Here is a 461373-nt window from a genome sequence, read left to right as displayed (position 1 = left end):
ATCGCCACGGTCTTGCCCGCCGGTACCTCGAAGCTGATCCCCTTGAGGATCGGACGGTTGGCATCATAAGCGAAATGCACATCCTCGAAGCGGATCGCACCCTTGTCGACCTTCAGTGCATGAGCGCCTGGCTTGTCGCTTACTTCCTGCTTCACATCCAGAAGGTCGAACATCTGTTCGATATCGGTCAGCCCCTGCCGGATTTCGCGATAGATGAAGCCGATGAAGTTGAGCGGGATCGAAAGCTGCATCAGCATGGCGTTGATGAAGACGAAATCACCGATGGACTGCGTGCCGGCCTGCACTTCCAGTGCTGACATGACCATGACGATTGCCATGCCGACACCGAAAATCACGGCCTGACCGAAGTTCAGCCAGCCAAGCGAGGTCCAGGTTTGTGTCGCAGCCTTCTCATAGCGAGCCATGGAAGCATCGAAGCGCTTCGCCTCCATCGCCTCATTGCCGAAATATTTGACCGTCTCAAAATTCAGAAGCGAGTCGATAGCCTTGGTATTGGCGTCGGTATCGGAATCGTTCATCTCGCGGCGAATGCTGATGCGCCAGTCGCTCGCCTTGATCGTGAACCACGTGTAGAGCCACACCGTCGCGGCGACCACCGCCAAATAAGAAAATCCGTAGGCGACAGCAAAGATCACCGCAGTCAGCGCGAATTCCAGGATCGTCGGCAGCGTGTTCAGGATCGTGAAACGAACGATCGTTTCGATGCCTTTGGTGCCGCGTTCGATGACGCGGGAAAGCCCGCCCGTGCGCCGTTCCAGATGAAAGCGCAGCGAAAGCTGATGCATATGGACGAAAGTCCGATAAGCAAGCTGACGAACCGCATATTGGCCGACGCTGGCAAAAAGTGCATCGCGAAGCTGATTGAGACCGGCCTGCACGATCTTGGCAGCGTTATAGGCCAGCACCAGCATGACCGCGCCGACCAGAAAGAGCGGAATATAGTCCGGTGCCTTAAGTTGCCCGTTGAGTGCGTTCGTCACCCATTTGAAGAAATAGGGGACAAGGATGAGTACGATCTTGGAAATCACCAGATAGAACGTGGCCCAGACCACACGCATTCGCAGGTCTGGCCGATCGGACGGCCACATATAGGGCCAGAGATTTCGCAGTGTCTTGAACGTCTCGCCGGAATCGGCGGAAACCGTTTTGGGGGAACTCATGGTGCGTTCTTTCAGGTCGGTGGGCTCAAGCGATTTCGTACGAGTTAAACTCAGTCACCGCTTTGTATGTTCTATTCATGCGCATCTTTTCCGAAGCTTGCCGGATGCGCCCCAGCATTTGTTTCATCGCGCCACCCTGCGCAAAACCGCTCCGCTCTTTTGCCGGAAATGTTCCAGAATCGAAATCTAGCCGCAGCATCCGCCCTGGAAGGAAGCAAAATGCGTGCGGACAGCGTTCAGTTGCTGCCAGTTGACGCTGTAACGCGACGATTGGCGCTCAGGCTGATAATCGATAAGACCGGCCTGCACGAGAACCTTCAGATGTTGTGAGACCGTCGATTGAGCAAGGTCGAGCTTGCCGACAATATCCTTGCAGCAGCAGGCATCCTCCATCATCAACTGCCGGATAATGCGGATACGGACAGGATGGCCCAGCGCAGCGCAAAGGCGCGCTGCCGCTTCATCGTCAATCCCGAGTTGCCCGAGATCAGGAACAGCTTCAGGTGAGTTTTTGTCCAGAATCATATTCATCGTATATCGACGATATACGATTATGCTCCGGAGTTCAAGTTTTCGAGACGTTCTTTCTCCAAAAGCATGGCAACATGGAAACACACTATCGTGAGTGTCGCTCGCCGAAAATGCTCGTCAGTTGGCGTGATCTTCCAACTGGCGCTTCACCTCGTCGTCGCCCAAAGGCTCCTTCGGCATATTGAACACCTGACCGGGCCAGATCAGGTCCGGATTGCGGATCTGATCGCGATTGGCGAGATAGATGGTCGTATAGCGCGTCCCTTTGCCATAGGTGCGCTTGGATATCGTCCAGAGATTGTCCCCCCGCCGGATGATGACGGAGCCTTCCACTTTCTGCAGCGGAGCCGCACCTTCACCATGCACTTCCGAAGGCGCAGCCGTCTGACCTTCCGTATCGGAAGCAACTGCGGAGATATTCTCCCCAGCTTCGCGGCGGAACGGAACACGTGCCGTCGCCAGAACGCGGTTGGCGTTATCGAGCAAATCGGCGCGAATGATATAGTCCCCGACGCCGAGCGGCTGTTTGCTCTGTACGAGGAAACGGCCATCGGGCGAAATGAGGCTTGCGCCAAGCAAAGTATCGTTGGCATGGACGATAACGCGGTTGCCGCCATCGGCTTTACCTGCCACGAAAACCGACTGACCTTCGATTTCCACCGCCTCGATTGCAATCGGCAGAGCCTGCGCGGGCTTGGCTGCCGGCTTGTCGGTCTTGGCGGCAGCTTCGGGTGCGGCTTCCGTATTGTCCTGCGGCTTCGGCGTAGTTTCCGGCTTCGTAATCAGGCGGCTCGCCTGCCCCGGCTCCTCAACCAGCGCCAGCACTTGGCCCGACCTGGTTTCGGGCACAGAGACAATGGCGGTCTGCGTGGAGGTGGCGACATTGTTGTCTGCGCCGGTCGAACGCAGGACGAGTTGATGATCTCCCGCCTTCAGAGGCTCATCCAGAACAATGGCGAAATCGCCGCTGGCTCCTACCTTGGCTTTGCCCACAACAGTAGCGCCTGCCACGACCTCGACATCGGCATTGGGCAGCGCCTTGCCTGCGATCACGACCGAACCGTCAGGCTCGACACGAAGGAGATCGAAAACCGGCGTCTTGTTCTGCTGTTCTGCAGGAGCGGCATTTGCCTGCACGGCAGGCTCTTCGGTTGGCGCAGCCTGAGGCTTGGTATCGCTTGTCGCAACGTCGCCTGCTGGCTTCGCCGCCGCGGATGTCTGTTCCTCTGGTGCTTTCGTCTCGGATGGTGCTGCTTGTGGTTCGGCTGGCGCATTGCTCGACGCTGGCGCGGCGACATCGGATTGCGGTGTCTCAACGCGGGATCGTGTCGCATTCCAATAAAGGCCAAGCCCGACGACAATCGCGACGAAGCCGGTACCGAGCAATCCTAAACTGTTCTTTTGCATTTCGTTTCGAAACCCACGCCAGAGACTATAATGACGGGTTTATAGCTTTTGGCTTCCCCCCACAAGAAATCTGCACCGAAACAGCAAAAGGTACGAGGCTTTTTATTAGCAGGGTTATTGTTCTACACAGTTTGTCGGCTTCGACTGGTCCGGATCGTCCATAAGGTTATAAAGATCGGCCGTTTCGCCCTTGGTCCACCAGATATAGACGCCGCCGGCATATTTCGCTCCAGAGCCGGAGATAACGTTGGAGGCGACGATGGTTTCGTCTTCCAGCTCCAGTTCGGCAAGCGAAATATCACCGGCATTGTAGTAGGTTACCGAGACATTTTTCTCGCCACATTTGTAAAGAACGGAGTTGGTCGTCACTTCAGTGTCGTCCGGCAGTTTGATATTGATCTCGCCAGCCGATGCGGATGATGCGGCAAAGGTGAGCCCGAGAAACACAACCCAGTTCTTCATATCCAATCCACTTCTCAATCCAGAGTACATACCGATTGAGATATAACAATCGCCGCAAATGTCCAACAGTGACCTGGCTCACTGTCAGCAATCTTCTCCGCAAAATGAAATCGCAGGCGCTTGACGCTGAAAGGTCAAAAGCGCACAAGAAATCATGTCTGAGATTCGATCCATCTGTGTTTATTGCGGCTCATCTACGGGCCTGAATCCCATCTATCGCGAAGCGGGCGTTACGCTTGGCCGATCCATTGCCGAACACGGCCTGCGCCTTGTTTATGGCGGTGGCACGCGCGGCATCATGGGCGCGGTTGCTCAAGGCGTCATGGAAGCTGGCGGCGAGGTTACCGGCATCATCCCGACCTTCCTGCTCGACAAGGAAGCAAGCCTCGAAAAGGCCGAACAGCTGACCGAACTCATCGTCGTCGGCGACATGCATGAGCGCAAGCACCTCATGTTCCAGAAGTCCGATGCTTTCGTGACGCTTCCCGGCGGCATCGGCACGGTTGAGGAAATCGTGGAAATGATGACCTGGGCGCAGCTCGGCAAGCATCGCAAGCCGATGGTGTTCGCAAACATCAACAATTTCTGGCAGCCTATGCTCTCGCTTCTCGAGCATATGACGGCGGAAGGCTTCCTGCACACCGCGCATCAGGTGAAGCCCTTGGTCATAGACAAGGCGAAAGACATCGTTCCCGCCATCATCGCCGCCAATGGCAAGGCATCTGAAGGCGACCAGAAGATCATCGAAAAGATGTGAGTTTAGGGCAGTAGGGCAGTAGAAAGTTACAGCCGTCGCGGCCATCTACAACCTAAACATACTGCCTTATTCCCTTACTGCCCTACTGCCTTACCTCTTCACCAGCGTCGCCACGGCTTCGACATGTGGCGACCAGAGGAACTGGTCAATCGGTGTGACACGCATGACGCGATAGCCGCCCTTCACCAGAATCGCGAGGTCACGGGCGAGCGTCACCGGATTGCACGAAACCGCGACCACCTTCTCCACCTTGGATTTTGCCAGCTCAAGCGCCTGTTCTTCCGCACCTGCACGCGGTGGATCGAAAACCACAGCGTTATAGGGCAGCAGTTCCTTCGGCATCAAAGGACGGCGGAACAAGTCGCGGCGTTCGACCGAGACGGGCTTCAAGCCCTGCACGTGGCGGATACCGCGATCGAGAGCCGCAAGTGCCAGCGCGTCGTTTTCTACGGCATGAACTGCGCTCTTTTCAGCAATCCTCAGTGCAAATGTGCCGACACCGCAAAACAGGTCCGCGACGCGCTTGGCCTTGCCGACATGATCCAGCACGAGCTGCACCATCGCCTCTTCGGCATCCTCTGTTGCCTGCAAAAAGCAGCCGGGCGGCACCGGAACCGGCACCTTGCCGAAATGGATGAGCGGCTTTTTCGGTTCGACGATGATTTCACCTTCATGCGAAAGGCGCGCAAAGCCCTTTTTCATGACAAGCGCGGTCAGCGCGCGCCGTTGATCGTCGCTCAGTTTGCCGCAGCCGCTCGCCGCGAGATCAAGGCCGGATGCTGTCAGCGTTACCGCCAGCTTGAACGGCTTGGAACCGGGTGCAATCAAGGCACCGACCTCACGCAGATCATCAAGCCGTGCAATGATTTCCGGGACCGTTACCGCACATTCGACGATGTCGATAATTTCGTGACTCAAGTGACGGTTGAAGCCGAGCAGCACGCCCTTCTCCGTCTTGCGCGCCGCAAAAACAGCGCGACGACGTGTGCGCGGCTGGCAAGCCACCAGAGGCGCAACCTCCGTGTCGATCCCTCGGCCCTTCAGCGCGGAGACAACCAGTTCGCGCTTCCAGAGGCGATAGGGTTCTGCCTGCCAATGCTGCAACGCACAGCCGCCGCAATCCTCGAAATGCTGGCAGGCCGGCTCCTGTCGCTCCGGCGATGTTTCGAGAAGCGCCATAACCGTCGCGCGGTTTTTGTCGCGCGCGACGTTAGCCACTTCGCCCGGCAGCGTGAAAGGCACATAAATCTGGCCATCAGGAACATTGGCAACGCCATCGCCGCCCGCGCCAATCGAGCGGATAGTAATTTGCCCCGTGTTTGGCGTCGTCATTGGTCTTTCTTTCCTGCCAGGAGATATTCACGATTGCCATCGCCGCCCTCAATGGGTGACGGGCAAAGGCCGAGCGCGCGCCACCCGGCTTGCGTCTCCAGCCATAATCTCAGTTCTTCTGCTATGCGTTCGCCTTCTTTCGGGTCACGCAGAATGCCGCCCTTGCCGATAGCCTCGCGGCCCGCTTCAAATTGCGGCTTTACGAGAAGCGCGCAGATAGCATCTTTCTGTGCAAAGGCCAATGCCGCAGGCAAGGCGAGTTTCAGCGAGATGAAGCTCACATCCGAGACCACGCAATCGATTTCGCGTCCGTCCAGATGGGAAAATTCCAGCGCACGGGCGTTGATCCCCTCCTTGTTGGTAACGCGAGGGTCGGCACGCAATATCTCATGCAACTGGTCATGGCCAACATCGATGGCGACGACGTGGTTCGCTCCGCGCTCCAGTAGGACCTGCGTGAAGCCGCCTGTCGAGGCACCAATGTCAAGCGCAGTTCGCCCTGCCATATCAAGATCGAAATGATCGAGTGCGGCGATCAGCTTCAGGGCAGCACGGGAAACATAGGCGCTCGCCGGATCATCAACGGCGATATTTGCCGTGCGCAAAACCGTCTGTCCCGGCTTGGTGGCGGGCTTGCCGTCCACCTTGACCGTGCCGCGCTGGATCGCATCACGCGCCCGCGAACGTGTTGCAAAAAGCCCCAGCTCCACCAGCAGCTGGTCGAGCCGCAGGTTCTTGTCGCACGCCTCTCCGCTCATCGGTCAGGCGCGAAATGGCGCTGCGATAGCCTCGCGGCCAAGGGCAGCAAACACCGCCTGCACGATGCCTGCACGGTCAAGACCGGCCTCGGCATACATGGCATCCGGCTTGCCGTGATCCTGGTAGGTGTCCGGCAAGGTCAGGGCACGCACCTTGAGGCCACGATCCAGAAGTCCGTCCGCGGCGAGGAATTGCAGCACATGGGAAGCAAAACCGCCGACAGCCCCCTCTTCCACCATCACCAGCACTTCATGCTCGCGTGCCAGACGACGGATCAGATCATGATCGAGCGGCTTGGCAAAGCGCGCATCGGCCACCGTCGTGGAAAGACCGGCAGCGCCTAGTTCATCGGCGGCGGCAAGGCATTCCTGCAAGCGTGTTCCGAAAGACAGCAGCGCCACCTTCGTACCTTCACGCACGATGCGTCCCTTGCCAATTTCAAGCACCGAACCACGCTCCGGCAGGTCGACGCCGACGCCATCGCCACGCGGATAGCGGAAGGAAATCGGGCCTTCGTCATATTCGGCAGCGGTCCGCACCATATGGCGCAGTTCGGCCTCGTCGGAAGCGGCCATCACCACGAAACCGGGAAGAGCTGCGAGAAAGCCCGTATCGAAAGAACCCGCATGGGTGGGGCCGTCGGCACCGACCAGCCCCGCGCGGTCGATGGGAAAGCGCACCGGCAGATTCTGGATCGACACATCATGCACGACCTGATCGTAGCCACGCTGCAAAAAGGTCGAATAGATGGCGCAGAATGGTTTGAAACCTTCGCTGGCAAGTCCGGCAGCGAAAGTCACCGCATGCTGTTCAGCGATGCCGACATCAAACGTGCGCTGCGGGAACACTTCGCCGAAAAGATCAAGCCCGGTGCCGGACGGCATGGCAGCAGTGATCGCCACAATCTTGTCGTCGTGACGGGCTTCCTCAATCAAGCTCGTGCCGAAAATCTTGGTATAGCTCGGCGCATTTGCAGGCGGCTTCGACTGCTTGCCTGTAATGACGTCGAACTTGTTGACGCCGTGGTATTTGTCGGCGGCAGCTTCCGCCGGCGCATAGCCCTTGCCCTTCTGCGTCACCACATGGATCAGCACAGGCCCTTCCGGCGTGTCGCGTACGTTTTTCAGGATCGGCAGCAGATGGTCGAGATTATGGCCATCGATAGGGCCGACATAATAGAAGCCCAGTTCCTCGAAAAGCGTGCCGCCGGTAAAGAAGGCGCGCGCATATTCTTCCGACTTGCGGGCCTTATCCTGCAAAAATTTCGGCAGTTTCCTGGCAACCTGCTTCGCTGCCTCGCGCACGCTGCGGTAGGTTTTGCCCGAAACGAGGCGCGCCAGATAAGCGCTCATCGCGCCGGTTGGCGGCGCAATCGACATATCGTTGTCATTCAAAATGACAATGAGACGCGCATCAAGCGCACCGGCATTGTTCATCGCCTCATAGGCCATGCCCGCCGACATGGAGCCATCGCCGATAACCGCGATAACATTGCGCTTTTCGCCGGAAAGTTCCGACGCTACAGCCATGCCCAAACCAGCCGAAATCGAGGTCGAGGAATGGGCGGCGCCGAACGGATCATATTCGCTTTCGGCGCGCTTGGTGAAACCGGAAAGCCCGCCTTCCTGACGAAGCGTGCGGATGCGGTCGCGACGCCCGGTCAGTATCTTGTGCGGATAGGCCTGATGTCCCACATCCCAGATGATGCGATCGTGCGGCGTGTCGAAGACATGGTGCAGTGCTACCGTAAGCTCCACCACGCCCAGCCCCGCGCCGAGATGCCCGCCCGTGGTGGACACGGCGTCGATCAGCTCTTCGCGCAATTCCTGCGCGAGCTGCGGCAGATCGGATTCCGGCAATGCGCGCAGGGCTTCCGGGGTCGGCGCCTTGTCAAGCAATGGGGTCAGGGGTCGGGACATTAAAACAACCTGTTTCTGGTTCGGTTTTGTTGTCGGTATAGCAGCTACGCGACGGGATCAAGCAGGGAGACATCGTGTCCCAAAACCCAACTCAATTCACGTCATTCGGGCAAAGGTATGAAATCCTGCTCATCACCGGGTACAATATCGAAACGCCCGCTGCGCCATTCTTCCTTGGCCTGCTCTATCCTCTCCCGGGAAGAAGATACGAAGTTCCACCATACATAGCGCTTGGAACCGAGCGTTGCACCGCCAAAAAGCATGATATGCGCGCCTTCCGGCCCGGCCTGCACGACAATATCGTCGCCGGGGCGAAATGCCAGCAAGCGATCCGGCGGAAAAACTTCGCCGCCAATACCGACATTGCCCTGCAACGTATAAATCGCGCGCTCTTCGGCGACGGGCGGGATCGGGAAACGCCCATTCGGCTCTATCCGAATATCCGCATAGAGCGTATCGGCGTGCTGGATTACCGGTGACTTCAAGCCAAGCATGGACCCCATGATCAGCCGCCCGGAGAAATCTTTGTCCTCCATCACCGGCAGCTCGGGTGCATTGGTGTGAAAAAACTCCGGGCTTATTTCTTCCAGTGCGTCGGGCAGAGCGAGCCAAGTTTGAATACCAGAGATGGATAACGGTCCATTGCGTTCTTCTTCGGGCGAACGTTCCGAGTGCACAATGCCCCGGCCCGCGGTCATCAGGTTCACATCGCCGGGACGGATGACCATTTCGGTACCAAGACTGTCCCTGTGCCGAATATGCCCGTCGAACAGGTAGGTCACCGTAGAAAGGCCTATATGTGGATGCGGACGCACGTCCAGCGCATCGCCATCACGCAGAACAGCCGGTCCCATGCGATCAAAGAAAATGAAGGGTCCCACCAGACGGCGACGCACTGTCGGCAAGGCCCGTCGCACTTCCAGTCCACCAATGTCACTTGTACGCGGAATGACCAGCGTTTCGATGCTGTCTACCGAAGTCTTGTCGCCAAGGACCGGATCAGGACACGGGAAGAAACTCATGAAACGCTACTCCGGATGTTTGTCTTGACGCGCATCTTACCTGATCGAAGCAGGATCAGAATCAGTCCAGTGATTGATTTCCCTGCATCGGTCGTTCCCGCTTTTCGGGATGCGCTTTTATATAGGCGCCGTTCTTATTTATCGCATGGGCCTTCAAAACAAAACCGCACCGCCAAGCGGTGCGGTTCGATCACGATTTATACCAAAGCGCAGAGACGCTAACGTGCCACGCCTTAGTAATCAGCGGCCCTGTAACAGTTTTGAAAGCGAGCTGGCGTCCGGAACCTGTCCGTTTGTCGTCAGCTTGTCGACAAGGCCGGGCAGAACCTGCGAAAGCTGGTTCAGAAGCTCTTGCTGGTCGATCCCGGCATGCTCCGCGATTTCGCTCAACGTTTTCTGACCGATTGCGTCGCCGAGCTGCCCCGGCTCGATTGGATGGTTGGAACCCTGACCGACCCAGGAATCCACCTTGTCGCCAAGGCCCGCCTGTTTCAGTTGATCCAGGAGACCGCCAAGCCCGCCGCCGAGGGGTCCCGGAGCCGAGGGAGCCGCAGAAGCATTTCCGGCAGCCGCACCGCCGAGCAGACCACCAAGCCCGCCAAGGATACCGCCCAGCAAGCCACCGCCTGCCTGCGATTGATCCGGCACGGGCACGGGCTGGGCTGGAGCGTCCGCCGTATCGTCGCTATGGCCCTTCAGCATCTTGCCGATCAGCAGGGCGCCGAGCGCAATCAGAACCGGCTTCGCCAGGCTTCCGCCGGGGATAGGCGAATTGCCCGAGTTGTCGTCATAACTTCCCATCACACGATACTCCCTGTTATCCGATGCCAATTGTGCATTCGGTAAGATAAAGGTAAATGGGTTTCCCATTTTGACAAGCATTATACCTTGCAAATTTTGTAGCAGTGTGAAAATTTCCCAAGTGTGCGATACAAAAGTGTATTTGCGCATCGGGAGATATTAGATGTCTGTTATAAGCTGGATAATACTAGGCTTGATTGCCGGCTTCATCGGCAGCAAGATCGTCAATAAAAGTGGCCAGGGCCTTTTCCTGGATATTGCTCTCGGCATTGTCGGCGCCATCATCGGCGGCGTCATCTTCACTTTCTTCGGCGCACAGGGCGTCACCGGCCTCAACATATATAGCCTGATCGTTTCCATCATCGGCGCCATCGTGGTGTTGTGGGTCTACCACGCCATCTCGGGAAAGCGCTCCATCGGCTGATATCATATCATGCAATTCAGGCTCCGGCTCGTCCGGAGCCTTTTTAGTTTCGCTTGCCGAAAGTGCTTCCAATCAATGAGCTTTCTGGAACCCTATATTACCGCCTATGGAGCGTTTGCGCTTTTCGTGATCGTATATTTTGAATCTTTCGGCGCCCCTATGCCCGGTGAGAGCGCGCTCATAGCAAGCTCGCTGCTCGCCCTGCATGGAACGCTGAACATCGAGACCGTGCTTCTCGCAGTATTCACAGGCGCGGTGCTTGGTGATTGTACGGGCTACCTGATTGGGCGCTTTGGCGGCCGCCAGCTAATTCTGAGATACGGACACCTTGTAAAGCTCACGCCGGAACGGTTGGAGCAGTTCGAGAAACTTTTCGAAAGCAAGGGAATTTATGTGGTGGCGACCGCCCGCTTCGTCGTGCTTCTGCGACAGTTGAACGGCATCGTCGCAGGTTCGATGAAAATGGACCCGCTACATTTTCTGGCAGCGAACATTGTCGGCGCGGTAGCATGGACGCTCGCCTGGGGACTTGGCCCCTATCTGCTGAGCGGCGTTCTGGCGCCTTATGTCGCCCAGCTCAAAACGCTATTCTGACCGGATTGACCCGGTCAGTTTAATTCAAGTTAATTCAAGTCGATTTATTCGGGGTCGAGAGGCTCGGTGCCCACCGGCTGCCCATCGCGGCCAATGCGGATTTTCTCCACTTTGTCCTCGGCAGATTTCAGAAGCGTGTCGCAATGCTTCTTCAGGGCTTCGCCGCGTTCGTAGATGCGGATGGACTCTTCCAGCGGCACGTCGCCCCGCTCCAGATCGTCGACGATCTTCTCAAGCTGCTTCAGCGCATCCTCGAAGCTCATTACCGCAATGTCGGCGTTGGACGGTTCGGTTACCATGATTCATCCTTTCAACAGCCGCGTAATATGCGCAGACGCGGACTGCGACAAGCCCTCTAGATCATATCCACCCTCAAGCACACTCACTAGCCGGTGATCGCAGAACCTTTCTGCCCGCTCCATGAGTTTGCCTGTCGCCCAATCGAAATCCGCTTCGTCGAGGTTGAGCTCGGCCAGCGGATCACGAAAATGGGCATCGAAGCCCGCCGAAATAAGGATCAAATCTGGCCGGAAATTGTCCAAGGCAGGCAATACACGACTATTAAATGCCTCGCGGAATTCACGGCTTCCTGTATCGGGAGACAGTGGCGCGTTGAAGATATTGCCGACGCCGGTTTCATCCTTTGCCCCCGTGCCGGGATATAGCGGAAACTGATGCGTCGAACAGAACAGGACGCTCGGATCGTCCTTGAAAATATCCTGTGTCCCGTTGCCGTGGTGGACATCCCAATCGACGATGGCGACGCGCTCGGCCCCGTGCCGGCGCTGCGCATGACGGGCGGCAATCGCAATATTGTTGAAAAGGCAAAAGCCCATCGCGGTGGAACGTTCGGCATGATGTCCGGGCGGGCGGGCTGCGACGAACACATTATTCGCTGCGCCGGAAAATACATCATCGACCGCAGCCGTCGCTGCGCCGATGGCAGTCAGCGCTGCATCAAGACTTTTGGGACTGACATAGGTGTCGCCATCGAGCCTCACCACGGGCGCAGGTGCTTCCTCGTCCGAAGCCGGCTCCGGTATTCCGGCGCGAATGGCTTCCAAATGCTCTTCCGGATGCGCAAGCAGCACTGCCGCCTCATCGCCGCGCGGTGCCTCCACGCGGTCGAGCCGGTAGAAATCCGGTCCTTCCAGCTCACTCATCAGTGCCCGGATACGATCCGGGCGCTCGGGATGGCCGGGCGGGGTCAGGTGGTCGAGATAGATCGGATGCCAGTAAAGCCGTGTCGTCATAGTTTCACTATAGCATCTCACAGGCACATGACCATGACGGCCATGCGCCTGATCTGTCTGAGAGGTCAGATGATTTCGGTTCGCGCGATGTGGATGCCGAAACCTTCAAGGCCGACATAATGACGCTCACGCGACGCCAGAAGCACAATCGACGTGATGCCGAGATCCTTCAATATCTGCGCACCAAGGCCGATCTGACGCCACTCTTCCTCGCGGGCAACCGCTTCGGCATGGCTTTCATGGTCATTCGGAATCGCATCGCGGGCGCGGGTATCGTGGTGATCGGAACGCACGCCGACAGAACCTTCGCGCAGATATACCAGTACGCCGCGGCCTTCCTTGCCCATCTTTTCCATGATGGCATCGAGATTGCTGCCACCCTTCCCGAACACATCGTTCAGCACATCTTCGCGGTGCAGGCGGACCGGCACTTCCTCGCCGTCACGAATATCGCCAAACACGACAGCCACATGCTGCATGGGTTCCCATGGCAGTTCATAGGTATAAGCATGAGCTGCACCTGCGCAGGTCTTGACCGGTGCATCGCCAACGCGTTTGACCAGTGTTTCCTTACGCTGGCGATAGGCTATGAGGTCGGCAACGGTGACCCGGTGCAGCGCGTGTTTTTCGGCGAAAGCCTTTACGTCAGGGCCGCGCATGACGGAACCGTCATCATTGACCAGTTCGCAGATCACGCCGATGGGCGGGAGATTTGCAAGCTTGCAGAGGTCGACGGCGGCTTCCGTATGGCCGGACCGCATGAGGACACCGCCTTCGCGGGCAACCAGCGGGAAAATATGGCCGGGACGCACAAAATCCGAAGCGCCAGCGTTCGGGTTTGCCAGATTGCGAACAGTCAGCGTGCGATCTTCCGCGGAAATACCGGTCGTCGTGCCATGGCGGTAATCGACGGTCACGGTGAAGGCAGTGGTGTGGGCCGATTCGTTTTCGGCAACCATTGGCGCAAGATTGAGGCGCTTGGCTTCCTCGCGGGTCATCGGCGTGCAGACGATGCCGGATGTATGGCGGACGATGAAAGCCATTTTCTCGGGCGTACAATGCACGGCGGCGACAATCAGGTCGCCTTCGTTTTCGCGCCCGTCATCATCCATGACCACAACGATTTCGCCACGTTCAAAAGCACGAAGCGCATCGACGACTTGTTTCTGATTATAGCTCATTTCGACCTCTATATGTCAGACAACCGACGGGCCCAATCGTCGGCCAGATATGGCCAGTCTGGCCAAAATTGTTCAGACGCGGCCAGTCTGGCCCCAAGTTGTTTAGACGCGGCCAGTCTGGCCGCGGTGACGCAGATAATGATCGGCAATGGCGCAAGCCACCATCGCCTCGCCGATCGGCACGGCGCGAATGCCCACGCACGGATCGTGACGGCCCTTTGTCATCACATCCACTTCCTTGCCATCCTTGTCGACAGAGCGGCGCGGGGTCAGGATCGATGAGGTGGGCTTGACCGCGAAACGCGCCACAACCGGCGCGCCGGTCGCGATACCGCCCAGAATGCCGCCTGCATGATTGGACAGGAACAGCGGCTTGCCGTCATTGCCCATGCGCATTTCGTCTGCATTTTCTTCGCCGGTAAGACGGGCGGCCTCGAATCCGTTGCCAATTTCCACACCCTTCACGGCGTTGATGGACATCAGCAGGCTGGCGATATCCTGATCGAGCTTGCCGTAGATCGGCGCTCCGATGCCAGCAGGCACGCCTTCAGCAACAATCTCGATCACCGCGCCGACCGACGATCCGCTCTTGCGAATGCCATCGAGATAATCCGCAAACAATTCGACGGAACCGGCATCCGGAGAGAAGAAAGGATTATTATCCACTTCCGCCCAGTTCCAGCGGCGGTGGTCGATGCCGTGCACGCCCATGGCGACCAGTGCGCCCTTGACTTCGAGCCCCGGCACAATCTTGCGGGCGATGGCGCCCGCCGCCACACGCGCTGCCGTTTCGCGCGCCGATGAACGTCCGCCGCCACGGTAGTCACGAATGCCGTATTTGACGTCATAGGTGTAATCGGCATGCCCCGGACGGTACTGGCGGGCGATCTCGCCATAATCCTTCGAGCGCTGATCGGTGTTCTCGATCATCATTGAAATCGGTGTGCCGGTCGTCGTCATCGTCACGCCGTCGTCGCCCAGAAGAACACCGGAAAGCACCCGCACCTGGTCAGGTTCGCGGCGCTGCGTCGTATATTTGGACTGGCCGGGTTTGCGCTTGTCGAGATAGGCCTGAATTTCAGCTTCCGTGAAAGTGATACCGGGCGGACAGCCGTCAACAACGCAACCGAGCGCCAGACCGTGGCTTTCGCCCCAGGTGGTTACGCGGAACAGATGGCCGAAACTATTGTGAGACATGCGCGACGCCTGAATAAATTGTCCTTGTCCGGAGCAGGCCAAGGAGAGAGCAGCTACTTTACGCGCCGGTTTTATTGAGCTTTTTGACGCCGGTCAAATCAAGCTCCCCAGCGACGCAAAATTTCCTTCTGGAGATCGATATCCGGCATTTTTTTTGACACATTCCACACGCTACATTGTGGGATCGACGGCGCGGGGCGCCAAAACACCAAATAGCGACAATCGTGTCGAATCGGTCAGGCGACAACCCAATCCGAGGCACAACCAAAGGAACGGACGTCATGCATTATCTGGTCGGATTAATCCTCATCGTTGCTTCGCTTTTCTCCACGGTAGCGATGGCGGACGATGCCGAAGGCAAGATCACCGGTATCAACAAGGACAGCGAAACCATAACGCTGGATGACGGCGAGACATACAAGCTGCCTGGCGAGTTCGACTACAGCGCGATCAACAAGGGCATGAAGGTACTCATCATTTATGATGTGGTCGACAGCACGCGCTTCATCACCGATATTCAGGAAGCGCCGTAAACGGCAGTGATCTCTTGCACGAAAATCGCGCACGCCGAATGATCGATTAAAGAGTTACCTGTCCATCCACACAGGTAACGACATTCCCACCGATCCATATCCCATCGGCCTCGCGCCGAACGTGAATGCGCCCTGCTCGCCCAAGAGCAGTGCCCTGGCTGGCAACATAAGATGCTCGCGCTATTCCACTGCCAATCAACCATTGGGCTATGCCCGCGTTTAGACTTCCCGTAACCGGGTCCTCAAAGCCAGCGGCGGTAAAAGCCCGGACTTCAAAATCGGCAGCGTCGCCGTCGTCGGCTTGGTTCCAAGGCGCGACGACGCCAACCCGGAGGCCAGAGATCGCAGCGAAATCTGGACGAAGGGCCAGAACATCCTCCCTTTTTTGTAAAAGGACAGCCAGCCAGCCTGGACCATTGTCGACCCAGCGTGCATCAACAATAGTGTCCATGCTGATATGCAAGGCTCCTGCGATGCGTTGCAGCAATTGCGGTTCAAGGGTCTCACTTCTGATCAGCTCGGGTGCAGCAAAGGAAAGCATGTCGCCGTCCCTGCGTATGCGGATCAAACCAGCCTCGCATTCCTGCACGACTTCCCCGCCATTGGTTCTCCCATTCGAGGCGAGCCAGACATGACAGCTGCCCAAAGTCGGGTGTCCCGCAAAAGGTAATTCACGCGACGGGGTAAAAATCCGGACGCGATAGTCTGCCCCGATTTTTGTCGGCTTTAGCAGAAAAGTGGTCTCGCTAAGATTCGTCCAATTCGCAAACGCAGCCATTCTGGCGTCGTCCAAGCTATCTGCATCGACAACAACTGCCAGCGGATTACCGCCCAACGGCCGGGAAGCGAAGACATCGACCTGCTGAAATTTGAACGTAAAGCCTTTAGAATCCAGCATCATCCCCCCGAAATGCGGCTTTCAATATTTGATCGCTTCAGTCTTCGACCGCCCTCGTCTCAAACCCACTCGAGCTTGCCGTTTTCGAACTTCAGAATCTTGTCCTGCGGTATGGAGAGATTTGCGGCGGCGTGACCGTCCATGTCGCCGTAAAGGTAAAACAGCGTGCGAATGCAGCCGCCATGCGTGACGCAGACGGTCGGCCATTCCACGGCCTCCACCCAGCGCCCGATACGGCGCGACAGGCCCATATAGCTTTCAGCGGTCGCGCCCGGCGGCACAAAATTCCACTTGTCGCGGGCGCGCGCTTCCAGAAGGTCCTCGCGTTCCTTGGCAATGTCTTCCATCATGAAGCCCTGCCAATCACCGAAATTGACTTCCATCAGTTGCGGATCGGTGCGGTAATCATAAGGGTCGAGCCCCATGCGCAGGCGGATGCGCTCCATCGTTTCGCGGGTGCGGCGCAGAGGGCTTGCCACGAAATCGAAGCCCGCGCCGTCGCCGATCAGCGATTTCAGCATGTCTCCATTGCGGTCGGCCTGGCTGCGCCCATTATCGTTGATGTCGATATCAAGCTGTCCCTGAATGCGCTGCGAAACATTCCAGTCCGTCTCGCCGTGACGTGAAAAGTAGATGATTTCCCGAGCCACAGCTCCACCCCAATATGCCGTCAGTCAATGTCTGGATAGCTTTCCCGCACCGGGAAAGAAAAAGAAAAATCCCGAGAAGCGGTCACCTTTTCGGGATTTCGTATTCGCTGCTTCAGTCTTTCACGACCGAAATATCCGGCGCGTCTACCGCTTTCATGCCGATGACATGATAGCCGCTATCCGCGTGATGGACTTCACCCGTCACCGAACGGGACAGGTCAGAAAGGAAATAGAGGCCCACATCGCCCACTTCCTCAATGGTGACAGTACGGCGCAGCGGCGCGTTATATTCATTCCACTTGAGGATATAGCGGAAGTCACCGATGCCCGAAGCGGCGAGCGTCTTGATCGGGCCGGCAGAAATCGCATTGACGCGAATGTTCTGCGGACCGAGATCGACGGCCAGATATTTCACGCTTGCTTCAAGAGCAGCCTTGGCGACGCCCATGACGTTGTAGTTCGGCATGACCTTTTCGGCACCGTAATAGGTCAGCGTCAGGATCGAGCCGCCGTCACTCATCAGCTTTTCCGCCCGGCGGGAAATCGCCGTCAGCGAATAGACCGAGATCAGCATCGTGTTGGTGAAATTGGCTTCCGACGTATCGACATAACGGCCCGTCAGCTCATCCTTGTCGGAAAAGCCGATGGCGTGCACGACGAAGTCGAGCTTGCCCCACTTCTTTTCAAGCTTCTCGAAAACGGCATCGATGCTGGCAGCATCCGCCACATCGCAATGTCCGGCAATGAATGCGCCAAGCTCTTCAGCCAGAGGCTCGACACGCTTCTTCAATGCATCGCCCTGATAGGTGAATGCGAGCTCTGCGCCTGCATCACGAGCGGCCTTCGCAATACCCCATGCGATGGAGCGGTTGTTGGCGACGCCCAGAATCAATCCACGCTTGCCCTGCAACAAACCTGACTGTGCGGTCATTAGGGGTCCTCATTGAAAACAATTAACTTGTTGCCCTATCGCACAGCCTCGGCTCTCCTTCAAGCAATTGCAGTGAAAAAGCCGGGCATTGTCACTTTACTGCCGCAAAGAGACAACACCCGGCTTTAAACGATTGAAGACGTGCTCAGGCTTGTTTGCGTTTTTGCAGGAATTCTTCCAGCTCCCTGTCGCCACCTTCCGGCAGCATGATCCGCACATGTACGTAAAGATCGCCCCGTCCGGCAGCTTTGAGCGGAAGGCCCTTTTCTTTCAGGCGCAGCACACGATCAGAGCTCGACCATGCCGGTATTTTCACGGCAATCCGCCCGTCCAGCGTTTCGACCTCCTGCTTGCCGCCGAGAACGGCGTCGGCAAGTTCGACCGGCAGGTCCACATGGACGTCGCGGCCTTCCAGGCGAAACCGCGGATGCGCCTTGAAGTGGATCGTGACCAGCGCATCGCCGGCCGTTCCGCCCATCAAGGTCTCGCCCTGCCCTTTCAGGCGAATGGTCTGACCGTCTTCGACATATTTGGGCAGCTTGATCTTGAGATGCTTGCCGTTCGGGAAGATCGCTTCAACCTTTTCAGCGCCGGCAGCCTGTTCCAGCGTGATATCGATAGATGCGGAAAGATCGGCTCCCTTCGCCGGGCCGCGCTGACGCGTTCCGCCCGCGCGGGCACCGCCACCGAAAGCGCCGCCAAAAAGATCGTTCAGAATGTCTTCCGCGCCACCGAAGCCGCCGCCCTGCTGAAAGCCGCCGGGACCGGAACGAAATTCAAAGTGGCTGTTGCCACCCCCGCCCTGCCGGAAACCGGCGAACGGGTCGCCATGGGGGCCGCCGAAACCCTGTCCGCCTGTGAAGCCCTGGAAAGCGGGCTTGCCCTCGGCATCGATCTCGCCACGGTCGAATTGCCCGCGCTTGTCCTTGTCGCCCAGAATTTCGTAAGCCTGGTTCAGTTCTGCAAAGCGCTCCTGCGCCTTCGGATCATCCTTGTTCTGATCAGGATGGTGCTTTTTGGCCAGTTTGCGGAAAGCCGATTTTATTTCTTCGGGCTTCGCCGTTTTGGCGACGCCCAGCACGCTATAGGGATCGCGCATATAGTTCCTCTTTCAGGAAATACTGTGAGATAAACAAGATTCGTTGCCCACAATATGCGCATCTGACCGGCAAAGTTCCAGTCAGGTCAGGCTTTTCTTTTCAGATCGGCGCGAAAGAAGTCACCGTCCATTGACCGCCGCGCTCCATGCAGGTTTCGCCACGGTAGATGGAAACACCGTCAAAAGCTTCGCGCGAGGTTTCGAACTGGCGGCAAAGCTGATTGTTCCTGTTGTTCTCGGCAATCGTCGTGATGGTGCCCTGGCTGCCCGTATCGGGATTGGCCCACGGAACGGGCTTCTTACCCCATTGGGTGAAGTTGAGCGCGGAAACGACGTTCTTTATGGCAGACTGATCGGAAAGCCTGCCAGTATCGGTCTCGACCGGCTGCGGCTGCTTCACGGAGCCGGTAATCGTGGAAGAATCAGGCACAGCCTTTTCAATGCTCACGCCACCCATCGCGCAACCGGCAAGCGAGAAGAGGCATATGCCAATCGCAGCCTTGCGCAGCACATTTGCGCCCCGGCACAGGCTCCAGAGATTGGTTTCGTGGCGAAGCGTCTCGACGGACAACGCTATTCCCTTATTCTACACGCTAAAGATGCAGGGATTATGGGTGAGCTTGGGTTAACAAGCGGTGTGCCGGAAAGGTAAACAAATCGGAATCGGAGCACAACGCCCAACTCGATACTTTGTTCAGCCGTCAAAGGATGTTCCCCACTATCCTGTCGGCCAGAGGCCGCCTCACTCCCCAACCCGCCTTATTTCAGCGAAAGAAGCGTGTCGGATGTTTACTTTAGCCGCGCTGGTTGCATAACCGTTCCGGCCTGCCTGTTTCACTTTATAAAGTGCCAGATCTGCCCGCGCAAAGACGTCGAGGTCATCCGTTTCCTTGCCGCGCTCCTCGCTGGCAATGCCGATGCTGACCGTCATGGCGAGCTTCTGTCCACGAAAAACAAGCGGTGCACCGTTGATCGCGTCGACGATTTCGCGCGCGATTTCCATTGCTTCCCCTTCATGCATCTTGGGGAGCAGAATTGAGAATTCGTCGCCACCCAGCCGCGCCAGCACACCACGCCGATCAAGGATGTCGACCCCAACATCGGCAAAATGTACAAGCGCCTGATCGCCCAGCGCATGGCCGTATGTGTCGTTCCATTGCTTGAAATTGTCGATATCGATCAGCAGGACGCTATAAGCCACACCGTCTTCGCTGAATGCGAGCTCCGCCCTCGTCAGCCTTTTCATGAAATGGCGGCGGTTCGGGAGCCCGGTCAGTTCGTCTGTCTCAGCGACCCTGGCCATATCGCCGTGCAGGCGATTCATCGCCATCACGATGAAGCCGAAATTCCAGATCACACCGCTATATATCACGCAGACCAGCGCATAGCTTTCGATGGAAAAATAGAGCGACTGGTCGAATTCTCCCGCCCATGCGGCGATATTGAGCGACGTCTCGATGGCATGTCCAATGATGCCGAGCAAAAAGGCCGTGATCGCGATCTGGCCGCCAAGACCGAGGTTCTTTTGCCGCACCAGATAGAAAACTGTCATCGCCATCGGCACCGACTGGCCCACCGCATAGGCGATATTCCGCCCCTGCCAGCTCGCATGAAACGCGGCCATGACGACAAAACTTGCGAGCGATATTCCCGCCGCGATCCGCCAGCCGCCTTTCTGGCCGTAGAAATATCGTGCACCGACAAAGGCAAGGCAGAAGCCATAGATGATGATGGTGTTGCCGATGACAGCAGGCCAGAACGCGCCGTCATTGCCCTGCAACGAAAGAACGAAGCCTCCAACCAGCAGGAGCGTCGTCGAAAGCAGCCAGATCCTGGCTGGCTTGAATTTGCGATAAGAGAAGGCGATAGCGGACCAGATGATGCAGACCGTCAGCGAATTTAAGAAAATTACGATATAAAGCGTCAGGAAATCGAGTTTTGGCATAGCCCCTACCTTGAACGGGCGGCCCTACTAGAAGTTGCCCGCCAAGTAAAGTGAAGTCGGTACCTGCGACGACACATCCGGGCAAGGCCATGGACAAAATGACGGTTATCGAAGAAGCTCCCTCCCGACCCGCACCATTGGGTGTCTCTGGCGGGGATTCCCTTGCAGGATGATCCGCGAATTTCCGACAGGCTGTTGAAAATCCAAAATGACAAACGCAAGTGACGACTTCACCGAATCCTCCCAGCCGTTCAAGCTCTTTGCCGACTGGCTGACCGATGCCAAAGCGAGCGAACCGAACGATCCCAATGCGGTGGCGCTGGCGACGGTTGACCCGGATGGCCTGCCCAATGTGCGCATGGTGCTGCTGAAGGATTTTGACGAACAGGGTTTCGTCTTCTACACCAATTATGAAAGCACCAAGGGCAAAGAGATCCTGTCAGCCGAAAAAGCCGCCATGTGCTTCCATTGGAAGACGCTGCGCCGTCAGGTGCGCGTGCGTGGCGCGGTAGAGAAAGTCAGCGACGCCGAAGCCGATGCCTATTACGCTTCGCGTCCGCGCGGCAGCCGCATCGGTGCATGGGCATCCAAGCAGTCACGCCCGCTCGAAAGCCGTTTCGCATTGGAAAAGGCGGTTGCGGAATATACGGCGAAATATGCCATCGGCGATATTCCGCGCCCGCCCTACTGGTCGGGCTTCCGTATCCGCCCGGTCTCGATCGAGTTCTGGCATGACCGGCCCTTCCGCCTGCATGACCGCGTTCTGTTTACGCGCCCGACAGCGGAGGGCGACTGGAACAAGGACAGGCTTTATCCGTAACCTGATAACAAGAAGGCCACCGGAAACGGTGGCCTTCTTGTTTATACCAGTGGCTTGACCGCCACCCAGAGGCTTCCGAGAACAAGCCCGAGGAAAATCAGCCAGCCGACAATATTGTTCGACTTGAACAGTTTCAGACACTGGTCCGGGTTGTCGATATCGAGCACGATGATCTGGCGATAGAGATGCACGCCTGCTGCAAGCAATCCGGCCAGTGCTGGCATCGGCACTTGCGCCACGGCGAAAGCCGCCGCGAAGAAGCCGATCGCACCACCATAAAGCACCATCAGCGCCGTCTTGGTATGCTTGCCGAACAGACGCGCCGTGGAACGCACGCCCACCAGCGCATCATCTTCCTTGTCCTGATGCGCGTAGATCGTGTCATAACCGATCGTCCACAGGATCGCGCCGATATAGAGAAGCACCGGTGCAAGGCTCAGCGAGCCTTCGACCGCAGCCCAGCCCATGAGTGCGCCCCATGAGAAGGCAAGGCCAAGCACGAATTGCGGCCAGTCGGTAATGCGCTTCATGAAAGGATAAGCGGCAACGATCAGCAGCGAGAAAATGCCAAGACCGATGGAAAACCAGTTGAACTGCAGAACGACTACGAGGCCGACCAGTGCCTGCAAAACCAGAAACAGTTTGGCCTGCCCGCGTGTTACCTGCCCGGATGGCAGTGGGCGCGAGCGCGTGCGATCCACCTTGTCGTCAATGTCCTGATCGACAAGATCGTTATAAGTGCAGCCGGAACCGCGCATGGCGATGGCGCCGACCAGAAACAGAAACAGATGCCAGAAAGACGGCATTACGGCCCAGGCACCGTCGCCGGGCTTGGCGCCCGCGCCCGCCACGAGCGCTGCCGACCACCAGCATGGCCAGAGCAGGAGCTGCCACCCGATGGGACGATCCCAGCGGGCAAGCTGCGCATAGGGCCACAGCCAATGCGGCAGGACACGATAAACCCAATGGCCGGAAGGAGCGTCCTTCACCCGCCCGCGCGCATCGCGGGACTGGATGCCAGAATTGACCTGTGGGTTGGTTTGCGGATGCTGCATGGTCGTCTGCTTTCTCGAAACTGAACGACTCTACCCGCTTTTTCTGGAAAAATCGCGAGCCTGCCCTTGCCCGCGTGTGCGATGGGCAATAGAGAGCCGGGTTAGTTAAGTGTTTACTTACCTCAAGCGCAGGGAGCAAGGCATGAAAGTTCTGTTGATCGGTTCCGGTGGTCGCGAGCACGCCTTGGCATGGAAACTTGCCGCCTCTCCTTTGCTCGAAAAGCTCTATTGCGCGCCCGGCAATCCTGGCATTGCGACAGTCGCGGAGCTGGTCGACATCAGCGCCGATGACCACAAGGCGCTGATTGCCTTTGCCAAGGACAAGCAGATCGATCTCGTGGTGGTCGGGCCGGAAGCGCCGCTTGTGGCGGGCCTTTCCGACGAAATGCGCGCCGAGGGTATCCGTGTGTTCGGCCCCTCCAAGGCTGCGGCACAGCTTGAAGGCTCGAAGGGCTTCACCAAGGATCTCTGCGCGCGCTTCGACATTCCGACGGGCGCTTACGGTCGCTTCAACAATGCGCCCAAGGCCAAGGCCTATATCCGCCTAAAGGGTGCGCCCATCGTCGTGAAGGCCGACGGGCTTGCCGCAGGCAAGGGCGTGGTTGTAGCAATGACACTCGATGAAGCGCTTGACGCGGTGGACGCCTGCTTCGAGGGCGCATTCGGCTCCGCCGGTGCCGAGGTGGTGGTCGAGGAATTTCTGGACGGCGAAGAAGCAAGCTTCTTCTGCATCTGCGACGGCAAGACGGCATTGCCGCTTGGCTCGGCGCAGGATCACAAGCGCGTCGGCGACGGCGACACCGGCCCGAACACAGGCGGCATGGGTGCCTATGCCCCTGCCCCGGTCATGACCCCGGAAATCGTTGAACGCACGATGCGTGAACTGATCGAACCGACCATGCGCGGCATGGCGGAAATCGGCGCGCGGTTCTCCGGCATCCTGTTCCTCGGCCTGATGATCGGCAAGGACGGCCCGAAGCTGATCGAGTACAACACCCGTTTCGGTGATCCGGAATGCCAGGTGCTGATGATGCGCCTCAACAGCGACCTTCTCGCGCTCATCAATGCTGCCGTGGACGGCAAGCTGGATGAAGTTTCACTCGACTGGAAGGATCAGCCAGCGCTGACGGTGGTGATGGCTGCGGAAGGCTATCCGTCCAATGTGAAGAAGGGCAGCGTCATCCGCGATCTCGGCAAGCTCGAAGGTATCGATGGCGTCAAGGTCTTCCACGCCGGAACGGCAGAGAAGGATGGCAACATCGTTGCCAATGGCGGGCGCGTGCTCAATGTCACCGCCATTGCCGATACGGTCGCAGAAGCGCAAGCCAAGGCCTATGAAGCGGTGAAGCGCATCGACTGGCCGGAAGGTTTCTACCGCTCCGATATCGGCTGGCGTGCGGTGGAGCGCGAGAAGCAGTCCTGACGTCACCGACGGGACTGCTTACGGCACAATAATTCTTCCCTTTCTACGCGCTTTTGTCCTCGCGACGATGGACCGTCGCGTGTGGATGGCCGTCCGCCATTCCATCACGATGACGTGTATCGAAAACATTGACGTTTACGTAATAAGCCGATAGCTCTTATGTCGGATAGCCGTTTGGCGCCTGCCGGAATGCGAACAGCGCCGATGCAGGAGGCTTCTGAGGAGAGGCCGACAAACTATATTGGAGGAAAGATGTATCGCGCGCCGGTTTCTGAAATTTCCCATACGCTGATGAAAGTCGCAGGGCTGGAGAAAGCTCTTGGCGACAACCGCTTCCCTGATTTTTCCGCTGATCTTGCCGCCGCCATTCTGGAAGAAGCGGGCAAGTTTGCCTCTGAGCGCGTCGAGCCTCTGCGCATAACCGGCGACAAGCATGGCGCGACCGTCAAGGACGGCGTCGTCACGACTGCGCCGGGCTGGAAGGAGCTTTACCGCAACTGGATCGAAGGCGGCTGGAACTCGCTTACCGGCACACCGGAATATGGCGGTCAGGGCCTGCCGACCTTGATGTCGGTGGCTGTCAGCGAAATGTGGAATTCCGGCACGCTGGCATTCGCCATCGCCCCGACACTGACCATGGGCGCGGTCGAGGCGCTTGAAAAGCACGCCTCGAAAGAGTTGAAGGACGTCTATCTCGAAAAGCTCATCAGCGGCGAGTGGATGGGCACGATGAACCTCACCGAACCGCAGGCAGGCTCCGATCTCGGCGCGCTCCGCACCCGTGCGGAACGTGGCGACGATGGCACCTACCGCATTTTCGGCCAGAAGATTTTCATCACCTATGGCGAGCATGACCTGACCGACAATATCGTGCATCTGGTGTTGGCGCGCCTGCCCGATGCCCCTCCCGGCACCAAGGGCATTTCGCTTTTCCTCGTGCCGAAATTCCTCGTCAACGAAGACGGTTCGCTCGGACGCCGCAACGATCTGTTCTGTTCCGGTCTTGAGCACAAGATGGGCATTCACGCCTCGCCAACCTGCACCATGATTTATGGGGACGGCTTTGTTAAGGGCGAGGAACAGGGTGCGGTCGGCTATCTGATCGGCGAGGAAAACCGTGGTCTGGCCTGCATGTTCACCATGATGAACAATGCCCGCCTTCTGGTCGGCATTCAGGGTGTTGGCGTGGCGGAAGCGGCCTATCAGCAGGCGCTCAGCTATGCCAAGGAGCGCAAGCAGGGCCGCGCCATCGGTGCCGACCCGAAAGACGGCATGAGCCCGATCATTGAGCATCCCGATGTTCAGCGCATGTTGCTGACCATGAAGGCGCTGACCCAGATTGCCCGTTCGATCACTTATTCCTGCGCCCATGCCATCGACATGAGCCATGTGAGCGAAGGTGCGGACAGGGAGTTCTGGTCGGATCGCGCCGGTTTGCTGACGCCGCTCGCCAAGAGCTTTGCGACCGATGCGGGCGTGGATGTCGCTTCGCTGGGCGTCCAGATTCACGGCGGCATGGGTTTCATCGAAGAAACCGGTGCTGCACAATTGCTGCGCGATGCCCGCATCACCCCGATTTATGAAGGCACCAACGGCATTCAGGCCATTGATCTCGTGGCGCGCAAGCTGCCTCTCGGCAACGGCGAGCACGTCAAGGGCTTCCTTGCCGAATTGCAGGCAGATGCGGATAAGGCCAGTGCATCCAATCGTCCGGAACTGGGCGAGACCGGTGCGCGGCTTTCCGCGGCCATCGCACAAGCCCGCGAGGCCACCGAATGGCTGCAAAAGGCAGTTGCGGAAGGACAGCTTGAGGCGGCCCTTGCCGGGGCCACGCCCTACCAGCGGCTTTTGTCGCTCGTTGCAGGCGGTGCCTATCTCGCGCGCGCTGCACTTGCCGGTGACGATAATGGGCGCGCCGTGCTGAGCCGCTTCTTCGCGGAAAACATGCTTGCCGAAGTATTGTCCCTGAAGGACACAGTCATCACCGGCGCTGCCAGCCTTGCCGCCGCCAAATCTGCGCTGGAGGCATAAGCATGAGCGAACATATCCTGATCGAGCGCAAAGGCGCGATCCAGATCATCCGCCTCAACCGAGCCGACAAGAAGAACGCCATCACCCGGGCCATGTATGCCTCCATGACGAAGGCGCTCAAGGATGGCGATGCCGACGACGCGGTGCGCGTGCACGTATTCCTTGGAGTCCCGGGGGCATTTTCATCGGGCAACGACATGCAGGATTTCATGGTCGCGGCTTCCGGCGGCGGTCTCGGCAACGAGGTTCTGGATTTTCTGGGCGCTCTTTCCAGTGCCCGGAAACCCATCGTTTCGGGCATCGACGGGCTTGCCATCGGCATCGGCACAACCATCCACCTGCATTGCGACCTGACATTTGCTACGTCGCGCGCCTTGTTCCGCACGCCATTTGTCGATCTCGGCCTTGTGCCCGAAGCCGCTTCCAGCCTGCTGGCGCCATCGCTGATGGGGCATCAAAAGGCATTTGCGCTCCTGGCGCTTGGCCACGGATTTACAGCGGAAGCCGCACAGGAAGCCGGTATCGTTTACCAGATCGTTGCCGACGATGCGCTGGAAATGGAAATGATGAAGGCGGCGGAAGAAATCGCCGCCAAGCCGCCGCAGGCCATGCAGATTGCCCGTGCGCTGATGCGCATGCCTGCTGAAACGGTTTCCGAGCGCATTGCGCGCGAGGCCAAACATTTTTCCGAACGGCTTACGTCGGATGAGGCCCGTGAAGCGGTGATGGCATTCCTCAGCCGCAAAAAATAAACCCGAACGCTGTGAACGTTCGGGGGGCTTTTTGGGAGGTCAGCCAAAGTTATTAGCTTGCCGCATTATCCTACGCAAAACCGCTTCGCACTTTTGCTGGAAATGCTCTATTTCAGTTCCGGGCAATGATTTCCTTGCCGGAGATCACGAGACGGACGCCAAGCGTGCCGGTCTTGCGGCGGGCGAGAAAACGTGGACGGCGGCGGCGCGGCTCCTGTCCCTGACGGCGAGCCTGCGGCTGGCTGGTGCGCATAGCGCCGGTGCTTTCGTAAAGCGGGCGGGCAACGCCATCTTCCTCAACCAGCATCATCGGCAGATTGAAGCTAGCAGCCCATGCGCGCCAGTCGGCTGCAACGTCGGTCAGATCATGTGCGACGAGCAGGGGAACGGAAAGCTGCGGATCTTCATGCATCAACTCCAGCGTCACTGTGATTTCGCCGAACTCATCCTCCACCGCACGGGCTGCAACACCCAAAAATGCATTGGCCGGAAGAGCGATGGACATAGGCAGACCGCTTGAAGGCAGAACCTGCCGGATCACTGCGCCACGCTCGTTGATGGTGAAGGTGACATCGGTGCTTCCGTCGCGGGTCGCATAGCTCACCACCTGCGGAAAGTGAAACGGATCGAGCCGCAATTCCCGGCCTGCCCAATCGGGCTTCAGTCCCTTGCTCATCATATTCAACGCCTCTGTCTCTCTGTCTCTTTTGTCTCAGGAGCCGGTTATCCCGACTTCCCTCGTTGAGCTTTTGCTCTTTGTTGAGATGGAGAATAGGCGCTGATCCTTACCGGCGAGCTTAATGAGTTGGGTTAACTTTTTCCTGCCTTTTCCTTTGGTTAGCAGAATGCAACCAGGTGTAAGAATTCGGAAATTCTTCTGAAGAAGCGTTTACCAAAATTCGCCCCTCCTCATTGCCGCCAATTCCCTCCAGCAATTGACGAAACGCCCATCTCGGACTACTCCGTATTACAAACAAAGGGAAAAACTATGAAAAATCAATCTCTGTCTGATCCGATCACTATGCGCATTCCGCGCGATGTATTGGCGGAGATCGAAGAAATCGCGAGCATCTCGGAGCGAAGCAGAAGCTGGGTGATCGTCCGGGCAATGAAAGCCTATCTCGCATCGGAAGGCAAAGAGATCAGGGATATCACCAAGGCCCGCCGCGCCATCGAAAATGGCCAAGGCTCTGATCTTGATGCCGTCATTGAGGAAGTTGATACAATCATCAAGGGCGCGGTTGCGTGAAGGTTATCGTTTCTCCAGCTGCGCGAGACTATATCAAATCTGAAATCACCTGTCTGAAGCTGCGCAGCCCACGCGCGGCCCCTGCAATTGCGCGAAGATTTGAAACGGCTGACACGCGATCTTGGCCACTTTTCGCAGATGGGACATTTTACCGAAGAACTGCCCATTCCCGGCGTCCGCCGACCTTGCCGCTGGATGACGATTTCGATTTCGAACGGTCATAAAGAAAAGCCCTTCCAGCAGGAAGGGCTTTTTCCTTACAGGACCTTGCCGGGGTTCATGATGCCCGCCGGATCGAAGGCCGACTTGATGCGGCGCATCAGGTCGAGCGCAACGTCCTGTTTGAAGAAGGCGAGTTCCTCGCGCTTGAGCTGACCAATGCCGTGTTCAGCCGAGATCGAACCCGTATAGCTCGCAACAATCGTGTGGATGCGGTGGTTCAATTCGTGCCAGCGCGCAAGGAAAGCTTCCTTGTCGGCGCCGACAGGCTGCGAAACATTATAATGCAGGTTGCCGTCGCCGATATGGCCGAAGCAGACGATGCGTGCGCCGGGGATCATTTCCAGCGTGGCGGCATTGGCTTCGTGGATGAAAGCGGGGATGGAAGCGACCGGCACGGAAACATCGTGCTTGATCGAGCCGCCCTCCGGCTTCTGCGCCCAGGACATTTCCTCGCGCATCTTCCAGAAGGACTGCGCCTGCGCCACGCTTTCGGCAATGGCAGCATCCTGAATGATGTCGTTCTCAAAAGCTTCGGTGAGGATCGTTTCCAGCGTCGTGCGCGCATCCTCTTCCGAGCGGGACGAGGAGATATCGATCAGCACATACCAGTCATGCGGGCTTTCCAGCGGGTCGCGTACGCCGTCGACATGACGCACGGTAAACTCCACGCCAACGCGCGGCATCAGTTCGAAACCGGTCAGCGATGGGCCAGCATGTTCGGTCGCAAGCTGGAACAGGCGCAGAACGTCTTCCGGGCTGCGCAAGCCCGCATAGGCCACGCCCTTCCCCTTCGGCTGCGGGAAGATTTTCAGAACCGCCGCCGTAATGACGCCGAGCGTGCCTTCCGAGCCGACGAAGAGGTCTTTCAGGTCGTAGCCGGTATTGTCCTTCTTCACGTAGCGAAGATCGTTCAGAATCTCGCCGGTTGGCAGCACGACTTCGAGACCGAGGCAAAGCTCGCGCATATTGCCATAGGCGAGCACTGCCGTGCCGCCCGCATTGGAGCCAAGATTGCCGCCAATCTGGCAAGAGCCTTCGGCACCCAGCGACAGCGGAAACAGGCGTCCGGCTTTTTCAACGGCGTCCTGAAGGTTCTTCAGGATCACGCCCGCTTCGAGCGTTATCAGATTGCCGACCGTATCGAGATTGCGGATGCGGTTCATCCGGCCCAGCGACAAAATGATGGCCGTGCCGCTTTCGTCCGGCTGCTGTCCGCCGACGAGGCCGGTATTGCCGCCCTGCGGCACCACCGGCGTTTTCGTTTCGCTGGCAAGCTTCATGATGGCCGCGACTTCTTCCGTCGAACCGGGGCGAAGTACCAGCGGCGTGCGCCCGTGATACAGATCGCGCTGCTCGACGAGATAAGCGGCGAGGTCTTCCGGCGCGGTCAGCGCGTTCTTTTCACCCACGATGGCGGAGAAGCGTTCGATCAGAGCGGTGTCCAGCATAGTCTGTCTCTTGAATTCAAAGGGAGGATTGGCGCGGGGCCGCCGCGCGTTTCAAACGGTCGTTGATGGCCTCGCCGAGACCGTCAAAAGGGATGGGTTCGACGGCGATGGTAGCGGCACCCGTTGCATCGAGCCTGCGCATGAAATCGAACAGATTGGCTGCTGCTTCACGCAAATTGCCATCGGCGCTCAGGTTCATGATCGTTGCCGCGCCTTCTGCACCGGTGACGCGGCGGGGGCCAAAGGCAAGCAGCGCCTCACCCGGTTGCACCGAGCCGACATTGAGCCGCATCCTCGCATCAGGCGCATAATGCGAAGCCATCATGCCCGGCGCTTGAATTGCGGAAGTGTGGTCGGCGCGCACCAGCTTTTCGCCAATGACGGCCTCGATTTCTTCCGCAGCCAGCCCGCCGGGGCGCAGAAGATGCACTCTATCGCCGTCAACCTTGACGATGGTGGATTCGACGCCGACGCCGCACGGACCGGCATCGAGGATCAGGTCAAGCTTCTCGCCGAGATCACCCGCAACGGCAGAAGCACTCGTCGGGCTGATGCGCCCGGACGTGTTAGCGCTTGGCGCCGCCACCGGGCTATCGAGCCTTTTGATGATTTCCTGCACGCGGCCAAGCGGCATGCGGATGGCAAGCGTTTGCAGCCCTGCGGTCACGAGAGGATGGATGGGACGATCGGTATCCTGCTTGTCCTTCAACGGCAGAACGATGGTCAGCGGGCCGGGCCAGAATGTTTCCGCGAGCCTGCGCGACAGGGCGTCAAAAGTGGCATAACGCTCGGCCATGGCGATGCCGCTTACATGGGCAATCAGCGGATTGAATTGCGGACGTCCCTTGGCCGCGAAGATGCCCGCCACGCCTTCACCGTTGGAAGCGTCGGCAGCAAGGCCATAGACGGTTTCGGTCGGAATGGCGACAAGGCCGCCGCGCCGCAGCACTTCCACTGCGCGCAGGACCGCCTCATCATCGAATTTGACTATATCGGACACTGGTTTTCCGCCTCGCGGGCGTCCCAAGTTAAGCCCGTTCTGCCTACACAAGCTCCGGCCCCTGTGCAAGCAAGCTCGGCTTCTATCCGCCCACAATCGCGGCGAAACGATCATGATTGCGCGTGAAAAATTGCGTTTTGTTAGGTTTTTCAGGTCATGGTGATTTTAATCATGCGTGAGGTGAATAATGTTATCGCGATTTATCGCTATTTCGCTGACGGCCATCGGACTGCCCGCCATTGCTTTCGCAAGCGGAAGTGAAGCCGCGCCATCAACCTATCAGGTCGGCTCCATCGATTATATCGGCTATGACAAGATCGGCGCCAACGGCCTGCCGGTCTGCGGCCCTTGCGCGGAGAAGCAGGCCGCGGAACTCGACGCACAAAAGGCAATCGAAGCCCGCCGCAAGCGCGCCCGGGCCTATATGGCGCGCATGCAGGGCCAGCCCGTCCCTGACGACCTGCTTGAACCCGCCGTCACGCCAGCGAAGGATTTCGATCCCGCCAAGCCAGTGCGGGTGGTTGGCGATACCTGGGCGGTGGCATCCGGCGAAACCGACCTCGGTTCCCTCGAACTCAGGCCCAGCTTGAAATAAACAAAAATGGCGCCAACCGCTTACCCCTCATCCTGAGGAGGCCCGCAGGGCCGTCTCGAAGGATTGAGAAGCCAAAATAGAAAGGCGCGAAAAGCGCTGTGCGTTTTCCCTCAGCCCTTCGAGACGCCTCCCCTCGACAAGCTCGGGGAGGCTCCTGAGGATGAGGGAAAACGAAGCCCCGCGTGGCTGATTATCAGCCTGCGATTTTCGAGAAATCCGCCACCTTGCCGGTGGCCGTGCGGATCAGGTCGAGCAATGCCAAGCGATTGGCGCGGACATTCTCGTCCTCGTCATTGACCAGCACCTTTTCAAAGAACGTATCGACAGGGCCGCGCAGCTTGGCAAGCGCCAGCATCGCGCCGTTGAAATCCTCGCGGGCGATGGCAGCTTCTGCCTCGGTTGACGCCAGAGTAACAGCTTCAAACAATGCCTTTTCTTCCGCCTCGCGAAGAAGGGAAGCATCGACCTTATCGGCGACCTTCGTGCCCTTCTTTTCCTCGGCGGCGAGAATGTTGGCGGCGCGCTTGGTGCCTGCCAGCAGGTTCTTGCCGTCTTCCTCGTTGATGAAGACGATCAGCGCTTCCAGACGGCGGGCGACCAGCAGAAGATTGTCGGCTTCCGGCGTCAGCACGGCATCGATGGCGTCGTAACGTGCGCCCTCTTCCTTCAGATGCACCTTGAAACGGTCATGGAGGAAGGACAAAAGATCGGCCAGCACCGGCTCCGCACTGCGGTCGGCTTCGGCACGAACTTCAGTCTCGTAGTTGCGCAGCGCGTTGTCGATATCCTGCTCGCCATCGACATCACCGGAATTTTCCGCAGCAAGTTTGGCTTCGAACTCCCGCAGCTTGCGCTGGACCTGACCTTCTTTCAGCGCGGCAAAGGCCGAACGGAAGAGCGGCAGCAGCGCGAACTTCCATTCCTGCGACAGCAGGAGACGGATCACGCCGAGCGCGGCACGACGCAGCGCGTAAGGGTCCTTCGAGCCGGTCGGCTTTTCGTCGATCGCCCAGAAGCCGACCAGCGTGTCGAGCTTGTCGGCGAGCGCGACGGCAACCGAAACCGGGTTCTTCGGCACCACATCGGACGGGCCTTGCGGCTTGTAATGTTCTTCCAGAGCTGCGGCGACGGCCTCGTCTTCGCCCTGAAGCAACGCATATTTGCGGCCCATCGCACCCTGAAGTTCAGGGAACTCGCCGACAACTTCTGTCTGGAGATCAGCCTTCGCGAGCACGGCTGCACGGGTGGCAAGCTTCGGATCGGCACCGACCAGCGGCGCAATCTGCGCAGCCAGTTCGCGAATGCGTTCAACGCGCTGCCCCTGCGTGCCGAGTTTGGCGTGGAAGGTGACATTGAGCGCGTCCAGACGCGCCATGCGCTGATCAAGCGGCTTCTTCAGGTCGAGACCGAATTTTGCCGCCGATGCCGCCAGCTTATCGAGATCAGGCAGATCATGCTGGTCGGTGTGCCAGAAATAGAGCGCATCCGACAGGCGTGCGCGCACCACCTTGCCATTGCCATAGGCGATTTCCGCGCCGCCATCGCGGGCAGCGATATTCGACACCAGAATGAACTTGTTGGAAAGTGCTTCCGTTTCGCCCTGCTTGCGGGTGACAAAACACTTCTGGTTGGCGCGGATGGTGAGGCGGATGACTTCCGGCGGAATGGCCAGGAATTCTTCCTCAAACTCACCCATCAGCACGACCGGCCATTCGACCAGGCCGGAGACTTCTTCCAGAAGCCCCTCGTCCTCAACCAGCTCAAGACCGGACACGAAGGCAAGATTGTGCGCGTCCTGGGAAATGATTTCCTTGCGGCGCTCTGCGTCGAGCACCACGAAAGCCTTTTCGAGCTTTTCGACATAATCGTCGAAACGGCGCACCTTGATTGCCTGACCGTTGCTCAGGAAACGGTGGCCATAGGTGACATTGCCGGACTTGATGCCGTCTACGTCGAAATCGATAACCACGGTTTCCTCGGTTTCAGGACCGAAGGTGCAGAGGATCGACTGCAACGGACGCACCCACCGAAGCGAACCGGGCTTTGCCGAAGCAGCGCCCCAGCGCATGGATTTCGGCCATGGGAAATTGCGGATTGTCTGCGGTACCAGTTCAGCGATGATTTCTTCCGCGGCGCGGCCCGGCTTCGTCAGATGGGCGACGTAGAAATCACCCTTCTTCGGATCGGAATGCACATGCGCCTGCGATACATCCGTCAGCCCCGCCTTGCGCAGAAAGCCCTGAATTGCCTGTTCCGGTGCTGTAACCGAAGGGCCCTTGACGTCCTCATGCACGTCCTTGGAACGCACCGTAAGCCCGCGAATGTCGAGCGCCAGACGGCGCGGGGTCCAATAGGCGGTCGCGGCTTCATAAGTAAGACCGGCCTCGACCAGACCATCGGTGATCATCTTTTTCAGATCGCCGGCAGCCTTGCGCTGCATGCGGGCGGGAATCTCTTCCGAAAAAAGCTCAAGAAGTAGGTCAGGCATTACTCGCCCTCACGCTTGAAATTGAAACCACCGGCATCCGTCAGAAGGAATGCCTCGCCGCACTGACGCGCAAGATTGCGCACGCGCAGAATATAGCTCTGGCGCTCGGTGACCGAGATCACGCCGCGCGCATCCATCAGATTGAAGACGTGGGATGCCTTGATGCACTGGTCATAGGCCGGGAAAACGCTCTTATGCATTTTATGATTGGCGTCAGGAGCAGGTGCACCAGCTTTCAGAATGGCCTCGCATTCGCGCTCGGCATCAATGAAATGCTGATGCAAAGCTTCGGTATTGGCCATTTCAAAGTTGTAGCGGGAATATTCCTGCTCGGCTTGCAGGAACACCTCGCCATAGGTGACCTTCTCGTCGCCTTCGAGGCCGTTGAAGTTGAGGTCGTAGACATTGTCCACGCCCTGCACATACATGGCGAGGCGTTCGAGACCGTAGGTGAGTTCACCAGAAACCGGCGAGCATTCAATGCCGCAGACCTGCTGGAAATAGGTAAACTGCGATACTTCCATGCCGTCGCACCAGCATTCCCAACCGAGGCCCCATGCCCCGAGCGTCGGGCTTTCCCAGTCATCTTCCACGAAGCGCACGTCGTGCAGCGTCGGATCGAGACCGATGGCGCGCAGCGAACCGAGATAGAGATCCTGAAGGTTCGGCGGCGATGGCTTGATGATGACCTGATACTGATAATAGTGCTGGAGACGGTTCGGGTTTTCGCCATAGCGGCCATCCTTGGGACGGCGCGACGGCTGCACATAGGCAGCTTTCCACGGCTTCGGCCCGAGCGAACGCAGCGTCGTTGCCGGGTGGAACGTACCTGCACCAACTTCCATGTCGTAGGGTTGCAGGATGGCGCAACCGTGCTCCGCCCAATAGTTATGGAGCGTCAGGATCAAACCCTGAAAGGAACGGGTGGGATGCATATGTGCTGGCAACGTACTGGACACGGGGTCGGGCCTCGTAATTGAAATGATGGCCCGGTCTAATTTGTCAGCACGGCAGGGTCAAGCACAGGCTGCCGGTTTCGGTGTCACACCACCCTGAAACCGGCAGCCTGAAACCATCAGTCCGTTGTCGGCTTTTCAGGAGCCGTGTCGGAAGGTGCAGCAGGCGCATTCGATGGCGCGGGGGCTTCCGGCTTCTGCTCAGCAGGCTTGTTCTCAGCAGGCTTTACCGCATTGGCGGAAGACTGTCCCGGAATATCCGGGAGCCCTTTCTTCAGCTTTTCCTCGATCTTGGCCAGATCTTCCGGCTCGGGCTTGCCGGCAATGGCATGGTTCCACTGGAACGTTGCTTCCAGAAGGCGCCCGACGCGCCAATAGGCATCGCCCATATGATCGTTGATCGTCGGATCTTCCGGACGAAGCTTCACCGCCTTTTCCAGCTCGACCACCGCTTCCGGATAGCGGCCCAGCATGTAATAGGCCCAGCCAAGCGAGTCGACGATATAACCGTCCTGCGGGCGCAGCTCGACCGCCTTCTTGATCATGCCCAGCGCTTCATCGAGATTCTCGCCGCGGTCGACCCAGGAATAACCAAGATAGTTCAGCACCTGCGGCTGGTCGGGATAAAGCTCCAGCGCCTTGCGGAAATTGGGTTCCGCCTTGTCCCATTCCTTCAGGCGCTCATAGGCAATGCCGCGCTGATAAAAGACCGGCCAGTCCTTGCGCTCCGGCGTCTTTATCTGTTCGACGGCAGCATCATAAATCGTCGCCGCATCGGCGAAATTCTTGTCCTGCGCATAGACGCCACCGAGCGCCAGATAGGTGCGCATATCGGCCTTGTCGCGATCCAGCAGGATTTTGAGCTGCTTGATGGCTTCCGCCGACTGGTCGTTTTCCGCCAGATTGAGCGCGCGCTGCATTTCGGCATCACGGCGATAGGGCGACTTCTCCGGCACGCGACCATAATATTCGATGGCCTTTTCCGGCTGGCGCAATTTCGCGGAAATATCACCGAGCTGATAAAGCGTCGCGTCATTGTCCGGGCGCAGTGGCAGCGACATCTGCAGATAAAGCTTTGCAAAGGCTTCCGCGCCGCTGCGGTTGATCGCGGTTCCAAGCGTATAGAGCGCCTCGGCGGCACCTTCCTGCGCGGTCTTGATCAGGCGACCGTATTTCTCGCCCGCCTCAATCTTTTCGCGCATTTCGGTGATCGTCATGCGGCCGTTGAGAAGCTCCTCGGCATCTTTCAAAATCTTGATCGCGCCTTCCTTGTCGCCCTGGCGAAGCTTGAAGGAGGCATAGGCCATCACAATGCGCTCATACGTATCGGGCGCGGCACTTCCGCCCGGCCGGTCATCGAGGGCCTGCTGATAGAAATCACGCGCCTCCTGCTTCTGGCCGGCAAGATCGGCTATCAGTGCGGAATTATAGGTGCGGAACAAGCCGTACCATTCCGGGCCCTGCATCTTTTGGATGTCGGCGAGCGCCTGTTTCGGGTTGCCCTGCCCGACCTTGACCCAAGCGCTCATGAAGCCTGTCGCAAGGCGATCCATATCGGATTGCAGCGACAGCATCAGAAGCGGGCCGACCTTGCGATATTGCTTGCGGTTGATGGCATCGATGGCCAGCGCCACGCGGGAAAAACGCTCGATGTCCGGTATATTCTTCAGTTCTTCCGCCAGAGGCAGCGCGTCATTGAAACGGCCCTCGGTCAGCAGAACCAGCAGCAGGTCCTGCTTGATCTGCGCGTTGCCCGGATCGAAGGCCATGGCCTGACGGTAGAAATCCACGGCAGCGGCGAGATTGTTGTCGGATTCGGCTGTGCGCGCCGCCAGATATGCCCCGGCGAATGAGCCTGCCCGGACAGGAGGCGATACAGGATCGGTAGTCGCCTTGGCCAAAGCACCGCTTGCCGGAATCGCTATTCCCGCCAGAAGCGAGAGCAGCAAACCGTAAAGCGGGCGGTATTTCGATCCTTGCCGCATAAAGCCCTATCCTCTTCTCAAATCCCTGTGACAGATACCGGAAAGCAAACCACAAGAGCTCCGAAGTGCCGGGCACGCTGTCTCTTTACCGGAAAAGGCACCCCAAGCATGGCCTTTTTGGGATGGCGGGGCAAGAAAAGCATCCGTGATAAGGTGCTTTTCCCGAGTATTCCTGGCCCCCAAAAAGCGCTGGCCGGAGTTTTACAGCTGCTGCCGGTCAGTTCACGCGGCTGATGCAAAAATCGATGACTTCGATCAGCGCGTCCTTTTGCGGCGTGGCTTTCAAAGGCGCCAGAGCATCGCGGGCAATTTCGCCGAAATGCCGCGCGCGCTGCACCGTGTCGGAAATCGCGCCGTGCTTCGTCATCAGGCCGATGGCCTTTTGCAGCGAAGCATCGTCGCTGGCGCCTTCTTCGATCGCGTGCTTCCAGAAAGCACGCTCATCGTCGGAGCCCCGGCGATAGCTCAGAATCACCGGAAGGGTGATCTTGCCTTCGCGGAAATCGTCGCCGGTATTCTTGCCGAGATCGACTGCCGAGCCGCCATAATCGAGCGCGTCATCAACAAGCTGGAAGGCAAGGCCGAGATTGAGGCCGTAGTCGCGCAGGGCTGCGCGATCCGCCGGCCGCGCACCCGCGATGATCGGGCCGACTTCGCCGGCAGCCGAGAACAGCGCCGCGGTCTTGGCCTTGATGACCGCCAGATATTCGTCTTCGGTGGTTTCCATATTCTTGGCAGCGGCAAGCTGCATCACTTCGCCTTCCGCGATCACCGAAGCGGAGGTGGCCAGGACGTCCAGCGCATCGAGCGAACCGACATCGACCATCATCTTGAAGGCCTGCCCAAGAAGGAAATCGCCGACGAGGACGCTCGCCTGATTGCCCCAGATCATGCGCGCTGTGCTTTTGCCGCGGCGCAGATCGCTTTCATCGACCACGTCATCATGCAGAAGCGTCGCGGTGTGCATGAATTCCACCGCGGTCGCGAGGCGCACATGGCCGTCGCCCTCGTAGCCGAACATGCGAGCGGCTGCGAGCGTCATCATGGGACGCAGGCGCTTGCCGCCGGAGGAAATCAGATGATTGGCAACTTCCGGTATCATTTCGACATCGGACCCGGCCCGGGAAAGGATCATCTCGTTCACCCGCGCCATATCGGCTTTTGTCAGATCGACAAGCGGCTGAACCGATCCTTCCTGTTTCTTTTTACCGTCCAGATTCAGAACCAAACCCAATGCCATTTCTCCTAGCTGCCCGGCCACATTATTGAAACGGACCGGATTGCTCAAGTCGCAACTGCCTCCAAAGCGCCTCCAAAGCACCGTCTATGCGCTCCCGGGCGTTACTTTTCCGACGCCTGTTCACCATTGAAGGAAGCTGTTGTCAATGCGGTGCATTCGCTACAAAGTGTTCACATGATCGAACTTATCCGCACGAATGATTCCGTTCTGCTGTCCTTTGCCGAAGCCTTGATGAAAGAGGCCGGGATCGCTTATTTCATTGCCGACACGAATATGAGCATCATCGAAGGGTCTCTTGGCGTCTTGCCGCGCCGCCTGCTCGTCAGCGAAGACCAGCTTGAAGAAGCGCGGCAAATCCTGATCGATGCCAAGATTGAACACGAACTGCGCGATCAATGAATCTGGAAAACGAAAATGAGGCCGGAGAAACCCTCGATGTGTTCCATCGTGGGGCATTTCACCTCGTTCAGCCCGCATTGAAAGGTCATCGCTCGGGTGTGGATGCGATGATTCTGGCAAGTGCCGTTCCGAACGGATTTGCCGGGCGCGTTGCCGATCTCGGCAGCGGTGCCGGTGCCGCAGGACTTGCCGTCGCCTCCCGTTGCGCTGACGCCACCGTCACTCTTGTCGAACGTTCGGCCTTCATGGCCGGGTTTGCCCGCAAGAGCGTCGCGCATCCGCTGAATGCCGGTCTGGCGGACCGCATCAGCGTGATCGAAGCCGACGTGTCCCTCAAAGGCAAGGCGCGCATCGCCGCCGGACTTGCCGACAACAGCTTCGATTTCGCCATCATGAACCCGCCCTTCAACGAAGCGCGGGATCGCAGCACGCCCGATCCCTTGAAAGCGGAAGCGCATGTCATGCCGGAAGGCATGTTCGAACAATGGGTGCGCACTGCGGCAGCAATTGTGAAGCCCGGCGGCGGCGTTGCCATCATCGCCCGGCCCGGCTCCATTTCTGCCATTCTCGAAGCACTTTCAGGACGGTTCGGCGGGCTGAAGATCGTTCCCATCCAACCTCGCCCGGATGCGGCAGCGATCCGCATCGTCGTGACAGGAATACGCGGAAGCCGCGCCGGTCTCTGGCTGATGCCCGCGCTTGTTCTCCATGGCAGCGAGGGACATGGTTTCACGCCGCGCGCCGACGGCATCAATAACGGGCTCGACGCCCTCTTTTAGAATCTAGCTTCGCGGCTGTGCCAGCACGACCAGATTGCGGTCCGGGTCGCGCAATCTCAGAATCATCATATAGTCGGCGGTCTCGATATTGCCGGGGCGAATCCCGTCGAATGAAAGACGCGCGTGTTCGGCCCGCACATCACGGACGATGAGCGTCAGCGTGCCGTGCCCGGCGTCAGCCGGATTCTGGTAAAGCTGAAAGCCTGCGGAGGGGCCGTGATGCCATTCAGCCAGCCCCTGCATTGGCCGCGCATCCGGATTGCGGTCGAAGATCGTGGCAAACCAGTCCGTACTGCGTTCGAGTTCGGAACAACTAAGTTGGGCGACAATAGTTGTGAGCACCATCGTGGTCTCCTCCCGGACCGGATAACACGGCAGCATTTCATAAGTTCCAACGACCCAGAACTTGCCTATTTCAATCCAGGCAGGTGATTTTGATTGAAACCCTATATTCGAGCCAATATTCCTAAACCGCAATTTTCGTTCTGCGGCTCCCCGCCGCCCTTTTCCGAAAAAGCGCAAACAACAAAACGACAAGAACAGGCAACGGGAACCAATGAACCATAGCCCAAACAAAAGCCGTCCCGTATCGATCATGCGGCGTTTCCTGGATAGCGAATCCGCTGGCGGCATAAGTCTCATGGCGGCGGCAGCGCTCGCGCTGATCGTGGCGAACTCTCCGTTTTCGCACGCCTATTTCGAGGCGCTGCATCTCTATGTCGGGCCGCTCAGCCTTTCTCACTGGATCAATGACGCCTTGATGGCAGTGTTTTTCCTGCTCGTGGGACTGGAAATCAAACGCGAATTTCTCGACGGACAACTGGCCAGCTGGCCAAACCGCATGTTGCCCGGCATTGCCGCGGCTGGCGGCGTCATCCTGCCCGCCATCATCTTCACCGCGTTCAATTGGCACGATCCCGCCAAGGTGCGCGGCTGGGCTGTGCCATCCGCAACAGACATTGCCTTTGCGCTCGGCGTGCTGTCGCTGCTGGGGTCGCGGGTTCCCTCGAGCCTCAAGGTGTTTCTGGCGACACTTGCAATTCTTGACGATCTCGCGGCCGTCGTGATCATCGCCATTTTCTACACCGCCGAAATCTCCATGCCCTATCTCGGCGGCGCTTTCGCCGCCGCTATCGTACTGCTCATCATGAACCGGATGGGCGTGATGAAGCTCCTGCCCTACCTGATCGGCGGCGCAGTGCTCTGGTTCTTCGTGCTCAATTCCGGCGTTCATGCAACCGTTGCCGGCGTCGTGACTGCGCTGATGATTCCGCTAAAGCCCGCGCCCGGCAGGCCTGACGACATGACCTCCCCGCTGCATGTGCTCGAACATGCGCTGGCCAGGCCCGTCGCTTTCATCATCGTGCCGATTTTCGGTTTCGCCAATGCGGGCATATCATTTGCCGGTCTCGACGCCTCGGTGATGCGGGACACCCTCACGCTTGGCATCATGCTCGGCCTCTTCGTGGGCAAGCAGCTCGGCGTTTTCGGCGCGGCCTGGCTCGCCATCAAGACGGGCCTTGCGCAGAAGCCGCTCGGCGCCACATGGATACAGCTTTACGGCGTGGCGGTCCTCTGCGGCATCGGATTTACGATGAGCATCTTCATCGGCCTCCTTTCCTTCCCGTCCGAACTCATGCAGGCGGAAACCAAGATCGGCGTGCTGGCCGGTTCGGGCCTGTCGGCGATTTGCGGCTATATCCTGCTGCGGCTGGTCACAAAGCCGAAAAACGCCTGACGAACAAATACCGCCGCCCGGAAACAAATTTCCGGGCGGTTTTCTTTGTGTTTCCGATATTTCTTCCTACATTTGCCGCTGAGAGTTTTTCGTAGGAGTTTACCTTGCCCGGTTTATTGACGCGCCTTGTTCCGCGCCGCTTCCGTCCGGTTTCCATCGAGATACCAGTCGTGCGACTGCATGGCGCCATCATGTCTGGAGGATCTGCCTTTCGTCCGATGCTTTCATTGGCTTCGACGGCAGCGGTTCTTGAAAAGGCGTTCGCCGACAAGGAAGCGCCCGCCGTCGCAATTTCGCTCAATTCCCCCGGCGGCTCGCCGGTGCAATCCCGCCTGATCTACCGGCGTATCCGTGATCTCGCGGCAGAACACCAGAAAAAGGTTTTCATCTTCGTCGAGGATGTCGCCGCCTCGGGCGGCTATATGATCGCGCTGGCCGGCGATGAGATCATCGCCGATCCGTCATCAATCGTCGGCTCTATCGGCGTCGTATCGGCCTCATTCGGTTTCCCTGAACTTTTGAAGAAGATCGGCGTGGAGCGCCGCGTCTATACGGCAGGCTCCAACAAGGTGACGCTCGATCCCTTCCAGCCGGAGAAGAAAGCCGATATCGAACGGCTGAAATCCTTGCAGCTCGAAATCCACGAAACCTTCATCGACATGGTCAAGGAGCGTCGCGGCGCCAAGCTTGCGGAGGACGACGACCTGTTCACGGGGCTGTTCTGGACCGGCATCCGGGCTCACCAGCTTGGCCTGATTGACGGGCTCGGCGATATGCGCAGCTTCCTGCGCAAGACCTATGGCGACAAGGTCAAGCTCAAGCTGGTTGAACAGAAGCGCAGCCTTCTGGGGCGCAAGATGCCCGGCGTTGACATGGCCCTTAACGGGGTGTTGGGAAATCTTGAACCGGCTGCCGTTGCCGCCCATCTCGGCGACGGCCTGCTTTCGGTCGCAGAGGAAAAGGCGCTTTGGGCGCGTTATGGCCTTTGAAAAATAACGCGAAAAATAAAGCGCGGGCGAAAAACACCGCCGATTTTCCAACCAATGCTTTGAATTCCTTCGTTTCACCATGATATGGTGTCAGAAAGCGGGGCGGGCCGGTTCCCGCCCTTCCATGAATATCCGGGAACATCCGGCGTTTCGGCCTTCGCGATCCGGCGATCCGATGCGCAACCCTAAGGACTTGAGGCCATGCCCCAGCTCATCTTTCTGCTGCTGATCATCGCCGCCGCCTGGTACGGCTACCGCTCGTTCAAGCGCGAGGCCTCGCGCGTGTCCCAGCGTGTGCGTCAGGCGGAAAAGGAAACGCAGAACCGGGCTCACGGCACGTTGGTGCAGGATCCTAAAACCGGCGAATATTACGTCAAGAAGGATTGACCTTCCTTCACGAGCAACCGCCGATGAAGCGGCGTGATCGCCATGTTTTCCCATGTCCCGGTCCGTAATCAGAAATGACTGTTTCCCTGAAAGCCAAAACGCCTGTGAATGCCGGGGCTGCGCGTGCGGTTACGCGTCTGGCTCCCGCCAAGATCAATCTCGCGCTGCATGTGACGGGGCGTCGCGACGATGGCTATCATCTGCTCGACATGCTGGTGGTCTTTGCGCGCTATGGCGACATCATCCGTATCGAACCTGCCGAAGTGGACAGCTTTACGGTTGGCGGCCCCTTCGCAACCGGCATCCCGCTCGACGGCGGCAATCTGGTTCTCAAGGCGCGCGAAGCGCTGCGCGAGGAAACGCAGCGGTCTTTGCCGCCTGTCGCAATTCATCTGGAAAAGAACCTTCCGATTGCTTCCGGCATAGGCGGCGGATCGAGCGATGCCGCTGCAACCTTGCTCGCGCTTGATGCGTTGTGGGGGCTCGACCTGGGTTTCGAGCGGCTCGCCGCGATTGGCCTCGGTCTTGGCGCCGATCTGCCCATGTGCCTCCATGGCGCAGCGAAGGGCACCCCGCTTGCCGCACGCGGAATAGGTGAAGAGCTGACGCCGGTCAGCGGATTGCCCGCCTTGCCGATGCTGCTCGTCAATGATGGAACCGCTGTGGCAACGCCCGATGTCTTTCGCGCACTTGAAAAGCGCGACCATCCGGCACTGCAACTTGCGTCCCATGCAGATATCGCCTCTCTTTGCGCCTATCTGCGGACAACCCGCAACGACCTCCTGCCCCCGGCGCTGAAACTTGCACCACGGATCGGCGACAAGCTCGGCCTGCTTCGCGCAAGCGGATCGCTCTACGCACAGATGTCCGGTTCCGGCGCGACGTGCTATGCGATCTACGAAGATATGGCGGCCACCGAACGGGCAGCGACACGCTTCTCAGCCGAAAGACCTGATTGGTTCGTAATCGCGACCCAAAGTGTCCCTTCCTGAAAATAATTTCTGAACGGCTTCCCCACCGAAACTCCGCAAAACCGCGCTATTGTTCACTCTCATTGGACAATATATTGGGACAGACTGTTCGCGCTTTTTGAACAAAAACCCTTCTACAACAGTTTTGTGAAGACTGAGATACAGTTCAACACACTGAATTTATTATATTATTCTAAAATTATTATTTACGTCTTGTAAAATTGGCTGCACGAATGTGTGATCAAGAAAACATTTTCGTGACTGGAACTTTTGCTCACTGTCACCCATTTCAGGTGCATCGGAACGACGAACAAAACGCCGCTCCAGTTTCCAAGGAGATAGGAAAATGAAAAAGATTGTTCTTGCTGCCGCTGCCCTCGCTCTTAGCGCCGGAGCTGCCTTTGCTGAAAACCCGCGCGTTGGCGAACCTGCCGATCTTTACGCAAACGACCGCACCCCGGTCGCTTCCCAGAAGGTCGACTACACCGCTCCCGCCTCGATCGGCCAGTCCTCTTTCCAGGACGGTTCGGCTCATCGCTTCGGTGACGCATCGCCTTCGAGCTACCAGAACTAAGTCTTTTCCGAAGACTTGACGCAGGGCGTCGTCAGTGGCCTCCCAGCCGATGACGCCCGGTGAATTCCGGAGCTGGAAATTCCTCCCAATCATCCAGCTTCGCCCAGTTATCTCCCCGATGGATGGCATGGTTGCCACCCGGGAGCCCCGGAAAGGCTTCTATGCCATCCGAAGGGGCGGTTTGTTTCACTGCATTTGTGCGAAGCCGAATGTGTCCATTTGACCGCAAAATGCTCGATAAGGATTATGAAAATGAAGAAGTTTGCTCTTGCCGCCGTTGCCGTTGCCCTTAGCGCCGGTGCTGCTTTCGCTGAAAACCCGCATGTCGGCGAACCTGCCGATCTCTATGCAAATGACCGCACGCCCGTTGCAACGCAGAGCCAGAAGCTCGACTACACGGCTCCTGCCTCGATCAACAAGGCTCCGGTCTATCAGAACGGTTCGGCTCATCGCTTCGGCGACGCTTCGCCGTCCAGCTACGAGAACTAATCCAGACAGCATGTCTGTTGAAAAAAGGCGAAGCTTCGGCTTCGCCTTTTTGTTTGTTCAGCCTTCGGCGGGCGGCAGGATGGCGTGCTTGAGCCGGACAGGCTTCAAACGCTGCGGAAGCTCATCGAACGACACGCCGTCGAGCAGCAGCGGCTTCACCACATCGAGCTGAACCAGAAGCCCGGCATCAAGCGTCGCCTTGTGACCGAAGAGGTTGCGGACTGCTCCGAGCCCGCTATCTTCGGGCAATGAAAAGCGCGCGGTAGCGCCGCCATGTTCCATGTGTCGGCGCAGAGCTTCCTCCCAACCCTCTTGCGGGATAGCGCCCGGTCTCAACAGCAGCACCCACGGCGTGCGGATTTCATCGAGCGCTGTCTTGATATCCTTTTCGGCATGGAACGCGCAGCCCGCACCCAACGTCACCAGAGCGGTCTCATCCGACGAGCCCCTGTCGATGACCGACACGCGTCGCAGCAAACCCTCCACCACCGCTGGCACCAAAGCCGAAAGCGTGTGGGCCAGCGCTTTTTCTGAATTCAGGGTTTCGAGCACGACGGACAACATGGGCGCTTCATATATCAATAACACGTGAGCGGAAAGCCGGCGCGGATATGTTCTTGATTTGTTCTATAACTTGCGATAGGAATAGATTCATCAGAACAGAGTCGCATGGCAGCACGGCACGCGCCACAGAACAGTTCCCGCTTTTGAAAGGCACTGTTCCCCGGTCAGGTTTCGCCGTGGCTGTGAGTGGCCAGATGTTTCCATGCAGGGAGACGACGATGGAAGTGATCCACCAGGCAGACATCATCAAGCAGGCCGACAGGGCTGCCTTCGGTAGCGGGCGGGCGGATCACGCCAATGCGGTGATTGGCGAGGCCGGATTGCGCATCGATCACGCCCGGCGGCGTGGACGCGGAGCGGGTATCAATCCGACCGGGCGCTTCGAGCCGACGACGCGCCAGGATTTCGACGATGGCTGGACCACGCTGGAAGAACTGCCGCCGTTCAAGACCGATGTGCAGATCGAGAAGCCGCGGACGATCATCACCCGCAATGATTCCCCCGACATCAGCTTCGACCGTTCGATCAATCCCTATCGCGGTTGCGAGCATGGCTGCATCTATTGCTTTGCCCGGCCCACGCATAGCTACATGGGGCTCTCTGCCGGTCTCGATTTCGAATCCCGGCTCTTTGCCAAGCCGGATGCCCCGCGCCTTCTGGAACGTGAGCTGGCCAAGCCCAGCTATCAGCCGAAGACCATCGCCATCGGCACCAATACCGATCCCTATCAGCCGGTCGAAAAGAAGTGGCGCATCATGCGCGAAATTCTTGAAGTGCTGGAAGCGGCCAATCATCCGGTCGGCATCGTGACGAAATCGGCTTTGGTCGTGCGTGACATCGATATTTTGAGCCGCATGGCCGAGAAGGGGCTGGCCAAGGTCGCCCTGTCGGTCACGACGCTCGATGCCCATCTGTCCCGCACGATGGAACCGCGCGCCTCCACGCCGACGCTGCGGCTGCAGGCCATCCGCAAACTGGCCGATGCGGGCATTCCCGCCTCGGTCATGATGGGGCCGGTCATCCCCGGCATCAACGATCATGAGATCGAACGCATTCTGGATGCCGCCTATGCGCAAGGCGCGCGCGAGGCGGGTTATGTCCTGCTGCGCCTGCCGCTGGAAGTCGCGCCCTTGTTCAAGGACTGGCTGCTGCGCAATTATCCGGATCGCTATCGGCATGTCATGTCGCTGGTGCGTTCCATGCGCGACGGGAAGGATTATGACGCCGAATGGGGCAAGCGCATGCGTGGCACCGGCCCCTATGCATGGCAGATCGGCCGCCGTTTTGAAATCACCGCGCGCAAGCTCGGCTTCAATGCACGCCGTCTTCAGTTGCGCACCGATCTGTTCGAACCGGTCGAAAAGGGAGGCAAGCAGCTTTCGTTGTTCTAGAGAGGACCAAGGTGAAGCTTACCTTTGGCCCGCGCCGCTTTTCAAACTGCATGACCTGTCAGTTGTCTGTTCAATTTCCGTCTGATTGTCCTACAGACGGAGGGGCTGCCTGCTTTCACGCCACCATCCTCGAGCAGGGCCCTTGCGGAGAATCGGAAGCAATGCGAGCATTGCCGCCAAATGAAACGCTCGGCTTCTGATTCTCCGCTCCTTTTCGAGATCCCGCTCGCGCCTGATTTCTCTCAGGAGAAAAGGCTGCTTTCGCGTGGATTGAAGCATATCGTCGGCATAGACGAGGCGGGACGCGGGCCATTGGCCGGTCCGGTGGTTGCCGCCGCCGTCGTTCTGGATGCCGACAATCTCCCGGACGGGCTCGACGATTCCAAACGCCTCACGGCTGCGAAACGCGAGGTGCTCTACGAGATCATTCTCGCAAAAGCCATCACCGTTTCGGTTGCAAGCCTCAGCGCCCGCAGCATCGACGGAAGCGATATCAGGAAGGCGGCGCTTGAAGCCATGCGGCGCGCATCCATCGGGCTGACCCTGCGTCCATGTCACGCGCTGATCGATGGCCGCGATGTTCCGCCGGGGTTGCTTTGCCCGGGTTCAGCTCTGGTCAAAGGGGATCAGCGCTCCATTTCGATCGCTGCGGCTTCCATCGTCGCCAAGGTGACGCGAGACCGCATGATGATCCGGGCCGGTGCGGCGCATCCACCCTACGGGTTGGAAATTCATGCGGGCTATGCGACGGAAAGGCACCGCGCTGCCATAGAGACGGCGGGGCCCGTGCCCGGCATCCACCGCTACACCTTCGCCCCCATCAAAGATCGCTTCGGCGTTTAAACCGTCGCCAGCTTGGCAGCAAAGCCGAACAGCAGCGCTGCAAAACCCCAGCGCTGGACGGACTGTATGGCCGGATAACGCTTGAACAGGGTTCCGAGCGACGAGCCTGTAAAGGCATAGAGCGTATCGAACAACAAGCCGACCGTCGTCAGGATGCCGCCCAGAACCGCGAATTGCAGCGCGATGCTGCCATTTCCGGGATGGACGAATTGCGGCAGCAGGACGGAGCAGAAAAGCAGCGCTTTCGGGTTGAGCAGATTGGTGAGGAGACCCTTGCGGGCCGAAGCCAGATAGGATCGCCGTTCACGCACGCCGCCAACTGCATCGACTGTCGGCAAAGGGTGGCGCAGGATCCCAATCGCAAGCCAGACCAGATAACCGGCGCTTACGATCCGCACGCAATGAAACGCGACAGGAAAGGCATGCAGAAGCGCTGCCAGACCAATTGCGGCGAGAGCCACATGGCACGTGCGCGCGATGGCGAGGCCAGCGGCAGCGGCCAGCGCGTGCGCCCTGCCCTGCGCGGCGCCGGTCTGCAGCAGCAGAAGCATGTCCGGCCCCGGAATAAGAAATGCTGCGGCCAGTGCGCCCGCGTATAACCACATCTCGCTCATCGCTATCGCCCGTAAAATTCTTGCCAAGCTGACCGCGGCGCGAACATTCCTCAAAACGGTGCCGGTCGCGAAGCAGTTACAGGTCCAAGATTATCCGGTGACGACGGCGCATGTCCTTGCGATTTGTGGCGCGTGGCCCTGCATTTGTGATATAATCGGCCAATAATTTCACTTAGATTATCAGATCATGCCAAAACTTAAGTTAGACGCTATCGACCGCAGAATCCTGTCGGCACTTCAGGAAGACGCCCGGCTTTCCAATGTCCAGCTGGCGGAGAAGATCGGCCTTTCGCCCTCTCCCTGCCTGCGGCGCGTCAAGATGCTCGAAAAGGCGGGGGTCATTCAAGGCTATCACGCGGCCCTGGATCGCAATGCGGTCGGGCTGGGGCTGACCGTCTTCGTCGGCATAAGGGTGGAGCGCCATCACGAGGAAACGGCAACCGCGTTCCGCACTTCCGTGCAAAATCTGCCGGAGGTGTTTTCCTGTCACCTCGTATCCGGGGAATCCGATTTTCTGCTGCAGGTCGTAGTGGCCGACCTTGCCGCCTATGAACGGTTCTTATCCGGCACGCTGCTGCGCCTTCCCGGTGTGATCGACATTCGCAGCAACTTCGCTATCCAGACAGTCAAATCGCAAGGGGAACTGCCGCTTGCGCATCTGACCGAAAGCGAAAACTGACTGCACTTCAAACCATCGGAGCCCGTCATGCCAGACATCGTCAATGCGGTTCTCCTCGGCTCTCAGGGTATTCTTCTGGGCCGCCGCAGCCCGGATCGTCGGGCCTATCCGAACCGGTGGAGTTTTCCGGGCGGGCATGTCGAGGCAGGCGAGAGCTTTGAAAGCGCGCTCCAGCGAGAAATCCGGGAGGAACTTGGGCTGACGCTTCGCTCGTTTTCGTTCCTCGCCAGCATAGAGGTGGAAAATCCCGCAGCGTCATTTCATCTCTATACCGTCACCGCATGGGACGGACAGCCTGCCATCCGCGACCGGGAACACACGGAACTGCGATGGTTCACGCTACAGCAAGCCCATGCTTTGGATGATCTTGCCTTGGAGGCATATCGGCCACTGTTGCGAGCGCTGGCAGAATAGAAACCAGCTTCCACGCAGCGCGGCACTGAAATCAGTTGCTATGAAGCCAAAAACAAAAACGCCGCCCATTCGAGGCGGCGTTTTTTGAAAACTTTGTTTTTGCAGCATTTCCGAACGCAAAACCGTTTCACACTTTTGCTGGAAATGCTCCAGGATCAGTTCAGGTTCGTCTTGACCTGAGACAGGGCATCCTTGAACAGATTGCCTGCCACCTTCGCATCGACCTTTTCGGCAACGACCTTGCCGGCTGCGGCGACTGCGAGGTCGACTGCCGAAGCGCGAACCGCGTTGATGGCATCGACTTCAGCCGTTGCGATCTTCTGCTCGGCAAGCTTGTTGCGGCGTACAACATACTCTTCCGTCGCGCGCTTGGCATCTTCGAGAAGCGCCTTGGCTTCACGCTCGGCGGAAGCAACGATGTCGCTTGCTTCCTTTTCGGCTTCCTTGCGCTTGCGATGATATTCGGCCAGCAGCTGCTGAGCTTCTTCGCGAAGCGTGCGGGCTTCTTCCAGCTCGTTCTTGATACGATCAGCGCGCTCGTCGAGCGAACGACCGACCATGCCCGGAACCTTCAGGTAAGCCAGGATTGCCAAGAAGATAATGAGGCCAACCAGTGCCCAGAATGTAGCGTCCATTGTCCTCTCCTCAGGCGTTCGAAGCCTTGACGGCTGCTGTTACCGAAGCCTTGTCGGCCTTGGTGCCCAGAAGCTGTTCGACGATCTCTGCCGTGGTTTCCTCGGCAATGTTGCCGACGTCGCTCATGGCCTTGGCCTTGATCGCGGCGATACGTTCTTCGGCTTCCTTGAGCTTGCCTTCAAGCGCTGCTTCAGCGGAAGCGCGCTCTGCGTCGGCTTCGCCCTTGCCCTTTTCGCGGGCGGCTTCTGCAATCGAAGCAGCCTTGGTGCGGGCCTGGGCCAGTTCCTGCTCATAGGCAGCAATAGCGTTGTCGGCATCCTGCTTGAGGCGGGCGGCCTGCTCGAGATCCTGAGCGATGCGGTCGCGACGGGTTTCGATCACGCCGCCGATGCGCGGCAGAACCACGCGCGACATGAACAGATAGAAAAGCCCGAAGGTGATCGCCAGCCACAGGAGCTGCGAAGCGTAATGGGTGGAATCAAACGGCGGGAATACGCCGCTGCCGTGTCCGGCATCGTGAGCGACCCCGGTTTCGGTGTGCACAGCATCGGCTGCGCCGTGCTCGCCAGCAGCAGGTGCCGGTTGCGATTCGGTGGCGGTTTGGGCAAACGCCGTGGACACGAACATCCAGATTTCCCCTTTAATCCAGCACGATCCGTTCCCGATGGAGAGAGACCATGCCTTACTCAGACGACATATGCAAAGGCCAGCCGCGTCTGCATCTTCCGACGGAACACGGCCTTAAAGGCCATGTTCCAAAAGCTGCTTCGCGGCCAGCCCGTTTCTTGCGACCGTTGATTAGACGGCGAAGAGGAGCAGAAGCGCGATGAGCAGCGAGAAGATGCCCAGAGCTTCCGTAACGGCGAAACCGAACACCAGACGGCCGAACTGGCTGTCAGCAGCGGACGGGTTGCGCAGAGCGCCGGAGAGGTAGTTGCCGAAGATATTGCCGAGGCCGAGAGCCGTACCGGCCATACCGAAACAGGCGAGACCGGCGCCGATGTACTTTGCTGCTTCCGCTTCCATGTTAAGCTCCTTCTGGATTGAATATAAGCGCGGATTTCAGTTCTGGCGGTCGCCCGCCGGCTTGAACTCAGTGTCCCGGATGTACAGCGTCGTTGATGTACATGCAGGTGAGAACGGTAAACACGTAGGCCTGCAAGAAGGCTACGAGGAATTCGAGTGCGGTGATCGCGACCGTCATGATCAGTGGCAGGACAGCGCCGCCGATGCCGATCGGGCCGAGGGCTGCCAGCGAGACGACGAAGCCCGCAAAAACCTTGAGCGTGATGTGACCGGCAAGCATGTTCGCAAAGAGACGAACCGAGAGGCTGATCGGACGCGACAGGAACGAAATGATTTCAATGGCGACAACCAGCGGCACGATGATGCCGGGAACGCCGCTCGGCACGAACAGCTTGAGGAAGCCGAAACCGTGCTTGAAGAAACCGTAGATGATGACCGTGCCGATAACCAGAACGGCAAGCGCGAAGGTCACGATGATCTGGCTCGTAACCGTATAGAAATACGGGAAGAGGCCAAGGAAATTTGCGACCAAAACGAACATGAACAGCGAGAAAACGAAGGGGAAGAACTTCATGCCCTTCGACCCTGCCGAATCCCGCAGGCTGGTGGCCACGAATTCGTAGGCCATTTCCGACACCGACTGAAGACGGGTCGGGATCAGGCCGCGACCCGAGGACGTCAGATAAAGGAAGCCCGAAGCGACCACGACGGTTGCGACCATGAAGGCCGAAACATTCGTGAACGAAAGGTCCACACCGCCTACGTCGATGGGAATCCACCGGGAAACCTGGAACTGATGGATCGGATCGTTCGCCACCTTAACCTCGTCTGTCTTCCCTGCCCGAAGGCAATTTGGCCTGCCCTAAGACAAGTTTGCTTGCCCAAGGCGTTTCAGTCTCGGGCACAAGGCCCACTTGTTCACTTACACTTGAACGAACTTTACCGTGAAGCCCGCCAAGCCCTATTTCTTGTCGTTCTTTTCCGCGCTAGACTTGATGCCGCCCTGTTCGGCAACATATCCAGCGGAACGAAGCACGTTGAGGACGCCCGCACCGAAGCCCAGAAGGAGAAATACGATCAATCCCCAGGGCGACGTACCGGCGGCGCGATCGATGAACCAGCCAATCAGCGCACCGACCACAACCCCTGCGATGAACTCGCTGGAAATCTTCATGGCCTGCGCGACCGAGCTTGCCGTCGCCGATCGCTCCTCCTCGGAAGCCGGTTGCTTGAACATACCCTTTTTGGCCAGCTCGGCCTCCAGGCGGTTCAAGCGCTGATCCAGCTCCCCGGAACCGGGTTCATTCTTCGCATTCTTGATCGCACCGGATGGCTTTCCGGGTTCAGTCCCGCGCGCCATTGGCAGCTCCCTTTTTCAAGAAATACGAGGATTTCAATCCCATTTCCAAGTTGCGCGCAACATATTGACACGCCGCTCGCTAGTCAAGGCGCTGCAGGCATTGCTCCAAAAGGTTTTTTATCGAGCAATTTCAAATTGTTAGCCGCTGGTGCGACTCATTTTCCGACCAAAGGACCAGATTGGCCACATTATTGGCTAAAAAAACGGAATCGATTTTAGACAGCCGCGCCGTATTCGGTGCAGGACGAAGGCCGGTCTTATGCGCCTGTTCGACCCTTTAGTCCGCTAACAAAAACGTGACTTGAAACGCGTCGATCCGTCCGTGGCGCGGAGAGGATGCTCAACTCCATCCGCCGCCATAGGTCCGGTAGAAGACATGGAGACCGATCTTGGTGACCTTCTTCATGGTCGGCGCCCAGAACGGGCGGACATAGGTCGCGTGGTAATGGGTGGCGGAACCGACTTCCGGCAGCCATATCTGACCGGCGGAGACCGTCTTTGCCACCTGCTGCGCCATGCGCCATTGCGGCATTTCGGTCACGCGGTGCTTCTGGCCGTCGCAGGCAAAGGAAAACTGGCAGGCATTGAGCCAGTCGCGGTTCTGGTAGACCACGCCGCAGATCGTTCCCGGATAGGCGGGATTGCGCACGCGGTTGAGGACGACCTGGGCGACGGCGACCTGCCCCTTTACCGTTTCGCCGCGCGCTTCATAATAGACAGCTTCGGCGAGGCACTTCTGTTCGCTCTTGCTGAATGCGGCGGGCGGCAGCGGCGTTGCGGCCCATTCGTGATCCTGCTCGCTGATCGGCGGCACGAAGCGGCCTTCATCCGGCTGCGGCTTCAAGATGCTTTCGAAAGGCGATGTCTTGCCATAGTCCGGCGACGCAGGCGCATAACCAAGGGCCAACACATCCGGCTGGTCATTGGTAATGAGCTTGGCAAGCTGGGTTGGCATCTCGGCGCGCGGCTTCGGCGGCTGGACCGCGTGGAACGCCATGGTGATGGCGACTTCCTTGCCCTCCAGCTTGCTGGAGAAGGCCATTTTCGCGTCCGTCTTTTCCGGCGGACGCGTGATCATGCTGATCTTTTCAAACATGCTGCCGGCGGTGAAGGCCTTGGCTGGCGCCTTCGGCTTCACCGAAACAAGACGGCCCGTCTTGTCGGCGCGGTGGATGCGGTTTTCGTCCGGGTTGGGATCGTCCGGGCCGAGCTTTGCCGTCTTGCGTCCACCGGAGAGCGCAACGCGGCCTATCCCCGGCACTTCGATGCCGTTGGTGGCGATGCTGCCGGTCACGGTCGTTGCATCGACGAACGGCATTTCGGCCTGATGGACGGAGCCGACCGGCGCCTTGGCGACAAAGGCTGTCCAGCGATGCGTTCCCATGTCTGCCGACGGCACGAGGCTCGCCATGTCCTGTAAGGCAATCGCATTGGAATTGAAGAGATAGGTTATGGCCGCAAGAACCAGCGGCACCACACGGTGCGGCTTATGAACTGTCTGGCGGGGCTTTGCACGGACGGCGTAATAGCGCCCCTCCTCCGGGCAATAGCCCGTGACAGGGTAATGCCACACCGGCTCGGCAACGGCCTTCCTTCGACCAAACAGCGCTCGTAAAGATACAAGACGCACCGCACACTCCACTCACACTGACTAAACTGATGCGGTGATAACGGAGTATTAACCTTGTCCGATGGGTTGAGGACACGCTTGCAGCTCTGGCTAATACAGTCATTATCAGCAGCGCGTTAACCATGAACGAATATGGTTAATGCGGGGTTTAAGCAGTTTCAGCTTTGCGAAAACCGGATTGCTGTGGTGAGGAGGTGCATCATGGATAAGGTCACGGGCGGCTGCCTGTGCGGCAATGTACGCTTTGAAGCGGCGGGACGACCATACCGGGTCGGCATCTGCCATTGCCTCGACTGTCGCAAGCACCATGGCGCGCTGTTTCACGCGTCCGCGATATTTCCCGAAGCAGCGGTTACGGTCGAAGGAGAAACCCGCGACTATGCGGGACGCCATTTTTGTCCGCGTTGCGGATCGCCGGTTTTCGGGCGCAGCGGCGATGAAATCGAAGTCAATCTCGGTTCCCTCGATGCACCGGATCAGTTCAGGCCGACCTATGAGCTCTGGACCATCCGCCGCGAAACCTGGCTGCCGCCTTTCCGGGACATACGCGGCTATGAACGCGACCGCGACGGATCGAGCCGCTTTGAAGATTAGGCCCCCTCTTTTCTTTAATGACAGCCGTTCTATTTGCGATAATGATATTGTTCTTCAAAACTTCGGGAGGGATTTTATGCGGGGGTTGAAGGTCGGAATTATCGGCTTGGTTTTCGGTTCTCTTGGGGTCATTTCCACGGCGCAGGCCGATGACTGCCAGAACGCCAGCTCGCAGGCCGCGCTCAATGAATGTTATGGTAAAGCCTACAAGAAATCGGATGCCGAGCTGAACAAGATCTTCAAGACCCTCCAGCGCCGTGCCGACGATGCGGACTTGAAGAAAAAGCTGGTCCAGTCGCAACGGACATGGATCGCCTTTCGCGATGCCGAATGCGGCATGCAGACATATGGCGGCGGCAGCATTTCCGGCATGGCCTATTCGATCTGCCTGTCCGACCTGACGACGGAACGTGTCAACGATCTGAAGAAGTACCTCAAATGCGAGGAAGGCGACAGCAACTGCCCCTTCCCCGCCGCCAGCGACTAATCCGCTCTAATCAGTTCCGTCCTTCATAAGCGGAATCGAAGAACGCATTTTCCAGCTCGACCGCCCGCCGGAAGAACTGTCGGCAGTGTTCTGCCGCCAAGGGTCCGACCCGGTCGAGCTCCGAACGCAGGAAGCCCACGAACTCCACGAAGTATGGATTGTCGTGCAGCACGATCCATTCAGAAAAAATGAAATCGTCGGGCAGAGGCTTTGGCGCTTTTTCAGCCCAGTCGAGATAAAGCCATTCAGCCACCGTCAAGACCGACAGACACGCCGCATAGGAACCGGATCGCGCAGCCTCCAGCATCAGTTGCTTGAATGCGGCGGTAGGAGACGCATCGGGTGTGTCAAAACGCTCGGCGTCAGTGACTTCGAGTTTTGCGAAAGCCCGTTCGAAATAGGAATTCTCGTCGCTGCTGATCATGCCGACGAAACGGCCCAATGTCAGCTTGGCTTCCATCCTGTCGCAATTGACGAGCGTGCCGCCCAGAAGCGACAGAAAACTGTCGATAAAGCGATGGTCCTGCACCAGATAGCGCGTCATGACCTCGGTTGCGACTGTGCCTGCATAGATTTCGCCAACAAGGCGATGGCCTACGGCCTGCGACCAGAATGGTTCGGTGCTTTGCCGCAGGCGTTCAGAGAAGGCTTCGACGCTGTTGTCTGACATGATGATCTCCAGTTCTTTGAACGGAAACCTACTCAGGCAATGCTTACAATTCTACTGACCAGCGTTCGATATCCGCGCTCTGGCCGATCAATGCGAGGCCGTTGGCGATGGAATCGAACTGGTTGGAGCTCGTCACCACGGCATCGGGGAAGCGGCTTTCAAACACGGTGCGGATGACCGGCACGAAAGACGTGCCGCCGGTCAGGAAAACGCGGTCGATGGACGACGTTTCCAGTTCCGCTTTCTCCACGGCCTGCTGCACCGATTGCTCAATCTGTCGCACATCGTCGGCGATCCAGTTTTCAAAATCGTTGCGCGTGATGTCGGAGCGGATTTCAAAATCGTCGGCCTTGAAGTGCAGTTCCGACATGCGCTGCGAGGAAAGGCGCACCTTGAGGTCCGAAACGGCGCGATAGATTTCATAGCCGTAATCGTTCTCGATCAGGTTGATGAAATGTTCGAGCGGCTTCGGGTCGACCGCTTGCCGCGCCAGTTCATCCAGATCGCGGATAGTCGCCGGAGAGTTCATCAGGAACAGCGTGTTCCAGCGCGCAAAGTTCGCATAATAATGGTTCGGCACAGTCAGCCTTTTGCCGAAGGACTGATATTCAGTACCCTTGCCCAAAAGCGGCGACACGGCATTGTCGATGATGCGATAATCGAACGTATCGCCTGCAATGCCGACACCTGTCTGGCTGAGCGGCGTGAAGCTCAGGCCCTGCTTGCCCACTTCAAACCGCACGATGGAAAAGTCGCTCGTACCGCCGCCGAAATCGGCCACCAGAACGGTGGATGCGGCTTTCAGTTCCTGCGCATAAAAGTAAGCTGCGGCTACAGGCTCGTAGACATAATGAATGTCGGTGAAGCCGAACGCCCGGAACGCCTTTTCATAGCGCTGCATGGCCAGCGCCTCGTCCGGCGAGGCGCCCGCAAAGATCACAGGCCTGCCGATGACCACACGGTTGCCCTTTGGCGGCAGACGGTCGCCCAGCCTTGCTGCGACCGTTTCGAGAAAAGTCGTCAGAATGTCCTCGAACTTGAAGCGCTTGCCGAAAACCGGCGTGTCGGTGAAGGATTTCGATGCCGCGAATGTCTTGAAGGATTGCAGCATGCGCGTGGAGTGCGGCGCGTTGACGAAAACATCCATCGCCCATGGCCCGCTTTCAACCGTGCGCTCGCCCGTTTCGCGATCCTGCCAGAAACACAGAACCGAACGGTAACCGGTAATGTCGATCCCATCCTTTGGTACGCTCAGAACCGCCGTCGTACCATCCTGTGCGGCAACGGAAAGAACCGTGTTGGTCGTGCCAAAATCGATGCCCAACGTCACGCCGTCGAAACGGCTCTCATCAGCCTTCGTCATCACTGCACCTTTTTTGGAGGAAACGGAGAGCGGGCGAATAGCAGCCGCGGAAGCCAAGCTCAACCCGAAAGTGCCATTTTAAACATTTGCTGCGATCACGATCTCGATTGTCCTGTCCAGATGAGAAGAATTTCCGGTCGCGCAAATGTTAATGCGTGTTTTTAAAGTTTACATGACCTCTTTCTTCTGCCTGTTAGGTTTCTGCGCCGCAACTGGAGTAGTTCGTCTTTCATTCACATCCCCTGAACTGCTCCGCTTATTTGTTTTCACTGCCTTCACGTAACGCCAGATATTTTCCATCTGGCTTCGCTATGCTCAAGGTTATCCAACAAATGAAAGCGATACTCATGGCGTTTCTCTCACGTACGGTTCTTGCCACAGTTCTCTTGTCGGCCGGTGCGCTTCCCCACGTCGCAAATGCTCAGGATACGGCCAGTCAGCCCTTAGCAACCGGCTACCACAGCAGCGGTCAGGCCACCGCGGAAGTGAGTGGTGTCGTGGCAGATGGCGACAAGCTGACCGTCAAGGTCCGCTTCATCAATGCCAAGGAAGGCGGAAGCGTTTCGACGCCGCTTTACCTCTCTCTGTCGGACGAGGACTACGAGAATGATTATTATCTTCTCGCAGGCGACAAGAAATATCTTCTGCTGAAAGACTCCGAAGGCAAGCCGCTTGCTCCGGCGTCTGTTTCCCTGTTCGGCACGGGTCATGTCGTCGGTATCTGGCACGGCGTCTTTCCTGCTCCACCGAAGGGCCAGAAGGTGACGCTCTATATCAAGGGGGTCGAGCCGCTCGGACCGTTCGCAGTTCCCGCCGAATAGGGGCTGGCCATGACCAATCAGATCAAAGGCTGCATTGCTTTAGGGCTTGCCGTGCTCTACCTGCCGTCCATTGCGGCAGCGCAGACTGCAAGCACCGACAACAGCGCTTATATTCGCGACCTCGTGCCCGAAATCCGTGATCTGGTTTCGGCATCGGGCAGCACCGATGGCAAGGCGCGTGGCCTGTCCGGTGCGGCACAGGAGATTATCGAGAAGAGCGGCAGTATAACCATGCACGAAACCGATGACAGCATCGTCCTTTCCGTGACGAGCGATATTCTGTTCGATTTCGATAGCGTCAAACTGACTGGCAAAGCCAAGGCAACGCTGACCGATATTGCCAGAATATTGGAAAGCATGCCGGATTCCGCCGTTCGTGTTGTGGGTCATACGGATTCCAAGGGGTCCGACAGCTACAACGACAAACTGTCGAAAAACCGCGCCGATGCGGTTATCAAATTTCTCGCCGGCAATGGCGTCCCATCTGCGCGGATGAAGCCGGAAGGACGTGGCGAAAGCGAACCTGTCGCGCCCAACGAGATCAAGGGCAAGGACAATCCCGATGGTCGGGCGCAAAACCGGCGTGTTGAATTTGTGCTGCCGAAGGCGTGATGCCGTCTCATCCCTTCAAAAAAAGCCCGGAGCGATCCGGGCTTTTTCTCTCTATGGCGTTTATTTCTTTTTCTTCGCGCGGCCTGCGAACGGATTGTCCGAGGTGCGCAACGAAAGCCGGATCGGCACGCCCGGCATGTCGAAGGTTTCGCGCAGGCCGTTGATGAGGTAGCGCACATAGGATTGCGGCATCGCATCGGGGCGCGAGCAGGAAACGACGAAGCCCGGCGGGCGGGTCTTTACCTGCGTCATATATTTGACCTTGAGGCGGCGTCCCGAAACTGCCGGCGGCGGCTGATGCGCAATGACGCCCGCCAGCCAGCGGTTGAGACGACCGGTCGAAACCCGGCGGTTCCAGATTTCGTGGGTCTTGACGACATTCTCCATGAGCTTGTCGATGCCCTGCCCGCGCTCGCCTGAAATCGGCACGGCGCGAAGCCCGCGCACCTGCGGCAGCAGACGGGCCGTCTTTTCGTAAAGATCGGCCAGGACCATCTGGCGGTCCTCGATCAGATCCCATTTGTTGAATGCGATGATCGGTGCCCGGCCTTCGCGGATGATGAGATCGGCGATTTGCAGGTCCTGCTTTTCAAACGGGATCGTCGCATCGAGGACGATGATGACGACTTCCGCGAAACGGATGGCGCGCAGGCCGTCGGCAACCGACAGCTTTTCGAGCTTTTCCTGCACACGCGACTTGCGGCGCAGGCCAGCCGTATCGAACAGCTTGATCTTGCGGCCGCGCCATTCCCAATCCACCGAGATCGAGTCGCGCGTGATGCCTGCTTCCGGCCCGGTCAGCAGGCGATCTTCACCGAGCATCGTATTGATCAGCGTGGACTTGCCCGCATTGGGCCGTCCGACGATGGCGATGCGCATCGGCTTGGTCGCATCATAGGCCGGGATTTCTTCTTCATCCGGGTCCTCGATGTCGTCGCCGATCAGTTCGCCGACAGCCTTCGGCGTGAAAACCTCGTCCGCGGCTTCCTCTTCCTTCTCGTCGGCAAAGACGCGTTCTTCGCCCAGGAGCTCGACAATCGCATCGCGCAGGTCGGGCATGCCCTGGCCGTGTTCGGCAGAGATCGGGCACGGTTCGCCAAGGCCAAGCTGGAAGGCGTCGTACATGCCGGATTGCGCGCCGCGCGCTTCCGCCTTGTTGGCAACAAGCACGACCGGCTTGCCCGAGCGCCGCACGACTTCGGCAAAGGTGCTGTCGGTCGGCGTGATCCCGGCCTTGGCGTCGATGACGAACAGGATAACGTCGGCTTCTTGAATAGCGGCCTCGGTCTGGGCGCGCATGCGCGCTTCCAGGCTGTCATTGGCAGCCTCTTCGAGACCGGCCGTATCGATCACCTGAAACTTCAGATCGTAGAGCTTGGCATCGTGGATGCGCCGGTCGCGCGTAACGCCCGGCAGGTCATCGACCAGCGCCAGCTTGCGGCCGACGAGGCGATTGAACAGCGTGGACTTGCCGACATTGGGACGCCCGACGATGGCGACTGTGAAACCCATGGGAGAAGATGACTCCAGAAACCAGAGCGGTTCCGATTTCTATCGAAACGTGGAACCGCCATATTCATTTATCTTGACGCGCATCTTATCCGAAAAACGCTTCGCACTTTTCGGGATGCGCTCGTTCTATTATGTGCTTTGCGCGTCAGGCACCTTGACGCCTGCGCTGCGCATCAGATCGAGCATCGTATTGGAACGCTGGCGGATATTGGCCGGGGCCAGACTGTCATTGGCAATCTGCTGGAACAGCTTGACCGCATCATCGAAACGTTCACCCTTCCATGCAGCCAGACCCAGGGCTTCCCGCGCGCTGGAGCGCATCGGATTGCCGTCTGCGGAAAGCGTTTCAACGCGCTTTGCCACATCGTCATAGGAACCGCTGTCGACCAGCAGATAACCGGCGCGCAGGCGTGCGACATCGCGCAGCGGCGCGGGCACGGCGTTATCGGCAGCGATATCATCGAAAGCCTTGACGGCACCGGCGGCGTCGCCCTTGTCCGCGATGACCGATGCAGCGCGAAGACGCGCCAGCACCGGATAGGAGCCGTAGCCGGTCTTTTCCAGATCGTCGAGCGCGGCGAGCGCTTCGTCGTTCTTGCCTTCCGAGGCGAGATCCAGTGCGGCAAGGAACTTGTCACCGGAAGCGGAAGCCTTGCTGTCGGTCCAGTGCTGATAGCCGACCCAGCCAGCCGTTCCCAGAACGATGGCCACGGCGGCACCGATCACCAGCGGGCCGAAATTCCGCCAGACCTGCTTTGCCCGTTCCGAACGGATTTCCTCGTTTACCTCGCGAATGAAACTGTCGTCTGCCATGGACCTGCCACTAAAGCCAAATTGATGTTCGTATTTGTACGTTCTGGCGCTTTTAGTCGGAATTCGCGCCATATGTAAGACCCGTCTGCGAAATAAGCGGAAACAAGTGTCACAAAGCGCATTTCGGTCCGAGAATAGCCTTATTCAAGAACTAGCCACGAAATCTCTGGAACTGTTCCTCCCCCGCTTCGTTTCGTGATTCATGCGCTTTCTGTCCCCCCGCCCTGTTCTTCTGTCCGCTTTGGCTCTCTCCACCTGCACCGCGCAGGCAGAACCGGTGTCCGCAAAGCCGCAATATGTGCTGATTTCCTTCGATGGCGCGCATGACAATGCGCTGTGGACCCGCTCGCGCGAACTGGCGAAGAAGAACAACGCCCATTTCACCTATTTCCTTTCCTGCGTCTTCCTGATGACCAGGCAGGACCGGCGCGATTACCAGCCGCCCCGCAAGCGGGCCGGTTCGTCCAATGTCGGCTTTGCATTGAGCCGCGACGAGGTGGTCGCCCGCCTCGGCAATGTCTGGCAGGCGCATCTGGAAGGAAACGAAATTGCCAGCCATGGCTGCGGCCATTTTGATGGCACCGACTGGTCGACCGCCGACTGGGACAAGGAGATCAAGGAATTTCGCCGCATTACCGCCGACGCCTACCGGAATAACGGCATCGATGGAGAGCCGGAAGGCTGGCGCGATCTTGCAATGACGGGCATAAGCGGGTTCCGCGCGCCCTATCTCGCCGCATCAAAGCCGGTACAGGATGCACTCAGGGCGAACGGCTTTCGCTATCAGGCATCCTCCGTCACGCGCGGTCCGGAAGAGCCGATCCTTGCCGGTCAATTCGCTTCATTCGGATTGCCGCTTGTACCGGAAGGCCCGTCGCAGCGCCCCATCGTGGCGATGGACTATAATCTCTATGTCCGCCACTCGAAGGGCAAGGAAGCGCCCCAGCAATCGGCGGCTTTCGAGGAGCGGGCCTACAAGGCTTTCCGGGCGGCGTTCGACAAGCAATATGCGGGCGAACGCATTCCGCTACAGCTTGGCTTCCATTTCGTACTGATGAATGACGGCGCCTATTGGCGCGCCATGGAACGGCTGGTGACGGAAGTCTGCACCAAGCCGGACGTCAAATGCACAACCTACAGCGATTATCTGGATAGTCTCGACAAGGACGCTATCCATGCCGGTGAGAACAGGTCCTGACTTCCCCTATGCCGACGGCGCCGTTTCCAGATTTTCGCGATCCAGCGAAGGCAGCGGCTCGTCGCGGATAGTCGCCTCGAAAGCTCTCAGACGCTTGTAGATCGACAGCAGTTCGATGATCGTCGTCCATGAGTTGACGAGATACTGGAACGATCCCTGCACCTGCGAGAAGACATTTGTGATCTGGCTCATCAGGCCGAGCGTCAGCTTGCCCGCCACGATGGACGGTATGAGGATCACGGTCGGGAAAACATTGTCCGCCTGCAGATATATAATTCGGGCGACGTTGAAATAGACATAGTGGAAATAGAGCCGGAAATAATTGCGCCGAACGTTGCCGAACAATTCAGTCATTGTGACCGGCCCGGCGCGATCTTCATGGTCCTCGCCATAGACGAGTTCCTTGCGGTAAGCCGCTTCCACCCGCTGATTGTTGAACTCCAGCCCCGGCAGCTTGATGCCGACCAGCGCCAGCAAACCGGTGCCGAAAGCGGCCCAGAAAAGAGCCGCCCACACAAGCGCATGCGGGATTACGCCGATAATCGGCAACTCATTGATTTTCTCGGAAAAGCTGAACAGGACCGGCAGAAAGGCGATCAGCGTCATGACAGCTTTCACCAGATTGACGCCCAGCTGCTCCAGCGTGGTGGAAAAGCGCATCGTGTCTTCCTGCACACGCTGGGCCGCTCCTTCGATATGACGCAGTTGCGGCCAATATGCCATGTAATAGTCGTTCATCGCCGTGCGCCAGCGGAAGATATAGTGGCTGACGAAGAAAAGGCTCAGAACACTGACCGTGACTGCGACGAAGGCGATACCCAGAAAATCGACCGTGCCCCAATAGAAATCACTGGCCGTTACAGCGCCGGGCGTCGAAAGCGCCTTCTGTATCATGTCGTAGAACGGCCCATACCAGGCATTGACCGCCACACTGGCCTGCACACCGAAATAGGTGGTGAACAGGATCAGGGCCGATCCGAGTATCGACCAGCGCTGCCACGGGTGCGGAGAGAACCACGCCCAGAACAGATAGAATGCGATCACCGCCACCGCGAAATAGATGTAGAACCAGAGAAACGGCGCCGACCAGAAGATGCTTGCACCGATGATCGGCGCGGCATCGTGCGCCAGCGGCGGCAGGCCGAATGTCGCGCCCAGCCTTTCCCCTCCCTCATACCAGCCGATTATCGCCAGCAGGCTCCAGACCAGGGCGGACCAGAAGAACAGTTTCGGGCGGGGAAAGAACGACACAAACACCGAATGACATCCAACTCGTGAGGAACTGTCCTCATAAGAAGCCGGTCCTTGCGTCTTTTCCAGTTAAATTCCTGTAAGGTTTTCAGCCCGTTGCTCTGGCAGCGCGTCCCGCCATGATGCCGAGCACCGCAACGACCACCAGCGAGAGCGCTGCGGCGAGGCTTGCCGCAGTGAACGAACCGGAACGCTGCGCCATGAAGCCTGCCACCAGCGGGCCGACGATCTGGCCGATGCTGAAGCAGACGGTCATCCGCGCCAGAGCGCGTTTCGGTGAAGACGGTGCGAGCGTGCGGGCAATCTGCAATCCAAACGCCGTCAATGCCATGAAGGTCATGCCCAGAAGCGCACCGCCCACAAGAGGCCCAAGCGGCGGCGCCAGAACAACGCTTGCGGCAACGCCGACCGCTTCGAGAACAGCCGTCAGGGCAAAAGCGTTGAAGAGGCCGAACTTTCTGGCAGCCGGCGCCCACAGCCAGATCGACGGGGCGGCCGCCAGACCGGCCACCACCCACACCGCCGCTTCCATCAGCGGGCCGCCATCGGTCGCGCGCACGATCGCAATCAGGAATGTTGCGGTGATCACATAGCCGAAGCCGAAAATGCCATAGGCCAGCGCCAGCGCGTTGAAGGCAAAGCCTTTCGGGAGCGGCGGCTCGCGCGTGCCGCTGTTTCCGCCGACCGGCCCTTCCCTGACGAATGCGGCAACCAGAACAGCCATCACGATAGTCAGGACGGCAGCGCCGATCCAGTCGGCCCGCCAGTCGAGCCCGGCAAAGCGGATCAGCGCCACCAGAACGGCAGAAAGCGCAATGCCGCTGCCGACACCGCCGAAATGCAGAGCTCCAAGCCCCGCCCTTTCCGCCGCCGTGACATGGCTGAGCACGATTGCCGTGCACAGGATCATCGTCACCGCACTGATGAAACCTGCCGCAAAGCGGATGGCGGAAAACACCCATACACCATCGACGAGCGCCATGGCGGCGCAGAGCAATCCGCTGATTATCAGGCCCGCAATCACGCTGGCGCGTTCGATGCCCGCAGACCAGCCGTAACCGGCAACGACTGCCCCCAGCAGATAGCCGATATAGTTTGCCGACGCGATGAAGCCGGCATCGGCGGCAGTGAAGCCGATATCGGCCATCATTCCCGGCAGGATCGGCGTATAGATGAAACGCCCGATGCCCATGGCGGCAGCCATGGCAAGGAAACCGCCGAAAGCATAGCGAACGGCAGTGCGATGTTGCGAGGACAGGGGATTGGTCATTTGCAGGGAGGTCTCGGTCATTGGCGGGAAAATAAACCTCAATCGCACGACGACAATTGAATTTTTCTGATCGGATCGATCACCCGGATTGAGGTGAAACCGTTCCCGATCTTCTAACCATAACAACAGAGTTGGATTTGAAGTCCGCCGAAGCAGACCTACAATAGAGTTACTACACTTTCTTGATGGAGGATCAGGATGAAGGGGCGCAAACTATCCGCATGTCTGCTGGCCGCCGTGACGATCGCGACCGCCGGGGCAGTCAACGCGCAGGAACTCAAAACGATGGACGACGTCGGCAGCGCGTTGAACGCCTGCTGGTCCGCGCCTGCGGGCAGCAAGAATTCAGCCGTCACGCTGAGCTTCAGCTTCAAACGCGACGGAAGCCTTATGGGGCCGCCCCGGGCCAGCGCGATCAACGTTCAGGGCGATGATGAGGCCCGAAAGGCCTTTGTGAATGCCGCAATAGCGGCGGTGGAAAAATGCACGCCGCTGAAGCTCGGTCCCTCACTGGCAAAGGGTATAGGCGGAAAGGTCTTCACCATGCAGTTTCATTCGCCGGATTGACAATGCTGGAAGAGAAACCGATGCCTGATAAACAGGCTCTAAGACGCCTGCTGGAAGATCACATCGCATCCTACCAGGACCCCGTCGCCTTTACACAAGGGCAGGCTCTATCCTTGACCGGGAAAGCTGAAATCTGGGATGGCTACCGGTGGCTATGGGCCGTCGGTCCGGATGGTCGCGCAGGATGGATTCCTGATGACAGTGTGATCGTCAGGGATGGCGGGGTTATCGCCCTTCGCGACTATTCGGCGATGGAACTGACCTGCGATAAGGGTGCCATCCTCCTCGTCATCGAAGAAACGCATGGGTGGGCCTGGTGCAGCGCGCCGGATGGGCTTGCGGGCTGGGTGCCAGCGAACAAGCTCGGCTGACACGCATTGTCCTCGATATCTGCATAACTTTCTCTTGCGAATCGCATAAGTGCGTGCTTATGTGTCCGCATGAACGAGAATGAAACATTCAACGATATATTCCGGGCGCTTGCCGACCCGACCCGCCGCACGATTTTCGAGAAGCTGGCATCGGGCAGCCTGAATGCCAGTGCGTTGCGCGAGGGCATGGAGATCAGCCAGCCCGCCATGTCGCAGCATCTGGCGGTGTTGCGCGGCGCGGGACTGGTGCGCGAGGAACGTGAGGGGCGCTTCGTCAATTATGAAGTCGATCCGAACGGGCTGACACTCATTGCCAACTGGCTTGCCAAATACCGCGCTTACTGGCCGGAACGTATCGATGCTCTCAAAACCTTGCTGAAGGATATGGACCAATGACCGACCGGCAGGAAGAACACCGCGAAGAAGCAATAGAGCTGGAATATGAGCTGGATGCCGCACCCCAGAAGGTCTGGCGCGCGATCAGCATTCCGGAGTTTCGCGAAAACTGGCTTCCGTCCGAGGCATTGGCCGATCCGGAACCCGCTTCCTGCAAGCCCGGCGAGGAGATCAGCTACCGGATGCGGGAAAGCGAACCGCCCTTTCTGGAAAGCATGGTGACGTTCCGCATCGTGCCAGGCATTTCCGGCGGCACCAGCCTGCGCGTCATCCACAAGCTGAACGACACGCGCCTGAAGCGCGTTGCAGCGGCTGCCGCCAACAGCAACCGGGCGCCGGTGATGCGCGCCGCCTAAAACACTCACATCCTGATTTTGGAAGAGAGGAGTTCGCCGATGCGCGAAACGATGCAACTCGTCCCTATGGTTGTCGAACAGTCGAGCCGTGGCGAAAGGTCGTTCGATATCTATTCGCGGCTGCTGCGCGAGCGGATCATCTTTCTCAATGGCGAAGTGAACGACACCGTATCCGCGCTGATCTGCGCGCAACTGCTGTTTCTGGAAGCGGAAAATTCCAAACAGCCGATCAATCTCTATATCAACTCGCCGGGCGGCGTCGTGACCAGCGGCCTCGCGATCTATGACACGATGCGCTATGTCCGCGCGCCGGTGCACACGCTTTGCATGGGCACGGCCCGCTCGATGGGTTCCTTCCTGCTGATGGCGGGCGAGCCCGGCCATCGCGCCGCCCTTCCCAATGCGAACCTGCTTGTGCACCAGCCCTCCGGCGGCTTTCAGGGGCAGGCATCGGACATTTTCATCCATGCCGAGGAAGCGCAGCGAACCAAGCGGCTGATGACGCGGCTTTATGCCGAACATTGCGGCCGCACCTATGAAGAGGTGGAACGCGCGCTTGACCGCGACAACTTCATGACCGCCGAACAGGGGCTCGAATGGGGATTGATCGACCGCATTCTTGAGCACCGATCTGAGTGAATCGGATCGGTGCTCAAGTTATTATCTTAAAGCGCATCTTGTCCGAAAACCGCTTTGCACTTTTCGGGATGCGCCTTGGAACGGCAAGAAGTTGCTGCTGCCTGAAAAAGCGACGGCCTTCTGTCGTCGGCTGCCGTTGTATATGTCCGCCGGGGTCAGTATCAACGAACGATGGACAGAAAACATGCAGCAATTCCCGAAGAAGCGGCAAAGGCCCTGATCGTCCTGCAGGAATGTCTGGGACCTTCCTTGCAGGCCGTGTATCTGCATGGCTCCGCCGTGAAAGGCGGCCTTCGCCCCAACAGCGATGTCGATCTCCTGGCAGTCAGCGATCAGCCACTGACGCCTGAAACCGGCGCGGGTCCCGTTGATCGGCTGCTACAGATATCGGGTCGGTATCCGGTCAAGCCCGGAACACCCCGGTGTCTGGAAGTGATGATCTTTTTGCGGCAGGACCTCGCCGCCCTCCACTATCCCGCGCGTTGCGCCTTCATCTATGGGGAATGGCTGCGCGACGAATTCGAGGCGGGAACCGTGCCGCAGCCGCATGCCGATCCCGAATATACATTGGTGCTCGCGCAAGCCGCTCAGGAAGCCATAAGCCTCGTCGGTCCGATGCGCGAGCATCTTCTGCCAACCGTGCCGAATGAAGACGTGCGGCGGGCAATTGCCGATGCGCTGCCCGCATTGCTCGGCAACCTTGCAGGCGACGAGCGCAATGTCCTGCTGACGCTTGCGCGCATGTGGTACACGCTCGAAACCGGAAAATTCGCGCCGAAGGACGCCGCCGCCGAATGGGCGCTGCCGCTTGTCTCACCCGAGACCGCCGCAGTCCTTAAGCTCGCGCAGTCGGCCTATCGCGGCGCGGCTGTTGACGACTGGCAAAGCCATCCCCTGCTCGCAGGGCAGGCGGCGGACGAACTGGCGCATCATGTGCGGGCGCTTCTCTGAAGCTCTTCAGGCCGCGGCTTCATCCTGCTTTTGCCGCTGTGTTGGTACGGGAACGCTGTCGGGAATATCCGAATGCAGGAAGTGCAGAAGCGTGTCCTGGACCGACGACAGCCGGTGCGCGCAATCGCGCCAGCCGAACGGAATATCCTTCGGCATGGACGGAATCCGGCGTGGCTCCTGCCCTTCCTCCAGCTCGCAATTGGCGACAACCACCTGCAATGCTTCCATCAGCCACGGCGGCGGCGGCGCTTCCTTCTTGCGCAGCGCATTGCCCAGCGCTTCCCCGAACAATAGCGCCGATGCATAAAGACGGATGCCGCGCCGATCATAGCGCCCGGCCATTTCCGTAACCTCGCGCGCCACCAGCCGTCCGCGCAGCGACCAGCGCGCATTGCTGCGGGCCAGTGCGATGCCGTCGCCCAATGCGATCACCGCCCGGTGCGCCGACGTGAACTGGTTGATCGCGCTTTGCGCCCGCACCGGGTCCTGCTTTTCCAGCGCCACGGCCGATTGTTTCAGGCCCTTTGCCAGCCGGTCGAGCAGGCCGCGCGCGGCCTTGTCGATCAGAAGCAGCGGGCTCGGCGTCATCAATATCTGGCTGAACAGCAGGCCCACGCCCGCGCCGACCAGCACATCCACCAGCCGCGTCACGCCCGCAACCTGCGGCCCCATGGCGAGAACCAGAATCGCCGAAACGCCCGACTGGATGGCGATTGCCGGCGCCATGCCGAACGAGGTCGCCAGCACCATGGCAATGAAAGTCACGATGCTCGTGTGGAAGACCGGAACGGTTTCCGGCAAGAGCAGCGAAAGTTCCCCGACCAGCACGCCGGTGGTGACGCCCACCATCACGCCGATTGCCTGCTTGCCATGGTTGGGAAGGTTCGGCGCCAGGCAGATCACAGCCGTGACCATGGCGAAAACGGGTTTCGGCTGGTTCAGAAGCAACTGGCAGATCAGCCAGGCGACCCCGCCCGCGAAGGACGCGATCAGGGAATCGCGCCAGCTCGCGGACCATTGCTGGACAACCTTGTTCGCGCGCTGCCGCATCGATCTCTCCATCCAGCACATCCCGAAAAGTGTGAAGCCGTTTTCGGGATGTGCTTAAAAACAAATAATAGAGCACCGGACTGTTTCAATCGGATCGAAACGTGCTCTGTTACCGGCAGCTATCTATAGCAGCGTTTTCCCGCCTCAAGGCTTGAAGAAGTTTTCGTACTGGTCCGGCTTGAAACCCACCGTCAGCTTTCCGTCTTGATCGAGAACCGGACGCTTGACCATGGATGGCTGTGCCAGCATCAGCGCCCGCGCCCTGGCGGCATCGACGTTCTGGCGTTCTTCGTCCGGCAGTTTGCGAAACGTCGTTCCGGCCCGGTTGAGCAGCTGCTCCCACGGAATATCCTTCAGGAAACGGTCGAGCGTTTCGCCGTCCAGCCCTTCCTTCTTGTAATCATGAAACGCGTAGTCGATGCCATGGTCTTCAAGCCAGGTGCGCGCCTTCTTCATGGTGTCGCAGTTCTTGATACCGTAGATGGTCACGCTCATATCCGACTCCTTCGATCATTTTGTTGCGATCAAAGGCCATCGAAACCCCGGTTTCAACCTCTATCTGGAATCGTGAAAGATTATGCCCAGCGTATGCCGCTGGCCGGACCGGATGCGGCTGACGCCGTGCCGCATCCTGACGCGATAATCGCCGCGCGTTCCTAGCATCGGACGGTCATTGACCGCGAAAACCACACCATCGCCCTGCCGGAGCGGTACAACTTCCGCCCTGCTCTGCATCCGCGGACGCTGTTCGGTCAGGACAAACTCCCCACCCGTAAAATCCCGCTCCGGCTCGGACAGCAGAATCGCCACCTGCAACGGAAAGGCGATATCGCCGTAAATATCTTGATGCAGGCAATTATAGTCGCCCTCGACATATTGCAGGATGAGCGGCGTCGGACGCGTCTGCCCCGCCGCGTGGCAGCGTTCCAGAAAGGCGTCATGGGTCGGCGGAAAACGGATGTCCGATCCCAGCCGTTCACTCCACCGATTGGCGATGGGAGCAAGCTTCGGATAGAGCTTCTGGCGCAGATTCCAAATTAAGGCAGGAATGGGATTTGCGTAATATTTGTATTCTCCGCGTCCAAAACCGTGTTTTCGCATCGAAATCACCGTCCGAAATGCGGCGAAATTGTAATAACCTGCGGCAAGCTCGCGGCAAACCTGTGGCGAAATTATGTTCTTGAGGATTGCGGCACCGAACTCGTCCAGTTCGGCACCGATTTTTTGCCAGTCATAGGTGGGGATATTTTCCGCCTGCAAGGGTTCGTTTCTGTTCATGCCTGGCTCTCCCGCTTCAGGAGATCGCGCTTGCGCTCCACGCCCCAGCGATAGCCGGAGAGACCGCCATCGTTGCGCACGACCCGATGGCACGGGACCGCGACCGCGATCTTGTTGGCCGCGCAGGCCTGCGCCACCGCGCGCACCGATTTCGGCGCGCCTATGCGCTCGGCAATCTCGGTGTAACTTACTGTTTTACCGACGGGAATTTCCCGCAAGGCCTGCCAGACGCGCTGCTGGAAGGCAGTTCCCTGCAGGTCGAGCGGCAGGTCGAGCCCGATGCGCGGCGCTTCGACGAAACCAACCACCTCGGCGACCATATCCTCGAAATCACGGTCTGCGCCGATGAGATTTGCCTGCGGAAAACGCTTTTCGAGATCGCGGATCAGTTCTTCCGGGTCGTCGCCCATCAAAATGGCGCAGACGCCCTTTTCGCTTGCCGCGACCAGCACGGCGCCCAGCGTCGACTGGCCGATGGCGAAACGGATATCCGCATTCTTGCCGCCCTGCCTGTAAGCCTTTGGAGTCATTCCCAAAATCCCGTCCGAAGCCTCATAGAAGCGGCTGCTGGAATTGTAACCGGCATCATAGATGGCGTCGGTTACGCGGATCTCCGGCGCATCGAGCGCTGCCCGCATCTTTTTCGCGCGATGCGCATCGGCGTAGGCTTTTGGGGTCAGCCCCGTGAACTCCTTGAATATGCGGTGAAAATGCGCAGGGCTTGCCTTCACGGAAGCTGCTATTTCTTCGAGCGAAGGCACTTCTTCCGCCGTTTCGATGAAGCGGCAGGCGCTCGCCACCATCTCGGCATAGCGGGTGCTGTTCTGTGTCGCCAGCGTTTCGGAAAGATGCGGCTTGCAGCGCATGCAGGGCCGGAAGCTGGCGCGTTCGGCATCCTCGCAATGGTCGAAAAACTGCACATTTTCGCGCTTTCCGCGCCGCGACGGGCATGACGGGCGGCAATAGACGCCGGTGGTGCGGACAGCATAGACAAAAGCCCCGTCCGACGCCTTGTCGCGGTCGAGCACCTTCTGCCAGCGATTTTCATCGGGATCGTGGGTCTTCATGGTCATAAGGTTCATGTCCGTAATCCTTCAATATGAGCATGAAGGAAGGCTAATGCCACCGCGTCGAGGCTACACTCCGCTGCTTGCTTTCAAATTCGAGACAGCGCCGTTGCACAGTCTGTTCACAAATAAGGAACATGCAAGTTTCCAGCTTTTATACCATGATATGAAAGGCAAACAGGGAGAAGATCATGACGACAATCGGCTTCATCATCGACGGCAAGGAAGCGGTATCCGCGTCCGGCAAGACATTCGACCGCAAGGACCCGGTCACCGGAAAAGTCGCCACCACAGCGCCTGCGGCCGGCCTTGCCGATGTCGATGCGGTTGCAAAATCTGCCGCGAAAGCCTTTGAAAGCTGGTCGGAAACCGGGCCGAACGAGCGTCGTTCGCTTCTGAACAAGGCCGCCGACCTCATGGAAAGCCGCGCCGATGAATTCACCCGCCTGATGCTGGAGGAGACCGGCGCGACCGCCCCATGGTCGGGCTTCAATGTGCATCTTGGGGCCGGTGTGCTGCGCGAGGCCGCAGCGCTCACCACCCAGATCACCGGCGAGATCATCCCGTCCGACAAGCCCGGCATCGTTTCCATGGCCGTGCGCCAGCCGGTCGGCGTGGTGCTTGGCATGGCGCCGTGGAATGCGCCCATCATTCTGGGCGTGCGCGCTATTGCAGCCGCGCTTGCCTGCGGCAACACGGTTATCCTGCGTTCGTCCGAATCCTGTCCGGGCGTTCACCACCTGATCGTCAAGACGCTCAACGATGCGGGCTTCCCGGCAGGCGTGGTCAATGTCATTTCCAATGCTCCGGAAGACGCGCCGGAAATCGTCGCGGCCCTTGTCGCCCATCCGTCCATCCGCCGCATCAATTTCACCGGCTCCACCCATGTCGGCAAGATCATCGCGAAACAGGCCGCGGAACATCTGAAGCCGGTGCTGCTGGAACTCGGCGGCAAGGCACCGTTCATCGTGCTGGAGGATGCCGATCTCGATCAAGCTGTCGATGCCGCTGCCTTTGGCGCGTTCATGAATCAGGGCCAGATCTGCATGTCCACGGAACGCTTCATCGTGCATGAGAAGGTGGCGGATGCCTTTGCGGAAAAGCTTGCCGCCAAGGCAAGATCCCTGCCCGCCGGCGACCCGCGCGGCAATGTCGTGCTCGGTTCACTGGTCGACCTCAAATCCGCCGAGCGCATGGACGCTCTTATCAAGGATGCCGTGTCGAAAGGCGGCAAGGTTCTGGCAGGCGGCAAGCGCAATGGTTCCATCGTCGAGGCGACGATCATCGATCACGTGACGCCGGATATGAACATCTATGCGCAGGAATCCTTCGGGCCGGTAAAACCCATCATCCGCGTCAAGGATGCCGACGAGGCGATCCGCGTGGCAAACGACACCGAATATGGTCTCTCATCGGCGATCTTCAGCCAGGATGTGAAACGCGCCCTGGCGCTTTCGAAAAAGCTTGAAACCGGCATCTGCCATATCAATGGCCCGACGGTGGCGGACGAAGCGCAAATGCCATTCGGGGGCGTGAAGTCTTCCGGTTATGGCCGCTTCGGTGGAAAGGCCGTCATCAATGAGTTCACCGACCTGCGCTGGATCACCATCGAAGGCCCGCAGTATTATCCGTTTTGAATCAGAAAGGGCGGAGCTTTCAACTCCGCCCTTTTATCATCGGTATCTGTTCAAGACTTCCGCGCTTCCTTGATCGCCTCGATCAGCTCCGGCTCCTTCATGACACCGCCGTAAAGCTTGGTGCCGATGACGAAGGAAGGCGTGCCGCCGAAATTGAAGGCTTCACCCTGATCCATATTGCGCTCAAGAATGGCATTGATGCGCTTGGAATCGGCCTTATAGGCCGCATCGAGCTTTGCCGGATCGAGGCCGCCCTTTTTCAATGCCGCATCCACCTGTTCCGGTGTGAGGCGACCGGGCGTCGCCATCAGCGCTTCCATTGCCTTCACATAGTTGCCGGATTTTTCCGCCGCCAGAACGAGGCGTGCGGCATAGGCTGACGTGTCGCCGAAGATGATCCAGTCCTTCATGACGAGGCGGACATTGCCGTCATTCTTGACCACGCGCATCAACTCGCCATGCCCCTTCTTGCAGTAGGGGCATTGATAGTCGAAATATTCCACGATGGTCACATTGCCGTTCGGGTTGCCCAGAACCGGAATTTCCTTGTCGTAAAGGACTTCCGCAACCGTCGGCACGCGTTGCGCAAGGCTCTCGCCGCCCGAAATGGCAATCGTTGCGGCGCCTGCCGCCGTTGCGGCCAGTATCTGACGGCGGTTCATCATGAGCTTGCTCCTTTGCCCGATTGGGATTTATCCAACACGACGACACGCGCACCGGAATTGGCGCGCTTGTAGAGATCAAGGATGTCCTGATTATAGAGGCGGATGCAGCCGGACGACGCCGCCTTGCCGACAGACCATGGCTCGTTGGTCCCATGGATGCGGTAGAGCGTATCCTTGCCATCGCGATAGAGATAGAGCGCACGGGCACCGAGCGGATTGCGGATGCCGCCTTCCAGGCCGTTTGCGTATTTTGCGTAGTGCTCGGGATTGCGCTTGATCATGTTGGCGGTCGGCGTCCAGCGCGGCCATTGCGACTTGTAGGCAACCTTCGCATCGCCCGAGAAGGTGAGACCGGCGCGACCGACGCCTACCGAATAGCGGATCGCCTTGCCGCCCGGCTGCACGAGATAGAGATAGCGCGCATAGGGATCGACCACGATGGTGCCAACCGGCTCGTTCGTGGCATAGTCGACTTCGCGGCGCAGATTGCGCTCCGCGATCTTGTTGACATCAAGTGCGGGAATGAGATTGCCGCGGTCGTTCACCGCGCCATACATGGTCTCATATTCGCTTCTGGCCGTTTGCACTTCCGGCGCTGGCTGGCTCACCGGCTCTGCTGCAACAGGTTCGGGCGTGAAGGCCACCGGCTGCGGCATGGTGACGGCAATCGGCCGGTCCGCGGACGCGGTCGTGCAGGCTGCAGCAACAAAAGGCAGACATGCAATCGCGGCCACCCGGAACAGCGACTTCCATGTGTCCGGCTTCTCATTCAATATAGTCAATTTCTTTGCCCCCGGGCCAATTTCAATACATTTGCTCATTGTTTCCGGCCCGCACTCACAAGGCTGACCGAACGTTCGATAGAGGCGGCTGTGACATCGCCCACCAATCTGGTCCCCTCCGCTTCCTTGCTGATGCGATTGAAGAAGATCATCGTCGGCGGACCGGCCACACCAAGCTTTGCCATAAGATCGGCGTTCCCTGCTGTAAGCTCGGAAATATCCGCCTTGACAAGCTGATAGCCTTCCAGCGCCTTCTTCACGCCAGCATCGGGCAAAACCCGGCGCTCCACGGTGGAGCAGCTTACGCACCAGTCCGCCGTGAAATAGACAAGCGTCGGCTTGTCGCCGCGCGCCCTGCCAAGTTTCTCCTGAAGGGAAGAAACCGTCTCGACCGGCGCAAATTGCAGCGCGGCCAGATTCTGGTTGCCGCCACGGTTACCGAATGCGGCCAGCGGTTGCAACGGGTCTTTTCCGCCCGAAGCCACGCCGAGCATCAAAATGACGCCGTAAACGAAAGCCGCCGTGCCGATGGTGCGGGCGACAACGCTGCGCCCCGGAATTTTGAGGAATGCAAAACTTGCAGCCCCGAAAAGCAGGAGCGCCCACGCCACCATGTCGACGCCGGGAGGCAGGAGGGGAGCCGCCATGAAAATTGCGGTCGCCAGAAAACCGAAGCCGAAAACCTGCTTCACTGTTTCCATCCATGCGCCTGCGCGTGGAAGCGTGCCTGCGCCAAGCGTGGCGAAAGCAACGAGCGGCAATCCCTTGCCGATGCCGAGCGCAAAGAGCGCGGAAGCGCCGAGCGCGACATTGGCCGTTTGCGCGATATAGAGCAGCGCGCCTGCAAGCGGCGCCGTCACGCAGGGGCCGACGATCAGCACGGATGAGAAACCGAGAATGGCGGCAGAACGTTTGGAACCTGTGCGCTGACCGGTCCGCGAAGAAATAGCGCTGACCCATGAATTTGGCAGCTGGATCTGGAACAGGCCGAACATGGAGAGCGCCAGAAGTGTGAATATTCCGGCGAGCGCAAGCGCTGTCCATTTCGATTGCAGCACCATTTGCAGGTTCTGGCCCGACCAGCCTGCTATCGCGCCCACCACTGCGAAGCCGAGCGCCAGGCTGACAACATAGACAGACGAAAGCACGAAGCCGCGCTTTGCCGTCAACTTCTCCCCTTCCCGCGCCAGCGTTCCGGCAAGGATAGGGTAGATGGGAAAGACGCAAGGCGTGAAGGCAAGCAACACGCCGAAAGCCAGAAATGCCGCGATCACCAGCCCGGTGCCGCCCTGATCGAGCAACCCCTCGACCATGCCCTTTTCAGGCGCGAGGGCAAATGCCGCACCTTGCGGAGCGGCTGGCACCGCAGCCGGTGCGAATGCCGATGCCCGCGTCAGCAGCTTGGCTTTCTGGCCCTTCTCGCTCGATATGGCGAGCGTGACCGGATCGACCGTCCTGGTTTCCGGACGATAGCAGATGCCGTCTTCCTGACAGCCCTGATAGGTGAGTTCAAGCGGCTCTGTACCCGCTCTCACGCTTGCGGTGGCATGGGTGTAATAAACTTCAAGCCGCCCGAAATTCGGATCGTCCTTTGGCTGGCCGGGCTGCGTATCGACGGCAAGCGCGTTTCCCTGCCCGTCCTTCGCCTCGATATGGTCGCGATAAAGATAGTAACCGTCGGCGATCTGCCAGTTGAGCACCAGCCGGCCATCCGTATCCTTCAAAACGCTCAGGCGGAAAGCCTGATCGACCGGCAGCGGGCTGGAGGCCGCAGCGGGACCGGCCGCCAGAAGCAGGGCGAGGAGGAGGATTGTAAGGCTCGCAAAAAGACGTGTCACGGTTTTCCGCATAAATTCGATTCGGATAAATTGGATCATGTTGCAAAAAGCGAATGTGCCCGCCACCTTAAGGCAGCCTTAAGCTGGCGCGGTGAAAAAGCCAGGCGGGCTTAAACATCAATCAAGGCAGAAACAGGAATTCATGCGCATACTCGTGGTGGAAGACGACACGATCCTTCTCGACGGACTGACCGTAGGGCTTGGGCTTGCCGGTTTCACCGTGGACGCCGTTTCGAGTTGCGGCGATGCGGAAGCCGCCCTTGCGGCGCAGAATTACAACGCGGTCGTGCTCGACCTGATGCTGCCCGATGGCTCGGGCCTCGACATTCTGAAAACCATGCGGCGCGGCCGCGACGAGACACCGGTTCTTCTGCTGACTGCGCGCGATCAGGTGCCCGAGCGCATCGCGGGCCTTGATGCAGGCGCAGACGATTATGTCGGCAAACCCTTCGATCTGCACGAGCTTGCGGCCCGCGTGCGCGCCATCGCCCGCCGGGGTGCCGGACGCGCCAATGCGCTGCTTGAATGGCGCGGCGTGGAACTCGATCCGGCGGAGATGTCGGTGCGGTTTCATGGCGAGCCCGTCCGCCTGACGCGGCGGGAATTCTCCATTCTGCGCGCCTTGATGGAGCGTCCGACCGCCACCTTCTCCAAATCCTCGCTGGAGGAAGCGCTTTATGGGTGGCAGGAGGAAGTGGAAAGCAACGCGGTGGAAGTGCATATCCACCATCTGCGGGCGAAGCTCGGTTCGGATTATATCGAAACAGTGCGCGGGGTTGGCTATCGGCTGGCGGGAGCAAAGGCATGAATTCCATTCGCAGCCGCCTCACCGGCATCCTCATCGGCGTTACCTGCCTTGTCTGGCTGTTCGCCGTGGTGTGGATTCACATCAGCACCCAGTCGCAGCTTGAAAAGGTGCTGGATGCGCGCCTGATGGAAGCCGCGCGCATGGTCAATTCGCTTCTGACCGAGCATCGCGTCGAGGTGGGGCCGGACGGCGATGGCGGGCAGCTTTCCCTGAAACCGCTTCCCGATTTTCCGATCTACGACCGGCAGCTTTTCTGCCAGATATGGGCGCTCGACGGCAAGCTTGTGGGCCGGTCGGAAAGCGCGCCCGGCGTGCGGCTGACCACGGTTGCCAACGGCTTTTCCGATACGGAGGTGGCGGGCGACCGCTGGCGCGTCTTCGCGGTGGAAAATACGCAGCTCGGCCTGCGCGTCATGGTGGGCGACAGCTTGAGCGTGCGCGACAGGCTGGTGCAGAATGTCGTGACCGGACTTGTGCTGCCGGCCTTGCTGATGCTGCCGGTCCTGGCGCTGATGATCTGGCTGTGCGTGCGGCGCGGCCTCGATCCGCTGAGCCGCCTTGCGTCGGTGCTTTCCAAGCGGCGGGCGGAAGATTTGCACCCGCTGCCTGAACAGAATTTGCCAAGCGAAATTGCGCCTGCCGTCACCGCGCTGAACGGGCTTTTCCACCGTGTCGAGGAAGCCCGCGAGCGTGAACGCAATTTCGCGATCTTTGCCGCGCATGAGCTGAAGACGCCGCTGGCGGGGCTGAAAACGCAGGCGCAGATTGCCGAAAGCGCAAAGGACGAAAACATGCGCGCCAATGCGGTGCGCCAGATCGCGGCGGGCGTCGACCGCACCAGCCGCCTTACCAACCAGCTTCTCGATCTCGCCGCACTCGAAACCAGCGACGAAATGACGACGCCTGCCTGCGAACCGGCGTGCCAGCTTCTGGTGGCTGTTTCCACCGACATGCGGATGCTTGCGGCACAGCGCGGCGTTTCCATCGAACTGCCGGGCAACATGCCGTTGGTGCAAATGCCCTCCCCGCATCTCTTCACGCTTGCCGCACGCAATCTGATCGAAAACGCCGTCAACCACTCCCCGAAAGGCGGAACCGTGCGCTGCCGCCTCGAAGCCGCAGCGGACCAGCTCAAGCTGATCGTCGAAGATGACGGCCCCGGCATTCCCGAAAGCGAAATGCCGCACGTGACCGAACGTTTCTTCCGCGGCACCCACCGCAACGAAACCGGCAGCGGCCTTGGGCTTGCCATCGTGAAAATGGCAGTGGAGCGGATGGACGGCGAATTGCAGCTGCAAAACCGCCCGCAAGGAGGCTTGACCGCATCGATCATCGTGCCCGGCACCATCATCGGATGATATAACACCGGTCTCCTGTCATTTCCGTTGACGAACCGGATTTCAGCTATATTATGCAATTGCAAATCATTTGCAATTATGGGAACGGATTGCTTTTCCCGGCGATCCGGCGGGTTTGCATTTTCGGATCTTCGCCGCGAAAGGCACTTCGTCCGCTTAAAAGTACGGCGGCTTTCGCTGCCTCCAGCACATTTTCATTCCGCCAGACAGATCATTGAGGCTAGACATGCTGTTCAAACCGCAACCCGCACGAAACGGCAGAGGCTCCCGGAAGCAACTTGCCTCTAAGGTCAGATCAATCCTCAAGCGGGCTGGCCTTCGCCCCACGCGCCAGCGCATGGCGCTTGGTCAATTGCTGTTTCTGGACAAACATCGGCATGTCACGCCGGACGTGCTTTATGAAGAGGCACGGCTGGCGGGAGAAATGCTTTCGGTGGCAACTGTCTACAACACGCTGAACCAGTTTGCTGAAGCGGGCCTGATCCGCAAGATATCCTTCAATGGCGAACGGACCTATTTCGACACCGATACGGGCGACCACACGCATTTCTATATCGCAGCCGAAGATCGCATCATCGATATCCCGTCGGAATCGATAAGCGTCGGCCCGCTTCCCGCCCCGCCTGCCGGACACACGATCAGGAAGGTCGATATCATGATCCAGCTGGAACCGCTTCACGACGAAACCTGATCAGGCTTTCTCCCCTGTCTTTCCGGGGCTTCAGCAATGTCTTTGATTTAGATCAATGACACCCGGACGCCGAGCGCAGATAGCGAACTTATCGCTATTGCTGTCTCACCCGAGACGGCTCTTGTCATGCGCTGCGAGGGGATTTCATGAACTACGCCGCTGGAACAGTCCTTTCCGGTCTGGGGGCACTTTTTGCTGTGCTTCTGGCCGGATTTTCCCATGATGAGCTGTTCAGAACCCACATGTGGATTCTGTTCGCTACACTGGCCATCTTCACCATTCTTCTGATGCGGAACGCCGATTACGGCCTGACGCCGAAAAAGGTCGACCAGTCCACCTATATGGACGGCCCGATCCGTTACGGTGTCATCGCGACGGTTTTATGGGGCGTGGCCGGATTTCTGGTCGGCGTCATCATCGCCGCGCAGCTTGCCTTTCCCGATCTCAATCTGGAACCCTATCTGAACTTCGGCCGCCTGCGCCCGCTGCATACCTCGGCGGTGATTTTCGCATTCGGCGGCAATGCGCTGATCTGCTCGTCCTTCTATGTCGTGCAGCGCACCTGCCGCGCCCGCCTCATCGGCGGCGACCTCGCATGGTTCGTGTTCTGGGGCTACCAGCTCTTCATCGTGATGGCCGCGACCGGCTATCTGCTCGGCATCACCCAGAGCCGTGAATATGCGGAACCGGAATGGTATGTAGACATCTGGCTCACCATCGTCTGGGTCGCCTATCTGGTCGTCTTCCTCGGCACGATCCTGAAGCGCAAGGAGCCGCACATCTATGTGGCGAACTGGTTCTACCTGTCCTTCATCATCACCATCGCCATGCTGCATATCGTCAACAACCTGGCGATCCCTGTCTCGTTCCTCGGCGTGAAGAGCTATTCCGCCTTCGCGGGCGTGCAGGATGCGGTGACGCAATGGTGGTATGGCCACAACGCCGTCGCCTTCTTCCTGACCGTGCCGTTTCTGGCCATGATGTATTATTTCGTGCCAAAGCAGGCAGAGCGTCCGATCTATTCCTACCGCCTGTCGATCGTGCACTTCTGGTCGATCATCTTTCTCTATATCTGGGCCGGTCCGCACCATCTGCACTACACCGCCGTTCCCGACTGGGCGCAGACGCTCGGCATGGTCTTCTCCATCATGCTGTGGATGCCGTCCTGGGGCGGCATGATCAACGGCCTGATGACGCTTTCGGGCGCATGGGACAAGGTCCGCACCGATCCGATCATCCGCCTGATGGTTGCCGCCATCGCCTTCTACGGCATGGCGACCTTTGAAGGCCCGATGCTGTCGATCAAGGCCGTCAATTCGCTGTCGCACTATACGGACTGGACCATTGGTCACGTTCATGCGGGCGCGCTCGGCTGGAACGGCATGATCTCGTTTGCCGCCGTCTATTATCTCGCGCCGAAGCTGTGGAACCGCCAGCGGCTCTATTCGATCCGCATGGTCAACTGGCACTTCTGGCTGGCGACGCTCGGCATCGTTCTCTATGCGGCTGCCATGTGGGTCGCCGGCATCCAGCAGGGCCTGATGTGGCGCGAATACGACGATCAGGGCTTCCTCGTCTATTCGTTCGCGGAAACCGTGCTCGCCATGTTCCCCTACTACGTCATCCGTACGCTTGGCGGCGTGCTCTACCTCGCCGGTGGCTTCGTGATGGCCTGGAACGTCTATCAGACCATTCGCGGCAATCTGCGCAACGAAGCCCCGATGGGCGGTGCGCAGCCTGCAACCGGCGCCACCATGCAGCCTGCCGAATAAGGAGCGTGTGATTTATGTCGATACTAAAGAACCACTCCAAGCTGGAGAAAAATGCAACGCTGCTGCTGATCGCATCGCTCGCCGTGGTCACGGTCGGCGGCATCGTTGAAATCGCACCGCTCTTCTATCTCGAAAACACCATCGAGAAGGTGGAAGGCATGCGCCCCTATTCGCCGCTGGAGCTCGCGGGCCGCGACGTCTATGTGCGTGAGGGCTGCTATCTCTGCCACAGCCAGATGATCCGCCCGTTCCGCGACGAGGTGGAGCGCTACGGCCATTACAGCCTCGCCGCGGAATCCATGTACGACCATTCGTTCCAGTGGGGATCGAAGCGCACGGGGCCTGACCTCGCGCGCGTCGGTGGCCGCTATTCCAACGAATGGCACGTGCAGCACCTGATCCGTCCGCGTGACGTGGTGCCGGAATCGGTCATGCCAAGCTATGCCTTCCTGAAGGACCGTCCGCTGGAGGCTTCCAACATTGCGGCCAATCTGAAGGCCAACGTGGCGGTTGGCGTGCCCTACAGCCAGGAAATGATCGACAACGCGCTTGACGATCTGAAGGCACAGGCCACGCCGGATGCCGACACGACCGGCGTCGAGGCACGCTATCCCAAGGCCAAGGTCGGCGATTTCGACGGCAACCCGCAGATGATCTCGGAGATGGATGCACTCATCGCCTATCTCCAGATGCTCGGCACGCTGGTCGATTTCTCGACCTACGACCAGTCCCCCAAAGCGAGATAAAGCGGAGATTCAGCGATGGATTACAACACCATGCGCACTTTCGCCGATAGCTGGGGTCTGCTCGGCATGGCGCTCTTTTTTCTCTTCGTCGTCTTCTACGCCTTCCGGCCAGGCAGCAAGCAGATAGCCGACCACGCGAAGGACATTCCTTTCAAGGATGACGCAAATGACTGACAAGCAAATCGACGAAGTAACCGGCGTAGCGACCACCGGCCACGAATGGGACGGCATCAAGGAACTCGACAATCCAATGCCCCGCTGGTGGCTGTGGACATTCTACGCAACGATCTTCTGGGCGCTCGCCTATGTGATCGCCTATCCGGCCTGGCCGCTGATTTCCAGTTCCACCGGCGGCATGCTCGGCTGGTCGAGCCGCGGCGCATTCTGGGAAGAAACCGCACGCATCGACAGCGAGCGGCAGGGCATCATCGACCAGATCAAGGCCAAGGACGTGCACGAGATTCTGGCGGATGAAAACCTGCGCCAGTATGCGATTGCCGGTGGCGCCGCTGCCTTCCGCGTCAATTGCGTGCAGTGCCACGGCTCTGGCGCGCAAGGTGCGCCCGGCTATCCGAACCTCAACGACGATGACTGGCTGTGGGGCGGTTCGATCGACGACATCCTGACGACCATCCGTCATGGCGTGCGCTCAAAGGACGATGCCGACACCCGCATTTCCGAAATGCCTGCCTTTGTCGACGTGCTGGAACCGCAGCAGATCCGCGATGTCGCCGCCTATGTGGTGAGCCTCTCCGGCACACCGCACAACCCCGCCATGGTGCCGGAAGGACAGAAGGTTTTCGCCGAGAACTGCGCCGTCTGCCATGGCGCGGATGCCAAGGGCCTGCGCGAGTTCGGTGCACCGGACCTGACAGACGCCATCTGGTTTTACGGTTCCGGCGAAGACGCCATCGTGCGCCAGGTCTCGCATCCCAAGCACGGCGTCATGCCCGCATGGGAGACGCGCCTTGGCGATGCCACCGTCAAGCAGCTTGCCATCTTCGTCCATTCGTTGGGCGGCGGCGAGTAGTCAGGCCGCGCGGCCTGACTACAGGGCAGTAAGGCAATAGGGCAGTAAGGCAGTAGGGAAAATAAGGAATTAGGGACTGTATTGATCGCGGCCATCACATACTGCCCTACTGCCTTACTGCCCTATTGCCCTGCTCCAAAGGAGCAAAAAATGTCAGACGATGTCGAACGCATTGACGTTCAGGCAGTCAATTCCCCCAAGACCCGCCAATCCCTCTATGCGGCGCGGGTGAAAGTGTTTCCGAAGCGTGTGCAGGGCGAGTTCCGGCGCTTCAAGTGGATTGTCATGCTCATTACGCTGGGCATCTACTATCTGACGCCATGGCTGCGCTGGGATCGTGGTCCCTATGCGCCCGATCAGGCAGTGCTGATCGATCTTGCCAATCGCCGCTTCTATTTCTTCTTCATCGAAATCTGGCCGCAGGAATTCTACTACGTCGCCGGCCTGCTCATCATGGCAGGCCTCGGACTGTTTCTCGTGACCTCCGTCGCGGGCCGCGCCTGGTGCGGCTATACCTGCCCGCAAACCGTATGGGTCGATCTTTATCTCGTCGTCGAGCGCGCCATCGAGGGCGATCGCAATGCCCGCATGAAGCTCGACAAGGCGCCATGGACCTTCGACAAGCTCTGGAAGCGTGTGAGCAAACATTCCATCTGGTTGCTGATCGGCGTGCTGACCGGCGGCGCATGGATCTTCTATTTTGCCGACGCGCCGAAGCTGCTCATGGATTTTGTGACCGGTCAGGCAGCGCCCGTCGCCTATTTCACCGTCGCCATCCTTACCGCCACCACCTATGTTTTCGGCGGGCTGATGCGTGAACAGGTCTGTACCTATATGTGCCCGTGGCCGCGTATTCAGGCCGCGATGCTCGACGAAAATTCGCTGACCGTCACCTATAATGACTGGCGCGGAGAACCGCGTTCGCGCCATTCCAAGAAGGCGATTGCCGCTGGTGAAACCGTGGGCGATTGCGTGGATTGCAATGCCTGTGTCGCCGCCTGCCCGATGGGTATCGACATTCGCGACGGCCAGCAGCTTGAATGCATCACCTGCGCGCTGTGCATCGACGCCTGCAATTCGGTGATGGACAAGATCGACAAGCCGCGCGGCCTCATCTCCTATGCGACGCTTGCCGATTACAATGCCAACATGGCGCTTGCGACCAATAACGGCACGGCGCCTATCGATCCGGCCCGCGTCTACAAGGCGCAGAACAGCTTCTCGGACAAGGTGCAGAACCTGTCGTGGAAGAAGGTGCTGCGTCCGCGCAGCATGTTCTACTTCGCCGTATGGGCGCTGATAGGCCTGACGCTCGTCATCTCGCTTTCGACGCGCCAGCGCATCGGCATCAACGTGCTGCACGACCGCAATCCGCAATATGTGCTTCTGTCGGACGGCTCCATCCGCAATGGCTATACGGTCAAGCTTCTGAACATGATCCCGACGCCACGCACTTTCCGCCTTTCCATCGAGGGACTGCCGGGGGCCACGCTGACGGTTCAGGACGAAACGGCGGATGCGGACGGCAATTACGATGTGCCGGTGGAACCGGACCGTCTGAAGACATTGCGCGTCTTCGTCACCATGCCGCACGACGCGATTACCGATCACCGCAAGGACTATGAGATCGAAGTGCGCGACGCGGACGGCGCGGAACACGCACGCTACAAGGCAACTTTCATGGCACCGGAGGGCCGATAATGTCGATCAAGTCGAAAACCGCAGGCACGTTTACCGGCTGGCATATGCTGGGCATCATGGTCGCCTTTTTCGGCGTCATCATCGCCGTCAACCTGACCATGGCCTATAACGCCATCCATAGCTGGAGCGGTCTGGTGGTGCAGAACACCTATGTCGCCAGCCAGGAATTCAACGACAAGGCTGAGACCGGCAAGGAGCAGGCCGCGCTGAACTGGCAATCGAAGCCTTCTTATGAAAACGGCGTCTTCACCTGGCAACTGGCCGACCGGGACGGCAAGGCCGTCGCCATGACCGGCGGCACGGTGGAGTTCAAGCGCCCCGTGGGCGACGAGCACGACACCAAGGTCACGCTCAGCGTCCGCGAACCCGGCATACTGACCGGACCGCTGGAACTTGGCGAAGGGGCCTGGATCATGGAGGTGAATGCCGATGCGGGTCTTGAAGACCCTTATCGTCATATCATCCGCGTTCTCGTCAAGGACGGGAGAATGCTATGAGCTGCTGCGTCGAGAATGCGCGAGTGATGACCGTCGTTCAGGCCGTCTCTGCAGATGAAATGCAGGTCGCAAGCCGCGCGCTTGGAGACGGCCTGCGCCAGCTCGACCTGTCGGTTCCCGGCGTTCACTGCGGCCTGTGCATCAAGAATATCGAGGAGACGCTCGGGAAGATTTCGGGCGTTGCCTATGTCCGCGTCAACCTGACGGCGCGCCGTGTGACCGTGCGCTGGAAGGATGGCGAGACACCGCCCGATGTCGTCGATCCGCTGCGCAGGCTCGGATACGAGGCGCATATTTTCGACATGGCGCAGGAGAAAGACCCGACCTTCACGCGGCTTCTGATCGCGCTTGGCGTCGCGGCCTTCGCTTCCAGCAATGTGATGCTGTTGTCGGTCGCGGTCTGGTCGGGGGCGGACGCGGCGACACGCGATATGTTCCACTGGATTTCCGGCCTCATCGCCTTGCCGACGCTGATCTATTCGGGCCGGATTTTCTATGTTTCCGCATGGAATGCGTTGCGTGCGCGGCGCGTCAACATGGATGTGCCGATTGCGCTTGCCATCACGCTGGCCTTTGGCATGAGTGTCTATGAAACCCTGCATCACGGCCAGCACGCCTATTTCGATGCATCGGTGACCTTGCTGTTCTTCCTGTTGATCGGCCGCACGCTCGACTACATGATGCGCGCCCGTGCACGCTCGGCTGTGCGCGGTCTGGCGCAGTTGGGCTCACGCGGCGCGGTGGTGATCGGCGAGAATGACGAACGCAATTACCTGCCAGTCAACGAAATCCGCCCCGGCATGCGCATCATCCTCGCAGCGGGCGAGCGTGTCCCCGTTGATGCCAAGGTGGAAGAAGGCCGTTCGGAACTCGATTGCGCCATTGCATCGGGTGAAAGCGATGCCGTGCCTGTCGGTCCCGGCTCCGACATTCGCGCCGGCACGCTCAACCTTTCCACGCCGCTCGTCATTCGCGCGACGGCGGAAGCCAAGGATTCCTTCCTCGCTGAAATGGTGCGGCTGATGGATGTCGCAGAAGGCGGGCGTGCCTATTACCGTCGTCTTGCCGACCGCGCTTCCGAACTCTATGTGCCGATGGTCCACACCATCGCCTTTCTCGCCTTCGTCGGCTGGATGTTCTACACCGGCGGCGACTGGTATCGCTCGATCTATATTGCCATCTGCACCCTCATCATCACCTGTCCTTGCGCGCTCGCCCTTGCGGTGCCGATCGTGCAGGTGGTCGCGGCGCGCCGCCTGTTCGAAAACGGCATCATGATCAAGGACGGTTCCGCCATGGAGAGGATGGCCGAGGTGGACACCGCGATTTTCGACAAGACCGGTACGCTGACCCTCGGTCAGCCAAGATTGATCGATGTCGACGCCATCGATCCCAACAATCTGGAGATCGCCGCCGAACTGTCGCTTTATTCGCGCCATCCGCTGTCGCGGGCGCTGGCGCTGTTCTCGGGCGCAAAGCCGATGACGGCCTTTACCCGCATTGAGGAAGTGCCGGGCGCAGGCATCGAAGCTGAGCTTAACGGTTCCATCTATCGGCTTGGCAAGCGGGACTGGGCGGACGACAGCGCCGCCCTGCCTCATGCCGATGGTCCTGAAACCTGTCTTTCCATCGACGGCAAGCTGGTTGAAACCTTCCGCTTTGAAGATAGTCCGCGTGAGGACGCTGCCGGAGCCATTGCCACACTGAAGCGCAACGGACTGAAGCTTGGCATCATTTCCGGTGACAGGCTGCCCGCCGTGCAAAAGCTTGCGGGTTATCTCGGCGTCGACAATTTTCAAGCCGAAGTGCTGCCCGCCGACAAGTCGGAACTGGTACAGCAGTTAAGCCGCCAAGGCCAAAAGGTGCTGATGGTGGGAGACGGATTGAACGACGCCCCGGCTCTCGTCGCCGCCCACGTTTCCATGGCACCGGCGACCGCCGCCGACATTGGCCGCAATGCAGCCGATTTCGTCTTCCTGCGGGCAAGCCTCTCCGCCGTGCCGCTTGCCTTTGCCGTATCGAAGGAAGCGGGCCGCTTGATCAGACAGAATTTCGCGCTTTCCATCGGCTATAATATCATCGCCGTGCCGATTGCGATTTTCGGCTATGTCACCCCGCTGGTGGCGGCACTTTCGATGTCGCTGTCGTCCATCGTGGTGGTCAGCAACGCATTGCGGTTGCGGACCGGAAAACAAAAGCAACAGACGCAGAAAGCAATCGCGCCTGTTGCGGTCATCAAGGAAGCGCACAAATGAGCGGGCTTCTCTTTCTCATTCCCATTGCGCTGTTTCTGGGCCTGCTCGGCCTTGTCGCCTTTCTCTGGTCGTTGAAAAACGGCCAGTATGAGGACCTCGACGGGGCCGCAAATCGTATCCTGCTGGACGACGAAACTAGTCCGTTATCAAAATAGCGCGCAGATCATTGACGTTCGTGCCGGTTGGTCCCGGTACGAACAGATCGCCGATGGCGTCGAATGCCGTCCATGCGTCGTTGTTGGCGAGACGCGCCGCGCCATCCTCGCCCGCTTTCTGCAGGCGCGACACAGTGGAACCATCGGCAAATGCACCGGCATTGTCTTCCGAGCCATCGATGCCGTCGGTGTCGGCGGCAAGCGCATGGATATTGTCATAGCCATCGATATCAAGTGCGAAAGACAGCAGGAACTCGCTGTTACGCCCTCCCTTGCCGCCCTTGCCCCGAATGGTGACGGTCGTTTCACCGCCAGACAGAATGACCACGGGTTTCTTGAACGGGCGGTCGCGGTCGGCCACTTCGCGGGCAATCGCCGCATGAACATGCGCCACCTCCCGCGCTTCGCCTTCCATCGCATCGGAGAGGATCACCGCTTCAACGCCGTGACGCTGAGCCTCCTTCACCGCCGCTTCCAGCGAGACGGCAGCGGAAGCGATGACGCGCACCTCATTGCCGGCAAATACCTTGTCGCCCGGCTTCGGTGCGTGAGCGGCTTCACTCCTGATGTGATCAAGTGCTGCCTGTGGCAGTTCCAGCCGGTAGCGTTCGATGATCTTCAAAGCCTCATCACGGCTAGTCTCATCCGGGACGGTCGGGCCGGAAGCCACAAAGGCCGGGTTGTCGCCCGGAATATCCGAGACAACGAGCGAGAACACTTTTGCCGGATGCGCTGCGGCGGCAAGCCTGCCGCCCTTGATGGTCGACAGGTGCTTGCGCACCGCATTCATGGCCGAAATCGGCGCGCCGGACGCGAGCAATGCCTTGTTGACGGCGATTTCGTCCTCAAGCGTCAGCCCGTCAGGCGGCGACGGCAACAGGGCGGAACCGCCACCGGAAATGAGGGCGACCACGAGGTCATCTTCCGTGAGGCCGGACACGGCATCGAACAGCCGCTTGGAGGCTTGGAGCCCGGCTTCGTCCGGGACCGGATGCGCCGCCTCGATGATCTCGATGCGTTCGCAAGGCGTGCCATAGCCATAGCGCGTGACCACCACGCCTTCCAATGGAGCGTCCCACGCCCGCTCGAAAGCTGCCGCCATCTGCGCCGAGCCCTTGCCCGCGCCGATGACAATCGTGCGCCCTTTCGTTTTTGCCGGAAGATTGGCGCGGATCACCAGTTCAGGATCGGCAGCCGCAACCGCGGCATCGAAAAGGCTGGTCAGAAACGTCTTCGGATCGGTGATGGCTGTCATGAGAGTCCCGATGTGATTTGCAGCTTGGCAAGACTATTCCGCGTCGCATGAATAAAATCAACGGAGCCGGCCATCTCCTCCAGACAGCCAGCTCCACCCTCTCTCCCTCCAGAGAGTTCGCCTCCAGCGTTAAGCTACGTCGTGGTTCGCCATCCTCTCCAGAGCGCGCACGAGACCCGAATGGTCGAGACCATCATCGCCATGCGCCGCGCAGGAATTGAACAGCTCCTGTGCCGTGGCCGTGTTCGGCAGCGAAACACCGAGCGCCTTTGCGCCTTGCAATGCAAGGTTCAGGTCCTTCTGGTGCAGCGAAATGCGGAAACCCGGATCGAAAGTGCGCTTGATCATGCGTTCGCCATGCACTTCGAGAATGCGCGACGATGCAAAGCCGCCCATCAGGGCTTCGCGCACCTTTGCCGGGTCCGCGCCCGCCTTCGAAGCGAAGACCAGCGCTTCGGCGACTGCCTCGATATTGAGCGCGACGATAATCTGGTTTGCGACCTTGGTCGTCTGGCCATCGCCGCAATCGCCGACGAGGGTGATGTTCTTGCCCATGAGCTTCAGAAGCGGCAGCGCGCGATCGAAGGATTCCTGCGAACCGCCCGCCATGATGGAGAGGCTGGCGTTCTTCGCGCCGACCTCGCCGCCAGAAACCGGCGCATCGATATATTCAGCACCCGTTGCACGGACCTTCTTCGCAAATTCCTTTGTCTCGATGGGGGAAATCGAGCTCATATCGATGACCAGCTTGCCCTTGCCAAGTCCGCCGATTGCGCCGCCTTCACCGAAGATGACTTCGGCCACCTGCGGGGTATCGGGAAGCATGAGAATAACGGTGTCGCATTCTTCGGCAACGGCTTTCGGCGTATCCACGATTTGCAGACCGTTATCAATCAGCTCCTGACGTGGGGGAGGATTGAACCGCGAGGTGACGATCTGATGTCCGGCATCCTGCAAATGGCGCGCCATCGGCGTACCCATGATCCCCAGTCCGATGAAGCCTATCTTGGCCATGTCGTTTACTCCCTAATCAAAATTATGCAGTCAGCCGTTCGGCTTCATGGTTCTTGAACCAGCCCAGGCCCTCTTCGGTGGTGGTCTTCGGCTTGTACTCGCAACCGATCCAGCCCTTGTATCCGGCGTTTTTCAGCGCTTCGAACACGTTGGGATAGTTGATCTCACCGGTGCCCGGCTCATTGCGGCCCGGATTGTCGGCAAGCTGGATATGGGCAATCAGCGGCTTGTAACGCTCATAAGTCGCGACCAGTTCGCCGCGTGTCCGCTGCTGGTGGTAGAGGTCGTACTGAATGAACAGGTTGTTGCTGCCCACTTCGTCGATGATCGAAACCGCCTGCTCCACCGTGTTGAGATAGAAGCCCGGAATGTCATAGTGGTTGATGGGTTCAATCAGCAGGCGGATGCCGTGCTTGCCCAGTTCCCTTGCGGCCAGACGCAGATTGCTGACGAAAGTGGCGCGCAGGACGTCCGGATCAACACCCTGCGGGGCAATGCCGGAAAGGCAGTTGACCTGCGAACAGTTGAGCGTCGTGGCATAGTCGATGGCGTCGGCCACGCCGCGACGGAAATCGTCCACACGGTCCGGCAGAACCGCAATGCCGCGCTCGCCGCCAGCCCAGTTGCCCGCAGGCAGATTGTGCAGGACTTGCGCCAGATTGTGTTTCGCAAGCGCCGCCTTCAGCTCGTGCCGGTTGAACTCATAGGGGAAAAGATATTCCACCCCGGTGAACCCGGCCTTTGCGGCCAGCGCGAAGCGGTCCATGAAAGGCACTTCATTGAAAAGCATGGTGAGATTGGCTGCAAATCTCGGCATTTCCGCCTCCTTATAATTCTCTATTTGCGCAATTGCGGACAAAACCGGGAATTGCTCTTAATCCAACAACGCTGCGATAGCTGTCGGCGCATCTTCGCCACGTTCGGCCAGTTCCTCGAATTCGACAACCTGATCGATGTCGACACCCATGGAAATATTGGTAACGCGTTCCAGGATGAATTCTAGAACCACCGGCACCTGATGCTCGGCCATGAGCGCTTTTGCCTGCTCGAAACTTTCTGCAAACTGGTTGGGACTGCGGACCCGGATCGCCTTGCAGCCGAGGCCTTCCGCAACTGCCACATGGTCGACGCCGTACCCCTTCTCCGCATCGCCGGACGCATTGATGTTGTCGAAGGCAAGGCTGACCTCGAAATCCATGTTGAAGCCGCGCTGCGCCTGACGGATCAGGCCAAGATAGGAATTGTTCACGACGACATGGATGTAAGGCAGTTTGTGCTGCGCGCCGACCGCCAGTTCCTCGATCATGAACTGGAAGTCATAGTCGCCCGAAAGCGCCACGATGGGCCGGTCAGGATCGGCGGCGCGGACGCCCAGAGCCGCAGGCAGGGTCCATCCGAGCGGGCCAGCCTGTCCGCAATTTATCCAGTTGCGCGGGCGATAGACATGCAGAAACTGCGCGCCCGCAATCTGGCTGAGGCCGATGGTGGTGACATAGCAGGTGTCGCGACCGAAAGCCTTGTTCATCTCCTCATAGACCCGCTGGGGTTTCAGCGGCGTCTGGTCGAAATGGGTCTTGCGCAGCATGGTGCGCTTGCGCTCGCCGCATTCTCTCGCCCATCCCGACCAGTCGCGCAGCTTGCCCGCCGACTTCCATTCGGTCGCGACGTCCAGCAGCAGCTTCAGCGCCTTGCCTGCATCCGAAACAATGCCGAAGTCCGGCGCGAAGACGCGACCGATCTGCGTCGGCTCTATGTCGATATGGATAAACTTGCGGTCCTTCCGGTAGGTGTCGACATTACCCGTATGACGGTTCGCCCAGCGGTTGCCGATGCCGATGACGACATCGGAAGCCAGCAGATTGGCATTGCCATAGCGGTGCGAGGTCTGGAGACCGCACATGCCCGCCATGAGGCGATGGTCGTCAGGGATGACGCCCCAGCCCATCAGGGTCGGGATGACCGGAATGCCGGTGATCTCGGCAAATTCGACCAGAAGATCGGACGCATCGGCATTGATGATGCCGCCGCCAGCAACGATCAGCGGACGTTCCGCCTCGTTCAGCATGGCGAGTGCCTTTTCGGCCTGCGCCCGCGTCGCAGCAGGCTTGTAGGCCTCCATCGGCTGGTAAGTGTCGATGTCGAATTCGATTTCGGCAAGCTGCACATCAATCGGCAGGTCGATCAGGACCGGACCGGGACGACCCGACTTCATGATGTGGAACGCCTTCTGGAAGACATAAGGCACCAATGCCGGTTCCATGACCGTGACCGCCCACTTGGTGACAGGGGCTGCGATCTTGGCGATATCGACTGCCTGAAAGTCTTCCTTGTCGAGGCGCGCACGTGGCGCCTGCCCCGTGATGCAAAGGATCGGAATGGAATCGGCCGAAGCCGAATAGAGACCCGTGATCATGTCCGTCCCCGCCGGGCCGGACGTACCGATGCACAGGCCGATATTACCATGCTTGGCACGGGTATAGCCTTCGGCCATATGCGAAGCGCCTTCGACATGACGCGCCAGTATGTGGCGGATCGAGCCGCGCGCTTTCATCGCCGAATAAAATGGATTGATCGCTGCGCCCGGCACACCGAAAGCACAATTGATCCCTTCTCTTTCCAGCACAAGCACGGCTGCATCGACTGCACGCATTCTGGCCATGACGGCTCCTCCTATGGAATCTATCTCCATTTACGAACTTTATTACTATAAAATGGAAATGCATACCATTATATGGAAATAAGGATTTTCAACGAAATGGAGATAATCCGCCCGTATCTTTCCGAGCAGCGACGGATGCGATAGTGATATTCGTGCGTTTAGAGCGTGGTTCGATCCGATTGAACCAGATCACGCTCTAACTGTTTGTTTTGACGCGCATCTTGTCCGAAAACCGTTTCACACTTTTCGGGATGCGCTCTAAGGCGGGATTCGGAGACGGTAATGGAACAGCCAAAGGTAAAGCGGGGCCGCAAGGCGGCGGAAAACGCGGCGCCCTCGTCTGTGCAGGTTCTCGACCGAAGCCTGAAGCTGCTGGCCCTGATTGCCGAAAATGACGGCTCCACGCTGACCGATCTCGCCGATGAGAGCGGTATGGCGCCTTCAACCGTGCACCGGTTGCTATCCTCGCTCGCCAATCACGGCATGGTTTCCCACGATCTGGAAACGGGCGACTGGGTGATCGGCGTCAAGGCTTTCGAAATCGGCAATGCCTTTCGCCGGTTCCGCAAGCTCGGCATTCTGGCGCGCCCCTATCTCAAAACATTGATGGAAACGAGTGGCGAGACGGCCAATATCGGCGTCGAAGACGGCGGCGATGTGGTGTTTATCTCGCAGATTGAAAGCCATGCGCCGATGCGCGCCTTTTTCCGGCCCGGACGACGCGGGCCGATCCATGCATCCGGGATCGGCAAGGCTATATTGTCCACCTGGTCGGACAAGGAAATCGCGCATGCGCTATCGGGGCGCGCGCTGGAACATTTTACGCAGCGCACGCTCGACAGTCTGCCTGCGCTGTTGAAAGACATTCAGGCCACCCGGACGCGCGGCTGGTCGATCGACGATGAAGAGCACACGCTCGGCATGTGCTGCATCGCCGCTCCCATCTTCAATGAATATGGAGAGGCGATTGCGGGCATTTCCGTTTCCGGCCCTGCCGTACGCCTGCCGAAAAAGAAGCTTGAGGAATTCGGGCCGCTGATCCGCGCAACCGCCGACGAACTCACCAGAGCTATCGGCGGCAAGCGCCCGGAAGAGTTTTAACGCACAGTGAATTTGGGCTAATCAACGCTCTGCGCCCCTCTTTCCCTCATCCTGAGGAGCTTCCCCGAGCTTGTCGAAGGGGAGCGTCTCGAAGGGCTGGAGGAAACCGCGCTGCGCGTGCCCTCGTCCTTCGAGGCTTCGCTTCGCTCCGCACCTCAGGATGAGGGAGCGGCGCAGCGATGAAGCTTTATAGTTCAGCCTTGAGCGGCTTTCCCGCCACATAGGTTTCGACGACGGCGCGGTCATCGCCCAACGTCTGCAACAGGAACAATTCCTGCTCCAGCGTCGCGCCAGCCGCCATGCGCAGCCGCATCGGTGACGTGGCGGATGAATCCAGTACAACGATATCGGCTTCCGTGCCTTCATCCAGCGTGCCGATCCTGTCTTCCATGGAGAGCGCGCGGGCATTGCCGAGCGTCATCATGTAGAAAGACTGGAACGGATTGAGGCGCTGTTCGCGCAATTGCAGGACCTTGTAGCCCTCATCCATGGTGCGCAGCATGGAGAAACTGGTGCCGCCGCCGACATCGGTCGCCACCGCCATGCGCACGCCCGATGCTTTCAGGCGATCACGGTCGAAGAGGCCCGAGCCGAGGAACAGGTTCGAGGTCGGGCAGAAGACGGCAATCGAGCCGGTTTCCGCCATGACGCGCACTTCGCGTTCTTCGAGATGGATCGAATGGCCAAGCAAGGTCTTGTCACCCAGAAGGCCGTAATGCTCGTAAATGCCGAGATAGTCCGGCGCATCCGGGTAGAGCGACTTGGTGAAGGTGAGTTCGTCGTGGTTTTCAGACAAATGCGTCTGGATGTAGCTGCCGGGGTGCTCACGGACGAGCGCCTGGCTTGCCTCAAGCTGTTCCGGCGTGGAGGTGATGGCGAAGCGCGGCGTTATCACATAATCGAGGCGGCCCTTGCCCTGCCAGCGCGCGATCAGCGCCTTCGTATCGTCATAGCCGGACTGTGCCGTGTCGCAGAGTGCAGGCGGCGCGTTGCGGTCCATCATTACCTTGCCGCCGAGCATGCGCATGTTGCGATGCTGCGAGGCGCGAAAATAGGCATCCACGCTCTGCGGATGCACGGAGCAATAGGCGACCGCCGTCGTCGTGCCGTGGCGGATCAGCTCGTCAAGAAAGCGCTCCGCGATAAATTCGGCATGCTGCTCGTCGGCAAATTTCTGCTCAGCGACGAATGTATAGGTGTTGAGCCACTCAAGCAGATTGGCCGCGTAGGATGCAACGACCTGCGTCTGCGGATAATGGATATGCGTATCGATGAAACCGGGAAGGATCAGATGCGGGCGATGGTCGGCGACATTGACGTCGCTGCCTGCCTCGCGACTTACCTCGGCGTAATCTCCAAGGCGCAGGATACGGCCATCTTCGACCAGAACGGCGCCGTCTTCGATATAACGGTAAGCGGCGTTGTCATCGAGGCTTTGCGGCTCGTCACGAAAGGTCAGCACGCGGCCGCGGATCAGAAGCTTGGTCATTTTGGTCTTGGTCCTCATTTCTGGCCTTGCGTGGCGGACTGGTACCAGGAGGCCAGAAGCTGGCGCTCTTCAGCGCTCACGCCGGTCACATTGGCGGGCGGCATGGCATGGGAGCGCCCGGCCTGTAAATAGATTTCACGCGCATGGGCTGCGATATCCCGGTCGGTATCGAGTACCACGCCCTTCGGCGGCGCAATGATGCCTTCCCAGCCCGGCTCCTTCGCGTGGCACATGGCGCAGCGCCCCAGAACGGTATCCCGCACTTTTTCAAAGTGCGGGTCCGAGATGAACGATTGCTGCAATGCCGAGATTTTCTGTTCCTCCGGTTCGCCGGTCAGAACCTTCGGCACCGTCGAAAGCCAGATGATGACGATGAACAGGATGACCGTTACCAGCCAGGTCCAGGTCGGGCTGCCCTTGCGGGCATGCTGCGTGTTGAACCAGTGACGGATGGTGACGCCCATCAGGAACACCAGCGAGGCGATGATCCAGTTGAACTCGGTCCCGAACGCCAGCGGATAGTGGTTCGACAGCATCAGGAACAGAACCGGCAGCGTCAGATAGTTGTTATGCGTGGAACGCTGCTTGGCGATCTTGCCGTATTTCGGGTCCGGCTTGCGGCCTGCGATCAGATCCGCCACCACGATCTTCTGGTTCGGAATGATGATCATGAACACGTTGGCCGACATGATCGTCGCGGTGAATGCCCCCAGATGCAGGAAGGCTGCGCGTCCGGTGAACAGATGCGTATATCCCCAGGCCACCAACACAAGGATAACGTAAAGGAGCACCATCAGAAGCGTGTCGCTCTTGCCGAGCATGAGCTTGCAGATCGTGTTGTAGGCGATCCAGCCGAAGGCCAGCGAAGCGATCGAAATGCCGATAGCGACAGGGCGCGAGACATCAAGGACGTTCGGATCGATCAGGTAGAGATCAGCACCGGCATAGTAGACGATGCAGAGCAGCGTGAAACCCGACAGCCAGGTGGCATAGGATTCCCATTTGAACCAGGTCAGGTGCTCCGGCATTTGCGCTGGCGCAACCAGATATTTCTGGATGTGGTAGAAGCCGCCACCGTGGACCTGCCATTCCTCGCCATGCGCACCTTCCGGCAAGCCGGGGCGCTGGCGCAAGCCCAGATCGAGGGCGATGAAGTAAAAGGACGAGCCGATCCACGCAATCGCGGTAATCACGTGCAGCCACCGCGCTGCGAAGCCCAGCCAGTCCCAGGCTACGGCGAAATCATACATCAGGGACTCCCATTTCTTAGCCCGTTTCTTGGGCCAATGCTTAGCCCATTGTTCGTTGTTGCATTATGTGCCAAAGGAATCAGGTTCAGGGAACGTCACATCACGACCAGCACTTTCAAAAAAATCTAGACAATCATTGAGGCCTCGTGATCAGTTATGCTTCGGAGCGAGGTATGAGGGCAAATCGTCTGGTTACAGGAGCGAAACCGAAAATGGAGTAAATCTCCATCGAGATTTCGCGATGCGGAAATGGGCGATTGGCGCCATATCCCTTTGAGGACGTGGCGAATTTTCCCTCTGAATACGTCGGCTAGCCCTTGTGGAGATACACTCCACGGCGGTCTACCCTCCTGTTCAGAAGCAAAATTCGACGCACGCCTCGCCCGAACCATAATTGATCAAGAGGCCTGGGGGACGTATGTCATATCTTGATAATCTGCGCGTTTTTGTGCGCGTTGTCGAATTGGGAAATCTATCCGCGGCAGGGCGCGATCAGCGCGCATCGCCCGCCGTTGCAAGCAATCGAATCAAGGAGTTGGAGAAGCATCTGGGAGTGAGGCTCTTCAACCGGACGACGCGCAAGCTCACGCCGACCGAACATGGCCGCGTATTCTATGACGGCGCATTGAAAATCCTCGAAGCCGTGGATGAAGCGGAAGCGGCCGTGGCGGAACTGGCGAAAAATCCGAAAGGATCGATTCGCATTACCGCCCCGCTTGGCTTCGGCAGACGGCTGATCGCATCCGGCATTCCAGAGTTTCACGATAAATATCCCGATATCGAGGTCCGCCTTCGCCTCTCCGATCATGAAGTCGATATCATGAGCGAAGGGGTGGACGTCGCTTTCAAGCTCGGTGTTCTGGAAAATTCCAACCTGCGCATGCGCGGGATCATGAATTGCGAACGCGTGATCTGTGCTGCACCCGCATATCTTGAGAAACACGGCGTTCCGCAGTCACCGGACGAGCTGCTGGGCGACAAGCATGACTGTCTTCTGCTGCGCTTTCCAGGTTCGAAGGAATATTACTGGTCGCTGCAGACGGCGGAAGGCTTGCGCAAGTTTGAAGTCACCGGACCATATGACTCGGATGACGGTGACGTATTGACGCAATGGGCGCTCGGTGGACGCGGCATCATCAATAAACCGCTGTTTGAAGTGAAGGAATATATTCGCGACGGGCGGCTGGTCCCCATCCTCGAAAGCACGCCGCCTGCGCCGATCCAGCTTGCTGCGATCTACCCGCACAAGCGCTTTCAGGACCCGAAAGTGCGTCTCATCATCGATTTCATGACAGAGCGGTGCCAGCGGCTGATCCGTGAGGCTTTGGCATAGGGCGGTTCAAACCGCTCTATGCTTTTCAACACCATCGGACAAAAAGAAAGCCCGCCGGATCAGGCGGGCTGCGAGATACGTGCGGAGGTCAGAACCGCCGTCAGGACTTCGGCTGCGGCCAATGCTGCAATGACTTCCGGCCTTTTATCCTTCACGACCGCACCGCCGACCGGACAGACGAGATTTTCAAATAAATCTTCGCGTGCGACCTCGCGTTTCAACCAATTTTTGAAAGTGGCCTTCTTGGTCTTGGAACCGATCATGCCGACATAGACGGCATCGCGCCGCTGCAATGCTTCGGCGGCGATCAGGAAATCCAGCGCATGGTCGTGGGTGAGGATTATGAAGGCGCTGCCCGGCGGCGCGGAACGCACCACCTGTTCCGGCATCGCCGAGAGACAGGTTTCGACCCCCGGCACATCGCAGGCCATATCTTTCCCATGCAATCCCGGACGGAAAACCGGTCCCCACTTTTCCTGGAATTGCATAAGCTCCGCTTCCCGCGTATCGACCAGAACGACCCGGACAGGCGTGAGCGAGAGGGCACTTGCCAATGCATCGCCAACATGGCCAGCACCGAAAATGTAAACATGCGGACGCGTGGCTATTTCCGTATCGACCTTGCTGACAAGCTCGTCGGCCAGCCCGCGGTTCACCCGCCTGAAGCTCAGGCCCACCCGTCCGCCGCAGCACTGGCCGATTTCTGGGCCGAGTGGCACATCCATGGGGGTGTCCTTGCCGCCAGCCAAGATTTTCCGGGCATGGTCGATAGCCATATATTCGAGCTGACCGCCGCCGATGGTCCGGAAGATCATATCGCGGGCCACCAGCATCCATGCCCCTGCATTGCGGGGCGCGGAACCTTTCACATCGGTGACTTCAACCAGCACACTATCGGGACGCCGGTTGAGAAAAGCCCGGATATCGTCACGTGCGCCCGGCATCTTTCTAGCCCTTTTGCTTGCGAAGCCGCTCTATGGCCATCAGCACGCGTTCCGGGGTTGCAGGTGCATCAAGACGCGGGCAGACCTTGTGATCGGCAACGCTGGCGACGGCATCGGCCAAAGCATGCAAGACCGACAGGCCGAGCGGCAGCGGCGGTTCGCCAACCGCCTTGGAGCGGTGGATCGTCGGCTCATAAGCCTCCGACCAGTCGGTCAGCGCGACATTGAATATCTTGGGCCGGTCGGAAGCCAGCGGAATCTTGTAGGTGGAAGGCGCATGGGTGCGAAGCCGCCCCTTGTCGTCCCACACAAGTTCCTCGGTCGTCAGCCAGCCCATGCCCTGCACGAAGCCACCTTCAACCTGACCGATATCGATGGCGCGGTTCAGGGAACGCCCGGTATCATGCAGAATATCGGTGCGCTCCACCACATATTCGCCAGTCAGAGTGTCGACGGAAACTTCGGAACAGGCCGCTCCGTAAGCATAGTAGTAGAATGCGTGGCCCCGCCCCTTGGCGCGGTCCCAATGGATTTTCGGGGTCTTGTAGTGACCTGCCGCCGAAAGCTGCACGCGACCGATAAAAGCCTGCTTTACGAGATCGTTGAAGCTGATTTCCTGATTGCCGATGCGAACCCGGTTGGGAAGAAACAGGACCTGATCTTCCGGCACCTGATATTGCTGTGCCGCAAAATGGATGAGGCGTTTCTTGATCTGGCGGGCAGCGTCCTGCGCTGCCATGCCGTTGAGATCGGCACCGGAAGAAGCCGCCGTCGGCGCTGTGTTCGGAACCTTGGCGGTGGTTGTCGCGGTGATCTTTACCCGGTCGATGTCGATCTGGAATTCCTCGGCCACGACCTGCGCCACCTTCATATGGAGCCCTTGCCCCATTTCCGTGCCGCCATGGTTCATGTGCACCGAACCGTCATTATAGACATGCACCAGAGCACCCGCCTGATTGGACTCCGTCTTGGTGAAGGAAATGCCGAATTTCACCGGCGTCAGCGCGATGCCGCGTTTCACATAGCGGCTTTTCGCGTTGAATTCGCAGATCGCCTCGCGGCGCTTTGCGTAATCGGAGCTTTCCTCCAGTTCCGCAACGATGCGCTGGATGATGCAATCTTCGACCTTCTGGTGATAAGGCGTGACATTGCGCGTGCCGTCCTTGCCCATCTCGTCATAGAAGTTGCGCTTGCGGATTTCGAGCGGGTCCTTGCCGACGGCGAAAGCCACTTCATCGATCACGCGTTCCGCGCCGACCATGCCTTGCGGCCCGCCAAAGCCGCGAAACGCGGTGTTCGACACGGTGTTGGTATAAAGCGGCGCCGACTGCGCATGAACGGCCGGGAAGAAATAAGCATTGTCACAGTGGAACAAGGCGCGGTCGCCGACCGGACCGGAAAGGTCGGCGGAGAAACCGGCATTGAGCGCGAAGAGATAATCGACGCCCAGAATATTGCCTTCATCGTCGAAGCCGACTTCATAATCGATGACGAAGCCGTGCCGCTTGCCGGTCGAGGTCATGTCCTCGTCGCGGTCGAGCCTGATCTTCACGGCGCGCTTGTGCTTCTTTGCGGCAATCGCCGCAATCGCCGCCCACTGGTTGGCCTGCGTTTCCTTGCCGCCGAAGCCGCCGCCCATGCGGCGCACTTCCACGGTCACGGAATGGCTCGGAACGCCCAGAGCGTGTGCTACCAGATGCTGCGTTTCGCTCGGCCCCTGCGTGGAGCAATAAACGGTGACGTCCTCATCCTCGCCGGGGACAGCCAGCGAAACCTGGCCCTCAAGATAGAAATGGTCCTGCCCGCCGAGATACATGCGGTTCTTGATGCGGTGCGGCGCGGCGTCGATGGCCGCACGCGCATCGCCGCGCTTCAGCGTCAATGGCGTGGTGACAAGCCGGTCCTTCAGACCGTCCAGCGCATCGATGGAATAAACGCCCGCTGCTTCCTCATATTCGATCTTCGCCAGACGGGCAGCACGGCGCGCCTGATCGCGGGTTTTGGCGATAACCGCAAAGATCGGCTGGCCGTGAAACTCGACCTTGTCCACAGCGAAGATCGGATCGTCATGCATGCCCGATGGCGAAACATCGTTTTCGCCGGGCACGTCCTTATAGGTCAGCACGTCGACCACACCCGGTGCGGCGCGAACGGCCGACAGATCAATCGACTTGAATGAACCATGCGCGACGGAAGAATAGCCGACGCCGATATGCAATGTGCCTTCGGGCTCCGGAATATCGTCGATATAAACAGCCGTTCCCGTCACATGCTTATGCGCGGAATCGTGCTTCTGATCGGTCGCGACACCGCCCACAATGCGGGCGGCTTTCAGTGCGCTTGCAGGATGCTTGTTCATGATTGCCTCCTCACGCCGCAGCGATTTCCGCCGCGCGCAACGGCGTGTAACTGCCTTCCGTCTCGGCGAAGAAACGCCGCAACAGATTGCGCGCCGCGAGCAGCCGGTAATCCGCTGTCGCCCGCATATCGCTCAAAGGCGTATAATCTTGCGAATAGGCTTCCAATGCCGCTTCAATCGTCGCCTCGGTCCATGGTTTGCCTATGAGTGCAGCTTCCACCGCGCCGGCGCGCTTCGGCGTTGCGGCCATGCCGCCATAGGCGATGCGAACCGTCTCCACATTGCCTGCCGCGTCGAGCGTCAGATGGAAGCTGCCCAGCGTCGCCGTGATGTCTTCCTCAAAGCGCTTCGACACTTTGTAAATGGCAAAATGGCTGCCCACTGCCGGAACAGGCACATGCACGGCCTCGACAAACTCGCCGGGCTGACGATCCTGCTTGCCATAGGCGATGAAGAACTCTTCCAGCGGGATGGTGCGGCGCTCCGCCCCTTTGCGCAGGGTCAGCTTTGCATCAAGCGCGATCAGCGGCGGCGGGGTGTCGCCAATCGGCGACCCATTGGCGATATTGCCGCCAATAGTGCCCATATTGCGCACCTGCTCGCCGCCAATGCGATTGATGAGCTGGCCGAGCTGCGGGATGCGCTTTGCAAGGAAGCCGAACGCCTCGGTGTAGGTCACGCCTGCGCCGATGGTGATGACGCCGTTTTCCTCGCGGATGGAGCGCAATTCCTCCAAATGCCCAATGAAGACAACCGGCGAAATATCGCGCATCATCTTGGTGACCCAGAGCCCCACATCGGTGGAACCGGCAACGATGGTCGCCTTCGGTTCCGCCGCCAGAACGGTGGCAAAGTCGTCGAGATCGGCAGGCACGATCAACCGGTCCTTGCCTTCGCCCACTTCCACCCGCACGCCGTCGCGCATCGTCGACAGTTGCTCCAGAACCAGGGCACGCTCGGCTGCGAGCGGGTCTTGCGTCACGTTGCCATAATCGGAAATGACCCGTGCAGCGCGCATGATCGCCTCATAGCCCGTGCAGCGGCAAAGATTGCCCTGCAAGGCCTTTTCAATCTCGGCATCGGCGGGCATCGGTTCGCGCATCCACAAGGCATAGAGCGACATGACGAAACCCGGCGTACAGAAGCCGCATTGCGAGCCATGGAATTCGATCATCGCCTTTTGTACCGGATGCAGGCCACCATCGCTGCCGCGCAGATGTTCGATCGTCACGACATGGCAGCCATCCAGCGAACCCATGAAGCGAATGCAGGCATTGACGCTTTCATAAACGAGCTTGCCACCGGAAATCTTGCCGACCAGCACCGTGCATGCGCCGCAATCGCCTTCGCCGCAGCCTTCCTTGGTGCCGCGCAGCTTGGCGGACAGGCGCAGATAATCCAGCAGCGTTTCGGTCGGGGAAACACGGTCGAGTTCAATCTTTTCACCGTTCAGAAGAAAGCGGATCGTGTGTCGCACGGACTGGTGCACAGATTGGTTCATGGCGCTTAGCTCCCGCGATAGGTGGAATAGGAAAAGGGCGAAACGAGAAGCGGTACATGATAATGCGCTTTTTCGTCTGAAATGCCAAAGCGCAAAGGAACGACATCAAGGAACGGTACGGTATCTTCGGTCTTGCCGAAATATTCGCCGACATGAAACAGAAGCTCGTAAGATCCCGCCCGCAAGTTCCCGCCCGACAGCAGCGGCTCATTGCAGCGGCCATCGTCATTGGTGCGGATTTCCCGGATCGGCTCGGCCTGCTGATTCTGAATGCGGCGCAATTCGATGCGCAGATTTGCAGCGGGCTTGCCGCTTACCGTATCGAGGACATGCGTCGTCAACCGGCCATCACCGCTCTTTTCCTGACCCATTTGCACTCCTGCAGCTCTTCGATTCTCCTGTCACGCAGACTGGAGCCCCTACAAGCTTTTGATTTCCGGTGGTTATTTTCGGCCCGGCATTGCTACCTGCTTTGGGGCCGCAACCACACCATGTTCCCAGCATTCAGTATTTCGCGATCCTTCTCATTGCGAAAGATGGTTATCGTTGGATGTCTTTCAAATTTTTGGAGGGGAATAATAGCGATAAATCTTTATTATCATGGATAAAACGAACGACAATGAGGGAAGACCCGCAATGAAATATCCGCGCAATCTTGTCGGCTATGGACGCAACACGCCAGATCCGCGCTGGCCGGGAGGGGCGAACATCGCCGTGCAGTTCGTCGTCAACTACGAGGAAGGCGGTGAATGCTGCATTCTCGACGGCGATCCGGCATCCGAATGCCTCCTTTCCGAGATTGTCGGGGCTCAAGCCTGGCAGGGCCAGCGCAACCTCAATATGGAATCCATCTACGAATATGGCGCACGCTCCGGTTTCTGGCGCCTGTGGCGCGCCTTCACCCGCCGCGACATGCCTGTTACCGTTTATGGCGTGACGCTTGCCATGGCGCGCAATCCTGAAGCCGTCGCCGCCATGAAGGAAGCGGATTGGGAAATCGCCAGCCACGGATTGCGTTGGTGGGAGTATAAGGACGTTCCCGAGGAGATCGAGCGCGAACATATCCGCGAGGCCGTCCGCCTTCATACGGAACTTACCGGTTCGCGCCCGCTCGGCATCTATCAGGGCAAGCCGTCCGACAACACGCTGAAGCTGGTGATGGAAGAAGGCGGCTTCCTCTATTCCGCCGATTCTTACGCCGATGAACTGCCCTATTGGGTGCAGGGACCAAAGGGGCCGCATCTGATCGTGCCCTACACGCTCGATGCAAATGACATGCGCTTCGCCACGCCGCAGGGTTTCAATTCCGGCGACCAGTTCTTCACCTATCTGAAGGACACGTTCGACGTGCTCTATCGCGAAGGCGCCGAAGGCGCGCCAAAGATGATGTCCGTCGGGCTGCATTGCCGCCTTGTCGGCCGTCCCGGCCGTATGGCCGCGCTGGAGCACTTTCTCGATTACGTGCAGAGCCACGACAAGGTATGGGTCGCCAAGCGCGCCGATATTGCCCGCCACTGGCATGAAAACTACAAGCCGGCCGTGGCCGATGTCATGCCTTCCAGCGCGGAAAAATATGCGTTCGTCGCACGCTATGGCAGCATTTTCGAGCATTCGCCCTGGATCGCGGAACGCGCCTACGACGCGGGCTTTACCGTTGAGGAAGATACCGCTTCGGGTCTCGCCGCAGCCATGACCAAGGTGTTCCGCGCCGCCACGCCTGAAGAACGGCTGGCCGTGCTGAAAGCGCACCCCGACCTTGCAGGCAAGCTGGCGCAGGCAAAGCGCCTGACCGCGGAATCCACCGCCGAACAGGCCGGCGCCGGCCTTGACGCGCTGACCGACGCGGAGAAGAAAGCATTCACCGAACTGAACGACGCCTATACCGCGAAATTCGGCTTTCCCTTCATTATCGCCGTAAGGGGGCGCAACAAGAAGGAAATCCTTGCGGCTTTCCAGCGCCGCGTTTCCAATGATCGCGATACGGAATTTGAAACCGCTTGCGCGCAGGTGGAGCGCATCGCCCTCTTGCGCCTCAAGGATATTCTGCCGGAAGCGCTCTATTGATCCCTGCCCAGCCCGAAAGGTTCGCTTCCGGGCACTTCATTTTACGATTTCATGGCGGGCCGTTTTAACTCGTTGTGAATGCAGCTTCTCACATAAGGAATTCGCACATGGGCAACGACAAGAACAATCGCACCTATTATGCACCGACCGGCGGGCTGCCGCCGCAGACCCAGCTTCTCACCGATCGCGCCATGTTCACCGAAGCCTATGCGGTGATACCAAAGGGCACATTCAGCGACATCGTGACGAGCTTCCTGCCCTTCTGGGACAAGACGCGGCTCTGGGTGATCGCACGGCCCCTCTCCGGCTTTGCCGAGACCTTCTCGCAATACATTATGGAGGTGCAACCGGGCGGCGGCAGCGATAGGGCCGAACTGGACGAAAGTGCGGAAGGCGTGTTGTTCGTGGTCGAAGGAGAGATCGCAGTGACCGTGGCGGGCAAGACCCACACGCTGACCGAAGGGGGCTACGCCTATCTGCCGCCGAAGAGCGGCTGGCGGCTGCGCAACAACGGCGCGGCAACCGCCCGCTTCCACTGGGTTCGGAAGGCTTATGAATATGTCGACGGACTCGACGTTCCCGAACCGCTGTTTCTCAACGAGAAGGACATCGCCCCCAACCCCATGCCGGACACCAATGGCGCCTGGGCGACGACGCGCTTCGTCGACCCGAGCGATCTGCGTCACGACATGCATGTAACCATCGTCACGCTCGAACCCGGGGGCGTCATTCCATTTGCCGAAACCCACGTGATGGAACACGGGCTTTACGTGCTGGAAGGCAAGGCCGTCTATCGGCTCAACCAGGACTGGGTGGAAGTGGAAGCCGGCGATTTCATGTGGCTGCGCGCCTTCTGCCCGCAGGCCTGTTACGCAGGCGGTCCCGGCAAGTTCCGCTACCTGCTCTACAAGGACGTCAACCGGCATATGAAGCTTTCACGATAGGACATGCCTGTCGACCTGTTCGGGTCTTCAATGCACCGACACAACGAAAAGGCCGGATCAGTCCGGCCTTTTCCATTTCTCGCGGGACGATGCGCCGGAAACAGAAACGGCGAGCCGAAGCTCGCCGTACCATTCTTCCGACTGGAGATCAGATTTGAGAACAACGCAGTCCTTCTACGTTATCGAATGGTTCCTTAAACATAGGACAAGAATACAGAAATTCAAATTACAATTTTGTTATACCTATGCACCGATCAATCATATGCATCTGATGCCTGAACAATATTCGTTGAATTTCATAAAATATTGCAATAATAATACTTAAATGAACTGGCGCCCGTTACACCGGAGTGAACGGTTAGATATGCTCTGGGGTGGAATGGGAGGCCGGAAACCGGCCTCCCTTCACAATTTTGCTGGCGACGCTTTAGAACGTACGCTGGAAGCGGACCATGCCCTGAACGGCGTCCTTGCCCTTGAGGTAAGACTTGTCGTCCTGCCACTTGGTGTAGGAAACTTCAGGCGTAACCGTGAAGCCCGGAACCATTTCATAGGCTACGTTGGCAGTGGCTGCGAAAGTCTTGCTGCCATCATAAGCTGCCTGCGCATTGAAGGTGGCCTTATCGGTAACCTTGAATGCCGCGCCGCCCCAGACCGCCCAATCGCCGCCCCAGGTGCCGTAGAAGCTGCTGATTGCACGAACGGAACCAAGCACGTTGCCGTTGCCATCGGTCTGCGTGATATATTCATCCTTGTTGGACTTGTAGCCGCCCATCGCCCAGACCGAGAAACGATCCGTGATGTTCACGTCGGCGCGAACCTTGCCGGCCCACTCTTCGTTGCGTGCATCATAGGCGGCGACGCCTGCGATCTTGCCCCAGCCGCCTTGATACTTCAGGCCGCCGACAACATGCGGCGCATAGTCCTTGATGACACCATCATAGCCGTACTTGCTGTCCGTATTCTCATTGTTGCCCTGTTCGAGCGACAGGATGGCGGAGAAGCCGTTGCCAGCCGTGAAGGTATAGCTGATCAGGCCCGTGCGATAGCCACCGGCAAGGATCACGTCATCGTTGATGACATTGCCGAGATAACCCGGAAAGGTGACGAAGGCCGATTCATCGAGACCGACACGCAGACCGCCAAGCTGGATATAAGCGTAACGCAGCGAACCGGACGCACCCTCAACACCATTGCCCCAATCGTAGCGGGTTTCGGCAAAGGTCTTCAGAGTCCCCAGTTCGGTTTCCGAAGCAGTGGACAGGTCCAGCGTGAAGCGGGCCTTGTTATCCCAGGTATCGCGGCGGGTATCGACCTTGCCGTTACCATCGACAAAACCGCGACCGTAGACGTTGTTGCCGCCAGTGGCGTCGTAACGAACATAGCCGGAAATGCGCAGGCAGGTTTCGGTACCCGGAATATAGAAATATCCCGCACCATAGGCATCGCAAACGCGAACATATTCAACGGACTCAGGCTCGGGCGCTACAATAGCATCCGCAGCATATGCCCCGGTGGTTGCAGCCAGCGCTGCAGTCGAGCCAAACAACAAGCTCTTGATTTTCATTTCACTGTCTCCAGAATTTTTCAGACGAGACCTGATAGAATGAATTAAGCAAACACATCAATTCCAACTTTAAAACAATACAGAATTATCAAAGCACATGTGTCAATTATAGCACTAATTATAAACGTCTTTACTTAGTAACAATAAACAATTTAAAATATATACCTAAAGTAAACTTTCTAGTTCATTCAAGTTAGCAACTTTTATGTAGTTTATTTATGCTATTTTACGCATAAGAAACGAAAACGGGGCCCGAAGGCCCCGTTTACAAGCGTTTCGCATCCCGAGCGCGTTTCAATCCGGTTGAACCGGACCGGCGTCCTAACCCTGCCGGTGGCTACTTGCCCGCCGCCTGCTGCGCGTAGACGTAGCTGTCATAGGTGTATTCCGCGACGCGGAACCATTCGAAGCCCTCGTCACGGAATTTCTTCCACGACGGATAGATCTTCGCCCAGGCCGGATTCTTCTCGTTGTATTCCGCATAAAGTTCGAACGTGACCTTGTAGGCAGCATCGAGAACGTCACGCGGCAACGGCTGAAGCTTCACGCCCTTGGATACCAGAGAGCGAATCGCAGCGGTGTTCTTCACATCGTAAAGCGAGATCATATTCTGGGTCGCGGCTTCTGCGGCCGTATTGAGCGCAACCTTGTACGCTTCCGGCAGGCCTTCATACTGCTGCTTGTTGATGAAGAAGTGCACCGAGGCACCGCCTTCCCAGAAGGCCGGGTAATAGTAATAGGGCGCGATCTGATAGAAGCCGAGCTTTTCGTCATCATAAGGACCGACCCATTCAGCGGCATCGATCGTGCCGCGCTCCAGCGACGGATAGATGTCGCCGCCTGGAAGCTGCTGCGGAACGACGCCAAGACGCGACATGACTTCGCCGGCAACCCCGGCGATGCGCATCTTCAAGCCCTTGAGGTCCTCAAGGCTCTTGATTTCCTTGCGATACCAGCCGCCCATCTGGGCAGCGGTGTTGCCGCCGACAATGCCGACAATGCCGTAATCGGCGAGGAACGCGTTATAAAGCTCGTTGCCGCCGCCGTGATAGAGCCATGCATTCTGCAGACGGGTGTTCATACCGAAAGGAATGGCCGTACCGATGGCAAAGGCCGGGTTCTTGCCGGTGAAATAATAGCCGCAGGTATGCGCCATTTCGACGGTATTGGCCTGAACCGCGTCGATGGCCTGCGGGCCCGGCACGATTTCACCGGCCTGAAAGACCTGAATTTGGAACTTGCCCTCGGTCATCTTCGACACGGCATCGGCCATGAAGACTGCGCCGCCATAGATGGTATCCAGGTTGTTCGGAAAGCCCGAAGTCAGACGCCAGCGCAGTGTGGGCAATTCCTGCGCGATTGCGGGAGTTGCAAGTGCTGCTCCGCTTGTAGCGGCGGCGGCGCCGATTGCTGCCCCCTTGGTCAGAAATGTGCGACGGCTCAAATCCTGTTTCATGTGTCTCCTCCTAAGATTGTTCCGGTTTTATCAGGGCCTGCGCAATGCTCGTCTCCCCCTATTGCGCAGGTTTTTGCTGTTGGTCCTTGTCCTGTCCGAAGCTTGGCTGCGGTGAACCGAAGGACGGTGCAGGCAAGGGTTCGCTCGACGGCGACGGCGCTCCAAAAGGTGCCGGTGCCGCGCCGAACGGGTTGCCGCCGCCCGCATCAGGCATCGGCACATTGATCTGGATAGAGGCCGGATCTGCCTGCGGATGCCCGCTCTTGTAGTGGGTCACGATGCCGGGGAAGGTGATGATGATGCCAACCATGACCAGCTGGATTAACAGGAACGGGATCGACCCCAAGTAAATCTGGCTCGACGTCACTGGCTGGATGGTCGCGCCCGTCACCTTGTCCTTGTAAGGCCGGGACGGCGCCACCGACCGCAGATAGAAAAGCGAGAAGCCGAACGGCGGATGCATGAACGATGTCTGCATGTTGACGGCCAGCATGACGCCGAACCAGACGAGATCGATACCGAGACTGTCGGCCACCGGCGCCAGAAGCGGGATAATGATGAAGGCCAGCTCGAAATAATCGAGAAAGAAGGCCAGAAAGAACACCAGAATATTGGCGACGATCAGGAACCCGACCTCGCCGCCGGGAATGGAGGTCATCAGATGCTCGACCCAGACGTGTCCGTTGACGCCATAGAAGGTAAGCGAGAACACACGGGCGCCGAGCAGAATAAAGATGACGAAGGACGACAGTTTCGCCGTGGCATAAAGCGCTGAAGTCAGCATCGTCATGTTGAGGCGGCGATTGATGATGGCAAGAAGCAGGGCACCGACCGCGCCCATGGCCCCGCCTTCCGTCGGCGTTGCAACGCCGAGAAAGATCGTTCCCAGCACGAGGAAGATCAGCACAAGCGGCGGCACGAGCGAGATCACCACACGCTGCAGCAGCTTCCAGCCTCTCAAGGTGCGTGCCTGCGGCGGCAGCGCGGGCACCGAGTCGGGCCGCAGGATCGCCATGCCGATGATGAAGGCGCAGTAAAAGCCCACGAGCAGCAGTCCGGGCACCAGTGCGCCCTTATACATATCGCCCACCGAACGGCCCAGCTGATCGGCAAGCACGATCAGAACGAGGCTTGGCGGAATGATCTGTGCCAGCGTGCCGGAGGCGGCAATCGTGCCGCTCGCCACTTTACGATCATAGCCATAGCGCAGCATGATCGGGAGCGAGATCAGTCCCATCGAAATGACGGATGCGGCGACAACACCTGTCGTAGCCGCGAGAAGCGCGCCGACGATGATAACGGCAAAGGCGAGGCCGCCGCGCACTGGTCCGAAAAGCTGTCCGATCGTATCGAGCAGGTCTTCCGCCATGCCGCTTCGCTCCAGTATCAACCCCATGAAGGTGAAGAACGGAATGGCGAGCAATGTCTCATTCGACATTTGGCCGAAGATGCGGTCCGGTATCGCCCCAAACAGATTGACGGGCAAAAGCCCCATTTCGATGCCGACGAAACCGAAGGCAAAGCCGACAAAGGCAAGCGCAAAAGCCACCGGATAGCCGAGCAAAAGCACGACGATCAGCGAGAGGAACATCAGCGGCGCGAGATTTTCCGCGATAAAAGCAACCATATCCGTTCCCCCTCAGAGCGCCTTGGCTTCAGCATCTTCAATCGCGACCATGTCCGGTATGCGGCCTTGAAGAATGGCGATGCGCTTGATGAGTTCGGAAATGCCCTGCAAGGCGAGCAGTCCGAAGCCGATGGGTATCAGCGCCCAGACCGGCCAGAGAACCAGCCCGCCGGTATTGTTGGAGGTTTCACCGCTGGCAATCTTGGCTTCCACGATGGGCCAGGAGAGATAGATGGTGATGAGGCAGAAAGGCAGGAGGAAAAAGATCGTGCCGAATATTTCGACGAGGAGCTGGGTCCTTCGCGAATAGCGGCTATAGAGAAGGTCGACCTTCACATGTTCGCTGTGCAGCAGCGTATATCCGGCTGCGATCAGAAAGACCGCCGAGAACAGATACCATTGCGCTTCCAGCCATGCATTCGAGCTGACATTGAACAGCTTGCGCGAAATCGCGTTGATGGCGCTGATGAGCACGGCTACCAATATCAGCCACGATACGGATTTTCCGATGAAATTATTGGCCGCGTCGATAGCGCGCGACAACGCCAGCAAGACTGACATCGCTCCTCCCCTTGTGTTCCGCCTCCTCAAGCGGTTTTGGAGCGAATGATAAGACTGGCGAATCCGCGTCGCAAGCGGACGAAAGTTCTAAGGAACAAAGAGCTACCCATTAGTGGGTAAGAAAAATCAGGAGCCGTGGCCTGATGCGGGTTACTGCGACGACAGGCGCAACCGGTTTTCTATGGCGTAACGCGTAAGCCCGGCAGTGCTGGCAATTCCAAGTTTCTTCTTGATGTTCTTGCGGTGGGTTTCGACGGTCGCTTCCGAAATGCCGAGCGTGGAAGCAATCTCGCGGTTGCTGCCGCCCTCGGCCACCAGCACCAGCACATCGTTTTCGCGAACGGACAAACCTTCCGACTTCCTCTCGCCACTGTCGAGCAGTGCTTCCGAAACGCCGGAAGAGAAATACGTCCCGCCTGACGCAACCGCATGAATTGCTGCAACGATTTCTGCCGTGGACACATCCTTCAAAACATAGCCGGAAGCGCCGCGCATGATCGATGTCGAGATATATTCCCGGCTGTCATGCATGGACAGCATGAGGATACGAATGCCGGGAAACTGCTTCTTGAACAGCTCGATGGCGTCTATGCCGTTGAGAAGCGGCATATTGATATCCATCAGGACCACATCGGGATTGACGGCAAGCGCCAGCTCGAGAGCGGCCCGCGCATTGGAAGCAGCCCCTGCGACATCAATATCGTCATAGGTTTCGAGTACGGCCCGCAGACCATCCAGCACCAGCGGATGATTGTCCACGAGCAATACGCGAATCTTGCATTCTTTCGTCATGCGACTTCCGGTTCCCGCTTTCTTTCTGTTGCCGACTTTGGCAGGCGCGCGGTGAGTTGCGTACCATCTGCGCTGGTTTCAACCAAGAGCACCCCGCCGAAATGTGCCATCCGTTCCTGCATATTTCGCAGGCCAAGCCCGGAAAGCGGGTCCTTCAAATCACGCGCGGTAAAACCGTTGCCGTCATCGGCAACCGTCATCGTAACCTTGCCATTGGCGCCCCATAGACGGATGTTCACATGGCTCGCACCGGAATGACGCTCGACATTGGTGAGCGCTTCCTGCACGACGCGATAAAGCGCGGTGCTCGCTTCCGGCTTCAGCGTCTCGCTCAATCCGCTTGCTTCCAGCCGCGTTTCAATGCCGGTCCGTTCCGAAAAATGCTCGCACAGCGCCTTGAGCGCAACCGTCAGACCAAGGTCGTCGAGAATGCGCGGACGCAAATCGTGCGAAAGCCGCCGCACTTCCTTGATCGCACCATTGAGCGCATCGGACGCTTTCTCGATGGCAAGCGGCGCGCCTCCACTACCCATTCTCACCTGACGGCTCGCCAGGTCGATGGCATAGCGGACGCCGACAAGGTTTTGGGAAATGCCGTCGTGAAGCTCCCGCGCCAGCCGCGCCCGTTCCTCCTCCTGCGTATCGATGATGCGCTGCGCCAGTTCCTTGAGCTTGTTATCGGCCATGCGCCGCTCACGCAGATTGAGCAGCATACAGGTTGCGAAGACGAGCATCACAGCCGGCACGGCGATCAGACTGACAATGAGGAAGGTCGTGCGGATGTTTGCGCGGAAATCGGCGTTGGCGGCAGCGGTCTGTGCGTAGACATCATCGAGATAGACACCCGTACCGAGCATCCATTTCCATTTATCGAGACCGACCGCGAAGGAAAGCTTGTCAGCCATTTCGCCGCTTGACGGTTTCTCCCATTTATACTGATGCAGCCCTCCACCTTCCTTGGCCTTGTCTATGAGGTTGGCGATAACGCGGTCACCATCGGGATCGACGAGATCGAGCCAGTTGCGGCCCGGCCGAAAGGTCTGGCGCGGATGAACGACATTGTTGCCATCATAATCGTAGACGAAGAAATAGCCGTCACGGCCATAGTCCAGAGACGTCAGTATCTCCCTCACCTTTTCCATCGCGGCCGTATCGTCAGGCGCGGCCTCCTCATAGATTTTCTGAATGGAGGAAAGAGCGAGATTTGTCAGATTGAGCAACTCCGTTTCCTTCGCCTTGAGCATGTTCTTCTCGAAGGTGGCGATGCTGCTCTGCACGAGATTGGCAGACTGCCAGGTAATGAAGGCCGTGACCGTCAGAATGGCCACGATAAGCGGCACAATTGCCAGTGCGACGATCTGATAGCGTAGCGTCAAGTCCCAACCTCCAGCCTCCAACTATGCCGGTGACTTTAACGCGCAAGCCAAAAAGTGCGAAACGGTTTTCGGATGGAGGCAGGCAGCCATGCATAATACAAACCGGGACCCGAATTGTTGGGAGTATTCACACCGCAAGATTCCATATACTTAAGTAATAGCGGCCTACTGGTGCGCGTTTTATATTCATAATTTGCAGGACATTTAAGAATGACGCATGATAATTCCAAAAACCGGGCTTTCTCGATGAATAGTTTCACCAAGATTGCTTGCCTGGCATCGGCAGTGACATTGCTCTCTCTCCCGTTGCAAGCAAAAGAACCTAATTCCGGCAAAGCCGCCACCGTGACCCCCATTTTGAAGACCGACCGCACCTTTAGCGGCACCAAGATTTCCCTGCCGCAAGGAGATGTTGAAGTCGTGGTTTCTCAGTACGAAATCGCACCGGGAGCAAGTCTGCCGATCCACAAGCATCCTTATCCCAGATATGCTTATGTATTTTCCGGCACGTTGGAAGTATTCAACGAAGTGACGGGGAAAACCACGACGCTTAAGGCCGGCGACTTTGGTGTTGAATCCATCAATCAATGGCACAAGGGCACCAATACAGGTTCAGAGCCTTTAAAACTGCTCGTCATTGACCAGGTCAAGAAGGGCGAGAATAACGTCATATTGAAGAAATAGAGCATGGTCTGACCGGAATGAAACGGGAGGCGACAAGAAGATGCTTCCGATAAGCAGGCATGACACCAATATCGGAGCCAGCGGGTTAAGGCGGGCGACCGAGGGGCATTCCGGTCAGAATTACTCGTTTCATAATATTTTATATTTATAGAATATTCTTAATAAACTCGATAAAATAATGATATTGATTTCAAAAATAAATTTCTCTAAGAAAACGTATTACATATAGAATAAATGCAATAGTTTTAGAGAGAACTTATTTATGAAGACTCACCGCGCAATCGGCCTCGCCTTCACCTTTGCCTCCATTTTCAGCGTACCGGCGCTCGCCGCGCCGCTTCCCGGAGGGGCGAGCACGTTGCAGGAAACCTATCAGGACTGGACTGTTTCGTGCCAGACCCAGAAGGAAGCGACCATCTGCGCAATCCGGCAGGAACAAAGCAGTTCTCAGACTGGCCAGCGCGTGCTGACGGCAGAGCTTCGCAATGTGGCAGGAAAGGTCGACGGCGTATTGCTGATGCCATTCGGTCTCGATCTCGCCAAAGGCGCTTCGCTCAAGATCGATGAGGCTGCCGGCCCCAATCTTGCTTTTTCGACCTGCCTTCCGCAGGGATGCCTGGCACCGGTAAGCTTCGATGCGAAGCAGGTTGCAGCCCTCAAGGCGGGTACCAATATCAACATCACCACGACGGCATTGAGCCCGAGCCAGCCCGTCGCCTTCAAGATTTCCCTGAAGGGTTTCGGCGCCGCTCTCGACCGCATTTCCGCGCTGACGAAGTGATCGACACCTAATCTGAGTGCCTGAGTCGAAGAACGCTAATCCGCGGCGGAATGGTGTTTCTCGAGAGTCGGAACGCTGTGCCCTTTGCAAACCGGCACGGCGATTTCCGGAACAGGTGCGAATGACGGCCTTTATTACCTGAGTTTTCCTAGCCACCCTACCTTCCCTACGCCATATCGATCGCCTTTATAATAATTATTAATATTAACTGAGCTTGATATAAATATTATCAATTTACTTCTTACAATAATTATACATTGGAATATGGATTGACTTAAATTCAATAAAGTCTAACGACCTTCCACAATCCAAGACATGTCTGCATTTGCGTTTAATGTATCTATATACAAACATAGATACATTTAGCGTGCGAGTATTTATGTATATTTTTGAAAGAATATTTATGGCCCGCATCCCTAGATCAATACTACTTATAGGCGATAGTACAAATAAAACACTCGATTCCTTGACCCGTTTATTCCAAGGGGCCGGTTATCGTGTCGTTCGCTATCATTTTCCATCAAGAGACGGCGATACTCTCACCCCAAAAGCCAGCCTGTTGCGGAGTGGATTAAAGGGCATAGGGGGACTACGTAATATTATCAACATTGCTGGTCCTTTTGACTTTGTAGTCAATTGCCTCGAAATGCCGGAAGCCCAAAGAACCGGCAATTCGGATACGTTAACACTCTACTTTGATACCGTTATCCGCTTCGGTCGTATTGTGCAGATGATCGCCCCCTCTATGATAGGTGGAGAGGGAAAAAAGATTATAACGCTCTGCACGGAGCCATACGAATTCGAACGGGTCTCGGAAATTCAGGACAGTTTCATCGCTGCAGTGGCAGGCTCTGTTCTATTCGCGTCAAATTTGCTTCAACGCGAAGGCCTGGACTTCTACGGTGTGTTGCCATTGAGGGAGAATAGCAACAACCTGAATCGCCTGTCGGTGCTGCTCCTTATGCTTTTAGGTGATGAGCTGGAGCTTTCAGAGCCTGAGGTAATACTTGATGAATATGGCGTTCCCCATGAGCTCGCCAATCGTATCGCCAAGCTCTCTCTCGACGTCAGCATTTTCAACACGTTCCTCGACGAGTTGAAAGCACAACGGTTAAGATTCAAAGGCTTTCCAACAATACGTCAGACATGGGCGGTCGAAAACTGCCGCAAGGAACTTTGATGCACGACGATACACCGAAAGGGCAAGCCGGGTCTCGTCCGATAGTGTCAATACAGTCAGAGTGGACTGACACCAGCCTTATGATGCGCTTGGTTGAATTGGAGAGTAGTCTTCGACATAAACTCGATATAAACATAGAATTATTTATAGACAGGCAATCAAGCCATCGCATCCTTATAGATGATATTTCTTATATTGACATTAGTCCACTTACTTACAATTATCGATTTCACCATTACCATCGTATAATTGGTTATTATACTGGAATTGAAACGCGATTATTTAATATAATTTCAGATTATGCTGTTCAATATGTAGAACGAATGACGTGCAGTGCTAAGCAGCCTATAGCGCATTGTGAACACGACTTGGATAGCTTACCCCTCGGTCAATCCATTAATTGGCTTGGCCCTCTTTTTTGGTTCGTGTTGATATCGCTGGCTTCGTTCATTTTTTTGATAGGAATACCTCTCTGAACCGCTACGGCAAGCGTCCCGCGCATTCAGCGGCCAATCCGCCGGGTCCACTTCGCCATACTTTGATACAAGACGGACGACTACGCCATTTCCAGGCCGGCATGGTGACTTTTGATGCTGGCACTGAAAGTCATGCGATCACATGATCGCATGACTTTGTTTAGAGCGCGTTCCGATCTGATACAATCGGATCTGCGCTCTAACTCTTTGTTTTATCGTGCATCCTTTCCGAGAACTGTTTCACACTTTTCGGGATGCGCTCTATTCAGGCCGGATGCAGGGCCGAAATATGCGCCAGATGCTTGCGCCAGCGCAGGGTCATCAGCACCGCAACGATACCAAGCCCAGCCGCGAGGCCAAGCCAGATACCCTGACCGCCCATTCCAAATTTGAACGCAAGCAAGGCACCCAGCGGCAGGCCGACGCCCCAGTAACCGAGCAGGGCAAGATACATGGGGATACGCGTGTCGCGCAAACCACGCAACATACCCGCAGCGACAGCCTGGGCACCGTCGACTGTCTGGAACAAAGCTGCCAGTGCAAGGAAGCTGACCGCCAGTTCCATCACAGGCAGGTTCTGCGGATCATGCAGGTCCAGGAAAACGCCAATGAACAGGCGTGGTATGAGAATCATCAAAAGCCCCATCACCGCCATGAAGCCAACGCCCAGCGCATAGGCGCTCCAGCCCGCATAGCCGATCGCCCTGGCATTTCCCGCTCCGTAGGCACGCCCCACGCGCACGGTCGCCACCTGCCCGAAACCGAGCGGTACCATGAAGCTGAGCGAGGCAATCTGGATCGCAACGGCGTGGGCGGCCATGGCGGTCGGGCCGATCCGCCCCATCATCACCACGGCGGCGTAGAAGATGGAGGTTTCGAAGACGAAGGTTAGCGCCATCGGAAAACCGATGCGCCATAGTTCGCGCAGGCGCGGCCAGTCCGGACGCCAGAAGCGCCCGAACAGACGATAGCGGCGAAAACGGCGATGCCGCAATGTGATCACCGCAAGGCCGAGGAACATCATTGTGCTCGACAGGGTCGTGGCGATACCAGCGCCGTGCAGTTCCATGCGCGGAAAGCCGAAATGGCCGAAAATGAGCGTCCATCCGGCAAGCGCGTTGAAACCGATGGCAAGAGCTGCCACCAGCAAGGTCCACATCGGCTTTTCCATCGCCGCGAAGAAGGATCGCAGGATGATGTAGAAAAGGTATGGCAAAAGCGCCCATTGCAGCGTGTGCATGAAATCGGTCGAGCGGGCGGAAATATCAGGCCGTTGACCGAGGAAAAGGAAAATTTCCTCGCAATGCCAAAGCACGATCCAGACCGGAATCGAGATCATGATTGCTGTCCAGAATCCCTGACGCACGGTGCGACGCACATCGCGCACCGAATGACGGTTCTTGCCGAGCGCGATAGCGATCATCGGCATGACGGCCGAGACAAGCCCCATCGAAAAGATCATCAGCGTATGATAGAAGCTCGTCGCGAGCAAAGCGGAGGCAAGCGTATCGGCTCCGAGACGGCCGATGAAAATAACATCGGTTGCCGTCAATGCCGCCTGCGAGAGATTGGTGAAGATCAGCGGCCAACCGAGTTTCAGCGCCGCCGACATCTCCCTGCCCCAGCGCTGCGCGCCGGTTTCGTGGGGCTCAAGAAAGCCCGCATCGATTGTCCTGTCCATAACTCGCTCCCAAACATCCCGGCCCGCCGGCCCGTCAGATGCTCCATGTGGTTGAGGCCACGTCCCGGAACATCAGAGACCATGTCAATCTGAGAGGAGACGTAGGATACGATCATCGACCGTCCCATGCCGGCTAAGAGCATTCATCGTTCCGAGAACGAAAACGCCCCAACTTTTCGGGTTGCTCAATTCCTATCGGGAACGTTGTGTATGTTCCAGGAATTGATCCGGAGCCAAGCGGGCTGCGCATCGATTTGCACAAAATTCGAGCACAATGGATACCAGACTTGTTGAAAGAAGCAACACACGGCGAAAGGGATTTTTCATCTCCCGACACGAGGAGAAATGAAATTCTCCTTCTGGCGCGAAAGCGCAAATCGCCGTCCGATAAAGGATTGACGATGACACCCTAACCGATAGGAATGAGTGCGTTAGAGCGCGTTTCGGTCTGATTGGATCAGATCGGCCCTCTATCGCTTTGTTTCGACGCGCATCTTTTCCGCGAACCGTTTCACACCTTTCGGGATGCGCTCTAATTGCAGGAGGCGTCATGCGCAGCACCAAGATCATTCATATTGTCGGCTGTCATGCGGAAGGCGAAGTCGGGGACGTCATAGTCGGCGGTGTCGCACCGCCTCCGGGCGAAACAGTATGGGAACAGTCGCGCTTCATCGCCAGCGATGAAACCTTGCGCAATTTCGTGCTAAACGAGCCGCGCGGCGGTGTGTTCCGTCATGTCAATCTGCTGGTGCCGCCGAAAGACCCGCGCGCGCAGATGGGCTTCATCATCATGGAGCCTGCCGATACGCCGCCTATGTCGGGTTCCAATTCGATCTGCGTCTCCACCGTTTTGCTGGATAGCGGCATCATCCCGATGCAGGAACCGGTGACGCGCATGGTGCTGGAAGCCCCTGGCGGGCTTATCGAAGTGGAAGCCGAGTGCCGCAACGGCAAGGCCGAGCGTATCAGCGTGCGCAATGTGCCGTCTTTCGCGGACCGGCTGGATGCATCGTTGGAAGTGGAAGGGCTTGGGACCATTACGGTCGATACCGCCTATGGCGGCGACAGTTTTGTGATTGTCGATGCGGCTGAGATCGGCATGAAGATCGAACCGGGTCAGGCGCGCGAACTGGCGGAGATTGGCGTGAAGATCACCAAGGCCGCCAATGAGCAGCTTGGCTTCCACCATCCGGAAAAAGACTGGAACCACATTTCTTTCTGCCAGATTACCGAGCCGGTGACACGCGAAGGCGATGTGCTGACCGGCGTGAATACGGTTGCCATTCGTCCCGCTAAGCTGGATCGCTCGCCCACCGGCACCGGCTGTTCGGCGCGCATGGCCGTGCTGCACGCCAAGGGCCAGATGAAGGCGGGCGAGCGCTATATCGGCAAGTCCGTGCTTGGCACCGAATTTCATTGTCAGCTCGACAAGGTTCTCGACCTCGGCGGCAAGCCCGCGATCAGCCCGATCATTTCGGGTCGCGCATGGGTGACGGGAACCTCTCAGCTTATGCTCGATCCGAGCGATCCGTTTCCCGGGGGATATCGATTGTCGGATACTTGGCCAAATATGCCTGAATAGCCACCCCCTCACCCTGAGGTGCGAAGCGAAGCGCAGCCTCGAAGGGCGAGATCCAGATGGAACTGGAAACGCAACGCTGGTCTCCCACCGTCATTCTTCGCCCCGCCCCCCGCTCCTCGATCCTTCGATCCTTCGAGACGGCCCTGCGGGCCTCCTCAGGATGAGGATCGAGAAAATAAAAAACCCCGCCGAAGCGGGGTCTTTCGATAGCTTAAAGCTATAATCTTACGCGAAATCAAGCGGACGGTCGCCGTTCTCATCCTTGATGCGCGATGGCAGGCCGATCTGGTTCAGGATGTGGAGGAAAGGCTTTGGATTAAGCTCTTCCACATTGACCATCTTCTTCACGTCCCATTCACCTGACGCGATCAGGATTGCAGCTGCAACCGGCGGAACGCCAGCCGTGTAGGAAATGCCCTGCGAACCCACTTCGTTGTAAGCGTCCTTATGGTCGGCAACGTTGTAGATGAAGACTTCCTTCTCCTTGCCGTCTCTGGTGCCCTTGACGAAATCGCCGATGCAGGTCTTGCCGGTGTAATCAGGCGCCAGTGACGATGGATCAGGCAACACGGCCTTGACCACTTTCAGCGGCACGACTTCCAGCCCCTCAGCAGTCTTGACCGGCTGTTCTGACAGGAGGCCCAGATTGTTCAGCACCGTGAAGACATTGATGTAGTGATCGCCGAAGCCCATCCAGAAGCGGACATCCGCATTCGGATAGTTCTTGGAGAGCGAGTGCACTTCGTCATGGCCGGTCATGTAGGCCTTGCTCGGGCCGACCACAGGCAGGTCGAACGTGTGGCCGACTTCGAACATCTTGTTCGACTGCCAAGCGCCATTTTGCCAGGAATAGACCGTGCCGGTGAACTCACGGAAATTGATTTCCGGGTCGAAATTGGTCGAGAACCAGCGGCCATGCGAACCGGCATTGATGTCGACAATGTCGATGGATTTGACTTCATCCAGATAATCGTCGGCTGCCAGACGCGCATAGGCATTGACCACGCCCGGATCGAAGCCGATGCCGAGAATGGCGGTGATGCCCTTCTCTTCGCATTCCTTGAGATGCTTCCATTCGTAATTGCCATACCATGGTGGCGTCTCGCAGATCTTCTTCGGATCTTCATGGATCGCGGTGTCCATGTAAGCCACGCCCGTATCGATACAGGCGCGAAGGACCGACATATTGAGGAAGGCCGAGCCGACATTGATGACGATCTGAACGCCCGTCTTCTGGATCAGAGCCTTGGTGGCCTCAATATCCATTGCGTCCAGCGCATGCGCTTCCAGCTTCACCTCCGTCTTGAGGCTCTTCTTTTCATGCACGCTATCGATAATCTTGCGGCATTTCTCAACCGTGCGGGACGCAATATGGATATCGCCCAATATGTCAGAGTTTTGCGCACATTTATGTGCAACAACCTGTGCCACGCCCCCGGCGCCGATAATGAGAACGTTCTTCTTCATTTTCTGTCGATGCTTCCTCTTCCAGCGGTTTCCCGCCATCTGTTTCTCGTCCCCCGGCGCTCTCAGCCGCGGAACCCGTTTAAGCTTTACGCCGCTGAGTAATACCGCGACGCAGGGTTCAGGAGAGCGAACCCTCGAAGTCCGCATAATCAAATTCGCGGACAATTTTGACCGTACCGTCCAGTTCACGCACGGCAATGGCTGGCATTTTCACGCCATTAAACCAGTTCTTCTTGACCATGGTATAACCGGCCGCATCTTCAAATGAGAGACGGTCGCCGATGGCGAGCGGCTTGTCGAAAGTAAATTCGCCGAAAATATCGCCAGCAAGGCAGGACTTGCCGCAAACCATATAGCTGTGCTCGCCATTGTTCGGCGCCATCTTCGCCTTTTCGCGATAGATGAGCAGATCGAGCATATGCGCTTCGATCGAGCTGTCGACAATGGCGAGGTTCTTGCCGTTGAACAGCGTATCGAGCACTGTCACTTCCAGCGTCGTGGTCCTGGTGATGGAGGCTTCGCCCGGCTCCAGATACACCTGCACGCCAAACTTTTCCGAGAAGGCTTTGAGACGCGCGCAGAACTCATCGACCGGATAATCATCGCCGGTAAAATGAATACCACCGCCAAGGCTGACCCATTCGACGCGATGCAGAAGCGAGCCGAACTTTTCCTCGATGTCGGTCAGCATCCGGTCGAAAAGACCGAAATCGGAATTTTCGCAATTGTTATGGATCATGAAGCCGGTCACGCGATCCATCACCTTTTCGACCTTCGCCACGTCCCACTCGCCAAGGCGGCTGAACGGTCGCGCCGGATCGGCGAGATCGAAGCTCGAAGATGACACGCCCGGATTGAGGCGCAGGCCACGCTTGATATGCGCCGCCTTGTCGGCAAAGCGCTCCAGTTGGCCTATCGAATTGAAGATGATCTTGTCGGCATGGCTGATAACTTCATCAATTTCGTTATCGGCATAGGCCACGCTATAGGCATGGGTTTCACCGCCAAATCTCTCGTGACCAAGGCGCACTTCATTGAGCGAGGATGATGTGGTGCCGTCCATGTATTCGCTCATCAGATCGAATACGGACCAGGTGGCGAAGCATTTCAGCGCCAGCAGCGCCTTGGCGCCAGAATTCTCGCGCACATAGGCAACCTTTTCCATGTTGCGCTTCAGCTTGGTCTTGTCGATCAGGTAATAAGGCGTCTGGATCATGGCAGTCCCGGGTCGTCCAATGGGGAAATCTGGCCTGGCCAGCAAGGCTGGTTTGCCAAGTTGAGGAAACATACAAGTAGTTTCCCAGATTGTTCGAAGGCTTATAGGAAGCTTGTGACAGAAACACAAATCCGCCACAGCATTATCGGGAAAAAATTTCCCCACGAGCTGTCGCGGATTACGTCTCCGCCTTCAGCGGATGAGCTTCATATAGAGATTTTTGTGAGGATTTGAACCCCTTCCCTCTCGCTCCCGCCTGCCCGTCGTTTTCATTGAAAGTCTTTGCCCGGACAAATGGCTTCCGACCGACAAGACAGGTTGCTACGCTTTCCGACGTATCATCAATTTAATTAAACAAGCATTTGCTTGACAAATTATTGGCGCGGGCGTAGCCATCATTTCCATGCTCTGGGCGAACCCTTTCAGGCATTCGCCCGCACATTGACAGTCAAAGGAAAATGAAATGCAGGATCATAAGCCGACCGCCGGTTGGGGAGACCTGTTCGCAGGCAGGAACGCCATCGTATCGCTGACGCTTGTCGGCGGCGTCGCGCTTCATGCCATCAACGTGTTCATCGCCACAACCATTCTGCCAACGGTCGTCGCCGACATTGGCGGCATGGATTACTATGCGTGGAACACGGCGCTGTTCGTGACTGCATCCATTCTCGGCTCGGCGCTCGTGCCGCGCCTTCTTTCCCAGGCAGGCCCGCGCAGCGCCTATCTGATCGCGGCGGTTATCTTCGCTGCCGGAACGCTGACTTGCGGCCTCGCTCCATCCATGCCGGTCATGCTCGCCGGGCGAGCCATCCAAGGTCTCGGCGGCGGTATGATGCTTGCCCTGTCCTATTCGATGATCCGCATCGTCTTTGATGAATCGCTGTGGCCCCGCGCTATCGGTCTCGTTTCCGGCATGTGGGGCGTGGCCACGCTCGTCGGCCCGGCGATTGGCGGGGTTTTTGCGGAACTTGGCATCTGGCGCGCAGCCTTCTGGTCGCTTGCGCCGGTGATTGCCGCGTTCACCGTCATGGCCATGACGGTGCTCCCGCGCGAATCCGGCTCCGCCGCCAGCAATGACCGGCTAGCATGGCCGCAGCTCATCCTTTTGACTTCCGCCGTCCTTGCCGTTTCTGCCGGAAGTATTTCACCGGAACTGGCATGGAACGCCGGTGGCGTTGCGCTTGCCATTGTCCTGCTGCTTCTCCTCGCTGCCGTGGAAAAGAAAGCCAGCCGACGTATCCTTCCCAAAGGTTCGTTCAGTATAAAGAAACTCGGCGCACTTTATCTGACGCTCTCCTTCCTCAGCGCGTCCGTCACCAGTTCCGAAGTCTTCGTGCCGCTGTTCTTTCAGGTTCTGCATAACCAGTCACCGCTCGTTGCGGGCTATCTGGCAGCAATCATGGGCGGCAGCTGGACACTCGGTTCCATCGGGTCGTCGGGGATTGCCGCCGGGCGCACCGACCGCGTTATTCTCGCCGCCCCCGTCATGGGCGTTGCAGGCATGGTAACGCTCGCCGTTCTCATTCCGGCAGGCAGCGCGGGCCATTGGTACGATCTGCTGCCGATATGCATCGCGCTGGCCGTCATCGGTTTTGGCGTCGGCCTGACATGGCCGCACCTGCTGACCCGCATTTTCAAGCGTGCCGACGCAGAGGATCAGAATCTGGCTTCCGCCTCCGTGACCATGGTGCAGCTGTTCACGACCGCCCTTGGTGCAGCACTTGCCGGAATGGTCGCCAATATGGCCGGGCTAACCAATCCCGGCGGCTTTGCAGGCACCGCACATGCCGCGCTCTGGCTCTTTTCCGGCTTCGCCATTCTGTCCGCACTGGCGTTCGTGTCGGCGCTCGCTCTCGTCCGCAGCGCAAGACAGCCGCAAACCGCACAATGCTGAGAATTATCAGGCGGCGGGCGCAATAACGTAGGCGCAGCGCCGCGCACCGGCCAGAATATGTTCGGTTCGGTTTACAGAAACATCAGGGCCAAGCACGGCCCTGAACACCTGAAGCTCCGCACGGCAGAAGCCCTGGCAGGCGTCCGCGGCAGCGCATATCGGGCAATGGTTTTCGATGAAAAGCCAGGAACCGTCTTCCTGCTTTTCGGCATCGGCCATATAACCTTCCGCCGAGCGGATCGCGGCCAGTTCTTTCACCCGCTCGCCCAACGGCAGATCGTTGAGGCGCGCCTGATACTGACGACGGGTCTCCGTTTCTCGGTGCGCAATCAGAGTATCCAGTGCATCTTCACCCAGAATGGTGCGAACGGAATGCAGAAGCTGAACCGTCAAATCGGCATGCGTATCGGGGAAGCGCTTGTTGCCGGTTTCGGTCAGATCCCAGAATTGCGACGGGCGGCCAACGCCCTGCGACACGGAATGCGGAGCAACGAGACCTTCTTCAGCCAGCCGCACGAGCTGCTGGCGGACAGCTTCGCCGGTCGTTCCCAGATGCTCGCCGATTGCAGCTGCAGTCTGTGCACCCCGCATCTTCAGTGCCAGCATTACACGCTCAGCGGGCGAACGTGCTCCGGAAGCGTCCGTATTTAGAAAGTCATTCCTTGACATATTGCCTGTTTTCGATTTAAAGAAGCATTATCTTGTTAAATTATGCGAACCTCTCGAGATTATCAAGATCGTTCTATATCAAGGAGTCTAAAATGAGCTTTACCCTGCCTCCGCTTCCCTATGCGACCAACGCTCTTGAAGGCGTCGGTATGGGTACCGAAACGCTTGAGCTGCATCATGGCAAGCACCATCAGGCCTATGTTACCGCGCTCAACGGCTTCGTTGAAAAGAACGATGCGCTCAAGGGCAAGTCGCTTGAAGAAATCGTCCTCTTTGCCAAGGATAAGGCCGACCTCGCTCCGGTGTTCAACAATGCCGGCCAGCACTGGAACCATAATCTGTTCTGGCAGAACCTGTCAGCGACGGGCGGTCGCTTGCCCGGCGCGCTGGAAAAGAAGATTGTCGAGGATTTCGGCAGCGTTGACCAGTTCAAGGAAGCCTTCAAGACTGCAGCCGTCGGCCAGTTCGGTTCGGGCTGGGCATGGCTGGTTCTGGCCGACGATGGCAAGCTCAACGTCACCAAGACACCGAACGGCTCCAATCCGCTGGCAACCGGCGAAGGCAAGGCGCTATTAGGACTTGATGTCTGGGAGCATAGCTATTATCTCGATTTCCGTAATCGTCGGCCTGACTATGTAACGAACTTCCTCGACAAGCTGGCCAATTACGAATTCGCGGAAGCCACCCTGAAGGCAGCATGACGCGCCTATATTGATTGCGATCAAGGCGTTTTGCCTGCGGGAAATGCAGACTCCACGGAGTTGCATGACTGCGGGCAAAATGCAGCAATGACAAACAACCGACCATCCATAGGCGCCGTCCTCCCAAGCGGTGCAGGAGCAAGACAGAGACAGTTCCGAAAATGAGCAGCAACTTCAATCAGGAAACCGTCACCGACATCCATCACTGGACCGACACGCTGTTTTCCTTCCGCACAACGCGCGACCCCGGTTTCCGCTTCCAGAGCGGCCAGTTCATCATGATGGGCCTCGAAGTGAACGGCAAGCCGCTCACGCGCGCCTATTCCATCGCCTCTAGTCTTTATGAAGACGGTCTGGAATTCTTCTCTATCAAGGTGCCAAACGGTCCTTTGACATCAAAGCTCCAGCATCTGAAGGTTGGCGACCAGATCATCCTTTCCAAGAAGCCGGTCGGCACGCTGCTCTACGACAATCTGAAGCCCGGCAAGAATCTCTGGCTGCTTTCGACCGGCACCGGCCTCGCGCCGTTTCTGTCGATCATTCGCGATCTGGAAGCCTATGAACGTTTCGAGAAGATCATTCTCGTTCATGGCGTGCGTCAGGTGGCGGAACTCGCCTATACGGATTTCATTTCCAACGAGCTTCCGCAGGATGAATTCCTCGGCGAAATGGTCAAGAAGCAGCTCATCTACTATCCGACCGTCACGCGTGAGCCCTACAGGAATCGTGGCCGCCTGACCGACCTTATTCGTTCAGGACAGCTGTTCAGCGATGTCGGCCTGCCGGAGTTCAATCACGACGACGACCGCATGATGCTCTGTGGCAGCCCGGAAATGCTGGCCGAGACCAAGCAGATTCTGGAAGAACGCGGTTTCAAGGAAGGCAGCCAGAGCGAAGCCGGACATTACGTCATCGAGAAGGCTTTCGTGGAGAAATAGAGCATGTCTCCCGAGAGTGGGAACCGGTTTCGGGATAAGACATGCGTAAAAACAAACAGACAGCGAGCTTCCCGGGATTCAATCAAACAGGAAATGCTCCAGGTCTGGCTCCAGTTGAAAAGCGAATAAAGGGAGGCATCCGCCTCCCTTTTTCTTTGACTAGGTTATTGAGAGCGCACTGCCTGCAGGAAAAATGCCTTTACGCCCGCGACCATTTCGGTGCGATCCATCATGTCCGGGTCGGAGATGATTTCATCGACCGCACCGTGCAGCGCATTGAAAAGGAGCACAGCCGTCAAACGCGTATTGGCGATTTTCCAAGCGCCTGCGGCGTGCCCCCCGGTCAATAACGCATCGAGCCGGACGATTGCCGGATTTTCCTGTTTCATGCGGCGCATGGGCGGATGAAAATCATGAAACACCATGTCGTGGAGCTTGTAATTGTCCAGATAGCCGGCAATGCCTGTCTCTGCCCAGGCTACCAGCCTGCCCTGCCAGTCATCGGCTGGAAGCAGATCCAGCTGGCGCTCCAATCCTTCGCAAAACCCGTCGATAAATCGCTCCCGCAAGGCAAGCAGGATGTCGTCCTTACTGCGGAAGTGCAGATAAAATGTACCTTTGGCGACATCGGCCAGACGCACGATTTCATCCACGCTTGTCGCCGCGAAGCCCTTTTCGAGGAAGAGGGCCTCGGCTGCAGCCATCAGTTCATCGCGACGTATTTCAGCTGGTTTGGTGCGGGGCTTGGGCTTGGCAGTCGGCGGCAAATCAATCTCCGGAATTTCACGATGTCGCCAATTTACCCCGGATCGCCGCCCTGTCAAAAACAAGCCTGTTTGGTCGAACCACGCGATCCTCCAGCCAGTGCAACGCCGCATCTATATGGGAAAAAGTACCAGCCGGAACGCCAAACAGTTTTTCTGCATCCATGCGGCTCGCCTGTTCATAAACTGATTCCGGCACGATGTTCACCATGGCCAGCACCTGTTCGCGGATGCGCGGCGCATTTTGCTGGAACCATTGCTTCACTTCACGCGCCGAACCTTCGGGATGAGCCAGAGCATCCTCATCCAAAAAGCGGCGGATCGTGACAAAGGGTTTTCCGTGATCGAGCCAGCGGCTCCAGACTTCAAGGAATTCACGCGTTTCTTCCATTGTCGACGCACCCTTCGACAGGGTGACGATATATGGCCAGTTTTCTACATGGTGAAGCATTACGCTCCCCTCCTCATCGATATTCGTGAGAAATCGCAGCACGAATGCCGCTTAGAGCCGAACGACGGTGCGTCAACCAGCACGCACACAAACAGGTTTCCGAACCGCCGTCCGACTCATGACTGACTATCAGTCAGTCGATTTCTGCCACATAAACATGAATAATTCAATCATGTTTATGTGGCATGTTTATCGCCGCAGTTTGGAGAAGGTTTTCGCCACGAATGCGTAAAACCCGGACCCCTTTGCGGGACCAGGTTTTGCAACAAAAAGCAGTTGAATGTTGGCTATACGGGAAGCTGCCGTCCGCTTAAAGCTTGTAGCCTTACCCATTCAGCTCAAAATCGAGCCCGATATCGAGGTTTGGCGCGCTGTGCGTGGTCCAGCCGACCGAAATCAGATCGACCCCGCTGGCCGCAACTGCCGCAACCGTTTCCGGTGTGATGCCGCCGGAAGCTTCCGAAATGGCGCGCCCATCGATCACCGACACCGCATCGCGCAATTGCGCGGGCGACATATTGTCGAGCAGCACCGCGTCGACGCCGACAGCCATCGCCTCATCGAGTTGTTCAAGTGTGTCGACTTCCACCTCGATCTTGACCATGTGACCTGCCCCGGCCTTGGCGCGCTCGATGGCCTCGCGGACGCCGCCAGCGACCGCGATGTGATTGTCCTTGATCAGCACCGCATCATAGAGCGCGAAACGGTGGTTCATGCCGCCGCCTGCCCTGACCGCATATTTCTGCAAGGCGCGCAGTCCCGGCATCGTCTTGCGGGTGCAGACGATGGCGGCCTTTGTGCCCTGAACCGCTCTGACCAGATTCGCCGTGGCGGTGGCGATACCGGACAGGTGGCAGAGAAAATTGAGCGCGGTGCGCTCCCCCGCCAGAATGGAGCGGGAGGAGCCGGAAACGCGGGCGACATCGGCCCCTTTCTCAAGAGACTGACCGTCCCGCGCCAGACGTTCGAATGTGACATCCGGATCAACCAGACGAAACGCCATTTCGGCCACATCCAGCCCGGCGATAACGCCCGGCTGGCGCAAGCTGAACAGCATGGCCGAGCGGTGATCCTCCGGCACCACCGCATTGCTGGTAATATCACCAGCAAGCCCCAGATCTTCCAGAAGTGCGGCGCGCACCAGCGGTTCGACGACAAGCGGAGACAAGCGCGGCAAGTTCATCATGCAGTCCTTGTAACAGGGTGAGGCGCGGCGATTTCGCGTGCCAGTGCGAAAGCTGCCGGAAAGGTGAAAAAGCTGCGGGCTGAAGCAGCCCGTTTTGCTGGATAGTCGGTGCGGGCATGGCTGCCGCGCGACTCGCATCGGTCAAATGCCGCAACCGCAGCGACCAGCGCCACGGCTGCGGCATCGTCGGTCTCCGCAAGGGGGAGAAGGGTGGCGATTGCAGAGCGCAAACCTTCTTCACCACGCAGCAGGCCAAGATGGCTGGAAACAATGCACCGTACCGGTTCGGGATCGGAACTCTGCGGCAGGCTGACCGGCACGGGATGCCGCACGGCAACCGCTTCTTCACAGCCAAGCGCGCGGGCGGCGCGCAGGCCCATGGCGGCGGCTTCAAGCAGCGAATTGCTGGCAAGCCGGTTGGCGCCATGCAGGCCGGTGCAGGCCGCTTCGCCCACAGCCCAGAGGCCCGGCAGACTGCTGCGCCCGTCGGCGTCGGTTTTGATCCCGCCCATATGGTAATGCGTGGCCGGTCTGACCGGGATCAGATCATAGGCCGGATCGATGCCATGCTGTTTGCAAAGCGCATCGATACCGGGAAACCGGGTTGCAAAACGCGCAACCAGAGCTGTGCGCGCATCGAGATAGACCTTGCGTCCTTGCGCGATCTGGTTGCCGATGGCACGCGCCACCACATCGCGGGGTGCAAGTTCGCGGCCCGGAACATCCGCCATGAAGCGCTCGCCGCGATCATTGACAAGTTGAGCGCCCTCCCCGCGCACGGCCTCGCTGACCAGCGGCAGACGCGGCGCAGAAACGGCAAGCGCGGTTGGGTGGAATTGCACGAATTCCATATCGGCAAGCTCAGCGCCTGCGCGGCCTGCCAGAGCGGCCCCTTGGCCGAGATTGCCGAGCGGCGTGGTCGTTGCGTTATAAAGCCCACCGATCCCGCCCGTCGCCAGAACCACGGCGGTTGCTGCAACCGGACCGACATTTTCAAGACAGGCACCGACGACACGGCCATCCTGCCGGATGAGCCGCAGGGCGCGGGTGTTTTCCATGACGGTGATCGAAGGCGTCGCCAGCACTTTCGCGATCAAGGCGCGCATGATGCCCGCGCCGGTCGCATCGCCATCAACATGCACGATGCGGTGGCGACTATGAGCGGCTTCCAGACCGAGCGAAAACGAACCGTCCGCTTTACGGTCGAAGCGCACGCCATGCGCTTCCAGCGCGGCAACCACGTCCGCGCCTGCTGCGATGATTTCCGCCGCCACGCCTGCGTCACACAGGCCGTCGCCCGCGGCAATCGTATCGGCCAGATGCAGCGCTGCACTGTCATCTGCACCAACACTTGCGGCAATGCCGCCTTGCGCCAGCGTGCTGGAACCGGACAGGCCGAGGCTTCCCGCTGTCACCAGCAGAACCGGTCGCGGCGACAGCGTCAGCGCCGTCATCAGCCCGGCAAGGCCGCTGCCAATGACCAGAACCGGAGCCGTGTTCATACCATCAACATCCGCTCGACGGCGCGCCGGGCATGCTCCATCAGTGCGGTATCGACGGTTACTTCATGGCGGTTGTTTTCCAGCGCATCGCGGATATTGGCAAGCGTGATCCGCTTCATATGCGGGCAAAGATTGCACGGGCGGATGAACTCGACATCCGGGTGATCAACGGCAACATTGTCACTCATCGAGCATTCGGTCAGAAGCACGACACGCTGCGGCTTCTTCTCGCCGACATAGTCCGACATGACCGCCGTGGAACCGGCGAAATCGGCGGCTTCCACCACTTCAGGCGGGCATTCGGGATGGGCCAGAACCACCACGCCGGGATGGCTTTCGCGCAATTCGCGGATATCGTCTGGAGTGAACCGCTCATGCACCTCGCAATGGCCATGCCAGGCGAGAATTTCGACATTGGTTTCGCGCGCCACATTCTGCGCCAGAAACTCGTCGGGGATCATCAGCACGCGCGGCACACCAAGCGACTCCACCACCTTTTTGGCATTGCCGGAAGTGCAGCAAATGTCGGATGCCGCCTTCACAGCAGCGGATGTGTTGACATAGGTGATGATCGGCACGCCGGGATGCGCCTCGCGCAGAAGCGCCACATCTTCCGGCGTGATGCTGTCGGCCAGCGAACAGCCCGCCGCCATATCGGGGATCAGCACCGTCTTGCCTGGATTGAGCAGCTTGGCCGTCTCGGCCATGAAATGCACACCCGCCAGCACGATCACATCGGCGTCGACCTCCGCAGCCTTGCGCGCCAGCGCCAGACTGTCGCCAACAATATCGGCCACGCAATGGAAGATTTCCGGCGTCTGGTAATTATGCGCAAGGATCACCGCATTGCGCTTTTTCTTCAACTCGAGAATGGCCGCGACATCGTCTTCGAAGCCCAGCCACTCCGCCTTTGGCAGCACCTTGGCCACGCGGTCATAGAGTTGCGAAACGGAAACATGATCATTCATGTGCGAGCCTCCCAGCTCATCGACCGCCATTCACGCATCAGCTTCACGCGAAAGCGTAACGCTGAAAATGCGCCGGCATACCGAATTATACTCAACATGAGTATTTCATATTTACGAACTTATACTCGATTGGAGTATATTGTCAATCGCGGGAAATTGGCAGCTTGGCTCCGGCCAGATGGCGCTCGGAAAGGGCGCGTTCCTCGACAATCGAGTAGCGGAAACGGAACAGTTTTGCCGGACGACCGCCGGTTTCGCTGTCGCTTTCGCCGGTTTCCTCGACGAGATCCTGCTGCTCGATCAGGCGGCGGAAATTCTGTTTGTGCAGGCGCAAACCCGCCAGCGCTTCGACAGTCCGTTGGAGTTGCAGAAGCGTAAAACTGTCCGGCATCAATTCGAACACCACCGGGCGATATTTGATCTTGGCGCGCAGCCGCGCAATCGCCGTGGCGAGGATGCGGCGATGATCGGCGAACATGGAACGGCCATTCTCATCTTCCCTCATTCCGGCTTCTGCTACCAGCCCGGCCTCGTAAAGAAGCTCATAGCGCTGCAACACGAGGTCTTCGTTCCAGCGCCCGCCCCACTCGCCGTTTTCGAAGCCAAAGGTGAAGGCGATGCGCCGCATGCGCTGCGCCGTCAGTTCCGGCGTTTCGGCCCGATAGGCCCAGACAAGGAGCGCATTGTTGAGATGCTCCATGATGGCCGGTTCGCCCTGACGGTGATCTTCCCACGGCAGATAATCATACCAGCCGCGCCAGCCCGCCTGCCCCGCCGCCGCATCGCTTTCGCGCACGAGGCCGAGATAGCTGATCGAGATGATGCGTTCGCCCTGCGCGTGACGGTCACGGTCGGCAAAGGTATAGAGCTGCTCCAGATAACCGACCGGATGCGCGGTTTCCGACTGCACCCAGGCGCGCAGACCCGATTGCAACGAACGATGCTCGCTCTCGAACGGGCCGGACGGTAAAGCCTGTCCCTGCCGCACGGTCATGACGCGCGGCTGTTCGCTGGTCACGGCGGCCAGCACGGCAATCAGTTCGGTATGGGCAATATCGTCGGTCACGGCAACTCCGGAAAACAGTTCCGACATTGAACGCGATTGACGAATAATTACAAGGCGCTACCGCCATACGGCACAGAATTTAGGGGTTAAGTTTTCGGTTTCGCTCCGAAAACATGCTCCGGCCCCGGGAATGTTCGCGCTCGCACCTCCTCGGCATAGGCTTTCGCCGCATCGGACACCTGTGGCGCCAATTGCGCAAAACGCTTCACGAAGCGCGGCGTGAAATCCTGAAACAGCCCCAGCATATCGTCCGAGACCAGTATCTGCCCGTCGCAGGCAGCCGAAGCCCCGATGCCGACCGTTGGAACGGAGAGCGATGCAGTGATCTCGCGCGCCAGCGGCTCAACCGTGCCTTCAATGACCAGCGCAAACACACCGGCATCGGCGATGGCCTTAGCATCGCGGCGAATCCGGTCGGCTTCCTCGTCGCCGCGTCCGAGCGAGCGGAAACCGCCAACCGTGTTGACCTGTTGCGGCATCAGCCCGACATGGCCGAACACCGGAATGCCGCGGCGCACCAGAAAATCGACCGTTTCGGCCATTTCCTCGCCGCCTTCAAGCTTGACGCCATCACAGCCGGTTTCCTGCATCACGCGGGCGGCGTTGCGGAACGCCTGTTCCTTCGATTCCTGATAGGAACCAAACGGCATATCGACGATGACGCAGGCCGTCCCCGCCCCGCGCATCACTGCCTGCCCATGGGCGATCATCATGTCGAGCGTCACGGCAAGGGTGGAATCCATGCCGTAAAGCACCATCCCGAGCGAATCCCCCACCAGCAGCAGGTCGCAATGCGGATCGAGCAGCCGCGCAATCGGCGTCGTATAGGCGGTGAGGCTGACAATCGGGCGTTCGCCCTTCAGGGCTGAAATGGCCTTGGGCGTCAGTCGCTTCTGTTTGACGGGTGCGCTCATCTCAGGCCGCCTGTTCCTGCGCGACATGCGCAATGACGCGGTTATCGAGAAGCCGCGTCGTACCAAGCCGCACGAACAGCGCAATCAGCACGGGGCGACCCTGCACCGCCGTCAGGCGTTCCAGCGTTTCGGGGTCACGCAGCGCGACAACTTCGGGGGTTGCGAGCGGTTCCGCGGCGATAAAGGCGCGAATGGCCGCTTCCAGCGTATCGGGATCATCCACACCGGAGCGATAAAGCCGCTCGGCCTCATCCAGCGCCTTCGGCACGATGATGGCGGCAGCGCGCTGTTCCGCCGACAGATAGACATTGCGCGACGAACAGGCGAGCCCGTCATCCTCCCGTACCGTCTCAACACCAACCACGCGCACCGGAATGGCCATGTCCTCCACCATGCGGCGGATGATGACGAGCTGCTGAAAATCCTTCTCGCCGAAATAGGCGGCATCGGGGCCAACGATATTGAAGAGCTTGCTGACCACCGTCGCAACGCCCGCGAAGTGGCCCGGACGCGCCTCGCCTTCCATCTGGTTGCCAAGGGTGGGCACATCCACCACCGTCTGCATCGGGCGCGGATACATGTCGCTGACGGCTGGCGCGAAGAGGTAATCGACCTCTGCCCCGCGCAACAGAGCCGCATCGCGCTCCAGATCACGCGGATATTTATCGAGATCTTCATTGGCGCCAAATTGCAGCGGATTGACGAAAATCGACACAACGGTCACGTCATTGTCGGCGCGCGACCGATGAACGAGTTCCAGATGGCCTTTGTGAAGGTAGCCCATGGTCGGCACGAAGCCGATACGCTTGCCCGTCCGCCTTGCGGGCATCAAAGCCTGGCGCAATTCCTCAATGGTGCGGATGATCTGCATGAGGTCCTCCTCGCGGCCCGAATTTGTTGGCCGCGAGTCCTACAGCGTCAGCTCAAATATGACAACCGCCTTCCCGGTCCGCTTACTGCGTGGGAGTCGTCACCGCACCAACCGTATTGCCCACAGCACGACCGAACCGGTCGATCTGCTCGTCATAGGTTTTGCGCGTATTTGGATCGAACACGGCAATCGGGGCCGTGACCACCAGCGAAGCTGCCGTGCCGACGCCCTGCGCAGTACCGATCGCCACCGCACCCAGACGGTCACCGAGACCAACCTGCGAATCCGTGATGGTCTGCCCGGCAACGAGACGCTGACCTATCAACTGCACGACTTCCGGGCTTGCAGCGAACTTGCCATGGTTGAGACGGTCGCCCGCCTTCAATTGCGTCAGGTCGATGACGGTGATGCCTGCTTTTTCCAGCTCGGAACGGTAAGGCTCGATTGACGGGTCGATCTGGCCGAGGCGGTCGATATTACCCGAAATGCGCCGCGACAATGCTAGCGCCTTGTCATCCCGCGAGGTGAACAATGTGAAGCGCGGATGCGGCTTGCCCATTGCAAGAAACTGCTTCGAAAACACATCGACGTCGAGATCGGGAGACGCCAGAATGACGTCTGTAATCTTGGCGTTCACACGACCGTCGCGGATCGCCATCTGCCGCAGAGCCTCAACCGTCAGCCAACTGCCCATCGAATGGGCCATGACAGTGATATCCTTGACCTCGGGCTCACGCACAATCGCGCGCAGAATCTGCTCCAGCGCATCGCGGGAATAGTTGGTGCTTTCCTTGTCGTAATTATAGTCGAATACGCTGGCGCGCGATGGCCAGGTGAAGATCACCGGCGCAACGTCCGCGCCCGAATCATGCACGATCTGCGCAAAACGATAGACGGAATCCTCAAACGTGTTGTTGAAGCCATGCACGAAGACCATGACCCGACGGCTCTTGGTGAGATGCGGGCGTACCCAGCCCGCCATTTCGACATCGGTCTTGAGCGGCGTCACGCTTACCGTGGCGAAATCCGTCTGAGGATTGGGCGGGAGCTTCTTCGGCCATTGCACCTCGCCCACCTTGCGGTTCTTCTCGGGGGGAATGGACACGACGATATCGTTGAGCGACACGAGCTTGTCGCGCTCGCCGGAGAAAAGAATGCCGGGATTGTCAGACGGGCGGCGCGTGGTTGCAACGACGAGCTTGACCTTGCTTATGCCGGGAGAAGCAACTTCGCCTACCGGCACAAGCACGCCCTCAGGCCGGCTGGCACAACCCGCCAGAAGGGAAAACAGGACGAGCAACGCAGGCGTTGTCCAAGAAAAAATGCGCTGCAAAACCAGACTCCCCTCAACGCCACGCCAGCACGCCTATTACACCGGAACTTTGGAGGTTAATATATTCTTTACGCATGACGTTCTGCCAAGCCACAATTATCCACCACTTGTCGAACGCGATCCAATTGCGGCTTATCGGTTACACACTGTTCAGCAAGCTGATCTTTCCGTCCTCGCCCCTATAGCCAATATAAGTCCCAACACAAACCCAACGCAGAATTTGCGAAGGAGGCACAATCATGGCTTTGGAACTGACCGGGCTGCATCATCTGACAGCCATTACCGCCGACGCGCCCGGCAACCGGCGCTTTTATACCGATACGCTTGGGCTGAGGCTGGTCAAGAAGACCGTCAATCAGGACGATACGAGCGCATATCACCTCTTCTATGCGGACGGACTTGCCTCGCCCGGCACCGACATAACCTTTTTCGACTGGCCGGTGCAGCGTGAACAGCGCGGCACGAACAGCGTCGCCCGAACGGGCCTGCGCGTCAACGGCGTCGAGAGCCTGGAATGGTGGCGGAACCATCTGCAGGAAAAGGGCGTCGAGACGAGCGATATTTTCGAGGTAGCCGGACGTGCTGTCATCGATCTGGAAGACCCTGAAGGCCAGCGTCTTCGACTGACCGATGATGGTGGCGCGGGCGACGCCCACAGCTGGGACAAGAGCCCCGTTCCGGCGGAACGGCAGATACGCGGGCTCGGCCCGATCACGCTCAGCGTTCCTGAACTGGCCCCGACCCAGATCGTGCTGGAGAAGGTTATGAACATGCGTCAGACCGGCGACTATGTTTCCCCCGATGGCGAAGGACATGTCCATGTCTTATCGATGGGGCCGGGCGGCGCTGCAGCGGAACTGCATGTCGCCGTGCAGCCGAAACTGCCCACGGCCTGGCAGGGAGCGGGTGCGGTGCATCACGTCGCCTTCCGCACCCCGGACCAGAAAAGCATGGAGGAATGGGTAGACCGCCTGCGGTCGGTTCGTATGCCTTCGAGCGGTGAAGTCGAGCGCTACTATTTCCGCTCGCTTTATTTCCGCGAGCCGAACGGCATCCTGTTCGAGATCGCGACAGACGGTCCGGGCTTTGCCGTCGACGAACCGCTTGAAAGCCTCGGCGAGCGCCTGTCGCTTCCGCCTTTCCTCGAAGGCAAGCGCGAGGCCATCGAGCGAAACCTGAAACCACTTGATTAATGCAACAAGGGCTGCGGATTTTTCCGCAGCCCTTGTCATTTACATCTTACCCCGAAGCCAGTCGCTCGCGACGCGAATATCTTCATCGATGAGCGCGTGCCCGGCTGCTACCGTGCTGATGGTGAGAGCTGCCCCTTCTTCTCTCAGTGCATTCTCCAGTTTGCCAGCCTCATCGCCAAAAGGATCGGAAGCTCCATTCATCAGGAGGATCGAAGCATCCGATAAATCCGCCCCATCGGGCTGTTCTTCGAGAACTTCCTGACCGCGCAGAAGAACCGCCGTGCGGACCACATGGGGGTGGAGGCGCATGAAAGCCGCCAGCAGATTGGCACCATTGGAATTTCCTATGAAGGCCGTCCGATTCAGGTCGATGCCATAGGCAGCTACAGCACCGTCCACGAAAGCCTTGAATGCTTCCGCTTCAAACCGGATGTCGGACTGATCAAACCGCTTCAGGTCAAAGCGGCGGAACCAGCGCTGGATGCCTTCTTCCGTACTGCGTCCACGCACGCCCAGAAGGATTGCGCGTGGAGCGGCCTTGCGGGCAAAGGGCATGAGGTCGTTCTCGTTTCCGCCGGTACCGTGCAGGAGCACCAGTGCGCTGCCATCGGCATCTTCGGGCTGGTGTATCCGGTGAACGAAAGGCAGGTCGCGATAGATGACACGCTCCTCGCCCGGCAGGGCAAATTGCGGCATCCGTACCCGGATAGCATCCGCCTTTTCCTCATTGCCTGGCGGCACGAACAGGAACTGGCCCAGTTTCTCGACGGGCTCATCTATTGTGAAGCCCGGCGCGTCGGTTGCAAATTCGAAAAGCGTTCCGCCCGGTTCGCGCACATAGAGCGAAGTGAAATATTTGCGGTCATGCACATTGACGGCACTCGAGTTGAGCTTCGAAAGCTCTTTCTCGGCCTTTTCCACTTCACCAGTATCGGCAGCACGAAAGGCGACATGATCGGCAATGCCCGTACCCGGAATGCCCGGCCAGAAGCCGCCTGCATCGCGTACATCGATGGCATCGCCGGAATCGGACAGAAGACGCTCTATCGTGCCTTCTTTCGCGGCAGGCCGGAAACCGAAATAGCGTGCGATAAAGCCTGCGGTCTGTTCCGGTGCTTCGGACAGAATGGTTGCAGCTCGCAAACGCCTGACCGCGAGAGCGGCGGGAATGCCTTCGCTTTCCCATACGTCGTTGGCGGCGAGATCGCAGCCGACCAGCTTGACGATCACGCCGTCGGGATCGCGCAGGCGCAGGACCGGTTCGCCAAACTCCTGTACCGGCCCTTCAGACGATACATGATAGCGCAGCGCGCGTTCCAGCCAGAAACCGATAGCAGTTCGATCTATAGCCAGCGCGATTTCGCTGACCTGCCCGTGGCCGACGCGCCCCTTGGAGCCATCCTCCCAAACCAGAAACGTGACCAGCGATCCGGGTGTGCCGGTGCGATCTCCGTAGAACAGATGAAGCTGCTCGGCGTCCTCGAACCCACCCGTCTGCTTGACGATACGCAGCCCCAGAAAGCCGACATAGAAATCGACATTCGCCTGCACTTTTCTGGTGATGAGGGTGATGTGGTGGATGCCGCTTGTCATGGACGCTTCTCCCCGATTTCAAAACTCGAACCAGAAATAGTGTAGATGCCGCAGCTTGCCTATGGGCTGGTGCGGTTACGCATTGTCAACGCAACAAATGCAATTGAAACAAATTATGGGAGGCTGGAAAAAGAAAAAGGCCGCGCGGGAGGAGGATGCGCGGCCTGATCTTGAATACGGCTTGGGAGGAGGAGTGCCGTATTCCTTATCGAGTTCTGGGAGGAGGAGTGAACTCGATGAAGAGATATTTACCCGGCCCCTCTCTCCACAGCAACGACCATTAATGCATATCAGTTATGCAAAGACGCGGGCGCTCAAGAAAAAGGCAGTTTCACTGACCCCTGAAAACACCCCAAAACCGGGCGTTTTGGAGAATTCTCTGTAGAATTAGGCTCTTAGAGAAAGTGAGTAATCAGAGGAGCGGCAAGCACATTCACCAGCCCAACCAGCACCATGACCAGCCCGGCAATCGAACCCTCCTCACTGCCGATCTGGTGAGCTTTGGCGACGCCGGCGCCATGGGCGCCCATGCCAAAAAGGGCGCCGCGTGCCAGCGCCGAGCGGATCGGCAGCCAGTTGAGCATGACTTCGCCAAGAGCCGCGCCGAATACGCCGGTGAGAACCACAAAGATCGCAGTCAGGTCAGGCGTGCCGCCAATGTCGCCAGAAACCGTCATCGCAAATGGCGTGCTCATCGAGCGCGGCATGAGGCTCAGGCTGATTGCTTCATTGAGGCCCAGCAGATGGGCAAGTCCCCATGCCGACAGCATGGCGGAAGAACTCCCGACCACGACACCGGCCAGAAGCACCGGCCAATAGCGACGGATCGTGGAGCGCTGCTGATAGATCGGAATTGCAAAAGCCACGGTAGCAGGTCCGAGCAGCGCAACCAGCCAATGGGTAGCGCTGAAATAGCCGCGATAGTTTTGGTTGAGCCCGATAACCAGTGCCATCAACAACAAGGGCGTGACTGCGAGCGGCGTCAACCACCACATGGGAAAGCGGCGATAAACGCGCTTGGCGGCAAGATAAAGCAGGATCGTTGCGGCGGACCAGAAAAGTGTCGCTACCAGCGGGTTACTTAACGACATAACGCAGGCTCCAGCGGTAGCAAAGATCAACCGTCAATGCGGTAACACTCATCACCGTCAAAGTGCCCAGTAAAATCACAGCCATGATCTTGAGACCGAGCAGACCGATAAGCTCTTGATGTTCGAGAATTGCCAGCACGGCCGGAACGAAGAACAGAAGCATTTCCGCCAGAAACCATTCCGCACCGCGCTTCATGCTGAACAGGCTGATACGATCGCTCAGAAGCAAGGCCAGCACCAGCGCCATGCCGACAATGCCGCCGGGAAGAGGCAGGCCAACCACACGCACGAAGAGCTCGCCAGCCAGCCAGAAACCAACCAGCGTCGCAATCTGCATCAGACGGCTGTGATGCAGTGCGTAACGAAACCGGATCAGGAGGCTGTGGGCGTTCATCTGCTTTCCAATGGAGACTGATGCATTTTCACCGATGAATATAGGTGCTTGCGCTGTATTCTAGAAATGAATTGATTTCATTGCAGCTATTCCGTAATAGAATGGCTCATGAACTTGCGCAGCTTCCAGGCCTTTGTCGAAGTGGTGCGGCAAGGTGGTTTTTCCGCCGCCGCCAAAACCATCAACGCGACCCAGTCGACCGTCAGCAAGGCGGTCAGGCAGCTTGAAGATGAATTGGGCCTGGTTCTGTTGGATCGTGAAATTTCGCCCTCGCGGCTCACCACGGCAGGCGAGATCGTCTTCCGCCGCGCGCTGGCCATGCTGGCGGAAAAGGACGACATGCTTGCCGAGTTGGACGAACTGCGCGGCCTCAAGCGCGGCCTCCTGAAACTCGGTCTGCCGCCCATCGGGTCCAGCGTGCTTTTCGCCCCCGTTTTTGCAGCCTATACGAAGCTCTATCCCCAGATCGACATTCAGCTGGTCGAGCACGGCAGCAGAAGGCTTGAGGAACTGCTGCTGGCGGGCGACGTGGAACTCGCCGCTTCGCTTCTGCCGGTCGGAGACAGTTTCGAATGGCAGGACGTGCGATGCGAACCGGTTGTGGCGTTGCTGCCGACCGACAATGCGAAGGCGCAGGGCGACGGCGTTTCGCTGCAAGATATTGCCGGCTTGCCGTTCATTCTTTTTGAGAGCGGTTTTGCTCTCAACCATATCATCCTCGATGCATGCCGTTCGCATGGTTTTTCTCCCAACGTTGCTGTCCGCTCCAGTCAGATTGACTTCATCGTCGAGCTGGTAGCAGCGGGCATGGGGATCGGATTTTTGCCAAAAATGATCGCCGAACAGCGGCATCACCCCGGTGTGCGCATCCACAAGATCAAGGGTGCCGACGTGAACTGGCATCTGGCGTTGATCTGGCGAAAAGGCGCTTTCCTGTCTCACGCCGCTCGTGCGTGGCTCAAGCTGAGCAAGACCGGAACCGGCACCGGCTCGACTTGAAACACCTGTCGCGCCGCCTATCTCCATCAGGTATACTGACCGGACAGGCGCCCTTGGCACCTCTGTGGCCACAGGCCCGTATGTAGAACTGCTCTACCCGATCGTTTCAAAAGCGCATGAGGCCTGAAACATCGACGGATTCTGCCCTGCGCTTCATCACATGGAGGCTATGATGGAAGGACAGGTTATATTCTACAAGGACGACAGGATCCTCTACCGGCACCATATCGACGTGCAGGAAGATGATTATTCAAAAGGCGTCAACGACGCGCTCATTGCCTTTCAGCGCAACTACGCAGGTTTTGATCTCGCGGGTGACAACATTCACATCCGTTTCAAAAAACCGGGTGAGGTGTAAGTTTTCCAAGGCTTGCGGATCGAAGGGCCGGGTGCCGAAATGGGCAAACGGCCCTCACTGCTGGCTCAGGCAAAGGCCGCTTCGCGGGCGACGCGATAAATGTCGGCGCGTGAAAGTCCGAGATCTGAAAGCTCGCGGTCTGTGCATCCGCTCAGTTCGCGAATATTTTCGCGATACTGCATCCAGCGATGGAAATGGGTACGAAGATTCATGGTGGTATTCCCCTTTTTATCTTCCTCCCGAATGTGAGCTTCGGCTCTTCTGTGCCCTTTGAGAAGTGCATTTCCTGCATGGCTGCCGTGACTGCCGCGAAATCCTAGCATTTCCCCCGGATTTCCATTTTCCCAAGAAACAACCCCTATTATTATAATCATGACGCAATTCTAATTTAGATGGACCCTACTATGGCGAAAGCGTCCTTGGTTCATTCTAATTTGAGTTGGCATGCATGAAAAAGGCATTGGTCATCGTCGGTAACGCGCCTTTGCAACGCGATCTTTCCGCCGAAGTGGATGCTGCGGATTTTGTCGTCCGTTTCAATGAGCCAAAACAATCGATCGGCATGAGCGGCACCCGCACCGATCTCCTGATGCTGGCAACCTCCAGCAAGCCCATGCAACGGCGGCTGCGCGATCCGGGCTTCGTACAGACACCGACTTTCAAGGCGGCCAAGCAAGTGATGCTTGCCTATCATCCAAGCATCATTCGCAAATATCACCCGCGTCCGAATTTCCTTTCCCGGCTCAAGGGACGGCGTGGCGACTGGACCATGCAAACCATCGAGATCATTGGTTCAGCCGGCAAGGAGATCCGGATCATGCCACCTCAATTCTATCTGGCCGGATGCAAAGAACTGGGCATAACCGAAGAGAACATGAGCAAAATTTTTCCAAGTACTGGTTTTTTTGGCATCTGGTACATGCTCGAAAGGTGCCCGCAGGAAAGCTGGGACGTGAAAATATGCGGCTTTACCTGGGAAGGATGGAAACGCCATACCTGGGGGGACGAACGCAACTGGGTTGAACAGAAAGTGCAATCAGGACGTATCAGTATTATCCAGTGACCCTCCACCATAACTATAATTTTCCGCAGAAAGCATGTGAACGATCAAGCCGCAGGACCTTGTCGGCCAAGGGGTCTACACGCCGGAAGTCGATCCGCTGGCGTAGACGGAGTTTACCTATTCGCGGTTTTTCACCCCATGGCTTGCCGGTTATAAAGGGTGGGCACTTTTCTGCGATTGCGACTTCCTTTTTCTAGGCGATATTGCGGGCCTTCGATCCTTTAACGATCCTTCAAAGGCCGTTTATCGCGTTCAGCACGATTATCAACCCAGGGAACAGTGTGAAGATGGATGGGAAGGTTCAGACCAGCTATCCGCGCAAGAACTGGTCTTCCTGCATGCTGTTCAACCGCGAGCGCAAACTGACGCCGGAATTAATCAATCGCCAGACCGGAACCTGCGCCGATTTGTGGCGGACAGAAGCCGATAGAGTTGAGCCAAGCTGGAAGCCCATCTGATCTGCAAAATTCCTGGAGCTTTTTCATGCGTTCCAAGGTAGATAGGGACCATGAGCGAAACGCATCCTGACATCGCGGCAAATGACGGTCCACGCGGGGCCGTCAAAGCTTTCATCATCCACCTGGAGCGCGCAACCGACCGCCAGCCCCAGGTCCAAGAACTTATTCGAGAGCTGCCAATTGAAACAGAGATCGTGAACGCGATCGACGGACGCACGCTCGACACGCAAACGATCAACCGCGTTTATCGAAGGTCGGCGCATAGCCCTCGCTATCCGTTTGCACTTAGCACCAACGAAATCGCCTGCTTTCTTTCACACCGCAAAGCCTGGCAGGCAATTGTCGATCAGCGACTGGATGCCGGTCTCGTGCTGGAAGACGATGTGGAACTGACGCCGGAATTTGCCGCCGCCTATTCGATGGCTTGCCGGGTTCTCAAGGCCGACAGCTTCATCCGCTTTCCCTTCCGTGAACGGGAAAGCGGGCGCGTGGTGCTTACCACCGAAACGACGCGGATCATTGAACCGGTGCCGGTCGGCCTTGGCATGGTGGCGCAACTTATCGGACAGGAGGCCGCGCAGCGATTGCTGTCTGCAACCGAAGTTTTCGACCGCCCGGTCGATACCACAGCACAGATGAGCTGGGTCACCGGGCTTAAACCGCTGTCTGTCCTTCCCGGCGGCGTGAAGGAAATCTCGGTACAGCTGGGTGGAAGCACGATCCAGAAATCGCGTTCCTTGCCGGACAAGCTGAAGCGCGAAATCTTGCGCCCGCTTTATCGCTGGAAGATAAAATCGCGCTCGCGCGCCGCTGTTTGAGGTTCCTGTGCCTGTTCCTATTCTCCTTTACCACCAGATTGATGTGCCTCCGGCGCATCGCGCGCCCTTTCGCAGCATGACTGTTCATCCGGCCCGGTTTCGCCAGCAGATGACGTGGCTGAAAAGACTGGGCTATCGCGGCGTGTCAGTACGTGACGCAATGCCTTACATCTACGGCGGAAAGCAGGGCAAAGTCGCCGTCATCACCTTTGACGACGGTTTCGAGAACGTCTTCCGCAATGCCCTGCCCGTGTTGCAGGAGTTCGGCTTCACCGCCACAAACTATTTCGTGGCCAACCAGATCGGTGGTTTCAATCTCTGGGATCAAAAGATCGGCGTTGCACGCGCCAACTGCATGAGCGTTGCCGAAATGCGCGAATGGACAGATCTTGGTCACGAAGCAGGTTCGCATACGCTCGACCACATCTTCCTTCCCGAGGCCAGCGAACGGGACGCCATATCGCAAATCCACCAATCACGAACAAAACTGGAGGACCTGCTCGGCAGCGAAGTCACGTCTTTCGCCTATCCTTACGGCGGAGAAAATGCAGCGACACGCAAGATCGTCGAATCGGCAGGGTATACGAACGCGACGACGACGGAAAAGCGTCGTGCGCGACCAGCGGACGATCCGTTCGGCATTCCGCGCCTTACGATCAGGCGCAATGACATATTGCTGCAATTCCTGCGGAAGACGTTTACGCGCTGAGTCAACACTGCGCCTTATGCTCTATGTCGCGCAAATCAGCCATGAAGCCCGATGTTGCGATACGGTTCGTGATGAAAAAAGGACACCGTTATTTCGAGGTATTGAGGCTACTTACTTGATTTCAATCAATGCTGCTTCACACAAACGTGGCAAATTGCCCATGAATGCGCCATGGACGGCAAGTGCCAAAAGCGCTAGTTAGGGCACAGACCAAGGAGCGCATTATGGACTATCGCCGTTTTTTCGAAGAAGCGATCGACCAGTTGCACGCCGAGAAGCGTTACCGCGTTTTTGCAGATCTTGAACGTATTGTCGGACGTTTCCCCCGAGCTATCTGGCGTAACAATGGCACTGCCCGTGAGATCACCGTCTGGTGTTCCAATGATTATCTTGGCATGGGTCACCACGCCGATGTCATCAAGGCTATGTGTGATACGGCGGGCAATGCCGGCTCAGGTTCCGGCGGAACGCGCAATATTTCCGGCAATAATCACCCGCTCGTCGAACTGGAAAACGAACTCGCTGATTTGCACGGCAAGGAAGCCGGACTCGTTTTCACATCGGGCTTTGTCTCCAACGAAGCCTCGATTTCCACGATTGCCCGCTTGCTGCCGAACTGTCTCATCCTTTCCGATGAGTTGAACCATGCCTCGATGATCGAAGGCGTGCGTCGTTCGGGCGCAGAGAAGAAGATCTTCCGTCACAATGACGTCGAGCATCTGGAACAGCTTCTGAAGGCCGCCGACCCGGCGCGCGCGAAGCTGATCGTGTTCGAATCCGTCTACTCGATGGACGGTGATATCGCACCAATCGAAAAGATTGCCGATCTGGCCGACAAATATAACGCCATGACCTATATCGATGAGGTACATGCGGTTGGCATGTATGGCGCGCGTGGCGGCGGCATTACCGAACGTGATGGCCTTGCACATCGCATCGATATTATCGAAGGCACGCTGGCGAAGGCTTTCGGCGCGCTCGGCGGCTACATTACCGGCTCGCGTGCGATTGTGGATGCCGTACGGTCCTACGCACCGGGTTTCATCTTTACGACTTCCCTGCCTCCGGCAGTCGCTGCAGCCGCGACAGCCGCCATCCGTCATCTGAAGACTTCACAGGTGGAGCGCGACGGCCAACAGCGCCAAGCACAGCGTGCAAAGGATGTGCTTTCCGCCGCAGGCCTGCCCGTCATGGCGTCGGAAACTCACATCGTGCCCATTCTGGTCGGCGATCCCGAGCTTTGCAAGAAGGCCAGCGACCGCTTGCTTGAAGTGCATGGCATTTATATCCAGCCGATCAACTATCCGACCGTTCCGCGCGGCACTGAAAGACTGCGCATCACACCGTCACCTCTGCATGACGACGCTTTGATTGACGGTCTCAAGGATGCGCTTCTGGAAGTGTGGAATACACTCGGTATTCCTTATGCTGAGCCTACGGTCTCGCAGCCAGCGAGCTCCGAGCGGATCATCCCGCTGATGGTCTCCAAGGCTGGCGGCTGACAAGCAGGATCATTCAAGTAAAAGGCCGGTTCAACCGGCCTTTTTTGTTCCTTCAGATGATGAGCTTCGCCGCGAGAGCAGCAAGATACAACCCAGCTCCGAACCACAGATGCGTCACGATACTCCATCCTCTGGCGACCCAGGGTTTGGGCGTCTTTCGTGCGGCGATTCCCGCCCCCATACCTGGCTGCATGACGAAAAATGGAGCCGCAACGGTTAACAATCCGAAGGCGAGCGCTGGCAGGAGCTTCGGCGATTCCGTCCACTCAAATCCGCAAGCACCAACCAGCATAGCTGCAAACAGCACTCCGATAGCGTAGTGAAGGCCCCAGCCCAGAAGTTTCTCTCCCCTAATTGACGGGCTGGCCGTCATCCGCTCATGTACGAAGCGCCCTCGCAGCATATGACCGAACCAGCGTCCCACCAGCCCGTAGTCCAGGTTCGCGACGCCGAATAGCCGCGCTCTGGCAACAGCCCAGACATCCGTGACGAGGGTTGCTCCCACACCGATGAAAACGATCTGAAAAACAAGCATTTACCTTTCCTTTCCACTTGCGCGGATCGTTGAAAAGGCGGACCATACAAGTTAAAGCCGACTTGAGGTCAATATGAAAGATCTGGACATTGCGGAAGTTGCAAAAGCAACGGGCATTCCCGCATCAACACTGCGATACTATGAAGAAAGGGGGCTGATCGCGTCCCACAGCCGACGGGGCTTACGCCGCGTTTTTGATCCTGGCGTGATGACCAAGCTGTCCCTGATCGCTCTCGGACAGGCGGCCGGTTTTTCGCTCGATGATATTGCGGGCATGTTCGGGCCAGGCGGCGAAGTCTCGATCAGCCGCGAAACCTTGTCGGCCAAAGCCGATGATCTCGACCGCACAATCGTGCACCTGACAGCACTGCGAGACGGGCTGCGTCACGCAGCAACCTGTCCCGCTCAGAGCCATATGGAGTGCCCGACCTTCCAGCGTCTGATGAAGGTTGCAGCAAGCCGCAGTCCCCGCGCCTCAGCCGGGAAGAGATGAGTTCAACGCTTTCCAATCCAGTGCACAAGCCGCCTTGCGGCCTCATCCACCTGTTCTGGATCGCGGCAGAAGCAAAGGCGGAAGAACCCTTCGCCACCAAGGCCAAACGCGCTGCCCGGCGCCAGGCCGACATTGGCGTTGTCCACCATATCGATAGCTGCCTTGACCGAATCCTCAACGCCATCCACGCCGAAGAACAGATAAAATGCGCCCTGTGGTGGAGTAAGGCTGACCTTGCCAGTCGCCAATAACGCGGCGCACAGGCTGTCGCGTGTGGAACGGGCGCGCTCGACCTGCATCGAAATGAAGGCGTCACCCTCGTCAAGAGCTGCAACAGCACCACGCTGCATAAATTGCGCAACGCCCGAATTCGAATACTGGATCAGGTTTTCTATAACCGGTCCGAGCGACGGGTGCACGGTCATCCAGCCAATACGCCAGCCCGTCATGGCCCAGTTTTTGGAAAAGGAATTGACGAAGATGATGCGGTCATCCGGCTCCATAATATCCATGAAGGAGGGAGCGCGACCGCCGCCATAATAAAAGTGGGTATATATCTCGTCGGCAATGATCCAGAGACCGTGCTTGCGCGCAAGATCAAGTATGAATTGCAATGTTTCCCGATCCGCCGTCCAGCCGGTGGGATTGGATGGCGTATTGATGAAAAGCGCTTTCGTGCGGGGTGTGATGGCCGCTGCAATCTTCTCCGGATCGAGCATCCAGCCATTGGCCCCGAATTCCAATTCGACCGGAACCGGTGTAACGCCTGCCAGACCAGCCGCGCCAACAAAATTGGGCCAGGCCGGGGAAAGATAAATTGCTTCTTCGCCTGCGCCCACGGTTGCTGTCAGCGCCATTTCAATGGCGTGCATACCCGAACCGGTGACATAGAAGTTCTCTGGTTTCAGAGGCAACGGAAAATGACGCGCATGATAGCGAGCCAGTGCTTCCCGCAACTCCGGGATGCCTGCCTGCCAAGTATAAAAGGTCTCTCCGTCGGAAATACCTTTTTGAGCTGCGGCGCGAATGAAATCGGGCGTGGAAAGATCGCCCTCACCGACCCAGAGCGGAATAAGCCCTTCGCGTCCGCGCCCGTGATTGGCGACCGCAACAATCCCGCTTTCCGGTGACTGTGCTGCTTCCCGACGAAGATTGGCGATGAGCGTCATGATTTCCCCGCGTTGAAGTTCGATTTTGATTTTGTGCTTATCAAGGCCCGTTAGCGAAATCACGTGGCTTTTTGTGATGGTCCGATCAAACGCATTTATGGATCAAAAGAAAACGGGGCCACAAGGCCCCGCTTCATTCATCAGTTCTCGATCGCTCAGGCTTTCTGCTTTGCCAGAAGATCGCGGATTTCGGTCAGCAGAACTTCTTCGCGTGGCGCTTCCGGTTCCGGCTTCGCCTCTTCCTTCTTCTTCATGCGGTTCATTCCTTTCACCACAAGGAACAATACCCATGCGATGATCAGGAAGTTGATGAGAAGCGTGATGAAGTTGCCGTAAGCGATGGTTGCGCCGGCGTCACGCGCAGCTGCCAGCGTGGTCTTGGGTTCACCTGCCAGCTGTATGAACATGTTTGAAAAGTCCACGCCATTCGTCAGCAGACCGATGATCGGCATGATGATGTCATTGACGATAGAATTGACGAGGCCGCCGAACGCCCCGCCGATGATAACACCGATGGCCAGATCGACCATATTGCCCTTCAGGGCGAATTCCTTGAATTCCTTTAGCATTAGCCTGTCTCCCTCACGAACGCAAACCGCGTGGGCCGTCCTGCTGCGGTGGCGTTCGCCAAATCAACCTGGGCACCAGTTAAACTGGCGATGGATGGTAAAGCCGTTTTCCAAAAGAGGAACCCAAAAGCGCTTTGCCGTTTCAAACGCAGTCCTGAAAGGGCCCTGCACTTTTCAGGACTACACCGACAGTGTGTAGATGAAAATTACCAAAGAAAAGATAAAGCGGCGAAAACGCACTGTTTTTCATCAACAACGGTCCTGCTTTGCCTTAGGCGGAGCTGCTCCGCACTGGCAGGGTGCGCTTTAATCTTGCGCGAACGCGCCGAAAGTGCTTGCGTCAAATCGTGATTGAGGAGTGAGGGAACAAGCCGGCTATGCATGGCTGGGGTATTATCGGCGCCGCCTTTTTGTATCTGCTGCTGCTTTTTGCAGTGGCCAGCATCGGTGACCGGCGCACATCGCGCTGGAACAGTGCCCCGCGCCCTTACATCTACGCGCTCAGCCTGGCCGTTTACTGCACGTCCTGGACGTTTTTCGGTTCTGTCGGCTTATCGGCACAGCGCGGCCTTGAGTTCCTCGGGATTTACATCGGTCCCATTCTCGTCTTCACGCTCGGCAACCGGCTGCTACGGCATATTGTTAGACTGGCGAAATCCGAACACATCACCTCAATCGCCGATTTTCTCGCGGCTCGCTACGGCAAGAGTTTTGGTGTCGCGTCTCTTGCGACCTGCATCGCAGCCGTCGGTTCGATTCCCTACATTGCGCTGCAGCTCAAAGCCGTTTCCGGAAGTGTCGGGCTCGTCATGGAACACTACGGATCGGCAGTCGATCCGTCCGCGTTTGTTTTCGGCGACATCTCCCTGCCCGTCGCCGCTGTACTTGCCGTCTTTGCGATCCTTTTCGGCACGCGCCATACCGACGCCACCGAGCATCAGAACGGCCTCATTCTGGCTGTTGCCCTGGAATCGGTCATCAAGCTTTGCGCTTTCCTGACCGTTGGCTTTGCCTGCACTTTCTTTCTGTTCGGCGCTCCATCGCAGTTGATCAATCAGATATCGCAATCGCCTGAGGCGCTGGAAGCATTTCACTATCAGACGTCCATCGGCACATGGATCGTGCAAAGCGCGCTCAGCGCCGCGGCCATCATCATGCTGCCGCGCCAGTTCCATGTGACGGTGGTGGAAAGCCGGAGCGAAAAGGAACTGCGAACCGCCTCATGGCTCTTCCCGGTGTATCTGGTGCTCATCAATATCTTCGTGTTTCCGATCGCGCTGATCGGTGTGATGACACTCGGAGGCAATGTCAGCGGGGATTTGTATGTCCTGGCCCTGCCGCTGGCCGCTGGTGCCCACTGGCTCGCACTCGTAGCCTTTCTCGGCGGGTTGTCGGCGGCAACCGCGATGGTCATTGTCGCCTGCGTCGCGCTTTCGATCATGATCTCCAACCATCTGGTACTGCCGCTCTTCATACGGCGGCTGGCCAAGCAGCAGGCAGCAGAACAGCGCGACCTTACCAAAATCATTCTGAACACACGCCGCCTGACCATCATCGGCATCCTGGCATTCGCGTTCGCCTATTATCGGTTTACCTCCAACAATATCCATCTGGCTTCGATCGGCTTCGTCTCCTTTGCCGCAATTGCCCAATTCGTGCCGGCCTTCATCGGAGGCTTGTTCTGGCGCAATGCGAATGGACGCGGCGCCATGCTGGGTCTTTCGGCAGGGTTTCTGGTTTGGGCCTACACATTGCTGCTGCCAACCATGGCGCCGGAAAATGCCGCCATCTTGCGCGATGGCTTTCTCGGCTTTACGGCACTGCGTCCAGAAGCGCTGTTTGGAACCAATGCCCTTCCCCTCACCAATGGCGTGGTGTGGAGCCTCGCGGCCAATACACTCTTCTACGTTCTCGGTTCGCTCTCGCGCGCCTCGACGCCGCTGGAGCGTATTCAGGCCAGCATCTTCCTGCCGCGTTATGTTATCGGCACGCCGACGCTCAAACGCTTCCGTACAACTGTCACTGTCGCCGAGCTGAAAGCCACGATGGCACGCTATCTTGGCGCGGAACGCGTGGAACGCGCTTTTCTTCGTTTTGAAGGAAGGGAACAGCGGCGTCTCGATCCCGGCATGACTGTCGATACACCCTTGATACGCCATGCGGAGCAACTTCTCGGCACGGCAGTCGGCTCTGCATCGGCTCGCCTTGTTTTGTCGCTGCTGTTGCAAAAGGGCGATGCATCGGGTCGCGATGCGCGACAGCTCCTGGACGACGCTTCAACAGCTTTGCAGCAAAACCGCGACCTGCTGCAAACCGCCCTTGATCAGATGGAACAGGGCATCACCGTTTTCGACAAGGACTTGAGGCTCACATGCTGGAACCGGCAATTCCGCAAGCTTTTCGACCTTCCCGATGAGGTGATGCAGGTTGGGATACCCGTTTCGGAAATCGTGGAACAGCTGCACCGTCGCGGCGATATATCGTTTAACGCTCAAAACGGGGTCATCCGCTCGCTGGCTGCTGTACGTCAGCCGTGGCGCATCAATATGAAATCGACCGGCAAGGTGCTGGAAATTCAATCCAATCCCATGCCGGATGGCGGCATTGTCGCGACATATACCGACATCACCGCGGCGGTCGAAGCCGATGTCACGCGCCAGAAAGCGGCTGAAATGCTGGAGCAGCGCGTAGCGGATCGCACGGCGGAACTCACCCGCGTCAACCAGCAACTCGCCAAGGCGCAAGCCGCAGCAGAACAGGCCAATCAGGGAAAGACCCGCTTTCTGGCGGCGGCTGGCCATGACATTCTGCAACCGCTCAATGCGGCAAGACTGTACAGCACCGCGCTTGCCGAAAAACTGGGACGTTCCGAAACCAGCGAATTCGCGCGCAATATCGATTCCTCTCTGGAAGCCGTGGAAGCTATTCTCGGCATGGTGCTGGATATTTCCCGGCTCGACACCGGATCACTCAAACCCGAACTCTCGGTGTTTCGTCTCGATAAGTTGATGAGCCAGATTGCAACCGACTTCACCCCTCTTGCTGTCGCCAAGGGGCTGAAACTGCGCGTTGTGCCGTCGAGTATAGTTGTCAAAACCGACCGCAACATGCTGCGGCGCCTGATCCAGAACCTCGTTTCCAATTCGATCAAATATAGCCGCAAAGGCGGCATTTTGCTGGGGGTCCGGCGTCGCGGCTCCTTCGTCGAATTGCAGGTGCTCGATACCGGGATCGGCATTCCTCCGCAAAAGCTGAAGCTCGTTTTCCGGGAATTCACACGGCTGGATGAAGGAATGCGGGAAGCGGAAGGACTGGGCCTCGGCCTTTCAATCGTCGACCGTATCGCGCGGCTGCTATCGCTGCCGTTGTCGCTTTCATCGACACCGGACAAAGGGACGATGTTCACCCTGCGCATTCCTGTGTCTCAGGAAAAAGTACCCGTAGATGAAGTGAAGAGCCGTCGGGGGTTACAACGTGCTCTGGAACTGACCGGGTTGAATGTTCTCTGCATCGACAATGATGCCAGCATCCTGTCGGGGATGGAAACGCTGCTTCATGGATGGGGATGTCAGGTCACGACGCTACGCAGCGGAACGGCGTTGAAGTCATACTGCTCCGCCCACTCCGCCCCGCCCGACGTGATCGTCGCAGATTATCATCTGCTGAACGAAAACGGTCTCGATATGATCGGTTTTGCCCGCGAAACTTTTCAGACGGAGATACCGGCTATCCTGCTGACAGCGGATCGCTCCAAGGAAGTACGCCAGCGCGCGGAGGATGAAAACGTCACGGTTTTGCACAAGCCGCTTCGCCCCGCGGCGCTCCGCTCCCTGTTATCGCATTTTCATCACGCGAGGCAGGACAATGCATCGGCGCAAAATGCCGCCCAGTAAGAGGGTATATGGAGCATTTCCTTCCCACTTTCGGCAGACATGCTCAATCGGTGTTCAGCGCATCATTGCCGATGCGCGATAGAAGAATGACCGCCTGGGTGCGGCTGTCGACTCCCAGTTTCTGCAGCACCGCTGAAACATGCGCCTTGACGGTGGCTTCCGACACGCCAAGCTCATAGGCGATCTGCTTGTTCAGCAACCCTTCCGCCAACATGGTCAGCACGCGCGTCTGCTGCGGTGTCAATGTGCGCAACCGCGCGATGAGCGTCTCGATTTCCGGGTCGTGCGCATGATCCAGTTCAATGTCGGTCGGTGTCCAGATATCGCCTGCCAGAACGGTGCGGACAGCCTCGCCAATGGTTTCCATGCTGGCGGATTTCGATATGAAGCCGGAAGCGCCGAGTTCGACAGCATGGCGGATCGTCGCCGCATCATCAGTTGCCGAAACGATGATGATTGGAAGGGCGGGTTGCAGGGCCTTCAACGTCACCAGACCGGAAAGCCCGGTTCCACCCGGCATCGTCAGATCCAACAATAGAAGATCCATATCCTCCCGCTCGCCGACCAGTTTCTTGACCGCGTCGAAATCGCCAACTTCGATAATTTCCACACTTTGTGACTGTCCAGAAAGGACCTGTCTCAGTGCTCCCCGGAAAAGCGGATGATCGTCAGCGATAATAAATTGCATGTGCCTCGCGCGCCATTGTTTCAGGTCTCCTCCCCTCGCGGTGCAGGCCAATCAGCCAATCACTCCGTTTTATGCCGTTTTTTGGCTCGGGCAACCAAAATTCACGTTGCTAAACCCTTTTCGCGTTACTCATTGCCGCCATCTGGCCGCAATGTATGTTAGGTTGCGCGTTGAAAGTAACACAGGAGCGGCCCGACCAGCCAAATGGGAGGGGACCAAAAGGCATTTCATGACGCGCAATACGCTTTATCCCGAAATCCAACCGTTCAAGGAAGAGATGCTTCAGGTTTCTCCGCTGCATCGAATCCATGTCGAGCAATGCGGCAACCCGGACGGCAAACCTGTCATCATGATCCATGGCGGCCCCGGCGGCGGAATCACGCCGACGATGCGCCGCCTGCACGACCCGGAGCGCTATCGCATCATCCTGTTTGACCAGCGCGGATGCGGCCGTTCGACCCCGCACGCGGAACTGCGTGAAAACACGACCTGGGATCTCGTGGCGGATATGGAGCATATTCGCGCGCATCTCGGCATCGACAAGTGGCAGGTCTTCGGCGGCTCCTGGGGATCTACCCTCGGCCTTGCTTATGCGCAATCCCACCCGGACCGCGTGACGGAGCTTGTCCTGCGCGGCATTTTCATGATCCGCCGCTTTGAAGTCGACTGGATGTACTCCAACGGAGCGAGCATCCTCTTTCCGGACCATTTCGAGGCTTATCAGGAGCATATACCGGAAGCCGAGCGCGGCGACATGATCGCTGCCTATTACAAGCGCCTCACCGATCGTGACCCTCAGGTACAGCTCGAAGCAGCACGCCGTTGGGCGCGTTGGGAAGGCTCGGTCATTTCGCTTCTGCCCGATCCGGCTCGCGTCGACGCCTTTGGCGAAGACCAGTACGCCATCGCCTTTGCGCGTATCGAATGCCACTATTTCCAGAACCGCGGCTTCCTCGATTCCGACGATCAGCTACTGCGAAATGTGGATCGCATCCGGCATATTCCAGGCGTGATCGTCCATGGCCGCTATGATGTCTGCACGCCCTTCATCAATGCCTGGCAGTTGAAGAAGATGTGGCCTGAAGCCGATCTCAAAATCGTCGAGGATGCAGGGCACGCCGTTACTGAACCCGGCATTACCCACGAATTGATAGAGGCGACCAAGCGTTTCGCGCAATAGGGCGAAACGCACTCACATTTGCTGGAAATGCTCAATGAAAAGGCGCCGCGCGGCGCCTTTTTTCCTTGCTGTCAGGTTCGTCCGCCCGGAAGGGTTCCGTTGTCCGGCTTTTCCGGCTCGCTGTCGAAGCTCTTCGCTATATCCATGAAGCGTCGCATGAAGCGTTCCATATAGCTCATGGACTGCTCGAACTCCTGCTCGGTCGGCAAGCCCGAAGCGGCACTCCCGCCCTTCCCTTCGAGGGCAGTAACCTTGTCCTCCAGCTTCTTCACGCGATCCTGCAGGTCGGCGATGTCGTTCTCATAAGCCTCGCGATCTTCGGTCGCCATCTTGCAAACGAGCTGTCCCTGCTGCTCCGTGCAGGTGGAGAGTGCGCCGGTTCGGGTGTCCAGCCGGACATAGCCTGTCTCCGTGCCTTCGAGCCGATAGCGCCCGTTTTCCTGCGCAAGCGCGTTGGCCGGGGCGAGCGCTGAACCGAGAAGAGCAACAGCAGCCAGATTGCGAACTATCAGTGTCTTTTTGTTCGACATAATGCAATTCCCTTCAGCTTCTCTTTCGGATGTCCCCATCATATGGGACGTTTACGACGAAAATCGAACAGGCGGGACTTTGATTTCCGAAGAATTTCGGTCTAGAGAGCAGCCATGACAATTCAGATCATCTATAAGATCGCTCCGCGCGACCTTTGGGCACAAGCAGAACAGGCTGGTAGTTTTGCCGGGGCTCCAGTTGATATTGCCGATGGTTATATCCATTTCTCCACTGCAGCACAGGTGCGGGAAACGGCTGCCAAGCATTTTGCAGGCCAGCAGGATCTGCTTCTGATCAGTGTGAGTGCTTCTGCGCTTGGCGCAGCATTGAAGTTTGAAGTTTCACGCGGTGGGGCTCTATTTCCGCATCTGTATGGCAAGCTGCCGCTTGCAGCGGTTTCAAAGGTTGAACCCTTGCTGCTGGGCGATGATGGTCTTCACATTTTTCCGGAGCTGGAAGATTAATGAGCGGGCTTTTTGAAACTCTCGGGCGACGCGCCCTTTTTGCCTTCGATGCGGAACAGGCACATGGCCTTTCCATCGCCGGCCTGAAGATGGGCCTTGTGACCTGCGGCGCGCCAAACGATCCGGCTCTCTCCGTCAAGGTTGCCGGGCTGCAGTTTCCAAATCCGCTCGGCATGGCAGCGGGTTACGACAAGAATGCTGAAGTGCCTGATGCGCTGTTGAAGCTGGGCTTCGGCTTTACCGAAATCGGGACCATCACCCCTCGTCCGCAGAGCGGCAATCCGCGCCCGCGCATTTTCCGCCTCGTGGATGACAGAGCCGTCATCAATCGTCTGGGCTTCAACAATGAAGGCCATGATGCTGCGTTTAAACGCCTGTCGCAACGCGCAGGCAAAAGCGGCATTGTGGGGGTCAATATCGGCGCCAATAAGGATGCCGAAGACCGCATTGCCGATTATGTTGCCGGTATCCGTCGCTTCTATCAGCTGGCGCGATATTTCACCGTCAATATTTCTTCGCCCAACACGCCGGGACTGCGCAACCTTCAGGCCCGCGACAGTCTGCGTGAATTGTTGAGCCGCGTATTGGAAGCCCGCAACGAAGAAGGCAAGATGTGCACGCTGAAACGTCCGGTTTTCCTCAAGATCGCGCCCGATCTGGCGGATGAAGAACTGGACGATATTGCTGCTGAGGCAACTGAGCAGAAACTGGACGGCATCATCGTATCCAACACGACGCTTTCACGCGCTGGACTGAAATGCGCAGAAAACCGCGATGAAACCGGCGGGCTTTCCGGCGCACCGCTTTTAGACCGCTCCACCATCGTCCTCGCCCGGATGCGGGAGCGCGTCGGCCCTGACATGCCGCTGATCGGCGTTGGCGGCGTGGATAGCGCTGAAACAGCACTGACAAAGATCAAGGCGGGCGCTGATCTCGTCCAGCTTTATACGGGCCTGATCTATCGGGGACCGAACCTGCCCGCCGAAATCGTGCGTGGCCTGTCGGCGGCAGTGAAACGCGAAGGCGTTGCCAACATCGCCGCACTGCGCGACCGGGACACGAGCGACTGGGCGAAGCGTGACCTGCCCGCCTGAGAGCCGGGTCACATAATGAATTCTGTACGATAACGGCGCGGCAGGATCGCCAGAAGCAAAACTCCGCGAATTGACAGAAACAGGTTGAGAGCCAGCCAAAGCCCGTGATTGCCGATCACGGGCTTTGCCGCATAAAGAACTGCCAGAAAGAAGCCAAGCGACAGGAACATCATGTTGCGCATGTCGCGCGACCATGTAGCACCGATATAAACCCCGTCCATATGGAAGGCCAGCAGCCCCGTCATCCCTGTCAGCGCCGCCCAGGGCAGATATTTCAGGGCTTCAGCGTGGACATCTTCCGCCTTGGACAGAAGCCCGATGATTGCATCGCCGAACACCAGCAGGAAAAAGGCGATCAAACTCGCCATGACCAGCCCCCAGACGAAAGTGAGCTTGGCTCCGCGCACGAACGCGGGACTGTAACGCGCCCCGATAGACCGTCCGACAATCTGTTCGGCCGCCGCCGCCATGCCGTCCAGAAAAAAACCGGCAATGAGGAAGAAGTTCATCAAGACGGCATTGGCCGCAAGTGTGACCGGGCCAAGATCAGACCCCGCCCGCGTAAAGAACGCGAAGGCTGTGAGAAGCAGGAAGGAGCGGATCATGATGTCGCGATTGACCGCGAACATGCGCAATATCCCTTGTTTCTGGAATATCCGCGCCCGATCCGGACGCAGTGACGCATCCTTGCGGAAGTGCCGCAGCACGATGAACATGCCGACGAGAGCGGCAACTGTTTCGCCAGTCACGGTCGCCCAGGCGACACCAGTGACCCCCCAGCCCCATTCCAGCCCGAGGATAATGCAGAGCACGATATTGATGCCGTTGAGGAGCACCTGAAGGCCGAGGCCGACAATGCCCTGTCCTCGTCCGAGAACCAGCCCCAGGATTGAATAGTTGATGAGCGCAACCGGCGCCGACAACATGCGGATCGACACATAGGTCGCCATGGCTTCCTGTGTGGCAGAGGTCGGGTGCATGAAGGTGGACGAGATAGCAATGATGATCGGCAAGCACAGGATCATCAGGCCGCCGGCAATCACCGCGATGATGATGGCGCGCCAGAAGATGGCCTGTTCTTCCACGGCGTCTTCTGCACCCAAGGCCTGCGCGACAAGTCCGGTCGTGCCGGAACGCAGGAAATTGAATATAGACAGCAGGAAATCAAAGACGAGCGCGCCAATTGCCAGACCGCCGATCAGCTCGGCCTGCCCCATCTGGCCGACAACACCCATATCGACGAGACCCAGAAGCGGCGTGGTGATCGCAGCAAGCGTCATGGGGATGGCGATCAACATCACCATCCTGTGTGTTACTTCGAACGGCCTTGTTACGCCACCACGCTGCAGCGACTGATCCATGATGCTTGTCCCGAATATTCCCCTCAGATCAAAACGATCTACTCTGGAATCAATCGAAACTACAGATAATTCGGCCACCGCATTGTCGCAGTTCCTGACAGCCGACTGTCAGGAGAAATGAGCCATTAGAGTCCGAGCATCATGGCCCAGTATATATAAGCTGGTTTGTTTTCAGGCGTGGCCCAGGCAAGACCATAATGCTCGAAGGTCGGATCGAGCATGTTCTTGCGGTGTCCGGGCGATTTCATCCAGGCATCGAAGACGGCCTGTGTGTTGCGCTGTCCCGATGCGACATTCTCTGCCGCCGGCCCACGGATACCGGCCTGCCGCAGCCGCGCGACGAAACCATTGCCCCAACCGACACTATGGCCGATCTTTCCATAACTCGCCATGCGCCTGGCCTGGTAAAGTGCGGCTTGCTCAAGCTTTGAATCCGTCGCCATCAAAGGCAGTCCGTTTGCCTTGCGAATAGCGTTGAAAATCGCGGTGGGATCGTCATCGGCTGCTGCCAATGCCGCTTTGAACGGCATTGCCGACACCGCCAACGCTCCCCCGGCGAGGGTCAGAAAGCCGCGCCGGTTCAGTGTTAATCCTTGTTTCTGCTGCATGCCTGTCTGAGCTATCCAGTTACCGAATTGATTTCATTTCCGGTAGCTGAGGATACGGAGCAAAATAAAGGCAGGAATGACGACTGCCGCGCCAAGGATGAGATAATCGACAAAGCCTGCAATTGCCGAAAAGCCCATATTCCAGAGGCGGAGGAAGAAATCGCGGATTCCGTACAAGATGTCATAGGGCGTCCAGTGAAACGCGCTCATGACCACGCCAACCACCAGCGAAATCAGCACCAGCTTGATCAGAACGCGGGCCGGGGTATCGCCAAGAAAACGGTTTACACCATCCGACATGCAAATCTCCTGTGCGGTTATTGGTCAAAGCGACAGATTCTTCGCGCAAGAAATAGGCGCTCCATTCATCCAGCGCAAGTTCCGCCCTCGCTCACCGCTGTTTGCGGTACTCGCGCGGGGCTTTCTGCTTCTGGCGCGAGAACGAGCGGTTCATGCTGCGTGTATCAGTAAAGCCGCTTGCAACAGCCACTTCCAGCAAAGACAGGCTTGTTTCGGATAAAAGTTCCTTGGCCTTCTTAACCCGAAGCTCCTCGCGAACCTCGAACGCCGTTCGCTCAAGGGCGAGCTTGAAGCCACGCTCCATCTGGCGGACGGAAATTCCCAGTCGGCGCGCCACGTCGATCATCGGCACCGGATCTTCCAGCGTTTCCTCGAAAATGCGGATTGCCTTGCGGATCATTGGCGAACGCACCCCGTTGAAGCTCAGCGCCGGTTGTTCGGAACGCACAAGTTCATAGGGGATCATGAGAATGGACGCACTCTTGCGCGCCAGTTCCTCCGAAATCTCGTTCTGTATGATTGAAAGCGCCAGCGACGCAGTGCCAAGCCCGCCCGCGCAGGTGAAGTGCCTTCCGCTGCGATGAAACAGGCTCGTCGTATCGGCTGTATATCCGTCGAAAAGCTCCAGAAAATCGTCGCGATGGAACCAGCTGACGCAGCAATTGCGGTCCGGCAAAAGGTCGGCTTCCGCCAGCAGAAAGGCAGCTGTGCAAAGGCCAACCACGGTCTTGCCGCGCCGGTCCGCACGCTTGATGAGATCGACCAGCGCCTGCTGTCTGGGCCGATACTGCGCAAGCAAACCACCGACGACTGCCACATAATCGCAATCGTCGAGCTCGCCGATAGGCGCGGTCGGCTCGATCACCATGCCCGAACTGGAGGTAACGGGATCTCCTGAAAGCGTGCAGATTTTCCATGCGCAGCGTATCTGGCGGCTCTTGTCGCGATCATCGGCAGCAAGCCGGAAGGGATCGAGGAAAAGGCTGAGCGCACTGAGTGTAAAACCAGGCAGCGCAACAATGCCGACTGACAGCCTGCGTTGCGGGGCATCTGTTACAGCCTGAGGCTTTTTGTCCTGATCCCGTTCAGTTCCATTCGTCACGTCGACCTTGCTCCTCCACCATAATTATATTTGCTTGGAGGAGGCTCTTATAGTCAACGAAAATGCTTGGAAAGCTTCAACTGCTGCGCCTGATAGTTGGAGCCGAGATCGACACCATAAAGCGCAGAAGGACGATGCAGCATGTGCTCATACACCAGACGCCCCACGATCTGCCCGTGCTCAAGAATAAAGGGGACTTCATGGCTGCGAACTTCCAGAACCGCGCGACTGCCGGTTCCCCCCGCCGCGCTGTGGCCGAAGCCCGGATCGAAGAAGCCTGCGTAATGAACGCGGAATTCACCGACCAGCGGATCGAACGGGGTCATTTCCGCCGCATAAAGCGGTGGAACATGGACGGCCTCGCGCGAAACGAGAATATAGAATTCGTCCGGGTCGAGCACCAGTTCACGCGCGCCCCGATCATAGATCGGCTCCCAGAAATCAAGAATGTCGTGCGCGGCGCGCTTGTCCACATCCACCACCGCCGTATGGTGCTTGCCGCGATAGCCAATCAGCCGGTCGGGACCGCCCGAAAGGTCAACCGACAGCGCAATACCGCCTCCGGAAATATTTGGCATTTCAGCAGCGACCAGCGTTTCGGCCTTATGCAATGCAGCAAGTTCAGCCTCATCAAGCTGCGCCCGCCCCTTGCGGAAGCGTATCTGCGAAAGGCGGGAACCTGTACGCACGACGATAGGGAATGTGCGCGGGCTGACTTCCAGATAAAGCGGGCCATTATATCCGGCAGGCACTTTATCGAATTCCTGCGCTCCATCGGCAATGACGCGGGTGAAGATATCCAGACGGCCCGTTGAACTCTTCGGATTTGCCGACGCCGAAAGGTCCGGCGACAGCACCAGGCTTTCGAGAAGCGGAACAATGTAAACGCAGCCCGTCTCCAGAACGGCTCCTGCGGTCAGGTCGATCTCGTGCAGTTTCAGTCGTTCAAGCTTTTCGATGACCGGCGTGCCCGGACCCGGCATGAAAGAGGCACGAACGCGATAGGCTTTTGCGCCAAGCCTCAGATCCAGGCTCGCAGGCTGTATCTGATCGGCATCGAGAGGGCGTGGGGACGCCAGCAAACCGCTTTCAAACAGCGCGGAAATATCCGCATCCGCCAGAATTCCAGCATCTTTCTGCATCATTAACCCGATACTCCGTAGCCTAAAGCTTGTCGTACTTTATCGTATCCAAGCGACATGCTTTAATCTCTTGTTTTCACGCATGTCTTATCCCGAAACCGGTTCCCACTTTCGGGAGACATGCTCCAGGCATTGCTTGAAAAGACCATTGACTGCTCGGGGCCTCAATGCCAACCCTTCGAACCGCTAGAAACCGGGTTTTCCGCAGGAATCAGAGTATTTCCGCAGCGCTCCGGATGCGCTTTTCGGGAAATGAGGCGGTTTCGGCATTGACGGCTCCACTCAACAGGCATAATGGAAAACTGTTCCGTGGTGATTTGGCCGGCCGGCTTGCAGCCACGTTAAAGAATTCGCTAAAAAAGGCCGCGGTTCGTTACCGGCCTTTTGCGTTTTCGCAAGGCCGGTTTTTTTATTGGCCGCCGAGGCTCGTGCCCCGGCCGACCAGCTTTCGACAGGTTGGAAAAATGACGACTGAGAATACCCGCAAATTTCGCCCTGCAACCGAACTCGTGCATGCCGGATCGCTTCGCTCCGGATTTGCCGAAATGTCGGAAGCGATGTTTCTGACGCAGGGCTTCCTTTATCCCAATGCTGAAGCCGCTGAAGCGCGCTTCAAGGGTGAGGATCCGGGTTTCATCTATTCGCGCTATGCCAACCCAACCACCGACATGTTTGAAAAGCGCATGTGTGCGCTGGAAGGCGCCGAAGATGCGCGCGCTACCGCATCCGGCATGGCGGCGGTGGCAGCCGCCATTCTGTGTCAGGTGCAGGCCGGCGACCACGTGATTTCGGCTCGCGCCGTCTTCGGCTCCTGTCGTTACATCGTTGAAACGATCTTGCCGAAATATGGCGTCGAAATCTCGATCATTGACGGTTCCGATATTGAAAACTGGAAAGCGGCTGTTCGCCCGAACACCAAAGTGATGTTCCTTGAAAGCCCATCCAATCCAACGCTCGAAATCATCGACATTGCAGCCGTCGCGCAGGTCGCCAATGAAGCAGGCGCGAAGCTCATCGTCGACAATGTTTTCGCAACCCCGCTTTTCCAGAAGCCGCTGGAGCTCGGTGCGCATATCGTCGTTTATTCGGCAACCAAGCATATTGATGGCCAAGGGCGCTGCCTTGGCGGCGTGGTCCTTTCCGACCGCGAATGGATTGAAAATACCCTGCAGGATTATTTCCGTCATACGGGTCCGGGTCTCAGCCCGTTCAATGCGTGGATCATGCTGAAGGGCCTTGAAACGCTGTCCGTGCGCGTACGCCAGCAGACGCTGTCGGCGGCTGCGGTGGCCGACTTCCTCGCGGGCAAGCCGGGCGTGAAGCGCGTGATCTATCCTGGCCGGGCGGACCATCCGCAAGCCGATATCATCGCCAAGCAGATGACGGGCGGATCGACCCTCATCGCCCTGGAGCTGGAAGGCGGCAAGGAGGCTGCGTTCAAGTTCCAGAACGCTTTGCAGGTCTTCAGCATCTCCAACAACCTTGGTGACGCGAAAAGCCTTATCACCCACCCGGCAACCACAACGCACAAGAACCTTAGCGACGAGGCGAAGGTCGAACTCGGCATCTCCGATGGCTTGCTGCGGATATCGCTCGGCCTTGAAGATACCGACGACCTCGTGGAAGACGTGGAAGCGGCGCTGAAGGTCGCTCGCTGAACCGGTGTATCTCGATATTGTGGCTTTTAGGCTGCAAATAGAGGCTGAAACAACGCAATTGCCGGAATATTTCGGCAATTGCGGTATATTTACCGCTCCGAATTGTTGACCTCCCCCGCAACTTTGGCGATAGGAGAGGCGAATGACGGCGTCCGTAAACTGAACCGGCGAACCGTTGAGTAGACACGCATCATTGCGATCCAGGTTGCAGGATGCCGGGGTCGATGCGAATGTAGGGCGGGTGCGCATGTATAGAGCGGTAACGCGCGGAATCGAAGTTTCGGTCGAACCTTTCTATCTGGAAGACCAGTCCGACCCCGCCGAGAACCGCTATGTGTGGGGCTATCGTATAACGATCGCCAACAATTCTGCGGAAACCGTGCAACTCCGTTCGCGTTACTGGCAGATTACCGACGCAAATGGGCGTGTCGAGGAAGTGCGCGGAGCTGGCGTTGTTGGCGAACAACCAACCCTTGAGCCGGGCGATTCATTTCAATATTCCTCCGGCTGCCCGTTGACCACTACGTCAGGCGTCATGGTGGGGCGCTACCAAATGCAGGGCAACGGCGGCAGCATGTTCGAAGTCGACATTCCTGCCTTCTCGCTTGACATGCCGGACCTGCGACGCACCTTGAATTGAAAACCTCCCCACATTTTCCGAGGGATAGTATGGCGAACAGAATATAACTCTGTTCCTTGGCTCTTTCGCACGTCGCCACCAGGCTCGGAGAAAAGCGCCTGGATATTCAACAGGGCGCGCAATCCGGCGCCCGATGAGATTTTAAATGCGTTCGATCAGGAAATAGGTCGTTGGTCCGGGCGGGTTCGGCAGAACAGAAACATTGTTCCACAGCTCGACATTGAGCCCATCCGATCCGTTACCCGTAATCGCCGGAGGCTGCACCACGCCATCCAGTCCGACCGGGGATATGCGCCACGCCGTGTTGATCGGCATCTTGAACCAGACATACCCAACCTTGATCTGCACCGGCAGGGTGCCAAAGTTGCTGACCGTCTTTTCTTCGCTGTCGGCAAAGACCATGTCGGTATTGCGTACATCCGTGGTGAAGATCAGCAATAGCTTACTGCTATTTGCTACCGTCTGGCCGTCGAGGGAAGAAACCGCCAGCATACCCGCGCCGGAAGCCGAACCGAGCCAAAGCTGCCCGAGTTGTACCGGCTGGGTGATCAATGAGAATGCAAGCGCTTCCGTATGCGGCGTGACGACCCGCATTTGTTTCGCCGCAATATCAAGCCGGATCTCTCCGGTATCGCTGACATATGTCCCCGAGGCTGCATCGCTTGGATTTGTTGCAGCCAAAACTCCATTGCTACGAAGGAATGCGATTGCGTCCGCACGGGTGCTGATCTGGCGAGGGGAACCGACCGACACAGCGTCTGGTGCGAGCGGAGCATCGCCTTGTGCGAACCGCGACATCAGTGACATGATCGTCGCCGCATCCGGTTCCTCCATGTCCAGCCCGACCAGATTTCCGATATCCTGTATCTGCGCCACCACGCGATGCAACGCCTTTGCAACGTCTCCGCGGCGGAAAAGCAGCGCTGACAGCGTTTCGCCGGCACGGGCAACGGGATCAAGTGCCGTTCGGTAAGGACGGATATACTGTTCGTTAAAGTCGCTACCGCCATAGCCAAGGACAAGTGCTCCATTGCTGTGTCGGCACAGAATATTCCAGTCCTGCAGCGCGGCATAAGCCGGCATTGCCAGCCCCGCCTCGTAGCGATGCCTGTTCCAGAAAACGTGATCATACTCCGTCATCACAAATGGCTTGCCGGCCAGACGTGTCGAAGCCGCATTGCGGACGTAAGCCACCGCACCCTCAAACGAACTGGTCTGGAGTATCGGCCCTGTCATACTGTCGTTGGGATCGTGATAGGTATTCATCGCCACCGCCTGTTGATTGCGGCGTGTAAGCGTAGTCTGGATACCATACCCGTTATTATACGGTGCTACGATGCCCTTGAAGCCCATCGCATAAATACAGTCGCTCATTTTCTTCGCCGTCTCGGTTTCAACCGACACGCAGAAACGGGCAAAATCGCTCAGCCGTTTGGACGCGGCGTAACGGTCCGAAGGTAGCGAAACTGTCCCGTTTTCAATTTGCTCGCTCACCAGCAACTCACCGCCCCAGGCAGCCTGCAAAGCAGCTGTGGTACCATATTGCTCCTTCAGCCAAGCATTGAACGGCCGCTTCAATTCCGGCAGCGCCTGGAGGTCGCCGTTGGCATAGACCCACGAATTGAACGCCAGTCCATTTTCGTTGAACGGCACAACAACCGCCATTGCCGGGTCTTCGAAAGGCACAAGCCCGGTATAGGGATTGACCGTCCCGAATATGTCCACCTGAAAGCGCAGCCAATGGCCGAAAGCCGCATTTTCAACATGCGTCATGAGCTTCAGCCTGCCTTCCGTTCCCCAGCGGTCCGTTACACCGCCCAACGCGCCGCCATTGGATGTCAGGCCATCTACGATCCAGTAGATGCCGTTTTGCTTCAATGCGGCCATGTAGTAGCGAAACCGATCAAGAATGTCCTGTCGGTATTCGAAATCCTGAAGCTGCCCCTCCATCAAAGCAATGTCGAGAAAATGGAACCGTACGCAATTATATCCATGGCGGCGCAGCTGAACGGCCATCCTGTCCGCTGTCACATGGTCGGGAATAGTTGCAATGGCTCCGCACAGCAGCCGATATGGAACGGCCGGATTGCTCTGCAATACGATCTGACCATCCGAATTGACGATGAGCCGTCGCTCCTCGGTAATCGGTGGGTTCAATAGGAATGTCGAAAAATCGAGCGGACTGTCAGCATCAATCTCGAGGTTCTGCTGAGTAACTGGTAACCAAATGTCGGTCATATCGTATCTCCACTGTTGACCAGTGGGAGATAACAGCCTGCCTGGGCATGGGGATAAATTCCTACTGAAATTTATTCCGTGCGGTTCCGGTTTAAATTAAGTCGCCGGAACCGCTCTATCCATTGTCTTTACGCGCATCTTGGTTCCGAAAGCCGCTTCGCACTTTTCGGGATGCACTTCAGAGCGTCAGTTTTCGAACTCCGCCGCATCAAACTCATAGAGTTTGGAACAGAACTCACAAGTCACGGATATCTTGCCGTTATCCGCGCTTTCTGCAATTTCCTCGGCTGTAAAGCCTGACAGCACGCCGGAAATCTTCTCTCGCGAGCACGAGCACTCATCCAGCACAGGCACAGAGTCGAACACACGCACGCCGCGTTCGTGAAACAGCCGATAAAGCAGCCGCTCCGAGCCAACTTGCGGGTCTGTCAGTTCCGAACTTTCAATCGTGCCGACCAGCGAGCGAGCCTCGTCCCAAGCGTCATCTTCCGGATGGAAGGCGGCTTCGGCGTCATCCTCATCGCCACCCGGCAGATCGGGAATGCGCGCGCGCAACTCGGATTCCGGCAGGAACTGAATAATCAACCCGCCAGCACGCCACTGTTCGACAGGCTTTCCATCGACGCCCCGCTCGACAAGCTTGGCGACGCTCAGCTTGAGGTCAGTCGGAATCTGTTCCGACTGACGGAAATAGGTCGTAGCGATTTCTTCCAGCGTCGAGCCATCAAGCGCAACGATACCTTGATAACGCTGGGTATAGGCGCCCTGATCGACAGTGAAGGCAAGCGTGCCGCGCCCCAGCAGCTCCTCCGGCTTCGTCTTGTTTGCGGCGATCGCCTCCTTCAGCCGCTCCGCGTCAAAACGTGCGTAGGCACGGACTGAACGTGGAGTACGGAAATCGACCACCAGCATGTCGACCGGGCCGTCGGACTGCGTCTGGAAGATGAACTTGCCTTCGAATTTGAGCGAAGTGCCGAGCAATACGGTCAGAACCGTTGCTTCTCCCAGCAGGCGAGCCACTTCTTCAGGATAGTCATGGCGTTTCAGAATGCCGTCGATGCTCGGGCCAAGCTGAACCGCGCGGCCACGCACGTCGAGCCCTTCCACCTGAAAAGGAACGACGGCGTCATCGCCTGCGAAGTCCAAATCGCCCAGATTGACCGGGATGTTTCCGACTTCGGTATGCTCGTTGCTGGTCTTATCAGCCAAATTATGCTCCTTGCAGGCACCACGCCAGAATGGCTTTCTGGGCATGGAGCCTGTTTTCCGCTTCGTCGAATACGACCGATTGCGGTCCATCGATCACTTCATCCGTCACTTCCTCACCGCGATGGGCGGGCAGGCAGTGCATGAAAAGCGCCTTTGGATCAGCTTTTGCCATCAGTCGCGCATTGACCTGATAGGGCATGAAAACGTTGTGGCCGCGGGCATGATCTTCCTGTCCCATCGAAACCCAGGTATCGGTCACGATGCAATCCGCACCGTTCGCCGCCCGTTCCGGATCGGTGGTGGACATGATGCTCGCGCCGTTCGCTTTCGCCCAATCGACATACTGCGACTTGGGTTCGCTGCCTTCCGGCGTTGCGATATTGACGTTGAAATCAAAACGCGCCGCAGCTTCAACCAGCGAGTGGAGGACGTTGTTTCCGTCCCCCATCCAAGCAAAAGTCTTGCCTTTGATCGGGCCGCGATGTTCCTCATATGTAAGAACGTCAGCCATGATTTGACAAGGGTGCGTATCATCCGTCAGTGCGTTGATAACCGGCACAGTTGCATATTCAGCAAGTTCCAGCATCCGGTCATGCGAAGTGGTGCGGATCATGATTGCATCGACGTAGCGCGAGAGAACCTTCGCCGTGTCGGCGATGGTTTCGCTGCGTCCGAGCTGCATTTCCGAGCCGGTCAGCATGATTGTCTCACCGCCCAACTGGCGCATGCCGACATCGAAGGACACGCGCGTACGGGTGGAGGGCTTTTCGAAGATCATTGCAAGCACCTTGCCTGCGAATGGTCTTTCCGTCTCTCCTGCCTTCAGGCGCGCCTTGCGTGCCTTGGCGTCTTCCATGATCGCACGAAGCTCCGAAGCAGGCACAGCGGAGAGGTCGATAAAGTGTTTGATTCCGTTATCGGTAGCCATGATATCACGCTGTCTTACTGGTCGGATTTGCAATTGCGAGCCGTTCGACTGCCGTTTCGATGCGCTTCAGTGCTTCGCGCGCTTCTTCGGGCGTCGTGATCAACGGCGGAAGCAGACGAACAACATTGTCGCCGGCCCCCACACTCAGGAAATGCTCGTCGCGAAGAGCCTGAATGAGACTGGTATTCGGCACCACACACTTGATGCCGATCAGCAGACCACGACCACGCACTTCCGAAACGACGTCCGGGTAGCGGTCGATGATGGAGGCGAGCCCCTGTTTCATAACCAGAGCGGTAGCCTGGACATTTTCGAGGAAGCCATCGGCCAGAACAACATCAAGAACCGCATTGCCGACAGCCATGGCCAGCGGATTACCGCCATAGGTCGTACCGTGAACGCCCGCCGTCATGCCCTTGGCAGCTTCGGCAGTCGCGAGACAGGCCCCCATCGGGAAACCACCACCAATGCCCTTGGCGACCGCCATGATGTCCGGCTTGATGCCAGCCCACTCATGCGCGAACAGCTTGCCGGTGCGACCGACGCCTGTCTGCACTTCATCGAGAATCAGCAAAAGGCCCTTCTCGTCGCAGATCTGGCGCAGCATGCGCATGAATTCCTCGAGGAAACCGCGCAGACCGCCTTCGCCCTGAACGGGTTCCAACAGGATGCCCGCGGTCTCGTCGGTGATAGCTGCACGCAATGCCGCCTCATCGCCGAACGGCACCTGATCGAAACCATCAACTTTTGGTCCAAAACCTTCGAGATATTTCGCCTGACCGCCAGCGGCAATTGTGGCCAGCGTGCGGCCATGGAAGGCGCCCTCAAAGGTGACAATGCGGAAACGTTCCGGATGACCACTTACATAATGATAGCGGCGTGCGGTCTTGATGGCGCACTCAAGTGCTTCAGCACCGGAATTGGTGAAGAAGACCTTGTCGGCGAAAGTGCTCTCGACAAGACGCCGCCCGAGCTTTTCCTGCGCTGGGATTTCGTAAACGTTGGACAGATGCCACAGCTTGTCCGCCTGCGCCTTCAGCGTTTCCACCAGATGCGGATGCGAATGACCAAGCGAGTTCACAGCAATACCAGCCGCGAAATCGAGATAACGTTCACCGCTTTCGGTAATAAGCCAGATGCCCTCACCTCGCTCGAAGCGCAGAGCCGCACGATTGTAGGTGTCGTAAAGCGGTTGCACGGTCGTAGCGTCGGTCATAGCGTCAGGCCTCCAAAGCCCATATTGGCAGCTTGCCCGGCTGCACCGGCAAAGCTGTGTTTTCCCATAGACAGTCCTCAGGCACTCGAAACGGTTCCCACCTTTCGACGAGCGCCCAACACTCCACTCCAAACCGTCACGAAACCACAACAGGACATGAGAGGAATGGTCCTGATGACTCCAGCTCCTCGCCTGAGCCACCGGCAGAAATAAAAAACCGCCCTCAGGGCGGCATGTTTATCTCGCGCGTATATTGGCGTTCATGGAAAAAATGTCAATCAAAGCAAGCGAGGTTTAAAGGCATCTTTCGGCATGAGTTCATGCATTTTCGCGCTCTTGCAACATTCCGGCAAGGAAGGTGGCTTTACGCGGACATTGACACTATATAGAGAAGGATCTTTCCACGGCTGAGACTGCCAGACGGCATGTTCGTCCCGCAAGTCCGCGATGTTCTATCCTGAAACAATCCGGGTTTCAGTTCAGAAGAAATCGCGCGCGAAATTTCTGCGCGATCAAATAAAAACCGCGTTTGGCACCCAAGTTGGGGAAAACTGTAAAAATGGAATCTGCCTGACAAGGCTATCCCTTGTCATGGAGTCGTTGGATATTGTAGTTTCTTTTTAGAGATTAAAGCTACATTTCGTGCGGCGGACCTAGTCACCCGGATAGATATGGTGTTTGCGCTTGGAGCGATCCGAGAACACTGGTGGATTCCGGATAACGAAAATGATTGGAGCCCAGGGCGATGAACTGGACAGACGAACGCGTCGAACTACTGAAGAAACTGTGGAGCGAAGGCTTGAGCGCAAGCCAGATCGCAGCGCAGCTTGGCGGCGTCAGCCGTAACGCAGTGATCGGCAAAGTGCACCGTTTGAAGCTTTCGGGCCGTGGCAAAACCACGACCGCTGCTCCGCGCAGCAAGAAAGTCAATACGGTTGCCGCAGCGCCACGTCCTGCAGCACAACACTCAACCGGCGTGCATACAACGACGATGCGCACGGCCACGGTCACCAAGACGGTCGGCGCCACCGCCCTTCAGATGGACTACGCCGTGGACGTCGTTGCGGAAACCGTGGTCAAGCCTGCTTCCGACGTGGTGGTCCCCATTTCGCGCCGTCTCTCGCTGCTGCAGTTGAGCGAACGCACCTGCAAATGGCCGATCGGTGACCCGCTGAACGAAGATTTCCATTTCTGTGGCCATGAGTCCGGTGAATCGAGCCCATATTGCAGCTACCATTCACGTTTGGCTTTCCAGCCGACCGCGGAGCGTCGTCGGGCGCGCTGATTTAAAGGAATAGGTGAGTAAGGGAATAAGGGAGTATGTCGACCATGTGCGACATCTCCCTTTTTCTATTCCCGCACTTCCTCAGAACCTGAACCAAAAAAGCGGCATATATATGCGAAAGGGCGACTTTCGAGTACGGGCGCACAAATCAATTTGCCGCCACACCGGCCACTTTTGGGAACAGGTTCATCCTTCCATATTCCCCTACTCCCCTACTCCCTTATTCCCTTCTTCATAGACCTTCAGCGTGCGGTCAGCGATCCCGCTCCAGCTGTAATCCCGTGCGATCCAGTCGATCATTTCCTGCGACTGCTCGCCGGTCAAAGGCTTATCGATTTTCCGGCGCAGCGCATCCTTCAGTGCATCTACGTCGCCAAGTGGAAAGTAGCTGTCCTTCGAAAGTCCGACTTCCACATTCGCAGTGATATCGCTTGCAAGCACGTCCAAGCCATATCCCATGGCCTCCAGAAGCGCGATCGGCATGCCCTCATGACTGGATGGCAAGACGAATAATGCGGCCTGACTGAACAAGGCTGACAGTTCTTCCCCGCGGAGCGCGCCCGTCAACACGACACCGGGCACGGTCGCTGCCCTCGCTCGGACGGTCCCGGCATATTCAGCCGTATATTCCGCCGACCCGATCAGGGCCAGTTTCAAGGAAGGATCGGCAAGTTTTGCAAAGGCTTCGATAAGATCAAGCTGACGTTTCTCCGGAACGATCCGCGCAACAAGCGCGATGTAGCGTTTTGGAGAGAGGCCGTGCTTCTCCAGCCAGGTCGTGTCTTTGCAGGCCGGACGAAGCGTAACGCCGTTGGGGATGAAAGCGACAGGCACGTGATAGTGCTGTTGCATCGTTTGAGCGATATCGTTGGACACCGCGATGCGCGCATTTGCAAAGCGCATCCCGCACCATTCGCCAAGCTTCAGCATGGTCCGCGCAAGACGTCCCCACTTCTGACGATTATAATCAAAACCGTGATGCGTTACGACCGTGCGCAATCCGAACAGGCGTGCCAGCGGGACGGCTAGAGCAGGGCCGATTGCGTGAATGTGCAAGATATCCGGACGGCTGAAACCTGCCCGCAATACGCCCAACACCGTGTGCACAATTGCCTCAAACTTCATGGAGGTCGGCGCCCAGCTTGGCGTTACCTGTACGCCCTCCCATACATAGGGCTGCTTCTTTTCGAGATAAGGACGACGCCCGATAACCTCGACACCCCAGCCCTTCGTCACATAGATCCGGGCGAGTTCCTCGACATGCTTTTCCACTCCCCCCTGCACATTTGGGATGCCACGCAGGCCCAGCATCATGACGCGAGGTCTTTTGTCGCTTCGGACCATCAAAATGCTCCCAACTCGGCGTAGAGCTCAAGCGTCCGGTTTCTGTACGCCTGCGGCGAGAATTCGTTACCGGCCCAGACCCGGCCTGCATTTCCCATCTTGCGCCGCGCCTGCGGAGCCAATCTGTCAAAATCGCCCAGAACGCGGGCGAGATCATCAACGTCGCCCGCACGCGAAACCATGCCGGTCTCACCTGCGATAATCATTTCCGGAATTCCACCGATATCAGCGCCGATCACAGGAACCCCAAGTGCGTAGGCTTCCAGAATGCTGATCGGGGCGTTCTCATACCATTCTGACGGCAGAACGAGCGCTTTCGCCTCGCCGATAAGCTGATGCAGCCGTTCGCCCGAGACATAGCCTGCAAAAGTAACGTCCCCGCCCGCCTCAGCCGCAAGCGCCTTCAATGACTGTTCTTCGGGCCCTGTACCCGCAATGACAAGTTTCTGCCCCGCGAAAGCCGCAGCACGGATGAGCGTAGCGATCCCCTTTTCCGGCGCCAGTCTTCCGACATAGGCGAAATAATCACCCTCATCGGCATAGGGCTTCAGATCATCCGTATGGGCAAAGTTGGGAATGTAGACCAGCTTCTCTTTCGGCCAGCCCCATTCGGCAAGTTTCGCGATATAGAAGCGGCTCGGCACAACGATACGGTCAAGCGTATTGCGATAAAGGCCAAGCATGCGATGAATTGCCGTCTCAACGAAAACCAGTCCGCTCAGTGCCGTGGAATCCTTGATGCATTTATGAAGCGCTACATTATAAACGCGTCCGCCTTTGCATCGTTCGCAGATTTGATTGTGCGACAGCATCTTGTAGGCCGGACAGGCAAGCTTCAGGTCGTGGGCCGTCATGACGGTCGGAATACCGGCGTCCTTCAGGACGGGGAAAATGGACGGCGATAAATGATGATAGATATTGTGCGCGTGCGCGATGTTCGGACGAAAGCGTTCGATCAATGCCTTGATCCGGTCCCGTGCCTCCCACGAATAGATGATCTTGCCCGCCTGCACGACTTTGGTGAGCGGGCTGCTTTCCCGGCCATACTCAATTTCCGAGACGAAATAGGAAGACCAATCGGATGCAAAATTGTCTGGATGCTGCATGGCAAAAGGTGCGGTTTGCCAGCCAATCTCTGAAAACAACTTGATGTGGTCGAGAAAAACAGTTTCGGCGCCACCGCGCCGATAAAAATAATTGTTAATCGCCAACAGGCGACGGTCCACATCATTTACATGCGTCAAACAGCACCTCTTTGCGCGCCGAGGCGCGCCAATACCTCGCGGACGGAAAGAACAGCCGCCCCGCTTTTCACTGCATGGGATACGAGACGCTCAAAGGTCTCAGGCTTGCACCCGAATTCAGTCGGCGTATCGCTGATATCATGCGTATAAAAGACGAGCCATCCCGGATTGGTGCTGAGATCGTCGATCCAGCGGGTCTGGCGTGCAGCCTCGTCGTCAGGCTGTCTTATTTCCACCGCCTGCAAAAAGGCAAGATCAATCGTGCCGCGATTGATGCGATTGCCGCCGCCACGGCACGTTGCGAAACGATCGGCAAACAGCCGCCGCGTCATCATGGAAGACGCGCAATAAGGATAAGCGAAATTGCGTGGTAAAATACGATCGGGCTCAAAACCGTCGAGATAGGCCGTGTTGCGGTCAAGGTCGGCCGCTATTTCTCCGGGGCCGAAATAGGGAACCTTGAGGTGGTTATAGGTATGGCAACCCAGTTCGTGCCCACGCTCAACCAGCTTTCGGCACCCTTCCTGCGTGACCAGGTTCCTCTGGGCTTCTTTCGTGTCAACCATACTGCCGGCAATATAAAAGGTGCCGTGAACCCCGTACTTATCAAGAATCGCAGCCCCAGCGCTTTCCGCGGTATCGGGAACATCATCGAAGGTGAAAGAGATGATCCGTTCGTTCGACGGCAAGTAGAATGGGCGTAACGGAAACCGGCGACTGATGCTGTCGTTCAGCCGAATGGCGTACCATTCCAGACGCGCGCGCGCCCTCTCAAGACTATCCATTTCCGCCATTGCCCCAGCTCCCCAAAGCTGTTTCAGACAAGCCTTGCCTTAGCCTGCAAGCGCAATCCGAAGACAGCAACCATGATACAGAACCATAGTGCCCCACCGTTCTGAAAGAACGTACTTTCCATACAAGACATATATAATCCGTAAAGCCAAAGGCGAATATAAAGCAGCGTTAATATAGGGTCGTTATCTGTGCTTTCCGCTTCCCTAATATATCGAAGCGGCAAAATCATTATCCAGACAAGCGTCAGAATCAGACCGATAATGCCGGCATTGATCATCATATCCAGAAAGGAATTATGCGCATTGAAGGCGGCAACCGCCCAGCTTGCACCGCCGCCGCCTGCATAGACCATTTCGGGCGTTTTCCAGAACGAGTCCAGACCGTAGCCGAAAATCGGCTTGGCCGAGATCGCCGCGAATGCAAGTTTCCAAATATCAGAACGGTTTGTAAAACTGGCGTCAACTCCCAAACTTTGTACAAGCTCGCGCAGTGGGTCGAAGACAGCGGCCCCGACGGCAATAATATTGAATGCTGCGATCCCGCCAATCACTATGAGAGCACGCGTCCATTTCCACCGCACGAACACCAGCGACATCACCACGATAAAGGGCAGCATGGCCGTCGATGTCTTGCCGCCTGTATGCAGCACGAAATAAACGCAAAGAGCGACAATCAGCAGACCGGTTTTCGGCAAGCCGCGTTTCCGGATGTAAAGCCCCAAAAAGCTCATCAGCACGAGAGAAGCGGCGGCGGCATTCTTGTGCGGATAGTGACCGCGCCAAGCGCCGGCTAGCATAGGCTCAATGACTTCCGTGCCCTGATGAATTGCGCGTTGCGGCATAAAAATCACGCCGAAATAGGCGAATGCCAGCGTTATCAGTGAGCCGATTGCCAAAAGCCGCGCCATCTGGCGTTCGGATTGCGGCAACATAAGAAAGATGCTCGCGTTCAGAGCCGTGAGGATAGACAACACGACTTTCTTGCTGGCGATCATGGGATGGGCCGACAGCATGGCCGTCAGGAAAAGCCAGAAGAAAACCAGCCCCATCAGAATGCGCGGCTGCATGACGGCGGTTCGCATGGAGCTATTCAGTGCACAGACCAGAAAGCTGCCAGTCAGAAACAGGGTGACAAGCTGGTTGAACGAACTGGAATCGGCGGCCTTGGCAGTAACACCGGTCACGGCACCAATATCCGGGTAGGGATTGGTCCCTATCCACATGAACAGAAACATGCATAGAAAAAGGCCAGCTCCGACAGCTGACGAGACCCGCGGCTTTATCTCCTCACGATAATGAACCGATAGTTCAGCCAAGTCAGATCAGACCTTCCCGGTTTCGACGCCATGCTCCAAGATAACCCAAGCCCAGCGCCAACACCACGCCAAGACCCATTCCGGCAATCCCGCCCCCGGCACCGAGCACCATTGACTTGGGAGGCCAGCTGCGACTGATCGGCGGAATGGCCGTCGAAATAATCCGTATGTTTGTCGCATCAAGTTGCTGGCGCTGGCTGGTTTCCGACGACCGGGTCAGAAAGGTATTATAGATTGATACTTTCGCGGCCATGTCGCGTTCAAGGTCCGAAAGCTGGACCTGCGCATCATTGTCAAGCGCGACTGCTGAACGTGCCGAAGCGGCCTGCGCATTGAGCACAGCCACAACGGCGTTTGCCTGATCCAGATCAACCTTTGCTGATTGCAGGATGCGTGCCCGTTCCTGCGCCATCTGCTGTTCCAGGCCGGCAAGCTGTCGTTCCGTATTCATCAATTCCGGGTAACGCGGCCCGTAAGTCATGGCGAGAGCGTCGTAACGCTGTTTCAGCGATGCATATTGTCCGCGCAGGTTTGTCATCGTGGGCGACTGCAATGTGCTCGCCGGACTAACAGCACTGCCAGTGTCCTTCGTCAGTTCCTCATAGCGGGTGCTTGCGTCTGCAACACGCGCCCTGGCATCGACCAGCTTGGAGTTGATCTGCGTCATCGACTGGGTGCTGACAAGTTCGCCGCCGGCGGTCTGCAAGCCGTGCGCCCTGCGAAATGCCGCGACTTTCTCCTCTGCTTCTGTCGCAGCCTTCTGCAAGGAGGCCAGACGTTCGGATAGGGCTGCGGCAGCACGGCCTGCTCCATCGGCATCCGCCTGGGCGACTTCTTCCTGGAAGGCGTTCGCCAGAGAATCCGCGACCTTCACCGATTTTTCCGGATTGTCCGTCCAGACGGCAATCGTGACCAGATAGGACCGTTCAGGCCGCGTAACATTGATGCGCTGCGACAGAGCGCGAACCGCTGTCAGCGTATCGTCCTTCGGACCTGCCGGCTTGCTCAGGCCAAGCATAGCCCGAATATCGAAGGCTGGCGGAGGCGGCACGAACTCCTCATCTTCATTCAGGTTCAAATCCGTCACAACCCGCCGGAGTACGTTGCCGGAAGTGAGGATGCGCATCTTGCTTTCAATGTCGAGTATCTGGCTATCTGCCTGCAGACTCTGGGCGTAGACATCGTTAGGCAGCAACTGAAGTCCGGACGGCGGCACCAACAAATCCGTATAGGCTGTATATCGCGGCTTTGCTGTCATGCCGTAGGCGAGACCCGCCAAGCCGCCGATTATCGCGAGCGCTGCTATCAAAATCCACCGGGCACGCATCCAGGCGAGCGCGTCCAACAGGTCGATTTCCGGCAACATCAGCCGCTTGTGAGCGGACGTGGCTGTTTCGGTGACCTTTTCTTCTTCGCGGACGGCATATGTCTCGCGCTTGACTGCGCGCAGCCGCCCGTCTACGGGCGCCGGATTCTCACCAGCGGTCTCCGTTACCCGTGCTTTCGAAGCGAGGTCGCGCAACGTGTACATTAGCTTCCCCTAAAGCTCACTCGACAGCGCAAACATTGCGCCACTGTTTTCCTTAGACTTAAAGATTAAAAAATTCGGTTAATGAAAGGCAATCATCGGCAAGAGTGTCACTAAAATGCACATGACGGTCATTTACTCTTGCAGTTTCCGGTAAATTTTCGTCGTCGTGCTTGGCACCTCGTGTTTTTCGGGATTAAGAGAAAATGGAGCATATATCTCGCCACCAGAAACCTTACGGAAAACAATCCGGTTCGCTACCTCAACCATCTCCTGAAATTCCAAGCGTCATGCTCCGGGAAGAAAACTCGGGTGGAGCAACCCGAAAGTTCGGTATGAAATCTTGAAACGCCATTGGTCGACATTCCTGTCCTACGCAGCTTCGAGCGGCAGTCTCTTTGCGGCAAACATCGCGCAGCTTTTTACATTTGCCATTCTGGCGCGGTATCTCGGCTCTCATGAGTTCGGCCTTTTCGTAACGGTAATGGCGGTAACCAGCATCGCTACCTTCATCTGCGGCCTGGGGGGAGCAGAATGCCTCGTTCGGCGCGTGGCGCAGGACCGCGCCATTTATCCTGCCATGCTCGGTCACAATCTCATTCTCATTGCAATAACCGGCATTGTCCTCGTCGCCGCAGGAATGATCATCTTACCGTTCTGGCTGAACAGTTCTCCTGAATTTTCAGGGAACTCCCTTGGCCTTTTTCTGCTGCTTGTCACCAATATTGTGCTTGTGCGTCTCATCCTGCTGGTCGAGCAGATTTATATCGCACATACCGACTTCATATCAGCCAATCTTTCCGTTGTTGGATTTGCCATTGCGCGCACCATTGCCGCAGCGACCGCCTGCCTTGTATTCGGTGTCTCCACTGTGGTCGGATGGGCCTATTGGCAGTTTGGTGTCCATGTATTGGTTGCAGTTGTCTATGCCCTGTTTCTGCGTCGGCTCGGCAGGCCGCGATACGTTCTCGTGCGCGACGAAATACGGCTCGGCGTGATGTTTGCATCGCAATTCATCTTCAAGGCTGTGCGCCAAAACGCCGACCTTCTGCTCCTCGGCACATTGATGCCGCCAAGCATCGTCGGTAGTTATGGCGTCACACGTCGTATCATCGACAGCAGCACATTGACCGTAGAGGCGATGAACCGTCTGGTCTATCCTCATCTGGCGCGCGCTAGCGCAAACGGCATCCATCATGCCCTGCCGATCACAATGCGCCTGCTGGGTGCCGCATTTGCAATCGGCATATTCACCTCGCTGGCCGTCTTTATTATTGCGCCCTATCTGCCCTATCTGTTTGGCCATGAGTACGAAACGCTGGTTTCTTTTTGCCGCACGCTTTGCTGGATCACGGTGTTTGTCGCCCTGTGGTCGATAGCGGTTGACCTTCTGGGGGCAGCAAGCCAGCATAGCTATCGCACCGCGGTCCTCAACACAGGCAATATTCTCGGCGCGCCGCTTCTGGCACTGGCGACGTGGTATGCGCCGATCACGGGAACTTTCGCGGCCATTTACGTAATTGAAATCAGTATTGTGCTGGCATCATGGGGATGCGTTATCTATCTCGTTCGCAGGAGTCGCGACGCAGAAGAGAAGAAAGCGGTTTCAACAGTGGGGACTTAGATGACGGATATCTCGATCTCGGCAAACGACGTCAGGCCGCGGCGTGTTCGCGCAATGAAGATCGATGATATTCCTGCTATTCGCACCCTCTTCCAGCAAGTTTTTCGTCCACATTCAAAGTCGTGCCACGAGACTTTTGATCAATATTTTCAAAAGTTCTTTTTTGAAAACCCTTACTACGACCCAGCGATTGGCAGCGTGGTCCATGAGGACGAGCACGGTGAGATCGATAGCGCGATCTCGGTCCTGCCTATCCCCTATAGGGTCAATGGCCAATCGATCATGGGGCGATTGCTATGCGCTTTCATGATGAAGCCGGAAATGTCGCCACGCGGCGCCGCCGAACTGACACTCACTTTGCGGCCGAGTGAAAATATCCTCAACTTCACCGACAGTGCTGCCCCTGTGAGCCTCAAGCATTCCGAAGCGATTGGCGGGATAACACTCAGCACACACGGGCTCGGTTGGACACGTGTCTTCCGAGCTGCCAGCTATGTAGCCAATTACGTTGCCGAACGGCGTCCAATTCTGGGTGGATGGGCAACCAGTTCAGTGGGCAGAATGCTCAACCCGCTTTTTCCAATTCCCGCGATCAAGAGAGCAGCCAAACCCCGGGCGAATGTGAGTGAAATTGCGCAAGACGAAGCCATATCTCTGGTTCCCGGCTACCTGCAAAGCTATTTGGCACATCCAGCCTGGACAGAAAGCGACATCAACTGGCTGTTCCTGATGGCGTCAGACAATCACGCTGCCGGCGCCTTGCGGTTCTGCGCGATCAACGACCGCACCGGCAGTCCGAGCGGGTTCTTCTGTTACTATATGCGTCCCAATGGCATCGCAGAAGTTCTGAACATCGTCACAAAAGCCGGAATGGAAAAACATGCCGTCGATGCGATGCTGGTCCACCTGCAGGATGAAGGGCATATTGCGGCACAAGGCAGGGTTGATCCGCGTTATCTCAATGCGCTTTCACAGCAGTCGATCATGTTCTTCCGTCTGAAAGCCAACGTCTGCGCTGCCACAGCGAACGCAGAAATGCTGAATGCAATTCAGCGCGGCGATATCTTTATTGGCGGGCTTGCCGGCGAAAGCTGGAGCAGGTTGTCGACGGACTTCTATTGAACAGCGAGCTTCCTTTCCAGAAGAAAGAAAGTCGTAGGCCCCGTTTTGCCCGCACCATTATCCAACCGGAAAGCGATAGGACCAGACCCGGCAGCTATTTTTTCGTGAATCTTGCCGTCAAGACCGATCGGCGATAGTGCCCATGAAACTGTGTTGCCTGCCAGATTCACATCTACCCGATTGCGCAGCAAAGTGACGGGCAGACGTCCCCAATCCTCAATGATTTTCTCCGCCTTGTCGCGGAAACGCATATCGGAGTTGCGGGCATCGCTGGCGAAAATTATAAGCAGTTTTTCACTGTCCTTCAGTTCTTTTCCATCAATTGCCGAAACCGCAAACAGCCCTCTTTCCTCGGCATTGCCGAGGGATAGTTCACTCAAAGTCAGGTGCTCTTTCAGTTCGGCAAAGGCGATGGCCTCGGTCTCAGGTGTAACGACCTGCATCCGCTGCTTATTACGGTCAAGAAGGACTTGGCCCGTGGCACTTTCAAACAAGCCTTGCGAGGGGTCGGTTGCATTATCCTCCGGCAAGAGTTCTGCGGCCTTCAAACGCTGCAACACGTTGTCGAGCGATACATTCCGATAATTGATCGAAACCGATTTTTGCAAATTTTGCGGCCAGGCCAACTCTCTTGTGGCAAGGCCGATCCCACCGATAAGCGCCAATGGCTTCAGTCGCGCGGGTTCTCGAAACTCAAGCGAATTACCGAGGCTCGTCTCACCCTGCATCATGAACGGCACATTGAAAGCTGCGGTTGCGACGTCGCCCCTGCGAAACAGAAGCGATGCCAGCGTTTCACCGGCGCGTGCGACGGGATCTGCAGCGAAGGTATAAGGCACAATGCGTTGACGGAATGGAGCCGCCTCGTCAAATGCAAGCGTCAGGGGCCCTTGACCGTGGCGGCAGATACCATCCCAGCCCTGCAAAGCGGCATAGGTTGGCATCACGATTCCGGCTTCGTATCGATAGCGGTTCCAAAACAAGTGTTCGTATTCTGTTACAAGAAAAGGCCGTCCGAGCCAGCGTCCGGCAGCAATTTCACCAATGTAGGAAGCGGTGTCGGAAATCGAACTTGCATGTTTGATTTCGGTACCCGGATCGAGGGTTCCGATCCAATCATGGTAGGTATTGGCAACGACCGCTTTCTGGTTCTGTCGTGAAAGAGCTGTCTGGACTGTGAACCAGTTGTTATAGGGAGCGACGAGGCCGCGATAACCGAGTTGGCGGAGCGCCTGCTCCATCCGTTGGGCCAACAAGCGTTCTCTCTCAACGAGAAAAGCCTGGAAATCCCGGAGCCGTTCGCCGCCGCCGCTGCGGCTTTCCGGCAAATGGATCGTCTGCTGCTCCAGATTTTCGCCGGACGCCAGGCCGCCCCAGGCTCGTGACAATGCCCGGGTATTCGCATATCGCGTCTTCAAAAATGTATTAAATGCAGGACGATAGCCGGACCAAAATGTCGTCCCGTCATTGGGCTCGTGCACAAAGCTGGTAAACTCGATACCATTTTCGTTGAACGGAATGATCAGCGCGAGCGCAGGGTCGTGCAAAGGTGCAAGCCCCGTATAGGGATTGACCGTGGCGTAGACTTCTTTCTGAAAACGCAGCCAATGATCGAATGCTGTATCATCCACATAGGCCCGGCGCTTCAGATTACCCTCCGTTCCCCATCGATCGGTGTCCTTGCCGCCCAAAGCGCCGCTTTCTGACGTAAGCCCATCGATGATCCAGTAGATGCCTTCGCGCTTGAGAGCCGCCATAAGGTAGCGCATCCGGTCCAGCGCTTCAGCGCGGAAACCGAAATCACGCGGCTGCCCGAGCATCAGATCAGCATCGACGAAATGAAACCGGGCTATGTTGTAGCCGTGCAGCCGGAGCTGCCGCACATATCGGTCGATAAAGGCATGATCAACCGCGCCCGATGATGGAGGTCCCCAGGCAATCGCCGCACATTGCAGCCGCATCGCCAGATCGGGCTTGTCGGCCTGTGCGAGACGCCCATCGGCGTTTGCTATCAAACGATTTTTCTCTTCGATCGGCGTGTTTGGAAAGAAACCCGAAAAATCGAGGGGGCTGCCAGCGGAGATTTCGAGATTGTTTTCTGTGACCGGAAGCCATTCTTCACCACTGGCACAGGGCATTGCGAGGCCAATGAATGAGGCGGATAGGACCTGTCGCAGAATGTCCATCAGGGCTCCCTTATAACCTTGCTCTCAATCCAGTCGGTGGGTTTACGGCGCGGCTGAAAAAAGCCAAGGGGTAGTGCTGCTGCATGAAATATCCATGCCACCACCGCGTAAACTCCAAGTTCGATGCTGCGCGACCGGACAGACATCGCCACGAACGGGATCGCCGCAATCACCGCTGCCGCAGAAATTGCCAGGGGCCATCCCGGCACGAACAGCAGAGCGGCAATGATCGCCAGCCACCAAAGATAGACCGCCCCCCAAAGCCGCAATTCCGGCAATTCGCGGAACAGATTTTTTTGATGCGGTTGCCCCATCGCCGCACGCAAGACTTCACCGGTTCCGCGCAGGTACTTGCTTTTCCAGCGGCGGACCAGGAGTTTGTAGGCGTTCATCGTATAGCCGAAATGCTGCACGAACGGCCGGTCCAGACGATGGAGTTTCCATCCATGGCTTCGCAGGCGCACACCGGCATCAAACTCTTCGTGACCGTGCAGATTGCGATCCGAGAAATATCCGGCCTGCTCAATGGCGCTGCGTCTGTAAAGCCCGCCCCCGTTCATCCGGTCGATATTGCCGGTCCGCGCTTCGGGCGAATGCCGCTTTGCACGGCGCTGGAATTCCAGACTCTCCAGAATTTGATCCACAACATGGCCCGTCACTCCGCCGACATCGGGGTGCCTGTTGAGGTAATCAAGGGCAGCCGGCAGAAAATCGGGCTCAATTATCATATCGCCATCGATCAGGCAGATAAAAGGCTGGGTCGAATATTGAAAACCAAGCTGCGGACCGAGGCCACAGCTGGCCTGCGCAGGAGGCTCGATCTGCACAATCTTGATCGGATATGCCCGTGCGATCTCGATTGTGCGGTCCGTCGATCCACTATCCGCGACGATCACTTCCACTTTTCCGCCGGGCAAAGCCTTCAAGGCGCTTTCTACCGCCCCGGCGATACGCTTTTCCTCGTTCAAGGTTTTGATGATAATCGAGACAGACATCGTTGCCCTATTTGTGAGAAATACGCGCGAAGCAATTTAGGATCAGGACCAAACAAGCTAGCAATTCATAGTTTTTTTTGGTTTCAAATCCACTAAACACTTCAACTCTAAAATGAGATTCGACCCGCTGTTAGCCGGAATTTCCCCAACTCAGAATTCTGAAAGCGTTTTATGCTGACCAATGATTTTGAAATTCGGGTTTTCAGCAGTGCGGAACGGCTATCCATAGACTGGCCGGACGCCGATGACAAAACCGGCAGCGCGTTTTTTGTTTTCCAGTCCAAATCCTTTATACGAGCATGGGAAGCAAGCTATGGACAAAAATCCGGTGTGCAACTGTGCTTGACGGAAGTCCGCCAGTCCGATGGCACGCCGCTTCTTTTTCTGCCGCTCTCTATCACACGTATCTGCGGTTCCCGGGTCCTTTCATTTATTGATGAGGGCGTAAGCGATTATAACGCCCCCATCGTTTTTCCAGCCGCGGCAGAGCTTTCGCACGACGCCGCAATGCGTATCCTTGCAGCTGTGGTTGCAGCAGTTCCCTCTCACGATATCGTTGCGCTTTACAAAATGCCGGAAAATGTCGAGGGCCTTATCAATCCCTTATGGTCGGTAACTGACCGCTTTTCCGATGCGTCCACACACGCGATTTCACTGACACGTCCGATCGACGAGATAGAGAAATCCATACAAGGTATTGGCAATATCAAAAAGCGTGATCGAGCGTTGCAGCAGATGGAAGGAAGCCGTTTTCTTATAGCTCAAACCGAAGCTGAGCGTCGGACTGTCCTGGATGCCATGCTGCGCCAGAAACAACGGCGATTTGAAGAAACCATGGTGCCCGGTTTCGATGCCCATCCTGAGAAACGACGCTTTTTTGAAGAAGCGACGGAGCATCTGGCCCGGCACGACGCCCTACACCTTTCAGCACTCACTGTGGGTGAAACCGTATTGGCCACTATGTGGAGCGTCATCCGAAATGACCTTTATTGCGCAATGATCATAACGTTCGAGGACGGCACCTGGAGCAGATTTTCACCGGGAAAAGTGCTGATGTTGCGCCTGTTGTCTGCGCTCAAAGCGGATGGCTACACCGTTTTCGATCTCGGCTTTGGCGATGAGCCGTGGAAGTTCGGCGTGCGCGACCGAACGACATCCCTGCGGGACTATGTTCGCCCGGTCACTGTCCATGGACGTATGTCACTCATCCTCGCACATTATCTGGAGAGAATCAGAGCAACTTCCTTCTATAAAAAGCTGCGCCCGCTGAAATGGCGGCTGCTGCGCAAATTCGGTTAGGACGATCTAAGCCGCACGTTTCGGGAGCCGAACCATAAAGGTCGATCCTTCGCCCAACTGCGAGCGAACGACCAGACGTCCGCGATGGCGGGCAAGGATGTGTTTTACAATGGCAAGGCCAAGCCCTGTGCCCTTTTGGGCCCGGCTCGTCTCCACATTGATCCGATAGAAGCGCTCGGTCAGGCGCGGCAAATGCTCGGCGGCTATGCCCGGGCCAAAATCCTGAACCGACGCGACGACCTCCGGGGAACTGCCGCTGTCGTCTTCATCCAGCTTGACGATGACGCGCTTGCCACCCTGTCCGTATTTGCAGGCATTCTCCACGAGGTTCTGGAACACCTGAATAAGCTCGTCACGCGCCCCGGTGACCATGACAGGGTGATCCGGCAACACGCGCTCGATATGAATGTCGAGACCGGCTGCCAGCGGCGCCAGCGTATCGGCGACGTGATTGAGAATGGAAGTTACGTCGACGCATTCATTGACCGTCAGATGGGCCCGCATTTCAAGGCGCGACAGGGACAAAAGATCATCAATCAGGCGCGACATGCGTTCAGCCTGTTTCTGCATGATATCCAGGAAGCGATCGCGTGCCGCCGCGTCGTTTCGCGCTGGCCCTTGCAGAGTTTCGATAAACCCGCGGAGCGAAGCGAGCGGTGTGCGCAGCTCGTGGCTTGCATTTGCGATGAAATCCGAACGCATGCGATCGATGCGTCGCGTTTCGCTCTGGTCGCGAAACAACAGCACAAAAAGTTCGGGCCTGCCGTCCTTGCCCGGCAACGCCTTGACCATGGCCTTGAACCAGCGATCTATCGGAACGCGCTCGAAATATTCTATGCTTCGTGCTTCGCCATCTGCGATCACCCCTTGAATCAAGGCGTGCATTTCCGGCGCACGAAACCGCAGATAAAGCGCTGTGCCGGTTTCCAGCGACTGGAACGCTTCGATCGCCGCTGAATTGGTGAACAACACCGTGCCACCGTGATCGAAGACCACCATCGGGTCGGTCAAGAGATCGGCCAGACGCTCGCCGGACACTCCCGCCATTTCGTTAGGCGTTATATTCTTTACCGGCACTTCGTCTGGTTCGGTGCTTGCGACTTCGCTTGCGAGCCACACAGCGCCGAGAACAACGACGGCCAGCAGGCCTGCACGAAACCAGAAGGGGAGATCAAGGGCCAGCACGCAGACGGCAAGCACCATGCTGGCGATCACAACACCCTTGACCCGAAGAAGCGGTTCGAAAATAGACTTCTCCGCTTCAGGTTCTGGACCGGTGTGATTGCCTGCCTCGCTCATGCTGCTTCCTTCTGCGGTTATGGCTCAGACTTTAGAGCGGGATGTTGTAAGCTCAATCGTCATCCAGCCCTAAACTTTTGTTTAAGCATGATTTCACCCGAAAAACCGGTTCCCACTTTCGGAATCATGTTTTATCCGGAAATGCTCGGACGTCCTTTACGTAGCTTCCAAACAGCCCATATCATGCCTTGATATAAACGAAAGGGAATTGCCGTGGGTGACAGTTCGAAGACAGCTAACAAAAAGAAAGACAAAAAAGACGAGGCAAAACCAGGCGACAAGCCAATCAAGCTGAAAATTGGAGGTGAGGCGCGGTCGTTCGACATAAACGATCCGAAGCTGCCGAAATGGATCGATGACAATGCGTTGCTCTCAGGCGGATATCCCTATCCGTCCAAGATGAAGTCGGAAGAATATGAAGAAACGCTCGAGCGGCTTCAGATCGAGCTCGTCAAACTTCAATATTGGCTCCAGGATACTGGCGGACGCGTCATCAGCGTCTTTGAAGGCCGGGACGCTGCCGGCAAGGGCGGGACAATCTTTACGATCCGCGAGTTCATGAACCCCAGAACCGCCCGCAATGTCGCCTTGCCGAAGCCAACCGAAACCGAACAGGGACAATGGTACTTCCAGCGTTACGTCGCGCATTTTCCAACGGCTGGAGAGTTCGTCACATTTGACCGCTCCTGGTACAACCGGGCGGGCGTGGAACGCGTCATGGGCTTTTGCACGCCGACGCAGCTTGAGACATTCCTGACCGAAACGCCCGATTTCGAGCGCATGATCGTGACCGACGGCATTCACCTTTTCAAGTTCTGGCTGGATATCGCCCAGGAAATGCAGCTCAAGCGCTTTCATGAGCGGCGCCACAGCCCGCTCAAGAACTGGAAGTTCTCGCCGATGGATGTGGCCGGTATTTCGCGCTGGAATGATTATTCCGATGCATTGCACACCATGCTCGAAAGGACGGATACGGGCTACGCTCCCTGGACCATCATCCGTTCAAACGACAAGAGGCGCGCCAGACTGGCTGCAATCCGGCGCATCCTTTTGACCCTGCCTTATGAGGGAAGGGACATTCAGGCAATCGGCGCCGAGGATCAGTCAATCATCGGACGCGGCTCCACATTCATCACTTCGTCGCCGGCGGAGAGGTAAAACAGGCTCGGCTGGTGCGGTGTCTTTTCCCACAGATGCGGCACATGCACCAGCTGCCATAGCGCACGCCAGGCCGCGATTGAAATCAACACCCAATATACCGGGATTGAGAACAGGTACGCATATCCTCCCAATTCCGTTGGCTCCATCGTTCTCGCCCCGAGAAGGTAGAAACTCAGATAGGCTAACAGAATGTTCGTCAGATCGATCCCCAATAGCCAGATACTGTGTGTCGTCAGCGGCCCGAACAGCATGCTTATCAGCAGGAAAGCGAACATGGCGAGCATCAGAGGATGCAGAAGCGCCGAACCAATTATCCCCAGGGTATAAATCTGATTGACGGAAAACCTGAACCAACCAAGCTCGCGCCAGGTATTGTGCGGCTGGCGTCCGTGGACGAGCCATGTCTGCATCCAGCCCTTGAGCCAGCGTGTCCGCTGCTTGCGCCAGACATCATAGTTTACGGGCGCATCTTCAATCGTACCACGCGTGATGACACCGATACGATAACCAAAACGAGCAAGCCTCACACCGAGATCGGCATCTTCCGTGACGTTGTAGGCATCCCAGCCCCCAACCTCTTCCAGACAAGACCGCCGGAAATGGTTGGAAGTCCCGCCGAGCGGAATAACATGTCCCCGAGAAGCAAGCCAAGGCAGCAGCCCGCGGAAAAGCGCGGCATACTCGAACGCAAACATTCGCGTCAGAAGATTATCGCGAAAATTCCCGATAATCAGCGGGGCTTGTACGCAGGCCAGCTTGTCGCCCTCGACCTGAAAAGTCTGCCATGCTTCAAGCAATTGATCAGGATGCGGACGGTCCTCGGCATCGAAGACTGCGACAATCTCGCCCCGGGCAAACTGCAATGCATAATTCAATGCCTTCGGTTTCGTCTTCGGCCCGCCGGACGGCACGAGAACCAGTTCAAAATTCGATGGCAGCCGCACACGACGTATAGCCGCTATCGTATCAAAGTCGTCCTTCTCGCAGACAAGCTTGATGTCGAGTTTGCTGGCAGGCCAGTTCAGCCGTTTCAAGCTCGTTACAAGCTGGCCTATCACCTCCTGCTCCCGATAGAGCGGCACCAGGACGGAATAGATCGGTAAATCGCGCGGCCTGCTTTTCCTGATTTCCAGAAATTTCAGCCGACGTCCGGCGACCGCTGCGAACAGACGGATCATGACGCATCCGAAGAAGAATATCGACAGCGCCACGTGGAGAACAAGGAGAGTGGTCGCAGGCCAATTGAAGATGCAGGCGAAAAACGCATAAACCGCCATCGCGATTATAAATGCCTGCGGCGTATCCAGAACGCGCGAGGCGGAAAGCGATTGTGGTGTCATTTCATAGGCTCTGGCGATCAGATCCTTCTGATGTCGTTGCCGCATGACCTGCTTCAAAAGCGTGGGCGTGCAAATCCGTATTCGGTTCTTCAATTGCGGTGTTGCAAGAATATAATCCCGAAGCGTTTTGATGCGATTTTCCGATGGAGCTATATAGAGATAACTGCCTCCGTCTGCGCCGAGCACCATAACCTGCCCGACATCGATAAAAGCCGATGGCTTCTCTTCGCCCGATACGAAAATACGGGACGGTAGAGCTTCGTTTGTGAACTCGACCCCCAAAAGGTCGGCGATAGCTGCATAAATGACCGTTTCTGCAACGTCACCTCGCTGAACCAGTTCCACACAAAATGATGTCCCATGGCGAGCAGCCGCACTATATGCCCCCAGCAACGCCTCTCTCGATATGCCACATTGTTCCAGTCTGGCAGATATGGCGCTGCATATCTCCAGATCGAACGCAGTCGATACACTACTCATAGTACCCCCGCACTACTGAATATTTGTGATTTATATTTTAGAAATTAACTAATATACTAATTTTACCGGATCCTATATTAGTTAATTATTCCGATAAAACTGCAATCGGAAGGTAATATACTCCAAAAGAATTGCAACCTTTATTTTCATCGAACCTTCGGTGAATATTGAAGGCCGCTCCATCGTGCGGTTAACGTGAAATTATAAAAAGGAGAGCAAAGACGGGTCATGAAACTCCACCTTCCAAGACTGCTGATCGCGCTCGCATCCGCGTGTGGTATTCATAGCGCGCAGGCTTCAGACGCACAGCCGGAGGCTCCTTCCTTCATCAACCAGAAGGAGCGCCTGCCATTGCCGTCCCTGCAAGCGCTCACGCGATTGAGGTTCATCACAACCGTCGACTTTCCCCCGTTCAACATGCTTGGCGATCAGGGACAGCTTTCCGGCTACAATGTCGATCTTGCCAAGGCCCTTTGCCGGCAATTGGGTGTTGACGACATATGTCAAGTCGAAGCGGTGCCTTGGAACGAGTTGGAAGAGCGCCTGCTCACCGGGCAGGCCGAAGCCATCCTTGCCGGATGGAAGCCGACCGAAGCAAACCGCGAAAAATTCGCCTATTCGCGGTCCTACATGCGGCTGCCCGCGCGTTTTGCGACGACCAATGCCAGCGCCTTTAACGATGATCCCGTGACAGCCACGAAGGGCAAGAGCGTCGGCGTCGTTGCAGGCACGGCCCACGAACAATTGTTGAAAAGCTATTTTCCCCAGGCGCTCGCAAAAACTTACCCTGATGAATCGAGCATGCTCGCCGAGCTCAGGAGCGGCAAGATAGGCATCGTCTTTCACGACGGCATGTCGCTTTCCGTGTGGCTTAACAATCCCGAGGGCCATGCATGCTGCACCTTCGCAGCCGGTCCCTATCTTGCGCCGCAATATCTGGGCTCCGGTCTCAGCATTGCCGTTGCGCAGAAAAATACTCCTCTTGTCAGCGCCTTCGATAATGCCCTGCAAGCATTGCAGCAGAAGGGCACGCTGACGGAGCTTTACCTACGCTATTTCCCGAACAGCTTTTACTGAGCCGAAGGTCGGATCGGCGGATCGCCGGAATTAGGCCATCCATTGCGTGCCATTTTGACGCAGGAAGAAGCTGCCACATACCGAGTTTTCAGATATTTTTGAAAGTTCCGATATATCGATACTTACAGTACGAAAGTAAAATTGTTTTCTATCAAATAAATAACGCGCGAAGCGCGCTTTTATATCGGTGACACAACAGACAAATCAGGATGGGTTGCGCAGCTTCTAGCACAAGCGAACCGATAAATACATCCATTTATTTTGACTTGAACAAATCCGCCTCCGATCAATAATCAAATTGAGGGAGAAGGAGGATATATACAATGTTCGATGGTGTACCTGCTCAATGGCACAAGACTCCGGAACAAACAAAACGCTCGCCGAATGAAGCCGCCTACGTGTTTCTGGGCATCATGCTTGCAGCACTCAGCGTACCGGCGACTTTCCTAGGCTGGGCAATCGTTCAAAGTATCGCATCGCTTTTCTAGAGCACTACCAGCAAAAGGCTGTAACGGTTTTGCGTTCGGAAATGCGGCAAAAACAAATAGATAGAGCGGTCACAACGATTCCGTTGAAACAGGAACCGCTCTAGAACCAGGGCGTTCTTTTTCGGAAGTTCCGTTACAAGCAATTTTCCCGCCTTGGCAGGAAGTGTGAGCACAGGATGCAAAAAGCCCCGCCTTTGGGCGGGGCTTTTGTTTGCGGTTTGAACCGGGCTAGATTTGATTATCAGCCTGCCCGTTCGGGCTGCTCGTTTCATTCACGTCTTCATCCTCCGGCCTTTTCGGAGGCTTACGTGCAATCAGGCTGTAGAACATCGGAATGAAGAACGTGGCGATGAACGTTGCTGCCAACATGCCGCCGATAACGCCCGTACCGATGGAGTGACGGCTTGCCGAACCGGCACCCGTGCTGATCGCGAGCGGCACCACGCCCAGAATGAAGGCCAGCGAGGTCATCACGATCGGACGGAAGCGCAGACGAGCCGCCGACGCTGCCGCCTCGATGGCGGATTTGCCGGTCTCTCGTTCGAGCACTGCGAACTCCACGATCAGAATCGCGTTCTTCGCCGCCAGACCTATGAGCGTCACCAGACCAATCTGGAAGTAGACGTCATTGGTCAGCCCGCGCAGGTCGGTCGCCAGCAACGCACCGAAGATTGCGAAAGGCACGGCGGTGATGACGGCGAGCGGCAGGCTCCAGCGTTCGTACTGCGCAGCAAGGATCAGGAACACCATGACAAGGCCGAAGATCATGGCCTGCGTGCCCGTGCCGCTGGTGGTCACCTCCTGATAGGCCGAGCCGGTCCATGCAATCTGATAGCCTTGCGGAAGAACTTCCGCTGCGACTTCCTGCATTGCCTTGATGGCATCACCGGAGGTGAAACCCGGCGCCGGATTACCGGTGATCTTGGCCGCGTTGAAGGCATTGAAGCGTTCAAGCTGATCAGGACCGACAATACGCTTGACGGTCACGAGAGCATCGAGCGGGATCATGCTGCCGGAATTGGCCCGTACGAAGACATGCTTGAGATCGCTTGGGTCGCGACGGAACTCAGCTTCCGACTGCAGGTTCACCTGATAGTTCCGGCCAAACAGCGTAAAGTCGTTGACGTAGAGGCTGCCGAACGTTGCCTGCATTGCAGTGAATACAGAATTGATCGGCACACCCATCGCCTTCGCCTTTTCGCGATCAAGCTGGATGTCGTACTGCGGAACGTTCGGATCGAACGTCGTGCGCACGCCCTGCACCTCGGGCCGCTTGGCCGCTGCCTCGGTGATGAGCTTCGTCGCACGCGTCAGCGAATCCACACCGCCGCCCGTACGATCCTGAACATAGAGTTCGAAGCCGCCGGTCGTGCTGAGGCCCATGATCGGAGGCGGGTTGAACGCAAGAACAAGACCGTCCTTGATCCCCGCATTCATTCCCATGATGGCACCGGGAAGATTGCGCGCATCGGTTTCAGGGGTCGTGCGTTCCTTCCAATCCTTGAGCATGATGAACATCGTGCCAGCACTGGTCTTCAGACCACCCGACAGAAGGTCGAAACCGGATACCGCAAAGACGCTCTCCACGGCAGGGTTTTTCCGGATATTCGCACTCGCCTGATCCAGAACCGCCGTTGTACGCTCCAGAGAGGCGGCAGGAGGAAGAATCGCAACGCTGAACAGAAAGCCCTGATCCTCATCAGGCAGCAGCGATCCCGGCACTCTTTCGAAAAGATAGTAGGTGGCGCCAAGAAGGCCCGCAAAAATGACCAGGCCGATTGCAGCGCGCTTCAGGAAGAAGCGAACGCCGCGGGAATAGCCGTCCGTCACCCGCTCGAAGAAGCGGTTGAAGATGCGGAACGGCAGCATCGGCTCATGATGACCCGGCTTCAGGATAAGCGCGCAGAGCGCCGGTGTCAGTGTCAGAGCGACGAGGCCCGACAGCGTCACCGAAATCGCGATGGTCACGGCGAACTGCTTGTACATTTCGCCAACCAGACCGCCCATGAAGGCAACTGGAATGAACACCGCGCAGAGCACGAGAACGATCGCGATCACCGGCCCCGTCACTTCACCCATGGCCTTGATAGCGGCCTTGCGCGGCGACAGTTTTTCCGTCGTCATGATACGTTCGACGTTTTCCAGCACCACGATGGCGTCGTCGACCACGATACCGATTGCCAGCACGAGACCGAAGAGCGTCAGGAGGTTGATGGAGAAGCCAAGCACATACATGCCCGCGAAGGTACCGATAATCGAGATCGGCACCGCGATGATGGGGATAAGCGTCGCCCGCCAGTTCTGCAGGAAGATGAACACCACCAGCACGACGAGAATGATCGCCTCGATGAAGGTGTGAATCACTTCTTCGATGGAAACCTTGATGAACTTCGTCGTATCGAACGGGATCGAATAATCGATACCCGCCGGGAAGCTTGCCTTCAGCTCATTCATACGGTTCTGAATGAGTTCCATCGTGTTGAGGGCGTTGGCGCCCGGCTGCAGATAGATCGCAATCGGAACAGCTGACGTGCCGTTCAGATTACTGTCGACGAGGTAGCTTTCCGTGCCGAGTTCGACACGTGCAACGTCCTTGAGACGGAGCGTTGCCGCATTGGAGCTCGAACGGAGGATAATGTTCTCGAATGCCGCGGCATCCGGCAAACGTCCCTGCGTGGTCGCCGTATAGGTGAACGGCCCGGCTTGCGGGTCTGGCTGGTCACCGAAACGGCCCGCCGCAAACTGCGCATTCTGCTCCTGAATGGCGGTCGAGACATCGCTCGGCGTCAGATTATACTGCGCCAGCTTGTCGGGGCGCAGCCAGATGCGCATCGAGTAATCGATGTTACCGAGCAGTTGCACATCGCCGACGCCCTGAAGACGTTTGAGATCGTCGACCACATTGAGGAGCGCATAGTTACCGACATAAGTGCGATCGTAGCGATCACTGTCGGAGAACATGGCAACCATGCCCAGAATTGTGGTGGACCGCTTGTCCACCGTGACGCCAAGGCGCTGGACTTCCTGCGGAAGAGACGAAGTTGCACGCTGCACGCGGTTGTTGACGTTGATTGTGGCCTGATCCGGATCGGTGCCCAGAGCAAAGGTCACGGTCAACTGCATCGTGCCGCTACCAAGGCTCGAGGACTGCATATAAAGCATGTTCTCGACGCCGTTGATCTGCTGTTCCAGCGGCGCGGCAACGGTCTGCGCCACCGTTTCGGCGCTGGCGCCGGGATAGGTCGCGCTGACGACGACCTGTGGCGGCGTCAGTTCGGGGTACTGGGCAATCGGCAGAATCCGGATACAGATCAGGCCGGCCAGCACGAGCACAATGGAGATGACCGCCGCGAAAACGGGGCGGTCGACGAAAAATCTGTTCATTGCTTGCCTGCCGCCTGTTCCTTGCCAGCTTCAGCGCCCGCCTTATCCGGCGCTGCCTGATTGCCTGCTTCAGTAGCTGCGTCGACCGGGTTGACGGGCTTGCCAGGGGCTGCCTTGATAAGCCCTTCGGTAATGACCCGGTCACCTGCATTGAGCCCCTCAGAAACGAGCCATGCGTCGCTCAGTTCGCGTGCAACGGTGATCGGCCGGACTTCGACAATATTGTCCTTGTTGACCACGTAAACGAACTGCGTTTGCGGACCCTGAAGCAATGCAGCCTTCGGTATCGTGATGGCATTCTTGACCTGAATACCGAGAATGACAGCGCGGACAAACTGCCCCGGAATCAGGCGACGCTTGGGATTCTCAACAACTGCACGGGCGCCGAGCGTACCTGTTTCCGTATCGAGCGACGAAGAGGTGAAATCAATCGTTCCTTCGTGGTCATAAGCCTGCCCGTCGCCGAAAACAACCTTGATCTTGAGGCGGTCGGCATCTTCACCCGTCGCGCCGCGCTCAGCGCGCAAGCGGTCGATTTCAGCGGCTTCCGTGTCCGTGAAGGAGAAGTTCACATAGACCGGATCAAGCTGGGTAATCGAAGTCAGGAGACTGGAAGATGCATCCGTGCCGATAAGGCTGCCCTCATTGACCTGCTCAAGGCTGGTGATGCCGCTGATTGGTGCGGTCACCTTGGTATAGCTCAGATTGAGTTCGGCGGTGCGCAACTGCGCCTTGGCTGCCGCAACCGACGCCTTGTTCAAATCACGCGTCGCAAAAGCCGAATCACGAACAGCTGTGCTCTGCACCTTCTGCTGGACCAGCTGTTCTGCGCGCTCGGCATCTCGAATGGACTGCTGATACTGCGCTTCTGCCTGGGCCACCTGCGCCTGAGCTTTTTCAAGCTCCGCCTCATAAGGTGCCGGATCTATTTCGAACAACACGTCGCCGGCCTTGACTTCCGTGCCTTCCGTGAAATTGCGGTGCAGCAATATTCCGCCCACGCGCGCACGGACCTGAACGTCGCGATAGGCGCTGATGCGCGCCGCATATTCGTAAGTAACAGGTACATCGTGCGGCTCGACCACGGTAACAGATACCTGTGGCGGCGGCGGTGTCGCGCCGCCGGGCGCCTGTGCCAGAACGGGTTGCCCCGCAAAGACAAGAAAAGCGGCCCCTGCCGCAAAAAGCCGAATGGAACGGTTCAAAGTCATGGTGGGAGTGCCCTTGCTGTCGCGCGGTGCTGCCAATTTAACATACACGAGTGTTTGTAAATACGAACTACCGTGTTATAGTCAATCGCTCAATATTACAGATCACGAATGAGTTACCTATATTCAACGGCGAACTGAGCCGATAGCCTGCATTCACCCGAGAGAAGTCATGCGAAGAACGAAAGCCGAGGCAGCCGAAACCCGGGAAGCCATTCTGGTGGCTGCCGAGCAGGTTTTCCTCGAGCGCGGTGTCAACCAATCTACACTGATGGAAATCGCGTGTCATGCCGGAGTGACGCGAGGGGCGATTTATTTCCACTTCCGCGACAAGGTGGAAATACTTCGCACCATCATCGGCAGTGTCCGATTTCCGCAGGAAGAAATCATGCTGCAGGCAGCGGCCGTCAACCATCCCAATCCCATGCATGTACTGGAACAATCGATCATTCAGGCGCTGCAGCTTTTCTCCAACGACGAGCGTCAGCAAAATATTTTCATTATTATCAACCAACGATGCGAATTCGTCGGCGAAATGGCCCCGCTTGAAGATCGTCTCAGGGAAGCGCGCTCCAATGTCCTCTCCTTATTCGCAGGATTGCTCGACGTGGCTGCAAGACGAGGGGAACTTTCCAAGGAATGGACTGCAGACACAGCAGCACCGATCCTGCTTTCCATGCTGAGCGGCCTCCTCAACGAATGGTTGCGGGGCGACAGAAGTTATGATCTTGTCACTTACGGTGGCAGGGCGATCTCAATACTCGTTCAATCTCTTAGAAATCAGGCATTCGCGGTCCGTTAAACATTCCTGCCGGGCAAAATTTCAATATCCTGGGCATACCGGGACACGTGATTTTTCGATGGCGGGTTTCAATCGATCGTGATTGCCAGACTCCAAAATTGGGAGAGACGCTCGACTCTTTTATAATTTACGCTTACGTCAATGTAACTCTTGCGAAGAGAATAAAACTCGACCACATTTACGAACGAGGAAGCCTTCCGGGGGGCGGACGGCTTGGGAGACGGCGGGCGCACATGCGGCCCAATTTAGGACGGAGCGATCCGGGGAGAAGAAATGCCGAAAAAAACGACTGGGCACAGTGCATCCGCAGTTGAATCCACCGCCGCAGGATCGGCAGCCAACGGCGCGCCGATGCAGGAAAAGATCTGGTTAAAGTCGTATCCGGCTGGCGTTCCGCACGACATAGATCTGAGCCGGGCAACCTCCATTGGCGATATGATCCTGGCGTCTTGCCGACAATTCGCCTCCCGGCCTGCCTTCACATCTATGGGCAAGGATCTGTCCTATAAGGAACTTGACGAGCATTCGCGCGCCCTGGCTGCCTTTCTGCAGTCGCGAGGCCTTGTAAAGGGCGACCGCGTTGCGGTGATGATGCCCAATATCCTGCATTATCCAATTGCCTTCACGGCAATTCTCCGCGCCGGTTTCGTTGTGGTGAACGTCAACCCGCTTTATACGCCGCGGGAGCTGGAACATCAGCTGAACGATGCAGGCGCCAAAGCGTTGATCGTTCTGGAAAATTTTGCGGCAACGGTAGAGAAGACCCTCAACTCCATCAACGTTCCCAATATCATTGTCGCATCGATGGGCGACATGCACGGTTTGAAGGGCAACATCATCAATTTCGTCGTCCGCCGTGTAAAGAAAATGGTGCCCGCGTGGAATATCCCGGGGCATATCCGTTTCAAGGATGCATTGGCCCAAGGTCGCGCCCAATCGTTCGACCCTATTCCGGTACAGGGTTCCGACCTTGCTTTCCTGCAATATACAGGCGGCACGACGGGCATCTCGAAAGGCGCCATGCTGACCCACAACAATATTCTTGCCAATGTGGAACAGATGCATGTCTGGATGGAGGTGGCCTTCCGCAAAAAAGGCAAGCCCAAGGCGCTGAATTTTGTGTGCGCCCTGCCCCTCTATCACATTTTCGCGCTCACCGTGAATGCCATGATCGGTATCAAACTCGGTGGACGAAATATCCTCATCGCCAATCCGCGGGATATTCCCGGTTTCGTGAAAGAGTTGAAGAAGTACCCTTTCCATATTTTCCCGGGTCTCAACACGCTCTTCAATGGCCTTATGAACAATCCTGATTTCCAGACACTGGATTTCAAACCTCTCATCCTGACTCTCGGCGGCGGAATGGCTGTGCAGCGTCCTGTTGCCGAACGCTGGCAGAAAATGACCGATTGCCACATCACGGAAGGATACGGCCTTTCGGAGACCTCGCCCGTAGCCTGCGCCAACGCGCTCGATGCAACCGAGTTTTCCGGCACCATCGGCCTGCCGATGCCGTCGACCGATGTAGCGATCCGTGATGACGATGGAAATAACCTCGCGCTCGGTGAGGTCGGCGAAATCTGCGTGCGCGGACCGCAAGTGATGGCGGGCTATTGGAATCGCCCGGACGAAACCAGACGCGCGATCATGCCCGATGGCTTTTTCCGTACCGGCGACATGGGCTTCATGGACGAGCGCGGCTATACCAAAATCGTGGACCGCAAGAAGGACATGATCCTTGTTTCCGGCTTCAATGTTTATCCAAACGAAATCGAGGAAGTGGCAGCTGGCCATCCCGGCATCGTGGAATCGGCTGCTATCGGCATCCCGAACGAGCACTCCGGCGAAGTCGTGAAGCTGTTCGTCGTGCGCAGCGATCTCAATCTCACCGCGGACGAAGTCAAAGCCTATTGCGCTGAACGTCTCACCAACTACAAGCGCCCCCGCGAAGTCGAGTTTCGCGAGAGCCTGCCGAAAAGCAATGTCGGCAAGATTTTGCGGCGCGAACTTCGCGATTGAGAACGTCGAAATGTAAAAGCAATTTCGGCCGGACATTGCATCCGGCCGAAATCGTTTCGGACTGGATCACGCAGAGGGCGGCGCCAAGGGCTGTACGATCTCCTGAAAAGGAGCCAGGGCTTCGCACCGAGCCGCCAGAGCGGCCAGTGTCGAATATTTGTCTTCATTAAACAGATTGGGATGAGCCTCGCGTAGAAAGCGAAGTGCACAAGCCGTAGCGATATCGGCATGTCCGATATTGTCACCAAACCAGTATGATGACTTCCGTTCCGAGAGGTCACTTTCCAGAACATCCAGCACCCGCGCGATCTGCGTCTCGCAGCGCTCGACCCAAACGCTCGATTTTTCGCTTCGCAACAGACCTTCATAGAGAAGGCTTACGGCCTTATCGGCAAGTCCGGTGGAAAGCGCGCATATCTTCAATGCCTGACGTCGCTCCGCCCCTTTGGGCGCGATCAATGAAGGTTCAGCGACAGCGATCTCATCGAGGTAATCGAGTATTGCCGCGCTTTCGATCACTACATCGCCATCGTCCAGCACAAGCGTCGGTACGCGGCTTAGTGGATTGAACTCTGCGATCCTGTCGCGGTCACCGAACGTCGACCATGGCTTGTGTTCAAAGGGCAGGCCGTAAAGCCGCATGGCGATAGCGACACGCCGCACAAAGGGGGAATCATATTGGCCGATGAGGATCATGGATGTAGCTCGGGAACGTTAAATTTTCCGTCATGCTACTCCATGCCAATCATACCGCAAGAGCATCAAGGATGAATTGTCCTGACGCTTCCTTCAAATTGGCTGAAGGGAAGGCCGGCTTCATCGTTTCAGCAATTCAGGCAATCCAGCCACGCTGTCCAGCACCGCATCAGCATGCGGTTCCAGCGCTTCGCGCGGACTATTGCCCGATAAAACGCCGACTGCCAGTCCCGCCCCGGCTGCATGGGCTGTCTCCAGATCGTGGAGATTGTCGCCAACCATGACGATCTCATGCGGAGCCAGTCCCAGCTTGTCCGCAAAATAAAGCAGTGGATCGGGATACGGCTTTGGCCGCGCTGCTGTATCGTAACCGATCACGACGTCGAAGAATTTATCGATGCCCAGCGCCTTTGCGGTGGCGTGCGCACCAGCCTCGGAATCGTTGGTGGCAATGCCTAGCCGGAAACCCATCGCGGCTAGCGTTTCAAGCGTTTCGTGCAAAGCTTCTATCGCAACAGCCGAACGTGCGCCTTCGGCAACGCAGTAAGCGTCATACTCTTCGATAAGCTCGCGCAATTGCGCATTGGCAAGATCAGGATGCCAAAGCGACACAATATCTTCGACTGTACCGGCCGCGATAACGGAGTTAGCCCGGAAACGCTCGGTAAGCCAGTCGTAACCGCCGGCATCGAGCAGGGCGCGCGCCCTTGTCTCGTCACCCTTTGCGGCACGCTGGGCAAGCTGCCACGAGATGGAAAACCAGGTGCGGTCGAAATCGATCAAGGTGCCGTCCTTGTCAAAAAGGACGGCACGAATTGACTTTAAACGCTCTGCGGAAAGCTTGTCGCTCATGCTTCCAGCGCACCGGCGCGCTTTTTGACGGCGGAAGGTTTTGCCCCAAGCAGCTTGAGGAGATCGTCGCCGCGCCGCACGTAACGCAGGGAACGGCGCGTCAGGATACGCCCGTCCTGCGGAGCAGTGAGTGTAATATCGCCTTCCGGCTCGCCCGGTCGCGTGACGACCGTCACAAGCGCCGAGCCCGCCTTGACCTCGTCGCCCGGTGCAACATGGAAAAATACCATGCCACCTTCCGGCGCACGGATCATCTCCACATGCGACAGCGGGGTTACCAAGCCCTTGTATTCGCTATCGAGCCTGACATGTTCATCCCGGATGACCCCGCGATGCACGAGAAACTTGTACAATCCTTCCGCATCGCCTTTGCCCATATCCGCATAGACATCGCTCAGTCCACGGAACTCAACCGTTGTCACGGCGCGGCGTTTCATATTTCGCTTATCGGCAGGCAATTGCAGGACCGGATACGCACAGGCTTCCTCGAAAGCCGCATCCGCGGTCGTGTCCCATGCCAGAATCGCCGTTGATTTAAGCGCGATGGCCAGATCCTTCATGTCCTCGGCGAATTCCTCGGCAATATAGACGTAGTTCTCGCTCTCGTCGTCGCAATGCAGATCGAGCACGATATCGTGCGGCAGGGCCAATTTCAAAAGTGTCGCCTTGAGGCGCTGCGCCAGCGCAACCGGCGCGTCGGGCCCAGCAAGCCCGGACGTGTCGAAATCCGGCAGCAACGGAAAAGCGCGGTTGAAATTGGTCATGGAGAACGTATCGAAACGGCCAAGGTGCTGATAAGCCTGCCACTGGTTCGATCCGATTGGGTTTGCCTGCGGAACGACCGTGATATTCCCGAGGACCCGTCCTTCTTCAGCCGCCTTCTTCAGCATGGGAATCAGGAAATGGAGGGCCGCCTGCCCCGGAAGCTCGCCCCCGTGAAGCGAGGACTGAAGATAGGCGCCGGGTGCATCCTTGTCCTTGCCGTCAAAGCACAGCACGCGCAGCTCGATGGCATTGCCCGGAACATCGCCGGCGAATTTTATGATCTCGGTCTTCATTTCATGTCCCATTTTATTCCTCATGAAGAGAGCCGGGTTACAAACCCGGCTCTCTACCATTTCTAGCTTTGCAGATAATGCCGTCAAGCTTTCCTTCGCGCGTGCAGGTGCGCGACAAGCCCCTGCGTGGATGCGTCGCGACCGTCGCTTGTTTCCTTGCCCGAGACAACGGGCAAAAGTTCGGTTGCCAGTTCCTTGCCGAGCTCGACTCCCCATTGATCGAAAGCGTTGATGCCGAAAATCTGCGCCTCGACAAAAACACGATGTTCGTAGAGCGCGACCAGGCGCCCGAACGCGAACGGATCAAGCTTGTCGTGTATGAGGGTCAGCGACGGGCGATTACCGGAGAAGACCCGATGCGGCGCGATGCGTTCCACTTCGCTTTCGGGCAGTTTCTTGGCCCGCAGCTGTGCCCTCGCCTCATCCAGCGTACGGCCTTTCATCAGGGCCTCGGACTGTGCGAGACAGTTGGCAATCAGCATTTCGTGCTGGTGATCGAGATGCTTTTCATGGCCCTTTGCCGCCACGATGAATTCCAGCGGGATCGTATCGGTGCCCTGATGCAGAAGCTGGAAGAAGGCGTGCTGGCCGTTGGTGCCAGGCTCGCCCCAGACGACCGGCCCTGTCGGACCGGAAACCGGCTTGCCATCGACCGTTACGCTCTTGCCATTCGATTCCATGTCGAGCTGTTGCAGATAGGCAGGAAGACGCGCCAGGCGCTGATCATAGGGAATGATCGCCCGGCTGCCATAGCCGCAGATCGCACGGTGCCAGTAACCGATGAGGCCAAGCCATATGGGAAGGTTTCTTTCCAGCGGAGCATCCCGGAAATGCACATCCATGGAATGCGCCCCTGCCAGGAACTTGCGGAAATTATCCGGTCCGACAGCGATCATCACCGGCAGACCGATGGCCGACCAGACCGAATAGCGCCCGCCAACCCAATCCCAGAAACCGAAGACACGCTCTTCACCGATGCCGAAAGCCGCGACCTTATCGAGCGCGGTCGAGACAGCAGCGAAATGCGCGCCCACCGCCGCTTCGCCCAGTGCATCGGCAACCCATTTGCGCGCCGTCTGCGCATTGGTCATGGTCTCGATGGTCGTAAAGGTCTTGGAGGCGATGATGACGAGCGTCGTCGCAGGGTCGAGAACGCCAAGCGTATCCGCGATATGCGCACCGTCGATGTTGGACACGAAATGCGCTTTCGGGCCGTCATGATAGGGGGAAAGCGCCAGCGTCGCCATGACAGGGCCAAGATCGGAACCGCCGATACCGATATTGACGATATCGGTGATTTTCTTGCCCGTTGCTCCCTTGATAGCACCGGACCGGATGCCATCCGAAAATGCCGCCATACGGTCCAGCACTTCCTTTACGTCCGGCAGCACATTATGCCCATCAACGAGCACTTCCTTCGAGGAGGTATCGCGCAGGGCGACGTGAAGAACGGCGCGGTCCTCCGTATTGTTGATGTGTTCACCAGCGAACATGGCAGCGCGGCGACCCTCCACGTCGGCAGCGCGCGCGAGCTCGCCCAGAAGCGCTATCGTCTCATCATTGACGCGGCATTTCGACCAGTCGAACAAGAGATCGTCCAAAGCGAGCGAATAACGTTCAAAGCGGCCGGGATCCGTTTCGAACGCCGCCCGCATATCGCGCGGGGCCGATTCCGCCCAATGCGTTTTCAGCTTTGCAACCGTCGCTTCAAGCTTCGTTGCGTCTCTTGCCATGATGCTACTCCCGAATCAAATCGATTTAATTGCGGACATTAAGCGCTTTAGAGAGAATTTGCGGCAAATAATTTACCGAACTTTCTTTTTGAACAGAGTGTCATATACACCTTATCGATCAATTTAGGGTGATCCACCTCGGAGTGAAGCATGGACCTGACCGGCGAAGAGCGGATTGCGGCCCCACGGCAAGCGGTGTGGGATGCTTTGAATGACATTGAAACGCTGAAAACCTGCATCCCCGGTTGTGAAGATATCGAGCGAATTTCGGATACGGAAATACGTGCCGCGCTCAAGGTGAGTTTCGGAATCCTGAAAGTCCGCTTTCACGGCATTCTGGAATTGTCGAACATGGTTCCCCCGGTATCCTACACGATTTCCGGGCGTGGCGAAGGCTCCATAGCCGGGTTTGCGCATGGGGTGACTGACGTGCGCCTTGATGAAGACGGCAACGACACGATTTTATCCTACGCCATACGTGGCGATGCGGGCGGCAAGGTGGCACAGATCGGCACGAAATTGCTTGGCTCAGTTGCGCGAAAGATCGCAGACCGTTTCTTCGCCAATATCGCAGAAGCGGCGTCGAACGCCGCTGCAAAAACGGCTTAATTCATTCCAATACTTGATGAAGCAATAACCACTACCAGGCGATCGGCATGAAACCCAGAGATATCGCGACCTATATTTTTCTTGCCGTAGCCTGGGGGCTTTCGTTCCTTGTGGTCCTGCGGGTAGTGGAAGCCTTCGGCTGGGCTGGCGCGGTGGCCTTCCGCTCCTTCATTGCTGCAGGCACCCTTTTCGCCATAGCGAAGCTCTCGCGACGGAAACTCGATTTTCATGCGGGCTGGAAGCCGTTTGCCATTGTCGGCGCAACCACCGTTGCAGGCCAACTCGTCGGCCTCTCCTATGGCACGCCGCTGATCGGCACGGCGATGGCTGCGATCTGCGTTGCATCCATTCCGCTTTTCTCGATGGTCATCAGTCAGCTCTGGGGGCTTGAACGCATCACCTCGCGCGGCCTCGTCGGGCTTCTGCTCGGTGTGACCGGTATCGTGTGCCTCGTCGGCTTCCCCGCGGTTGCGGTTACTCCCGCCTTCGTGATGGGCTGTATCGCCGTCCTGTTTTCCTGCTTTTCAGCAGCCTTCGGCAGCAATTATGCGAGCCGCAACCTTGCCGGAACCGGATCGTGGGAAACGACCATTGGCGCTTTCGTCTTCGGCGGCATCTTCACCTTGCCGCTGCTCCTTGCCGTTCCCGTTCCAACCATGCCCGGATTGGGCGATTTCGCCTATCTGCTTATCTCTGCCTGCGTGATGAGCGCCCTCACCTATGTGCTTTATTTCAGGCTGGTCGGAAATGTCGGGCCGACCAAAGCCATCAGCGTTGAATTCGTCGTGACGGTGATCGCGGTTCTGGTTGGCGCTGTCTTCCTTAAAGAACAGCTTTCCCTGATCCAGTTTGTCGGTGCCGCCATCATTATAAGTGGTTGCGCTCTGGTGCTAAGCTCGCGCCCCGCACTTCCCCGGGAAACAGAAACCTTTCCTGATCCGGCAAGTACGGTGGTGACAAGGGACGGCCTCAAGTCCGACTCGTTCTGATTTCGCATTCAGCCAAATGTTAAAGGCTCGGCTTTCAAAGCCGGGCTTTCGCTATGAGCGAATTTCATTCCCATAAATTGACCAGATGATAAAAAATTTGACCTTCCGTAAAAATCTGTCATCCTGTCAGTAACGGGCATCATGCGGCAGCAAAGATCGCAGCCCGGTACATAATGGCGGCGCGCAAAGGGAACCCGCGCCGAAACCAAGCAAAAATGGGAGATGCGGTCGATGAGATCTGCAGAGAATTCACCTATTGATGCAGTCGACAATCCGGGACACGTAAACGGGCCTGACATTCGCGGGGCACGGCTTGAGAAGGCCGACTATGCGCATGTTTTCGACGACCTGCATCCGCCGCTTACAAAACATGAAGCTCTGGTCGAGTCCGATCGCTGCTATTTCTGCTATGACGCCCCGTGCATGAATGCATGCCCGACAGGCATCGATATTCCGATGTTCATTCGGCAGATCAATGCCGGCAACCCGGTCGGAGCTGCCAAGACCATCCTTTCGGAAAACATCCTCGGCGGCATGTGCGCTCGTGTTTGTCCCACAGAAACGCTTTGTGAAGAAGTGTGCGTTCGTGAGGTTTCAGAAGGCAAACCGGTGAAGATCGGTGAATTGCAGCGCTATGCCACCGACGTATTGATGGAAACAGGCAATCATCCATTCAAACGCTCCCCTGAAACCGGCAAGCACATTGCCGTGGTTGGCGCGGGTCCCGCGGGTATCGCCGCTGCCCATCGTCTTGCGATGCACGGCCACCGCGTGACGATTTTTGAAGCCCGCGCCAAGGGTGGCGGCCTCAATGAATACGGGATTGCCGCCTATAAGACGGTCAACAATTTCGCGCAGCGCGAACTCGAATTCGTGCTCAAGATCGGCGCGATCCATATCGAGTACAATCAGACGCTTGGTCAGGACATCACCATTGAGGCGCTGAAAGCCGGCTATGACGCAGTTTTTCTCGGCATGGGTATGCCGGGTGTAAACGATCTGGGTCTTGCTGGCGAAGACGCGCCAAACGTTCTTGATGCGGTCGATTACATCGCCAATCTGCGGCAGGCCAAAGACCTTTCATCCTTGCCTGTTGGCCGCAACGTGGTGGTCATCGGCGGCGGGATGACAGCGGTGGACGTCGCCATCCAGACCAAGAAGCTCGGCGCTGAAAACGTCACCATAGTCTATCGCCGCGGGCAGGAAAATATGAATGCCAGCGCCTATGAGCAGGAACTGGCGCAGATTCATGGCGTGGTCATCCGCCACTGGCTGCAGCCACACGCGCTTGAACGGAACGAAGACGGCACCGCCAACGCCGTGGTCTTTGAATATACCGCTATCGAAGACGGAAAGCTTTCCGGCACCGGGGAATATCTCACTCTTGAAGCCGATCAGGTCTTCAAGGCTATCGGCCAGAAGTTTGAACCGGAACCGCTGGCGGGTTCAGGCATCGGCCTGTCCAAAGGACGCATCAGCGTCGACGATGAACGCCGGACATCGGTGGAAGGCATATGGGCAGGCGGTGATTGCGTCGCAGGCGGCAAGGATCTGACCGTTGCATCGGTGGAAGATGGCAAGGTTGCCGCTGAATCGATCCATGCAACACTGATCAAACGTCCCCAGGCAATCGAAGGTTTTGCCGATGCAGTGCTTTCAGGGGGCGCGCTCCATGCCCCGGCATCGGCTTTGCGGGACCGCGGCGTTCATCTGGGCCAGGAACAGGGCTGAGGAGTTAGAAAATGGCTGATCTTTCAACGAATTTCCTCGGCATCAAGTCTCCCAATCCGTTCTGGCTGGCTTCGGCTCCGCCGACCGACAAGGCCTACAATGTCGAGCGTGCTTTCAAGGCTGGCTGGGGCGGCGTGGTCTGGAAGACACTCGGCGCGGAAGGCCCACCGGTGGTCAATGTCAACGGCCCGCGCTATGGCGCGATCCATGGTGCCGACCGCCGCCTGCTCGGTCTCAATAATATCGAGCTGATCACCGACCGGCCGCTGGAGGTGAACCTGCGTGAAATGAAGGAAGTGAAAATGCGCTGGCCTGACCGCGCATTGATCGCTTCGATCATGGTGCCATGCGAGGAAGAAGCATGGAAGGCCATACTGCCGCTGGTCGAGGAAACCGGCGCGGACGGCATCGAACTGAACTTCGGCTGCCCGCACGGCATGAGCGAACGCGGCATGGGCGCGGCTGTCGGTCAGGTGCCGGAATATGTCGCCATGGTCGTCAAGTGGTGCAAGCAATATAGCCGGATGCCGGTGATCACCAAGCTGACGCCGAACATCACCGATATTCGCAAGCCGGCTCGCGGCGCACATGCGGCGGGGACCGATGCCGTATCCCTGATCAACACGATCAATTCCATCGTGTCGGTCGATCTTGACAGCATGTCGCCGGTCCCGTCCATTGACGGTCGCGGCAGCCACGGCGGCTATTGCGGACCGGCGGTCAAACCGATTGCGCTCAATATGGTGGCGGAAATTGCACGCGATCCTGAAACGCGCGGCCTGCCGATTTCAGGGATTGGCGGCATCACCACATGGCGCGATGCGGCCGAGTTTATAGCATTGGGCTGCGGCACGGTGCAGGTCTGCACGGCGGCGATGACCTATGGCTTCAAGGTCGTTCAGGAAATGATCGACGGTCTTTCCGACTGGATGGACAGTAAGGGTTATCAGACGCTGGATGATTTCCGCGGCATGGCTGTGGGCCATGTCAGCGACTGGCAATATCTCAACCTCAACTATGTCACCAAGGCGCGGATCAATCAGGATCTCTGCATCAAATGCGGTCGTTGCCATATTGCCTGCGAAGACACCTCGCATCAGGCGATCACCAATCTGGTTAATGGCGCGCGCCACTTCGAGGTGATCGATGAGGAATGCGTGGGCTGCAATCTTTGCGTCAATGTCTGTCCGGTCGAGGATTGCATCACCATGGAGCAGATTGGCGGTTTCGATCCGCGTACCAAGGAACCGATTCCGGCGCATTATGCCAACTGGACGACCCATCCGAACAATCCGATGGCCGTCAAGGAAGCGGCGGAATAAAACAAAACGCCGGGCAATGCCCGGCGTTTTTTATGCGCTGATGCGTTTACCCTTTTCCGGCTCGAACACGTGGCTTGTCGCCGGATCGACCGCAATCGACAGCACATCCCCCGGACGTACGGTCAAACGCTCGCGGAACAGGCAGGTGATCGGTTGATCGCCAAGTTTGCCCATGACCATGATTTCCGAACCGGTCGGCTCCACAATTTCAGCCGTGACCGGAATGCCGCCTTCGGCGATTTTCAGATGTTCCGGGCGCACGCCGTAAATGGCCCCACCGGATGCGCTGGAATAAGTGCCCTGCGGCAGCGGCAAGCGAAAACCGCCATCGGCCACGAAAGCGCCTTCCTCGACCTTGCCATTGATGAAATTCATCGAAGGCGAACCGATAAAGCCCGCGACGAACATATTGGCCGGGTGGTCATAGAGATCGAGCGGCGCGCCGATCTGCTCCACCAACCCATCGCGCATGACGACAATCTTGTCGGCCATGGTCATGGCTTCGATCTGGTCGTGGGTGACATAGATGGTGGTGGTTTTCAGACGCTGATGCAGCCCCTTGATCTCGCTGCGCATCTGCACGCGCAGCTTGGCGTCGAGATTGGACAAAGGCTCATCGAACAGGAAAACCTGCGGATCGCGCACGATGGCGCGGCCCATGGCGACGCGCTGGCGCTGGCCGCCGGAAAGCTGGCGCGGATAGCGGTCGAGCAGCTTGTTCAGGCCGAGAATTTCGGCGGCACGCGCAACGCGGCTTTCGCGCTCCTGCTTCGGCGCATTCTTCAGCATCAGCGCGAAGCCCATATTGTCGGCCACCGTCATATGCGGATAGAGCGCATAGTTCTGGAATACCATGGCGATGTCGCGCTCCTTGGCGCGCAGGTCATTGACCACGCGCGGACCGATGGCGATTTCGCCGCCGCTGATTTCCTCAAGCCCTGCAATCATGCGCAGCAGCGTGGACTTGCCGCAGCCCGACGGGCCCACCAGCACGACGAATTCACCGTCTTCGATATCGACCGACACGCCGTGCAGAACGCCGACATTGCCATATTTCTTGACTGCATTGCGGATGGATACGGAAGCCATCTTAAACCTCGAACTCTAACATTAACCGCCCTTGACGGCGCCCGCGGTCAGACCGGCGACGATCTGGCGCTGTGCGAAGACGGTGAGAAGAAGAACCGGCAGCGTGACCACCAGAGCTGCGGCGGCAAGCGGCCCCCAGCTGACCTGCTCGAAGGACAGCATGTTGTAGACCGCGACCGGCAAGGTGCGTGTCTCGCGGCTTGCGAGCACGATGCCGAAGACGAAATTGTTCCACGAGAAGATCACCGCCAGGATCAGCGAAACCACAATGCCGGGCTTGGCGATGGGCAGCGCCACTTTCATGAACACCTGCCAGGACGACGCGCCATCGATCATCGCCGCCTCCTCCAGCTCCATGGGCGTTGTCTCGAAATAGCCGATCATGATCCAGATGACGATCGGAACGGTGACGACCAGATGGATGATGATCTGCGGCCACAGCGTGCCGAGCAGTCCCAGCGTCTGGAACAGCAAAAACAGCGGGATCAGATAGGACAGGCCCGGCGTCATGCGCGCAATCATGATGACGATTGCCGATTTATGCGCCTTGAGCCGCGCAATGCCATAGCCCGCAGGCACACCCACCAGAAGCGCGAGCAGCGTCGCCATGCCGGTGACCAGAATGCTGTTCCAGAAATAGAGCAGGAAATCGTTGGCCTCGAAAATCTGGCTGTAATTCGACCAGGCGAAGCGTTCGGGGATCAGGATCGGCGGATAAGCGCCATTATCGATTTCATATTTCAGCGAAAGCGACAGCATCCATACGAAAAAGAGAATGGCGGGCGACACAATGACAAAGACGAGCAGCGCCGTGCCGAGCTTGGAAAGAATGGATTTACGCGCCATGGCGGTTCCTCAGGCGTTCCATGCCGTCCGCTGGCGCAGCGCCAGCAGGATCAGCGACATGGCGATGATGACAATGAAGAAGACCACGGCAATCGCCGAAGCATAGCCAATGTCATAATAGGAGAACGCCACATTATAGAGATAGATATTGATGGTTTCCGACGCCGTGCCCGGCCCGCCCTGCGTCATCGCGTAGATGATGTCGAAGCTTTTCAGCGCATCGATGGAGCGGATAATCACCGCCAGCATGATGAAAGGCAGGATCATCGGCAGCGTGATATAGCGGAATTTCTGCCAGCCATTGGCGCCGTCTATTTCAGCGCTTTCAAACGGATCGCGCGGCATGGAGGCAAGACCGCCCAGCACGATCAGCATGACCAGCGGCGTCCACTGCCAAGTCTCGACCGCAACCAGCGACGGAATGACGGTGTTCTGGTTGAATATCCATTCCTGCGGGCCAATGCCGATCAGCGACAGTAGATAGTTCAGAACACCCAGCTGCGGGTGAAACATCATCGTCCAGACCAGCGCAACCGCGACGGGCGTTGCCATCATCGGCATGACGAATATGCCGCGCAACAGCCCGCGCATTGGCAGTTTGCTGTCGAAGACCAGTGCCGCGAGCGTGCCCAAAACCATGGGCGCGACAACAGAGAGGACGGTATAGACAAGCGTATGCCCCATGGAATCCCAGAAGCGGGCATCGGTCGCCAGACGCAGATAATTGTCGAAGCCGACAAAACTGATGCCTCCGCCAAGCTGCCACTGATTGGCGCTCATCCAGAGCGTGAACAGCCATGGGAAGACGATCACCGCCCCGACGGTGATCAAGGCGGGAAGCACAAAAGGCCAGTAGCTGGGCCGCAGGCGGCTTTTACCGGCGGCTTCCTTTGTGGTTGCTGTCGGGGCGGCAGATGTCATTTTCCTTCGCTCCGTGCGAGGACCGGACGGAATTCTTCCGTCGCGCGTTTCATTTCGGCTTCAGCTTCCGCACCGTTCAGAAGATTGGTGAGGCCGACGCCCATGATGTCGCGGAATTCCGTGACAGGCACGATGACCGGCAGGCAGAGCTGGCTGATCGGTGCCGATTTCGACAGGGCTTCCACCCAGCCTTCCGGCATGGTGACGCCCTTGCGCACTTCCGCATCGTCAATGATCGACTTGCGGAACGGAACGCCGGAGCCGGTTTGCAGCAGGCGCGCGCCCATTTCCTTGGAAATGGCCCACTGGCAATAAAGGTATGCCGCTTCCTTCTTGGTGGAGGCTTCCGTCACGCCGATGCCGTCGCCGGTCGTGGGTGCCGCCTGCGCCTTCGGGCCAGCAGGCATGACGCCATAGCCGACCTTGCCGACCACGCGTGACTTGTTTGGATCTTCGAGCGGTGGGGCAAAGCCGATCCCGTCCAGCCACATGCCCACCTTGCCTTGCAAAAAGCTCGACTGGCATTCCGCCCAGTTGAAGCCGGCAACGCCGGGAGGTGCCGCCTTGGTCATCAGGCGCTGGTAGAGCTTTGCCGCCTCGATGGCTTCCGCCGTGTCCGTTTTCAGATTGCCCGCCGCATCGACCGATTCCTGACCATAGCCAAGCATGAGGCTGGTCCAGACCGGAACATTGGCGTTCTTCATGCCGCGCGCCACGAAACCATAAGTGTTCGTGGACGGGTCGGTCAGCGCCTCTGCAGCAGCAACCAGTTCCTCGAAGGTCTTGGGATATTCGATGCCCTTGGCGGCAAAGAGTTCCTTGTTCCAGTAGATGATCCAGTAATCGACCGAGAAGGGCAGCGCGCCGAAACGGCCATTGGCGTCCTTGGCGAAGGCAAGACCGGCGCTTGCGAAATCGCTTTCGGTCAGGCTTGCATCAGTCAGCGTCGGGTCTTTCAGGAACGGGTTGAGATCGGCAAGCCAACCGCCCTTTTCAAACTGCCGCTTCTGCACGTGATAGCTGATATGGATGACGTCAAAGCTCGGACGGCCCGATGTCAGCTCAATCACGGCCTTTTGGCGCTGCTGCTGTTCCGGTGTCTGTTCGGAACGCACCTTGATGCCGGTCAACTCTTCGAATTCCTTCTGGTATTTCTGAAGGATTTCCCCGCGCGGGCTCTTGATGAGATTCACTTCCAGCGTGGTGCCGGCATATTTCTTCCAGTCGACGGAAGACTGTGCGAAAGACGGGGCGATCCCCGTCATGCTTGACGCAGCGATTGCCGCCGAGCCCGCCAGAAATTGGCGTCGTGTTGGACGTAATAGATTCATTGCATGCTCCTCCCCTAGGTCTCTTGGCCCAATAATTCCATAGCCCCGGCAACTCCTCTTGCCCGGCTCTGGTTGTTAAATCTGCAAAGCCAGCTTCCGCGCATTGTTGATATGAACGGCGATGGCATCCATGGCGATTTGCGGGTCGCGGGTTTCAATCGCCGAAAGCACCGCCAGATGTTCCTGCATGACCGGGATAACGCGGCCGGTAATGCGAAAACGTTCCTGGTTGATCAGGCGCATCTTGATGGTGTTGGTCTGATAGGCGCGCCAGATGATTTCATTGTCGAGCGAGCCGACAATCGTATCGTGCAGGCTCCAATCGATGCTCTGCGCCCGTTGCTCAAGTTCCGGCGTTTCGCCCTCCGCCTTTGCGCGCTTAAGAGTTTCCTCGTGTTCCGCACGCAATGACCGCAGCAGTTCGTCCGAAGCAGTCTGGCAAAAAATCGCAACCGACTCTTTTTCGATAAAGAGGCGGAACTGAAACGCTTCGCGGATCAGATTGAGATCGATATGGGCGATCTGGAGCCCGCGCTGCGGCACGGTCTTTATGAGACCTTCCGCTTCAAGGCGTGGAATCAGTTCGCGGATCGCGCCTAGCGGCAAGCCCGTCATGGTCACAAGCTGGCGCTGCGAAACGAACTGGCCCGGATGAAAGTCACGCGCCAGCAAATGCTGGGTGAAGCTCTGATAAGCCTTATCCCGCAGTTTTACCGGTTCGTTGTGATCTTCTGCCAAGGCCGTTCCCCTCTACCCTCCAAGGCTTATGCCGCCTTCAAGCCGCTTTTGCCATATGCAAACGGTCGAATACACCGCCAATTGCATCGAAATCCGCGTCATTGAGTGAAATCAGTGGGGCGCGCACGCGACGCCATTCCTTGTCACCGGTATGACGCGCGACCATGGCCTTAACCGCAGGCGTTACCGGATAATTCAGCAATTGCTGTACTGCGGCCACCAGTTCGGCATCGTCCTGCCCATGGTTGATCATGCGCAAAAGGCGGTCCGGGAACAGATTGGCCATCCCGGAAATCGCGCCCTGCCCGCCAAGGCGAACGCCTGCTGCCAGATCGCGCTCGTCGCCAATCAGGATCGCAATGTCCTTGTGCGCAGCAAGCAGCTTTTCAGTATAGGCCCAGTTCCCGGAAGAATCCTTCACGCCCATGATGATGCCACCAAAGGCCGCACGCAGACGGCTTATGAGATCGACTGAAAGCTCCACGGCTGTTACCGACGGAATATTGTAGAGAATGATGCTGCGAGCATCTTCACCCAATCCCTTGAAGACAGCCGAGAACCAGTTGAACAGGCCTTCATCGGAGAGGTTCTTGAAATAGGAAGGCGGCGCCAAAAGAATGGCCTTGCAGCCGCGCCGCAACGCATCGCCTGCCTGAAGAACCGCATCGGCAACCGAATTTTCCATCACGCCCACAACGATGCTGGACGCCGGAAAGCCACCCGCAACAAATGCATCGAGGAGTGCCGCACGTTCAGCATCGGCAATCGACGAACCTTCGCCGGTCGTGCCAAACAAGGTTACGCTGGAGCAGCCATTATCGAGCCGCGCACGCGCGTGGCTGAGCGCTCGGCTGACGTCGATTTTACCGTCTGCGTCGAATGGCGTCGTGAGCGCTGCAGAGAGCCCGAAACGCTCCTGCCCGGAATGATTGTGTGCCAAAACTGGCTCCTCCCAAGTTTGAATCTTAAGTTTGCACATACTAACATGTTAGTAAAGAGTCAATTGGGGTTCAGTGTGTACTCGCACGGCTTCGGAAGAATGCGGGATAGGTAAAAACTCCTGAAACCTGTGTCGGTTCAGAGCGCTGGTATCTCCTCCCCTCATCGTCGTGGAGAGCTGTTGAAAACAGCTGCTAAGGATGAGGGAGGAAGATGTGCGAAACCCGACTTATCAGGCTGGAACAACACCGGTTTCGATGAAAGAAAGAACTTCGGCGTGGCTTGGTGAACCGGCCCGCCCGCCGAAGCGCGCGCATTTGATGGCAGCGGCGGCATTGGCAAAGCGAATGATATCAATCGTAGGCCTGCCTTCCACGAGGCCATGCGCGAAAGCACCATGGAAGACATCGCCCGCAGCCAGCGTATCCACTGCATCGACCGTGAAAGCGGGTATGTGAGAAACAGATTTGCCAGCGCCTTCAGCCCAGTAGCAGCCCTCCGCGCCACCCGTAACGGCGGTGAAGACATTATAACGCTTGCTGAGAACCCGGACGCATTCACTCAAATCCGTCGTGCCCGCGACGCTGATGGCGGCCGGTTCCGACGCAACAATATGGGTCGCAAGCGGCAGCAACGTTTCGAGCAATTCGACAGGCGCGGTATCGGCATCCAGTATGGCAGGAATCCCCGCCTCGCGTGCCGCACGCAGCGCCGTTTCAGCAGCCCATGGCCAGCGAACATCGGTCATGACGGCAGCATAGGCTCCTGCCGTAATCGGCGGCACCGAAACAGACGGGCTCGCCAGTGCCCGGTCATAAAACGGCACGATGATGCGTTCGCCATTCGCATCAACGAGGATCGAAGAGAACGCCGTGCGAGCGTCCTCCAGCCGCCGGATATAGGTACAATCAATGCCTTCGGCTTGAAGCTCCGCTATGGCGCGATCCCCAACCGGGTCAATCCCAGCAGAAGCCCAGAGCGCCACATCACCGCCAAGCCGGGCAATCGCCGCGGCTGCACTTGAAGCCATGCCAGCTGCGATCTCGACAGCTTCGCGCGGCAGATATTTGCCTGCCGCATCAGGAAGCGCATCGAGGCGCAAGATGGTGTCCATGGTCAGGGCACCTACGCAAAGAATTTTGGACGTCATGATTACGAAATAAGGCCTTCGGAACGCAAAGTCTGCCAGAACTCATCGGGGATCGTCTGCTCGAACCAGACGACATTCTGCCTGATCTGTTCCGGCGAGCGAACGCCGATCAAAATGGAGCTGACGGCCTCATGCCTCATCGGGAATTGCATGGCGGCAGCAGCGAGCGGCACACGATACTCATCGCAAATATCATGCAGGCGATTGGTGCGTGCAATGATTTCAGCAGGCGCGTCGGCGTAATCGAATTTCAGTTCGCCGCCGCGCGGTGCAGCCAGAATCCCGGAATTGAACACCCCGGCAATCACCAGCGCCATGCCGCGCTTTTGCGCCAACGGCAGGAATTCCTTTTCGGAAACCTGGTCAAGCAGCGAATAACGACCGGCGAGAAGTGAGCAGTCGAGATCAGCTTCTTCAAGCGCATCGCGAATGATCTCCCATTCGTTCACGCCGAGACCGAACCCCTTGATATTGCCTGCGTCGCGCAACTCGGTCAGCGCGCGGAAGCCGCCACCCTTGGTAAGAGCGTTCCAGTGGAGTTCTTGCCGGTCGCCATGGGTCACACGGCCAATATCATGGACATAAAGCAGGTCGATTTCAGGAAAGCCGAGACGCTGCTGGCTGTCGTCGAAGCTCCGCATGATGCCGTCATAGCTGTAATCGAATACCTCACGAAAATTGAGACCATTGTGCCAACCGGAATCGAACGGATTTTTCGGCAGCGGGGGCGGCAATGTACGGCCAGCACGCTCGTTGGCCATCAGGCGTCCGACCTTCGTTGAAATAACCGCACGCTCGCTCTTTTCACGCAGCATATCGCCGAGAAGGTGTTCGCTGCGGCCATAGCCATACATCGGCGCACTGTCGTAATAACGGATACCGCTTTTCCAGCCAGCTTCCAGCAAGGTATCCGCGTCAGCGCGGGAAACAGGCGCGTAAAGCCCGCCCAAGGGCGCGGTTCCCAGACCAAGCGCGGTTACGGTCAAGCCGGTACGGCCAAGCGTCCGCTTTTCGGATGCCTTCAAATGCATGGGGTATCTCCTCAACAACGGCGATTGATGCGCCGCACTCCTCTTCAGCACATCTTGTTCAAAAAGCGCTTTTGCACTTTCTGGGACGCACTGCCTCTTCCGCCGATTGATAGGAGCAAGTTTGTCCAAGCGCAATCGGAAAAGCTTGCGCATGCGAACAGTCTATTCACTTGCAAATAGACCGTTCTTGACAGCGGTGAATTCCTGCCGATATTACTATGATGTCAGACCAATTTTAAAACCAACAAGGGAACGTGGTCTGGCCGGATTGCGCAAATTGGAGCGGTCTGAAAAGGAGGCAGGATGAAAGATCGCAGGCTGCTGCAGATCGCGCCGCTACCGCCGATGGATCGCGCTCGGCAGGTAACCGATGCGCTCGCCAATTACATCGCGACCGCGCATCTTCAGGCCGGTGACCGCCTTCCTGCTGAACGTGAATTAATGACCGCGCTGGCCGTGGGGCGCTCCACCATTCGCGAAGCAATCCGACACTTTCAGGCGCTGGGTGTGATCGAAGCCCGCAAGGGCAGCGGCACCTATCTGCTCAAGCCAATTTCGGCTGCAACAATCCACATGCCGCTTTCATTCGATCCGGCGCAATTGCGCGATGCGTTGCTGCAATCGCTTGAAGTGCGCCGTGGCATCGAGGCGGAAGCCAGCATGGTTGCCGCCCGCAAACGCACGGCTGAAGACCTTGTCATCATCGAGCGCAATCTCAACGAAATGGAACGCGTTCACATCGCGGAAGGCACGTCCGGCCCGGAAGATCTGGCGTTCCACCTTGCTATCTACGACGCGACCCACAACCCGCTTTTCAGACAATTACTCGAACAGATGCGCGAAGCCTTTTTGCGTTTCTGGGATCATCCGTTCGAGCGGGTCGATTTCGCGCGGCGGACCTTTCCGTTCCACCGCACGCTTTTCAACGCCATCGTGGCTCAGGACCCTGAGGCCGCGCGGCAGGAAACACTCAAAATCCTCGATATTGTCGAGGAAGACATCAAGGAAATGTCCAAATGACTGACGGGATGGACCCGCTGGATTTCGCAGCGCTTACAGTCGCCCATGATGAAGTCAATGCTTTCGACGCCGTGGTTCCGCCCATTGTGCAGACTTCGCTTTTCACCTTCCCAAGCTATGACGACATGGTCGCCTCCTACCGGGGCGAAAAGGTTCGGCCCATCTACACGCGCGGTCTCAACCCGACCGTGCGCGCCTTCGAAGAAATGCTGGCGAAACTTGAAGGCGGCGAAGATGCGCTCGGCTTTGCCAGCGGCATGGCCGCGATCTCGTCAAGCGTGCTGGCCTTCGTCAAGCCCGGCGATCGCATTGTCGCCGTGCGCCATGTCTATCCCGATGCGTTCCGCCTGTTCGGCACTATCCTGAAGCGCATGCAGGTGCAGGTCGACTATGTCGATGGCCGCGACGAGGAGGCGGTTGCAAAGGCCCTGCCCGGCGCGAAACTTTTCTACATGGAAAGCCCGACAAGCTGGGTCATGGAAGCCCATGATGTCGGGGCCTTAGCAACGATTGCAAGGCAGCATGGTGTGTTGAGCATCATCGACAACAGCTGGGCCAGCCCGATCTTCCAGCGTCCGCTGTCGTTGGGCGTCGATCTCGTCGTGCATTCGGCATCGAAATATCTCGGCGGCCATAGCGATGTCGTGGCCGGTGTCGTCACCGGCTCGAAAGAGCTGATCAATGCGATCCGCGCGGAGACCTATCCATATCTGGGCGGCAAGCTCTCACCGTTTGATGCCTGGCTGCTCGTTCGAGGTATGCGCACCTTGCCAACGCGCATGAAGGCGCATGAGGCATCGGCGCTGGAAATTGCAAAACGCCTTCAGGCGCTGGAAGCGGTTGAAACCGTGTGCCATCCCGCCCTTGCAAATCGCCTGCCGGCGGGCCTCCACGGCACTTCCGGGCTGTTCTCGGTCATCTTCCGCGAAGGCGTGAACATCCGCGAATTCTGCAATCATCTCAATCTGTTCAAGCTTGGCGTGAGCTGGGGTGGACATGAAAGCCTGATCGTGCCGGGCGAAGTCGTGCTGCAGCAGAAGGCACAGCCGAATTCGGCGCATACGTTCGGCATCGATCCGCGCTCCGTGCGCTTGCATGTCGGACTGGAGGGAACGGAAGCGCTGTGGCGGGATATTGAAGGAGCGCTCGCAGCATCGACCGTGTGAATAAAATAGTGAGGAGCAATAAGGGGAACTGCAATGAAAAAACTAATAGCAGCCGCATTCGCAACCATGCTTATGAGCGGTACGGCGCTTGCCGATACCACCTTGAAACTTGTTGAAGTCATCACCAGCCCGGAGCGCACAAAGACGCTTCAGTCCATCGTTGCCAAGTTTGAGGCAGCCAATCCGGGCACCAAGGTGGAAATCATTTCGCTGCCATGGGGCGAATCCTTCCAGAAATTCGCCACCATGGTTTCGGCCGGGGAAATCCCGGACGTCATGGAAATGCCGGACACCTGGGTTTCGCTCTATGGCAACAACGGCATGCTGGAGAATCTCGAGCCATATCTCGAAAAATGGGAAACCACATCCGACCTCACCGAGCGCGCGCTTGAGCTTGGCCGCAGCGTCAACAACACAGCCTATACGCTGCCTTACGGCTTCTATCTGAACGCCATGTTTTACAACAAGAAGCTGCTGAGCGAGGCTGGCGTTTCCGAACCGCCGAAAACGCTCGATGAATTCGTCGAAGCCTCCAAGAAAATTGCCGCTCTGCCGGGCAAATCCGGCTATTGCATGCGCGGCGGTCCCGGCGGCCTCAATAGCTGGGTGATCTTCGCAGCCTCCATGGCGGGCGACAACAAGTTCTTCAACGAAGACGGCACCTCGACCATGAACAGCGAAGGCTGGAAAAAGGGCATCAACTGGGTGGTCGATCTCTACAAGAACGGCCTTGCACCGAAGGACAGCGTCAATTGGGGCTTCAACGAAACCGTAGCCGGTTTCTATAGCGGCACCTGCGCCTTCCTCAATCAGGATCCCGACGCCCTGATTGCCATTGCCGAACGCATGAAGCCTGAAGATTTTGGCGTTACCATCATGCCGAAGGGCCCGGATGGCAAGACCTTCCCGACCATCGGCTTTGCCGGCTGGTCGATGATGAGCGCGAGCAAGAACAAGGATCTTTCCTGGAAACTGATCTCGATGCTCGAAGGCCCGGAAGGCAACATCGAATGGAACAAGCGTACCGGCGCATTGCCGGTTCTCAAATCCGCCCAGAACGATCCGTTCTATAACGGCGAGCAGTTCAAGGGCTGGTTCGATGAACTGGCTGACAAGAACGTCGTTCCAACCGTCATGCCGACCTATCTGGAAGAATTTGCCTTCTTCAAGGATTCGCTCGTCATCAAGACCTCGCAGGAAGCGCTTCTCGGCGACATTACGCCGGACCAGCTGGCCGACCAATGGGCAGAATATCTGACCAAGGCACAGCAGAAGCACCTCGCAAAGCAATAGCACCGTGAACGGCTTGCAGGCGTGGAACTGTCACGCCTGCAAGCGAGTGATGCAGCCCCGCGAAGGGAAAGATGATGAACGACACCGCTTCCATAAAGGCCTCGGTGCGCAACGAAGTGCCGGGCGAAAAGCAGGACCGCCGCAGCTTCCTGCAGCGGCTTGCGCACGCTTCCGAACCTTATCTCTACAGTGCGCCTGCGCTCATCCTCATCGGCGCCATCATGCTGGTTCCGCTGATCCTCGGCGTCTCCTATGCCTTTCGCGACATTCAGTTGCGGAACCCCTTTTCGGGCGGCTATGTGGGGCTCGATCATTTCCGCGAACTTGCCACCGATCAGGCTTTCTATCGTTCCCTGAAGAACACGCTCTGGTGGACCGGCTGCTCCGTGCTGCTGCAATTCGTGTTCGGACTTATTCTGGCCCTGCTGCTCGACAAGCCATTTGCCGGTCGCGGCTTGGCACAGGCGCTGATCTTCCTGCCATGGGCTGTGCCGACATTTCTCACCGGCCTTAACTGGGCTTGGCTGTTCAATCCGGTTATCGGGCCGCTGCCGCACTGGCTGCATGCAATCGGCATCCTGAGCGCGCCAAACAACATCCTGTCCGACCCCAACCTTGCCATGTGGGGTATCATCACCGCAGGCGTGTGGTGGGGCATACCGTTCTTCGCCATCACCATGCTGGCCGCTTTGCAAGCCATCCCTCGTGATCTTTATGAAGCAGCAGCGATCGATGGCGCAGGGCCGGTGCAGCGTTTTCTCTCGATCACGCTTCCTTACCTTGCGCCGACCATGGCCATCACCATTTTGCTGCGCACCGTCTGGATTGCCAACAGTGCCGACCTGATTGTCGTGATGACCGGCGGCGGTCCTGCCGACCGGACGCAGATCGTAGCAAGCTATATCTTCACGCAGGCCTTCAAGCGGCTCGATTTCGGTTACGCCTCTGCCATTGCGATGGTCCTGCTTGTCCTGCTGATGGTCTATTCGATGCTCATCGTGCTGTTGCGCCAGACGCTTCTGAACAAGGATTGAGGCCATGGCCAACCGTAAAATCTACCTTGCTGGCGCGCATCGCATTGCGATTCTCCTGTTCGTCCTGTTTGCACTGTTTCCGATCTTCTGGCTGGTGAAGGTTTCCGTCACGCCCAATGATCTGCTTTACAGCGAGGGCGTGCGGCTCTGGCCATCGCGCATGACGTTCGATCATTTCAGCCATGTGTTGAATAACAGCTCGTTTCCGCTGTTCTTCCGCAACAGCCTGATCGTGTCGGGATCAACAGCCATCATCGTCACGCTGCTGGCATCGCTTTCCGGCTATGCGCTGTCGCGGTTCAACTTCCGCGCCAAATACTGGATCGTGGCGCTGATGCTGCTGACGCAAATGTTTCCGCTCGTGATGCTGATTGCGCCGATCTACAAGATCATGGCGCCACTCGGTCTGACCAACAGCCTGACTGGTCTGGTCATCGTCTATTCGGCCTTCAATGTGCCTTTTGCCACTTTCCTGATGCAGTCGTTCTTCGACGGCATTCCGAAGGATCTCGAAGAAGCCGCCAAGATCGACGGCGCAACGCAATTCATGGCCTTCCGCCAGATCATCCTGCCGCTGACGCTCCCCGGTATCGCTGCCACGCTGGGCTTCGTCTTCACCGCAGCATGGAGCGAGCTTCTGTTCGCGCTGATGCTGATTTCCGGCAATGATTCAGCCACCTTCCCGGTCGGGCTTTTGAGCTTCGTCTCAAAGTTCTCGGTCGATTTCGGGCAGATGATGGCGGCGGGCGTGCTTGCGCTCATCCCGGCCTGCCTCTTCTTCTTCCTCATTCAACGATATCTCGTGCAGGGCCTCACGGCTGGCGCGGTCAAAGGCTGAAAGGATTTTTCCATATGGCTTCCATCGATATTCAGTCGGTCCGCAAAAGCTACGGCGAACATGCTGTTCTGCATGGTGTCGATCTTGAGATCAAAGATGGCGAATTCATCGTGCTGGTCGGCCCGTCTGGCTGCGGCAAATCCACTTTGCTGCGCATGATTGCAGGCCTTGAAGACATCACGTCCGGGCAAGTGCAGATCAGCGGCAAGCGCGTCAATGAACTGGCACCCAAGGACCGCGACATTGCGATGGTGTTTCAGTCCTATGCGCTCTATCCGCATATGAGCGTTGCCGACAATATGAGCTACAGCATGCGGCTGCGCAAAACACCGAAAGAGAAAATCGCGAGCGCCATCCAATCGACCGCCGCCAAACTCGGCCTTGAGCCTTTGCTGGAACGTCGCCCGAAAGCGCTTTCCGGCGGCCAGCGTCAGCGCGTTGCCATGGGCCGCGCCATTGTACGCCAGCCCAAGGCTTTCCTTTTCGACGAGCCGCTCTCCAACCTCGATGCACGTCTGCGCGAGCAGATGCGCGCTGAAATCAAGAAGCTGCACGGCGAGCTGAAAGCCACGTCGATCTATGTCACCCACGACCAGATCGAGGCCATGACTCTGGCCGACCGTATCGTCGCCATGCATGGCGGTGTGGTGCAGCAGGTCGGCTCTCCGCTGGAGCTCTACGACCGTCCGGCCAATCTCTTCGTGGCTGGCTTCATCGGTTCACCTGCCATGAACTTTCTGGATGTGACCTATCTCGAACAGGATGGCGGTCCGCGTCTGAAACTCAAGGACGGCACGCTCATCGCCTTGCCGCAGCCCTTGAACCTCAAGAATGGCGCCAAAGCGACGCTCGGCATTCGTCCCGAACATGTCCATATCGAGAAATCCGCGGGCTTATCTGCCGATGTCGATCTGGTGGAGCCGACCGGCTTCGGCATTATCCTGCATCTCAGCCTGCATGGATTGCCGTTCAAGATTTTCACACTGGACCGCGATGCGCTGCACACGCAAGGCTCAATTCAGGTGAGCTTCCCCGCACAGCACCTCCACCTTTTCGATGGCGAAGGAAACCGGGTGGAGCCGCGAGCAGTTCAGTAATCCGAAGCAAAACGCGCTTGAATGTTCTGTGAAAGCAAAGCGACCGGGCGCGTCGTATCACCCGGCGGGTTCCATAGAAGCTCCTCGATTTCGCTGGAGGCGACAGGAACCTGACCATCTTTCAAAGTGAGGTGAAACAGTTCGGCCTCAACCGTTGCATCGGCTTCATTGGCGGCCGGTGCTGCCATTTTTGCAGCATAGCGCAACTGGCTCTCATCAACGAGAATGCCAAGCTCTTCCTCGATCTCGCGAATGAGGGCCACTTCAGGCTGCTCGCCTGCATCGATCTTGCCGCCGGGCTGGAAGAAAATCTCGCTGCCGCGCTTGCGCACGAGAAGGAAACGGCCCGCTTCGTCGCGGACAATGGCTGCTGAAATTCGAATCGTCTTCATGAGGGCGGACTTTCATCTCGCGGGCGAATGCCGTCAAGAATGATTGCACTCACCGCTTTGGCCGTTTCGTCATAAAATCCGGCTTCTTCCGAACGGCGCCCGAGAACGGCTGCGACCTGCACGGAAAAATCCGAATAATGCTGCGTTACCGCCCATATGGTGAAAATCAGATGGTACGGATCGACCGGCGCCAGACGCTTTTCCGCAATCCATCGGTGAATGACCGCAGCCTTTTCATCGACCAATTGCTTGAGGTGCCCTTTCAGAAAATTGGAAATCGCCGGGGCGCCATGCAATATCTCATTGGCAAAAAGGCGCGAAGCCTCCGGTTTCTTCGCCGACATTTCCAGTTTCACGGCAATGTAGCGACGCAACTCCTCAAGCGGGTCGCCATCCGGATCGATGTGCTCGAAAGGTTCGAGCCAGGTAGCGAGCGTGTCTTCCAGCACGGTCACGTAAATGTTCTGCTTGCGCGGGAAATAATAAAGCAGGTTTGGTTTCGACATGCCCGCCTTCGCGGCGATCTGATCGACCGTCGAGCCTCTAAAGCCGTATGCGGAAAATACCTCCAGCGCCGCGTCCAGAATGAGCCGCCGGTTGATGCCCTGAATCCGCGTCCCGCCCTCCGATCTGTCGGTCGGCATCTGCTCGTTTTCGAGAGGCTCGGCCCGGGAGTCTGATGGGACTGTGGTCATTTGACACCTTTCGGCAGTGTAGAATTCTCCAAAAGCGCTTGACCATATTCAAACGCTCTTCTAGCCTGCAATTTGACCAACTAGTCAAGTTTTTGTCCGCAAGGCAAGAATATTGTGGCCAGAGAGCCAGGTCACGGGAACATATATTGGCGGGTGAATATGGGCCAGAAATATAATGGCCCGGATTTGAACGCCCATACAGAATGCGGAGGCAGAGCGCATGGTGCTCACCAGCAATCTTAGAGTCAACGGCGATCGCCTTTGGGACAGCCTGATGGACATGGCCCGGATCGGTCCCGGTTTGCGCGGCGGCAACAACCGCCAGACGTTGACCGACGAGGACGGCGAAGGCCGCAAGCTGTTTCAGGGCTGGTGCGAAAAGGCTGGGCTGTCCATGGGCGTGGACACCATGGGCAATATGTTCTTCACCCGTCCGGGCGAGGATGCTGACGCTGACCCGGTCTATATGGGTAGCCACCTCGACACGCAGCCGACCGGCGGCAAGTTTGACGGCGTGCTTGGCGTACTCGGCGGGCTCGAAGTCATGCGCACGCTCAACGACATGAACATCAAAACCAAGCGCCCCATCGTCGTGGTGAACTGGACCAATGAAGAAGGCACGCGCTTTGCACCCGCCATGCTCTCATCCGGCGTTTTTGCCGGCGTGCACGAGCAGGACTGGGCCTATCAGCGCACTGACGCCAAAGGCAAGAAATTCGGTGATGAACTGGAGCGCATCGGCTGGAAAGGCGATGAGCCGGTCGGAAAACGCAAAATCCATGCGATGTTCGAGCTTCACATCGAGCAGGGTCCCATCCTTGAAGCTGAACATAAAGATATCGGTGTCGTCACGCACGGCCAGGGGCTGTGGTGGCTGCAAGTGACATTGACCGGCAAGGAAGCGCATACCGGTTCCACGCCCATGAAGATGCGCAAGAATGCGAGCCTTGGCCTCGGCAAGATGCTGCAGCTCGTCAACGAGATCGCCATGTCGCACCAGCCGGACGCAGTGGGTGGCGTCGGCCATATCGACGTGTCCCCCAATTCGCGCAATGTGCTCCCCGGCCAGATCGTTTTCACCGTCGATTTCCGCTCGCCCAATCAGGCTGTGCTGGACGACATGAAGTCGCGTTTTGAAAAGGAAGCGCCGAAGATCGCCGAGGAACTGGGCATCGGCATAGAGATCGAGGTGGCCGGCCATTTCGATCCCGTGACATTCGACAATGGCTGCGTGGAGGCTATCCGCAATGCGGCGGAACGGCTTGGCTACAGCCACCGCAATATCGTTTCCGGCGCGGGTCATGATGCGTGCTGGGTCAATCGCGTCGCGCCGACCGCCATGGTCATGTGCCCTTGCGTGGATGGCCTCAGCCACAATGAAGACGAGGATATTTCCAAGGAATGGGCGTCGGCGGGAACCGACGTGCTTCTGCATGCAGTATTGGAGACCGCTGAAATTGTGAGTTGATTTCGGGCCTCTCCGATACTGCTACTGTTCGCAACAAAACCAAAAGGGGAACGACGAACAATGGCAAAGGTCATCAAAGGCGGAACCGTCATCACGGCTGACCGCACCTTTAAAGCCGATGTTCTCATCGAAGGCGAAAAGATCGTTGCTGTCGGCGATGATCTCTCCGGCGATGAAGTGATCGATGCATCCGGCTGCTACATCATGCCCGGCGGCATCGACCCGCACACCCATTTGCAGATGCCCTTCATGGGCACCTATTCCTCCGACGATTTCGATACCGGCACTTCGGCCGCGCTTGCAGGCGGCACGACGATGGTGGTCGATTTCGTCCTTCCCGGCTCGGAAGGCAATCTTCTGGAGGCGCTGCAGGAATGGTTCCAGAAAGCGGGCAAGGCGCGCACCGATTATTCGTTCCACATGGCAATCACCGGCTGGAACGAGCGCACCTTCAATGAAATGGCCGAGGTGGTGAAGCGCGGCATCAACACTTTCAAGCATTTCATGGCCTATAAGGGCGCGCTGATGGTGAACGATGACGAGATGTTCGCCTCGTTCCAGCGTTGCGCAGAACTTGGCGCCATGCCGCTGGTCCACGCCGAAAACGGCGACATAGTCGCACAATTGCAGGCGAAGCTGCTGGCCGAAGGCAATGACGGACCGGAAGCGCACGCCTATTCCCGCCCGCCGGAAGTGGAAGGCGAAGCCACCAACCGCGCCATCATGATCGCCGATCAGGCAGGCGTGCCGCTTTATGTGGTGCATGTGTCCTGCGAGCAGAGCCACGAGGCGATCCGCCGCGCGCGCCAGAAAGGGATGCGGGTTTTCGGCGAGCCGCTGATCCAGCACCTGACGCTGGATGAAAGTGAATATCACAATCGCGACTGGGACTATGCGGCACGGCGCGTGATGTCGCCCCCCTTCCGCGACAAGGCCAATCAGGACAGCCTTTGGGCAGGCCTTGCGGCGGGAAGCCTGCAATGCGTTGCGACCGACCATTGCGCATTCACCACCGAACAGAAGCGCTACGGCATCGGCAATTTCACCAAGATTCCGAATGGAACGGGCGGTCTTGAAGAACGCATGCCGGTATTGTGGTCGCGCGGCGTGCGCACAGGGCGGCTCACGCCAAACGAATTCGTGGCCGTGACCTCCACCAACATTGCAAAAATCCTCAACATCTATCCGCAGAAGGGCGCGGTGCTGCCGGGCGCCGATGCCGATTTGGTCATATGGGACCCGGAAGCGACCAGGAAGGTGTCGGCCAGAACCCAGAAATCCTCCATCGATTACAACGTATTCGAGGGTTTCGAACTCAAGGGCCTGCCCGTAGTGACGCTCTCAAGAGGGCGCATTGCGTTCAAGGAGGGGCATGTTACGGCGGAGCCTGGCGACGGGCGCTTCATCGAGCGCGAGCCGAACGGCGCGGTCAACCGCGCGCTGTCGCAATGGAAGGAAATCGTCGCCCCCCGCAAGGTGGAGCGCAGCGCCGAACACATGCCGATAGGGGTCTGATACGATGACCATGGCTCAGCTTCGGGAAGTGCATATGATGAATGTCAACAGCATGGCCCCGGAGCGGGGCCCGAAAGCAGACGGGACCGTTATCGACATCAACGATCTTTCGCTGGTGTTCGAGACCAATGACGGTCCGGTTCATGCGCTTTCGAATATCAACCTCGCAGTGGAGCGCGGCGAGTTCGTTTCCTTCATCGGACCTTCGGGCTGCGGCAAGACCACGCTGATGCGCGTGGTTGCCGATCTCGAACAGCCGACATCCGGTTCCGTCGCGGTCAATGGAAAGACGCCGGAACAGGCGCGTCTCGACCGCTCCTACGGCTATGTGTTTCAGGCGGCGGCACTGTTTCCATGGCGCACCATCGAGGACAATATAAGCCTGCCGCTCGAAATCATGGGCTTTTCGAGGGCGGAACGGCGCGAGCGGATCGAAAAGAACCTGGCGCTCGTCAATCTCTCGGGCTTCGGCAAGAAATATCCCTGGCAGCTTTCCGGCGGGATGCAGCAGCGTGCATCCATTGCGCGCGCGCTGTCCTTCGATCCCGACATGCTGCTGATGGACGAACCTTTCGGCGCGCTGGACGAAATCGTGCGCGACCATCTCAACGAACAGCTTCTGAAACTATGGGCCGCAACGCGCAAGACGGTGATCTTCGTCACACATTCAATCCCCGAGGCGGTCTTCCTCTCCACCAGGATTGTGGTCATGAGCCCGCGCCCCGGCAGGATACACGAAATCATCGATTGCGATCTGGGGCCCAACCGTCCGCTGGAAATCCGGGAATCGGAAGCCTTTCTCAAGATCGCCCATCGCGTTCGCGAAGGGCTTCGGCTGGGGCATATCCATGACTGAGGCCTCCTTTTTGCGCGACAAACTGATCCCGGTGACGACGATCCTTATCGTCATCATCGCACTCTGGTACGCGCTTGCGGTGTTTCTCAACGCGCCGTTCGAACGCGATCAGGCGGCGCGCGCGGGAACGGAAATTTCCTTCTCGACACTCGCTGCCAACACGATGCATCAGGATCGTCCGGTCCTGCCCGCACCGCATCAGGTGGCCGAGGAAATCTGGAAAAGCGTGTTTGGCGTCAAGCCCAGTTCCAAGCGCAGCCTCGTCTATCATGGCTGGGTGACGCTCTCCTCCACCCTGCTCGGCTTCGTCATGGGGTCGGCACTCGGCGTCCTGCTGGCAGTCGGCATCGTCCATTCGCGCACGCTCGACAAAAGCCTTATGCCGTGGATCATCACCTCGCAGACGATCCCCATACTCGCCATAGCGCCGATGGTCATCGTGGTCCTGAATGCCATCGGCATAGCGGGCCTGCTGCCGAAGGCGATCATATCGACCTATCTGTCCTTCTTCCCCGTCGCCGTCGGCATGGTGAAGGGATTGCGTTCGCCCGATGTGATGCATCTAGACCTCATGCGCACCTACAATGCCTCGCGCTCGCAGGTGTTCTGGAAACTGCGCTGGCCTGCGGCCATGCCGTTTCTGTTCACCTCCATGCAGATCGCGGTCGCGATCAGCCTTGTCGGCGCGATTGTCGGTGAGTTGCCAACCGGCGCGGTTGCAGGCCTCGGAGCGAGGCTTCTGGCAGGCTCCTACTATGGACAGACCGTGCAGATATGGGCCGCGCTCGTCGCAGCCGCATTGATGGCGGCTGTTCTCGTGGCGTTGATCGGCATCGCCGCGCAGATTGTGAACCGGCGCATGGGCGCGAAACCGGAAAGGGCCGCAGCATGATGACAGGCATTCTTTCCGTCTTGGCGCTTATCGCCGCTTCGTGGTTGCTCGTCGGCTGGGTGGCAAGCCTGAAAAGCCGAAATCCAGCGGGGCAGAGGCTCCTGGACATAGCGGTACCGGCGCTGTTCGGCATCGCGATGCTAGTGCTCTGGGAGGCGACGGTTCGGCTCTTCGCCATCCCTCAGGTTCTCCTGCCCGCGCCATCGGCCATATGGGCGCGCATCGCCGATTCAGTGCCGATCCTATGGGCAGATTTCAGGCAGACGTTTCTCAAGGCCGTCATCATCGGTTACGTGGCGGGCTGCGGCCTGGGCTTCGTGACGGCGATCATCGCCGACCGGGTTCCGTTTCTGCGCAAGGGCCTGCTGCCGCTTGGCAACCTGGCGGCAGCACTTCCCATCGTGGGCGTCGCGCCCATCATGGTGATGTGGTTCGGCTTCGACTGGCAGTCCAAGGCAGCCGTCGTCATCATCATGACGTTCTTCCCGATGCTCGTGAACACGGTCGCCGGTCTTGCCAGCACCGGATCGATGGAACGCGACCTGATGGAAACCTATGGCTCCGGCTATTGGCAGACGCTGGTGAAGCTGCGCCTGCCAGCCGCCATGCCCTTCATCTTCAACGCGCTCAAGATCAATTCCACCCTTGCGCTGATCGGCGCCATCGTGGCCGAATTCTTCGGCACGCCCATCGTCGGCATGGGCTTCCGCATCTCGGCCGAGATCGGACGCATGAATGTGGATATGGTCTGGGCCGAAATCTTCGTCGCCGCGCTTGCCGGATCTCTCTCCTACGGGCTGATCGCGCTGATCGAGCGACGCATGACATTCTGGCACCCTTCATACAGGAGGACCTAAGCCCGAATATTTGGCATCTGCAAAAATAAGGCAGACCAAAGCGCATTCAGAAAAGTGGAAACCGGTTTTCGGAATACGCCTGATAAAAAGAACCAGAGGAGAACGGAAATGAAAAAGGCAATTTCTTTATGCCTTGGGACTGCGGGGCTGGCGCTCGCTCTTTTGAGCAGTTCGGCAATGGCTGCCGACAAGCTGACCTTGCAGCTCAAATGGGTCACGCAGGGTCAATTCGCCGGTTACTATGTGGCGAAGGACAAGGGCTATTACGAGGAAGAGAACCTCGACGTCGATATCAAGCCGGGTGGACCTGATGTGGCCCCGCCGCAAGTGATAGCCGGCGGCGGTGCAGATGTCGTGGTCGACTGGATGCCGTCGGCGCTTGCGACCCGCGAGAAAGGCGTGCCGCTGGTGAACATCGCCCAGCCGTTCAAGAAATCCGGCATGATGCTGACCTGCCGCAAGGACACCAACATCACCAAGCCGGAAGACTTCAAGGGCCGCACGCTCGGCGTATGGTTCGGTGGCAACGAATATCCTTTCCTGTCCTGGATGAACCACCTGAAAATTCCCACTGAGGGCGGCAAGGATGGCGTGACCGTGCTGAAGCAGGGCTTCAACGTCGATCCGCTGATCCAGAAGCAGGCCGACTGCATTTCCACCATGACCTATAATGAATACTGGCAGGTGATCGATGCGGGGATTCCGGCAGACCAGCTCGTCGTGTTCCCCTATGAGGAACAGGGCGTGGCGACGCTGGAAGACGGGCTTTACGTGCTGGAAAAGAGCCTTGACGATCCGGCGATGGTCGACAAGCTGGCGCGCTTCGTTCGCGCTTCGATGAAAGGCTGGCAATATGCTTCCGAGCATCCGGACGAAGCCGCCGAGATCATTCTGGAGAACGACTCCTCCGGCGCGCAGAAACAGGAAGTTCAGGAACGCATGATCAAGGAAATCGGCAAGCTCATCGATGGCTCTGACGGCACGCTCGATGTGGCCGCCGCCGACCGCACTGTCGAAACACTTCTCGGCGGCGGTTCCGATCCCGTGATCACCAAGAAGCCTGAGGGTGCGTGGACCGCGAAAATCACCGATGCCATGAAAAAATAATTGCGCAGTCTCTGTGAAAAGAAAAACCCGGAAGCCTGCTTCCGGGTTTTTCATTGTCCGCTTTTCCGGACGCAAAACCGTTTCACATTTTTGCTGGAAATGCTCTAATCGATCTTTTTCTCCAGCGCCACCGCGCTGACCAACTCGCGTTCCAGCCGCGCTTCTTCCTCGGCCTTCGGCTGCGTAAAGCGTCCGAGCAGCAGATAGGCGACCGGCGTGACATAAAGGGTGGCGATCGTTGCCAGACCGAGACCACCCACGATGACCCAGCCGAGAGCCACGCGGGCTTCTGCACCGGCACCGCTCGCCAAAATCAGCGGCACACCGCCAAGAACAGCGCAGATCATCGTCATGCAGACAGGGCGGAGACGGATATTGGATGCTTCCTCGATTGCTTCGCGAACGCTCAAGCCCTTGTCACGCAACTGGTCCGCGAACTCGACGATCAGGATACCGTTCTTTGCCATGATGCCAACCAGAAGCACGAGGCCGATCTGGCTATAGACGTTCAGGCTTGTGCCGGTCAGCAGCATGGCGAAAACGGCACAACCCAGTCCCAGAGGAACGGTCGCCATCACAATCAACGCGCTTACAAAGCTTTCGAACTGTGCTGCCAGCACCAGAAGAATGATGATGATGGCAAAGCCGAACACCATGGCGAGGCCGCTTGAGGTTTCGCTGAGCGTCGAGGCTTCCGCCAGCGGAATGATATGGCTTCCCGGCGGCAGCAGGGGAGCCGCGATTTCCTGCGCGGTCTTATAGGCATCGCCCAATGCGAAATCGTCACGCAGGTTTGTCGTTATCGAGACGGAACGCTGGCGCGTTTCGCGATCAAGCTGTGGCGGAACCGCTTTCTCGACGACCGAAGCGATGGATGACATGGGCACATAGCGGCCGTCCGTCGTCTTCATGAATATGTTTTCAAGATCGGTTGGATCGTTGATCGGATTGGTCGTGGAAACGAGTTTCACATCGAAACTGCGATCCCCGACATAGACCGATCCTATCTTGCGGCCATCGAGTACCGATTGCACCGCATTGGCGAGGCCGGTAATGTCAATCCCCAGATCTGAGGCCCGCTCGCGATTGATCTCGACGGACAATTGCGGCTGGGTCGGTTCCACGGAAAGGCGCGGCTGTACGAAGCGCGGGTCCTTTTCCAGCGCAGCGACAACCGCCTGCGCCGCAGGCTGCAGCTTGGCATAGTCGCTGCCCACAATGGCGAACTGCAAGCCGTTGCCCGCGCCGCGAATACCAAGGCTGTTCGGCTGGGTGGTGAAGATGCGAACCGCCGTTATGCCCTTGATACGCTGGGTGATGTCAGCCATGATTTCCTGCTGGCTGCGCGCACGTTCTTTCCACGGCGCCAGCGTCAGGACCACAAAGCCGTTGTTGGCCGAACCGCCCGAACCGGCGATGGCGTAGGTGGTGGTGATTTCACCGCTGTCGCGCAGGGGCTGAATCGCCTCCTCGATCCGGTCGAGTTGCGATTGAAGGAACTCAACGCTGATGCCCTGAGGTCCGTTGATGCGAAGCAGCGCAACGGCACGATCTTCCGACGGCGTCAGTTCCTGACGGATCAGGCCATAGCCAACATAGGATGCACCCGCGAAAAGCAGAGCGACGAGCACAACCACAAAAGGCGCTGAAAGGCAGAGATGCAGCGTCTTTCGGTAAAAAGCAGCAAGTCCTCCACCGATCCGGCGCAGGAAAAGCGGGCCATGACCGCTCTCTTCGCCATTCCCTTCCTTGAGAAAGCGCGAGGCGAGCATCGGGCAAAGTGTCAGCGCGACCACCGACGACAGAAGAACGGCAATCGCCAGAACGAATCCGAATTCGCGAAACAGACCGCCCGCCTGCCCCGGCAGGAAGGAAATCGGCACGAACACCGCCGCAAGAGTGAGTGTGGTGGCGATAACCGCAAAAAAGACTTCCTGCGTGCCAAGCACCGCAGCCGCGCGCGGCCCCATACCCTGATTGCGCCGCCGGACAACATTTTCCAGCACCACAATGGCGTCATCGACCACGAGACCTGTGGCCAGCACCAGCGCCAGAAGGGTCAGGATATTGACCGAAAATCCCGCCAGATAGATGGCGGCTATTGTGCCGATGAGGGCGACGGGCATGGACAAGGCGGGAATGAGCGTCGCGCGGAAATCCCACAGGAACATGAAAATGATCGCAACAACGATGACAACCGAAGCGATCAGCGCGATTTCCACCTCATGGATTGCGCCATTGATGAAGTTCGCGTCGTCACTGGTAACCGCAATATTGACGCCCGCAGGCAAGGTCTTCTGCAGATTGGCAACCGCCGCACGAATGCCTTCCGAAATATCCAGCGTATTCGACTGTGCCTGTCGGACGATACCGAGACCGATCGCCGTCTTGCCGTTGGAACGAACTGCGGAGCTTTCGATATCCGGTCCAAGCGTAACGGTCGCGACATCGCGGATCTGCGTGCGTCCGTTGATGTAGACGTTCTCAAAATCCTCAGGCTTTTCCAGATTGGCCGTAGCGCGGACCACAATGGACTGATCGGCGCTGCGCAGCGAACCGGCAGGGGCATCCAGTCCCATGGAAGAAAGCGCACTGGTTATATCGGCAATGGTCAGGCCATAGCTTGCAAGGCGCGCCTGGTTGATATCAATCCGAAAAATCTTGTCGCGGTCGCCGTTGATCTGGACGTCCGCCACGCCCGGAACGGCCGACAGGATATCCTGTATCTGGTCTTCGACCAGCACGGTCATGTCGTCAACGGACATGGTGTCGGATGTAACCGCCAAACGCATCACCGCGTCGGCATTGGAGTCCGCCTTGATGATGCGCGAAGGGTCGGCCTCTTCCGGCACGTCATTGGCAACGCGGGAGATCGCATCCCGCATATCGGCTGCTGCAACGTTGAGGTCAACGCCGTCATTGAACTCAACCGTGACGCGGCTGCGCTCAAACGATGAGGTAGAGGAAATGGATTTCACGCCGGAAACGCGTGCCACCGCGTTTTCAAGAACCTGCGTCAACTGGCGGTCGATGGTTTCAGCGGACGCGCCCTTGAAATCCGTGCTGATTGTCACGACGGGCCGGTCGACGTCCGGCAGTTCGCGGATATCGACGCCTGTGAATGCCGCCAGACCGGCGACGACGATCAGAACATTGATAACGAATGCAAAGACCGGGCGGCGGATGAATAGCGCCGTCGATCCGCCTTTGCCGGATGAGGAATTGTGACCGGTCACGTTGTCATCCTCATCCTGCGGTCCGCTTTACCGAGGCGGGGTCAGCCAGTGCCGTACCCTGCTCGTCCTTCACGCGAACGGGCGCGTCGTCCCGCACGGTCTGAACGCCCTGTGTGACGATCATGTCGCCCTGCTTCACCGGACCGTCGATGAGGATATTGGTCGAGTTGCGTTGAACGATACGGGCACCGATCTTCTTGGCAACGCCGTCTTCAACGCGCCAGACATAGGAACCGTCGGCGCCCCACTGAATGGCCAGCGGGTCAACCGAAGGATAGCGGTCGCCCGGGAAGAGAACAGTGACGGAAAAAGACATGCCGGCGCGCAGACGATCCTGCGCATTGGGCACTTCTGCGCGAACATGCAATGTCCGGCTGGCTTCATCCAGCATGTTGTCGACTGCATTGATCTCGCCGCTGTAGGTCTCGCCGGGGAAAGCGGTCGATTCCGCAGTCAGAGGCTGGCCGACCTTGATCTGCGGCGCAAACCGTTCCGGCACCCAGATATCGATCAACACTTTCGACCGGTCATCGATGCGGCCGATGGATGTCTGTGCGGTAATGTAGTTACCCACATTGACAGGAAGGATGCCGACAATACCGGAAATCGGCGCACGGACCGTGCGGCGGCTCAAAGCAAGCTGCGCGTCCTGCAAGGCAAGCTGTGCATTGGCAACGGCCAGTTCCGTTTCGACCACCTGAACTTCTGTGGCAGTGTTCGTCGCCCGCAGCTTTGCGATACGCTGGCGGGTCGTCTGCGCATCCTTCAGTGCAGTTTCGGCTTTGGCGACGACGATCTTTTCCGTCTCTGCATCAAGCTCCGCGATCGGGTCGCCTTCCTTCACCTTGTCGCCGGCCTTGACGTAAAGTTTCGTCATGTAACCGCTGGAATAAGGGGTTATCGATACGGTGCTGAGGGCCCGGGCTGAACCAATAGCAGTCAGACGGTTGTTGATGGTTTCCTCGCCAGCCGCTTCAACGACAACCAGCGGCGCAGACCGCCCGCCCCCGTTTCGGGGCGTCTCGCCCCCAGTGGCGGCGGCTTTCACCTCGTCGGTCCTGCTCTTATATGCGTACCAGCTACCGATGGCGACTGCAGCGATCAGCAGGCACAAGGCAATCTGCTTCCAGGATTTCATTCAGCTCTCCGGCAAGGTTTACCGTCACCCCGACGGACCTCGTATTCAAAACCATTATGTCGGGCGCGGAAAATGCCAGCAAATAGTATCAGAATGATGATTGCCTTCACATTGCGCAAATCACGCATCCCATAAGGATACATAGATTTTTCCGGGTAAGATTTCGCACAGAGGCCCCGACCCGTCGAGTTAAATTTCGGTAATGCAACGCATGAAAGACCAGAGAAAGCGGCGCGTTTTTAACCGATTGAACAAAGGCTGTTGGATTTATCGACCGGCTCCATATATAGGAGGCTACCTTTATGAATTGCGTTTCGACGGCGGGCCGGTTCAGGCACCGCGGCAATTGGGCCGGTTCGCCTTGAATTGGAAGCAGGCTATGGCGGTTGTTGAAAAGACCACGGATATGGGCGCGCCTTCCCCTGAAGCGGCCTCTCAGACTGCGACCGTCGAGCGGCTCTCTCCAACACAGTTTAGAAGGCTGCCCTGGCGCAACCGGCTTTCCAACAAGCTGCTGCTCTTGACCGCCCTCGCGGTGCTGATCACCGAAGTTCTGATCTTCGTTCCATCCGTCGCCAATATGCGCGTGCGGTGGATGAGTTCCCGGCTCGATACCGTGGGCGCCGTCAGCGAGGTCCTGGCCGCAGGCGGCATGGACGTACCGCGCGACATTCAGGACAAGGTGCTTCTGGCTACCGGCACCAAGGCTATCGCCGTGCGCGAAGCCGGCGCGTCGCGCCTGCTGGCCATGTCGGAAGTTCCCGGTAAGATCGATCAGGTTATCGATCTTAACAATATCAGCGAGGCGGCGGCCATATGGGACGCCTTCGGCACATTGTTCAACGGCGGAGAGAGAACGCTGCGAATCTTTGGTTCGGTTTCATCGTCCGGTTCTCCGGAACGTGTCATCGAAATTGTAACCTCGGATGCGCCGCTTCGTCATGCCATGCTCGTCTATGCGCGCAACGTGACTTTCATATCCCTCATCATTTCCGTGATCGCGGCGAGCCTGATCTATCTGATCATTCATGAAATGCTGTTGCGACCGGTGCGTATCATGCATCGTAACATGATCGATTTCGCCTCATCTCCAGACAACCCTTCACTCATTCTCGTTCCTGAAAATCGCAAGGATGAATTCGGCGTCGCCCAGCGCCAGATATCCCATATCCAGAGCGATCTTCAACGAACGCTGAAGGAGCAGAAACATCTCGCCGATCTCGGCCTCGCCGTTTCCAAGATCAACCACGACATGCGCAACATTCTGGCTTCGGCGCAGCTGATGTCAGACAGGCTTGCCGATACCGAAGATCCGATGGTGCAGCGTTTCGCACCCAAGCTCATTCGCACGCTCAGCCGTGCGATCAGCTATTCCGAAAGCGTGATGGCCTATGGCCGTTCGCAGGAAGCGCCGCCGCGCCCGCGCCTTGTCCTGCTTCATGCAATTATCGCAGACGTGCAGGAAACGCTCAGCCTCAGTTCGGAAAGCAACATAGAGTTCGAAAACCTTGTCCCCGAAGACTTCGAGCTGAATGTCGATTCGGAACAGTTGTTCCGGGTGCTGAGCAATCTCTGCCGGAATTCAGTCCAGGCAATGGAGCGCGACCAGACCGATGATGGCGCAACGGTCAAGCGTCTCACAATTTCTGCCGGAAGAATTGGGACAACGGCAATCATCGGCGTCGAGGATACCGGTCCCGGCCTGCCGCAAAAGGCGCGCGAGAATCTTTTCACTGCTTTCCGTGGATCGACACGCAGCGACGGCACTGGCCTCGGACTTGCCATTGCGCAGGAACTGGTCCGCGCCCATGGCGGAACAATTGAGCTTCGAGAAGACCGGCCTGTTGGAGCGCATTTCGAGATTCGCATCCCCGATCTGCCGATGCGACGGGAGGATCGCAGCAACCAGCGCAGCGAAGAGAATGCGTAGACAATCTGCCGTTGCAGCGGCTCGGACCGAAAAGCCCGGAAATGCAAGGCCTGACAAGAAATCTTCACAGAACCGCATTTTTTTCTAAGAAGACGCTTGCATTTAGCGATTTGTCCGATTATCAACCGCCCATCGCCGCAGCGAGCGGCACACAGGCAAGCACCCGTAGCTCAGCTGGATAGAGCACCAGACTACGAATCTGGGGGTCAGAGGTTCGAATCCTTTCGGGTGCGCCATTCCCTTCCTAGTTGATTTTCTGCACAATTCAGCATTGGCGCTGCCAGAGTTTGTCCGGCTTGTTTTGGTTCGTGGCAGCAAAAATGCGTGCGCATAGTGAGCTGCGGTCAGCGCATCTCCAGCCCGCCATTCTCGACGATGAAGTCGATAATCTCCGGCACGCCCTTCCCGCGATGGAGATCGGTGAAACCGAACGGGCGCTGGCCACGCATGCGCGCCGCATCCCTCTGCATAACGTCGAGATCAACATGTACGTGAGGGGCAAGGTCGCTCTTGTTGATTACGAGAAAATCCGATCGCGTGATACCTGGTCCGCCTTTGCGCGGAATTTCTTCCCCCTGGCAAACCGAGATCACATAAAGCGTCAGGTCCGCCAGATCGGGCGAGAATGTAGCGGCAAGGTTGTCGCCTCCGGATTCGATAAAGACGATATCCAGATCCGGGAACCGCCGGTTCATTTCGGCAATTGCCTGCAGATTGATGGATGCGTCCTCGCGGATCGCCGTGTGCGGGCATCCGCCCGTTTCGACCCCCATTATCCGGTCTTCGGACAAAGCCTGGCAACGCGCGAGGATAAGGGCATCTTCCTGCGTGTAGATATCGTTGGTAATCACGGCGACCGAATATTTATCGCGCATCGACTTGCACAGTTTTTCGGTCAACGTCGTCTTCCCCGATCCCACCGGCCCGCCAATGCCGATGCGCAAAGGTCCGTTTTTCTGTGTCATGTACGAAAGCCCCGAATGTTTGGGTTCATGTTTCATGGCCATGAATGGCGCTGATGTTGCCAGGTCTCAGTCGTGATGGTGGTGTTCATGATCGTGCTCGTGATGACCATGATGATGTTCGTGGTCATGATGCGAATGCCCGCCACCATAGGCGCCACGCAGCGGGCTGAAAATTGCCGTTACATCCGCAACCCTGGCACCAAGCCCCTCAAGCATCGCCTTGATGACGTGATCGCGAAGGATGAAGATGCGATCGACCTCGATCTGCGCCGCGAGATGCCGGTTCCCGATATGCCAGGCGAGCTGGGCTATGTGGAGCGGATCACGCCCGCGGATTTCGTATAGTTCCTCGCTTGCCGCGCGGATTTCGATTTCGCGTCCGTCCTCCAGCACGAGCCTGTCTCCGTGGCCCAGCACAACCGGCTCCGCAAAATCGACAAGCACCTTCTCGCCGCCTTCCAGAGCAATGGCTTTACGCCGCAAATGACGTTCATCGCGTTCCAGCACGGCGTGGCCAGCAGGCACAGCATCGATCACCTTATCCGCACGAATAATGGCAGTGGCACGAAACATTTGTTTGCCTTTCAAGCTCAAAACAAGAAGTAACGTCGCGCCACTGGCGCGACGTCAACACGGCACAACACTGTTGGGAACTATGAAGTGTTATCAAAGCCGTGTCTTATATTGGCCACTGCAAATATCAGTTTGTCTAGCCTAATCTTCTTTCGGAATTTCACGATCGTCAGACGCGCACTGACGTCGGCTGCGTCACAGTCTTTCGATAAAGATGCCACGTCGCATGTCCAAGGATGGGCAGCACCACCGCCAGCCCGGCAAACATGGTGGCGAAGCCTACGACCAGCATAGCGGTTACGATTGCCGCCCAAAGCAGCGATTCCAGAGGATTGCGCCAGACGACGCGCAGGGACGTCGCAATTGCCGCCGCCGCACCACAATCCAGATCGAGCAGCATCGGAAAAGTGACGATCGTCAAGCACAGGACAACGATTGCAAAAAGCAAACCAATGCCACAACCGGCGAAAATCAGACTGCGTCCCTCTTCCGTCGATGACACCTGATTGATCAACATCGAAAAGCTCTCGGGCGGCAGCGGTCCGAAATAGTGAACATAGAGATTTTGAGCCACCAATAGCCATGCAATGAAGATTGCGAAAAGGAACGAGCCCACAGCCACGATCGACGGCAATGCCTGGGAGCGGCTGACATCGAAAGCCCGTCTCCAGGCCGTATCCAGTTTTTCCTCGCGGCGCCTGCTCATTTCATAAAGCGGCAAGGCGGCAACGGGCCCGATCAACGCGAAGCCGGACATCAGTGGGAACAGAAGCGGCAGCGCATTTGCGTTCGTGCTCCAATAGGTGATGAACAACCCGGCCAGCGGATATATGAGACAAAGAAAAACGTAATGCGATGGCTTTGCCCAGAAGTCGTCGAAACCCAAACGCAAGGCATCGAATACATCCGCCATCTGGATGCGCTTAACTTCCGGATAAAAGGCTGTTTGATCCCGACCTGCAATTACATGAAACTGTGCCATGACGCTCCTCCTGCGGGTTAGGCAGTCCTGACGGCAAGGGCGGCGGTCAGGACAGGCCTGCACGCAATTTCCGGCTTTCACATGATCCGCGGATAATCCGCGTGAAGCCTGCAGTATACATCGAAAAGAGCGGCTGCGAAAGAAAAGCGGCCTGACAGGATTGAGCCCGCCTGAACGAATATCGCATTCGCACGACACAGCGCTTTCCAAACGTCTGCGGGATCAACCAAATATGATCTGTTCATCGAACCGCGATGTGCTAGTGGCATTCGCGGAAAATAGCAGCTTGGGAATGTGGTTAGATGGAATGGATTCCTGTAGGCCTGATGGCATTCAAGGTTATCGTGTTGGGCGTGGCCATGTTCTTCGCCATCAAATTTCATTATGATGAGGGCAAGAAGAAGAAAGACAGGGAAGGTGGCACGTAAGCGCCATCAGCATCTTCCCCTTTCTAGTCTCGTTCCGGTGAGCGGCGGTTGGTTATCCTTAAACGTTCGTTCGTAGCTTGACGTCCCGCGCCATTGGGCCTGTAAAATACCTTAGAGAAACAAGTAAGGAGCGCAGGTAGGTGGTGGCCCCGGTGACAATTCGTGTAGCGCGCCCAAGTGATGACCTAAATGCTCTGCGTCTGTTTTATTGTGATGGACTCGGGCTGGACGTCCTGTGCGAATTTACGGCTCACGAAGGTTTCGACGGAATCATGTTGGGAAAGCACGGTGCGCCTTACCATTTCGAGTTTACAAAAAAGCATGGGCATCCAGCCGGACGCGCTCCTTCAGAAGATAATCTGATCGTTTTCTACATTCCCGATAAAGACAAATGGCAAGCGTCCGTTGACCGGTTGCAGGCCAGAGGATTTACACCTGTGCCGGCCTTTAATCCTTATTGGGACCGGAAAGGAAAGACATTTGAAGACCCAGACGGCTACAGGATAGTGTTGCAGAACGCTTCTTGGGAGTAGCTTCTGTAACGCGTGTGCTACCGCTACCGGCAACTTATCCCGGCCTTCTTCGTCTAGCTGCTTTCCGGCATCGAACACATCAGTAAAGAACTTATAAACAAGCCTGCCCGTTCAAACACTTCTGAGTGAGTCTTTTCGGCCTCTTACGCATGGAGTCCAGTAACAAGCCCTGGCTTCTGCCGGGTCTTTCGTTGACGGAGATACTTTAACGCCTTCACCGATCGTCACGGCTTTTCGCGTGTCATCAACCGGGAGAGCGACAATCCTGCCTTTAGCCTTTTCCTTCAAATCAACAAGAACCCGCTGCCCGAGGGTGCTTGACAGGTGAAGGCATAGACGAACTCATGTGGATCAGCTCTGTGTCTCAGAAGGCTGTCCAAAAGTTTTAGTTTTCAGGAAATCTAACAATTCAAGAAGATAGAATGGTGCTGCGAGAGAGGATTGAACTCTCGACCTCTCCCTTACCAAGGGAGTGCTCTACCACTGAGCTACCGCAGCAATCTCTTGAGTGCGGCGGACTTCTGCCACATCATTACGCAAATCGCAAGCAAGCAATTGCATTTCTTTTCACATAATGTGGAAATCTGCCGGGCACGCTTTTGAAAGCGGCTTTTCCGGCCATTTTTCCCGTAGTAGAACACCGTCATGAGCGAAACGACGACCAACAAAGAGAAAAAAATCCAGTCGGACCAGCGCAAAAAGCGCCGGGCCGAGGAGTTGCGCGCGAATCTCATGCGCCGCAAAGCGCAATTGAGATCGCGGCGCGCGGGTGAAGCCGACGAACGAAACGACGGCATTACCGCTGCCTCCGACGACACTGAATGAGAATCACACCAACAAAGCCTTCCTTGAAGATAGGGAGGCTCTGCGGTAAAAGCTCATTTCTGTTCTTCGCAGCGATATCGTCCTTTTGTGATTCGTATTTGACGTAATTTGGCCGCAAGACTCGTAATTTCATGACGCAACGCCTCCGCGCCGTAACGGCTGCTGGATTTGGTGCAAAATTATCGGGCAAGGTATCGGCCCAGAAGGTGACACAGCATGGATCGCATCAAAATCGTCGGCGGCAACAAGCTCAACGGCATCATTCCAATCTCCGGCGCGAAAAATGCCGCCCTGCCCTTGATGATCGCCTCGCTTCTCACCGACGATACGCTGACGCTCGAAAACGTGCCGCATCTGGCCGATGTCGAGCAGTTGATACGCATCCTCAGCAACCACGGCGTCGATTACTCCGTCAATGGACGTCGCGAGCACCAGAACGGCGCCTATTCGCGCACCATTCACTTCACCGCCCGCAATATCGTCGACACGACCGCGCCCTACGAACTCGTTTCCAAGATGCGCGCGAGCTTCTGGGTGATCGGGCCGCTTCTGGCACGCACCGGCGAGGCAACCGTGTCGCTGCCGGGCGGTTGCGCCATCGGCACCCGCCCCGTGGACCTGCTGCTGGAATCGCTCCAGGCGCTGGGCGCGGAAATTGACATCGAAAACGGTTATGCCAAGGCGCGCGCGCCGAAGGGCGGCCTTGTGGGCGCCCGCTACAGCTTCCCGAAGGTCTCCGTCGGCGCAACCCATGTCATGCTGATGGCGGCGGCTCTCGCCAAGGGCGAGACCATCATCGAAAATGCGGCCCGCGAGCCGGAAGTCGTCAATCTCGCCGACTGCCTTAATGCAATGGGCGCAAAAATCAGCGGCGCAGGCACCAGCACCATCCACGTGGAAGGCGTGACCAGCCTTTCGGGCGCACGCGTCCGCGTCATTCCAGACCGTATCGAAACCGGCACCTATGCGATGGCAGTCGCAATGACTGGCGGCGACGTGCTGCTCGAAGGCGCGCAGGAAAGCCTGCTGTCGTCGGCTCTGGACACGCTGCGTCAGGCTGGTGCGGAGATCACCGAGACGAATAGCGGCCTGCGCGTGGTGCGAAACGGCCATGGCATTCATCCGGTCGATGTCACCACCGACCCTTTCCCCGGCTTCCCGACCGACTTGCAGGCGCAGTTCATGGGTCTGATGACCAAGGCGAAGGGAACCTCGCGCATCACGGAAACGATTTTTGAAAATCGCTTCATGCACGTGCAGGAACTGGCACGCCTTGGCGCAAAGATCTCCCTGTCCGGCCAGACGGCAACAGTCGAAGGCGTGGAGCGCCTCAAAGGCGCACAGGTGATGGCAACGGACCTGCGCGCATCGGTTTCTCTGGTGATCGCCGGCCTCGCCGCCGAGGGCGAAACCATGGTCAATCGCGTCTATCATCTGGATCGCGGCTTCGAGCGGCTGGAAGAAAAACTGTCGCGCTGCGGCGCGATGGTGGAACGCATCAGCGGTTGATATGGCCACGTAGGAGCCACTTTCATTGCTCTGCTTCTTTCTTGTTCAGCCTTGAAGATTCCAATTGAAGAGCGACAGGCTTGAAAAGCCTGTCGATTTTTTTGTTTCGGCATGCCAAGTTGATAACTGGCCGGGCGGGCGATCGATTTCCCCCGGCCGGGGACAATTATCGACCAAGAACAGAAAAGTGGTGTTGTAGTATGGATATGTTGAAGCTCGTGGCGCTGGATGAGGAGGATTTGCAGGTCCTTTCCGCTCATCTTCAGGACGCGGTTTTGAAAGTATCCGACCTTCAATATCTCGCCAACGAAAAGCGTTTCATCCTGACGGCGAACCGTTTTGTCTGGGAAGAAAGCAAGCCGCGGTTCCTGCGCAAGCCGCAATATCAGCGCAGACGCACCGCCCTGCACTTCAACCGTGTGATTGCCGCCAAGGCAACCGGTATAGACCGCCAGAAACCCGACGACGTGCTTTCCCTGATGGCCGTTCAGTTCGCCGCCGGTGAAACACCCGCAGGTACAATAGAACTGACTTTTTCGGCAAATGCGGCTATCCGTCTTGAAGTAGAGTGTATTGAAGCGCAAATGACGGACCTTGGCGCGGCGTGGGAAACCGAATCCCTTCCTCGCCACAACGTCTGAGAGAAGGTTATACAAGCCCTCTTTCGTCCACCAGACGCCCGTCTGGCAGAGCATATTTGAAGGAACAGAAGCGTGGTCAAGACGCTCAGACAAACCGATCCGGATTTCGAGAATAATTTCGCGACATTTCTGGCAAGCAAGCGCGAAGCGTCCGAAGATGTGGACCGGGCAGCGCGGGAAATCGTCGACCGCGTGCGCCGTGAAGGCGACAGCGCGCTCATCGATTATTCCCGTCGCTTCGACCGGATCAATCTTGAAAAAACCGGCATCGCGGTTACCGAAGCCGAAATCGACGCAGCTTTTGAAACAGCGCCCGCCTCGACAATCGAGGCGCTGAAACTTGCACATGAGCGCATCGAAAAGCACCATGCGCGGCAATTGCCGAAGGATGACCGTTATACCGATGCGCTGGGCGTTGAGCTCGGCTCGCGCTGGACGGCTATCGAGGCCGTGGGGCTTTATGTTCCGGGCGGCACGGCGAGCTATCCAAGTTCCGTCCTGATGAATGCCGTTCCTGCCAAGGTGGCGGGTGTGGAGCGCATCGTCATGGTGGTTCCGTCGCCCGATGGCATTCTCAATCCATTGGTTCTGGTGGCGGCACGTCTGGCTGGCGTTTCCGAAATCTATCGCGTCGGTGGCGCGCAGGCTATCGCCGCCCTTGCCTATGGCACCGAAACAATCATGCCCGTTGCCAAGATCGTCGGCCCCGGCAACGCCTATGTTGCAGCGGCCAAACGCATCGTCTTCGGCACGGTGGGCATCGACATGATCGCAGGCCCATCGGAAGTTCTGGTCATTGCCGACAAGGACAACAATCCGGACTGGATCGCCGCCGATCTGCTTGCCCAGGCAGAGCACGACGCTGCCGCGCAGTCGATCCTCATGACCAATGATGAAGCCCTTGCAATAGCGGTGGAAGAGGCTGTCGAACGCCAGCTTCGCTCCCTGCCGCGCGCGCAAACCGCGGCTGCAAGCTGGCGCGATTTCGGCGCGGTTATTCTGGTCGAGGATTTTGAAGCAGCCATTCCGCTTGCCAATCGCATTGCAGCCGAGCATCTGGAAATCGCCACAGCCGACCCGGAAGCCTTGCTGCCAAAGATCCGCAATGCAGGATCAATCTTCATCGGCGGCTATACGCCGGAAGTGATCGGCGATTATGTCGGCGGCTGCAACCACGTTCTGCCGACGGCGCGGTCAGCGCGGTTCTCATCCGGCTTGTCGGTTCTCGATTACATGAAGCGCACATCGCTTCTCAAACTCGGCCCCGATCAACTGCGTGTGCTTGGGCCTGCGGCAATCGAAATTGCCCGCGCTGAAGGCCTTGATGCCCACGCACAGTCTGTCGCCATCCGGCTGAACCTATGAGGTGACATGACCGCCGGTGTTCCCAATGCCCGCCTTGTTGACGTCGAGCTCGATGAATCCATCGGGCGTTCGACGCCTGACGTCGAGCATGAACGCGCGGTCGCCATCTTTGACCTCATCGAAGAAAACTCCTTCCACCCGATCGGAGACGATGCGGGCGGACCTTATCGCCTGAAGCTCTCGCTGATGGAATCGCGACTGATTTTCGCCATCTCCCGGGAAACAGGGGAAGACGTCGCAACCCACATTCTCTCGCTCACGCCGCTCCGCCGCGTCGTACGGGATTATTTCATGATTTGCGAAAGCTACTATCAGGCCATCCGCTCGGCCACGCCAAGCAAGATCGAGGCAATCGACATGGGGCGGCGCGGCCTGCACAATGAAGGGTCACAAACCCTGCAAGCGCGGTTAAAGGGCAAGATCGAGGTTGATTTCAACACGGCCCGACGGCTTTTCACACTCGTCTGCGTCCTGCACTGGAGAGGCTGATCATTGATGGTCATCACCGATGCCCCTCCTGTGAATTTTAGCGCCAACGGCAACGAAGATCATAAGCCACGCCTGCCCAAGTCCCTGCTTTTCGTCTGCGGCAAGAATGCAATTCGCTCGCCAATCGCGGAACTGCTTGCAAGACAGGCTCTTCCCCCCAATATTTATGTGGCGTCCGCAGGCGTGAAGCGGGGCGAGCGCGATCCGTTCGTCGATGCAGTCCTTCAGGAAGAAGGCCTGTCACTCGACAACCGGCAACCACGTGGCCTAGAAGAACTAGCGGACGGCTATTTCGATCTGATCGTGACACTGACGCCGCTTGCGCATCATACAGTGCTGGAGCGGATGCGCGGTTTCTCGGTCGATGTGGAATATTGGCCGACGCCGGACCCGACGCTGGTAACGGGCAGCAGGAGCCAGATCATGGCGGCCTATCGCGATGTGCGTGACCGTCTGAAGCGCCAGATCATGCACCGTTTTGGCGAGCAATAAGTTCGCCGAATTCCGTTGTTCACAAATGCCGCCTAATCATATAGGTTCCGCGCAAATTCAGACCTAAAGACCGCTCGAGAGCGGCATTTTACCGAAGAAAGAAACAGGTATCGCATGGCGAAAGAAGAAGTCCTAGAATTTCCGGGTGTTGTTACGGAACTGCTGCCCAATGCTATGTTCCGCGTAAAGCTCGAAAACGAACATGAAATCATCGCCCACACGGCTGGCCGCATGCGCAAGAATCGCATCCGCGTTCTGGCCGGTGACAAGGTGCTGGTTGAAATGACCCCTTACGACCTGACCAAGGGCCGCATCACCTACCGCTTCAAGTAAGCAATCCGTTCCAGGAAACGTCTATTCGATGAGCGCGCAACACAAGCTGGTTCTTGCCTCCGGTTCTCCACGCAGGATCGAGCTTCTGGGGCAGGCAGGCATCGAACCGGACCATATTTATCCGGCCGATATAGATGAAACGCCGCAGCGCGCGGAACACCCACGCTCGCTGGCGCGGCGTCTGTCGCGGGAAAAGGCGCGCAAGGCACAGGAATTGTTGAAGGACGATGCGAATTTCGCACATGCCTTCATTCTTGCAGCCGATACGGTCGTGGCTGTTGGCCGACGGATTCTCCCCAAGACCGAGATTGCCGACGAGGCGAGAGAATGCCTGCGCCTGCTTTCCGGGCGCACGCACAAGGTATTCACGGGCGTAAGCCTTGTCTTGCCAAACGGAAATCTGCGCCACACACTGGTGGAAACGCGGCTTCGTTTCGAGCGTCTGTCCCGCCAACAGATGGATGCCTATCTTTCATCTGGCGAATGGCGGGGAAAAGCCGGCGGCTACGCCATCCAGGGATTGGCCGGCAGCTTCGTCGTGAAACTGGTGGGATCCTATACGAACGTGGTGGGATTGCCGCTACAGGAAACCATAAGCCTGCTGAACGATGTCGATTATCCGGTTTACGCCAACTGGGGCAGCGGGAAAGTCTGAGAGCAGACATGAGTGACAAGAAGGACATATCGGCAGCAGCAGGTGCACGCGTGACGCCATTGCGTCCGACACGCCCCTGCCCGGAATGTGGAAAGCCTTCAACGCGCGAATCCTATCCGTTCTGTTCGCCGCGCTGCAAAAGCATCGACCTCAATCGCTGGCTGTCCGGTAGCTATGTGCTGCCAGGCAAGCCGATTGACGAAGAGGAAGAAGAAGGAAACTAGCCTCTTCCAAATCGGCTTCTGCCAATAAAATCAGCTATTTAACAAAGATGTGAGAAAAGCTGATAAAAATTGCGATACGGTGCTGGACAGCGCGAAATTTAATGCTATAACCCACCCACTTCCGGCGGGAACCAACACCGCCTCGAACGAGCAAATCGCTTGTTACGGATGCCCGGATAGCTCAGTTGGTAGAGCAGCGGATTGAAAATCCGCGTGTCGGTGGTTCGAATCCGCCTCCGGGCACCATCAATTTACACCTTATCTATGCAAAACTGTTTCCAATATGCTTTGGCAACACGCGCCCGCTCCAATATTGACCTGACGATGTTCCTCTGCGAGGACTAAGGTTCTACCGGCTCCCATCAAATTCTTCCCATATGAGGAAATCTCCATGCTCTGGACGTTGTTCGGCATCCTTTCCGGTGCCTGTATTGCTATTCAGGCCCCCATCAATGCAGCCTTGGCGCGCGGTCTGGGATCGCCGGTAACGGCTGCCGCGATTTCGTTTCTTTCCGGGGCCGTCATCCTTGCCATTATCGCCGGAATTACCGCCCGCGCGACGGGTGCAATGCCAACGTTCAACGTGCCTGCGGGCTGGCTGTTCGTCGCTGGCGGTGCGCTTGGCTGCATCTATGTGACGGCATCGGTGCTGCTGACGCCGCGCATCGGGGCTGCCGCCGTTATGGGGCTGGCGGTTGCTGGACAGTTGATGGCCGGGCTGGCTGCCGACCGCATCGGCTTCATGGGCGTTGCGGTGCGTGAAATCACCGCCGGACGCATTGCTGGCGCCGTCCTGCTTTTGACCGGCGCGCTCATGATCCGCTTTCTCTAAAAAGAAAGGCCGCGCTTTTGGGCGCGGCCTTTCTTGATCCCGGGTGCCAAAACGGCTTTTCGGGAAATGCTCTCAGTCAGCCCTTGAACGTATATTCCGCGATCGACTGCGGCTTCATCTCGATGGAGAAGCCCGGAAGCGACGGCGGCATATAGGCTGCATCCTTTATCACGCACGGGTCGATGAAGTGTTCGTGCAGATGATCGACATATTCGATCACACGGCCTTCCTTGGTGCCGGAAACGGCCACATAATCGATCATCGACAGATGCTGCACATATTCGCAGAGGCCGACGCCGCCCGCATGCGGCCAGACCGGCTTGCCGAACTTGGCAGCGATCAGCAGCACCGCCAGAACTTCGTTCAGACCACCCATGCGGCACGAATCGATCTGGACGATATCGATGGCGCCTTCCGCGATGAACTGCTTGAACATGATGCGGTTCTGGCACATTTCGCCGGTCGCCACCTTCACGTCGCCGATGGCTTCGCGAATCTTGCGATGGCCCGCCACATCGTCCGGGCTGGTGGGCTCTTCAATGAAGAACGGCTTGGAGAAGGCCAGCTTGTTGACCCACTCGATAGCCTGGTCGACTTCCCATACCTGATTGGCGTCGATCATCAGGTAACGGTCCGGGCCGATCACTTCGCGCGCGATGGTGAGGCGGCGAATATCGTCTTCGAGATCGCGGCCAACCTTCATCTTGACGTGGTTGAAGCCCTCGTCGATGGCTTCCTGGCACAGACGGCGCAGCTTGTCGTCGTCATAGCCGAGCCAGCCGGCAGACGTCGTGTAGCAGGCATAGCCTTCCGCTTCGAGCGTGGCGATGCGCTCGGCCTTGCCAGCTTCCGCCTTGCGCAGGATCGCCACGGCTTCGTCACGCGTCAGCGCGTCGGTCAGATAGCGATAGTCGACAATATCGGCGATTTCCTCCGGCGACATGTCGGCTACAAGCCGCCATACCGGCTTGCCTGCCTGTTTTGCAGCCAGGTCCCAGAAGGCGTTGACGACAGCGCCGGTGGCAAGATGCATCGCGCCCTTGTCCGGGCCGATCCAGCGCAGCTGGCTGTCGCCGGTCAGGTAGCGCCAGAACTTGCCGGGAGCCGCGAGGAAATCATCCATCGAGGCGCCTACGACCAGATGACGCATGGCAAGAATGGCCTGGCAGCAGATGTCGTTGCCGCGGCCGATGGTGAAGGTAAGGCCGTGGCCCTTCAGCGCCTCGTCATCCGTGTCGAGAATGACATAGGCCGCCGAGTAATCCGGATCGGGGTTCATCGCGTCGGAGCCGTCCAGACTTTGCGAAGTCGGGAAGCGCAGATCGAAAACGCGAAGATCGGTAATTTTCGTCATGATTTATCCGTGATCAGGGCATGATCCCGAAACGTTGGAGCCGGTTCCGGGATCAAGCTTAAACAATATTAGATGTCGGCGCGTACGTTCTGCTTCTGTGTGCCGAGGCCTTCGATGCCGAGCTCGACAACGTCGCCAGCCTTGAGATAACGCGGCGGCTTCATGCCCATGCCGACGCCGGGAGGCGTGCCGGTGGAGATGATGTCGCCCGGCTGCAGCGACATGAACTGCGACAGATAGGAGACGAGGTGGCGGATGCCGTAGATCATCGTCTTCGACGAACCGTTCTGCATGGTTTCGCCGTTGACCTTGAGCCACATGCCGAGGTTTTCCGGGTCTTCGATCTCATCCTTCGTCACCAGCCACGGGCCGGTCGGGCCGAACGTGTCGCAGGACTTGCCCTTCGTCCACTGACCCTGACGCTCGATCTGGAAGGCGCGTTCGGACACATCATGGATCGTGCAATAGCCAGCAACATAGTCGAGGGCGTCTTCTTCCGAGACGTATTTCGCGGTCTTGCCGATGACGATGCCGAGCTCGACTTCCCAGTCGGTCTTTTCCGAGCCGCGCGGGATGACGAGATCGTCGTTCGGGCCGACGATTGCGGAAGTGGCCTTCATGAAGATGATCGGCTCGGACGGAACCGCCGCGCCGGTTTCGGCGGCGTGGTCGGAATAATTGAGGCCGATGCAGATGAACTTGCCGGTGCCTGCAACGCAGGGGCCGAGACGCGGATTGCCTTCAACCTTCGGCAGCGAATTGATGTCGATCGCGCCGAGCCTGGCCAGCGCATCGGGAGCCAGAGCCGCGCCGGAAAGGTCGCTTACATGGGCGGAAAGATCGCGGATGTTGCCATCGGCATCGAGAAGGCCCGGCTTTTCCTGACCGGTTTCGCCATAGCGAAGAAATTTCATGAGTTTGCTCCTTTAGGGGATGAAAAAAGATGGGGCTGAGGGTGGTCGACGCTCTGGCTATGCCATTTGCAGCCAGCCAGAGCCTGAATATCGACTGCCCTAAATGGTCCAGCCTCCATCGATGTTGTAGGCCTGACCTGTGGTGTAGGTCGCGCCGGCGAGATAGACCGCGAGATCGGCGATTTCTTCCGGCTGGCCGATGCGGCCAATGGGCTGGCGGGCGATGAATGCGGCGCGCTGTTCTTCATAATCGCCCTGCGAACGCAGCCGGTCCTGCAAGGACGGGCTTTCGACCGTGCCGGGGCAGATGGCATTGCAGCGGATGCCCTTGGCGACATAATCGGCGGCAACCGCCTTGGTGAGACCGATGACGGCAGCCTTGGTGACGCCATAGGCGAAACGGTTCGGCACACCCTTCACGCTGGACGCGACGGAAGCCATGTTGACGATGGCGCCGTCCTTGCGCTCCAGCATGCCCGGCAGCACGGCGCGAATGGTGCGGATCATCGCCTTGACGTTGAGATTGACGGCGAAGTCGAGATCTTCGTCCTTCATTTCGAGGATGGAGCCGCCATGAACGACGCCTGCGCAATTGAACAGGATGTCCACCTGACCGATTTCGGCGACAAGCGCCTTCACTTCAGCCTCATCGAGCACATTGAGCTTGCGGATGATGATACCGTTGACGCCTTCGATTTCCTTCAGCGCGTCCATGTTGATGTCGGTCGCATAGACTTTTGCGCCAGCTTCCGCGAAAGCCAGCGCGCTGGCGCGGCCAATGCCTTGGGCTGCGGCTGTCACCAGCGCGGTTTTTCCGTCAAATCGTATCGTCATCTTCAAGCCTTCCGTTCGACAAGCAGGATGTGGTCGCAAGCGAGCACCACTTCATCCCGCTGATTAAGCACTTCGCAGCGTTCCGTCACGCGTCCCATATTGGCGCGCTTGGGATCGTCTTCCTTCGCACTGATCGTAACCCGCGTGCGGATCGTATCGCCGATATGCACCGGACGAATAAACCGCAGCCGATCATAACCATAGGAAAAAGCAACCGGATTGATCAATGTGGCCGTGAGGCCGACGCCGATGGCAAAAATCATGGTGCCATGCGCAATGCGCTGGCCACCCGGCAGGGTCTTCGCAAATTCCGCATCCATGTGATGCGGGAAGAAATCGCCCGTATGACCGGCGTGAACCACGAAATCGGTTTCGGTGATGGTGCGGCCCGAGGTGAGGCGCACATGGTTCATTTCATAATCTTCGTAGTAGATTTTCTGTTCGGCCATGATCAGACCTCCGGTTTTACGGCAAGCGGCGTGGCGGGCGCGGCGCTCGACTGATAGGCGGCTTCGACAAGCGCCATGGTGTGCCAGGCATCTTCAACCGAGCCGACGAGTTCAGCATCTTCGCCAGTCGAGAAACGCTGCAACTGCGCCATGCGATTGAGGAAGGCGTCGGGGAACCACGCGCCTTCGAGCGGTACGGAAACCCAGTCATCACCGCCCCTGGGCTTGATCCAGAGCTCATCCGGCTCGCCGCGCGGATAGTCGAGATTGACGCCCAGTTTCACATAGGCCGCACCCTCAGTCCCGCAGATACGAAACTCGCAGGCCTGAAACTTTCGGCCGAAATCATGATCGTGATTGACCGACAGCGAACAACGCACGCGGTTTCCATAATCGAGGATTGCAGCGGTGCGGGTCTGGGCCACTTCGTGGTTCGGATGGCCAATGGTCTTGGCGTGAACGCCAAGCGGATTGCCAAGAAGACCACGGATGAAATCCAGATAATGGATCGAATGCATGGCGATTTCGATGCGTGGCAGACCTTTCAGGAACGGCCACAGGCCCCATGGCGTGGCAAGCGCCAGCCATGCATCGAAATCCACCACTTCGCCCAGCCAGCCCTTATCGACGGCGTCGTAAAGCGCGAGCATCATCGGCGCGAAACGCAGCTGGAAATTCACCGCCGCTTTCAGATTGCGCGCGCGGCAGACCTTCAGGATTTCCGTTGCGCTCGCCAAGTCGCTGCCCATCGGCTTCTGGATGAGACACGCAGAACCTTCCGGCAATTGAGCGAGGATCGAAGCATGGGCCGATGGCGGTGTCGCCAGATCGAAGATCGCGCCTTCAACGGCAATCGCTTCCTCAGCGCTGGCAAAAGCCTTGACGCCCCACTGGTCGGCAAGTTCCCGTGCCTTGTCCAGATTGGGATCAAAAATACCTGCAACCGGAAAGCCGCCCTTCTTGTAAGCGGGCAGATGCGCATCGCCGACAATGCTGCCCGCGCCGAAGATCACGATGGGCTTCGGCGCGGATGGCTTTGCCCACCACTGACGCAGCGTCTTCGGATCGAAAGCCTCAGTCATGATGGAATACCTCTTCCATCATCGCCCACCACTCGCCCTCTTTGCGGGTTTCAAGCGGCTTCTGGCATGGCATGCAGACGGACCACCATTCCTGATTTTTCGGGTTATCGGCCATCTTCTTCATGTCGGCCTCAAAATCGGTGCCGACATATTCCCATGTGCCGAACAACAGGTTTTCGGGCTCCTTGAGAAAGATCGTATAATTGGTGATGTTGCATTCGGAAATGAGCGCAAGAATCTCCGGCCACACGCTCGCGTGCAGCTTCTTGTATTCCGCGATTTTCTCAGGGTTCAGCCCGATCACCATGCCCATTCTTTGTTTCTGGCTCTGAACCATTACGACCTCACGATCTCGCGGGTGAATTCCGAAATCGAACGGGCGCGCACCGCGTCCCAGTCCCATTCGATGCCGATACCCGGCTCGGACGGCGCGATGGCGCGACCGTCGCGGATTTCCATGCCCTTGGTGGTGAGATCGTCGAGCTGCGGAATATATTCGACATAGCGACCGTTCTGCACCGCGCAGACGAGGCTGACATGCAGTTCCATCAGGAAGTGCGGACAGACCGGAATGTCGAATGTTTCCGCCGCATGGGCGACTTTCAGCCAGGGCGTGATGCCGCCGATGCGCGCCACATCCACCTGCACGATGGAGCATGCGCCCTTCTGCATATATTCGCGGAAATGGCGGATCGAATAGATGGACTCGCCCACCGCAATCGGCGTCGGGGTGGAGCGCGTCAGGCGGATATGACCGTCGAGATCGTCAGCCGGAAGCGGCTCTTCGATCCATGCCAGATCAAGTTCCTTCAGGCGTTCGGCGCGGCGAATGGCTTCGTCTACCGTAAAGCCCTGATTGCAGTCGGTCATGATCTCAAAGCCGTCGCCGAGTGCAGCGCGTACGGCGGACAGGCGCGCATAGTCTTCAGAACCGTGCGGCTTGCCGATCTTGACCTTGGAGCCGGTAAAACCCTTGGCCTTGGCGGCAAGCGCATCCTCGACCAGCGCCTCTTTTTCGATATGCAGCCAGCCGCCTTCGGTCGTGTAGAGCGGGCAGCTTTCCTTGGCGCCGCCTGCGAGCTTCCAGAGCGGCAGGCCCTGTTTTTTCGCACGCAAATCCCAGAGTGCCGTATCGACCGCAGCCAGCGCCAGCGCGGTGATCGCGCCGATGGTGGTGGCATGGGTGGCAAATTCCAGCTTGTGCCAGATGGCCTCGATGCAATCGGCATCCTCCCCGAGGATCAGCGGCACGAGATGGTCGCTCAACAGGCGCATGACGGACGAACCGCCCGTGCCGATCGTATAGCTGTAGCCCGTGCCGACCGCACCGTCGCTGTCGGTGATGGTGACAATCGGCGTTTCCTGGCTGACGAAGCTCTGGATCGCGTCGGTGCGCTTGACCTTCGGCGGAAGGTCGACCATGCGCAGTTCAACTTTTTCAATACGTGCCATGATTAAGCCGCCCCATTCTGGGCCAAAGTCTTGCCGCTTACGGCATCGAAAAGATGCGCCTGCGACAAATCGAGTTGCATGGTGATGGTTTCGCCCGGCTGCAAATGACGCGGGTTCAGCATGCGCGCCACCCACTCCTTGCCCGCGAACTCGACAAAAACCAGTGTTTCATTGCCGAGCGGCTCGGTGATCGAAACGCGCATGTCTTTTTCATGCACAGCGTCGCTGGTGGAAATGCCGTGACCTTTCGGGAAGATATCATCCGGGCGCAGACCGAACGTCACCTTGGAGCCGTCCTTGGCCTTGCCCTGGAACTGTGCAGGCAGCGGCAGACGGTCGCCATTGGCGAAGACCAGATCGCCGCCCGTCACCGTCGCCTCACCCATATTCATCGGCGGAGAGCCGATGAAACCGGCAACGAACTGCGTCGCCGGGCGCTTGAAGACTTCATCCGGGGTTCCGGCCTGCTCGATGTGGCCATCGCGCATGATGACGATGCGGTCGGCGAGCGTCATGGCTTCGACCTGGTCATGCGTCACGTAAACGACCGTCGATTGCACCTTGGCGTGAAGTTTCTTGATTTCGGTGCGCATCTGGGTGCGCAGCTTGGCATCGAGGTTCGACAGCGGCTCGTCGAACAGGAACACTTCCGGATTGCGCACGATGGCGCGGCCCATGGCAACGCGCTGGCGCTGACCGCCCGAAAGCTGCGCCGGGCGGCGTTCCATCAGCGCTTCGAGACCGAGAATGGCCGAGGCTTCATTGACGCGACGGTCGATTTCGGCCTGCGGCTCTTTGGCGATCTTCAGCGAGAAACCCATGTTCTCGCGCACCGACATATGCGGATAAAGCGCATAGGACTGGAACACCATAGAAATGTTGCGGTCACGCGGCGGCAGATCGTTGACCACTTTGCCGCCGATCTCCAGCGTGCCGTCGGAAATGGATTCCAGACCCGCAATCATGCGCAGCGTCGTGGACTTGCCGCAGCCGGACGGACCGACAAGCGCTACAAATTCCTTGTCCGCGATTTCGAGATTGATGCCATGCACCACGCCGACATTGCCGTAACGCTTGACGAGATTTTTGATGGAAAGCTGAGCCATTGTTCTATCAACCTTTAACCGCGCCGAACGTCAGACCAGCAACGAGGTGCTTCTGGACGATGAATGTGAGGGTCAGCGCCGGAATAATCATCACGACCGCCAGCGCGCACATGCCGCGCCAGTCGATGGTGAATTCAGCGGTGTAATCGAGAAGACCGACAGGAAGGGTCTTGGAATTGACGGAACGGGTGAGCTGGGACGCCAGCGCATATTCGTTCCACGAGGTGAGGAAGGCGAAGATGCCTGCCGTCGCGATGCCGGGACCGGCCAGCGGAAACTCCACCTGCCAGAAAGCCTGCCAGCGCGTGCAGCCGTCGATCTGGGCGGCTTCCGCAAGATCCTTCGGCACCTGACGGAAGAAACCGTCGATCAGCCAGATCGTGAACGGCACATTGAGCGCCACATAGGTGAGGATCAGGCCGAAATGGGTGTCGATGATGCCGATGCGCGAAAACACCATGAAGAGCGGCAGCGAGAGCGCAATGCCCGGCACCGAACGCGTCAGCATGAAACCGAGAAAGGTTGCCGACTTGCCCCAGAAGCGGAAGCGCGCAAAGGCATAGCCGCCCGAAACGCCGATGATCAGCGCAATCACGGTGGAGGTGACCGAGATGATGAGCGAATTGCGGAAATAATCCCAGACCGGAATGCCGCCACCGCCCGCGCCCGAGAACATGGCGCGATAGGCCTCGAAGGTGATTTCCTGCGGAATCCACACCGGCGGCTTTGCCATGATTTCGACCGGCGGACGCAGCGACGAAAGCACGATCCACAGGCCGGGCAGGCAGATGACGGTCATCGCCAGAAACAGGCCGACGAGATAAGCGACTTTTTTGACGCGACGCAGCAAGCGATGCTGGCTGTTGGAGAGGGTTGTTGTAGCCATGATTACCACTCCGCTCCAATCTGCGTGCGTGCTGCTGCAAGTTTGCGGAAGAACATTACGGTGAAGAGGATCGAAAGCAGGATCGCGACATAGGCCATGGCATTGGCCAACCCCATCTGCGCATCCGAATAGGCGGTGCGTCCCACCAGCGTCCAGATAAGTTCGGTGCGGCGCGCAGGCCCGCCATCGGTCATGATCTTCACGATGTCATAGGCGCGCGCCACATCGAGCGAGCGAATGGTCATTGCGATGAAGGCAAACGGCATCAGGTAGGGCCAGATGACATAGCGGAAGGTCTGCCATGGCGTGCAGCCATCCACGCGCGCGGCTTCCACCGGGTCCTGCGGCATGGACAGGAGACCGCCCAGAATGAGGATCGCGAATACCGAAGTGGACATCCAGACCTCTGCCAGCAAAATCGCAAACAGCGCCAGATTGCCGTCGATGAGCCATGGAATGGCGGTATTGGTCAGGCCCAGCGATTGCAGCGCGTTGTTCACCAGACCGATATTGTCGTTGAACATGAACTTGAACTGGAAGCCAACGAGCACCGGCGAAAACATCATCGGGAACATCATCAGCGTGCGCAGCACGCGCTGGCCGCGCGTCGCCTTGTTGACGAGCATGGCGAGGCCGAGGCCGAGCAGCATTTCCAGATTGAGCGCAATCGTGAGGAATATCACCGTGCGGATGAATGCCGCCCAGAATACCCAGTCGGTCATGATGCGCTGATAGTTGCGCAGGCCGATGAAGTTGAACAGGCTGTCGGGGCGCGTCAGCCGGAACGGCGTGAAGCTTGAGTAAAGCGAAAGCGCGAGAGGAAACAAAACCACCGCTGCGAGGATAATGATGGCCGGAAGCAGAAGCAGAACCGGCGGAGAAATTCGTCTAAACATTGTTCTTCCGAAGCGGTGGAATTAGCACCAAGGCATATGCACATCATGGGGTTGCACGGCCCGCCAGCCGTCTTCCAGCGGTGGGCCATGCGTTCACGAAGCGAAATCAGAGCTCGCCGGCATCCTCGAGGATCTGCGTTGCCTTCTTGGCCGCATCGTCGAGAGCCTGTTGCGAGGTCTTGTCGCCAAGGATCGCCGCCTGAAGTTCAGGATAGACAGCATTGGAAATCTCGATCCAGGATGGGGTCTGCGGAACCGGGAAAGCGGTCTTTGCCGTTTCCTGGAATACCGACAGCACTTCCTTCTTGTACGGGTCGGAAGCGGCCTGCTCGATGACGTAATCCCATACAGCGGTACGGGTTGGCAGCGTTCCCGCAGCCGATTCCTGCTTCTGCGAATCCTCGTTGGTCAGGAACCAGACGAGCGAGGCGGCAGCCTCCTTGGTTGCGCAGGATTCGGTGACCGAGAAGCCGTGATGACCCGACCATCCGGTGCGCTTGCCGCTTGATCCTGCCGGCGGGGGAACGATGCCGACATTGCCTGCGACCTTCGACGATTTCGGATCGTTGAAATAAGTCGCCCAGCCCGGCCAATCGAGATTGATCGCGATGGTGCCGGAAGCAAAGCCTGCGCCGAGTTCATCCCAGAGATAGTTGGTGGTGCCCGCAGGCACAGCCTTGGCCTTGTAGAGATTGACGAACCAGTCGAGCGCACGCACACCCGCTTCCGAATTGAAAGCAGGCTTGCCATCCTTGTCGAGATATTCGCCGCCCTCGGCCACCAGCATTTCATAGAAGCGGCCGTTGATGGCTTCTTCCTTGCCGGCGAACTGTGTGCCGTAGAAATTCGGCGGATCGGCGAAGAACACGGCCTGATCGGACACTTCCTTCCAGGTCTTTGGCGGCGCCAGATCGTAGCCGTATTTCTCCTTGAAGGCGGTCTTTTTGGCGGCGTCTTCGTAGAGGTTCTTCTGGTAATAAAGCGCCGAGACGTCATATTGCGCGCGCGGCAGCATGATCAACTTGTCGTTCAGCGTCGATGCCTTGATGACCGACGGCACGAAGCCTTCGATTTCTTCCTTTGGAAGCAAACCGTTCAGATCGGCATAAAGATCAGGATATTGCGGCGCAAAGGACGAGTGGTTGGAGCCCACGCACCAGTTGATCGAGCCGGAGGCTATGTCCGACTTGATTTCCTTATCCAGTTCGAAATGGTTCTTCTTGGAAAGAATGTTGACCTTGGCGCCGGTTGCCTTTTCCCACTCAGCAATGCGCGAATAGAGCGCTTCATATTGCTGACCGCCGATCAGCTTGGCGTTTATGGTAACGCCTTCAAACTTGCCCGGCAGGTCGGCCGCACCAGCCGCCCCCACTCCCAAAGCCAACAGAGCCGCCCCCGTCAGGCAGGACGTTTTGAAATTCCTCATGCATCTCCTCCTCGCGACGGACATTTCTCCTGTCCGTCCCCAATTGTAAATTTGGTATTTATATGCAAACATATTATTCAAAACTGGTCAAGGCGAGTTTCCGCACTTTGCGACTTTCGCAACCGCGTTTGTTCGTATATGAAGAGGAATATTCACGAGGGAGCCAACGTGGAAACAGATGATCGCTATCGCGCCCCCGCGCTGGACAAGGGGCTGGATATTCTGGAACTGCTTGCAAGCGTGGACGGCGGCCTGACACAGGCAGAAATTGCCAAACACCTCGACCGCAGCCCCAATGAATTCTACCGGATGCTGGACCGACTGGTGAAACGCGGTTACGTGACCAAGCTCGAAGGCGACCGCTATTCGCTGACACTCAAGCTGTTTGGCCTGGCGCATCTTCATGCCCCGGTGCGCAGGCTCGCCTCCTTTGCCACGCCCTTCATGCGGGAACTCGCAGACCGCTCGAAACAGGCCAACCAGCTTGCAGTCTTTGATCGCGGGTCTGTCGTTGTCATCGCACAGCAGGAAGCACCGGATTATTGGGGCATATCGATCCGCGTCGGCTCGCATATCAGCCTGTTCGACACCGGTTCCGGCCATGTGCTTCTCGCCTTCCGTTCGCCGGACGAACGCAGGATGATGATTGCCGAATATGCAAAGGACCTTGAAAGCGTAAAGCTCGATCAGAGCTTCTACGAGCGCCTCGACCAGATTCGCGAGCGCGGTTATGAAATGATGCCGAGCGCCCAGGTGGCAGGCGTCTATAATCTCTCAGCTCCAATTCTTGGCCCGGACGGCACCTGCATAGCCTCGCTGACCTGTCCTTATGTGACGCTGGTCAATTCTGCTTCCGCACCCGACATTACGCAGACCATCAGCCTGTTGCAAAAGACCGTCAAAGACCTTTCAAAACTGGTTGGCTCCGATATCGGAGCCACGGATTAGCCGATGCCGGTAATTCTTATTTGAAAACTCTCTTCTTTTTTGAAAATATAAAGCAGGAGGAGAGTTTTCATGATTATCGATACCCATCTGCATCTGATCGACAAAAGCGCGCTGAATTATCCATGGCTTGACGGCGTTCCGGCGCTCAACCGGGATTTTCTGTTCGAGACCTATCGGAAGCAGGCAGAGCGCTGCGGCATCAAGGCGGCGCTGCATATGGAAGTGGATGTGGCAGCCGATGCCATCCAGGCTGAAACGGACCATATTCAGGAGACTTCCAGACGATCCGGCGGCTTCATCAAGGGCGCCATTGCCTCCTGCCGTCCGGAAGAGCCCGGATTTGCCGAATATCTGGAACAGAGCCGCAGCAATCCTTTCGTCAAAGGCTTTCGCCGCGTGTTGCATGTCGTGCCTGACGATGTGTCCGAGGGCGCTCTTTTCCGCGAAAACATCAAGCGGCTTACGGGCACCGGACTGACCTTCGATCTTTGCACGCTTCCACACCAGATCGACAAGGTGCTGGCGCTGGCCGATCTCGCGCCGGACGTGCAATTCGTGCTCGATCACTGCGGCGTGCCGGATATCAAATCAGGTGTTCTCGAAAACTGGCAGAAGGGCATTACCGAGATTTCTCAACGCGATAATGTGGTCGCCAAGATCTCGGGCGTGGTCGCTTATGCCGAGCAGACGAGCTGGACGGTCGACACCATTCGCCCCTATGTGGAGCATGTCATCCGGTCGTTCGGCTGGGAACGCGTGGTGTGGGGAAGCGACTGGCCGGTCTGCACCTTGGCGACCAATGTCGAAGCCGGGCTTTCAACATGGGTTGCAGCAACCCATGCCCTGCTCGAAGGCTGCGGCAATGACGAAAAGGCGCGCCTTCTGTCTGAGAACGCGCGCCGTATCTGGAACCTTTAAGCTCCCCGCTCGCTTCCCCCTCATCCAGAGGAGACTCCCTGAGCGAAGCTCGGGAGTCTCCTCTGGATGAGGGTGGAGGGGGAGAGGCCGGTGTAAGGACCAATACTAACCGTCAGAAGCTTTCGCGGAACAGCCGGTTCAGATCGGCGATCACCTGTTCTGCCGGTTCATTGCTCTGAAGCCCCTTGTTGATGCGCTCCGACGCTGCTTCCTGAAACGCCATATAGCCATCGTGACGCGGGCGCACCCATGCGCCTTCCAGCGTCGCGCGCGTGTCGCGGTAGAAATCGGAGGTCGCCGCATTCACGGTGTCGTCTTCCCAGGCCGCCGCATGTCCGGGCTGGCCGTTGGAAGCTGCGTAAAGCCCCTTCTGCACGTCACCGCTTGCCACCCAATAGGCAAAATCGATGGCTGCTTCCGGATGGTTGCTGAAGGCAGAAACCGCAATGCCCGTACCACCCAGCGCGGACCCCGCAACGCCCGCCGCACCCGATGGAATATCGGCAAAGCGGACCAGGCGGTCACGGAAGCCCGGCATGGCATAATTCACATAACCGTAGATGAGCGGCGCGCAGGCGAATTCGGATGGCGCCCCGGCCATTTCCTCGAACACGGCAATCGGGTCCATGCCGAAACATTCCGGCTTTACCAGCGCCGCAACCTCGCGGAGCTGCTCGAAAGCTTGCGAGCCATGCTCGACGGAGATCAGCTCGCCTTCCACAGAGCAAGGCGTTCCAGCGTTGGCGGCGAGTGTATAAAAGCACATCAGCGAGTGCGGCGAACGCAATGGCAGCAGGACTTTTCCGGCGCGGGCAAGGCGCAGAACCTCGCCCCACGAAGTTGCCGGCTTGTCCATAATATCCGGGCGCCATGCCTGAACCTGCGTCGCGGCATCCAGCGGAAAAGCCCATTGCCGCCCCTGCCAGTTATAGCTCGGGAAAGACTGGCCCACGGAACCATCGGCCAGCTCTTTCAGTTCCGTTTCGCGTCCCGGCACATCCAGCGGCAGCAGGCAGCCCTCCTTGGTGATCTGGCCGACATGGGGATGGTCGATCACGATCAGGTCGAAATTGCGTGCCAGTTCCTCGACCGGAAAGGTCTCGAAATCCTGCAGCGACCGCTTCTCCCAGTCGATTGCGACGCCCTTGTCATGCAGCCATTTTTCGGCGCAGGCCACCATCGGGTCGTAGCCACGCGGATGGTTCCATGTCATGCCTTTAAGCTTGATGGCGCTCATAGTCCGAACTCCTCGCGTATCTGCTGGCTGTTTTCACCGATGCGCGGCGCTGCGCGCTCTACCTTCGGGCGCTGGCCGTTGATGCGCAGCGGCGAACGTGTGGTGGTGATGGACACATCATCTTCCCGCGTCACCGTCTGCAGCATGTCGAGGACAGAGAAGCCTTCGCTTGCGAGAAGCTCCTCCCAGTTGAGAACGCGGGCGCACCAGATATCGGCCGGTTCCAGAATGGCGAGCCATTCATCGACGGTTTTTTCTGCAATGCGGTCGGCGATCAGCCGCTTGATCTCGTCGCGCCTGCTGAATGCGATTTTCGGGTCGTCCGCAAAGGGGGCTAGCGTGTCGGTCTCAAGCAGAGCCGCCAGTTTGGGGATCGGCATCATGGCGATGGCAAGATAGCCGTCCGCCGCCGGGTAGACGCCGTAGGGCGCTGCGAGATAGGCGTGGGCGCTGCGGAAATCGGAACGCCTGGGCAGGCGACGGCCGTCATTCAGATGGGTGGTCAGCACCTCGAACTGGAAATCGACCAGCGCTTCCAGAAGGCTGGTTTCGACATGCGAACCTTTGGCCGTTATGCCGCGCCGCACCAACGCTGCGAGAATGCCCTGCGCCGCTGCCGCGCCTGCCAGCATATCAGCAACCGCCAGACCAAATGGCACCGGCCCCTGCCCTTCATCGCCGTTGAGCCACATGAGGCCCGAACGCGCTTGCGCCAGCAGATCCTGTCCCGGACGCCCGACCCATGGCCCCTCTTCGCCATAGCCGCTGATCGACGCATAGACGAGGCGCGGATTGATGTCCTTCACCGCTTCGTAATCGAGACCAAGGCGCTTGATCACACCGGGGCGAAAATTCTGGATCAGCACATCGGCCTTTGCCAGAAGCTTCTTCAACGCCGACAGATCGTCAGGATTTTTCAGATCGATAGCAAGACTCTCCTTGCCGCGATTGATGGCATGAAAGATCGTGGAATCGCCGCCGATTTCCGTATCGCTCAGATAGAGCCTGCGTGAGAGATCGCCGCCGTCCGGCCGCTCGATCTTGATGACGCGCGCGCCCAGATCCAGCAGGCGCAAAGAGCAATAAGGCCCCGACAGAAACTGGCTCATATCGACAACGACGAGCCCGTCCAGCGGCAGTTCGCTTTCCGACATCGGAAAATTCCCTCCTCGTGAATTTCTTATGTGAATACAGTCTTCACATATGGATTAGTGGAAGGCAAGGCCGAATTGACGGAAAAAACAAAAACGCCGCCCCGGTCGGGCGGCGTTTTTTGCATCGATATAAAGCCTAGGTCAGATCGCGAGTTCGACTTCGTTGCTGGCCAGTTCCAGCAAGGTCCAGACGTGATCGGCGAACGAATTCCAGACTTCGATCCGATAGTGTTCGGCATCCCATTTCATCAGGATAATCTGCGCATGATCGAAGATGGTACGGGCCGCACCCGGTGCCTGCATTTCAGCCAGGTTGAGCGGAGACGCGGCATTGAGCAGCCATTCGGCCTTGGGACCGGAAATATCGATGCCAGTCTCGCGATGGCTGACATCGACGAGGCTGTGCGGCTCGCTATCGTAAAGCTTCGCGAACGCCTGCGTTATGGTTTCGAGCTTTCCCTGATCCGCCCATATATACCATTCGTCTGGTCCGATGCAGGCAACGGCAATATCGCCGGTGCGCTCAAGGCTGCCGATCCTGGCCGGGATTTTTGCGCCCAGCGCCTTTTCAGCCAGGGCCAGTTTTGCCGGGGCCATGCGCAGGATGAAGCGGGCTGCGTCATCGGCTGGATGGATTTCCAGACGGCCAGGAATGACGACCTTGCGGTTCGAATAAGGTTTTGTCTCAACAAGCATGGTTCGATCCTTATCCGTTCAACTTCTTGCCTTCGGGATCATAGAAAACCATGCCCGACACAGTGGCTTCATGCACGCTGCCATCCGGCATCGGCATATAAAGCGTTTCACCCATGCGATCCTTGCCGCCGGATACCAGCGCCATGGCGATGGACCGCCCCAGCGTCTCGCTCCAATAGGAGGAGGTGACATGGCCGAGCATGGTCATCGGCACAGCCTGTTTTGGATCGGCGACAATCTGCGCGCCCTCTTCCAGCACGAGCTTCGGATCTTTGGTCAGAAGCCCGACCAGATGCTTGCGATCCTTTTTCAGCATGTCCGGACGCGTCAGCGACCGCTTGCCGACGAAATCCGGCTTCTGCTTGCCGATCGCCCAGCCAAGGCTTGCATCGTCCGGCGTCACGGTGCCATCCGTGTCCTGACCGACAATGATATAGCCCTTTTCGGCGCGCAGAACGTGCATGGTTTCCGTGCCGTAAGGCGTGATGTCATATTGCTGACCGGCCTCATAAAGCGCTTTCCACAGCGACAGGCCATAGCGCGCAGGCACGTTGATTTCATAGCCCAACTCGCCCGTAAAACTCATGCGGAACAGACGCGCAGGCACGCCCAAAAATGTGCATTCGGCGACCGACATATGCGGGAAGGCTTCGTCGGAAATATCCAAGCCCTCGACCATCGGCTCGATGAGCTTGCGCGCATTGGGGCCATTGATCGCCACCACCGCCCATTGCTCGGTGGTGGAGGTCAATGAGACTTTCAGCTCCGGCCATTCGGTCTGGAGATAGTCTTCCATCATGTTGAGCACGCGCGCGGCACCGCCGGTCGTGGTGGTCACATGGAAGCGATCCTGCGTCAGACGCCCGACAACACCGTCATCGCGGATGAAGCCGTCCTCGCTGAGCAGCAGGCCATAGCGGCAGCGCCCGACGCCAAGCTTGGTCCATGGATTGGTGTACATGCGGTTCATGAATTCCGCCGCATCCGGGCCAACCACTTCGATCTTGCCGAGGGTGGAGGCGTCGAACATGCCGAGCGACTGGCGGGTCGCCTTGCATTCACGCGCCACGGCCTGATGCATGTCTTCACCAGCTTTCGGGAAGTACCATGCGCGCCGCCACAGCGAGACAGGCTCGAAAGCCGCGCCATGCTGTTCGGCCCAGCTATCGATGGGCGTCTTGCGTGTCACGTCGAACAGCTTGCCACGGTTGTAGCCGCAGAAGGCACCGAAGGTCGTCGGCGTATAAGGCGGGCGGAACGTGGTGAGGCCAACCTGCGGCGTCGGGCGCTTGAGCGCATCGGCGGCAACGGCCAGACCGTTGATGTTCGAGGTCTTGCCCTGATCGGTCGCCATGCCGTTGGTGGTATAGCGCTTCACGTGCTCGATGGAGTGGAAGCCCTCGCGCACGGCCAGGCGAATATCCTTGGCGGTCACATCGTTCTGGAAATCGATGAAAGCCTTGGCCTTGCCCGGATCGCGATCGGTCGGCAGTTCGCGACAGCTTACGCCGTCACAGACGAAATCACCGGCCACCGCATATTCAGACGCCTTTGCCTTATGGCCTGCGTCACTGGCTGCGGCAGCACCCGCTTCCGCCCCCTCACGCAATGCGGAAGCCAAATCGAAATTGCCATTGCCCGCACCGGCACAACGGCTTTCCTCGGTGCGTTCGCCCGGCAGATAGATCTGACGCGCCTCATCCCAGACCAGCGAGCCCTTGGTATGCGAGAACAGATGCACACTCGGATTCCAGCCGCCGGACATCAGCAACACATCGCAGGCAATCGTGCGCGCAGCGCCGACCGAGCCATTGGTAACCGGATTGACCCGCACGGACGACACGCGATGGCGTCCGCCTGTGTCCGTCACGGTCCAGCCGGTGAGCGTTTCGATGCCGAGCATCTTTGCGCGGTTGACGAGGCTGTCGGCAACGCTTGAACGCACATCGATGATGGCCGGAACCTTGACGCCCGCCACTGCGAGATCGAAGGCTGCAAGCCATGCGCTGTCATGCGAGGTGACGACAACAGCCTTGTTGCCGACCTTGACGCCATAGCGATTGAGATAGGTGCGCGCGGCGGAAGCCAGCATCACGCCCGGACGGTCATTGCCGGCAAAGACCAGCGGCTTTTCGATAGCGCCCTGCGCCAGCACAACCTGCTTTGCGCGCACGCGCCACATGCGTTCACGCGGCGCATTAGATGCAGGCTTGGCCTGATGATCGGTCAGGCGTTCGCAAAGACCGACCATGTTCTGATGGTAATAGCCGATGGCCGTTGTGCGCGGCAAAAGCGTGACATTCGGATTGGCCTTCAGCGCTTCCACGGTCTCATTGAGCCAGTCCCAACTTGCGCGGCCATTGATGACCGGCTCCGGCTCGGACAGAAGCGAGCCGCCAAATTCCGCCTGCTCGTCGCAGATGATAACCTTCGCGCCACTTTTCGCGGCTTCGAGTGCTGCGGCAAGACCGGCAGGCCCGCCACCGGCGATCAGCACATCGCAGAAGGCATAGCGGCTGGCATAGGTGTCCGGATCGGGCTCGGAAGGCGATTTGCCAAGACCGGCTGCGCCACGGATGAAGGGCTCATAGACCTTGTTCCAGAAGCTCTTCGGCCACATGAAGGTCTTGTAGTAAAAGCCTGCCGAGAAGAACATGTAGAAGGCGTCGTTGATCGCGCCGACATCGTGCTTCAGCGACGGCCAGTGGTTCTGGGTTTCGGCCTTGAGACCGTCATAGAGTTCCAGCACCGTTGCGCGGGTGTTCGGCTCGAAACGGCCCGGCCCGCGTGAAACGCCCATCAGCGCATTCGGCTCTTCGGAACCGGCGGAAAGAACGCCGCGCGGGCGGTGATATTTGAACGAACGACCGGCCAGATGCTCGCCATTGGCAAGCATGGCGGAAGCCAGCGTATCGCCCTCAAAACCGGAATAGGACTTGCCGTTGAAGGTGAACCGCACGGACTTGGCCTTGTTGACGCGGCCTTTGTTATGAATGCGCATATCGGTCATTATTTCGTCTCCGCAGCCGGAGTTTCTGCCAAAGCAGGACGGGGTTCACCGGCCTTGTAGGTCATCGCGAACTTGTCGCTCACCGTGTCGCGCACCGCATTGAAGAAGCGGCCGCAGCCATTGATATGCCGCCAGCGTTCATAATGGGTGCCGCGTGGATTGGAGCGTGTGAACAGAAAATCGCGCCATTCATCATCGGAAAGCTGCGACGGATCGGCAGGACGCGCAATATGCGCTTCCCCTGCATAGGCAAATTCCAGTTCCGGACGTTCCATCTCGCAATAAGGGCAACGGATTAAAAGCATATCATACCTCCCTTAGTGCGCGACGGCGGCGGCAGCCGCTTCGTCGATCAGGCGACCCGTGGTGAAGCGTTCAAGCGTGAAAGGTGCGTTGATCCAGTGCGGCTCATCGCGGGCAATCGTATGGGCGAAGACATGCGCCGAACCCGGCGTCGCCTTGAAGCCGCCCGTGCCCCAGCCGCAATTGACATAAAGGCCCGGCACCGGCGTCTTGCCGATGATCGGCGAACGATCCGGCGTGACGTCAACGATACCGCCCCATTTGCGCAGCATCCGCATGCGGGTGAAGATCGGGAAGACTTCGCAGATCGCGGCAAGCGTGTGCTCGATCAGCGGCAGGCCGCCGCGCTGGCTGTAGGACACATATTGGTCGGTGCCGGAACCGATCACCAATTCGCCCTTGTCGGACTGGCTGATATAGGCATGGACCGTGTTGGACATGACCACGCAAGGGAAGATCGGCTTGACCGGCTCGGACACCAGCGCCTGCAATGGGAAGCTTTCAAGCGGCATGCGCACGCCTGCCGTATCCATGACAATCGACGTGCTGCCCGCAGCCGATACCGCCACCTTCTTCGCCTTGATGAAACCGCGGGGCGTATCAACGCCGGTCACGCGGCCCGACGCATCGCGGCGGATGGCCGTGACCGGGCAGTTCTGGATGATATCGACGCCGCGCTCCGTCGCGCCGCGCGCATAGCCCCAGGCAACCGCATCGTGGCGGGCGACGCCACCGCGCCGCTGCAAGGTGGCACCGACCACCGGGTAGCGGGCATTGGGGGAAATATCGAGCGGCGGGCAATATTCCTTCGCCTGCTCCTTGGTCAGCCATTCATTGTCGATGCCATTGAGACGATTGGCATGGATATGGCGCTTGAAGCTCTGCACGTCATGGACTGTGTGCGCCAGCATCATGACGCCGCGCTGCGAGAACATGACGTTGTAGTTGAGGTCCTGGCTGAGACCTTCCCACAGCTTCATCGCATGTTCGTAAAGATGCGCGCTCTCATCATAGAGATAGTTGGAGCGGATGATGGTGGTGTTGCGTCCCGTATTGCCGCCGCCGAGCCAGCCTTTTTCGATGACGGCGACATTGGTGATGCCGTGTTCCTTGGCCAGATAATAGGCCGCGCCCAGACCATGCCCGCCCGCGCCGACGATGATCACATCATATTCGGCCTTGGGTTCGGCATTCGGCCATTGCGGCTTCCAGTTCTTGTTACCGGACAGCGCATTCTTGATAATAGAAGCTGCAGAAAAACGGGACATAGACAACCACCAGTTTCGCGCCCGCAAACGCCCTTCCGGCGCAAGCGAAGCCTTTGATGATATTTCTATTGTTTCCGTTTCAAACCCGACAGCAGGCTTGCGTCAAAAGACGCCACAAATACGACATGCCCACCATTTCGCGACATCCCGTCCCATGCCGGCGAGCCTGCCCGCGCCTGCAACCGGACGGTAAAGCAGTTTCAAAAATGGCCCCTGTAAAATAGGACAACATTATTGTCCTTTTCTCTTTTCTTTTATTGCGCAAAGGTCTAGGCATTCTTTCGTAAAATCGCGCCCATTACAGAAGAAAAGCAAGAAAGGTGATTTCGTGACTAAGGAGAACCTGCTCGAAAGTGCTCTCGTCCGCCTGGATGAGGCGGCAAGCCACATCAACATCGATGCGGATGTCATCGAGAAGCTGAAATATGCGCGTGAAACGATGAAAGTGCGGCTAATGATCCGCATGGACGACGGTTCGCGAAAATCCTTTCTTGCCTGGCGTTGCCGCTATGACGACACACGCGGACCGACCAAGGGCGGCATCCGCTACCATCCCGAATCAACCGCGGAAGAAGTAGAGACGCTGGCTTTCTGGATGACCTTCAAATGCGCCGTGATGAACCTGCCCTATGGTGGCGGCAAGGGCGCCATCCAGGTCGATCCGCGCCAGTTGTCCAAGGCTGAACTGGAACGTCTTTCGCGCGCCTATATCCAGGCTTTCTCCGGCATTATCGGACCGGATCGCGACATTCCCGCGCCTGACGTCTACACCAACTCCATGATCATGGGCTGGATGGCTGACGAATATTCCCAGATCGTCGGGCAGTCCTCGCCTGCCGTCATCACCGGCAAGCCGCTGGCGCTCGGCGGTTCGCTGGGCCGCAACGATGCGACGGCGCGCGGCGGCTTCTATCTCGTGCGCCACCTGTCGCACGATCTGGGCCTTGCTTCGCAGCTTCGCGTCACGGTTCAGGGTTTCGGCAATGCCGGCCAGTTCATCGCCAAGCTGATGGCAAGCGACGGTCACAAGATCGTCGCCGTGTCGGATTCGGCCGGTGCGGTCTACTGCGCCAACGGCCTCGATCTGGACGCGCTTCTGGAAGCAAAGGCGCAGAACAAGTCGGTTGTTTCAACCGCTGGCAAGAACGGCCATGAAGCAATCTCCGCGGATGAGCTGGTGGCTGCCGAATGCGATGTTCTCGTGCCGAGCGCCATGGAAAACATGATCCACGCGGACAATGCGGCATCCATCAAGGCCAAGCTGATCGTCGAGCTCGCCAATGGCCCCGTCACGCCGGAAGCCGACAAGATCCTTGAGGAAAAGGGCGTCGTCGTTCTGCCTGATATCCTGGCCAATGCCGGTGGCGTGACGGTTTCCTATTTCGAATGGGTGCAGAACCGCCAGGGCTATTACTGGACGCTTGAAGAAATCCATGAGCGCCTCAAAACCATCATGGAACGCGAAGGCCGCGCCATCTGGAACCATGCCAAGCAGCACAATGTGACGGTCCGCTCGGCGGCTTATGTCCATGCGTTGCAGCGTCTCGCACAGGCCATTGAAGCGCACGGCACGCAGAGCGATTTCACGGCCTGATCCCGCCTTTTGATATCACCCCTCCTGCCAGCCTGCTGTCAGGAGGGGTGTCGGACGGCGGTTTCCTTTTCCCGCTCGCGCTATAGTTTACCTTCACAAGGCAAAACCAGCGCGATGGGATGAAGAGCATGTCGTACGGAAATCTATTCAAGGGCGGTGCCGTCGCACTTGCCCTCCTTGCGGGCGCAGTCCAGTTCTCCAGCGTCGCGCAGGCGCAGGTGGTCGTCTCTTCCAAGATCGACACGGAAGGCGGCGTTCTCGGCAACATCATTCTGGCCGTGCTGAACGCAAACGGCATCCAGACCACGGATCGCATCCAGCTTGGCGCCACGCCCGTGGTTCGCAAGGCGATCACCGCCGGCGAAATCGACATTTATCCCGAATATACGGGCAATGCCGCCTTCTTCTTCAACAAGGCCGACGACCCGCTCTGGAAAGACGCCGCCAAGGCGTTCGAGACGGCAAAAAAGCTTGATTACGATGCCAACAAGATCGTCTGGCTCGCCCCCTCTCCCGCCAACAACACATGGGGCATAGCGGTGCGCAAGGATGTCGCCGACGAAAACAAGCTCACGAACCTCAGCGAATTCGGAAAGTACATTTCAGGCGGCGGGAAGGTCATTCTGGCCGCATCGTCGGAATTCGTGAATTCGGCAGCCGCCCTGCCTGCCTTCCAGACCGCCCATGGCTTCACCCTGAAACCCGACCAGCTGATCACGCTTTCAGGCGGCGATACGGCGGCGACAATTGCTGCTGCCGCCAACCAGACCAACGGCGCCAATGCAGCCATGGTCTACGGGACCGATGGCGGCATCGCGCCTTCCGGGCTTGTCGTGCTCGAAGACGACAAGCATGTGCAGCCGGTCTACCAGCCCGCCCCGATCATCCGGGAAGAAGTTTTGAAGAAAAATCCGAAGATCGAGGAGTTGCTGAAGCCGGTTTTCGCAAAGCTCGATCTCACGACCCTTCAGGAACTCAACGGTCGCGTGCAGCTCGGCGGGGAACCGGCAAAGGCGGTCGCCGAGGAGTTTCTCAAGACCAACGGTTTTCTGAAATAGGCGCGGGTATTTGCCGGGCATGAGTGCAGCACATGAGACGATCCGGGCAAATGGCACGAAGGGCTTGTTTGCCTATATCGACAAGCTCGGACTGGTCATTGCGGCAATCGGCTTATCGGGATTGCTGCTGCCCTTCGCGAACTTTCGGGCAAACCGCATCGTTCAGGGCGAACCGCGCTATCTGTTCGATGCCCTGCCAACCGGACTGGCGCTGTCGCTCGCAGCAATCGTGGCTGCGGGGCTGCTGATCGGCTTTGTCCGCAGCAACAACTTGCTGCGGCTCGTGGCGGCGCTGTTGTGCCTTGCATCCGTCATGGTGGCAATCGGCATGGCCGCGTCTTTCCTGTCGCCGGAGGGGAACAATTATGCACGCGTCTCGCCAGCTTCCGGCTTCTGGCTCCTGTTCTTCGCCAGCGCCCTTTATGTCGCCGACGGACTGGTCCGGTTGCGTGCCGGTCCGTTCTTACGTGTGGGACTGCTGGTCGTTGCAGGTCTGCTTCTGGCGCTCCTGCTTTCGTCGGGCCTCTGGGACAGCATCTCCTTCATGAAGGAATATCAAAGCCGTGCGGAAAGCTTCTGGAATGAAGCAGAACGGCATATAGCCCTGGCCTTGGGATCGCTTGTAGCGGCCACGGCAACGGGCATACCGCTCGGCCTTGTCTGCCACCGCTTGCCGAAACTGCGCGCCTTCGTGCTGAACAGTCTCAACATCGTGCAGACCATTCCGTCCATGGCTCTGTTCGGCATATTGATCGCGCCGCTCGGCTGGATTGCAGCGCAGTTTCCGTGGGCGGCAACCCTCGGCATACGCGGCATCGGCGCGGCGCCTGCCTTCGTTGCGCTGTTCCTCTATTCGCTGCTGCCGATCGTGGCCAACACCGTGGCTGGGCTGGCGCAGGTGCCGGAGCCGGTAACGGATGCCGCGCGCGGCATGGGCATGACGCGCCTGCAACGGCTTTTCAAGACTGAATTTCCGCTGGCATTTCCCGTTATCCTCACCGGCATACGCATCGTCATGGTGCAGAATATCGGCCTGACGACGATCGCCGCACTCATTGGTGGCGGCGGCTTCGGAACATTCGTCTTTCAGGGTATCGGGCAAACGGCGATGGACCTCGTTCTGTTGGGCGCCTTGCCGACCGTTCTTCTGGCCTTTGCCGCCGCGGTCTTTCTCGATGCAGCGATAGAAATCACCGAAAGAGGCAGCTCCCGATGATCGAGTTCGACCATATCACCAAGCGCTATAACGGGCGCGCAGCGGTCGACGCCGTGAGCTTCACCGTCGAGCCGCATAGCATTGCGGCAATAGTGGGAACGTCAGGCTCAGGCAAGACGACCCTGCTGCGGATGGTCAATCGTCTGGTCGAGCCGACCGATGGCGAAATCCGCATTGATGGCCGCAGCATCATGGACGAACCGGGCCATGTCCTGCGGCGGCGGGTCGGCTACGTCATCCAGCAGAACGGCCTGTTTCCGCATCGAACCGTCGCGGAGAACATTGCGACGGTGCCTCTTCTGCTTGGCTGGGATAAACAGCGCATCGAAACGCGCGTCGATGAACTGCTTGACCTTTTTCAGCTGGAACCAGCCGACTATCGCGACCGCTATCCGCACGAACTTTCCGGTGGGCAACAGCAACGCGTCGGCGTGGCGCGGGCGCTTGCCGCCGGGCCGAACATCCTTCTGATGGACGAGCCGTTCGGGGCACTCGATCCGGTTATCCGGGCCAAGGCGCAGGAAGATCTGAAGGCGATCCAGAAACGGCTTGGCACGACCGTAATCCTTGTCACGCACGACATGGAGGAAGCAATATCGCTGGGCGACCGTATCGCCGTCATGGATGACGGCAAGCTGCTGCAATATGGCCCGCCGGCGGAAATCCTCGCACGTCCGGCAACCGATTTTGTCGAGCGCCTTGTCGGCACAGCCGAACGGCCTTTCCGCCTCCTCTCCCTGATGGACCTGAAAACCGTGCTCCAGCCAGGCGATGCGAGCGGGGAAACGCTGCCGGTAACCGCGTCGCAACGCGATGCGCTTGCAGCACTTCTATGGTCCGGGCGCAAAGCCCTTCCCGTTCTCGACGAGGAAGGACGGCCCCTTGGCCGGGTGACGCTGGAAAAGCTGCTTCATCAGGCTGAGCGTCCGGCATGAAATCGTTCCTGTCCCTCGCGCCGCGTGTCGTGCTTCTGGGCGTATTGCTCCTGTTTCTGTTGCGGCCCCATCTTTTCGAGCCCCTGTTTCGGCCATTGGTCAATGAAGGCGTTCCAGCCATCTATGATCGCGCCAACTTCATGGCGTTGACCTTGCAGCATCTGGGCCTCGTGGCGCTCGCAACACTTGCCGCGACTGTCGTGGCTGTCTCGATGGCGATCTTCGTCACAAGAAAGCAAGGCGCGGAGTTTCTGCCGCTTTCCCGCAGCCTCGTGAATATAGGCCAGACTTTTCCTCCCGTTGCGGTGCTGGCGCTGGCCGTTCCCATCTTCGGTTTCGGGGACAAGCCGACGCTGATCGCCCTCTTCCTCTATGGCCTGCTTCCGATTTTTGAAAACACGCTGACGGGGCTGACGACCTTGCCGCCGCCGGTTGTCGAAGCTGCGCGCGGCATGGGCATGACCAGCGCGCAGCGGCTTGTGAAAATCGAGGTTCCGCTGGCCCTGCCGGTCATTCTGGCAGGCATAAGGCTTTCAGCCGTAATCGGCCTTGCAACAGCCACCATCGGTTCGACCGTCGCGGCCAGAACCCTTGGGGAAGTCATCATTGCCGGGCTCATTTCCAACAACCTCGCCTTCGTTTTGCAGGGAGGGCTTGTGGTAGCGGCACTTGCCATACTGATCTTCGACGGGTTTCAGGCAATCGAGCATTATCTGCTGAAACGTTCCGGACGTGCCCTCTGAAAGCATAAATCCTCTTTGAAAGGCGCTGCAGCGTTCCTATATCATGACAAATGACCAGCCAGCGAGGAACGGGATGAACATCGGTCAGGCAGCCGCAGCATCTGGCATATCTGCGAAAATGATCCGCCATTATGAAACAATCGGACTTATTGAAGCTGCCGAGAGAACCGGTTCGGGCTACCGCGTCTATACGCAGAAAGATGTCGAAACACTGCGCTTCATCCGCCGCAGCCGCGATCTTGGTTTTCAGGTGGAGCAGATCAAGGAACTGCTGGCGCTCTGGCGAGATCGCAACCGCGCATCGGCCGATGTAAAGAAGGTCGCGCTTGGCCATGTCGAGGAACTGGAAGCCAAGATGCGGCAGTTGCAGGAAATGGCCGATACGCTGCGCCACCTCGCCAAAAACTGCCACGGCGACAACCGTCCCGATTGCCCGATCATCCACCAGCTTGCGGAAAACAGCGCGGAAAGCCGCAAACGCCCGGCTCCGCGCAAAGGCGAGTTGCTGCACGGCAAAGTCTGAGATTGTTACAAAGAATGCCGGGATCGCTCCCGGCATTCCTGTTTTCAGACGGCTGGTTCAGCCTTTCGGCTCAGCCCTTCGGCAACGTATAGGCGATCACATAATCGCCGGGCTTGGTCCCGACCGATCCGTGCCCGCCGGCCACCATCAACACGAATTGCTGATCGCCAACCGTATAGGTCATCGGCGTCGACTGGCCGCCTGCCGGAAGCCGGGCCTGCCAGAGCTGCTTGCCGGTGGTGAGGTCATAAGCGCGCAGATAATCATCCACCGCAGCGCCCAGGAAGGCGACGCCGCCAGCGGTGATCATCGGCCCGCCGATGCCCGGAACGCCCACTTTCAGCGGAAGCGGAACCGGCGACATGTCGCGGATCGTTCCGTTGCGATGCTTGTAGGCGATCTTGCCGGTGCGCAGATCGACCCCCGCCACATAACCCCAGGGCGGCGTCTGGCACGGAATGCCGAGCGGACCGAGGAACGGCCCCATGAACACGCCATAGGGTGCGCCGTCATTGCGGTTGAGGCCCTGTTCGCTGCCCTTTTCATCCTGTCCCTTCGGCGGAACATCGGCGCGCGGAACGAGACGTGAGGTGAAGGCGAGATAGGTCGGCATGCCGAACATGACCTGCCGCACCGGATCGACCGCGACGCTGCCCCAGTTGAACACGCCGAAATTGCCGGGATAGACGATAGTTCCCCGCAGCGAAGGCGGGGTGTACCGGCCTTCATAGAACAACTGGTGGAACTTGATGCGGCAGGCGAGCTGATCGAACATCGTCACGCCCCACATGTCGCTTTCGCGCAAGGGCGGCGGGCTGAACGTGAGATCGGAGATCGGCTGTGTGGGAGCCGTATGGTCTTCCGGGATCGCGCCTGTCGGTGCCGGGATTTCCTTGACCGGAATGATCGGCTCGCCGGTGCGCCGATCCAGAACATACAAGTCGCCCTGCTTCGTCGGGCCGACCAGCGCAGGTGTGCCGTTGATATTGAGCAGAACCGGCTGTGCCGGAACGTCCATATCCCACAGGTCGTGATGCACCGTCTGGCGCACCCAGCGAACCTGTCCGGTGTTCACGTCGAGGGCCACGATGGATGAGGAGTACTTCTCCACATTCTCGCTGCGGTCCATGCCAAGCTGGTCCGGCACCTTGTTGCCGAGCGGCACGAAGATCAGGCCGAGCTTTTCATCCACGCTCGAAACGGACCAGCTGTTGGGCGAGTTGGTCGTGTAGTACTGGCCCTCGGGCAGCGGCGTGGTGACGTCCGGATTGCCGGAATCCCAGTTCCACAACAGTTGCCCGGTGCGAATGTCGAAGGCGCGGATGACGCCCGACTGTTCCTCGGTCGAATAATTGTCATTGACGGCACCGCCAACGATGATCTTGTCTCCGACAACGGCAGGGGGCGAAGTGGAGTAATAATAGCCTGCCGGATTATATTTCATGCCATGGCTGAGATCGAGCGTGCCGCCATTGGCGAAATCCGCGCAGATTTCGCCGGTCGCCGTGTCGAGTGCGATCAGGCGCGCATCGGAGGTCGGCAGGTAGACGCGCTCGGCGCATTTCGCGCCAGCCGTTGCCGTTGCATCCTTCCAGTAGCTGACGCCGCGGCAAGTCTGGTGCTGGCGGTCCGTGTTGAAGCCGACCTTGGGATCGAACTTCCACTTTTCCTTGCCCGTCGCCGCATCGAGCGCAATGGCCCAGTTATGCGGCGTGCAGAGATAAAGCGAATCGCCGATCTTGAGCGGCGTGACCTGATAGGTCGTTTCGCCCACATCCTGCGGCTGCTTCACGTCGCCCGTCTGATATTGCCACGCGACTTGCAGTTTCGCGACGTTTTCCGGCGTGATCCCAGCCAGCGGCGAATAGCGCTGGCCATACGGCGTGCGCCCATATTGATGCCATTCACCATCGGGAACATTGCCGCCGAGATCGGGCGTGGCGGCGACTTTCTCGGTCGGCAGGTCGCCTGCGATATTGTAGGGGTCCTGCGTCATGGAATAGCCTGCGACCACAAGCGCAACGAGCGAAGCCACGCCCAGCGGCAAGCCGCCGCCGCCCGCGCCGCCGTTGAGCGGCTTTCTGATCCACGGCGTCAGCATCCACAGGCCGAGAAGAACGATAAGCCCGCCGCGCGCTCCAAGCTGCCACCAGTCGAAGCCGACCTCGTAATAGGCCCAGCCGAGCGAGCCGAGAATGACGAGCGCATAGACCCAGAGGGCGGCGGCGTTGCGCCTGAAAAGCAGAACGGCGGTCAGCAGGAAGCCGATCGCCGCTACAATATAATACCAGCTGCCGCCAAGCGCGGCGAGCCAGATGCCGCCAGCGCCGAGCGCAAGCCCGATCAGGAAAAGCACAAGTGAAGTTAACCAGATAAGCAAGACATTACCCCCTTCCAGGTCGTGTCACCATTCTTCCGGACATGTCCGCCAGAACCGGTCATGCTTCCGGCCATGGTTCCACCCACAGGGCCATCCACGGCTGGCCCGACTTCGGTCACGGGACTCTGCGTCAGCGAAGCGCATAGTCACATGCTGCCTGACTGTTGAGATAGGCGGCTATGAAAAAAATCCAGACGGCACCAGAAATGTTTCTTTCGCAGGGCCGGTCAACCGGGACAACCGAGCGAAACCGGGACTGGGGGAGCGGAGAGCGCATCGCTCGTTCGGCTGCTGGCGCCAATCAAGGCAAAACGAAGGCAAAACGGCTTTTCGAGTTCAAATGATGCAAAACCGAGCGCAGACGCACCGATTTGGGCGCCTCAATTACGGCGAGCGTGTGTCATAACTGTGTAAATTGTGTCTTTAAGGCGGCTTTTTAGAGACGCTAGGCAGAGCTTCGCATGAAAAGCTGGCTGTCGAGATGGCGGATTGCACTCTGCGCCGGCAAAGTATTTTCGCGGCCATTGATGCGGGAAAACAGCATGTCGAGACCGATCTGCGCGATCTGCCGGTAGTCCTGCGCGACAGTGGTCAGCGCCGGGCAGGTGAAGCGGCTCAGGGGATGGTCGTCATGGCCTGCAACACGCAGGTCGCATCCCTCTTCCCGGCCCACCCGCAGCTTGCGTTCGAAGGCCGCCGAGATCACGCCGAAGGCGAGACGGTCATTGGCGCAAAGGATCGTCCGGGTCGGAAAGCCGCCCGTGTCGAGAATGCGCCCGGCTTCCTGATGGCCCAGTTCCTCGAAATTCCAGTTCTTCGCGGGCATGGACAGGACGATGGGCTCGACGCCGAGCCCTTCCATCGTTTCGATATAGGCGGCGCGGCGCTCGACCGCGTTCTGGTTGACCGCCGGCATTTCCATAAAGCACGGATGCTCGCCGGTCCGGCAGAGATACTGGGTGATGTTGCCGATGCTCTGGTGATTGTTGGTGCCAACGAAAGGCTGGTCGTCGCCGATGCGGCTGTCGAAGAACACCGTCGGCATGGAATCGGACATATTGGCGAGCAGCCTCGCATCCGTGTCGAAGCCGAGCGGCGCCATGAGGACGCCCGCGATCTTCAGCGACATCAGGGTGCGCATCGCCCGCGCTTCCAGCTTCCTGTCGCCATGCGAGGAAAGCACGATGGTCCAGTAGCCCTCGGCAAGACAGCGCATTTCGATCTGGCGAATGATCTCGGCATAGAACGGGTCCGAAATATGCGGAACGATGATGCCGATATTCTTCGGCTTCTTGCGGTTGAGGCTGACGGCGAAAATGTTCGGCTGGTAGTTGTGGTCCTTCAGCGCCTTTTCGATGCGCGCCCGCGTCGAAGGCTTTACGCTTTCGGGATTGTCGAAATATTTCGAGACCGTGGGACGGGACAGCCCGCTTGCGGCTGCGAACTCTTCCATTGTCCTGATCTTGTTTTCAGCCATGCCCTGCCTTCCCATGCGGGTAGCGCGATTGCTACATCGCGCCAACTTCTTTCCATGCGTAAATTTATTTCGCGTCCGAAGCAACCATATTTCGCCCCTATATGAAATGGATGGAGAAGGTCTCATCCACCGATCCAGCGTTTCCGAGCCAACCCGCACGTAAATTTAATCGTTATAATTTTACACGTGATAAATTTTATATTGACACGATGAAGAAGCTCCCCCATGTCTAGAGGCAGCTCGATCGTGAGCTGGAGGCCCTGCCCTTCCGGGAGGTTTGAAGTTGGTGGCAACTGACGAACCAGCAGGAAACCGTTGTTCATGTCCCATATAAGGACGCCCCGGCGCGCGCCGGTCATTCGGAGGAAATCATGTTTCGCAAATCGCTAAGCCGCATTCTCTTTTCCGGCGCAGCCCTGGCCATGCTGGCAGGTGCCGCCTCAGCCGAAGGCATCGGCGCGTCGCTTCTCACCCAGCAGCATCCGTTCTACATCTCGCTCGCCGATGCGATGAAGAAGGAAGCGCAGGCTGAAAACGTGCCGCTCGAAATCTCCATCGCCAATCAGGACCTGAGCAAGCAGCTCGCCGATGTGGAAGATTTCATCACCAAGGGCGTCGATGTCATCGTCATTTCGCCGGTTGACAGCAAAGGCGTGCGCGCGGCCATCAAGAAGGCCGAAAACGCCGGCATCAAGGTCATCACCGTGGACGTTCCGGCCAATAATGTCGATGTGACCTCCTTCGTCGGCACGGACAACTTCGCTGGCGGCGAGAAGGCTGCCGAACTGATGGCCAAGTCCATCGGCGAAAAGGGCAATGTCGCCATCATCGACTATCCGACGGTTCAGTCGGTCGTCGACCGCGTTGAAGGCTTCAAGAAGGGCATCGCCAAATATCCGGACGTCAAGATCGTGGCGATCCAGCCGGGCATCACCCGCCCTGAAGCGCTTTCGGCTGCACAGAACATCCTCCAGGCCAATCCTGATATCGTCGGCATTTTCGGCTTCGGTGACGATGCCGCCCTTGCCGCCGCCTCGGCCGTCAAGTCGGCCAAGCTTGAAAACCAGGTCAAGGTGATCGGTTTCGACGGCATGGAAGAAGCCCGCAACGCCGTGAAGAACGACCCGGTCATGGTCGGCGTCATCGCGCAGTACCCGGACGAGATGGGCAAGGTTGCAGTTGAAACCGCCGCCAAGGTCATCAAGGGCGAAAGCGTTCCGGCGAAGCAGCCGATCGAGCCCGGCGTCGTCACCAAGGACGGCGAAACCAAGTAAGACCGCGTGAAGCGGCGGCACTCCTCCCAGCCGCCGTTTCCCCGTCCGCGCGGCGGCCCTGCCCTCACCACAACGGGGCCGCCGCCGCATTTTCCGCCAGCATTTCCGGCAAGGACCTGAAACGGCCTCACGTCCGGCGATGCGGCGAAAACAACGATAGAGCTGTTCCCCCGATTCTGTTTCAATGAGAATCGCCCGCAATGGAGAGCGGAGGCATCGAAGTGACATCCCCCGTTACAGATCAGGCTCCGGTTCTGGAGATACGCGACGTTGCGAAATCCTTCGGCCCGGTGGTCGCGCTGAAACGCATGAACCTGACCGTCCGGCCCGGACGCGTGCACACACTTCTTGGCGAAAACGGCGCTGGCAAATCGACGCTGATGAAGATCCTCGCCGGTGTGTTCAAGCCGACAGCCGGCACGATCACGCTCAAGGGCAAGCCCTATGCGCCGAAAGACCCGCGCGATGCCCGTGCCCACGGGATAGCCATCGTCTTTCAGGAACTGAGCCTCTCGCGCAATCTGACCGTTGCCGAAAACATCTTCGCCAATCACGAACCAAGCCGTTTCGGCTTCATCCGCGAGCGGGAACTGAACGGCGCGGCGGAAAAGCTGATTGCCGATCTCGGCCTGCCGGTCGATGCACGGTCACGGGTGGGTGATCTTTCAATCGCCCAGCGGCAGCTCGTCGAAATCGCCAAGGGCCTGAGCCTGCCCGCCGACGTAGTCATTCTGGATGAGCCGACCTCCTCGCTCTCCGACAGCGAAGCGGAAATCCTGTTCTCGATCATCGAGCGCCTGAAAGCACGCGGCACCGCCGTCATCTATATTTCGCACCGCATGGAAGAAATCATGCGGCTGTCCGACGACATTACGGTCGTGCGCGACGGCGAATATGTTTCGACAGCCGAAAAGAGCCAGACCAGCATAGACAGGCTGATCGCGCTCATGGTCGGGCGCGAGATGCACGACATCTATCCGCCGCGCGAGGCGCCGCGTCCCGCCGACACGGTGCGACCCATCCTCGCAACGAAGAACCTTACCGTGCCGGGCAAGTTCCACGACGTTTCCATCGACGTGAAGCCGGGCGAGGTTGTGGGCCTGTTCGGCCTCGTCGGCTCGGGCCGTTCGGACGTGATGAAGGCGCTGTTCGGCATGTTGCCGCCCTCCGGCACCATCGAACTCGACGGCAAGGCGATCACGCTCGGCTCGCCCAGCGACGCCATCCGCAACGGCATCGCCTTCGTGACCGAAAACCGCAAGGAAGAAGGTCTGGTGCTGCCGCACAGCGTCGAGCGCAACATCAACATGGTTGCGCTTGGCCAGCTTGCCGGTCCGCTCGGCCTCATGCGTTCATCGGCGGAACGGGCTGCGGCGAAAGCCGAAGTCCTGCGCCTTGCCATCAAGACCGCCTCGCTCGATACCGTCGCCGGTTCGCTCAGCGGCGGCAACCAGCAGAAGATCGTGCTGGCCAAGTGGCTACAAACGAAGCCGCGCATTCTCATTCTCGATGAGCCGACGCGCGGCGTCGATGTCGGCGCGAAATTTGAAATCTACCGTATCATCCGTGAACTTGCCGCCAGTGGCGCGGCGATCCTGATGGTTTCCTCCGAACTGCCTGAAGTGCTGGGGCTGAGCGACCGCGTGGCCGTCATGCATAACAAGCGTGTCGCCGCGGTTCTCGATGCCGACGGCCTGACGCCGGAAACCGTCATGAGTTACGCAGCAGGAATGCACCAATGAGCAACGCAGATATCCAGAAGAAAGCCGCGGATGCTGAAGTTCGCCGCTCGTTCTTCAGTTCGCCGGTCGTCCGCCAGTATGGCGGCATCATCATTTCGCTTGCCGTTCTGTGCGTGGTTTTCGCGGTGCTCAATCCGCGTTTTCTCGCCTTCAACAATTTCATGAACATCATGCAGCAGGTGGCCGTGATCGCGGTCGCGGCCTATGGCATGACCTATGTCATCCTGCTCGGCGAAATCGACCTTTCCATCGGCTCGATCATCGCCGTTTCCGGCATGGTGGCCGCGCAGGCCTTCGCGATGGGTTTCGGCTTCGTCCCGACCGTCGTGTTCACGCTTGCCGCCGGTGCCATCATGGGCGGTCTCAACGGCGTGCTTTCGGCCAAGCTGATGCTGCCGTCCTTCATCGTGACGGTTGCAACGATGGGCATTTTCCGCGGCATGGTCAGCCTGCCGACCAACGGCGCGCCGGAAATCATCGAGAACGATGCCTGGCTCGCCATCGGTTCGGAAAACTGGCTCGGCCTGCCGATCATCATCTGGATCGTCGCCATCCTGTTCATCTTCAATTATATCCTCCTGTCGAAGACCGTCTTCGGGCGCCGCATCTATCTGACCGGGGGCAACAAGGAAGCCGCGATCTATTCGGGCATTCGCGTGGACCGCATCAAGATCATCGTTTTCATGATCTCCGGCATCATGGCGGCGATCAGCGGCATCCTGCTTTCCTCGCGCCTTTCCTCCGCGCAGACCAATGCGGGCATGGGTTACGAGCTTGACGCCATCGCGGCCGTCGTCCTCGGCGGCACCTCGCTTGCGGGCGGCGTCGGCACCATGGTCGGCACCATTCTGGGCGCGCTCATCATCGGCGTCATAAACAACGGCATGAACATGCTGTCCGTGCCCTATTTCTATCAGCTCATCGTCAAGGGCGTGGTCATCCTCGTTGCCGTCTGGCTCGATGTGCGCTCCAAGTCCATGCGCGCCTGATCAGGTATATTCATGAAAAAGATCATCACCATCGGCGAGATCGTCGTCGAGATCATGGCCGTCGAAACCGGTTACGGTTTCAAGTCCGCCATTCCCCTGATCGGCCCATTCGCATCCGGCGCGCCCGCGATCTTCATCGATCAGGCGGCGAAGCTCGGCCAGCCATGCGGTCTGGTCAGCGCCGTCGGCAATGACGATTTCGGCAGGCTCAACATCGAGCGCCTGCAAAATGACGGCGTGGACGTGTCGGCGATCGGCATACATCCGACAGCCGCCACCGGCAGCGCCTTCGTGCGTTATCGCCCGGACGGGAACCGCGATTTCATCTTCAACATCAAGCACAGCGCCTGCAGCGCCATCGGCCTGACGCCGGAAGCGGAAAGGCTGGTCGAAGGCGCGGACCATTTGCACATCATGGGCTCGGCGCTGTTTTCGGACAGCATCGTCGCGGCGATCCGCGACGCGACGGCGCGCATCAAGGCAAAGGGCGGCACCGTGTCCTTCGATCCGAATATCCGCAAGGAGATGCTGGACCTGCCCGGCATGCGTGAGGCGCTTGTCCATGTGCTTGAGAACACCGACCTGTTCATGCCGAGCGGCCCGGAAATCTTCCTCTTCGCCAAGGCGACCGAGGAAAGGGCTGCTGTGGACGAACTGCTGGCGCGCGGCATCAAGGCCGTGGTCGTCAAGCGCGGCGCGGAAGGCGCCAGCTATTTCGACCGGAACGGCGAAGTATTCGCGCCGGCCTTCAAGGTCGACGAAGTCGATCCTACCGGCGCGGGCGACAGTTTCGGCGCGGCATTCGTCACCTTCTGGCTGCGCGGGATGGCGCCGAAGGAGGCGCTGACCTTCGCCAATGCCACCGGAGCACGCGCCGTCGGTGTCAAAGGACCAATGGAAGGCACCTCGACCATGGCCGAGATCCAGACGTTTCTTGAAAAGCACGGAGCGCAGGCATGAGCAGCACCCAATCCCTCAGAGACATTCCCGCACGCTACAGGAAGGGCGTGCGCGGCGGAATAACCTCCATCTGCTCAGCGCATCCGATCGTCATCGAAGCCGCCCTTCTTGAAGGCGTCGCGACGAATACGGATGTCCTGATCGAAGCCACCTGCAATCAGGTCAATCAGGATGGCGGTTATACGGGCATGACGCCTGCCGGTTTCCGGCGCTTCGTGGAAGAGATCGCCGCCCGCGTCGGCTTCGATACCGCCCGGCTCATCCTCGGCGGCGACCATCTCGGTCCCAATCCGTGGAAGCATCTTCCCGCTGAAGAAGCGATGCAGAAATCGGAAGTGATGATCGACGCCTTCGTGCGTGCCGGTTTCACCAAGATACATCTCGACACGTCGATGGGCTGCGCGGGCGAACCGGTCGCCTTGCCCGACGCCGTGACCGCCGAACGCGCTGCGCGTCTGGCCAAAGTTTCCGAAGCTGCGGCCCGTGAAGCCGGATACGATCTGCCGGTCTATATCATCGGCACCGAAGTGCCGATCCCCGGCGGCGCGATGGAGGAAATCGAGGAACTGGAGCTGACCAAGCCGGACGCGGCCCTTGAAACGGTGGCCGTCCACCGCAAGGCTTTCGCGGCGCTGGGGCTGGACGACGCCTTTTCCCGCGCCATCGGCGTGGTAGTGCAGCCGGGCGTGGAATTCGGCAATGAGAATGTCGTCTATTACAACAGCGACAAGGCCAGCGCCTTGAGCAGCGTGCTCAACCAGATGCCGCAATTCGTGTTCGAGGCCCATTCGACCGACTACCAGCCGATGGAAGCGCTTTCCGATCTCGTTCACGACGGCTTTGCCATTTTGAAGGTCGGCCCCGGCCTGACCTTCGCGCTGCGCGAGGCGCTTTACGGTCTCGACCAGATTGCGGCCTTCCTCGACAAGCTGCCGGAAGCGGAAACCTTGCGCGGCAAGATGGAAGCGCTGCTTCTGGCCAAGCCGAAAAACTGGGAAAAATATTACCATGGCGATGCGGAGGAACTGCGTCTGCAACGCCATTTCTCCTATAGCGACCGCATCCGCTATTACTGGCCGCATCCTGAGGCCGCCGCTGCCGTCGATGCGCTTTTGAAGCGTCTGGAAGGCCGCAAGATACCGGAGACGCTTATCAGCCAGTATCTTGGCACGCTCTATCCGGCTGTCGCTTCGGGACAGGTGGAAGCCACACCGCATGCCTTGATGGTGGAAGCCGTACGCAATGTTGTGCGGACTTACGGCAAGGCTGCAGGCACTCATTAGTCTTTGTTTGTACGCATTATTCTATGCAAAACCGCTTCGCACTTTTGCTGGAAATGCTCTGAAACAGAAAGGCGCGGTCAAAGCCGCGCCTTTCTTGTTCAAGCTTCTATCGGGCTTTTGAACGCCTTGAGCCGCAAGGCATTGCTGAGCACGAAGATGCTCGAGAACGCCATGGCGCCCGCTGCCAGCACCGGCGACAGAAGCGTGCCGGTGAAGGGATAGAGAACACCCGCCGCGACAGGGATCAGCGCCACGTTATAGGCGAAGGCCCAGAACAGGTTTTCGCCGATATTGCGGATCGTCGCCTTCGATATGGCGATTGCATTGACCACGCCGCGCAGATCGCCCGACATCAGCACGACATCCGCGCTTTCAATCGCAATATCGGTGCCGGTGCCGATGGCTATGCCCACATTCGCCGCGGCGAGTGCCGGCGCATCGTTGATGCCGTCGCCCACGAAAGCCACCTGCTTGCCACCGGACGAAAGACGTTTCAGCGCTTCCACCTTGCCGTCGGGCAGGACTTCCGCAACCACTTCATCGATACCAAGCCGTCTGGCGATTGCCTCCGCCGTGCGGCGATTGTCGCCGGTGATCATCGCCACTTTCAGCCCCTGCTCGTGCAGGGCGGCAATGGCTGCGGGCGTCGTTTCCTTCATCGGGTCGGCAACGGTCAGGATCGCCGCCAGCTTGCCGTCAATGGCGGCATAGAGCGGCGACTGCCCTTCATCGCCGAGACGTTTCGCATCGTTGGCAAACGCAGCCACATCGTGACCGAGCTTTGCCATATAGCGATCAGCGCCGATGGCAACCTCATGACCGGACACCTGCGCCTTGAGGCCAAAACCGGGCACCGCTTCAAAAGCCGAAACGTCTGCGAGCTTCAATCCCTTCGCTTTTGCTGCTTCCACGATGGCGTCGGCAATCGGGTGTTCGGAGCGAGCTTCCACCGCTGCAACGAGCGCCAGAAGCTCGTCCTTTTCGAAGCCCTCGACCGTTGCAAAATGCGCGAGCGCAGGCTTGCCTTGCGTCAGCGTGCCGGTCTTGTCGACCGCGATGACGGCTGCGTCACGCAGGGTCTGCAAGGCATCGCCACGGCGGAACAGGACACCGAACTCAGCCGCGCGACCGGTGCCGACCATGATCGAGGTCGGCGTGGCCAGACCCATGGCGCACGGGCAGGCAATGATGAGAACCGCGATGGCGTTGACCAGCGCATAGCCAAGCATGGCCGTCCCGCCGATTGCGAGCCACAAGGCGAAGGTGAGCGCGGCGGCGGCCATCACCGCAGGCACGAACCAGCCGGTCACCTTGTCGACCTTGGCCTGAATGGGCAGCTTGTCGGCCTGCGCATCCTCGACCATGCGGATGATCTGCGAGATCACCATGTCGCGGCCAACCTTGGTGGCGCGGAAGGTGAAAGCGCCGGTCTTGTTGATCGTGCCGCCAACCACTTCGGCACCTTTTTCCTTGGCGACGGGCACGGGCTCGCCAGTGATCATCGATTCATCGACATAGGAGGAACCTTCGATCACTTCGCCGTCGACCGGCACTTTTTCGCCGGGGCGCACCTGCACGATATCGCCTGCGCGAACGTCTTCCAGCGGCACATCGACGGCCTGCCCGTCACGCACGACACGGGCCGACTTCGCCTGCAAGCCGACCAGACGGCTGATCGCCGCGCTGGTGCGGCCCTTGGCGCGCGCTTCCAGATAGCGGCCTATCAGGATGAGCGTCACGATCACCGCCGCTGCCTCGAAATAGACATTGACCGTTCCTTCCGGCAGGACGCCGGGAAAGAAGGTGGCGACAATGGAAAAGCCCCAGGCGGCAAGCGTGCCGACAACGACCAGCGAGTTCATGTCCGGCGTGCCGCGCAGAAGGGTCGGGACGCCCTTTTTGAAGAAGCGAAGGCCCGGCCCGAACAGGACAAGCGTGGTGAGCACGAATTGCAGATACCAGCTGTTCTGCATCCCGATCCGGTCCGCGACAAACATATGAACGGCCGGAATGAGGTGCGAACCCATCTCCATGATGAAAACAGGCAAGGTCAGGACGGCGGCAAGCAGCACGCTCTTCTTGAGCTCCGCCGCTTCCGCATCGCGCTTTTCGGCCTGCGTTTCGGGCTGTGCGGCGGATGCGGCATCGGCCAGCGAGCGCGCCTCGTAACCCGCCTGCTCAACCGCCTTGACGAGATCGGAAGTCTGGACCGGCCCCGCCAGTTCGACATGGGCGCGCTCGGTTGCGAGATTGACGCTGGCGCGCGTGACACCCGGCACGGCATTCAGCGCCTTTTCAACCTTGCTGACGCAAGAAGCGCAGCTCATGCCTTCAATTGCAAGATCGACGCTGCCCGCCGGGACATCGTAGCCCGCCTTGCGGATGGCCTCGACCACCGACGGCAAATCGGGCGCGCCCCTGAAGGTCACGTCGGCCCGCTCGGTGGCAAGATTCACTGAAACCTTGTCGACACCCGGAACCCTGGAAACGGCTTTTTCAACCGATGACACACAAGATGCGCAGCTCATCCCTTCGACGGGTATGGGAAAGCTGATCGCTTCGTGATTGACAGGCTTGTTCATGGCAATCCCTTTCACTGCCCATGCGGGCACAATTCGAGAGTTGCTCCTTAGATAGTCCTTCCCACCGTTGGAAGGTCAAGCCCCTTTTTTAGAGCGCGTTTCGATCTGATTGAATCAGATTGGCGGCGCTCCAAGCAGTTCCTTTGACACGGAAATTGCCCAAAAATGCTTCAGACTTTTCGGGTACGCTCTAAATCGGCAGGCGGTTGGATGCCGGCGGCATATGCAGGGCGGTCGCCGCGCGATTATGAATGAAGTCGAACACATCGCTTGCGGGCATTGGCCGCCCCGTCAGAAAGCCCTGCACTTCCCCGAACCGCTCCGAACGCAATCGCTCGAGCTGCTGGGCAGTTTCGACCCCTTCGGCGGTGGTTACGATGTTGAACCCCGCACCCAGCGTCGCCACGGCCTGAATGATGGCAAGGTCACGCGTGTCGACTTCAATCCCCGAAACGAAGCTGCGGTCGATCTTGATCTTGTCGAAGGGGAATGAACGCAGATAACTGAGCGATGAATAGCCAGTGCCGAAATCATCCATCGCGATACGAACGCCCAGCCGGCGAAGCTCGAACAGCAGTTCAATATTGTTCTTGCTGTTCGACAAGAAGACCGACTCGGTGATTTCAAGCTCCAGCCTGTCTGGCGAAAGCCGCGCCGCTTCCAGTGCATCTGTAACAGAGTGCAAGAGCGTTGTCTGGCTGAACTGGACCGGCGAAAGATTGACGGAAACCTTGATGTCCTCCGGCCATAGGACAGCTTCCCGACAGGCCGCCCTTAAAACCCAGTCGCCGATCGGCCCGATCAGCCCGGTTTCTTCTGCCAAGGGAATGAACTCGGCGGGAGAAACCATGCCGCGATCCGGATGACGCCAGCGGATCAGCGCCTCGAAGCCGGAAATCCTGCCGCTTTCAAGATTGAATATCGGCTGATAGTGAAGCTCGAACTGTTCGTCCAGCAGCGCCTGGCGAAGTTCGCCCGTCATGACGTGACGCTTCTCGGCTGCAAGGCGCAGCGAGTGCTGATAGAAACGGAACGTGCGGCGTCCACCGGATTTGGACGCGTAAAGCGCCAGGTCGGCGTTACGCATCAACGCATCGGGAGTGTCGCCGTGCAGCGGCGCTTGAGCAATGCCCATGCTGCAAGTGACAAATTCCGAATTGCCAACCAGTTTGAACGCATCCTGAAAAGCTGAAAGGACGCGGTCGGCAAACATCGCGATCTGCCCCAGCGTTCCACTGCGATAAACGATCGCAAACTCATCGCCGCCCAGCCGGGCAATGAATTCATCCGAAGTCGTGATCTGTTTCAGCCGGCGCGCCACTTCCTGCAAAAGCTGGTCGCCCGCTTGATGGCCGATGCTGTCGTTGATGTTCTTGAAATGATCGATGTCGAGATAGAACAGCGCGAAAGGCTCGGAATCTCCGCCCTTTTTCAATAGGCTTTCGACATGATGGGCAAAATAGGCCCGGTTCGGCAGGCCGGTGAGACTGTCATGCATGGCGATATGGGCCATGCGTTCCTCGATTTCGCGTCGCTCGGTTATGTCTTCAACGAGGCCAATGAGATAGCGGGGCTCGTTGCCTTCGACCGGCGGAATCGAGCATTTTATGATCCGCATTGTGCGCGACGTTCCGTCCTTGCGCTCGACCCTGCGTTCGACACTCAATACTTCCCGGCGCCGCATCGCCATGCGGTCTTGCTCGCTGATGACGGCTGCCTCGCGCTCCGGGAAAAGATCGCGGTCGGTAGAGCCGATCGCTTCTTCTATCGGCTGACCGCTCGCGGCCGACGCCGCCTGATTGTAGAGCACATAACGGCCGTTATCGTGCATATCCTTGACGAACACGCCAAGCGGCAAGTTATTGACAAGGCTATCCAGCAAAGTCTGCGCGTGACTTGCCTGACGATTGGCCTCCGTCAGTTCCGTCCTGTCCTGAACAATAGCGAGAATTGCTTCCTTGCCGTCGAACAGGACCTGGCGTCCATAGGTCAGAACATCGATGGTTTCACCATTGGCACGCAGATGCTGCCAGCGCTCCGGGCGCTCGAGGTCGCTACGATCGCGAATAGCTGCAAGCATCCGGTCCCGCTCGGTTGGCGGGCGTATGTCGAGCACGGTCATACCGGGGATATCCTCCGCGGTATAACCGTAAAGCCGGTACGCGGCGTCGTTCATCACCATGAAGCGCAGCGTTTCCGGGTCATAAACCCACATGGGTGTCGGATGCGTCGTAAAAAGGATACGGAAGTCCTGTTCGGACGTGCGCGCCATCGTGCCTTCCGCCGAAGCCGAAGCGCCCCCCCGCTTCCTCATCGCATTCCCCTCATCCTACCGATCCTACAGGATTATACAGTTCCACTCCACGAGCAGACTGTCTCGTTTGTTAGCACTATGAGCAACCCGATTCAGATGCACCCCGAGCATAGATTAAAGCGGAGAATTTTAATAAACCATATACAAATTGGGGGTCGATTTAAGGAATTTCTTTAAAATCAGACTTTTTCCATCGCTTGACCGCCTTCAACTTCCGGCCTATGCCTATAGACGCAAAATTCGTTGGGGTGCCTTCGAAGCAATATCGGGAAAAGCGCCAAGCGGTTTTCCGTCCGATATTGCGACACAAAGGCTGAGAGGTGCGTTCTCGCGCCAACCCATTGAACCTGATCCGGGTAATACCTGCGTAGGGAACGGAGTTTGGCGCGTCGCGGACGGGGTCCATCCCCCTTGGAGCTTGTGCTTCATCAAGGTTCATGACGTCTCATCTTCCGTTCGGAATGAGAGACGACATGATGGACCGACAGAACAGTTTCTCCCGAACCAAACCGACAAGTGGCCAGGCGCGGTCTGTGCCCATCAGCGCGCCCCCCATTTGTGTGACCATTGCCGGCTCCGACAGCGGCGGCGGCGCCGGCATTCAGGCCGACCTCAAGACGTTTTCGGCGCTTGGTGTTTATGGCGCGAGCGTCATTGCCGCCGTGACCGTGCAGAACACGTGCACGGTGAGCGCGGTGCACGACATACCGCCTGCCATCGTCGCGGGGCAGATCGACGCCGTTTTCAGCGATCTCGATGTGGCGGCGGTGAAGATCGGCATGGTTTCCGTGCCTGAAACCATCGAAGCCATCGCGCGGGGGCTCGCGCATTTTTCCGGTCCCGTCGTTGTCGATCCGGTGATGGTGGCAAAGTCTGGCGACCGGCTATTGAGCGAAAACGCCATTGCGCTTTTGCGTCAGAAACTCATTCCGCTCGCGACGCTTTTGACCCCCAACCGACCGGAAGCGGCCTGCTTGCTCGGCTGCGGTCTGGCGCTCGACGATGCGGACGCCGAGGAACAAGGACGCGCCTTGCTCGACCTCGGCGCGAAGGCCGTCCTGATGAAAGGCGGCCATGCGGAAGGCGAAACATGCGTCGATCTGCTGGTGCGCCGCGATCAGCCGACGCTTCGTGTCGAAGCGCCGCGTATCAGGACCGTCAACACCCATGGCACAGGCTGCACGCTTTCATCGGCCATCGCCGCAGAGCTTGCCAAAAACCTGCCGCTGGAAAAGGCAGTGCTGAACGCCCATGCCTATCTGCAAGGGGCAATCCGCGCCGCCGATACGTTGAAGATCGGACACGGCCACGGGCCGGTGCATCATTTTCATGACCTCTGGACAATCCGAACGGAGGAGATTGCGTGATGCGCGTTACCGTCATCGGAGCAGGCGTCGCCGGGCTTGCGACCGCCGCCGAGTTCACCGATCAGGGCCATGCCGTCACGGTGATTGCCCGCAGCCCGCAGATCGGTGCCGACTGCTGTTCGTGGCTGGCAGGCGGCATGCTGGCGCCATGGTGCGAGGGCGAAAGCGCCGAGGAACCGGTGGTGCGGCTTGGGCAGGAAGCACTTGGCTGGTGGGAAAAGCACGTCTCCGGCGTCAAGCGGGAAGGCACGCTGGTTCTGTCGCACAACCGCGATGCCAGCGAGTTGCGCCGTTTCGCCCGCCGGACGGAAGCTTTCGACACAATCGATCATGACCGCATCGATGCGCTGGAACCTGATCTGGCCGGACGTTTCCGGCAGGGCCTGTTCTTCGCGCGCGAAGGGCATCTCGATCCGCGCAGGACATTGGTGGAAATGGCCGAAAACCTGCAACGAAAGGGTGTCGTCTTCCACCTCAATACGGAAGCCGATGCAGCGGAGATCTACGCGGATATCGTAGTGGACGCCCGTGGTCTGGCTGCACGGGATGCGCTGCCCGATCTGCGCGGCGTCAAGGGCGAGATGCTGGTTGTCCGATCCCGCGACATCAACCTGTCGCGGCCCGTGCGTCTCCTGCATCCGCGCATTCCGCTTTACATCGTGCCGCGCGGCGACGGTGTGCACATGATCGGCGCGACCATGATCGAAAGCGGCGAGCGGTCGGGCATCAGCGTGCGCTCCACGCTGGAACTTTTGAGCGCGGCTTACGCCCTGCATCCGGCCTTTGGCGAGGCGGAAATTCTCGAAACCGGCGTCGATGCGCGTCCGGCCTTTCCCGACAATCTGCCCCGCGTGCGGCGGCGCGGCAAAACCATCTATGTCAACGGGCTTTACCGCCACGGCTTTCTGCTTTCGCCGGCGATAGCACGCATGGCGGTCACTGCTGCGACCACGCCCGAAACCATGCCCGAATTTGTGGAGGACTATGCATGACGATCGTGCTGAACGGTGAAGTCATCACCACGAAAGCCGCCAATCTGGCGGCGCTGCTCGCAGAAATCGAACTGGACGAAGCAGTTGTTGCAACCGCGCTGAACGGCGAATTCGTGGCAAGCGACGAGCGCGAAGCAGCGACCCTGTCTTCTGGCGACCGCATCGAAGTTCTGGCCCCGATGCAGGGAGGCTGAGATGCTGGAATTTTATGGAAAACAATTCGAAAGCCGCCTGCTGCTCGGCACCGCGCAATATCCATCGCCCGCAATCCTTGCCGATGCGGTGCGCGCCTCGCGGGCGGGGATCGTCACCGTGTCGCTGCGCCGTGAAAGCGGCGAGGCCCGCGCCGGGCAGGATTTCTGGGCGCTGATCCGGGAACTGGGCGTGGCCGTTCTGCCCAATACGGCAGGCTGCCACACGCCGCGCGAAGCGGTGACCACGGCCAAGATGGCGCGTGAAATCTTCGGCACCAACTGGATCAAGCTGGAGGTGATCGGCGACCATGACACGTTGCAGCCCGACCCGTTCGGTCTGGTCGAGGCGGCACGCACTCTCTGCGACGATGGCTTTGAGGTCTTTCCCTATATGAATGACGATCTGGTCGTCGCGGAAAAGCTTCTCGAAGCCGGTTGCAAGGTGCTGATGCCGTGGGGCGCGCCCATCGGCTCGGGCCGTGGCCTCAACAACCCTTATGCGCTGAAAACCATGCGGGCGCATTTCCCCGATATTCCGCTTGTCGTTGATGCGGGCATCGGCGTGCCGTCCCATGCGGCAGCGGCGATGGAACTGGGCTATGACGCCGTGCTCATCAACACTGCCGTTGCCAAGGCTGGCGATCCCGCCGCTATCGCGCGCGCTTTCGCGCTTGCGGTCGAAGCCGGTCGCATCGCCCATGAAGCCGATCCGATTGAAGCCCGCGATATGGCCTCCCCTTCCACTCCCCTTATCGGAAAGGCTTTTCTGTAATGGCGCTTGATCCGTTCTACCCGATCTTCGACAGCGCGAAATGGCTGGAGCGCATGGTGCCGCTCGGCGTCAGGCTGGTGCAGCTGCGCATCAAGGACAAGGACGATGCCGAACTGCGCGGTGAAATCCGCGCCGCGCGGGAAATCTGCCTTGCGCATGACTGCCAGCTCATCGTCAACGACTACTGGAAACTGGCCATCGAGGAAGGTTGCGATTTCATTCATCTGGGTCAGGAAGACCTGGATGATGCCGATCTCGATGCGATCCGGAATAGCGGGATGAAGCTCGGCGTTTCCAGCCATGACGAAGCGGAACTCGACCGCGCACTCGCGCTGAAACCCGCCTACATCGCGCTCGGCCCTGTCTATCCCACCATTCTCAAGAAGATGAAGTGGCACGAACAGGGGCTGGGCCGCGTGCGGCAATGGAAAACCGCGCTTGGTGACACTCCGCTCGTCGGTATCGGCGGCATGAATGTGGAGCGCGCGCCCGGCGTTTTCGATGCCGGAGCCGACATCGTTTCCGTTGTCACCGACATCACCCTTAACCCCGATCCGGAGGCCCGCCTGCGGCAATGGATCGAAATTACACGGCCCCATGTAATTTAGTTTCTGGAGGAAACATTGAAAAAACTGGTTTTTGCAGCGCTCTTCAGCGCCACGGTCTCGTTCGCCCTGATTTCAGCTCAGGCTGCGCAGGCGAACGATAAATTCAAGCTCATCCTCGACTGGTATGTGAATCCCGATCACGGGCCGATCATCGTCGCCGACAAGCTCGGCTACTTCAAGGATGCAGGTCTCGATGTCGATATTGTCGCGCCAGCGGATGCTGCGGTGCCGCCGAAGATAGTCGCCGCCGGGCAGGCAGACCTTGCGATCTCCTATCAGCAGCAGGTGCATCTGGACGTTCATGCCGATATGCCGCTCATCCGCGTCGGCACATTGATCGACTCGCCGCTCAACTGCCTGATGACCCGCGACGATGGATCGGTGAATGCAATCGCCGATCTCAAGGGCAAGAAGATCGGCTTTTCGGTTGCGGGCGTGGAGGAAACCGTGCTCGGCACCATTCTCAAGAAGCATGGCATCAAACTCTCCGACGTCGAGCTCATCAATGTGAACTTCTCGCTGGCGCCATCGCTCATGTCGAAACAGGTCGATGCGGTGATGGGTGCCTATCGCAATGTGGAACTGAACCAGATGGCGGTCGAAGGCGTGGCAGGCAAATGCTTCAACGTCGAGGAAGAAGGCGTGCCGCCCTATGATGAGCTGGTCTATGTCGCAAACAGCGAAAAGCTCGGCACAGCGGAAAAGGACAAGATTTCCCGTTTCCTCTCGGCCACCGAAAAAGGTGCGCAATATATCGTCAATCATCCGCAACAGAGCTTCGAGGTGTTCGCGTCCTACAGTTCCGAACTCAAGGACGAATTGAACCAGCGCGCCTGGAAAGACACGGTCGCCCGCTTCTCTCGCTCGCCCGCGAGCCTCGATTACGGGCGCTGGAGCCGCTACGAGGCCTATCTGAAGGAAAACGGCCTCGTGCCTTCGATCCTGCCCGTCGAGAAACTGGCCATCGATGTAAACGCAGAAGGAAACAAGCTATGACCATGCCGCAGCCGCATTATTCGTCCGAACTGTTCACGCGTCTTCGTGCCGCCACGCTTGCCGACTGGAAACCCTATATCGAACATGAATTCGTGCGTGGGCTTGGCGACGGAACGCTGCCGAAATCGGCTTTTCTGCACTATCTCCAGCAGGATTATGTCTATCTGCACCACTATGCCCGCGCCTTTGCGCTCGGCGTGGTCAAAGCCAATACGCTGCAGGAAACCCGGCTTTGCGCCGATATCATGCATCGGCTCACGCTGACGGAACTGCCGCTGCATGTCGGCATATGCGGGCGCGAAGGCATCAGCGAAGATGACCTCTACAACACCCGGGAAGAGCCGGAAAACCTTGCCTATACGCGCTATGTGCTCGATTGCGGACAGGCGGGCGATTTCCTCGACCTTTTGACCGCGCTCGTGCCCTGCGCCCATGGCTATGGCGAAATCGGGCTAAGGCTTGCGGCGACGGCCACACCCGGCACGCCCTATCGGGAGTGGATCGATACCTATGCCGGGTCCGGCTATCAGGATATGTGCCACACGGTCGGCAGGCTGTTCGATCATGCTGCAAAGGACCGCATCGGCACGGATTTCGAGAAAAGCCCGCGCTGGCCGAAGCTCTGCCAGATCTTTGCGACGGCAAGCAGGCTCGAAGCCGATTTCTGGTCCATGGGCTTGAAAGCAAAGTGACGGGCATGGCCCCTCGCTCGCGAGCAAAACGCATCGCCGACGGGTTCCTGTCGGCGATGGCCGTGCTTGGCTTGTGGCAGACCGTGGTGACGGTCTGGCAGATGCCCCGCTTCATCTTGCCCGGCCCGCTCGATGTCGTGCAATCTCTGATCGCCAATGCCCGGTTGATCGCCGATAATGCCATCGTGACGGTCGCGGAAGTGCTGGGCGGCCTGATGCTCGGCTCCGTGATCGGCGTGCTGACGGCAATCGGCCTGATGATGTCACCGCTGGCGCAGCGGCTCGTCATGCCTGTGATGGTATTCAGCCAGGCGATCCCGATTTTCGCGCTTGCCCCGATCCTCACGCTCTGGCTCGGCTATGGCCCAGCATCGAAGATCGCCGTCACTATTCTGATGATCTTTTTTCCCGTCGTTTCCACCTTCCTCGATGGAATGCAGCGGACCGATCAGACGCTCATCAACGCCGCCGAAAATCTGGGCGCCGGGCGGATGCATATTCTCTTCAGCATACGCATACCGGCGGCCTTCCCATCGCTTGCCTCGGGACTGAGCCTTGCAAGCGTCTATGCGCCCATCGGCGCTGTAGTCGGCGAATGGGTTGGTGCTTCGAAAGGGCTTGGCTATCTGATGCTGCTTGCCAATGGCCGCGCCAAGGTGGACCTCATGTTCGCAAGCCTTTTCGTGCTCGCCGCCTTCACCATGCTTTTGCATGCGACGGTTTCCTTTTTTGCGCGCAAGCTTGCCGCCTGGCCGCGCAAAACGGCATGAAAAAACCGGCGGGGAAACCGCCGGTTTTCACACTCATTCAGATCGCCATCAAGCCAGCGTGTAGGCCGTCTTGACCGTCGTGTAGAACTCGGCAGCATAGCGGCCCTGCTCGCGCGGACCGTAGCTCGAACCCTTGCGTCCGCCGAACGGCACGTGGAAATCGACACCGGCGGTCGGCAGGTTGACCATGACCATGCCCGCTTCCGAATTGCGCTTGAAATGCGTGGCATGTTTCAGGCTCGTCGTGCAGATGCCCGCCGACAGGCCGAAATTCGTATCGTTGGCGGTGGCAAGCGCTTCTTCATAATCCTTGACGCGGATGACCGAGGCGACCGGGCCAAAAATTTCCTCGCGGCTGATGCGCATCTGGTTGGTCGCTTCCGTGAACAGTGCGGGCTGGAGATAGAAGCCCGGCGTTTCACGGTTGAGGCGCTCGCCGCCAAAGGCAAGCTTGGCGCCTTCCTTGCGGCCGATCTCGATATAGTCCATGTCCTGCTTGAGCTGGCTCTCATCGACCACCGGGCCAATATGGGTGCCCTGCTTCAGCGCATTGTCGACCGTCACGGTCTTGAGCTTTTCAATGGCGGCGGCAACGAACTTGTCGTGGATGCCCTCCGTCACGATGATGCGCGACGACGCCGTGCAGCGCTGGCCGGTGGAGAAGAAGGCCGAATTGACGACCGATTCCACAGCGACGTTGAGATCGGCGTCATCCAGAACCACGACCGGATTCTTGCCGCCCATTTCAAGCTGGAAGCGACGATTGTGCTCGATGGATGCAGCCGCAACGCGCTTGCCGGTGCCGGTTGAGCCGGTGAAGGTCACGGCATTGACGTCAGCGCTATCCAGGATGGTCTGGCCGACCACCGAACCCCTGCCCATGACGAGATTGAGAACGCCCTTCGGCAGACCGGCGCGATGCAGGATATCGACAATCGCCCAGGAGCAGCCCGGTACGAGGTCGGCCGGTTTGAAGACAATCGTGTTGCCATAGCAAAGGGCCGGAGCGATCTTCCAGGCCGGGATGGCAATCGGGAAATTCCATGGCGTGATGATGCCGACGACGCCGACCGGCTCGCGAGTGATTTCAACGCCGATGCCGGGACGCGCGGAAGGCAGAACTTCGCCTGCCAGACGAAGGCACTCGCCAGCGAAGAAATCGAAAATCTGGCTGGCGCGGATGGTTTCGCCGATGCCCTCGGCAAGCGTCTTGCCCTCCTCGCGTGACAGAAGACGGCCAAGCTCGTCCTTGCGCGCCAGAATCTCGTCTGCGGTTTTGCGCAGGATCGCATGGCGTTCCAGAATGCCGGAGCGCGACCAGGCCGGGAAAGCGGCCTTTGCAGCCGCAATCGCTGCCTTGGTGTCTTCGGCTGTTGCCCGCGCATAGGTCCCCACGACATCATTGGTGTCCGAAGGATTGATGTTAGCGCTCCCGTCGCCGCCGACCCATTCGCCCGCAATCAGATTTTGATGAATTGTCATGAAACTCTCCCTGTGCACCGCACTGATATATCTCACGATGACCCTTCACCCATGAGCGGCGGAATTGCAAGGCCACAGCCGTCTTGTAACGAAAAAAGTGAAAATTAGGCTCGGGCTGCGGCCTTGAAAGGCGCGCCTTGCAAATTTGTCACAGTCAATGACCAGTTGACCAAATCGTCATTTTTCGCCTTGGCAAATCTTTCTGCTCATTTATTGTGCACCCATCTGCAACACTGGCAAGAGGTATGAGATGCGTGTCTATTACCCATTCCCGATGGTGCCCAGTGTTCGCGCGGGCGCTTCCAAGCTTTAAGTCTTTGGCCCGCAATGCAGGCTGAGGCCTGAACGCCCTCCCTAAAAGGGCCTATTCCAAAACTTCCAAATTTGCCGCAGCCGTAACCGGCTGCTTGTTTCGTCTTTATTTTCACGCATCGTCCGACGCCAAACCGCTTCGCACTTTTGCTGAAAATGCTTTTAAAGGAACCAGAATCCGCTCAAGCGCGGCCTGGTATTGTAGATATGACTCGGTTTCGCATAGATTTCCGGGGACCTGCTTTCCGCAATGTCCTCGGCTACACTTTCGGCCACTGGCGAAGTCAGCCCCTGCGGCTGACGCTGATGATAATCGGCATGCTGCTCGCAACAGCCGCAGATGTCTTGACACCGCTTTATTCCGGGCGGCTCGTCGACGCGCTTTCGCTGGGCAATAACGGTGCATGGGACGCCGCCATTCACGCGCTGATCGTCCTGCTTGCGCTGGGTGCGCTCGCGCTGATCACTCGACAGCTGACCTTCTATGTCATCACTGACTTCACCTTGAAGATCATGAGCGACATGGCAGCAAGCTCGTTCCGCAGGCTGCAGCGGTTCTCGACCGACTGGCATGCCAATGCCTTTGCCGGATCGACGGTGCGTAAAGTCTCGCGTGCCATGTGGGCGCTCGACCTGCTCAACGATACGCTGATCGTGGCGCTGCTGCCATCGATCCTGATGCTGCTCGGCTCGGTCGCGCTTCTCTCGTGGTACTGGCCGCTGATGGGCCTGCTGGTTGCCATCGGCTCGGTGCTGTTCATCGTCTGCACCATCGTGATCTCGCTCGGCTTCGTCGCCCCTGCGGCAACGCTTGCCAATAGCTGGGACACGCGCATGGGCGGCGCTTTGGCCGATGCGATTTCGTGCAATGCCGTCGTCAAGGCATTCGGCGCGGAAAGCCGCGAAGATGTGCGTCTTGCCAAGGTCGTGACCAAGTGGCGCGGCCGCACGCGCCGCACATGGCTGATCGGTACGCTGAACGGCTTCATTCAGGGTGCGAACCTCCTGGTAATGCGCGGCGTGGTCATTGCCTTTGCGCTCTATCTGTGGAGCCAGGGCAAGGCGACCGCCGGCGACATCACCTTCGTCCTGACCGCCTTCTTCATGCTGCAAGGCTATCTGCGCGATGTGGGCATGCATATCCGCAACCTGCAGCGTTCGGTCAACGACATGGAGGAACTGGTCGATATCGAAGCGCAGCCTTACGGCATTGCCGACAAGCCGGGTGCTCCGGCCATCAAAATTGGAAATGGCGAGATCACTTTCGATCACGTCACCTTCCATTACGGCAATCACGATGCGGCTCTCTATCGCGACTTCTCGGTCAGGATCGAGGCTGGCGAACGCGTCGGTCTGGTCGGGCATTCGGGTTCGGGCAAGACGACCTTCGTCAAGCTGATCCAGCGGCTTTACGATGTCAGCGGCGGCGCGATCCGCATCGACGGGCAGAACATTGCCGATGTCACGCAGGCATCGCTCAGATCGCAGATCGCCATCGTGCAACAGGAGCCGATCCTGTTTCACCGGACGCTGGCCGAGAACATCGTCTATGCCCGCCCCGGCGCGACACAGGCGGAGATCGAGGAAGCTGCGAAGCTTGCAAGCGCACACGACTTCATCAGCCGTCTGCCGAAGGGCTATGCGACGCTCGTCGGTGAACGCGGCGTGAAGCTGTCGGGCGGTGAGCGCCAGCGTGTCGCCATTGCCCGTGCGTTTCTGGCAGATGCACCGATCCTTATTCTGGACGAGGCCACATCGAGCCTCGATTCAGAATCGGAAGTGCTGATCCAGCAGGCGATGGAACGGCTGATGGTGGGCCGCACGACGCTTGTCATCGCACACCGGCTTTCGACGGTTCGTGCGCTTGACCGGCTGCTGGTCTTCGACAAGGGCAAGATCCTGGAAGAAGGCGACCATGACGCGCTTATCCGCAAGCCGGGTGGCATCTATCGCCGCCTGTTCGAGCGGCAGGCACTGGAACTGACCAAGGGACTGGAAGACGTCATTTCGTAATCCAGAGCGGGATGCTTCCATTGACAGGGCCGGATAAATTCCGGCCCTGTTTTTTGTAACTGTTTGTTTTTTCGCATGTCTTTTCACCTGAACCGTTTCCCGCTTTCGGGAGACATGCTCCATTCATCATCCATTCAGATCACGGTGCGTATCAGGCGCACCTCAAGCGTGCCCCAAACGTGAGTTGACATTTCCATGACGGAAATGTGACAGGCTTTTTGTGAAATATTGGGAGTGAGTGAGTAGAACATGCCGGGTGTGATGGAAAATGCTGCTGAGCGACGCTGGAGCGACGGCGCGATTTTCGGGCCTGCCCGTATTGCCTGGCCGCTGCGCCTGGCCGTCATTGCGCTTGCTTCCGTCGTGCTTTCGACCTTGCTGGTTTTCGCCATCGAATGGATCGTGCGAGGCTCGTTCACCGAAACGATGCAGTTCTTCCGCACCCCGCACAAGCCTGCATGGACGACCGTAGCGCTTTTCGTCGTCGTGCTCACCGCAAGCGACGCCATTTTCGGGCGCATCCATTATGGCTTCATTGTTGTCGGGCCGCTGGCGCTGATTGCAGCCACGACCGCCCGTGAGAAAAGCCTTTATCTCGGTGACCCGCTTTACCCGAGCGATTTTCTCTATGCCCGTCAGATCGTCGACCTTCTGCCGCTTCTGGTGCGCGACCGCCCGTGGAGTGCCCTAGGCATAGCCCTGCTGCTCATTGCCTCGGCAGCATTGATGATCACCGTGACGCTGTTCTGGTGGCGGCGTTTCGATCCGATCCCGTGGAAAGGGCGTATGCTGCGCCTCGCCTTCGCGCTGCCGCTGCTGGCCTGGTTCGCGGTTATTTCAGACTATGCCAGCTTCTCGCTGGCGCGCGACCGGCTGCGCATTCTGCCCATCATGTGGGACCAGAAGGAAAATTACGCGCATAACGGCTTCACCATGGCCTTTATCCTCAATGTGCCAATGGCTACCGTGTTTGCCCCGGAAGGCTATTCTCCCGAGGCCATTGCCGCCATCGAACCGCCTGCGCAGCTGATCCCGGCCGCCTTCGACAGCAGCAAGCCGGACGTCATCATGGTGATGAGCGAATCCTTCTGGGACCCGACGCGCCTTCCGGGCGTGGCTTTCAGCGCCGATCCGATCCCGACAGTCCGGGCGGAACAATCCGGCCATGTCTTCTCCCCGGAATTCGGCGGCATGACCGCCAATGTCGAATTCGAGGCACTGACCGGCTTTTCCAAGGCGTTCCTGCCTTCGGGCAGCATTCCCTATCAGCAATATATCCGTCGCCCGCTTCCCTCCCTTGCCAGCTTTTTCAAGGATCAGGGCTATGCGACGCGCGCTATCCATCCCTATCGCCAATGGTTCTGGAACCGCGGTCCCGTCTATGAAAGCATGGGCTTCGACCGGTTCATGTCGGAAGAAAACATGCCGCCTCTGGAAAAGCGCGGCGCGCTGGCATCCGACGCTGCCTTGACCGATGAGATCATCCGCGAAGCGGATTCCATGGATGCGCCGTTCTTCTTCTTTGCCGTCTCTCTTCAGGGACATGGCCCATACGAGGCCAACCGCTATCCGGATTCCAAACTTGACGTGCAGACCGACGGTGGCGAGCATACCCGCCAATCGATCCGCTCCTATTCGCAAGGCGCCATGGATGCCGATGCGAGCCTCGCACGGCTGATGGACTGGGCGTCCAAGCGGGAGCGCGAAACCATTCTCGTCTTTTTCGGTGATCACCTGCCGCCGCTCGGGCCCGTCTATGTCGAGACCGGCTTCATGGCGAACCGGGTCGCAAGTCGCACGGCACCTGCCGCCGATATGATGCTGCAGCATGAAACCCCATTGGTTCTGTGGTCGAACAAGCGCGGCGCCGAGCGGGGAACGGGTACGATCAGCCCGGCCTTCCTGCCGCTGCACATTCTGGACATGGCCGGGATGCAGCATCCCTATTACACCGGCTTCCTGCGCCAGTTGCGCGAACGCTACCGCGTCGTTGACAATTATGCGGTTTTCGACCGGTCGGAGAATGCAGAGGAAGGCTGGCAGCAACGGCCACCTTTCCCGCCGCTCCTGCGCGACTATCAAATGCTGCAATATGACATGATCTTCGGCAGCAATTTCGCCCGCGAGCGCTTCTTCCCCTCGCGACCTGAACAGAGCTAACATTTTGCCCCTAAACGGGCGCCTTGCCGGACGACTGGCGGATAATGAGCTTGTAGTCTATCCGCCGCGAGGCCGATAAATGGCCGGTTTCGATCTGGTCGAGAAGCATGTCCGCCGCGTCGCGGGTCATCTCGAAAATCGGCTGGCGGACGGTGGTGATCTGTGGCGAAACCATGCTGGCGATCGCGCTGTCATCAAAGCCGACCACTGTCAGCTGATCGGGTATCGCAATGTTGCGGTCATAAGCGACCTGCATGACGGCAGCCGCCATATCGTCGTTTGACGCAAACACCGCCGTCGGCGGCTCATCGAGCGAAAGCAGTTGCTTTCCGGCAGCAAGGCCGCTCGCAAAACTGAAACCACCCTGCGCCTCATAATCCCGATTGCGGTCGATCCCCGCCTGTTCCAGCGCGCGCCGATAGCCCGCGAGGCGCAGTTCCGCCGAACGGTGCGTCGGATCGCCGATGACGATGGCGATCCGGCGGTGGCCGAGTTTCAGAAGATATTCCATGAGGTCGAAGGCAGCAGCCTCGTCATCAATCGTGACACTATCCGTCGGGTGCACATTCACATCGCCCGCGACCCGGGCAAATGGCATTGCCGATGCCGTCAATTCGGCCAGGATTTCAGGATCATCCGACATGGGGGGCGTCACGATGATGCCGTCGAGCCCGGAAGCATGCGCGGTTTCGATCAGCGCGCCACGAATGTCCTCACGATTTTCGACGGGAAAGATCAGCAGGCGGTATCGCGTGCCGCGAAGCCGTTCCAGCGCACCCATCTGCAATTCGGTGACGTAGCTGGCGCTCGGATTTTCGAAGAAAAGACCGATCAGGTGAGACCGGCGTTCGACAAGGTTGCGGGCGGCGGCATTGGGGCGGTATCGCAACTCGCTTCCCGCCTGCCGGACCTTTTCGCGGATGGCCTCGCGCACATTCGGTTCGTCATTGTAGACGCGTGAAACTGTCTTGATCGACACGCCGGCAAGGCGTGCCACATCATGAATGGTTGCTCGTTTTCCTGCTGCGGCCATATCGGATCGTCTCCCTCCCTCTCCGATCTATCCTTCTGTTTTCACGCATTATCCGACGCAAAACCGCTTCGCACTTTTGCTGGAAATGCTCTAACCGCTTCGCCGCAAAACGAAAAGAGAAATCAGGGAATTGAGCAGACCCGCGATCGCGTCAGAAAGCGAACCTCGCGGCCATTGTCGAGGGAAAACATGCCTCCGCGTCCGGGAACGACATCGATGATGAGTTCGGTATGTTTCCAGGCTTCATATTGCGGACCGCTTATATAGACCGGAGCACCGCCGATTTCTCCGAGTTTCACATCCGTATCGCCCACGATGAATTCGCCTTGCGGATAGCACATCGGCGATGACCCATCGCAACATCCACCCGACTGGTGGAACATGATCGGCCCATATTCGGCCTGCAATTCCCGGATGAGATCAAGCGCCGCCGCTGTGGCGCTCACCTGTCCGTGGTCCTTATCGGGGCTTCTCTCCGCCATGTCCTCCTCCCGGGAAGACGAGCGGGCACTTATGCAATGCCCGCTCGAAATGTGCATTTTACCGCATCTTTGTTGCGCTGTGGGATATTATTGCGTGAGATCCATGACCACACGACCTTCAATATTGCCCTGCCGCATATCATCAAAAATGGAGTTGATGTCTTCCAGCTTTTCAGTGCGGATAGTGGCTCGCACCTTACCATCACTGGCAAAGTCGAGCGACTCCTGCAGATCAAGCCGTGTTCCGACAATCGATCCGCGCACGGTGACGCCGTTCAGCACCATGTTGAAGATGGAGAGCGGGAAGTCGCCGGGCGGCAGGCCGTTCAGCGAGACAGTTCCGCCGCGCGATACCATGCCCAGAGCCTGTTCGAACGCAATCGGTGAAACCGCGGTAACCAGCACGCCCTGCGCGCCGCCATCGGTTTCCTTTTTAATGTAAGCTGCCGGATCGTTGTGCGTCTTGGCGTTGACAGTCACCGTTGCACCGAGCTTCCGCGCAAGATCGAGCTTCCGGTCGTCGATGTCGATGGCGGCGACATTGAGCCCCATGGCCTTGGCATATTGCACCGCCATATGCCCCAATCCACCCACGCCCGAGATCACCACCCAGTCGCCGGGCTTGGTGTCCGTTACCTTGAGCCCCTTGTAAACTGTCACGCCTGCACAGAGGACCGGCGCGATTTCGTTGAAATCTATGTTCTTCGGCAAGTGTCCGACGAAATTCGGATCAGCAACCACATACTCGGCGAAGCCGCCATTGACCGAATAGCCCGTATTCTGCTGTTCTTCGCAAAGCGTTTCCCATCCGCCAAGGCAATGGCGACAGTGGCCACAGGCTGTGTAGAGCCAGGGAACGCCCACACGGTCTCCTTCCTTGACATGCTTGACGCCGCTGCCCACCGCGGAAACAAAACCGACGCCCTCATGGCCCGGAATGAATGGTGGATTGGGCTTCACCGGCCAATCGCCTTCGGCTGCGTGCAGATCGGTATGGCAGACACCAGAGGCCTGGATGGCGACCTGAATCTGCCCCGGTCCGGGCTCGGGTATTGGCACCTCGTCGATCGTCAGCGGCTTTCCGAACGCACGCACCACAGCGGCTTTCATAGTCTTTGCCATGAAGTTTCTCCTTCGTTGTCGAATCGAGCTGGCTTCCTGGGGGAGGGAAGAAATGAATGTCGAAGATTCAATGCTCACCGGAGCTGATCGAAGGTCGCCCGGGCGTTTCCGCCCAGGCCCCTTGGGAGGGTATTCAGAGCCGTTATGCTCGACGCAATACTATCATGCAGAACGGCACAGCCCTTGATCATGCGCAATGCGAAGACATTTTTCTCCGCATTGCGTTTGCAGGTTCCAGTTTTAGAAGAAACCCAATTTCTTCGGGCTGTAGCTCACCAGCATGTTCTTGGTGTTCTGGTAGTGGTCGAGCATCTTCAGATGGTTCTCGCGACCGATACCCGACTGCTTGTAGCCGCCAAAGGCCGCATGGGCCGGATAGGCGTGGTAGCAGTTGGTCCAGACGCGGCCCGCCTGAATGGCGCGACCGAAGCGATAGGCGCGCGTCCCGTCGCGCGTCCATATGCCCGCACCAAGGCCATAGAGCGTGTCATTGGCGATTGAGAGCGCCTCCGCATCGTCCTTGAAGGTAGCAACAGACACGACCGGTCCGAAGATTTCCTCCTGGAAAATACGCATCTTGTTATTGCCCTTGAAGACGGTCGGCTTGACGTAATAGCCGCCGGCAAGATCGCCCGGCAGAATGTTGCGCTCACCACCCGCCAGCACTTCGGCACCTTCCTGACGGCCGATGTCGAGATAGCTCAGAATCTTCTCGAGCTGCTCGCTGGAAGCCTGCGCGCCGATCATCGTGGCGGGATCGAGGGGATCGCCCTGCACGATCGCTTCCACACGCTTCAGCGCCTTTTCCATGAACCTGTCGTAGATCGATTCATGGATGAGCGCGCGGCTCGGACAGGTGCAGACCTCACCCTGGTTGAGCGCGAACATCACGAAGCCTTCAATGGCCTTGTCGAGGAAATCGTCATCTTCCGCTGCAACATCCTTGAAGAAGATGTTCGGCGACTTGCCTCCCAGTTCCAGCGTAACCGGAATGAGGTTCTGGCTGGCATATTGCATGATCAGGCGTCCGGTCGTCGTTTCGCCGGTGAAGGCGATCTTGGCGATGCGGGGGCTCGATGCGAGCGGTTTGCCCGCCTCAAGGCCAAACCCATTAACGACGTTGACGACACCTGGCGGCAGCAGATCGCCGATCAGGTCCATAAGCACCAGAATTGACGCGGGCGTCTGCTCGGCCGGTTTGAGGACCACGCAGTTGCCCGCGGCAAGTGCTGGCGCAAGCTTCCATGTCGCCATGAGAATCGGGAAATTCCACGGAATGATCTGACCAACAACGCCAAGCGGTTCATGGAAGTGATAGGCGACCGTGTCGTGATCGATTTCCGAAATGCCGCCTTCCTGGGCGCGGATGACGCCTGCAAAATAGCGGAAGTGATCGATAGCGAGCGGCAGGTCGGCATTGGTGGTCTCGCGGATAGGCTTGCCATTGTCCCATGTTTCGGCGGCAGCAAGCGCAGGCAGGTTTTCCTCAATCCGGTCGGCAATGCGATTGAGGATGAGCGCGCGTTCAGCCGCGCTCGTCCTGCCCCATGCATCCTTGGCGGCATGCGCTGCGTCGAGAGCCGCCTCCACATCGGCGGCATCCGAACGGGCTACCTCGCAAAGCACCTGTCCATTGACGGGCGATGTGTTGTCGAAATAGCGCCCCGATTTGGGCTCGACCCATTTGCCGCCGATGAAGTTTCCATAACGCTTTGCAAAAGCCGGCTTCACGGTCCGGCTGAATTCAACCTTGTTCATGACATCCTCCCAGAAACAACGCTGCTCCTACAGCGCTTCATGGTTGAGGATCGCGCGACAGCGGGGAAGAGTCATCCCGCGCATTCAAGCTCGCAAGATCATGTGTCGCAATATTGAGACAGTTTCGCCGACCTATTTCAGCGCGGCTTGATCAGTGCGCACGGATGATCTTGAGGCGGTTCAGCTTGCGATGCAGCGTCGCCCGGCTGATGCCCAGAAGCTGCGCGGCGGAGGAAATATTGCCCTCGGCGCGGGCAAGTGCCCGCAGGATCACGCCGCGCTCCGATTCAGCCATGTCCTCGCGCGGGTCGGCGGGCGTTCCCAGAAGATCGGCGGCAGGCAACGGACCCGCCAGAGCGTCGTCATCAAGCTCCAGCGCAAGCCGTGCGGCGCGCGTCGCGCCGATAACGAGGTCGTCCTTGTCGACGGCGATCAGCGCGCCGCCGGTGCGGTCGGGGCTGGGAGCCAGCATGATACGGGCATCAGGAAAAGCCTGGCGGAAATTTTCAGCCTCGATGCGCCGCGCAGCGTCGATGACGGCCACCGATATGAGCTGCGCAAAAGCCTCGGTCAGGTCGGCGCGACAGGAGGAAACATCCAGCGCCGCCATCAAGCGCCCCTGATGGTCGTGGATCGGGGCGACCGTGCAGGAAAGCCCGATATTGCGCGTATGAAAATGCTGGTCGCGATGGATCGTCAGCGGGCGCTGTTCGACGATGCAGGTGCCGATGCCGTTCGTGCCTTCGCTCTGTTCGCTCCAGACAGCACCGGTCCAGAGCCCCCAACGGTAGAAGGTGTCGTCATCGCCCGGCGCGCCGCGCCGTTCGACCGGCACGCCCTCACTGTCGGCCAGAAGCACGCAGCAGCCGACACCACCGACAGCCAGATAAAGGCGGTCCATACTGGCTTGCGCTATGCTGACGAGGCGTTCGATACGCTGATGGGCCGTCCGGAACTCGCCATCGGAAAGTGTGCGCACCGATCCCGGCTCGGCAGGGTCGAGCCCATGCAGTTCCGCCGAGCGCCGCCATGAGGCGACCAGAGCGGACCGTGCAGCCCCGCCCGCCGTCATGATCGCGGACTGGATTCGATCGGCATGTGTTCGGTCTTGCGGTGTGCCCATCTTTTCCTCCCAGGAAGGCTGGAACCCGCTTTATGGAAGGATAATGACCGCTCAGAACACAACTGGCAAGTGCGGCTAAAGATTGAGAGGGATCAGGCGACCAGTGCCGACTTCATATATTCCTCAAGCGAGGAAACTTCAGCCGCATTAAGCCGAAGGCCGAGTTTCGTGCGCCGCCACAAAATATCCTCGGCGCTCATTGCCCATTCATTCTCGTGCAGATAGCGCACTTCGGCTTCATAAAGATCGGCACCGAAATGCTTTCCCATATCGGCAAGCGAAACCGCTTCCCCGAGCAGATTATGGATACGCGTTCCATATTGCCGAAACAGCCGCCGCGCATGAGCAGGCGTCAGGAAGGAATAGGCGGCATTTATCTTTTGCAACTCACGCCCGAACTCGACATCCACGAAATCGCCGCCGGGCAAAGGCGCGGCATGGGTCCATGGCTTCCCCCTTGACCCGAGCCGATGCTCGATCTTCTCCAGCATATGTTCGGCCAGCCGGCGCGCCGTGGTCAGCTTGCCGCCGAAAACATTGACCAAGGGTGCAAGTCCATCAGGAGCATCTTCTTTCAGCACATAATCGCGGGTCGCTTCCTGTGCCGCGCTCGCGCCGTCATCATAAAGCGGACGCACGCCTGAATATGCCCACACAATGTCTGCGCGCCTGACAGGCTCCTTGAAATATTCGCTTGCCGCAGCACACAGATAGTCGGTCTCGCCTTCCGTGATCGCAACCTTGGCCGGATCGCCCTCATAGTCCTGATCGGTCGTGCCGATCAGGGTGAAGTCGTCCTCATAGGGAATCGCAAATATGATGCGCCCGTCATTGTTCTGGAAGAAATAGGAGCGCGGATCGGAGAATTTCCTGCGCACTACAATATGACTGCCCTGAACAAGACGGACATTGTGAAGCTGCCGGTCTCCCTCCACACCCTGCAGCACCTTGTCGGCCCAGGGACCGGCGGCATTGACCAGCAGGCGGGCGCGAACCTCCTCGCGCTCGTGCGTGTCGGTATCTTCCAATGTGATGGTCCAGTATTCCCTGTCACGGCGGGCCGCCACGACCCTGGTCCGGGTGCGGATCATCGCGCCGCGATCCGCAGCATCCCGGGCGGTCAAGGCGACGAAGCGCGCATCGTCGACCCAGCAGTCCGAATATTCGAATGCCTTGGTAAAAAGCGGCTTCAAGGGCGCGGCCGCCGGATCGGAGCGCATATCGAGCGTACGCGTGGCGGGAAGCTTCTTGCGCCCGCCCAGATGGTCGTAGAGGAACAGGCCCAGCCTCAGCAGCCATGCAGGGCGTACTCCGCCCTTGTGATAGGGCAGCACGAACCGCATCGGATGAATGATGTGCGGGGCGTTGGCCCACAGCACTTCGCGCTCCATCAGTGCCTCACGCACCAGACGAAATTCATAATGCTCAAGATAGCGCAATCCGCCATGAATGAGTTTGGTTGCCCGCGAAGAAGTGCCGCTGGCCAGATCGTTCATCTCGGCCAGACCAACCGAAAATCCCCGGCCGACCGCATCACGCGCGATACCGCATCCATTGATGCCGCCGCCGATTACAAAAATGTCGAATAGTTTCTCTTGCGCCATGGCGAACCCCGAAGACCGCTCTCCGAAAACCAAAGCGAATATAATTGATTTGATACGAAAGCAAATCGAAAATGAAACGAAACTAAGTTCCCTTTTCTGCTATCCGGCTTTCCCCAAGCGTTTCAATCAGCTCGACCTCGTGTTCGCGGCAAAGCTCCCGCAACTGGTTCGACGGGCAATGGTCGGTAATGAAAGTGTCGATCTGCGATATGTGACCGATACGCACCGGGGCCGTTCTCTCCAGCTTTGTGGCGTCGGTCACCAGAATTACATGGCGGGCATTGGCAATGATCGCCTGCGCCACCTTCACTTCCCGGAAATCGAAATCGAGCAGAGCCCCGTCCTCGTCCATGGCGGAAGCACCGATGATCGCATAATCGACCTTGAACTGCCGGATGAAATCAACGGCGGCTTCGCCGACGATTCCTCCATCCGACGGACGCACGACACCGCCGGCGACAATCACCTCTATCGAGGCGTGAACGCGCAGCGTGTTGGCAACATTGATGTTGTTCGTGATGACCATCAGATTATTGTGGTCGACCAGCGCCTGACTGACGGCTTCGGTCGTGGTGCCAATATTGATGAACAATGAAGCACCGTCGGGAATGATTTCTGCGGCAGCGCGGCCGATTGCCTCCTTTTCATGTGCAGCGATGCGGCGCCGTGCTTCATATTCCATGTTCTCGACTCCGGACGGATAGAGCGCCCCGCCATGGATACGACGCAGCATGCGAGCACGGCAGAGGTCGTTCAGGTCCTTGCGCACCGTTTGCGGCGTCACTTCGAAAGCCGCGGCAAGATCGTCCACCAAAACCTGCCCCTGTTTGCGAGCGAGCTCTAGAATTGCATTGTGACGGGGAGTGAGCTGCATTGTTATCCTGAGGCTGGTTTCATTCCGTTTGCTCTCGGATAATTTCGCGGTTTTTCAATAGAAAGCAACCACTTCAGCCCAAATGGCTTCCAGCGGCGCCGCTTTCCGGCAATTTTCGACACCGGCAACAAACTCAAGCGGCGGCTTATCCGGCCGAAGACTGGGCGAAAATGCGCAGCCGTCCGACTGACGCGCCTGGAGTTGCGCGCCCGGAAACAGGAAGCGATCGGCATTTACAAAAATGAAAGACAAATTATTCAATCGAGATCGAACTTCTCGCCATACATCCGGTGCAGCTTGCACGCCACTTCCGTCCGGTTTGCGGCACCGATCTTCTTCATGATGTTATGCACGTGAGCCTTGACGGTGCCTTCGCTCATGCCAAGCTCAAAGGCGATGATCTTGTTCGATTTGCCAATTCGGATTGCATGGACAACCTCAATCTCGCGCGTGGTAAGCAATTCTCCCAGAACGTCGTCATCAATATCCGTCGGCGCGGTTTGAAACACCAGCGAGGCCGGCACATACATGCCGCCGGCGGTGGCAAGATGAATGGCTTCGACGCAGACTTTTATATCCACCGAAGTGGGAATATAGCCGCGAGCACCGATCTCCATGGCGCGTACGACCTGAGCCCACTCCTCGCGTTCAGCGAGAAAAACCACCGGCACCGGACGCCAGAGCTCAATCACCGACTGTAGCTTTTCGGAGAAAAACGGGTCGGCCAAACGCTTCGAGCCTATATTGATGAGAACGACAGCAACATCGTCGGTCGGATCTGCGAGCTCGATCGCTGCCAAGGTTTCCACGGGAAGCTTCAATCCGTTCAATACCAGCCCGTTATAGAGACACTGCCGTTCAAGGTTGCTCTTGCATATGAGCAACATGCGCCGTTCCTGTGCGGCTTCAATGCCTGCGGGGTTGCCCCTATCACCCGCATGCTCCGAAGCGGTCCAAATGCTATCCCCTCTTGCTTCCAACATGTGATGCTCCCGGCATACTCAAGTTGCTCTATGTTTATGCATCCCACTATTACTTTCGTCAGAGACGAGTGTTTTCCAATGCTTGTCCGGATAGACCTCTAGCCAGGACAAGCGCAAATATTGCTATCGGGAAATAGTTGTGTCATTAACTTATGTTAGCAATGCATAAAATTTATGACCGCTCATAAGAAAGACTTTAACGGCGGTAGATATAGGCTCTATATCTTTCGTTTAGTTGATTTCTGATTTTAGTGAAACCTGAGATACCGCGTTCGCAGTTACGTATCTCATGCTTAAAGATATTCATGCTCCAGGCAGAAATTTCCAACCGGTTGCTCATGCATTTTTTCAAACGGAAGATCGCCAAGTAATTTTACAAAAAGTGATCCAGGCGCATTTCCATTTGCTTGATGAGATAAGCGCCCTAACTGTCCGTTCTAATGCGCATTCTTGCCGAAAGGCTGTTTCGCACATATCGGAATACGCTCTATTGGGTTGAAAATGCACAACATTGGCAAGCAAACCACAGACCCATCGACGGAAGCGCTCATTGCTTTATTGGAGGCCCCTCCAATTTTCGCCAAGCTGGAAGCGCGGGAAACAGACGCGCTTTCCTCTCTCACTGTTATCGAAAACGACTTTGCCGCCGATGCTGCAATCATCAGGCAAGGGGAGCGAATTAGAAGCCTCCATCTCGTGCGTTCCGGCTGGGGATGTGTCTATCGCGACTTGTCCAGCGGCGAACGGCAGATCATCGACTTCCCTATGCGGAGCGATTTTCTAGGGCTCAGAACAGCCGATGGTTACAGTTACAACACCGTCACGGCAATTACGCCCATGTCGGTTTTCGAGATTCCGCTTGCCTCGCTTGAAACCTCAATTGAGCGTGCGCCGCGCCTCAGCCTGATCTTTATAGAGCTTCTTGCACGCCAGCGATCCATGCTGGTCGAGCATCTTACCAATATCGGATGCCGCGCTGCTTTCGTCCGCACCGCGCATCTGTTTCTTGAACTTTCCGACCGTGTGCAATCGTGCGGCATGGGCGATGCAAATTCCTTCTATTGCCCGCTGACACAATATCAACTTGCCGATGCGCTGGGGCTGACGCCAATTCATCTCAACCGGATGCTGCGCGACTTGCGTAAAGAAGGGCTGATCCTGTTCCGTTCGAACCGGGTGGAAATTCTGGACCGCAAACGCGTGGTTGCCCTTGCCCAGTACGATGGCGAGTTCATGCGTATGTCGGTTTTCGGGAAAGAGGATTAAGAAGCTGAAGCAATCCGTCTTTATGCCACTTGCGGGATCGAGCTTGCTCAGCGCCTATAAGCACGCGACGTATGCGCAACTCACCGCTGACGATGAGCGCCTGCCGGACATTAAAGGAAGAGAAAAACGATTTCAGCTTTTTAAGATGGTCGGAGTGAGAGGATTCGAACCTCCGACCCCCTCGTCCCGAACGAGGTGCGCTACCAGGCTGCGCTACACTCCGTGACCATGTGGCCTTGACCATTGAGGCGGCTTATAACGCTCCAGATTTCAAGCCGCAAGTGCATCTTGTCGTTTTTTTGAATGCCGAACCCGAAAAGCTGGAAAGAGCTTCAAACGGTCTCGAAAACCGGCAGCGTCCCGCCGCCAAACGCCACAAAATTGGGGTTGGCAAAACCGGCAACACCTTCGCTGGCGCGCTGGCCATAGGAAAGCGGTATTCCATCAAAAGTCGTCGTAAGGCCACCGGCGGCGCGCAACACCGCATCGCCTGCCGCCGTATCCCACTCCATGGTGGGGCCGAAACGCGGATAAATATCGGCTTCTCCACTGGCAATCAGGCAAAACTTCAGCGACGAACCGATGGAAACGCAGTCGCTGATCCTGTTATCGCTCAAAAACTTTTCCGTCGCAGGATTGTTGTGCGAGCGGCTGCAGACAGCCACCCGCTCCGCCCCATGGATACGCACCGCTATCCCACGCCGTGTTCCGACTGCATGATCTTTGGTCGTCGTTATTTCTTCGGCACCGCTGCTGGTTCCGATAAACAGGCGATTGCGAACGGGTGCATAAACGAGGCCCAGCGTCGGAATACCGTCTTCGATCAGGCCGATATTCACCGTGAAATCGCCGTTGCGGAGCAGGAATTCGCGTGTTCCGTCAAGGGGATCAACCAGCAGGAATTGCCTTCCCAGTTGCGAAGGCAGGCGCCCCGCCGCCACTTCCTCTTCAGCCACAACCGGAATATCCGGGGCGACCGCAGCAATCGCCGAAAGGATGATGGCCTCCGCGTCACGATCTGCTTCCGTGACCGGGGAAGAATCTTTCTTGCTGTGAACCGCGCAACCATTGGCATAGTGCTTCATGATGACGCGCCCGGCCTCAAGTGCCGCTTCCTGCAGCACGGCAAGCATTGCTTCGCCGCTCGAATCGGCTTTCGGGGAGGCTGAAATCTTCATTTGCTCAGATTGACCAGGAATCGCTGCCATAACTGCCGATGATACCACGTTCGGCAAGGTACTTTTCTACTTCCGCGACGAGTTCGTCAACGTCCCGGCCCGTCGTGTTCAGCCGGAGCTCGGGCGATACCGGCGGCTCATAGGGAGAATCGATGCCGGTGAAAGCCTTTATCTCGCCGCGCAAGGCCTGCGCATAAAGGCCCTTGGGATCGCGGGCGATGCATTCCTCTATCGGCGTATCGACGAAGATTTCGACAAATTCACCTTCAGGCAGCCGGGAGCGAATGCGATCCCGCTCAGCCCGAAAAGGCGAGATGAAGGAAACCAGCACCACCAGCCCCGCATCGGTCATCAAACGGGCAACCTCACCGACACGACGAATATTTTCTGCCCTGTCCTCTTCGGAAAAGCCAAGATCGCTGTTGAGACCGTGGCGAACGTTATCGCCGTCCAGCAAGTAGGTATGCTTGCCGAGCGCATGGAGCCGCTGTTCCAGCCGGTTGGCGATGGTGGACTTGCCGGAGCCGGACAGGCCCGTAAACCACAGCACAGCCGGTTTCTGGAATTTCTGCGCCGCGCGTGCCTGCTTGTCGAGATCGAAGGATTGCAGATGCACATTCGTCGCCTGACGAAGCGCGCTGTCGATCATTCCAGCACCAACGGTCGCGTTGGTAAGCCGGTCGATCAATACGAACGCGCCCGTTACACGATTGTCGGCGTAAGGGTCGAAGGCTATCTGGTCCACGGTCTGCAGATGGCAAAGCCCGATCTCGTTGAGGTCGAGACGGGATGCATCCTTCCGGGTGAAGCTGTCGACATCGGTTCTGTATACGATTTCATTGATCGTTACCGGCGTCTGATCCGTCTCTGTGCGCAGCAGATAGGAACGGCCGGGATGCAATGCCTCTTCACCGAACCAGACTATATTGGCGGCGAAACGATCAGCCACTTCGGGTCGGGATTCCGTCCCTACCAGCATGTTTCCGCGCGAAACCTCGATCTCATCTTCCAGCACCAGAGTGACGGCCTGGCCTTCCGAAGCACGGGAGAGGTCACCGTCATAAGTGGCAATGCGCTTCACGCGGGAAGTCTTGCCCGATTTGGCTACCACGACGGCATCGCCGGCGCTGATCGAACCGGATGCGACAGTGCCGGAGAAACCGCGAAAATCGAGATTGGGCCGGTTCACATATTGCACCGGGAACCGAAAGGGCTTTGCCACCGCTTCCGTGTCGATGCGCACGGTTTCCAGATGTTCCAGCAGATGCGGCCCCTGATACCAGCCCATGCGGGCAGACGGCTGGGTAACATTGTCGCCAAAACGAGCCGAAAGCGGAATAGGCTGGATGCTGACAAAGCCGAGTTCCCTGGCGAAGCTCATATAGTCGGCAACGATGCGCTCGAAGGCCTCCTGCGAGAAATCGACCAGATCGATCTTGTTCACCGCCAGAACGATATGACGGATACCAAGTGCGGCGGCAATGAAGGAATGGCGGCGGGTCTGGGTCAACACGCCCTGCCGGGCGTCGACCAGCACGATGGCAAGATCGGCAGTCGATGCGCCGGTTGCCATGTTGCGCGTATATTGCGCATGACCCGGCGTGTCCGCGACGATGAATTTGCGGCGAGGCGTCGAAAAGAAGCGATAGGCGACATCGATGGTGATGCCCTGCTCCCGCTCGGCTTCCAGACCGTCAACCAGCAAGGCGAAGTCGAAATCGTCGTCCGTGGTTCCAAACTTGCGGCTGTCGTTCTTCAACGAAGCAAGCTGGTCCTCGAAGATCAGTTTCGTGTCGTAAAGCAGGCGTCCGATGAGCGTTGACTTTCCGTCATCCACCGAACCGCAAGTGAGGAAGCGTAGCAGTGTCTTGCGTTCCTGATCGGCCAGAAAATCACTGACTGCGGCATTGGTCGCAACAGGCTTGATTATCGCATTCATCAGAAATAGCCCTCGCGCTTTTTTTTCTCCATCGACCCGGCCTCGTCGCGATCGATGGCGCGTCCCTGCCGCTCGGATGTACGGGCGATCAGCATTTCCTCGACAATATCGGAGAGGTCAGCCGCACTGGATTCAATTGCGCCGGTCAGCGGATAGCAGCCAAGCGTGCGGAACCGCACCAGACGGTTTTCCACCTGTTCTCCCGGACGCAGCTTCATGCGGTCGTCATCGACCATGATCAGCATGCCGTCGCGTTCGACCACCGGGCGATGCGCTGCAAAATAGAGCGGCACGATGGGGATATTCTCTTGCAGGATATATTGCCAGATATCGAGCTCGGTCCAATTCGACAGCGGGAAGACGCGGATCGATTCTCCAGCGGAAACGCGTGTGTTATAGATCTTCCACATTTCGGGACGCTGGTTCTTGGGGTCCCAACCGTGCTGCGCATTACGGAAAGAAAAGATACGCTCCTTGGCGCGGGATTTTTCTTCGTCGCGACGGGCGCCGCCAAATGCAGCATCGAACTTGTACTTGTCGAGCGCCTGCCGCAAGGCAACCGTTTTCATCACATGGGTGTGGACGTTAGACCCGTGAGTGAAAGGGCCGATTCCTTCACGCACGCCATCCTCATTGATATGCACGAGCAGTTCAAAGCCCTTCTCGCGGGCCTGCGCATCGCGAAATTCGATCATCTCGCGGAACTTCCATGTCGTATCGACATGCAGAAAGGGAAAGGGCGGCGGCGCCGGATAGAATGCCTTCATCGCCAGATGCAGCATGACGGAAGAATCCTTGCCGACCGAGTAAAGCATCACCGGATTGGAAAAACTTGCCGCAACCTCGCGAAAAATATGGATCGCTTCCGCCTCAAGGCGCTGCAGATGCGTGAGGTTCTTGATCAGGGATGCATGATGCACGACTAGTTACTCCCGGCAACCGGATGGAATCTCGATACTCGCGGGAAGGTTGGCGTAAGCCTTCATCCGGCGCAGATGCGGCAAGAGCCACAGTGCGCGCATTGTCGTGAAATGATGCGGAAAAGTGAAAGAAACCTATCGCGTATTGCAACTGCCTTGCGCGAAAAACTTACCGTATTTGCAAGCCGGGCCGGAACAAACTTGCGCGTGCCGGGAAAAGCCGACTTTCCGCCAAGTTACGGAAAATCCTACAATTTTTGTGATATTATATGGATTTTCAAGCTGGAGCTGCCCGTCATTCGGGCAGCTCCAGCGCAAATTATTACTTGGCGAGTGCTACTTGGCCGAGGCTCGCCTGGACATCATTGAGCGACGCTTCAAGCGCGGACACCATCGTATCGATCTGCTGATCGTTGATGATGAGCGGCGGACAGAAGGCCAGCGTGTCGCCCATCGCACGGGAAATCACGCCGCGTTCCTGAAGCGCTGCATTTGCCTGTGCGCCGAGCGCGCCAGCTTGCTCCAATCCTGTCTTGGCCTGCTTGTCTGTGACAAGCTCAACACCGGCAATCAGACCAACGCCGCGCACTTCGCCGACCAGCGGGTGATCCTGCAGTTCACGCAGACGCTTCTGCATATAGGTGCCGCGGTCGCGTGCGTTGGCGGCCAGATCACGCTCTTCAATGATGGCAAGATTTTCCAGCGCCACAGCTGCCGCCACCGGATGGCCGGATGCCGTGAAGCCCGTGCCAAGCGTGCCGATCTTGTGGCTTTCTTCAGCAATCGGCGCGTAGACGCGCTCGTTGATGAGGAATGCCGAGATTGGCAGATAGGAGGACGAAAGCTGCTTCGACATGACCAGAATGTCCGGCTTGATGTCAAAGGTCTGGCTTCCGAAAAGGTTGCCTGTCCGCCCGAAGCCGCAAATGACTTCGTCTGCGACCAGCAGAATGTCGTAGCGCTTCAGGACAGCCTGCACCTTTTCCCAATAGGTTTTGGGCGGCACGACCACACCGCCAGCGCCCATCACCGGCTCGCCGATGAAAGCCGCAATGGTGTGCGGACCTTCGGCGAGAATCAACTGCTCCAGTTCATCAGCCAGTCGCGTTGCGAATTGTTCCTCGCTCTCGCCCGCCTGCCCTTCGCGATAGTAATGTGGACAGCCCGTATGCAGAATGCGGTCGATCGGCAGGTCGAAGGAACGGTGATTGTTGGGCAGGCCAGTCAGGCTGGCGGAAGCAATCGTCACACCATGATAGCCACGCTTGCGCGAGATGATTTTCTTGCGCTCCGGCTCACCCAGTGCGTTGGAGCGATACCAGATCAGCTTGATGACCGTATCGTTGGCTTCGGAACCTGAATTGGTGAAGTAGGCCTTGCTCATCGGCACAGGAGCCATTGAGACGAGCTTTTCAGCCAGATCAATGACGGGGCCATGCGAACGATAAGAGAATGTATGATAGAAGGGCAGCTTCTTCATCTGTCGCGCAGCTGCGTCCGCCAGGCGCGGTTCGGAAAAGCCGACGCCGACGCTCCAAAGTCCCGACATCGCCTCGATGTAACGCTTGCCCGTTACATCCTCGACATAAATGCCATCGCCGCGCTCGATGACAAGGGGCCCTTCGGCCTCAAGTCGGACAGCATCGGTGTAGGAATGCAGATGATAACGGATATCGCGGGCTTCAAGAGAGTTCGGCTGAGCAGTCATTCATTCATCCTCCAGAAAGATAATGAATTTGTAGCCCGTTTCAGAAAAAGCGCAAACCGGAAGCTGCGGAAAAAACGCCCTTCGGAACAAACCGCCGAGGGACTTGGGACATAGTCAGAGAAGTCCGAATGTGCGGGCTTTGGCGACCGCCTGAACTTTGTTGACCGCAACCAGCTTGGTCAGCACGTTGCTGATATGAAAATTTACCGTGCGTGTCGAAATATTGAGGATCGTGCCGATGATTTCGGCAGTCTTTCCCTCACTCGTCCAACGCAGGATCTCCCGCTCCCGCATCGTCAGGTTCACTTCCGAAACGCAGTTCATGGCTGGAACATCAAGATGCTCATACATGGACAGATGCAGCAGATTGGCCGCGATCTGCAATTGACGCCGCAACATTGAAATCTCACCGGATGACAGTGCAGGACCGCTTCTCAGAAAAGACAGCATTCCAAATACGCCTTGCGCCGCCCAGCACGGTTGCGAAATGCCGACCCTGATGCCGAAGCGCTGGGCATCTGTCCATATCTGCGGAGCCTCCGCAAACAGCTTCGATGACCAGACCAGCGGCTCGATGCTGTTCAATGCCTTGCGAACCAGCGGGTCTATATCCGCATATTTTCTGTCCGCATAGTGATCGATCCATTCCTGGGGCAACGAGCCAAAGCTAAGCCATTTGACCACGCCGTTCAGCAAGGGAACGCGCATGATATAAGCCGTATGTGCAAATCCGCACTGTTTGGCATAGGTGTTTATGTATTCAAGGAGCTGCCCGGCATCGTCAGCAGATTGCATGGATTCATAAATTTGTTCCCATTTCATTGCAGACATCCCAATTAAAGTTCTAATTTTGAATTTATTAAAATGTAGCGCCCTTACACAAAACAGTTGCGCGGTCGATGGCTATCACAACCATCAGTTCCTGACTATATAGCAAAATAGTTTCATATGAACTCAAAGCGATAATTTGTGAATATTTTTATCACAACAGTTAGTTACTAAATTAGTATCTAACGAAATACTTTGACCGCCAATTCAGCCGCAAGCACCCGTGCGCTCCCGCTGCCGGAATGGCCAAGACCTCCAACTGTTTATTGTAAGCACTTCCGAATGGAACCCGTTTCATATTTCGCTGGAAATGCTCATGCACCGCCGAACCTGAAACCGATTTGCATTCAGGAACAGTAGAGCCCTCTGACAGGTTCGGCAAACCTGTCAGAATGACGAGTATTTGAGATATGATTAATAAACGTTGGTAAGAGAAAGGCTCATGGCGACCGGTCAGGCCGCCGCATCCTCGTCTTTTTCAGCACCCGGCAAATAATTGAGAACAGGACCGAGCCAGCGCTCCACTTCCTCGACCGGCATTCTCTTGCGTTCCGCGTAATCCTCGACCTGATCGCGTTCCACCTTGGCCACCCCGAAATAATAGCTCTCAGGATGGCCTATATAGAGACCCGATACGGAGGAGCCAGGCCACATGGCGTAGCTTTCCGTCAGTTCCACGCCTGTATTCGCAGTCGCATCCAGAAGACGGAAAAGCGTCGTCTTTTCGGTGTGGTCGGGCTGGGCGGGATAACCCGGAGCCGGGCGAATGCCCTTATAGGGCTCTCCGATCAGTTCTTCTGGCGTATAGGTTTCGTCCGTCGCATAGGCCCAGAACTCCTTGCGCACCCGCTCATGCATCAATTCGGCAAAGGCTTCGGCAAAGCGGTCAGCCAGCGCCTTCACCAGAATGGCAGAGTAATCGTCATTGGCGCGCTCGAAACGCTCGGCGATGGCGACTTCCCCGATGCCCGCCGTCACCACGAAACCGCCGACATAGTCCTGCTTTCCGCTTTCGGCAGGCGCCACAAAATCGGACATGGCCACATTCGGGCGACCATCGCGCTTGCTCAATTGCTGGCGCAGGGTGAAGAAAGTCGCAAGCTCCTCTTTCCGGCTTTCATCGGTGAAGAGCCGGATATCGTCCCCTACCGCATTGGCTGGCCAGAAGCCGACGACAGCTTTCGGCGCGAACCATTTTTCGTCGATGATCTTTTTCAGCATCGCCTGCGCATCGGCCCAGAGCTGGCGAGCTGCCTCGCCCTGCTTTTCATCTTCGAGGATCGCCGGGTAGCGGCCCTTCAATTCCCATGTCTGGAAGAATGGGGTCCAGTCGATATAGCGCGCGATTTCAGCCAGATCGTAATCATCGAAGGTTCTGGTGCCTGTGAAGGTCGGCTTTGTCGGCACAAAGTTATCCCAGTCGAGCTTATGCGCATTGGCGCGAGCCCGAGCGATCGGCAGACGCTGCTTTTCCGCTTCGTTGCGCGCATGGGCTGCCGCTACCTTGGCATATTCCCCGCGCAAGCCGTCGATATAGGCCTGCTTGCCTTCCGGCGACAGCAGGCTCGAAACCACGCCGACGGCGCGGCTGGCATCGATGACATAAACAGCCTGCCCACGCTCATAGCGCGGATGAATTTTCACCGCGGTATGAACGCGGCTCGTCGTTGCGCCGCCGATCAGAAGCGGGATATCGAAACCTTCGCGTTCCATTTCCGCCGCCACATGCACCATTTCGTCGAGTGAGGGCGTGATGAGGCCGGAAAGGCCGATAATGTCCACCTTTTCGTCGCGCGCCACCTGCAAGATCTTCTGCGAAGGCACCATGACGCCAAGATCGATGATCTCGTAATTGTTGCAGGCCAGCACAACGCCAACAATATTCTTGCCGATATCGTGCACGTCGCCCTTTACGGTCGCCATCAGCACCTTGCCGGCGCTTTGACGTTCACCGCCGCCATTAAGACGCTTTTCCTCTTCCATGTAAGGCAGGAGCACGGCTACAGCCTGTTTCATGACACGGGCGGACTTGACCACCTGCGGCAGGAACATCTTGCCTGCGCCGAACAGGTCGCCAACCACATTCATGCCAGCCATCAGCGGGCCTTCGATGACATGCAAAGGCCGTTCAGCCGCCTGACGCGCTTCTTCCGTATCGGCTTCGATATATTCGGTAATGCCGTTGACCAGCGCATGTTCGAGACGCTTTTCGACCGGCCATTCGCGCCATGTCAGATCCTGCGCCTTGGCCTCCTTGGAACCGGAGTCGCGGAAACGCTCGGCAATTTCCAGCAGGCGTTCGGTTGCGTCGGAGCGGCGGTTGAGCACCACATCCTCGCAGGCATCGCGCAGTTCGGGATCGATCGTGTCATAAACGGCAAGCTGTCCGGCATTGACAATGCCCATATCCATGCCCGCCTGAATGGCGTGGTACAGAAACACAGCATGCATCGCCTCGCGCACCGGTTCATTTCCGCGGAACGAGAAGGACAGGTTCGACACGCCGCCCGACACATGGACATGCGGCAGGCTCGCGATGATCTGGCGGGTCGCCTCAATGAAATCGACGCCGTAATTATTGTGCTCCTCGATGCCGGTCGCGACTGCAAAGATATTCGGATCGAAGATGATGTCTTCCGGTGGAAAACCGACCTGTTCGGTCAAAATCTTGTAGGCGCGAGAGCAAATCTCGATCTTGCGCGCCTCGGTATCGGCCTGTCCGGTTTCATCGAACGCCATGACGACAACAGCAGCGCCATAGGCGCGGACGAGCTTGGCGTGATGAATAAAGGCCTCCTCGCCTTCCTTCATCGAAATGGAATTGACCACCGCCTTGCCCTGAACGCATTTCAGGCCAGCCTCGATCACCTCCCATTTGGAGCTGTCGATCATAATCGGCACGCGGGCAATATCCGGCTCTGCGGCAATCAGATTGAGAAACTCGACCATCGCCTTTTCGGAATCGATCAGGCCCTCATCCATATTGATGTCGATGATCTGCGCGCCGTTGGCTACCTGATCGCGCGCCACATCAAGGGCGGCGGCAAAATCGCCCGCCTTGATCAGCTTGCGGAAGCGGGCAGAGCCGGTCACGTTGGTGCGCTCGCCGACATTGACGAAGGGAATATCCTTGGTCAGCGTGAAAGGCTCAAGACCCGACAGGCGCATCAGCGGCGCTACCTTGGCAGGCTTGCGCGGCGGATGCTTTGCAACCGCCTCGGCGATGGCGCGGATATGTTCCGGCGTCGATCCGCAGCAGCCGCCAACCACATTGACCAGCCCGTCACGGGCAAAGCCCTCGATCTGGGCAGCCATTGCTTCCGGCGTTTCGTCATACTGACCGAACTCGTTCGGCAAACCGGCATTCGGATAGGCGCAGATGAAGGTGTCGGCGATAGACGACAATTCATCCAGATGCGCGCGCATGGCATTGGCGCCAAGCGCGCAGTTGAGACCGATGGTAAACGGCTTGGCATGGCGCAACGAATGCCAGAACGCCGTCGGCGTCTGGCCGGACAGGGTGCGTCCGGAAAGATCTGTGATCGTGCCAGAAATCATCACCGGCAGGCGGATTCCCTTTTCCTCGAACACTTCTTCCGAGGCGAAAACAGCGGCCTTGGCATTGAGCGTATCGAAGATCGTTTCGATCAGGATAATGTCGGAACCGCCATCGATCAGCCCCCTGATCTGCTCAGCATAAGCGATGCGCAGGTCATCGAAAGTGACGGCGCGAAAGCCCGGATTGTTGACATCCGGCGATAGCGACGCGGTGCGGTTTGTCGGCCCCAGAGCGCCCGCGACGAAACGGCGGCGGCCGTCCTTCTGCTCGGCCCTCAGGGCGGCGCGGCGAGCTAGCCGCGCACCGTCACGGTTCAGCTCGTAGACCTGCTCTTCCATGCCATAATCGGCCTGTGCAATTCTCGTGGAAGAGAAGGTATTCGTTTCGAGAATATCCGCGCCCGCAATGGCGTAGGCGTAATGGATTTCCTCGATAGCCTTTGGCTGGGTCAGCGTGAGCAGATCATTATTGCCCTGAAGCTGGCAATCGCAGGCGCCGAAACGCTCTCCCCGGAAATGCTCTTCGTGGAAGCCAAGCCCCTGAATTTGCGTTCCCATCGCACCATCGAGGATCAGGATGCGCTCACGCGCCGCCCTGGTGAGAGCTGCCAGCACTTCGGAGCCATCCGGCTGCGCTGCCGTTGCACCGAAAAGACCGTCGAGGGGAGAGGCCATAAAACACCGCCTGTATTCTATCTGTTATCAGGCAACAGGTCTGTTCGCGACGCACAAACCTTGATTGCCTGCCATACGCATACCGTGAAGGTCGCTTAATGACATAAACATATCTTTATGTCAATTCGAGATAAATGTTTTCCGCCCCTGATCGGGGCATCACCCGTCTATTGCCCGAAGGAAGAAATCGTGACTGCGCGGAGCCACCGCCACGCCACAATGTGGGGGCAATAATGACCGCAGGGACAATATGTGTTGTTTGTTTTTACGCGCATCTTCCGAAGCGGTTTCACACATTCGGGGTGCGCTGTGAGGAGAGACCAATGAAAAGGCTTGCTTATTCCCTGTTTGCCGCATGTTTGTCGCTTGGCATGGGACTTGCCGCAGCTACCGGGGGCGCCAATGCGGCACAGCCGTCCCTGATGACGACGCCGTCCGCACAGACTTCGGCACCCATTACGCACCAGGTTCAGTATTATGACTATCGCGGCGACCGCGGCTACTGGCGGGAAAATCGCCGTCACTGGCGGCACGACTACCCGCGTTACCGTCCATACTATCGCTACGATCGGCGTTATTGGGGACCGCCGCCCGCTTATCGCTACCGTGCAGCGCCGGTCTATCGCGGCGGCAACCCGCATGTGCGCTGGTGCTATAATCGTTATCGCTCCTACCGAGCGTATGACAATACATTCCAGCCCAATTACGGACCACGGCGCCAGTGCTACTCGCCATATCTCTAAACGAAAAAAAGCCCCGGATTATCCGGGGCTTCTTCCAAAATGAATTGCTCAAAAATCAGGTAACATAAGCACCGATTGAAGCCGCAACCAGTCCGATCGCAACCGCAATCATCACGCCATAGACGCGCGGTTTGTCAAACAGGACGGCAAAAGCCGCAAACCAGCTGACAACCGCGGCACCAAGCGCGAATAAAAAGCCCGGCTTGTCGCCGTGATACAGGTTAGCCGCCATGAGGCCGCCGATAATCAGCGCGCCAAAAACGATCATCAACCCTGTGGCATATCGCTCGTAATCGTCCATTTAAATTCCTCGGTTCCGCTCCCGCCGTGACAGGTGCCGGAAACTTTCGTCAATCCATTTGGCCATTTAAGGGCATTGGCCGGTCGCCTTCACACAATCATTATTCGTGTCGTTCTTCAACCATTTCACTGCGCCATTTTCGGCAATTGTTGCGACTTTTCACGCGAACGTTCCTGTAGCCGCCCGATAACCGTCATTTGTCCCGACCAAAATCGTGATAACATCACCATCATGGAATCGTCAGGCGTCACCATTTTCGAAACAGAAATCGGACCATGCGGCATCGCGTGGCGCGACCGGAGGATCGTTGGTGTTGAAATCGGAGATGCCGACGAGAAGGAAACCCGATATCGTCTGCGCGAACGGTTTCCCAGGGCAGACGGTACCGAAGCGCCGGCTTTCGTTACCCACGCGGTCGAAGGTGTCCGTGCGCTTTTGACCGGAGCCGATGTCGATTTTTCCGGTACGCCGCTGGCGCTCGATACCCAACCCGACCTTAACCGGCAGGTTTATGAAATCATCCTCGAACTGAAAGCGGGCGAGACGACGACCTATGGCGCAATCGCCAGACGACTGGGAGATGTGAGCCTTTCACAGGCTGTCGGCTATGCGCTGGGTAAAAACCCGTTTCCGATCATCGTGCCCTGTCACCGGGTTCTCGGTTCCAACGGCAAGGTCGGCGGCTTTTCGGCGGCGGGTGGCACGGCGACGAAACTGAAGCTTCTCAATATCGAGCGGGCGAGAACGTCCAGCGAGCCCGATCTTTTTGGCGGCCTGCCATTGCAGGAAAGACCGCAGACCGACTGGTAGTTATCATTTGCGAGCGCAAAACCGTTTCGCACTTGGCTCGAAGATGCTTCAGCGCTTCTCTGTCACCACATCTGCGGAAAAACGCAGTTCGCGCATGGGACGCACAAGCTGAGTCGTGGCGTCGTAAGTCGGATGCTTCTTGAAAGCGAAAAGTGCTTCCTCGTCCTTGAATTCGGCATAAACCACCAGATCGATGCGATCGCACATCGGGTCGACCTTGGAATTAGGCAGAACTTCGAAAAGGTCAGCGTGGGGAATGGTGCCAAGCTGCTCCAGCCCCTTTTTGACAGTCTCGATATCCTGACCTTGCTTGACGCTGAAGAAAACAATGTGCCGGATCACGCCGCGACTCCCTGAAATTGGTGAGGCGTGTCTAGCGCATCAAGGCGCGCAGAAAAATGGCAAATAATTGTCGATCTTCCACGCGTCCAATTTCGTTCCTGAGTTGGCGAAAATAGTGGCTTTCGAGAACCGGAGCGGAGTGTACTTGAGTACATGAGCACCGGAAGCGCAGAAAGACGACATTTGCAGACGCTCAGGGGCGAAATTCAGCCTGCCTTGACGCGACGCCAGGCGAAACCGCCCTCTTCTAGAACCGAACCGCGACCGGGCTGATAATAGCCGGGCGTATCGACAAGCCGGTTTTCATCAAGCCGCTTCTGCGCGACCTTGTTTGTCACCTGCAATGTGTCGAAACCCGTGCGCAGCATCAAGGCGGCCTGATCGATCAGCACGTCGCCAACGGCGCGCAATTCGCCCACAAAACCTTCGCGACGCAAAATCTCGGCCTTGGAATAGGAGCGACCGTCATTGAATGCCGGGAACTGCAAGGCGATCAGCGGCACGCTGCCCAGATCATTGAGAAGTGGTTCAATCGCCTCGCCCGGTGCAACCGTGACGCCGATGCGGCGATTGGAGGCGCGGTGGCGCTCTTCATCCAGCCCGAGCCAGACGGCGAGCGGAATGACGATGGCCGGGGCATCGCCCGCCGCTTCAAGATCATCGGCAAAGACATAATCGTCTTCGCGAAAGCCATCGGCAGACCAGAGTTTGGTTTCGTTGATATCGCTCATTTTCCGGTCACCTGTTCCCAAATTCTTCAAGCTGTCGGCAAGGCCAGTCAGATGGATGCCGCATTCTGTCTTTTCCGATCCCGCCCAGCGACCGGCGCGCTGGTCCTCGCCATCGCTCACGGCCCGCGTGCATGGCATGCAGCCAATGGAGCGATAGCCCTGCGCGGTCAGGGGATGCGGCGGCAGATCGTGCTTTTCGGCATAGGCCTTGAGGTCGCCGGCCTGCCAACGCGCCAGCGGATTGATACGAATGCGCGAACCGACGGATTCAAACACTGGCAGGCTTTCGCGGGTCGATGCCTGAAACTGCTTGCGGCCTGTCATCCATGCGCGATAGGGCGCGACGGCGCGCGCCATCGGCTCAACCTTGCGGATGAAGCAGCAGCGATCCTTGTCGGTCATTGAGAGCGCACCGAACGGATCGTCGCTTTTAAGGCTTTCCTCCAGCGGCAAAATATCCTGCACGTCGGTCAGGCCAAGCCGGTCCACCAGATCGTGACGATAATCGAGTGTGGCCCGAAAATGCTTGCCCGTATCGAGAAACAGGACCGGGGTCGCCGGGTCAATTTCCGAGATCATATGCAAAAGCACAGCCGATTCCGCCCCGAAGGAAGACACAACCGCGATCTGCCCGTCATAGAGTTCGCGCGTGGCAAGCGCGATCACTTCCTGCGGGGAAGATGCGCCGTGGCTTGCCTCCAGAAGGCGGGCTTCGGCGGCAGCACTTTCTTCTGCATCAAGCTGCACGGCTTATTTCTCCGTAAAGCGCGCGTTTGAACGGTTCCATGCCAACGCGGCGATAGGCGGCGAGGAAGTTTTCCTCCGGGCTCTCGCGCAAGGCGAGATAGGTGTCGACCACCGTTTCGATGGCATCCACCACATCTTCCGACGAAAAGCCGCGACCGGTGATTTCACCGATGGCCGAATGCTCATCCGCCGAACCGCCAAGCGTGATCTGATAAAGCTCCTCACCCTTTTTCTCGACGCCCAGAATGCCGATATGGCCGACATGGTGATGGCCGCAAGCATTGATGCAGCCGGAAATCTTGATCTTGAGATCGCCGATTTCAAGCTGGCGCTGCTGATCGCCGAAGCGCTCGGAAATGCGCTGCGCCACCGGAATGGAGCGCGCATTGGCAAGGGCGCAATAGTCGAGACCGGGGCAGGCGATGATGTCGGTGATGAGACCGGCATTGGGCGTCACCAGACCATCCGATTGCAAGAGATCGTAGACGGCGGCGAGATCGGCCTTGGCGACATGCGGAAGAACCAGATTCTGCTCATGGCTGACGCGGATTTCATCGAAGGAATAGGTTTCGGCAATGTCCGCGACCAGTTCCATCTGTTCAGCGCTTGCATCGCCAGGAATGCCGCCAATGGGTTTGAGCGAAATGGTGACGACGGCATAATCCGGGTGCTTGTGCGGCGTGACATTGCGCGCCACCCAGCTCGCGAAAGCCGCATCGGCCTTTTGTGTGACGGCCAGCACTTCCCAGCCTTCCGGCCGTTGCTGCAGGTCCGGCATACGGAAATAGCTTTCGATGGCGTCAATATCGCGCTGCGGCAGCTTCAGCTCGCCATGGCGGATTTCCTCCCATTCGGCATCGATCTCACGCGTCAGTTCTTCAACGCCCGTTTCATGGACGAGTATCTTGATGCGCGCCTTGTACTTGTTGTCGCGACGGCCATGCAGATTATAGACGCGCACGATGGCCGTCACATAGGTCAGCATGTCCTCGATCGGCAGGAAATCGCGAATCTTCTTCGCCACCATCGGCGTGCGACCCTGTCCGCCGCCAATATAGACAGCCAGTCCCAGATCGCCCGCCTCGTTCTTCTTCAGCTGCAAGCCGATGTCTTGCACCTGAATGGCGGCGCGATCATGCTCCGAACCGACAATGGCGATCTTGAACTTGCGCGGCAGATAGGAAAACTCCGGATGCAGAGACGACCACTGGCGCAGGATTTCGGCGAAGGGGCGCGGATCGGCCACTTCGTCGGCGGCAGCGCCTGCGAAATGATCGGCGGTCACATTGCGAATGCAATTGCCCGAGGTCTGGATGGCGTGCATCTCAACTTCCGCCAGTTCTTCCAGAATGCGCGGCACATCCTTCAATGCAGGCCAGTTGTACTGGATATTCTGGCGGGTGGTGAAGTGGCCGAAACCGCGGTCGTAGGCACGCGCAATGTGGCCGAGCTTGCGCAACTGTCGGCTCGATAGCGTACCATAGGGGATCGCCACGCGCAGCATATAGGCGTGCAATTGCAGATAAAGCCCATTCATCAGGCGCAATGGCTTGAACTGGTCTTCGGTCAGTTCGCCAGCCAGGCGGCGCTCGACCTGATCCTTGAACTGCGCAACGCGGGCCGCAACGAAATCGCGGTCGAATTCATCATAACGATACATGAGCTATTCCAACACAAAATCAGGAGGCGCGCTTCAAAGCAGGCTTATCAAGAAGCAAATCGCCGAAAGTTACGATGGTCGGTCCGGAAAGACGGATGCGCTCGCGCAGGCGGATCGGGTAAAGCCCCTCCGCGCGCTCCTCGACATCGATCACATTCACATCGACAACCAGATTGGCTTTCGCCGCAAGCTTGCCTGCATCTTCAAGCGCCTCAACGGCTTCGGGATGGCGGGCAACCAGCGCGCCGTCGATGGTCTCCTGCCAGGAGCCATCGGCGCCGAGCCACACAGCCTGTCCGTCGATCAGCCGGTTTGCAGTGAGAACTTTTACGATCATTTCCAAACTCCAAACTTTTGTTACCCGCATCCACGGGTTCAGGCTGCAACGGAAACCGGCTTGAGGGCCAGCGCTTCGGCTTTGTCGATTGCGGCACCGGCGACCGCGTCGCCAATGATCACCATGACCGGGCCGGAAAGCTCCTTGCGGTTTTCCAGATCCGGCAAATCCTTGAGCGTGCCGTGAAACAGGCGCTTGTCCTGACGGCTTGCGTTTTCCACCACAGCCACGGCGGTATCTTCATGCAGTCCCGCACCAATCAGACGTGCGGCTACCGATGCGGCGACGGTCGAGCCCATATAGACGGCGATGGTCGCGCCGGAGACGGCAAGCTTTGCCCAGCCCGGCAGTACATCGCCCGTCATGTCATGGCCGGTGGTGAACACCAGCGACGAGGCGACACCGCGCAGCGTCAGCGGCAGCTCCATATCGGCGGCGGCGGCAAAGGCAGAAGTAATGCCCGGCACGATTTCGAAACCGATACCGGCGGCACGCAGCGCCGCCATTTCCTCGCCTGCGCGTCCAAACACCAGCGGATCGCCGGATTTCAGACGCACAACGCGCTTGCCTTCCCGCCCCAGCGAAACCAGCAGGCGGTTAATCTCTTCCTGGCTTTTGGAATGGCAACCCTTGCGCTTGCCGACGGCAAGGCGCTCGGCATCGCGGCGCCCCATAGCGATGACGCCTTCCGGCACCAGCGCATCGTGTACGATCACATCGGCTTCCATCAAAACGCGGTGCGCGCGCAGCGTCAGCAGGTCTTCGGCACCCGGACCGGCACCAACCAGCCAGACATAACCGGCGGCATTGTCGCGTTGCTCGATCAGGTCGCTTGCGGCCTTATAGGCTTCGACGCGGTCGCCATTTTCAATGGCACTGGCAACCCGGCCCGAAAAGAAGCCACGCCAGAAACTGCGGCGTGCCAGACCTTTCGGCAAAGCACGCTCGACCAGCGGACGCCAGCTTTCGGCGAAATGCGCAAGCTCGCCAAGGCGCGGCGAAAAAGCGGCATCGATACGCGCACGGACCATCTGCGCCAGAACCGGGGCGGTTCCTTCCGAACCAATCGCAATCGTCAGCGGCGCACGGTTGACGATGGCAGGCGTCAGGAAATCGCAAAGTGCCGGACGATCAACGACATTGACCGGAACCTTCTGCGTCTTGACCACGGCAGCAACGGCGCGATCCTGCGCTTCATCGCCGGTCGCCACGAAAACAAGCTTTGCGCCCGCGACATGTTCCGGTGCGAAAGGTGCTGCGACATGCTCCGCACCATGGCTTGCGATGAACTCAGCCAGATGGTGTTCTGTTTCTTCGGCCACGATGCGAAGGCGTGCTGAGGTCTGCCCCACGAGGCGCGCCTTGTTCAACGCTTCCTCGCCGCCGCCAACGACGACAACCACCTCTTCCGACACCCGGAAGAAGGCAGGGAAATCAGCCAGCAGACGCTTCTGCGAAAAAGACATGGGCACCATCCTTTGAAGCATTTCCAGCGAAAGCGGATACCGGTTTCGTGTCCGGAAATGCGTCAGGCAACAAGACGGTGCTATTATTCATGGAAGGGCCTTGCTTTATAAGAAACGGGCTTGCGCGCGAAAATCACGGCGAGCATCACTTTTCCTCAAAACAGCCGATTGCGGGATTTTCATTCCCATAAGTGAAGCAAATATACCCTACAATTTTTATAGGATTTACATAGACTTATCGATAGTTGCCGCTGATGAAGAAAGCCGGAACGTGTTTCGGCAAGCGGCGCGGCAGCACGGCGATCAGGTCGAAACGCAGCGACAGGCGGGCATGGTCAGGCTGGCGTTGCAGCCAGAGATCGGCTGCGGCTTCGATACGGCGCATGGCCTGCGGCGTGACGGCGAGGTGCGCGGCCTCCAGACTGCTGCGCGCCTTCACTTCGACGATGAGCACCAGATTGCCCCGCCGGGCGATCAGATCGATTTCGCCGAGACGTGTTCGATAGCGCCGCGCGACAATGCGAAAACCTTTCAAAAGAAGCACGATGGCGGCAAAACGTTCGGCGCTGTGTCCGCGAAAGAAAGCACTGCGCTTTTTCTCGCGGACATCTGTCATCGCTGATCCGATTTCAGTTGCATGAGGCGCTGATAGAGAACCGATTTCTGTCCGCCGGTCATGCGCGCTGCCTCGCCTGCGGCCTTGGATGGCGGCAGTTCGGCGGCAAGCGACAAAAGCAGCTTGTCTATGTCTTCCTCGCTCTGCGGAGCGGCATTGCCCGTCGGCGGGCCGACCAGCAGAACGACCTCGCCGCGAATGCGGTCCTCGCCATCAAATTCCTTCGCCAGTTCGCCCAGCGGCGCAGTGCGAATGGTCTCATAGGCCTTGGTCAGTTCACGACAGAGCGCGCCCAGACGATCCGGCCCGAACACTTCGGCCATTTCGGCCAGCGTCGCCGCTGTCCGGTTTGGCGATTCATAAAACACCAGCGTTGCATCGATGCCCTTGAGGCTTTCGAGCTTCGATTGTTTTTGCCCCTGTTTGGAAGGCAGGAAGCCGCAGAACATGAAGGCGTCGGTCGGCAGGCCGGAAGCGGCAAGTGCGGCTAAAACCGCGGAAGCGCCGGGAATGGGCACGACACGAATACCTGCCTCACGCGCTTCGCCAACCAGACGAAAGCCCGGATCGGAGACGAGCGGCGTGCCCGCATCGGACACCAACGCAACACTTTTGCCCGCTGACAGTGCAGCAATCAGCTTTTCTCCGGCTTCGGCGGCATTGTGTTCGTGATAGCTGATCGGACGGCGGGCAATGCCGTAGCGGTCGAGGAGAACGCGGGTCACGCGGGTGTCCTCGCAGGCCAGAACATCGGCTGCGGCGAGCGTTTCGATGCCGCGCAGCGTCATATCGCCAAGATTGCCGATGGGTGTCGAGACGATATAGAGCGCGGGCTCAAGCGGCCGGGCGCGCATCGTCGTCCCGCCCACCACATATTCCCGTCGCCCCTCGCCTGCTTCTTCAGTCATGGTGAGTCCCTCATGCGGCCAGATCGGCGACCAACGCATCCAGCACCAGCGCACCGTCCGGCGTTGCGCGAATGATGCTACCGCCCATCGGCTCGATCATGCCCTCGGCAATCAGTTTTGCCAGACGCTTCTGATCAACACTCTGGCCTGACAACCGCTTGTAGCGATCCAGATCGATGCCTTCGCGCAGACGAAGCCCCATCATCAGGAACTCATCGCCTTCCTGCCCGCCATCGAGATATTCTTCCTCGATAATGCCGTGGCCACTGCGCTCGACCTTGTCCAGCCAGGTTTCGGGGTGTTTTTCGGTCATGGTGACGGTGCGCACATCGTTTTCCACGAAACGTCCATGCGCGCCCGGACCGATGCCGACATATTGCCCATAACGCCAATAAACGAGATTGTGCTGCGATTCACGTCCCGGCACCGCGTGATTGGAAATCTCATAGGCCGGAAGACCATGCTCTGCCGTCACCCGTTGCGTTTCTTCATAGAGCGCTGCGGCGTGATCCGGTTCGGGCGTGTTCAGCTTTCCGGCCTTCCAGAGATTATAAAACTGCGTGCCTTCCTCGATCGTCAGTTGGTAGAGCGAGAGGTGATCGGCAGCAAGCCCGATGGCTTCCTTCAGTTCCTCGCGCCAGGCCTCGATGGTCTGGTTCGGGCGCGCATAGATAAGATCGAAGGACAGGCGCGGGAAAATCTCACGCGCTAAGCGAATAGCCGCCTTGGCCTCTTCAACCGAGTGCATACGCCCCAAACGGCGCAAATCGGGATCATTCAGCGCCTGAATGCCGAGCGACACGCGATTGACGCCTGCGGCGCGATAACCGCGAAAACGATCAGCCTCCACGCTGGTGGGGTTGGCTTCCAGCGTCACTTCGATGTCGGGCGCGACAGACCAGAAGCCAGCAATTCCATCGAGAAGCGCGCCCACCGTTTCGGGCTGCATCAGCGAGGGCGTACCGCCGCCCAGAAAAATGCTGGTGACCGTGCGCGGGCCGGTGCGTTCGCGCAAGCATTCCATCTCGCGCCGAAAGGCTTCGGAAAAACGCGCCTGATCGACCGGCTTGTGACGCACGTGGCTGTTGAAGTCGCAATATGGGCATTTGGCGAGGCAGAACGGCCAGTGCACATAAACGCCGAACGCATTTTCCCCGTTTGCACGCGCAATAGGAATCGTGCTGACGCCGTCCGCTAACGCCTGTGAAGAGGGAAACAGCTTGTTCATTTCGCGGGAGCCGCTTCCATGTTGAGCTTCTTTTCGGCAAAAAGCTTGAAAGCGCGGGCGCGATGCGACAGGGCTGAAGCATCGCCCGGCTTCCAGCCATGCTTTTCATCGGCGGTCATTTCGCCGAAAGTTTTCTCATAGCCATCAGGCAGGAAAATCGGGTCGAAACCGAAACCGGTATTACCGCGCGGCGGCCAGACAATCGTGCCTTCGACTTCGCCGCGGAAATATTCCGCCTCTCCATCCGGCCAGGCCAGGCAGATGACAGATACAAACCGGGCCTTGCGCTGCTGCGGTTCTACGGCGCCTTTTTTCTGCAGAAAATTTTCGACCTTCTGCATGGCCATATCGAAATCTCGTGTGCCGTCCTCGGTCTCGGCCCAGTTTGCCGTGTAGACCCCCGGATCACCGTCAAGCGCATCGACCATCATGCCGGAATCGTCCGAAAGCGCCGGCAATCCCGTTGCTTCGGCAGCCGCAAGCGCCTTGATATAGGCGTTTTCTTCAAACGTGGTGCCGGTCTCGTCCGGCTCAGGCAGGCCAAGGGCGGCAACTGAACTGACCTCGAAACCGAACGGGCCGATCAGTCCGTCGAACTCCTTCAGCTTGCCCGCATTGTGCGAAGCGACGATCAGCTTGCCCTGTTCCAGTTTTCTCATTTTCAATTCCATAGTTTGGGTTCGGCAATCTCCAGCGAATTGCCGGATGGATCGCGGAAATAAATCGAATGCGCGCCATTGGGCCAATCGAACTCGGCCTCTATCGCTATGCCATGTTTGGCCAGATGGCTGCGCCAGCCTTCCATCTCCTCACGGCTTGCGGCAAAACAGACATGACCGGGCCCGCTGGTGCCATGGGCCGGCACGGGCAAATGTCCGGGGAGCGGCGGTTTCAATGTTTCCTCCGCCTTGAACAGAAGCAATATGCCCTCTCCGCAGCGGAAAAATGCATTGCGCTCGCTGACTTTCCCAACCGGCTCCAGTCCCATCGTTCCTTGATAGAACTCTATCGCTTCGGCGACATCGCGGACATAGAGCGCAGTTTCAAGAATGCGGGCGGCACGCATAAATTTTTCCCTCGATTGCAACGCGCCCGACACACGGTGTGTCGAGATTCCGGTCATGGCTAGCCGAAAATGGTGATCTTTGAGACCCGGAGCGGAGTGTACTTAAAGTACGTGAGCACCGGAAGCGAAAAGAACGCCGTTTGCGGGCCGCCAGGGCCGGAATAATGGCGGACGGTCAGGCTACGGCCATCTTCTGCAAGGACACCAGACGATCAATGCCGCCGCGTGCAAGCTTCATCAAGCTGGCGAACTCTTCTTCCGAAAAAGGTGCGCCTTCCGCCGTTCCCTGAATCTCTACGATCCCGCCCTTGCCGGTCATCACGAAATTGCTGTCGGTTTCGGCGACAGAATCTTCCGCATAGTCCAGATCGAGCACCGGCTCGCCCTCGTAGATACCGCAGGAAATTGCGGCGATATGGTCTTTCAGAACCTTCTCGACGCGCACCATCTGGCGCGCTTCCATCCAGCGCAGGCATTCATGAAGCGCCACCCAGCCGCCGGTGATAGCCGCCGTGCGGGTGCCGCCATCGGCCTGGATGACGTCGCAGTCCACGGTGATCTGCACTTCGCCGAGCGCCTGCATGTCCACGACAGCGCGCAAGGACCGCCCGATCAGGCGCTGGATTTCCTGCGTGCGGCCACCCTGCTTGCCGGCTGCGGCCTCGCGGCGCATGCGATCGCCGGTAGAGCGCGGCAGCATGCCGTATTCCGCCGTGACCCAGCCCTTGCCCGTATTGCGCATCCAGCCCGGCACCTTTTCCTCAAGGCTTGCGGTGCACAATACATGCGTATCGCCAAACTTGACGAGGCAGGAACCTTCAGCATGTTTGGAGATGCCGCGTTCGAAAGATACGGCACGCATTTCGTCAGCCGCACGCTTGGATGGACGCATAGGGAATTCCTCGATTCATTTTCCGGTGCGGCTTTTTAGGCTTCCCACACACAAATAGAAAGGCGCTCTGCCCGAAAAACCGACAGAGATGTTGAGAGGTCTGTCAGGATAGTACTAAACCCTTTGACGCTTTGTCTGGCGACCTTATATTCGGCCTATGCCATTCGTAAAGTTTGCGACCATAATATGATGAAAACGCCGGAACACCAGCTTCTGAGTTCGCTCGACCAGCGTTCGCGTGATATTTTTCGGTTGATCGTGGAAACCTATCTCAACGATGGCGATCCGCTCGGCTCACGCAATCTGTCACGATTGCTGCCGCATACGCTTTCGCCTGCGACCATCCGCAACGTGATGAGCGATCTGGAGCATCTGGGCCTCATCTATGCACCGCATGTTTCGGCCGGACGCCTACCCACGCAAATCGGACTGCGCTTTTTTGTCGACGCATTTCTGGAAGTGGGCGATCTGCCGCCGGAGGAACGCTCCTCCATTGAAGCGCAGGTTCGCTCTGCGGGTACAAACAATTCGGTTGAAAGCGTCCTGACGGAAGCAAGCCAGGTCCTTTCAGGCCTGTCGCGCGGCGCGGGCCTCGTGCTTGCCACCAAGGCGGAAGGCGCGCTGAAACATATCGAATTCGTTCGTCTCGAGCCGACCCGGGCGCTTGCGGTTCTGGTCATGCAGAATGGCGATGTCGAAAACCGCGTGGTCAATCTGCCGGTCGGCATCAGCAATTCGCAGCTGGTCGAGGCATCGAATTTTCTCAACGCGCATATTCACGGCCACACGCTTTCCGAAGCCAAGGCGGAACTGGAAAAACTGACGGAAGAAACGCGGCAGGAACTCGACCAGCTGTCGCAGGAACTGGTTGCCCAGGGGCTGGCGGTCTGGAGCGGAGCCGGAACGGATCAACCGGCGCGGCTGATTGTGCGCGGGCGCGCCAATCTTCTGGAAAACATCCATGCGCAGGAAGATATAGAGCGCCTGCGCCATCTCTTCGATGACCTCGAAACCAAGGACGGCATGGTCCAGCTTCTGGACCTCGCCGAGGCCGGTTCGGGTGTCCGCATTTTCATCGGGTCGGAGAACAAGCTTTTCTCCCTTTCCGGCTCGTCGCTGGTAGTCGCCCCCTATCGTGACAGCGAGCAAAGGGTTATCGGTGCCCTCGGTGTCATAGGGCCGACGCGACTCAATTATGCGCGGATCGTTCCCATGGTTGACTATACTGCCCAGATCGTGTCCCGGCTTCTGCGGTAGCTGTCAGACTTTCCGGGGATGGCCGAGGCTCGGAAAATAGACCTTGATTTTATTGGCTTGAAACTCGATATCCGCCCCAACAGATAGAACGGTTCCCACTTTGACAAAAGCGTTGGCCCCACTCTATCTATCTATTTGTTCTTCGCATTATCCTCTGCAAAAGGCTCACGCACTTTTGCTGGAAATGCCCTATTCAAGACGGAAGTAGCATCATGGCTGACGAAAAAGACAAATCCAAGAACCCCGATCTTGAGCAGCGCGATATCAACAATCCCCGGGATCGTGAGGCGCTCAACCGCGCTGCCGACGAATTTCTGAAGGCGCGCAAGGCCGAAGCCCGAGCAGAAGCTGCCGAGGACGAAGCCGAAGCGGAAGTGGACGAAACCGCGAACCGGATTGCCATGCTCGAAGCGGACAATGGCGAGCTGAAAGACCAGCTGCTGCGTGCTGCAGCCGAAATGGAAAACCTGCGCAAGCGCACCCAGCGCGACGTACAGGATGCGCGCACCTATGCCGTGACCAACTTCGCCCGCGACATGCTTTCGGTTTCCGACAATCTGGGCCGCGCACTCGAGGCTATTCCTGCCGATGCTCTGGAAACCGATGCCAGCCTGAAGTCGCTCGCAGACGGCGTAGAAATGACCAAACGCGCCATGCTGCACGCTCTGGAACGCCACGGCGTCAAGAAGCTGGAACCGGAAGGCCAGAAGTTTGATCCGAATTTCCATCAGGCCATGTTCGAAGTACCGAATGCGGATTTGCCGAACAATACCGTCGTGCAGGTCGTGCAGGACGGTTATGCCATCGGCGACCGTGTTCTGCGCCCGGCTATGGTCGGCGTTTCCAAGGGTGGCCCAAAGGCAACCGCCGATAACGGTGCCGCCGCTCCCGAAGGCAATGCCTGAACTGATAGATAACCAATGAAATCTGGAGCGGCAGCTTTGTCTGCCGCTCTTTTTTATCAGCGGTTCAGTTTCCAATACTGCCGAGCCCGCGGCGACTGACCATTTTCAAGGCGGGATGCGTCAGCACCTCAGTACCTTGGAATAACTTGCATATTGCTATTGGAGCGAACCGGTGAAAGGTTGTCACAGGATGTGTGGAGGAGACCGGCTGCGTGACGATTCCTGAGTTTTTGAACTTCGCAGGCGTTTTCGTTTTCGCTGCGACCGGCGCTCTTGCCGCTTCGCGTCGCCAGCTCGACATTATCGGTTTTCTGTTCCTTGCCAATATTACCGGCATCGGTGGCGGGACCTTTCGCGATCTTGTCCTCGGCGCGCCGGTCTTCTGGGTTGTCGAACCCGTCTATCTCCTTGCCGGAACGCTGGCGGCGATTGTCGTCTATTTCACCGCGCACATGGTCGAATCCCGCTATCGCGTCCTGCTCTGGCTCGATGCCATTGGCATGGCCGCCTATACGGTATTGGGTGCAGCCAAGGGATTGGCGCTCGGTTTCGGGCCGTCCGTTGCCGTTGTGACAGGCATTTCCACGGCCACGCTCGGCGGCATCTTGCGCGATATGGTGGCTGGCGAGCCTTCCGTGCTGATGCGCCGTGAAATCTATGTGACGGCTTCGCTCGCCGGGGCTTGCCTCTATGTCCTGCTGGCCTGGCTGCATGTCGAACCAGCCATATGCGCCCTCGCAGCGGCTTCGACCGCCTTTGTCATTCGTGGTGGCGCACTTTATTTCGGCTGGACGCTGCCCGTCTATAAAAGCCGCCCCGGACGCACCGAAGAAGAACTTCAGCGCGACCGGATAATCAGGCCGGAATAAGCCTTATACCAGCCCGGCTTGGCTTGCAGCGGCCTGCAGGCTGAGCTGCGGACGCGGCCCCATCTGCTGGATGATAAGCCCTGCCGCCAGCGAACCGAGGCGGGCGCAATCTTCCAGCGAACGGTCGTTCGTATAGCCGTACAGGAAACCGGCGGCGTAAAGATCGCCCGCGCCCGTCGTGTCGACCAACGCATCGATTTCGATGGCGGGAACGGTCAAGGTCTGGTCAGGCGTGACCACGACCGCGCCTTTTTCCGAACGGGTGATGATTGAAAGCGCACAATCCATACGCATGGAGGCGATCGCAGTTTCAAGCGACTTTGTCTTGTAGAGCGACCGGGCCTCGTCCTCATTGGCGAAAACAATATCGACCGTGCGCGAGCGCATGAGTTCCAGAAACTCCTCGCGATACCGGTCCACGCAGAACGGATCGGAAAGCGTCATCGCCATCTGACGATTTTTCTCATGCGCAATCTTCGAGGCCATGACAATGGCTTCCTTGGCACGCGGCGGGTCCCACAGATAGCCTTCGAAATAGGTCACCTTCGCATCCGATACCTTGGAGGTTTCAACATCCTCCGGTCCAAGTTCCACGCAGGCGCCGAGATAGGTATTCATCGAGCGCTCGCCGTCCGGCGTCACGAAAATCATGGAGCGGGCGGTTGGCGATCCTTTTTCCAACGGGCGGGTATCGAAGGCAACGCCCTGCGCGCGGATATCATGCGCGAAAACACGGCCCAGATGGTCGGTCGCCACCTTGCCGAAATAGGCGGAGCGACCACCAAGGCTCGCCACACCGGCTGCCGTGTTTCCGGCGCTGCCGCCGGACATTTCCGTCGCCGGCCCCGCTATCCGGCTATAAAGCAATTCGGCCCGCTCCGCATCGATCAGGTTCATCGCGCCTTTGACGATACCGTTTGTTTCCAGAAAAGAGTCATCGGTACGCGAAAGAATATCGACAATGGCATTGCCGATGCAAAGAACGTCGAATGTGGCCATGAGCGCGAGAAGCTCCCCTTTTGATTGGTCTCCTGTCCGCGTGAAGCAGATCGGTCACGTGCGTGCCGGTTTAGCCGTTTGCAATCCCTTTGGCTACCCTACAGGCTTCCGTAACGTGATCATGCGGGTTGCTTCGGAAGAGAGGCATACCTATTTCCATCTTTGTCCACAGTCGAAATCGGGGCGAAAATGATCCTGGATGCTGCCTTGAAGGCTCTGAAGCGCCTGACCACACCGGAATTGCGTGCAGTTTTCTGGAAAACACTCGGATTGACCCTTCTGCTGCTGGTCGGCCTGTGGGCCGCCGTTCGTCAAATCTTTTTTACTTTTGCGTGGCCGTGGATGGAGCAGATATTGCCCGGCATGCCGGATTGGGCAGGCTGGCTCGGCATCGTCGCCGCCATCGTTGCGGGTCTTGGCCTGGCGCTTGTGCTCGCATTGATGATTGCGCCGGTCACCGCACTTGTAGCGGGCCTGTTTCTCGATGATGTCGCCGAAGTGGTCGAACGCGAGGACTATCCGAACGATCCGCCGGGCACGCCCTTGGCGATCGCCCGCTCCGTTGTCGTTTCACTGAAATTTCTCGGCATCGTCATCATCGGCAATATCGTCGCCTTGCTGATGCTGTTCATACCCGGCATCAACCTGATCGCCTTCTTCGTCATCAATGCCTATCTGCTCGGGCGGGAATTCTTCGAGTTTGCGGCCATGCGCTATCGGTCAGAAGCCGAGGCGAAGGCGCTACGGTCACATTATGGCGTGACGGTCTTTCTGGCCGGGCTGCTGATTGCAGGCTTCATGGCGATCCCCATCGTCAACCTTCTCACCCCGCTTTTTGCGGCAACCATGATGGTCCATCTGCACAAGGCGATCTCACGGCGCGAAAGCAAGCTCACGCCTGCGGCGGCAAGGGGATAAGCGGCGCAGGAACATCGCAGGTTTTCGCAGGATATTTGCAGATATCCGCAATCACGCATTTTTCGCATTCGGGCTTGCGCGCTTTGCAAACATAACGCCCATGCAGGATGAGCCAGTGGTGCGCATGAAGCATGTATTCCTCAGGGATGACCCGGACCAGAATGGCCTCCACAGCCTCCGGCGTCTTGCCCGGCGCAAGACCGATCCGGTTGCCTATGCGCAGAATATGCGTGTCCACCGCCATGGTCGGCTGACCGAAAGCCATGTTGAGCACCACATTGGCCGTCTTGCGGCCAACGCCCGGCAATTTCACCAGTTCGTCCCGGTCGCCGGGAACTTCGCCGCCATGATCACGGATCAGGGCTTCGGACAGAAGGATGACGTTTTTTGCCTTGTTGCGCCAAAGACCGATGGTACGGATATAGTCGCCGACTTTCTCCTCGCCGAGCGCCAGCATTTTCTGCGGCGTATCGGCGACAGCAAAGAGCCCCCGCGTTGCCTTGTTGACGCCCGCGTCGGTGGCCTGTGCCGACAGGACGACGGCGACAAGAAGCGTGAAAGCATTCACATGCTCAAGCTCGCCCTTCGGCTCCGGTCTCTGGATGGAGAAGCGGCGGAATATCTCGTGAATTTCATCCGCCGTATAAAGTGTACCTCGCACCCGGCGTTGAGACCGGGCGGCGGGAGATGTGTTCACGGGCGATTTGATTTTGGCCTTTTCCATTCCGCCTCTATACTGGTTTCCCTATCGACAAAACAATCAGCAGCTTGACGCAGGCCCGTCACAGCCCTGCAAGATGATCTGAAACGATGCACCATCCAGACGGCGCGGAACCCGACCGGTTCGACAAACCCATTTTTGAGGCCCTGCTCACGCCCTATCGTTCGCTGGGACGGACGGGCTTTACCGTGCTGATGGGAGCCCTGATCGGTTGCTGGATGTTTGTGGGAATTCTTTTCTGGTCCATCGGGGCTTGGCCCATCTTCGGGTTTTTCGGCCTCGATGTTCTGCTTATCTATCTGGCTTTTCGCTGGAATTATCGCGCCGCCCGGGCGCGCGAGGAAATCTCCGTGTCCCGTTCCGCCTTGCATATCCGCAAATATGCTGCATCCGGCAAGTTGACTGCCCATCGCTTCAATCCATTCTGGACACGGTTCAAGGTAGCGCGAAAGCCGGACATAGGGATCACCGGCATGAGTGTCGAGAGCCGCGAAAAGAGCGTCGCCATCGGCAAGTTTCTCAATCCCGATGATCGTGAGAGCTTCGCAACGGCCTTTGGCGCAGCGCTCGCCGAAGCTCGTCGATAACACCACTCCTAATATTTCCGGGTATCTTGGGCCAGAACTTCATCTTACGATGGAGTGAAGGAATACGGATTGGCCCTTGAAGTCAGGCTTTTCACAAGCCATATCAGTTACCGAAGAGATATGCCGTAAGGGTTCTCTTCGTAACGGTCGCTTCTCATCAAGGACTGATGCAATGACAAGAATGACACCGTTTTCGAGCCCTCTGCTGCTCGGATTCGACACGATGGAAAAGACGCTGGAACGGATCGCGAAATCCGGCGACGGTTATCCGCCCTATAATATCGAACGCCTGCGTGGCGAGACGGGTTCTGAACGCCTGCGCATCACTCTGGCGGTGGCGGGATTTTCCAGCGACGACCTCGAAGTCATGACGGAAGACAATCAACTCGTCATCCGCGGACGTCAGACCGACGATACCGAACGGGAATTTCTGCATCGCGGCATCGCTGCCCGGCAGTTCCAGCGCGTTTTCGTCCTGGCAGACGGCATGCGGGTTCTCGGTTGTGATCTGAAGAATGGTCTATTGGCCATTGATCTCGATCGTCCGGAACCGGAGCGGCTGATCAAACGAATCAACATAGCGGTGAAAGACTGAGACTGTTTAGTTTTTATTCAGCACAATCCCGCTATATTGAAAAATGCGAAGCTCTGAAGCGGCATGGTCGCAAATGACGTGCCGACGAAATGGAGGCTAAGACCATGAACAGACAGATATTCACCGAAAACGAATTCGCCCATCTCGGCGAGGGTGAAGTTGCCTATGTGCGCAAGATCCGTTCTGATGACCTTGCCCGCAGCTTCCCTGCCCTTCCACCGATCGAGCCGGGCCTGGAACTCTGGGCACTCTTCGGCGCCAGCGGCGAGCCGATCGTGCTCTCCGATGTTCGCGCCACCGCGCTGCAGGGCGCACAGGAGCACGAACTGCGCACGGTGATGCTGCATTAGGAACGGGATACCGGCCATCGCCGGTATCATATTCCGCACAGGTTAATTGTCGGAACCTTTCGGCGCAAGCGCCGCAGACCCTCTTGAGGCGGATATTGCTTCTGCCTGCAGTGTTTCCCTTCACTTGCCCGTCATTGCGAGCAAACAATAAAACCGCCGTTCAAGCTGAACGGCGGTTTTATTTACGAGAAACTATTTGAACTCAGGCCGCGTTGGAAGCGGGCTGAGCGGTCAGGAATGAATAAAGCGCCTGCGCGTCATGCGTGCCGCGCAATTTGGCAACAGTATCTGCGTCGCGCAGCATACGGGCGATGCGCGAGAGAGCCTTGAGATGATCCGCGCCGGCATTTTCCGGCGCGAGAAGCAGAAAAACAAGATCGACAGGCTGATCGTCCAGCGCCTCGAAATCGACCGGGGTTTCCAGACGAGCGAAGATTCCGGCTATTTTGTTGATGTTCGCCAGCTTGCCGTGCGGAATGGCAACGCCATTCCCCACCCCGGTGGAACCGAGGCGTTCACGCTGGAGAATTGTTTCGAAAACTTCGCGCTCAGGGAGACCGGTCAGTTCCGCAGCCTTCTCAGACAGAATCTGCAAAAGCTGCTTTTTGGAGCTGGCTTTCAGCGCAGGGATAATCGCCCCTGGCTGAATCAGATCACTAAGATCCATTCTCTCCGTTCCTTCTTCAATCAGGCCTTTGAGGCCCGGTTTTGGGAAGCGCACGCGGCCGCCAATCGCGGTCCGCTGCGTGCGCTTCAGGTTTGCCGTCAGGCGCGGGGCGCGGCCTGGCGGGTGACCATCGATGGATCGACCCAGCCGATATTGCCGTCCGCCCGACGGTAGACGATATTAACTTCATCATTGCCGGCATTGCGGAATACCAGAACCGGGTTCTCGATCAGATCCAGTTCCACGACCGCCGACGCCACCGACATGGTGCGCAGGGCGACGGACGATTCCGCAACGATTGTCGGCGCGTAATCCGCCGGAAGATCCTCCTCTTCCTCCGGCAGGGGTGCCATAACACGATATGCAACGTCATCATAGATCGCATCCGGCTGCGTGGCAGGACGTGACTTCAGACGACGCTTGTAGCGGCGAAGGCGGGTTTCGATCTTGTCCGCCGCCGCTTCGAAAGCCAGTTGCGGATCCTGCGCCTCGCCAGTGCTCTGCAGCGTTGCACCGCTATCGAGATGCAGAGTGCAATCCGCACTGAAACGCGAACCGGACTTGGTGACCGTAACCTGTCCGGAAAAGCCATGATCGAAATATTTGCCGACAGCCTCGTTGACCCGATCGACAATCCGGGTCGTGAAAGCTTCACCGACGTCCATATGCTTTCCAGATACACGCAGAGTCATTTGGCACACCTCATTTGCGTTACACCACAGGACTCAGTCTAATCACAAGGCGAGCGAAGCGCAAAGCGAACCGGCATCAAACATGCTTTTCGTCCTGTGCGTTTCCTACCAGCTTCCTGGCGCAGACAAGCTTCTCAGGCGAACTCTCCGGCGAGGCGTTGAAACACCTTCCGAAAAGCCTTTGAAGTCGTGGCTGTTTCAAGAAAACGCCCCTTGACGGGATGGTTGCCGCACATTTCTCTTACGTAACGCTCCGCTAACTGCCCACTTTCGGGATTGCCCTGGAACGTCACATTGTCCTTCCTTCAAACATATGAACAATCGCAATTTCTTCCAGAAATTACGGATTCTCAAACATTCCCCGCATAAATTCGCTGGAAACGTCAACCCATGCCTTCTCCCAAAACCGGTTCCCAGCCATGGAGACATGCTTCAATTCTGCCTTGACGCGCTTTCGGCATAAAAACTGGGGTTGTTTTTACGGGCAGCACGTCAAGTCACGCTGACGACTTGTCGTGAAACCCGGAAAACCAAGGCTTCAATCGCGGGCCGCAGCGCGAGCGGGCTTCTATTGGTTGAATTGGCGCTTGTCAATTGGCCCTCTTGCCAGCTCGTCGTCTTGCAAGGGCGATCTTTCCACAAATGGAGATCGAATTTTTCTGAACGAGCAGCCTACCAAATCCAAAATTTTAGAGCGTCCCTCCACAATTCCCATACGGGAATGAGCCTGAGATACAGCCAATGGACCGGAACAGTCCCCCCACAGAACAATGCCTGGAACCGTTCTGACCGGCAATCAGGAAACCGACAGTCTCGCCTTCTTTTCCCGCCTGCGTTGTACCGATGAGGCAATATTCATCGATTCCCGGTATTTTGCGACCGTTCTACGCGCAATATCCACACCGTCCTTTTTCAGGGCGTCCACGATGGCGTCGTCGGACAGCACGTCATCGGCCTTTTCGGCGTCGATCATCTGACGGATACGGTGTCGCACGCTTTCGGATGAATGGGCATCGCCACCTTCGGATGAAGCAATCGAGGCCGTAAAGAAATAGCGCAGCTCAAACACGCCGCGCGGCGTGGCCATGAACTTGTTCGCGGTGACGCGGCTGATGGTGGATTCATGCATGCCGACCGCATCCGCGACGTTGCGCAGATTGAGCGGCTTCAAATGGGCTACCCCGTGGCGCAGAAAACCGTCCTGCTGGCGCACGATTTCCTGCGTGACCTTGAGGATGGTGCGGGCGCGCTGATCCAGGCTGCGCACAAGCCAGTTCGCGGTCTGCATGCAGTCCGAGAGAAACGCCTTTTCCTCAGCTTTTACCGAGGCGCTGACCTCGGCATAATATTCATTGTTGACAATAAGGCGCGGCATGGCCGCGGCATTCAACTCGATAGCCCATCCGCCATCCAGCGACGGCGTCACCAGCACATCCGGCACTATGGCATCAGCGACGGAAACCTCAAAGGATGCGCCTGGTTTGGGATCAAGCATGCGGATTTCAGTCAGCATATCGAGAATATCGGACTGATCGACACCGCACAGTTTCTTGAGCGTCGCGAAATCCCGCCGCGCCAGAAGATCGAGATTATCGATCAAAGCTTCCATGGCCGGATCGAACCGATCCTTGAGGCGCAGCTGTATCGCCAGGCACTCCCGCAGGTCACGAGCGAAAAGGCCATGTGGATCAAAGGTTTGCATTACGCCAAGCACACGCTCGATTTCGACCGTTTCCACGCCCAGATTCTGGGCGAGCCCCACAATATCGACACGCAGATAGCCGCTCTCGTCCAGCGCGTCGGCAAGCGCGGTTGCGATGAACCGGTCCATCGTTGCGAAAAAAGTCAGCGCGATCTGTTCCGCCACATGCTCGCCTAGCGAAATCCGGCTTGCCGTGACCTGGTCGATGTCATAGGCGCTCGCTGAAACATATCCGTCGCCGCCGACGGATTTCCATTGCGCGGCGAGATCAGGCCCGATTTCATCGGAGCGCCCCGGATCGTCGGGGAAGATGTTCTCAAGTGAACTGTCGAAGGCCGAAGAAAGGCTCTCCGCATCGTCGGAGACTTCCGTCCTGAACCAGTCGTCCTCCGATGCGCGGGGCTCTAGCTCTCCCTCGCCGGCTCCTCCTTCGTCGCGCACGGAATCCGGGTCCGCAAAATCATCATTCGCTGCCTCGATTCGGTCCAGAAGTGGATTTTTTTCGATTTCGGTGTCGAGAAACTGTTCCAGCTCCACATGCGTCATCTGCAGCAGTCTTATCGACTGCATCAACTGGGGGGTCATCACCAGCGATTGCGACTGACGGAAATCGAGCTTGGGCGACAGAGCCATGCGACGTGTTATTCTCCCCGGTTTACCCCTGCCGACCTCCACGGACCGCATGTTCAGGCCGAACAGGATGAAAACTGGTATGAACCTTGCTTGTCAATTCAGAATGCGCGTTTTTCAAGCAAAAGGGAAATTAGTCGCGGAAGGACGGGGCGAGTTTGGAAACGCGGCCATTTCGCGCCGCCCAAATGATGATGCTTAAAACGTGGAAATTTGGAGCTTCGACCTGACTTCAATCAGATCGAAACGCGCTCTAAAGAGTGAACTGGTCGCCCAGATAAAGCCTGCGCACATCCGGATTGGCGACGATTTCGGCAGGACGGCCATGCGTCAGCACCTGACCGGCGTGAATAATGTAAGCGCGGTCGATAAGGCCGAGCGTTTCACGCACATTGTGGTCGGTGATCAGGACGCCGATGCCCCGGCTCGTCAGATGGCGAACAAGTTGCTGAATATCCGAAACGGCAATTGGATCGACGCCCGCAAAAGGCTCATCAAGCAGCATGAAGTTTGGGCGTGATGCCAGCGCACGGGCAATTTCGAGACGGCGACGTTCGCCGCCCGAAAGCGAAATGGCAGGGGCCTTGCGCAGATGGGCGATGTGAAACTCTTCCAGAAGCGCATCCAGTTCAGACGCCCGCTTGGACCGATCTTTCTCCACCACTTCCAGCACGGCCTTGATGTTGTTTTCCACCGAAAGGCCCCGGAAAATCGAAGCTTCCTGCGGCAGATAGCCAATGCCAAGACGCGAACGGCGATACATCGGCATCGATGTGACGTCGAAACCGTCGATCTCGATGGAGCCCGCATCCGCCGGAACGAGGCCGGTCACCATATAGAAACAGGTGGTCTTGCCTGCACCGTTCGGTCCCAGAATACCGACCGCCTCGCCTGCACGCACGCCGAACGACACGCCATTGACGACCTGACGTCCGCGATAGCTCTTGCAGAGACCGCGTGCCACCAGCGTACCTTTAAGACGCGTCGACTTACCCGGCTGGCCCGGCATGGCTCCGGCGACATCGGACGGTGCGTTCACATTTTGCGATGCGTCTTGCGGCCCATCGGCCTTCTTGTTCCAGAACAATCCCACGCCCGCTCCGGTCAGTTCTGCTTGGGCGCAGCACCGCCCTGCTGTTGATCTTTCGGAGCCATGATGATCGATACCCGACCCTTGGACTGTCCCTTGCAGCTTTCGACATTGGCGCGTCCCGTATCAAGATGCGCGGTCAGCTTGCAGCCGGTCACGACATTGTCGCCATCGGTCAGGACAACTTTCTGTCCCTGGAGAACCATCACCTGATTTTTGGCGTCATAACGGCCGGTATCGCCGGTCGCGACCTGCGTACCAGACTTGAGATAAACTTTTCCCGAGATGTCGATGTGATCGATGCTCGATGAATCAAGGCCACCGACGCCAGCACTTGCCGGTTCAGGCGCCTGCGCATTATCGTCTTTCTTGGCCTTGTTGTAATAGACGGTCATCTGGCCTGCCTTCAGCAGGGCATCACCCTGCGAAACGGCAACATTGCCGGTGAAGACGGCAACGCCTTCCTTGTCGCGCATTTCCAGCTTGTCAGCGTCGATCTTGACGGGAGCCTTGCTGTTGGAAAGCTTCAGGCCGTTCACAGCCGCACCCTCCTGCGCCAGAGAGGCTGCCGGAGCCGCGACAAGCCCAAGCGCCAGAATTGCAAATCCCATCCGCAAAGTGCGGGCCATCGTACCCTTGTTCATCCTGCCCGTCTCGCGTTCCATATATCACCAGCTCCCCGAAGCATTCGACCATTCCTGGGCCGACATGCGGTCAGACGCAACATTAAGCACTTTGCGTCCAAATGGGAACATTCGGCATCGCAAAATGCGATCAAAAAAGCGGTTTAGAGCCTGTAGCATTCCGACTGCATCAGAATCACGCTCTAACAATTTGTTTTCGAGCACGTTTCAATCCGAAAACCGGTTTCGGAACGTACTCAAGCGTCCGTGCGGATATGAACCGGCCCGAACGCTTCCCCTATCCTCAAATCAGGCTTCCTTTTCAGGGAGCCTTGTTGGGCGAAACAACGCTGCCGTCAACAGTCATTCGGACCTTGTTCTCGAAAATCAGAACCTTGCCGTTGTCCTTGACCTGCATGCTGTCCGCCAGAATATGCGTGCTGCCGCTGCGGATGTCGACGGGCTTGTCGGTGGTGATCTGCCCGCTCTTGAGATTCACGTCCGCAGAATGCATCACTGCACGCAAACCGTCATCCGTGGTAACAGTAAAGTCCTTATCAAGTTGCAAACGTCCATTGGCATTGTCATAGACACCGGACGTTGCCTCGACCTTGGCCATGCCTTTTTCACCAACCGGCAACTCGGCGGAAATGCCTTCGAGCGAAATAGCTCCGCTGTTCTTCGCATCCTGCGTCGCCTTGGAAGCGGTCATCGAATAGGGGCGGTTGTCCTTGGTATATCCATTGAGGTGCGGGCTTGTCATGACAAGCTTGCCGCTTTCCCCGCCATTATTCACTTCCACCTTTATGGGCGTGTTCGGCGTCGCAAGAAATGTATACCATGAGAAAACAGCCGCCACGATAACAGCGGCCACCGGCAGCGCGGTCTTCAAGACGCGAACACGGACCGAATGGCGTTGCGCCGCATGGAAAAGCGCCTCGGCCTTCTCCGACGCCCCAAAACGCATGCCACCTTTGCCGCGACTTTGGACAGTCACGTTCTGCGGCGCATGGCTAGGTGTCGTGTCGGCGGTCATGTCGCGTTCAGTTCCTCAATGCTTTCTTAGAATTCAATAATCGGCGCGCCTATGTCGCGCTTTTTCATTTCAATAAGGTTTATTTGGGGTGAAATAGACGGTCGCTCAATAGCTTCATACCGCACAAAACACCGCACCCGCCTCCCAACGGGGCAGCAGGAACGGTTTATGCCTTTGATAATTCAACCCAATTCGCACTTTACCAAATTTGGTAGAATGCTAATCAACTCTTTGATACCACAAAACCTGTCCAAATTACAGCAGTGCGCAATGCTGCCTTGGGCGGCCAGCCCACGTGATAAGATTCTGTCGGTGTTTCATGCAATATCTAACTCGGGCACTATCTTTAGCCGGACCAAGTTGTCGAAGATACTTGCCGCATGCCTCCATTCGAGGCAAAAGGTGAATTGCCGGTGCGCGAACAGCGCCACTAACAAACGGATGGACGGGAATGGCTCAAGACGCCGAAGCAATCATCGAACGCCGGAAATTGCGCAGAAAGCTGACGATCTGGCGTGGAGCTTTCCTGCTTCTGATTGCAGCCCTGATTGCCGTGTTTGCTTCATGGTCCATGCGCGGCACCAATTTCAGCCAGCCACATATTGCCAAGGTTCGCATCGAAGGCACCATCTTCGAGAATGAAGAATTGCTGAAGCGCCTCGACAAGATCGCCAAGGACGATGCCGTCAAAGGTGTGATTCTGGTTCTCGATTCGCCGGGCGGAACGACGGTTGGCGGCGAAGCGATTTTCGAAGCCGTGCGCAAGATTGCCGAGAAAAAGCCGGTCGTGACCCAAGTGGGCACGCTTGCCGCCTCCGCGGGCTATATGATTGCCAGCGCATCCGATCACATCATCGCGCGACAGACATCCATAGTCGGCTCCATCGGGGTTCTGTTTCAATATCCAGACGTCTCGAAGCTGCTCGATACGATCGGCGTGAAGGTCGAAACCATCAAATCCTCGCCGCTCAAGGCGGAACCCAACTATTTCAGCCCCGCCAGCGACGAAGCCAAGGGAATGATCCGCAACATGATCATGGATTCCTACGCCTGGTTCGTGGATATTGTCGAAAAACGCCGTTCATTTACGCATGAACAGGCGCTGGCGCTTGCCAATGGCGCTGTTTTTACCGGACGGCAGGCATTGGATAAAAAGCTGATCGACGGGCTGGGCGGTGAAGAAGAAGCCGTCGCCTGGCTTGCCGGCAAAGGGCTTTCCAAGGATTTGCCGCGCCTGGAATGGAAGCCGGTCAGCAGTGAAACGGGTTTTTCGCTGCGCGATCTTATCATTCATGCCGGTGCGCGCCTTATCGGCGTGCCGCAGGAAGCCGATGGCATGTTGAAGCAGATTGCCAAGGAACGCATCTTTCTTGACGGACTTCTTTCGGTTTGGCACGTTGACGGTACGCCTGAAGCGAATTGACGCCGTCCGGGCAAACGCACACAATATCCGGCAGATACCGGACGAAACAAACAGAAGAACAGGGGTTTAAAGCCGTGATCAAATCGGAACTCGTTCAGATTATCGCCAGCCGCAATCCGCATCTCTTCCAGCGCGATGTCGAAAACATCGTCGGCGCGGTATTCGACGAGATCACAAACGCCCTTGCCGAAGGCAATCGCGTTGAACTCCGGGGCTTCGGCGCCTTTTCGGTGAAAAACCGCCCCGCCCGCAGCGGCCGCAATCCGCGTACCGGCGAAACGGTTGACGTGGAAGAAAAGTGGGTTCCCTTCTTCAAGACCGGCAAGGAACTGCGCGACCGTCTGAACGGCGCAGTCTGATAGACACTATGGCGGCAAAACGCATCATCGCCATCATCGTTCTTGTACCGCTCGCCGTGGTTCTGATTGCGTTGTCGGTCGCCAATCGCGCGTCGGTGCAATTCACGATCGATCCATTCAATCCGGGCAATCCTGCTCTTTCCTATAATGCGCCGCTGTTCCTGTGGCTGTTCGGAGCACTTCTCCTTGGCGTCGTCATAGGCTCTTTGGTGACATGGTTCACGCAGGGCAAGCATCGCCGCAAGGAGCGGATGTACAAGCAGGAGGCGGCCCGCCTGCTTGAACGCAGCACAGCCGCCGAAAAGCGCAATATACCGGTCGTGAATTCCTGAAACGGTCTTTATTCTCGAACCCGGAAGCAAACTTCCGGGTTTTCGACTGCTGAAATATCCTTTGTGCACGGTTGAACGTCGTTTTCCCCTTCCACACCGGCCCTGTTTATCCTACCTAGACCCCAATCATGATGATTGGAGTTTCGGGTGAAAGCGCCAAAGGGAAAAGGCAAAAAGCCGTCGGGCGGAAAGCAGGACCGTGGTTTCGAGCGCACAAGACACGATGCGCCACGCCCGGAAAACAAACTTGAAAGCAGATTTGAAGGCAAGTCCGATAAGGGCGCATCCTTCAAAAAGCCTCGCCCCCAGTTCGCCAAGGCTGCGCCGAAGCCGGTCGATGACAAGCCCGCCGCACCCATTCGCGAAATCAAGCCCTATGCCGGCGCCCGTCCGGCAGAGAGATTGCCGCTTATCCTCGAAACCGAACCTTCGCGCGATTATGCGCTGCTCGACAGTGGCAACGGGCTGAAGCTGGAGCAATATGGCCCCTATCGAATCGTCCGCCCGGAAGGTCAGGCTATCTGGCTGCCGAACCTGCCTCAGAAAGAGTGGGATCAGGCGGATGCCGTCTTCACCGGCAATACCGATGAGGAAGGCATGGGCCGCTGGGCGTTTCCGAAACTGCCGCTCGGTGAAACATGGCCGATGCAGCACGACGGCATTTCCTTTCATGGCCGTTTCACCTCTTTCCGCCATGTCGGTGTGTTCCCCGAACAGGCCGCGCACTGGTCCTATATGGATGGACTTATCCGGGAAGGCGTAAGGTCCGGGCGCAGCGTGAAAGTGCTCAATCTTTTTGGCTATACGGGTGTCGCCTCGCTGATGGCGGCACGGGCCGGTGCGGAAGTGACCCATGTGGACGCATCCAAGAAAGCGATCCTGTGGGCGCGTGAGAATCAGGAAATGGCCGGGCTTTCCGACAAACCGATCCGCTGGATCTGCGAAGACGCGATGAAATTCGTGGCTCGCGAGGAACGGCGCGGCAGCTTCTACGACATCATCCTGCTTGATCCGCCTGCCTATGGGCGCGGACCGAGCGGCGAGGTCTGGCAATTGTTCGAGCATCTGCCCGCAATGGTCGATACATGCCGGTCGATCCTGACGCCGAAGCCGCTGGCCGTCATTCTGACTGCCTATTCGATCCGCGCATCCTTCTTCGCCATTCATGAGCTGATGCGCGACCGTTTCACCGGCCTTGGCGGCACGGTCGAATCGGGCGAACTTATTCTGCGTGAACGCTCTAGCGATCAGACGGGCGGGCGCGCGCTTTCCACATCCATGTTCAGCCGCTGGGTAGCAAAATGAGCCGTGACGACGATTTCTCAAAAGGCCCACGGGGCGAATATTCAAAAGTCGGTCAGGTCAAGGAAGTTACCAGCCTCACCAATCCCATTGTGAAGGACCTTCGCTCGCTGGCGCTGAAAAAATTCCGCGACCAGCAGGGCGTGTTTCTGGCTGAAGGGCTGAAGCTTGTCATCGACGCGCTGGAACAGGACTGGCGCATCAAGACGCTTGTCTTTGCGAAATCCGGCAAGGGCAACAAAATGGTTGAGCAGGTTGCAGCGCGCACCTTCGCCAAGGGTGGACTGGTGCTGGAAGTGACCGAAAAGGTCATTTCGGCCATCACGCGACGCGACAATCCGCAGATGGTGGTCGGCGTCTTCGAGCAGCAGTATCGTCCGCTTGCAAGCCTCAAGCCGAAGGGCAACGACGTTTATATCGCGCTCGACCGCGTACGCGACCCCGGCAATCTGGGCACCGTCATCCGTACCGCCGATGCGGTCGGTGCCAAGGGCGTTATTCTGATCGGCGACACAACTGATCCTTATTCGCTGGAGACCGTGCGCGCCACCATGGGCTCGGTCTTTTCCATGCCGCTCTATAAGGTGAGCGAAGCCGATTTCCTCAACTGGCGCAAAGGCTTTTCCGGCCTTGTCGTCGGCACTCACCTGAAAGGTGCTGTCGACTATCGCACCATTCCCTATGCCAGCAAACCGGTCGTTCTGATGATGGGCAATGAACAGCAGGGCCTGCCGGACAGCCTTGCCGGTGCTTGCGACAAGCTTGCACGCATTCCGCAAGCAGGGCGCGCCGATTCTCTCAATCTTGCCATCGCCACCGGCGTGATGCTCTACGAAATCCGTCGCGACGCGCTCACGCTTGATGAAAGGGCTTCTGAATGAAGCGACATGCGGTCTGGTCCTCACTTTTTGTCGTCATTCTCACCATATTGATCGATCAGGGCGTCAAGCATCTGGTGGAGACACGGATGGGCTACGGCCAGCAGATCGACCTCCTGCCGTTCCTCGCATTGTTCCGCACCCATAATGAAGGCATTGCCTTTTCCATGCTGGCCTGGCTGCACGACTGGGGACTGGTGGCAATCACCGCCGCAGTTATCTTGTTCGTGCTTTATCTCTGGTGGACCAACGCGCCGGACCGCATCTTTGCACGTTACGGTTTTGCGCTTGTCGTGGGCGGCGCCATCGGCAATCTCATCGACCGCGTCATGCATGGCTATGTCGTGGATTATATTCTGTTCCACCTGCCGACATGGTCATTCGCCGTGTTCAATCTTGCCGACACGTTCATAACCATCGGTGCCGGGCTCATCATTCTTGAGGAGTTTCTCGGCTGGCGGCGCGAGCGGGCCGCTCGCTGAATGAGGCCGCTTGAACGGTTTCGGCCTTTCGCATAATTTGATCTCGTGAAATTAGAAGCTTTTTGAAGAGGATAAGGTCCAGCCACCTGAATTGACACATTGGTGACATGCTTCTGTCATCCTCGCGTAGCACTGAATCTGTAATGCTTCGGCCGAACTGGACGTCGCGTCCACGCAATCTGTCCGAACGCGGATTGGAATGGCACTTGCTGAAATATCAGTGGGAAAGCCATTCAGGAATACGTGAATAGACAAATCAGGAGCCATCATCATGACAGTACTGCTTGGAATGGACCAGCAAATCATTGATGATACCGTCATGTCAGGCTTAGAAGCACAACAGGCGCTGTTCGCGTCCGGTAGCGATCCCATTGTTCTGGGACGCATCGGATCGCTGGAAGTTCGGCTTGCCAATTCACTTGAGGCCGTGGAAGCCGCGCAGGAATTGCGCTTTCGTGTCTTCTTCGACGAAATGGGTGCGCGCCGCGAAAGCATCGAAGCCGTGGAACTTCGCGACGCCGACCGCTTCGACGCCATTTGCGATCATCTTCTCGTTTACGATACTGCCCTGCCCGTGCCGGAGCACCAGCAGATTGTCGGCACCTACCGCCTGATGCGCAGCGATCAGGCGGAAAAGGCGCTCGGTTTCTACTCCGCCGATGAATATGACGTGCAGCGCCTCGCCCTTTCGCGCCCGAATCTTCGTCTGCTTGAGTTGGGTCGCTCCTGCGTGAAGGCGGAATATCGTTCCAAGCGCACCGTTGAACTTCTGTGGCAAGGCGCCTGGGCCTATTGCCGCCGCCATTCCATCGATGTGATGTTCGGCTGCGCCTCGTTCCATGGGGCTGTGCCTGCCGCTCACGCACTCGGCCTGTCGTTCCTCTATCACAACTGCCGGGCAACGCCGGACTGGGACGTGCGCGCTCTGCCTCACCGCTATCAGGCCATGGACCTGATGCCGAAGGAAGCCATCAACAACAAGGTTGCACTCTTCTCGATGCCGCCGCTGGTAAAGGGATATCTGCGTCTTGGTGCGATGATCGGGGATGGCGCGGTGATCGACGAAGCCTTCGGCACCACCGATGTCTTCATCATTCTGCCGATTGAGCGTATTTCCAGTCGCTACATTACCTATTACGGCGCTGAAGCGAACCGTTTTGTGTAAAAGAAAAGGCGAAGCACCAGCTTCGCCTTTTTACTTTCACGCCTTTCCTGCCAATTCCTTCAATTTGTAGATCAGGTCCAGCGCTTCGCGCGGCGTCAGCTCATCCGGGCTGATGGCGGCGACCGCCTTCGCCAGTTCACTGTCTTTGGCCTGAACCTGCTGCTTCGGCTTTTCCTGCTGCAAGACGACCGAGAACAGCGGCAGATCATCGATCAGCTTGTCCGCCTTGCCGGAGGTTTCCCCAGCTTCGAGCTGGTGCAGCACGTCGCGGGCGCGGTTGACGACCGCTTCGGGCAGTCCTGCCAGACGCGCCACCTGCACGCCATAGGACCGGTCGGCAGCACCTTTCGCCACTTCATGCAGGAAGACGACATCATTGTCCCATTCCTTGACGCGCATGGTGACATTGGAAAGCCGCTCCAGCTTTTCCGAAAGTGCGGTCATTTCGTGGAAATGCGTGGCAAACAGCGCACGGCAGCGGTTCTTCTCATGCAGATATTCGACTGCCGCCCACGCGATAGACAGTCCGTCGAAAGTCGCCGTACCGCGCCCGATCTCATCGAGGATCACCAGCGAACGTTCGCCCGCCTGATTGAGGATCGCAGCCGTTTCCACCATTTCGACCATGAAGGTGGAGCGCCCGCGCGCCAGATCGTCGGAAGCACCAACGCGGCTGAACAGCCGGTCCACGACACCGATCTGCGCAGAACCGGCAGGGACGAAGGAACCCATCTGCGCAAGAATAGCGATCAGCGCATTCTGGCGCAGGAAGGTCGACTTACCGCCCATGTTCGGGCCGGTGAGAAGCCAGATCGCACCGTTCCCGCCATCCTTTTGCGGGGAGAGATCGCAATCATTGGCGACGAACGGGTTGGCCGCCTGCCGCCGCAAAGCCTGTTCGACGACCGGGTGACGACCAGCCACGATGTTGAAAGACAGGCTGTCATCCACCTGTGGGCGGCAATAGCCCTGCTCTTCCGCCAGCACGGCAAGCGCTGCCGAAACGTCAAAAACCGCGAGCGCCGATGCTGCCGCGCGGATGCTGTCGGCATGGGAGACGGCTTCCGCTGTCAATTCCTCAAACACGGCAAGCTCGATAGACAAGGCGCGGTCGGCAGCGTTGGCGATCTTGCTTTCCAGCTCTGCCAGTTCGGTCGTGGTAAAGCGCATGGCGTTGGCCATGGTCTGGCGATGGATGAAGCGGCCCTTGGCCTCATCCGTATCCGTCATTGCTCCGGCATTGTTGGCCGTCACCTCGATGAAATAGCCAAGCACGTTGTTGTGCTTGATCTTCAGAGACTTGATACCGGTCTCTTCGATATAGTCGGCTTGCAGTCCGGCGATTACCCGGCGCGACTGGTCACGCAAGGCCCGCATTTCATCCAGCTCGGCATTATAGCCTGCGCGCACGAAACCGCCGTCGCGTTTCAGAAGCGGCAGTTCATCGGCCAAGGCCCGGTCGAGATGGGCGGTGAAGATGGCAGGCATGGCGCTGACCGCATCGCGGGCACGGGCCAACTCGTCCGGCAGCAAGGCACTTTCCAACAGGCTTGCAATAGTGTGCGCGGCCTCGAAGCCCCGGGCAAGGCCGCCCAGATCGCGCGGTCCGCCGCGCCCGACAGCAAGACGCGAGAGCGCGCGCGGCATATCCGGCACGCCTTTCAGTTCAGCGCGCATGGCTTCGCAGAGCGGCGGTTCGCTCAGGAACCAGGAAACAGAATCGAGCCTCAGCGCGATTTCCTTCGGATTGGTGAGCGGTGCCGTCAGACGTTCGGCGAGGAGCCGCGCACCGCCTCCGGTAACGGTGCGGTCAATGGACTTGAGAAGACTGCCGTCGCGATTTCCCGACATGGTGCGCACCAGTTCCAGACTGGCGCGCGTGGCCGGATCGATGAAAATCGTGCCGCCCTCATGCTCGCGCTCCGGCCGCATCAAGGGCGGGCGCTCGGAAATCTGCGTCTTTTCGATATAGGCTATCGCACCGGAAATGGCCGACAGCTCGGAGCGGCTGAACTGGCCGAAACCGTCCAATGTCGCCACGTTGAAATAGCGCTGGATGCGGGCTTCCGCAGCCGCACTGTCGAAGAGGGTCGCCGGTTGCGGCGTCACCGCCTTGCCGACCAGATCGAAGACGGGGCGCAATTCCTCGTCGTGGAAGGCGCTGTCGGCTACGACCAGTTCGCGCGGGTCCACCCGCATCACATCAGCGAAGAGCCTGTCCGGCGTGGTTTCCGTCACGCGGAAGGTTCCGGTTGAAATATCGATCCAGGCGAGCGCCAGCGCACCATCGCCGCGCGTGCGCCCCATCGCCATGAGGAAATTGGCTTCGGATGGATCAAGCAGCTTTTCTTCGGTCAGCGTTCCGGGTGTGACGAGACGGATCACATCGCGCTTCACCACCGATTTGGAGCCGCGCTTCTTCGCCTCTGCCGGGTCTTCCACCTGTTCGCAGACCGCGACGCGATAGCCCTTGGCGATCAGCTTCTGCAGATAATCGTCGGCGGCATGAACCGGCACGCCGCACATCGGAATATCCTCGCCCAGATGCTTGCCACGCTTGGTAAGCGTGATGCCCAGCGCAGCAGATGCCTCCACTGCGTCATCGAAGAACAACTCGTAGAAATCGCCCATGCGATAAAAGAGCAGCGAATCGACATTCGCCGCCTTGATCTCGATATATTGCTCCATCATGGGCGTCAGGCGAACGGGTGCTGCCTCGGCGGCATTTTCTTCCGCTTCTGAGGTGTGTTCGTTAGCCGTCGCTTCCATCGGTAAACCTTCATTTATTGCTTGGCAAACAGTGCCAAAGTCATAAAATTTCGTATTCCATCGTTTTTGGATGAATATCTATTCCCGTAAGCGCTGTTTACACAATGCGTGACTGGCGCTATCGAGGTTCTCCCGCAGATGAAACCGGAGGGAACATGCCAGCCTCGACGCCGAAGGGCAACACATCAGAACGCGCACCCACAGCCAGTGAGAAGGAAGCGCTAGACTTTCACGCGCAGGGTCGTCCGGGCAAGCTGGAGATCAACCCCACCAAGCCCATGACCACACAGCGCGATCTGTCGCTTGCCTATTCTCCGGGCGTTGCCGTGCCGGTAAAGGCAATTGCCGAAGACGCCGCCCGCGCCTACGACTATACGGCCAAGGGCAATCTGGTCGCCGTCATATCGAACGGCACCGCAATTCTCGGCCTCGGCAATCTGGGCGCGCTCGCGTCCAAGCCCGTCATGGAAGGCAAGGCCGTGCTGTTCAAGCGCTTCGCCGATGTCGACTCCATAGATCTTGAAGTCGATACAACTGACATCGACGCCTTCATCAATGCGGTGCGCTATCTCGGCCCGTCCTTCGGCGGCATCAATCTGGAAGATATCAAGGCGCCCGACTGCTTCATCATCGAGAGCCGCCTGCGCGAATTGATGGACATTCCGGTTTTCCACGACGACCAGCATGGGACGGCCATCATCGCCGCTGCGGGCCTGATCAATGCGCTGCATCTGACCGGCCGCGACATGAAGACGACGAAGCTCGTCTGCAATGGCGCGGGTTCGGCGGGTATTGCCTGTATCGAACTTATCAAGGCGATGGGTTTTGCCCCGGAGAACGTCATCCTGTGCGACACCAAGGGTGTTGTCTATCAGGGTCGCGAGGAGGGCATGAACCAGTGGAAATCGGCACATGCGGTCAAGACCGACAAGCGGTCGCTCGCAGATGCCATGAATGGCGCGGACGTCGTGTTCGGTCTTTCGGCGAAAGGCGCGTTTACGGAAGATATGGTCCGTTCTATGGCGCCGAACCCGATCATCTTCGCCATGGCCAATCCCGACCCGGAAGTCACGCCCGAAGAAGTGGCGCGCATCCGCGACGATGCCATCGTTGCGACGGGCCGTTCGGATTATCCGAACCAGGTCAACAATGTCCTTGGCTTTCCCTATATCTTCCGTGGCGCGCTCGACGTGCGTGCGACCACCATCAACGATGCGATGAAAATCGCCGCCGTCAACGCGCTGGCCGAGCTTGCCCGTGAGGACGTGCCGGACGATGTTGTCGCTGCCTATCAGGGCAGCCGCCCGCGCTTCGGCCCGAACTACATCATTCCGGTGCCGTTCGATCCGCGCCTGCTTGCATCGGTCTCGGCTGCCGTCGCCAAGGCCGCGATGGAAACCGGCGTTGCCGGACGCGCCATTGCCGACATCGAAGGCTACAAGCGCGAACTGTCGGCCCGTCGCGATCCGATCGCCTCCACCCTTCGCGGCATCTATGAGCGCGTGCGGCGCCAGCCGAAGCGCATCGTCTTTGCCGAAGGCGAGGAAGAACAGGTGATGCGCGCCGCCGTTTCCTACGTCAATCAGGGTCTCGGCACCGCTATCCTCGTAGGACGCGAGGAACGCGTGCGCGATACGGCGAAGGCTGCCGGTCTCGATCTCGACCGTCCCGGCATCGAAATCATCAATGCGCGCCTGTCGAGCCGCAATGCGGCTTACGCCGACTATCTTTACGAGAAATTGCAGCGCAAAGGCTATCTGACGCGCGATTGCCACCGCCTCATCAACAATGACCGCAATCATTTTGCGGCTTGCATGGTGGCGCTGGGCGATGCCGATGGCATGGTGACGGGCGTGACCCGCAATTACGCGACGGGTCTCGACGATGTGCGCCGTGTGATCGATTCCAAGCCCGGCCATCGCGTGGTCGGCGTTTCCATTGCGCTGTGCCGCGGACGCACCGTATTCATCGCCGACACAGCCGTCCATGAAATGCCGACAGCAGCCGAGCTTGCCGATATCGCAGTCGAGGCTGCGGGCATGGCGCGCCGTATGGGTTATGTGCCGCGTGTCGCACTCACCGCCTTCTCGACCTTCGGTCATATGGGGGGTGAACGCTCCGCCCGCATCCAGGAAGCCGTCCGCATTCTTGCAACGCGCCATGTGGATTTCGAATTCGACGGCGAAATGAGTGCCGATGTGGCTCTGAACCCGAAGCTGATGGAACAATATCCGTTCATCCGCCTGTCGGGTCCGGCGAACGTGATCGTCACACCCGACAATCATTCGGCGTCGATTGCCGCCGACATGCTGCAGGAACTGGGTGGCGCGACGATCATCGGTCCCCTGCTCGTCGGCCTCGACAAGCCTGCGCAGATCGTCACCATCGGCGCGAAGGATTCCGACATCGTCAATATGGCGGCAATCACCGCCTATAACGCGACGAACTGAGAGAGCAGCAACCAGGGATAAAAGGCCGGGGAAACCCGGCCTTTGCTTTTGGATATTCATGTCCTGTAAAAGCGGCTATAGGATACTCCGTCGCCTCCAATCCTGTAGCCGGACCCAAAACCCGCATGAGCGCACACGACCTTAAGCTGGAAGAGATCGTCAATCCCGAGACGCTGCGGCGCAAGCTCAACGAACTGGCGGATTCCACGGACGAAAACTACACCAGTCCTACCGTACGCAAAGTGGTTCTTCAGGCCCTGAAGGATGCACTGGTGCGCGGCCGCGCCCATGCGGAAGGCATGTTGATGAAGGATGGAGGCGGCACGCTTTGCGCCAAACGCCTTTCCTTTCTCATGGATACGCTGATCGAGGCGCTGTTCGAATTTGCCACCACCAAGGCCTATCCGATGGTCAATCCGTCGAAAGCGGAAAACATGGCCATTGTCGCCGTCGGCGGGTACGGGCGCGGCGGACTGGCGCCGGGATCGGATATAGATCTTCTGTTTCTGCTGCCCTACAAGCAGACCCCGTGGGGTGAGCAGGTGGTCGAATACATGCTCTACATGCTGTGGGACATGGGACTGAAAGTCGGCCATTCCACGCGCAACATCGATGAGTGCATTCGTCTGGCGCGTGAGGACATGACGATCCGCACGGCAATTCTCGATGCGCGGTTTCTCACCGGCAATCGCGAGCTCTTCAAAACGCTTGTCACCCGCTTCGACGACGAAATCGTCAAGGATACCGGCCCGGAATTCATTCAGGCCAAGCTTGCCGAGCGCGATCAGCGCCACCGCAAGGCCGGCGAAACCCGCTATCTGGTGGAGCCGAACGTCAAGGAAGGCAAGGGCGGCCAGCGCGACCTGCATACGCTGTTCTGGATCACCAAGTATTTTTACCGCGTCAAGACGAAAGAAGAGCTGGTTAAACTCGGCGTTCTGTCACGAGCCGAGCTGAAACTGTTCAACAAGGCGGAAGACTTTCTATGGGCGGTGCGGTGCCACATGCACTTCGCGACGCTGAAGGCAGAAGAGCGCCTTTCCTTCGACATACAGCCGGAAATCGCTGAACGCCTTGGCTATACGGCGCATCCCGGACAGAACTATGTCGAGCGGTTCATGAAGCATTACTTCCTCGTGGCTAAGGATGTGGGCGACCTCACCCGCATCATCAGCGCAGCACTGGAAGAACAGCAGGCCAAGCACGTTCCAGGCTTCAACCGCATCTTCCTCACCTTCTCACGCCGCAAGCGCAAGCTTTCCGCTGACGGTGACTTCGTTTCCGAAAATCACCGCATCAACATCGCGCGGCCGGGGGTTTTCAAGGAAGACCCGGTCAACATCATCCGTCTCTTCCATCTGGCGGACAAGCACGGGCTGGAGTTCCATCCCGAAGCGATGCAGAGCCTCACCCGCTCCTTGAAACTCATCAATGCCGATCTGCGCGAGAACCCGGAAGCCAACCGGCTCTTCCTCGAAATTCTGACCTCACCGCGCAATCCCGAACTCATTTTGCGCCGCATGAACGAATCCGGCGTGCTCGGAAAGTTCATTCCGGATTTCGGCAAGGTCGTCGCCATGATGCAGTTCAACATGTACCACCATTATACGGTGGACGAGCACCTGCTGCGCTGCATCGCCGTGCTGTCGGAAATCGAGCATGGCGAGCTTGAAAACGAACATCCGCTTTCAAACCACCTCATCACCACCGTCAAGCGCGACCGCAACCTGCTTTATGTGGCCCTGCTCTTGCACGACATCGCCAAGGGGCGACCGGAGGACCACTCGGTTGCCGGTGCGCGCATTGCCCGCAAGCTCGGCCCCCGCTTCGGCCTTAGCCCCGCCGAAACCGAAACCGTCGAATGGCTTGTGCGCGAACATCTGACCATGAGCATGGTGGCGCAGTCGCGCGATCTCAATGATCGCAAGACCATCATCGACTTCGCCGATACCGTGCAGACGATGGAGCGGTTGAAACTTCTCCTGATCCTGACCGTCTGCGACATCAAGGCGGTCGGCCCCGGTGTATGGAACGGCTGGAAGGGCCAGCTTCTGCGCACGCTGTTCTACGAAACCGAATTGGTTTTGACCGGCGGTTTCTCGGAACTATCCCGCGCCGACCGTGACTATCAGGCGCGGGAAGCGCTGGCGGAACGGCTTTCCGACTGGTCCAAGGACAAGCGCGATGCCTATCTGGCACTTCATTACACCAACTATTTCCTCACCGTCAGCCTTGAGGATCAGGTCCGGCACGCCCATTTCATCCGCGAAGCCGACCGCAACGAGCGGGCGCTGGCCACGATGGCGAAACCGCATACATTCGAGGCCGTGACTGAAATCACGGTGCTGGCACCCGACCATCCGCGCCTGCTGTCGATCATAACGGGTGCCTGCGCTGCGGCAGGGGCCAACATCGTCGACGCGCAGATTTTCACGACCGGTGACGGGCGGGCGCTCGACACCATTCTCATCAGCCGTGAATTTAATACCGACGATGACGAGCGCCGCCGTGCTGAACGCGTCGGCAAGGTTATCGAGGATGTCCTGTCCGGCAAGGCGCATTTGCCCGACGTTCTGGCCAAGCGCACCAAGCCGAAAAGGGCCGCCAAGGCTTTCAAGGTTGAGCCGCGGGTCGAGATCAACAACACGCTTTCCAACAAGTTCACCGTCATCGAGGTGGAAGGTCTGGACCGTCCCGGCCTGCTTTCGGAACTGACCGGCCTTATTTCCGACCTTTCACTGGATATTGCTTCAGCCCATATCACCACATTCGGCGAGAAGGTGATTGACAGTTTTTACGTAACGGACCTAGTGGGCCACAAGATTTCAAATGCCAACCGTCAGGGCAATATCAGGCGCAAGCTGCTTGGTGTTCTGGGCGGGGAAAACGGCAGCAAGACACAGGGCCGCTCATCGCAGGCCGCAGCATAGGTTTTTCAGTAAATGAGTTTGGTCAAGAAGTTTGCCACGGTCGCGTCCGGAACGCTGATGAGCCGCATTTTCGGCTTCACACGCGAGATGTTCATGGCGGCGGCCCTTGGCACAGGTCCGGTAGCCGATGCCTTCAATGCCGCCTTCCGCTTCCCGAACACCTTTCGCCGTCTCTTTGCCGAAGGCGCCTTCAATTCTGCCTTCGTGCCGCTTTTTGCCAAGGAAATCGAAAAGAACGGCATGGACGGTGCACGCCGCTTTTCCGAAGAAGTGTTTGGCGTTCTCTTCACCGTGCTTCTGTTCCTGACCATCGTAATGGAACTATCGATGCCGTTCATCGTGCGCACGGTCATCGCGCCTGGCTTCACTGACGATCCGGTGAAGTTCGAGAACACGGTGCGTCTCGCCGTCATCATGTTCCCCTACCTCGCCTGCATGTCGCTTGCCGCGATGATGGGCGGGATGCTGAATTCGCTGCACCGTTATTTCGCGGCGGCAATCGCCCCGGTGTTTCTCAACATCATCCTGATCGGCGTCCTGGCCGTGGCCTGGTGGCGCGGCTATGATGCGCTGGCCGTTGGATATGGCCTTTCCTGGGGCGTCATGGCTGCGGGTCTGGTCCAGCTCGCTATCGTCTGGATTGCCGTGCGCAGTGCAGGCATCAAGATCGGCTTCCGCCGTCCGCGCCTCACGCCCAACGTCAGGCGGCTTCTGGTGCTGGCTCTTCCCGCTGCCATTACCGGCGGCATCACGCAGATCAACCTGCTGATCAACACCAATATCGCATCGGGTATGGAAGGCGCTGTATCCTCGCTCGTCTATGCCGACCGCATCTATCAGCTGCCGCTCGGCGTCGTCGGCATTGCGGTCGCGACCGTGCTTCTGCCGGAACTGTCACGCGCATTGCGTGGCGGTCACATGAAGGAAGCAGCCAACCTGCAAAACCGGTCGGTCGAGTTCACCTTGTTCCTCACGCTGCCAGCCGCAGCCGCTCTGCTCGTCATGTCGGAGCCAATCGTGCGGCTTTTGTTCGAACGCGGCAAGTTCAGCCCGGATTCCACGCTTGTCGTATCCAATATTCTGGCGATCTACGGCCTCGGCCTGCCTGCTTTCGTGCTGATCAAGGCGTTCATTCCGGGCTTCTTCGCCCGCGAGGATACCCGTACGCCGATGATCTTCGCCGCTATTTCGGTAGCGGTAAACGTTTCCCTTGCCATCTCGCTTTTCCCGCATTTCGGCCCGGCCGGCATCGCCACCGCTGAAATTGCCGCCGGCTGGGTCAACGCCGTGCTACTGTTTGCTACACTTGTGAAGCGGGGCCATTGGGGACAGGATCTTCCACTCCTCACCCGCATCCCGCGTCTCCTCATCGCGGCAGGGATCATGGCCATCGGCATCCATTTTGCCATTAGCTACTTTGCCCACGAGCTTTCCTCGGCAGCACCGCTTGTTGTACGGGCGGGAACCGTGACCGCAATCGTTGTTGCCGCAATGGTGGTTTATTTCGGTTTTGCCTTTGGTCTCGGCGGCGCCAATACCGGGATGATCCGCCGCAACATCAAGCGCGGCGCGGCAAAGAAAGCGCCAGAAAGCGAGCAATAATTCACGCTTGAAAGGCGGCTGCGTCTCTGCGAAAAGACCAGCATTCAAAATCCCCGCTCTCCACCGGCGGGGCTAACTTTTTTAGGAAACGCTCATGAGCACGTTCAAACCGCTTGTTTTCTCCGGTGTCCAACCGACCGGAAATCTTCACCTCGGCAATTATCTCGGGGCAATCAAGCGGTGGGTGGACATGCAGGACACCAACGACTGCATCTATTGCGTCGTGGACATGCACGCCCTGACCGTCTCGCCCGATCCGGCTGAGCTGATGCAGTCGACCCGCGAAGTCACCGCAGCTTTCCTTGCCGCTGGCATCGATCCGAAGAAGAGCATCGTCTTCAACCAGAGCCGCGTCATGCAGCATGCTGAACTGGCCTGGGTGTTCAACTGTGTCGCGCGTATCGGCTGGATGAGCCGCATGACCCAGTTCAAGGACAAAGCAGGCAAGGACCGCGAAAATGCTTCGCTCGGACTGTTCGCCTATCCGAGCCTGATGGCCGCCGACATCCTGCTTTACCGTGCCACCGCTGTCCCGGTTGGCGAGGACCAGAAGCAGCATCTGGAACTGACCCGCGATATCGCCCAGAAGTTCAACAATGACTATTCCGACCGTATCGCCTCACTGGGGATCGGTGTGGATATGAAGGTCGGTGACGAGCAGGTATCGGGCTTCTTCCCGCTCACCGAGCCGGTCATTTCCGGCCCGGCCATGCGGATCATGTCGCTGCGCGACGGCACCAAGAAAATGTCGAAATCCGATCCGTCGGACCTGTCGCGCATCAACCTGATCGATGACGAAGAGACCATCACCAAGAAAATTCGCAAGGCAAAGACCGACTCGGATGGCCTGCCAACCGAACTCGACGGCCTCGACGGACGCCCGGAAGCGGATAATCTGGTTGGCATCTATGCAGCGCTTTCCTCTCGATCGAAGGAAGATGTGCTCAAGGAATTCGGCGGGCGCCAGTTCTCCGAATTCAAGGCATCGCTTGCCGATCTGGCGGTGACCAAGCTTTCGCCGATCACCCATGAGATGCGGCGGCTGGTGGCCGATCCTGCCTATATCGACAGTGTTCTGCGCGATGGCGGCGAACGGGCTGGTGTGATCGCGGAACAAACCATGCGCCATGTCCGCGATATTGTTGGCTGGCTGCAGAACTGAATTTCTCGATTGCGACTTAGGGCGGCGGCATTTTTGCCGCCGCCCTCTCCGTTTAAAGATCAACCTTCGATCCGCAAGCTCCTGTAAATGTCAGCTTGCAGACGGTCGATCCCGATGGCAAATTGCGGCCATGGTATCAAAACGACTTAGCCGGGAAGCCGGTCACCGCCGCAAGTTTCTTGCCGTCATCGATGAAACGCCCGAATGCGGGCGCGCCGTCGCCTATGCCGCACGCCGGGCGAAAAACACCGGCGGCTCGCTCATCCTGCTTTTCGTGATCGATGACTCCGATTTCCAGCAAATTCTGGGCGTTGGTGAAATCATGCGTTCCGAAGCGCAGGATCGTGCCCAGGCCGCGCTTGAGAAATTCGCGGCAACCGTGCGTGCAGATCAGGGGATCGAGCCGGAAATCAGCATCCGCGAGGGGGAAACCGCCGCGGAGCTGACGAGCCTCATCGAGGAAGATCAGGATATCGCAATTCTGGTTCTGGCTGCGGGTTCGGGCAAGGAAGGCCCCGGCCCTCTCGTGCAATCGCTTGCCAGTCGCTCCCAGTTCCCGATCCCGGTTACGGTCATTCCAGCAGGTATGAGCGACGACGACATTGATGCGGTGACCTAATCACCCTATATTGATGGCAACTGATACGCGCAGCATCGGGACAGCACTTGCGTCCATGGCGATCTGCGCCTACGAAAATCGTTCCAAAATCTGAAAGCGGGACAACTGGCATGTTCATCCAGACTGAAACCACGCCCAACCCGGCGACCCTGAAGTTTCTTCCCGGCAAGGTCGTCATGCCGGAAGGCACCGCTGATTTCCGCGATGCTTCCACCGCTGGCAACACATCGCCGCTCGCAGCCAAGCTTTTTTCGGTTCCGGGCGTGACGGGTGTTTTCTTCGGCTATGATTTCATCACCGTCACCAAGGAAGACGGCGAATGGCAGCACTTGAAGCCTGCCATTCTCGGCACAATCATGGAGCATTTCATGTCCGGCGCGCCTGCAATGGCTGGCAATAGCAATGCCGACGCCGCTGCCGCACATGGCGATGAAGAATTTTTCGATGAGGCCGATGCCGAAACCGTCGAGATCATCAAGGAACTGATCGAAACCCGCGTTCGTCCGGCAGTGGCGCAGGATGGCGGCGACATCACCTTCCGCGGTTTTGAAAACGGCACCGTATTCCTGAATATGAAGGGCGCCTGCTCAGGCTGCCCGTCATCGACTGCAACGCTGAAGCACGGCATCCAGAACCTTCTGCGTCATTTCGTGCCGGAAGTGCAGCAGGTCGAACAGATTTGAGCCGATTGAAATCGCAAATGAAAAAGGCCGCTTCAAGCGGCCTTTTTCATATCTGTATCGCCTGGACTTATTGCTTTACGATGACCTTCGCGCCCTGTTCGGTGCGGTCGTAAAGATCCATGATGTCCTGGTTCATCAGGCGGATGCAGCCGGAAGACATTGCCTTGCCGATGGACCACCATTCCGGCGTTCCGTGCAGACGATAGCCCGTATCGCCACCCTTGTTGTACAGGTAGAGTGCGCGAGCGCCGAGTGGATTACGCAGGCCGGGGTCCATGCCATTGCGATATTTTGCCAGTTCCGGCTGGCGCTTGATCATGGCCGAAGGCGGTGTCCAGGTCGGCCATTCGCGCTTCATGGCGACGCGCGCCGTGCCGGACCATTCGAAACCTTCACGGCCGACGCCAATGCCGTACCGCATCGCCTTGCCTTCAGGCATGATGAGATAGAGGAACTTTTCCCGCGTATCGACAATGATCGTGCCCGGCTTTTCGTCCGTTGGATATTTGACGACCTGACGGCGATATTGCGGTTGAATCTTTTCGCTCGGAATTGCCGGGACGACATAGCCGGCGTCAGTGACCGAAGAATAGGAAGCCGTATAGAAAGTGCCGCCTGCGGTCGAGCAGCCAGCGACGACACTGCCCAGGAAGAGAGCCGCCGTCAGATTTAGGACGCGAGAATTCATGCATTCCCCCAGATTGGTTCATTCCGTCAATGGGACCGCGATGGGCCGGAGATAGATGCGAATCGTTCGTTGCCGTTGAAGATGCGGCAGTATTGTTAACCAGACGTTAACCGTAAATTGAAAATTCCTTGATTAAGACATTTTTTGGCCATGTTTCGCCTTGTCGGCGTCAGTTTTTGTGTAGTCCGCCCCTGATTTTAGATTGTCTCCCTCTGAGACCGCGCACAAAATGCGCCCCATGCCCATTGTGATTCCCAACCAGACCCATCCTCTTTCAGACGGCAGGCAATCTGAGAATGCCATGCTCGTGCGGCGCGGCGTGCAGCGCCTTTTTCTGGAAATGGGTCTTGCCACCTTGCCCGAGCTGCCACTGGCGTCAGGCCGGCGCGCCGATCTGATTGCAATCAGCCGCAAGGGAGAAATCTGGATCGTGGAGATCAAATCCTCTATCGAGGACTGGAAGGCGGACCGCAAATGGCCGGAATATCGCGCCTATTGCGACCGGCTGTTCTTTGCTACTCATCCGGGAGTGCCGAGCGGAATATTTCCGCAAGAATGCGGCTTCATTCTCTCTGACGGATATGGAGCTGAAATCATGCGCGATGCCCCGGAACATAAATTGCCCGGCGCGACACGAAAGGCGTTGATGTTGCGCTTTGCGCGGGTGGGCGCCGCTCGTCTGACCATTGCCGAACTGGCCGGTCTCGAGGTTCCCGAGACCGAAATAGACTGATTTGGTAGCGCTCTATCTCTTTGTTTTGACGCGTATCTTTTCCGAAAACCGTTTCACACTTTTCGGGATGCGCTCTAACGCGGAGCGCGCTTGGCCAGAATGCGCTGCAATGTGCGGCGGTGCATGTTGAGACGACGGGCGGTCTCGGAGACATTGCGTTCGCACATTTCATAAACCCGCTGGATGTGCTCCCAGCGAACCCGGTCGGCGGACATCGGATTTTCCGGCGGCGCGACCTTTTCACCGGGACGGCGGGTCAAGGCCGCAAAGACCTCATCCGCATCGGCGGGCTTGGACAGATAATCGATGGCGCCAAGCTTAACGGCGTTCACAGCGGTTGCGATATTTCCGTACCCGGTAAGCACGATGGCGCGGGTGTCGGCGCGGCGCGAGCGAATCGCCTCGATGACGTCGAGGCCGTTGCCGTCACCGAGCCGCATATCCACGACCGCATAGGCGGGGGCAGCGGCCTTGGCAGCGGCGATGCCTTCCTCAACCGATTCCGCGGTCGTCACCTGAAAACCCCGGCTCTCCATGGCGCGGGCAAGGCGCTGCAAGAAGGGCTTGTCGTCATCAACCAGAAGGAGGGTCGGATCGTTGCCTATGGCTTCGGTGTCTTCCTGCTTCAAGTCGTCCATCGGGTGCATCCTGCCTGTATTTTTCTTTCCTTATTGATACCCCTGCGTCAAAAAGTCAAATAGCCATTGAATTGTTGAAGCAATTTCAGCATGTGTTCAGTCGCGAAAGCAATCCAAACCTTTGTATTTCAAGAACATTTTTAAATGCGGACACGAGGATTTGATAGGAAAATCCTATAGATGCCCGCAAGCCTGCTTCAGACGGACGTGAAGGCGGAACGCGGCCAGACCACCTTTACTTCCGCACCCTGTCCCGGATTGTTGCGATTGCGGAAGGTGATATGGGCGCCAGAGCGCTCCAGCAAGGTTTTGGCGATAAAAAGGCCGAGCCCCAAACCGCCGCCATTTCGGGTATTGTCGCGGCTCGTCATATAGGGCTCGCCGATACGGTCGAGGATTTCAGGCTTGAACCCTTCCCCGTCGTCCTGAATGGTCACGCTCACATTGCCATCGGTCCAGCCCCAGGTGACGTTGACCGTATCGCGCGCAAAATCGACGGCATTTTCCACCAGATTGCCGAGGCCGTATAGCAGGCCGGGATTGCGCCGCGTGACAGGTTCCGGTTTGGGACCTTCCATCTTCTGCACGTCGATGGTGATGCCGAAATTGCGATGCGGAGCGATCACCTCTTCAATGAGCGAAGAGAGCGGCAGACGTGACATATGCTCCTCGCCTTCCGACGACAGGCTAGTCAGCCGCTGGAGAATTTCCCGGCAGCGCTGCGTCTGGGAATGGAGCAACGCGATGTCTTCGGCAAGGCCCGGATCGGTGGTATGGGCGCGCTGCATTTCCTTCACCACCAGTGCAATCGTCGCCAGCGGCGTCCCCAGTTCATGCGCCGCGGCGGCCGCCAGCCCGTCAAGCGCCGACAGATGCTGTTCGCGCTGGAGAATAAGTTCGGCGGCACTCAATGCATCGCCCAATTGACGAGCTTCCTCGGCGATGCGGTAGGCATAGACCGCCGTGAAACCGAGCGCGGAAATAATGGCGCACCAGATACCGATCACGAACAGGAACGGCAGATTCAGCGTTTCGCCCGGATACCAGGGCAGCGGTTCGTGCCTGATAGTAAGCACCGATGTGCAGGCAACCACCAGCAAGCCCAGTACAAGCGTATGGCGGGCAGAAAGCGACGTCGCCGAGATAATGACGGGCACGATCATCAGGATGACGAACGGATTTTGCAGCCCCCCGGTGAGATAGAGAAGACCCGCCAGTTGCAGAATATCGAATGCCAGCACCAGACTTGCCGCCGCCGGATTGAGCCGATGATTGGTCGGAAAACGGAAGGCCAGGTAAAGGTTGAGCCATGCCGAACAGGCAATCAGCGCAAAACAGATGCCGACGGCAAAAGGAAATTGCAGATAAAGCGCCACGAGCATGACAGCGGCGGTCTGACCGGCAATGGCCAGCCAGCGCACCCGTATCAACGTGGTCAGGCGCGGACGCCGCGAAAGATTGGAAGCGCGATTCTCGAATTCTGCGTGCATGAGGTCCCTCGTCAGGCTCCTTATGAGGCAAGCCCGGACCAGAAAGCAAGCGGAACTGCGTTATCCGGTCGCAGGGTGCCGTGATAGGACCGGTCAAGATTTTGGTTATGACGTGCCGAAAATGGTGCGCTTCGAGAACCGGAGCGGATCGTACTTTTAGGTACATGAGCAGCGGGAGCGCAGAAGAGTAGCCACTTGCAGGCCGTCAGAGCCAAAATCTCAGGTTCCACGCGGCTTGGCGCGGCGCGTCGCTTCCGCATTGACCGGATCTTCCGGCCAGACATGTTTGGGATAACGTCCGCGCATATCGGAGCGCACATCCGCCCATGATCCCTTCCAGAAGCCGGGAAGATCGCGGGTAATCTGGATCGGGCGATGAGCGGGAGAAAGAAGCTCCAGCAAGAGCGGCACCTTGTCGTTGGCGATCGCCGGATGCACGCCTAATCCAAACAGTTCCTGCACGCGTACCGCGATCACCGGCTCTTCGGCATCGTAACGGATCGGAATATTCGATCCGGTCGGCACTTCAAAATGCGTCGGCGCAAGCTGGTCGACACTGCGCTGGAGGTCAAAGGGAACGAGGCTTATCAGGCCGTTTTTCAAGACATGGCCGGGAATGCGGTCGAGCTGCGCTTCACCCGTCAGAAACGGGAGCAGCCAGTCCTCCAGTTTCTCCAAAAGGTATTCATCCTCCATTGACGGCCATGGGTCGCCAAGTCCGCGATGAAGCCAGCCGAGGCGACGGCGCAGAATAGCGGCCTCCTTGCCCCATGGCAGAATATCAAGTCCGTGATCACGCACGGCGGCAATGACGCCTTCATCGGCAACACTGCCCGACGGGGCGGCAAGCGGCTTTTCAGAGAGCGCTATCGCGCCGATGCGCACAGCTTCACGCGCCCGCAAGGCATTCTTTTCCGGGTCGTAGACCACTTGTCTGCCGCTTTCGATCCTGTCACCAAGGGCGGCACGGATTTCTGTTTCCGAGACTTCCGCGGCAGAAAGAACACGCGCCCTGCCCGCCTTGCCCGACATATCGGCAACCACCAGCCATGGTGCGCGGCTGAGGCTTATGCCGGGATCGACTTCACCGCCGCGCCCATTGGCGAGCAGAAATTGCCCCGTCTGCCCGCGAGCCTTTGCTATGCGATCCGGATAGGCATCAATCAGCATCCGGCCGACGCTCGAGCCTGCCGCTTCGCCCTTGTTTGGGACATTTGCGGCAAGCCGCCTTGCCAATCCTTTTGCGCGCTGCGCACGGTCGGAACGATCGTTGCGGAATCGCGACATGCGGGCATCGAGGTCGGTTTCATTGCCGCCTAAGCCACGTTCGGTCAGCAACACCGCGAGTTCGGCTGCCTTCTGCGCCTCGCCGCGCTTGCCGGCTTCCGCCACCATATGCGCCAGACGTGCAGGCAGGGCCAAAGAGCGCATTGCTTCGCCATCGGGTGTCAATCGTCCGGCCTCATCCAGCGCACCGAGCCGGCTAAGCAATGCTTTTGCCTCCTTCAGCGCAGGCTTCGGCGGAACATCGAGAAAACTAAGCGTTGCCGGATCGGCCACACCCCATGCGGCGGCATCGAGTACGAGACCGGACAGGTCAGCTTCCAGAATTTCCGGCGGAGAAAAAGCGGGGAGCGACGCCGTCTGTCCCTGATGCCAGAGGCGAATGGCGACACCGGGTTCGGTTCGCCCGGCACGGCCCGCACGCTGATCAGCACTTGCGCGCGAAGTCCGAACGGTTTCAAGGCGGGTCAGGCCCGTGGCCGGTTCATATTTCGGCTGGCGTGCAAACCCGCTATCGATCACCACGCGCACGCCATCAATCGTGATGGAGGTTTCGGCAATGGAGGTCGCCAGAACAACCTTGCGATGACCCGCCGGGGCAGGCTTGATCGCCGCATCCTGTGCACCACCTTCCATCGCGCCAAAAAGGGGAGCCAGAATGATATTGGCAGGCAGGAACTTTTCCAGAATGCCAGCCGTGCGCTCAATCTCACCCTGCCCCGGCAAAAAAGCCAGAACGCTGCCGGTCTCGTCGGCCAATGCATCACGGATAGCACGCACCATCGCGTCTTCGATCCGTTCCTCCGCTTTGCGGTCGCGATAGCGGATATCGACAGGATAAGCGCGCCCCTCACTTTCAATCACCGGCGCGTCGCCAAGAAGCGAAGCAACACGCGCACCGTCAAGCGTCGCAGACATGACGAGGATTTTAAGATCGTCGCGCAGTGCTGCCTGCACATCGAGCGCCAGCGCCAAACCGAAATCCGCATCGAGACTGCGTTCATGGAACTCATCGAACAGCACTGCGGCAACGCCCTTGAGGTCTGGATCGTCGAGGATCATGCGCGCAAACACGCCCTCGGTGACGACAAGGATTCTGGTTTTACCTGATACCCTGCTTTCAAGGCGCATCCGATAGCCGACGGTTTCGCCCGGCTCCTCACCCAGAAGCTGCGCCATGCGGCGAGCGGCAGCGCGCGCTGCCACACGGCGTGGCTCAAGCAGCACGATCATGCCGTCCTTGCGCCAGCCCGCCTGTAAAAGATGGATCGGCACAAGTGTCGTCTTGCCTGCACCGGGCGGCGCGACGAGGACCGCACTCGCATAATGCGCCAATGCCTCATCCAGTTGAGGCAGAATCTGTGTCACAGGAAGATCGGGCAGGCTCGTCAAAGTAGTTTCCGTGAGATAAGGCTTTCCGCTTTCGTGCTTATCACACAAGGAGCGCATATGATCCATATTCGAAAATCGAGCAGTGAAGATGCGCCTGCATTGACCGAAATCTGGCGAGCCAGCGTTCTCGCCACGCATGACTTCCTGAGCCGCGATGATTTCCTGGAAATCGAGAAGCTCGTTGCCGAGCAATATCTGCCCAATGTCGAGGTCTGGCTTATTGAAGATTCCGGCAAGCCGGTCGGCTTCATGGGCATGAGCGAGCGCCATATCGACAGCCTGTTCCTCGCGCCCGACCAGCGCGGCAAAGGCATCGGCAAGCGCATGATAGCCCATGCAAAAGCGTTCGGCAGTCCGCTGACGGTCGATGTGAACGAGCAGAACCTGCAAGGCGTCGGCTTTTACCGGCATATGGGCTTTGTCGAAACCGGACGCTCGGAGACAGACGATCAGGGACGCCCCTATCCGCTGCTCCACCTGCGACTCACAGTCGACAATTGACATACTCCCCCAGAGTATATAAATTTCGCTGAAATCGGGAGATTCCATGCCGCATTCACCGGAAGATAAGAAGCGCGCGCTGACGCGCCTGCGCCGCATTCGCGGACAGGCCGAAGCGCTGGAGCGCGCGGTGGAGGCTGGCACGGAATGCGCAGCATTGTTGCAGCAGATCGCGGCCTTGCGCGGCGCGGCCAACGGGTTGATGGCGGAAGTACTGGAAAGCCATTTTCGCGAGACATTCGCGCAGGAAACCAAAGCGGACCCCGATACGCAAATCGACGAAATCATGCGGATTTTGCGCACCTATCTGAAATAGGCGCGCAACACATAACTGGAAGGGAAACATCGCCATGAAGTCACGTGCAGCCGTTGCCTGGGAAGCAAAAAAGCCGCTCACCATCGAAACCGTCGAAATCGGCGGGCCGCGGGCTGGTGAAGTGCTGGTCGAAATCATGGCGACCGGCGTGTGCCATACCGATGCTTACACGCTTTCGGGCCTCGATTCCGAAGGCAAGTTCCCGGCCATTCTCGGCCATGAAGGTGCGGGCATTGTGCGCGAAGTGGGCGCAGGCGTAACCTCCGTCAAGCCGGGCGACCATGTCATTCCGCTTTACACGCCCGAATGCCGCCAGTGCAAAACCTGCCTGTCGCAGCGCTCCAACCTCTGCACCTCGATCCGCGCCACGCAAGGTCAGGGCCTTATGCCCGACAAGACCACGCGTTTCTCCTGCGATGGCGGCGAAGTATTCCATTATATGGGCTGCTCGACCTTCTCGAACTTTACCGTTCTGCCGGAAATCGCCGTCGCCAAGGTGCGTGAAGACGCGCCATTCGACAAGATCTGCTATATCGGCTGTGGTGTGACGACGGGCATCGGTGCCGTGATCTACACGGCAAAAGTCCGTCCGGGTTCCAATGTCGTGGTGTTCGGGCTTGGCGGCATCGGCCTCAATGTCATTCAGGGTGCGCGCATGGTTGGCGCCGACAAGATCATCGGCGTCGATATCAATCCGGCCAAGGTCGAAATGGCGAAGAAGTTCGGCATGACCGATTTCATCAACCCGCGCGAGATCGGCAATGACAAGGTGGTGCAGGCCATTCAGGACCTGACCGATGGCGGCGCGGACTACTCCTTCGACGCCACCGGCAATACCGATGTCATGCGGCAGGCACTGGAATGCTGCCATCGCGGCTGGGGTGAATCGATCATCATCGGTGTAGCCGAAGCTGGCAAGGAAATCGCCACGCGCCCCTTCCAGCTCGTTACCGGACGTGTATGGAAAGGTACGGCATTTGGCGGCGCACGCGGTCGCACCGACGTGCCGAAGATTGTGGACTGGTACATGGAAGGTAAGATCAATATCGACGATCTCATCACCCACACAATGCCGCTCGATGAAATCAATACCGCCTTCGATCTCATGCACGAAGGCAAGTCCATCCGTTCGGTGATTGTCTACTGATGATTGAAAAACCTCTCATTTCCCAGTGGGATGAAATCGACAAGCTGACCCCGCGCGCACTTTATGCAATGCTGAAGCTGCGCGTGGACGTCTTTGTGGTCGAACAGAAATGTCCCTATCCGGAGATTGATGGCAAGGACTTCGAGGCGTTTCACCTGCGCATTCTCGATGGCGAGGAGCTTGCAGCGAGCCTGCGGGTTCTGCCGCCGGAACAGGATGGAAAACCGGTGAAAATCGGACGTGTCGTCGTGGCGCCGGATTATCGCGGCTACAAGCTCGGCCAGCGCCTGATGAAAGAGGCCATCGAATTTGCGCATGCCCGTTTTCCGGGTACGGCCATCGAGCTTGGCGGACAAAGTCATTTGCAGAAATTCTATGGCTCGTTCGGCTTCTTGGCGATTTCCGAAGAATATCTCGAAGATGGCATTCCGCACGTGGATATGCGTTTGGAACCAAGGGAAACCGTTGTCTGATGTTTCTGCTTCGCCGCCATATGTCGTTCTATCTTGGCGCCCTCGGCGGCGCAGGGGCCTTTATCATCGCCTGGCTGTTCGACAGTCCGCTTGCACCGGTAATCGGAGCGGACACGTTCTTCGTGCTTTATCTGGTGCTGGCATTTGCGGCCATTCCGAAGCTCACGCCAGCCTTCTTGAAGAAGCACGCGGCGAGCGCCGATGAGCCGGTCTGGATCATCTTTCTGGTGACGTTCGCAACCGTCATCGTCGCGGTGGCCTCGCTGTTCATCCTGCTCAACCGGCAACCGAAGGCAGATGCATTGGCGCTGGTGGCGACGCTCGCATCGGTGCCGCTCGGCTGGGCGACCATTCACATGATGACCGCCATTCACTATGCCCATGCCTTTTGGCAGCCGCAGGAATCCGCCGGCGATGACAACGGCCACGCCAGCCGGCATCGGGGCGGTTTCGACTTTCCCGGCACGCCGGAACCGTCAGGCTGGGACTTCGCCTATTTCGCCTATGTCATCGGCATGACCGCGCAAACGTCCGATACCGGCGTCACCACCACCGCCATGCGGCGGCTGACACTGATGCACAGCGTGGTATCCTATTTCTTCAACACCATTCTCGTCGCGGCGGCAGTCAATGCCGCCGTCGCGCTCGGCAGCTGAAGCGGCCCGATCCGCGCGCAAAATCAGGAACTGGAACTCTTATGACAACGACACTGGAAACGATCTCGACCGCAAAGAGTTTTGGTGGAACGCAGGGTGTCTATCGCCATAAAAGCGAGACCTGCCAGTGCGACATGACCTTTGCCGTCTTTCTGCCGCCACAGGCTGAACACGGCCCCGTGCCGGTGCTCTGGTATCTCTCCGGTCTGACCTGCACCCATCAAAACGTGATGGACAAGGGCGAATATCGGCAATTGGCCGCAGAACTCGGAATTGCCGTCATTTGCCCAGATACAAGTCCGCGTGGCGATGACGTTCCAGACGAACCGGATAACTGGCAATTCGGCAAGGGCGCAGGCTTTTATCTCGATGCGACCCAGGAACCCTTCGCCCATAATTATCAGATGTACAGCTACATAACCGGAGAGCTAACCGATCTGGTGGGACGAGAATTCCCGCTCGACATGACGCGGCAGGCAATCACCGGCCACTCCATGGGCGGTCATGGCGCGCTGACCCTTGCGTTGAAAAACCCGGACCGGTTCAAATCAGCATCGGCTTTCGCGCCCATCGTGCAGCCCTCGACTGCCGGTTGGTCGAAACCGGCGCTGGAAAAATTTCTCGGACCGGAAGAGCGGGCATGGCGCGCTTATGATGCGACGCTTCTGATCGAGGACGGCTACAAGTTCCCGGAATTTCTGGTCGATCAGGGCACTGCCGACGGCTTTCTCGACGAAGGCTTGCGCCCGTGGTTGCTGGAAGAAGCCTGCAAGAAGGCTGGCATTCCCCTCAAGCTCAACATGCGCGAAGGTTATGACCATTCCTATTTTTTCATCTCGACCTTCATGGGCGATCATCTCCGCTGGCATGCGGAGCGTTTGAAGCGATAGTCAACGCCTCACCACTTTCATCGGCAGACCGCCTTGCGGCTGGGTGGTGAGTTTCTGCACCGGCCACGGCCTCGTCGTTTCCAGCACCTCGAAACGACGGCCATCAAGCAGTATGGCCAGAGCGATAACCGCTTCCTGCAAGGCAAAGCTCGCGCCGATGCAGACGCGCGGGCCTGCACCAAATGGCAAGTACTGAAAACGGTCCAGTTTCTCGCGGTTTTCGGGCCAGAAACGTTCCGGCATGAAAGCATCCGGCCGATCCCAATAGAGCCGGTGACGATGGATGACCCACGGCATGACCAGCACAGTCGCGCCCTTGGGAATCCTCAGGTCGTCATATGTGTCGTCGGTTGCAGCCTCGCGGTTGATCGAAGGTGCTGGCGGATAAAGCCGCATTGCCTCCTCAAAGGCCGCACGCGTGAAAGGCAGCGACGCCAGCCATTCCTGCGGCGGCAGATCGCGCCCGCCCTTTGCGAAGAAATCATCGATCTCTGCTTCGATACGTTCACGCTCGCGCGGTGCCTTGGCGAGCAGATAGAGCGTCCAGCCGAGTGCGCGGGCGGTCGTCTCGTGGCCAGCGCCAATGAAGGTGATAATGTTGTCCTCGATCTCGGAGCGGCCTAGTCCCTCCGGCCCTTCAGCCCGCAAAAGCAGGGTAAGGAAGTCGCTCGGCACATCTTCACCCTTGTCCATGCGGGCTTTGCGGAGCGCGATGGTGTTTGAGACCAGTTCGCGGAAGAAACCCAGCGATTGCTGTCCGCGCAACCGCGTGAAGCGCGGCAGCCAGTCGGGCAACCCCAGAAGATCGAACGGATCGACCCGCCCCATGGTCTCGAAAAGCCTGTCGATCTGATGAGCAAAATCGTTTGGATCACCCGCGATCTCGCCGGAAAACAGTGTTTCGGCGAGAATATCGTAGGTAAGCAACGTCATGTCATGCGCGACATCGGTGATCGTGCCGGGCGTCCTGTATCGCTCGACGAACTGGCGAGACCGGTCGCGCATGGTCTCGGCAAAACCGCCGATATGACGCGGCGTGAAAACCGGCGCCATGGCTTTTCGCGACCGTTTCCACACCTGGCCCTCCGCCGTCAAAAGACCGTCGCGCAACAAGGGGCGCAGCACGCGCTGGCGGATGGCAGACATGGGATAGTTGGCGGCATTGTCGACCAGCACATGCCGGATCAAGCCCGGATCGTTGGCGATGATGGTTTTCATGCCGAACCAGCTGACGGAAATCCAGCGCTCGTTATAGGAAGGCTCGCCCCAAAGCTCGAGCGGGTTCTTGTAGACAACCCGCATCATCTCGAAACGCCCCACCGGCTTTTCGCGGGGGCGCGGCGCAGGCGGCACGAATGGTCCAGGTCTGTCGCTCATGACGTCCGTAATTTCCATCAAGCGTTCCTTTCGTCATAAAACAAGAACGCCCCCGTCAAACCGGATATAAGCGTCAATTGTGGCGGTTCCAGAAGCCGTGCAGCGCCCGGATCGCCCTCATACGGACAGGCTGCCGGAATCCCCGGCAAATTTACTGCCAAAATTTGGAAAAAACGCCGTTAGCACCTATATTAAAGCCATGTTTGTCGCGTGATTCGACATATCTTTGAAGCTGCATTCGCAGCGCGTTTTTCGAAAGATTTTCATGAGCGAGATGCCCGAGATGAATTCCGAAGCCCCCGCCGAGTATGGCGCGGATTCCATTCGTGTTCTGAAAGGTCTGGATGCGGTTCGCAAGCGTCCCGGCATGTATATCGGTGACACGGATGACGGCTCCGGCCTGCATCATATGGTCTACGAGGTCGTGGACAATGCAATCGATGAAGCGCTGGCGGGACACGCCACGCTTGTCACCGTCACCCTGAATGCCGATGGGTCCTGCACCGTGACCGATAACGGTCGCGGCATCCCCACCGACATCCACAAGGAAGAAGGCGTTTCGGCGGCCGAGGTCATCATGACCCAGCTCCATGCCGGTGGCAAGTTCGACCAGAATTCCTACAAGGTTTCCGGTGGTCTGCACGGTGTTGGCGTGTCGGTGGTCAACGCGCTGTCGATCTGGCTGAAACTGAAGATTCGCCGCGCCGGCAAGATTCATGAGATGAGCTTTACGCACGGTGTTGCCGATGCTCCGCTCGTGGTGACAGGCGATGCAGGTGGTGAAACCGGTACGGAAGTAAGCTTCCTGCCTTCGCCTGAAACCTTCTCCATGGTCGAGTTCGACTTCGACACGCTGGAACGCCGCCTGCGCGAGCTCGCCTTCCTCAATTCCGGCGTGCGCATCAAGCTCGCCGACCGCCGCCATGCCGACGTGGTGGAGCATGAGCTGCACTATGACGGCGGTCTTGTGGAATTCGTGAAGTATATCGACCAGAGCAAGAAATCGCTTCTGGAAGAGCCGATCTATATCCGCAGCGAAAAAGACGGCATGACCGTTGAAGTCGCCATGTGGTGGAACGATTCCTACCACGAAAAGGTACTGTGCTTCACCAACAACATTCCGCAGCGCGATGGCGGCACCCACCTGGCCGGTTTCCGCGGCGCGCTGACCCGTCAGGTGACGGGCTATGCCGACGCTTCGGGCATGACCAAGAAGGAAAAGGTGACGCTCACCGGCGATGACTGCCGCGAAGGACTCACCGCCGTTCTTTCGGTGAAAGTGCCCGACCCGAAGTTCTCATCGCAAACCAAGGATAAACTCGTTTCCTCGGAAGTTCGCCCGGTCGTGGAAAGCCTCGTCAATGAAGCGCTTTCGACTTGGCTGGAAGAACATCCGGCTGGCGGCAAGGTCGTGGTCGAGAAGGTCATTCAGGCAGCCGCTGCCCGTGAAGCCGCTCGCAAGGCACGTGACATCACCCGCAAGAGCAATCTGAGCGTGACGTCGCTGCCCGGCAAGCTTGCCGACTGTCAGGAACGCGATCCGGCCAAGTCCGAAATCTTCATCGTCGAGGGTGACTCGGCAGGCGGTTCCGCCAAGAGCGGCCGTTCCCGCCAGAACCAGGCCATCCTGCCGCTGCGCGGCAAGATCCTCAATGTGGAGCGCGTCCGCTTCGACCGCATGATCTCTTCTGATCAGGTCGGCACGCTGATTACCGCGCTCGGCACGTCGATCGGCAAGGATGAAACGCACGGCTTCAACCCGGACAAGCTGCGCTATCACAAGATCATCATCATGACCGACGCTGACGTCGATGGCGCGCATATTCGCACATTGCTGTTGACCTTCTTCTTCCGTCAGATGCCGGAACTGATCGAGCGCGGCCATATCTATATCGCGCAGCCGCCGCTCTATAAGGTGTCACGCGGCAAGTCCTCGCAATACATCAAGAACGAAGCCGCTTTCGAGGATTTCCTCATCGAGACCGGTCTTGAGGAAGCCACACTTGAAATGGCCAGCGGCGAAGTTCGCGCCGGGCCGGACCTGCGTTCGGTGGTGGAAGATGCGCGCACCATGCGCCAGCTTCTGTCCGGTCTTCACACCCGCTATGACCGTCGCGTGGTGGAGCAGGCGGCGATTGCCGGCCTGCTCAACCCGGATGCCTCGAAAGACAATGCAACCGCGCAACGTTCCGCCGATATTGTTGCAAAGCGTCTCGACATGATTTCGGAAGAAACCGAGCGTGGCTGGACGGCCCATGTGACGGAAGATGGCGGCTATCGTTTCGAGCGCATGGTGCGCGGCGTGAAGGACATTGCCATTCTCGACATGGCCTTGCTCGGTTCTGCCGATGCCCGCCAGATCGACCGTGTGGCTGCACGCCTGTCGGAAGTCTTTGCCGAACCGCCCGTGCTGCGCCGCAAGGACAAGGCGGAGACGCTTTCCGGCCCGATGGCCCTGCTCGATGCGATCTTCGCGACGGGTCGCAAGGGTCTGACCCTGCAGCGCTATAAAGGCCTGGGCGAAATGAACGCCGAACAGCTTTGGGAAACCACACTCGATCCGAACGTGCGTTCGCTGCTGCAAGTCAAGGTTACGGATGCGACCGACGCGGATTCCCTCTTCTCGCGCCTGATGGGTGACGAAGTAGAACCGCGCCGTGAATTCATCCAGGAAAACGCGCTGAGCGTTGCCAATCTGGACGTTTGATGAAGAAGGCAACGGCGCGTCGAGCACCGTTGCCTTGATCTTATTGACTGTCTTTCTTGCTCGACACGAGTGGAAAGCTGGATAGCGGCAAACTATGCAACGCCGCGCTGAGCAGGATAGCCAGTCCGCCGAGATAGCTGCGGACGCTTAGATGTTCCCCAAGGACGCCGGCGGCGAGAGCTGCGCTCCAGATCGGCTCGAGGGTGTAGAGAAAAGCCGTCGTGACCGGCGGCACATAACGCTGAAAGATGATCGAGATCGCCGTGGGAATAACCGTCGTCCCTATCCCGACATAGCACGTGGTCCAGTACATTGACGGCGCTTGGTTCAGCAGGAGCCTTCCGCTGCCGATAACCAGCACGAGAATGCTGCCATAAGCAGCCATGGTCAGCAGTTCGGATGCAAAAATGGTCCATACATCCGCATCACTGTCCCGCGTTACCCGCTCGGCAACGTAGATATAGCTGGTATAGGCCACGGCGCCCAGCAGAGCGATGAAGTTGCCGGCAAATCGATTCCCAAAAGCTGGCAAGACGGACAAGACACCGATTGCTGCAACGATACCGACAAGCCATGTCTTCCTGTCCGCCTCGCCCCCCAGAAACAGCCATGCAAATGCAACCGCCAATAGTCCGTTCAAGGCAGGAAAAATTGCGGTTTCCGTCGCGGTGGTCAGGTAGAGTGCTGCTGCACTTAGCAACACCACCGCATAAAGACTCGTCCCCGCGATCATGCCCCGCAGCAAATTGCGCAGCGTGATACGGCGTAACAGGCAGGCGAGGATGAGGACACCCACCGGAACCGTCCAGAGCAGTTCGAGGGTTGAGAACAGGAGCGGATCGGTTTCGACAATTCCCGGCTTGGCTACGGTATAGAACGACGCCCATAGAATGGGGTTGATTGCGAAAGCAAGGAGTGCGATCCGGCGCATCAACAGCACATTCCCTTAGAACGCCGCGCATTCGTGGTGCGTTCGAATGAAACCACGGCGCCCCTCAAATCCGGTAGGCAAAATCGCCATATACATACCGCCCTATTGGCTATGCAACCTTGCCGAAAAGCGCAAATAGAATAACAATATATTTTGAAATAATAACACCAGACCATATTCAAATATATGCCAATTTATTGATGACTATATTATATACTTCAAAAATTTTTGGCTCCACTATATAGCAACATACCAAATGATAATTTATTCAATTTATAATTGTTCTACCAATATGATTTAAATCTACTAAATTCGAATGATGCAAACTGAATTGGAGTTTCCTTTCAAATATATACTACACACTAATATCTTAAGACCAATCTTCAAGGATACAATCGTGACGTACTTGAAATTGCTGCTTACTGCGTGCGCACTGCTTATTGCCTTGGTACCTGTAAAGGCCGGAAGCAACGAAGGAGTTGGCGTCGAGAAACTTGATGTGACCGATCCGGTTGCGCAACGACCAATGGACGCTGTTGCGTTCTTTCCCAGTTCCTTGCCGACCGGGGAGACCTCAATTGGCCCTTATCAAGTTGCTGCATCCAAATTGGGTAAAATCGGGGAAAGCCGCTATCCCGTGATAGTAATCTCGCATGGTAGCGCCGGGAGCATGTGGAGCCATCACGACCTTGCATCCGTTCTTGCCCGTAAAGGCAATATCGTTATCAGTGTTACACACCCGGGCGATAATTTTCGGGATACAAGCCAAGTCGGCGCTGTCAGTAGTATTTATGGCAGGCCCGCGCAGATAACGGCAGTTTTGAACGCTGCGCTCAAAAGTGAGATGCTCGCTCCGCATGTCGATTCGAACCGAATTGGTTTCATCGGATTCTCTGCAGGGGGTACTACAGGGCTCATCCTCGCCGGAGCAAAACCGACTTTTTCTCGCCTTGAAAGTTATTGTACCCAGCGTCCTGATGACCGGCATGTGTGCGAAGCACAGGGAAAAATCAGAAACGACCGGCCTGAGCTTGCACCTTCGCTTGATCCGCGCATTCGGTCTCTGGTCTTGCTTGCGCCTTTCAGCGTCATATTCCCGCCGGAAGATTTGAAGCGAATCTCTGTTCCAGCGCTTATATTCGTTGGAAGCGAGGACAAAGAACTGTCACCTTCCGACAACGCAATTGCTCTTGCCCATGAGCTGGCCTCCAAAACAGCACTGGAGGTTATTTCGAACGCCGGGCATTTCACATTTCTTGCCCCTTGCTCGTCACAACTGACGCAGTCCGCACCAGAACTGTGCATCGACAATCCAAAGATCAACCGCTTCGCGCTTCACCAGAAGATCAATGCGGAAATAGCAGGTTTCTTCAACCGAACGCTTGGTACACTTTGAGTCGTCAATTGCATAATTCGGGCAGAGCGTTTCTCAATTCACAACAGGAGAAACGCTCCATCCGGTCAATCACTCGCCGCGGCGCTTCTTGCTGTAACCGCCGCCTTCGGGCTTTTTACCACCCTTTTTGAAGCCGTCTTTCTTGAAGTCGTCTCCGCGGGAGAAATCACGCGGCTTGTCCCACTTGTCGCCCTTCGAGCGGTCGCCTTTATAGCCATCGCTCTTGTAGCCGTCGCGGAAGCCGCCTTCCTTGAACTTGTCGCCACGGGGCTTGAAACCGCCCTTGCCTTCGCGCGGAGCAGCATCGCCGCCTGCACCTGCAACCGCAGTGCGGATCACGAGACCCTTTTCGCCCGTGCCGCGTTCTTCGACCGAACGGCGGAACTCATCAGCCTTCGAGGCTGTGATTTCGAAGCGGGTTTCATTGTCGAAAATCTTGATCGAGCCGACGTCGCGCTTCGACACATCGCCCGCCTTGCAGATGAGCGGCAGCAGCCACTTCGGATCGGCGCGATGCTTGCGGCCGGCGGAAACCGAGAACCACACGCCATCAAACGATGCATTGCGGTCAAAACGTTCGCCCGGCTCGCCACGTTCACGGCGTTCGCCGCGCTCAAAGCGGTCGCCCCGATCACCACGGTCGGAACGTTCGCGCGGCTTCTTGCCGCCAACCGGATGCACCGGCGCGTCGGAAACTTCTTCGGCTGCCGGATAGGAAGCAACTTCGCGGTTGAGGAAAGCGGCGGCGATCTGCTCCGGCGTGTAACGCTCGGTCAGCGCCTTCAGAAGATCCTGATATTCTTCTTCAACCGGCTGGTTGAAGACTTCCGCATTCAAGATGCGCTCGTTGGTCTTGGCCTGAACCGCAGCGATGCTTGGGGCGGAAATGGTCTGCGCATCGAGCTTGGCCATATGCAGGAGACGTTCCGCGGTACGGCGGCGCGAGAATGGCACGACGAGCACACAGGTGCCCTTGCGACCGGCACGGCCCGTACGGCCTGAACGGTGCAGCATCGTTTCAGGATTGTTGGGCAGATCGGCGTGAATAACCAGATCAAGGTTCGGCAGATCGATGCCACGCGCGGCAACGTCGGTTGCAACGCAGACGCGGGCGCGGCCATCGCGCATGGCCTGAAGCGCGTTGTTGCGTTCGGCCTGGCTCAGCTCGCCCGACAACGCAACCACGGCAAAGCCGCGATTGGAAAGTCGGCTTGCCATATGCTTCACTGCTTCGCGGGTCGAGCAGAAAATGATCGAGTTCTGGCTGTCGTAATAGAGCAGCGTGTTGATGATCGCGTGGTCGCGCTCATGCGGCGGCACCGGCATGGCGACATAGTCGATGTCGGCGTGCTGGCTGGTTTCGCTCTGGACGGTAATGCGCAGCGCGTCGTTCTGGAAGCGCTTGGCAAGCTGGGCAATCGGCTTAGGCACGGTCGCCGAGAACATCAGCGTGCGGCGGTCTTCCGGCGCTTCGCCGAGGATGAATTCGAGATCCTCGCGAAAGCCCATGTCGAGCATTTCGTCGGCTTCGTCGAGAACGACGGCACGCAGTTCCGACATGTCGAGTGCATCGCGGGTGATATGATCGCGCAGGCGTCCGGGCGTGCCGACAACGATATGGGCGCCACGTTCCAGCGCACGACGCTCGGTGCGGATATCCATGCCGCCAACGCAGGATGCGATGCGCGCGCCGGTATCGGCATAGAGCCATTCCAGCTCGCGACGAACCTGAAGCGCCAGTTCACGCGTTGGCGCGATGATCATGGCAAGCGGCGCGCCGGCATCGCCGAAACGCAGTTCGTCTTCGAGGATGGTGTTGGCCATTGCAAGGCCGAATGCGACTGTCTTGCCCGATCCGGTCTGGGCGGAAACGAGAAGGTCGACATCGAGCGTTTCAGGAGCCAGAACAGCGTTTTGGACGGCGGTGAGCGTATTATAACCGCGAGCGGCTAATGCTCCGGACAGAGCCGGAGCGATGGTTTCGGGCAAAGACATGAACCACTTTCACGAAAAAAGCTTCTCAAGCCGTATACCCATTGGTCGCGAACCACTTGTCCACGACTCCCCTGACGACCACCGAAGCAACAGAATTAATGCTTCCCTATAGGGTTGGGCCGCTCAGGTCAACCGGCCAAACCTCAATGCGCCTCATCCCAGTTATGCGCTGCGCGCGCATCGACATGCAGCGGCACCGCAAGCGAGACGGCAGGCATCGCCGCATTCTCCATAATGTGACGAACCACCGGAATGGTTTTTTCGACTTCGTTTTCAGGCACTTCGAAGATCAATTCGTCGTGCACCTGCAACAGCATGCGGGCAGCGAGCTTTTCCTGCGCCAATGCGTCTTCCATGCGGATCATGGCGCGGCGGATAATATCGGCGGCAGAGCCTTGGATCGGCGCATTGATGGCGGCGCGCTCGTTGAAGGCGCGTATCTGCGGATTGGACGCCCTGATATCCGGGTAATGCGCACGGCGGCCGAAAATGGTTTCGACATAGCCATGCTCACGCGCGAATGCCTTGGTCGCTTCCATATAATCCTTGATGCCGGGGAAGCGCTCGAAATAGGTGCGGATATATTGCCCCGCTTCCTCGCGCGGGATGGAAAGCTGGTTCGCCAGGCCGAAGGCGGAAATGCCGTAGATGATGCCGAAATTGATCGCCTTGGCGCGGCGGCGCACCTCCGACGGCATGCCTTCCACCGGCACGCCGAACATTTCGGATGCCGTCATGGCGTGAATGTCGATGCCGTCGGCAAACGCCTGTTTCAATTGTGGAATATCAGCAACATGCGCGAGAACGCGCAATTCGATCTGGCTGTAATCGGCCGAAATCAGCTTGTTGCCGGGTTCGGCGATGAAAGCGGTCCTGATCTTGCGTCCTTCGGCGGTGCGCACCGGAATGTTCTGCAGGTTCGGATCGGATGAGGAGAGGCGCCCCGTCGATGTGGACGCCATCGCATAGCATGTATGAACGCGCTTGGTTTCAGTGTTGATGAAACCCGGCAGCGCATCGGTATAGGTGGATTTGAGCTTGGTGAGCTGCCGCCAGTCCACGATCTTGCGCGGCAGCGGATGGCCTTCAGCGGCAAGGTCTTCCAGCACCTGCGCGGAGGTCGACCACTGACCGGTCTTGGTCTTGGATGCACCGGGCAAGCCCATCTTGCCAAAGAGAATGTCGCCAAGCTGCTTCGGCGAACCGATGGTGAATTTCTCGCCCGCAAGCTCGTAAATCTCGTCTTCATAGGCAGCGGCGGCCTGCGCCAGATCGCCGGAAAGACGCGAAAGCACCTGCCGGTCAACGGAAATGCCGCGTTCCTCCATCCGCGCCAGCACATCGATCAGCGGGCGCTCCAGACGTTCATAAACCGACATCAGCCCTTCCGCCGCAAGGCGCGGCTTCAACACCTGCCAAAGCCGCAGCGTGACATCGGCGTCCTCCGCTGCATAGGCCGTTGCACGGTCTATATCCACCATGTCGAATGTAACGGCACTCTTGCCGCTGCCCGCCACATCCTTATAGGCAATCGGCGTGTGACCAAGCCAGCGTTCGGACAGCGGGTCCATGCCGTGGCTGCCGGTGCCTGCGTCCAGCACATAGGAGATCAGCATCGTATCGTCGAACGACACGGTGTTGATCCCATAGCGTCGCATGACCAGCCAGTCATATTTCATGTTCTGCGCGATCTTGAGGACCGAAGCGTCTTCAAGCACCGTCTTCAAGGCGGCCAGTGCCTCGCCCAGCGGAATCTGCCCCTCGACCATCCCGCCGCCCAGAAGATCACCCGCACCGGATTTGTGCTGGAGCGGAATGTAAGCGGCTTTGCCCGGCGCCAGCGCCAGCGAAAACCCGACCAGCTCCGCCTGCATCGGATCGACCGAAGTGGTTTCCGTGTCGAAGGCCAGGAGGCCGGTTTCCACGGCTTCAGCAAGCCAAAGCTTCAATGTGGCGATATCGCGAATGCAGGTATAGGCGCCGGTATCGATCTTTTGCGCACGCGCCGCTTCCGTACGCTTTTCGGCAAGCGCTGTCGGTCTGTAGCCGGTTTCCGTTGCGGAAACGGTCACCGTTGCCGTCACGGCCACGACCGTCACTTCGCCATCCGCCTTGGACGGGACATCCATGTCCGGCCCGTGAAGGTCAGCCGTCGATGCGTCGGCACCCCAGTTGGTTTCCACATGGCTCGGCTCGACCGAAGAAGCGTCCGTATCAGTCGCCTCGGCCACCCGGCGGATAAGCGAGGTGAATTCCATGGCTTTGAGGAAGCCGATCAGTTTCGGCCCGTTCTGCGGCTCCAGCACAAGTCCGTCCAGATCGACGTCCAGCGGCACGTCGTTCTTCAGCGTCACAAGCTCGCGCGCGATCTTGGTCTGGTCGGCAAAGGCCAGAATATTCTCGCGGCGTTTGTTCTGCTTGATTTCCGACGCTCGGGCCAGAAGCGTGTCGAGATCGCCGAATTCCTCCAGCAATTGCGCCGCCGTCTTGGGGCCAATGCCGGGAATCCCCGGCACATTGTCGGTGCTGTCGCCGGTCAGCGATTGAAGGTCGATCATCTTTTCCGGCGGGACGCCCCATTTTTCGATCACTTCGGGGATCGAAATCTGCTTGTCCTTCATGCTGTCATACATGGACACGCTTGGCGTCACGAGCTGCATGAGGTCCTTGTCGGAAGAAACAATGGTGACATCGCCGCCTGCTTCTTCCGCCAGTCGCGCATAGGTCGCGATCAGGTCGTCGGCCTCGAAACCTTCCTTCTCGATGCAGGGCAGGTTGAAGGCGCGTGTTGCCTGGCGGATCAGGCCGAACTGAGGGATCAGGTCTTCCGGCGGCGCGGTGCGATTGGCTTTGTAATCGGGATAAAGCTCATTGCGGAAGGTCTTCGACGAATAGTCGAAAATGACCGCGAAATGGGTCGGCACCACGCCCACATCCGTATTGCGCGCATCCTTCAGGAGCTTCCACAACATGTTGCAGAAGCCCGAGACGGCGCCGACCGGCAGACCGTCCGTCTTGCGGGTCAGCGGTGGCAGGGCATGATAGGCGCGGAAAATGTAGCCCGAGCCGTCAACGAGAAAGAGATGATCGCCTTTTTTCATAAGGTAGAATTAGAGGAAAGCTGCGGCAAAGGAAACCGCTCCCGTGTCAGGAGAAACAACCGTCCACGTGAAAGAAACCAATCACGTCGCGATAACACGTTTGTTACAGATTTGTAATCTTCCGCGCCCTTGAATAGCCACAGTTGAAAGGCCAAATCCAGGTCATCGACAGTTCGTCGGTCGCCGGTTTTCTGACCCGTCCCCCGTTGGATGCCGGATGTTAGCGGCAGCCTCATTCCCCTCTCCGGGCTGCCGCTTTGAGTGTAGTGATATGGCCGTTACGGTAACCCCCTCACCGTAACGGCCAATTCATTTTTCGGAGAACGGCTTTCCTTCAAATTGGGTTTCTTCTTGACGACGCTGGTTGTAGTGTGCCGCCAGTTTACGTTACGACTCGTCAGGAAATTTTCATGTCCCAGCAATCGTCCACGCCATCGCTCGACAAAGTCCTCGCCCATCTCGACAACAATCTCGACAAGAGCCTCGATCGCCTGTTCGATCTCCTGCGGATCAAGTCGATTTCAACCGATCCGGCTTTCAAGGCCGACTGCCGCAAGGCTGCGGAGTGGCTGGTCGAGGATTTGAAGACGATCGGCTTCGATGCAAGCGTGCGCGACACGCCCGGCCACCCGATGGTGGTCGCCCATCACGAAGGCGCCACACCCGATGCGCAGCATGTTCTGTTCTACGGGCATTATGACGTGCAGCCGGTCGACCCGCTCAATCTGTGGGAAAACGATCCCTTCGATCCGGCCATCAAGGACCTTGGCAATGGCCGCAAGATTCTGACCGGACGCGGCACATCCGACGACAAGGGCCAGCTCATGACCTTTGTGGAAGCCTGCCGGGCTTATAAGGCAGTGAATGGCAATCTGCCGGTCAAGGTTACGCTTCTGTTTGAAGGCGAGGAAGAATCCGGTTCGCCATCGCTGAAGCCTTTCCTCGATGCCAACAAAGAAGAATTGAAGGCCGATGTGGCGCTTGTCTGCGATACGGCCATGTGGGATGCGGAAACGCCCGCCATCAGCGTCGGCCTGCGCGGCCTCGTCGGCGAAGAAATCGTCATCAAGGCGGCCGATCGCGACCTGCATTCCGGTTTCTTCGGCGGTGCCGCGGCGAACCCGATCCATATCCTGACCAAGATTCTGGCCGACCTGCACGACGAAACCGGGCGCGTGACGGTGCCTGACTTCTACGACGGCGTGGAAGAAACCCCGACGCAGATCCTGAAGTCCTGGGAAAGCCTTGGCCGCACGGCGGAAAATTTTCTCGGCCCGATTGGCCTTTCCATCCCCTCCGGCGAAAAAGGCCGCAGCGTGCTGGAACTGACATGGGCGCGCCCGACGGCGGAAGTCAACGGCATCACCGGCGGCTATACCGGCGAAGGCTTCAAGACCGTCATCGCAGCAGAAGCTTCCGCCAAGGTTTCGTTCCGCCTCGTCCACAAACAGGACCCGGTCAAAATCCGCGAAGCCTTCCGCGCTTTCGTCGAGGAACGCGTTCCTGCCGACTGCTCGGTCGAGTTCCATCCGCATGGCGGCTCCCCGGCCATCCAGTTGCCCTATGACTCCCCGCTTGTTTCCAAGGCCAAGGATGCGCTTTCCGACGAATGGCCGAAGCCAGCCGTGCTGATCGCCATGGGCGGCTCGATCCCGATTGTCGGCGATTTCGACAAGTTCCTCGGCATGGAGTCGCTGCTGGTGGGCTTTGGTCTCGAAGATGACCGCATCCATTCGCCCAACGAAAAATACGAGCTGAACTCCTTCCACAAAGGCCAGCGCTCTTGGGCCCGCATTATGGCGGCTATCGCCGCGAAGTAAGGACAACTGAATGACAATTCGTTTTCATAAAAACGATCTGCCGAATCTCGACAATTATCAGGTCGATGCGGTGGCAATCGATACCGAAACGCTGGGTCTGAACCCGCATCGCGACCGGCTTTGCGTGGTGCAGATTTCGCCCGGCGACGGCACGGCGGACGTGATCCAGATCGAGGCGGGCCAGAAGAAGGCCCCCAATCTGGTCAAGCTTCTGAAAGACCGGTCCATCACCAAGATCTTTCATTTCGGCCGCTTCGACCTCGCCGTGCTCGCGCATGCTTTCGGGACCATGCCGCAGCCCGTGTTCTGCACCAAGATCGCATCGAAGCTCACCCGCACCTATACGGACCGTCACGGCCTGAAGGAGCTTTGCAACGAGCTTCTCGACGTTTCGATTTCCAAGCAGCAGCAATCGTCGGACTGGGCCGCGGAAACGCTGTCAGCCGCGCAGCTCGAATATGCAGCTTCCGACGTGCTTTACCTGCATCGCCTGAAAGCCGTGCTTGAGCAGCGGCTTGAGCGCGATGGCCGTACCAAGCAGGCCGAAGCCTGCTTCAAGTTCCTGCCGACGCGCTCGGAACTCGATCTTATGGGCTGGCCGGAAGACGATATTTTCGCGCATTCCTGAGGAAGATCAAACGGCGGCGACAGCCGCCGTTTTCTTTTGCGGTTCGCTGTCGATATAGGCCCAGGCCGGGCGGCGGAACAGAAACTGTCCGTAACCGCTCCACTGGATGAGACTGTAAAGAATGACGGGGCCAATGACGCCGCTTGCCGTCGTCAGAAGGGAGACGGTGCCGATGTCGCCCACGCCGAACTTCAGCAGCAAAGTGCGGGCGACAGCCATCGGCAGGAAGAAAGCCAGGTAGACGACGATCGAGTGCGCACCGAGCCAGCTCAAACCTCTATGCAGCCAGTTTCCGGCTGGCAGGAGACTTAGAAGCGACGAAATGGAAATGATCGCCAACGCGCCGACCAGCCCCAGCAGAAGCGAAATAACGGGCAGATCGCTGACTGCGCCGCGCCCGTCCAGAAGGTCGCTTGCGGGCGATATCAGCGCGGCGAGGCTTTCGGGCACCGGCATGAAAACCAGCTTGTATTCGACAAATCCCCATACCAGCAATCCGGCAATGCCGATGAGCGAACGCTGGCGCAGCCAGTCTGCGACCCGGAAAATGGCGGGAGCAAAGGCATAGCCCGCATAGAAATAGACGAACCGCGAGCAGAATTCGTCCACCATGACCCAGCCCGTGTGGATCGGCAGGATTTCCAGTAAGGCCAGCACCGTAAAGGTCACGCCAACCGGCACACGCTTCAACAGTCGCGTAGCGATGAAGAAAACGGGCAGGATATAGATAAACCAGAGCGTGCCGAACGGCTCTATGAAAGCCATCAGATAGGCCTGCACCACGCCTGAAATTCCGGCTTCGCTGGCGATGCCCGGCGCCTTGAATGCAAACTGGATCGTCAGCCAGAGGATATAGAAATAGAGAAAGTGCACCACCTTGCGGTCGAGATAGCGTCGCCACGGCCTGTCGATGACGAGACCGAGGAACAGGCCTGAAATCATGAAGAAATCCGGCATGCGGAAGGGCTTGGCGAAGGCCACGACATAATGCATCCAGCCATGCGCACCGGCAGCCTTCTCAACGCCGAGCGTGGAGTGCATCATAACCACGAAGATAATGCAGATGCCCTTGGCAATATCGACCCAGTCGACCCGCGCATTCATGCCCTTTGTGTCCTGCATTTCCGGTTCCCCCGCAAGTTCGGCTGCATTCTATAACGCGAACGGCGGGAGAATTACATCCCGAAGAACTTCCGCCCGCCTTTGCCCTATTGCGCCCGCCTGTCATCAAGACTCTTCATGAAGCGATCACAGGATCGTGTACTGCCCGGACGACATTCCTCTTGCTGTGTCCCGTTTGCTACAGACTTTTGACAGCAATCGCTTATATTAACTCCAAGTATTGGTTCTGAGACTTTCCTTCAGGAGGTTTATCATGAAGCTCAAGGCCCTTCTTCTTGCATCGACTGTCGCCCTCGTGGCAGCTACTGGCGCAAAGGCTGCTGACGCCGTCATCGAACAGGAACCAGCTCCTGTCGTGGTCGCTCCGTCCTTCACCTGGACCGGCGCCTATATCGGTGGCCAGATCGGCTACGGCTGGGGCAAGTCGAATTTCGATGGCGATGTATTCAGCTATGGCAATGTCAAGCCGGATGGTTTCCTCGGTGGCGTCTATGCCGGTTATAACTTCGATCTCGGCAACAATGTCGTTCTCGGTATCGACGGCGACGTGACCTATAACGACGTTTCCAAGGGTATTGATGTATTTGACGGCGACCTCGCAGTCGGCGATTTCGAAACCAAGCTTCGCTGGTCCGGCGCCGTTCGCGCCCGCGTCGGCTATGCGGTTGACCGCTTCATGCCGTACATCGCCGGTGGTGTGGCCTTCGGCAACATCAAGAACAGCGGCAGCATCGACGGTGTTGGCAGCTTCTCCGAAAGCAAGACGCTTACCGGCTGGACCGCAGGTGCGGGCGTGGATTACGCCGCGACCGATAACCTGATCGTTCGCCTTGAATATCGCTACACCGACTACGGCGACAAGGACATCGATTTCGGCGGCCTGAACATCAATCAGGATTTCAAGACCAACGAAGTCCGCCTCGGCGTCGCATACAAGTTCTGATTTCTGCTGAACGATACAGACCAAGGCCCCGCAATGCGGGGCCTTTTTATTTTCGGGCTATTACGAAAAGTTGAATAACGCCGGACAAATGACCGATGTATAAATGCTTTTTCTAACGCAATAATATTAGAATCTAATAAATAGATAACAACTAATTACAGGCATATCAACAGCAAACCTTTTCATGTTGCCCTTTTGCTACATACATCTACAGCAAAAGGACCTATATATCCGGAAGATATTCACTGACATATATTTAAAAGGATCTTTCCATGAATCTTAAAGTGATTCTTAGCGCATCCCTTATCGCAATCGCCGCCAGCAGCAGTGCCTTCGCAGCAGATGCGATTGTTTCGGAGGAACCTGTTCCGTTCGTAGCGCCGGTCTTCTCGTGGGGCGGCGCCTATATCGGCGGTGAAATCGGCTGGGGCTGGGGTCGCGGCAAGCTGGACGGCGACGCGGATAACTATGCTGAGTTCAAGCCGAACGGCTTTCTCGGCGGTGTCTATGCCGGCTACAACTTCGATCTGGGCAATAATGTCATTCTCGGTGTCGACGGCAACTTCGACTATAATGACCTGAAGGAATCGCAGGACTACCTCAGTGGCGGTGTTCGCCCGGTTCAGACCTCGCTTGAATCGAAACTGGAATGGTCGGGTGCGGTGCGCGCACGCGCCGGTTATGCAATTGACCGCTTCATGCCTTACATCGCCGGCGGTGTAGCTTTCGGCCATGTCAAGAATTCGGTCATCATCGGCGGCAGCACCAGCTACAGCGACAGCCAGACGCTGACCGGCTGGACCGCAGGCGCCGGTATCGACTATGCAGCGACCGACAATATCACTCTGCGCCTGGAATATCGTTATACCGATTTCGGCAACAAGGATTTCGGGGTGGACGACTTCAGCACCCGCGGCTCGTTCAAAACCAACGATATCCGCCTCGGCATCGCCTACAAGTTCTAGGCCTTTCAAGCGCCTATGATCGAGAAAGGCTCCGCCCCGGCGGAGCCTTTTTTGTGCATGGACGATTTACGTCCCTTTAAACTGCCGCATTTACCCTGCACCGCATTAGGCCCTTATTTGCTTTTGCGGCACAAAATCCCGTAAAGCACGCAAACATTGTTCAAAGCGACCGGTCCGCATCACAATTGGGACCGGCAAACGGGCGGGCGGCTCCAGACTGACATGGCATCGCGTGACGATAAAAACCGGCGCATCGAACCTTCCTTCGGTGGCGAAGAGAAACAAGACGATGAGGTTTTTCGCGTCGACGAGGAGGACCGCATGGCTCGCTCGCAGCAGCGCCGACGCAGGCAATCGAATGACCAGGCACCGCGCCCTTCGCGCCGGTCCAAGAAAAAGCCGCGCGGCTTCTTCGGTTTTTTGCGCCGCTCGATCTACTGGTGCCTGGTGCTGGGCCTTTGGGGCGGCATCGCCTTTGCAGGATTGCTCGTCTATTTTGCCGCCAAGATGCCGCCGACGACCGACTGGGCCATCCCGGATCGACCGCCGAATGTGCGCATCGTCGATGTCAACGGCAACCTGATCGCTAATCGGGGTACGACCGGCGGCGAGGCCGTGGGCTTGCACGAAATGTCGCCTTTTATCCCGAAGGCCGTCATAGCCATCGAAGACCGCCGCTTCTATTCGCATTTCGGCATCGACCCAATCGGCCTTGCCCGTGCGGTGGTCACCAATGTCGTTTCCGGCCGCGCCGTTCAGGGCGGATCGACCCTTACCCAGCAGCTTGCCAAGAACCTGTTTCTCTCGCCCGACCGCACGCTTGAGCGCAAGGTGCAGGAAGTCATGCTCGCATTGTGGCTGGAGCACAAATACACCAAGGACCAGATTCTGGAGATGTATCTAAACCGGGTTTATCTCGGTTCCGGCGCTTTCGGCGTCGATGCAGCCTCGCGGCGTTATTTCAACAAGTCCGCCAAGGACGTGAACCTGATGGAAGCGGCGACGCTCGCCGGTCTTTTGAAGGCTCCGTCGCGCCTGTCGCCTGCCCGCGATCCAGAAGCCGCCGCCGCGCGCGCCAAGCTGGTGCTGGGCGCGATGCGTGAGGAAGGCATGATCGACGACAGCCAGATGGCTATCGCCGAAAGCGAACCGCCGACGCGGGCGCCATCCTACTGGCAGGGTTCGGAAAACTATGTCGCTGACAAGGTCGTGGCCGCGCTCCCCGAACTGATTGGCGAGGCCAAGGACGACATCACCGTTCAGACCACCATCGACCTCAACCTGCAACGCGCAGGCGAAGAAGCGATCAAGGATCAGATTTCCCAGAACGGCAAAAAGATGAACGCGAGCCAGGGCGCGCTTGTATCCATCGACAGCACCGGCGCGGTCCGCGCCATGGTCGGTGGCGTCGATTATGCCACGAGCCAGTTCGACCGTGTAACGGACGCCCGCCGTCAGCCCGCCTCCTCTTTCAAGCCCTTCGTCTATCTGACGGCGCTTGAACAGGGCCGCACGCCGGACTCTGTGCGCAACGATGCGCCGGTCCGCATCGGCAAATGGACGCCGAGCAACGATAACGGCAAATATATGGGACAGGTGACGCTGGCGACCGCACTTTCTCACTCATTGAACTCCGTCGCCGCACAGCTCGTCATGGAAGTCGGCCCGCAGACCGTGATCGACACGGCGCACCGGCTCGGCGTGCAGTCCAAACTCGAAGCCAATGCCTCGCTGGCGCTCGGCACATCGGAAGTGACATTGCTGGAACTGACCGATGCCTATGTGCCATTTGCCAATGGCGGCTATCGCGCGCCGGTCTATTTCATAACCAGGGTAACGGATTCGAACGACAAGGTTCTTTACCAGAAGGAAGACGGCGTCGGACCGCGCGTTATTGACGAGCGCAATGTCGGCATGATGAATGCGATGCTGCGGCGCACGGTGGAGGATGGGACGGCAAAGCGCGCGGCCTTTGGCTGGCCAGCCGCGGGCAAGACCGGCACCAGCCAGAATTTCCGCGATGCATGGTTTGTCGGCTATACTGCCAACCTCACGACCGGCGTGTGGTTCGGCAATGACGATGGCAAGGGCATGAAGCGCGTGTTCGGCGCGACCTTGCCGGTCGCGGCCTGGAAAAGCTTCATGAAGGAAGCGCATAAGGGCGTGCCGATCGCCGAGCTTCCCGGCCATTACGACATTCAGAACATCGTTCCCGGCGGCAGCGACGGCATCGACCCGAATGCGCCTTACGATCCAAACATGATGCCGCAGGATTCCTATGGCAATCAGCCGATGGCTGCCAATGGTGACGACGGATACTGGCCGCCGGCACCGGATTCGCCAGTCCGCAGCACTATCCAGCAGCCGGGCCAGACGGGACGCCCGCTTGCAGAACAACCCGGCGTTTCAGCATATCCTGCCAATGCCAATGATGATTACCGTCCGTTGCCCCCCGGCGATGTGGGCGGCGGACAACCGCAACAATCTGGAAAATCCACGACATTGCTCGATATCATAATGGGGAACTCGCAATAAACCTTAGCAACAAAAGTCATTTTAAAAGGAAGGCAGAGAATGAATAGTTCATCAAAACCGGTCTGCCGGATCGTCCGTCCCGGAAACACTTATTCCGGGAAACAGGGCCTTGATTATTTTGAAGGCATTGCAGCTGAAACTGTCGGGTCGGAAGGCATTTGCATGCATCTTCTGACCATCCCGCCGGGTGCCCGCGCCAAGGCCCATCTTCATGCTTCACACGAAACAGCGATTTATGCGCTTTCCGGCGAAACGCATTGCTGGTTCGGCGACAAGCTTGGGGAGCATGTCATCGTTCGCGAAGGGGAGATGTTCTACATTCCGGCAGGCGTCCCGCATCTCCCCGCCAATCTCGGCGACAAGCCCGCGACAGCCATAATAGCGCGAACCGATCCAAACGAGCAGGAAAGCGTCGTCCTGTTGCCGGAGCTGGAGCAGTACGTGCCGCTTTGAGCGGGAAACGGCAAGGTTGAAGCCGATCCGGGCAAACCTCACGGAAACTGCCCTTAGGCCAATTCCCGGTGAAGTGCCCCCATCGGGAATTGGTTAAAACCGTTGGGCGTCTCTCACTTTTTAGAATGCGCTCTAATTCCCCTCGAAATCTTGAGCGGCTTGGTCTATTCAAGATCGGAGAGCGAGGTTTCCATGTCCCAAGTCACCAAAGCAGACGTTGCCGGTTCCGATACTCCCACAGCAGATACCGAACGCAAGACACTGGTCCTGACCGGCGCCAGTCGCGGTATCGGTCACGCGACAGTGAAGCGCTTTTCGCGTGCTGGATGGCGTGTCATCACCTGCTCGCGACAGGATTTTTCCGACAATTGCCCGTGGCCGGCCGGCCCCGAAGACCACATCAAGGTGGACCTTGCCGATCAGGAAGATGTGGGCAAGGCAATCGCCGAAATCCGCCGCCGTCTCGAAGCCAATGGCAGCAAGCTGCATGCACTGGTCAACAATGCGGGCATTTCGCCAAAGGCCGAAGGCGGTCGCCGCATGAATTCCATCGAAACGCCGATGGCGGTCTGGCGTGACGTGTTTCAGGTGAACTTCATGGCGCCGATCATGCTGGCGCGTGGTCTCTTCAAGGAACTGGAAGCGGCGCAGGGCTCGGTGGTCAATGTGACCTCGATAGCGGGCAGCCGCGTGCATCCCTTCGCCGGAACCGCCTATGCGACGTCGAAGGCCGCACTTGCGGCGCTGACCCGTGAGATGGCATCCGACTTCGGTCCCTATGGCATTCGCGTCAACGCCATCGCACCCGGAGAAATCGATACGGCGATCCTTTCACCGGGCACCGACAAGCTGGTGGAGCAGCTTCCGATGCGCCGCCTCGGCAAAACATCGGAAGTGGCGGAAACCATCTACTTCCTTTGCTCCGAAGCTTCGTCCTATGTGACCGGCTCGGAAATTCATATCAATGGCGGCCAGCACGTCTGATCCTCAAACGAAGCGCGGAGATTGAAATTCTCCGCGCTTTTGTGCTTATGTCTGTTTCAATCGATTTAACAACTGAGTTGTGTCTTCATGATCCTGTGCTGCGGTGAATCCCTGATCGACATGCTGCCACGCGAAACCGCAGCGGGCGAAACCGCCTTCCAGCCCTTTGCAGGCGGCTCGGTTTTCAATACAGCCATTGCGCTTGGTCGTCTCGACGTGCCTACCGGTTTCTTTTCCGGCATTTCGTCGGATTTTTTCGGTGAAGTTCTGCGCGATAATCTGGCGCGATCCAATGTCGATTATTCCTTCGCCGCCATTTCGGACCGGCCAACGACACTGGCCTTCGTGCGTCTGGTTGACGGACAAGCCCGTTATGCCTTCTACGATGAGAACACCGCAGGCCGCATGTTGGCCGAAAGCGACATGCCCTATGTCGACGATGCCGTCGATGCCATGCTGTTCGGCTGCATCAGCCTGATTTCCGAGCCATGCGGGGGTGTCTATGAAGCGCTGATGACGCGGGAGGCATCGAGGCGCGTCATGTTCCTCGACCCGAATATCCGTGCCAGCTTCATCACCGACCGCGAAAAGCATCTCAAGCGCATGAAGCGCATGATCGCGCTTGCCGATATCGTGAAACTTTCCGACGAAGACCTTGCGTGGTTCGGCGAAAAGGGCAGCCACGATGAAATCGCCGCCGAGTGGCTGAAGCTTGGGCCCAAACTGGTGGTCATCACTAAAGGGGCGCATGGGGCCGATGCCTATACGGCCGGGGCAACCGTGCGCGTGCCGGGCGTGAAAGTGGATGTGGTCGATACGGTTGGCGCGGGCGACACGGTCAATGCCGGCATTCTTGCCAGCCTTCACAATCAGGGCCTTCTCGACAAGGACGCGCTTGCGGACCTCACCGAAGACCAGATTCATTCCGCTGTTGCGCTCGGGGTGCGGGCTGCTGCGGTGACCGTCTCGCGCGCTGGCGCAAACCCGCCATGGGCGCATGAGATGAAGGATTGACGCACGGAACCAACGATAGACCATGGCCCAAAATATTTATGACCGCGACGATTTCTTCACCGCCTACAGCCAGTTGCCACGCTCGGTACACGGGCTGGACGGCGCACCGGAATGGCCTTTTGTCCGCTCGCTCCTGCCAGATCTGACCGGCCGTGAGGTTGCCGATCTGGGCTGCGGCTTCGGTTGGTTTGCCCGCTTTGCCCGTGAACAGGGCGCTGCCTCCGTCATCGGCTACGATCTTTCGGAAAACATGCTCGAACGCGCCCGCCGCGACACGCAGGACGACGCTGTCCGCTATGTTCAGGCAGACATGGAGGAGCTGGAGCTTCCCGAAGCGAGCTTCGATCTGGTCTACAGTTCGCTCGCCTTTCACTATATCCGCGATTTCCCCCGTCTTTTGAAAACGATCCATGCGGCCTTGCGGCCGGAAGGCCGGTTTGTTTTCACAATCGAGCATCCGATCTTCATGGCTCCGCTGGCGCCGGGCTGGATCGAGGACCAAAATGGCGGAAAGCACTGGCCGGTCGATCATTATGCCGTGGAGGGCGAGCGGCGAACCGACTGGCTGGCAGAAGGCGTCATCAAGTATCACCGTCGTCTCAGCACCACGGTCAACGCACTGATCGAAGCCGGATTTGCCATCAATCGGCTGGAGGAATGGCGCCCGTCAACGGAGCAGGTCGAGGCATGGCCAGCTCTGTCGGAGGAAATGGAGCGACCGATGCTGTTGATAGTTTCCGCCAGTGTGGTTTGAAGTTTCTGAAGCATCCGCGTCGAGGAACTTCAATAGCCGACAGACAGCTTGACCCGCCACATTTCACGCTCTTTATAGGGAGGGGCGGGACACGAATCAGACTGGCGAGGAGAAACCATGGACGTGTTGCGCATTGCAGCCTTTTCGCAGGGCAATCAGGGCGGCAACCCCGCTGGAGTGCTGATTGCCGATCACCTGCCCTCCCCGCAAGACATGCAGAAGATCGCCAAGGATGTCGGCTTTTCCGAAACCGCCTTTGCCGCGCCGGAAGGCGATAGCTGGCGGGTTCGTTATTTTGCGCCGGAAATGGAAGTTCCGTTCTGCGGCCATGCCACGATTGCGCTTGGCGCTGCGCTGGCCATGCGTGAAGGCGATGGGCGTTTCGCGCTCAAGCTCAACAATGGCGATATCAGCGTCGAAGGCCGCAAGGAAGGCGAGCTGTTTGCGGCGAGCCTGCAATCGCCGCCAACCCGCCAGCGCGCCGCCAACGATGCGGAAGTGGAACAGGCGCTGGCGCTGTTCAGCTTTGAGAAGGACGATCTGGCGCCCGGTCTTGCTCCCGCGCTGATCCACGCCGGAGCGGACCATATCGTGCTGCCGCTTCGCTCCCGCGAGAAGCTCGCCTCGATGCATTACGACATGGCGCGCGGACGCACCCTGATGAACCGCCAGGGCTGGACCACGATCCTGCTCGTCTATTCCGAGACGCCGAGGCGCTTCCACAGCCGCAACCCGTTTGCATCGGGCGGGGTTTATGAGGACCCGGCGACTGGTGCAGCGACTGCGGCCTTTGCCGCTTATCTGCGTGACAGCGGCTGGCCGCATGGCGGCGAGATCGAGGTCTTTCAGGGCGAGGATATGGGTAGCCCGTCGCACCTGCGCGCCCAGATCGGCAATGAACGCGGCGGTTCCATCCGCGTTTCCGGCACCGCACGGCTGATGGAATAAGCTAGAACGCTTCCTGGTTTAACTGAATCGTTGGAACCGCTCTATCTATTTGATTTTCCGCATTTCCGAACGCAAAACCGTTTCACACTTTTGCTGGAAATGCTCCAAGCTGCAGCCCGTCACACGCGGACGAGCTGCTCCACCCGTTCCTCATTTCCGAAGAACTTGAGATAACGCGCCACTTCCTTCGGATCGCCGGTCGCCTTCTGCGGATTGTCGGAAAGCTTGACCGCCGGATGGCCGTTGGCATCCGTCACCTTGCAGACCAGCGAAATCGCATTCAGCCCCTCGATTTCCTTCGGGGCGCAGCCCGCAAAATCATTGGTGAGATTGGTGCCCCAGCCGAAGCTCATGCGCACGCGCCCCTCGAAGTGACGATAGGTTTCCTCAATCGTATCCACATCGAGCGCGTCGGAAAAGATCAGCAATTTTTCGCGCGGATCCTTGCCGCGTGACTTCCACCATTCGATGATGCGCTCGCCGCCTTCGATGGGCGGGGCGCTGTCGGGGCGGAAGCCGGTCCAATCGGCAACCCAGTCCGGCGCATTGCGCAGGAAAGCAGCCGTGCCGAAAGCATCCGGCAGGACAATCAGAAGATTGCCGCCATAATAGCGGTTCCAGTCCTGCAGCACGCGATAGGGTGCCGAACGCAGTTCGTCATCGTTCTTTGCAAGTGCCGCCAGCACCATCGGCAGTTCATGCGCATTGGTGCCAAGCGCTTCGAGGTCCGTATCCATGGCCAGAAGCACATTGCTGGTGCCGGTGAAAGCATCGCCGATGCCTTCCTTCAGCGCCTCGACACACCAGCGCTGCCAGAGGAAGGAATGGCGGCGCCGTGTGCCGAAGTCGGAAATCTTAAGGTCCGGAAGCTGGCGCAGGCGTTCGACCTTGCTCCACATCTTCGCCTTGGCGCGCGCATAAAGCACATCGAGCGAAAACGGGCCGAGGTTTTTCATCGCCGCGCGCGAGCGCAGCTCGTTGATGATGGCAAGTGCTGGAATTTCCCACATGGTCGTGTGAGACCAGGCTCCGTGGAAATGCAGCTCGTACTGACCATCCTTGCGGCGCAATTCATACTCCGGCAACTGGAAATCATGCAGCCAGTTCAGGAACTCGGGCTGGAAAATCTGCTTGCGGCCATAAAAACTGTTACCTGCCAGCCAGATCATTTCCTTCTTGGAGAAGCGCAACGTGCGGGCATGGTCGAGCTGCGCGCGCAATTCGCCCTCATCGATTTCATCGGCAAGGCGCACGGAGGTCGTGCGGTTGATGAGAGAGAAGGTTGCGTCCACCTTGGGGTAAAGGCCCCAGATCATCTGCAGCATCAGAAGCTTGTAGAAGTCCGTATCCAGAAGGCTGCGGACGATGGGATCGAGCTTCCATGCGTGATTGTAGACGCGGCGCGCAATATCAGTCTTGGCCATGACGGCCTCCATTGCATGATCATATGCTTCAACCAAACCAAATGCTTGGCAGCAAAAAGAAAGGCGGGTTTTCACCCGCCTTTCTAATCGGTTCACTTCTGTTTGGGAAGCTCCACGATGATTTCGTGTTCGCCGTCCGGCTTGATGGGCACGCCCTCTTCCGGCTTGCCGACCTTACGGCCATTGAGCTTGATCACCTTGTCCTTCCCACCGGCCACGACCTTGACGCGGTAGAGCGCTTCGCCGAAGCGGAGTTCCGCTTCATAGCCGTCCCATTCCGGCGGCAAGGCCGGATCGAGATGCAGGCGGTCACCGCGCTTGGTGACGCCGAGGATGCCCTCCGTCGCCACGCGATAGAACCAGCCGGCTGAGCCGGTATACCAGGTCCAGCCGCCCTGTCCGCGACGCGGCTCGACGGAATAGATGTCGGCTGCAATCACATAAGGCTCGACGCGGTAGATATCCGGGTTGCGGCCATGGCTGACCGGGCTGATGAGCGAGAACAGCTTCCACGCTTCCGCCGTCTTGCCCATGCGGGCGAGCGCCAGGATCGCCCAGGTCGCGCCATGGGTGTACTGACCGCCATTCTCGCGAACGCCGGGCGGATAGCCCTTGATGTAACCCGGCTCCTGCACGGTTCTGTCGAAAGGCGGCGTGAAGAGGCGCAGCAATTCGCCCTCCTCATCCAGCAGACGCTTTTCGAGCGACGCCATCGCCTGTTCGGCGCGTTTCGGATCGGCCACGCCGGACAGCACGCTCCACGACTGGGCAATGGCGTCGATCTGGCATTCGTCGCTGTCCTTCGAGCCAAGCGGAGCGCCATTATCGTAGAAGCCGCGGCGATACCATTCGCCGTCCCAACCATCGCGGTCTAGGGCAGCCGTCAGGCTTTCCAGATGGGCTTTCCAGATATCGACGCGCTTCACGTCCTTGCGCGCTTCGGCAATCGGAATGAACTTGCCGAGCGTATAGGCGAGGAACCAGCCGAGCCAAACGCTCTCGCCCTCGCCTTTCACGCCGACGAGATTCATGCCGTCGTTCCAGTCGCCGCCAAGGATCAGCGGCAGGCCGTGCTTGCCGGTGCGTGCGACTGCCAGGTCAAGCGCCAAGGCGCAATGCTCGTAGAGGCTTGCCGTCTGCTTGGAGATTTCCGGCTGATAGAAGGCATCGTGTTCGCCCTCCTCCAGCTTGCGCCCTTCGAGGAAGGGCAGCTTCTCATCAAGGATCGAGCGGTCGCCCGTCGTCTCGACATAAAGCGATGTGCCATAGCCCAGCCAGACAACGTCATCCGAGATCAGCGTGCGGACACCCGCACCGGTGGCAGGCAGCCACCAATGCTGGACATCGCCTTCCGGGAACTGGCGCGAGGCTGCATTGAGGATCTGCGCGCGGGCGAGCGTCGGATCGATCAGAAGCAGCGACAGCGTGTCCTGCAACTGGTCGCGGAAGCCAAACGCACCACTTGCCTGATAGAAGGCAGCGCGCGCCCATATACGGCAGGCGATCGCCTGATAGGGCAGCCAGCCATTGACCAGAAGGTCGAAAGCCGGGTCTGGCGTTTTTACCTGAACGCGGTCGAAAAGACCTTCCCAATGGCGCTTTGCAGCGGCAAGCCTGTCGCTGAACGAAACCTTGCGCGTCTCGGCGATCAGCGCCTTTGCCTGTTTCTGATCGGCAGCGTTGCCGAGCAGGAAAACGACCTCACGCGCTTCACCCGGCCCGACTTCAATATCGAGGGCGAGCGCAGCACAAGGATCGCGGCCCGCTTCAACCGTGCCCGAAAGCGCCTTGCCTGCCAGCACGACCTCCGGCTTGTCCACCGAACCGGTGGCGCCGATGAACTCGCTGCGGTCGGCCGTGACGGATTGCGGCTTTTCAGTCGCCGCAAAGAAGGCGATCTGTCCGGACTTGTCGGGATGATACGGATTGCCGGCCAGGAGCGCGCCCAGTTCCTCGTCCTGCGACGGCACGATGAACGGCACGTTCTTGGAGCGGGCATTGCCCAGCACCCATTCGACATAGCCATAGACGCGAAGCTTGCGCTTCGAGCGGCCCTTGTTGGTGATCGTCAGGCGAGACAGGCGCACCGGCTTTTCCGCATCCACGATGTGGGTGAGGTCGAGCGCCAATTCGCCATGCTGCGCCGCGAAGCTCGAATAGCCGTGGCCATGACGCGCCTCATAGGTGACCGCCTCGTCGCGCAGCACGCTTGCGGTCGGCGCAAAGGTGCGGCCCGTTTCACGGTCGAGGATATAGATCGCCTCGCCCGGACGGTTGGTGACAGGATCGTTCGCCCATGGGGTGAGCTGATAGTCGCGGCTGTTGCCTGCCCATGTGAAGGCCGAACCTTCCGCCGAGACATGGAAACCGAAATTCGGATTGGCGATCACATTGATCCACGGATGCGGCGTGGTGGTGCGATTGTTGATGCGCACCACATAGGAGCCATCCTCGGCAAAGCCGCCATAGCCGTTCCAGAAGCGGAGATCGTCGCCGGACGGAGCGGGACGCTTCACCGCAGGCTTGACGGCGGGACGGCGTTCTTCCGTCCCGCGCTCGATGGCGACGGGCGCGAGACCGGCAGCCCCCAACCCTTGGCCCGAAGCCTGCCCGCCAATCGCGGTCTTGGCGTCGCGCGCGGCCAGATCGACGGTGATTTCCTCGCTGCGGCGCAGCTGCTCGGCCAGCGAGCCGTTCTGCGCGTGCATGACGATGCGGGCCGAAGCCAGCAGCGTATTGTAGCTTTCGTCGCTCATCTGGTCGCGGCGCACCGCGAAGATGTGCGGCTGGCCGCCGCCGCGCGCCCGGAACCCTTCAACGATCCAGTCGATGGCGCGCTGCGTATCCTGCGCGTAGGAGAAGGCGCGCTCGTTGACCGCCACGACATCGACCGTGAGGCCCTTCGACCGCCAGTATTCCTGCGCGCGCAGCACACCGCGCAACACGTCGAGATCGGCTTCATTGTCGATGCGCAGCGCGAAGATCGGATAGTCGCCCGAAATCGACATCGGCCACAGGTCCGACTGCTTGCCGAGGCCGCTGGCAATCGTTTCCGGCGGCTGGCGCAACGTCCGCTCGGGATAAAGCAGATAGGCTGCAACCTTCTGGTAATCCGCAGCTTCCGCCGGCTTGATGCCGATATGATAGAGCTGCACCTGCGACGAGGTCCAGGAAAGCGAATATTCGCGGGCGAAGGTTTCGGGGTGACGATGGGTCGCCACGGCATGCTCCACCGCATCGCGGCTGCCGCCTGCGAAGGTCCAGAACACGAGACTTACCTTCTTGTGCGCCGGAACGCGGACGCGTGTGCGCACCGAAGCAATCGGGTCGAGCACGCAACCCTGGCTGCCGGTGAACCTGGCGCCCGCATCGAAAGCAGCCGCATCGCGCAAGGAACGGCCACGTCCGACGAAGGCGCGGCGGTCGGTTTCGACTTCCGTTTCGCGGATCGAGCCGGAAAGATCGGTCACGAAATGCGCGACATGAATATCGGGATCGGACGGCGCGCGCTTGCGGCGCTTGGCATAGATGGTCGAACCGTTATCGGAGATTTCGGTTTCCACGAACATCTTGGCAAAGGCCGGATGGGCGGCGTCGCTGTCGCTGTCGTTCAGGACCAGTTCCGCATAGGAAGTGACCTCGATCATGCGGTCACGGGCGGAGGTATTGATGATGTCGAGCCTGCGGCCTTCACCATCGGATTCCGACGATACGATCACTTCCATGACGGTCTTTATGTCACCGGCGGTCTTGTAGAATTCCGCCTTGTCCTCGGTGAAGACCGTCTTGGTTTCCTCATCCGGGTTGCGGACCGGCTCACCGGTTGCCGACCACCAATAGCCGCTTTCCATGTCGCGCAGGAACAGGAACGTGCCTTGCAGGTCTTCCGACGCATCGGCGTGGAAGCGGGTGATGTCCCAATTGTGCCAGCGGCTGTAGCCCGAACCATTGGCCGTCACCATCAGCGCATATTGTCCGTTCGACATCATATGCGTGGTGCGCGGCGCCTTGAACGGCTTGTCTACGATCCGCATCGGCGCGTCGTCGAAACCGCCGGAATCCACGCGCATCGGGTTTTCCGTCTTGGCGTAGATCATCGGGATTTCGCGCGGCGCCTTTTCCTGCAGCAGCAGTTCGGCAGCCTCGATCACCGGATCGGAGTGGAAACGCTCGCGCATCCGGCCTTCGAAGATCACGTTGTTGACCGCGATGATCGACATGCCGTGATGATGGGCGTAGTAGTTCTTCACCACGGCGCAGAGTTCGCCTTCGCGAACACGCGACGGCGTGAAGTCCACCGAATCGTGAAAGCCGTAGCGTCCAAGCGCGCCGAGCTTGGCAAGGCGCTTGAGGTTCGCGACAGCGGCGGCCGGCTGATACTGCGCGGCGAGCAGGCTCGCATAGGGCGCGATGACCGCGTTGCGCGACAGGCCGCGCTGCAGGCCGAGATTGGGCACGCCGAAGTTGGAATACTGGTAGTTCATGTGCGCGTCGCGCGCATTGAACGCCGCTTCCGAAATGCCCCAGGGCAGGCCGCGCGAGGTCGCATAGTCGATCTGGCGCTGCACCACGAGCTTGTTGGTCTGGTCGAGCAGCGAACCGAGCGGCTCCGACATGACCAGCGGCGGCATCAGATATTCGAACATCGAGCCGGACCAGGACAGCAGAGCGCCCTTCCAGCCCACCGGCACCAGAAGACGGCCAAGCTTGAACCAATGCTCGACCGGCACGTCGCCCTTGGCAATGGCAAACAGGCTTGCCAGACGGGCTTCAGAAGCGAGCAGATCGTAGCAGCTTTCGTCCAGTTCGTTTTCCTGCACACGGAAACCGATGGAAAGCAGGCGGCGCTCCTTCCGTTCAAGGAAGCCGAACTGCATGTCGAATGCGAGCTGGCGCGAACGGGTTGCGAGATCGCGCAAGCGCTCGCGCAGCGCATCCGTGTCATGCTCGCCGATGGAATCGTCCGTATGCGCCTTGCAGGTATCGACCAGAATGCGCGCCCATTCCACAGCTTCAGCGCTTGCAGGCGTTTCAATTTCGCCATCGAGCTCGTCCATCAGGCGAACGATGTCGGTCGCGAAAAGCGACAAGTTGATGGTGCGGAAGGATGCCGTTTCGGGCTCGTCCTTGATGGACAGCACGGCGCGGCGGAAATTGGCGATCCGCTCTTCCAGACGGCGGCGCAGCGGACGCAGTATCCGCCGGTCGTCCGGGATTTTCGCGATAGACTCTTCAAGGATGTCATTGACATCGAGAATGCCGTCGAGGTCGCCCTGCATGTAGACGGACGGCGCTTCCGCCCATTCTTCCAGCGCAGATGACAGCGTGACCAGATGACCGGCGAGATTGCCGCTGTCCACCGCCGACACATAGAGAGGCCGCATCGGCGTCAGCGTGTTGGTCTCGTACCAGTTGTAGAGATGGCCCTGATACTTCTCCATCTTTTCCAGCGTATCGACGGTGGCGGCGACGCGATCCAGCGTTTCGCCGAAGCCGATCCAGCCGAAATCGCGCGCGGCGATGACCGACAGGAGATAGACGCCGATATTGGTCGGCGATGTGCGCTGCGCGACAATTGGCGCCGGGTCTTCCTGGAAATTGTCCGGCGGCAGATGGTGGTTTTCCTCGTTGGCGAACTCGGCGAAGTAACGCCAGGTCCGGCGCGCATAGCGGCGCAGGTCCGACTTGTCGGAAGAAAGCACTTCCAGCGTGTCCTGCGGCTTGGCCGAGCGGCTGACCAGCCAAGCAATCAGCGGCGAGGCAAACCAGATAACCGCAAAAGGTGCGGCAATCAGCGCGGCATGGCTTTCAGCGGCAAGCGGAAAGAAGATCGCCAGCCCCGCAATGGCCATGGCGGGCCACATCAGCTGGAAATAGAACAGCAGCGTATCAGGCGAGGTTCTCGCCTGCGCCGCCGTGCGCCATTCCAGAAGATTGCGGTGCGAGACGAACAGACGATAGACGGTGCGCGCAATGGCGTCCGCCATCAGGAACGCCGAATGGGCGATGAAGGTTGTGCGCAGCGCCACATCCGCCGTGCCGAGCGCTATGTCGGTCAGCACCGACTGCGCATGGCCTTTCAGCGAATAATCCATGTTGCGCGGGATGAGATTGGTGACGATCCCGAAGGTCGGCGCAACGAACATGGAAAGGATGAGGAAGCCCTGCCAGACGGCGGCAGGCCCGATCGGCAGCACGCTCCAGCCGACGACGGCTGCGATCAGCCACAGGATCGGATTGAGCGAGCGGCGCAGATTGTCGACCATCTTCCAGCGCGTGACGGCGCTGACACCGGCATTGGTCGAGAACAGCCATGGCAGCAGCTGCCAGTCGCCGCGCGCCCAGCGATGGTGGCGTGAAACGTCGACATTGTAGCCGGTCGGGTAATCCTCAACGACCTCGACATCGCTGACCAGCGCGGCGCGGGCATAGCCGCCTTCCAGAAGGTCGTGGCTGAGGAGCGTGTTTTCCGGCACGCGGCCTTTGAGCGCCGCCTCGAAGGCGTCGATATCGTAAAGGCCCTTGCCGGTGAAGGTGCCTTCGCCAAGCAGGTCCTGATAGGTGTCGGACACGGCAAAGACATAAGGATCGATGCCGCGATTGACCGAGAAGACGCGCTGCAGGAACGACGCTTCGTCGCCGGTCGTCAGCGACGGCGTGACGCGCGGCTGGAGAATGCCATAGCCACGGATGACCTTGCCGGTCTTTTCGTCGATGATCGGGCGGTTCAGCGGATGGCTGAGCTTGCCGGCCAGATGCGTGACGGATTCCGGCGTCAGACGCGTATCGGCGTCCAGCGTCATCACATATTTGATTTCCTTCGGCAGGCGCTCGTCCGGCGGGAAGAAACTGGTATCCTGATCGCCGCGCAGAAGCAGGTTCAATTCATGCAGCTTGCCGCGCTTGCGCTCCCAGCCCATCCAGCAATTCTGCTTCTCGTTGAACAGGCGGCGGCGGTGCAGAAGGAAGAAGCGCGGCTGGTCGTCGCCAGTATAATGCTCGTTGAGCTTGGCGATTTCCTCACGCGCATATTCGTAGATTTCCATATCCGCGGGCGTGATTTCGTGCTTCGCATCGGTCCAGTCGCTGACCAGCGCAAAGTAGATTTCACCACGCGGATTGGTGAGATAATGCACTTCGAGATTGCGGATCTGCTCGTCGATGGAATCACGCGAGGTGATGAAGGTCGGCACCGCGACCAGCGTGCGCGCCTCTTCAGGCAGGCCGTCCTTATATTCAAAACCGATGAGGCGCGTCGGCTGCACGAACCACGGCACCAGAGCGTTGAACAGCGAATAGGACGCGTCCATCGCCGGGAAGATCGCCAGCAGCGTGAACAGCGTGCGCAGATCGGTCGAAAGACCGGCGCGGATCATGCAGTAATTGACGAGCAGGAGAATGAGGATCGTGAAGATCGCCGTCGGAATGAACAGGCCCCAGAGGCCAAGCCCGCGATAGAAACGCAGCGCCCTGACGCCGAACGGCGCCTTGTAGCCGCATACCCGTTCAAGTTCCTTGCGGCCTTCGCCGGACAGGTAATAGGCGATTGCGCCCTTGCCTTCGGCTTCCGGATGACCGGCCTTTTCGGCGCGGTGGCCGTCCTCGGCCAGTTTCAGCGCCGCCCAGGTGATATCGATTTCGCTCATGTCCGAATAGCGGGCGAGCTTTTCGATGGTCACGCGGTAGGCATTGCGGGAGCGGAAATCCAGAAGTTCGAAATCGCTGTGGTCACGCAGGATCGCGTCGACCTCGTTGACGGTCTCGAACCAGGTTTCCCAGTCGACGTCGTCGATGGACTTGAGCGAACGGATCACGTTGCCCATCGTCACGCCGCCGGTGGACTGGCGGGCATGTTCCTCGACGATGGCGTCTTCGGGGTTGCTGCCTTCCTGCTCCAGAATGCGTTCCAGCCAGTGGGCGGCTGCCGTGGTGTCGGTGGAAGCCGAGCGCAGGCGATAAAGAAGGTGGGTCGCGAAAGTGCTGTCGCGGGCTGCATCGGCATATTGCGCCAGCACCGAATCCAGTTCAGTGCCGTCTGCCGCAACCACGATGCGGTCGGCTGCGGTATTGGCGAGATTGCGCATGATGCGGGCGCGGTCGACGCGCAACGCCAGGCGCCGCGCGTTCTCGATCAGGAAATAGCGCACCGCGGAAGGCAGCGCCCACAATTCGCCGATCTTCAGCGGCTCGACGGTCTGGAAACCCTTGACGATGGCCGTCAGCGTCTTCAGCGAGAAATTGCTGTCCGTATGGGCGACATAGAGCCAGGCCAGCGCGAAAATGCGCGGCATGCCCTCGTAATTTTCAGCCGGTGCCTTGTAGAGCGGCAACTGGCGAATGAAGCGGCGCGGCAGGTCGCGGCGGGCCTGCTGCACGTTCTTGTCGATCTGGTAATGGTTGTCGAGCAGCCATTGCGCGGCTGGCGTGATGGTTTCGCCCGCGCGCGATGCCGCATCGGAGGCGCGATAGGCATGCAGGATCAGCTTGCCGTTTTCGGACAGGCGCTGATCGAACGGGAAGGCAATATAGCCCGGCAGCGGAATGTCTTCACCCCGCGCCACGGCAGCGGCAAGCGCGCCGAGTTCTTCCTCGGTCTTGTACAAGGCCCGGATGGGCGACGGCTGTTCAGGGGGAATCTGGCCCGATGCATCCGGTTCGCTGGATTTGGGTTCCATCGAAGGCTGCTGCATCGGCGATTTATTCTCGGTAGAGGTTGATTTGGAGAGCGAAGAAGACAATTCCGGCATCTGCCTTAACAGCCTTTCCGAAGGAAATGAGTTATCTGCGGCGGGTGGATACTGACATTATTCCAAATTTTCATTTCAGGGAAACGGCAGTATCCGTGATCGGTTCCCTGAATGTCGGGCGCATTTGGCCAAAATGCGACGGCGCAATGTGCTGATATTCAAACCGTTTAAATCGCAACGCACAATTCTTTCCGCCCATTAATGTTGCGTTATGAAACACCCCGTTTTCTGCAACCCTAACATATTGAAAATAAAAATAATACCACCACAGGTAACCTGCCTGGAAATTTCGGCGCGGGCAGGCTCGCATCCTTCGATACGAAAAAGCCCGGCAGGCTCGCGGGGTTCGCCGCGCATCTGCCGGGCCTGGTGTTTCAACAGACCGGCCATTCACCGCAAAGTGACGGTCAGGAACCTGTTCCGGAACCGGTGCCGCCTGCCGGAAAAAGTTTCCAGTAACGCGGACGGAACGCGATGCGGCTCTTTTCCGCGGCCGGGTGTTCGGCGGGAATTTCGATCTCGACGCGCTCGCGTGCGCCGCCGACTTCCAGTTCAACGCGGCGCTTGCCGCCCGAACGGCGGCTTGCCACCACCGTGCCGGCGATGCAGCCGCCGCAACCGTCCAGCAATTCGACATCGTGCGGGCGGAAGAAGAGCTGCGCATCGCCATCCGCCACGCCCTCGGCGGTCAGGCCGATATTGCGGTCCACCAGCCAGACCTCACCTTTTTCAACCCGCACCGGAAGCGTGCTCGATTCTCCGATAAAGCCGTAGACCCCGGGGGAATTCGGATTGTCGTAGACTTCATCCGGCGTGCCGACCTGCTCGATACGGCCCTGGCTCATCACCACCACGCGGTCGGCGAGTTCCAGCGCCTCGTCCTGATCATGGGTCACGAAAACGGTCGTGTGGCCCGTCTTGTCGTGGATCTCGCGCAGCCAGCGGCGCAGTTCCTTGCGCACCAGCGCATCGAGCGCGCCGAACGGTTCATCGAGAAGCAGGACTTTCGGTTCGATCGCCATGGCGCGAGCCAAAGCGACGCGCTGGCGCTGACCGCCGGAAAGCTGCGCCGGATAGCGCTTTTCCAGCCCCTGCAACTGCACGAGATCGAGCAGTTCCAGCGCGCGACTGCGAATGGCGTCGCTCGACGGACGCGTCGCGCTCGGACGCACCTTGAGGCCGAAGCCGATATTGTCCGCCACCGTCATATGACGAAACAGCGCATAATGCTGGAAGACGAAACCGACATTGCGCTCCTGCACACTCTTCTGCGACGCATCTTCGTCTCCGAAGAAGATCGTGCCCTCAGTCGGCGTTTCCAGACCGGCGATCAGGCGCAAAAGCGTAGTCTTGCCCGAACCGGAAGGCCCCAGCAAAGCGATCAACTCGCCGGAACGGATATCCAGCGAGACATTATGCAACGCCGGGAAGCGAGCGAACTCCTTACGCACTCCGGCAACACGAACTTCCATTCCCAATCCTTTCCCCTGCCGCCTCGCGGCCATGCTTTATTCCACCGCCTTGCGGCTAACTATTGATGCAAATGTTAGTGCCCGTTTCCGCTGCCAGCCAGCTCGTCGCCGTAGCGCAATTCCAGCGCCGTCTTGATGGCGAGCGTCAGGAGCGCCAGAAAAGCCAGCAGTGACGCCACCGCGAATGCACCGACGAAATTATATTCGTTGTAGAGAATTTCCACATGCAGCGGCATCGTATTGGTGAGACCGCGAATATGTCCAGAGACGACGGAAACGGCGCCGAACTCACCCATTGCACGCGCATTGCAGAGCAGCACGCCGTAAAGCAGCCCCCATTTGATATTGGGCAGCGTCACATAACGAAAGGTCTGCCAGCCATTGGCGCCGAGAGAAATCGCCGCCTCCTCGTCGCCCGTTCCCTGCTCCTGCATCAGCGGGATCAGTTCGCGCGCGACGAAGGGAAATGTAACGAACACGGTCGCCAGCACGATGCCCGGAACGGCGAACAATATCTCGATGCCGTGCTTTGAAAGCCACGGGCCGAGCAGGCTGTGACTTGAGAAAAGCAGCACGAAAACGAGACCGGAAATGACCGGAGACACGGAAAACGGCAGGTCGATCAGCGTGGTGAGCAGCGCCTTGCCCTTGAATTCGAACTTGGCGATAGCCCACGCTGCGGCGATGCCGAAGACGAGATTAAGCGGCACGGCAATGGCTGCGACGATCAGCGTGAGCCTTATCGCGGCCCAGGCGTCCGGCTCGACCAGCGCCGCCAGATATTCGCCTGCGCCTTTGCGGAAGGCTTCCACGAAGACCGCAATGACCGGGAGGATGAGGAACAGCGCCAGAAAAGCCAGCGCCACAGCGATCAGCGTAATGCGTGTGCCCAAGCTTTCGGTGACGGCGCTTCGGCTTTCGCGGGGAGCGGAAGAGGCAGGTTCATTCGCCATGACCATTTTTCCTCCGTGTCCACGCCTGGATGAGATTGATGAAAAGCAGCATTGCAAAGGAAAGCGCCAGCATCACCGTCGCAAGCGCGGTCGCTCCGGCATAATCATATTCCTCAAGCTTGATGACGATCAGAAGCGGCGCGATTTCCGAGACATAGGGGGTGTTGCCCGCGATGAAGATGACCGAGCCATATTCGCCAACGCCCCGCGCAAAGGCGAGCGCGAAGCCGGTGAGGATGGCCGGTTGCAGGCTTGGCAGCAGCACCCGCCAGATCGTCTGGAACCGCGAAGCGCCAAGCGTCGCCGCTGCCTCTTCGACCTCGCGGCTGATTTCCTCCATGATCGGCTGGACGGTGCGCACCACGAAGGGCAGGCCGATGAAGATCAGCGCGATGACGATGCCCGCCCGCGAGAACGCGACGCGGATACCGAACGGCGCCAGCAGGCTGCCGACCCAGCCATTCGGCGCATAGATTGCGGCAAGCGCGATGCCGGCCACTGCCGTCGGCAGAGCGAAGGGAATATCGACGATTGCATCGACGAAGCGGCGTCCCGGAAAGCGATAGCGCACGAGAACCCACGCAAGGATGACGCCAAAGACCACATTGACCAGCGCCGCAAGGAACGCGGTGCCGAAGCTCGTTTCAAGCGCTTTCAACGTGCGCTCGTCGGTGACGAGGCGCCAGAAGCCGAGCAATCCGACTTCGGTGGAACGCAGCACCAAGGCCGCAAGCGGAATGAGGATGAGAAGGGTCAGATAGGCAACACTGAAGCCGAACGTCAGCCCGAAACCGGGAATGACGCTCGGCTTTCTGAAGTGCGACCCTGCTCTGGCCCGTGCAGGGAGCGAAGTCATGCGCTGGTTTGTTCCCTCTTTATTTATTTACCGGGCTTGTAGAGCTGGTCGAACGTTCCTCCATCGCCAAAATGATAGGGCTGTGCCTTGGCCCATCCGCCGAAAATGGGATCATCGATCGTCACGAGCGTCAAGTCAGGAAACTTGCGCTGCTTGTCGGCCGGGATCACATCAGGCTTCGACGGACGGTAGAAATGCTTGGCGGCAAGGGCCTGACCTTCCGGCGAATAAAGATATTCGAGATAAGCCTGTGCGACCTTGGTGGTGCCGTTTTCCTCGGCATTCTTGTCTACGACCGCGACCGGCGGTTCAGCCAGAATGGACTGCGGCGGCACGACGATGTCGAAAGCGTCCTCGCCAAATTCCGCGACCGAGAGATAGGCTTCGTTTTCCCAGGCAAGCAGCACATCGCCCAGCTGGCGCTGCACGAATGTGGTGGTCGAGCCGCGCGCGCCCGTATCGAGAACAGGCACATGGCGGAACAGCTCGCCAATGTAATCCTTGATCTTCTGCTCGTCACCGCCGTACTGCTTGTAGGCCCACGCCCATGCGGCGAGGTAGTTCCAGCGCGCGCCGCCGGATGTCTTCGGGTTCGGCGTGATGACCTCGACGCCATCCTTCACCAGATCGCCCCAATCCTTGATCCCCTTCGGATTGCCCTTGCGCACGAGGAAGACGATGGTTGACGTATAGGGGGCCGAATTGTTGGGCAGGCGCTTGCGCCAGTCCTTGTCGATCTTGCCCGAAAGTTCGGCAATGGCGTCGATATCGCTTTCGAGCGCCAGCGTCACCACATCGGCCTTGATGCCGTCGATCACCGAGCGCGCCTGTTTGCCCGACCCGCCATGGGATGCGCGAATAGTGACGGTTTCCCCTGTTTCCGCCTTCCAGTGGGCGGCAAAAGCGGCGTTGTAATCCTTGTAGAGCTCACGTGTAGGATCGTAGGACACGTTCAGAAGTGTCTGATCTGCAAAGCTTGCCCGAACCGTCCCGGCCAGCGAAGCCGCGGCCACCAATGCCGCCAGAGTGAGCGAAAATCTCGATATCTTCATGACCGCCTCCATGTTTCATTGGTCAAGACAGTATCAGAGCTCTTTGAAGACAGGATGCCACAAGCCGGTCGTTATTTGAAACGACTTCGAAAAATCCGCGCAGTTTTAAGGAGATTTCGAGGATAATTTTTTCGCAGGCAGATCGAAACGTCCCAGTGATAGCATCATTAACTCACTGTACTGGCACCGGTTTGGCGGAAGGTGTGCCGCTGTCCCCGACCAAGTCCCCGGCCAATTCTAGCTCAGGCTGCTTCGGCTCGTTCCAGCCCATGAGATTATAAACCGCATAACGCAGGACACCGATCTCCTCGTGAAGCGCCACATCGGTCAGCAGAAAATAAAGACCCGTCGAAGACATGTTGGTATGGGAGCCGGTCAGATAACCGGCGGCAACCGGCTCCGGCTTCACGCCAAAATGCGCCAGATAGAGAAGGTCGCGCGTCATCATCGGCGCGGCCTGCAGCAGCACGACCTTGGCCGGCTTGATCTCGCGCAGGATCGCAGCCGTGTTTTTGGAATTCTGCCAGCTGTTGCGGCTCTTTTCGTCAAGCAGGATGGAAGCGGGATCGATCCCGGCCTTTTCAAGCTGCATCGCAATGGCCGCAGCCTCGGAAACGCCGGTTCCTGCCACATCCGCGCCGCTGGCAATGAACTTGCAGCTGAACCCCTTGTCGACACACTGATGATTCATGGCGGCCGCCGCCAGAAGCGGCCCGTAGGAGAAAGCAAGCGGTTCAACCGTCTGCTGGCCGCGTTGATCGATGGCCTGCGTTCCCATGCCGAAGATGATGAAGGCGGTATTGTCTTCAAGCTGTGTCTGCAATTGCGATGAATAGGAAGTTTGCAAGCGGTTCATGAGATAATCTGGGACAATGGCCGAAGCAATCGCGCCATAAAGAATGACAGCAAGGCCGATCAGCACAGTTCCCGTCTTGCGCCATTTGAAACCGAAAAGGATTAAACCGATAACGGCAAAGGAAACCATGAGATTGATTGTCATCAAAAATCACCGCGTTTTAATATAATATTTTATTAATTGGCGCTGTTGTGATATAATTCGTTGAGTTGCTTAAAAACAACCCCAACAATTTCGGAAATGACGGCTAATTTGTTATGAGAAGCATCCGCTCGGAATGCACCGCTATCCCGCTAGGGTGAGGCCCGGACTGGGGTTGCGGGGGGCAAATATTCATCCGGGCCTCAGCCAGTCTCGCGACTGGCAGGTCAACAACGGATGAAACCCGTTTCGGTTGCACGAAATTTCGACGGGCAGCGAAAATTTCGCGTCCCGCTCTGGCTGTATCGGGCGCTATATCGCTCTTGAACCGTGCAGTCGAAGAGTTATTCTTCCCGTAAGGATTGGGCTGACCAAGGGATTTTCACCTATGGCATTTGGCAAACGGTATATCGGCACTCTTTTTGTGATTGCAGCAAGCCAGGCGCTGCTTCTGGCGCCTTCATTTTCCGTGCGGGCCGAGGAGGCCAATCCGATCGAGCGGGTCGATTACATCTGTGAACGCGGGGTTGTCGTGCCCGTCACCTATATCCGCAAGGACGGCGCGCCGGGATTTGCGGTCGTTGACGCCGAGGGCAAGATGATCGCGATGCAATGGCACGACGATCTCAAGAAATATGTCGCTATCGACGAGCAGGACAGCTACCGCTGGAGCGACAATGGCGGCCAGGGCGTGCTGAGCCACCTTGAGGCCGATCATACCGCCAAGGAAGTGACGCTGCTTTCGGCCTGCCGTTCGGACGACGCGGAAGAATAGGAAACCCTGCTACGGGACGAGATAATGCCGGTCCCACTGGTCCTGGGGCACCTCATCCCCGATATGGTAGCGGAAGGACAGGATATTGATATGTTCCTCGTCCGTCTTGCAGACGAAGGAAAGCCTGTACCAATGCTCCCGGCTGCGGAATGCCGCGCCTTCGGCCTTTATGGCGTTCTTTCTGGTCAGCGGATCGGAGAACGCATAGGCCAGAACCTTGTCGACCGAATATTCCTTCTGCTCGCGGCTGATGCGTTCCATGGCTTCCACGTCGCAGCGCTGCTCGAGGCGGGTCGCCGGGTCGAGCTTTTCAAGCTGAGCCTTTTCAGAGGCATTCATGGCGAAAGACGGGAAAACCGCCATGCCGAAGGAGATAAAACCCGCAACGGCGGACGCAAGCAACACAACGGACATGCATTTCATCGGACTTTCGGGAACTCCTCACGCTCATATTGTTGGCAGCAATAATAAGCATGATTTGCAGCCATGTCTGGATTATCACCGGAAAGTTACCGGCGGCCAACAGCAAAGCAGCCATTCGCGAAATTCGTCCTCCAGAGCGCTATTCCGCCCCGCCCGGAACCAGTCCTTCCACATAGATGCGGTTACGACCGTCTTTCTTGGCAGCGTAGAGGATTTTGTCGGCCTTATCGACCGTCTGCCAGAAATCGCCATGCTCCCGCAGTCGGACGCAGCCGATGCTGCATGTGACACTGGTTTCCTTGGACAAGCGCTGGAAACGGTGCCTCTCGATATTCTGCCGCACACCTTCCATAAGCTGGAGAACATTATCGGCATGCATGCCATCAAGACAGATCACGAATTCCTCGCCGCCTGTACGGGCGATCAATGGCCGTTCACCGATAAGCTTGCGCAAAATCCCGGCAAATTCCTTCAGAACGGCGTCGCCGGCTGCATGCCCATAGGCATCGTTCAATGCCTTGAAATAGTCGATATCGCAAACGGCGACCCAGCCCGGCGCGCCTTTTTTCCCCTGTGAAAGGGCGCTGTAGCGCTTTTCCAGCCCGCGCCGGTTGAGAAGTCCTGTCAGGGGATCGCTGTCGCGTTCCGCGGAGAGCTCGCCGATACGGTCATACCCTGCCGCTGCCAGCAGGGCGAAACCGGTGAGAACCGCGGCGACGGCCGTGGAAAAAACCGTCCATTGCCAGAAGACGGTCGCTGCGAAATTATCGCCATCGACAACGCCAAGCAGCGAACGGGCGGTCAGGAGCGTGCGCGGCACGAGCTGCAATGCCACCAGAACGAGCATGACCAGCAAGAGCTTGTCGACCAGCGCGCCCTTGAACAGGCGCCGTGCCTGCCACGCAAAAGAAAGAATCAGCGTTGCCATGCCGAGATTGAGCACATAGACCCGCGACAGGAGATTGGACTCGACATAGCAGAAATACCAGACGCCGCCGACAATGAGAAAAAAGCTCAATATGTAGAAAGCGGATGTAAGGCGCAGGCCGCTACGCTGCAGGATACCATAGCCGCCAACCAGCGTGCCGCCCACATATAATGCGGCCGAAAGCACCGTGTTCAGCTGGTCGTCGGCGGGAAAATTACCAAGCTGGACCAGCATGGCAAGGCCGATCAGCAGGAAGCAAGTCCCGCAATGCACAAGAAAACTCCGTCCGCGATCGGACAGCCAAGCCGTGAAAAAGGCGAGCGAGAACAACAGAAGGACGGCGGGGAGTACGAACTTCATATAAACCGATTGCGCAATTTGCAGTTTCAATAAGAGTTCTTATTGCGTCCTCTCATGAAAATTACAATTAAGTAAATCAACACGTTTTGTGAACCGGCATACGCACTTGGCGTGCTGCCACGCGGAACGTCCCATCCCGCCGTGCTTTCGCTCTTGATTTCATCGCGCCGTCCGTGTTTGTAACCTGCAAACACTGCCGCCATATGCGCTATCATGTGCATCACGCGGTCCCGTCGCGAAAGGAAGAGACATGAAGCCCGTTTTCCTGCAACTGCAGTGTGTTCCCGGCAAGACCTACGAAGTTGCCGATACGCTCTTTCAGCGCGAAATCGTCTCCGAGCTTTATTCCACCAGCGGCGAGTTCGATCTTCTGGCCAAGATCTACATTGCCGAGGATCAGGACATCGGCAAGTTCATCGCCAAGAATGTTCTCGACATTCCCAATATCGTGCGCTCGCTGACGACGCTGACCTTCACCGCCTTCTGACACCGCTCCCTCTCCAACGCCGGCAAGGCCGTTAAGGAACGGGTAAAGGTTTGATTCACCATTAAGGAATTATCATGCCGGCGAAAGGAACCAGTGCTTGCGCTCGCGCATTTGGTGCGTGAAGGGCTTACCTCGAAAAGGGAGGCAGCGAGACAAGTGATGACCGATCTCGGACAGCGAAGGGTATTGGTGGTGGAAGACGAGGTTTTCGTCGCCCTCGATGTCGCCGCAACCGTCGAGGATGCGAACGGCACCGTCCTCGGGCCGGTCGGCACCGTCCGGCAGGCGATAGATATCCTCAACCGCAATCAGGTCGACGCCGCCATCCTCGATGTGAACCTTGCCGATGGCGACGTGGAAGCAGTGCTGGACAGGCTCAGAAGCCGCGATGTCTTCGTGGTCATCCACACCGGCGGCGGATTGCCCGCCCGTCTGGCTGACCGCTATCCGGAAGTGCCGGTTTTCCAGAAGCCGATCCCGCCATCGGTACTGACGCGCACGCTGGCCTCCGCCCTTGCCTCGCATCTGGTCTGACGAGGCGGTATGAGGCCGACATTTCCCGATTTTGCCACGGTACTGAAGGAAGTAGAGGCTGACACAGGGCAGGCTCGTGACAGCCGCAACCCGCAATTCGGGTTTGCTTCTGCCGTTTTTTCCGCAGGCCTGACGGATATGTCGGCCGCCCCGCGCCAGCCCGACGACCTGGAAAACCTGTTCGACGTGGCGGGCCCGCCCGAGACTGTGCCAGCGCCCGAACAGGAACGGCAGGCGATAATTGCGCGCATGGAAAAGCAGTCGCCGGATGCAATCCGCCGGGAACTCGACCTGAAAGCCGGCCTCAAACGTGCCGAGTTGCAGCGGCGGCGGCGCAGCTTCGCCGCCAGCAATCATCCAGACCGCCTGCCGGAAGAGTTTCGTCCCGCCGCCGAACAGCGGATGAAAACGGCAAATGCGCTGCTCGATAGCGCCCTGGCCTGCGCCCTCTCCTGAGGTCAAGCAACTTCCTTACGTTTTCAAAGCAAAATCTTTTGCCTTATAACAATAACGTGCTAGATTGGCTTGTCTGTGCCTGCGAAAGCTGTCGCACGCCGGAACCCTTTCCGTTGTCCGCAAGCCTGCGAATGGTCCCGCCTCCCTGATTTAATTGGGTAATATGGGGCAATTTGCGCTTTGCTCTGCGGGAGCGGTTCTGTCATAGCGGTTGAAATTAGAATAGTTCCTAAAAGGTTTGAAAATGCCTCCTTATCGTTCGCGTACAACCACCCACGGTCGCAATATGGCCGGCGCGCGCGGCCTATGGCGCGCCACCGGCATGAAGGATGAGGATTTCGGCAAGCCGATTATTGCCGTGGTGAACTCGTTCACCCAGTTCGTGCCGGGTCACGTGCACCTGAAGGACCTCGGCCAGCTCGTTGCGCGCGAAATCGAGAGCGCCGGCGGCGTGGCGAAGGAATTCAACACCATCGCGGTCGATGACGGCATCGCCATGGGCCATGACGGCATGCTCTATTCGCTCCCCTCCCGCGAGCTCATCGCCGACTCGGTCGAGTATATGGTCAATGCGCATTGCGCCGATGCGATGGTCTGCATTTCCAACTGCGACAAGATCACCCCCGGCATGCTGATGGCGGCACTCCGCCTCAATATCCCGGTCGTGTTCGTCTCCGGCGGACCGATGGAAGCAGGCAAGGTCGTCTGGGACGATCAGGTCAAGAAGCTCGACCTCGTGGATGCGATGGTTGCCGCTGCCGACGATCATTACACCGACGATCAGGTCAAGGCCATCGAACGCTCCGCCTGCCCGACCTGCGGTTCGTGCTCGGGCATGTTCACCGCCAATTCGATGAACTGCCTCACCGAAGCGCTCGGCCTGTCGCTGCCGGGCAACGGTTCTACGCTTGCCACCCATGCCGACCGCGAGCGCCTCTTCGTCGAAGCCGGTCATCTGGTGGTCGACCTCGCCCGCCGTTATTACGAACAGGACGACGAAAGCGTGCTGCCGCGCTCGATTGCGAGCTTCCCGGCCTTTGAAAACGCCATGACGCTCGACATCGCCATGGGCGGCTCGACCAATACGGTCCTGCATCTGCTCGCAGCCGCACAGGAAGCAGAAATCGACTTCACCATGACCGATATCGACCGCCTGTCGCGCCGCGTGCCGGTGCTGTGCAAGGTTGCGCCTGCGGTTGCCAATGTTCACATGGAAGACGTGCACCATGCGGGCGGCATCATGGGCATTCTGGGCCAGCTCGATCACGCGGGCCTGCTGACCACCGACGTTCCGACTGTGCACAGCGAAACGCTGGGCAAGGCGCTCGATCATTGGGACGTGACCCGCACCAACAGCGAAATGGTGCACAAGTTCTATTCGGCTGCTCCCGGCGGCGTGCCGACACAGGTTGCCTTCAGCCAGGAACGCCGTTTCGATCATGTCGATACCGACCGCGAAAAGGGCGTCATCCGCTCCAAGGAACATGCATTCAGTCAGGATGGCGGTCTGGCCGTGCTTTACGGCAATCTCGCTGAAGACGGCTGCATCGTGAAGACGGCGGGCGTGGACGATTCCATCCTGAAATTCTCCGGCCCTGCCCGCATCTTTGAAAGCCAGGATTCGGCTGTGCTCGGCATTCTGAACGGCAAGATCAAGCCGGGCGACATCGTGCTGATCCGCTATGAAGGCCCGCGCGGCGGCCCCGGCATGCAGGAAATGCTCTATCCGACCAGCTATCTGAAGTCGAAGGGCCTCGGCAAGGCTTGCGCGCTGATCACCGACGGTCGTTTCTCGGGCGGCTCATCGGGCCTTTCGATCGGCCACGTCTCGCCGGAAGCAGCCGAAGGCGGCACGATCGGTCTGGTGCGCGAAGGCGATATCATCGATATCGACATTCCGAACCGCAAGATTCATCTGGCTGTCGACGATGCAACGCTGGCTGAACGCCGTGCCGAGCAGGACGCGGCAGGCTGGAAGCCAGCAGAGGAGCGCAAGCGCAAGGTTTCCACCGCGCTGAAAGCTTATGCCTCGATGGCAACCAGTGCCGCCAAGGGCGCGGTGCGGAAGCTGCCGGATTGATTTCGGCAGAAAGTATTTTACTAAGGGCTCTTCGGAGCCCTTTTTATTTGTAGGAATTGGGAAAACATGAATTTCAGAACAACACTATTCGCATCTATGTCTGCATTGTTATTGTCAATTGCACCGGCAAAGAGCCAGGAATTAACCAAGCAAGATTATCTGGCACTTCCCGCAAAATCACTTAAGAATTTTCAATTTGCAATCCTTATCCAGAACATGGGAACTGCCATAAAGCCATCTGCCTCGTCCTACCTCTTGTCGTCCAGTTTTACGCAAAAGGCTTACGATCTAGGCAAGCAATATTATGAGGCGCTAGAGAGCAACAAAATTAGTGCCATGGACCTCACGCTTGACATCCCTTCAGAGTTTAAACTGGATACGGTTGCGATCATGGCTCGAGATCAGCAAGAAGTCATTGCTTTTAAGTTAGGCCGTATCTCGGTAAAAGCGACCGCTGACCTGCTATATAAGGTTGGAGCTGTGAATGATGAGGGCGAAGTCGACACCTCCAAGTTCAGACAAAAATCTCCTGAACTTCTGGATGAATATTGTGATTTCGCGGGATTGAACATGCCTGCTCCGATGTTGGAGAAGCTGCAACAGGATCTCAAATCATCAATCCAGGAATAATCTCAACGGCTAGTACTGAAGCGTCTTCGTCCCCATGGCAACCAGCGCCACCAAGGACGCGGTCCGGAAGCTGCCGGAGTGATCGGGTACCCCATTGAAGGCGGCGTAAACCGCCTTTTTTCTTGCAACCACAAGCAATTACCTCTCTATACCTGCAATCGAAGTATCACTCGATGCTACGGGGGTATATTTAGTGGTGCGAGAAAATTTTAAAGCCAACAAGGCGCTTTTGTGCGCGGTAATCTTTATACCTTTTATAATGGGCGCTGTATCATTTTATCTGGAAAGCATACTCGGCCTGGGTGGAACGTTTAAGGAACTGACCGTCGCCGCTTCCGGCGTTATACTTCTCATAGCGTCGCTTCAGGCTCTTAATTCCGATGCGCTGATCAACGGTCACTCACTTCCCTCTCGTGGGTTGATGTTCGTCGGCGTTATACTGCTTCCCCTCGCGCAACTGGTTTATCTGCTACGTACCCGCAAACCCTTGCGCGCGATATGGTTGCTGGTCCTGTTCTGGATAACATTGTGTCTGTCGCTCATCGCAGGAGCAATCGCCTGTTTGATCGTCATCGTGGTCATTAATCAATTTTGAAACCTGAATACTCAAATCAAGCGCGGTAATATTCCTATCATCGGCTGCGAAGCGCGCCAGCCACAGCAGGCATCAGCTCGTTCTTCACCGACTCCGGCGTAAACGGCCCGACATGCTTGTAGACGATCTTGCCTGCCTCATCGACGAGGAAGGTTTCCGGCACGCCGTAGACTCCCCATTCGATAGCTGAACGCCCGGCGCGGTCGGCGCCGACTGCAGCAAAGGGATTGCCGAGATCGCCGAGGAAACGGCGCGCATTTTCCGGCTGGTCCTTGTAATTGAGGCCAACCACGCGGACGCGCTCGTCCTTGGCGATTTCCATCAGAAGCGGGTGTTCCTGACGGCAGGGAACGCACCACGATCCCCAGACATTCACCAGCGTCAGCTTGCCCTTAAAATCCTCGCTGTTGAGACCCGGAACAGGCGCGCCATTGCGCATCAGCCCTTCAACGGGCGGCAGGTTCGTCTGCGGCGCCTGCTTGCCGATGAGCGCGGACGGTATCGTCGTATTATCCTTGCCCGATAGAAGCTGGACCGCGAACACCACCGCCAGTCCGACGAAAATCGCTAGCGGCAGCAGGGCAACCCATGTGGCGCGCTTTTTCGGCGCGGGCTTTTCGGTCGTTTCGATCATTGTGCCTTACCGGGAGCTTTTGCCGAGCGGCGGCGCACGCCCTGCGCTTCAAGCCGCTTCAATTCGTTTTTCTGGATGCGCTGATCGATCAGTATCCAGCCGATGGTGACGGCAAGTGCCGCAACCGTGATACCATAGGAGGCGAGAACAAAGCCCAGATGATTCATGCGGCGCGCTCCTCTGCCTTGACCCTGCGGTCGGCATTGCGCGCGGCAAGCTTCTTCATCGATGCCACGCGGCGTCGCCAGATTTCGTTGCGCATGGCCATCATGTGCAGCGTGAAGAACAGAAGCGAAAAGCCGATGGCCATCACGAAAAGCGGGCGCAGCATGGATGCGTCGATGGTCGGACCGTCCATGCGGAACACCGAAGCCGGCTGGTGCAGCGTGTTCCACCAGTCGACCGAGAATTTGATGATCGGGATGTTGATGAAGCCGACCAGCGTGAGCACCGCCACGGGCTTGGCGCTTTTCGCCGGATCATCCATGGCGCGCGACAGCGCGATAATGCCGAGATACATCAGGAACAGCACGAAGACGGAGGTCAGCCGCGCATCCCACACCCACCATGTGCCCCACATCGGCTTGCCCCAGAGCGAGCCGGTGGCAAGCGCAAGCGCGGTGAAGACGGCGCCGAGGGGAGCGGCGGCGCGGATCGACACATCGGCCAGCGGGTGCCGCCAGACGAGCGTGCCCAAGGCAGAAATGGCCATGATCGAGTAGCACATCATGGAAAGCCAGGCGAAAGGCACGTGGATATACATGATGCGGACCGTGATACCCTGCTGGTAATCCTCCGGCGACAGGAAGAAGACCATGTAGAGGCCAGCCGCCAGAAGCAGCGCCGAAAGCCCGGCCAGCCACGGCAACACCTTGCTCGCAAAGGCAAGGAAACGCGTGGGATTGGCCAGATCGAGCCAGCTCGTGGTTTTAACGGCGTCTTTGGTCATGTCTTTTTCCATGGCCTATGTTTACCTGTCCCCCCCGTGGCGTTCAATTGACCGAAATCAACTGCGTCAATCGGTCGAACATGATCGTTTCCGATCGTAGCGGGATCAGAAAACAGTCCAGTGGACTGTTTTCCCCGCGAAGGCGGTTCCCACTTTTCCGGATCATGTTCAATCCGCCGAGCTTTTCAGCGCAGCGCTCGCAGCCAGTGGCCCGAGGACGGCAAAGAACAGGGTAAGTGCAGCAAGAATGAGGAATGGCGCCAGAAAGGGCGCATTGTCTACCGTCGCCCCGTGCGAAGCTGATACACCGAAAATGAGCACCGGAATGGTGAGCGGCAACACGATCACCGACACCAGCAGCCCGCCGCGCGGCAGCGCCACGGCAAGGGCCGCGCCAACCGCACCGATGAAGGCGATGGCGGGCGTTCCCACCAGAAGCGTCAGCGATGTCGCGCCGATTGCCGGTGCATCCATGTTCATGAAGAGGCCCAGCATCGGCGATGCGATCACCAGCGGCAGCACGCTTGCCACCCAATGCGCCACACATTTCACGAAAACCGTGAAGGGAAGCATGTGGCTGTCCGCGCCGATCAGCAGCAGGTCGAGCGAACCGTCCTCCCGGTCTGCCTGAAACAGCCGGTCGAGCCCCAGAAGCGTTGCCAGCAGCGCGCCGATCCACAGCATGGCGGGGCCGATGCGCGCCAGAAGGTTGAGGTCCGGCCCGACGCCGAAGGGCATGACGGCAATGACTGCGAGGAAGAACAATATGCCGATCAGCGCGCCGCCGCCGGCGCGGAAACTGAGGCGCATATCTCTCAGGAAAAGCGCCAGCATCAGGCAGCCCCGACCGAACAGGCGGCCATGTCGAGCGTGCGGACGCCAATACTTCTTTCCAATGCAGTTTCGGACGGGAAACCGGTTTCCACTCTCCCTGAAACTGCATCCAAGCCCAGCGGAATATGCGTTGCGGCGACGATTATGCCGCCGTCGCGCAAATGGTCCCGCATGAGATCGGCAAAGCGCGCTTCCGACGCCTTGTCGAGACCGGCGGTCGGCTCATCCACGATCCAGAGCGGGCGATGGCTGACAAGCAGTTTGGCAATGGAAACACGGCGCTTCTGCCCCGTCGACAGATAGCCGAACGGCAGATGCTCCACGCCGGGCAGGTCCACCGCCTCCAGCGCCTCGTCAATATCGAGCGCTTCAGCGCCATTGAATTTCTGCCAGAAAAGCAGGTTTTCGCGCACGCTGAGCGCGGGCTTCATCGCATTCTGGTGGCCGAGATAGTGGCAGGCGGCGCGCACCGGCAGAACTGTGCCATCCTCGGTGAGTTCCACTGTTCCCGCTTGCGGTGCGAGCAGGCCGCAGATGATTCGCAAAAGCGTGGACTTGCCGGAGCCGTTGGGACCAGTCACCACCAGCGCCTCGCCGTCACCGAGCGCAAAAGAAAGGCCCGCGAAAATCGTTTCGCCGCCTCTTTCGCCTGCCAGATTGTCGGCTTCCAGCCGCATTTTATACCCTCTAAGCCCCGATGGATAATCGCCAGACCATTAGAACCTGAATCCCGGAATATCCATGGAATGGCATCGCAACATTTCGCCGCAAGGGGCCGAATTCACGATATTCTGTCTGGAATCGTTTTAGAAAACTCTCTATATGAGGGCTACCACGCCAGCGGTCGGCGTGGAAACCATTTTTGGCCGATCTCAAACACTTGGTGCCCGTAAGGACCCAGGCTTCGGGACGGACAGCGGAAATGACTGCACCCGCACCTTGGCGCGTCCTTGAAACGCTAGCCTAGGCGTTCGTCCTGGTTTTCCGGCCAGCAGCATAAGGACGAACGCAGTGTCGCACATCGACAGCTTTAAATGCCGCAAGACCCTCACCGTCGGGGGCAAGGATTACGTCTATTACAGCCTGACCGAAGCCGAAAAGAACGGCCTTGAAGGTGTTTCCAAGCTTCCATTCTCCATGAAGGTTCTGCTTGAGAACCTGCTCCGCTTCGAGGACGACCGCTCCGTCAAGAAGTCGGACATCGAAGCTGTTGCCAAGTGGCTGAACGACCGCGGCTCCGCGGGCGCCGAAATCGCCTATCGCCCGGCCCGCGTGCTGATGCAGGATTTTACCGGCGTTCCTGCCGTCGTTGACCTTGCAGCCATGCGCGACGGCCTCAAGGCGCTCGGCGGCGACCCGGAAAAGATCAATCCGCTCGTTCCCGTCGATCTCGTCATCGACCACTCGGTCATCGTCGACGAATTCGGCAATCCGAGCGCGTTCAAGGCCAATGTGGACCTCGAATATCAGCGCAACGGCGAACGTTACCGCTTTCTCAAGTGGGGCCAGCAGGCATTCAAGAACTTCCGCGTCGTTCCACCCGGTACCGGTATCTGCCATCAGGTGAACCTCGAATATCTGGCCCAGGCCGTCTGGACCAAGGAAGAAGACGGCGTGACCGTCGCCTACCCCGACACCTGCGTCGGCACCGACAGCCACACCACCATGGTCAACGGCCTTGGCGTTCTTGGCTGGGGCGTTGGCGGCATCGAAGCTGAAGCGGCCATGCTCGGCCAGCCGGTTTCCATGCTTCTGCCGGAAGTCGTCGGCTTCCGCCTGACCGGCAAGATCAAGGAAGGCGTCACCGCGACCGACCTCGTTCTCACCGTCACGCAGATGCTGCGCAAGAAAGGCGTTGTCGGCAAGTTCGTCGAATTCTTCGGCGAAGGCCTCGAAAACATGACGCTGGCCGACCGCGCCACCATCGCCAACATGGGCCCGGAATATGGCGCGACCTGCGGCTTCTTCCCGGTTGACCGCGAAACGCTCAACTACATGAACACGACCGGCCGCGACGAACATCGCATCGAGCTGGTTGAAGCTTATTGCCGCGCGCAGGGCATGTGGCGTGAAAAGGGTGCGGCCGATCCAGTCTTCACCGATGTGCTCGAACTCGACATGGGCGACGTCGTTCCGTCGATGGCTGGCCCGAAGCGCCCTGAGGGCCGCATTCCGCTGGAAAACATCGGCTCCGGTTTCGCAACCTCGCTCGAAAACGAGTACAAGAAGACCACCGGCCAGACCACGCGCTATGCCGTTGAAGGCGAAGACTACGACCTCGGCCATGGCGATGTCGTGATTGCCGCCATCACGTCCTGCACCAACACCTCGAACCCGAGCGTGCTGATTGCTGCCGGTCTTCTGGCCCGCAATGCGGTCGCCAAGGGCCTGAAGACCAAGCCATGGGTCAAGACCTCGCTTGCGCCCGGTTCGCAGGTTGTCGCCGCCTATCTCGAATCCGCTGGTCTCCAGAAGGATCTCGATGCGCTCGGCTTCAACCTCGTCGGCTTCGGCTGCACGACCTGCATCGGCAATTCCGGTCCGCTGCCTGCTCCGATCTCCAAGACGATCAACGAAAAGGGCCTGATCGCGGCTGCCGTTCTCTCGGGCAACCGTAACTTCGAAGGCCGCGTTTCGCCGGACGTACAGGCGAACTACCTTGCTTCGCCGCCGCTCGTCGTCGCCCACGCTCTTGCCGGTACGGTGACAAAGGACCTGACCAAGGAGCCGCTCGGTGAAGACCAGGACGGCAATCCGGTCTATCTGCGCGATATCTGGCCTTCCTCGCAGGAAATCCAGGAATTCATCGCCAAGAACGTCACCCGCAAGATCTTCTCGGAAAAATATGCGGATGTGTTCAAGGGCGACGAAAACTGGCAGGCCGTTCAGGTTCCCGCCGGTCAGACCTATGCATGGGACGACAACTCGACCTATGTGCAGAACCCGCCTTACTTCGTCGGCATGGGCAAGTCGGCCGGCACGATCGGCGACGTCAAGGGTGCCCGCATTCTGGGTCTCTTCGGCGACAAGATCACGACCGACCACATTTCGCCTGCGGGTTCCATCAAGGCGCAGTCGCCTGCCGGCAAGTATCTGCTGGACCATGGCGTCGGCGTTGCCGACTTCAACCAGTACGGCACGCGTCGCGGCAACCACGAAGTGATGATGCGCGGCACCTTCGCAAACATTCGTATCCGCAACCACATGCTGGGCGAAAACGGACGTGAAGGCGGCTACACCATCCACTATCCGTCGAAGGAAGAAACCTCGATCTACGATGCTGCCATGCAGTACAAGGCCGAGGGCGTGCCGCTCGTCGTCTTCGCAGGCGTCGAATACGGCAACGGTTCCTCGCGCGACTGGGCTGCCAAGGGCACCAACCTGCTCGGCGTCAAGGCCGTGATCGCACAGTCCTTCGAGCGTATCCACCGCTCCAACCTCGTCGGCATGGGCATTGTGCCTTTCGTTTTCGAGGAAGGCACAAGCTGGCAGACGCTCGGCCTCAAGGGCGACGAAATCGTCACCATCGAAGGTCTTGCCGATGTGCGTCCGCGCCAGAAGGTCGAAGCTTCCATCACCTATGCCGACGGCACGGTGAAGAAGGTTCCGCTCATCTGCCGCATCGATACGCTGGACGAGCTCGACTACATGAAGAACGGCGGCATCCTGCAGACCGTTCTGCGCGATCTGGCTGCTTAATCAGCCATAAAGCGAAAAAGAAAGCCGCCGGAGCAATCCGGCAGCTTTTTTTGTTCTGGAACAGACGCGACGGTGATTTTCGAGTACCGGAGCGCAGTGTACTTTTGGGCACATGAGCACCGGAACGCAGACAAATTGCCATTTGCAGCCACACAAGGAGCCTTTTGGATCAGGCTCTCACCGCAACGTGAATTCCTATTGATTGTAGAACTTCTTACATAATAGATGTCAGCGACAATTATTGCAGGATGAAACGAGTGATACTCCACGCCCCCTTCTACGGGACAGGTCCATGGCTTACAGGCGAGCATCTGCCCGGCTGGCGTAGCATCTGTGCCGTTCTGGGGCTGGCGGTTACCGGCTGCATCTCCATGCACGGGCAGGCCAAGGCGCAGGATAGCGACAGGAAGACTACCGTTCTGGAGCTTTACACCAGCCAGGGCTGCAAGTCCTGCCCGCAGGCCGACCGCAACTTGGCCAAATATGCCGACGATCCCAATGTTCTGGCACTGTCGTTCCACGTCAATTACTGGGATTATATGGGCTGGCGCGACACGCTTGCCAATCAGGAAAACACCGACCGGCAGAATGCCTATCGCAATTCCTTCAATGCGCGCATGATCTATACGCCGCAAGCCATCATCAACGGTACTGCCGAAGTGAATGGCCGCGACAGCGAAGCCATTCAGACGCAGATTGCGGCTACCAAGCTGAACGTGCCGGTTTCGATCAAGCAACTCGATGACGGGCGTCTGTCCATCGATATCAGCGCGGGCAAGAAGCCAGACGCGCCTGTGCATGTGGTGCTTTTCTATTTCCGCGATTCGGTGACGATCCCGATCACGGAAGGCGAAAATGCCGGACAGGCCGTCACCTATCGCAATACGGTCATTGACACCAATACGATCGGCATGTGGGACGGCAAGCCGTTGAAGATCGAGATTCCGGCGTCCGAACTGAAACGCAAGGATGTTTCCGGCTGCGCCGTGGTGCTTCAGGAAACCCGCGACGACAATTCGCTCGGCTCCATACATGGCGCAGCCATGTTCAAGCAGGCAAAGCCCGTCGGCCTGTAAGCAAGCCACTTCCCGCACACAGTCCGTGCTCCGGAAACTGCTCCGGCACCGTGTCTTTTCATGGAGGTCAGGGGCGAAAGGATCAGCCGAGGCTTTGGGGCCAATCAACCAGTCAGGCTGGCAGCCCGACTGGGAGAGGTTGGTTCGGTTCGGGCAGTCCTTTGGGCGGGGGGCTTGGGGTCGGACATACCCGAACCGAACCGTCTCAGGCAACGTGTAGATGCTGAAGCCATAATCGGGCTGGAATGCGAAGCTGACAAGGCGAAAATGTGGCGCTCAATCACCATTGAGAACATGCATTCTCTTTTCGTGAGTTGCTAATATCCAACTTGTTGGGGTGCATTTATCCGTATTTTTCCCCGCAAGTTCAAGGCTCGCGCCCTGCTGCTCTTGAATTTGTTTCACAAAAGCATCACCCTGTTGTCATGCACCGGTTCGGTTCGCCGTTTCAGGGCCGACAACGGGAAGGAATGCCCGGAGCCGGTCCTCGCAATTTGCTGAATGCGCCGGGGCGCATCCCGATCCGAAACCGAAAGGAAGGACATGGATACTTCAAGCGCAGCGAATGAAGATTTGCCCTCTCCTTCGCCCTCGTCCGCTTCGCCAAAGGTCGTTCCCCTCGACCGCGCACGACAGGCCCCTGTCAGTTTCAACCGGCATGAACTTGGAAAAATCCTGAATATCTATGGCCGCATGGTCGCCTCCGGCGCATGGCGCGACTATGCCATCGATCATCTTGCCGACCGGGCCGTGTTCTCCATCTTCCGCCGCGCGAGCGAGATTCCCCTTTTCCGCATCGAAAAGAATCCGAAGCTGGCGCAAAAACAAGGCGCCTATTCGGTGATAGCCGCAAGCGGCCTCATCATGAAGCGTGGCCACGAGTTGGAGCGTGTGCTGCGCGTTTTCGACAAGAGCCTCAAGCTCGTCGAAAGCTGATCCTTCGATCCTTCGACAAGCTCAGGATGAGGACAGCGGCGGCATTCCCGGTTCCATGGAGCGTCCCCCATTGAGCGGCAGCTGCATCAGCACCGTATCGAGCCAGCGCCCGTGCTTGAAGCCAGAACCCTCGATGCGCCCGCAACGGGTGAAGCCCAGGCTTTCATGCAGCCTGACCGAACCGATGTTGTGTTCGCCGTCTCCAATCACCGCCAGCAGTTGGCGGAAGCCCAATGCGGAAATGCGCTCGATGAGTTCACGCAGCAGAAGCTTGCCGATCCCCTTTCCCTTGGCATTGGGAGCGATGTAGATCGAATCCTCCGCAAGCCAGCGATAGGCGGGCCTGAGACGGAAATAGCTCGCATAGGCATAGCCCAGGATCTGCCCCTCCTCCTCGGCGATGAGAACAGGAAAGCCCTGTTCCACGAATGAGGCGAAACGCTTTGCTATTTCCTCCACTGTCGGCGGCTCGATCTCATAGGACCCTGCGCCGGTCAGCACGGCATCGGCGTAGATAGCGGTGATGGCTTCGATATCGGTGGGGGAAAAATCACGAATGACGGGCATATGGAAACCGCAAGGGAATGTTGGAAGACACCCAACATGCATCAGAAACCGCCCGGAAAAAAGCAAAAAGGGCAGCGTTTCCGCTGCCCTTTTGTTCAAGCACTCGTCGGCTGATCAGTCACGGTTGCCCATGAACTGCAGCAGGAAGGTGAACATGTTGATGAAGTCGAGATAGAGACGTAGCGCGCCCATCACGACCTTGCGGCCATGCGCATCCGAACTGTCGCCTTCGTAGTACATTTCCTTGATCGACTGCGTGTCGTAGGCGGTGAGGCCTGCGAAGATCAGGACGCCGATCACCGAGATCGCGAACTGCAGCGCGGTGGAGCCGAGGAAGATGTTGACGACCGATGCCAGGATCAGGCCGAACAGGCCCATGATCAGGAACGAGCCCATGGCGGACAGGTCGCGCTTGGTCGTGTAACCATAGAGCGACAGCGCGCCGAAGGAAGCAGCCGTCACGAAGAAGGTGCGAACGATGCTCTGGCCGGTGAAGACCAGGAAGATCGACGACAGCGACAGGCCGACGAGAGCTGCATAGCCCCAGAAGACGGCGTTAGCCGTGCCGACCGACATGCGCTCGATGCGGAAGCTCAGGAAGAACACCGCCGCGAGCGGCGCAAGCATCACCACCCAGCGAAGCGGGGACGTGTAGAGCGCCACACCGAGGCCGGTGAGCATCTTGCCGTTGGCGAGCTGCGCGACGGCGGCAGACGGGTCCGTGGTCGTTGCGAGTGCCGCAACGGCAAATGCGGCAAGGCCGGTAACGGCCAGGCCGATAGCCATCATGTTATAGACGCCGAGCATATAGCTGCGCAGGCCCTGGTCGATGCCTGCATCAGCGCGAGCACCGCCTACCGGCCTCTGCTGCGCCTGAATATTGCGAAAGTCAGCCATGACTTAAATCCTCTTGCCATGTCCCGTCCGGTGTCGGGGCGCTCATGAAAGGCCGAGCCGCCACCAGGCGCCGCTGGCGGGACCCCAGCATGCCTACCTGACATTATGGGGATTTCAGCCCTCTCGTACAAGTAGCCCCTGTAAAAAAACGTGATGCGGCGACTTGAAAAGCGAACCGCATTATCCATGCGATCCAACGGGTTACCTCAAATGAAGCCTCACATTACAAATGCTTCATATCGTTCTTAGCACCTGTGCGGGCTTCTGGCCGAGAACGCGCCATGTTCCCGCGAGGCCGAAACCGACCGTCAGCACCAGCGCTATCGCAACGGTCATCAGCGCGACATCGGGCAGGAACTGCGCCTTAAGCTTCATGATTTCCACCACGACATACCAGCCCGCCACGCTGCCGGCGACGAGTGCGAAGAGCGCTGTTGCAAGCCCGAGCAGCATATATTCAAGCACATAGGCGGTAATCAGCGTGCCGCGCGTGGCGCCAAGCGTCTTCAGCACCACCGCATCATGAACACGGGCGCGGTTGCCCGCCGCGAGCGCTCCGCCCAGCACCAGAACCGAAGCGGCAAGCGCAATGGAAGCCGCAGCACGGATGGCGGTTGCAAGCTGGCCGATCAGATCATTGGCGACATTGAGCGCGTCGGTCACGCTGACCGTGGTGACGGCGGGCCATGTCTTCGTGACCTGCCGCAATACATCAGGCGCAAGGTTCTTCTGGCTGTCGGGAATGGTGAGTGTCGCGAGCCATGTCGCAGGCGCACCGGCAAAGGTGTTGGGAGAGAACACCATGACAAAATTCATCGCCAGCGTTTCCCACTGCACCTGACGGAAGCTTGCGATCTTCGCGGTGATGTTGCGGCCAAGCACATTGACCGTCACCGTATCGCCGAGCTTGAGGCCCAGTTCCTTGCCCTCGCGCTCCGCGAAGGAGACGAGCGGCTCGCCGCTATAACCGGCGGGCCACCATTCGCCCTCGCTCAGCGTCGAATTTTCGGGAACATTGTCGGCAAAGGTTATGCCGCGGTCGCCGCGCAGCACCCAGGCCGCTTCCGGCGGAATGGTCATGTCGCGCACGTTCCTGCCGTTAAAGGCGACGATGCGCCCGCGCAGCATCGGCCCGGAAGTGAGCTTGCCATCCGGCACGATGCCGCTCACCAGTTTGGTGAAATCGCCAATGTCGCGGTTTTGTATATCGACGAAAAAGAAATCGGGGGCCTGCGCCGGAATGTTTTCCGTCACCTGACGGCGCAGATTGCCATCGATCAGAGCAATTGCCACCATCAGCGTCAGACCAAGGCCGAGCGAAAGCACCACGGAAGGCGTCAGCGCGCCGGGGCGATGAATGTTGCCGATCGCAAGCCGGAGTGCGGTCGAGCGCACGCGCGGCACCCGGCGGGCAAGCCAGCGAATACCGTCCGCAACAAGCCGCAACACGCCGAAGGCTGCAATGGCCGAAACGATGAAAATCGCAGCAATCCGCCGGTCATAGGCGACGTAGAGCGCCAGCGCCGCGAGCGCTGCAATCAGCAGAACCGCAAGGGTGAGATAGAGCAGCGGTGGCAGGCCGCGCTGCTCGAAGCCCTGCTCGCGGAACAGCGCCGTCGCCGGAATATCCCGCGCCCTGCCCAGCGGAATGATCGCGAAGGCCAGCGTTGTGATGAGGCCGAAGATGGCGGCGAGCGCCAGTGCTGCCGGAAAGAAGCCGCCGCCACCGGCGACCGGCAGATAGTTGGCAAGCGCCAGCGCCGCCGCATAGGGAATGATCGCCGCCAGTATCAGCCCCAGAGCAATGCCGATCAGGCCGATCACCATGATCTGCGTGAGGTACACCAGTACGGCGAAGCGCGCAGGCGCGCCGAGCGACTTGAAGGTCGCGATCACGCCGCGCTTGCCGTCGAGATAGGCGCGCACCGCATTGGCGACGCCGACACCGCCGACAATCAGGGCTGTGAGGCCCACCAGCGTCAGGAATTGCGAAAAGCGCTCGATATTGGCGCTCAGCGCCGGAGCGGCATTGGCGCGGGATCGGATGTTCCAGCCTGCATCGGGGAAATCGGCGGCAGCCTGCCGCCTGACTTCGGCGATTGCCGAATCCGGCGCGCCATCCGGCAACGCGACCTTGTAGATATGATCGACGAGGCTGCCGGGCTGAATGAGGCCGGAAGCGCGCAGGCCATCCAGCGAAACCAGAAAGCGCGGCGCAAAATTGAAGCCGGACGAAAGCAGGTCCGGCTCGCTCTCGATCAGGCCGCGCAGTTCAAAGGTCTGCGAACCGAGCAGAACCTTTGCGCCGAGCGACAGGCCCATGCGGTTGAGAAAATCCTGGGCGACGGCAGCGCCATAGATGCCGTCCTTCTCGCCCGTCATGTCGGCCAGCGATTGCGGCGGCTGAACCTTCAATTCCCCATAGAGCGGATAGGCGGCGTCAACCGCCTTCACCTCGACCAGCGACTGGTCGGAGCCATCCGGCATACGCGCCATGGAGCGCATGGTGGCGCTTTCCGCGACCTTGCCCTGCCTGTCGATGAAGGCGCGTTCTTGCGCCGTTGTTTCGCGCTGATTGAGCGCGAAGCTCACATCGCCGCCCAGAATGCTCTGGCCTTCCGAGGCAATGCCGGTGCTGACCGAGCGCGCCACCGAATTGACGCCGCCGATGGCGGCAACACCAAGCGCGATACAGGCGAGGAAAATATAGAAACCTGCAAGCCCGCCGCGCATTTCGCGCAGCGCAAAGCGGAGAGCAAGCAGGAACGACCGTGCCGCACTCATGCGCCAGCCGCCAGCGTTTCGGCAACGGTGCCGCCCTGCGCGGGCTCCTCGATCCGGCCGGAGCGCACCGGAATTTCAATATCGCAGCGCGCCGCAAGCGCCGGATCGTGCGTGACCAGAACCATGGTCAGGCCGTTCTCGCGCTGCTTGGCGAACAGGAGATCGGCGATCTGGCGTCCCGTCGTGGTGTCGAGATTGCCGGTCGGCTCGTCCGCGATCAGGATTTTCGGGCTTGGCGCAAGGGCGCGCGCGATAGCGACGCGCTGCTGTTCGCCGCCGGAAAGCTCGGACGGATAATGGGTGAGACGCTCGCCAAGGCCGACGGCGCGCAATTCGCGCTCCGCCACCTCGAAAGCATCGCGACGACCGGCAAGCTCCAGCGGCACGGCGACGTTTTCCAGCGCCGTCATGTTGGGAATGAGGTGGAAGGACTGGAACACGATGCCGATATTGGCGCCGCGAAAGGCGGCGGCCTGATCTTCGCTCATCCGGCTGATCGTCTCGCCCGCGATCTTCACGGTACCGTTATCGACATGCTCCAGACCGGCCAGCACCATCAGCAAAGTGGACTTGCCGGAACCGGAGGGACCGACGATGCCGACCGACTGGCCTTGCGATATATGGAGGGAAACGCCCTTCAGCACATGCACCAGTGAAGCGGCATGACCAAGGGTTAGATGAACATTCTCAAGTTCAATAATCGGGCCAACAACCTGTTCCGTCACGCGGTTTTTATCCTATATGAATAACAGCGCGTCACAAATTTGAACTTATGTTGCGCCAATTATTGAAGAGAAGTCCGGCGGGCCGTTTGCCCACAGCCCCTCAAATATGGGTTTTCGACAATGCGTTTCAAACTCTCAATTCCGGCATGGCTCCCTATTTTTGCGATGATGGCGTCTTTTATGGCGGCAAGCCCCATCGTTGCGGCGCAGGCGCAGGAAGAACCGACCGGCCTTGAAGACGCACTGCCGACCGAGCAGCTGTCGCAGGTCAAGATTGTCGGCTTCGGCGACAGCCTGATGGCGGGCTATCTGCTGCCGTCCAACGCCGCCTTTCCCCAGCAGCTTGAAAAGGCGCTCAACGACAAGGGCATTGAGGTTTCGATCGAAAATGCGGGTGTGTCGGGCGACACCACCACGGGTGGGCTTTCGCGCATCGACTGGTCCGTTCCCGATGGCACCGATCTTGTGATCCTTGAACTTGGCGCCAATGACGCGCTGCGCGGCATCGAACCCGACATTACCGAAAAAAACCTCGACGAGATGCTGGCGCGCCTCAAGCAGCGCGGCATTTCGGTCATTCTTGCCGGCATGATGGCCCCGCCGAACATGGGCAAGGACTATGCCGCGAAATTCAACCTGATCTATCCGAAGCTGGCACAGAAATACGGCGTGCCGCTCTACCCGTTTTTCCTCGACGGCGTAGCAACCAAGAAGGAGTTTTTGCTCGAGGACGGAATGCACCCCAATGAAAAGGGCGTCAAAACGATGGTGACCAACTTTATGCCCACAATCGAAAAGAGCCTGCAGCAAATGCAAAACAAGGGGACATCGGGAGGCTGACGCCGGTCGGGAGCATAAACAGCTTGCTCCCGGTATAAAACTTTGATTCGCTTACCATGCATCGCAGAAATCGAATCATCCTCGATGGAACGATGCACTGACACTCTGAGTTAGAGCGTCTTTCGCGCATCCAGTCGGATGCAGGCGCTCTGACATGGAACGCTTCGAGGAGGATGCCTTATGCCGCGTCTTTTCACTGCCCTCGAAATCCCGCGCGACGCCGCGCTTTCGCTCTCGTTATTGCGAGGCGGTCTCCCTGGCGCACGCTGGATTGATGTCGAAAACTACCACATAACGCTGCGTTTTATCGGAGATGTGGAAGGCCACGTGGCCGACGAGGTTGCCAATGCGCTCGATCGCGTGCGGCGGCCCGAATTCATGCTCAACCTGTCGGGTGTCAATGCTTTCGGCTCCAAAAAGCCGCACAGCATCTATGCGGGTGTATCCCCCTCGCCTGAGCTCAACGGCTTGCAGGCGGAAATCGAACGTATCTGCCAGCGGCTTCACATTCCCGCCGACCCGCGCAAGTTCACGCCGCATGTGACGCTGGCGCGGCTTAGAAATCCCCGCATCGACGATGTGGTGCGCTATCTTTCCTCACGCGGCAACTTCGCGACGCTGCCCTTCAAGGTGGGACGGTTCGTGCTGATGTCGTCACGCGATTCGGTTGGCGGCGGCCCCTATATCGTCGAGGAAGCCTGGCCCCTGGTCTCCGTTTCCCGCACTGGCCAGAACTGGTCGGCAAGCGCGATGGAAGCTGCCAGAACCATCCGGTAGACCTTCTCGAAGTCCCCGGTCCCGCCATAATAGGGATCGGGGATTTCAACTGCCCGCCCTTCGGCAATCTCGGTGAATAGACCTATATGCGCGCTTGCATTTGCAGGCTGCCGCCCGGCGATCATCCGCATATTGTAGCGGTCCATCCCGAGGATCAGGTCGAAGCGGCTGAAATCGGCTGCGATGAGCTGGCGGCAACGCTGGCCGGAAATATCGAGACCATGGCGCGCCGCGACGCTGATGGAGCGCTCATCCGGCTCCTCGCCGGTATGGTAGCCATTGGTTCCCGCAGAATCGACCAGCACATGGCGGATGCCGCGCTTTTCCAGCACATGCCTCATCACGCCTTCGGCAAGCGGCGAACGGCAGATATTACCGGCGCAGATGAAAAGAATGCTGTTTGGCGCTGATGCGGTCACTGCTGCGATCACGGAACTCTCGCGTTCATGATAAGTTGTTTCAGAAACCGCAACATAGGCGAAAGACGATGACACGCAACCGGCTGACGGAAAACGAACTGAACGAAGCGCTCAAGGATCTTGACGGCTGGCAGAAGGTTGACGGACGCGAGGCGATTTCCAAAAGCTTCAGGTTCAAGGATTTCAACGCCGCCTTCGGCTTCATGGTGCGCGCAGCGCTTCACGCGGAAAAGCTCGACCATCATCCCGAATGGTTCAATGTCTATAACCGCGTCGACGTTACGCTTTCGACCCACAGCGAGAACGGCATTACCGAACTCGACATCGAGCTTGCGCGCAAAATGAACGCCTTGGCCTGAAGTTAAAGCTTTGAGATGTATACATAAATCTTCCGGCGATCATAATTGAAGCTGCCATCGGCGTTGCGGCTGGAATAGGGAAGGACGCGGGTCAGGTTGGTGCGGTCCTGCCAGTTCTGGCCGAGCTTGCCGCCATGGACGCCGCGTATATAAACATCGCCAAGCGAGATGGCGGCATGGAAAATATGCCCGGCCTGAACGTCATAGAAGCCGATGGCCTTGCCAAAGGGCAGCGCCGAATAGCCGTTCCATTGTTCGCCTGCCCTGAAATTCAGGATGGGTATCCAGTTCTGGCTGGACGTGCCGCGCAGCGTGTTGAGCGAGATTCCCGCACCGAAGAGGAACCGCAGATAGACGGCGGCATCGTAGCATCCGGCCTCGAACAGGTCGATGGTGATGTAATCGTCCTCGCTTCCGGCGGCCAGCAGCTGGTTGCCGCGAAACAGCCGTGTGGAACGGTCGCTGCGGATGAAGTTTTCCCCATAGCCGGTCAAATGCATCAAACCCTCCATTCATTCTGCACCTGCTTCGCCGCGCGTCCAAAACGTTTGGGAAGCGCTTCATGAGCGTTTCGGACGAATCTGTATTTTGGGGATTTGATGGAGGCGTTGTAGCTGATGGTTCTGGCAGGATGGGACCGGGGAGAAATCGCCCGGACTTGCAAGGAGGGCACAAACTCCCCATTTTTAGCCGGTCATGACCCGTGCTCAAGAAATCGGGACGACAGGAGTTGAACGAGAATGGATGACGTCAGAATCGGTGAAATCCTCGAACCCGGCAGCGAGAGTGAATTTAAAAAGCGCAGCGAACGGGTGAAGAACGGATTCTGGAAGGCGGCGCGCCGCGCCGGACGCATGGTGCCGTTCATGGACGAGGTTGTTGCAGCCTATTACTGCGCGCTCGACCAGAAGACGCCGACCCGCGTGCGCATGACGCTGATGGCAGCACTTGCCTATTTCGTCCTGCCTTTCGACGCCATTCCCGACCTTCTGGCCGGTATCGGCTTCACAGACGACGTTGCCGTGCTGATGGCGGCGCTGACCGCCGTTCGCGCCCACATCACGCCCGCGCACCGGCTGGCTGCGAAGCAGGCGCTGGAGGATGAGGGAGTAAGGGAGTAAGGGAGTAAGGGAGTAAGGGAGTAAGGGAGTAAGGGAGTAAGGGAGTAAGGGAGTAAGGGAGTAAGGGAGTAAGGGAGTAAGGGAGGCTATTCACAGCTATGTGATCCCGGCAACCCTGCAATCAATTACGCCTGTTTTCCTCCCTATTCCCGTACTCCCCTATTCCCATATTCCCCTTTTAACCGCCCCTATTCCCTACTCCCTTCACCAAAGACAAACTCTCGCCGCTTTCTTTTCATTCAACTGAACCAAGGGATGGCGGGGCGACTTGGCTGCTCATTCAAGTTTTCTTTCGAAACTTCACCGTTTGGTAACCCAGATTAAGGCATTTTAATCGGCAACTGAGCGGGACGGCGTGATGAACGGCGGCATCCCGATATTCAAGTTTGAAGCAAACGAAAGAGAACCGGTAAAAACCAATGCTTGGAAAATCGATCGTCGCGGCTTCTGTGTTCATGATTGGGATGGCGGGCTCGGCACTCGCCCAGACCCCGAGCCAGATCAGCCAGTTCAATGCCTGGGGCGCCTACAGCTATCAGTCGGGCAACGGCAAGGTCTGCTATGTCCTCTCCGTACCGACCCAGAAGGCTCCGGCCAGTGTCGATCACGGTGACAACTTCTTCCTCGTGAGCCAGAAGCCCGGCCAGAACATCTCGTTCGAACCGCAATTCATGGCCGGTTACGACCTCAACACCAATGCCAAGGTCGTCGTCTCCATCGGCAACCGCAGTTTCAACATGTTCGTCAACGGCAAGTCCGGATGGATGGAAAATGCAGCCGAAGAACCGCAGCTCATCGCAGCCATGCGCGGCGGCTCGGAAATGAAGGTGCAGGCACAGTCGAAGCGCGGCACCAAGACCAACTACACCTATTCGCTTAAAGGTATTTCGGATGCGCTGAAAGCCATCCAGAAGTGCAAATAATCCACGCGAATGGATGACTTTGAAAGCCGGGCCATGTGTCCGGCTTTTTCTTTTGCACTGCATTCCTGCATGGCAGACCGCATTTCATGTGGGATGACGAATGCGATAATGTGTGCTAAGAGCGCGCGCAACAGGGTCGCAAAGCCAAGCGTCCGACCCTATTTATCCATGAATTCGGGCCAGATTGTCTGGCGAAGCTTATCGACGCGCTCCAAGCGTTCGTCTTCCAACAGTTGAAAACAGATGTCCATTTCGTTCGACCTTACCATTGATGATACGCGCGACCAGCTTGCCCGCCATGCGCGCGCCAGCCTGGAGGCAAAGCCGTCGCTGATCGGCATGTCGCGCGAGGAAATGGCCGAAGCGCTGATCAAGGTCGGCGTGCCGGAACGGCAGACGAAAATGCGCATCAGCCAGCTCTGGCACTGGCTCTATGTGCGCGGCGTTTCCGATTTCGCCGACATGCGCAATATTTCCAAGGATCTGCGCGCCCTGCTGGCGCAGCATTTCACCATTGCGCGGCCTGAAGTGGTCGAGGAACAGATTTCGCAGGACGGCACCCGCAAGTGGCTGTTCCGCTTTCCGCCGCGGGGTGCCGGTCGTCCGGTCGAGATCGAAAGCGTCTATATCCCCGAGGAAGGCCGCGGCACGCTCTGCATTTCCTCACAGGTCGGCTGCACGCTCACCTGCTCCTTCTGCCACACCGGCACGCAGAAGCTGGTGCGCAACCTCACCTCGGAAGAAATTCTGGCGCAGCTTTTGACCGCACGCGATCGTCTCGGCGATTTCCCGGACAAGGACACGCCCGACGGCGCCATGGTTCCCGCGGAGGGCCGCAAGATCACCAATATCGTGATGATGGGCATGGGCGAGCCGCTCTATAATTTCGAGGAAGTGAAGAAGGCCCTGCTGATCGCCTCCGATGGCGACGGACTGTCCCTTTCCAAGCGCCGCATCACGCTTTCGACCTCCGGCGTGGTGCCGGAAATCTATCGCACCGGCGACGAGATCGGGGTCATGCTCGCCATTTCGCTGCACGCCGTGCGCGACGAATTGCGCGATATTCTGGTGCCGATCAACAAGAAGTATCCGCTGGAACAGCTCATCAAGGCCTGCCGCGAATATCCGGGCCTGTCCAATGCCAAGCGCATCACCTTCGAATATGTGATGCTGAAGGACATCAACGACAGCCTTGAGGACGCCAAGCTTCTGGTGAAGCTGTTGCAGGGCATTCCGGCCAAGATCAACCTGATCCCGTTCAACCCGTGGCCCGGCACGAATTACCAGTGCTCGGACTGGGAGCAGATCGAGAAGTTCGCCGATTATGTGAACGCGGCAGGCTACGCATCGCCGATCCGCACGCCGCGCGGCCGCGACATTCTCGCTGCCTGCGGCCAGCTGAAATCGGAATCCGAACGCCTGCGCAAGAGCGAGCGCCTTGCGCTCGAAGCCATGATGATCGCCGGGCACGGCGAATAAACCGAGGGAGCGCGCTTGAACGATACTTTCGACTACATAACGCGCTTCGTCATCGTGGTATTCGGCTATTGCTGCGGTGTATTAGCGGCAGGCTGGTTTCTGGCCGCCATCCTTTTCCGTACCCTCGGGGTCGATTCCTTCATGAACGATTTCGTCATGATGGCGAGCGATGCGGATGCCGGTTCGTTTTTTGCAGCCACCAGCTTCTGGAGCGCCGTGTTTGTCGGCGGCTTCGCGCTTGCCGTACTGGCTGGCGGGTTCAGCTTCGTGCCCGCCCTCATCCTGATCGTCCTGGCGGAAGCGCGCGGTTACAAGTCGTCGCTGTTCTACTGCGTTGCGGGCGCACTGATCGGGCTCGCGGCAGCAAGCGCATCGCTTCCATTCAGCGATAACCGGAGCGTACAGGAAAGTTCGCTCTGGATTGCGGCCATTGCAGGCGCCGGTGTCGTCGGCAGCTTCGTCTACTGGCTGCTCGCAGGCCGCAATGCCGGACGGCTTCTTGTCCACCCAACCGATCTTCGGTAATAATTGAAATTAGAGCATTTCCCGCAAACGTGCGAAGCACCTGTGTGAGGAAATAGCCCACAGGACTGATTTCTTATCCCGCTTCGATGCGCTGGCTAATGCGGCAAAACAAATAGATAGAGTGGTTCCAACGATTCCGTTAAAACAGGAACCGCCTCGATGTAAAAAATAGACAATACAAATTTATATCATAATTTTAAGCACATTTTTAAATCAAATAACAAGAGGCGACAATGCAAATTGTCAGTCATTTAAAATCACTAATCAATATACTTATTTCATACGCCCTGTCTGCATATTTCGCAGGCGTGTCAATATGTTTATTCGTGGGAATAAATGATTTATTAGACCATAATTACAGCAGCAACATTTATCCTATATTGGAATTTTTTCTAGATATACCCAAGATTGCTCTCGTTCTTTCAGGAATAATTATAATTTTCACTTCAGTTCCATGCACAGCATTCATTATATTTTCCGAATTACTCCGAATAAACTACAAGAATTATTATATTATATTTGGAGGGATTCTTGGATTAATCCTTATAATATTCTTTGCAGCGAAAGATATTTCGCTACCGCCCTCATATCGCGACTTTAAAATGTTCATTCAGTTTACGATTTCCGGGGCATTTGCCGGTTGGGTCTACTGGCGACTGGCTGGCCGCAATGCAGGACGATTTTTCAATCGCCCTGCTGAATAATCGGTCCATCTTCCTTTTTCGCATTATCCTACGCATCGAAGCGGGATAAGAAATCAGTCCAGTGGACTGATTTCCCCGCGCAGGCGCTTCGCACTTTTGCTGGAAATGGCTTTTTCACTCGCATTATCCTGCGCAAAACCGCTTCGCACTTTTGCTGGAAATGGCTTTTTCATTCGCATTATCCTACGCAAAACCGCTTCGCACTTTTGCTGGAAATGCTCTATTTCGCCTGTGCGGTGATGATCTTCAGTGCGAAGGCCGAGAATACGCCTGCAAACATCCAGTCCACGATGCGCGTCACGGTCGGGTTCTTCTTCAGAAGCCCTGCAAAGCGATCTGCCGCCACCACCATCGGGATGGTGAAGGGCAGCGCCATCGGAATGAAAGACAGGCCGAGGAAGAACAGTTTGCCCATGGCATGCGGGTCGTGCGCGGAGACGAATTGCGGCAGGAAGGTCATGTTGAACAGGATGATCTTCGGGTTGAGCAGGTTGATGCCAAGCCCGGTCAGCCAGTTCTGGAACAGCGTATGCTTTTTGCCGCCATTCTTTTCCGGCGAGAAGGCCGACCCCTTGCGGATCGCCTGCACGGCGAGCCACACCAGATAGCCCGCCCCTATCACCTTGAGCGCCGTGAAAGCCGCTGGCGATGCGATGATCAGCGCCGAAAGGCCGAGCGCAACCATGGTCGTGTGAATGACGATGCCGGTGCTGGCGCCAGCCATGCAGGCAAAGCCCGCGGCCTTGCCTTCGGAAAGGGCGCGCCCGACGAACAGCGTCATGTCCGGGCCGGGGGTGATGGAAAGGATCGCGGTTGCAATCGCGAACTGGACAAAGATCGTCCATTCAGGAATGAAGGTCAGGTTTGTCAGAAAAGACATCGAGATGTGCTCCAGGATATGGCGCACGCTAGAATAATTTCCCGGCAAAGGAAACAGTGGAATGGAGACCGGAATGCTGCTTATCGTGGGGACCGTTCGCCTGCCGCCAGAAAATCTCGACCGGGCGCGCGAGGCCATGCAGCGCATGATCCTGGCCAGCCGTGCCGAAGACGGCTGCGTGGACTATTTCTATGCCGAAGACGTGCTGGAACCGGGTCTGATCCATGTCAAGGAATTCTGGCGCGACCGCGCCTCGCTCGACCGGCATTTCGTCTCCGCCCATATTGCCGAATGGCGGGCCGCGTGGCCTGAGCTTGGCATCGGCGACCGCAATCTGGTTGTTTATGAGGTCGGCGAACCGCAGGGTACATGACATCGCATCAGTTTTCGCGATAAGTCGCAGCCCTTCGGCTTGCGCGGCGCTTGGCAACTGATAAAAGACTTGCGGATATATCAGTTGGGTTCCATCGGAGCCTCAACCGCACCGCATTGGACGGAAGTAACTATGAGCAAGCTGAAAGACGTTAAGAAAGTCGTTCTCGCCTATTCGGGCGGCCTCGACACCTCGATCATCCTGAAGTGGCTTCAGACGGAACTGGGCGCGGAAGTCGTGACCTTTACCGCCGATCTCGGCCAGGGCGAAGAACTTGAACCGGCCCGCAAGAAGGCGGAAATGCTGGGCATCAAGGAAATCTTCATCGAGGACGTGCGCGAGGAATTCGTGCGCGATTTCGTCTTCCCGATGTTCCGCGCCAATGCCGTCTATGAAGGCGTCTACCTGCTCGGCACCTCGATTGCCCGTCCGCTGATCTCCAAGCACCTGATCGAGATCGCGAAAAAGACCGGCGCCGACGCCATCGCCCATGGCGCGACCGGCAAGGGCAACGACCAGGTTCGTTTCGAGCTTTCGGCTTACGCGCTGAACCCGGACATCAAGATCATCGCCCCATGGCGCGACTGGTCGTTCAAGAGCCGCACCCATCTGCTCGAATTCGCCGAACAGCACCAGATCCCCGTCGCCAAGGACAAGAAGGGCGAAGCGCCGTTCTCCGTCGACGCCAACCTGCTGCATTCCTCGTCCGAGGGCAAGGTTCTGGAAGATCCGGCTGTCGAGGCTCCGGAATATGTGCATATGCGCACCATTTCGCCGGAAACCGCGCCCGACAAGGCAACGATCATCAGAATAGGCTTTGAAAAGGGCGATGCGGTCTCGATCAATGGCGAGCGCCTGTCGCCTGCCACGCTTCTTGCCAAGCTCAACGACTATGGCCGCGACAACGGCATTGGCCGTCTCGACCTCGTGGAAAACCGCTTCGTCGGCATGAAGTCGCGCGGCGTCTATGAAACGCCGGGCGGCACGATCCTGCTCGCTGCGCACCGCGCCATCGAATCGATCACGCTCGACCGTGGTGCGGCGCACCTGAAAGACGAGCTGATGCCGCGCTATGCGGAGCTGATCTATTACGGCTTCTGGTTCTCGCCGGAACGTGAAATGCTTCAGGCGGCCATCGACCACAGCCAGCGCCATGTCGAAGGCGAAGTCACGCTCAAGCTCTACAAGGGCAATGTGATGGTGATCGGCCGTGAATCGCCGAAGTCGCTCTATTCCGACAAGCTCGTCACCTTCGAGGACGACCAGGGCGCTTACGACCAGAAGGACGCCGCAGGCTTCATCAAGCTCAATGCGCTGCGGCTGCGCACGCTCGCCGCGCGCGACCGCAAATAAGCATATCCAATCAGGACAAAAGCCCGCCTTCCCGGCGGGCTTTTTTTAGAGCGGTTCCTGCTCTGACAGAATCGCCGAAACCGCTCTAACTGTTTGTTTTATCGCATTATCCAACGCATCGAAGCGGGATAAGAAATCAGTCCAGTGAACTGATTTCCCCGCGTAGACGTTTCACACTTTTAATGGAAATGCTCTCGAGCGGGACGTGAATCTTGTCTGTCTATCTGGCCCTGCCCGCCTGCATTCTGCTTGGCGCTTACCTGCTGGTGCGCTGCATTTCCATTTTGTGGAAAATGATTGCGCCTGATGTCCGGCACCAGTTTACGGGCAACGCCCGGCCACACATCTTTCATTTGCCGAACGCCGGACGCTACGCGATCAGCATCGTGTTTCCGCCGTTTACCATTCTCCCCGGCACGGCCTATTTCTCAACGCAGTTTGCCATCAAGGTCTGCGCGACCGGCGCGCCGATTGCCTATCATTCCACACGCCGCTTCCTGTTGAGCGTCCGGCGGACCGATATGCGCGGCAATGCTTCCCATGCCTTGGGATATTTCGACTGCACGACAGCCGGGGATTACGAAATCATCTGCCTGACCCCTGAAAAGATCAGGGCGAATTTCCGGCTGGAAATAACGCCCCATATTTCAGTCCTGAAACTCGCGCCCGCCATCGCAGGGACCATTCTTGCCGCAGGAATGAGCGTGGGCGGGACGATTGTCTTTCTGCTCTGGATGGCAGGCAAAATTTGATAATGTCAGACTGCGTTTTTGATTGCCGCCAGCATCTTTTCCTCGCCCGGACGCAGCGTCAGCACCCGCACACCGTTCGACGTGACCGCCACCGTATGCTCGAACTGCGCTGACAATTTTCCGTCCCGCGTCACCACCGTCCAGCCGTCCTTTTCCTGCTTCACCTTGGCCGTTCCCTGATTGAGCATCGGCTCGATGGTGAACACCATGCCCTCGCGCAGGCGAACGCCGGTGCCGGGCTTGCCGAAATGCATGACCTGCGGCTCCTCGTGCATCTGGCGACCGATGCCGTGGCCGCAATATTCCCGCACGATGCTGTAATCATGCCGCTTGGCGTGGCGCTCGATGGCATGGCCGATATCGCCCAAAGTCGCGCCGGGACGTACAGCCGCAATGCCCTTCCACAACGCCTCATAGGTCACGCGAACGAGGCGCGAGGCAAAGGGCGCAACTTCTCCGACCATATAGGTCTTGCTGGAATCGGCGATATAGCCATCCTTTTCCAGCGTGATGTCGAAATTGATGATCTCGCCGTTTTCAATGATCTCGTCATGCGACGGCATGCCGTGACAGACGACCTCGTTCCTCGAGCTGTTCAGCACATAGGGATAGTCATATTGCCCTTTGCTGGCGGGCCGGGCCTGCAAGTCGCGGGTGATGTAATCCTCGACCAGATCGTTGACCTGCATCGTGGTCATGCCGGCCAGCGGCGTGCGGTCGAGAAGCGTAAACACGGAGGCAAGCAGCGCGCCGGATGCCGCCATTTTCTCCACTTCGGCTGGTGTCTTGGTCATGACGACTGCACTGCCAGAACCGGCAGAACCGGCAGCTCAACCTGTGCTGCACGCAGCTGCATCTGCACGATCTCGTTGAACGACAGGTCGGGATGCGCCTGCGCCAGCATGCCGATCTTCATCCAGTATTCGGCCTGCGCATTGATCGAACGGCACATGACGTCGCTCGCCTTGCGCAGTTCCTCATGCAGCTCATCGCCGATCTTCACGATACCCATGGCTTCCTCACTATGCGATTTATATACAGATCATATATGATCCATATATAACTCCAAGGCATATCCGGCAAGGATTTTCCACCCGCACTTCTTCCACTTGACTCTTCGCCTGCTCGATTCAATACTAGAACAAATAGAGAACAATTTGACAGGAATCGAACGTGAGCGGCATCGACATCGCGGCGTTGCGGCGCATGGTTACGGCCATTGCAGGCAATGATCCGCAAGGCAGTTTCGCCAGCAGAACAGAAAGCAGGACGGGAAGCGGGACGGAAGCAGGCTTCGGTCGCGCACGCAGCTTCACGCTCGGCCTTGCCGGGGCCGATGCCGCCTTTCCGCATGGCCTGGCTGGCGATGCGCTGCATGAGGTCTTTGCCGAAAATCCCGGCGCGCATATGGCGGCGACCGGCTTTGCGCTGGCGCTGGCGCTGCGCGCCTCGCAAGACAAAAGGCCGATCATCTGGATCGAGGAGGAAAGTGCGGCAAGCGAATATGGCGGGCTTTATCCGCCGGGGCTTCATGCCTTCGGGATCGATCCGGCCCGGCTTCTGATCGTGCGCTGCCCCAGCGCGCAGGATGCGCTGAAAGCGGCAAACGATGCGCTGGAGGCAGGCAGCGGCGGCAAGGCCTCGCATCTGGTTTCCGGCGTCGTCGCCTCGGTGACCGGCCAGCCGAAATGTCTCGACCTCACCGCATCGCGCCGCCTGCTTCTGGCGAGCGAGGCCGCGCAATTGCCGGTCATCCTGCTCAGGAGCCATCGAACGGCCGTGCAAAGTGCTGCCGTCAGCCGCTGGCGGGTGGCGCCCGTGCCATCGCGCTCCAGCGGAGCGAACGCACCGGGAAAACCGGTCTTCTCCGCCGTGCTGGAGCGCAACCGCCACGGCACATGCGGGCAATGGATCATGGAATGGAACAATGAAACCCTTGAATTTGGCACAACAGAACGGGACGGCAGAACGCTTGTTTCTCGCCCTGTGGTTTCCGTTTCTGCCGACCGACCGGCTTCGCCGCGCCGTTCCGCATGACGGCAGGGAGCGCCTGCCCCTGGTGGTGACCGAGCGCACGGCCAATGCGTTGCGCCTGACGGCGGTGGATGCGGCGGCGGCGAAGCACGGTCTTTTCCCCGGCATGGCGCTGACGGATGCGCGCGCCCGTGTGGAAAGGCTGGACGTGGCGACCGCCGCGCCGCAACACGACGCCGCGCTTCTCAAGCGCCTTGCCCATTGGTGCGAGCGCTACACGCCGCTCGTCGCCTTTGATGAACCGCATGGGCTGATGCTCGACATAACGGGCTGCGCGCATCTGTTCGGCGGGCTTGCCGCCATGCGCGCCGACGCGCTTCGCCGCATTGAACGCGCCGGACTGAAGGTTCAGGCGGCGATTGCCGACAACAGTTTTGCCGCGCGGCTACTGGCGCGGGGAACGAAGGGCGGCGTGTTCAGCAAGGCGGAGGCCGACCGGCTGCTTCCCCGCCTGCCGCTATCCGCGCTTGAACTGACGCAAGCTGCCGAAACCGGCCTCAAGCGCGCCGGGCTGAAACGCATCGGCGATGTGATGGGGCTTCCGCGCGCCGCGCTCACCGCCCGTTTCGGCACCGATCTTGCGACCCGGCTCGACCGGTTGGCGCGGCAGGAGCGCGCGCCGATTTCTCCCTTGCGCATCATGCCGCTCAGCATCGCGGAGCGCCGCCTGTCGGAACCCGTCACGGGGATGGAGCTGGTCGAACACATCTTGCAGGAACTGGCGCAGGCGCTTTTTGCGCAGCTTGAACCGGAGGGCAAAGGCGCGCTGCTGATCGAGGCCTCCTTCTTTCGGGTCGATGGCGACGTGCGCCATATCCATATCGAAACCGGCCAGCCGCTGCGCGATGACAAGGTTTTCCTGCGCCTTGCCCGCGAAAGGCTCAATGCCTTGACCGACCCGCTCGACGCCGGGTTCGGCTTCGACATGATCCGGGTGGCCGCACTGCGCAGCGCGCCAGTCGCCCAGCGCCAGACCGGACTCGACCAGCACGAGGAGGATGAAGCGGGGTTCAGCCAGCTTGTGGACCGGCTTTCGGCGCGGCTTGGGCAGGACCGCGTTCTCGTTTCCTTTTCGCGCAATACGCATATGCCCGAACGGGCCTTCGGCCTGCGCCCTGCCCTGCACACGGACGGCAGAGGCGAAGCCGATTATGAAAGCCTACAGCCTCTTCCCGGCGACCCGCCAGCGCGTCCCATAAAACTGTTTCGTCCACCGCAATTGATCGAAAGCGTGGCGGAAGTGCCCGACAGCCCGCCCTCGTTTTTCCTGTGGCGGCGGGTGCGCCATCAGGTGCGCCTTGCCGAAGGGCCGGAACGGATCGAGCCGGAATGGTGGCGCGCAATCGGTCAGGACGTGCCGGAACTGCGCGATTATTATCGGGTGGAGGATGAAAACGGCCAGCGCTTCTGGATTTTTCGCGAGGGGCTTTATGACGGCCTCAATCATCCGCGCTGGTTTCTGCATGGGCTGTTTGCGTGATGTCTCTCTATTTTGAAATGGCCGCTGCCAGCAATTTCTCCTTCCTTTGCGGCGCATCGCATCCGCAGGAACTGGTTTTGCAGGCCCATGCGCTTGGCCTGTCCGGCATCGGCATTGCCGACCGCAACACGCTGGCCGGTGTGGTGCGGGCCCATGCGGAATGGAAGGATATTCGCAAGAAAAGCGATTTCCGGCTTTTCATCGGCTGCCGCCTGTCCTTCATCGACGGCACGCCGGATATGGTCGTCTATCCGCGTGACCGCGCCGCCTATGGGCAATTGTGCCGCCTGTTGACGGAGGGCAAGACCCGCGCCGCCATCAAGGGGGAATGCCATCTGCTATGGGCCGATCTTTTGTTTCGCGCGCGGCAGTTCCAGATCGCGGTTTTTCCTCCCGAAGAAGATCAACCGGATTTTGCCGACCGTCTGGCGGAAATCGCCAAGGCTGCGCCCGGCTCCGTCTGGCTGGCGCTTGCCATGCCACATCAGGGGCAGGACGGACGCCGCGCGGAACGCACCGCCCGTTTCGCGGCCGAAGCCAATGTGCCGCTGATCGCCACCAATGACGTGCTCTATCATCACCCGGACCGGCGCGCGCTTCAGGATGTGCTGACGGCAACCCGCCACTACACGACCGTCTTCGATGCCGGGCGCCTGCTGGAAAAGAATGCCGAGCGCCACCTGAAACCGCCGCATGAAATGGCGCGATTGTTCCGCGATTATCCTGAAGCCGTCGCGGCGACCGCCGATTTCGCCGCGCCGATCACCTTCCAGCTCGATGAGCTGAAATATGCCTATCCCGACGAGCCCATCCCGCCCGGCAAGACGGCACGGCAGCATCTCCATGACCTCACCTGGGAAGGCGCTGCCCGTCATTACGGCGCGGACAGCATCCCGCCCAAGGTGCAGGCGCTGATCAACAAGGAGCTGGCGCTGATCGCCCAGCTTCAATACGAGCCCTATTTCCTCACCGTCTATGACATTGTGCAGTTTGCAATTTCCAAGAAGATTCTATGTCAGGGACGCGGTTCGGCGGCCAATTCCGTCGTCTGTTTCTGCCTTGGCATCACCGGCGTGAACCCGACGGAAGTGGATCTCCTGTTCGAGCGCTTCATCTCCGCCGAACGTCAGGAACCGCCGGATATCGATGTCGATTTCGAGCATGAGCGGCGCGAAGAGGTGATGCAATATGTCTATGACCGCTACTCAAGAGACCGCGCCGCCATTGTCGCGACCGTCATCAGCTATCGCTCCCGCAGCGCCATCCGCGATGTCGGCAAGGCCCTGGGCCTGACCGAGGACGTGACGGCGGCGCTCGCCAATACGGTGTGGGGCATATCGGGCGGCGGCATCGACAAGCAGCATATCCGGCAGGCGGGCCTTGATCCCGACAACCCCATCATCCGGCGGGCAGTGGAACTCGCCATCACGCTGATCGGCTTTCCGCGCCACCTGTCACAGCATGTCGGCGGTTTCGTGCTCACCCGCGACCGGCTGGACGAGACCGTGCCCATCGGCCCGGCGGCAATGGACAAGCGGTCTTTCATCGAATGGGACAAGGACGACATTGACGAGCTGGGACTGATGAAGGTCGATGTGCTGTCGCTCGGCATGCTCACCTGCATCCGCAAGGCATTGGACCTCATTCACCAGCACAAGCCGCAGCTTTATGGCGGCGAGAAGCTGACATTGGCAACCGTCGAGCGCGACGACAAGCGCGTCTACGACATGCTGTGCAAGGGGGATTCGCTCGGCGTGTTTCAGGTGGAAAGCCGCGCCCAGATGAACATGCTGCCGCGCCTGCGCCCACAGGAGTTCTACGATCTCGTCATCGAGGTCGCCATCGTGCGCCCCGGCCCCATTCAGGGCGACATGGTGCATCCTTATCTCAGGCGGCGAAACGGACAGGAGCCCTGCACCCTGCCATCGCCTTCGCCGGAGCATGGTCCGCCGGACGAGTTGCGGCAGATTCTCGGCAAGACCAAGGGCGTCCCGCTGTTTCAGGAACAGGCGATGCGCATTGCCATGGAGGCTGCAAAATTCACGCCCGACGAGGCCAACCAGTTGCGCCGCGCCATGGCCACCTTCCGCAAGATGGGAACCATCCACACGATGGAGCAGAAGATGATCGAGGGCATGGTCAGGCGCGGCTACGAGCGGAGCTTTGCCGAAAACTGCTTCAACCAGATCAAGGGTTTCGGCGAATATGGCTTTCCCGAAAGCCATGCGGCAAGCTTTGCGCATCTGGTCTATATTTCCGCATGGATCAAGTGCTACCATCCGGAAGTGTTCGCCGCCGCCCTTCTCAATTCCCAGCCCATGGGTTTTTACGCCCCTGCCCAGATCGTGCGCGATGCCCGCGACCATGGCGTGACGGTGCTGCCCGTCGATGTGAACTTCAGCCAGTGGGACAATATTCTGGAGGATACGCTCGATATCCGACCGGCGCTGCGACTGGGCTTTCGCCAGATCGACGGATTCTCCAAGGAGGATGCCCGGCTGCTGATTGCCGATCGGCACGAACCCTATCGCACCATAGAGGACATGCACCGGCGGCTGCGGCTCGACCGGCGCGCCTTCACGCTTCTGGCCGATGCCGATGCCTTCGGCTCGCTCGATATCGACCGCCGCGCAGCACTCTGGGCCGTGCGCCGCCTGCCCAATGACGAGACGCTGCCGCTGTTTCGCGCCGCTGCGACCAGCGAACTGGCGCAGGAACCGCGCACGAAACTGCCTGAAATGGCCGCGTCCGAGCATGTGATCGCCGATTACGAAACGACGCGGCTTTCGCTGAAAGGGCATCCGCTGCAATATCTGCGCGAGGGGCTTGCGGCGGAAGGCGTTTCCACCTGCCGCTTAGTGCAGGAAGGTGCGGACGGGCGCCGCATGAAGGTGGCGGGCGTCGTCACCGTGCGCCAGCGCCCCGGCAGCGCCAAGGGCGTGGTGTTCCTCACCATCGAGGATGAAACCGGCATCGCCAATATCGTCGTCTGGCCGAAGATCATGAAGGCGTTTCGCCGCGAAGTGATGGGGGCGCGGCTGATCCATATCGAAGGCCGCATCCAGCGTAGCCCCGAAGGGGTCGTGCATCTGGTGGCGGCGAAATTGCAGGACCGTTCGGCAGCCTTGATCGAAATGAGCGGACGCGAGGCACAGCGCCTCGTCGCGCCGTCCCAGATGGCGCATCATCCGCGAAATGTGCGGATCATGCCGAACTCACGCGACTTTCATTAGGATTCAGCTTCTGACGGCCTGCAAATGGCGCTTTGCTGCGCTTCCGGTGCTCATGTACCTTAAAGTACACTCCGCTCCGGTTCTCGCAAAACACCATTTTCGGCACGTCATAAGCTGAATCCGGGATGCCGCCCTTTTCGTTAGAGCGGTTCCGTTCTAACAGAATCGCCGGAACCGCTCTAACTATTTGTTTTATCGCATTATCCAACGCAAAACCGTTTCACACTTTTGCTGGAAATGCTCTAGTTCCACGCGCCAACGAAAAGCACATGAGCACCGGAAGCGCAGAAGTGTGCCATTTGCAGGCCGTCAGAGCCGAAATAGACCGGGCTTCAGTTCCATGCGCCGACAAAGAACACCGCACAATAATGCAGTGCCGCGCCCACCACGACAAAGCCGTGCCAGATGGCGTTCTGGAACCGCAGCCGCTCCCAGACATGGAAGATAACGCCCAGCGAATAGACCATGCCGCCGGCGGCTATCAGCCAGAAGACGGCGGGCGGCAGCGACTGCACCATGGTGTCGTAGACCATGACGCCGCTCCAGCCGAGCGCCAGATAAAGCAGGATCGACAGCCGGTCGAAACGCCCGGGCATGAACAGTTTCAGCGTGATGCCGACCAAAGCCACGCTCCAGACGAAAAGCAGCAACGGCAGCGCGCGGTCGCCCATGTGCATGGCAAACGGCGTGTAGGTTCCGGCAATCAAAAGGTAGATCGCCGAATGGTCGAAGCGGCGCAGGAACCATTTGGTCGGGGAAACAGGCCAGATATTGTAGACGGCGGAAATTCCAAGCGCCGCCAGAAGGCTTGCAAGGTAGACGCCCGACGAGATCGAGGTCGCCGCCGGCATGTTCGGCAGGAAATAGACCAGCATGGCAATCGCGCCAGCAAGCGCCAGCCCGACACCCAGAACATGGATGATCCCATCGGCCCACAATTCGGCCCGGTCATATTTCCACTTGATGGGATGCGGCAATCTCACATTCATGTGGTCTTCCTGTCGTCGGTTCCAGAGCGCGTTTCGATCTGATTGGATCAGATCGGCGCTCTGGTCCCTTGTTTTAACGCGCATCCAGAAAGCCGTTTCACAATTTTCGGGATGCGCTCTCAACAGGAAACTGCCATTGCATTGCAGCGTCAAGATGACAGTTGGTTTATTGCGCCGCCGGTGTGTAGGAAGCCTGGATGGGCGCGACGCCCGGAAGCGGCGTGGCCGCACCTTCCGGCAGGGATGCCGGCTGGATGGAAGCCGCTGCCTCACGGGTCGGGCCGCTGCGCTTCCAGCTGCCGTCAAGGCCCGTTTCCTGCAACAGCCCCTTGCGCTTGGCATCGTAATAATAGCCGCGCGCATAATAGCGGACCGCCTGGCTTTCATCGCCACCCGCCACCTTGTAGGCGCCGGACAGATAGCGAACCGCATATTTCAGATTGGTTTCCGCATCGAGCAGGCCCTTGGCCGAACCCGTATAGCCCATGCCGCGCGCGGTCGGATGGGTGATCTGCATCAGGCCCCAATAAGGCCCGTTGCGGGCCGCCGGATTGAACCGGCTTTCGCGGTGCACGACCCGGCGCACAAGGCGCTCGGGAACATCATAGGCGACGGAATATTTGGTGATGAGCGAATCCAGATCCTTGGGCGCGCTGTCCGGCGTCTCGAAAGCCATATTGGCGGCAACGGAGGCCGGCGAAGCGGCGGCCTGCGCGCCTGCATAGGCCATCATCGGTTCGGACTGGCCGCGAATGCCCGGAATGGGAACGATTGCCGGCAGGACCGGATCGGAAGGGTCGGTCACGGCGGCGACGGTCTGCGCTCCGGCGGCGGCTGCATCGGCGGTCGCCGTGCCTGCGGCATCCGTCGCGGCACCGGCGGTGCTGCCTGCGGCGGCAACGGTCTGGCTGGACGTATCGGTCTGCGTGATCAGCGCGGTTTTCACCGGCTTGCCGTCATTGGTGGTGTTGCAGGCGCTGAGCGCCACGGCGCAACCAAGAAGCAGAATGCCCTTGCGGACCATATCAGCGGAAGAAGAAAGCTGGAGACGCATGACCGGACCCGTTCTCAGGAATCGAAATCTTGTTCGATGCGTTTTTCAAGCTCGACCAGATCGGCAGGCAGTGGCAAGCCGCTTGCGCGCAGCGCATTGAGCTTCTCGCGAACCGTTTCGCGGATTTCATGAGCGTCTTGCGGCTGATTCACCATTTGCTCGAAAAGCAGCGCAATTTCCGCCTTGATGTCCTCGAATGCCATCCAGATCCTCTTGGCTTTACAGGCATCGCGGGATGCCCGTTTCAGTCAATATTCTTTCGGTCGATGACAGTCGTGTACCATGCAAAAGGCGGCAAACGGAAGCGCTAAACGTCAGGGCTCAGCCAAAATGAATGTTTCAAACGGTAACAAAAAGATTAACGCGCTCACAGAACGCGGTGCAGCAACATATCTACTGCGTTGAAATCCAAAGCAAAAATACCAAGATCATCGAAGTCCAGACCGCCATTGGGATCGAACAGATAAATGCTCATCCAGACGAGCGCGATCACCAGCAGAATTGCCAGGATTGTCAGAATCAAAAGGCGTCGCCCGAGCGCGGTCTTGCGGCCCGCTCCTTCCGGCGGCTGTTTTGCCATAGTCACTTGCTGCCTTGTTCAATCGTCATTGGTCGCGTTCAGTTCCTCCGGCGGCGTGCCATGTTCAGGCTCCGCCGGGAGGTAGCCTTCGCGCACCAGCCATTTGCGCAGGATAAGCGTCATCGCCTCGGTCTGGTTGAGACCGGGATGTTTTTCGGCGATGAAGCGTTCCAGTGCGCCGTGCACGTCATCGGGAAGATAGATGCTCATTCAAGCTCCTCCGCGTGATAAATCAGACCACGGTTACGGTGAGGGTTGCCACGCCATCGACCTTGCCTTCCAGACGGTCGCCGCGCTTCACCGGACCGACGCCCGCAGGCGTACCCGTAAAGATAAGATCGCCGGGGCGCAGCTCAAAGAGCGACGACAGGTAGGAAATGGTTTCCGCCACCTTCCAGATCATCTGGTTGAGGTCGCCCGTCTGGCGCGTCTCGCCATTGATGGAAAGCGAAATCGCCGCCTTTTCCGGGTGACCGATTTCCGACACCGGCACGATGGCCGAACAGGGCGCAGAGTGCTCGAATGCCTTGGCCACTTCCCATGGGCGCCCGGCCTTCTTGGCAACGGCCTGCAAGTCGCGGCGCGTCATGTCGATGCCGACCGCGTAGCCATAAACATGGTCCAGCGCCTTTTCGACAGCAATGTCGGTGCCGCCGGTCTTCAGCGCCACCACGAGTTCGATCTCGTGATGCACGTCCTCGGTCTTCGGCGGATAAGGGAAATCGCCACCTTCGATCACGAGACTGTCGGGGTTCTTCTGGAAGAAGAAAGGCGGGTTGCGGGTCGGATCGCCGCCCATTTCGATGGCGTGATCGGCATAGTTCTGGCCGACGCAATAGATGCGGTGCACGGGAAAGCGCGCATCCGTTCCCTTCACCGGCAGAAACGGCTGCGGGGGCGGCGCGAAAACATATGTCGTCATGGGGAACTATTCCGGTCGGAAACTGATGAAGCGATTTCTGCCATCATGCAGACGCAAGCGCGTCGCCGCAACCCTTGAAAGGCGCAATTCCCCGTTTTCAGGCGCTGGGCCTGACCACAAAATCCGCCTTGCGCGATTGCGCAACCACGAGTTCGGCATTGGGAATGTCGTTGGAAAGGGCGCGATTTCGGGCCGTTCCGGCATCGAAGCCGAAGCCGAGCCAGCGGTCGATCAGGCGGCGTTCCAGCTCGGCAAAAGGCACGTCCAGATAGACCGTCATGTCGAAAAAGGAGGCAAGCTGCGCCCATGGCTGCTGATCGAGCAGGAGGTAATTGCCTTCGACCAGAAGCACGCGATGCTCCGGCCCGACTGCGGATGCGGCGGCGCGGGAAAGCTCCAGCGAACGGTCGAAGACCGGGATGAAGATTTCGCCTTCCGCCTGTTTCAGCCGTTGCAGCAGCGCCGCGAACCCGGCGCAGTCGAAGGTGGGCGGCGAACCCTTGCGGCTACGCAATCCCCGCTTGTCGAGAATGGTGTCGTCGAGGTGAAACCCGTCCATCGGCACGACGATGGACGGCGCTTCGCCGCCCTTGTTGATGGCATGGAGCAGATAATCGGACATGGTGGATTTTCCGGCTCCCGGCGGGCCTGCAATGGCCACGATCAGGCGCTCGTCGGTTTGCGCCAGCCGCGCAAGAATTTCCGAAGGCAGGGCTTCGCGCTCGATAGGCGTCATGTCCGGTTTCCGTGATTCGTCCTGCCGATTTATCAAAGGCGTGGCAGGTCTTTTCAAGCCGCTTCCTTCGGCCTCATCGCGCCGGTCATCAGGGCTACCGCGTCCGACATGGAATATTCCTTCGGGTCGATCACCGTCAGGCGGCGTCCGAGCCGGTGAATATGGATGCGGTCGGCGACCTCGAACACATGCGGCATGTTGTGCGAGATGAGCACGATGGGCATGCCGCGCCGCTTCACGTCGAGGATCAGTTCCAGCACGCGGCGCGATTCCTTGACGCCAAGTGCGGCCGTCGGCTCGTCCATGATCACCACCTTGGAGCCGAAGGCGGCAGCGCGGGCCACCGCAACGCCCTGGCGCTGGCCGCCCGAAAGGGTTTCCACCGCCTGACCGATATTCTGGATGGTCATGAGGCCCAGTTCGGAGAGTTTTTCGCGGGCGATCTTTTCCATCGCGCCGCGATCCAGCATGCGGAACAGCGAGCCGAGCGGCCCCTTGCGGCGGATTTCGCGGCCAAGAAACAGATTGTCCGCAATGGACAGCGCCGGCGACAAGGCAAGATTCTGGTAAACCGTCTCGATGCCCGCCTGCCGCGCTTCCATCGGCGAATGGAAGCTGACCGGCTTGCCGTCGAGCAGGATTTCCCCCTCATCCGGCTTGATCGCGCCGGAGAGCGCCTTGATGAGCGAGGACTTGCCTGCGCCATTATCGCCGATGACCGCGAGGATTTCGCCGGGATAGAGGTCGAAATCGGCATGGTCGAGCGCGGTGACGCGACCGTAGCGCTTGACCAGACCCCTGGCCGACAGAACAGGCGTGGTGTTCGTTTTCATGCGGCAGCCTTTCTGATCCACTGGTCGATGGCGACGGCGGCGATGATGAGAACGCCGATCAGGAGATAGGTCCATTGCGGATCGGTTCCCCACAGGCGCAGGCCCAGCGAAAACACGCCGACGATCAGCGCGCCGAACATGGTGCCGAGGATGGAGCCGCGCCCGCCGAAGAGCGAAATGCCGCCGATCACCACGGCGGTGATGGATTCGATATTGGCGAACTGGCCAGCGGTCGGCGACACGGAGCCGAGACGACCGATCATCGCCCAGCCGGCAAGCGCGCAGATGATGCCAGCCAGCACATAGACCGACATGAGGATCGGCTTCACCGACACGCCGGAAAGCTGCGCCGCTTCCGGGTCGTCGCCGATGGCATAGACGTGCCGTCCCCAGGCGGTGTGGTTCAGCACGTACCAGAGCAGCAGGACCAGCAGCACCATGGCGATGACGCCATAGGTGAAGACCGCGCCGCCAATGCGGATGCTTTCGCCGAAAAATTGCAGGATCGGCGCTTCCGCCGTGATTTCCTGCGCGCGGATGGTCTCATTGGCCGAATAGAGGAAGTTGGTGGCGAGGATCACCTGCCACATGCCAAGCGTCACGATGAAGGGCGGCAGGCGGACATAGGCGACCAGAAAACCGTTGATGAAGCCGCAGAGCGCGCCGGTGGCAAAGCCGCACAGAACGGAAAGTTCGGCGGGAAGCCCATAGCGGAAGGTGAACTGGCCCATCACCACCGAGGACAGCACCATGATGGCGCCGACCGAAAGATCGATACCGGCGGTGAGGATCACGAGGGTCTGCGCCGCCGCGACAATGCCGGTGATGGCGACCTGCTGCAAAATGAGCGTCAGCGCGAAGGCGGAGAAGAACTTGCCGCCGAGCGTGACGCCGAACACCAGCAGCGACAGGACGAGCACGATCAGCGGCACGGCGGCAGGATTGTGATGCAGGAAATTGCGCATCCTATATAGCAGCGACCGGTCGCCCGCATCGAAGGAGGCGACATCCGCCGCGCTTTGCGACAGCGTCTTCTCATAGTCCTGCATGGATGGTTTTTGTGCAGCGGAGGCCGCCTGTGGCTCACTCATCTCTGTCTCCTGCCTTCATGCTGATCCGGCAGAGCTTGCGATCTGCCGGACCTGAACCTTGAGCGCCTATCAGCCCCAGCACTTGTCGAGCGCGGTCTTGGTGTCGATGGACGGAACGCCTTCGACCGGCTTGTCGGTGACGAGCGTTACGCCCGTATCGACAAAATCCTTGCCTTCGGTCGGCTTCGGCTTTTCACCGCTGTCGGCAAACTTCTTGATCGCCTCGATGCCAAGTGCAGCCATCTGCAGCGGATATTGCTGCGAGGTCGCGCCGATCACGCCAGCCGCAACGTTCTTGACGCCGGGGCAGCCGCCATCGATGGAGACGATCAGGACGTCCTTTTCTCGACCGACAGCCTTCAGCGCTTCGTAAGCACCGGCGGCGGCAGGTTCGTTGATGGTGTGGACGACATTGATGTTCGGGTCCTTCTGGAGAAGGTTTTCCATTGCGCGGCGTCCGCCTTCCTCGTTGCCGTCGGTCAGGTCGCGACCGGCAATGCGCGGATCATCCTCGTCGCCAAGCTTGCTTTTGTCCTTCGGATCGATGCCGAAGCCGACATCGAAACCCTGATCGCGCAGAACGTCGACGCTCGGCTGCGACGCGGTGAGGTTGAGGAAGGCAACCCGCGCATCCTTGGCCTTGTCGCCAAGCGTTGCCGCCGCCCATTTGCCGACCAGCTCGCCGGCGAGGAAATTGTCGGTGGCAAAGGTTGCGTCCGCCGCATCCGCAGGCTCCAGCGGCGTGTCGAGCGCGATGATGAGCGCGCCCGCCTCGCGCGCCTTCTGCAGCGACGGCACGATGCCCTTGGTGTCGGAAGCCGTGATGAGAATGCCCTTGGCGCCATCGGCGATGCAGGTTTCGATGGCCGCGACCTGGCTTTCGGAATCGCCGTCGATCTTGCCCGCATAGGTCTTGAGATTGACCCCCAGCTCCTTGGCCTTGGCGACAGCACCTTCCTTCATCTTGACGAAGAACGGATTGGTGTCGGTCTTGGTGATGAGGCACGCGCCGACATCGGCGGCATTGGCCGAACTCAATGGAATGGCGGCAGCGCCAAGCGCGAAGGCAGCAAAGGCTGCCGACAGAACTGTCTTCTTCATGGACTCCTCCCAGATTGAAACCGGTTCTTCTTCCCCCGGCAGACGAGAAGCAAAACACGGCTTCAAAACAGAGTCAATTAATAAATCCACTTGATTTATTAATATGCTGTGTCACTCTGGCACCCGGAGGAGAGAGAGGCGCAAGGGATTGGCAGAGCGCCTGCCCTTATGCAGCACGAACGACCTTAAGCGATTGTTTTTATTTCATATCCGTTCAGAGAGGGCTTTTTCTCCCTCGATGTTTGGTTTAGGAATTCCCGCGCACCATGGCCGCATTGCGATTGCAATCCATGGGCCGGAATCTTGAGCATTTCCGAGCCAAGAGTGTGAAGCGGTTTTGCGTCGGATAATGCGATGAAAAAAAGAGTTCGAGCGGTTCCCGTGACACCGTTTTAACCGGAACCGCTCCAGGAGAGGCTATGGTCAGGCATAAAGTTGAACGCGATCCGCGAGACGGCGGGGCCGATGCGGCAAGCAGGTCTGCCGATACGCTTTCCGGCGCGCTGTCGGGAACGCCGGGTCCTGCCATGCAGCAATTCGCCGGGCCCGGCGCGGACATCAATCGCGGTTCCAACCAGATCGGCGTGCGCGCCTATAATGAGCGGCTGGTTCTGGCGCTGGTGCGCAGGCACGGCCAGCTTGCCCGCGCCGATATTGCGCGCCTGACCGGACTTTCGGCGCAGACCGTTTCCGTGATCATCCGCGCGCTGGAAAAAGACGGGCTCATTACGCAGGGCGAACGGGTGCGCGGCCGTGTTGGCCAGCCTTCCATGCCGATGCGCCTTGCCGCCGACGGGGTTTTCTCCTTCGGCCTCAAGATCGGGCGGCGCAGCGCGGAAATCATCCTGATGGATTTTCTGGGCGCGATCCGCGAGCGGCGCCACATCACCTATCGCTGGCCTGTGCCGGGCGAAATCCGCCGCTTCACTGTCGAAAGCGTCAATGCTTTCACTGCGGCCCTCGAACCGGCCAGGCGCGACCGCATTGCGGGGCTCGGCATCGCCCTCCCCTTTGAACTGTGGAACTGGGTCGAGGAGGTTGGAGCGCCGGCGGAGGATCTGGACGCATGGCTCGGCGCCGATCTGGTCAGCGATTTCGCCAGGGCGTTTTCGTTTCCGGTCTTCGTGCAGAACGACGGAACCGCGGCTTGCGGCGCGGAACTGACCTTCGGTCGCGGGCCGGAATTCACCGATTTCGTCTATTTCTTCATCGGCTCGTTCATCGGCGGCGGCGTGGTGCTGAACAACACGCTCTATCCCGGGCGCACCGGCAATGCGGGCGCGCTCGGCTCCATGCCGATGCGCATGCGCGGCACGTGGGAGCGCGGCGAGACCTTGCAGCTCATCGATACGGCCTCGCTGTTCGTCCTCGAACGCATGTTGCAGGAGCGGCATCTGCCCTCCGACGACCTGTGGCTTTCGCCGGAAAACTGGCGCAATTTCGGCACCCCGCTCGACGAATGGGTGGCGCTTGCCGCACGCGGTCTGGCCCATGCCGCGGTGGCGGCCGCCTCCGTGATCGACTTTCCCGCCGCCGTCATCGACGGCTGGCTGCCGGGCAATGTGCGCCATCGCATCGTGGAAGCGACCCGCGTGGAGCTTTCATGCCTCGACTTGCAGGGCCTGCGCGCGCCGAAGATCATCGAGGGCAAGGTTGGCGTCCACGCCAAGGCGATGGGCGCGGCAAGCCTGCCGCTTTCCAACCGCTATCTGTTCGACCAGAGTGTGCTGTTCAAGGATGCAGGCTAGTTCCCTTTATCGCCTTGTCGATATCCTTTTTGGGGCCATAAAGCGCAAGGCCGACCAGATCGGGCGCGTCGGCATTTTCCGCCTTGAAAACGGCACGGTTGGCGACGTCATGCCCGGTGTCGAACATGGCGCGCACATAGGGCGCCCGGATGAGATCGCGCTGGATCGATTGCTGCCAGGCCCGTTGCAATACGTCCGGCGTTGCCGAGAAGATCAGCATCGGCTGGCCCAGCAGACGCGCATGCTTGCGGCCTGCCGCATCCTCGTAAACGTCGCCCATCGCCTGCGGAACCGCGCCGGCTATGCCGGTCGCGACGAAGGCGGTCACGTTCAACTTCTGCCAGACAGGCAGATCGTGCAGGACGATAATGGCTACTTTTGTATCGAAAATCATCGGTTCTTCCTCTTTTCGAGGAAGATCTACCGGCTTTTCACCGCAATTTCTGGAACGTTTGTGCGGCCCCGGCGATAGGCGGCGGGCGTCATGCCATAGGCGCGGCGGAACCAGCGCCCCATATGGCTCTGGTCGGCAAAGCCGCTGAGTGCTGCGGCCTCCGCCGGCGGCACTTTTTCGCGCAGCAGGCGACGGGCTTCGGCAAGGCGCAACTGCACCAGACAGGCATGCGGCGTGGTGCCGTATGCGCGCCGGAACCCGCGTGAAAGCTGGAAACGGTCGGCGGCTCCGACAGATCCCGCCAGTTCATCGAGCCCGAATTCCTCATCGAAGCGCGCCCGCAGATAATCCATGGCGCGTGCCGCGACCGGATGCGGAGCCGCCCCTTTTTCTGCCGCCTCCTGCCCCAGATGCCGGGCAAGATGGTTCGTCACCTGATCGCGGCAATCTTCGATCATCAGTTGCGGCGCTTGCAGAAAAATAGCTTCACAGGCACGAGCGACTGCGTGAAACAGCTCGCCATCATCGGCCAGCGTCTGGCGAAAGCCGATATGCGCGTCATTGCCGCCCATCGCATCGCGGATCAGCGATTGCGGCATGTAGAGCATGTTATAGGCAAAGCCGTCCGCCGCGACCGCCTGCCCGTCATGGCGTTCGCCCGGCTCGATGAGAATTACCCGACCCGGCGTGCTTTGCCGCCGCCTGCCCCGGCAGAAAAAATCCTGCACGCCCGCATGGGTCACGCCGACGAGCCATTCGTCGTGAAAATGCATGTCATAGGCGTGGCTGTGGAAACGCGCGGCAACGGCTTCGAGGCCGGTGGCATCGTCGCGTTTCAGGCGCATAATATCGCGCGGGCCAGCGATGGGGCAAGCATTGTCGGTCATGACGGAATTTGTAGCATGGCCAGCGACAAACACACGCTTTGTTATTTTCAATCAATAAGTTTGATCTATGTTGTCTTGTAATGACCGCAAATGCCGACAAGTTAACCGCTTGAAACCATTGAATCGAACGGGAAAGACATGACCGTCAAGACGATCGCGACCACGCCATACCAGGACCAGCAGCCAGGCACTTCGGGCCTGCGCAAGAAGGTTCCGGTTTTCCAGCAGCAGAACTACGCTGAAAACTTCATCCAGTCGGTTTTCGACGTGCTGGAAGGCTTTGCCGGCAAGACGCTCGTGGTCGGCGGCGACGGACGCTATTATAACCGCGAAGTGATCCAGAAGCTCATCAAGATCGCCGCCGCCAACGGTTTTGGCCGCATCATGGTGGGTCAGGGCGGCATTCTTTCCACACCCGCCGCCTCCAACATGATCCGCAAATACAAGGCCTTCGGCGGCATGGTGCTTTCGGCCAGCCACAATCCCGGCGGTCCGAATGAAGATTTCGGCATCAAGTACAATATCGGCAATGGCGGGCCTGCGCCGGAAAAGATCACCGAAGCGATCTTCGCCCGCTCCAAGGTGATCGACCAGTACAAGATTGCCGATGTAGCTGACGTCGATATCGACACGATCGGCACCACACGGATCGGCGACACCGAGGTCGTCATTTTCGATCCCGTTGCCGATTATGCCGAACTGATGGAAAGCCTGTTTGACTTCGACGCCATCCGCGCGATGATCAAGGGCGGGTTCCGCATGAAGTTCGATGCGATGCATGCCGTGACCGGGCCTTACGCCAAGGAAATCTTCGAGACGCGGCTTGGCGCGCCGGAAGGCAGCGTCGTCAATTTCGTGCCGCTGCCGGATTTCGGCGGCCATCACCCGGACCCGAACCTCGTTTACGCCAAGGACCTCTACGATCTGCTCATGTCCGATAATGCGCCGGATTTCGGCGCGGCTTCCGATGGCGATGGGGACCGCAATCTCATCATCGGGCGCGGCATCTTCGTCACGCCATCCGATTCGCTTGCGATGCTCGCGGCCAATGCGCATCTGGCGCCGGGCTACAAGGACGGCATCAAGGGCATTGCGCGCTCCATGCCGACAAGTGCGGCCGCCGACCGCGTGGCCGAAAAGCTTGGCATCGGCATGTTTGAAACGCCGACCGGCTGGAAGTTCTTCGGCAATCTGCTCGACAATGGCAAGGTGACGATCTGCGGGGAGGAAAGCTCCGGCACCGGGTCCGACCATGTGCGCGAGAAGGATGGCCTGTGGGCCGTGCTGCTCTGGCTCAATATTCTGGCGGTGCGCAAGCAGAGCGTGAAGGATATTGTCGAGGAACATTGGGCGCGCTTCGGACGCAACTATTACACCCGCCACGACTATGAAGCGGTCGATTCGGACATCGCCAAGCAACTGGTGGCCGATCTGCGCGGCAAGCTTGCAAGCCTGCCCGGCACCACCGTCAACGGCCTCACGATCGAGAAGGCCGACGACTTCGCCTATCACGATCCGGTCGACGGCTCGATCAGCGAACATCAGGGCATCCGCATCTATTTCCCCGAAGGCGGTCGCGTGGTGCTGCGCCTGTCCGGCACCGGCACGTCGGGTGCCACCATCCGCATCTATATCGAGCGCTATGAGGCCGATACCGCCAGACACAATCTTGACACGCAGGAAACGCTGGCCCCGTTCATCGAAGCGGCAGAACAGATTGCCGAGGTGAAAAAGCGCAGCGGACGGGCGGAGCCGTCGGTGGTTACTTAGGGCAGTAGGGCAGTAGGGCAGTAGGGCAGTAGGGCAGTAGGGCAGTAGGGCAGTAGGGCAGTAGGGCAGTAGGGCAGTAGGGCAGTAGGGCAGTAGGGCAGTAGGGCAGTAGGGCATTCGGTAATGAGGTCATGCGAGAATAACAGAATACCTGAATCGCGGC

General features: G+C 58.3%; 428 protein-coding genes, 4 tRNA genes, 5 pseudogenes and 2 riboswitches (1 of these 439 only partly in view). Of the genes and pseudogenes, 206 read left to right on the top strand and 231 right to left on the bottom strand.

Annotation, left to right across the window (positions count from 1 at the left end):
• The 4 genes from J9800_RS12835 to J9800_RS12820 all read right to left on the bottom strand — a co-directional run.
• Positions 1–1181, bottom strand: the 5' portion of a protein-coding gene (locus J9800_RS12835) for an ABCB family ABC transporter ATP-binding protein/permease (protein ID WP_112590406.1). Its footprint begins 706 nt before the window's first position; only the first 1181 of its 1887 coding nucleotides appear in the window; it begins with the start codon at positions 1179–1181; its stop codon lies beyond the left edge, outside the window.
• A 186-nt stretch (positions 1182–1367) separates the two neighbouring features.
• On the bottom strand, positions 1368–1712 hold the full coding sequence (locus J9800_RS12830; protein ID WP_112590409.1) for an ArsR/SmtB family transcription factor: 345 nt from the start codon (positions 1710–1712) through the stop codon (positions 1368–1370).
• A 117-nt stretch (positions 1713–1829) separates the two neighbouring features.
• Entirely contained in the window at positions 1830–3119 is a 1290-nt protein-coding gene (locus tag J9800_RS12825) for an Ig-like domain-containing protein (protein WP_112590411.1), read from the bottom strand.
• A gap of 114 nt (positions 3120–3233) precedes the next feature.
• Positions 3234–3581, bottom strand: a complete 348-nt coding sequence (locus J9800_RS12820; protein ID WP_029925558.1) for an MliC family protein — start codon at positions 3579–3581, stop codon at positions 3234–3236.
• A 154-nt stretch (positions 3582–3735) separates the two neighbouring features.
• On the opposite strand from J9800_RS12820, the gene J9800_RS12815 reads away from it, so the two are divergent.
• The gene (locus J9800_RS12815; protein WP_112590414.1) at positions 3736–4338 is read left to right on the top strand and encodes an LOG family protein; all 603 of its coding nucleotides are present in this window, start codon (positions 3736–3738) and stop codon (positions 4336–4338) included.
• A gap of 90 nt (positions 4339–4428) precedes the next feature.
• Here the strand turns inward: J9800_RS12815 and J9800_RS12810 are convergent, their stop codons facing one another.
• The 5 genes from J9800_RS12810 to J9800_RS12790 all read right to left on the bottom strand — a co-directional run bounded on the left by J9800_RS12810 (position 4429) and on the right by J9800_RS12790 (position 10171).
• The gene (locus J9800_RS12810; protein ID WP_112590416.1) at positions 4429–5670 is read right to left on the bottom strand and encodes a class I SAM-dependent RNA methyltransferase; all 1242 of its coding nucleotides are present in this window, start codon (positions 5668–5670) and stop codon (positions 4429–4431) included.
• Positions 5667–6428, bottom strand: coding sequence for a TlyA family RNA methyltransferase (locus J9800_RS12805; RefSeq protein ID WP_112590419.1), 762 nt, complete (start codon positions 6426–6428; stop codon positions 5667–5669). The genes J9800_RS12810 and J9800_RS12805 overlap by 4 nt, the downstream gene beginning before the upstream one ends.
• Positions 6429–6431: 3 nt before the next feature.
• On the bottom strand, positions 6432–8348 hold the full coding sequence (gene dxs, locus J9800_RS12800) for a 1-deoxy-D-xylulose-5-phosphate synthase (RefSeq protein ID WP_112590421.1): 1917 nt from the start codon (positions 8346–8348) through the stop codon (positions 6432–6434).
• 101 nt (positions 8349–8449) lie between these two features.
• The gene (locus J9800_RS12795) at positions 8450–9370 is read right to left on the bottom strand and encodes a pirin family protein (protein WP_112590423.1); all 921 of its coding nucleotides are present in this window, start codon (positions 9368–9370) and stop codon (positions 8450–8452) included.
• A 240-nt stretch (positions 9371–9610) separates the two neighbouring features.
• Complete coding sequence (locus J9800_RS12790; protein ID WP_112590425.1) at positions 9611–10171, bottom strand: YidB family protein; 561 nt, start codon at positions 10169–10171, stop codon at positions 9611–9613.
• 163 nt (positions 10172–10334) lie between these two features.
• Here J9800_RS12790 and J9800_RS12785 point away from each other — a divergent pair, with 163 nt between their 5' ends.
• Both J9800_RS12785 and J9800_RS12780 read left to right on the top strand, forming a co-directional pair.
• Positions 10335–10595 carry a GlsB/YeaQ/YmgE family stress response membrane protein gene (locus tag J9800_RS12785; RefSeq protein ID WP_061345118.1) on the top strand — a complete coding sequence of 87 codons (261 nt, stop codon included), beginning with the start codon at positions 10335–10337 and terminating at the stop codon, positions 10593–10595.
• 75 nt (positions 10596–10670) lie between these two features.
• Positions 10671–11189 carry a DedA family protein gene (locus tag J9800_RS12780; RefSeq protein WP_112590427.1) on the top strand — a complete coding sequence of 173 codons (519 nt, stop codon included), beginning with the start codon at positions 10671–10673 and terminating at the stop codon, positions 11187–11189.
• Positions 11190–11233: 44 nt separating this feature from the next.
• Here the strand turns inward: J9800_RS12780 and J9800_RS12775 are convergent, their stop codons facing one another.
• The 4 genes from J9800_RS12775 to aroC form a co-directional block, all read right to left on the bottom strand.
• Positions 11234–11488 (bottom strand): exodeoxyribonuclease VII small subunit, encoded by a 255-nt coding sequence (locus J9800_RS12775; RefSeq protein WP_002963588.1) that lies wholly within the window; start codon positions 11486–11488, stop codon positions 11234–11236.
• 3 nt (positions 11489–11491) lie between these two features.
• Positions 11492–12442: a histone deacetylase family protein gene (locus tag J9800_RS12770; RefSeq protein WP_112590428.1), complete on the bottom strand. Its 951-nt coding sequence runs from the start codon at positions 12440–12442 to the stop codon at positions 11492–11494.
• 65 nt (positions 12443–12507) lie between these two features.
• Entirely contained in the window at positions 12508–13623 is a 1116-nt protein-coding gene (gene ribB, locus J9800_RS12765) for a 3,4-dihydroxy-2-butanone-4-phosphate synthase (RefSeq protein WP_112590430.1), read from the bottom strand.
• Between the two features lie 102 nt (positions 13624–13725).
• Entirely contained in the window at positions 13726–14820 is a 1095-nt protein-coding gene (gene aroC / locus J9800_RS12760) for a chorismate synthase (RefSeq protein ID WP_112590431.1), read from the bottom strand.
• Positions 14821–15101: 281 nt separating this feature from the next.
• Here aroC and J9800_RS12755 point away from each other — a divergent pair, with 281 nt between their 5' ends.
• Positions 15102–15353, top strand: a complete 252-nt coding sequence (locus tag J9800_RS12755; RefSeq protein ID WP_112590435.1) for a DUF1344 domain-containing protein — start codon at positions 15102–15104, stop codon at positions 15351–15353.
• 46 nt (positions 15354–15399) lie between these two features.
• Here J9800_RS12755 and J9800_RS12750 read toward each other — a convergent pair whose 3' ends face one another.
• From J9800_RS12750 to J9800_RS12725, 6 genes are all read right to left on the bottom strand, one after another.
• Positions 15400–16251, bottom strand: a complete 852-nt coding sequence (locus J9800_RS12750) for a PhzF family phenazine biosynthesis protein (RefSeq protein WP_210845742.1) — start codon at positions 16249–16251, stop codon at positions 15400–15402.
• A gap of 59 nt (positions 16252–16310) precedes the next feature.
• Positions 16311–16901, bottom strand: coding sequence for a histidine phosphatase family protein (locus tag J9800_RS12745; protein ID WP_112590439.1), 591 nt, complete (start codon positions 16899–16901; stop codon positions 16311–16313).
• Positions 16902–17013: 112 nt separating this feature from the next.
• A complete protein-coding gene (fabI, locus tag J9800_RS12740) occupies positions 17014–17832 on the bottom strand; it encodes an enoyl-ACP reductase FabI (RefSeq protein ID WP_112590441.1) in 819 nt (272 codons plus the stop codon).
• A gap of 145 nt (positions 17833–17977) precedes the next feature.
• Positions 17978–18931, bottom strand: coding sequence for a DnaJ C-terminal domain-containing protein (locus tag J9800_RS12735; RefSeq protein ID WP_112590443.1), 954 nt, complete (start codon positions 18929–18931; stop codon positions 17978–17980).
• Positions 18932–19031: 100 nt separating this feature from the next.
• Positions 19032–19460, bottom strand: coding sequence for an RT0821/Lpp0805 family surface protein (locus J9800_RS12730; RefSeq protein ID WP_286167403.1), 429 nt, complete (start codon positions 19458–19460; stop codon positions 19032–19034).
• 213 nt (positions 19461–19673) lie between these two features.
• Positions 19674–20876 carry a GGDEF domain-containing protein gene (locus J9800_RS12725; RefSeq protein ID WP_210845740.1) on the bottom strand — a complete coding sequence of 401 codons (1203 nt, stop codon included), beginning with the start codon at positions 20874–20876 and terminating at the stop codon, positions 19674–19676.
• A 208-nt stretch (positions 20877–21084) separates the two neighbouring features.
• Here J9800_RS12725 and pdxH point away from each other — a divergent pair, with 208 nt between their 5' ends.
• Positions 21085–21696, top strand: coding sequence for a pyridoxamine 5'-phosphate oxidase (pdxH, locus tag J9800_RS12720; protein ID WP_112590447.1), 612 nt, complete (start codon positions 21085–21087; stop codon positions 21694–21696).
• 41 nt (positions 21697–21737) lie between these two features.
• Here pdxH and ubiA read toward each other — a convergent pair whose 3' ends face one another.
• On the bottom strand, positions 21738–22751 hold the full coding sequence (gene ubiA / locus J9800_RS12715) for a 4-hydroxybenzoate octaprenyltransferase (RefSeq protein WP_112590449.1): 1014 nt from the start codon (positions 22749–22751) through the stop codon (positions 21738–21740).
• A gap of 142 nt (positions 22752–22893) precedes the next feature.
• Between ubiA and purD the strand changes: the two genes are divergently transcribed.
• The 3 genes from purD (at position 22894) to J9800_RS12700 (ending at position 26957) form a co-directional block, all read left to right on the top strand.
• The gene (gene purD, locus J9800_RS12710) at positions 22894–24174 is read left to right on the top strand and encodes a phosphoribosylamine--glycine ligase (protein ID WP_112590450.1); all 1281 of its coding nucleotides are present in this window, start codon (positions 22894–22896) and stop codon (positions 24172–24174) included.
• Positions 24175–24426: 252 nt separating this feature from the next.
• Positions 24427–26205: an acyl-CoA dehydrogenase family protein gene (locus J9800_RS12705; RefSeq protein ID WP_112590452.1), complete on the top strand. Its 1779-nt coding sequence runs from the start codon at positions 24427–24429 to the stop codon at positions 26203–26205.
• Between the two features lie 2 nt (positions 26206–26207).
• Complete coding sequence (locus J9800_RS12700) at positions 26208–26957, top strand: crotonase/enoyl-CoA hydratase family protein (protein WP_112590454.1); 750 nt, start codon at positions 26208–26210, stop codon at positions 26955–26957.
• 112 nt (positions 26958–27069) lie between these two features.
• On the opposite strand, the gene J9800_RS12695 is transcribed toward J9800_RS12700, so the two are convergent.
• Positions 27070–27636: a DUF6101 family protein gene (locus J9800_RS12695; protein ID WP_112590455.1), complete on the bottom strand. Its 567-nt coding sequence runs from the start codon at positions 27634–27636 to the stop codon at positions 27070–27072.
• Here J9800_RS12695 and J9800_RS22200 point away from each other — a divergent pair.
• From J9800_RS22200 to J9800_RS12685, 3 genes and pseudogenes are all read left to right on the top strand, one after another.
• Positions 27626–27838 (top strand): annotated as a pseudogene (locus J9800_RS22200) (hypothetical protein). The gene J9800_RS12695 and the pseudogene J9800_RS22200 sit on opposite strands and share 11 nt — an antisense overlap.
• A 107-nt stretch (positions 27839–27945) precedes the next feature.
• Entirely contained in the window at positions 27946–28206 is a 261-nt protein-coding gene (locus tag J9800_RS12690; protein ID WP_112590457.1) for a CopG family ribbon-helix-helix protein, read from the top strand.
• A pseudogene (locus J9800_RS12685) lies at positions 28203–28389 on the top strand (type II toxin-antitoxin system RelE/ParE family toxin); the annotation flags it as partial. The gene J9800_RS12690 and the pseudogene J9800_RS12685, both read left to right, overlap by 4 nt.
• A 74-nt stretch (positions 28390–28463) precedes the next feature.
• Here J9800_RS12685 and J9800_RS12680 read toward each other — a convergent pair.
• Together J9800_RS12680 and J9800_RS12675 are read right to left on the bottom strand one after the other, a co-directional pair.
• Positions 28464–29876 carry an FAD-binding oxidoreductase gene (locus J9800_RS12680; RefSeq protein ID WP_112590458.1) on the bottom strand — a complete coding sequence of 471 codons (1413 nt, stop codon included), beginning with the start codon at positions 29874–29876 and terminating at the stop codon, positions 28464–28466.
• A 16-nt stretch (positions 29877–29892) separates the two neighbouring features.
• Positions 29893–30876 carry an L-threonylcarbamoyladenylate synthase gene (locus J9800_RS12675; protein ID WP_112590460.1) on the bottom strand — a complete coding sequence of 328 codons (984 nt, stop codon included), beginning with the start codon at positions 30874–30876 and terminating at the stop codon, positions 29893–29895.
• 187 nt (positions 30877–31063) lie between these two features.
• On the opposite strand from J9800_RS12675, the gene J9800_RS12670 reads away from it, so the two are divergent.
• Positions 31064–31471: a hypothetical protein gene (locus J9800_RS12670; RefSeq protein WP_112590461.1), complete on the top strand. Its 408-nt coding sequence runs from the start codon at positions 31064–31066 to the stop codon at positions 31469–31471.
• Positions 31472–31664: 193 nt separating this feature from the next.
• Here J9800_RS12670 and glyS read toward each other — a convergent pair whose 3' ends face one another.
• The 4 genes from glyS to J9800_RS12650 form a co-directional block, all read right to left on the bottom strand.
• A complete protein-coding gene (gene glyS / locus J9800_RS12665) occupies positions 31665–33959 on the bottom strand; it encodes a glycine--tRNA ligase subunit beta (RefSeq protein WP_210845738.1) in 2295 nt (764 codons plus the stop codon).
• Positions 33959–34894: a glycine--tRNA ligase subunit alpha gene (locus J9800_RS12660; protein ID WP_061345098.1), complete on the bottom strand. Its 936-nt coding sequence runs from the start codon at positions 34892–34894 to the stop codon at positions 33959–33961. The genes glyS and J9800_RS12660 overlap by 1 nt, the downstream gene beginning before the upstream one ends.
• 140 nt (positions 34895–35034) lie before the next feature.
• Positions 35035–36900, bottom strand: coding sequence for a tetratricopeptide repeat protein (locus tag J9800_RS12655; protein ID WP_112590464.1), 1866 nt, complete (start codon positions 36898–36900; stop codon positions 35035–35037).
• A 217-nt stretch (positions 36901–37117) separates the two neighbouring features.
• Positions 37118–38134 carry a polyprenyl synthetase family protein gene (locus J9800_RS12650; protein ID WP_112590587.1) on the bottom strand — a complete coding sequence of 339 codons (1017 nt, stop codon included), beginning with the start codon at positions 38132–38134 and terminating at the stop codon, positions 37118–37120.
• Positions 38135–38314: 180 nt separating this feature from the next.
• On the opposite strand from J9800_RS12650, the gene J9800_RS12645 reads away from it, so the two are divergent.
• Positions 38315–38539 carry a putative signal transducing protein gene (locus J9800_RS12645; RefSeq protein WP_112590588.1) on the top strand — a complete coding sequence of 75 codons (225 nt, stop codon included), beginning with the start codon at positions 38315–38317 and terminating at the stop codon, positions 38537–38539.
• Entirely contained in the window at positions 38536–39318 is a 783-nt protein-coding gene (locus tag J9800_RS12640) for a tRNA1(Val) (adenine(37)-N6)-methyltransferase (RefSeq protein ID WP_112590466.1), read from the top strand. Before J9800_RS12645 ends, J9800_RS12640 begins: the two co-directional genes overlap by 4 nt.
• A 3-nt stretch (positions 39319–39321) precedes the next feature.
• Here the strand turns inward: J9800_RS12640 and J9800_RS12635 are convergent, their stop codons facing one another.
• On the bottom strand, positions 39322–39663 hold the full coding sequence (locus J9800_RS12635) for a VOC family protein (RefSeq protein ID WP_112590467.1): 342 nt from the start codon (positions 39661–39663) through the stop codon (positions 39322–39324).
• Between the two features lie 211 nt (positions 39664–39874).
• Between J9800_RS12635 and nhaA the strand changes: the two genes are divergently transcribed.
• From nhaA to J9800_RS12605, 6 genes are all read left to right on the top strand, one after another.
• Complete coding sequence (gene nhaA / locus J9800_RS12630) at positions 39875–41056, top strand: Na+/H+ antiporter NhaA (protein WP_112590469.1); 1182 nt, start codon at positions 39875–39877, stop codon at positions 41054–41056.
• Between the two features lie 104 nt (positions 41057–41160).
• Positions 41161–42045, top strand: a complete 885-nt coding sequence (locus J9800_RS12625; protein ID WP_112590471.1) for a S49 family peptidase — start codon at positions 41161–41163, stop codon at positions 42043–42045.
• A gap of 201 nt (positions 42046–42246) precedes the next feature.
• Entirely contained in the window at positions 42247–42432 is a 186-nt protein-coding gene (locus tag J9800_RS12620; RefSeq protein WP_112590472.1) for a hypothetical protein, read from the top strand.
• A gap of 74 nt (positions 42433–42506) precedes the next feature.
• A complete protein-coding gene (locus J9800_RS12615) occupies positions 42507–43424 on the top strand; it encodes a 4-(cytidine 5'-diphospho)-2-C-methyl-D-erythritol kinase (RefSeq protein WP_112590474.1) in 918 nt (305 codons plus the stop codon).
• A gap of 325 nt (positions 43425–43749) precedes the next feature.
• On the top strand, positions 43750–43977 hold the full coding sequence (locus J9800_RS12610; RefSeq protein WP_105541146.1) for a hypothetical protein: 228 nt from the start codon (positions 43750–43752) through the stop codon (positions 43975–43977).
• A gap of 252 nt (positions 43978–44229) precedes the next feature.
• Positions 44230–44466: a hypothetical protein gene (locus J9800_RS12605; protein WP_112590590.1), complete on the top strand. Its 237-nt coding sequence runs from the start codon at positions 44230–44232 to the stop codon at positions 44464–44466.
• Positions 44467–44523: 57 nt separating this feature from the next.
• Here the strand turns inward: J9800_RS12605 and J9800_RS12600 are convergent, their stop codons facing one another.
• Complete coding sequence (locus J9800_RS12600) at positions 44524–45030, bottom strand: glycosyl transferase (protein ID WP_112590475.1); 507 nt, start codon at positions 45028–45030, stop codon at positions 44524–44526.
• 218 nt (positions 45031–45248) lie between these two features.
• On the opposite strand from J9800_RS12600, the gene J9800_RS12595 reads away from it, so the two are divergent.
• Positions 45249–46421, top strand: coding sequence for a PA0069 family radical SAM protein (locus tag J9800_RS12595; protein WP_112590477.1), 1173 nt, complete (start codon positions 45249–45251; stop codon positions 46419–46421).
• 180 nt (positions 46422–46601) lie between these two features.
• Entirely contained in the window at positions 46602–47264 is a 663-nt protein-coding gene (gene rnhB / locus J9800_RS12590; protein ID WP_112590478.1) for a ribonuclease HII, read from the top strand.
• Here rnhB and J9800_RS12585 read toward each other — a convergent pair.
• Entirely contained in the window at positions 47261–47878 is a 618-nt protein-coding gene (locus tag J9800_RS12585) for a LysE family translocator (protein WP_114214057.1), read from the bottom strand. The genes rnhB and J9800_RS12585 overlap by 4 nt on opposite strands.
• 187 nt (positions 47879–48065) lie before the next feature.
• Here J9800_RS12585 and J9800_RS12580 point away from each other — a divergent pair, with 187 nt between their 5' ends.
• Both J9800_RS12580 and J9800_RS12575 read left to right on the top strand, forming a co-directional pair.
• Positions 48066–48557 carry an Lrp/AsnC family transcriptional regulator gene (locus J9800_RS12580; RefSeq protein WP_114214058.1) on the top strand — a complete coding sequence of 164 codons (492 nt, stop codon included), beginning with the start codon at positions 48066–48068 and terminating at the stop codon, positions 48555–48557.
• Positions 48558–48584: 27 nt separating this feature from the next.
• Positions 48585–48971 (top strand): NUDIX domain-containing protein, encoded by a 387-nt coding sequence (locus J9800_RS12575; protein WP_114214059.1) that lies wholly within the window; start codon positions 48585–48587, stop codon positions 48969–48971.
• 155 nt (positions 48972–49126) lie between these two features.
• On the opposite strand, the gene J9800_RS12570 is transcribed toward J9800_RS12575, so the two are convergent.
• The 6 genes from J9800_RS12570 to J9800_RS12545 all read right to left on the bottom strand — a co-directional run bounded on the left by J9800_RS12570 (position 49127) and on the right by J9800_RS12545 (position 53623).
• Positions 49127–49606 carry a F0F1 ATP synthase subunit B gene (locus J9800_RS12570; RefSeq protein WP_112590487.1) on the bottom strand — a complete coding sequence of 160 codons (480 nt, stop codon included), beginning with the start codon at positions 49604–49606 and terminating at the stop codon, positions 49127–49129.
• Between the two features lie 10 nt (positions 49607–49616).
• Positions 49617–50234: a F0F1 ATP synthase subunit B gene (locus J9800_RS12565; RefSeq protein WP_112590489.1), complete on the bottom strand. Its 618-nt coding sequence runs from the start codon at positions 50232–50234 to the stop codon at positions 49617–49619.
• 171 nt (positions 50235–50405) lie between these two features.
• Positions 50406–50633 carry a F0F1 ATP synthase subunit C gene (locus J9800_RS12560; protein WP_006466154.1) on the bottom strand — a complete coding sequence of 76 codons (228 nt, stop codon included), beginning with the start codon at positions 50631–50633 and terminating at the stop codon, positions 50406–50408.
• Between the two features lie 67 nt (positions 50634–50700).
• Positions 50701–51450, bottom strand: a complete 750-nt coding sequence (locus tag J9800_RS12555; protein ID WP_006472926.1) for a F0F1 ATP synthase subunit A — start codon at positions 51448–51450, stop codon at positions 50701–50703.
• Positions 51451–51594: 144 nt separating this feature from the next.
• On the bottom strand, positions 51595–51993 hold the full coding sequence (locus tag J9800_RS12550) for an AtpZ/AtpI family protein (RefSeq protein ID WP_114214060.1): 399 nt from the start codon (positions 51991–51993) through the stop codon (positions 51595–51597).
• Between the two features lie 340 nt (positions 51994–52333).
• A complete protein-coding gene (locus tag J9800_RS12545) occupies positions 52334–53623 on the bottom strand; it encodes a cell wall hydrolase (RefSeq protein ID WP_114214061.1) in 1290 nt (429 codons plus the stop codon).
• Between the two features lie 201 nt (positions 53624–53824).
• Between J9800_RS12545 and J9800_RS12540 the strand changes: the two genes are divergently transcribed.
• Positions 53825–54217, top strand: a complete 393-nt coding sequence (locus tag J9800_RS12540) for a GFA family protein (protein WP_112590493.1) — start codon at positions 53825–53827, stop codon at positions 54215–54217.
• A gap of 76 nt (positions 54218–54293) precedes the next feature.
• Complete coding sequence (locus tag J9800_RS12535; RefSeq protein ID WP_114214062.1) at positions 54294–54704, top strand: lysozyme inhibitor LprI family protein; 411 nt, start codon at positions 54294–54296, stop codon at positions 54702–54704.
• Positions 54705–54714: 10 nt separating this feature from the next.
• Here J9800_RS12535 and J9800_RS12530 read toward each other — a convergent pair whose 3' ends face one another.
• Together J9800_RS12530 and J9800_RS12525 are read right to left on the bottom strand one after the other, a co-directional pair.
• Positions 54715–55374 (bottom strand): TenA family protein, encoded by a 660-nt coding sequence (locus tag J9800_RS12530; protein ID WP_114214063.1) that lies wholly within the window; start codon positions 55372–55374, stop codon positions 54715–54717.
• Positions 55375–55417: 43 nt separating this feature from the next.
• Positions 55418–56737, bottom strand: a complete 1320-nt coding sequence (locus J9800_RS12525) for an Hsp70 family protein (protein ID WP_114214605.1) — start codon at positions 56735–56737, stop codon at positions 55418–55420.
• 332 nt (positions 56738–57069) lie between these two features.
• Between J9800_RS12525 and J9800_RS12520 the strand changes: the two genes are divergently transcribed.
• Positions 57070–57558 (top strand): hypothetical protein, encoded by a 489-nt coding sequence (locus J9800_RS12520; protein ID WP_114214606.1) that lies wholly within the window; start codon positions 57070–57072, stop codon positions 57556–57558.
• A gap of 9 nt (positions 57559–57567) precedes the next feature.
• Positions 57568–58170, top strand: coding sequence for an OmpA family protein (locus tag J9800_RS12515; RefSeq protein ID WP_114214064.1), 603 nt, complete (start codon positions 57568–57570; stop codon positions 58168–58170).
• A 60-nt stretch (positions 58171–58230) separates the two neighbouring features.
• Here J9800_RS12515 and der read toward each other — a convergent pair whose 3' ends face one another.
• On the bottom strand, positions 58231–59682 hold the full coding sequence (gene der / locus J9800_RS12510; protein WP_114214065.1) for a ribosome biogenesis GTPase Der: 1452 nt from the start codon (positions 59680–59682) through the stop codon (positions 58231–58233).
• Positions 59683–59811: 129 nt separating this feature from the next.
• Positions 59812–60495, bottom strand: a complete 684-nt coding sequence (locus J9800_RS12505; RefSeq protein WP_112590503.1) for a tetratricopeptide repeat protein — start codon at positions 60493–60495, stop codon at positions 59812–59814.
• A gap of 202 nt (positions 60496–60697) precedes the next feature.
• Here J9800_RS12505 and J9800_RS12500 point away from each other — a divergent pair, with 202 nt between their 5' ends.
• Positions 60698–61693 (top strand): polysaccharide deacetylase family protein, encoded by a 996-nt coding sequence (locus J9800_RS12500; RefSeq protein ID WP_114214066.1) that lies wholly within the window; start codon positions 60698–60700, stop codon positions 61691–61693.
• Positions 61694–61699: 6 nt separating this feature from the next.
• On the opposite strand, the gene sbmA is transcribed toward J9800_RS12500, so the two are convergent.
• A complete protein-coding gene (gene sbmA, locus J9800_RS12495; protein ID WP_114214067.1) occupies positions 61700–62950 on the bottom strand; it encodes a peptide antibiotic transporter SbmA in 1251 nt (416 codons plus the stop codon).
• Positions 62951–63032: 82 nt separating this feature from the next.
• Complete coding sequence (locus tag J9800_RS12490; RefSeq protein ID WP_114214607.1) at positions 63033–64214, bottom strand: YbfB/YjiJ family MFS transporter; 1182 nt, start codon at positions 64212–64214, stop codon at positions 63033–63035.
• Positions 64215–64412: 198 nt separating this feature from the next.
• On the opposite strand from J9800_RS12490, the gene tolA reads away from it, so the two are divergent.
• The 6 genes from tolA (at position 64413) to ant(9)-Ic (ending at position 67494) form a co-directional block, all read left to right on the top strand.
• Positions 64413–64781 carry a cell envelope integrity protein TolA gene (gene tolA / locus J9800_RS12485; protein WP_114214068.1) on the top strand — a complete coding sequence of 123 codons (369 nt, stop codon included), beginning with the start codon at positions 64413–64415 and terminating at the stop codon, positions 64779–64781.
• Between the two features lie 20 nt (positions 64782–64801).
• On the top strand, positions 64802–65152 hold the full coding sequence (locus J9800_RS12480; RefSeq protein WP_114214608.1) for an SH3 domain-containing protein: 351 nt from the start codon (positions 64802–64804) through the stop codon (positions 65150–65152).
• Positions 65153–65221: 69 nt separating this feature from the next.
• A complete protein-coding gene (locus tag J9800_RS12475) occupies positions 65222–65548 on the top strand; it encodes an ArsR/SmtB family transcription factor (RefSeq protein WP_112590507.1) in 327 nt (108 codons plus the stop codon).
• Positions 65545–65904 (top strand): SRPBCC family protein, encoded by a 360-nt coding sequence (locus tag J9800_RS12470; protein WP_114214069.1) that lies wholly within the window; start codon positions 65545–65547, stop codon positions 65902–65904. Before J9800_RS12475 ends, J9800_RS12470 begins: the two co-directional genes overlap by 4 nt.
• Before the next feature lie 39 nt (positions 65905–65943).
• On the top strand, positions 65944–66543 hold the full coding sequence (locus J9800_RS12465; protein ID WP_112590509.1) for an ATP-dependent Clp protease proteolytic subunit: 600 nt from the start codon (positions 65944–65946) through the stop codon (positions 66541–66543).
• A 171-nt stretch (positions 66544–66714) separates the two neighbouring features.
• Positions 66715–67494 (top strand): aminoglycoside nucleotidyltransferase ANT(9)-Ic, encoded by a 780-nt coding sequence (gene ant(9)-Ic, locus J9800_RS12460; RefSeq protein ID WP_114214070.1) that lies wholly within the window; start codon positions 66715–66717, stop codon positions 67492–67494.
• 6 nt (positions 67495–67500) lie between these two features.
• Here the strand turns inward: ant(9)-Ic and J9800_RS12455 are convergent, their stop codons facing one another.
• The 4 genes from J9800_RS12455 to ada all read right to left on the bottom strand — a co-directional run bounded on the left by J9800_RS12455 (position 67501) and on the right by ada (position 70904).
• The gene (locus J9800_RS12455; RefSeq protein ID WP_114214071.1) at positions 67501–68544 is read right to left on the bottom strand and encodes an FUSC family protein; all 1044 of its coding nucleotides are present in this window, start codon (positions 68542–68544) and stop codon (positions 67501–67503) included.
• A gap of 144 nt (positions 68545–68688) precedes the next feature.
• On the bottom strand, positions 68689–69039 hold the full coding sequence (locus J9800_RS12450) for an ArsC family reductase (RefSeq protein ID WP_114214072.1): 351 nt from the start codon (positions 69037–69039) through the stop codon (positions 68689–68691).
• 60 nt (positions 69040–69099) lie between these two features.
• Complete coding sequence (locus J9800_RS12445) at positions 69100–69822, bottom strand: 2OG-Fe(II) oxygenase (protein WP_114214073.1); 723 nt, start codon at positions 69820–69822, stop codon at positions 69100–69102.
• Positions 69819–70904, bottom strand: a complete 1086-nt coding sequence (ada, locus tag J9800_RS12440) for a bifunctional DNA-binding transcriptional regulator/O6-methylguanine-DNA methyltransferase Ada (protein ID WP_114214074.1) — start codon at positions 70902–70904, stop codon at positions 69819–69821. The genes J9800_RS12445 and ada overlap by 4 nt, the downstream gene beginning before the upstream one ends.
• Before the next feature lie 176 nt (positions 70905–71080).
• Here ada and J9800_RS12435 point away from each other — a divergent pair, with 176 nt between their 5' ends.
• Positions 71081–72526, top strand: a complete 1446-nt coding sequence (locus tag J9800_RS12435; RefSeq protein WP_114214075.1) for an aldehyde dehydrogenase — start codon at positions 71081–71083, stop codon at positions 72524–72526.
• 50 nt (positions 72527–72576) lie between these two features.
• Here the strand turns inward: J9800_RS12435 and J9800_RS12430 are convergent, their stop codons facing one another.
• From J9800_RS12430 to dsbD, 3 genes are all read right to left on the bottom strand, one after another.
• A complete protein-coding gene (locus J9800_RS12430; RefSeq protein WP_114214076.1) occupies positions 72577–73191 on the bottom strand; it encodes a DsbA family protein in 615 nt (204 codons plus the stop codon).
• The gene (locus tag J9800_RS12425) at positions 73188–73925 is read right to left on the bottom strand and encodes a L,D-transpeptidase (RefSeq protein WP_114214609.1); all 738 of its coding nucleotides are present in this window, start codon (positions 73923–73925) and stop codon (positions 73188–73190) included. Before J9800_RS12425 ends, J9800_RS12430 begins: the two co-directional genes overlap by 4 nt.
• A gap of 83 nt (positions 73926–74008) precedes the next feature.
• A complete protein-coding gene (dsbD, locus tag J9800_RS12420; protein ID WP_353618734.1) occupies positions 74009–75811 on the bottom strand; it encodes a protein-disulfide reductase DsbD in 1803 nt (600 codons plus the stop codon).
• A gap of 142 nt (positions 75812–75953) precedes the next feature.
• Here dsbD and J9800_RS12415 point away from each other — a divergent pair, with 142 nt between their 5' ends.
• From J9800_RS12415 to ccoS, 11 genes are all read left to right on the top strand, one after another.
• Positions 75954–76619, top strand: a complete 666-nt coding sequence (locus J9800_RS12415; protein WP_210845733.1) for a response regulator — start codon at positions 75954–75956, stop codon at positions 76617–76619.
• Entirely contained in the window at positions 76616–77977 is a 1362-nt protein-coding gene (locus J9800_RS12410; RefSeq protein WP_114214078.1) for an ATP-binding protein, read from the top strand. The genes J9800_RS12415 and J9800_RS12410 overlap by 4 nt, the downstream gene beginning before the upstream one ends.
• A 226-nt stretch (positions 77978–78203) precedes the next feature.
• Entirely contained in the window at positions 78204–78668 is a 465-nt protein-coding gene (gene irrA, locus J9800_RS12405) for an iron response transcriptional regulator IrrA (protein WP_114214079.1), read from the top strand.
• Between the two features lie 146 nt (positions 78669–78814).
• Positions 78815–80440, top strand: coding sequence for a cytochrome-c oxidase, cbb3-type subunit I (gene ccoN / locus J9800_RS12400; RefSeq protein ID WP_114214080.1), 1626 nt, complete (start codon positions 78815–78817; stop codon positions 80438–80440).
• Between the two features lie 14 nt (positions 80441–80454).
• Positions 80455–81186 carry a cytochrome-c oxidase, cbb3-type subunit II gene (ccoO, locus tag J9800_RS12395; RefSeq protein ID WP_114214081.1) on the top strand — a complete coding sequence of 244 codons (732 nt, stop codon included), beginning with the start codon at positions 80455–80457 and terminating at the stop codon, positions 81184–81186.
• A gap of 15 nt (positions 81187–81201) precedes the next feature.
• Entirely contained in the window at positions 81202–81360 is a 159-nt protein-coding gene (locus J9800_RS12390) for a CcoQ/FixQ family Cbb3-type cytochrome c oxidase assembly chaperone (protein ID WP_010658290.1), read from the top strand.
• Positions 81353–82216, top strand: coding sequence for a cytochrome-c oxidase, cbb3-type subunit III (gene ccoP / locus J9800_RS12385; RefSeq protein ID WP_114214082.1), 864 nt, complete (start codon positions 81353–81355; stop codon positions 82214–82216). The genes J9800_RS12390 and ccoP overlap by 8 nt, the downstream gene beginning before the upstream one ends.
• Positions 82217–82366: 150 nt before the next feature.
• Positions 82367–83917, top strand: a complete 1551-nt coding sequence (ccoG, locus tag J9800_RS12380; RefSeq protein WP_114214083.1) for a cytochrome c oxidase accessory protein CcoG — start codon at positions 82367–82369, stop codon at positions 83915–83917.
• A complete protein-coding gene (locus J9800_RS12375) occupies positions 83917–84414 on the top strand; it encodes a FixH family protein (protein ID WP_112590531.1) in 498 nt (165 codons plus the stop codon). Before ccoG ends, J9800_RS12375 begins: the two co-directional genes overlap by 1 nt.
• A complete protein-coding gene (locus tag J9800_RS12370; RefSeq protein WP_114214084.1) occupies positions 84411–86669 on the top strand; it encodes a cation-translocating P-type ATPase in 2259 nt (752 codons plus the stop codon). The genes J9800_RS12375 and J9800_RS12370 overlap by 4 nt, the downstream gene beginning before the upstream one ends.
• Positions 86666–86824 carry a cbb3-type cytochrome oxidase assembly protein CcoS gene (gene ccoS, locus J9800_RS12365; RefSeq protein WP_112590534.1) on the top strand — a complete coding sequence of 53 codons (159 nt, stop codon included), beginning with the start codon at positions 86666–86668 and terminating at the stop codon, positions 86822–86824. Before J9800_RS12370 ends, ccoS begins: the two co-directional genes overlap by 4 nt.
• Here the strand turns inward: ccoS and J9800_RS12360 are convergent.
• From J9800_RS12360 to gcl, 4 genes are all read right to left on the bottom strand, one after another.
• The gene (locus J9800_RS12360) at positions 86805–88079 is read right to left on the bottom strand and encodes a glycerate kinase type-2 family protein (RefSeq protein ID WP_114214085.1); all 1275 of its coding nucleotides are present in this window, start codon (positions 88077–88079) and stop codon (positions 86805–86807) included. The two genes, ccoS and J9800_RS12360, sit on opposite strands and share 20 nt — an antisense overlap.
• A gap of 129 nt (positions 88080–88208) precedes the next feature.
• On the bottom strand, positions 88209–89093 hold the full coding sequence (locus tag J9800_RS12355; RefSeq protein WP_114214086.1) for a 2-hydroxy-3-oxopropionate reductase: 885 nt from the start codon (positions 89091–89093) through the stop codon (positions 88209–88211).
• A 22-nt stretch (positions 89094–89115) separates the two neighbouring features.
• A complete protein-coding gene (hyi, locus tag J9800_RS12350; protein WP_112590540.1) occupies positions 89116–89910 on the bottom strand; it encodes a hydroxypyruvate isomerase in 795 nt (264 codons plus the stop codon).
• 57 nt (positions 89911–89967) lie between these two features.
• Entirely contained in the window at positions 89968–91752 is a 1785-nt protein-coding gene (gcl, locus tag J9800_RS12345) for a glyoxylate carboligase (RefSeq protein ID WP_114214087.1), read from the bottom strand.
• Between the two features lie 282 nt (positions 91753–92034).
• Here gcl and J9800_RS12340 point away from each other — a divergent pair, with 282 nt between their 5' ends.
• Positions 92035–92853: an IclR family transcriptional regulator gene (locus J9800_RS12340; RefSeq protein WP_114214088.1), complete on the top strand. Its 819-nt coding sequence runs from the start codon at positions 92035–92037 to the stop codon at positions 92851–92853.
• A gap of 187 nt (positions 92854–93040) precedes the next feature.
• On the opposite strand, the gene guaD is transcribed toward J9800_RS12340, so the two are convergent.
• Positions 93041–94342 (bottom strand): guanine deaminase, encoded by a 1302-nt coding sequence (guaD, locus tag J9800_RS12335; protein WP_114214611.1) that lies wholly within the window; start codon positions 94340–94342, stop codon positions 93041–93043.
• A gap of 14 nt (positions 94343–94356) precedes the next feature.
• Positions 94357–95592 carry a urate hydroxylase PuuD gene (locus J9800_RS12330; protein WP_114214089.1) on the bottom strand — a complete coding sequence of 412 codons (1236 nt, stop codon included), beginning with the start codon at positions 95590–95592 and terminating at the stop codon, positions 94357–94359.
• Between the two features lie 418 nt (positions 95593–96010).
• Here J9800_RS12330 and J9800_RS12325 point away from each other — a divergent pair, with 418 nt between their 5' ends.
• Positions 96011–96925: a LysR family transcriptional regulator gene (locus J9800_RS12325; RefSeq protein WP_061345042.1), complete on the top strand. Its 915-nt coding sequence runs from the start codon at positions 96011–96013 to the stop codon at positions 96923–96925.
• 59 nt (positions 96926–96984) lie between these two features.
• On the opposite strand, the gene xdhC is transcribed toward J9800_RS12325, so the two are convergent.
• Genes xdhC through uraH form a run of 4 tightly spaced genes read right to left on the bottom strand, consistent with a single transcriptional unit; the run spans position 96985 to position 102100 of the window.
• Positions 96985–97869 (bottom strand): xanthine dehydrogenase accessory protein XdhC, encoded by an 885-nt coding sequence (gene xdhC, locus J9800_RS12320; RefSeq protein ID WP_114214090.1) that lies wholly within the window; start codon positions 97867–97869, stop codon positions 96985–96987.
• A gap of 4 nt (positions 97870–97873) precedes the next feature.
• On the bottom strand, positions 97874–100228 hold the full coding sequence (xdhB, locus tag J9800_RS12315; RefSeq protein WP_114214091.1) for a xanthine dehydrogenase molybdopterin binding subunit: 2355 nt from the start codon (positions 100226–100228) through the stop codon (positions 97874–97876).
• A gap of 10 nt (positions 100229–100238) precedes the next feature.
• On the bottom strand, positions 100239–101717 hold the full coding sequence (xdhA, locus tag J9800_RS12310; protein ID WP_205315877.1) for a xanthine dehydrogenase small subunit: 1479 nt from the start codon (positions 101715–101717) through the stop codon (positions 100239–100241).
• A 17-nt stretch (positions 101718–101734) separates the two neighbouring features.
• On the bottom strand, positions 101735–102100 hold the full coding sequence (gene uraH, locus J9800_RS12305) for a hydroxyisourate hydrolase (protein ID WP_114214093.1): 366 nt from the start codon (positions 102098–102100) through the stop codon (positions 101735–101737).
• A 265-nt stretch (positions 102101–102365) separates the two neighbouring features.
• Between uraH and puuE the strand changes: the two genes are divergently transcribed.
• Complete coding sequence (gene puuE, locus J9800_RS12300) at positions 102366–103793, top strand: allantoinase PuuE (RefSeq protein ID WP_210845732.1); 1428 nt, start codon at positions 102366–102368, stop codon at positions 103791–103793.
• Between the two features lie 107 nt (positions 103794–103900).
• A complete protein-coding gene (locus J9800_RS12295) occupies positions 103901–104737 on the top strand; it encodes a bifunctional allantoicase/(S)-ureidoglycine aminohydrolase (RefSeq protein ID WP_114214094.1) in 837 nt (278 codons plus the stop codon).
• Positions 104738–105164: 427 nt separating this feature from the next.
• Here J9800_RS12295 and J9800_RS12290 read toward each other — a convergent pair whose 3' ends face one another.
• The 6 genes from J9800_RS12290 to mctS form a co-directional block, all read right to left on the bottom strand.
• Entirely contained in the window at positions 105165–106304 is a 1140-nt protein-coding gene (locus J9800_RS12290; protein WP_114214095.1) for a porin, read from the bottom strand.
• Positions 106305–106641: 337 nt separating this feature from the next.
• Entirely contained in the window at positions 106642–107760 is a 1119-nt protein-coding gene (locus J9800_RS12285) for a TRAP transporter substrate-binding protein (RefSeq protein ID WP_112590559.1), read from the bottom strand.
• A 58-nt stretch (positions 107761–107818) separates the two neighbouring features.
• Complete coding sequence (locus J9800_RS12280) at positions 107819–109387, bottom strand: TRAP transporter large permease (protein ID WP_114214096.1); 1569 nt, start codon at positions 109385–109387, stop codon at positions 107819–107821.
• 12 nt (positions 109388–109399) lie between these two features.
• Positions 109400–109948 (bottom strand): TRAP transporter small permease subunit, encoded by a 549-nt coding sequence (locus tag J9800_RS12275; RefSeq protein ID WP_114214097.1) that lies wholly within the window; start codon positions 109946–109948, stop codon positions 109400–109402.
• 150 nt (positions 109949–110098) lie between these two features.
• Positions 110099–110740: a two-component system response regulator MctR gene (gene mctR, locus J9800_RS12270; RefSeq protein ID WP_112590564.1), complete on the bottom strand. Its 642-nt coding sequence runs from the start codon at positions 110738–110740 to the stop codon at positions 110099–110101.
• A complete protein-coding gene (gene mctS, locus J9800_RS12265) occupies positions 110737–112116 on the bottom strand; it encodes a two-component system sensor histidine kinase MctS (RefSeq protein ID WP_112590566.1) in 1380 nt (459 codons plus the stop codon). Before mctS ends, mctR begins: the two co-directional genes overlap by 4 nt.
• Before the next feature lie 210 nt (positions 112117–112326).
• Here mctS and J9800_RS12260 point away from each other — a divergent pair, with 210 nt between their 5' ends.
• The 3 genes from J9800_RS12260 (at position 112327) to J9800_RS12250 (ending at position 114761) form a co-directional block, all read left to right on the top strand.
• Entirely contained in the window at positions 112327–112800 is a 474-nt protein-coding gene (locus tag J9800_RS12260) for a cupin domain-containing protein (RefSeq protein WP_286167356.1), read from the top strand.
• 262 nt (positions 112801–113062) lie between these two features.
• Complete coding sequence (locus J9800_RS12255; protein WP_114214098.1) at positions 113063–113581, top strand: invasion associated locus B family protein; 519 nt, start codon at positions 113063–113065, stop codon at positions 113579–113581.
• Positions 113582–113960: 379 nt separating this feature from the next.
• Positions 113961–114761, top strand: coding sequence for a hypothetical protein (locus J9800_RS12250; RefSeq protein WP_162792597.1), 801 nt, complete (start codon positions 113961–113963; stop codon positions 114759–114761).
• 741 nt (positions 114762–115502) lie between these two features.
• Here J9800_RS12250 and J9800_RS12245 read toward each other — a convergent pair.
• Positions 115503–116918 carry an MATE family efflux transporter gene (locus tag J9800_RS12245; RefSeq protein WP_114214101.1) on the bottom strand — a complete coding sequence of 472 codons (1416 nt, stop codon included), beginning with the start codon at positions 116916–116918 and terminating at the stop codon, positions 115503–115505.
• Positions 116919–117468: 550 nt separating this feature from the next.
• On the opposite strand from J9800_RS12245, the gene J9800_RS12240 reads away from it, so the two are divergent.
• Both J9800_RS12240 and J9800_RS22195 read left to right on the top strand, forming a co-directional pair.
• Positions 117469–118500 carry a trans-3-hydroxy-L-proline dehydratase gene (locus tag J9800_RS12240; RefSeq protein WP_114214102.1) on the top strand — a complete coding sequence of 344 codons (1032 nt, stop codon included), beginning with the start codon at positions 117469–117471 and terminating at the stop codon, positions 118498–118500.
• A pseudogene (locus tag J9800_RS22195) lies at positions 118487–118710 on the top strand (hypothetical protein). Before J9800_RS12240 ends, J9800_RS22195 begins: the two are co-directional and overlap by 14 nt.
• Positions 118711–118725: 15 nt before the next feature.
• Here J9800_RS22195 and J9800_RS12235 read toward each other — a convergent pair.
• Positions 118726–119967, bottom strand: a complete 1242-nt coding sequence (locus tag J9800_RS12235; RefSeq protein ID WP_114214103.1) for a saccharopine dehydrogenase family protein — start codon at positions 119965–119967, stop codon at positions 118726–118728.
• 118 nt (positions 119968–120085) lie between these two features.
• The gene (gene nspC, locus J9800_RS12230) at positions 120086–121183 is read right to left on the bottom strand and encodes a carboxynorspermidine decarboxylase (RefSeq protein ID WP_114214613.1); all 1098 of its coding nucleotides are present in this window, start codon (positions 121181–121183) and stop codon (positions 120086–120088) included.
• A gap of 463 nt (positions 121184–121646) precedes the next feature.
• Between nspC and J9800_RS12225 the strand changes: the two genes are divergently transcribed.
• A complete protein-coding gene (locus tag J9800_RS12225) occupies positions 121647–123077 on the top strand; it encodes an MFS transporter (RefSeq protein WP_114214104.1) in 1431 nt (476 codons plus the stop codon).
• Between the two features lie 6 nt (positions 123078–123083).
• Here J9800_RS12225 and J9800_RS12220 read toward each other — a convergent pair whose 3' ends face one another.
• Positions 123084–123683, bottom strand: coding sequence for a helix-turn-helix transcriptional regulator (locus tag J9800_RS12220; protein WP_114214105.1), 600 nt, complete (start codon positions 123681–123683; stop codon positions 123084–123086).
• A 155-nt stretch (positions 123684–123838) separates the two neighbouring features.
• Between J9800_RS12220 and J9800_RS12215 the strand changes: the two genes are divergently transcribed.
• Together J9800_RS12215 and J9800_RS12210 are read left to right on the top strand one after the other, a co-directional pair.
• On the top strand, positions 123839–124447 hold the full coding sequence (locus J9800_RS12215) for a superoxide dismutase (RefSeq protein ID WP_114214106.1): 609 nt from the start codon (positions 123839–123841) through the stop codon (positions 124445–124447).
• Positions 124448–124608: 161 nt separating this feature from the next.
• On the top strand, positions 124609–125385 hold the full coding sequence (locus tag J9800_RS12210) for a ferredoxin--NADP reductase (RefSeq protein ID WP_112589982.1): 777 nt from the start codon (positions 124609–124611) through the stop codon (positions 125383–125385).
• 164 nt (positions 125386–125549) lie between these two features.
• Here the strand turns inward: J9800_RS12210 and J9800_RS12205 are convergent, their stop codons facing one another.
• The 9 genes from J9800_RS12205 to J9800_RS12165 form a co-directional block, all read right to left on the bottom strand.
• Positions 125550–126152 (bottom strand): TetR/AcrR family transcriptional regulator, encoded by a 603-nt coding sequence (locus tag J9800_RS12205; RefSeq protein ID WP_114214107.1) that lies wholly within the window; start codon positions 126150–126152, stop codon positions 125550–125552.
• A gap of 16 nt (positions 126153–126168) precedes the next feature.
• Positions 126169–126600, bottom strand: coding sequence for a hypothetical protein (locus J9800_RS12200; protein ID WP_114214108.1), 432 nt, complete (start codon positions 126598–126600; stop codon positions 126169–126171).
• Positions 126601–126925: 325 nt separating this feature from the next.
• Positions 126926–127783, bottom strand: coding sequence for a carboxylating nicotinate-nucleotide diphosphorylase (nadC, locus tag J9800_RS12195; RefSeq protein ID WP_114214614.1), 858 nt, complete (start codon positions 127781–127783; stop codon positions 126926–126928).
• A complete protein-coding gene (locus J9800_RS12190; protein WP_114214109.1) occupies positions 127783–129288 on the bottom strand; it encodes an L-aspartate oxidase in 1506 nt (501 codons plus the stop codon). The genes nadC and J9800_RS12190 overlap by 1 nt, the downstream gene beginning before the upstream one ends.
• The gene (nadA, locus tag J9800_RS12185) at positions 129285–130256 is read right to left on the bottom strand and encodes a quinolinate synthase NadA (RefSeq protein ID WP_114214615.1); all 972 of its coding nucleotides are present in this window, start codon (positions 130254–130256) and stop codon (positions 129285–129287) included. The genes J9800_RS12190 and nadA overlap by 4 nt, the downstream gene beginning before the upstream one ends.
• 142 nt (positions 130257–130398) lie before the next feature.
• Positions 130399–131349 carry an NUDIX hydrolase gene (locus J9800_RS12180; protein ID WP_114214110.1) on the bottom strand — a complete coding sequence of 317 codons (951 nt, stop codon included), beginning with the start codon at positions 131347–131349 and terminating at the stop codon, positions 130399–130401.
• 59 nt (positions 131350–131408) lie between these two features.
• A complete protein-coding gene (panB, locus tag J9800_RS12175; protein ID WP_114214111.1) occupies positions 131409–132236 on the bottom strand; it encodes a 3-methyl-2-oxobutanoate hydroxymethyltransferase in 828 nt (275 codons plus the stop codon).
• A 1-nt stretch (position 132237) separates the two neighbouring features.
• On the bottom strand, positions 132238–133107 hold the full coding sequence (panC, locus tag J9800_RS12170) for a pantoate--beta-alanine ligase (RefSeq protein WP_114214112.1): 870 nt from the start codon (positions 133105–133107) through the stop codon (positions 132238–132240).
• An 82-nt stretch (positions 133108–133189) separates the two neighbouring features.
• Positions 133190–134440: an alpha/beta hydrolase gene (locus J9800_RS12165; protein WP_112589961.1), complete on the bottom strand. Its 1251-nt coding sequence runs from the start codon at positions 134438–134440 to the stop codon at positions 133190–133192.
• 239 nt (positions 134441–134679) lie between these two features.
• Here J9800_RS12165 and J9800_RS12160 point away from each other — a divergent pair, with 239 nt between their 5' ends.
• Positions 134680–135633, top strand: a complete 954-nt coding sequence (locus J9800_RS12160; RefSeq protein ID WP_114214113.1) for a ring-cleaving dioxygenase — start codon at positions 134680–134682, stop codon at positions 135631–135633.
• A 39-nt stretch (positions 135634–135672) separates the two neighbouring features.
• Here J9800_RS12160 and J9800_RS12155 read toward each other — a convergent pair whose 3' ends face one another.
• A complete protein-coding gene (locus J9800_RS12155) occupies positions 135673–137226 on the bottom strand; it encodes a VOC family protein (RefSeq protein ID WP_114214114.1) in 1554 nt (517 codons plus the stop codon).
• 82 nt (positions 137227–137308) lie between these two features.
• On the opposite strand from J9800_RS12155, the gene J9800_RS12150 reads away from it, so the two are divergent.
• Complete coding sequence (locus J9800_RS12150; protein ID WP_210845729.1) at positions 137309–137611, top strand: hypothetical protein; 303 nt, start codon at positions 137309–137311, stop codon at positions 137609–137611.
• A gap of 10 nt (positions 137612–137621) precedes the next feature.
• Here the strand turns inward: J9800_RS12150 and J9800_RS12145 are convergent, their stop codons facing one another.
• Positions 137622–138317, bottom strand: coding sequence for an LrgB family protein (locus J9800_RS12145; protein ID WP_112589954.1), 696 nt, complete (start codon positions 138315–138317; stop codon positions 137622–137624).
• The gene (locus tag J9800_RS12140) at positions 138304–138711 is read right to left on the bottom strand and encodes a CidA/LrgA family protein (protein ID WP_114214115.1); all 408 of its coding nucleotides are present in this window, start codon (positions 138709–138711) and stop codon (positions 138304–138306) included. Before J9800_RS12140 ends, J9800_RS12145 begins: the two co-directional genes overlap by 14 nt.
• Positions 138712–138819: 108 nt before the next feature.
• On the opposite strand from J9800_RS12140, the gene J9800_RS12135 reads away from it, so the two are divergent.
• Both J9800_RS12135 and J9800_RS12130 read left to right on the top strand, forming a co-directional pair.
• The gene (locus J9800_RS12135) at positions 138820–139710 is read left to right on the top strand and encodes a LysR family transcriptional regulator (RefSeq protein ID WP_114214116.1); all 891 of its coding nucleotides are present in this window, start codon (positions 138820–138822) and stop codon (positions 139708–139710) included.
• Between the two features lie 172 nt (positions 139711–139882).
• Positions 139883–140068, top strand: a complete 186-nt coding sequence (locus tag J9800_RS12130) for a hypothetical protein (protein WP_114214117.1) — start codon at positions 139883–139885, stop codon at positions 140066–140068.
• 65 nt (positions 140069–140133) lie between these two features.
• Here the strand turns inward: J9800_RS12130 and J9800_RS12125 are convergent, their stop codons facing one another.
• A complete protein-coding gene (locus J9800_RS12125) occupies positions 140134–140280 on the bottom strand; it encodes a DUF1127 domain-containing protein (protein ID WP_114214118.1) in 147 nt (48 codons plus the stop codon).
• A 236-nt stretch (positions 140281–140516) separates the two neighbouring features.
• Between J9800_RS12125 and J9800_RS12120 the strand changes: the two genes are divergently transcribed.
• From J9800_RS12120 to hemA, 5 genes and pseudogenes are all read left to right on the top strand, one after another.
• Complete coding sequence (locus J9800_RS12120; protein WP_114214119.1) at positions 140517–141131, top strand: glycosyltransferase family 29 protein; 615 nt, start codon at positions 140517–140519, stop codon at positions 141129–141131.
• Positions 141132–141174: 43 nt separating this feature from the next.
• Positions 141175–141589 (top strand): annotated as a pseudogene (locus J9800_RS12115) (glycosyltransferase); the annotation flags it as partial.
• Between the two features lie 50 nt (positions 141590–141639).
• Positions 141640–142407 carry a glycosyltransferase family 25 protein gene (locus J9800_RS12110; RefSeq protein WP_114214120.1) on the top strand — a complete coding sequence of 256 codons (768 nt, stop codon included), beginning with the start codon at positions 141640–141642 and terminating at the stop codon, positions 142405–142407.
• Between the two features lie 7 nt (positions 142408–142414).
• Positions 142415–143116 (top strand): polysaccharide deacetylase family protein, encoded by a 702-nt coding sequence (locus tag J9800_RS12105; RefSeq protein ID WP_114214121.1) that lies wholly within the window; start codon positions 142415–142417, stop codon positions 143114–143116.
• 224 nt (positions 143117–143340) lie between these two features.
• On the top strand, positions 143341–144618 hold the full coding sequence (gene hemA / locus J9800_RS12100; RefSeq protein WP_114214122.1) for a 5-aminolevulinate synthase: 1278 nt from the start codon (positions 143341–143343) through the stop codon (positions 144616–144618).
• A 52-nt stretch (positions 144619–144670) separates the two neighbouring features.
• Here hemA and J9800_RS12095 read toward each other — a convergent pair whose 3' ends face one another.
• Positions 144671–145153 carry a DUF2938 domain-containing protein gene (locus tag J9800_RS12095; RefSeq protein ID WP_114214123.1) on the bottom strand — a complete coding sequence of 161 codons (483 nt, stop codon included), beginning with the start codon at positions 145151–145153 and terminating at the stop codon, positions 144671–144673.
• 73 nt (positions 145154–145226) lie between these two features.
• Here J9800_RS12095 and J9800_RS12090 point away from each other — a divergent pair, with 73 nt between their 5' ends.
• Positions 145227–145646: a helix-turn-helix domain-containing protein gene (locus J9800_RS12090; RefSeq protein WP_114214124.1), complete on the top strand. Its 420-nt coding sequence runs from the start codon at positions 145227–145229 to the stop codon at positions 145644–145646.
• A 2-nt stretch (positions 145647–145648) separates the two neighbouring features.
• Here J9800_RS12090 and J9800_RS12085 read toward each other — a convergent pair whose 3' ends face one another.
• Positions 145649–146815 carry a pyridoxal phosphate-dependent aminotransferase gene (locus J9800_RS12085; RefSeq protein WP_114214616.1) on the bottom strand — a complete coding sequence of 389 codons (1167 nt, stop codon included), beginning with the start codon at positions 146813–146815 and terminating at the stop codon, positions 145649–145651.
• A 155-nt stretch (positions 146816–146970) separates the two neighbouring features.
• Positions 146971–147384: a large conductance mechanosensitive channel protein MscL gene (mscL, locus tag J9800_RS12080; protein ID WP_114214125.1), complete on the bottom strand. Its 414-nt coding sequence runs from the start codon at positions 147382–147384 to the stop codon at positions 146971–146973.
• Between the two features lie 377 nt (positions 147385–147761).
• Between mscL and J9800_RS12075 the strand changes: the two genes are divergently transcribed.
• A complete protein-coding gene (locus tag J9800_RS12075) occupies positions 147762–151277 on the top strand; it encodes a PAS domain-containing hybrid sensor histidine kinase/response regulator (RefSeq protein WP_114214126.1) in 3516 nt (1171 codons plus the stop codon).
• A 43-nt stretch (positions 151278–151320) separates the two neighbouring features.
• Here the strand turns inward: J9800_RS12075 and J9800_RS12070 are convergent, their stop codons facing one another.
• Positions 151321–151965, bottom strand: a complete 645-nt coding sequence (locus J9800_RS12070) for a response regulator transcription factor (RefSeq protein WP_112589921.1) — start codon at positions 151963–151965, stop codon at positions 151321–151323.
• A 229-nt stretch (positions 151966–152194) separates the two neighbouring features.
• On the opposite strand from J9800_RS12070, the gene pip reads away from it, so the two are divergent.
• Positions 152195–153145, top strand: a complete 951-nt coding sequence (gene pip, locus J9800_RS12065; protein WP_114214127.1) for a prolyl aminopeptidase — start codon at positions 152195–152197, stop codon at positions 153143–153145.
• 71 nt (positions 153146–153216) lie between these two features.
• Here the strand turns inward: pip and J9800_RS12060 are convergent, their stop codons facing one another.
• Positions 153217–153675 carry a hypothetical protein gene (locus J9800_RS12060; protein WP_205315859.1) on the bottom strand — a complete coding sequence of 153 codons (459 nt, stop codon included), beginning with the start codon at positions 153673–153675 and terminating at the stop codon, positions 153217–153219.
• 114 nt (positions 153676–153789) lie between these two features.
• On the opposite strand from J9800_RS12060, the gene J9800_RS12055 reads away from it, so the two are divergent.
• The gene (locus J9800_RS12055; RefSeq protein WP_114214128.1) at positions 153790–154140 is read left to right on the top strand and encodes a DUF952 domain-containing protein; all 351 of its coding nucleotides are present in this window, start codon (positions 153790–153792) and stop codon (positions 154138–154140) included.
• A complete protein-coding gene (locus J9800_RS12050) occupies positions 154140–155234 on the top strand; it encodes a quinone-dependent dihydroorotate dehydrogenase (protein ID WP_114214129.1) in 1095 nt (364 codons plus the stop codon). Before J9800_RS12055 ends, J9800_RS12050 begins: the two co-directional genes overlap by 1 nt.
• Before the next feature lie 8 nt (positions 155235–155242).
• Here J9800_RS12050 and J9800_RS12045 read toward each other — a convergent pair whose 3' ends face one another.
• The 5 genes from J9800_RS12045 to J9800_RS12025 form a co-directional block, all read right to left on the bottom strand.
• Positions 155243–156595 (bottom strand): MATE family efflux transporter, encoded by a 1353-nt coding sequence (locus J9800_RS12045; protein ID WP_114214130.1) that lies wholly within the window; start codon positions 156593–156595, stop codon positions 155243–155245.
• 125 nt (positions 156596–156720) lie between these two features.
• Complete coding sequence (locus J9800_RS12040; protein ID WP_114214131.1) at positions 156721–157203, bottom strand: CAP domain-containing protein; 483 nt, start codon at positions 157201–157203, stop codon at positions 156721–156723.
• 33 nt (positions 157204–157236) lie between these two features.
• Positions 157237–157503, bottom strand: a complete 267-nt coding sequence (locus J9800_RS12035; protein ID WP_006466052.1) for a DUF6460 domain-containing protein — start codon at positions 157501–157503, stop codon at positions 157237–157239.
• 91 nt (positions 157504–157594) lie between these two features.
• The gene (locus J9800_RS12030; protein WP_114214132.1) at positions 157595–158605 is read right to left on the bottom strand and encodes a GlxA family transcriptional regulator; all 1011 of its coding nucleotides are present in this window, start codon (positions 158603–158605) and stop codon (positions 157595–157597) included.
• Positions 158606–158658: 53 nt separating this feature from the next.
• Positions 158659–159750 (bottom strand): 2'-deoxycytidine 5'-triphosphate deaminase, encoded by a 1092-nt coding sequence (locus J9800_RS12025; protein WP_114214133.1) that lies wholly within the window; start codon positions 159748–159750, stop codon positions 158659–158661.
• A 296-nt stretch (positions 159751–160046) separates the two neighbouring features.
• Positions 160047–160126: riboswitch (SAM riboswitch) on the top strand.
• An 85-nt stretch (positions 160127–160211) separates the two neighbouring features.
• Between J9800_RS12025 and J9800_RS12020 the strand changes: the two genes are divergently transcribed.
• A complete protein-coding gene (locus J9800_RS12020) occupies positions 160212–161405 on the top strand; it encodes an O-succinylhomoserine sulfhydrylase (RefSeq protein ID WP_114214134.1) in 1194 nt (397 codons plus the stop codon).
• A 247-nt stretch (positions 161406–161652) separates the two neighbouring features.
• Complete coding sequence (gene apaG, locus J9800_RS12015; RefSeq protein WP_112589898.1) at positions 161653–162045, top strand: Co2+/Mg2+ efflux facilitator ApaG/CorD; 393 nt, start codon at positions 161653–161655, stop codon at positions 162043–162045.
• 141 nt (positions 162046–162186) lie between these two features.
• On the opposite strand, the gene J9800_RS12010 is transcribed toward apaG, so the two are convergent.
• From J9800_RS12010 to J9800_RS11995, 4 genes are all read right to left on the bottom strand, one after another.
• Positions 162187–164283 (bottom strand): glycoside hydrolase, encoded by a 2097-nt coding sequence (locus J9800_RS12010; protein ID WP_114214135.1) that lies wholly within the window; start codon positions 164281–164283, stop codon positions 162187–162189.
• A 186-nt stretch (positions 164284–164469) separates the two neighbouring features.
• On the bottom strand, positions 164470–165492 hold the full coding sequence (locus J9800_RS12005) for an Hsp33 family molecular chaperone (protein ID WP_114214136.1): 1023 nt from the start codon (positions 165490–165492) through the stop codon (positions 164470–164472).
• Between the two features lies 1 nt (position 165493).
• Positions 165494–166420, bottom strand: coding sequence for an ornithine carbamoyltransferase (gene argF, locus J9800_RS12000; RefSeq protein ID WP_114214137.1), 927 nt, complete (start codon positions 166418–166420; stop codon positions 165494–165496).
• A gap of 4 nt (positions 166421–166424) precedes the next feature.
• Positions 166425–167636 (bottom strand): aspartate aminotransferase family protein, encoded by a 1212-nt coding sequence (locus J9800_RS11995; protein WP_114214138.1) that lies wholly within the window; start codon positions 167634–167636, stop codon positions 166425–166427.
• A gap of 745 nt (positions 167637–168381) precedes the next feature.
• On the opposite strand from J9800_RS11995, the gene J9800_RS11990 reads away from it, so the two are divergent.
• Positions 168382–168921 (top strand): GcrA family cell cycle regulator, encoded by a 540-nt coding sequence (locus J9800_RS11990; RefSeq protein ID WP_112589887.1) that lies wholly within the window; start codon positions 168382–168384, stop codon positions 168919–168921.
• 204 nt (positions 168922–169125) lie between these two features.
• Here J9800_RS11990 and J9800_RS11985 read toward each other — a convergent pair whose 3' ends face one another.
• From J9800_RS11985 to J9800_RS11970, 4 genes are read right to left on the bottom strand one after another with little or no spacing between them, the layout of a single operon-like run.
• Complete coding sequence (locus J9800_RS11985) at positions 169126–170265, bottom strand: glycosyltransferase family 4 protein (RefSeq protein WP_114214139.1); 1140 nt, start codon at positions 170263–170265, stop codon at positions 169126–169128.
• Complete coding sequence (locus tag J9800_RS11980; protein WP_114214140.1) at positions 170265–171509, bottom strand: glycosyltransferase family 4 protein; 1245 nt, start codon at positions 171507–171509, stop codon at positions 170265–170267. The genes J9800_RS11985 and J9800_RS11980 overlap by 1 nt, the downstream gene beginning before the upstream one ends.
• Positions 171506–172303 (bottom strand): polysaccharide deacetylase family protein, encoded by a 798-nt coding sequence (locus J9800_RS11975; RefSeq protein WP_114214141.1) that lies wholly within the window; start codon positions 172301–172303, stop codon positions 171506–171508. Before J9800_RS11975 ends, J9800_RS11980 begins: the two co-directional genes overlap by 4 nt.
• A gap of 23 nt (positions 172304–172326) precedes the next feature.
• Complete coding sequence (locus J9800_RS11970) at positions 172327–173298, bottom strand: O-antigen ligase family protein (protein ID WP_286191699.1); 972 nt, start codon at positions 173296–173298, stop codon at positions 172327–172329.
• A gap of 3 nt (positions 173299–173301) precedes the next feature.
• Between J9800_RS11970 and J9800_RS22090 the strand changes: the two genes are divergently transcribed.
• The gene (locus tag J9800_RS22090) at positions 173302–173544 is read left to right on the top strand and encodes a hypothetical protein (RefSeq protein ID WP_286191697.1); all 243 of its coding nucleotides are present in this window, start codon (positions 173302–173304) and stop codon (positions 173542–173544) included.
• Positions 173545–173620: 76 nt separating this feature from the next.
• On the opposite strand, the gene J9800_RS11965 is transcribed toward J9800_RS22090, so the two are convergent.
• A complete protein-coding gene (locus J9800_RS11965) occupies positions 173621–175150 on the bottom strand; it encodes a GumC family protein (RefSeq protein ID WP_114214142.1) in 1530 nt (509 codons plus the stop codon).
• A 340-nt stretch (positions 175151–175490) separates the two neighbouring features.
• Here J9800_RS11965 and J9800_RS11960 point away from each other — a divergent pair, with 340 nt between their 5' ends.
• On the top strand, positions 175491–176771 hold the full coding sequence (locus J9800_RS11960; RefSeq protein ID WP_114214143.1) for a lipopolysaccharide biosynthesis protein: 1281 nt from the start codon (positions 175491–175493) through the stop codon (positions 176769–176771).
• On the top strand, positions 176772–177893 hold the full coding sequence (locus J9800_RS11955) for a hypothetical protein (protein ID WP_114214144.1): 1122 nt from the start codon (positions 176772–176774) through the stop codon (positions 177891–177893).
• Here J9800_RS11955 and J9800_RS11950 read toward each other — a convergent pair.
• Both J9800_RS11950 and J9800_RS11945 read right to left on the bottom strand, forming a co-directional pair.
• Positions 177887–180079, bottom strand: coding sequence for a glycoside hydrolase (locus J9800_RS11950; protein ID WP_114214145.1), 2193 nt, complete (start codon positions 180077–180079; stop codon positions 177887–177889). The genes J9800_RS11955 and J9800_RS11950 overlap by 7 nt on opposite strands.
• Complete coding sequence (locus J9800_RS11945) at positions 180079–181074, bottom strand: glycosyltransferase family 2 protein (RefSeq protein WP_112589863.1); 996 nt, start codon at positions 181072–181074, stop codon at positions 180079–180081. Before J9800_RS11945 ends, J9800_RS11950 begins: the two co-directional genes overlap by 1 nt.
• 171 nt (positions 181075–181245) lie before the next feature.
• Between J9800_RS11945 and J9800_RS11940 the strand changes: the two genes are divergently transcribed.
• Positions 181246–182373, top strand: a complete 1128-nt coding sequence (locus J9800_RS11940; RefSeq protein WP_114214146.1) for a GNAT family N-acetyltransferase — start codon at positions 181246–181248, stop codon at positions 182371–182373.
• A 6-nt stretch (positions 182374–182379) separates the two neighbouring features.
• Here J9800_RS11940 and J9800_RS11935 read toward each other — a convergent pair whose 3' ends face one another.
• On the bottom strand, positions 182380–183672 hold the full coding sequence (locus J9800_RS11935) for an ATP-binding protein (protein ID WP_112589858.1): 1293 nt from the start codon (positions 183670–183672) through the stop codon (positions 182380–182382).
• 213 nt (positions 183673–183885) lie between these two features.
• Between J9800_RS11935 and ppk2 the strand changes: the two genes are divergently transcribed.
• Positions 183886–184830, top strand: a complete 945-nt coding sequence (gene ppk2, locus J9800_RS11930) for a polyphosphate kinase 2 (RefSeq protein ID WP_114214147.1) — start codon at positions 183886–183888, stop codon at positions 184828–184830.
• On the opposite strand, the gene J9800_RS11925 is transcribed toward ppk2, so the two are convergent.
• On the bottom strand, positions 184773–186653 hold the full coding sequence (locus tag J9800_RS11925) for a glycosyltransferase (protein WP_205315860.1): 1881 nt from the start codon (positions 186651–186653) through the stop codon (positions 184773–184775). The genes ppk2 and J9800_RS11925 overlap by 58 nt on opposite strands.
• A gap of 228 nt (positions 186654–186881) precedes the next feature.
• Between J9800_RS11925 and J9800_RS11920 the strand changes: the two genes are divergently transcribed.
• Entirely contained in the window at positions 186882–187730 is an 849-nt protein-coding gene (locus J9800_RS11920; protein WP_114214149.1) for a transporter substrate-binding domain-containing protein, read from the top strand.
• Between the two features lie 323 nt (positions 187731–188053).
• Positions 188054–188218 carry a hypothetical protein gene (locus J9800_RS11915; protein ID WP_006466025.1) on the top strand — a complete coding sequence of 55 codons (165 nt, stop codon included), beginning with the start codon at positions 188054–188056 and terminating at the stop codon, positions 188216–188218.
• Between the two features lie 228 nt (positions 188219–188446).
• Here J9800_RS11915 and bepE read toward each other — a convergent pair whose 3' ends face one another.
• Positions 188447–191602: a multidrug efflux RND transporter permease subunit BepE gene (gene bepE / locus J9800_RS11910; protein ID WP_112589847.1), complete on the bottom strand. Its 3156-nt coding sequence runs from the start codon at positions 191600–191602 to the stop codon at positions 188447–188449.
• On the bottom strand, positions 191599–192813 hold the full coding sequence (locus J9800_RS11905) for an efflux RND transporter periplasmic adaptor subunit (RefSeq protein ID WP_112589844.1): 1215 nt from the start codon (positions 192811–192813) through the stop codon (positions 191599–191601). The genes bepE and J9800_RS11905 overlap by 4 nt, the downstream gene beginning before the upstream one ends.
• A gap of 169 nt (positions 192814–192982) precedes the next feature.
• Between J9800_RS11905 and J9800_RS11900 the strand changes: the two genes are divergently transcribed.
• Complete coding sequence (locus J9800_RS11900; RefSeq protein ID WP_114214150.1) at positions 192983–193612, top strand: TetR family transcriptional regulator; 630 nt, start codon at positions 192983–192985, stop codon at positions 193610–193612.
• A gap of 273 nt (positions 193613–193885) precedes the next feature.
• On the top strand, positions 193886–195631 hold the full coding sequence (locus tag J9800_RS11895) for a long-chain fatty acid--CoA ligase (RefSeq protein ID WP_114214151.1): 1746 nt from the start codon (positions 193886–193888) through the stop codon (positions 195629–195631).
• Positions 195632–195697: 66 nt separating this feature from the next.
• Here J9800_RS11895 and J9800_RS11890 read toward each other — a convergent pair whose 3' ends face one another.
• The 4 genes from J9800_RS11890 to pgi form a co-directional block, all read right to left on the bottom strand.
• Entirely contained in the window at positions 195698–196327 is a 630-nt protein-coding gene (locus J9800_RS11890) for a glutathione S-transferase family protein (RefSeq protein WP_114214152.1), read from the bottom strand.
• A 120-nt stretch (positions 196328–196447) separates the two neighbouring features.
• Entirely contained in the window at positions 196448–197179 is a 732-nt protein-coding gene (locus J9800_RS11885; RefSeq protein ID WP_112589833.1) for an HAD family hydrolase, read from the bottom strand.
• Positions 197176–198237, bottom strand: coding sequence for a succinylglutamate desuccinylase/aspartoacylase family protein (locus tag J9800_RS11880; RefSeq protein ID WP_114214617.1), 1062 nt, complete (start codon positions 198235–198237; stop codon positions 197176–197178). The genes J9800_RS11885 and J9800_RS11880 overlap by 4 nt, the downstream gene beginning before the upstream one ends.
• Positions 198238–198320: 83 nt before the next feature.
• Complete coding sequence (gene pgi / locus J9800_RS11875) at positions 198321–199970, bottom strand: glucose-6-phosphate isomerase (RefSeq protein ID WP_114214153.1); 1650 nt, start codon at positions 199968–199970, stop codon at positions 198321–198323.
• Positions 199971–200120: 150 nt separating this feature from the next.
• Between pgi and J9800_RS11870 the strand changes: the two genes are divergently transcribed.
• From J9800_RS11870 to preA, 4 genes are all read left to right on the top strand, one after another.
• Complete coding sequence (locus tag J9800_RS11870) at positions 200121–200579, top strand: SRPBCC family protein (protein ID WP_114214154.1); 459 nt, start codon at positions 200121–200123, stop codon at positions 200577–200579.
• Positions 200580–200626: 47 nt separating this feature from the next.
• Positions 200627–201568, top strand: a complete 942-nt coding sequence (locus tag J9800_RS11865) for a DMT family transporter (RefSeq protein WP_114214155.1) — start codon at positions 200627–200629, stop codon at positions 201566–201568.
• 222 nt (positions 201569–201790) lie between these two features.
• A complete protein-coding gene (locus tag J9800_RS11860) occupies positions 201791–203299 on the top strand; it encodes an NAD(P)-dependent oxidoreductase (protein WP_210845727.1) in 1509 nt (502 codons plus the stop codon).
• 11 nt (positions 203300–203310) lie between these two features.
• Positions 203311–204621: an NAD-dependent dihydropyrimidine dehydrogenase subunit PreA gene (gene preA / locus J9800_RS11855; protein WP_112589818.1), complete on the top strand. Its 1311-nt coding sequence runs from the start codon at positions 203311–203313 to the stop codon at positions 204619–204621.
• Positions 204622–204651: 30 nt separating this feature from the next.
• On the opposite strand, the gene J9800_RS11850 is transcribed toward preA, so the two are convergent.
• From J9800_RS11850 to J9800_RS11815, 8 genes are all read right to left on the bottom strand, one after another.
• Positions 204652–205710 (bottom strand): ABC transporter ATP-binding protein, encoded by a 1059-nt coding sequence (locus J9800_RS11850; RefSeq protein WP_114214157.1) that lies wholly within the window; start codon positions 205708–205710, stop codon positions 204652–204654.
• Positions 205711–205731: 21 nt separating this feature from the next.
• Positions 205732–206556, bottom strand: a complete 825-nt coding sequence (locus J9800_RS11845; protein ID WP_114214158.1) for a carbohydrate ABC transporter permease — start codon at positions 206554–206556, stop codon at positions 205732–205734.
• A gap of 9 nt (positions 206557–206565) precedes the next feature.
• Positions 206566–207477: a carbohydrate ABC transporter permease gene (locus J9800_RS11840; RefSeq protein ID WP_112589809.1), complete on the bottom strand. Its 912-nt coding sequence runs from the start codon at positions 207475–207477 to the stop codon at positions 206566–206568.
• Positions 207474–208808: an ABC transporter substrate-binding protein gene (locus J9800_RS11835; protein ID WP_114214159.1), complete on the bottom strand. Its 1335-nt coding sequence runs from the start codon at positions 208806–208808 to the stop codon at positions 207474–207476. Before J9800_RS11835 ends, J9800_RS11840 begins: the two co-directional genes overlap by 4 nt.
• 75 nt (positions 208809–208883) lie before the next feature.
• Complete coding sequence (locus J9800_RS11830; protein ID WP_114214160.1) at positions 208884–209546, bottom strand: GntR family transcriptional regulator; 663 nt, start codon at positions 209544–209546, stop codon at positions 208884–208886.
• Between the two features lie 37 nt (positions 209547–209583).
• Entirely contained in the window at positions 209584–210486 is a 903-nt protein-coding gene (locus J9800_RS11825; RefSeq protein ID WP_114214161.1) for a dihydrodipicolinate synthase family protein, read from the bottom strand.
• Positions 210487–210717: 231 nt separating this feature from the next.
• The gene (locus J9800_RS11820; protein WP_114214162.1) at positions 210718–211635 is read right to left on the bottom strand and encodes a PfkB family carbohydrate kinase; all 918 of its coding nucleotides are present in this window, start codon (positions 211633–211635) and stop codon (positions 210718–210720) included.
• A gap of 2 nt (positions 211636–211637) precedes the next feature.
• Positions 211638–212666 (bottom strand): aldo/keto reductase, encoded by a 1029-nt coding sequence (locus J9800_RS11815; protein ID WP_114214163.1) that lies wholly within the window; start codon positions 212664–212666, stop codon positions 211638–211640.
• A 303-nt stretch (positions 212667–212969) separates the two neighbouring features.
• Between J9800_RS11815 and J9800_RS11810 the strand changes: the two genes are divergently transcribed.
• From J9800_RS11810 to J9800_RS11785, 6 genes are all read left to right on the top strand, one after another.
• Entirely contained in the window at positions 212970–213686 is a 717-nt protein-coding gene (locus tag J9800_RS11810; protein WP_114214165.1) for a FadR/GntR family transcriptional regulator, read from the top strand.
• The gene (locus J9800_RS11805) at positions 213683–214852 is read left to right on the top strand and encodes a PLP-dependent transferase (protein WP_114214166.1); all 1170 of its coding nucleotides are present in this window, start codon (positions 213683–213685) and stop codon (positions 214850–214852) included. The genes J9800_RS11810 and J9800_RS11805 overlap by 4 nt, the downstream gene beginning before the upstream one ends.
• Before the next feature lie 33 nt (positions 214853–214885).
• Complete coding sequence (locus J9800_RS11800; RefSeq protein WP_114214167.1) at positions 214886–216145, top strand: ABC transporter substrate-binding protein; 1260 nt, start codon at positions 214886–214888, stop codon at positions 216143–216145.
• 74 nt (positions 216146–216219) lie between these two features.
• A complete protein-coding gene (locus J9800_RS11795; protein WP_210845866.1) occupies positions 216220–217179 on the top strand; it encodes a carbohydrate ABC transporter permease in 960 nt (319 codons plus the stop codon).
• 4 nt (positions 217180–217183) lie between these two features.
• Positions 217184–218017, top strand: a complete 834-nt coding sequence (locus J9800_RS11790) for a carbohydrate ABC transporter permease (protein WP_114214168.1) — start codon at positions 217184–217186, stop codon at positions 218015–218017.
• Between the two features lie 14 nt (positions 218018–218031).
• Positions 218032–219114, top strand: coding sequence for an ABC transporter ATP-binding protein (locus J9800_RS11785; RefSeq protein ID WP_112589777.1), 1083 nt, complete (start codon positions 218032–218034; stop codon positions 219112–219114).
• On the opposite strand, the gene J9800_RS11780 is transcribed toward J9800_RS11785, so the two are convergent.
• Both J9800_RS11780 and J9800_RS11775 read right to left on the bottom strand, forming a co-directional pair.
• The gene (locus J9800_RS11780) at positions 219108–219506 is read right to left on the bottom strand and encodes an NUDIX hydrolase (protein WP_114214169.1); all 399 of its coding nucleotides are present in this window, start codon (positions 219504–219506) and stop codon (positions 219108–219110) included. The genes J9800_RS11785 and J9800_RS11780 overlap by 7 nt on opposite strands.
• Positions 219503–220201, bottom strand: coding sequence for a TetR family transcriptional regulator C-terminal domain-containing protein (locus J9800_RS11775; RefSeq protein ID WP_112589771.1), 699 nt, complete (start codon positions 220199–220201; stop codon positions 219503–219505). Before J9800_RS11775 ends, J9800_RS11780 begins: the two co-directional genes overlap by 4 nt.
• 220 nt (positions 220202–220421) lie before the next feature.
• Here J9800_RS11775 and J9800_RS11770 point away from each other — a divergent pair, with 220 nt between their 5' ends.
• The 6 genes from J9800_RS11770 (at position 220422) to J9800_RS11745 (ending at position 226896) form a co-directional block, all read left to right on the top strand.
• A complete protein-coding gene (locus tag J9800_RS11770) occupies positions 220422–221669 on the top strand; it encodes a Zn-dependent hydrolase (RefSeq protein ID WP_114214170.1) in 1248 nt (415 codons plus the stop codon).
• Between the two features lie 60 nt (positions 221670–221729).
• On the top strand, positions 221730–223184 hold the full coding sequence (gene hydA, locus J9800_RS11765) for a dihydropyrimidinase (protein WP_114214171.1): 1455 nt from the start codon (positions 221730–221732) through the stop codon (positions 223182–223184).
• 37 nt (positions 223185–223221) lie between these two features.
• Positions 223222–224040, top strand: coding sequence for an ABC transporter ATP-binding protein (locus J9800_RS11760; RefSeq protein ID WP_114214618.1), 819 nt, complete (start codon positions 223222–223224; stop codon positions 224038–224040).
• On the top strand, positions 224033–224932 hold the full coding sequence (locus tag J9800_RS11755) for an ABC transporter permease (RefSeq protein WP_114214172.1): 900 nt from the start codon (positions 224033–224035) through the stop codon (positions 224930–224932). The genes J9800_RS11760 and J9800_RS11755 overlap by 8 nt, the downstream gene beginning before the upstream one ends.
• Positions 224929–225789, top strand: coding sequence for an ABC transporter permease (locus J9800_RS11750; RefSeq protein ID WP_114214173.1), 861 nt, complete (start codon positions 224929–224931; stop codon positions 225787–225789). The genes J9800_RS11755 and J9800_RS11750 overlap by 4 nt, the downstream gene beginning before the upstream one ends.
• Before the next feature lie 108 nt (positions 225790–225897).
• Positions 225898–226896: an ABC transporter substrate-binding protein gene (locus tag J9800_RS11745; protein WP_114214174.1), complete on the top strand. Its 999-nt coding sequence runs from the start codon at positions 225898–225900 to the stop codon at positions 226894–226896.
• 104 nt (positions 226897–227000) lie between these two features.
• On the opposite strand, the gene J9800_RS11740 is transcribed toward J9800_RS11745, so the two are convergent.
• Both J9800_RS11740 and J9800_RS11735 read right to left on the bottom strand, forming a co-directional pair.
• Positions 227001–230132, bottom strand: coding sequence for an efflux RND transporter permease subunit (locus J9800_RS11740; RefSeq protein WP_114214175.1), 3132 nt, complete (start codon positions 230130–230132; stop codon positions 227001–227003).
• A gap of 10 nt (positions 230133–230142) precedes the next feature.
• Entirely contained in the window at positions 230143–231270 is a 1128-nt protein-coding gene (locus tag J9800_RS11735) for an efflux RND transporter periplasmic adaptor subunit (RefSeq protein ID WP_114214176.1), read from the bottom strand.
• 379 nt (positions 231271–231649) lie between these two features.
• Here J9800_RS11735 and J9800_RS11730 point away from each other — a divergent pair, with 379 nt between their 5' ends.
• On the top strand, positions 231650–233200 hold the full coding sequence (locus tag J9800_RS11730; protein WP_114214177.1) for a sensor histidine kinase: 1551 nt from the start codon (positions 231650–231652) through the stop codon (positions 233198–233200).
• Between the two features lie 159 nt (positions 233201–233359).
• Positions 233360–233436: transfer RNA gene (locus J9800_RS11725), tRNA-Arg, on the top strand.
• Between the two features lie 108 nt (positions 233437–233544).
• On the opposite strand, the gene ureG is transcribed toward J9800_RS11725, so the two are convergent.
• The 3 genes from ureG to J9800_RS11710 form a co-directional block, all read right to left on the bottom strand.
• A complete protein-coding gene (gene ureG, locus J9800_RS11720) occupies positions 233545–234165 on the bottom strand; it encodes an urease accessory protein UreG (protein WP_114214621.1) in 621 nt (206 codons plus the stop codon).
• Between the two features lie 66 nt (positions 234166–234231).
• The gene (gene ureE / locus J9800_RS11715) at positions 234232–234738 is read right to left on the bottom strand and encodes an urease accessory protein UreE (protein WP_114214225.1); all 507 of its coding nucleotides are present in this window, start codon (positions 234736–234738) and stop codon (positions 234232–234234) included.
• 169 nt (positions 234739–234907) lie between these two features.
• Positions 234908–235720 carry a DUF2189 domain-containing protein gene (locus J9800_RS11710; protein WP_114214226.1) on the bottom strand — a complete coding sequence of 271 codons (813 nt, stop codon included), beginning with the start codon at positions 235718–235720 and terminating at the stop codon, positions 234908–234910.
• A 302-nt stretch (positions 235721–236022) separates the two neighbouring features.
• On the opposite strand from J9800_RS11710, the gene J9800_RS22085 reads away from it, so the two are divergent.
• A complete protein-coding gene (locus J9800_RS22085) occupies positions 236023–236148 on the top strand; it encodes a hypothetical protein (RefSeq protein WP_286167365.1) in 126 nt (41 codons plus the stop codon).
• 152 nt (positions 236149–236300) lie between these two features.
• Complete coding sequence (locus J9800_RS11705) at positions 236301–236681, top strand: VOC family protein (RefSeq protein ID WP_286167366.1); 381 nt, start codon at positions 236301–236303, stop codon at positions 236679–236681.
• Positions 236682–237104: 423 nt separating this feature from the next.
• On the opposite strand, the gene J9800_RS11700 is transcribed toward J9800_RS11705, so the two are convergent.
• Positions 237105–237179: transfer RNA gene (locus J9800_RS11700), tRNA-Thr, on the bottom strand.
• A gap of 147 nt (positions 237180–237326) precedes the next feature.
• On the opposite strand from J9800_RS11700, the gene J9800_RS11695 reads away from it, so the two are divergent.
• The 11 genes from J9800_RS11695 to J9800_RS11645 all read left to right on the top strand — a co-directional run bounded on the left by J9800_RS11695 (position 237327) and on the right by J9800_RS11645 (position 244046).
• On the top strand, positions 237327–237506 hold the full coding sequence (locus tag J9800_RS11695; RefSeq protein ID WP_114214227.1) for a hypothetical protein: 180 nt from the start codon (positions 237327–237329) through the stop codon (positions 237504–237506).
• Positions 237507–237722: 216 nt separating this feature from the next.
• The gene (gene murA / locus J9800_RS11690; RefSeq protein ID WP_112589737.1) at positions 237723–239015 is read left to right on the top strand and encodes a UDP-N-acetylglucosamine 1-carboxyvinyltransferase; all 1293 of its coding nucleotides are present in this window, start codon (positions 237723–237725) and stop codon (positions 239013–239015) included.
• A gap of 200 nt (positions 239016–239215) precedes the next feature.
• Complete coding sequence (locus J9800_RS11685) at positions 239216–239656, top strand: DUF2948 family protein (protein WP_112589734.1); 441 nt, start codon at positions 239216–239218, stop codon at positions 239654–239656.
• A 72-nt stretch (positions 239657–239728) separates the two neighbouring features.
• The gene (gene hisD / locus J9800_RS11680) at positions 239729–241021 is read left to right on the top strand and encodes a histidinol dehydrogenase (protein WP_114214228.1); all 1293 of its coding nucleotides are present in this window, start codon (positions 239729–239731) and stop codon (positions 241019–241021) included.
• 6 nt (positions 241022–241027) lie between these two features.
• On the top strand, positions 241028–241510 hold the full coding sequence (locus J9800_RS11675) for a UPF0262 family protein (protein WP_112589729.1): 483 nt from the start codon (positions 241028–241030) through the stop codon (positions 241508–241510).
• Positions 241511–241516: 6 nt separating this feature from the next.
• Positions 241517–242002 (top strand): arsenate-mycothiol transferase ArsC, encoded by a 486-nt coding sequence (locus J9800_RS11670; protein WP_286167406.1) that lies wholly within the window; start codon positions 241517–241519, stop codon positions 242000–242002.
• 114 nt (positions 242003–242116) lie between these two features.
• Complete coding sequence (gene infA / locus J9800_RS11665) at positions 242117–242335, top strand: translation initiation factor IF-1 (protein WP_002965531.1); 219 nt, start codon at positions 242117–242119, stop codon at positions 242333–242335.
• A 28-nt stretch (positions 242336–242363) separates the two neighbouring features.
• Complete coding sequence (locus tag J9800_RS11660; protein ID WP_114214229.1) at positions 242364–242990, top strand: Maf-like protein; 627 nt, start codon at positions 242364–242366, stop codon at positions 242988–242990.
• Between the two features lie 8 nt (positions 242991–242998).
• Complete coding sequence (gene yacG, locus J9800_RS11655) at positions 242999–243214, top strand: DNA gyrase inhibitor YacG (protein ID WP_006465970.1); 216 nt, start codon at positions 242999–243001, stop codon at positions 243212–243214.
• A 170-nt stretch (positions 243215–243384) separates the two neighbouring features.
• Positions 243385–243460: transfer RNA gene (locus J9800_RS11650), tRNA-Phe, on the top strand.
• A 145-nt stretch (positions 243461–243605) separates the two neighbouring features.
• On the top strand, positions 243606–244046 hold the full coding sequence (locus J9800_RS11645) for a DMT family transporter (RefSeq protein ID WP_114214230.1): 441 nt from the start codon (positions 243606–243608) through the stop codon (positions 244044–244046).
• Positions 244047–244122: 76 nt separating this feature from the next.
• Here J9800_RS11645 and J9800_RS11640 read toward each other — a convergent pair whose 3' ends face one another.
• From J9800_RS11640 to J9800_RS11590, 11 genes are all read right to left on the bottom strand, one after another.
• On the bottom strand, positions 244123–245400 hold the full coding sequence (locus tag J9800_RS11640; protein WP_112589723.1) for an L-fuconate dehydratase: 1278 nt from the start codon (positions 245398–245400) through the stop codon (positions 244123–244125).
• Between the two features lie 68 nt (positions 245401–245468).
• Positions 245469–246314, bottom strand: a complete 846-nt coding sequence (locus J9800_RS11635) for a fumarylacetoacetate hydrolase family protein (RefSeq protein WP_114214231.1) — start codon at positions 246312–246314, stop codon at positions 245469–245471.
• A 99-nt stretch (positions 246315–246413) separates the two neighbouring features.
• Complete coding sequence (locus tag J9800_RS11630; protein ID WP_114214232.1) at positions 246414–247148, bottom strand: SDR family oxidoreductase; 735 nt, start codon at positions 247146–247148, stop codon at positions 246414–246416.
• Positions 247149–247150: 2 nt separating this feature from the next.
• Positions 247151–247597 (bottom strand): MaoC/PaaZ C-terminal domain-containing protein, encoded by a 447-nt coding sequence (locus J9800_RS11625; RefSeq protein ID WP_114214233.1) that lies wholly within the window; start codon positions 247595–247597, stop codon positions 247151–247153.
• Between the two features lie 2 nt (positions 247598–247599).
• The gene (locus J9800_RS11620) at positions 247600–248679 is read right to left on the bottom strand and encodes a Gfo/Idh/MocA family protein (protein WP_114214234.1); all 1080 of its coding nucleotides are present in this window, start codon (positions 248677–248679) and stop codon (positions 247600–247602) included.
• Complete coding sequence (locus J9800_RS11615; RefSeq protein ID WP_114214235.1) at positions 248672–249016, bottom strand: L-rhamnose mutarotase; 345 nt, start codon at positions 249014–249016, stop codon at positions 248672–248674. The genes J9800_RS11620 and J9800_RS11615 overlap by 8 nt, the downstream gene beginning before the upstream one ends.
• Positions 249016–250131, bottom strand: a complete 1116-nt coding sequence (locus tag J9800_RS11610; protein ID WP_114214236.1) for a mandelate racemase/muconate lactonizing enzyme family protein — start codon at positions 250129–250131, stop codon at positions 249016–249018. Before J9800_RS11610 ends, J9800_RS11615 begins: the two co-directional genes overlap by 1 nt.
• A 2-nt stretch (positions 250132–250133) precedes the next feature.
• Positions 250134–251237 (bottom strand): ABC transporter ATP-binding protein, encoded by a 1104-nt coding sequence (locus J9800_RS11605; protein WP_114214237.1) that lies wholly within the window; start codon positions 251235–251237, stop codon positions 250134–250136.
• Between the two features lie 7 nt (positions 251238–251244).
• Positions 251245–252123, bottom strand: a complete 879-nt coding sequence (locus tag J9800_RS11600; RefSeq protein ID WP_114214238.1) for a carbohydrate ABC transporter permease — start codon at positions 252121–252123, stop codon at positions 251245–251247.
• A 2-nt stretch (positions 252124–252125) separates the two neighbouring features.
• Positions 252126–253019 (bottom strand): carbohydrate ABC transporter permease, encoded by an 894-nt coding sequence (locus J9800_RS11595; RefSeq protein ID WP_112589699.1) that lies wholly within the window; start codon positions 253017–253019, stop codon positions 252126–252128.
• 106 nt (positions 253020–253125) lie between these two features.
• Positions 253126–254445: an ABC transporter substrate-binding protein gene (locus tag J9800_RS11590; RefSeq protein WP_114214239.1), complete on the bottom strand. Its 1320-nt coding sequence runs from the start codon at positions 254443–254445 to the stop codon at positions 253126–253128.
• A gap of 168 nt (positions 254446–254613) precedes the next feature.
• Between J9800_RS11590 and J9800_RS11585 the strand changes: the two genes are divergently transcribed.
• Both J9800_RS11585 and J9800_RS11580 read left to right on the top strand, forming a co-directional pair.
• On the top strand, positions 254614–255393 hold the full coding sequence (locus tag J9800_RS11585; protein WP_112589694.1) for an IclR family transcriptional regulator: 780 nt from the start codon (positions 254614–254616) through the stop codon (positions 255391–255393).
• A gap of 69 nt (positions 255394–255462) precedes the next feature.
• Positions 255463–256311, top strand: coding sequence for an amidohydrolase family protein (locus tag J9800_RS11580; protein ID WP_114214240.1), 849 nt, complete (start codon positions 255463–255465; stop codon positions 256309–256311).
• A gap of 112 nt (positions 256312–256423) precedes the next feature.
• Here J9800_RS11580 and J9800_RS11575 read toward each other — a convergent pair whose 3' ends face one another.
• From J9800_RS11575 to J9800_RS11550, 6 genes are all read right to left on the bottom strand, one after another.
• The gene (locus J9800_RS11575; RefSeq protein WP_114214241.1) at positions 256424–257548 is read right to left on the bottom strand and encodes an extracellular solute-binding protein; all 1125 of its coding nucleotides are present in this window, start codon (positions 257546–257548) and stop codon (positions 256424–256426) included.
• Complete coding sequence (locus J9800_RS11570) at positions 257545–258702, bottom strand: CaiB/BaiF CoA transferase family protein (RefSeq protein WP_114214242.1); 1158 nt, start codon at positions 258700–258702, stop codon at positions 257545–257547. Before J9800_RS11570 ends, J9800_RS11575 begins: the two co-directional genes overlap by 4 nt.
• Before the next feature lie 141 nt (positions 258703–258843).
• A complete protein-coding gene (locus J9800_RS11565; RefSeq protein WP_114214243.1) occupies positions 258844–259398 on the bottom strand; it encodes a sarcosine oxidase subunit gamma in 555 nt (184 codons plus the stop codon).
• A 10-nt stretch (positions 259399–259408) separates the two neighbouring features.
• Positions 259409–262408 carry a sarcosine oxidase subunit alpha gene (locus tag J9800_RS11560; RefSeq protein ID WP_210845726.1) on the bottom strand — a complete coding sequence of 1000 codons (3000 nt, stop codon included), beginning with the start codon at positions 262406–262408 and terminating at the stop codon, positions 259409–259411.
• Positions 262408–262713, bottom strand: coding sequence for a sarcosine oxidase subunit delta (locus J9800_RS11555; protein ID WP_112589678.1), 306 nt, complete (start codon positions 262711–262713; stop codon positions 262408–262410). The genes J9800_RS11560 and J9800_RS11555 overlap by 1 nt, the downstream gene beginning before the upstream one ends.
• Positions 262714–262725: 12 nt before the next feature.
• Entirely contained in the window at positions 262726–263979 is a 1254-nt protein-coding gene (locus J9800_RS11550; RefSeq protein ID WP_006465958.1) for a sarcosine oxidase subunit beta family protein, read from the bottom strand.
• Positions 263980–264307: 328 nt separating this feature from the next.
• On the opposite strand from J9800_RS11550, the gene J9800_RS11545 reads away from it, so the two are divergent.
• The 6 genes from J9800_RS11545 (at position 264308) to cueR (ending at position 270048) form a co-directional block, all read left to right on the top strand.
• Positions 264308–265573: a Glu/Leu/Phe/Val family dehydrogenase gene (locus tag J9800_RS11545; protein WP_114214245.1), complete on the top strand. Its 1266-nt coding sequence runs from the start codon at positions 264308–264310 to the stop codon at positions 265571–265573.
• Between the two features lie 128 nt (positions 265574–265701).
• Positions 265702–266631: a glycine betaine ABC transporter substrate-binding protein OsmF gene (gene osmF, locus J9800_RS11540; protein ID WP_210845724.1), complete on the top strand. Its 930-nt coding sequence runs from the start codon at positions 265702–265704 to the stop codon at positions 266629–266631.
• Positions 266632–266650: 19 nt separating this feature from the next.
• A complete protein-coding gene (locus J9800_RS11535; RefSeq protein WP_114214246.1) occupies positions 266651–267847 on the top strand; it encodes an ABC transporter permease in 1197 nt (398 codons plus the stop codon).
• Positions 267844–268782, top strand: coding sequence for an ABC transporter ATP-binding protein (locus J9800_RS11530; RefSeq protein ID WP_114214247.1), 939 nt, complete (start codon positions 267844–267846; stop codon positions 268780–268782). The genes J9800_RS11535 and J9800_RS11530 overlap by 4 nt, the downstream gene beginning before the upstream one ends.
• Complete coding sequence (locus tag J9800_RS11525) at positions 268779–269525, top strand: ABC transporter permease (RefSeq protein WP_114214248.1); 747 nt, start codon at positions 268779–268781, stop codon at positions 269523–269525. The genes J9800_RS11530 and J9800_RS11525 overlap by 4 nt, the downstream gene beginning before the upstream one ends.
• Positions 269526–269598: 73 nt before the next feature.
• Entirely contained in the window at positions 269599–270048 is a 450-nt protein-coding gene (cueR, locus tag J9800_RS11520) for a Cu(I)-responsive transcriptional regulator (RefSeq protein ID WP_112589662.1), read from the top strand.
• Positions 270049–270118: 70 nt separating this feature from the next.
• On the opposite strand, the gene J9800_RS11515 is transcribed toward cueR, so the two are convergent.
• Together J9800_RS11515 and J9800_RS11510 are read right to left on the bottom strand one after the other, a co-directional pair.
• Positions 270119–272428 carry a glucose/quinate/shikimate family membrane-bound PQQ-dependent dehydrogenase gene (locus J9800_RS11515; protein WP_114214249.1) on the bottom strand — a complete coding sequence of 770 codons (2310 nt, stop codon included), beginning with the start codon at positions 272426–272428 and terminating at the stop codon, positions 270119–270121.
• Between the two features lie 445 nt (positions 272429–272873).
• The gene (locus tag J9800_RS11510; RefSeq protein ID WP_112589658.1) at positions 272874–273905 is read right to left on the bottom strand and encodes a LacI family DNA-binding transcriptional regulator; all 1032 of its coding nucleotides are present in this window, start codon (positions 273903–273905) and stop codon (positions 272874–272876) included.
• Between the two features lie 371 nt (positions 273906–274276).
• Between J9800_RS11510 and J9800_RS11505 the strand changes: the two genes are divergently transcribed.
• The 5 genes from J9800_RS11505 (at position 274277) to J9800_RS11485 (ending at position 280153) form a co-directional block, all read left to right on the top strand.
• On the top strand, positions 274277–275179 hold the full coding sequence (locus J9800_RS11505) for a substrate-binding domain-containing protein (protein WP_112589653.1): 903 nt from the start codon (positions 274277–274279) through the stop codon (positions 275177–275179).
• Between the two features lie 221 nt (positions 275180–275400).
• Positions 275401–276921: a sugar ABC transporter ATP-binding protein gene (locus J9800_RS11500; RefSeq protein WP_502696690.1), complete on the top strand. Its 1521-nt coding sequence runs from the start codon at positions 275401–275403 to the stop codon at positions 276919–276921.
• Complete coding sequence (locus tag J9800_RS11495; protein WP_162792605.1) at positions 276918–277910, top strand: ABC transporter permease; 993 nt, start codon at positions 276918–276920, stop codon at positions 277908–277910. Before J9800_RS11500 ends, J9800_RS11495 begins: the two co-directional genes overlap by 4 nt.
• 12 nt (positions 277911–277922) lie before the next feature.
• Entirely contained in the window at positions 277923–278870 is a 948-nt protein-coding gene (locus tag J9800_RS11490) for a tagatose kinase (RefSeq protein WP_114214252.1), read from the top strand.
• Positions 278867–280153: a D-tagatose-bisphosphate aldolase, class II, non-catalytic subunit gene (locus J9800_RS11485; protein WP_114214253.1), complete on the top strand. Its 1287-nt coding sequence runs from the start codon at positions 278867–278869 to the stop codon at positions 280151–280153. Before J9800_RS11490 ends, J9800_RS11485 begins: the two co-directional genes overlap by 4 nt.
• Before the next feature lie 98 nt (positions 280154–280251).
• On the opposite strand, the gene J9800_RS11480 is transcribed toward J9800_RS11485, so the two are convergent.
• On the bottom strand, positions 280252–282735 hold the full coding sequence (locus J9800_RS11480) for a heavy metal translocating P-type ATPase (protein ID WP_114214254.1): 2484 nt from the start codon (positions 282733–282735) through the stop codon (positions 280252–280254).
• A gap of 190 nt (positions 282736–282925) precedes the next feature.
• Positions 282926–285049 carry a putative bifunctional diguanylate cyclase/phosphodiesterase gene (locus J9800_RS11475; RefSeq protein ID WP_114214255.1) on the bottom strand — a complete coding sequence of 708 codons (2124 nt, stop codon included), beginning with the start codon at positions 285047–285049 and terminating at the stop codon, positions 282926–282928.
• 234 nt (positions 285050–285283) lie between these two features.
• Positions 285284–285440: riboswitch (TPP riboswitch) on the top strand.
• An 85-nt stretch (positions 285441–285525) separates the two neighbouring features.
• On the opposite strand from J9800_RS11475, the gene thiD reads away from it, so the two are divergent.
• The 8 genes from thiD to J9800_RS11435 are packed head-to-tail and all read left to right on the top strand — an operon-like array spanning position 285526 to position 291440.
• Positions 285526–286416, top strand: a complete 891-nt coding sequence (gene thiD / locus J9800_RS11470) for a bifunctional hydroxymethylpyrimidine kinase/phosphomethylpyrimidine kinase (protein ID WP_114214625.1) — start codon at positions 285526–285528, stop codon at positions 286414–286416.
• Positions 286416–287408 (top strand): glycine oxidase ThiO, encoded by a 993-nt coding sequence (gene thiO / locus J9800_RS11465; protein ID WP_114214256.1) that lies wholly within the window; start codon positions 286416–286418, stop codon positions 287406–287408. Before thiD ends, thiO begins: the two co-directional genes overlap by 1 nt.
• Complete coding sequence (thiS, locus tag J9800_RS11460) at positions 287405–287602, top strand: sulfur carrier protein ThiS (protein ID WP_114214257.1); 198 nt, start codon at positions 287405–287407, stop codon at positions 287600–287602. The genes thiO and thiS overlap by 4 nt, the downstream gene beginning before the upstream one ends.
• A gap of 1 nt (position 287603) precedes the next feature.
• Positions 287604–288374 carry a thiazole synthase gene (locus J9800_RS11455; protein WP_114214258.1) on the top strand — a complete coding sequence of 257 codons (771 nt, stop codon included), beginning with the start codon at positions 287604–287606 and terminating at the stop codon, positions 288372–288374.
• Positions 288374–288982, top strand: coding sequence for a thiamine phosphate synthase (locus J9800_RS11450; RefSeq protein ID WP_114214259.1), 609 nt, complete (start codon positions 288374–288376; stop codon positions 288980–288982). The genes J9800_RS11455 and J9800_RS11450 overlap by 1 nt, the downstream gene beginning before the upstream one ends.
• A 15-nt stretch (positions 288983–288997) precedes the next feature.
• Complete coding sequence (locus J9800_RS11445; protein WP_114214260.1) at positions 288998–289978, top strand: ABC transporter substrate-binding protein; 981 nt, start codon at positions 288998–289000, stop codon at positions 289976–289978.
• Positions 289975–290670 carry a thiaminase II gene (tenA, locus tag J9800_RS11440; protein WP_210845722.1) on the top strand — a complete coding sequence of 232 codons (696 nt, stop codon included), beginning with the start codon at positions 289975–289977 and terminating at the stop codon, positions 290668–290670. The genes J9800_RS11445 and tenA overlap by 4 nt, the downstream gene beginning before the upstream one ends.
• A gap of 5 nt (positions 290671–290675) precedes the next feature.
• A complete protein-coding gene (locus J9800_RS11435) occupies positions 290676–291440 on the top strand; it encodes an ABC transporter permease (RefSeq protein ID WP_114214626.1) in 765 nt (254 codons plus the stop codon).
• A gap of 48 nt (positions 291441–291488) precedes the next feature.
• Here the strand turns inward: J9800_RS11435 and J9800_RS11430 are convergent, their stop codons facing one another.
• Positions 291489–292922, bottom strand: coding sequence for an aldehyde dehydrogenase family protein (locus tag J9800_RS11430; RefSeq protein WP_112589623.1), 1434 nt, complete (start codon positions 292920–292922; stop codon positions 291489–291491).
• Between the two features lie 519 nt (positions 292923–293441).
• On the opposite strand from J9800_RS11430, the gene J9800_RS11425 reads away from it, so the two are divergent.
• Positions 293442–295247, top strand: coding sequence for an ABC transporter ATP-binding protein (locus tag J9800_RS11425; RefSeq protein WP_114214262.1), 1806 nt, complete (start codon positions 293442–293444; stop codon positions 295245–295247).
• Between the two features lie 249 nt (positions 295248–295496).
• On the top strand, positions 295497–297407 hold the full coding sequence (locus J9800_RS11420) for an LTA synthase family protein (protein ID WP_114214263.1): 1911 nt from the start codon (positions 295497–295499) through the stop codon (positions 297405–297407).
• Between the two features lie 10 nt (positions 297408–297417).
• Here J9800_RS11420 and J9800_RS11415 read toward each other — a convergent pair whose 3' ends face one another.
• From J9800_RS11415 to J9800_RS11375, 9 genes are all read right to left on the bottom strand, one after another.
• Positions 297418–298440, bottom strand: a complete 1023-nt coding sequence (locus J9800_RS11415) for a LacI family DNA-binding transcriptional regulator (protein ID WP_114214264.1) — start codon at positions 298438–298440, stop codon at positions 297418–297420.
• 122 nt (positions 298441–298562) lie between these two features.
• A complete protein-coding gene (locus J9800_RS11410; RefSeq protein WP_112589282.1) occupies positions 298563–298922 on the bottom strand; it encodes a DUF779 domain-containing protein in 360 nt (119 codons plus the stop codon).
• Positions 298923–299009: 87 nt separating this feature from the next.
• A complete protein-coding gene (gene adhP, locus J9800_RS11405) occupies positions 299010–300044 on the bottom strand; it encodes an alcohol dehydrogenase AdhP (RefSeq protein ID WP_114214265.1) in 1035 nt (344 codons plus the stop codon).
• Positions 300045–300284: 240 nt separating this feature from the next.
• Positions 300285–301802, bottom strand: a complete 1518-nt coding sequence (adh, locus tag J9800_RS11400) for an aldehyde dehydrogenase (RefSeq protein WP_114214266.1) — start codon at positions 301800–301802, stop codon at positions 300285–300287.
• Positions 301803–301953: 151 nt separating this feature from the next.
• A complete protein-coding gene (locus J9800_RS11395) occupies positions 301954–302925 on the bottom strand; it encodes a GAF domain-containing protein (protein WP_112589288.1) in 972 nt (323 codons plus the stop codon).
• Positions 302926–303017: 92 nt separating this feature from the next.
• A complete protein-coding gene (gene glpD, locus J9800_RS11390; protein ID WP_114214267.1) occupies positions 303018–304529 on the bottom strand; it encodes a glycerol-3-phosphate dehydrogenase in 1512 nt (503 codons plus the stop codon).
• 82 nt (positions 304530–304611) lie between these two features.
• Positions 304612–305403, bottom strand: coding sequence for a DeoR/GlpR family DNA-binding transcription regulator (locus J9800_RS11385; protein ID WP_112589292.1), 792 nt, complete (start codon positions 305401–305403; stop codon positions 304612–304614).
• Positions 305404–305457: 54 nt separating this feature from the next.
• A complete protein-coding gene (locus J9800_RS11380; RefSeq protein ID WP_162792606.1) occupies positions 305458–305706 on the bottom strand; it encodes a hypothetical protein in 249 nt (82 codons plus the stop codon).
• Positions 305661–306386, bottom strand: a complete 726-nt coding sequence (locus J9800_RS11375; RefSeq protein WP_114214269.1) for a response regulator transcription factor — start codon at positions 306384–306386, stop codon at positions 305661–305663. Before J9800_RS11375 ends, J9800_RS11380 begins: the two co-directional genes overlap by 46 nt.
• 501 nt (positions 306387–306887) lie before the next feature.
• Between J9800_RS11375 and J9800_RS11370 the strand changes: the two genes are divergently transcribed.
• Positions 306888–307652 (top strand): Crp/Fnr family transcriptional regulator, encoded by a 765-nt coding sequence (locus tag J9800_RS11370; RefSeq protein WP_114214270.1) that lies wholly within the window; start codon positions 306888–306890, stop codon positions 307650–307652.
• 146 nt (positions 307653–307798) lie between these two features.
• On the opposite strand, the gene J9800_RS11365 is transcribed toward J9800_RS11370, so the two are convergent.
• The 7 genes from J9800_RS11365 to metH form a co-directional block, all read right to left on the bottom strand.
• A tRNA-Pro gene (locus J9800_RS11365) sits at positions 307799–307875 on the bottom strand.
• A 109-nt stretch (positions 307876–307984) separates the two neighbouring features.
• Positions 307985–308830 carry a 3'(2'),5'-bisphosphate nucleotidase CysQ gene (cysQ, locus tag J9800_RS11360; RefSeq protein WP_114214271.1) on the bottom strand — a complete coding sequence of 282 codons (846 nt, stop codon included), beginning with the start codon at positions 308828–308830 and terminating at the stop codon, positions 307985–307987.
• Positions 308831–308834: 4 nt separating this feature from the next.
• Complete coding sequence (gene cysN, locus J9800_RS11355; RefSeq protein WP_114214272.1) at positions 308835–310769, bottom strand: sulfate adenylyltransferase subunit CysN; 1935 nt, start codon at positions 310767–310769, stop codon at positions 308835–308837.
• Entirely contained in the window at positions 310769–311689 is a 921-nt protein-coding gene (gene cysD, locus J9800_RS11350; protein WP_112589302.1) for a sulfate adenylyltransferase subunit CysD, read from the bottom strand. The genes cysN and cysD overlap by 1 nt, the downstream gene beginning before the upstream one ends.
• A 322-nt stretch (positions 311690–312011) precedes the next feature.
• Entirely contained in the window at positions 312012–313397 is a 1386-nt protein-coding gene (locus J9800_RS11345) for an aspartate aminotransferase family protein (protein ID WP_114214273.1), read from the bottom strand.
• A 114-nt stretch (positions 313398–313511) separates the two neighbouring features.
• Positions 313512–314219, bottom strand: a complete 708-nt coding sequence (locus J9800_RS11340; RefSeq protein ID WP_112589306.1) for a LuxR family transcriptional regulator — start codon at positions 314217–314219, stop codon at positions 313512–313514.
• Between the two features lie 459 nt (positions 314220–314678).
• Entirely contained in the window at positions 314679–318458 is a 3780-nt protein-coding gene (gene metH / locus J9800_RS11335) for a methionine synthase (protein ID WP_114214274.1), read from the bottom strand.
• Positions 318459–318781: 323 nt separating this feature from the next.
• On the opposite strand from metH, the gene J9800_RS11330 reads away from it, so the two are divergent.
• Positions 318782–319201: a BA14K family protein gene (locus tag J9800_RS11330; protein ID WP_114214275.1), complete on the top strand. Its 420-nt coding sequence runs from the start codon at positions 318782–318784 to the stop codon at positions 319199–319201.
• A 55-nt stretch (positions 319202–319256) separates the two neighbouring features.
• Here the strand turns inward: J9800_RS11330 and J9800_RS11325 are convergent, their stop codons facing one another.
• The gene (locus J9800_RS11325) at positions 319257–319502 is read right to left on the bottom strand and encodes a hypothetical protein (RefSeq protein WP_010658028.1); all 246 of its coding nucleotides are present in this window, start codon (positions 319500–319502) and stop codon (positions 319257–319259) included.
• 231 nt (positions 319503–319733) lie between these two features.
• Between J9800_RS11325 and J9800_RS11320 the strand changes: the two genes are divergently transcribed.
• The gene (locus J9800_RS11320; protein ID WP_114214276.1) at positions 319734–320312 is read left to right on the top strand and encodes a methylated-DNA--[protein]-cysteine S-methyltransferase; all 579 of its coding nucleotides are present in this window, start codon (positions 319734–319736) and stop codon (positions 320310–320312) included.
• A gap of 48 nt (positions 320313–320360) precedes the next feature.
• Here the strand turns inward: J9800_RS11320 and J9800_RS11315 are convergent, their stop codons facing one another.
• From J9800_RS11315 to rph, 12 genes and pseudogenes are all read right to left on the bottom strand, one after another.
• Entirely contained in the window at positions 320361–320654 is a 294-nt protein-coding gene (locus J9800_RS11315) for a Dabb family protein (protein ID WP_114214277.1), read from the bottom strand.
• A gap of 206 nt (positions 320655–320860) precedes the next feature.
• Positions 320861–321385 (bottom strand): DUF934 domain-containing protein, encoded by a 525-nt coding sequence (locus J9800_RS11310; protein WP_114214627.1) that lies wholly within the window; start codon positions 321383–321385, stop codon positions 320861–320863.
• Positions 321386–321403: 18 nt separating this feature from the next.
• Positions 321404–322132 (bottom strand): annotated as a pseudogene (locus J9800_RS11305) (phosphoadenylyl-sulfate reductase); the annotation flags it as partial.
• Positions 322122–323792 carry a nitrite/sulfite reductase gene (locus J9800_RS11300; RefSeq protein ID WP_210845720.1) on the bottom strand — a complete coding sequence of 557 codons (1671 nt, stop codon included), beginning with the start codon at positions 323790–323792 and terminating at the stop codon, positions 322122–322124. The gene J9800_RS11300 and the pseudogene J9800_RS11305, both read right to left, overlap by 11 nt.
• A gap of 19 nt (positions 323793–323811) precedes the next feature.
• A complete protein-coding gene (locus tag J9800_RS11295) occupies positions 323812–324129 on the bottom strand; it encodes a DUF2849 domain-containing protein (protein ID WP_114214279.1) in 318 nt (105 codons plus the stop codon).
• 38 nt (positions 324130–324167) lie between these two features.
• On the bottom strand, positions 324168–325604 hold the full coding sequence (gene cysG, locus J9800_RS11290) for a siroheme synthase CysG (protein WP_114214280.1): 1437 nt from the start codon (positions 325602–325604) through the stop codon (positions 324168–324170).
• A gap of 226 nt (positions 325605–325830) precedes the next feature.
• Positions 325831–326211, bottom strand: a complete 381-nt coding sequence (locus J9800_RS11285) for a YraN family protein (RefSeq protein ID WP_114214281.1) — start codon at positions 326209–326211, stop codon at positions 325831–325833.
• Positions 326208–327119: a 16S rRNA (cytidine(1402)-2'-O)-methyltransferase gene (rsmI, locus tag J9800_RS11280; protein ID WP_114214282.1), complete on the bottom strand. Its 912-nt coding sequence runs from the start codon at positions 327117–327119 to the stop codon at positions 326208–326210. Before rsmI ends, J9800_RS11285 begins: the two co-directional genes overlap by 4 nt.
• A 10-nt stretch (positions 327120–327129) precedes the next feature.
• Positions 327130–328347, bottom strand: coding sequence for a radical SAM family heme chaperone HemW (gene hemW, locus J9800_RS11275; protein ID WP_112589327.1), 1218 nt, complete (start codon positions 328345–328347; stop codon positions 327130–327132).
• Positions 328344–329006: an RdgB/HAM1 family non-canonical purine NTP pyrophosphatase gene (gene rdgB / locus J9800_RS11270; protein WP_114214283.1), complete on the bottom strand. Its 663-nt coding sequence runs from the start codon at positions 329004–329006 to the stop codon at positions 328344–328346. Before rdgB ends, hemW begins: the two co-directional genes overlap by 4 nt.
• A 2-nt stretch (positions 329007–329008) precedes the next feature.
• Complete coding sequence (locus tag J9800_RS11265) at positions 329009–329413, bottom strand: VOC family protein (protein WP_114214284.1); 405 nt, start codon at positions 329411–329413, stop codon at positions 329009–329011.
• 175 nt (positions 329414–329588) lie between these two features.
• On the bottom strand, positions 329589–330305 hold the full coding sequence (gene rph / locus J9800_RS11260) for a ribonuclease PH (protein ID WP_006465898.1): 717 nt from the start codon (positions 330303–330305) through the stop codon (positions 329589–329591).
• A gap of 186 nt (positions 330306–330491) precedes the next feature.
• Between rph and hrcA the strand changes: the two genes are divergently transcribed.
• The 3 genes from hrcA to J9800_RS11245 all read left to right on the top strand — a co-directional run bounded on the left by hrcA (position 330492) and on the right by J9800_RS11245 (position 333336).
• On the top strand, positions 330492–331562 hold the full coding sequence (hrcA, locus tag J9800_RS11255) for a heat-inducible transcriptional repressor HrcA (RefSeq protein WP_112589333.1): 1071 nt from the start codon (positions 330492–330494) through the stop codon (positions 331560–331562).
• 212 nt (positions 331563–331774) lie between these two features.
• Positions 331775–332467 carry a nucleotide exchange factor GrpE gene (gene grpE / locus J9800_RS11250; protein WP_114214285.1) on the top strand — a complete coding sequence of 231 codons (693 nt, stop codon included), beginning with the start codon at positions 331775–331777 and terminating at the stop codon, positions 332465–332467.
• Positions 332468–332679: 212 nt separating this feature from the next.
• Positions 332680–333336, top strand: a complete 657-nt coding sequence (locus tag J9800_RS11245) for a trimeric intracellular cation channel family protein (RefSeq protein WP_112589382.1) — start codon at positions 332680–332682, stop codon at positions 333334–333336.
• A 3-nt stretch (positions 333337–333339) separates the two neighbouring features.
• Here J9800_RS11245 and J9800_RS11240 read toward each other — a convergent pair whose 3' ends face one another.
• The gene (locus J9800_RS11240) at positions 333340–334335 is read right to left on the bottom strand and encodes an adenosine kinase (RefSeq protein WP_112589337.1); all 996 of its coding nucleotides are present in this window, start codon (positions 334333–334335) and stop codon (positions 333340–333342) included.
• Between the two features lie 189 nt (positions 334336–334524).
• Here J9800_RS11240 and J9800_RS11235 point away from each other — a divergent pair, with 189 nt between their 5' ends.
• On the top strand, positions 334525–335253 hold the full coding sequence (locus tag J9800_RS11235) for a sulfate transporter family protein (protein ID WP_114214628.1): 729 nt from the start codon (positions 334525–334527) through the stop codon (positions 335251–335253).
• Here J9800_RS11235 and nth read toward each other — a convergent pair.
• Entirely contained in the window at positions 335228–335977 is a 750-nt protein-coding gene (gene nth, locus J9800_RS11230) for an endonuclease III (RefSeq protein ID WP_114214286.1), read from the bottom strand. The two genes, J9800_RS11235 and nth, sit on opposite strands and share 26 nt — an antisense overlap.
• Positions 335978–336063: 86 nt before the next feature.
• On the opposite strand from nth, the gene J9800_RS11225 reads away from it, so the two are divergent.
• The 3 genes from J9800_RS11225 (at position 336064) to J9800_RS11215 (ending at position 337506) form a co-directional block, all read left to right on the top strand.
• Positions 336064–336561: a DUF2244 domain-containing protein gene (locus J9800_RS11225; RefSeq protein ID WP_114214287.1), complete on the top strand. Its 498-nt coding sequence runs from the start codon at positions 336064–336066 to the stop codon at positions 336559–336561.
• A 172-nt stretch (positions 336562–336733) separates the two neighbouring features.
• A complete protein-coding gene (locus tag J9800_RS11220) occupies positions 336734–337156 on the top strand; it encodes an Hsp20 family protein (RefSeq protein ID WP_006470903.1) in 423 nt (140 codons plus the stop codon).
• A 104-nt stretch (positions 337157–337260) separates the two neighbouring features.
• Positions 337261–337506 carry a BQ00720 family protein gene (locus J9800_RS11215; RefSeq protein WP_006470904.1) on the top strand — a complete coding sequence of 82 codons (246 nt, stop codon included), beginning with the start codon at positions 337261–337263 and terminating at the stop codon, positions 337504–337506.
• A 202-nt stretch (positions 337507–337708) separates the two neighbouring features.
• On the opposite strand, the gene ptsN is transcribed toward J9800_RS11215, so the two are convergent.
• The 6 genes from ptsN to lptC all read right to left on the bottom strand — a co-directional run bounded on the left by ptsN (position 337709) and on the right by lptC (position 343946).
• Positions 337709–338173: a PTS IIA-like nitrogen regulatory protein PtsN gene (ptsN, locus tag J9800_RS11210; RefSeq protein WP_006465889.1), complete on the bottom strand. Its 465-nt coding sequence runs from the start codon at positions 338171–338173 to the stop codon at positions 337709–337711.
• Between the two features lie 98 nt (positions 338174–338271).
• On the bottom strand, positions 338272–338865 hold the full coding sequence (hpf, locus tag J9800_RS11205) for a ribosome hibernation-promoting factor, HPF/YfiA family (RefSeq protein WP_114214288.1): 594 nt from the start codon (positions 338863–338865) through the stop codon (positions 338272–338274).
• Positions 338866–339661: 796 nt separating this feature from the next.
• Positions 339662–341200 carry an RNA polymerase factor sigma-54 gene (gene rpoN, locus J9800_RS11200; protein WP_114214289.1) on the bottom strand — a complete coding sequence of 513 codons (1539 nt, stop codon included), beginning with the start codon at positions 341198–341200 and terminating at the stop codon, positions 339662–339664.
• 250 nt (positions 341201–341450) lie between these two features.
• The gene (gene lptB / locus J9800_RS11195) at positions 341451–342290 is read right to left on the bottom strand and encodes an LPS export ABC transporter ATP-binding protein (RefSeq protein ID WP_010658003.1); all 840 of its coding nucleotides are present in this window, start codon (positions 342288–342290) and stop codon (positions 341451–341453) included.
• A gap of 11 nt (positions 342291–342301) precedes the next feature.
• On the bottom strand, positions 342302–342952 hold the full coding sequence (locus J9800_RS11190; RefSeq protein ID WP_114214291.1) for an LptA/OstA family protein: 651 nt from the start codon (positions 342950–342952) through the stop codon (positions 342302–342304).
• Positions 342953–343232: 280 nt separating this feature from the next.
• Positions 343233–343946: an LPS export ABC transporter periplasmic protein LptC gene (gene lptC / locus J9800_RS11185; RefSeq protein WP_112589352.1), complete on the bottom strand. Its 714-nt coding sequence runs from the start codon at positions 343944–343946 to the stop codon at positions 343233–343235.
• 451 nt (positions 343947–344397) lie between these two features.
• Between lptC and sppA the strand changes: the two genes are divergently transcribed.
• The 7 genes from sppA (at position 344398) to olsB (ending at position 349887) form a co-directional block, all read left to right on the top strand.
• Positions 344398–345369 (top strand): signal peptide peptidase SppA, encoded by a 972-nt coding sequence (gene sppA, locus J9800_RS11180; RefSeq protein ID WP_114214292.1) that lies wholly within the window; start codon positions 344398–344400, stop codon positions 345367–345369.
• Positions 345370–345443: 74 nt separating this feature from the next.
• Positions 345444–345728, top strand: coding sequence for an integration host factor subunit beta (locus tag J9800_RS11175; protein WP_004687882.1), 285 nt, complete (start codon positions 345444–345446; stop codon positions 345726–345728).
• 8 nt (positions 345729–345736) lie between these two features.
• A complete protein-coding gene (locus tag J9800_RS11170) occupies positions 345737–346060 on the top strand; it encodes a lipopolysaccharide assembly protein LapA domain-containing protein (protein ID WP_114214293.1) in 324 nt (107 codons plus the stop codon).
• A 147-nt stretch (positions 346061–346207) separates the two neighbouring features.
• On the top strand, positions 346208–347365 hold the full coding sequence (locus J9800_RS11165; protein ID WP_114214294.1) for an RsmD family RNA methyltransferase: 1158 nt from the start codon (positions 346208–346210) through the stop codon (positions 347363–347365).
• Positions 347362–348243 carry a TrmH family RNA methyltransferase gene (locus J9800_RS11160; RefSeq protein ID WP_112589360.1) on the top strand — a complete coding sequence of 294 codons (882 nt, stop codon included), beginning with the start codon at positions 347362–347364 and terminating at the stop codon, positions 348241–348243. Before J9800_RS11165 ends, J9800_RS11160 begins: the two co-directional genes overlap by 4 nt.
• Positions 348240–348722 (top strand): signal peptidase II, encoded by a 483-nt coding sequence (gene lspA, locus J9800_RS11155; RefSeq protein WP_006465877.1) that lies wholly within the window; start codon positions 348240–348242, stop codon positions 348720–348722. Before J9800_RS11160 ends, lspA begins: the two co-directional genes overlap by 4 nt.
• A gap of 271 nt (positions 348723–348993) precedes the next feature.
• Positions 348994–349887, top strand: a complete 894-nt coding sequence (olsB, locus tag J9800_RS11150) for a l-ornithine N(alpha)-acyltransferase (RefSeq protein ID WP_205315867.1) — start codon at positions 348994–348996, stop codon at positions 349885–349887.
• A gap of 36 nt (positions 349888–349923) precedes the next feature.
• On the opposite strand, the gene mutS is transcribed toward olsB, so the two are convergent.
• The gene (gene mutS / locus J9800_RS11145; protein WP_114214295.1) at positions 349924–352656 is read right to left on the bottom strand and encodes a DNA mismatch repair protein MutS; all 2733 of its coding nucleotides are present in this window, start codon (positions 352654–352656) and stop codon (positions 349924–349926) included.
• 155 nt (positions 352657–352811) lie between these two features.
• Here mutS and J9800_RS11140 point away from each other — a divergent pair, with 155 nt between their 5' ends.
• The 6 genes from J9800_RS11140 (at position 352812) to J9800_RS11115 (ending at position 362102) form a co-directional block, all read left to right on the top strand.
• Complete coding sequence (locus J9800_RS11140; protein WP_114214296.1) at positions 352812–355106, top strand: NADP-dependent malic enzyme; 2295 nt, start codon at positions 352812–352814, stop codon at positions 355104–355106.
• A gap of 125 nt (positions 355107–355231) precedes the next feature.
• Positions 355232–358036: a [protein-PII] uridylyltransferase gene (locus J9800_RS11135; RefSeq protein ID WP_114214297.1), complete on the top strand. Its 2805-nt coding sequence runs from the start codon at positions 355232–355234 to the stop codon at positions 358034–358036.
• A 12-nt stretch (positions 358037–358048) separates the two neighbouring features.
• A complete protein-coding gene (gene murJ, locus J9800_RS11130; protein ID WP_114214298.1) occupies positions 358049–359638 on the top strand; it encodes a murein biosynthesis integral membrane protein MurJ in 1590 nt (529 codons plus the stop codon).
• A 94-nt stretch (positions 359639–359732) separates the two neighbouring features.
• Positions 359733–360800: a tryptophan--tRNA ligase gene (trpS, locus tag J9800_RS11125; protein ID WP_114214299.1), complete on the top strand. Its 1068-nt coding sequence runs from the start codon at positions 359733–359735 to the stop codon at positions 360798–360800.
• Positions 360801–360930: 130 nt separating this feature from the next.
• Entirely contained in the window at positions 360931–361419 is a 489-nt protein-coding gene (locus J9800_RS11120; protein ID WP_112589374.1) for a universal stress protein, read from the top strand.
• 110 nt (positions 361420–361529) lie between these two features.
• A complete protein-coding gene (locus tag J9800_RS11115; protein WP_112589376.1) occupies positions 361530–362102 on the top strand; it encodes a NifU family protein in 573 nt (190 codons plus the stop codon).
• A gap of 67 nt (positions 362103–362169) precedes the next feature.
• Here J9800_RS11115 and J9800_RS11110 read toward each other — a convergent pair whose 3' ends face one another.
• Entirely contained in the window at positions 362170–362790 is a 621-nt protein-coding gene (locus tag J9800_RS11110; protein WP_114214300.1) for a L,D-transpeptidase, read from the bottom strand.
• A 238-nt stretch (positions 362791–363028) separates the two neighbouring features.
• Between J9800_RS11110 and J9800_RS11105 the strand changes: the two genes are divergently transcribed.
• Positions 363029–363523: an MmcB family DNA repair protein gene (locus J9800_RS11105; protein WP_114214630.1), complete on the top strand. Its 495-nt coding sequence runs from the start codon at positions 363029–363031 to the stop codon at positions 363521–363523.
• Between the two features lie 74 nt (positions 363524–363597).
• Here the strand turns inward: J9800_RS11105 and regA are convergent, their stop codons facing one another.
• The 3 genes from regA to hrpB all read right to left on the bottom strand — a co-directional run bounded on the left by regA (position 363598) and on the right by hrpB (position 368327).
• Entirely contained in the window at positions 363598–364161 is a 564-nt protein-coding gene (gene regA, locus J9800_RS11100; protein WP_114214301.1) for a global response regulator transcription factor RegA, read from the bottom strand.
• Between the two features lie 197 nt (positions 364162–364358).
• On the bottom strand, positions 364359–365651 hold the full coding sequence (locus tag J9800_RS11095; protein ID WP_112592283.1) for an ActS/PrrB/RegB family redox-sensitive histidine kinase: 1293 nt from the start codon (positions 365649–365651) through the stop codon (positions 364359–364361).
• A gap of 219 nt (positions 365652–365870) precedes the next feature.
• On the bottom strand, positions 365871–368327 hold the full coding sequence (hrpB, locus tag J9800_RS11090; protein ID WP_114214302.1) for an ATP-dependent helicase HrpB: 2457 nt from the start codon (positions 368325–368327) through the stop codon (positions 365871–365873).
• A 57-nt stretch (positions 368328–368384) separates the two neighbouring features.
• On the opposite strand from hrpB, the gene J9800_RS11085 reads away from it, so the two are divergent.
• Genes J9800_RS11085 through fghA form a run of 6 tightly spaced genes read left to right on the top strand, consistent with a single transcriptional unit; the run spans position 368385 to position 372310 of the window.
• On the top strand, positions 368385–368828 hold the full coding sequence (locus J9800_RS11085) for an acetyltransferase (RefSeq protein WP_114214303.1): 444 nt from the start codon (positions 368385–368387) through the stop codon (positions 368826–368828).
• 46 nt (positions 368829–368874) lie between these two features.
• Positions 368875–369144, top strand: coding sequence for a metal/formaldehyde-sensitive transcriptional repressor (locus J9800_RS11080; protein WP_114214304.1), 270 nt, complete (start codon positions 368875–368877; stop codon positions 369142–369144).
• Positions 369145–369178: 34 nt separating this feature from the next.
• Complete coding sequence (locus J9800_RS11075) at positions 369179–370291, top strand: S-(hydroxymethyl)glutathione dehydrogenase/class III alcohol dehydrogenase (RefSeq protein ID WP_104757119.1); 1113 nt, start codon at positions 369179–369181, stop codon at positions 370289–370291.
• Positions 370291–370764, top strand: coding sequence for a GNAT family N-acetyltransferase (locus tag J9800_RS11070; RefSeq protein ID WP_114214305.1), 474 nt, complete (start codon positions 370291–370293; stop codon positions 370762–370764). Before J9800_RS11075 ends, J9800_RS11070 begins: the two co-directional genes overlap by 1 nt.
• Complete coding sequence (locus J9800_RS11065; protein ID WP_114214306.1) at positions 370764–371420, top strand: DUF1345 domain-containing protein; 657 nt, start codon at positions 370764–370766, stop codon at positions 371418–371420. Before J9800_RS11070 ends, J9800_RS11065 begins: the two co-directional genes overlap by 1 nt.
• A gap of 53 nt (positions 371421–371473) precedes the next feature.
• Positions 371474–372310, top strand: coding sequence for an S-formylglutathione hydrolase (gene fghA / locus J9800_RS11060; RefSeq protein ID WP_114214631.1), 837 nt, complete (start codon positions 371474–371476; stop codon positions 372308–372310).
• Here the strand turns inward: fghA and J9800_RS11055 are convergent, their stop codons facing one another.
• Entirely contained in the window at positions 372311–373687 is a 1377-nt protein-coding gene (locus J9800_RS11055) for a cytochrome P450 (protein ID WP_114214632.1), read from the bottom strand.
• Between the two features lie 265 nt (positions 373688–373952).
• Between J9800_RS11055 and gyrB the strand changes: the two genes are divergently transcribed.
• Complete coding sequence (gene gyrB / locus J9800_RS11050) at positions 373953–376394, top strand: DNA topoisomerase (ATP-hydrolyzing) subunit B (protein ID WP_210845718.1); 2442 nt, start codon at positions 373953–373955, stop codon at positions 376392–376394.
• 40 nt (positions 376395–376434) lie between these two features.
• Here gyrB and J9800_RS11045 read toward each other — a convergent pair whose 3' ends face one another.
• Positions 376435–377325, bottom strand: a complete 891-nt coding sequence (locus J9800_RS11045; RefSeq protein WP_114214307.1) for a DMT family transporter — start codon at positions 377323–377325, stop codon at positions 376435–376437.
• A 397-nt stretch (positions 377326–377722) separates the two neighbouring features.
• Here J9800_RS11045 and J9800_RS11040 point away from each other — a divergent pair, with 397 nt between their 5' ends.
• Positions 377723–378721, top strand: a complete 999-nt coding sequence (locus J9800_RS11040; protein WP_162792607.1) for an alpha/beta hydrolase family protein — start codon at positions 377723–377725, stop codon at positions 378719–378721.
• Between the two features lie 69 nt (positions 378722–378790).
• Here the strand turns inward: J9800_RS11040 and J9800_RS11035 are convergent, their stop codons facing one another.
• A complete protein-coding gene (locus J9800_RS11035) occupies positions 378791–380716 on the bottom strand; it encodes a DEAD/DEAH box helicase (RefSeq protein ID WP_112592268.1) in 1926 nt (641 codons plus the stop codon).
• Between the two features lie 143 nt (positions 380717–380859).
• Positions 380860–383817, bottom strand: a complete 2958-nt coding sequence (gene polA, locus J9800_RS11030) for a DNA polymerase I (protein ID WP_210845714.1) — start codon at positions 383815–383817, stop codon at positions 380860–380862.
• Between the two features lie 410 nt (positions 383818–384227).
• Between polA and J9800_RS11025 the strand changes: the two genes are divergently transcribed.
• Entirely contained in the window at positions 384228–385637 is a 1410-nt protein-coding gene (locus J9800_RS11025; RefSeq protein WP_210845712.1) for a dipeptidase, read from the top strand.
• A 10-nt stretch (positions 385638–385647) separates the two neighbouring features.
• Positions 385648–386265, top strand: a complete 618-nt coding sequence (locus J9800_RS11020; protein WP_112592263.1) for a ribonuclease D — start codon at positions 385648–385650, stop codon at positions 386263–386265.
• A 6-nt stretch (positions 386266–386271) separates the two neighbouring features.
• Here J9800_RS11020 and J9800_RS11015 read toward each other — a convergent pair whose 3' ends face one another.
• Entirely contained in the window at positions 386272–387387 is a 1116-nt protein-coding gene (locus J9800_RS11015; RefSeq protein WP_210845710.1) for an acyltransferase family protein, read from the bottom strand.
• Between the two features lie 253 nt (positions 387388–387640).
• On the opposite strand from J9800_RS11015, the gene J9800_RS11010 reads away from it, so the two are divergent.
• From J9800_RS11010 to J9800_RS10975, 8 genes are all read left to right on the top strand, one after another.
• A complete protein-coding gene (locus J9800_RS11010; protein ID WP_114214313.1) occupies positions 387641–388330 on the top strand; it encodes an outer membrane protein in 690 nt (229 codons plus the stop codon).
• Positions 388331–388602: 272 nt separating this feature from the next.
• The gene (locus tag J9800_RS11005; protein WP_114214314.1) at positions 388603–389295 is read left to right on the top strand and encodes an outer membrane protein; all 693 of its coding nucleotides are present in this window, start codon (positions 388603–388605) and stop codon (positions 389293–389295) included.
• A gap of 222 nt (positions 389296–389517) precedes the next feature.
• Positions 389518–391830: a transglycosylase domain-containing protein gene (locus tag J9800_RS11000; RefSeq protein ID WP_114214315.1), complete on the top strand. Its 2313-nt coding sequence runs from the start codon at positions 389518–389520 to the stop codon at positions 391828–391830.
• A gap of 39 nt (positions 391831–391869) precedes the next feature.
• A complete protein-coding gene (locus J9800_RS10995; protein ID WP_114214316.1) occupies positions 391870–392283 on the top strand; it encodes a cupin domain-containing protein in 414 nt (137 codons plus the stop codon).
• Positions 392284–392475: 192 nt separating this feature from the next.
• Positions 392476–393267 carry an SDR family NAD(P)-dependent oxidoreductase gene (locus tag J9800_RS10990; protein ID WP_112592254.1) on the top strand — a complete coding sequence of 264 codons (792 nt, stop codon included), beginning with the start codon at positions 392476–392478 and terminating at the stop codon, positions 393265–393267.
• An 87-nt stretch (positions 393268–393354) separates the two neighbouring features.
• Complete coding sequence (locus J9800_RS10985) at positions 393355–394281, top strand: carbohydrate kinase family protein (protein WP_114214317.1); 927 nt, start codon at positions 393355–393357, stop codon at positions 394279–394281.
• Between the two features lie 22 nt (positions 394282–394303).
• On the top strand, positions 394304–395035 hold the full coding sequence (locus J9800_RS10980) for a class I SAM-dependent methyltransferase (protein ID WP_114214318.1): 732 nt from the start codon (positions 394304–394306) through the stop codon (positions 395033–395035).
• A gap of 117 nt (positions 395036–395152) precedes the next feature.
• Positions 395153–395983, top strand: a complete 831-nt coding sequence (locus J9800_RS10975) for a PhzF family phenazine biosynthesis protein (protein ID WP_114214319.1) — start codon at positions 395153–395155, stop codon at positions 395981–395983.
• A 119-nt stretch (positions 395984–396102) separates the two neighbouring features.
• Here the strand turns inward: J9800_RS10975 and pncB are convergent, their stop codons facing one another.
• The 7 genes from pncB to J9800_RS10940 all read right to left on the bottom strand — a co-directional run bounded on the left by pncB (position 396103) and on the right by J9800_RS10940 (position 411487).
• Positions 396103–397407: a nicotinate phosphoribosyltransferase gene (pncB, locus tag J9800_RS10970; RefSeq protein ID WP_112592300.1), complete on the bottom strand. Its 1305-nt coding sequence runs from the start codon at positions 397405–397407 to the stop codon at positions 396103–396105.
• 92 nt (positions 397408–397499) lie between these two features.
• A complete protein-coding gene (locus J9800_RS10965; protein WP_114214320.1) occupies positions 397500–406154 on the bottom strand; it encodes a glycoside hydrolase family 94 protein in 8655 nt (2884 codons plus the stop codon).
• Between the two features lie 407 nt (positions 406155–406561).
• Complete coding sequence (locus tag J9800_RS10960; protein WP_112592245.1) at positions 406562–407626, bottom strand: sulfate/molybdate ABC transporter ATP-binding protein; 1065 nt, start codon at positions 407624–407626, stop codon at positions 406562–406564.
• Between the two features lie 74 nt (positions 407627–407700).
• On the bottom strand, positions 407701–408585 hold the full coding sequence (cysW, locus tag J9800_RS10955) for a sulfate ABC transporter permease subunit CysW (RefSeq protein ID WP_112592243.1): 885 nt from the start codon (positions 408583–408585) through the stop codon (positions 407701–407703).
• Positions 408569–409435, bottom strand: coding sequence for a sulfate ABC transporter permease subunit CysT (gene cysT, locus J9800_RS10950; protein WP_114214322.1), 867 nt, complete (start codon positions 409433–409435; stop codon positions 408569–408571). Before cysT ends, cysW begins: the two co-directional genes overlap by 17 nt.
• A gap of 23 nt (positions 409436–409458) precedes the next feature.
• Positions 409459–410487, bottom strand: coding sequence for a sulfate ABC transporter substrate-binding protein (locus J9800_RS10945; RefSeq protein ID WP_112592299.1), 1029 nt, complete (start codon positions 410485–410487; stop codon positions 409459–409461).
• A gap of 172 nt (positions 410488–410659) precedes the next feature.
• Positions 410660–411487 (bottom strand): YdcF family protein, encoded by an 828-nt coding sequence (locus J9800_RS10940; RefSeq protein ID WP_114214323.1) that lies wholly within the window; start codon positions 411485–411487, stop codon positions 410660–410662.
• A gap of 385 nt (positions 411488–411872) precedes the next feature.
• Between J9800_RS10940 and J9800_RS10935 the strand changes: the two genes are divergently transcribed.
• Positions 411873–412259, top strand: coding sequence for a hypothetical protein (locus J9800_RS10935; RefSeq protein WP_112592238.1), 387 nt, complete (start codon positions 411873–411875; stop codon positions 412257–412259).
• Positions 412260–412268: 9 nt separating this feature from the next.
• Here J9800_RS10935 and J9800_RS10930 read toward each other — a convergent pair whose 3' ends face one another.
• Together J9800_RS10930 and J9800_RS10925 are read right to left on the bottom strand one after the other, a co-directional pair.
• Positions 412269–412622 (bottom strand): DUF930 domain-containing protein, encoded by a 354-nt coding sequence (locus tag J9800_RS10930; protein ID WP_286167407.1) that lies wholly within the window; start codon positions 412620–412622, stop codon positions 412269–412271.
• Positions 412623–412821: 199 nt separating this feature from the next.
• Positions 412822–413970, bottom strand: coding sequence for a GGDEF domain-containing protein (locus tag J9800_RS10925; RefSeq protein ID WP_114214634.1), 1149 nt, complete (start codon positions 413968–413970; stop codon positions 412822–412824).
• A 250-nt stretch (positions 413971–414220) separates the two neighbouring features.
• Between J9800_RS10925 and J9800_RS10920 the strand changes: the two genes are divergently transcribed.
• From J9800_RS10920 to J9800_RS10895, 6 genes are all read left to right on the top strand, one after another.
• Positions 414221–414457, top strand: a complete 237-nt coding sequence (locus J9800_RS10920) for an Lrp/AsnC ligand binding domain-containing protein (RefSeq protein ID WP_112592233.1) — start codon at positions 414221–414223, stop codon at positions 414455–414457.
• Positions 414458–414616: 159 nt separating this feature from the next.
• Complete coding sequence (locus tag J9800_RS10915; protein ID WP_112592231.1) at positions 414617–414991, top strand: response regulator; 375 nt, start codon at positions 414617–414619, stop codon at positions 414989–414991.
• 9 nt (positions 414992–415000) lie between these two features.
• A complete protein-coding gene (locus J9800_RS10910; protein WP_114214325.1) occupies positions 415001–415447 on the top strand; it encodes a hypothetical protein in 447 nt (148 codons plus the stop codon).
• A 244-nt stretch (positions 415448–415691) separates the two neighbouring features.
• The gene (ilvD, locus tag J9800_RS10905) at positions 415692–417527 is read left to right on the top strand and encodes a dihydroxy-acid dehydratase (protein WP_114214326.1); all 1836 of its coding nucleotides are present in this window, start codon (positions 415692–415694) and stop codon (positions 417525–417527) included.
• Positions 417528–417593: 66 nt separating this feature from the next.
• Positions 417594–418157 carry a hypothetical protein gene (locus J9800_RS10900; protein ID WP_162792608.1) on the top strand — a complete coding sequence of 188 codons (564 nt, stop codon included), beginning with the start codon at positions 417594–417596 and terminating at the stop codon, positions 418155–418157.
• A 193-nt stretch (positions 418158–418350) separates the two neighbouring features.
• Positions 418351–418752 (top strand): hypothetical protein, encoded by a 402-nt coding sequence (locus J9800_RS10895; RefSeq protein ID WP_112592224.1) that lies wholly within the window; start codon positions 418351–418353, stop codon positions 418750–418752.
• Between the two features lie 37 nt (positions 418753–418789).
• On the opposite strand, the gene J9800_RS10890 is transcribed toward J9800_RS10895, so the two are convergent.
• The 5 genes from J9800_RS10890 to ccmA all read right to left on the bottom strand — a co-directional run bounded on the left by J9800_RS10890 (position 418790) and on the right by ccmA (position 421846).
• Positions 418790–419386 carry a DsbE family thiol:disulfide interchange protein gene (locus J9800_RS10890; RefSeq protein WP_114214328.1) on the bottom strand — a complete coding sequence of 199 codons (597 nt, stop codon included), beginning with the start codon at positions 419384–419386 and terminating at the stop codon, positions 418790–418792.
• Positions 419383–419553, bottom strand: coding sequence for a heme exporter protein CcmD (gene ccmD, locus J9800_RS10885; RefSeq protein ID WP_112592221.1), 171 nt, complete (start codon positions 419551–419553; stop codon positions 419383–419385). The genes J9800_RS10890 and ccmD overlap by 4 nt, the downstream gene beginning before the upstream one ends.
• Positions 419550–420335: a heme ABC transporter permease gene (locus tag J9800_RS10880; RefSeq protein ID WP_205315870.1), complete on the bottom strand. Its 786-nt coding sequence runs from the start codon at positions 420333–420335 to the stop codon at positions 419550–419552. The genes ccmD and J9800_RS10880 overlap by 4 nt, the downstream gene beginning before the upstream one ends.
• Before the next feature lie 168 nt (positions 420336–420503).
• The gene (gene ccmB, locus J9800_RS10875; RefSeq protein ID WP_112592218.1) at positions 420504–421169 is read right to left on the bottom strand and encodes a heme exporter protein CcmB; all 666 of its coding nucleotides are present in this window, start codon (positions 421167–421169) and stop codon (positions 420504–420506) included.
• Positions 421169–421846 (bottom strand): heme ABC exporter ATP-binding protein CcmA, encoded by a 678-nt coding sequence (gene ccmA, locus J9800_RS10870; RefSeq protein WP_114214330.1) that lies wholly within the window; start codon positions 421844–421846, stop codon positions 421169–421171. Before ccmA ends, ccmB begins: the two co-directional genes overlap by 1 nt.
• 334 nt (positions 421847–422180) lie before the next feature.
• On the opposite strand from ccmA, the gene acnA reads away from it, so the two are divergent.
• From acnA to J9800_RS10855, 3 genes are all read left to right on the top strand, one after another.
• Positions 422181–424868 (top strand): aconitate hydratase AcnA, encoded by a 2688-nt coding sequence (acnA, locus tag J9800_RS10865; protein ID WP_114214331.1) that lies wholly within the window; start codon positions 422181–422183, stop codon positions 424866–424868.
• Between the two features lie 341 nt (positions 424869–425209).
• Complete coding sequence (locus tag J9800_RS10860; RefSeq protein WP_114214635.1) at positions 425210–425944, top strand: DUF1223 domain-containing protein; 735 nt, start codon at positions 425210–425212, stop codon at positions 425942–425944.
• A 543-nt stretch (positions 425945–426487) separates the two neighbouring features.
• Complete coding sequence (locus tag J9800_RS10855) at positions 426488–426880, top strand: DUF2794 domain-containing protein (RefSeq protein WP_112592212.1); 393 nt, start codon at positions 426488–426490, stop codon at positions 426878–426880.
• 21 nt (positions 426881–426901) lie between these two features.
• Here J9800_RS10855 and J9800_RS10850 read toward each other — a convergent pair whose 3' ends face one another.
• The 4 genes from J9800_RS10850 to J9800_RS10835 all read right to left on the bottom strand — a co-directional run bounded on the left by J9800_RS10850 (position 426902) and on the right by J9800_RS10835 (position 431853).
• Positions 426902–427447, bottom strand: a complete 546-nt coding sequence (locus tag J9800_RS10850) for a GNAT family N-acetyltransferase (RefSeq protein WP_114214333.1) — start codon at positions 427445–427447, stop codon at positions 426902–426904.
• Between the two features lie 114 nt (positions 427448–427561).
• Positions 427562–428344, bottom strand: coding sequence for a Bax inhibitor-1/YccA family protein (locus J9800_RS10845; protein ID WP_112592209.1), 783 nt, complete (start codon positions 428342–428344; stop codon positions 427562–427564).
• Between the two features lie 234 nt (positions 428345–428578).
• On the bottom strand, positions 428579–431128 hold the full coding sequence (locus tag J9800_RS10840; RefSeq protein ID WP_114214334.1) for an ABC transporter permease: 2550 nt from the start codon (positions 431126–431128) through the stop codon (positions 428579–428581).
• The gene (locus tag J9800_RS10835; RefSeq protein ID WP_112592205.1) at positions 431125–431853 is read right to left on the bottom strand and encodes an ABC transporter ATP-binding protein; all 729 of its coding nucleotides are present in this window, start codon (positions 431851–431853) and stop codon (positions 431125–431127) included. The genes J9800_RS10840 and J9800_RS10835 overlap by 4 nt, the downstream gene beginning before the upstream one ends.
• Positions 431854–431973: 120 nt before the next feature.
• Between J9800_RS10835 and J9800_RS10830 the strand changes: the two genes are divergently transcribed.
• Complete coding sequence (locus J9800_RS10830) at positions 431974–432693, top strand: arylesterase (protein WP_114214335.1); 720 nt, start codon at positions 431974–431976, stop codon at positions 432691–432693.
• Between the two features lie 180 nt (positions 432694–432873).
• On the top strand, positions 432874–433470 hold the full coding sequence (gene thpR, locus J9800_RS10825; protein ID WP_112592202.1) for an RNA 2',3'-cyclic phosphodiesterase: 597 nt from the start codon (positions 432874–432876) through the stop codon (positions 433468–433470).
• Here the strand turns inward: thpR and J9800_RS10820 are convergent.
• The gene (locus J9800_RS10820) at positions 433374–433901 is read right to left on the bottom strand and encodes a low molecular weight protein-tyrosine-phosphatase (RefSeq protein ID WP_205315871.1); all 528 of its coding nucleotides are present in this window, start codon (positions 433899–433901) and stop codon (positions 433374–433376) included. The two genes, thpR and J9800_RS10820, sit on opposite strands and share 97 nt — an antisense overlap.
• A gap of 56 nt (positions 433902–433957) precedes the next feature.
• Between J9800_RS10820 and J9800_RS10815 the strand changes: the two genes are divergently transcribed.
• Complete coding sequence (locus J9800_RS10815; protein WP_114214336.1) at positions 433958–434248, top strand: 4a-hydroxytetrahydrobiopterin dehydratase; 291 nt, start codon at positions 433958–433960, stop codon at positions 434246–434248.
• 2 nt (positions 434249–434250) lie between these two features.
• Here the strand turns inward: J9800_RS10815 and J9800_RS10810 are convergent, their stop codons facing one another.
• Positions 434251–434748: a hypothetical protein gene (locus tag J9800_RS10810; RefSeq protein ID WP_245670639.1), complete on the bottom strand. Its 498-nt coding sequence runs from the start codon at positions 434746–434748 to the stop codon at positions 434251–434253.
• Between the two features lie 240 nt (positions 434749–434988).
• Between J9800_RS10810 and J9800_RS10805 the strand changes: the two genes are divergently transcribed.
• The 4 genes from J9800_RS10805 to J9800_RS10790 all read left to right on the top strand — a co-directional run bounded on the left by J9800_RS10805 (position 434989) and on the right by J9800_RS10790 (position 438296).
• On the top strand, positions 434989–435369 hold the full coding sequence (locus J9800_RS10805) for a YkvA family protein (RefSeq protein WP_114214337.1): 381 nt from the start codon (positions 434989–434991) through the stop codon (positions 435367–435369).
• Positions 435370–435788: 419 nt separating this feature from the next.
• Positions 435789–436292: an invasion associated locus B family protein gene (locus tag J9800_RS10800; RefSeq protein WP_006465808.1), complete on the top strand. Its 504-nt coding sequence runs from the start codon at positions 435789–435791 to the stop codon at positions 436290–436292.
• Positions 436293–436535: 243 nt separating this feature from the next.
• On the top strand, positions 436536–437771 hold the full coding sequence (rlmN, locus tag J9800_RS10795; protein ID WP_114214338.1) for a dual-specificity RNA methyltransferase RlmN: 1236 nt from the start codon (positions 436536–436538) through the stop codon (positions 437769–437771).
• Positions 437772–437786: 15 nt separating this feature from the next.
• Positions 437787–438296 (top strand): hypothetical protein, encoded by a 510-nt coding sequence (locus J9800_RS10790; RefSeq protein WP_114214339.1) that lies wholly within the window; start codon positions 437787–437789, stop codon positions 438294–438296.
• Between the two features lie 924 nt (positions 438297–439220).
• On the opposite strand, the gene J9800_RS10785 is transcribed toward J9800_RS10790, so the two are convergent.
• Positions 439221–439880, bottom strand: coding sequence for a LysE family translocator (locus J9800_RS10785; RefSeq protein ID WP_112592192.1), 660 nt, complete (start codon positions 439878–439880; stop codon positions 439221–439223).
• Positions 439881–439953: 73 nt separating this feature from the next.
• On the opposite strand from J9800_RS10785, the gene J9800_RS10780 reads away from it, so the two are divergent.
• From J9800_RS10780 to J9800_RS10770, 3 genes are all read left to right on the top strand, one after another.
• The gene (locus tag J9800_RS10780) at positions 439954–440253 is read left to right on the top strand and encodes a putative quinol monooxygenase (protein WP_114214637.1); all 300 of its coding nucleotides are present in this window, start codon (positions 439954–439956) and stop codon (positions 440251–440253) included.
• 132 nt (positions 440254–440385) lie between these two features.
• A complete protein-coding gene (locus J9800_RS10775) occupies positions 440386–441606 on the top strand; it encodes an argininosuccinate synthase (RefSeq protein ID WP_114214341.1) in 1221 nt (406 codons plus the stop codon).
• A 212-nt stretch (positions 441607–441818) separates the two neighbouring features.
• Positions 441819–442358 carry a hypothetical protein gene (locus J9800_RS10770; RefSeq protein ID WP_286167373.1) on the top strand — a complete coding sequence of 180 codons (540 nt, stop codon included), beginning with the start codon at positions 441819–441821 and terminating at the stop codon, positions 442356–442358.
• 5 nt (positions 442359–442363) lie between these two features.
• On the opposite strand, the gene map is transcribed toward J9800_RS10770, so the two are convergent.
• The gene (map, locus tag J9800_RS10765) at positions 442364–443152 is read right to left on the bottom strand and encodes a type I methionyl aminopeptidase (protein WP_114214342.1); all 789 of its coding nucleotides are present in this window, start codon (positions 443150–443152) and stop codon (positions 442364–442366) included.
• Positions 443149–443370: a ParD-like family protein gene (locus J9800_RS10760; RefSeq protein WP_112592187.1), complete on the bottom strand. Its 222-nt coding sequence runs from the start codon at positions 443368–443370 to the stop codon at positions 443149–443151. The genes map and J9800_RS10760 overlap by 4 nt, the downstream gene beginning before the upstream one ends.
• 161 nt (positions 443371–443531) lie before the next feature.
• On the opposite strand from J9800_RS10760, the gene J9800_RS10755 reads away from it, so the two are divergent.
• The 3 genes from J9800_RS10755 to J9800_RS10745 are packed head-to-tail and all read left to right on the top strand — an operon-like array spanning position 443532 to position 449105.
• Positions 443532–444395, top strand: a complete 864-nt coding sequence (locus J9800_RS10755; protein WP_114214343.1) for an ImuA family protein — start codon at positions 443532–443534, stop codon at positions 444393–444395.
• Positions 444331–445872 carry a Y-family DNA polymerase gene (locus tag J9800_RS10750; protein ID WP_114214344.1) on the top strand — a complete coding sequence of 514 codons (1542 nt, stop codon included), beginning with the start codon at positions 444331–444333 and terminating at the stop codon, positions 445870–445872. Before J9800_RS10755 ends, J9800_RS10750 begins: the two co-directional genes overlap by 65 nt.
• Positions 445872–449105 (top strand): error-prone DNA polymerase, encoded by a 3234-nt coding sequence (locus J9800_RS10745; protein WP_114214345.1) that lies wholly within the window; start codon positions 445872–445874, stop codon positions 449103–449105. Before J9800_RS10750 ends, J9800_RS10745 begins: the two co-directional genes overlap by 1 nt.
• A gap of 332 nt (positions 449106–449437) precedes the next feature.
• Here the strand turns inward: J9800_RS10745 and trhA are convergent, their stop codons facing one another.
• The 10 genes from trhA to J9800_RS10695 all read right to left on the bottom strand — a co-directional run bounded on the left by trhA (position 449438) and on the right by J9800_RS10695 (position 456411).
• Positions 449438–450094 carry a PAQR family membrane homeostasis protein TrhA gene (gene trhA / locus J9800_RS10740; protein ID WP_114214346.1) on the bottom strand — a complete coding sequence of 219 codons (657 nt, stop codon included), beginning with the start codon at positions 450092–450094 and terminating at the stop codon, positions 449438–449440.
• A 166-nt stretch (positions 450095–450260) separates the two neighbouring features.
• A complete protein-coding gene (locus J9800_RS10735; RefSeq protein WP_114214347.1) occupies positions 450261–451148 on the bottom strand; it encodes a lytic transglycosylase domain-containing protein in 888 nt (295 codons plus the stop codon).
• A 14-nt stretch (positions 451149–451162) separates the two neighbouring features.
• Positions 451163–451351 (bottom strand): hypothetical protein, encoded by a 189-nt coding sequence (locus tag J9800_RS10730; protein ID WP_006472952.1) that lies wholly within the window; start codon positions 451349–451351, stop codon positions 451163–451165.
• A 164-nt stretch (positions 451352–451515) separates the two neighbouring features.
• Positions 451516–451728: a hypothetical protein gene (locus J9800_RS10725; RefSeq protein WP_112592180.1), complete on the bottom strand. Its 213-nt coding sequence runs from the start codon at positions 451726–451728 to the stop codon at positions 451516–451518.
• An 18-nt stretch (positions 451729–451746) separates the two neighbouring features.
• Complete coding sequence (locus J9800_RS10720; RefSeq protein WP_112592178.1) at positions 451747–451938, bottom strand: hypothetical protein; 192 nt, start codon at positions 451936–451938, stop codon at positions 451747–451749.
• Positions 451939–451960: 22 nt separating this feature from the next.
• Positions 451961–452650 carry a fumarylacetoacetate hydrolase family protein gene (locus J9800_RS10715; RefSeq protein ID WP_162792615.1) on the bottom strand — a complete coding sequence of 230 codons (690 nt, stop codon included), beginning with the start codon at positions 452648–452650 and terminating at the stop codon, positions 451961–451963.
• A gap of 97 nt (positions 452651–452747) precedes the next feature.
• Positions 452748–453386, bottom strand: a complete 639-nt coding sequence (locus J9800_RS10710; RefSeq protein ID WP_114214350.1) for a nucleoside/nucleotide kinase family protein — start codon at positions 453384–453386, stop codon at positions 452748–452750.
• Between the two features lie 53 nt (positions 453387–453439).
• Positions 453440–454219 (bottom strand): ATP-binding cassette domain-containing protein, encoded by a 780-nt coding sequence (locus J9800_RS10705; RefSeq protein WP_114214351.1) that lies wholly within the window; start codon positions 454217–454219, stop codon positions 453440–453442.
• A complete protein-coding gene (locus J9800_RS10700; RefSeq protein ID WP_114214352.1) occupies positions 454216–455310 on the bottom strand; it encodes an ABC transporter permease in 1095 nt (364 codons plus the stop codon). The genes J9800_RS10705 and J9800_RS10700 overlap by 4 nt, the downstream gene beginning before the upstream one ends.
• Before the next feature lie 69 nt (positions 455311–455379).
• Positions 455380–456411, bottom strand: coding sequence for a sugar ABC transporter substrate-binding protein (locus J9800_RS10695; protein WP_112592170.1), 1032 nt, complete (start codon positions 456409–456411; stop codon positions 455380–455382).
• 503 nt (positions 456412–456914) lie between these two features.
• Here J9800_RS10695 and J9800_RS10690 point away from each other — a divergent pair.
• The gene (locus J9800_RS10690; RefSeq protein ID WP_502696696.1) at positions 456915–458159 is read left to right on the top strand and encodes an ROK family transcriptional regulator; all 1245 of its coding nucleotides are present in this window, start codon (positions 456915–456917) and stop codon (positions 458157–458159) included.
• Here the strand turns inward: J9800_RS10690 and J9800_RS10685 are convergent.
• Together J9800_RS10685 and J9800_RS10680 are read right to left on the bottom strand one after the other, a co-directional pair.
• Entirely contained in the window at positions 458143–458553 is a 411-nt protein-coding gene (locus tag J9800_RS10685; protein WP_114214355.1) for a DUF2000 domain-containing protein, read from the bottom strand. The genes J9800_RS10690 and J9800_RS10685 overlap by 17 nt on opposite strands.
• A 26-nt stretch (positions 458554–458579) precedes the next feature.
• Positions 458580–459440 carry an AraC family transcriptional regulator gene (locus J9800_RS10680; RefSeq protein ID WP_114214638.1) on the bottom strand — a complete coding sequence of 287 codons (861 nt, stop codon included), beginning with the start codon at positions 459438–459440 and terminating at the stop codon, positions 458580–458582.
• 138 nt (positions 459441–459578) lie between these two features.
• Here J9800_RS10680 and J9800_RS10675 point away from each other — a divergent pair, with 138 nt between their 5' ends.
• Positions 459579–461210 (top strand): alpha-D-glucose phosphate-specific phosphoglucomutase, encoded by a 1632-nt coding sequence (locus tag J9800_RS10675; RefSeq protein ID WP_114214356.1) that lies wholly within the window; start codon positions 459579–459581, stop codon positions 461208–461210.
• Positions 461211–461373 lie beyond the last annotated feature (163 nt).

The organism is Ochrobactrum sp. AP1BH01-1 (assembly GCF_018066705.1).
Taxonomy (GTDB): Bacteria; Pseudomonadota; Alphaproteobacteria; order Rhizobiales; family Rhizobiaceae; genus Brucella.
This window is presented reverse-complemented; position numbering and strand designations above follow the sequence as displayed.

What these genes read in the sequence shown, in the direction of transcription:
- J9800_RS12830 (WP_112590409.1), bottom strand. Translation starts at nt 1,712, where the DNA reads ATGAATATGATTCTGGACAAAAACTCACCTGAAGCTGTTCCTGATCTC.
- J9800_RS12825 (WP_112590411.1), bottom strand. Translation starts at nt 3,119, where the DNA reads ATGCAAAAGAACAGTTTAGGATTGCTCGGTACCGGCTTCGTCGCGATT.
- J9800_RS12820 (WP_029925558.1), bottom strand. Translation starts at nt 3,581, where the DNA reads ATGAAGAACTGGGTTGTGTTTCTCGGGCTCACCTTTGCCGCATCATCC.
- J9800_RS12815 (WP_112590414.1), top strand. Translation starts at nt 3,736, where the DNA reads ATGTCTGAGATTCGATCCATCTGTGTTTATTGCGGCTCATCTACGGGC.
- J9800_RS12810 (WP_112590416.1), bottom strand. Translation starts at nt 5,670, where the DNA reads ATGACGACGCCAAACACGGGGCAAATTACTATCCGCTCGATTGGCGCG.
- J9800_RS12805 (WP_112590419.1), bottom strand. Translation starts at nt 6,428, where the DNA reads ATGAGCGGAGAGGCGTGCGACAAGAACCTGCGGCTCGACCAGCTGCTG.
- dxs (WP_112590421.1), bottom strand. Translation starts at nt 8,348, where the DNA reads ATGTCCCGACCCCTGACCCCATTGCTTGACAAGGCGCCGACCCCGGAA.
- J9800_RS12795 (WP_112590423.1), bottom strand. Translation starts at nt 9,370, where the DNA reads ATGAGTTTCTTCCCGTGTCCTGATCCGGTCCTTGGCGACAAGACTTCG.
- J9800_RS12790 (WP_112590425.1), bottom strand. Translation starts at nt 10,171, where the DNA reads ATGGGAAGTTATGACGACAACTCGGGCAATTCGCCTATCCCCGGCGGA.
- J9800_RS12785 (WP_061345118.1), top strand. Translation starts at nt 10,335, where the DNA reads ATGTCTGTTATAAGCTGGATAATACTAGGCTTGATTGCCGGCTTCATC.
- J9800_RS12780 (WP_112590427.1), top strand. Translation starts at nt 10,671, where the DNA reads ATGAGCTTTCTGGAACCCTATATTACCGCCTATGGAGCGTTTGCGCTT.
- J9800_RS12775 (WP_002963588.1), bottom strand. Translation starts at nt 11,488, where the DNA reads ATGGTAACCGAACCGTCCAACGCCGACATTGCGGTAATGAGCTTCGAG.
- J9800_RS12770 (WP_112590428.1), bottom strand. Translation starts at nt 12,442, where the DNA reads ATGACGACACGGCTTTACTGGCATCCGATCTATCTCGACCACCTGACC.
- ribB (WP_112590430.1), bottom strand. Translation starts at nt 13,623, where the DNA reads ATGAGCTATAATCAGAAACAAGTCGTCGATGCGCTTCGTGCTTTTGAA.
- aroC (WP_112590431.1), bottom strand. Translation starts at nt 14,820, where the DNA reads ATGTCTCACAATAGTTTCGGCCATCTGTTCCGCGTAACCACCTGGGGC.
- J9800_RS12755 (WP_112590435.1), top strand. Translation starts at nt 15,102, where the DNA reads ATGCATTATCTGGTCGGATTAATCCTCATCGTTGCTTCGCTTTTCTCC.
- J9800_RS12750 (WP_210845742.1), bottom strand. Translation starts at nt 16,251, where the DNA reads ATGCTGGATTCTAAAGGCTTTACGTTCAAATTTCAGCAGGTCGATGTC.
- fabI (WP_112590441.1), bottom strand. Translation starts at nt 17,832, where the DNA reads ATGACCGCACAGTCAGGTTTGTTGCAGGGCAAGCGTGGATTGATTCTG.
- J9800_RS12735 (WP_112590443.1), bottom strand. Translation starts at nt 18,931, where the DNA reads ATGCGCGATCCCTATAGCGTGCTGGGCGTCGCCAAAACGGCGAAGCCC.
- J9800_RS12725 (WP_210845740.1), bottom strand. Translation starts at nt 20,876, where the DNA reads ATGCCAAAACTCGATTTCCTGACGCTTTATATCGTAATTTTCTTAAAT.
- pdxH (WP_112590447.1), top strand. Translation starts at nt 21,085, where the DNA reads ATGACAAACGCAAGTGACGACTTCACCGAATCCTCCCAGCCGTTCAAG.
- ubiA (WP_112590449.1), bottom strand. Translation starts at nt 22,751, where the DNA reads ATGCAGCATCCGCAAACCAACCCACAGGTCAATTCTGGCATCCAGTCC.
- purD (WP_112590450.1), top strand. Translation starts at nt 22,894, where the DNA reads ATGAAAGTTCTGTTGATCGGTTCCGGTGGTCGCGAGCACGCCTTGGCA.
- J9800_RS12705 (WP_112590452.1), top strand. Translation starts at nt 24,427, where the DNA reads ATGTATCGCGCGCCGGTTTCTGAAATTTCCCATACGCTGATGAAAGTC.
- J9800_RS12700 (WP_112590454.1), top strand. Translation starts at nt 26,208, where the DNA reads ATGAGCGAACATATCCTGATCGAGCGCAAAGGCGCGATCCAGATCATC.
- J9800_RS12695 (WP_112590455.1), bottom strand. Translation starts at nt 27,636, where the DNA reads ATGATGAGCAAGGGACTGAAGCCCGATTGGGCAGGCCGGGAATTGCGG.
- J9800_RS12690 (WP_112590457.1), top strand. Translation starts at nt 27,946, where the DNA reads ATGAAAAATCAATCTCTGTCTGATCCGATCACTATGCGCATTCCGCGC.
- J9800_RS12680 (WP_112590458.1), bottom strand. Translation starts at nt 29,876, where the DNA reads ATGCTGGACACCGCTCTGATCGAACGCTTCTCCGCCATCGTGGGTGAA.
- J9800_RS12670 (WP_112590461.1), top strand. Translation starts at nt 31,064, where the DNA reads ATGTTATCGCGATTTATCGCTATTTCGCTGACGGCCATCGGACTGCCC.
- glyS (WP_210845738.1), bottom strand. Translation starts at nt 33,959, where the DNA reads ATGCCTGACCTACTTCTTGAGCTTTTTTCGGAAGAGATTCCCGCCCGC.
- J9800_RS12660 (WP_061345098.1), bottom strand. Translation starts at nt 34,894, where the DNA reads ATGCATCCCACCCGTTCCTTTCAGGGTTTGATCCTGACGCTCCATAAC.
- J9800_RS12655 (WP_112590464.1), bottom strand. Translation starts at nt 36,900, where the DNA reads ATGCGGCAAGGATCGAAATACCGCCCGCTTTACGGTTTGCTGCTCTCG.
- J9800_RS12645 (WP_112590588.1), top strand. Translation starts at nt 38,315, where the DNA reads ATGATCGAACTTATCCGCACGAATGATTCCGTTCTGCTGTCCTTTGCC.
- J9800_RS12640 (WP_112590466.1), top strand. Translation starts at nt 38,536, where the DNA reads ATGAATCTGGAAAACGAAAATGAGGCCGGAGAAACCCTCGATGTGTTC.
- J9800_RS12635 (WP_112590467.1), bottom strand. Translation starts at nt 39,663, where the DNA reads ATGGTGCTCACAACTATTGTCGCCCAACTTAGTTGTTCCGAACTCGAA.
- nhaA (WP_112590469.1), top strand. Translation starts at nt 39,875, where the DNA reads ATGAACCATAGCCCAAACAAAAGCCGTCCCGTATCGATCATGCGGCGT.
- J9800_RS12620 (WP_112590472.1), top strand. Translation starts at nt 42,247, where the DNA reads ATGCCCCAGCTCATCTTTCTGCTGCTGATCATCGCCGCCGCCTGGTAC.
- J9800_RS12615 (WP_112590474.1), top strand. Translation starts at nt 42,507, where the DNA reads ATGACTGTTTCCCTGAAAGCCAAAACGCCTGTGAATGCCGGGGCTGCG.
- J9800_RS12610 (WP_105541146.1), top strand. Translation starts at nt 43,750, where the DNA reads ATGAAAAAGATTGTTCTTGCTGCCGCTGCCCTCGCTCTTAGCGCCGGA.
- J9800_RS12605 (WP_112590590.1), top strand. Translation starts at nt 44,230, where the DNA reads ATGAAGAAGTTTGCTCTTGCCGCCGTTGCCGTTGCCCTTAGCGCCGGT.
- J9800_RS12600 (WP_112590475.1), bottom strand. Translation starts at nt 45,030, where the DNA reads ATGTTGTCCGTCGTGCTCGAAACCCTGAATTCAGAAAAAGCGCTGGCC.
- J9800_RS12595 (WP_112590477.1), top strand. Translation starts at nt 45,249, where the DNA reads ATGGAAGTGATCCACCAGGCAGACATCATCAAGCAGGCCGACAGGGCT.
- rnhB (WP_112590478.1), top strand. Translation starts at nt 46,602, where the DNA reads ATGAAACGCTCGGCTTCTGATTCTCCGCTCCTTTTCGAGATCCCGCTC.
- J9800_RS12585 (WP_114214057.1), bottom strand. Translation starts at nt 47,878, where the DNA reads ATGAGCGAGATGTGGTTATACGCGGGCGCACTGGCCGCAGCATTTCTT.
- J9800_RS12580 (WP_114214058.1), top strand. Translation starts at nt 48,066, where the DNA reads ATGCCAAAACTTAAGTTAGACGCTATCGACCGCAGAATCCTGTCGGCA.
- J9800_RS12575 (WP_114214059.1), top strand. Translation starts at nt 48,585, where the DNA reads ATGCCAGACATCGTCAATGCGGTTCTCCTCGGCTCTCAGGGTATTCTT.
- J9800_RS12570 (WP_112590487.1), bottom strand. Translation starts at nt 49,606, where the DNA reads ATGGACGCTACATTCTGGGCACTGGTTGGCCTCATTATCTTCTTGGCA.
- J9800_RS12565 (WP_112590489.1), bottom strand. Translation starts at nt 50,234, where the DNA reads ATGTTCGTGTCCACGGCGTTTGCCCAAACCGCCACCGAATCGCAACCG.
- J9800_RS12560 (WP_006466154.1), bottom strand. Translation starts at nt 50,633, where the DNA reads ATGGAAGCGGAAGCAGCAAAGTACATCGGCGCCGGTCTCGCCTGTTTC.
- J9800_RS12550 (WP_114214060.1), bottom strand. Translation starts at nt 51,993, where the DNA reads ATGGCGCGCGGGACTGAACCCGGAAAGCCATCCGGTGCGATCAAGAAT.
- J9800_RS12540 (WP_112590493.1), top strand. Translation starts at nt 53,825, where the DNA reads ATGGATAAGGTCACGGGCGGCTGCCTGTGCGGCAATGTACGCTTTGAA.
- J9800_RS12535 (WP_114214062.1), top strand. Translation starts at nt 54,294, where the DNA reads ATGCGGGGGTTGAAGGTCGGAATTATCGGCTTGGTTTTCGGTTCTCTT.
- J9800_RS12530 (WP_114214063.1), bottom strand. Translation starts at nt 55,374, where the DNA reads ATGTCAGACAACAGCGTCGAAGCCTTCTCTGAACGCCTGCGGCAAAGC.
- J9800_RS12525 (WP_114214605.1), bottom strand. Translation starts at nt 56,737, where the DNA reads ATGACGAAGGCTGATGAGAGCCGTTTCGACGGCGTGACGTTGGGCATC.
- J9800_RS12520 (WP_114214606.1), top strand. Translation starts at nt 57,070, where the DNA reads ATGAAAGCGATACTCATGGCGTTTCTCTCACGTACGGTTCTTGCCACA.
- J9800_RS12515 (WP_114214064.1), top strand. Translation starts at nt 57,568, where the DNA reads ATGACCAATCAGATCAAAGGCTGCATTGCTTTAGGGCTTGCCGTGCTC.
- der (WP_114214065.1), bottom strand. Translation starts at nt 59,682, where the DNA reads ATGGGTTTCACAGTCGCCATCGTCGGGCGTCCCAATGTCGGCAAGTCC.
- J9800_RS12505 (WP_112590503.1), bottom strand. Translation starts at nt 60,495, where the DNA reads ATGGCAGACGACAGTTTCATTCGCGAGGTAAACGAGGAAATCCGTTCG.
- J9800_RS12500 (WP_114214066.1), top strand. Translation starts at nt 60,698, where the DNA reads ATGCGCTTTCTGTCCCCCCGCCCTGTTCTTCTGTCCGCTTTGGCTCTC.
- J9800_RS12490 (WP_114214607.1), bottom strand. Translation starts at nt 64,214, where the DNA reads ATGACCAATCCCCTGTCCTCGCAACATCGCACTGCCGTTCGCTATGCT.
- tolA (WP_114214068.1), top strand. Translation starts at nt 64,413, where the DNA reads ATGAAGGGGCGCAAACTATCCGCATGTCTGCTGGCCGCCGTGACGATC.
- J9800_RS12480 (WP_114214608.1), top strand. Translation starts at nt 64,802, where the DNA reads ATGCCTGATAAACAGGCTCTAAGACGCCTGCTGGAAGATCACATCGCA.
- J9800_RS12475 (WP_112590507.1), top strand. Translation starts at nt 65,222, where the DNA reads ATGAACGAGAATGAAACATTCAACGATATATTCCGGGCGCTTGCCGAC.
- J9800_RS12470 (WP_114214069.1), top strand. Translation starts at nt 65,545, where the DNA reads ATGACCGACCGGCAGGAAGAACACCGCGAAGAAGCAATAGAGCTGGAA.
- J9800_RS12465 (WP_112590509.1), top strand. Translation starts at nt 65,944, where the DNA reads ATGCGCGAAACGATGCAACTCGTCCCTATGGTTGTCGAACAGTCGAGC.
- J9800_RS12455 (WP_114214071.1), bottom strand. Translation starts at nt 68,544, where the DNA reads ATGCGGCAGCGCGCGAACAAGGTTGTCCAGCAATGGTCCGCGAGCTGG.
- J9800_RS12450 (WP_114214072.1), bottom strand. Translation starts at nt 69,039, where the DNA reads ATGAGCGTGACCATCTACGGTATCAAGAACTGCGACACCATGAAGAAG.
- J9800_RS12445 (WP_114214073.1), bottom strand. Translation starts at nt 69,822, where the DNA reads ATGAACAGAAACGAACCCTTGCAGGCGGAAAATATCCCCACCTATGAC.
- ada (WP_114214074.1), bottom strand. Translation starts at nt 70,904, where the DNA reads ATGAACCTTATGACCATGAAGACCCACGATCCCGATGAAAATCGCTGG.
- J9800_RS12435 (WP_114214075.1), top strand. Translation starts at nt 71,081, where the DNA reads ATGACGACAATCGGCTTCATCATCGACGGCAAGGAAGCGGTATCCGCG.
- J9800_RS12430 (WP_114214076.1), bottom strand. Translation starts at nt 73,191, where the DNA reads ATGATGAACCGCCGTCAGATACTGGCCGCAACGGCGGCAGGCGCCGCA.
- J9800_RS12415 (WP_210845733.1), top strand. Translation starts at nt 75,954, where the DNA reads ATGCGCATACTCGTGGTGGAAGACGACACGATCCTTCTCGACGGACTG.
- J9800_RS12410 (WP_114214078.1), top strand. Translation starts at nt 76,616, where the DNA reads ATGAATTCCATTCGCAGCCGCCTCACCGGCATCCTCATCGGCGTTACC.
- irrA (WP_114214079.1), top strand. Translation starts at nt 78,204, where the DNA reads ATGCTGTTCAAACCGCAACCCGCACGAAACGGCAGAGGCTCCCGGAAG.
- ccoN (WP_114214080.1), top strand. Translation starts at nt 78,815, where the DNA reads ATGAACTACGCCGCTGGAACAGTCCTTTCCGGTCTGGGGGCACTTTTT.
- ccoO (WP_114214081.1), top strand. Translation starts at nt 80,455, where the DNA reads ATGTCGATACTAAAGAACCACTCCAAGCTGGAGAAAAATGCAACGCTG.
- J9800_RS12390 (WP_010658290.1), top strand. Translation starts at nt 81,202, where the DNA reads ATGGATTACAACACCATGCGCACTTTCGCCGATAGCTGGGGTCTGCTC.
- ccoP (WP_114214082.1), top strand. Translation starts at nt 81,353, where the DNA reads ATGACTGACAAGCAAATCGACGAAGTAACCGGCGTAGCGACCACCGGC.
- ccoG (WP_114214083.1), top strand. Translation starts at nt 82,367, where the DNA reads ATGTCAGACGATGTCGAACGCATTGACGTTCAGGCAGTCAATTCCCCC.
- J9800_RS12375 (WP_112590531.1), top strand. Translation starts at nt 83,917, where the DNA reads ATGTCGATCAAGTCGAAAACCGCAGGCACGTTTACCGGCTGGCATATG.
- J9800_RS12370 (WP_114214084.1), top strand. Translation starts at nt 84,411, where the DNA reads ATGAGCTGCTGCGTCGAGAATGCGCGAGTGATGACCGTCGTTCAGGCC.
- ccoS (WP_112590534.1), top strand. Translation starts at nt 86,666, where the DNA reads ATGAGCGGGCTTCTCTTTCTCATTCCCATTGCGCTGTTTCTGGGCCTG.
- J9800_RS12360 (WP_114214085.1), bottom strand. Translation starts at nt 88,079, where the DNA reads ATGACAGCCATCACCGATCCGAAGACGTTTCTGACCAGCCTTTTCGAT.
- J9800_RS12355 (WP_114214086.1), bottom strand. Translation starts at nt 89,093, where the DNA reads ATGGCCAAGATAGGCTTCATCGGACTGGGGATCATGGGTACGCCGATG.
- hyi (WP_112590540.1), bottom strand. Translation starts at nt 89,910, where the DNA reads ATGCCGAGATTTGCAGCCAATCTCACCATGCTTTTCAATGAAGTGCCT.
- gcl (WP_114214087.1), bottom strand. Translation starts at nt 91,752, where the DNA reads ATGGCCAGAATGCGTGCAGTCGATGCAGCCGTGCTTGTGCTGGAAAGA.
- J9800_RS12340 (WP_114214088.1), top strand. Translation starts at nt 92,035, where the DNA reads ATGGAACAGCCAAAGGTAAAGCGGGGCCGCAAGGCGGCGGAAAACGCG.
- guaD (WP_114214611.1), bottom strand. Translation starts at nt 94,342, where the DNA reads ATGACCAAGCTTCTGATCCGCGGCCGCGTGCTGACCTTTCGTGACGAG.
- J9800_RS12330 (WP_114214089.1), bottom strand. Translation starts at nt 95,592, where the DNA reads ATGTATGATTTCGCCGTAGCCTGGGACTGGCTGGGCTTCGCAGCGCGG.
- J9800_RS12325 (WP_061345042.1), top strand. Translation starts at nt 96,011, where the DNA reads ATGTCATATCTTGATAATCTGCGCGTTTTTGTGCGCGTTGTCGAATTG.
- xdhC (WP_114214090.1), bottom strand. Translation starts at nt 97,869, where the DNA reads ATGCCGGGCGCACGTGACGATATCCGGGCTTTTCTCAACCGGCGTCCC.
- xdhB (WP_114214091.1), bottom strand. Translation starts at nt 100,228, where the DNA reads ATGAACAAGCATCCTGCAAGCGCACTGAAAGCCGCCCGCATTGTGGGC.
- uraH (WP_114214093.1), bottom strand. Translation starts at nt 102,100, where the DNA reads ATGGGTCAGGAAAAGAGCGGTGATGGCCGGTTGACGACGCATGTCCTC.
- puuE (WP_210845732.1), top strand. Translation starts at nt 102,366, where the DNA reads ATGAAATATCCGCGCAATCTTGTCGGCTATGGACGCAACACGCCAGAT.
- J9800_RS12295 (WP_114214094.1), top strand. Translation starts at nt 103,901, where the DNA reads ATGGGCAACGACAAGAACAATCGCACCTATTATGCACCGACCGGCGGG.
- J9800_RS12290 (WP_114214095.1), bottom strand. Translation starts at nt 106,304, where the DNA reads ATGAAAATCAAGAGCTTGTTGTTTGGCTCGACTGCAGCGCTGGCTGCA.
- J9800_RS12285 (WP_112590559.1), bottom strand. Translation starts at nt 107,760, where the DNA reads ATGAAACAGGATTTGAGCCGTCGCACATTTCTGACCAAGGGGGCAGCA.
- J9800_RS12280 (WP_114214096.1), bottom strand. Translation starts at nt 109,387, where the DNA reads ATGGTTGCTTTTATCGCGGAAAATCTCGCGCCGCTGATGTTCCTCTCG.
- J9800_RS12275 (WP_114214097.1), bottom strand. Translation starts at nt 109,948, where the DNA reads ATGTCAGTCTTGCTGGCGTTGTCGCGCGCTATCGACGCGGCCAATAAT.
- mctR (WP_112590564.1), bottom strand. Translation starts at nt 110,740, where the DNA reads ATGACGAAAGAATGCAAGATTCGCGTATTGCTCGTGGACAATCATCCG.
- J9800_RS12260 (WP_286167356.1), top strand. Translation starts at nt 112,327, where the DNA reads ATGACGCATGATAATTCCAAAAACCGGGCTTTCTCGATGAATAGTTTC.
- J9800_RS12255 (WP_114214098.1), top strand. Translation starts at nt 113,063, where the DNA reads ATGAAGACTCACCGCGCAATCGGCCTCGCCTTCACCTTTGCCTCCATT.
- J9800_RS12250 (WP_162792597.1), top strand. Translation starts at nt 113,961, where the DNA reads ATGTATATTTTTGAAAGAATATTTATGGCCCGCATCCCTAGATCAATA.
- J9800_RS12245 (WP_114214101.1), bottom strand. Translation starts at nt 116,918, where the DNA reads ATGGACAGGACAATCGATGCGGGCTTTCTTGAGCCCCACGAAACCGGC.
- J9800_RS12240 (WP_114214102.1), top strand. Translation starts at nt 117,469, where the DNA reads ATGCGCAGCACCAAGATCATTCATATTGTCGGCTGTCATGCGGAAGGC.
- J9800_RS12235 (WP_114214103.1), bottom strand. Translation starts at nt 119,967, where the DNA reads ATGAAGAAGAACGTTCTCATTATCGGCGCCGGGGGCGTGGCACAGGTT.
- nspC (WP_114214613.1), bottom strand. Translation starts at nt 121,183, where the DNA reads ATGATCCAGACGCCTTATTACCTGATCGACAAGACCAAGCTGAAGCGC.
- J9800_RS12225 (WP_114214104.1), top strand. Translation starts at nt 121,647, where the DNA reads ATGCAGGATCATAAGCCGACCGCCGGTTGGGGAGACCTGTTCGCAGGC.
- J9800_RS12220 (WP_114214105.1), bottom strand. Translation starts at nt 123,683, where the DNA reads ATGCTGGCACTGAAGATGCGGGGTGCACAGACTGCAGCTGCAATCGGC.
- J9800_RS12215 (WP_114214106.1), top strand. Translation starts at nt 123,839, where the DNA reads ATGAGCTTTACCCTGCCTCCGCTTCCCTATGCGACCAACGCTCTTGAA.
- J9800_RS12210 (WP_112589982.1), top strand. Translation starts at nt 124,609, where the DNA reads ATGAGCAGCAACTTCAATCAGGAAACCGTCACCGACATCCATCACTGG.
- J9800_RS12200 (WP_114214108.1), bottom strand. Translation starts at nt 126,600, where the DNA reads ATGCTTCACCATGTAGAAAACTGGCCATATATCGTCACCCTGTCGAAG.
- nadC (WP_114214614.1), bottom strand. Translation starts at nt 127,783, where the DNA reads ATGAACTTGCCGCGCTTGTCTCCGCTTGTCGTCGAACCGCTGGTGCGC.
- J9800_RS12190 (WP_114214109.1), bottom strand. Translation starts at nt 129,288, where the DNA reads ATGAACACGGCTCCGGTTCTGGTCATTGGCAGCGGCCTTGCCGGGCTG.
- nadA (WP_114214615.1), bottom strand. Translation starts at nt 130,256, where the DNA reads ATGAATGATCATGTTTCCGTTTCGCAACTCTATGACCGCGTGGCCAAG.
- J9800_RS12180 (WP_114214110.1), bottom strand. Translation starts at nt 131,349, where the DNA reads ATGTCGGAACTGTTTTCCGGAGTTGCCGTGACCGACGATATTGCCCAT.
- panB (WP_114214111.1), bottom strand. Translation starts at nt 132,236, where the DNA reads ATGAGCGCACCCGTCAAACAGAAGCGACTGACGCCCAAGGCCATTTCA.
- panC (WP_114214112.1), bottom strand. Translation starts at nt 133,107, where the DNA reads ATGCAGATCATCCGCACCATTGAGGAATTGCGCCAGGCTTTGATGCCC.
- J9800_RS12160 (WP_114214113.1), top strand. Translation starts at nt 134,680, where the DNA reads ATGGCTTTGGAACTGACCGGGCTGCATCATCTGACAGCCATTACCGCC.
- J9800_RS12155 (WP_114214114.1), bottom strand. Translation starts at nt 137,226, where the DNA reads ATGACAAGCGGCATCCACCACATCACCCTCATCACCAGAAAAGTGCAG.
- J9800_RS12145 (WP_112589954.1), bottom strand. Translation starts at nt 138,317, where the DNA reads ATGTCGTTAAGTAACCCGCTGGTAGCGACACTTTTCTGGTCCGCCGCA.
- J9800_RS12140 (WP_114214115.1), bottom strand. Translation starts at nt 138,711, where the DNA reads ATGAACGCCCACAGCCTCCTGATCCGGTTTCGTTACGCACTGCATCAC.
- J9800_RS12135 (WP_114214116.1), top strand. Translation starts at nt 138,820, where the DNA reads ATGAACTTGCGCAGCTTCCAGGCCTTTGTCGAAGTGGTGCGGCAAGGT.
- J9800_RS12130 (WP_114214117.1), top strand. Translation starts at nt 139,883, where the DNA reads ATGGAAGGACAGGTTATATTCTACAAGGACGACAGGATCCTCTACCGG.
- J9800_RS12125 (WP_114214118.1), bottom strand. Translation starts at nt 140,280, where the DNA reads ATGAATCTTCGTACCCATTTCCATCGCTGGATGCAGTATCGCGAAAAT.
- J9800_RS12120 (WP_114214119.1), top strand. Translation starts at nt 140,517, where the DNA reads ATGAAAAAGGCATTGGTCATCGTCGGTAACGCGCCTTTGCAACGCGAT.
- J9800_RS12110 (WP_114214120.1), top strand. Translation starts at nt 141,640, where the DNA reads ATGAGCGAAACGCATCCTGACATCGCGGCAAATGACGGTCCACGCGGG.
- hemA (WP_114214122.1), top strand. Translation starts at nt 143,341, where the DNA reads ATGGACTATCGCCGTTTTTTCGAAGAAGCGATCGACCAGTTGCACGCC.
- J9800_RS12095 (WP_114214123.1), bottom strand. Translation starts at nt 145,153, where the DNA reads ATGCTTGTTTTTCAGATCGTTTTCATCGGTGTGGGAGCAACCCTCGTC.
- J9800_RS12090 (WP_114214124.1), top strand. Translation starts at nt 145,227, where the DNA reads ATGAAAGATCTGGACATTGCGGAAGTTGCAAAAGCAACGGGCATTCCC.
- J9800_RS12085 (WP_114214616.1), bottom strand. Translation starts at nt 146,815, where the DNA reads ATGACGCTCATCGCCAATCTTCGTCGGGAAGCAGCACAGTCACCGGAA.
- mscL (WP_114214125.1), bottom strand. Translation starts at nt 147,384, where the DNA reads ATGCTAAAGGAATTCAAGGAATTCGCCCTGAAGGGCAATATGGTCGAT.
- J9800_RS12075 (WP_114214126.1), top strand. Translation starts at nt 147,762, where the DNA reads ATGCATGGCTGGGGTATTATCGGCGCCGCCTTTTTGTATCTGCTGCTG.
- J9800_RS12070 (WP_112589921.1), bottom strand. Translation starts at nt 151,965, where the DNA reads ATGCAATTTATTATCGCTGACGATCATCCGCTTTTCCGGGGAGCACTG.
- pip (WP_114214127.1), top strand. Translation starts at nt 152,195, where the DNA reads ATGACGCGCAATACGCTTTATCCCGAAATCCAACCGTTCAAGGAAGAG.
- J9800_RS12060 (WP_205315859.1), bottom strand. Translation starts at nt 153,675, where the DNA reads ATGTCGAACAAAAAGACACTGATAGTTCGCAATCTGGCTGCTGTTGCT.
- J9800_RS12055 (WP_114214128.1), top strand. Translation starts at nt 153,790, where the DNA reads ATGACAATTCAGATCATCTATAAGATCGCTCCGCGCGACCTTTGGGCA.
- J9800_RS12050 (WP_114214129.1), top strand. Translation starts at nt 154,140, where the DNA reads ATGAGCGGGCTTTTTGAAACTCTCGGGCGACGCGCCCTTTTTGCCTTC.
- J9800_RS12045 (WP_114214130.1), bottom strand. Translation starts at nt 156,595, where the DNA reads ATGGATCAGTCGCTGCAGCGTGGTGGCGTAACAAGGCCGTTCGAAGTA.
- J9800_RS12040 (WP_114214131.1), bottom strand. Translation starts at nt 157,203, where the DNA reads ATGCAGCAGAAACAAGGATTAACACTGAACCGGCGCGGCTTTCTGACC.
- J9800_RS12035 (WP_006466052.1), bottom strand. Translation starts at nt 157,503, where the DNA reads ATGTCGGATGGTGTAAACCGTTTTCTTGGCGATACCCCGGCCCGCGTT.
- J9800_RS12025 (WP_114214133.1), bottom strand. Translation starts at nt 159,750, where the DNA reads ATGATGCAGAAAGATGCTGGAATTCTGGCGGATGCGGATATTTCCGCG.
- J9800_RS12020 (WP_114214134.1), top strand. Translation starts at nt 160,212, where the DNA reads ATGACGACTGAGAATACCCGCAAATTTCGCCCTGCAACCGAACTCGTG.
- apaG (WP_112589898.1), top strand. Translation starts at nt 161,653, where the DNA reads ATGTATAGAGCGGTAACGCGCGGAATCGAAGTTTCGGTCGAACCTTTC.
- J9800_RS12010 (WP_114214135.1), bottom strand. Translation starts at nt 164,283, where the DNA reads ATGACCGACATTTGGTTACCAGTTACTCAGCAGAACCTCGAGATTGAT.
- argF (WP_114214137.1), bottom strand. Translation starts at nt 166,420, where the DNA reads ATGGCTACCGATAACGGAATCAAACACTTTATCGACCTCTCCGCTGTG.
- J9800_RS11995 (WP_114214138.1), bottom strand. Translation starts at nt 167,636, where the DNA reads ATGACCGACGCTACGACCGTGCAACCGCTTTACGACACCTACAATCGT.
- J9800_RS11990 (WP_112589887.1), top strand. Translation starts at nt 168,382, where the DNA reads ATGAACTGGACAGACGAACGCGTCGAACTACTGAAGAAACTGTGGAGC.
- J9800_RS11985 (WP_114214139.1), bottom strand. Translation starts at nt 170,265, where the DNA reads ATGGTCCGAAGCGACAAAAGACCTCGCGTCATGATGCTGGGCCTGCGT.
- J9800_RS11975 (WP_114214141.1), bottom strand. Translation starts at nt 172,303, where the DNA reads ATGGCGGAAATGGATAGTCTTGAGAGGGCGCGCGCGCGTCTGGAATGG.
- J9800_RS11970 (WP_286191699.1), bottom strand. Translation starts at nt 173,298, where the DNA reads ATGATCGCCAGCAAGAAAGTCGTGTTGTCTATCCTCACGGCTCTGAAC.
- J9800_RS22090 (WP_286191697.1), top strand. Translation starts at nt 173,302, where the DNA reads ATGGGCCGACAGCATGGCCGTCAGGAAAAGCCAGAAGAAAACCAGCCC.
- J9800_RS11965 (WP_114214142.1), bottom strand. Translation starts at nt 175,150, where the DNA reads ATGTACACGTTGCGCGACCTCGCTTCGAAAGCACGGGTAACGGAGACC.
- J9800_RS11955 (WP_114214144.1), top strand. Translation starts at nt 176,772, where the DNA reads ATGACGGATATCTCGATCTCGGCAAACGACGTCAGGCCGCGGCGTGTT.
- J9800_RS11950 (WP_114214145.1), bottom strand. Translation starts at nt 180,079, where the DNA reads ATGGACATTCTGCGACAGGTCCTATCCGCCTCATTCATTGGCCTCGCA.
- J9800_RS11945 (WP_112589863.1), bottom strand. Translation starts at nt 181,074, where the DNA reads ATGTCTGTCTCGATTATCATCAAAACCTTGAACGAGGAAAAGCGTATC.
- J9800_RS11940 (WP_114214146.1), top strand. Translation starts at nt 181,246, where the DNA reads ATGCTGACCAATGATTTTGAAATTCGGGTTTTCAGCAGTGCGGAACGG.
- J9800_RS11935 (WP_112589858.1), bottom strand. Translation starts at nt 183,672, where the DNA reads ATGAGCGAGGCAGGCAATCACACCGGTCCAGAACCTGAAGCGGAGAAG.
- J9800_RS11925 (WP_205315860.1), bottom strand. Translation starts at nt 186,653, where the DNA reads ATGAGTAGTGTATCGACTGCGTTCGATCTGGAGATATGCAGCGCCATA.
- J9800_RS11920 (WP_114214149.1), top strand. Translation starts at nt 186,882, where the DNA reads ATGAAACTCCACCTTCCAAGACTGCTGATCGCGCTCGCATCCGCGTGT.
- J9800_RS11915 (WP_006466025.1), top strand. Translation starts at nt 188,054, where the DNA reads ATGTTCGATGGTGTACCTGCTCAATGGCACAAGACTCCGGAACAAACA.
- bepE (WP_112589847.1), bottom strand. Translation starts at nt 191,602, where the DNA reads ATGAACAGATTTTTCGTCGACCGCCCCGTTTTCGCGGCGGTCATCTCC.
- J9800_RS11905 (WP_112589844.1), bottom strand. Translation starts at nt 192,813, where the DNA reads ATGACTTTGAACCGTTCCATTCGGCTTTTTGCGGCAGGGGCCGCTTTT.
- J9800_RS11900 (WP_114214150.1), top strand. Translation starts at nt 192,983, where the DNA reads ATGCGAAGAACGAAAGCCGAGGCAGCCGAAACCCGGGAAGCCATTCTG.
- J9800_RS11895 (WP_114214151.1), top strand. Translation starts at nt 193,886, where the DNA reads ATGCCGAAAAAAACGACTGGGCACAGTGCATCCGCAGTTGAATCCACC.
- J9800_RS11890 (WP_114214152.1), bottom strand. Translation starts at nt 196,327, where the DNA reads ATGATCCTCATCGGCCAATATGATTCCCCCTTTGTGCGGCGTGTCGCT.
- J9800_RS11885 (WP_112589833.1), bottom strand. Translation starts at nt 197,179, where the DNA reads ATGAGCGACAAGCTTTCCGCAGAGCGTTTAAAGTCAATTCGTGCCGTC.
- J9800_RS11880 (WP_114214617.1), bottom strand. Translation starts at nt 198,237, where the DNA reads ATGAAGACCGAGATCATAAAATTCGCCGGCGATGTTCCGGGCAATGCC.
- pgi (WP_114214153.1), bottom strand. Translation starts at nt 199,970, where the DNA reads ATGGCAAGAGACGCAACGAAGCTTGAAGCGACGGTTGCAAAGCTGAAA.
- J9800_RS11870 (WP_114214154.1), top strand. Translation starts at nt 200,121, where the DNA reads ATGGACCTGACCGGCGAAGAGCGGATTGCGGCCCCACGGCAAGCGGTG.
- J9800_RS11865 (WP_114214155.1), top strand. Translation starts at nt 200,627, where the DNA reads ATGAAACCCAGAGATATCGCGACCTATATTTTTCTTGCCGTAGCCTGG.
- J9800_RS11860 (WP_210845727.1), top strand. Translation starts at nt 201,791, where the DNA reads ATGCGGTCGATGAGATCTGCAGAGAATTCACCTATTGATGCAGTCGAC.
- preA (WP_112589818.1), top strand. Translation starts at nt 203,311, where the DNA reads ATGGCTGATCTTTCAACGAATTTCCTCGGCATCAAGTCTCCCAATCCG.
- J9800_RS11850 (WP_114214157.1), bottom strand. Translation starts at nt 205,710, where the DNA reads ATGGCTTCCGTATCCATCCGCAATGCAGTCAAGAAATATGGCAATGTC.
- J9800_RS11845 (WP_114214158.1), bottom strand. Translation starts at nt 206,556, where the DNA reads ATGGCGCGTAAATCCATTCTTTCCAAGCTCGGCACGGCGCTGCTCGTC.
- J9800_RS11840 (WP_112589809.1), bottom strand. Translation starts at nt 207,477, where the DNA reads ATGACATCTGCCGCCCCGACAGCAACCACAAAGGAAGCCGCCGGTAAA.
- J9800_RS11835 (WP_114214159.1), bottom strand. Translation starts at nt 208,808, where the DNA reads ATGAATCTATTACGTCCAACACGACGCCAATTTCTGGCGGGCTCGGCG.
- J9800_RS11820 (WP_114214162.1), bottom strand. Translation starts at nt 211,635, where the DNA reads ATGACGTCCAAAATTCTTTGCGTAGGTGCCCTGACCATGGACACCATC.
- J9800_RS11815 (WP_114214163.1), bottom strand. Translation starts at nt 212,666, where the DNA reads ATGCATTTGAAGGCATCCGAAAAGCGGACGCTTGGCCGTACCGGCTTG.
- J9800_RS11810 (WP_114214165.1), top strand. Translation starts at nt 212,970, where the DNA reads ATGAAAGATCGCAGGCTGCTGCAGATCGCGCCGCTACCGCCGATGGAT.
- J9800_RS11805 (WP_114214166.1), top strand. Translation starts at nt 213,683, where the DNA reads ATGACTGACGGGATGGACCCGCTGGATTTCGCAGCGCTTACAGTCGCC.
- J9800_RS11800 (WP_114214167.1), top strand. Translation starts at nt 214,886, where the DNA reads ATGAAAAAACTAATAGCAGCCGCATTCGCAACCATGCTTATGAGCGGT.
- J9800_RS11795 (WP_210845866.1), top strand. Translation starts at nt 216,220, where the DNA reads ATGAACGACACCGCTTCCATAAAGGCCTCGGTGCGCAACGAAGTGCCG.
- J9800_RS11790 (WP_114214168.1), top strand. Translation starts at nt 217,184, where the DNA reads ATGGCCAACCGTAAAATCTACCTTGCTGGCGCGCATCGCATTGCGATT.
- J9800_RS11785 (WP_112589777.1), top strand. Translation starts at nt 218,032, where the DNA reads ATGGCTTCCATCGATATTCAGTCGGTCCGCAAAAGCTACGGCGAACAT.
- J9800_RS11780 (WP_114214169.1), bottom strand. Translation starts at nt 219,506, where the DNA reads ATGAAGACGATTCGAATTTCAGCAGCCATTGTCCGCGACGAAGCGGGC.
- J9800_RS11775 (WP_112589771.1), bottom strand. Translation starts at nt 220,201, where the DNA reads ATGACCACAGTCCCATCAGACTCCCGGGCCGAGCCTCTCGAAAACGAG.
- J9800_RS11770 (WP_114214170.1), top strand. Translation starts at nt 220,422, where the DNA reads ATGGTGCTCACCAGCAATCTTAGAGTCAACGGCGATCGCCTTTGGGAC.
- hydA (WP_114214171.1), top strand. Translation starts at nt 221,730, where the DNA reads ATGGCAAAGGTCATCAAAGGCGGAACCGTCATCACGGCTGACCGCACC.
- J9800_RS11760 (WP_114214618.1), top strand. Translation starts at nt 223,222, where the DNA reads ATGAATGTCAACAGCATGGCCCCGGAGCGGGGCCCGAAAGCAGACGGG.
- J9800_RS11755 (WP_114214172.1), top strand. Translation starts at nt 224,033, where the DNA reads ATGACTGAGGCCTCCTTTTTGCGCGACAAACTGATCCCGGTGACGACG.
- J9800_RS11750 (WP_114214173.1), top strand. Translation starts at nt 224,929, where the DNA reads ATGATGACAGGCATTCTTTCCGTCTTGGCGCTTATCGCCGCTTCGTGG.
- J9800_RS11745 (WP_114214174.1), top strand. Translation starts at nt 225,898, where the DNA reads ATGAAAAAGGCAATTTCTTTATGCCTTGGGACTGCGGGGCTGGCGCTC.
- J9800_RS11735 (WP_114214176.1), bottom strand. Translation starts at nt 231,270, where the DNA reads ATGAAATCCTGGAAGCAGATTGCCTTGTGCCTGCTGATCGCTGCAGTC.
- J9800_RS11730 (WP_114214177.1), top strand. Translation starts at nt 231,650, where the DNA reads ATGGCGGTTGTTGAAAAGACCACGGATATGGGCGCGCCTTCCCCTGAA.
- ureG (WP_114214621.1), bottom strand. Translation starts at nt 234,165, where the DNA reads ATGACACAGAAAAACGGACCTTTGCGCATCGGCATTGGCGGGCCGGTG.
- ureE (WP_114214225.1), bottom strand. Translation starts at nt 234,738, where the DNA reads ATGTTTCGTGCCACTGCCATTATTCGTGCGGATAAGGTGATCGATGCT.
- J9800_RS11710 (WP_114214226.1), bottom strand. Translation starts at nt 235,720, where the DNA reads ATGGCACAGTTTCATGTAATTGCAGGTCGGGATCAAACAGCCTTTTAT.
- J9800_RS22085 (WP_286167365.1), top strand. Translation starts at nt 236,023, where the DNA reads ATGGAATGGATTCCTGTAGGCCTGATGGCATTCAAGGTTATCGTGTTG.
- J9800_RS11695 (WP_114214227.1), top strand. Translation starts at nt 237,327, where the DNA reads ATGAGCGAAACGACGACCAACAAAGAGAAAAAAATCCAGTCGGACCAG.
- murA (WP_112589737.1), top strand. Translation starts at nt 237,723, where the DNA reads ATGGATCGCATCAAAATCGTCGGCGGCAACAAGCTCAACGGCATCATT.
- J9800_RS11685 (WP_112589734.1), top strand. Translation starts at nt 239,216, where the DNA reads ATGGATATGTTGAAGCTCGTGGCGCTGGATGAGGAGGATTTGCAGGTC.
- J9800_RS11675 (WP_112589729.1), top strand. Translation starts at nt 241,028, where the DNA reads ATGACCGCCGGTGTTCCCAATGCCCGCCTTGTTGACGTCGAGCTCGAT.
- J9800_RS11670 (WP_286167406.1), top strand. Translation starts at nt 241,517, where the DNA reads ATGGTCATCACCGATGCCCCTCCTGTGAATTTTAGCGCCAACGGCAAC.
- infA (WP_002965531.1), top strand. Translation starts at nt 242,117, where the DNA reads ATGGCGAAAGAAGAAGTCCTAGAATTTCCGGGTGTTGTTACGGAACTG.
- J9800_RS11660 (WP_114214229.1), top strand. Translation starts at nt 242,364, where the DNA reads ATGAGCGCGCAACACAAGCTGGTTCTTGCCTCCGGTTCTCCACGCAGG.
- yacG (WP_006465970.1), top strand. Translation starts at nt 242,999, where the DNA reads ATGAGTGACAAGAAGGACATATCGGCAGCAGCAGGTGCACGCGTGACG.
- J9800_RS11645 (WP_114214230.1), top strand. Translation starts at nt 243,606, where the DNA reads ATGCTCTGGACGTTGTTCGGCATCCTTTCCGGTGCCTGTATTGCTATT.
- J9800_RS11640 (WP_112589723.1), bottom strand. Translation starts at nt 245,400, where the DNA reads ATGACGAAAATTACCGATCTTCGCGTTTTCGATCTGCGCTTCCCGACT.
- J9800_RS11635 (WP_114214231.1), bottom strand. Translation starts at nt 246,314, where the DNA reads ATGAAATTTCTTCGCTATGGCGAAACCGGTCAGGAAAAGCCGGGCCTT.
- J9800_RS11630 (WP_114214232.1), bottom strand. Translation starts at nt 247,148, where the DNA reads ATGACGATACGATTTGACGGAAAAACCGCGCTGGTGACAGCCGCAGCC.
- J9800_RS11625 (WP_114214233.1), bottom strand. Translation starts at nt 247,597, where the DNA reads ATGGCCGAACAGAAAATCTACTACGAAGATTATGAAATGAACCATGTG.
- J9800_RS11620 (WP_114214234.1), bottom strand. Translation starts at nt 248,679, where the DNA reads ATGACTGAGGCTTTCGATCCGAAGACGCTGCGTCAGTGGTGGGCAAAG.
- J9800_RS11615 (WP_114214235.1), bottom strand. Translation starts at nt 249,016, where the DNA reads ATGGTTCAGAGCCAGAAACAAAGAATGGGCATGGTGATCGGGCTGAAC.
- J9800_RS11610 (WP_114214236.1), bottom strand. Translation starts at nt 250,131, where the DNA reads ATGGCACGTATTGAAAAAGTTGAACTGCGCATGGTCGACCTTCCGCCG.
- J9800_RS11605 (WP_114214237.1), bottom strand. Translation starts at nt 251,237, where the DNA reads ATGGCTCAGCTTTCCATCAAAAATCTCGTCAAGCGTTACGGCAATGTC.
- J9800_RS11600 (WP_114214238.1), bottom strand. Translation starts at nt 252,123, where the DNA reads ATGGCTACAACAACCCTCTCCAACAGCCAGCATCGCTTGCTGCGTCGC.
- J9800_RS11595 (WP_112589699.1), bottom strand. Translation starts at nt 253,019, where the DNA reads ATGTTTAGACGAATTTCTCCGCCGGTTCTGCTTCTGCTTCCGGCCATC.
- J9800_RS11590 (WP_114214239.1), bottom strand. Translation starts at nt 254,445, where the DNA reads ATGAGGAATTTCAAAACGTCCTGCCTGACGGGGGCGGCTCTGTTGGCT.
- J9800_RS11580 (WP_114214240.1), top strand. Translation starts at nt 255,463, where the DNA reads ATGATTATCGATACCCATCTGCATCTGATCGACAAAAGCGCGCTGAAT.
- J9800_RS11575 (WP_114214241.1), bottom strand. Translation starts at nt 257,548, where the DNA reads ATGAGCGCCATCAAGCTTAAAGGCATGACATGGAACCATCCGCGTGGC.
- J9800_RS11570 (WP_114214242.1), bottom strand. Translation starts at nt 258,702, where the DNA reads ATGTCGGAAAGCGAACTGCCGCTGGACGGGCTCGTCGTTGTCGATATG.
- J9800_RS11565 (WP_114214243.1), bottom strand. Translation starts at nt 259,398, where the DNA reads ATGCTTGTTGAGACAAAACCTTATTCGAACCGCAAGGTCGTCATTCCT.
- J9800_RS11560 (WP_210845726.1), bottom strand. Translation starts at nt 262,408, where the DNA reads ATGACCGATATGCGCATTCATAACAAAGGCCGCGTCAACAAGGCCAAG.
- J9800_RS11555 (WP_112589678.1), bottom strand. Translation starts at nt 262,713, where the DNA reads ATGCTTTTAATCCGTTGCCCTTATTGCGAGATGGAACGTCCGGAACTG.
- J9800_RS11550 (WP_006465958.1), bottom strand. Translation starts at nt 263,979, where the DNA reads ATGTCCCGTTTTTCTGCAGCTTCTATTATCAAGAATGCGCTGTCCGGT.
- osmF (WP_210845724.1), top strand. Translation starts at nt 265,702, where the DNA reads ATGTCGTACGGAAATCTATTCAAGGGCGGTGCCGTCGCACTTGCCCTC.
- J9800_RS11535 (WP_114214246.1), top strand. Translation starts at nt 266,651, where the DNA reads ATGAGTGCAGCACATGAGACGATCCGGGCAAATGGCACGAAGGGCTTG.
- J9800_RS11530 (WP_114214247.1), top strand. Translation starts at nt 267,844, where the DNA reads ATGATCGAGTTCGACCATATCACCAAGCGCTATAACGGGCGCGCAGCG.
- J9800_RS11525 (WP_114214248.1), top strand. Translation starts at nt 268,779, where the DNA reads ATGAAATCGTTCCTGTCCCTCGCGCCGCGTGTCGTGCTTCTGGGCGTA.
- cueR (WP_112589662.1), top strand. Translation starts at nt 269,599, where the DNA reads ATGAACATCGGTCAGGCAGCCGCAGCATCTGGCATATCTGCGAAAATG.
- J9800_RS11510 (WP_112589658.1), bottom strand. Translation starts at nt 273,905, where the DNA reads ATGGCTGAAAACAAGATCAGGACAATGGAAGAGTTCGCAGCCGCAAGC.
- J9800_RS11505 (WP_112589653.1), top strand. Translation starts at nt 274,277, where the DNA reads ATGTTTCGCAAATCGCTAAGCCGCATTCTCTTTTCCGGCGCAGCCCTG.
- J9800_RS11495 (WP_162792605.1), top strand. Translation starts at nt 276,918, where the DNA reads ATGAGCAACGCAGATATCCAGAAGAAAGCCGCGGATGCTGAAGTTCGC.
- J9800_RS11490 (WP_114214252.1), top strand. Translation starts at nt 277,923, where the DNA reads ATGAAAAAGATCATCACCATCGGCGAGATCGTCGTCGAGATCATGGCC.
- J9800_RS11485 (WP_114214253.1), top strand. Translation starts at nt 278,867, where the DNA reads ATGAGCAGCACCCAATCCCTCAGAGACATTCCCGCACGCTACAGGAAG.
- J9800_RS11480 (WP_114214254.1), bottom strand. Translation starts at nt 282,735, where the DNA reads ATGAACAAGCCTGTCAATCACGAAGCGATCAGCTTTCCCATACCCGTC.
- J9800_RS11475 (WP_114214255.1), bottom strand. Translation starts at nt 285,049, where the DNA reads ATGAGGAAGCGGGGGGGCGCTTCGGCTTCGGCGGAAGGCACGATGGCG.
- thiD (WP_114214625.1), top strand. Translation starts at nt 285,526, where the DNA reads ATGGACCGACAGAACAGTTTCTCCCGAACCAAACCGACAAGTGGCCAG.
- thiO (WP_114214256.1), top strand. Translation starts at nt 286,416, where the DNA reads ATGCGCGTTACCGTCATCGGAGCAGGCGTCGCCGGGCTTGCGACCGCC.
- thiS (WP_114214257.1), top strand. Translation starts at nt 287,405, where the DNA reads ATGACGATCGTGCTGAACGGTGAAGTCATCACCACGAAAGCCGCCAAT.
- J9800_RS11455 (WP_114214258.1), top strand. Translation starts at nt 287,604, where the DNA reads ATGCTGGAATTTTATGGAAAACAATTCGAAAGCCGCCTGCTGCTCGGC.
- J9800_RS11450 (WP_114214259.1), top strand. Translation starts at nt 288,374, where the DNA reads ATGGCGCTTGATCCGTTCTACCCGATCTTCGACAGCGCGAAATGGCTG.
- tenA (WP_210845722.1), top strand. Translation starts at nt 289,975, where the DNA reads ATGACCATGCCGCAGCCGCATTATTCGTCCGAACTGTTCACGCGTCTT.
- J9800_RS11435 (WP_114214626.1), top strand. Translation starts at nt 290,676, where the DNA reads ATGGCCCCTCGCTCGCGAGCAAAACGCATCGCCGACGGGTTCCTGTCG.
- J9800_RS11430 (WP_112589623.1), bottom strand. Translation starts at nt 292,922, where the DNA reads ATGACAATTCATCAAAATCTGATTGCGGGCGAATGGGTCGGCGGCGAC.
- J9800_RS11425 (WP_114214262.1), top strand. Translation starts at nt 293,442, where the DNA reads ATGACTCGGTTTCGCATAGATTTCCGGGGACCTGCTTTCCGCAATGTC.
- J9800_RS11420 (WP_114214263.1), top strand. Translation starts at nt 295,497, where the DNA reads ATGCCGGGTGTGATGGAAAATGCTGCTGAGCGACGCTGGAGCGACGGC.
- J9800_RS11415 (WP_114214264.1), bottom strand. Translation starts at nt 298,440, where the DNA reads ATGGCCGCAGCAGGAAAACGAGCAACCATTCATGATGTGGCACGCCTT.
- J9800_RS11410 (WP_112589282.1), bottom strand. Translation starts at nt 298,922, where the DNA reads ATGGCGGAGAGAAGCCCCGATAAGGACCACGGACAGGTGAGCGCCACA.
- adhP (WP_114214265.1), bottom strand. Translation starts at nt 300,044, where the DNA reads ATGGCAAAGACTATGAAAGCCGCTGTGGTGCGTGCGTTCGGAAAGCCG.
- adh (WP_114214266.1), bottom strand. Translation starts at nt 301,802, where the DNA reads ATGAACAAGGTTGAATTCAGCCGGACCGTGAAGCCGGCTTTTGCAAAG.
- J9800_RS11395 (WP_112589288.1), bottom strand. Translation starts at nt 302,925, where the DNA reads ATGGGCACACCGCAAGACCGAACACATGCCGATCGAATCCAGTCCGCG.
- glpD (WP_114214267.1), bottom strand. Translation starts at nt 304,529, where the DNA reads ATGGCGCAAGAGAAACTATTCGACATTTTTGTAATCGGCGGCGGCATC.
- J9800_RS11385 (WP_112589292.1), bottom strand. Translation starts at nt 305,403, where the DNA reads ATGCAGCTCACTCCCCGTCACAATGCAATTCTAGAGCTCGCTCGCAAA.
- J9800_RS11375 (WP_114214269.1), bottom strand. Translation starts at nt 306,386, where the DNA reads ATGTTGGAAGCAAGAGGGGATAGCATTTGGACCGCTTCGGAGCATGCG.
- J9800_RS11370 (WP_114214270.1), top strand. Translation starts at nt 306,888, where the DNA reads ATGCACAACATTGGCAAGCAAACCACAGACCCATCGACGGAAGCGCTC.
- cysQ (WP_114214271.1), bottom strand. Translation starts at nt 308,830, where the DNA reads ATGAAGATTTCAGCCTCCCCGAAAGCCGATTCGAGCGGCGAAGCAATG.
- cysN (WP_114214272.1), bottom strand. Translation starts at nt 310,769, where the DNA reads ATGAATGCGATAATCAAGCCTGTTGCGACCAATGCCGCAGTCAGTGAT.
- J9800_RS11345 (WP_114214273.1), bottom strand. Translation starts at nt 313,397, where the DNA reads ATGACTGCTCAGCCGAACTCTCTTGAAGCCCGCGATATCCGTTATCAT.
- J9800_RS11340 (WP_112589306.1), bottom strand. Translation starts at nt 314,219, where the DNA reads ATGAAATGGGAACAAATTTATGAATCCATGCAATCTGCTGACGATGCC.
- metH (WP_114214274.1), bottom strand. Translation starts at nt 318,458, where the DNA reads ATGGCCTCTCCCCTCGACGGTCTTTTCGGTGCAACGGCAGCGCAGCCG.
- J9800_RS11330 (WP_114214275.1), top strand. Translation starts at nt 318,782, where the DNA reads ATGAAAAGGCTTGCTTATTCCCTGTTTGCCGCATGTTTGTCGCTTGGC.
- J9800_RS11325 (WP_010658028.1), bottom strand. Translation starts at nt 319,502, where the DNA reads ATGGACGATTACGAGCGATATGCCACAGGGTTGATGATCGTTTTTGGC.
- J9800_RS11320 (WP_114214276.1), top strand. Translation starts at nt 319,734, where the DNA reads ATGGAATCGTCAGGCGTCACCATTTTCGAAACAGAAATCGGACCATGC.
- J9800_RS11310 (WP_114214627.1), bottom strand. Translation starts at nt 321,385, where the DNA reads ATGAGCGATATCAACGAAACCAAACTCTGGTCTGCCGATGGCTTTCGC.
- J9800_RS11300 (WP_210845720.1), bottom strand. Translation starts at nt 323,792, where the DNA reads ATGTATCGTTATGATGAATTCGACCGCGATTTCGTTGCGGCCCGCGTT.
- J9800_RS11295 (WP_114214279.1), bottom strand. Translation starts at nt 324,129, where the DNA reads ATGATCGTAAAAGTTCTCACTGCAAACCGGCTGATCGACGGACAGGCT.
- cysG (WP_114214280.1), bottom strand. Translation starts at nt 325,604, where the DNA reads ATGGTGCCCATGTCTTTTTCGCAGAAGCGTCTGCTGGCTGATTTCCCT.
- J9800_RS11285 (WP_114214281.1), bottom strand. Translation starts at nt 326,211, where the DNA reads ATGACAGATGTCCGCGAGAAAAAGCGCAGTGCTTTCTTTCGCGGACAC.
- rsmI (WP_114214282.1), bottom strand. Translation starts at nt 327,119, where the DNA reads ATGACTGAAGAAGCAGGCGAGGGGCGACGGGAATATGTGGTGGGCGGG.
- hemW (WP_112589327.1), bottom strand. Translation starts at nt 328,347, where the DNA reads ATGAACAAGCTGTTTCCCTCTTCACAGGCGTTAGCGGACGGCGTCAGC.
- rdgB (WP_114214283.1), bottom strand. Translation starts at nt 329,006, where the DNA reads ATGAGAAAACTGGAACAGGGCAAGCTGATCGTCGCTTCGCACAATGCG.
- J9800_RS11265 (WP_114214284.1), bottom strand. Translation starts at nt 329,413, where the DNA reads ATGCGTGCCGCCCGCATTCTTGAAACTGCGCTCTATGTCCGCGATGTC.
- rph (WP_006465898.1), bottom strand. Translation starts at nt 330,305, where the DNA reads ATGCGTCCATCCAAGCGTGCGGCTGACGAAATGCGTGCCGTATCTTTC.
- hrcA (WP_112589333.1), top strand. Translation starts at nt 330,492, where the DNA reads ATGATGAAAACGCCGGAACACCAGCTTCTGAGTTCGCTCGACCAGCGT.
- grpE (WP_114214285.1), top strand. Translation starts at nt 331,775, where the DNA reads ATGGCTGACGAAAAAGACAAATCCAAGAACCCCGATCTTGAGCAGCGC.
- J9800_RS11240 (WP_112589337.1), bottom strand. Translation starts at nt 334,335, where the DNA reads ATGGCCACATTCGACGTTCTTTGCATCGGCAATGCCATTGTCGATATT.
- J9800_RS11235 (WP_114214628.1), top strand. Translation starts at nt 334,525, where the DNA reads ATGATCCTGGATGCTGCCTTGAAGGCTCTGAAGCGCCTGACCACACCG.
- nth (WP_114214286.1), bottom strand. Translation starts at nt 335,977, where the DNA reads ATGGAAAAGGCCAAAATCAAATCGCCCGTGAACACATCTCCCGCCGCC.
- J9800_RS11225 (WP_114214287.1), top strand. Translation starts at nt 336,064, where the DNA reads ATGCACCATCCAGACGGCGCGGAACCCGACCGGTTCGACAAACCCATT.
- J9800_RS11220 (WP_006470903.1), top strand. Translation starts at nt 336,734, where the DNA reads ATGACAAGAATGACACCGTTTTCGAGCCCTCTGCTGCTCGGATTCGAC.
- J9800_RS11215 (WP_006470904.1), top strand. Translation starts at nt 337,261, where the DNA reads ATGAACAGACAGATATTCACCGAAAACGAATTCGCCCATCTCGGCGAG.
- ptsN (WP_006465889.1), bottom strand. Translation starts at nt 338,173, where the DNA reads ATGGATCTTAGTGATCTGATTCAGCCAGGGGCGATTATCCCTGCGCTG.
- hpf (WP_114214288.1), bottom strand. Translation starts at nt 338,865, where the DNA reads ATGACTCTGCGTGTATCTGGAAAGCATATGGACGTCGGTGAAGCTTTC.
- rpoN (WP_114214289.1), bottom strand. Translation starts at nt 341,200, where the DNA reads ATGGCTCTGTCGCCCAAGCTCGATTTCCGTCAGTCGCAATCGCTGGTG.
- J9800_RS11190 (WP_114214291.1), bottom strand. Translation starts at nt 342,952, where the DNA reads ATGGAACGCGAGACGGGCAGGATGAACAAGGGTACGATGGCCCGCACT.
- lptC (WP_112589352.1), bottom strand. Translation starts at nt 343,946, where the DNA reads ATGACCGCCGACACGACACCTAGCCATGCGCCGCAGAACGTGACTGTC.
- sppA (WP_114214292.1), top strand. Translation starts at nt 344,398, where the DNA reads ATGGCTCAAGACGCCGAAGCAATCATCGAACGCCGGAAATTGCGCAGA.
- J9800_RS11170 (WP_114214293.1), top strand. Translation starts at nt 345,737, where the DNA reads ATGGCGGCAAAACGCATCATCGCCATCATCGTTCTTGTACCGCTCGCC.
- J9800_RS11160 (WP_112589360.1), top strand. Translation starts at nt 347,362, where the DNA reads ATGAGCCGTGACGACGATTTCTCAAAAGGCCCACGGGGCGAATATTCA.
- lspA (WP_006465877.1), top strand. Translation starts at nt 348,240, where the DNA reads ATGAAGCGACATGCGGTCTGGTCCTCACTTTTTGTCGTCATTCTCACC.
- olsB (WP_205315867.1), top strand. Translation starts at nt 348,994, where the DNA reads ATGACAGTACTGCTTGGAATGGACCAGCAAATCATTGATGATACCGTC.
- mutS (WP_114214295.1), bottom strand. Translation starts at nt 352,656, where the DNA reads ATGGAAGCGACGGCTAACGAACACACCTCAGAAGCGGAAGAAAATGCC.
- J9800_RS11140 (WP_114214296.1), top strand. Translation starts at nt 352,812, where the DNA reads ATGCCAGCCTCGACGCCGAAGGGCAACACATCAGAACGCGCACCCACA.
- J9800_RS11135 (WP_114214297.1), top strand. Translation starts at nt 355,232, where the DNA reads ATGAGCGCACACGACCTTAAGCTGGAAGAGATCGTCAATCCCGAGACG.
- murJ (WP_114214298.1), top strand. Translation starts at nt 358,049, where the DNA reads ATGAGTTTGGTCAAGAAGTTTGCCACGGTCGCGTCCGGAACGCTGATG.
- trpS (WP_114214299.1), top strand. Translation starts at nt 359,733, where the DNA reads ATGAGCACGTTCAAACCGCTTGTTTTCTCCGGTGTCCAACCGACCGGA.
- J9800_RS11120 (WP_112589374.1), top strand. Translation starts at nt 360,931, where the DNA reads ATGGTATCAAAACGACTTAGCCGGGAAGCCGGTCACCGCCGCAAGTTT.
- J9800_RS11115 (WP_112589376.1), top strand. Translation starts at nt 361,530, where the DNA reads ATGTTCATCCAGACTGAAACCACGCCCAACCCGGCGACCCTGAAGTTT.
- J9800_RS11110 (WP_114214300.1), bottom strand. Translation starts at nt 362,790, where the DNA reads ATGAATTCTCGCGTCCTAAATCTGACGGCGGCTCTCTTCCTGGGCAGT.
- J9800_RS11105 (WP_114214630.1), top strand. Translation starts at nt 363,029, where the DNA reads ATGCCCATTGTGATTCCCAACCAGACCCATCCTCTTTCAGACGGCAGG.
- regA (WP_114214301.1), bottom strand. Translation starts at nt 364,161, where the DNA reads ATGGACGACTTGAAGCAGGAAGACACCGAAGCCATAGGCAACGATCCG.
- J9800_RS11095 (WP_112592283.1), bottom strand. Translation starts at nt 365,651, where the DNA reads ATGCACGCAGAATTCGAGAATCGCGCTTCCAATCTTTCGCGGCGTCCG.
- J9800_RS11085 (WP_114214303.1), top strand. Translation starts at nt 368,385, where the DNA reads ATGATCCATATTCGAAAATCGAGCAGTGAAGATGCGCCTGCATTGACC.
- J9800_RS11080 (WP_114214304.1), top strand. Translation starts at nt 368,875, where the DNA reads ATGCCGCATTCACCGGAAGATAAGAAGCGCGCGCTGACGCGCCTGCGC.
- J9800_RS11075 (WP_104757119.1), top strand. Translation starts at nt 369,179, where the DNA reads ATGAAGTCACGTGCAGCCGTTGCCTGGGAAGCAAAAAAGCCGCTCACC.
- J9800_RS11070 (WP_114214305.1), top strand. Translation starts at nt 370,291, where the DNA reads ATGATTGAAAAACCTCTCATTTCCCAGTGGGATGAAATCGACAAGCTG.
- J9800_RS11065 (WP_114214306.1), top strand. Translation starts at nt 370,764, where the DNA reads ATGTTTCTGCTTCGCCGCCATATGTCGTTCTATCTTGGCGCCCTCGGC.
- J9800_RS11055 (WP_114214632.1), bottom strand. Translation starts at nt 373,687, where the DNA reads ATGAGCGACAGACCTGGACCATTCGTGCCGCCTGCGCCGCGCCCCCGC.
- gyrB (WP_210845718.1), top strand. Translation starts at nt 373,953, where the DNA reads ATGAGCGAGATGCCCGAGATGAATTCCGAAGCCCCCGCCGAGTATGGC.
- J9800_RS11045 (WP_114214307.1), bottom strand. Translation starts at nt 377,325, where the DNA reads ATGCGCCGGATCGCACTCCTTGCTTTCGCAATCAACCCCATTCTATGG.
- J9800_RS11035 (WP_112592268.1), bottom strand. Translation starts at nt 380,716, where the DNA reads ATGTCTTTGCCCGAAACCATCGCTCCGGCTCTGTCCGGAGCATTAGCC.
- polA (WP_210845714.1), bottom strand. Translation starts at nt 383,817, where the DNA reads ATGAAAAAAGGCGATCATCTCTTTCTCGTTGACGGCTCGGGCTACATT.
- J9800_RS11025 (WP_210845712.1), top strand. Translation starts at nt 384,228, where the DNA reads ATGTCCCAGCAATCGTCCACGCCATCGCTCGACAAAGTCCTCGCCCAT.
- J9800_RS11020 (WP_112592263.1), top strand. Translation starts at nt 385,648, where the DNA reads ATGACAATTCGTTTTCATAAAAACGATCTGCCGAATCTCGACAATTAT.
- J9800_RS11015 (WP_210845710.1), bottom strand. Translation starts at nt 387,387, where the DNA reads ATGCAGGACACAAAGGGCATGAATGCGCGGGTCGACTGGGTCGATATT.
- J9800_RS11010 (WP_114214313.1), top strand. Translation starts at nt 387,641, where the DNA reads ATGAAGCTCAAGGCCCTTCTTCTTGCATCGACTGTCGCCCTCGTGGCA.
- J9800_RS11005 (WP_114214314.1), top strand. Translation starts at nt 388,603, where the DNA reads ATGAATCTTAAAGTGATTCTTAGCGCATCCCTTATCGCAATCGCCGCC.
- J9800_RS11000 (WP_114214315.1), top strand. Translation starts at nt 389,518, where the DNA reads ATGGCATCGCGTGACGATAAAAACCGGCGCATCGAACCTTCCTTCGGT.
- J9800_RS10995 (WP_114214316.1), top strand. Translation starts at nt 391,870, where the DNA reads ATGAATAGTTCATCAAAACCGGTCTGCCGGATCGTCCGTCCCGGAAAC.
- J9800_RS10990 (WP_112592254.1), top strand. Translation starts at nt 392,476, where the DNA reads ATGTCCCAAGTCACCAAAGCAGACGTTGCCGGTTCCGATACTCCCACA.
- J9800_RS10985 (WP_114214317.1), top strand. Translation starts at nt 393,355, where the DNA reads ATGATCCTGTGCTGCGGTGAATCCCTGATCGACATGCTGCCACGCGAA.
- J9800_RS10980 (WP_114214318.1), top strand. Translation starts at nt 394,304, where the DNA reads ATGGCCCAAAATATTTATGACCGCGACGATTTCTTCACCGCCTACAGC.
- J9800_RS10975 (WP_114214319.1), top strand. Translation starts at nt 395,153, where the DNA reads ATGGACGTGTTGCGCATTGCAGCCTTTTCGCAGGGCAATCAGGGCGGC.
- pncB (WP_112592300.1), bottom strand. Translation starts at nt 397,407, where the DNA reads ATGGCCAAGACTGATATTGCGCGCCGCGTCTACAATCACGCATGGAAG.
- J9800_RS10965 (WP_114214320.1), bottom strand. Translation starts at nt 406,154, where the DNA reads ATGCCGGAATTGTCTTCTTCGCTCTCCAAATCAACCTCTACCGAGAAT.
- J9800_RS10960 (WP_112592245.1), bottom strand. Translation starts at nt 407,626, where the DNA reads ATGGAAGTTCGTGTTGCCGGAGTGCGTAAGGAGTTCGCTCGCTTCCCG.
- cysW (WP_112592243.1), bottom strand. Translation starts at nt 408,585, where the DNA reads ATGGTCATGGCGAATGAACCTGCCTCTTCCGCTCCCCGCGAAAGCCGA.
- cysT (WP_114214322.1), bottom strand. Translation starts at nt 409,435, where the DNA reads ATGACTTCGCTCCCTGCACGGGCCAGAGCAGGGTCGCACTTCAGAAAG.
- J9800_RS10945 (WP_112592299.1), bottom strand. Translation starts at nt 410,487, where the DNA reads ATGAAGATATCGAGATTTTCGCTCACTCTGGCGGCATTGGTGGCCGCG.
- J9800_RS10940 (WP_114214323.1), bottom strand. Translation starts at nt 411,487, where the DNA reads ATGACAATCAATCTCATGGTTTCCTTTGCCGTTATCGGTTTAATCCTT.
- J9800_RS10935 (WP_112592238.1), top strand. Translation starts at nt 411,873, where the DNA reads ATGGCATTTGGCAAACGGTATATCGGCACTCTTTTTGTGATTGCAGCA.
- J9800_RS10930 (WP_286167407.1), bottom strand. Translation starts at nt 412,622, where the DNA reads ATGGCGGTTTTCCCGTCTTTCGCCATGAATGCCTCTGAAAAGGCTCAG.
- J9800_RS10925 (WP_114214634.1), bottom strand. Translation starts at nt 413,970, where the DNA reads ATGAAGTTCGTACTCCCCGCCGTCCTTCTGTTGTTCTCGCTCGCCTTT.
- J9800_RS10920 (WP_112592233.1), top strand. Translation starts at nt 414,221, where the DNA reads ATGAAGCCCGTTTTCCTGCAACTGCAGTGTGTTCCCGGCAAGACCTAC.
- J9800_RS10915 (WP_112592231.1), top strand. Translation starts at nt 414,617, where the DNA reads ATGACCGATCTCGGACAGCGAAGGGTATTGGTGGTGGAAGACGAGGTT.
- J9800_RS10910 (WP_114214325.1), top strand. Translation starts at nt 415,001, where the DNA reads ATGAGGCCGACATTTCCCGATTTTGCCACGGTACTGAAGGAAGTAGAG.
- ilvD (WP_114214326.1), top strand. Translation starts at nt 415,692, where the DNA reads ATGCCTCCTTATCGTTCGCGTACAACCACCCACGGTCGCAATATGGCC.
- J9800_RS10900 (WP_162792608.1), top strand. Translation starts at nt 417,594, where the DNA reads ATGAATTTCAGAACAACACTATTCGCATCTATGTCTGCATTGTTATTG.
- J9800_RS10890 (WP_114214328.1), bottom strand. Translation starts at nt 419,386, where the DNA reads ATGATCGAAACGACCGAAAAGCCCGCGCCGAAAAAGCGCGCCACATGG.
- ccmD (WP_112592221.1), bottom strand. Translation starts at nt 419,553, where the DNA reads ATGAATCATCTGGGCTTTGTTCTCGCCTCCTATGGTATCACGGTTGCG.
- J9800_RS10880 (WP_205315870.1), bottom strand. Translation starts at nt 420,335, where the DNA reads ATGACCAAAGACGCCGTTAAAACCACGAGCTGGCTCGATCTGGCCAAT.
- ccmB (WP_112592218.1), bottom strand. Translation starts at nt 421,169, where the DNA reads ATGCTGGCGCTTTTCCTGAGAGATATGCGCCTCAGTTTCCGCGCCGGC.
- ccmA (WP_114214330.1), bottom strand. Translation starts at nt 421,846, where the DNA reads ATGCGGCTGGAAGCCGACAATCTGGCAGGCGAAAGAGGCGGCGAAACG.
- J9800_RS10855 (WP_112592212.1), top strand. Translation starts at nt 426,488, where the DNA reads ATGGATACTTCAAGCGCAGCGAATGAAGATTTGCCCTCTCCTTCGCCC.
- J9800_RS10850 (WP_114214333.1), bottom strand. Translation starts at nt 427,447, where the DNA reads ATGCCCGTCATTCGTGATTTTTCCCCCACCGATATCGAAGCCATCACC.
- J9800_RS10845 (WP_112592209.1), bottom strand. Translation starts at nt 428,344, where the DNA reads ATGGCTGACTTTCGCAATATTCAGGCGCAGCAGAGGCCGGTAGGCGGT.
- J9800_RS10840 (WP_114214334.1), bottom strand. Translation starts at nt 431,128, where the DNA reads ATGAGTGCGGCACGGTCGTTCCTGCTTGCTCTCCGCTTTGCGCTGCGC.
- J9800_RS10830 (WP_114214335.1), top strand. Translation starts at nt 431,974, where the DNA reads ATGCGTTTCAAACTCTCAATTCCGGCATGGCTCCCTATTTTTGCGATG.
- thpR (WP_112592202.1), top strand. Translation starts at nt 432,874, where the DNA reads ATGCCGCGTCTTTTCACTGCCCTCGAAATCCCGCGCGACGCCGCGCTT.
- J9800_RS10815 (WP_114214336.1), top strand. Translation starts at nt 433,958, where the DNA reads ATGACACGCAACCGGCTGACGGAAAACGAACTGAACGAAGCGCTCAAG.
- J9800_RS10810 (WP_245670639.1), bottom strand. Translation starts at nt 434,748, where the DNA reads ATGCATTTGACCGGCTATGGGGAAAACTTCATCCGCAGCGACCGTTCC.
- J9800_RS10805 (WP_114214337.1), top strand. Translation starts at nt 434,989, where the DNA reads ATGGATGACGTCAGAATCGGTGAAATCCTCGAACCCGGCAGCGAGAGT.
- J9800_RS10800 (WP_006465808.1), top strand. Translation starts at nt 435,789, where the DNA reads ATGCTTGGAAAATCGATCGTCGCGGCTTCTGTGTTCATGATTGGGATG.
- rlmN (WP_114214338.1), top strand. Translation starts at nt 436,536, where the DNA reads ATGTCCATTTCGTTCGACCTTACCATTGATGATACGCGCGACCAGCTT.
- J9800_RS10785 (WP_112592192.1), bottom strand. Translation starts at nt 439,880, where the DNA reads ATGTCTTTTCTGACAAACCTGACCTTCATTCCTGAATGGACGATCTTT.
- J9800_RS10780 (WP_114214637.1), top strand. Translation starts at nt 439,954, where the DNA reads ATGCTGCTTATCGTGGGGACCGTTCGCCTGCCGCCAGAAAATCTCGAC.
- J9800_RS10775 (WP_114214341.1), top strand. Translation starts at nt 440,386, where the DNA reads ATGAGCAAGCTGAAAGACGTTAAGAAAGTCGTTCTCGCCTATTCGGGC.
- map (WP_114214342.1), bottom strand. Translation starts at nt 443,152, where the DNA reads ATGACCAAGACACCAGCCGAAGTGGAGAAAATGGCGGCATCCGGCGCG.
- J9800_RS10760 (WP_112592187.1), bottom strand. Translation starts at nt 443,370, where the DNA reads ATGGGTATCGTGAAGATCGGCGATGAGCTGCATGAGGAACTGCGCAAG.
- J9800_RS10745 (WP_114214345.1), top strand. Translation starts at nt 445,872, where the DNA reads ATGTCTCTCTATTTTGAAATGGCCGCTGCCAGCAATTTCTCCTTCCTT.
- trhA (WP_114214346.1), bottom strand. Translation starts at nt 450,094, where the DNA reads ATGAATGTGAGATTGCCGCATCCCATCAAGTGGAAATATGACCGGGCC.
- J9800_RS10735 (WP_114214347.1), bottom strand. Translation starts at nt 451,148, where the DNA reads ATGCGTCTCCAGCTTTCTTCTTCCGCTGATATGGTCCGCAAGGGCATT.
- J9800_RS10730 (WP_006472952.1), bottom strand. Translation starts at nt 451,351, where the DNA reads ATGGCATTCGAGGACATCAAGGCGGAAATTGCGCTGCTTTTCGAGCAA.
- J9800_RS10725 (WP_112592180.1), bottom strand. Translation starts at nt 451,728, where the DNA reads ATGGCAAAACAGCCGCCGGAAGGAGCGGGCCGCAAGACCGCGCTCGGG.
- J9800_RS10720 (WP_112592178.1), bottom strand. Translation starts at nt 451,938, where the DNA reads ATGAGCATCTATCTTCCCGATGACGTGCACGGCGCACTGGAACGCTTC.
- J9800_RS10715 (WP_162792615.1), bottom strand. Translation starts at nt 452,650, where the DNA reads ATGACGACATATGTTTTCGCGCCGCCCCCGCAGCCGTTTCTGCCGGTG.
- J9800_RS10710 (WP_114214350.1), bottom strand. Translation starts at nt 453,386, where the DNA reads ATGACGCCTATCGAGCGCGAAGCCCTGCCTTCGGAAATTCTTGCGCGG.
- J9800_RS10705 (WP_114214351.1), bottom strand. Translation starts at nt 454,219, where the DNA reads ATGAAAACGAACACCACGCCTGTTCTGTCGGCCAGGGGTCTGGTCAAG.
- J9800_RS10700 (WP_114214352.1), bottom strand. Translation starts at nt 455,310, where the DNA reads ATGAGTGAGCCACAGGCGGCCTCCGCTGCACAAAAACCATCCATGCAG.
- J9800_RS10695 (WP_112592170.1), bottom strand. Translation starts at nt 456,411, where the DNA reads ATGAAGAAGACAGTTCTGTCGGCAGCCTTTGCTGCCTTCGCGCTTGGC.
- J9800_RS10685 (WP_114214355.1), bottom strand. Translation starts at nt 458,553, where the DNA reads ATGATTTTCGATACAAAAGTAGCCATTATCGTCCTGCACGATCTGCCT.
- J9800_RS10680 (WP_114214638.1), bottom strand. Translation starts at nt 459,440, where the DNA reads ATGACCGACAATGCTTGCCCCATCGCTGGCCCGCGCGATATTATGCGC.
- J9800_RS10675 (WP_114214356.1), top strand. Translation starts at nt 459,579, where the DNA reads ATGACCGTCAAGACGATCGCGACCACGCCATACCAGGACCAGCAGCCA.